This window comes from Curtobacterium sp. NPDC089991 (assembly GCF_044748425.1).
Classification (GTDB): Bacteria; Actinomycetota; Actinomycetes; order Actinomycetales; family Microbacteriaceae; genus Curtobacterium.
Map to the genome: position 1 here is coordinate 1 of NZ_JBIVGB010000001.1, position 456,702 is coordinate 456,702.

At 70.9% G+C, this 456,702-nt stretch carries 414 protein-coding genes, 4 tRNA genes, 1 rRNA gene, 1 other RNA gene, 3 pseudogenes and 1 riboswitch (1 of these 424 only partly in view); of the genes and pseudogenes, 270 read left to right on the forward strand and 153 right to left on the reverse strand.

Annotated elements, in window-relative coordinates:
* Positions 1 to 144 precede the first annotated feature (144 nt).
* The 4 genes from rrf to ACIPV1_RS00020 all read left to right on the forward strand — a co-directional run bounded on the left by rrf (position 145) and on the right by ACIPV1_RS00020 (position 5,756).
* Positions 145 to 261 (forward strand): 5S ribosomal RNA (gene rrf, locus ACIPV1_RS00005).
* A 97-nt stretch (positions 262 to 358) separates the two neighbouring features.
* On the forward strand, positions 359 to 1,489 hold the full coding sequence (locus ACIPV1_RS00010) for an ROK family transcriptional regulator (RefSeq protein ID WP_194673255.1): 1,131 nt from the start codon (positions 359 to 361) through the stop codon (positions 1,487 to 1,489).
* Positions 1,490 to 1,581: 92 nt separating this feature from the next.
* Positions 1,582 to 3,597 carry a beta-galactosidase gene (locus tag ACIPV1_RS00015; RefSeq protein ID WP_402725488.1) on the forward strand — a complete coding sequence of 672 codons (2,016 nt, stop codon included), beginning with the start codon at positions 1,582 to 1,584 and terminating at the stop codon, positions 3,595 to 3,597.
* Positions 3,594 to 5,756 (forward strand): alpha-galactosidase, encoded by a 2,163-nt coding sequence (locus ACIPV1_RS00020; RefSeq protein WP_402725489.1) that lies wholly within the window; start codon positions 3,594 to 3,596, stop codon positions 5,754 to 5,756. Before ACIPV1_RS00015 ends, ACIPV1_RS00020 begins: the two co-directional genes overlap by 4 nt.
* A 276-nt stretch (positions 5,757 to 6,032) precedes the next feature.
* Here ACIPV1_RS00020 and ACIPV1_RS00025 read toward each other — a convergent pair whose 3' ends face one another.
* Complete coding sequence (locus ACIPV1_RS00025) at positions 6,033 to 8,681, reverse strand: glycoside hydrolase family 2 protein (RefSeq protein WP_402725490.1); 2,649 nt, start codon at positions 8,679 to 8,681, stop codon at positions 6,033 to 6,035.
* A gap of 117 nt (positions 8,682 to 8,798) precedes the next feature.
* Here ACIPV1_RS00025 and ACIPV1_RS00030 point away from each other — a divergent pair, with 117 nt between their 5' ends.
* From ACIPV1_RS00030 to ACIPV1_RS00055, 6 genes are read left to right on the forward strand one after another with little or no spacing between them, the layout of a single operon-like run.
* Positions 8,799 to 10,484 carry an ABC transporter substrate-binding protein gene (locus ACIPV1_RS00030; RefSeq protein ID WP_402725491.1) on the forward strand — a complete coding sequence of 562 codons (1,686 nt, stop codon included), beginning with the start codon at positions 8,799 to 8,801 and terminating at the stop codon, positions 10,482 to 10,484.
* A 34-nt stretch (positions 10,485 to 10,518) separates the two neighbouring features.
* Entirely contained in the window at positions 10,519 to 11,508 is a 990-nt protein-coding gene (locus tag ACIPV1_RS00035) for an ABC transporter permease (protein WP_111086984.1), read from the forward strand.
* Positions 11,509 to 11,520: 12 nt separating this feature from the next.
* A complete protein-coding gene (locus ACIPV1_RS00040; protein WP_402725492.1) occupies positions 11,521 to 12,555 on the forward strand; it encodes an ABC transporter permease in 1,035 nt (344 codons plus the stop codon).
* Positions 12,552 to 13,424 carry an ABC transporter ATP-binding protein gene (locus ACIPV1_RS00045; RefSeq protein ID WP_123313058.1) on the forward strand — a complete coding sequence of 291 codons (873 nt, stop codon included), beginning with the start codon at positions 12,552 to 12,554 and terminating at the stop codon, positions 13,422 to 13,424. The genes ACIPV1_RS00040 and ACIPV1_RS00045 overlap by 4 nt, the downstream gene beginning before the upstream one ends.
* A complete protein-coding gene (locus ACIPV1_RS00050) occupies positions 13,421 to 14,314 on the forward strand; it encodes an ABC transporter ATP-binding protein (RefSeq protein ID WP_402725493.1) in 894 nt (297 codons plus the stop codon). Before ACIPV1_RS00045 ends, ACIPV1_RS00050 begins: the two co-directional genes overlap by 4 nt.
* Entirely contained in the window at positions 14,311 to 16,431 is a 2,121-nt protein-coding gene (locus ACIPV1_RS00055) for a glycoside hydrolase family 36 protein (RefSeq protein WP_402725494.1), read from the forward strand. The genes ACIPV1_RS00050 and ACIPV1_RS00055 overlap by 4 nt, the downstream gene beginning before the upstream one ends.
* A gap of 204 nt (positions 16,432 to 16,635) precedes the next feature.
* Here ACIPV1_RS00055 and ACIPV1_RS00060 read toward each other — a convergent pair whose 3' ends face one another.
* The 5 genes from ACIPV1_RS00060 to ACIPV1_RS00080 all read right to left on the reverse strand — a co-directional run bounded on the left by ACIPV1_RS00060 (position 16,636) and on the right by ACIPV1_RS00080 (position 21,873).
* Positions 16,636 to 18,288 (reverse strand): DHA2 family efflux MFS transporter permease subunit, encoded by a 1,653-nt coding sequence (locus tag ACIPV1_RS00060; RefSeq protein ID WP_402725495.1) that lies wholly within the window; start codon positions 18,286 to 18,288, stop codon positions 16,636 to 16,638.
* A 78-nt stretch (positions 18,289 to 18,366) separates the two neighbouring features.
* The gene (locus ACIPV1_RS00065) at positions 18,367 to 18,999 is read right to left on the reverse strand and encodes a response regulator transcription factor (protein WP_123939305.1); all 633 of its coding nucleotides are present in this window, start codon (positions 18,997 to 18,999) and stop codon (positions 18,367 to 18,369) included.
* Positions 18,996 to 20,198: a sensor histidine kinase gene (locus ACIPV1_RS00070; protein ID WP_402725496.1), complete on the reverse strand. Its 1,203-nt coding sequence runs from the start codon at positions 20,196 to 20,198 to the stop codon at positions 18,996 to 18,998. Before ACIPV1_RS00070 ends, ACIPV1_RS00065 begins: the two co-directional genes overlap by 4 nt.
* Positions 20,199 to 20,227: 29 nt before the next feature.
* On the reverse strand, positions 20,228 to 21,037 hold the full coding sequence (locus tag ACIPV1_RS00075; protein WP_123340280.1) for an ABC transporter permease: 810 nt from the start codon (positions 21,035 to 21,037) through the stop codon (positions 20,228 to 20,230).
* Positions 21,034 to 21,873, reverse strand: a complete 840-nt coding sequence (locus ACIPV1_RS00080; RefSeq protein ID WP_402725497.1) for an ABC transporter ATP-binding protein — start codon at positions 21,871 to 21,873, stop codon at positions 21,034 to 21,036. Before ACIPV1_RS00080 ends, ACIPV1_RS00075 begins: the two co-directional genes overlap by 4 nt.
* A 199-nt stretch (positions 21,874 to 22,072) precedes the next feature.
* Between ACIPV1_RS00080 and ACIPV1_RS00085 the strand changes: the two genes are divergently transcribed.
* Genes ACIPV1_RS00085 through ACIPV1_RS00100 form a run of 4 tightly spaced genes read left to right on the forward strand, consistent with a single transcriptional unit; the run spans position 22,073 to position 25,155 of the window.
* Positions 22,073 to 22,375 (forward strand): lactococcin 972 family bacteriocin, encoded by a 303-nt coding sequence (locus tag ACIPV1_RS00085; protein ID WP_402725498.1) that lies wholly within the window; start codon positions 22,073 to 22,075, stop codon positions 22,373 to 22,375.
* 32 nt (positions 22,376 to 22,407) lie between these two features.
* A complete protein-coding gene (locus tag ACIPV1_RS00090; RefSeq protein WP_402725499.1) occupies positions 22,408 to 24,285 on the forward strand; it encodes a hypothetical protein in 1,878 nt (625 codons plus the stop codon).
* A complete protein-coding gene (locus tag ACIPV1_RS00095) occupies positions 24,282 to 24,953 on the forward strand; it encodes an ABC transporter ATP-binding protein (protein ID WP_402725500.1) in 672 nt (223 codons plus the stop codon). The genes ACIPV1_RS00090 and ACIPV1_RS00095 overlap by 4 nt, the downstream gene beginning before the upstream one ends.
* Positions 24,940 to 25,155, forward strand: a complete 216-nt coding sequence (locus tag ACIPV1_RS00100; protein WP_402725501.1) for a hypothetical protein — start codon at positions 24,940 to 24,942, stop codon at positions 25,153 to 25,155. The genes ACIPV1_RS00095 and ACIPV1_RS00100 overlap by 14 nt, the downstream gene beginning before the upstream one ends.
* 50 nt (positions 25,156 to 25,205) lie before the next feature.
* On the opposite strand, the gene ACIPV1_RS00105 is transcribed toward ACIPV1_RS00100, so the two are convergent.
* Positions 25,206 to 25,778 (reverse strand): hypothetical protein, encoded by a 573-nt coding sequence (locus ACIPV1_RS00105; RefSeq protein ID WP_402725502.1) that lies wholly within the window; start codon positions 25,776 to 25,778, stop codon positions 25,206 to 25,208.
* Between the two features lie 139 nt (positions 25,779 to 25,917).
* Here ACIPV1_RS00105 and ACIPV1_RS00110 point away from each other — a divergent pair, with 139 nt between their 5' ends.
* Entirely contained in the window at positions 25,918 to 26,850 is a 933-nt protein-coding gene (locus ACIPV1_RS00110; RefSeq protein WP_402725503.1) for an NADP-dependent oxidoreductase, read from the forward strand.
* Positions 26,851 to 26,933: 83 nt separating this feature from the next.
* Here the strand turns inward: ACIPV1_RS00110 and ACIPV1_RS00115 are convergent, their stop codons facing one another.
* Entirely contained in the window at positions 26,934 to 27,368 is a 435-nt protein-coding gene (locus ACIPV1_RS00115) for a hypothetical protein (RefSeq protein WP_402725504.1), read from the reverse strand.
* Positions 27,369 to 27,465: 97 nt separating this feature from the next.
* Positions 27,466 to 29,334: a UvrD-helicase domain-containing protein gene (locus ACIPV1_RS00120; RefSeq protein ID WP_402725505.1), complete on the reverse strand. Its 1,869-nt coding sequence runs from the start codon at positions 29,332 to 29,334 to the stop codon at positions 27,466 to 27,468.
* 306 nt (positions 29,335 to 29,640) lie between these two features.
* On the opposite strand from ACIPV1_RS00120, the gene ACIPV1_RS00125 reads away from it, so the two are divergent.
* From ACIPV1_RS00125 to ACIPV1_RS00145, 5 genes are all read left to right on the forward strand, one after another.
* A tRNA-Ala gene (locus ACIPV1_RS00125) sits at positions 29,641 to 29,751 on the forward strand.
* A 498-nt stretch (positions 29,752 to 30,249) separates the two neighbouring features.
* Complete coding sequence (locus ACIPV1_RS00130) at positions 30,250 to 31,443, forward strand: ABC-three component system protein (protein ID WP_402725506.1); 1,194 nt, start codon at positions 30,250 to 30,252, stop codon at positions 31,441 to 31,443.
* Positions 31,440 to 31,964 carry a three component ABC system middle component gene (locus ACIPV1_RS00135; RefSeq protein WP_402725507.1) on the forward strand — a complete coding sequence of 175 codons (525 nt, stop codon included), beginning with the start codon at positions 31,440 to 31,442 and terminating at the stop codon, positions 31,962 to 31,964. The genes ACIPV1_RS00130 and ACIPV1_RS00135 overlap by 4 nt, the downstream gene beginning before the upstream one ends.
* A gap of 4 nt (positions 31,965 to 31,968) precedes the next feature.
* Entirely contained in the window at positions 31,969 to 33,969 is a 2,001-nt protein-coding gene (locus ACIPV1_RS00140) for a DUF3732 domain-containing protein (RefSeq protein ID WP_402725508.1), read from the forward strand.
* A 373-nt stretch (positions 33,970 to 34,342) separates the two neighbouring features.
* Complete coding sequence (locus ACIPV1_RS00145; protein ID WP_402725509.1) at positions 34,343 to 34,846, forward strand: hypothetical protein; 504 nt, start codon at positions 34,343 to 34,345, stop codon at positions 34,844 to 34,846.
* Between the two features lie 83 nt (positions 34,847 to 34,929).
* Here ACIPV1_RS00145 and ACIPV1_RS00150 read toward each other — a convergent pair whose 3' ends face one another.
* From ACIPV1_RS00150 to ACIPV1_RS00210, 13 genes are all read right to left on the reverse strand, one after another.
* A complete protein-coding gene (locus ACIPV1_RS00150; RefSeq protein ID WP_402725510.1) occupies positions 34,930 to 38,055 on the reverse strand; it encodes a type I restriction endonuclease subunit R in 3,126 nt (1,041 codons plus the stop codon).
* The gene (locus tag ACIPV1_RS00155; RefSeq protein ID WP_402725511.1) at positions 38,052 to 39,233 is read right to left on the reverse strand and encodes a restriction endonuclease subunit S; all 1,182 of its coding nucleotides are present in this window, start codon (positions 39,231 to 39,233) and stop codon (positions 38,052 to 38,054) included. Before ACIPV1_RS00155 ends, ACIPV1_RS00150 begins: the two co-directional genes overlap by 4 nt.
* Positions 39,230 to 40,795: a type I restriction-modification system subunit M gene (locus ACIPV1_RS00160; protein WP_402725869.1), complete on the reverse strand. Its 1,566-nt coding sequence runs from the start codon at positions 40,793 to 40,795 to the stop codon at positions 39,230 to 39,232. The genes ACIPV1_RS00155 and ACIPV1_RS00160 overlap by 4 nt, the downstream gene beginning before the upstream one ends.
* 183 nt (positions 40,796 to 40,978) lie before the next feature.
* Positions 40,979 to 41,752 (reverse strand): hypothetical protein, encoded by a 774-nt coding sequence (locus ACIPV1_RS00165; protein WP_402725512.1) that lies wholly within the window; start codon positions 41,750 to 41,752, stop codon positions 40,979 to 40,981.
* Positions 41,753 to 41,883: 131 nt separating this feature from the next.
* Positions 41,884 to 42,930, reverse strand: a complete 1,047-nt coding sequence (locus ACIPV1_RS00170; protein ID WP_402725513.1) for a hypothetical protein — start codon at positions 42,928 to 42,930, stop codon at positions 41,884 to 41,886.
* A gap of 168 nt (positions 42,931 to 43,098) precedes the next feature.
* Positions 43,099 to 44,031: a PTS transporter subunit EIIC gene (locus ACIPV1_RS00175; protein ID WP_402725514.1), complete on the reverse strand. Its 933-nt coding sequence runs from the start codon at positions 44,029 to 44,031 to the stop codon at positions 43,099 to 43,101.
* Positions 44,032 to 44,316: 285 nt separating this feature from the next.
* A complete protein-coding gene (locus ACIPV1_RS00180) occupies positions 44,317 to 44,553 on the reverse strand; it encodes a hypothetical protein (RefSeq protein WP_402725515.1) in 237 nt (78 codons plus the stop codon).
* A gap of 49 nt (positions 44,554 to 44,602) precedes the next feature.
* Complete coding sequence (locus tag ACIPV1_RS00185; RefSeq protein WP_402725516.1) at positions 44,603 to 45,628, reverse strand: MupG family TIM beta-alpha barrel fold protein; 1,026 nt, start codon at positions 45,626 to 45,628, stop codon at positions 44,603 to 44,605.
* A complete protein-coding gene (locus ACIPV1_RS00190) occupies positions 45,628 to 47,145 on the reverse strand; it encodes a PTS transporter subunit EIIC (RefSeq protein WP_402725517.1) in 1,518 nt (505 codons plus the stop codon). Before ACIPV1_RS00190 ends, ACIPV1_RS00185 begins: the two co-directional genes overlap by 1 nt.
* A gap of 55 nt (positions 47,146 to 47,200) precedes the next feature.
* On the reverse strand, positions 47,201 to 48,124 hold the full coding sequence (murQ, locus tag ACIPV1_RS00195; RefSeq protein ID WP_402725518.1) for an N-acetylmuramic acid 6-phosphate etherase: 924 nt from the start codon (positions 48,122 to 48,124) through the stop codon (positions 47,201 to 47,203).
* Between the two features lie 8 nt (positions 48,125 to 48,132).
* Positions 48,133 to 49,029, reverse strand: a complete 897-nt coding sequence (locus ACIPV1_RS00200; protein WP_402725519.1) for a MurR/RpiR family transcriptional regulator — start codon at positions 49,027 to 49,029, stop codon at positions 48,133 to 48,135.
* A gap of 189 nt (positions 49,030 to 49,218) precedes the next feature.
* The gene (locus ACIPV1_RS00205) at positions 49,219 to 49,806 is read right to left on the reverse strand and encodes a hypothetical protein (RefSeq protein WP_402725520.1); all 588 of its coding nucleotides are present in this window, start codon (positions 49,804 to 49,806) and stop codon (positions 49,219 to 49,221) included.
* Between the two features lie 9 nt (positions 49,807 to 49,815).
* Positions 49,816 to 50,466, reverse strand: coding sequence for an NrtR DNA-binding winged helix domain-containing protein (locus ACIPV1_RS00210; protein WP_402725521.1), 651 nt, complete (start codon positions 50,464 to 50,466; stop codon positions 49,816 to 49,818).
* A gap of 91 nt (positions 50,467 to 50,557) precedes the next feature.
* Here ACIPV1_RS00210 and ACIPV1_RS00215 point away from each other — a divergent pair, with 91 nt between their 5' ends.
* Complete coding sequence (locus ACIPV1_RS00215; RefSeq protein ID WP_402725522.1) at positions 50,558 to 51,499, forward strand: ADP-ribosylglycohydrolase family protein; 942 nt, start codon at positions 50,558 to 50,560, stop codon at positions 51,497 to 51,499.
* A gap of 147 nt (positions 51,500 to 51,646) precedes the next feature.
* Here the strand turns inward: ACIPV1_RS00215 and ACIPV1_RS00220 are convergent, their stop codons facing one another.
* The 4 genes from ACIPV1_RS00220 to ACIPV1_RS00235 all read right to left on the reverse strand — a co-directional run bounded on the left by ACIPV1_RS00220 (position 51,647) and on the right by ACIPV1_RS00235 (position 54,295).
* Complete coding sequence (locus ACIPV1_RS00220; protein WP_402725523.1) at positions 51,647 to 52,126, reverse strand: DUF4395 domain-containing protein; 480 nt, start codon at positions 52,124 to 52,126, stop codon at positions 51,647 to 51,649.
* Positions 52,123 to 52,602, reverse strand: a complete 480-nt coding sequence (locus ACIPV1_RS00225; RefSeq protein ID WP_194673272.1) for a co-chaperone YbbN — start codon at positions 52,600 to 52,602, stop codon at positions 52,123 to 52,125. Before ACIPV1_RS00225 ends, ACIPV1_RS00220 begins: the two co-directional genes overlap by 4 nt.
* Positions 52,603 to 52,693: 91 nt before the next feature.
* Positions 52,694 to 53,446 carry a hypothetical protein gene (locus tag ACIPV1_RS00230; protein ID WP_402725524.1) on the reverse strand — a complete coding sequence of 251 codons (753 nt, stop codon included), beginning with the start codon at positions 53,444 to 53,446 and terminating at the stop codon, positions 52,694 to 52,696.
* 249 nt (positions 53,447 to 53,695) lie between these two features.
* Positions 53,696 to 54,295 (reverse strand): TMEM175 family protein, encoded by a 600-nt coding sequence (locus tag ACIPV1_RS00235; protein WP_123939279.1) that lies wholly within the window; start codon positions 54,293 to 54,295, stop codon positions 53,696 to 53,698.
* 32 nt (positions 54,296 to 54,327) lie between these two features.
* Here ACIPV1_RS00235 and ACIPV1_RS00240 point away from each other — a divergent pair, with 32 nt between their 5' ends.
* On the forward strand, positions 54,328 to 54,582 hold the full coding sequence (locus ACIPV1_RS00240; protein ID WP_402725525.1) for a DUF1653 domain-containing protein: 255 nt from the start codon (positions 54,328 to 54,330) through the stop codon (positions 54,580 to 54,582).
* 107 nt (positions 54,583 to 54,689) lie between these two features.
* On the opposite strand, the gene ACIPV1_RS00245 is transcribed toward ACIPV1_RS00240, so the two are convergent.
* Positions 54,690 to 54,932 (reverse strand): hypothetical protein, encoded by a 243-nt coding sequence (locus ACIPV1_RS00245; protein WP_402725526.1) that lies wholly within the window; start codon positions 54,930 to 54,932, stop codon positions 54,690 to 54,692.
* Between the two features lie 78 nt (positions 54,933 to 55,010).
* Between ACIPV1_RS00245 and ACIPV1_RS00250 the strand changes: the two genes are divergently transcribed.
* From ACIPV1_RS00250 to ACIPV1_RS00260, 3 genes are all read left to right on the forward strand, one after another.
* Positions 55,011 to 55,922, forward strand: a complete 912-nt coding sequence (locus ACIPV1_RS00250) for a hypothetical protein (RefSeq protein ID WP_194673274.1) — start codon at positions 55,011 to 55,013, stop codon at positions 55,920 to 55,922.
* A gap of 50 nt (positions 55,923 to 55,972) precedes the next feature.
* The gene (locus ACIPV1_RS00255; protein ID WP_132100626.1) at positions 55,973 to 56,473 is read left to right on the forward strand and encodes a hypothetical protein; all 501 of its coding nucleotides are present in this window, start codon (positions 55,973 to 55,975) and stop codon (positions 56,471 to 56,473) included.
* Positions 56,474 to 56,561: 88 nt separating this feature from the next.
* The gene (locus tag ACIPV1_RS00260) at positions 56,562 to 60,056 is read left to right on the forward strand and encodes a TM0106 family RecB-like putative nuclease (protein ID WP_402725527.1); all 3,495 of its coding nucleotides are present in this window, start codon (positions 56,562 to 56,564) and stop codon (positions 60,054 to 60,056) included.
* Between the two features lie 10 nt (positions 60,057 to 60,066).
* Here ACIPV1_RS00260 and ACIPV1_RS00265 read toward each other — a convergent pair whose 3' ends face one another.
* From ACIPV1_RS00265 to ACIPV1_RS00285, 5 genes are all read right to left on the reverse strand, one after another.
* Positions 60,067 to 60,753: a hypothetical protein gene (locus ACIPV1_RS00265; protein ID WP_402725528.1), complete on the reverse strand. Its 687-nt coding sequence runs from the start codon at positions 60,751 to 60,753 to the stop codon at positions 60,067 to 60,069.
* A 384-nt stretch (positions 60,754 to 61,137) separates the two neighbouring features.
* On the reverse strand, positions 61,138 to 61,554 hold the full coding sequence (locus ACIPV1_RS00270; protein ID WP_402725529.1) for an SseB family protein: 417 nt from the start codon (positions 61,552 to 61,554) through the stop codon (positions 61,138 to 61,140).
* A gap of 104 nt (positions 61,555 to 61,658) precedes the next feature.
* Positions 61,659 to 62,462, reverse strand: a complete 804-nt coding sequence (locus ACIPV1_RS00275) for an SDR family oxidoreductase (protein WP_132100622.1) — start codon at positions 62,460 to 62,462, stop codon at positions 61,659 to 61,661.
* Between the two features lie 77 nt (positions 62,463 to 62,539).
* Positions 62,540 to 63,205 (reverse strand): GPP34 family phosphoprotein, encoded by a 666-nt coding sequence (locus tag ACIPV1_RS00280; RefSeq protein ID WP_402725530.1) that lies wholly within the window; start codon positions 63,203 to 63,205, stop codon positions 62,540 to 62,542.
* 76 nt (positions 63,206 to 63,281) lie between these two features.
* Positions 63,282 to 64,196, reverse strand: coding sequence for an HNH endonuclease family protein (locus ACIPV1_RS00285; RefSeq protein WP_402725531.1), 915 nt, complete (start codon positions 64,194 to 64,196; stop codon positions 63,282 to 63,284).
* Between the two features lie 56 nt (positions 64,197 to 64,252).
* Here ACIPV1_RS00285 and ACIPV1_RS00290 point away from each other — a divergent pair, with 56 nt between their 5' ends.
* Positions 64,253 to 65,032: an aldo/keto reductase gene (locus ACIPV1_RS00290; RefSeq protein ID WP_402725532.1), complete on the forward strand. Its 780-nt coding sequence runs from the start codon at positions 64,253 to 64,255 to the stop codon at positions 65,030 to 65,032.
* Between the two features lie 60 nt (positions 65,033 to 65,092).
* Here ACIPV1_RS00290 and ACIPV1_RS00295 read toward each other — a convergent pair whose 3' ends face one another.
* Positions 65,093 to 68,575: an SNF2-related protein gene (locus ACIPV1_RS00295; protein ID WP_402725533.1), complete on the reverse strand. Its 3,483-nt coding sequence runs from the start codon at positions 68,573 to 68,575 to the stop codon at positions 65,093 to 65,095.
* A 127-nt stretch (positions 68,576 to 68,702) separates the two neighbouring features.
* Here ACIPV1_RS00295 and ACIPV1_RS00300 point away from each other — a divergent pair, with 127 nt between their 5' ends.
* Entirely contained in the window at positions 68,703 to 68,900 is a 198-nt protein-coding gene (locus ACIPV1_RS00300) for a hypothetical protein (protein WP_123292404.1), read from the forward strand.
* Between the two features lie 12 nt (positions 68,901 to 68,912).
* Here the strand turns inward: ACIPV1_RS00300 and ACIPV1_RS00305 are convergent, their stop codons facing one another.
* Positions 68,913 to 70,340 carry an amino acid permease gene (locus ACIPV1_RS00305; protein ID WP_402725534.1) on the reverse strand — a complete coding sequence of 476 codons (1,428 nt, stop codon included), beginning with the start codon at positions 70,338 to 70,340 and terminating at the stop codon, positions 68,913 to 68,915.
* A gap of 81 nt (positions 70,341 to 70,421) precedes the next feature.
* Here ACIPV1_RS00305 and ACIPV1_RS00310 point away from each other — a divergent pair, with 81 nt between their 5' ends.
* Complete coding sequence (locus ACIPV1_RS00310) at positions 70,422 to 70,913, forward strand: DUF427 domain-containing protein (protein ID WP_123292406.1); 492 nt, start codon at positions 70,422 to 70,424, stop codon at positions 70,911 to 70,913.
* Between the two features lie 6 nt (positions 70,914 to 70,919).
* Here ACIPV1_RS00310 and ACIPV1_RS00315 read toward each other — a convergent pair whose 3' ends face one another.
* Entirely contained in the window at positions 70,920 to 71,255 is a 336-nt protein-coding gene (locus tag ACIPV1_RS00315) for a hypothetical protein (RefSeq protein WP_132100618.1), read from the reverse strand.
* Positions 71,256 to 71,331: 76 nt separating this feature from the next.
* Here ACIPV1_RS00315 and ACIPV1_RS00320 point away from each other — a divergent pair, with 76 nt between their 5' ends.
* The 3 genes and pseudogenes from ACIPV1_RS00320 to ACIPV1_RS00330 all read left to right on the forward strand — a co-directional run bounded on the left by ACIPV1_RS00320 (position 71,332) and on the right by ACIPV1_RS00330 (position 72,946).
* A complete protein-coding gene (locus ACIPV1_RS00320) occupies positions 71,332 to 71,712 on the forward strand; it encodes a hypothetical protein (protein WP_123292408.1) in 381 nt (126 codons plus the stop codon).
* Positions 71,679 to 72,221, forward strand: a pseudogene (locus ACIPV1_RS00325) (DUF6264 family protein); the annotation flags it as partial. The gene ACIPV1_RS00320 and the pseudogene ACIPV1_RS00325, both read left to right, overlap by 34 nt.
* 293 nt (positions 72,222 to 72,514) lie before the next feature.
* The gene (locus tag ACIPV1_RS00330; RefSeq protein ID WP_402725535.1) at positions 72,515 to 72,946 is read left to right on the forward strand and encodes a hypothetical protein; all 432 of its coding nucleotides are present in this window, start codon (positions 72,515 to 72,517) and stop codon (positions 72,944 to 72,946) included.
* A gap of 4 nt (positions 72,947 to 72,950) precedes the next feature.
* Here ACIPV1_RS00330 and ACIPV1_RS00335 read toward each other — a convergent pair whose 3' ends face one another.
* The gene (locus ACIPV1_RS00335) at positions 72,951 to 73,571 is read right to left on the reverse strand and encodes a hypothetical protein (RefSeq protein ID WP_123340324.1); all 621 of its coding nucleotides are present in this window, start codon (positions 73,569 to 73,571) and stop codon (positions 72,951 to 72,953) included.
* Between the two features lie 267 nt (positions 73,572 to 73,838).
* Positions 73,839 to 75,293, reverse strand: a complete 1,455-nt coding sequence (locus tag ACIPV1_RS00340; protein WP_402725536.1) for an APC family permease — start codon at positions 75,291 to 75,293, stop codon at positions 73,839 to 73,841.
* A gap of 99 nt (positions 75,294 to 75,392) precedes the next feature.
* Between ACIPV1_RS00340 and ACIPV1_RS00345 the strand changes: the two genes are divergently transcribed.
* Complete coding sequence (locus ACIPV1_RS00345; RefSeq protein ID WP_402725537.1) at positions 75,393 to 75,821, forward strand: DUF6892 domain-containing protein; 429 nt, start codon at positions 75,393 to 75,395, stop codon at positions 75,819 to 75,821.
* Positions 75,822 to 75,843: 22 nt separating this feature from the next.
* On the opposite strand, the gene ACIPV1_RS00350 is transcribed toward ACIPV1_RS00345, so the two are convergent.
* From ACIPV1_RS00350 to ACIPV1_RS00360, 3 genes are read right to left on the reverse strand one after another with little or no spacing between them, the layout of a single operon-like run.
* On the reverse strand, positions 75,844 to 76,470 hold the full coding sequence (locus ACIPV1_RS00350) for a uracil-DNA glycosylase (RefSeq protein WP_402725538.1): 627 nt from the start codon (positions 76,468 to 76,470) through the stop codon (positions 75,844 to 75,846).
* Positions 76,467 to 77,669, reverse strand: a complete 1,203-nt coding sequence (locus ACIPV1_RS00355; protein ID WP_402725539.1) for a glycosyltransferase — start codon at positions 77,667 to 77,669, stop codon at positions 76,467 to 76,469. The genes ACIPV1_RS00350 and ACIPV1_RS00355 overlap by 4 nt, the downstream gene beginning before the upstream one ends.
* 9 nt (positions 77,670 to 77,678) lie before the next feature.
* Positions 77,679 to 78,575 (reverse strand): DUF429 domain-containing protein, encoded by an 897-nt coding sequence (locus ACIPV1_RS00360; RefSeq protein ID WP_402725540.1) that lies wholly within the window; start codon positions 78,573 to 78,575, stop codon positions 77,679 to 77,681.
* A 32-nt stretch (positions 78,576 to 78,607) separates the two neighbouring features.
* Here ACIPV1_RS00360 and ligD point away from each other — a divergent pair, with 32 nt between their 5' ends.
* Positions 78,608 to 79,627, forward strand: a complete 1,020-nt coding sequence (gene ligD, locus ACIPV1_RS00365; protein WP_402725541.1) for a non-homologous end-joining DNA ligase — start codon at positions 78,608 to 78,610, stop codon at positions 79,625 to 79,627.
* A 19-nt stretch (positions 79,628 to 79,646) separates the two neighbouring features.
* On the opposite strand, the gene ACIPV1_RS00370 is transcribed toward ligD, so the two are convergent.
* The 3 genes from ACIPV1_RS00370 to ACIPV1_RS00380 form a co-directional block, all read right to left on the reverse strand.
* Positions 79,647 to 79,790 carry a hypothetical protein gene (locus tag ACIPV1_RS00370; protein WP_159573682.1) on the reverse strand — a complete coding sequence of 48 codons (144 nt, stop codon included), beginning with the start codon at positions 79,788 to 79,790 and terminating at the stop codon, positions 79,647 to 79,649.
* Positions 79,787 to 79,948: a hypothetical protein gene (locus ACIPV1_RS00375; RefSeq protein WP_159573681.1), complete on the reverse strand. Its 162-nt coding sequence runs from the start codon at positions 79,946 to 79,948 to the stop codon at positions 79,787 to 79,789. Before ACIPV1_RS00375 ends, ACIPV1_RS00370 begins: the two co-directional genes overlap by 4 nt.
* Before the next feature lie 138 nt (positions 79,949 to 80,086).
* A complete protein-coding gene (locus ACIPV1_RS00380) occupies positions 80,087 to 81,130 on the reverse strand; it encodes an ATP-dependent DNA ligase (RefSeq protein ID WP_131846292.1) in 1,044 nt (347 codons plus the stop codon).
* Positions 81,131 to 81,299: 169 nt separating this feature from the next.
* Between ACIPV1_RS00380 and ACIPV1_RS00385 the strand changes: the two genes are divergently transcribed.
* Complete coding sequence (locus ACIPV1_RS00385; protein WP_402725542.1) at positions 81,300 to 82,343, forward strand: MBL fold metallo-hydrolase; 1,044 nt, start codon at positions 81,300 to 81,302, stop codon at positions 82,341 to 82,343.
* A 17-nt stretch (positions 82,344 to 82,360) separates the two neighbouring features.
* Here ACIPV1_RS00385 and ACIPV1_RS00390 read toward each other — a convergent pair whose 3' ends face one another.
* The 3 genes from ACIPV1_RS00390 to ACIPV1_RS00400 form a co-directional block, all read right to left on the reverse strand.
* Positions 82,361 to 82,993: an FMN-dependent NADH-azoreductase gene (locus ACIPV1_RS00390; RefSeq protein WP_111086856.1), complete on the reverse strand. Its 633-nt coding sequence runs from the start codon at positions 82,991 to 82,993 to the stop codon at positions 82,361 to 82,363.
* A 176-nt stretch (positions 82,994 to 83,169) separates the two neighbouring features.
* On the reverse strand, positions 83,170 to 84,816 hold the full coding sequence (locus ACIPV1_RS00395) for a putative Ig domain-containing protein (RefSeq protein WP_402725543.1): 1,647 nt from the start codon (positions 84,814 to 84,816) through the stop codon (positions 83,170 to 83,172).
* A gap of 238 nt (positions 84,817 to 85,054) precedes the next feature.
* Positions 85,055 to 85,957 (reverse strand): LysR substrate-binding domain-containing protein, encoded by a 903-nt coding sequence (locus ACIPV1_RS00400; protein ID WP_111086860.1) that lies wholly within the window; start codon positions 85,955 to 85,957, stop codon positions 85,055 to 85,057.
* A 105-nt stretch (positions 85,958 to 86,062) separates the two neighbouring features.
* On the opposite strand from ACIPV1_RS00400, the gene ACIPV1_RS00405 reads away from it, so the two are divergent.
* From ACIPV1_RS00405 to ACIPV1_RS00415, 3 genes are all read left to right on the forward strand, one after another.
* Entirely contained in the window at positions 86,063 to 89,521 is a 3,459-nt protein-coding gene (locus tag ACIPV1_RS00405) for a proline dehydrogenase family protein (protein WP_402725544.1), read from the forward strand.
* Between the two features lie 158 nt (positions 89,522 to 89,679).
* Complete coding sequence (locus tag ACIPV1_RS00410) at positions 89,680 to 90,120, forward strand: VOC family protein (protein ID WP_123292422.1); 441 nt, start codon at positions 89,680 to 89,682, stop codon at positions 90,118 to 90,120.
* A gap of 67 nt (positions 90,121 to 90,187) precedes the next feature.
* The gene (locus tag ACIPV1_RS00415; protein WP_402725545.1) at positions 90,188 to 90,337 is read left to right on the forward strand and encodes a hypothetical protein; all 150 of its coding nucleotides are present in this window, start codon (positions 90,188 to 90,190) and stop codon (positions 90,335 to 90,337) included.
* A gap of 27 nt (positions 90,338 to 90,364) precedes the next feature.
* Here the strand turns inward: ACIPV1_RS00415 and ACIPV1_RS00420 are convergent, their stop codons facing one another.
* Together ACIPV1_RS00420 and ACIPV1_RS00425 are read right to left on the reverse strand one after the other, a co-directional pair.
* Positions 90,365 to 90,808, reverse strand: coding sequence for a thioesterase family protein (locus ACIPV1_RS00420; protein ID WP_123292423.1), 444 nt, complete (start codon positions 90,806 to 90,808; stop codon positions 90,365 to 90,367).
* Positions 90,805 to 91,413, reverse strand: a complete 609-nt coding sequence (locus ACIPV1_RS00425; RefSeq protein WP_123292424.1) for a QsdR family transcriptional regulator — start codon at positions 91,411 to 91,413, stop codon at positions 90,805 to 90,807. The genes ACIPV1_RS00420 and ACIPV1_RS00425 overlap by 4 nt, the downstream gene beginning before the upstream one ends.
* A gap of 47 nt (positions 91,414 to 91,460) precedes the next feature.
* Here ACIPV1_RS00425 and ACIPV1_RS00430 point away from each other — a divergent pair, with 47 nt between their 5' ends.
* Complete coding sequence (locus ACIPV1_RS00430; RefSeq protein ID WP_402725546.1) at positions 91,461 to 92,654, forward strand: acyl-CoA dehydrogenase family protein; 1,194 nt, start codon at positions 91,461 to 91,463, stop codon at positions 92,652 to 92,654.
* A gap of 102 nt (positions 92,655 to 92,756) precedes the next feature.
* Here ACIPV1_RS00430 and ACIPV1_RS00435 read toward each other — a convergent pair whose 3' ends face one another.
* Both ACIPV1_RS00435 and ACIPV1_RS00440 read right to left on the reverse strand, forming a co-directional pair.
* Complete coding sequence (locus ACIPV1_RS00435; protein WP_402725547.1) at positions 92,757 to 94,841, reverse strand: S9 family peptidase; 2,085 nt, start codon at positions 94,839 to 94,841, stop codon at positions 92,757 to 92,759.
* Positions 94,838 to 95,734 (reverse strand): patatin-like phospholipase family protein, encoded by an 897-nt coding sequence (locus ACIPV1_RS00440; RefSeq protein WP_402725548.1) that lies wholly within the window; start codon positions 95,732 to 95,734, stop codon positions 94,838 to 94,840. The genes ACIPV1_RS00435 and ACIPV1_RS00440 overlap by 4 nt, the downstream gene beginning before the upstream one ends.
* 113 nt (positions 95,735 to 95,847) lie before the next feature.
* On the opposite strand from ACIPV1_RS00440, the gene ACIPV1_RS00445 reads away from it, so the two are divergent.
* Complete coding sequence (locus tag ACIPV1_RS00445; protein ID WP_123939195.1) at positions 95,848 to 96,657, forward strand: GAF domain-containing protein; 810 nt, start codon at positions 95,848 to 95,850, stop codon at positions 96,655 to 96,657.
* A 41-nt stretch (positions 96,658 to 96,698) separates the two neighbouring features.
* Positions 96,699 to 96,884, forward strand: coding sequence for a hypothetical protein (locus ACIPV1_RS00450; protein WP_123312988.1), 186 nt, complete (start codon positions 96,699 to 96,701; stop codon positions 96,882 to 96,884).
* Positions 96,885 to 96,954: 70 nt separating this feature from the next.
* On the opposite strand, the gene ACIPV1_RS00455 is transcribed toward ACIPV1_RS00450, so the two are convergent.
* Both ACIPV1_RS00455 and ACIPV1_RS00460 read right to left on the reverse strand, forming a co-directional pair.
* The gene (locus tag ACIPV1_RS00455; RefSeq protein ID WP_402725549.1) at positions 96,955 to 97,986 is read right to left on the reverse strand and encodes an NADPH:quinone reductase; all 1,032 of its coding nucleotides are present in this window, start codon (positions 97,984 to 97,986) and stop codon (positions 96,955 to 96,957) included.
* Between the two features lie 137 nt (positions 97,987 to 98,123).
* Positions 98,124 to 98,486 carry a helix-turn-helix domain-containing protein gene (locus ACIPV1_RS00460; RefSeq protein ID WP_111086871.1) on the reverse strand — a complete coding sequence of 121 codons (363 nt, stop codon included), beginning with the start codon at positions 98,484 to 98,486 and terminating at the stop codon, positions 98,124 to 98,126.
* A gap of 112 nt (positions 98,487 to 98,598) precedes the next feature.
* On the opposite strand from ACIPV1_RS00460, the gene ACIPV1_RS00465 reads away from it, so the two are divergent.
* Positions 98,599 to 99,246 (forward strand): NAD(P)-dependent oxidoreductase, encoded by a 648-nt coding sequence (locus tag ACIPV1_RS00465; RefSeq protein ID WP_159574233.1) that lies wholly within the window; start codon positions 98,599 to 98,601, stop codon positions 99,244 to 99,246.
* Between the two features lie 169 nt (positions 99,247 to 99,415).
* Here ACIPV1_RS00465 and ACIPV1_RS00470 read toward each other — a convergent pair whose 3' ends face one another.
* Positions 99,416 to 100,738 carry an MFS transporter gene (locus ACIPV1_RS00470; protein ID WP_123292432.1) on the reverse strand — a complete coding sequence of 441 codons (1,323 nt, stop codon included), beginning with the start codon at positions 100,736 to 100,738 and terminating at the stop codon, positions 99,416 to 99,418.
* Between the two features lie 170 nt (positions 100,739 to 100,908).
* On the opposite strand from ACIPV1_RS00470, the gene ACIPV1_RS00475 reads away from it, so the two are divergent.
* Positions 100,909 to 101,766: a LysR substrate-binding domain-containing protein gene (locus tag ACIPV1_RS00475; protein ID WP_123292823.1), complete on the forward strand. Its 858-nt coding sequence runs from the start codon at positions 100,909 to 100,911 to the stop codon at positions 101,764 to 101,766.
* 38 nt (positions 101,767 to 101,804) lie between these two features.
* Here the strand turns inward: ACIPV1_RS00475 and ACIPV1_RS00480 are convergent, their stop codons facing one another.
* A complete protein-coding gene (locus tag ACIPV1_RS00480; RefSeq protein ID WP_402725550.1) occupies positions 101,805 to 102,887 on the reverse strand; it encodes a hypothetical protein in 1,083 nt (360 codons plus the stop codon).
* A gap of 155 nt (positions 102,888 to 103,042) precedes the next feature.
* Between ACIPV1_RS00480 and ACIPV1_RS00485 the strand changes: the two genes are divergently transcribed.
* Complete coding sequence (locus ACIPV1_RS00485) at positions 103,043 to 104,011, forward strand: aldo/keto reductase (RefSeq protein ID WP_402725551.1); 969 nt, start codon at positions 103,043 to 103,045, stop codon at positions 104,009 to 104,011.
* Positions 104,012 to 104,099: 88 nt separating this feature from the next.
* Here ACIPV1_RS00485 and ACIPV1_RS00490 read toward each other — a convergent pair whose 3' ends face one another.
* On the reverse strand, positions 104,100 to 104,735 hold the full coding sequence (locus ACIPV1_RS00490) for an NADPH-dependent F420 reductase (RefSeq protein ID WP_402725552.1): 636 nt from the start codon (positions 104,733 to 104,735) through the stop codon (positions 104,100 to 104,102).
* A gap of 76 nt (positions 104,736 to 104,811) precedes the next feature.
* On the opposite strand from ACIPV1_RS00490, the gene ACIPV1_RS00495 reads away from it, so the two are divergent.
* The 4 genes from ACIPV1_RS00495 to ACIPV1_RS00510 all read left to right on the forward strand — a co-directional run bounded on the left by ACIPV1_RS00495 (position 104,812) and on the right by ACIPV1_RS00510 (position 106,651).
* Positions 104,812 to 105,108, forward strand: a complete 297-nt coding sequence (locus ACIPV1_RS00495; protein ID WP_402725553.1) for a GNAT family N-acetyltransferase — start codon at positions 104,812 to 104,814, stop codon at positions 105,106 to 105,108.
* A gap of 22 nt (positions 105,109 to 105,130) precedes the next feature.
* Positions 105,131 to 105,592 carry a VOC family protein gene (locus ACIPV1_RS00500; protein WP_123292436.1) on the forward strand — a complete coding sequence of 154 codons (462 nt, stop codon included), beginning with the start codon at positions 105,131 to 105,133 and terminating at the stop codon, positions 105,590 to 105,592.
* A gap of 82 nt (positions 105,593 to 105,674) precedes the next feature.
* On the forward strand, positions 105,675 to 106,145 hold the full coding sequence (locus tag ACIPV1_RS00505; RefSeq protein ID WP_123939187.1) for a MarR family winged helix-turn-helix transcriptional regulator: 471 nt from the start codon (positions 105,675 to 105,677) through the stop codon (positions 106,143 to 106,145).
* A complete protein-coding gene (locus tag ACIPV1_RS00510; protein ID WP_402725554.1) occupies positions 106,142 to 106,651 on the forward strand; it encodes a metallophosphoesterase family protein in 510 nt (169 codons plus the stop codon). The genes ACIPV1_RS00505 and ACIPV1_RS00510 overlap by 4 nt, the downstream gene beginning before the upstream one ends.
* A gap of 66 nt (positions 106,652 to 106,717) precedes the next feature.
* Here the strand turns inward: ACIPV1_RS00510 and thiD are convergent, their stop codons facing one another.
* The 3 genes from thiD to thiM form a co-directional block, all read right to left on the reverse strand.
* Positions 106,718 to 108,205 (reverse strand): bifunctional hydroxymethylpyrimidine kinase/phosphomethylpyrimidine kinase, encoded by a 1,488-nt coding sequence (gene thiD / locus ACIPV1_RS00515; RefSeq protein WP_402725555.1) that lies wholly within the window; start codon positions 108,203 to 108,205, stop codon positions 106,718 to 106,720.
* Positions 108,202 to 108,951: a thiamine phosphate synthase gene (gene thiE / locus ACIPV1_RS00520; protein WP_402725556.1), complete on the reverse strand. Its 750-nt coding sequence runs from the start codon at positions 108,949 to 108,951 to the stop codon at positions 108,202 to 108,204. The genes thiD and thiE overlap by 4 nt, the downstream gene beginning before the upstream one ends.
* The gene (gene thiM / locus ACIPV1_RS00525) at positions 108,948 to 109,820 is read right to left on the reverse strand and encodes a hydroxyethylthiazole kinase (RefSeq protein WP_402725557.1); all 873 of its coding nucleotides are present in this window, start codon (positions 109,818 to 109,820) and stop codon (positions 108,948 to 108,950) included. The genes thiE and thiM overlap by 4 nt, the downstream gene beginning before the upstream one ends.
* Positions 109,809 to 109,904: riboswitch (TPP riboswitch) on the reverse strand. It overlaps the preceding gene by 12 nt.
* A 111-nt stretch (positions 109,905 to 110,015) precedes the next feature.
* On the opposite strand from thiM, the gene ACIPV1_RS00530 reads away from it, so the two are divergent.
* Complete coding sequence (locus tag ACIPV1_RS00530) at positions 110,016 to 110,942, forward strand: NUDIX domain-containing protein (RefSeq protein ID WP_402725558.1); 927 nt, start codon at positions 110,016 to 110,018, stop codon at positions 110,940 to 110,942.
* A gap of 173 nt (positions 110,943 to 111,115) precedes the next feature.
* Here the strand turns inward: ACIPV1_RS00530 and ACIPV1_RS00535 are convergent, their stop codons facing one another.
* Positions 111,116 to 112,360, reverse strand: coding sequence for an MFS transporter (locus tag ACIPV1_RS00535; protein WP_402725559.1), 1,245 nt, complete (start codon positions 112,358 to 112,360; stop codon positions 111,116 to 111,118).
* Positions 112,357 to 112,998, reverse strand: coding sequence for a GntR family transcriptional regulator (locus ACIPV1_RS00540; RefSeq protein WP_123672589.1), 642 nt, complete (start codon positions 112,996 to 112,998; stop codon positions 112,357 to 112,359). Before ACIPV1_RS00540 ends, ACIPV1_RS00535 begins: the two co-directional genes overlap by 4 nt.
* A 139-nt stretch (positions 112,999 to 113,137) precedes the next feature.
* Here ACIPV1_RS00540 and ACIPV1_RS00545 point away from each other — a divergent pair, with 139 nt between their 5' ends.
* The 3 genes from ACIPV1_RS00545 to ACIPV1_RS00555 all read left to right on the forward strand — a co-directional run bounded on the left by ACIPV1_RS00545 (position 113,138) and on the right by ACIPV1_RS00555 (position 116,034).
* A complete protein-coding gene (locus tag ACIPV1_RS00545; protein WP_123292443.1) occupies positions 113,138 to 113,884 on the forward strand; it encodes a phosphotransferase enzyme family protein in 747 nt (248 codons plus the stop codon).
* Entirely contained in the window at positions 113,881 to 114,972 is a 1,092-nt protein-coding gene (locus ACIPV1_RS00550; RefSeq protein WP_402725560.1) for a winged helix DNA-binding domain-containing protein, read from the forward strand. The genes ACIPV1_RS00545 and ACIPV1_RS00550 overlap by 4 nt, the downstream gene beginning before the upstream one ends.
* A 96-nt stretch (positions 114,973 to 115,068) precedes the next feature.
* Complete coding sequence (locus ACIPV1_RS00555; protein WP_402725561.1) at positions 115,069 to 116,034, forward strand: DnaJ domain-containing protein; 966 nt, start codon at positions 115,069 to 115,071, stop codon at positions 116,032 to 116,034.
* 9 nt (positions 116,035 to 116,043) lie between these two features.
* On the opposite strand, the gene ACIPV1_RS00560 is transcribed toward ACIPV1_RS00555, so the two are convergent.
* The gene (locus ACIPV1_RS00560; protein WP_123292446.1) at positions 116,044 to 116,406 is read right to left on the reverse strand and encodes an RNA-binding S4 domain-containing protein; all 363 of its coding nucleotides are present in this window, start codon (positions 116,404 to 116,406) and stop codon (positions 116,044 to 116,046) included.
* 33 nt (positions 116,407 to 116,439) lie between these two features.
* On the opposite strand from ACIPV1_RS00560, the gene ACIPV1_RS00565 reads away from it, so the two are divergent.
* Both ACIPV1_RS00565 and ACIPV1_RS00570 read left to right on the forward strand, forming a co-directional pair.
* Positions 116,440 to 116,697, forward strand: coding sequence for a hypothetical protein (locus ACIPV1_RS00565; protein ID WP_402725562.1), 258 nt, complete (start codon positions 116,440 to 116,442; stop codon positions 116,695 to 116,697).
* Positions 116,698 to 116,858: 161 nt separating this feature from the next.
* Positions 116,859 to 118,016 (forward strand): hypothetical protein, encoded by a 1,158-nt coding sequence (locus ACIPV1_RS00570; protein WP_402725563.1) that lies wholly within the window; start codon positions 116,859 to 116,861, stop codon positions 118,014 to 118,016.
* 42 nt (positions 118,017 to 118,058) lie between these two features.
* Here the strand turns inward: ACIPV1_RS00570 and ACIPV1_RS00575 are convergent, their stop codons facing one another.
* Positions 118,059 to 119,597, reverse strand: coding sequence for a S1C family serine protease (locus ACIPV1_RS00575; RefSeq protein WP_402725564.1), 1,539 nt, complete (start codon positions 119,595 to 119,597; stop codon positions 118,059 to 118,061).
* 178 nt (positions 119,598 to 119,775) lie between these two features.
* Here ACIPV1_RS00575 and ACIPV1_RS00580 point away from each other — a divergent pair, with 178 nt between their 5' ends.
* From ACIPV1_RS00580 to ACIPV1_RS00600, 5 genes are all read left to right on the forward strand, one after another.
* Positions 119,776 to 120,810, forward strand: a complete 1,035-nt coding sequence (locus ACIPV1_RS00580) for an iron ABC transporter permease (RefSeq protein ID WP_123939178.1) — start codon at positions 119,776 to 119,778, stop codon at positions 120,808 to 120,810.
* On the forward strand, positions 120,807 to 121,826 hold the full coding sequence (locus ACIPV1_RS00585) for a FecCD family ABC transporter permease (RefSeq protein ID WP_402725565.1): 1,020 nt from the start codon (positions 120,807 to 120,809) through the stop codon (positions 121,824 to 121,826). The genes ACIPV1_RS00580 and ACIPV1_RS00585 overlap by 4 nt, the downstream gene beginning before the upstream one ends.
* A gap of 113 nt (positions 121,827 to 121,939) precedes the next feature.
* Positions 121,940 to 122,419 (forward strand): FHA domain-containing protein, encoded by a 480-nt coding sequence (locus tag ACIPV1_RS00590; RefSeq protein WP_123292449.1) that lies wholly within the window; start codon positions 121,940 to 121,942, stop codon positions 122,417 to 122,419.
* A complete protein-coding gene (locus ACIPV1_RS00595) occupies positions 122,419 to 123,123 on the forward strand; it encodes a MerR family transcriptional regulator (protein WP_123939177.1) in 705 nt (234 codons plus the stop codon). Before ACIPV1_RS00590 ends, ACIPV1_RS00595 begins: the two co-directional genes overlap by 1 nt.
* 184 nt (positions 123,124 to 123,307) lie before the next feature.
* A complete protein-coding gene (locus tag ACIPV1_RS00600) occupies positions 123,308 to 123,868 on the forward strand; it encodes a MerR family transcriptional regulator (protein WP_111085817.1) in 561 nt (186 codons plus the stop codon).
* A 329-nt stretch (positions 123,869 to 124,197) separates the two neighbouring features.
* Here the strand turns inward: ACIPV1_RS00600 and ACIPV1_RS00605 are convergent, their stop codons facing one another.
* Entirely contained in the window at positions 124,198 to 125,019 is an 822-nt protein-coding gene (locus ACIPV1_RS00605) for a ParA family protein (protein WP_123939176.1), read from the reverse strand.
* A 60-nt stretch (positions 125,020 to 125,079) separates the two neighbouring features.
* Between ACIPV1_RS00605 and ACIPV1_RS00610 the strand changes: the two genes are divergently transcribed.
* The 3 genes from ACIPV1_RS00610 (at position 125,080) to ACIPV1_RS00620 (ending at position 129,251) form a co-directional block, all read left to right on the forward strand.
* The gene (locus ACIPV1_RS00610; protein ID WP_402725566.1) at positions 125,080 to 128,490 is read left to right on the forward strand and encodes a pyruvate carboxylase; all 3,411 of its coding nucleotides are present in this window, start codon (positions 125,080 to 125,082) and stop codon (positions 128,488 to 128,490) included.
* A gap of 1 nt (position 128,491) precedes the next feature.
* The gene (locus tag ACIPV1_RS00615; protein WP_123292453.1) at positions 128,492 to 128,995 is read left to right on the forward strand and encodes a peptide deformylase; all 504 of its coding nucleotides are present in this window, start codon (positions 128,492 to 128,494) and stop codon (positions 128,993 to 128,995) included.
* Between the two features lie 124 nt (positions 128,996 to 129,119).
* On the forward strand, positions 129,120 to 129,251 hold the full coding sequence (locus ACIPV1_RS00620; protein ID WP_260095359.1) for a hypothetical protein: 132 nt from the start codon (positions 129,120 to 129,122) through the stop codon (positions 129,249 to 129,251).
* A gap of 100 nt (positions 129,252 to 129,351) precedes the next feature.
* Here the strand turns inward: ACIPV1_RS00620 and ACIPV1_RS00625 are convergent, their stop codons facing one another.
* The gene (locus ACIPV1_RS00625; protein WP_243650006.1) at positions 129,352 to 131,247 is read right to left on the reverse strand and encodes a long-chain fatty acid--CoA ligase; all 1,896 of its coding nucleotides are present in this window, start codon (positions 131,245 to 131,247) and stop codon (positions 129,352 to 129,354) included.
* 122 nt (positions 131,248 to 131,369) lie between these two features.
* Between ACIPV1_RS00625 and ACIPV1_RS00630 the strand changes: the two genes are divergently transcribed.
* From ACIPV1_RS00630 to ACIPV1_RS00640, 3 genes are all read left to right on the forward strand, one after another.
* On the forward strand, positions 131,370 to 132,323 hold the full coding sequence (locus tag ACIPV1_RS00630; RefSeq protein ID WP_111085799.1) for an ROK family glucokinase: 954 nt from the start codon (positions 131,370 to 131,372) through the stop codon (positions 132,321 to 132,323).
* A 61-nt stretch (positions 132,324 to 132,384) separates the two neighbouring features.
* Complete coding sequence (locus tag ACIPV1_RS00635; protein ID WP_123292455.1) at positions 132,385 to 133,110, forward strand: 1-acyl-sn-glycerol-3-phosphate acyltransferase; 726 nt, start codon at positions 132,385 to 132,387, stop codon at positions 133,108 to 133,110.
* A 93-nt stretch (positions 133,111 to 133,203) separates the two neighbouring features.
* Positions 133,204 to 134,589 (forward strand): class II 3-deoxy-7-phosphoheptulonate synthase, encoded by a 1,386-nt coding sequence (locus ACIPV1_RS00640; protein WP_123340362.1) that lies wholly within the window; start codon positions 133,204 to 133,206, stop codon positions 134,587 to 134,589.
* Positions 134,590 to 134,898: 309 nt separating this feature from the next.
* Here the strand turns inward: ACIPV1_RS00640 and pknB are convergent, their stop codons facing one another.
* Both pknB and ACIPV1_RS00650 read right to left on the reverse strand, forming a co-directional pair.
* A complete protein-coding gene (pknB, locus tag ACIPV1_RS00645; RefSeq protein WP_402725567.1) occupies positions 134,899 to 136,965 on the reverse strand; it encodes a Stk1 family PASTA domain-containing Ser/Thr kinase in 2,067 nt (688 codons plus the stop codon).
* Between the two features lie 82 nt (positions 136,966 to 137,047).
* Entirely contained in the window at positions 137,048 to 138,361 is a 1,314-nt protein-coding gene (locus ACIPV1_RS00650) for a LysM peptidoglycan-binding domain-containing protein (protein ID WP_402725568.1), read from the reverse strand.
* A 171-nt stretch (positions 138,362 to 138,532) separates the two neighbouring features.
* On the opposite strand from ACIPV1_RS00650, the gene ACIPV1_RS00655 reads away from it, so the two are divergent.
* Entirely contained in the window at positions 138,533 to 138,889 is a 357-nt protein-coding gene (locus ACIPV1_RS00655; RefSeq protein WP_111085815.1) for an Rv2175c family DNA-binding protein, read from the forward strand.
* A 70-nt stretch (positions 138,890 to 138,959) separates the two neighbouring features.
* Here ACIPV1_RS00655 and ACIPV1_RS00660 read toward each other — a convergent pair whose 3' ends face one another.
* A complete protein-coding gene (locus ACIPV1_RS00660; protein WP_111085795.1) occupies positions 138,960 to 140,078 on the reverse strand; it encodes a polyprenyl synthetase family protein in 1,119 nt (372 codons plus the stop codon).
* Between the two features lie 110 nt (positions 140,079 to 140,188).
* On the opposite strand from ACIPV1_RS00660, the gene ACIPV1_RS00665 reads away from it, so the two are divergent.
* The 23 genes from ACIPV1_RS00665 to ACIPV1_RS00775 all read left to right on the forward strand — a co-directional run bounded on the left by ACIPV1_RS00665 (position 140,189) and on the right by ACIPV1_RS00775 (position 166,792).
* On the forward strand, positions 140,189 to 140,590 hold the full coding sequence (locus tag ACIPV1_RS00665) for a DUF3040 domain-containing protein (protein WP_131846264.1): 402 nt from the start codon (positions 140,189 to 140,191) through the stop codon (positions 140,588 to 140,590).
* 505 nt (positions 140,591 to 141,095) lie between these two features.
* Positions 141,096 to 141,527 (forward strand): division/cell wall cluster transcriptional repressor MraZ, encoded by a 432-nt coding sequence (mraZ, locus tag ACIPV1_RS00670; protein WP_071254530.1) that lies wholly within the window; start codon positions 141,096 to 141,098, stop codon positions 141,525 to 141,527.
* A gap of 106 nt (positions 141,528 to 141,633) precedes the next feature.
* Positions 141,634 to 142,599 (forward strand): 16S rRNA (cytosine(1402)-N(4))-methyltransferase RsmH, encoded by a 966-nt coding sequence (gene rsmH, locus ACIPV1_RS00675; RefSeq protein WP_123292832.1) that lies wholly within the window; start codon positions 141,634 to 141,636, stop codon positions 142,597 to 142,599.
* 1 nt (position 142,600) lies between these two features.
* Positions 142,601 to 143,308 carry a hypothetical protein gene (locus tag ACIPV1_RS00680; RefSeq protein ID WP_402725569.1) on the forward strand — a complete coding sequence of 236 codons (708 nt, stop codon included), beginning with the start codon at positions 142,601 to 142,603 and terminating at the stop codon, positions 143,306 to 143,308.
* 49 nt (positions 143,309 to 143,357) lie between these two features.
* The gene (locus ACIPV1_RS00685) at positions 143,358 to 145,127 is read left to right on the forward strand and encodes a penicillin-binding protein 2 (RefSeq protein ID WP_159573280.1); all 1,770 of its coding nucleotides are present in this window, start codon (positions 143,358 to 143,360) and stop codon (positions 145,125 to 145,127) included.
* A 14-nt stretch (positions 145,128 to 145,141) separates the two neighbouring features.
* Entirely contained in the window at positions 145,142 to 146,812 is a 1,671-nt protein-coding gene (locus tag ACIPV1_RS00690; RefSeq protein WP_131920608.1) for a Mur ligase family protein, read from the forward strand.
* Entirely contained in the window at positions 146,809 to 148,314 is a 1,506-nt protein-coding gene (gene murF, locus ACIPV1_RS00695) for a UDP-N-acetylmuramoyl-tripeptide--D-alanyl-D-alanine ligase (protein ID WP_248703497.1), read from the forward strand. The genes ACIPV1_RS00690 and murF overlap by 4 nt, the downstream gene beginning before the upstream one ends.
* Positions 148,311 to 149,414, forward strand: coding sequence for a phospho-N-acetylmuramoyl-pentapeptide-transferase (mraY, locus tag ACIPV1_RS00700; RefSeq protein ID WP_123938314.1), 1,104 nt, complete (start codon positions 148,311 to 148,313; stop codon positions 149,412 to 149,414). The genes murF and mraY overlap by 4 nt, the downstream gene beginning before the upstream one ends.
* Positions 149,415 to 149,418: 4 nt before the next feature.
* On the forward strand, positions 149,419 to 150,948 hold the full coding sequence (gene murD, locus ACIPV1_RS00705; protein ID WP_402725570.1) for a UDP-N-acetylmuramoyl-L-alanine--D-glutamate ligase: 1,530 nt from the start codon (positions 149,419 to 149,421) through the stop codon (positions 150,946 to 150,948).
* Positions 150,917 to 152,176 carry a putative lipid II flippase FtsW gene (gene ftsW / locus ACIPV1_RS00710; protein ID WP_402725571.1) on the forward strand — a complete coding sequence of 420 codons (1,260 nt, stop codon included), beginning with the start codon at positions 150,917 to 150,919 and terminating at the stop codon, positions 152,174 to 152,176. Before murD ends, ftsW begins: the two co-directional genes overlap by 32 nt.
* A complete protein-coding gene (gene murG / locus ACIPV1_RS00715) occupies positions 152,173 to 153,312 on the forward strand; it encodes an undecaprenyldiphospho-muramoylpentapeptide beta-N-acetylglucosaminyltransferase (RefSeq protein WP_402725572.1) in 1,140 nt (379 codons plus the stop codon). The genes ftsW and murG overlap by 4 nt, the downstream gene beginning before the upstream one ends.
* Positions 153,309 to 154,712 carry a UDP-N-acetylmuramate--L-alanine ligase gene (murC, locus tag ACIPV1_RS00720; protein WP_402725573.1) on the forward strand — a complete coding sequence of 468 codons (1,404 nt, stop codon included), beginning with the start codon at positions 153,309 to 153,311 and terminating at the stop codon, positions 154,710 to 154,712. Before murG ends, murC begins: the two co-directional genes overlap by 4 nt.
* A complete protein-coding gene (locus tag ACIPV1_RS00725; protein ID WP_402725574.1) occupies positions 154,709 to 156,082 on the forward strand; it encodes an FtsQ-type POTRA domain-containing protein in 1,374 nt (457 codons plus the stop codon). The genes murC and ACIPV1_RS00725 overlap by 4 nt, the downstream gene beginning before the upstream one ends.
* A gap of 145 nt (positions 156,083 to 156,227) precedes the next feature.
* A complete protein-coding gene (gene ftsZ, locus ACIPV1_RS00730) occupies positions 156,228 to 157,388 on the forward strand; it encodes a cell division protein FtsZ (protein ID WP_111085783.1) in 1,161 nt (386 codons plus the stop codon).
* Between the two features lie 7 nt (positions 157,389 to 157,395).
* Positions 157,396 to 158,121 carry a YggS family pyridoxal phosphate-dependent enzyme gene (locus tag ACIPV1_RS00735; protein ID WP_402725575.1) on the forward strand — a complete coding sequence of 242 codons (726 nt, stop codon included), beginning with the start codon at positions 157,396 to 157,398 and terminating at the stop codon, positions 158,119 to 158,121.
* A 43-nt stretch (positions 158,122 to 158,164) separates the two neighbouring features.
* Entirely contained in the window at positions 158,165 to 158,743 is a 579-nt protein-coding gene (locus ACIPV1_RS00740; protein WP_123292468.1) for a cell division protein SepF, read from the forward strand.
* A gap of 71 nt (positions 158,744 to 158,814) precedes the next feature.
* Positions 158,815 to 159,111 (forward strand): YggT family protein, encoded by a 297-nt coding sequence (locus ACIPV1_RS00745; protein ID WP_111085780.1) that lies wholly within the window; start codon positions 158,815 to 158,817, stop codon positions 159,109 to 159,111.
* A 198-nt stretch (positions 159,112 to 159,309) separates the two neighbouring features.
* Entirely contained in the window at positions 159,310 to 159,996 is a 687-nt protein-coding gene (locus ACIPV1_RS00750) for a DivIVA domain-containing protein (RefSeq protein WP_402725576.1), read from the forward strand.
* A gap of 2 nt (positions 159,997 to 159,998) precedes the next feature.
* Entirely contained in the window at positions 159,999 to 160,667 is a 669-nt protein-coding gene (gene lspA, locus ACIPV1_RS00755) for a signal peptidase II (protein WP_402725577.1), read from the forward strand.
* Positions 160,664 to 161,593 (forward strand): RluA family pseudouridine synthase, encoded by a 930-nt coding sequence (locus ACIPV1_RS00760; RefSeq protein WP_123938308.1) that lies wholly within the window; start codon positions 160,664 to 160,666, stop codon positions 161,591 to 161,593. The genes lspA and ACIPV1_RS00760 overlap by 4 nt, the downstream gene beginning before the upstream one ends.
* A gap of 504 nt (positions 161,594 to 162,097) precedes the next feature.
* On the forward strand, positions 162,098 to 165,580 hold the full coding sequence (dnaE, locus tag ACIPV1_RS00765; protein ID WP_216834008.1) for a DNA polymerase III subunit alpha: 3,483 nt from the start codon (positions 162,098 to 162,100) through the stop codon (positions 165,578 to 165,580).
* Between the two features lie 13 nt (positions 165,581 to 165,593).
* Positions 165,594 to 165,944, forward strand: a complete 351-nt coding sequence (locus ACIPV1_RS00770) for a DUF2200 domain-containing protein (protein WP_402725870.1) — start codon at positions 165,594 to 165,596, stop codon at positions 165,942 to 165,944.
* A complete protein-coding gene (locus tag ACIPV1_RS00775) occupies positions 165,941 to 166,792 on the forward strand; it encodes a hypothetical protein (protein ID WP_402725578.1) in 852 nt (283 codons plus the stop codon). Before ACIPV1_RS00770 ends, ACIPV1_RS00775 begins: the two co-directional genes overlap by 4 nt.
* A 53-nt stretch (positions 166,793 to 166,845) precedes the next feature.
* On the opposite strand, the gene ACIPV1_RS00780 is transcribed toward ACIPV1_RS00775, so the two are convergent.
* Both ACIPV1_RS00780 and ACIPV1_RS00785 read right to left on the reverse strand, forming a co-directional pair.
* On the reverse strand, positions 166,846 to 168,300 hold the full coding sequence (locus ACIPV1_RS00780; protein ID WP_402725579.1) for a glycosyltransferase family 2 protein: 1,455 nt from the start codon (positions 168,298 to 168,300) through the stop codon (positions 166,846 to 166,848).
* On the reverse strand, positions 168,297 to 169,667 hold the full coding sequence (locus ACIPV1_RS00785; protein ID WP_402725580.1) for a glycosyltransferase family 4 protein: 1,371 nt from the start codon (positions 169,665 to 169,667) through the stop codon (positions 168,297 to 168,299). The genes ACIPV1_RS00780 and ACIPV1_RS00785 overlap by 4 nt, the downstream gene beginning before the upstream one ends.
* Before the next feature lie 168 nt (positions 169,668 to 169,835).
* Between ACIPV1_RS00785 and ACIPV1_RS00790 the strand changes: the two genes are divergently transcribed.
* Both ACIPV1_RS00790 and ACIPV1_RS00795 read left to right on the forward strand, forming a co-directional pair.
* Positions 169,836 to 170,657 (forward strand): ABC transporter permease, encoded by an 822-nt coding sequence (locus ACIPV1_RS00790; RefSeq protein ID WP_132100582.1) that lies wholly within the window; start codon positions 169,836 to 169,838, stop codon positions 170,655 to 170,657.
* A gap of 44 nt (positions 170,658 to 170,701) precedes the next feature.
* Positions 170,702 to 171,382: an ABC transporter ATP-binding protein gene (locus tag ACIPV1_RS00795; protein ID WP_111039170.1), complete on the forward strand. Its 681-nt coding sequence runs from the start codon at positions 170,702 to 170,704 to the stop codon at positions 171,380 to 171,382.
* 32 nt (positions 171,383 to 171,414) lie between these two features.
* Here the strand turns inward: ACIPV1_RS00795 and ACIPV1_RS00800 are convergent, their stop codons facing one another.
* Positions 171,415 to 172,533: an acyltransferase family protein gene (locus tag ACIPV1_RS00800; protein WP_402725581.1), complete on the reverse strand. Its 1,119-nt coding sequence runs from the start codon at positions 172,531 to 172,533 to the stop codon at positions 171,415 to 171,417.
* Between the two features lie 31 nt (positions 172,534 to 172,564).
* Positions 172,565 to 175,258, reverse strand: coding sequence for a CDP-glycerol glycerophosphotransferase family protein (locus tag ACIPV1_RS00805; protein ID WP_402725582.1), 2,694 nt, complete (start codon positions 175,256 to 175,258; stop codon positions 172,565 to 172,567).
* Between the two features lie 122 nt (positions 175,259 to 175,380).
* Here ACIPV1_RS00805 and ACIPV1_RS00810 point away from each other — a divergent pair, with 122 nt between their 5' ends.
* On the forward strand, positions 175,381 to 177,054 hold the full coding sequence (locus ACIPV1_RS00810) for a glycosyltransferase family 2 protein (RefSeq protein ID WP_402725583.1): 1,674 nt from the start codon (positions 175,381 to 175,383) through the stop codon (positions 177,052 to 177,054).
* Positions 177,055 to 177,151: 97 nt separating this feature from the next.
* On the opposite strand, the gene ACIPV1_RS00815 is transcribed toward ACIPV1_RS00810, so the two are convergent.
* From ACIPV1_RS00815 to ACIPV1_RS00835, 5 genes are all read right to left on the reverse strand, one after another.
* On the reverse strand, positions 177,152 to 178,204 hold the full coding sequence (locus ACIPV1_RS00815) for a glycosyltransferase (protein WP_402725584.1): 1,053 nt from the start codon (positions 178,202 to 178,204) through the stop codon (positions 177,152 to 177,154).
* Between the two features lie 41 nt (positions 178,205 to 178,245).
* Positions 178,246 to 178,401 (reverse strand): hypothetical protein, encoded by a 156-nt coding sequence (locus ACIPV1_RS00820; protein WP_165900991.1) that lies wholly within the window; start codon positions 178,399 to 178,401, stop codon positions 178,246 to 178,248.
* Positions 178,402 to 178,502: 101 nt separating this feature from the next.
* On the reverse strand, positions 178,503 to 181,133 hold the full coding sequence (locus ACIPV1_RS00825) for a glycosyltransferase (RefSeq protein WP_402725585.1): 2,631 nt from the start codon (positions 181,131 to 181,133) through the stop codon (positions 178,503 to 178,505).
* Positions 181,133 to 182,665 (reverse strand): glycosyltransferase family 2 protein, encoded by a 1,533-nt coding sequence (locus ACIPV1_RS00830; protein WP_402725586.1) that lies wholly within the window; start codon positions 182,663 to 182,665, stop codon positions 181,133 to 181,135. Before ACIPV1_RS00830 ends, ACIPV1_RS00825 begins: the two co-directional genes overlap by 1 nt.
* Positions 182,662 to 184,074 carry a hypothetical protein gene (locus ACIPV1_RS00835; protein ID WP_402725587.1) on the reverse strand — a complete coding sequence of 471 codons (1,413 nt, stop codon included), beginning with the start codon at positions 184,072 to 184,074 and terminating at the stop codon, positions 182,662 to 182,664. The genes ACIPV1_RS00830 and ACIPV1_RS00835 overlap by 4 nt, the downstream gene beginning before the upstream one ends.
* 52 nt (positions 184,075 to 184,126) lie before the next feature.
* Here ACIPV1_RS00835 and hisD point away from each other — a divergent pair, with 52 nt between their 5' ends.
* From hisD to ACIPV1_RS00850, 3 genes are read left to right on the forward strand one after another with little or no spacing between them, the layout of a single operon-like run.
* Positions 184,127 to 185,434: a histidinol dehydrogenase gene (gene hisD, locus ACIPV1_RS00840; RefSeq protein WP_123340378.1), complete on the forward strand. Its 1,308-nt coding sequence runs from the start codon at positions 184,127 to 184,129 to the stop codon at positions 185,432 to 185,434.
* Between the two features lie 13 nt (positions 185,435 to 185,447).
* Positions 185,448 to 185,948 carry a transcriptional regulator NrdR gene (gene nrdR, locus ACIPV1_RS00845; protein ID WP_132100573.1) on the forward strand — a complete coding sequence of 167 codons (501 nt, stop codon included), beginning with the start codon at positions 185,448 to 185,450 and terminating at the stop codon, positions 185,946 to 185,948.
* Positions 185,945 to 187,021, forward strand: coding sequence for a quinone-dependent dihydroorotate dehydrogenase (locus tag ACIPV1_RS00850; RefSeq protein ID WP_402725588.1), 1,077 nt, complete (start codon positions 185,945 to 185,947; stop codon positions 187,019 to 187,021). Before nrdR ends, ACIPV1_RS00850 begins: the two co-directional genes overlap by 4 nt.
* A 412-nt stretch (positions 187,022 to 187,433) precedes the next feature.
* Here ACIPV1_RS00850 and ACIPV1_RS00855 read toward each other — a convergent pair whose 3' ends face one another.
* Positions 187,434 to 188,009 (reverse strand): DUF3043 domain-containing protein, encoded by a 576-nt coding sequence (locus ACIPV1_RS00855; RefSeq protein ID WP_235035956.1) that lies wholly within the window; start codon positions 188,007 to 188,009, stop codon positions 187,434 to 187,436.
* Between the two features lie 53 nt (positions 188,010 to 188,062).
* Between ACIPV1_RS00855 and ACIPV1_RS00860 the strand changes: the two genes are divergently transcribed.
* The 6 genes from ACIPV1_RS00860 to ACIPV1_RS00885 all read left to right on the forward strand — a co-directional run bounded on the left by ACIPV1_RS00860 (position 188,063) and on the right by ACIPV1_RS00885 (position 194,867).
* The gene (locus ACIPV1_RS00860; RefSeq protein ID WP_131920555.1) at positions 188,063 to 189,490 is read left to right on the forward strand and encodes a dipeptidase; all 1,428 of its coding nucleotides are present in this window, start codon (positions 188,063 to 188,065) and stop codon (positions 189,488 to 189,490) included.
* Positions 189,491 to 189,548: 58 nt separating this feature from the next.
* The gene (locus ACIPV1_RS00865) at positions 189,549 to 189,920 is read left to right on the forward strand and encodes an iron-sulfur cluster assembly accessory protein (protein WP_111085771.1); all 372 of its coding nucleotides are present in this window, start codon (positions 189,549 to 189,551) and stop codon (positions 189,918 to 189,920) included.
* 268 nt (positions 189,921 to 190,188) lie between these two features.
* Positions 190,189 to 191,091: a cytochrome c oxidase subunit II gene (gene coxB, locus ACIPV1_RS00870; RefSeq protein ID WP_111085770.1), complete on the forward strand. Its 903-nt coding sequence runs from the start codon at positions 190,189 to 190,191 to the stop codon at positions 191,089 to 191,091.
* 11 nt (positions 191,092 to 191,102) lie between these two features.
* On the forward strand, positions 191,103 to 192,839 hold the full coding sequence (gene ctaD / locus ACIPV1_RS00875) for a cytochrome c oxidase subunit I (RefSeq protein ID WP_173168381.1): 1,737 nt from the start codon (positions 191,103 to 191,105) through the stop codon (positions 192,837 to 192,839).
* Positions 192,840 to 192,843: 4 nt separating this feature from the next.
* The gene (locus tag ACIPV1_RS00880) at positions 192,844 to 193,260 is read left to right on the forward strand and encodes a cytochrome c oxidase subunit 4 (protein WP_111085768.1); all 417 of its coding nucleotides are present in this window, start codon (positions 192,844 to 192,846) and stop codon (positions 193,258 to 193,260) included.
* Between the two features lie 233 nt (positions 193,261 to 193,493).
* On the forward strand, positions 193,494 to 194,867 hold the full coding sequence (locus ACIPV1_RS00885; protein WP_123292491.1) for a glucose-6-phosphate dehydrogenase: 1,374 nt from the start codon (positions 193,494 to 193,496) through the stop codon (positions 194,865 to 194,867).
* A 102-nt stretch (positions 194,868 to 194,969) separates the two neighbouring features.
* Here ACIPV1_RS00885 and ACIPV1_RS00890 read toward each other — a convergent pair whose 3' ends face one another.
* Positions 194,970 to 196,901 carry a glycoside hydrolase family 15 protein gene (locus tag ACIPV1_RS00890; protein ID WP_402725589.1) on the reverse strand — a complete coding sequence of 644 codons (1,932 nt, stop codon included), beginning with the start codon at positions 196,899 to 196,901 and terminating at the stop codon, positions 194,970 to 194,972.
* Between the two features lie 97 nt (positions 196,902 to 196,998).
* Positions 196,999 to 198,063: an App1 family protein gene (locus ACIPV1_RS00895; protein ID WP_111085765.1), complete on the reverse strand. Its 1,065-nt coding sequence runs from the start codon at positions 198,061 to 198,063 to the stop codon at positions 196,999 to 197,001.
* 256 nt (positions 198,064 to 198,319) lie between these two features.
* On the opposite strand from ACIPV1_RS00895, the gene ACIPV1_RS00900 reads away from it, so the two are divergent.
* The 13 genes and pseudogenes from ACIPV1_RS00900 (at position 198,320) to holA (ending at position 215,413) form a co-directional block, all read left to right on the forward strand.
* Positions 198,320 to 198,850 (forward strand): TetR/AcrR family transcriptional regulator, encoded by a 531-nt coding sequence (locus tag ACIPV1_RS00900; protein ID WP_402725590.1) that lies wholly within the window; start codon positions 198,320 to 198,322, stop codon positions 198,848 to 198,850.
* Positions 198,851 to 199,065: 215 nt separating this feature from the next.
* On the forward strand, positions 199,066 to 199,989 hold the full coding sequence (locus ACIPV1_RS00905) for an ABC transporter ATP-binding protein (RefSeq protein WP_134193538.1): 924 nt from the start codon (positions 199,066 to 199,068) through the stop codon (positions 199,987 to 199,989).
* Positions 199,986 to 200,702 carry an ABC transporter permease gene (locus tag ACIPV1_RS00910; RefSeq protein WP_123292494.1) on the forward strand — a complete coding sequence of 239 codons (717 nt, stop codon included), beginning with the start codon at positions 199,986 to 199,988 and terminating at the stop codon, positions 200,700 to 200,702. The genes ACIPV1_RS00905 and ACIPV1_RS00910 overlap by 4 nt, the downstream gene beginning before the upstream one ends.
* The gene (locus ACIPV1_RS00915; RefSeq protein WP_111085762.1) at positions 200,699 to 201,427 is read left to right on the forward strand and encodes an ABC transporter permease; all 729 of its coding nucleotides are present in this window, start codon (positions 200,699 to 200,701) and stop codon (positions 201,425 to 201,427) included. Before ACIPV1_RS00910 ends, ACIPV1_RS00915 begins: the two co-directional genes overlap by 4 nt.
* Positions 201,424 to 202,344, forward strand: a complete 921-nt coding sequence (locus ACIPV1_RS00920) for an ABC transporter substrate-binding protein (RefSeq protein WP_123340387.1) — start codon at positions 201,424 to 201,426, stop codon at positions 202,342 to 202,344. The genes ACIPV1_RS00915 and ACIPV1_RS00920 overlap by 4 nt, the downstream gene beginning before the upstream one ends.
* Before the next feature lie 274 nt (positions 202,345 to 202,618).
* Positions 202,619 to 204,031 (forward strand): cytochrome ubiquinol oxidase subunit I, encoded by a 1,413-nt coding sequence (locus tag ACIPV1_RS00925; RefSeq protein WP_123340388.1) that lies wholly within the window; start codon positions 202,619 to 202,621, stop codon positions 204,029 to 204,031.
* 1 nt (position 204,032) lies between these two features.
* Positions 204,033 to 205,037: a cytochrome d ubiquinol oxidase subunit II gene (gene cydB / locus ACIPV1_RS00930; protein ID WP_123340389.1), complete on the forward strand. Its 1,005-nt coding sequence runs from the start codon at positions 204,033 to 204,035 to the stop codon at positions 205,035 to 205,037.
* 10 nt (positions 205,038 to 205,047) lie between these two features.
* The gene (cydD, locus tag ACIPV1_RS00935; protein ID WP_402725591.1) at positions 205,048 to 206,706 is read left to right on the forward strand and encodes a thiol reductant ABC exporter subunit CydD; all 1,659 of its coding nucleotides are present in this window, start codon (positions 205,048 to 205,050) and stop codon (positions 206,704 to 206,706) included.
* Entirely contained in the window at positions 206,703 to 208,391 is a 1,689-nt protein-coding gene (gene cydC / locus ACIPV1_RS00940; protein ID WP_402725592.1) for a thiol reductant ABC exporter subunit CydC, read from the forward strand. Before cydD ends, cydC begins: the two co-directional genes overlap by 4 nt.
* A complete protein-coding gene (leuS, locus tag ACIPV1_RS00945; protein ID WP_402725593.1) occupies positions 208,388 to 210,982 on the forward strand; it encodes a leucine--tRNA ligase in 2,595 nt (864 codons plus the stop codon). The genes cydC and leuS overlap by 4 nt, the downstream gene beginning before the upstream one ends.
* A gap of 161 nt (positions 210,983 to 211,143) precedes the next feature.
* Positions 211,144 to 211,914 (forward strand): helix-hairpin-helix domain-containing protein, encoded by a 771-nt coding sequence (locus tag ACIPV1_RS00950; RefSeq protein ID WP_402725594.1) that lies wholly within the window; start codon positions 211,144 to 211,146, stop codon positions 211,912 to 211,914.
* Between the two features lie 621 nt (positions 211,915 to 212,535).
* Positions 212,536 to 213,771: pseudogene (locus tag ACIPV1_RS00955) on the forward strand (ComEC/Rec2 family competence protein); the annotation flags it as partial.
* 622 nt (positions 213,772 to 214,393) lie between these two features.
* Complete coding sequence (holA, locus tag ACIPV1_RS00960) at positions 214,394 to 215,413, forward strand: DNA polymerase III subunit delta (RefSeq protein ID WP_123292542.1); 1,020 nt, start codon at positions 214,394 to 214,396, stop codon at positions 215,411 to 215,413.
* A 232-nt stretch (positions 215,414 to 215,645) separates the two neighbouring features.
* On the opposite strand, the gene rpsT is transcribed toward holA, so the two are convergent.
* A complete protein-coding gene (gene rpsT / locus ACIPV1_RS00965) occupies positions 215,646 to 215,906 on the reverse strand; it encodes a 30S ribosomal protein S20 (protein WP_111085752.1) in 261 nt (86 codons plus the stop codon).
* Positions 215,907 to 216,106: 200 nt separating this feature from the next.
* On the opposite strand from rpsT, the gene ACIPV1_RS00970 reads away from it, so the two are divergent.
* Positions 216,107 to 217,273: a pyridoxal phosphate-dependent aminotransferase gene (locus ACIPV1_RS00970; RefSeq protein ID WP_402725595.1), complete on the forward strand. Its 1,167-nt coding sequence runs from the start codon at positions 216,107 to 216,109 to the stop codon at positions 217,271 to 217,273.
* A 144-nt stretch (positions 217,274 to 217,417) separates the two neighbouring features.
* Entirely contained in the window at positions 217,418 to 219,265 is a 1,848-nt protein-coding gene (gene lepA / locus ACIPV1_RS00975) for a translation elongation factor 4 (RefSeq protein WP_123292544.1), read from the forward strand.
* A gap of 7 nt (positions 219,266 to 219,272) precedes the next feature.
* Here the strand turns inward: lepA and ACIPV1_RS00980 are convergent, their stop codons facing one another.
* Entirely contained in the window at positions 219,273 to 219,764 is a 492-nt protein-coding gene (locus tag ACIPV1_RS00980; protein WP_123292545.1) for a hypothetical protein, read from the reverse strand.
* 140 nt (positions 219,765 to 219,904) lie between these two features.
* Between ACIPV1_RS00980 and ACIPV1_RS00985 the strand changes: the two genes are divergently transcribed.
* Positions 219,905 to 220,552 (forward strand): DUF1990 family protein, encoded by a 648-nt coding sequence (locus ACIPV1_RS00985; protein WP_111085748.1) that lies wholly within the window; start codon positions 219,905 to 219,907, stop codon positions 220,550 to 220,552.
* Between the two features lie 63 nt (positions 220,553 to 220,615).
* Here the strand turns inward: ACIPV1_RS00985 and ACIPV1_RS00990 are convergent, their stop codons facing one another.
* The gene (locus tag ACIPV1_RS00990) at positions 220,616 to 221,308 is read right to left on the reverse strand and encodes an HAD family hydrolase (protein WP_165901400.1); all 693 of its coding nucleotides are present in this window, start codon (positions 221,306 to 221,308) and stop codon (positions 220,616 to 220,618) included.
* 28 nt (positions 221,309 to 221,336) lie between these two features.
* On the opposite strand from ACIPV1_RS00990, the gene hemW reads away from it, so the two are divergent.
* On the forward strand, positions 221,337 to 222,578 hold the full coding sequence (gene hemW / locus ACIPV1_RS00995) for a radical SAM family heme chaperone HemW (RefSeq protein WP_123292547.1): 1,242 nt from the start codon (positions 221,337 to 221,339) through the stop codon (positions 222,576 to 222,578).
* 62 nt (positions 222,579 to 222,640) lie between these two features.
* Here hemW and ACIPV1_RS01000 read toward each other — a convergent pair whose 3' ends face one another.
* Positions 222,641 to 223,048 carry a DUF4870 domain-containing protein gene (locus ACIPV1_RS01000; RefSeq protein WP_243692472.1) on the reverse strand — a complete coding sequence of 136 codons (408 nt, stop codon included), beginning with the start codon at positions 223,046 to 223,048 and terminating at the stop codon, positions 222,641 to 222,643.
* 88 nt (positions 223,049 to 223,136) lie between these two features.
* Between ACIPV1_RS01000 and hrcA the strand changes: the two genes are divergently transcribed.
* The 15 genes from hrcA to ACIPV1_RS01075 all read left to right on the forward strand — a co-directional run bounded on the left by hrcA (position 223,137) and on the right by ACIPV1_RS01075 (position 238,767).
* Positions 223,137 to 224,159, forward strand: coding sequence for a heat-inducible transcriptional repressor HrcA (gene hrcA, locus ACIPV1_RS01005; RefSeq protein ID WP_123340397.1), 1,023 nt, complete (start codon positions 223,137 to 223,139; stop codon positions 224,157 to 224,159).
* Between the two features lie 49 nt (positions 224,160 to 224,208).
* Entirely contained in the window at positions 224,209 to 225,321 is a 1,113-nt protein-coding gene (gene dnaJ, locus ACIPV1_RS01010) for a molecular chaperone DnaJ (RefSeq protein WP_111085744.1), read from the forward strand.
* The gene (locus ACIPV1_RS01015; protein ID WP_402725596.1) at positions 225,321 to 226,058 is read left to right on the forward strand and encodes a 16S rRNA (uracil(1498)-N(3))-methyltransferase; all 738 of its coding nucleotides are present in this window, start codon (positions 225,321 to 225,323) and stop codon (positions 226,056 to 226,058) included. Before dnaJ ends, ACIPV1_RS01015 begins: the two co-directional genes overlap by 1 nt.
* Positions 226,059 to 226,098: 40 nt before the next feature.
* Positions 226,099 to 226,452, forward strand: a complete 354-nt coding sequence (locus ACIPV1_RS01020; RefSeq protein ID WP_123292550.1) for a histidine triad nucleotide-binding protein — start codon at positions 226,099 to 226,101, stop codon at positions 226,450 to 226,452.
* A gap of 70 nt (positions 226,453 to 226,522) precedes the next feature.
* Positions 226,523 to 227,584 (forward strand): PhoH family protein, encoded by a 1,062-nt coding sequence (locus ACIPV1_RS01025; protein WP_228505182.1) that lies wholly within the window; start codon positions 226,523 to 226,525, stop codon positions 227,582 to 227,584.
* The gene (gene ybeY, locus ACIPV1_RS01030) at positions 227,581 to 228,042 is read left to right on the forward strand and encodes an rRNA maturation RNase YbeY (protein WP_111085740.1); all 462 of its coding nucleotides are present in this window, start codon (positions 227,581 to 227,583) and stop codon (positions 228,040 to 228,042) included. Before ACIPV1_RS01025 ends, ybeY begins: the two co-directional genes overlap by 4 nt.
* Before the next feature lie 3 nt (positions 228,043 to 228,045).
* Positions 228,046 to 229,365: a hemolysin family protein gene (locus tag ACIPV1_RS01035; protein WP_173168390.1), complete on the forward strand. Its 1,320-nt coding sequence runs from the start codon at positions 228,046 to 228,048 to the stop codon at positions 229,363 to 229,365.
* On the forward strand, positions 229,362 to 230,300 hold the full coding sequence (era, locus tag ACIPV1_RS01040) for a GTPase Era (RefSeq protein ID WP_123292554.1): 939 nt from the start codon (positions 229,362 to 229,364) through the stop codon (positions 230,298 to 230,300). The genes ACIPV1_RS01035 and era overlap by 4 nt, the downstream gene beginning before the upstream one ends.
* 67 nt (positions 230,301 to 230,367) lie before the next feature.
* The gene (locus ACIPV1_RS01045) at positions 230,368 to 231,678 is read left to right on the forward strand and encodes a sensor histidine kinase (RefSeq protein WP_243692471.1); all 1,311 of its coding nucleotides are present in this window, start codon (positions 230,368 to 230,370) and stop codon (positions 231,676 to 231,678) included.
* Positions 231,675 to 232,364 (forward strand): response regulator transcription factor, encoded by a 690-nt coding sequence (locus ACIPV1_RS01050; protein WP_111085737.1) that lies wholly within the window; start codon positions 231,675 to 231,677, stop codon positions 232,362 to 232,364. Before ACIPV1_RS01045 ends, ACIPV1_RS01050 begins: the two co-directional genes overlap by 4 nt.
* A gap of 111 nt (positions 232,365 to 232,475) precedes the next feature.
* Positions 232,476 to 233,228: an ABC transporter ATP-binding protein gene (locus ACIPV1_RS01055; RefSeq protein ID WP_111085736.1), complete on the forward strand. Its 753-nt coding sequence runs from the start codon at positions 232,476 to 232,478 to the stop codon at positions 233,226 to 233,228.
* Complete coding sequence (locus ACIPV1_RS01060; protein ID WP_402725597.1) at positions 233,225 to 234,625, forward strand: FtsX-like permease family protein; 1,401 nt, start codon at positions 233,225 to 233,227, stop codon at positions 234,623 to 234,625. The genes ACIPV1_RS01055 and ACIPV1_RS01060 overlap by 4 nt, the downstream gene beginning before the upstream one ends.
* A 431-nt stretch (positions 234,626 to 235,056) precedes the next feature.
* Positions 235,057 to 236,832, forward strand: a complete 1,776-nt coding sequence (gene leuA, locus ACIPV1_RS01065; RefSeq protein ID WP_402725598.1) for a 2-isopropylmalate synthase — start codon at positions 235,057 to 235,059, stop codon at positions 236,830 to 236,832.
* Between the two features lie 274 nt (positions 236,833 to 237,106).
* Positions 237,107 to 237,973 carry a DNA repair protein RecO gene (recO, locus tag ACIPV1_RS01070; RefSeq protein WP_123938271.1) on the forward strand — a complete coding sequence of 289 codons (867 nt, stop codon included), beginning with the start codon at positions 237,107 to 237,109 and terminating at the stop codon, positions 237,971 to 237,973.
* Positions 237,970 to 238,767: an isoprenyl transferase gene (locus ACIPV1_RS01075; protein WP_402725599.1), complete on the forward strand. Its 798-nt coding sequence runs from the start codon at positions 237,970 to 237,972 to the stop codon at positions 238,765 to 238,767. Before recO ends, ACIPV1_RS01075 begins: the two co-directional genes overlap by 4 nt.
* Positions 238,768 to 238,775: 8 nt before the next feature.
* Here ACIPV1_RS01075 and ACIPV1_RS01080 read toward each other — a convergent pair whose 3' ends face one another.
* A complete protein-coding gene (locus ACIPV1_RS01080; RefSeq protein ID WP_402725600.1) occupies positions 238,776 to 239,747 on the reverse strand; it encodes a LysR family transcriptional regulator in 972 nt (323 codons plus the stop codon).
* A 70-nt stretch (positions 239,748 to 239,817) separates the two neighbouring features.
* On the opposite strand from ACIPV1_RS01080, the gene ACIPV1_RS01085 reads away from it, so the two are divergent.
* The 4 genes from ACIPV1_RS01085 (at position 239,818) to ACIPV1_RS01100 (ending at position 243,435) form a co-directional block, all read left to right on the forward strand.
* Entirely contained in the window at positions 239,818 to 240,873 is a 1,056-nt protein-coding gene (locus ACIPV1_RS01085) for an aminotransferase class V-fold PLP-dependent enzyme (protein WP_402725601.1), read from the forward strand.
* Positions 240,874 to 240,980: 107 nt separating this feature from the next.
* On the forward strand, positions 240,981 to 242,366 hold the full coding sequence (locus ACIPV1_RS01090; protein ID WP_123938268.1) for a glycine--tRNA ligase: 1,386 nt from the start codon (positions 240,981 to 240,983) through the stop codon (positions 242,364 to 242,366).
* Positions 242,367 to 242,494: 128 nt separating this feature from the next.
* Positions 242,495 to 243,229: a DsbA family protein gene (locus ACIPV1_RS01095; RefSeq protein WP_133938223.1), complete on the forward strand. Its 735-nt coding sequence runs from the start codon at positions 242,495 to 242,497 to the stop codon at positions 243,227 to 243,229.
* Positions 243,230 to 243,258: 29 nt separating this feature from the next.
* Positions 243,259 to 243,435, forward strand: a complete 177-nt coding sequence (locus tag ACIPV1_RS01100) for a hypothetical protein (protein WP_402725602.1) — start codon at positions 243,259 to 243,261, stop codon at positions 243,433 to 243,435.
* A gap of 140 nt (positions 243,436 to 243,575) precedes the next feature.
* Here the strand turns inward: ACIPV1_RS01100 and ACIPV1_RS01105 are convergent, their stop codons facing one another.
* A complete protein-coding gene (locus ACIPV1_RS01105; RefSeq protein ID WP_123292565.1) occupies positions 243,576 to 244,061 on the reverse strand; it encodes an aminoacyl-tRNA deacylase in 486 nt (161 codons plus the stop codon).
* A gap of 47 nt (positions 244,062 to 244,108) precedes the next feature.
* Here ACIPV1_RS01105 and dusB point away from each other — a divergent pair, with 47 nt between their 5' ends.
* The 11 genes and pseudogenes from dusB (at position 244,109) to ACIPV1_RS01160 (ending at position 256,952) form a co-directional block, all read left to right on the forward strand.
* Positions 244,109 to 245,263, forward strand: coding sequence for a tRNA dihydrouridine synthase DusB (gene dusB, locus ACIPV1_RS01110; protein WP_123292566.1), 1,155 nt, complete (start codon positions 244,109 to 244,111; stop codon positions 245,261 to 245,263).
* Positions 245,260 to 246,591: a deoxyguanosinetriphosphate triphosphohydrolase gene (locus tag ACIPV1_RS01115; protein ID WP_402725603.1), complete on the forward strand. Its 1,332-nt coding sequence runs from the start codon at positions 245,260 to 245,262 to the stop codon at positions 246,589 to 246,591. The genes dusB and ACIPV1_RS01115 overlap by 4 nt, the downstream gene beginning before the upstream one ends.
* Before the next feature lie 86 nt (positions 246,592 to 246,677).
* Positions 246,678 to 248,591 carry a DNA primase gene (gene dnaG / locus ACIPV1_RS01120; protein WP_123340415.1) on the forward strand — a complete coding sequence of 638 codons (1,914 nt, stop codon included), beginning with the start codon at positions 246,678 to 246,680 and terminating at the stop codon, positions 248,589 to 248,591.
* A gap of 553 nt (positions 248,592 to 249,144) precedes the next feature.
* Positions 249,145 to 250,776 (forward strand): ABC transporter substrate-binding protein, encoded by a 1,632-nt coding sequence (locus ACIPV1_RS01125; RefSeq protein ID WP_123292569.1) that lies wholly within the window; start codon positions 249,145 to 249,147, stop codon positions 250,774 to 250,776.
* A 117-nt stretch (positions 250,777 to 250,893) separates the two neighbouring features.
* Positions 250,894 to 251,169 (forward strand): annotated as a pseudogene (locus ACIPV1_RS01130) (ABC transporter permease); the annotation flags it as partial.
* A gap of 114 nt (positions 251,170 to 251,283) precedes the next feature.
* The gene (locus tag ACIPV1_RS01135) at positions 251,284 to 251,970 is read left to right on the forward strand and encodes an ABC transporter permease (RefSeq protein WP_402725871.1); all 687 of its coding nucleotides are present in this window, start codon (positions 251,284 to 251,286) and stop codon (positions 251,968 to 251,970) included.
* A 2-nt stretch (positions 251,971 to 251,972) separates the two neighbouring features.
* A complete protein-coding gene (locus tag ACIPV1_RS01140; RefSeq protein WP_123292570.1) occupies positions 251,973 to 252,977 on the forward strand; it encodes an ABC transporter permease in 1,005 nt (334 codons plus the stop codon).
* Complete coding sequence (locus ACIPV1_RS01145) at positions 252,974 to 254,650, forward strand: ABC transporter ATP-binding protein (RefSeq protein WP_402725604.1); 1,677 nt, start codon at positions 252,974 to 252,976, stop codon at positions 254,648 to 254,650. The genes ACIPV1_RS01140 and ACIPV1_RS01145 overlap by 4 nt, the downstream gene beginning before the upstream one ends.
* 175 nt (positions 254,651 to 254,825) lie before the next feature.
* Positions 254,826 to 255,755, forward strand: a complete 930-nt coding sequence (locus tag ACIPV1_RS01150) for an ATP-binding cassette domain-containing protein (RefSeq protein WP_123292572.1) — start codon at positions 254,826 to 254,828, stop codon at positions 255,753 to 255,755.
* Positions 255,752 to 256,753, forward strand: coding sequence for a D-isomer specific 2-hydroxyacid dehydrogenase family protein (locus tag ACIPV1_RS01155; protein WP_402725605.1), 1,002 nt, complete (start codon positions 255,752 to 255,754; stop codon positions 256,751 to 256,753). Before ACIPV1_RS01150 ends, ACIPV1_RS01155 begins: the two co-directional genes overlap by 4 nt.
* A gap of 126 nt (positions 256,754 to 256,879) precedes the next feature.
* Positions 256,880 to 256,952: transfer RNA gene (locus ACIPV1_RS01160), tRNA-Asn, on the forward strand.
* Between the two features lie 128 nt (positions 256,953 to 257,080).
* Here the strand turns inward: ACIPV1_RS01160 and ACIPV1_RS01165 are convergent.
* Complete coding sequence (locus tag ACIPV1_RS01165; protein WP_402725606.1) at positions 257,081 to 258,499, reverse strand: ArnT family glycosyltransferase; 1,419 nt, start codon at positions 258,497 to 258,499, stop codon at positions 257,081 to 257,083.
* Between the two features lie 141 nt (positions 258,500 to 258,640).
* Here ACIPV1_RS01165 and ACIPV1_RS01170 point away from each other — a divergent pair, with 141 nt between their 5' ends.
* Positions 258,641 to 259,129 carry a hypothetical protein gene (locus tag ACIPV1_RS01170; protein WP_159572984.1) on the forward strand — a complete coding sequence of 163 codons (489 nt, stop codon included), beginning with the start codon at positions 258,641 to 258,643 and terminating at the stop codon, positions 259,127 to 259,129.
* Between the two features lie 59 nt (positions 259,130 to 259,188).
* On the opposite strand, the gene def is transcribed toward ACIPV1_RS01170, so the two are convergent.
* On the reverse strand, positions 259,189 to 259,764 hold the full coding sequence (def, locus tag ACIPV1_RS01175) for a peptide deformylase (protein ID WP_402725607.1): 576 nt from the start codon (positions 259,762 to 259,764) through the stop codon (positions 259,189 to 259,191).
* 39 nt (positions 259,765 to 259,803) lie between these two features.
* Here def and ACIPV1_RS01180 point away from each other — a divergent pair, with 39 nt between their 5' ends.
* The 6 genes from ACIPV1_RS01180 to ACIPV1_RS01205 all read left to right on the forward strand — a co-directional run bounded on the left by ACIPV1_RS01180 (position 259,804) and on the right by ACIPV1_RS01205 (position 264,815).
* Positions 259,804 to 260,715, forward strand: a complete 912-nt coding sequence (locus ACIPV1_RS01180) for a DMT family transporter (protein ID WP_181437562.1) — start codon at positions 259,804 to 259,806, stop codon at positions 260,713 to 260,715.
* Positions 260,716 to 260,888: 173 nt separating this feature from the next.
* On the forward strand, positions 260,889 to 262,100 hold the full coding sequence (locus tag ACIPV1_RS01185) for a glycosyltransferase (RefSeq protein ID WP_131878906.1): 1,212 nt from the start codon (positions 260,889 to 260,891) through the stop codon (positions 262,098 to 262,100).
* A gap of 10 nt (positions 262,101 to 262,110) precedes the next feature.
* A tRNA-Ile gene (locus ACIPV1_RS01190) sits at positions 262,111 to 262,185 on the forward strand.
* 7 nt (positions 262,186 to 262,192) lie between these two features.
* Positions 262,193 to 263,317 (forward strand): AI-2E family transporter, encoded by a 1,125-nt coding sequence (locus ACIPV1_RS01195; RefSeq protein WP_207896192.1) that lies wholly within the window; start codon positions 262,193 to 262,195, stop codon positions 263,315 to 263,317.
* Entirely contained in the window at positions 263,314 to 264,144 is an 831-nt protein-coding gene (locus ACIPV1_RS01200) for a DUF1684 domain-containing protein (RefSeq protein ID WP_402725608.1), read from the forward strand. Before ACIPV1_RS01195 ends, ACIPV1_RS01200 begins: the two co-directional genes overlap by 4 nt.
* Positions 264,145 to 264,314: 170 nt before the next feature.
* Entirely contained in the window at positions 264,315 to 264,815 is a 501-nt protein-coding gene (locus ACIPV1_RS01205) for a DUF3145 domain-containing protein (RefSeq protein WP_235035923.1), read from the forward strand.
* A 206-nt stretch (positions 264,816 to 265,021) separates the two neighbouring features.
* Here the strand turns inward: ACIPV1_RS01205 and ACIPV1_RS01210 are convergent, their stop codons facing one another.
* From ACIPV1_RS01210 to aceE, 6 genes are all read right to left on the reverse strand, one after another.
* Complete coding sequence (locus ACIPV1_RS01210) at positions 265,022 to 266,266, reverse strand: beta-ketoacyl synthase (protein ID WP_123292578.1); 1,245 nt, start codon at positions 266,264 to 266,266, stop codon at positions 265,022 to 265,024.
* Positions 266,267 to 266,349: 83 nt separating this feature from the next.
* A complete protein-coding gene (locus ACIPV1_RS01215) occupies positions 266,350 to 266,598 on the reverse strand; it encodes an acyl carrier protein (protein WP_017886710.1) in 249 nt (82 codons plus the stop codon).
* 120 nt (positions 266,599 to 266,718) lie between these two features.
* Entirely contained in the window at positions 266,719 to 267,723 is a 1,005-nt protein-coding gene (locus ACIPV1_RS01220; protein WP_402725609.1) for a beta-ketoacyl-ACP synthase III, read from the reverse strand.
* A complete protein-coding gene (locus ACIPV1_RS01225; RefSeq protein WP_123938255.1) occupies positions 267,720 to 268,661 on the reverse strand; it encodes an ACP S-malonyltransferase in 942 nt (313 codons plus the stop codon). The genes ACIPV1_RS01220 and ACIPV1_RS01225 overlap by 4 nt, the downstream gene beginning before the upstream one ends.
* Positions 268,662 to 268,739: 78 nt before the next feature.
* Entirely contained in the window at positions 268,740 to 269,954 is a 1,215-nt protein-coding gene (locus ACIPV1_RS01230; protein WP_111085717.1) for a CdaR family transcriptional regulator, read from the reverse strand.
* Positions 269,955 to 269,991: 37 nt separating this feature from the next.
* Entirely contained in the window at positions 269,992 to 272,736 is a 2,745-nt protein-coding gene (aceE, locus tag ACIPV1_RS01235; protein WP_123292581.1) for a pyruvate dehydrogenase (acetyl-transferring), homodimeric type, read from the reverse strand.
* Positions 272,737 to 272,977: 241 nt separating this feature from the next.
* Between aceE and ACIPV1_RS01240 the strand changes: the two genes are divergently transcribed.
* Together ACIPV1_RS01240 and ACIPV1_RS01245 are read left to right on the forward strand one after the other, a co-directional pair.
* Positions 272,978 to 273,466 (forward strand): peroxiredoxin, encoded by a 489-nt coding sequence (locus ACIPV1_RS01240; protein ID WP_111085695.1) that lies wholly within the window; start codon positions 272,978 to 272,980, stop codon positions 273,464 to 273,466.
* A gap of 53 nt (positions 273,467 to 273,519) precedes the next feature.
* Complete coding sequence (locus tag ACIPV1_RS01245) at positions 273,520 to 274,446, forward strand: alpha/beta fold hydrolase (protein ID WP_402725610.1); 927 nt, start codon at positions 273,520 to 273,522, stop codon at positions 274,444 to 274,446.
* A gap of 174 nt (positions 274,447 to 274,620) precedes the next feature.
* On the opposite strand, the gene ACIPV1_RS01250 is transcribed toward ACIPV1_RS01245, so the two are convergent.
* From ACIPV1_RS01250 to ACIPV1_RS01270, 5 genes are all read right to left on the reverse strand, one after another.
* The gene (locus tag ACIPV1_RS01250; RefSeq protein ID WP_131920444.1) at positions 274,621 to 276,207 is read right to left on the reverse strand and encodes an alpha/beta fold hydrolase; all 1,587 of its coding nucleotides are present in this window, start codon (positions 276,205 to 276,207) and stop codon (positions 274,621 to 274,623) included.
* Positions 276,204 to 277,172, reverse strand: coding sequence for an amino acid--[acyl-carrier-protein] ligase (locus tag ACIPV1_RS01255; RefSeq protein ID WP_402725611.1), 969 nt, complete (start codon positions 277,170 to 277,172; stop codon positions 276,204 to 276,206). The genes ACIPV1_RS01250 and ACIPV1_RS01255 overlap by 4 nt, the downstream gene beginning before the upstream one ends.
* Entirely contained in the window at positions 277,169 to 278,344 is a 1,176-nt protein-coding gene (locus ACIPV1_RS01260; RefSeq protein ID WP_207895428.1) for an acyl-CoA dehydrogenase family protein, read from the reverse strand. The genes ACIPV1_RS01255 and ACIPV1_RS01260 overlap by 4 nt, the downstream gene beginning before the upstream one ends.
* Positions 278,341 to 278,649 carry an acyl carrier protein gene (locus tag ACIPV1_RS01265; RefSeq protein WP_402725612.1) on the reverse strand — a complete coding sequence of 103 codons (309 nt, stop codon included), beginning with the start codon at positions 278,647 to 278,649 and terminating at the stop codon, positions 278,341 to 278,343. Before ACIPV1_RS01265 ends, ACIPV1_RS01260 begins: the two co-directional genes overlap by 4 nt.
* A gap of 124 nt (positions 278,650 to 278,773) precedes the next feature.
* Positions 278,774 to 279,151 carry a holo-ACP synthase gene (locus ACIPV1_RS01270; RefSeq protein WP_402725613.1) on the reverse strand — a complete coding sequence of 126 codons (378 nt, stop codon included), beginning with the start codon at positions 279,149 to 279,151 and terminating at the stop codon, positions 278,774 to 278,776.
* A gap of 103 nt (positions 279,152 to 279,254) precedes the next feature.
* Here ACIPV1_RS01270 and ACIPV1_RS01275 point away from each other — a divergent pair, with 103 nt between their 5' ends.
* The gene (locus tag ACIPV1_RS01275) at positions 279,255 to 280,292 is read left to right on the forward strand and encodes a hypothetical protein (RefSeq protein WP_402725614.1); all 1,038 of its coding nucleotides are present in this window, start codon (positions 279,255 to 279,257) and stop codon (positions 280,290 to 280,292) included.
* Positions 280,289 to 281,872 (forward strand): phenylacetate--CoA ligase family protein, encoded by a 1,584-nt coding sequence (locus ACIPV1_RS01280; protein WP_402725615.1) that lies wholly within the window; start codon positions 280,289 to 280,291, stop codon positions 281,870 to 281,872. Before ACIPV1_RS01275 ends, ACIPV1_RS01280 begins: the two co-directional genes overlap by 4 nt.
* A gap of 21 nt (positions 281,873 to 281,893) precedes the next feature.
* Here the strand turns inward: ACIPV1_RS01280 and ACIPV1_RS01285 are convergent, their stop codons facing one another.
* Genes ACIPV1_RS01285 through ACIPV1_RS01295 form a run of 3 tightly spaced genes read right to left on the reverse strand, consistent with a single transcriptional unit; the run spans position 281,894 to position 284,010 of the window.
* Positions 281,894 to 282,445, reverse strand: a complete 552-nt coding sequence (locus ACIPV1_RS01285; RefSeq protein WP_402725616.1) for a hypothetical protein — start codon at positions 282,443 to 282,445, stop codon at positions 281,894 to 281,896.
* Positions 282,442 to 283,422 carry an aldo/keto reductase gene (locus ACIPV1_RS01290; RefSeq protein WP_131920437.1) on the reverse strand — a complete coding sequence of 327 codons (981 nt, stop codon included), beginning with the start codon at positions 283,420 to 283,422 and terminating at the stop codon, positions 282,442 to 282,444. Before ACIPV1_RS01290 ends, ACIPV1_RS01285 begins: the two co-directional genes overlap by 4 nt.
* 60 nt (positions 283,423 to 283,482) lie before the next feature.
* A complete protein-coding gene (locus ACIPV1_RS01295) occupies positions 283,483 to 284,010 on the reverse strand; it encodes a hypothetical protein (RefSeq protein ID WP_111085686.1) in 528 nt (175 codons plus the stop codon).
* 333 nt (positions 284,011 to 284,343) lie between these two features.
* On the opposite strand from ACIPV1_RS01295, the gene ACIPV1_RS01300 reads away from it, so the two are divergent.
* Positions 284,344 to 284,916 (forward strand): hypothetical protein, encoded by a 573-nt coding sequence (locus ACIPV1_RS01300; RefSeq protein ID WP_402725617.1) that lies wholly within the window; start codon positions 284,344 to 284,346, stop codon positions 284,914 to 284,916.
* 192 nt (positions 284,917 to 285,108) lie between these two features.
* On the opposite strand, the gene ACIPV1_RS01305 is transcribed toward ACIPV1_RS01300, so the two are convergent.
* Both ACIPV1_RS01305 and ACIPV1_RS01310 read right to left on the reverse strand, forming a co-directional pair.
* A complete protein-coding gene (locus ACIPV1_RS01305; protein WP_402725618.1) occupies positions 285,109 to 285,969 on the reverse strand; it encodes a hypothetical protein in 861 nt (286 codons plus the stop codon).
* Positions 285,969 to 286,613 carry a SatD family protein gene (locus ACIPV1_RS01310; protein ID WP_402725619.1) on the reverse strand — a complete coding sequence of 215 codons (645 nt, stop codon included), beginning with the start codon at positions 286,611 to 286,613 and terminating at the stop codon, positions 285,969 to 285,971. Before ACIPV1_RS01310 ends, ACIPV1_RS01305 begins: the two co-directional genes overlap by 1 nt.
* A 111-nt stretch (positions 286,614 to 286,724) precedes the next feature.
* Between ACIPV1_RS01310 and ACIPV1_RS01315 the strand changes: the two genes are divergently transcribed.
* Together ACIPV1_RS01315 and ACIPV1_RS01320 are read left to right on the forward strand one after the other, a co-directional pair.
* A tRNA-Val gene (locus ACIPV1_RS01315) sits at positions 286,725 to 286,797 on the forward strand.
* A gap of 26 nt (positions 286,798 to 286,823) precedes the next feature.
* Complete coding sequence (locus tag ACIPV1_RS01320; RefSeq protein WP_123938243.1) at positions 286,824 to 287,021, forward strand: hypothetical protein; 198 nt, start codon at positions 286,824 to 286,826, stop codon at positions 287,019 to 287,021.
* 150 nt (positions 287,022 to 287,171) lie between these two features.
* On the opposite strand, the gene ACIPV1_RS01325 is transcribed toward ACIPV1_RS01320, so the two are convergent.
* Together ACIPV1_RS01325 and ACIPV1_RS01330 are read right to left on the reverse strand one after the other, a co-directional pair.
* Complete coding sequence (locus ACIPV1_RS01325) at positions 287,172 to 288,338, reverse strand: N(5)-(carboxyethyl)ornithine synthase (RefSeq protein WP_132100538.1); 1,167 nt, start codon at positions 288,336 to 288,338, stop codon at positions 287,172 to 287,174.
* Positions 288,339 to 288,434: 96 nt separating this feature from the next.
* Positions 288,435 to 289,121 carry an HAD family hydrolase gene (locus tag ACIPV1_RS01330; RefSeq protein WP_402725620.1) on the reverse strand — a complete coding sequence of 229 codons (687 nt, stop codon included), beginning with the start codon at positions 289,119 to 289,121 and terminating at the stop codon, positions 288,435 to 288,437.
* A gap of 130 nt (positions 289,122 to 289,251) precedes the next feature.
* On the opposite strand from ACIPV1_RS01330, the gene ACIPV1_RS01335 reads away from it, so the two are divergent.
* Complete coding sequence (locus tag ACIPV1_RS01335; RefSeq protein ID WP_402725621.1) at positions 289,252 to 290,241, forward strand: hypothetical protein; 990 nt, start codon at positions 289,252 to 289,254, stop codon at positions 290,239 to 290,241.
* 3 nt (positions 290,242 to 290,244) lie between these two features.
* The gene (locus ACIPV1_RS01340; protein WP_123938239.1) at positions 290,245 to 290,577 is read left to right on the forward strand and encodes an ASCH domain-containing protein; all 333 of its coding nucleotides are present in this window, start codon (positions 290,245 to 290,247) and stop codon (positions 290,575 to 290,577) included.
* Positions 290,578 to 290,695: 118 nt separating this feature from the next.
* Here the strand turns inward: ACIPV1_RS01340 and ACIPV1_RS01345 are convergent, their stop codons facing one another.
* Positions 290,696 to 291,703, reverse strand: coding sequence for a helix-turn-helix transcriptional regulator (locus tag ACIPV1_RS01345; RefSeq protein ID WP_402725622.1), 1,008 nt, complete (start codon positions 291,701 to 291,703; stop codon positions 290,696 to 290,698).
* Between the two features lie 235 nt (positions 291,704 to 291,938).
* Between ACIPV1_RS01345 and ACIPV1_RS01350 the strand changes: the two genes are divergently transcribed.
* The 7 genes from ACIPV1_RS01350 to ACIPV1_RS01380 are packed head-to-tail and all read left to right on the forward strand — an operon-like array spanning position 291,939 to position 300,785.
* Positions 291,939 to 292,979 (forward strand): LLM class flavin-dependent oxidoreductase, encoded by a 1,041-nt coding sequence (locus ACIPV1_RS01350; RefSeq protein ID WP_159573002.1) that lies wholly within the window; start codon positions 291,939 to 291,941, stop codon positions 292,977 to 292,979.
* Complete coding sequence (locus ACIPV1_RS01355) at positions 292,976 to 294,352, forward strand: LLM class flavin-dependent oxidoreductase (RefSeq protein WP_402725623.1); 1,377 nt, start codon at positions 292,976 to 292,978, stop codon at positions 294,350 to 294,352. The genes ACIPV1_RS01350 and ACIPV1_RS01355 overlap by 4 nt, the downstream gene beginning before the upstream one ends.
* Complete coding sequence (locus tag ACIPV1_RS01360) at positions 294,349 to 295,671, forward strand: NtaA/DmoA family FMN-dependent monooxygenase (protein WP_123938236.1); 1,323 nt, start codon at positions 294,349 to 294,351, stop codon at positions 295,669 to 295,671. Before ACIPV1_RS01355 ends, ACIPV1_RS01360 begins: the two co-directional genes overlap by 4 nt.
* A gap of 56 nt (positions 295,672 to 295,727) precedes the next feature.
* On the forward strand, positions 295,728 to 297,290 hold the full coding sequence (locus ACIPV1_RS01365; RefSeq protein ID WP_123938235.1) for an ABC transporter substrate-binding protein: 1,563 nt from the start codon (positions 295,728 to 295,730) through the stop codon (positions 297,288 to 297,290).
* On the forward strand, positions 297,287 to 298,270 hold the full coding sequence (locus ACIPV1_RS01370; RefSeq protein WP_131878869.1) for an ABC transporter permease: 984 nt from the start codon (positions 297,287 to 297,289) through the stop codon (positions 298,268 to 298,270). Before ACIPV1_RS01365 ends, ACIPV1_RS01370 begins: the two co-directional genes overlap by 4 nt.
* Positions 298,267 to 299,163, forward strand: a complete 897-nt coding sequence (locus ACIPV1_RS01375; protein WP_402725624.1) for an ABC transporter permease — start codon at positions 298,267 to 298,269, stop codon at positions 299,161 to 299,163. The genes ACIPV1_RS01370 and ACIPV1_RS01375 overlap by 4 nt, the downstream gene beginning before the upstream one ends.
* Complete coding sequence (locus ACIPV1_RS01380; protein ID WP_402725625.1) at positions 299,160 to 300,785, forward strand: ATP-binding cassette domain-containing protein; 1,626 nt, start codon at positions 299,160 to 299,162, stop codon at positions 300,783 to 300,785. Before ACIPV1_RS01375 ends, ACIPV1_RS01380 begins: the two co-directional genes overlap by 4 nt.
* A 172-nt stretch (positions 300,786 to 300,957) precedes the next feature.
* Here the strand turns inward: ACIPV1_RS01380 and ACIPV1_RS01385 are convergent, their stop codons facing one another.
* Complete coding sequence (locus ACIPV1_RS01385; RefSeq protein WP_123938231.1) at positions 300,958 to 301,794, reverse strand: alpha/beta fold hydrolase; 837 nt, start codon at positions 301,792 to 301,794, stop codon at positions 300,958 to 300,960.
* 213 nt (positions 301,795 to 302,007) lie between these two features.
* On the opposite strand from ACIPV1_RS01385, the gene ACIPV1_RS01390 reads away from it, so the two are divergent.
* Positions 302,008 to 302,322 (forward strand): hypothetical protein, encoded by a 315-nt coding sequence (locus ACIPV1_RS01390; RefSeq protein ID WP_402725626.1) that lies wholly within the window; start codon positions 302,008 to 302,010, stop codon positions 302,320 to 302,322.
* A 68-nt stretch (positions 302,323 to 302,390) separates the two neighbouring features.
* On the opposite strand, the gene ACIPV1_RS01395 is transcribed toward ACIPV1_RS01390, so the two are convergent.
* Complete coding sequence (locus ACIPV1_RS01395) at positions 302,391 to 302,723, reverse strand: hypothetical protein (protein ID WP_123938229.1); 333 nt, start codon at positions 302,721 to 302,723, stop codon at positions 302,391 to 302,393.
* A 104-nt stretch (positions 302,724 to 302,827) separates the two neighbouring features.
* Between ACIPV1_RS01395 and ACIPV1_RS01400 the strand changes: the two genes are divergently transcribed.
* The 3 genes from ACIPV1_RS01400 to ACIPV1_RS01410 all read left to right on the forward strand — a co-directional run bounded on the left by ACIPV1_RS01400 (position 302,828) and on the right by ACIPV1_RS01410 (position 305,097).
* Complete coding sequence (locus tag ACIPV1_RS01400) at positions 302,828 to 303,763, forward strand: AraC family transcriptional regulator (protein ID WP_243650021.1); 936 nt, start codon at positions 302,828 to 302,830, stop codon at positions 303,761 to 303,763.
* A gap of 124 nt (positions 303,764 to 303,887) precedes the next feature.
* Positions 303,888 to 304,469 (forward strand): DapH/DapD/GlmU-related protein, encoded by a 582-nt coding sequence (locus ACIPV1_RS01405; RefSeq protein WP_123938227.1) that lies wholly within the window; start codon positions 303,888 to 303,890, stop codon positions 304,467 to 304,469.
* A gap of 211 nt (positions 304,470 to 304,680) precedes the next feature.
* Positions 304,681 to 305,097 carry a VOC family protein gene (locus ACIPV1_RS01410; protein WP_123672882.1) on the forward strand — a complete coding sequence of 139 codons (417 nt, stop codon included), beginning with the start codon at positions 304,681 to 304,683 and terminating at the stop codon, positions 305,095 to 305,097.
* Here the strand turns inward: ACIPV1_RS01410 and ACIPV1_RS01415 are convergent.
* Positions 305,078 to 306,043, reverse strand: a complete 966-nt coding sequence (locus ACIPV1_RS01415) for a methyltransferase family protein (protein WP_402725627.1) — start codon at positions 306,041 to 306,043, stop codon at positions 305,078 to 305,080. The genes ACIPV1_RS01410 and ACIPV1_RS01415 overlap by 20 nt on opposite strands.
* 160 nt (positions 306,044 to 306,203) lie before the next feature.
* Positions 306,204 to 307,103 (reverse strand): SDR family oxidoreductase, encoded by a 900-nt coding sequence (locus ACIPV1_RS01420; protein WP_123938225.1) that lies wholly within the window; start codon positions 307,101 to 307,103, stop codon positions 306,204 to 306,206.
* A gap of 108 nt (positions 307,104 to 307,211) precedes the next feature.
* Here ACIPV1_RS01420 and ACIPV1_RS01425 point away from each other — a divergent pair, with 108 nt between their 5' ends.
* Both ACIPV1_RS01425 and ACIPV1_RS01430 read left to right on the forward strand, forming a co-directional pair.
* On the forward strand, positions 307,212 to 307,550 hold the full coding sequence (locus ACIPV1_RS01425; RefSeq protein WP_402725628.1) for a DUF3140 domain-containing protein: 339 nt from the start codon (positions 307,212 to 307,214) through the stop codon (positions 307,548 to 307,550).
* A 53-nt stretch (positions 307,551 to 307,603) separates the two neighbouring features.
* The gene (locus ACIPV1_RS01430; protein WP_402725629.1) at positions 307,604 to 307,855 is read left to right on the forward strand and encodes a Rho termination factor N-terminal domain-containing protein; all 252 of its coding nucleotides are present in this window, start codon (positions 307,604 to 307,606) and stop codon (positions 307,853 to 307,855) included.
* Here the strand turns inward: ACIPV1_RS01430 and ACIPV1_RS01435 are convergent.
* Positions 307,849 to 308,847, reverse strand: coding sequence for an alpha/beta fold hydrolase (locus ACIPV1_RS01435; protein ID WP_402725630.1), 999 nt, complete (start codon positions 308,845 to 308,847; stop codon positions 307,849 to 307,851). The two genes, ACIPV1_RS01430 and ACIPV1_RS01435, sit on opposite strands and share 7 nt — an antisense overlap.
* A gap of 144 nt (positions 308,848 to 308,991) precedes the next feature.
* Between ACIPV1_RS01435 and ACIPV1_RS01440 the strand changes: the two genes are divergently transcribed.
* Positions 308,992 to 309,195 carry a hypothetical protein gene (locus ACIPV1_RS01440; protein WP_123938221.1) on the forward strand — a complete coding sequence of 68 codons (204 nt, stop codon included), beginning with the start codon at positions 308,992 to 308,994 and terminating at the stop codon, positions 309,193 to 309,195.
* A gap of 45 nt (positions 309,196 to 309,240) precedes the next feature.
* On the opposite strand, the gene ACIPV1_RS01445 is transcribed toward ACIPV1_RS01440, so the two are convergent.
* Positions 309,241 to 309,504: a hypothetical protein gene (locus tag ACIPV1_RS01445; protein ID WP_123672725.1), complete on the reverse strand. Its 264-nt coding sequence runs from the start codon at positions 309,502 to 309,504 to the stop codon at positions 309,241 to 309,243.
* A 76-nt stretch (positions 309,505 to 309,580) separates the two neighbouring features.
* On the opposite strand from ACIPV1_RS01445, the gene ACIPV1_RS01450 reads away from it, so the two are divergent.
* The gene (locus ACIPV1_RS01450) at positions 309,581 to 310,543 is read left to right on the forward strand and encodes an SDR family NAD(P)-dependent oxidoreductase (protein ID WP_402725631.1); all 963 of its coding nucleotides are present in this window, start codon (positions 309,581 to 309,583) and stop codon (positions 310,541 to 310,543) included.
* Positions 310,544 to 310,664: 121 nt separating this feature from the next.
* Here ACIPV1_RS01450 and ACIPV1_RS01455 read toward each other — a convergent pair whose 3' ends face one another.
* Positions 310,665 to 311,891, reverse strand: a complete 1,227-nt coding sequence (locus ACIPV1_RS01455; protein ID WP_123938219.1) for a cobalamin-independent methionine synthase II family protein — start codon at positions 311,889 to 311,891, stop codon at positions 310,665 to 310,667.
* Between the two features lie 79 nt (positions 311,892 to 311,970).
* On the opposite strand from ACIPV1_RS01455, the gene ACIPV1_RS01460 reads away from it, so the two are divergent.
* Positions 311,971 to 312,978, forward strand: a complete 1,008-nt coding sequence (locus ACIPV1_RS01460) for a transporter (protein ID WP_123938218.1) — start codon at positions 311,971 to 311,973, stop codon at positions 312,976 to 312,978.
* A gap of 102 nt (positions 312,979 to 313,080) precedes the next feature.
* On the opposite strand, the gene ACIPV1_RS01465 is transcribed toward ACIPV1_RS01460, so the two are convergent.
* Genes ACIPV1_RS01465 through ACIPV1_RS01485 form a run of 5 tightly spaced genes read right to left on the reverse strand, consistent with a single transcriptional unit; the run spans position 313,081 to position 318,531 of the window.
* A complete protein-coding gene (locus tag ACIPV1_RS01465) occupies positions 313,081 to 314,103 on the reverse strand; it encodes a Gfo/Idh/MocA family protein (protein ID WP_123938217.1) in 1,023 nt (340 codons plus the stop codon).
* 44 nt (positions 314,104 to 314,147) lie between these two features.
* Positions 314,148 to 315,152 (reverse strand): Gfo/Idh/MocA family protein, encoded by a 1,005-nt coding sequence (locus ACIPV1_RS01470; RefSeq protein ID WP_123938216.1) that lies wholly within the window; start codon positions 315,150 to 315,152, stop codon positions 314,148 to 314,150.
* Positions 315,153 to 315,196: 44 nt separating this feature from the next.
* Entirely contained in the window at positions 315,197 to 316,588 is a 1,392-nt protein-coding gene (locus ACIPV1_RS01475; protein ID WP_185020955.1) for an ABC transporter substrate-binding protein, read from the reverse strand.
* The gene (locus tag ACIPV1_RS01480; protein WP_111085649.1) at positions 316,585 to 317,529 is read right to left on the reverse strand and encodes a carbohydrate ABC transporter permease; all 945 of its coding nucleotides are present in this window, start codon (positions 317,527 to 317,529) and stop codon (positions 316,585 to 316,587) included. Before ACIPV1_RS01480 ends, ACIPV1_RS01475 begins: the two co-directional genes overlap by 4 nt.
* A 3-nt stretch (positions 317,530 to 317,532) precedes the next feature.
* Positions 317,533 to 318,531, reverse strand: a complete 999-nt coding sequence (locus tag ACIPV1_RS01485) for a carbohydrate ABC transporter permease (RefSeq protein WP_111085648.1) — start codon at positions 318,529 to 318,531, stop codon at positions 317,533 to 317,535.
* 134 nt (positions 318,532 to 318,665) lie between these two features.
* On the opposite strand from ACIPV1_RS01485, the gene ACIPV1_RS01490 reads away from it, so the two are divergent.
* The gene (locus ACIPV1_RS01490; protein WP_185094207.1) at positions 318,666 to 319,946 is read left to right on the forward strand and encodes an ROK family transcriptional regulator; all 1,281 of its coding nucleotides are present in this window, start codon (positions 318,666 to 318,668) and stop codon (positions 319,944 to 319,946) included.
* 93 nt (positions 319,947 to 320,039) lie between these two features.
* A complete protein-coding gene (locus tag ACIPV1_RS01495; RefSeq protein WP_132100515.1) occupies positions 320,040 to 320,849 on the forward strand; it encodes a DUF1684 domain-containing protein in 810 nt (269 codons plus the stop codon).
* A gap of 201 nt (positions 320,850 to 321,050) precedes the next feature.
* Here ACIPV1_RS01495 and ACIPV1_RS01500 read toward each other — a convergent pair whose 3' ends face one another.
* Positions 321,051 to 321,611 (reverse strand): histidine phosphatase family protein, encoded by a 561-nt coding sequence (locus ACIPV1_RS01500; RefSeq protein ID WP_402725632.1) that lies wholly within the window; start codon positions 321,609 to 321,611, stop codon positions 321,051 to 321,053.
* 138 nt (positions 321,612 to 321,749) lie between these two features.
* Between ACIPV1_RS01500 and ACIPV1_RS01505 the strand changes: the two genes are divergently transcribed.
* The 21 genes from ACIPV1_RS01505 to ACIPV1_RS01605 all read left to right on the forward strand — a co-directional run bounded on the left by ACIPV1_RS01505 (position 321,750) and on the right by ACIPV1_RS01605 (position 345,743).
* The gene (locus tag ACIPV1_RS01505) at positions 321,750 to 323,396 is read left to right on the forward strand and encodes a TIGR04028 family ABC transporter substrate-binding protein (protein WP_402725633.1); all 1,647 of its coding nucleotides are present in this window, start codon (positions 321,750 to 321,752) and stop codon (positions 323,394 to 323,396) included.
* A gap of 16 nt (positions 323,397 to 323,412) precedes the next feature.
* The gene (locus ACIPV1_RS01510; protein ID WP_402725634.1) at positions 323,413 to 324,348 is read left to right on the forward strand and encodes an ABC transporter permease; all 936 of its coding nucleotides are present in this window, start codon (positions 323,413 to 323,415) and stop codon (positions 324,346 to 324,348) included.
* The gene (locus ACIPV1_RS01515; protein ID WP_132100511.1) at positions 324,345 to 325,187 is read left to right on the forward strand and encodes an ABC transporter permease; all 843 of its coding nucleotides are present in this window, start codon (positions 324,345 to 324,347) and stop codon (positions 325,185 to 325,187) included. The genes ACIPV1_RS01510 and ACIPV1_RS01515 overlap by 4 nt, the downstream gene beginning before the upstream one ends.
* Positions 325,184 to 326,896, forward strand: coding sequence for a dipeptide ABC transporter ATP-binding protein (locus tag ACIPV1_RS01520; protein WP_402725635.1), 1,713 nt, complete (start codon positions 325,184 to 325,186; stop codon positions 326,894 to 326,896). Before ACIPV1_RS01515 ends, ACIPV1_RS01520 begins: the two co-directional genes overlap by 4 nt.
* Positions 326,893 to 327,981: a putative FMN-dependent luciferase-like monooxygenase gene (locus ACIPV1_RS01525; protein WP_402725636.1), complete on the forward strand. Its 1,089-nt coding sequence runs from the start codon at positions 326,893 to 326,895 to the stop codon at positions 327,979 to 327,981. Before ACIPV1_RS01520 ends, ACIPV1_RS01525 begins: the two co-directional genes overlap by 4 nt.
* Positions 327,978 to 328,601, forward strand: coding sequence for a CMD domain protein (locus tag ACIPV1_RS01530; protein ID WP_402725637.1), 624 nt, complete (start codon positions 327,978 to 327,980; stop codon positions 328,599 to 328,601). The genes ACIPV1_RS01525 and ACIPV1_RS01530 overlap by 4 nt, the downstream gene beginning before the upstream one ends.
* Positions 328,598 to 329,218, forward strand: coding sequence for an alkylhydroperoxidase domain protein (locus ACIPV1_RS01535; RefSeq protein WP_402725638.1), 621 nt, complete (start codon positions 328,598 to 328,600; stop codon positions 329,216 to 329,218). Before ACIPV1_RS01530 ends, ACIPV1_RS01535 begins: the two co-directional genes overlap by 4 nt.
* Entirely contained in the window at positions 329,215 to 329,853 is a 639-nt protein-coding gene (locus tag ACIPV1_RS01540) for a VOC family protein (protein WP_111085637.1), read from the forward strand. The genes ACIPV1_RS01535 and ACIPV1_RS01540 overlap by 4 nt, the downstream gene beginning before the upstream one ends.
* 39 nt (positions 329,854 to 329,892) lie before the next feature.
* The gene (locus ACIPV1_RS01545) at positions 329,893 to 331,377 is read left to right on the forward strand and encodes a reverse transcriptase domain-containing protein (RefSeq protein WP_402725639.1); all 1,485 of its coding nucleotides are present in this window, start codon (positions 329,893 to 329,895) and stop codon (positions 331,375 to 331,377) included.
* Between the two features lie 95 nt (positions 331,378 to 331,472).
* A complete protein-coding gene (locus ACIPV1_RS01550) occupies positions 331,473 to 332,693 on the forward strand; it encodes an acyl-CoA dehydrogenase family protein (RefSeq protein ID WP_402725640.1) in 1,221 nt (406 codons plus the stop codon).
* 171 nt (positions 332,694 to 332,864) lie between these two features.
* Positions 332,865 to 333,710, forward strand: a complete 846-nt coding sequence (locus ACIPV1_RS01555) for an LLM class flavin-dependent oxidoreductase (RefSeq protein WP_165900983.1) — start codon at positions 332,865 to 332,867, stop codon at positions 333,708 to 333,710.
* Positions 333,707 to 334,984: an NtaA/DmoA family FMN-dependent monooxygenase gene (locus ACIPV1_RS01560; RefSeq protein WP_402725641.1), complete on the forward strand. Its 1,278-nt coding sequence runs from the start codon at positions 333,707 to 333,709 to the stop codon at positions 334,982 to 334,984. Before ACIPV1_RS01555 ends, ACIPV1_RS01560 begins: the two co-directional genes overlap by 4 nt.
* A gap of 280 nt (positions 334,985 to 335,264) precedes the next feature.
* Positions 335,265 to 335,696: a carboxymuconolactone decarboxylase family protein gene (locus ACIPV1_RS01565; protein ID WP_402725642.1), complete on the forward strand. Its 432-nt coding sequence runs from the start codon at positions 335,265 to 335,267 to the stop codon at positions 335,694 to 335,696.
* A 10-nt stretch (positions 335,697 to 335,706) separates the two neighbouring features.
* The gene (locus ACIPV1_RS01570) at positions 335,707 to 336,912 is read left to right on the forward strand and encodes an LLM class flavin-dependent oxidoreductase (protein ID WP_402725643.1); all 1,206 of its coding nucleotides are present in this window, start codon (positions 335,707 to 335,709) and stop codon (positions 336,910 to 336,912) included.
* The gene (locus ACIPV1_RS01575; protein WP_402725644.1) at positions 336,909 to 338,345 is read left to right on the forward strand and encodes an NtaA/DmoA family FMN-dependent monooxygenase; all 1,437 of its coding nucleotides are present in this window, start codon (positions 336,909 to 336,911) and stop codon (positions 338,343 to 338,345) included. Before ACIPV1_RS01570 ends, ACIPV1_RS01575 begins: the two co-directional genes overlap by 4 nt.
* Positions 338,342 to 339,364: an LLM class flavin-dependent oxidoreductase gene (locus tag ACIPV1_RS01580; RefSeq protein WP_402725645.1), complete on the forward strand. Its 1,023-nt coding sequence runs from the start codon at positions 338,342 to 338,344 to the stop codon at positions 339,362 to 339,364. The genes ACIPV1_RS01575 and ACIPV1_RS01580 overlap by 4 nt, the downstream gene beginning before the upstream one ends.
* A complete protein-coding gene (locus tag ACIPV1_RS01585; protein WP_194648287.1) occupies positions 339,361 to 340,335 on the forward strand; it encodes an ABC transporter permease in 975 nt (324 codons plus the stop codon). The genes ACIPV1_RS01580 and ACIPV1_RS01585 overlap by 4 nt, the downstream gene beginning before the upstream one ends.
* A complete protein-coding gene (locus tag ACIPV1_RS01590; protein WP_402725646.1) occupies positions 340,332 to 341,225 on the forward strand; it encodes an ABC transporter permease in 894 nt (297 codons plus the stop codon). The genes ACIPV1_RS01585 and ACIPV1_RS01590 overlap by 4 nt, the downstream gene beginning before the upstream one ends.
* A complete protein-coding gene (locus tag ACIPV1_RS01595; protein ID WP_402725647.1) occupies positions 341,222 to 342,856 on the forward strand; it encodes a dipeptide ABC transporter ATP-binding protein in 1,635 nt (544 codons plus the stop codon). The genes ACIPV1_RS01590 and ACIPV1_RS01595 overlap by 4 nt, the downstream gene beginning before the upstream one ends.
* Positions 342,853 to 344,517 carry an ABC transporter substrate-binding protein gene (locus ACIPV1_RS01600; protein WP_123938203.1) on the forward strand — a complete coding sequence of 555 codons (1,665 nt, stop codon included), beginning with the start codon at positions 342,853 to 342,855 and terminating at the stop codon, positions 344,515 to 344,517. Before ACIPV1_RS01595 ends, ACIPV1_RS01600 begins: the two co-directional genes overlap by 4 nt.
* Positions 344,514 to 345,743, forward strand: a complete 1,230-nt coding sequence (locus ACIPV1_RS01605; protein WP_402725648.1) for an LLM class flavin-dependent oxidoreductase — start codon at positions 344,514 to 344,516, stop codon at positions 345,741 to 345,743. Before ACIPV1_RS01600 ends, ACIPV1_RS01605 begins: the two co-directional genes overlap by 4 nt.
* Positions 345,744 to 346,187: 444 nt before the next feature.
* On the opposite strand, the gene ACIPV1_RS01610 is transcribed toward ACIPV1_RS01605, so the two are convergent.
* From ACIPV1_RS01610 to ACIPV1_RS01620, 3 genes are all read right to left on the reverse strand, one after another.
* Positions 346,188 to 347,213: an ABC transporter substrate-binding protein gene (locus tag ACIPV1_RS01610; protein WP_402725649.1), complete on the reverse strand. Its 1,026-nt coding sequence runs from the start codon at positions 347,211 to 347,213 to the stop codon at positions 346,188 to 346,190.
* A 65-nt stretch (positions 347,214 to 347,278) separates the two neighbouring features.
* Positions 347,279 to 348,052, reverse strand: coding sequence for an amino acid ABC transporter ATP-binding protein (locus ACIPV1_RS01615; protein WP_123292652.1), 774 nt, complete (start codon positions 348,050 to 348,052; stop codon positions 347,279 to 347,281).
* A complete protein-coding gene (locus ACIPV1_RS01620; RefSeq protein WP_402725650.1) occupies positions 348,052 to 349,236 on the reverse strand; it encodes an amino acid ABC transporter permease in 1,185 nt (394 codons plus the stop codon). The genes ACIPV1_RS01615 and ACIPV1_RS01620 overlap by 1 nt, the downstream gene beginning before the upstream one ends.
* Before the next feature lie 131 nt (positions 349,237 to 349,367).
* On the opposite strand from ACIPV1_RS01620, the gene ACIPV1_RS01625 reads away from it, so the two are divergent.
* The 4 genes from ACIPV1_RS01625 (at position 349,368) to ACIPV1_RS01640 (ending at position 353,655) form a co-directional block, all read left to right on the forward strand.
* Positions 349,368 to 349,619, forward strand: coding sequence for a DUF4287 domain-containing protein (locus tag ACIPV1_RS01625; protein WP_123292653.1), 252 nt, complete (start codon positions 349,368 to 349,370; stop codon positions 349,617 to 349,619).
* A 49-nt stretch (positions 349,620 to 349,668) separates the two neighbouring features.
* Positions 349,669 to 350,637, forward strand: a complete 969-nt coding sequence (locus ACIPV1_RS01630) for a hypothetical protein (protein ID WP_123292853.1) — start codon at positions 349,669 to 349,671, stop codon at positions 350,635 to 350,637.
* 76 nt (positions 350,638 to 350,713) lie between these two features.
* Positions 350,714 to 352,108, forward strand: a complete 1,395-nt coding sequence (locus ACIPV1_RS01635) for an alpha/beta fold hydrolase (protein ID WP_402725651.1) — start codon at positions 350,714 to 350,716, stop codon at positions 352,106 to 352,108.
* Entirely contained in the window at positions 352,105 to 353,655 is a 1,551-nt protein-coding gene (locus tag ACIPV1_RS01640; RefSeq protein WP_402725652.1) for a GMC family oxidoreductase, read from the forward strand. Before ACIPV1_RS01635 ends, ACIPV1_RS01640 begins: the two co-directional genes overlap by 4 nt.
* A 45-nt stretch (positions 353,656 to 353,700) precedes the next feature.
* Here ACIPV1_RS01640 and ACIPV1_RS01645 read toward each other — a convergent pair whose 3' ends face one another.
* Both ACIPV1_RS01645 and ACIPV1_RS01650 read right to left on the reverse strand, forming a co-directional pair.
* A complete protein-coding gene (locus tag ACIPV1_RS01645) occupies positions 353,701 to 354,267 on the reverse strand; it encodes a GIY-YIG nuclease family protein (RefSeq protein ID WP_402725653.1) in 567 nt (188 codons plus the stop codon).
* A 324-nt stretch (positions 354,268 to 354,591) separates the two neighbouring features.
* Positions 354,592 to 355,437, reverse strand: a complete 846-nt coding sequence (locus tag ACIPV1_RS01650) for a siderophore-interacting protein (protein ID WP_123938195.1) — start codon at positions 355,435 to 355,437, stop codon at positions 354,592 to 354,594.
* 58 nt (positions 355,438 to 355,495) lie between these two features.
* Here ACIPV1_RS01650 and ACIPV1_RS01655 point away from each other — a divergent pair, with 58 nt between their 5' ends.
* From ACIPV1_RS01655 to ACIPV1_RS01705, 11 genes are all read left to right on the forward strand, one after another.
* Entirely contained in the window at positions 355,496 to 356,179 is a 684-nt protein-coding gene (locus ACIPV1_RS01655; protein ID WP_402725654.1) for a heme oxygenase (biliverdin-producing), read from the forward strand.
* Positions 356,176 to 356,469, forward strand: a complete 294-nt coding sequence (locus tag ACIPV1_RS01660; RefSeq protein WP_402725655.1) for a DUF2470 domain-containing protein — start codon at positions 356,176 to 356,178, stop codon at positions 356,467 to 356,469. The genes ACIPV1_RS01655 and ACIPV1_RS01660 overlap by 4 nt, the downstream gene beginning before the upstream one ends.
* Before the next feature lie 277 nt (positions 356,470 to 356,746).
* A complete protein-coding gene (locus tag ACIPV1_RS01665) occupies positions 356,747 to 359,404 on the forward strand; it encodes a phosphoenolpyruvate carboxylase (protein WP_123292659.1) in 2,658 nt (885 codons plus the stop codon).
* A gap of 302 nt (positions 359,405 to 359,706) precedes the next feature.
* Positions 359,707 to 360,915 (forward strand): multidrug effflux MFS transporter, encoded by a 1,209-nt coding sequence (locus ACIPV1_RS01670; RefSeq protein ID WP_402725656.1) that lies wholly within the window; start codon positions 359,707 to 359,709, stop codon positions 360,913 to 360,915.
* 60 nt (positions 360,916 to 360,975) lie between these two features.
* A complete protein-coding gene (locus ACIPV1_RS01675; RefSeq protein ID WP_123292661.1) occupies positions 360,976 to 361,311 on the forward strand; it encodes an STAS domain-containing protein in 336 nt (111 codons plus the stop codon).
* The gene (locus tag ACIPV1_RS01680; protein WP_402725657.1) at positions 361,311 to 361,724 is read left to right on the forward strand and encodes an ATP-binding protein; all 414 of its coding nucleotides are present in this window, start codon (positions 361,311 to 361,313) and stop codon (positions 361,722 to 361,724) included. Before ACIPV1_RS01675 ends, ACIPV1_RS01680 begins: the two co-directional genes overlap by 1 nt.
* A 113-nt stretch (positions 361,725 to 361,837) precedes the next feature.
* Entirely contained in the window at positions 361,838 to 362,797 is a 960-nt protein-coding gene (locus tag ACIPV1_RS01685; protein ID WP_132100488.1) for an AraC family transcriptional regulator, read from the forward strand.
* 29 nt (positions 362,798 to 362,826) lie between these two features.
* Positions 362,827 to 363,429 (forward strand): RBBP9/YdeN family alpha/beta hydrolase, encoded by a 603-nt coding sequence (locus ACIPV1_RS01690; protein WP_402725658.1) that lies wholly within the window; start codon positions 362,827 to 362,829, stop codon positions 363,427 to 363,429.
* A gap of 118 nt (positions 363,430 to 363,547) precedes the next feature.
* Positions 363,548 to 364,696, forward strand: coding sequence for a hypothetical protein (locus ACIPV1_RS01695; RefSeq protein WP_402725659.1), 1,149 nt, complete (start codon positions 363,548 to 363,550; stop codon positions 364,694 to 364,696).
* A gap of 71 nt (positions 364,697 to 364,767) precedes the next feature.
* Positions 364,768 to 365,613, forward strand: a complete 846-nt coding sequence (locus ACIPV1_RS01700; RefSeq protein ID WP_402725660.1) for a Nif3-like dinuclear metal center hexameric protein — start codon at positions 364,768 to 364,770, stop codon at positions 365,611 to 365,613.
* A gap of 2 nt (positions 365,614 to 365,615) precedes the next feature.
* Positions 365,616 to 366,350 carry a zinc ribbon domain-containing protein gene (locus ACIPV1_RS01705; RefSeq protein ID WP_123340505.1) on the forward strand — a complete coding sequence of 245 codons (735 nt, stop codon included), beginning with the start codon at positions 365,616 to 365,618 and terminating at the stop codon, positions 366,348 to 366,350.
* Positions 366,351 to 366,647: 297 nt separating this feature from the next.
* Here ACIPV1_RS01705 and rnpB read toward each other — a convergent pair.
* The 3 genes from rnpB to map form a co-directional block, all read right to left on the reverse strand.
* An RNA gene (gene rnpB, locus ACIPV1_RS01710) (RNase P RNA component class A) lies at positions 366,648 to 367,008 on the reverse strand.
* A 250-nt stretch (positions 367,009 to 367,258) separates the two neighbouring features.
* Positions 367,259 to 368,008 (reverse strand): polyphosphate--glucose phosphotransferase, encoded by a 750-nt coding sequence (ppgK, locus tag ACIPV1_RS01715; protein WP_111087008.1) that lies wholly within the window; start codon positions 368,006 to 368,008, stop codon positions 367,259 to 367,261.
* Positions 368,009 to 368,066: 58 nt separating this feature from the next.
* Entirely contained in the window at positions 368,067 to 368,930 is an 864-nt protein-coding gene (gene map, locus ACIPV1_RS01720; protein ID WP_123292854.1) for a type I methionyl aminopeptidase, read from the reverse strand.
* A gap of 184 nt (positions 368,931 to 369,114) precedes the next feature.
* Here map and ACIPV1_RS01725 point away from each other — a divergent pair, with 184 nt between their 5' ends.
* The 6 genes from ACIPV1_RS01725 (at position 369,115) to ACIPV1_RS01750 (ending at position 378,849) form a co-directional block, all read left to right on the forward strand.
* Complete coding sequence (locus tag ACIPV1_RS01725; RefSeq protein WP_111087009.1) at positions 369,115 to 369,294, forward strand: SPOR domain-containing protein; 180 nt, start codon at positions 369,115 to 369,117, stop codon at positions 369,292 to 369,294.
* A 120-nt stretch (positions 369,295 to 369,414) separates the two neighbouring features.
* Complete coding sequence (gene glnA, locus ACIPV1_RS01730; protein ID WP_111087010.1) at positions 369,415 to 370,752, forward strand: type I glutamate--ammonia ligase; 1,338 nt, start codon at positions 369,415 to 369,417, stop codon at positions 370,750 to 370,752.
* A gap of 13 nt (positions 370,753 to 370,765) precedes the next feature.
* Positions 370,766 to 373,717, forward strand: a complete 2,952-nt coding sequence (locus ACIPV1_RS01735) for a bifunctional [glutamine synthetase] adenylyltransferase/[glutamine synthetase]-adenylyl-L-tyrosine phosphorylase (protein WP_123938185.1) — start codon at positions 370,766 to 370,768, stop codon at positions 373,715 to 373,717.
* Between the two features lie 503 nt (positions 373,718 to 374,220).
* Positions 374,221 to 375,822, forward strand: a complete 1,602-nt coding sequence (locus tag ACIPV1_RS01740; protein WP_123938184.1) for a glycosyltransferase family 2 protein — start codon at positions 374,221 to 374,223, stop codon at positions 375,820 to 375,822.
* Positions 375,815 to 377,425 (forward strand): glycoside hydrolase family 26 protein, encoded by a 1,611-nt coding sequence (locus ACIPV1_RS01745; protein ID WP_123938183.1) that lies wholly within the window; start codon positions 375,815 to 375,817, stop codon positions 377,423 to 377,425. The genes ACIPV1_RS01740 and ACIPV1_RS01745 overlap by 8 nt, the downstream gene beginning before the upstream one ends.
* Positions 377,422 to 378,849 carry a UDP-glucose/GDP-mannose dehydrogenase family protein gene (locus ACIPV1_RS01750; protein ID WP_123292672.1) on the forward strand — a complete coding sequence of 476 codons (1,428 nt, stop codon included), beginning with the start codon at positions 377,422 to 377,424 and terminating at the stop codon, positions 378,847 to 378,849. Before ACIPV1_RS01745 ends, ACIPV1_RS01750 begins: the two co-directional genes overlap by 4 nt.
* A 395-nt stretch (positions 378,850 to 379,244) precedes the next feature.
* Here the strand turns inward: ACIPV1_RS01750 and glnA (ACIPV1_RS01755) are convergent, their stop codons facing one another.
* Complete coding sequence (glnA, locus tag ACIPV1_RS01755) at positions 379,245 to 380,669, reverse strand: type I glutamate--ammonia ligase (protein ID WP_123938182.1); 1,425 nt, start codon at positions 380,667 to 380,669, stop codon at positions 379,245 to 379,247.
* A gap of 142 nt (positions 380,670 to 380,811) precedes the next feature.
* Between glnA (ACIPV1_RS01755) and ACIPV1_RS01760 the strand changes: the two genes are divergently transcribed.
* Positions 380,812 to 381,267 (forward strand): RDD family protein, encoded by a 456-nt coding sequence (locus ACIPV1_RS01760; protein WP_123292673.1) that lies wholly within the window; start codon positions 380,812 to 380,814, stop codon positions 381,265 to 381,267.
* Between the two features lie 184 nt (positions 381,268 to 381,451).
* Here ACIPV1_RS01760 and ACIPV1_RS01765 read toward each other — a convergent pair whose 3' ends face one another.
* Positions 381,452 to 382,165, reverse strand: a complete 714-nt coding sequence (locus tag ACIPV1_RS01765; protein WP_111087017.1) for a DUF4191 domain-containing protein — start codon at positions 382,163 to 382,165, stop codon at positions 381,452 to 381,454.
* A 128-nt stretch (positions 382,166 to 382,293) separates the two neighbouring features.
* On the opposite strand from ACIPV1_RS01765, the gene ACIPV1_RS01770 reads away from it, so the two are divergent.
* A complete protein-coding gene (locus ACIPV1_RS01770; RefSeq protein ID WP_123938181.1) occupies positions 382,294 to 383,121 on the forward strand; it encodes a hypothetical protein in 828 nt (275 codons plus the stop codon).
* A gap of 110 nt (positions 383,122 to 383,231) precedes the next feature.
* On the opposite strand, the gene sucB is transcribed toward ACIPV1_RS01770, so the two are convergent.
* From sucB to ACIPV1_RS01785, 3 genes are all read right to left on the reverse strand, one after another.
* A complete protein-coding gene (gene sucB / locus ACIPV1_RS01775) occupies positions 383,232 to 384,731 on the reverse strand; it encodes a 2-oxoglutarate dehydrogenase, E2 component, dihydrolipoamide succinyltransferase (RefSeq protein WP_123938180.1) in 1,500 nt (499 codons plus the stop codon).
* A gap of 73 nt (positions 384,732 to 384,804) precedes the next feature.
* The gene (gene lpdA / locus ACIPV1_RS01780; protein ID WP_123292677.1) at positions 384,805 to 386,178 is read right to left on the reverse strand and encodes a dihydrolipoyl dehydrogenase; all 1,374 of its coding nucleotides are present in this window, start codon (positions 386,176 to 386,178) and stop codon (positions 384,805 to 384,807) included.
* Positions 386,179 to 386,332: 154 nt separating this feature from the next.
* Positions 386,333 to 387,811, reverse strand: coding sequence for a leucyl aminopeptidase (locus tag ACIPV1_RS01785; protein WP_123938179.1), 1,479 nt, complete (start codon positions 387,809 to 387,811; stop codon positions 386,333 to 386,335).
* Positions 387,812 to 387,886: 75 nt separating this feature from the next.
* On the opposite strand from ACIPV1_RS01785, the gene ACIPV1_RS01790 reads away from it, so the two are divergent.
* The 5 genes from ACIPV1_RS01790 (at position 387,887) to ACIPV1_RS01810 (ending at position 393,770) form a co-directional block, all read left to right on the forward strand.
* Positions 387,887 to 388,816, forward strand: coding sequence for a proteasome assembly chaperone family protein (locus ACIPV1_RS01790; protein ID WP_123938446.1), 930 nt, complete (start codon positions 387,887 to 387,889; stop codon positions 388,814 to 388,816).
* Positions 388,817 to 388,972: 156 nt separating this feature from the next.
* Positions 388,973 to 390,292 (forward strand): nitrate/nitrite transporter, encoded by a 1,320-nt coding sequence (locus ACIPV1_RS01795; protein WP_123938178.1) that lies wholly within the window; start codon positions 388,973 to 388,975, stop codon positions 390,290 to 390,292.
* Positions 390,293 to 390,485: 193 nt separating this feature from the next.
* The gene (locus ACIPV1_RS01800) at positions 390,486 to 391,736 is read left to right on the forward strand and encodes an RNA polymerase sigma factor (RefSeq protein WP_123292681.1); all 1,251 of its coding nucleotides are present in this window, start codon (positions 390,486 to 390,488) and stop codon (positions 391,734 to 391,736) included.
* Positions 391,737 to 391,740: 4 nt separating this feature from the next.
* Entirely contained in the window at positions 391,741 to 393,000 is a 1,260-nt protein-coding gene (locus ACIPV1_RS01805; RefSeq protein ID WP_123938177.1) for a MurT ligase domain-containing protein, read from the forward strand.
* Positions 392,997 to 393,770: a type 1 glutamine amidotransferase gene (locus ACIPV1_RS01810; RefSeq protein ID WP_123938176.1), complete on the forward strand. Its 774-nt coding sequence runs from the start codon at positions 392,997 to 392,999 to the stop codon at positions 393,768 to 393,770. Before ACIPV1_RS01805 ends, ACIPV1_RS01810 begins: the two co-directional genes overlap by 4 nt.
* 137 nt (positions 393,771 to 393,907) lie before the next feature.
* Here the strand turns inward: ACIPV1_RS01810 and ACIPV1_RS01815 are convergent, their stop codons facing one another.
* The gene (locus ACIPV1_RS01815) at positions 393,908 to 394,132 is read right to left on the reverse strand and encodes a hypothetical protein (protein ID WP_071255055.1); all 225 of its coding nucleotides are present in this window, start codon (positions 394,130 to 394,132) and stop codon (positions 393,908 to 393,910) included.
* Between the two features lie 168 nt (positions 394,133 to 394,300).
* Here ACIPV1_RS01815 and ACIPV1_RS01820 point away from each other — a divergent pair, with 168 nt between their 5' ends.
* On the forward strand, positions 394,301 to 396,427 hold the full coding sequence (locus ACIPV1_RS01820) for a type IIA DNA topoisomerase subunit B (protein WP_123340520.1): 2,127 nt from the start codon (positions 394,301 to 394,303) through the stop codon (positions 396,425 to 396,427).
* Between the two features lie 257 nt (positions 396,428 to 396,684).
* On the opposite strand, the gene ACIPV1_RS01825 is transcribed toward ACIPV1_RS01820, so the two are convergent.
* Positions 396,685 to 399,171, reverse strand: coding sequence for a DNA topoisomerase (ATP-hydrolyzing) subunit A (locus ACIPV1_RS01825; protein ID WP_123938175.1), 2,487 nt, complete (start codon positions 399,169 to 399,171; stop codon positions 396,685 to 396,687).
* Positions 399,172 to 399,232: 61 nt separating this feature from the next.
* On the opposite strand from ACIPV1_RS01825, the gene ACIPV1_RS01830 reads away from it, so the two are divergent.
* A complete protein-coding gene (locus ACIPV1_RS01830) occupies positions 399,233 to 400,399 on the forward strand; it encodes an alkaline phosphatase family protein (RefSeq protein ID WP_123938174.1) in 1,167 nt (388 codons plus the stop codon).
* Positions 400,400 to 400,427: 28 nt separating this feature from the next.
* Here ACIPV1_RS01830 and sepH read toward each other — a convergent pair whose 3' ends face one another.
* The gene (sepH, locus tag ACIPV1_RS01835) at positions 400,428 to 401,462 is read right to left on the reverse strand and encodes a septation protein SepH (protein WP_123938173.1); all 1,035 of its coding nucleotides are present in this window, start codon (positions 401,460 to 401,462) and stop codon (positions 400,428 to 400,430) included.
* 267 nt (positions 401,463 to 401,729) lie between these two features.
* Between sepH and ACIPV1_RS01840 the strand changes: the two genes are divergently transcribed.
* Positions 401,730 to 402,029, forward strand: coding sequence for a DUF4193 domain-containing protein (locus ACIPV1_RS01840; RefSeq protein ID WP_031263038.1), 300 nt, complete (start codon positions 401,730 to 401,732; stop codon positions 402,027 to 402,029).
* 99 nt (positions 402,030 to 402,128) lie between these two features.
* Here ACIPV1_RS01840 and ACIPV1_RS01845 read toward each other — a convergent pair whose 3' ends face one another.
* Together ACIPV1_RS01845 and ACIPV1_RS01850 are read right to left on the reverse strand one after the other, a co-directional pair.
* Positions 402,129 to 404,246: an acyltransferase family protein gene (locus ACIPV1_RS01845; RefSeq protein ID WP_123938172.1), complete on the reverse strand. Its 2,118-nt coding sequence runs from the start codon at positions 404,244 to 404,246 to the stop codon at positions 402,129 to 402,131.
* A gap of 29 nt (positions 404,247 to 404,275) precedes the next feature.
* Positions 404,276 to 404,713, reverse strand: coding sequence for a DUF3093 domain-containing protein (locus ACIPV1_RS01850; RefSeq protein ID WP_123938171.1), 438 nt, complete (start codon positions 404,711 to 404,713; stop codon positions 404,276 to 404,278).
* A 66-nt stretch (positions 404,714 to 404,779) separates the two neighbouring features.
* On the opposite strand from ACIPV1_RS01850, the gene dut reads away from it, so the two are divergent.
* The 6 genes from dut (at position 404,780) to ACIPV1_RS01880 (ending at position 412,751) form a co-directional block, all read left to right on the forward strand.
* The gene (dut, locus tag ACIPV1_RS01855) at positions 404,780 to 405,271 is read left to right on the forward strand and encodes a dUTP diphosphatase (RefSeq protein WP_111086382.1); all 492 of its coding nucleotides are present in this window, start codon (positions 404,780 to 404,782) and stop codon (positions 405,269 to 405,271) included.
* Positions 405,268 to 406,005, forward strand: a complete 738-nt coding sequence (locus ACIPV1_RS01860; protein WP_228505736.1) for a DUF3710 domain-containing protein — start codon at positions 405,268 to 405,270, stop codon at positions 406,003 to 406,005. Before dut ends, ACIPV1_RS01860 begins: the two co-directional genes overlap by 4 nt.
* Positions 406,006 to 406,051: 46 nt before the next feature.
* Positions 406,052 to 406,843 carry a DUF3159 domain-containing protein gene (locus tag ACIPV1_RS01865; protein ID WP_402725661.1) on the forward strand — a complete coding sequence of 264 codons (792 nt, stop codon included), beginning with the start codon at positions 406,052 to 406,054 and terminating at the stop codon, positions 406,841 to 406,843.
* Between the two features lie 129 nt (positions 406,844 to 406,972).
* On the forward strand, positions 406,973 to 409,789 hold the full coding sequence (gene acnA / locus ACIPV1_RS01870) for an aconitate hydratase AcnA (RefSeq protein WP_123292691.1): 2,817 nt from the start codon (positions 406,973 to 406,975) through the stop codon (positions 409,787 to 409,789).
* Between the two features lie 217 nt (positions 409,790 to 410,006).
* Entirely contained in the window at positions 410,007 to 411,938 is a 1,932-nt protein-coding gene (gene dxs / locus ACIPV1_RS01875; protein WP_402725662.1) for a 1-deoxy-D-xylulose-5-phosphate synthase, read from the forward strand.
* 78 nt (positions 411,939 to 412,016) lie between these two features.
* Complete coding sequence (locus ACIPV1_RS01880; RefSeq protein ID WP_402725663.1) at positions 412,017 to 412,751, forward strand: hypothetical protein; 735 nt, start codon at positions 412,017 to 412,019, stop codon at positions 412,749 to 412,751.
* A 7-nt stretch (positions 412,752 to 412,758) separates the two neighbouring features.
* On the opposite strand, the gene ACIPV1_RS01885 is transcribed toward ACIPV1_RS01880, so the two are convergent.
* The 5 genes from ACIPV1_RS01885 to ACIPV1_RS01905 all read right to left on the reverse strand — a co-directional run bounded on the left by ACIPV1_RS01885 (position 412,759) and on the right by ACIPV1_RS01905 (position 418,576).
* A complete protein-coding gene (locus ACIPV1_RS01885; RefSeq protein ID WP_159573083.1) occupies positions 412,759 to 413,121 on the reverse strand; it encodes a hypothetical protein in 363 nt (120 codons plus the stop codon).
* Between the two features lie 131 nt (positions 413,122 to 413,252).
* Positions 413,253 to 415,397 carry a 3-hydroxyacyl-CoA dehydrogenase NAD-binding domain-containing protein gene (locus ACIPV1_RS01890; protein ID WP_402725664.1) on the reverse strand — a complete coding sequence of 715 codons (2,145 nt, stop codon included), beginning with the start codon at positions 415,395 to 415,397 and terminating at the stop codon, positions 413,253 to 413,255.
* Positions 415,394 to 416,614 (reverse strand): thiolase family protein, encoded by a 1,221-nt coding sequence (locus ACIPV1_RS01895; RefSeq protein WP_123292696.1) that lies wholly within the window; start codon positions 416,612 to 416,614, stop codon positions 415,394 to 415,396. The genes ACIPV1_RS01890 and ACIPV1_RS01895 overlap by 4 nt, the downstream gene beginning before the upstream one ends.
* A gap of 127 nt (positions 416,615 to 416,741) precedes the next feature.
* Positions 416,742 to 417,998, reverse strand: a complete 1,257-nt coding sequence (locus ACIPV1_RS01900; protein ID WP_402725665.1) for an HRDC domain-containing protein — start codon at positions 417,996 to 417,998, stop codon at positions 416,742 to 416,744.
* Positions 417,995 to 418,576, reverse strand: a complete 582-nt coding sequence (locus tag ACIPV1_RS01905) for a DUF3000 domain-containing protein (protein ID WP_123938166.1) — start codon at positions 418,574 to 418,576, stop codon at positions 417,995 to 417,997. Before ACIPV1_RS01905 ends, ACIPV1_RS01900 begins: the two co-directional genes overlap by 4 nt.
* A gap of 23 nt (positions 418,577 to 418,599) precedes the next feature.
* Between ACIPV1_RS01905 and ACIPV1_RS01910 the strand changes: the two genes are divergently transcribed.
* Positions 418,600 to 419,823 (forward strand): alpha/beta fold hydrolase, encoded by a 1,224-nt coding sequence (locus tag ACIPV1_RS01910; protein ID WP_159573080.1) that lies wholly within the window; start codon positions 418,600 to 418,602, stop codon positions 419,821 to 419,823.
* A 70-nt stretch (positions 419,824 to 419,893) separates the two neighbouring features.
* Here the strand turns inward: ACIPV1_RS01910 and ACIPV1_RS01915 are convergent, their stop codons facing one another.
* Complete coding sequence (locus tag ACIPV1_RS01915; RefSeq protein WP_111086363.1) at positions 419,894 to 420,352, reverse strand: SufE family protein; 459 nt, start codon at positions 420,350 to 420,352, stop codon at positions 419,894 to 419,896.
* Positions 420,349 to 421,254, reverse strand: coding sequence for a sulfurtransferase (locus ACIPV1_RS01920; protein WP_402725666.1), 906 nt, complete (start codon positions 421,252 to 421,254; stop codon positions 420,349 to 420,351). Before ACIPV1_RS01920 ends, ACIPV1_RS01915 begins: the two co-directional genes overlap by 4 nt.
* 136 nt (positions 421,255 to 421,390) lie before the next feature.
* Between ACIPV1_RS01920 and zapE the strand changes: the two genes are divergently transcribed.
* The 3 genes from zapE to ACIPV1_RS01935 all read left to right on the forward strand — a co-directional run bounded on the left by zapE (position 421,391) and on the right by ACIPV1_RS01935 (position 424,692).
* Complete coding sequence (zapE, locus tag ACIPV1_RS01925; RefSeq protein WP_402725667.1) at positions 421,391 to 422,410, forward strand: cell division protein ZapE; 1,020 nt, start codon at positions 421,391 to 421,393, stop codon at positions 422,408 to 422,410.
* 205 nt (positions 422,411 to 422,615) lie between these two features.
* Positions 422,616 to 423,890, forward strand: coding sequence for an ammonium transporter (locus tag ACIPV1_RS01930; RefSeq protein ID WP_111086361.1), 1,275 nt, complete (start codon positions 422,616 to 422,618; stop codon positions 423,888 to 423,890).
* Positions 423,891 to 424,041: 151 nt separating this feature from the next.
* Positions 424,042 to 424,692, forward strand: a complete 651-nt coding sequence (locus tag ACIPV1_RS01935; protein WP_402725668.1) for a tyrosine-protein phosphatase — start codon at positions 424,042 to 424,044, stop codon at positions 424,690 to 424,692.
* Between the two features lie 139 nt (positions 424,693 to 424,831).
* Here the strand turns inward: ACIPV1_RS01935 and ACIPV1_RS01940 are convergent, their stop codons facing one another.
* Positions 424,832 to 425,803: an aldo/keto reductase gene (locus ACIPV1_RS01940; protein ID WP_402725669.1), complete on the reverse strand. Its 972-nt coding sequence runs from the start codon at positions 425,801 to 425,803 to the stop codon at positions 424,832 to 424,834.
* A 166-nt stretch (positions 425,804 to 425,969) separates the two neighbouring features.
* Here ACIPV1_RS01940 and ACIPV1_RS01945 point away from each other — a divergent pair, with 166 nt between their 5' ends.
* Complete coding sequence (locus ACIPV1_RS01945) at positions 425,970 to 426,938, forward strand: beta-ketoacyl-ACP synthase 3 (protein ID WP_402725670.1); 969 nt, start codon at positions 425,970 to 425,972, stop codon at positions 426,936 to 426,938.
* Between the two features lie 78 nt (positions 426,939 to 427,016).
* Here ACIPV1_RS01945 and ACIPV1_RS01950 read toward each other — a convergent pair whose 3' ends face one another.
* Entirely contained in the window at positions 427,017 to 427,934 is a 918-nt protein-coding gene (locus tag ACIPV1_RS01950; protein WP_402725671.1) for a hypothetical protein, read from the reverse strand.
* Between the two features lie 38 nt (positions 427,935 to 427,972).
* On the opposite strand from ACIPV1_RS01950, the gene ACIPV1_RS01955 reads away from it, so the two are divergent.
* Positions 427,973 to 428,473, forward strand: a complete 501-nt coding sequence (locus ACIPV1_RS01955; RefSeq protein ID WP_402725672.1) for a hypothetical protein — start codon at positions 427,973 to 427,975, stop codon at positions 428,471 to 428,473.
* Positions 428,474 to 428,636: 163 nt separating this feature from the next.
* Here the strand turns inward: ACIPV1_RS01955 and ACIPV1_RS01960 are convergent, their stop codons facing one another.
* From ACIPV1_RS01960 to ACIPV1_RS01980, 5 genes are all read right to left on the reverse strand, one after another.
* Positions 428,637 to 429,596 carry a hypothetical protein gene (locus tag ACIPV1_RS01960; RefSeq protein ID WP_402725673.1) on the reverse strand — a complete coding sequence of 320 codons (960 nt, stop codon included), beginning with the start codon at positions 429,594 to 429,596 and terminating at the stop codon, positions 428,637 to 428,639.
* 467 nt (positions 429,597 to 430,063) lie between these two features.
* Positions 430,064 to 430,432 (reverse strand): flagellar assembly protein FliW, encoded by a 369-nt coding sequence (gene fliW, locus ACIPV1_RS01965; protein WP_123292713.1) that lies wholly within the window; start codon positions 430,430 to 430,432, stop codon positions 430,064 to 430,066.
* Positions 430,429 to 431,310, reverse strand: a complete 882-nt coding sequence (flgL, locus tag ACIPV1_RS01970; RefSeq protein ID WP_402725674.1) for a flagellar hook-associated protein FlgL — start codon at positions 431,308 to 431,310, stop codon at positions 430,429 to 430,431. Before flgL ends, fliW begins: the two co-directional genes overlap by 4 nt.
* A gap of 2 nt (positions 431,311 to 431,312) precedes the next feature.
* Positions 431,313 to 432,734, reverse strand: coding sequence for a flagellar hook-associated protein FlgK (gene flgK / locus ACIPV1_RS01975; protein WP_402725675.1), 1,422 nt, complete (start codon positions 432,732 to 432,734; stop codon positions 431,313 to 431,315).
* 4 nt (positions 432,735 to 432,738) lie between these two features.
* Positions 432,739 to 433,224 carry a flagellar protein FlgN gene (locus tag ACIPV1_RS01980; protein ID WP_111086397.1) on the reverse strand — a complete coding sequence of 162 codons (486 nt, stop codon included), beginning with the start codon at positions 433,222 to 433,224 and terminating at the stop codon, positions 432,739 to 432,741.
* Between the two features lie 486 nt (positions 433,225 to 433,710).
* On the opposite strand from ACIPV1_RS01980, the gene ACIPV1_RS01985 reads away from it, so the two are divergent.
* The 19 genes from ACIPV1_RS01985 (at position 433,711) to ACIPV1_RS02075 (ending at position 449,581) form a co-directional block, all read left to right on the forward strand.
* Entirely contained in the window at positions 433,711 to 434,529 is an 819-nt protein-coding gene (locus ACIPV1_RS01985) for a sigma-70 family RNA polymerase sigma factor (protein WP_123938152.1), read from the forward strand.
* A 117-nt stretch (positions 434,530 to 434,646) separates the two neighbouring features.
* On the forward strand, positions 434,647 to 435,486 hold the full coding sequence (locus ACIPV1_RS01990) for a flagellin (protein ID WP_181437623.1): 840 nt from the start codon (positions 434,647 to 434,649) through the stop codon (positions 435,484 to 435,486).
* A gap of 104 nt (positions 435,487 to 435,590) precedes the next feature.
* Positions 435,591 to 436,979, forward strand: a complete 1,389-nt coding sequence (gene fliD / locus ACIPV1_RS01995; RefSeq protein WP_243833985.1) for a flagellar filament capping protein FliD — start codon at positions 435,591 to 435,593, stop codon at positions 436,977 to 436,979.
* A gap of 10 nt (positions 436,980 to 436,989) precedes the next feature.
* Positions 436,990 to 437,463, forward strand: a complete 474-nt coding sequence (fliS, locus tag ACIPV1_RS02000; protein WP_402725676.1) for a flagellar export chaperone FliS — start codon at positions 436,990 to 436,992, stop codon at positions 437,461 to 437,463.
* Positions 437,453 to 437,773: a hypothetical protein gene (locus ACIPV1_RS02005; RefSeq protein ID WP_402725677.1), complete on the forward strand. Its 321-nt coding sequence runs from the start codon at positions 437,453 to 437,455 to the stop codon at positions 437,771 to 437,773. The genes fliS and ACIPV1_RS02005 overlap by 11 nt, the downstream gene beginning before the upstream one ends.
* 219 nt (positions 437,774 to 437,992) lie before the next feature.
* Entirely contained in the window at positions 437,993 to 438,337 is a 345-nt protein-coding gene (locus tag ACIPV1_RS02010) for a flagellar basal body protein (protein ID WP_123938149.1), read from the forward strand.
* Positions 438,334 to 438,729: a flagellar basal body rod protein FlgC gene (locus ACIPV1_RS02015; protein WP_235035933.1), complete on the forward strand. Its 396-nt coding sequence runs from the start codon at positions 438,334 to 438,336 to the stop codon at positions 438,727 to 438,729. Before ACIPV1_RS02010 ends, ACIPV1_RS02015 begins: the two co-directional genes overlap by 4 nt.
* Entirely contained in the window at positions 438,729 to 439,064 is a 336-nt protein-coding gene (fliE, locus tag ACIPV1_RS02020; RefSeq protein WP_123338355.1) for a flagellar hook-basal body complex protein FliE, read from the forward strand. Before ACIPV1_RS02015 ends, fliE begins: the two co-directional genes overlap by 1 nt.
* Positions 439,064 to 440,737: a flagellar basal-body MS-ring/collar protein FliF gene (gene fliF, locus ACIPV1_RS02025; RefSeq protein ID WP_131879951.1), complete on the forward strand. Its 1,674-nt coding sequence runs from the start codon at positions 439,064 to 439,066 to the stop codon at positions 440,735 to 440,737. The genes fliE and fliF overlap by 1 nt, the downstream gene beginning before the upstream one ends.
* A gap of 8 nt (positions 440,738 to 440,745) precedes the next feature.
* Positions 440,746 to 441,804: a flagellar motor switch protein FliG gene (gene fliG, locus ACIPV1_RS02030; protein WP_402725678.1), complete on the forward strand. Its 1,059-nt coding sequence runs from the start codon at positions 440,746 to 440,748 to the stop codon at positions 441,802 to 441,804.
* The gene (locus ACIPV1_RS02035; RefSeq protein ID WP_123292722.1) at positions 441,797 to 442,459 is read left to right on the forward strand and encodes a hypothetical protein; all 663 of its coding nucleotides are present in this window, start codon (positions 441,797 to 441,799) and stop codon (positions 442,457 to 442,459) included. The genes fliG and ACIPV1_RS02035 overlap by 8 nt, the downstream gene beginning before the upstream one ends.
* Positions 442,456 to 443,799, forward strand: a complete 1,344-nt coding sequence (locus tag ACIPV1_RS02040) for a FliI/YscN family ATPase (protein WP_402725679.1) — start codon at positions 442,456 to 442,458, stop codon at positions 443,797 to 443,799. Before ACIPV1_RS02035 ends, ACIPV1_RS02040 begins: the two co-directional genes overlap by 4 nt.
* Positions 443,799 to 444,230, forward strand: coding sequence for a flagellar FliJ family protein (locus tag ACIPV1_RS02045; RefSeq protein WP_123292724.1), 432 nt, complete (start codon positions 443,799 to 443,801; stop codon positions 444,228 to 444,230). The genes ACIPV1_RS02040 and ACIPV1_RS02045 overlap by 1 nt, the downstream gene beginning before the upstream one ends.
* On the forward strand, positions 444,227 to 444,961 hold the full coding sequence (locus ACIPV1_RS02050) for a C40 family peptidase (protein WP_402725680.1): 735 nt from the start codon (positions 444,227 to 444,229) through the stop codon (positions 444,959 to 444,961). Before ACIPV1_RS02045 ends, ACIPV1_RS02050 begins: the two co-directional genes overlap by 4 nt.
* Positions 444,958 to 446,412, forward strand: coding sequence for a flagellar hook-length control protein FliK (locus tag ACIPV1_RS02055; RefSeq protein WP_402725681.1), 1,455 nt, complete (start codon positions 444,958 to 444,960; stop codon positions 446,410 to 446,412). Before ACIPV1_RS02050 ends, ACIPV1_RS02055 begins: the two co-directional genes overlap by 4 nt.
* A gap of 25 nt (positions 446,413 to 446,437) precedes the next feature.
* Positions 446,438 to 446,881, forward strand: coding sequence for a flagellar hook assembly protein FlgD (locus ACIPV1_RS02060; protein WP_123292727.1), 444 nt, complete (start codon positions 446,438 to 446,440; stop codon positions 446,879 to 446,881).
* Positions 446,882 to 446,937: 56 nt separating this feature from the next.
* Positions 446,938 to 448,113, forward strand: a complete 1,176-nt coding sequence (locus ACIPV1_RS02065; protein ID WP_123292728.1) for a flagellar hook protein FlgE — start codon at positions 446,938 to 446,940, stop codon at positions 448,111 to 448,113.
* A 110-nt stretch (positions 448,114 to 448,223) separates the two neighbouring features.
* Positions 448,224 to 448,586, forward strand: a complete 363-nt coding sequence (locus tag ACIPV1_RS02070; RefSeq protein ID WP_260154814.1) for a metalloregulator ArsR/SmtB family transcription factor — start codon at positions 448,224 to 448,226, stop codon at positions 448,584 to 448,586.
* Positions 448,583 to 449,581, forward strand: coding sequence for a cation diffusion facilitator family transporter (locus ACIPV1_RS02075; RefSeq protein WP_123338362.1), 999 nt, complete (start codon positions 448,583 to 448,585; stop codon positions 449,579 to 449,581). The genes ACIPV1_RS02070 and ACIPV1_RS02075 overlap by 4 nt, the downstream gene beginning before the upstream one ends.
* On the opposite strand, the gene ACIPV1_RS02080 is transcribed toward ACIPV1_RS02075, so the two are convergent.
* Entirely contained in the window at positions 449,578 to 450,042 is a 465-nt protein-coding gene (locus ACIPV1_RS02080) for a DUF2231 domain-containing protein (protein ID WP_123938142.1), read from the reverse strand. The two genes, ACIPV1_RS02075 and ACIPV1_RS02080, sit on opposite strands and share 4 nt — an antisense overlap.
* A gap of 124 nt (positions 450,043 to 450,166) precedes the next feature.
* Between ACIPV1_RS02080 and ACIPV1_RS02085 the strand changes: the two genes are divergently transcribed.
* The 6 genes from ACIPV1_RS02085 to ACIPV1_RS02110 all read left to right on the forward strand — a co-directional run bounded on the left by ACIPV1_RS02085 (position 450,167) and on the right by ACIPV1_RS02110 (position 455,736).
* Entirely contained in the window at positions 450,167 to 450,886 is a 720-nt protein-coding gene (locus ACIPV1_RS02085) for a VIT family protein (RefSeq protein ID WP_402725682.1), read from the forward strand.
* Between the two features lies 1 nt (position 450,887).
* Positions 450,888 to 451,571, forward strand: a complete 684-nt coding sequence (locus ACIPV1_RS02090; protein ID WP_123292731.1) for a response regulator transcription factor — start codon at positions 450,888 to 450,890, stop codon at positions 451,569 to 451,571.
* Entirely contained in the window at positions 451,568 to 452,932 is a 1,365-nt protein-coding gene (locus ACIPV1_RS02095) for a HAMP domain-containing sensor histidine kinase (RefSeq protein WP_123292732.1), read from the forward strand. The genes ACIPV1_RS02090 and ACIPV1_RS02095 overlap by 4 nt, the downstream gene beginning before the upstream one ends.
* A gap of 127 nt (positions 452,933 to 453,059) precedes the next feature.
* Positions 453,060 to 454,526 carry a ferric reductase-like transmembrane domain-containing protein gene (locus tag ACIPV1_RS02100; protein ID WP_402725683.1) on the forward strand — a complete coding sequence of 489 codons (1,467 nt, stop codon included), beginning with the start codon at positions 453,060 to 453,062 and terminating at the stop codon, positions 454,524 to 454,526.
* Positions 454,523 to 455,014, forward strand: a complete 492-nt coding sequence (locus tag ACIPV1_RS02105; protein WP_123292733.1) for an FMN-binding protein — start codon at positions 454,523 to 454,525, stop codon at positions 455,012 to 455,014. Before ACIPV1_RS02100 ends, ACIPV1_RS02105 begins: the two co-directional genes overlap by 4 nt.
* Positions 455,011 to 455,736, forward strand: a complete 726-nt coding sequence (locus tag ACIPV1_RS02110; RefSeq protein ID WP_402725684.1) for an FAD:protein FMN transferase — start codon at positions 455,011 to 455,013, stop codon at positions 455,734 to 455,736. Before ACIPV1_RS02105 ends, ACIPV1_RS02110 begins: the two co-directional genes overlap by 4 nt.
* A 28-nt stretch (positions 455,737 to 455,764) precedes the next feature.
* On the opposite strand, the gene ACIPV1_RS02115 is transcribed toward ACIPV1_RS02110, so the two are convergent.
* A protein-coding gene (locus ACIPV1_RS02115) for a hypothetical protein (protein WP_402725685.1) crosses the window boundary here: on the reverse strand, positions 455,765 to 456,702 show its 3' portion. The gene runs 574 nt beyond the window's last position; only the last 938 of its 1,512 coding nucleotides appear in the window; its start codon lies off the right edge, out of view — the gene reads right to left on this strand; its stop codon occupies positions 455,765 to 455,767.

Sequence of the window (456,702 nt, forward strand, 5' to 3'; positions counted from 1 at the left end):
TGATTTCCGTGCACTTGTTGCACGGGCTCGCGTCCACTTTGTGGTTCCCGACAGACGATCGGGAATCAAACTGAATACACCGCTCTGCCCATTCGTGGGCAGCAGCCGGAACATGTTTGAGACCAGAATCATGGTCGAAAGTGTTCCGGTGGTCATAGCGAGAGGGAAACGCCCGGTCACATTCCGAACCCGGAAGCTAAGCCTCTCAGCGCCGATGGTACTGCAAGGGGGACCTTGTGGGAGAGTAGGACGCCGCCGGACTTAACGTTGCAACACCAGGGAACCCCTGACCAGCACTGGTCAGGGGTTTTCTGCGTTTCCGGGCTGAGCCGTAGGATCAGCCGACGACGGAGGAACGATGACCGAAGCCTGGCCGGCACTGCCCGAGGGTTCCCGCTTGGCACTGCGGGAGATCCTCATCCACGGGACGCTCTCGCGGGCGGAGATCGCGCGGTCGCTCGGGCTGTCACGCGCGAGCTTGACCCGGGCGATGCGGATCCTCGTGGCACACCGGCTCGTGGTCGAGGTCGGCACCGACGTGCGTGGGGCCACCGGTCGGCCGTCGGAGCTGCTGCAGTCGAGTTCCGGGCAGTGGGAGTTCCTCGGCGTCAAGCTGACCCGCGAACGCCTGTACGCCGCGGTGACCGACCTGGGCGGACGTGTCCTCGCGCTGCACGAGGAGACCGTCCCTTCGACCGTGCCGGAGGACCTGGCTGACCAGATCAGCACCGTGCACGAGCGCCTCCGTGCCGTGCACCCCGCCATCTGCGCCGTCGGGGTCTCCCTGCCCGGTGACGTCCTCACCCGGGGCGGAGAGGCCGTCGTGGCGTCGTCGCCGTTCCTCGGGTGGACCGACGTCCCGTTCGCACGGATGGTCCGGGAGCGAACGGGGCTCGCAGCCTTCACGGCGAACGACGTCCACGCCCTGACCGTCAAGGAGCACTGGTTCGGTGCCGGCGCCGGCCGCGGGTCGATGGCCCTGGTGACCGTGGGCGAGGGGCTCGGTCTCGGGCTCATCGTGAACGGGCAGGTCTCCACCGGCGAGCACGGACGACTCGGTCGGATCGGGCACCTGCCGGTCCTCGGTGGTGGGCCCGACTGCGGCATCGGGCACGCGGGGTGTGCTTCGAGCTACCTGCCGAGTCCGGTGATCGTGCGGAACGCCGGGCGCGAGGGATCGTCGTACGAGCAGGTCGTCGAGCTCGCGCGGAACGGTGACGAGCAGGCCATGGCGGCGTTCGAGGACGCCGGACGAGCACTCGGTGTCGTCCTGGCCACTGCGGTGCACATCGCCGACCCTGCCGCGATCGTCCTGACCGGGGACGGGCTGCCGGTGTACGACCTGGCACGGACCACGGTGGACGAGTCGCTCCGTGCGGCCCTGGCGCCGTACCGGCAGCCGGTGACCGTCGAGGTGCAGCCGTTCGAGTTCTCGGAGTGGGCGCGAGCGGGGGCGGTCCTCGCGATCCGGCAGCTGCTGGAGACCTGATGCGGCACCACTGACAGTGCGTTAGTTACACACGTTGACAAACACCGTCGGAGACGGGAGGCTGGTGCGGTCCACCCATCGAAGGAGATGCCGTGACCGCTGCCCCCACCGCCCCGTGGCCGACCGACGGCCTGTCGTTCGGCGGCGACTACAGCCCTGAACAGTGGCCGCGCGAGGTCTGGCTCGAGGACGTCCGCCTGATGCGCGAAGCCGGGGTGAACCTGGTCACGATCGGGGTCTTCTCGTGGGCGCTGCTCGAGCGGTCGCCGGGGGAGTACACCTTCGACTGGCTCGACGACGTCATCGCCCTGCTGCACGACAACGGCATCGCCGTGGACCTCGCGACGCCGACCGCCGCCCCGCCGAACTGGCTGCTGACCGCCCACCCCGAGGTCCTTCCGGTGGACGCCACGGAGCGACGGGAGCGCCCGGGCGGACGCCTCGGGTGGTGTGCGGCGTCGACGGTCTTCCGCGAGCACGCCCTGCGGATCGTCGGTGCCCTGGCCGAACGCTACGGTCGCCACCCCGCGGTGCGGCTGTGGCACGTGAGCAACGAGCTCGGTGGCGGGAACGGCCGCTGCTACTGCGAGGAGTCGGCAGCGGACTTCCGGCGCTGGCTCGCCGACCGGTACGGGGACGTCGACACCGCGAACGCCGCGTGGGGAACGGCCTTCTGGGGGCACACCTACACGTCCTTCGACGAGGTCTCACCCCCGCGTGGCGTCGGCGGCGCACCGAACCCCGGCCTCTTCCTGGACTTCGAGCGGTACTCGTCCGACGCACTGCTCCGCCACTTCGACGCCGAGAAGGCCGTCATCGAGCAGCACTCGGACGTCCCCGTCACCACGAACTTCATGGTCGGCGCGGGCTCCCAGGTCGTCGACTACGCCGCGTGGGCGAAGCACGTCGCGATCCCGGCGAACGACCACTACACGCTCGTCGACGACCCGCACCGCGAGCAGGACCTCGCCCTCGCCGCCGACCGGATGCGCGGCATCACCACCGGCCGCACCCCGTGGTTGCTCATGGAGCACTCGACGGGCGGCCCGAGCTGGCAGCAACGCAACCGGGCGAAGGAACCGGGCGAGATCCTGCGGAACTCGCTCGTGCACGTCGCCCGTGGGTCCGACGGCGCACTGTTCTTCCAGTGGCGGGCGTCCACCGCGGGGGCCGAGCAGTTCCACTCCGCGATGGTCCCGCACGCCGGTACCCGCACCCGGATCTGGCGCGAGGTCGTGGCGCTCGGCCGGGCACTCCGCGACCTCGCCCCCGTGCAGGGCAGCCGCGTCGAACCGGCCCGGGTCGCGATCGTCGTCGACGAGCCGTCCGGCTGGGCACTGCAGTCCGGGCTGAAGCCGCACCGAGCGCTGCGGTACTCGCGAGAGCTCCGTGCCTGGTACGCCGCGTTCCACGACCGGCAGGTGCTCACCGACGTCGTGCCCTCGGACGCCGACCTCGACGGCTACGACGTGGTGGTCCTCCCCACGATGCTCATCGTCGACGACGCCACCGCCGCACGGATCGCCGCGGTGGTCGACCGCGGCGCGACCCTCATCGTCACGTACCTGTCCGGCGTCGCCGACGAGACCGCCCGCATCCGCGCCGGCGGCTACCCGGGCGCGTTCCGGCAGGTGCTCGGCGCCTGGAGCGAGGAGTTCACCCCGCTGCAGCGCGGTGAGACCCGCACGCTCGACGACGGCGGGACCGTCACCGACTGGGCCGAGGCCGTGGTGGTCGACGACGCCGATGTCGTGCTCCGGTACACGGACGGTCCGCTCGCGGACCGCGCAGCGGTCACCCGCCGCGCCGTCGGCGGCGGCGCCTGGTACGTGTCCGCGATGCTGCCTGCCCAGAGCACCCAGCGGCTCGTGGACCGGGTCATCGAGGAGCGCGCGCTCCCGCGGACGGTCACCGCGCCTCCCGGCCTGGAGGCGGTGCGCCGCGTCCACGACGACGGTTCCGTGTTCCTGTTCCTCGTCAACCACCGCGCGGACGACGTGACGGTCGTCGCGTCCGGTACGGACCTGTTCGACGGTTCCGGCCACGGGCCGGAGACCGTCGTGCCCGCCGGTCGCGTCCGCGTCCTGCGCGAGGAGCGTGCGTCGTGACCGTCGTGGACCGCGACCCGGCGCCGGCGCGCGCACTCGACGGACGGCAGGTGCAGGTCCTGCGCGGCGGCGGGGTGTCGCTCGTGTTGGCGACCGCCGACGACGGACTGCCCGAGGTGCTGCACTGGGGCCGCGACGTCGGACCCGTCACGGACGGCGACGGCGCCGAACTGCTGCTCGCGCTCGGACGGCCGCTCGGACCGAGCGCCCTCGATGCGGCCTGGCCACTGACCGTGCTGCCGACCGAACGCGACGGGTGGGAGGGACGACCCGCGATCGCCGGGCACGTCGACGGGCTGCCGCTCGTGCCGCGGTGGCGCGACGTCGAGGTGACCGCGGAACCGGGCGTGCTGGTCGTGACCGCGGTGTCCGACGAACTGCTGCTGCGGAGTGCCTTCCGGCTCGACGCCGCGGGGGTGCTGCGCGTCGGGCACACCGTGACCAACGGGGCCGCCGTGCCCGTGCACCTGCAGGCACTCGAGGCGACGCTGCCCGTGGGCGAACGGGTCGGCGAGGTGCTCGACCTGGCCGGACGCTGGACCCGGGAGCGCACCCCGCAGCGGCGGACCCTGACCGCCGGCAGCCACGCGCGGGAGAGCCGCCGCGGTCGCACCGGCCACGACGCCCCGACGCTGCTCGTGCTCGGGACGCCGGGGTTCTCGGACGCTTCCGGTGAGGTGTGGGCCGTGCACCTGGCCTGGAGCGCCGACTCGGTGCACCGCCACGACCTGCTCGCCGAGGCGCGACCGCTGCTCGGTGCCGGGGAACTCCTGCGCGCCGGCGAGGTGGTCCTCGGGCAGGGGGAGTCCTTCGCCGCGCCCGACGCCGTCTTCGTCTGGAGCGACGCCGGGCTCGACGGCCTGTCCGACCGGCTGCACGACTCGCTCCGCAGCCGCCCCGGTCACCCGAAGCGCCCCCGGCCGGTGGTGCTCAACACGTGGGAGGCCGTCTACTACCGGCAGGGCCTCGCGCCCCTGGTCGCACTGGCCGAGACCGCCGCGGACATCGGCGTCGAGCGGTTCGTGCTCGACGACGGCTGGTTCCTCGGGCGCCGCTCGGACTCGACGTCGCTGGGGGACTGGCGCGTCGACCCGACGGTGTGGCCGGACGGCCTCGGGCCGCTGGTCGACCGGGTCCGCGGACTCGGCATGGAGTTCGGGCTGTGGTTCGAACCCGAGATGGTGAGCCCGGTGTCCGAGCTCGCGGCGGCGCACCCCGAGTGGTTGCTGCAGCGCCCCGAGGACGACGTCCGCACCTGGCGGAACCAGTACGTGCTCGACATGGCGAACCCACTCGCACGGGCGTACGTGCTCGAGGCGATGTCCGCCGTCATCGGGGCACACCACGTCGACTTCGTGAAGTGGGACCAGAACCGCGACATCGTGCACGCGGTCCACGCCGGACGTGCCGGCATCGACGCGCACACCCGCGGGGTCTGGACACTGATGGACGCCCTGCGCGCCCGGCACCCGTGGCTGGAGATCGAGGCGTGCGCGAGCGGCGGCGCCCGGGTGGACCTCGGCGTGCTGGAGCGCACCGACCGGGTGTGGCCGTCGGACTCGAACGACGCGTTCGAACGCCTGCCGATCCAGCGCTGGACCGAGGCACTGCTGCCGCTCGAGCTGATCGGCTCGCACGTCGGCCCCGAGGTCTCGCACACCACCGGCCGGCACCTCGATCTGGACTTCCGGATGGCGGTGTCGCTGTTCGGCTCCGCCGGCATCGAGACCGACGTCACCCGACTGGCGCCCGCGGAGCTCGACCGGCTGCGCGCGTGGACGGCGTTGTACAAGCGGGAGCGCGGGCTGCTGCACACCGGCCGGTTGCGGCACCTGGAGCTCGGCGACCCCGGGCTCGTGGCGACCTCGGTCGTGGCCGTCGACCGGTCGCGGGCGCTGGTGCGGGTCGCACGGACCGAGACCGGGCCGCAGTCGCTGCCGGTGCCCTTGCGGATGCGGGGGCTCGACCGGGCGCGGCGCTACCGGCTCGCCCCCGTCACGGGGCTGCGGGTGCCGCACGGACTCGACATGGTGCCGCCGGCGTGGCTCGTGCGCGGGTACCTGGAGCTGTCGGGTGCGGTGCTCGAGGACGTCGGGGCGCGGCTGCCGCTGCTGGCTCCCGCGACCGCGATCGTGTTCGAGGTGCACGCCCTCGACTGACGCGACCCTGCCTGCCGCCGTCGGCCTGCCCGCCGTCGGCCTGCCGGCCGCCGACGGCCGGCTGGCGTCGGCCGTCGGCCGTGGTCGGGCAGGCGCGGCCGGCGAGCGGGCGGAACATCCCGGTTCGTGGCGTGCACACGCGGGTGTTTCGCCCGCTCGGCGGGACGGCGCGGCCGCACTGGTGCGCTGACGGTTCTGGTTCGCGATCTCGCAGGATCGTGAACCAGAACCGTCACGCCGTTGGCAGAACCCGTCCCCGCCCGGGCGCGGGGCTCGTCAGGGGAGGAGCGAGCCCGCGTGGCGGAGGACGAGCGGGCCGACGAGCGCCTCGGGGTCGATGCCCGGCGCACCCGTCACCGTGAAGGTCACCGACTCGCCGGCGAGCAGGGACACCAACCCGTCGTCGACCCGAGCGGCCGGGTCCACACGGTCCGGGAACAGCGAGACGTCCCGCGCGTAGGACGTCGCCGTCACCGTGACGACCGCCCCGTCGTCCGTCCCCGTGACCGACGTGGACAGCGGTGCGCGGGCGAGCACCTGGTCGACGACCTCGGCGAAGTCGAACACCGTGCGGGTTCCTGCTCCGGTGACGACGAGCACCTCGGACCCGGCGCCCCCGGGCACGGCGAGCGTGGCCGGCAGCGTGACCCGGTCGGCGTCGGCGGGTGCGGCGGCGAGCGAGAACGACGACGAGTCGAGCACCGTGCCGTCGAACGCGACGCGGGAGACCGTGACCTCGTCGGCGACCGGCGCCCCGGACGCGTTCACGAGGACGACTTCGAGCCCACTGTCACCAGACGGCTGCACCGTGAGCAGCACCGGCTGGTAGGCCTGCCGCACCGCGTACCAGACGGGCTTCCGGATGCCCGCGTGGTCGACGAGCGCCCAGGACACCACGGGCCAGTCGTCGTTGAGCTGCCAGACGATCATCCCGGTGTTGTCGGGCGTGCGGGACCGGAACCACTCCATGCCGAAGCGGATCGCGTGCGCCTGGTTGAGCTGCGCGGCCCAGTGCCAGTCCTCGATCGAGGTGGGCGACGGCAGGTGCCCGCGCATGCCGTCGGCGAGCTTCCGGTTGCCCTGGTCGGCCTTCTGGTGCACGAGCATCTCGTGGCCGTCGGGGTCGAGCGGCTCGTCGTGGACGACCGCGGTCAGGGTCGACCACGCGGGCGGCCCCTGGAACCCGAACTCCGCCACGAACCGCGGGTTCCAGTCGGCGTAGGCGCGGTAGTCGAGCCGGTTCCAGACGTCCCAGATGTGCACGCTGCCGTTCCGCTCGTCGTTCGGCGTCAGGTACTCGTCGAACGAGAACGGGCTGCCCGGCGTGTACGGACGGGTCGGGTCGAGCTCGGCGACGATCGCGGGCAGCAGCGAACGGTAGTAGCCGTTGCCCCAGGTCCGGCCGACGAGCGACGGCCGCCAGCCCCACTCGGCGTACGCGACGAGGTTCTCGTTGTTGCCGTTCCACACCACGAGCGACGGGTGCGGGCTGAGGCGGGTGACGGCCCCGCGGACCTCGGGGTCGACCTCGTCGGCGAGCCAGGGCTCCTCGGCGTAGGCGGCGCAGGCGAACAGGAAGTCCTGCCAGACGAGCACGCCGAGCTCGTCGCAGCGGTCGTACAGGTCGTCGGACTCGTAGATCCCGCCGCCCCAGATGCGGAGCAGGTTGACGTTCGCCTCGATCGCGTCGTCGATCCGGTCGGCGTAGCGCTCGGGCGTCATCTCGGTCAGGTACGCGTGGTCGGGGATCCAGTTCGCGCCCCGCACGATCACGGGTCGGTCGTTCACCCGGAGCAGGAACGGGGCTCCGCCGGCGTCGGCGGCGGTGTCGAGCGTCACGGTGCGGAACCCGACGCGGCCGGTCCAGACGTCGTCGCCGACCTCGACCCGGATGTCGTACAGCGGCTGGTCGCCCTCGCCGCGCGGCCACCAGACGGCGACGTCGGGAACCTCGAGCCGCACGACGGCGGAGCCGTCGACGACGGCGCGCACGCTGGTGACGGACGTCGCGCCCGGCACGGACGGGCGGCCGGGAGGCACGGTGCCGGACCCGACGGGCATCGCCGCCGCCTCGGTGCCGCTCGCGCCGGGGGCGGACGTGCTCTGCTCGGCCAGGGCGGCGCCGTGGCCGTCGGCCCCGCCGGGGGTGACGTGCGGGGTCAGGGTGACCCGCGCCTCCAGGCCGGCCCGACCGGACACCCCTGCGACCGGAGCCGACCCGATGTGCTGGGAGAAGGCCCCGGTGGAACCTGCGGACTCGACGTCGACGTGCGCGGTGAGCACGCCCGTGGTGCCGTCGACGTCGACGAGCGGGCGGACGGCCGCGATGCGGGCGCCGCTCCACGACTCGATGCCGATCGACTTCCAGATGCCGCTCGTGGCGACGTCGATGCCCCAGTCCCAGCCGAAGTTCGACGCGTTCTTGCGCAGTGCGTTGTACGGGTGGTGGTTGACGTGAGGGAGTTCGCCGCCGTGCAGGGCGGATAGTCGCTCGGCCGCGGGGACCGGGGCGTCGAAGGTGATCACGAGCTCGTTCGTGCCGGGGCGCAGCAAGTGCCCGACGGGGAACCGGTACGCGCGGTGCTGGTTCGCGGTGGTGGCGACGACGATGCCGTTCAGCTCGATCGTCGCGAGGGTGTCGAGTCCGTCGGCGACGAGGTCGTGGCGGGCGTGCGTGGTCGGGGCCGTGCCGGTCTCGCCCGACCACGCGAAGGTGCGGCGGTACCGCCACACCGTGTCGCCGATCCACTGGGTCGCGGCCTCGTTGTCGCCGTCGAACGGGTCGGGGATCCGGCCCGCCCGCAGCAGGTCGGTGTGCACGCAGCCGGGGACGATCGCGGCGACCGGCTCCCGGTGCGCGTCGGCCTGCGCCGGGCCGTGCACCGCCTCGACCGTCCACGTGCCGTCCAGGGTGGTCCGCTCCATTGCGTCTCCTCAATCGTGACGGGGCCGTGACCCGACCCCTTGACCGCCTTAGTTTACGCGTGTAACAATCACGCTCACAACGTGGATCCTGCGACGACGCAGACCGAGAGGACAACGATGTTCAACCCAACCCGTTCACGGCTCGCCATCGGCGCCGCCGTCCTCCTCGCCGCCGGCCTCGCGCTGAGCGGCTGCAGCGCGAGCGGCAACGCCAGCACGAAGGACGACGCCGCCTCGACCCTGGTCGCCTACACCGGACAGTCCGGCGACTACCAGATCAACTTCAACCCGTGGTCACCGTCGAACATCGGCGGCGTCGGCACGATCTACGAGTCGCTGTTCTTCATCACCAACGTCAACACGAACGACCCGAAGCCGCTGCTCGGCAAGTCGTACGAGTGGAACACCGACGGCACGCAGCTCACCATCACACTGCGCGACGGGGCGACCTGGAGCGACGGCGAGCCCTTCACCTCGAAGGACGTCGTGTTCACGCTCGACATGCTCAGGAAGCAGAAGGCCCTCAACTCGATCGGCTACGACGGCACCGCGAAGGCCGACGGCGACTCCAAGGTCGTCGTCACCTTCGACAAGCCGTCGTTCGTGCTCGGCCCGAACCTGCTCGGCAAGACCTGGATCGTGCCCGAGCACCTGTGGAAGGACATCGACCCGACCACCGACGTCGTGCGCGAGCCCGTCGGCACCGGTCCGTACACGCTCGGCACCTTCAAGGCGCAGGCCTTCACCCTCGAGGCGAACAAGAAGTACTGGGACGGCGCCCCCGCCGTGAAGACCATCCGCTACCTGTCGCTCTCCGGCAACACCGCCGGCGCCGACGCGCTCAAGCAGGGCTCGATCGACTGGCAGACCGGCCCGGTGCCGAACATGGACGACATCGCCGGCAACTACAACGGCTACGACGGCATCACCGTCGGCCAGAACCAGATGGCGCTGCTCACCTGCGCGAACACCGACCTCGGCTGCACCGGCCCGCAGACCGACCCGGCCGTCCGGCACGCCATCGCCGACGCGATCAACCGCAAGCAGCTCAACTCGCTGGCGTTCGAGAACACCGCGAGCGAGATCTCGCCGACCTTCGCGCTCACCACGACGCAGAAGGACACCATCTCGAAGGACATCGAGCCGGCCGTGATGCCGGAGACCGCCGACAAGGCCGCCGCCGCGTCGTCGCTCGAGGGCGCCGGGTGGAAGAAGGGCTCAGACGGCATCTACGCCAAGGACGGCAAGAAGCTGTCCCTGACCGTCGAGGTCGTCACCGGCTGGACCGACTACATCACCGCGATCGACACGATGACGCAGCAGCTCAAGGCCGCGGGCATCGAGCTCAAGGCGCAGCAGTCGTCGTGGAACGAGTGGACCGACAAGAAGACCAAGGGCAACTTCGAGCTCGCGATCGACTCGCTCGGCCAGGGCCCGACGGCGAACCCCTACTACCTGTACAACAACTACTTCACGACGGCGAACACCGCGAAGGTCGGTGCTGCAGCCCCGATGAACATCTCGCGGTACAGCAACCCCGACGTGGACAAGGCCATCGCGAAGCTCGCCACGATCAACCCCGAGGACACCGCCGCGACGCAGCCGGAGCTCGACACGATCCAGCAGCACATCGTCGAGGACCTGCCGTACATCCCGGTGATGACCGGCGGTACGACGAGTGAGTTCCACGCGGCGAAGTTCACCGGCTGGCCCACGAAGGACGACCTCTACGCCTTCCCGGCCGTCTGGGCGAGCCCGGACAACGCCGAGATCTTCAAGGCGCTGAAGCCGGCGAAGGGCTGACCACGATGGGATCGCGACCGAGGAGCACTCGACGATGACCTACTTCCTGCGCAAGATCGGCTTCTACATCGTCGCACTGTGGGCGGCACTGACGCTGAACTTCATCATCCCGCGGCTGCTGCCCGGGAACCCGGTGGACATCCTGCTCGCCAAGCTCCAGCAGCGCGGCGGGCAGGTGACCCCGGCGACACGGCAGGCGTACGAGCTGCTCCTCGGTGGCGATTCCTCGGAGCCGCTGATCTCCCAGTACGGCCACTACCTGGTCAACGTGTTCCGCGGTGACCTCGGGGTGTCCGTCAGCTACTTCCCGGCCCCCGTCACCGAGGTCATCGCGAGCTCGCTGCCGTGGACCATCGCCCTCGTCGGCATCGCCACCATCCTGGCCGCCATCATCGGCGTCGGCCTCGGCGCCTTCGTCGGCTGGCGTCCGGGCACCTGGCTCGACTCGTTCGTGCCGGCCACCACCCTGCTCGCCGCGGTGCCGTACTTCTGGCTCGCGCTGATCCTGGTGTACTTCTTCGCCACCGGCATCCACCTGTTCCCGGCGCAGGGCGGCTACGACGTCATCCTGACGCCGGGGTTCAACTGGGACTTCATCGCCTCGGCGATCCAGTACGGGGTGCTGCCGGCCGTGACGATCGTGCTCGCATCGCTGGGCGGCTGGCTGCTCGGCATGCGCAACATGATGGTGTCGACGCTGTCCGAGGACTACATCACCACCGCCCAGGCCAAGGGGCTGTCCGACGGCAAGATCCTGCGGAACTACGCCGCCCGGAACGCCGTCCTGCCCTCGGTCGCCGGCTTCGCGATCTCCCTCGGGTTCATCGTGTCCGGCTCCGTCGTCACCGAGCAGGTGTTCTCGTACCCGGGCATCGGGTCGAAGCTGCTGTCCGCCGTGACCAACAACGACTACGCGCTCATGCAGGGGATCTTCCTGTTCATCACCCTGGCGGTCCTCGGCGCGAACCTCGTCGTCGACCTGCTGTACGGGCTCATCGACCCGCGGACGCGGGCGCGGAGCTAGGGAGGACACGCCATGACCAACATCCAGCAGGACACCGAACCCACCATCGGCGCACTCGCCGAAGAGGCCGACGCCGGGTCGACGCGGAGCATCGCCACGGCTCGCGCGACACGACCGAAGGGCGGCATCCGCCGTTTCCTGCCGACCCTGACCCCGTGGCTGATCACGGGCATCGCCCTCGTGGCCGGCGTCACGTTGTTCGGCGTCCTCGGGCCGCTGCTCGTCGGCGACCCGACCACCATCCGCGACTCCGGGCTGCAGGGACCGAGCGGCGAGAACCTGCTCGGGACGACCCAGACCGGGCAGGACGTCCTCGCCCAGCTCGCCTACGCCACGCGCGGCAGCCTGCAGATCGGCCTGATCGTCGGCGTCCTCGCCACGGTGCTGTCCGCGTTCTTCGGGATCCTCGGCGCGTACCTGGGCGGGATCATGGACGAGGCGTTCTCGCTGTTCTCGAACGTGTTCCTCGTCATCCCCGGCCTGCCGCTCGTCATCGTCATCTCCGGCCTGGTCCCGCGCGAGGCCCGCGGGCTCTGGACCATCGCCGTCGTCCTCGCGATCACGTCGTGGGCCGGGTCCGCCCGGGTCCTGCGTGCGCAGACGATGTCGATCCGGAACCGCGACTACGTCTCCGCCGCCCGTGTCGCCGGCGAACGACCCTGGCGCGTCATCGCCGTCGAGATCCTGCCGAACCTGCTGCCCGTCCTGGCGTCGCAGTTCGTGTTCGCGGTGATCGCCGCGATCCTCGGGGAAGCGGGGCTGTCGTTCCTCGGCCTCGGGGCGTCGAACTCGTCGACGCTCGGCACCATGCTCTTCTACGCCCAGAACGGCTTCGCGCTGGCGAACGGCGCCTGGTGGTGGTTCGTGCCGCCCGGCCTGCTCATCGCCCTGCTCGGCATGGGCCTGTCCCTGGTGAACTTCTCGATCGACGAGGTCATCAACCCACGACTGGCGAACGTGCGTGCCCAGCGGCGGCGCGAACGTCGCGCCAAGCGGGCCGCCCGCGCCTCGCGTTCCGCACGCACCACGAAGGAGTTCGTCCGATGAGTGCCGAAGCCGTGCTGACGATCGACCACCTCGACGTCGTCTACGAGACCGAACACCCCGTGCACGCCGTCAAGGACGTGTCGCTCACCCTGGCTCCCGGCGAGATCCTCGGGCTCGCGGGGGAGTCCGGCTGCGGCAAGACGACCCTGGCCTACGCCATCACCCGGCTGCACCGACCGCCGGCGAAGGTCGCCTCGGGCAGCATCACGTTCCACGACCGCGACGGCACCGACATCGACCTGCTCGGGCTGCCGCACGAACAGCTGCGGGCCGTGCGCTGGTCGAAGCTGTCGATGGTGTTCCAGGGCGCGATGAACGCCCTCAACCCGGTCACCACCATCCGGGCGCAGCTCGACGACGCCCTGAAGGAACACCGGCGCGACCTGTCCCGCAAGGAACGGCGCGCGATCGCCGAGGACGCCCTGAGCCGCGTCGGCGTCGACCCGTCCCGCATCACCGCGTACCCGCACGAGCTGTCCGGCGGCATGCGCCAGCGCGTGATGATCGCGATGGCCATGCTGCTCGAACCGCAGATCATGATCATGGACGAGCCCACCACCGCCCTCGACGTCGTGGTGCAGCGCGAGATCCTCCGTGAGATCGTCCGACTGCGCGACGAGCTCGGGTTCGCCGTCGTGTTCATCACGCACGACCTGCCGCTGCTGCTCGAGATCAGCGACCGCATCGCGATCATGCTGCGCGGCGAGGTCGTCGAGTGCGACCGGGCCTCGGTCATCCAGCACGACCCGAAGCACCCGTACACGCAGAAGCTGCTGCAGTCGTTCCCGAGCCTGTCGGGGGAGCGCGGCGCGTTCATCCGCTCCGGCGTCGACGACCACGCGGCAGCAGTCCACGAGGAGATCCGATGACCAGCGTGACCGTCAGCCACCTCGGCAAGGACTTCCACACCCGCAAGGGCCTGAAGCGCACCACCCTGCACGCCGTCGACGACGTGTCGTTCGAGCTGCTGCCCGGGAAGACCGTGGCGTTGGTGGGGGAGTCCGGCTCGGGCAAGTCCACCATCGCCCGGATGCTCGCCAAGCTCGAGAGCACCACCCGCGGCTCGATCGACGTCCGGCTCGAGGACGGCACACCCGTCGTCGGCAGCATGTACCGCCGGCACGTGCAGATGGTGTTCCAGGACCCCTTCGCGTCGCTCAACCCGTTCCACTCGATCGAGCACCACATCGCCCGGCCGCTCCAGCTGCACCACCGAGCCCGGGGCGCCGACGAGACCGCCGAGAAGGTGCGGGAACTGCTCGGCCGCGTCAACCTCGACGAGGACTTCGCGAGCCGCCGCCCGCACGAGCTCTCCGGCGGGCAGCGGCAGCGCGTCGCCATCGCCCGCGCACTCGCCCCCGGGGCCCAGGTGCTCATCGCCGACGAACCGGTGTCGATGCTCGACGTGTCGATCCGGCTCAGCGTGCTCAACCTGATGGGCCGCCTGCAGCGTGAGGACCACCTCGCGGTGCTCTACATCACGCACGACCTGGCGACCGCACGCCACTTCTCCGACGAGATCCTGGTGCTCTACCGCGGCCGGGTCGTCGAACGCGGGCCGTCCGACGCCGTGATCCTCAATCCCCAGCACGACTACACCCGGCTGCTCGCCGAGGCTGCCCCCGACCCGGAGCGCATCGACCGCAAGGTGACCTCGGGCAGCGCTCTCGACCGCTCGAAGATCGACAACACCACCTGCTACGACCACGGCGTCGGCGCGTGGGTGTCGAGTGAGCCGGCACCGGTCGGCGCACGGTGAGCGGAGTCTTCGCCGACTGGGTCACCCCGGGTTTCTCGGCACGGTTCCGGATCGGCGCCGACCAGCCGGCCGCCCTCGTGTCGTTCGTGGCGAGCGGTGGAGCGCTCGCCGACGGGGCGCTCCTCGATGGGCCGGCGGACCCGCAGCCCCTGGTGGAGCTGACCACGATCGGACACGGGCGGTTCCCGGGCGGGTACCGGCACGTGGACTCCACGATCGGGGCGCGACTGCGACCCGTGTCGTGGCGTGCGTCCGACGACGCGACCGATCCGTGGTTCCGGATCGTGCAGGCGGACGCGGCCACGGGCCTCCAGGTCGAGTCGGTGTTCCGAGCGCGCGCCGACGCACCGGCGTTCCAGACGTGGACCGAGGTGTCCGCCGACGACGGTGAGCACGTCGTGGACTTCGTGTCGTCGTTCGCGACCGGGGCGTTCCTGACCGACTCCGGGGTCGGCGTCGACGACCTAGTCCTCGTGCACGCGGACAACGACTGGGCTGCCGAGAGCCGGTGGCGGACCGATCCGCTGCGGTCGATCGGACTCGCGGCGATCGACCGCGAGGCGCAGCACCACCCGCCCCGCAGCCGCGCCGTCGTGCAGAACCGTGGGTCGTGGTCGACCGGCGAGGCGCTGCCGATCGGCGTGCTGACGCCTGCTGCGTCCGCTGGTGCTGCGCCCTACGCGCTGGTCTGGCAGGTCGAGCACAACGGGCCGTGGCTGTACGAGCTCGGCGAGACCCGACGGCACGCGTACGTGCTGCTGAGCGGGCCGACCGACCAGGAGCACCAGTGGACGGCGGTCGTGGCTCCGGGGCAGCCGTTCGTGTCCGTGCCGGTCTCGGTGGGGATCGCCGGCTCGGTCGGTGGGGCGTTCGAGGTGCTCACGGCGCAGCGTCGGGCGTTCCGGCACGTGCGCGAGGCCGATCGCGCCCTGCCGCTCGTGTTCAACGACTACATGAACACGCTCATGGGCGACCCGACCACCGAGAAGCTGCTGCCGTTGATCGACGCCGCTGCCGACGCCGGAGCGGACCTGTTCTGCATCGACGCCGGCTGGTACGCCGAGGGGCACTGGTGGGACACCGTCGGGGCGTGGGAGGAGGCCGCGTCGCGGTTCCCGACCGGGCTCGGGTTCGTCATCGACCACATCCGGTCGCGGGGGATGCAGGCCGGGCTGTGGCTCGAGCCCGAGGTCATCGGCATCCACTCGCCGCTGGCCGCGACCCTGCCGGACGATGCCTTCGTCCACCACCACGGGGTACGGGTCGCCGAGCACGGACGGCACTTGCTCGACCTCCGGTCGCCGGCCGCGCGGGCGCACCTCGACGCGGTAGTCGATCGACTGGTCGGGTCGCTCGGCGTCACGTTCTTCAAGATGGACTACAACACGATGACGGGGCCGTTTCCCGGCATGCTCGAGCACCAGCGCGCGCTCCTCGACTGGCTCGACGACGTGCAGGCCCGGTACCCGTCGCTGCTCATCGAGAACTGCGCCTCGGGAGCGATGCGCGCCGACTCCGCGATGCTGTCCCGGTTGCACATGCAGTCGACCTCGGACCAGCAGGACCCGGTGCTGTCGGCGTCGATCGCGGCTGCTGCCCCCGCCGCGATGCTGCCCGAGCAGGCCGGGAACTGGGCCTACCCGGCGCCGTCGATGTCGCCCGACCTGTTCGACCTGTCGCTCGTGAACGGGGTGCTCGGGCGGATGTACCTGTCGGGCTACCTCAACGAGATGTCGTCGGCGCAGCGTGCGGTGGTCGGGGACGCCATCGCCGCACACCGGACAGTGCTCGAGGTCATCGAGTCGTCGGTGCCGGAGTGGCCGCTCGGGCTGCCGGCATGGGAGGACCCGTGGCTCGCGCTCGGCTTGCGCGCGCCCGGCGGGGACCTCTACCTGTCGGTGTGGTCGCTGCCCGGTGCGTCGGGATCGGTGTCGTTGCCGCTGCCGGGCTTCGCCGGGCAGGCGGTGGTCGTCGAGCCGCTGTTCCCGACGGCGCTCGGGTCGTGGTCCGTGGCGTGGGACGCTGCCTCGGGCTCCCTCGAGGTCGCCAACGGCGGGGCGACCCCCACAGCGCGGGTGCTCCGCGTCCGACCGGAGGGGGCGGACGCGGAGCACTGAGCGGGGCGCGCGTCGCGATGGCAGGGCGCGCGTCGGAGCGGACGGGAGGCACGGTGCAGGCAGGCGCCGTGCATCCCGTCCCGTCGGTGGTCGCGTCCACGGCGCGGGGGACGCGGGTTCGCGTCCGGCCGGTGACGGTTCTGGTTCAGGATCCTCGGGGATCGTGAACCAGAACCGTCAGCAGCGGTGCAGGAAGGCCCCCGGTCAGGCGCGGGTCTCGTGGTCGGCGTCGGCGTCGGTTTCGGCGTCGGCGTCGGCTGCTGAGTCGTCGTCGGGGCGGCGCGGGGCGCGGAGCCGCAGGGTCGCACCGAGGCCGATGACCAGGAAGCCGGCGGCCGAGAACGCGGCGGCGCGGGTGCCGTCGGAGAACGCCTCGGCGGCGTCGGCGCGGGTCTGCCCCTCGAGGCCGGCGATCGCTCCGCCCGAGGACTGCACCACGGTGTCGGCGATCTGCTCGGCCTGGGCGGTCGAGACGCCGGCGTCCTGCAGGCGGTGCTCCAGGATGCTGCCCGTCGAGGTGAACAGCACCGTCCCGAGGACCGCGATGCCGAGCGCTGAACCGATCTGGCGCGCGGTGCTCTGGGCACCCGAGGCCTCGCCGCTGCGCTCCACGGGGACGTCCTGCAGCACGACGCCGGTGAGCTGCGCCGTCGCGAGTCCGACGCCGAAGCCGTAGACGAACAGGCACGGGACGATCGCCCACCACGGGGTCGCCGAGGTCACGACGAACCCGATCGCGGCGACCCCGACGATCTCGGCGCCGATGCCCATCCGCACGATCGGCAGCGCCCCGATCCGCTGTCCGACCGTGGCCGCGAACCCGCTCGCGACGAACGACCCGATCGCCAGGGCCAGCAGCACGAAGCCGGTCTGCAGCGCCGAGTAGCCGAGGACGTTCTGCAGCCAGAGGGGCAGCGACAGGATGATGCCGAACTCGCCGAGCGACACGATGAGCGCCGCGATCGAGCCGTTCCGGAACGAGCCGATGCCGAACAGGTCGAGGGCGATGAGCGTCGACCGGCCCGCACGCTGCCGGCGCCGGGAGCGGACGACGAAGGCCACCCCGGCAGCGATCGCGATCACGAACGCGACGGGGATCGGCGAGACCGGGCCGTCCCACGACCACGAGCCGATCGTGAACGGTGTCGACGACGGAGTCCACCAGCCGTAGGTGCGACCCTCGATCAGCCCGAAGACCAGCGCAGCGCTCGCGATCACGGACAGCAGGGCGCCGACGAGGTCGATGTGGCCGGTGTGCTCGGCGTCGCGCGACTCCCGCACGGCGACCGCGAGGCCGACCAGGATGACCGCCACGATCGGGACGTTGATGCCGAAGGCCCACCGCCACGAGAAGTCCGTCGTCAGCCAGCCGCCGAGCAGCGGACCGACCGCCACCATCCCGCCGATCGTGGAGCCCCACACCGCGAAGGCGATGCCGCGCTCCCGGCCGGTGAACGTCGCGTTGAGGATCGACAGCGTGGTGGGCAGGACCATCGCGCCACCGACACCCTGCAGCACGCGGGACGCCACGAGCAGTTCGACCGTCGGGGACAGCGCCGCCAGGACCGACGCCACCGCGAACAGGATCACGCCGATGGTCAGCAGGCGCCGGCGACCGAAGCGGTCGGCCACGGCACCGAAGACGAGCAGCAGCGCGGCGAAGACCAGCGTGTAGCTCTCCTGCACCCACTGCACGAGCGTCGAGCCGATGTCGAGGTCGGCGACGATGCTCGGGATCGCGACGTTCACGATCGTGGAGTCGACGATGATGAGCGCGACCGCCAGGCTGATCACGACCAGACCGATCCACCGACGGCGATCGAGGGTGGTGGTGGGAGCTGCGGCTGCGGCGCTCATGTGCGTGTCCTCATCAGATGATCAGCATGCTGACTACCTGACGGTACACCCGCTCCCGATGACCGGCGCACCGGGGGATCACGGGAGCAGGCGGAGCTCCATCGCGCGGGTCACGGCACGGGTGCGGTCGTTCACGCCGAGCTTCTCGAACACGTGGCCGAGGTGCGTCTTCACCGTCGTCTCGCTGAGGAACAGGGCACGCCCGATCGCCGGGTTCGAGTTGCCCTGGGCGACGAGCTGCAGGACCTCGAGTTCGCGCGGGGTCAACGACGGGCCAGCAGCCACGGCCGACGAACCCGTTGCTCGTCGGACCAGCGCAGCGGCAGCCGAAGGGGCCAGTGCCGTCTCGCCCCGCGCCGTCGCCCGCACCCCGGCGAGGATCTCGGACTCCGGGGCCGCCTTGAGCAGGTAGCCGGTGGCCCCGGCCTCGATCGCCGCGAGGATCTGGTCGTCGGACTCGTACGTCGTCAGGATCAGGACGCGGACGCCCGGCTCGGCCGCGAGGATCTCCGCCGTCGCCGCATCGCCGTCGAGCTCCGGCATCCGGAGGTCCATCAGCACGACGTCGGGGCGCTCGGCCAGCACGACGGACACCGCCGTCCGGCCGTCGCTGGCCTGGCCCACCACGTCGATGTCGTCGGCGTCCTGCAGCAGCGCGACGATGCCCGAGCGGACGATCGGGTGGTCGTCGGCGACCACGACGCGGATCACCGGGTCACCTCCGCCACGGGGTGGCGAACGGCGGACGGGAGGCCCGGTGCGGCTCCGGTGGGCAGGATCGCCTCGACGACGGTGCCCCGGCCCAGGGCGCTCGTGATCGTGCAGGTGCCGCCAGCGAGGGCGAGGCGCTCCCGCAGCCCGCGCAGCCCGTGCCCGCCCGTGGGCTGCTCGGGGTCGAACCCGGCGCCGTCGTCGGTGATCCGCAGCACGGTCTGCCCGTCCTCGGAGACCAGACGGACCTGCGCCGAGCCAGAGCCGGCGTGCGCGCGGACGTTCGAGAGGGCCTCTTGCGCGACCCGGAGCAGGACCACCTGCGCATCGCGGTCCAGCACGCAGTCGGAGGCGTCGACCGTGACCAGCGTCCCCGTTTCGCGGGTGTGCCGTTCGGCGAGGCGGTGGAGGGCACCGGCAAGGCTGTCGCGGGTCATGCCTGCGGCTCCGGCTGCGACGAGGGTGCGGGATTCCTCGAGGGCGGCGCGGGCGGACTCCTCGAGGACGGTGAGTCGTTCTTCCAGCGCATCGGAGCGGTCGTTCGCCAGGTCGCCGCGAGCCCGTTCGGTGAGCATGACGATGCCGGCGAGGTTCTGCGCCACGGTGTCGTGGATCTCGCGGGCCAGGCGCTCCCGTTCGCTCGCGATGCCCGCGGTGCGGTTCGCGTCGGCGAGGGACTGCTGGGTGGCGCGGAGTTCCTCGACGAGCTGGCGGCGCTCCTCGGACAGGCCGGCGACGCTCGAGATCCACACGCCCATCGCGCAGGCACCGATGACGCTGATGCCCTCGATGAGCAGGGTGCTGACCAGGGCGTCCGGGCCGCTCGACAGTTGCAAACCGATGCCGCTCGCGAGCCCGACGGCGATGGACAGCAGGACCGCGGTGCGGACGTGCTGCGTCTGCACCCACACCAGCGGGAACACGATGCACTGCACGAACGCGGTGCTCGGGACGACGGCCGGCAGCACCAGGGCGGCGACGATGACGAGCGGCAGGAACGCGGCGGCGGCTCGGGGGCTGTCGTAGCCGCGGTGCCCGTACGCGATGTACGCCACGACGAGGACCACGACCGCGAGGTACGCGGGCCAGCGGGTCGACCACGGGGACCAGCCGAGCGCGGTGATCACGGCGGTGAGGAGCATCGTGCCCGCGAAGAAGACGTGCAACCACCGGTTGCGCACCCACGTCTCACCGCTCATGACGACAGCATCCCACCTGCCCGGCGCCATCAGGAGTCCTTGCGGTTCCAGCGGAAGGTGAGGGCGCAGGCCACCGTGCCCCCGACCAGCCACGCGACCAACACGAGCGTTCCGAGGGCGAGGTGCCACGCGCCTCCCGGCTCGGCGGACGCGAACGCGTCGGGCAGGAAGACGGACCGCATGCCGGACGCCATCCAGCGCAGCGGGAAGACGGACGCGACGTTCTGCAGCCAGTCGGGCAGCTGGGTGAAGGGCAGGTAGACGCCCGAGATGAACTGCAGAACCAGGACGATCGGGACGATCGTGGCGGTGGCGCGGCGGCCCTCGCGGGGGAGTGCCGAGATCGCGATGCCGAGGACGCAGCTGGTGGCGATGCCGAGGACCATCACGCCTGCGAAGACGCCCCAGTTGCTCGCGTCGGTCGGCAGGTCGACACCGAACACCAGGCTTGCGATCCCGAGCAGCAGCGCCGTCTGCACGATGGTCGTGACGAGGACCATGCCGATCTTGCCGACGAAGTAGCTCAGGACCGGCAGCGGTGTGCCGCCGAGGCGCTTCAGCGTGCCGTCGCTGCGTTCGGTCGCGATGTCGACACCGAGTGACTGGGTGCCGGAGAGCAGGATGCCCGTCGCGACCAGGCCGGGCAGGTAGTAGGTGGCGTAGTCGACGCTGATCGGTCGCCCGTTGCTGGCGACGGCGCGGATCGGGTCGGCGTCCGCGAACGCCACCGAGAACAGCGCCAACATGATGATGGGGAAGAGGAACGTGAAGAAGACGGCGTCGGGGGCGCGGAAGTAGGAGCGGATCTCGTACGAGATACGGCTGGTTGCGGTGTTCACTTCTGGCCCACCATTCCGAGGTAGACGTCCTCGAGGGACGGGCGGATGACTTCGAGGTCGTGCATGGGCGCGGTGCTGTTGCGGATGAGCGCGGTCGGGTCGGTCGTGCGCTCGTCGTGGAGGTCGCCGGCGTCGTCGCGCCAGCGGACCCGTGGTGTGCGGGCTTCGGCGCCGCCGATCTCGTCGATCGGCGCGATGTCGAGCAGCGTCCCGTCGGCGATCACCGCTGCCCGGTCGGCGAGCTGGGCGGCTTCGTCGAGGTAGTGCGTGGTGAGCAGGATCGTCGTGCCCTCGGACTGCACCTGGCGCAGGAGGTCCCAGAACTGCCGGCGGGCCTCGGGATCGAAGCCCGTGGTCGGTTCGTCGAGGAACAGCACCTCGGGGCGGCCGATGATGCCGAGGGCGACGTCGACGCGGCGGCGCTGGCCTCCGGAGAGTCGGGCGATGCGGGTGTTGCGCTGGTCGGTCAACCCGACGGCCGCGAGGAGTTCCTCGGTGCTGCGGTGCTTCGGGTAGAGCGTCGCGAAGTGGTTCAGCTGCTCGGCGACGGTGACGTTCGGGGACTCGGCGCTGGTCTGCAGGACGATGCCGATTCGTGCGTTGTGGCTGCGGCTCGTCCGTGCGGGGTCGTGACCGAGGACGCGCACCTCGCCGGCGGTGCGGGAGCGGTAGCCCTCGAGGATCTCGACCGTCGTGGACTTGCCGGCGCCGTTCGGGCCGAGGAGGGCGAAGGTCTCGCCGGGCTGGATGGTGAAGCTCACGTCGTCGACGGCGACCTTGCCGGTGGCGTACTGCTTGCTGAGGTGCTGGACCTCGATGGCGGGGGACTCGGGCATGGGTCCAGCCTGGCCGGTGGGTCGCCGCGGGGGATCGGTGGGGGCGGTGGTGCTGCATCCTCCGATCGGGGGATGGCGTGGGAAGGGCGCAAGCATGTCGTATTCGAGATATCCGGAACTTCAGATTCTGGCGTTGCTCTGCTTGGCTCGGTGCGGGGCCCACGCGGCCCTCCCGTTCCCCCAGCAGAAAGGCCCTTCCATGAAGCGCTTCGGAAAGCTCTCGGCCGTCATCGCGGCTGCAACGCTGTGCGGTGTCCTCGGCGCCGGTGTCGCACAGGCTGCTCCGGATGATGCAACCGCCAGTGGCGGCGGCACGTGGTCGTACGGCGTGATCGGCCACCAGGTCGTCTCCGCCTACGACAACCGTCGGTACACCCACAGCACCTCGGTCAAGTCCTCCGGCGTGACCAAGTCGTCGGGACGGATCGCGAAGGGCAAGATCGCCGGCGTGAGCCGCCCGAAAGCACTGTGGGGCAACCAGGCCTTCTGGGCGATCTACTGATCCGGAACTTCGCGGCCGCCACCGTCCTCGCGGTGGCGGCCGTACCGCTCCTGCTCGTCGGCCTGATCGTGTTCGTGGTCGGGAGTGGTGAGGCGAGCGGGTACCTCACCGGCCGGACGACGATCGACATGGTCGACCTGCCGCTCGGTCCGACCAAGCAGGAGCACATCCAGCAGCTCACGGAACTGGCCGAGGACCACGACGTGTCGCTCGCCCTCGTCGTGCCGGATCGTTCCGGCGCGCCGGACACCGTCACCGCGTACTCGTTCGCCGGCTCCGTCCCAGCGCCGGTGTTCTGGGGGAACGTCGTCGACCGGCCGGCGAGCGACATCGGTGACGCCGTCATCGTCTGGTCGTACGCGGTCGACGGATCGGCCGTGCAAGTCGGTGCCTTCCTCGACGCGTTGCGCACTGCGGAATTCGAGTTCGTCGACGCGACCCCGACGGTCCGCGTACTGGCACCAGCGGTGATCGGGCAGCCCGGCGTCCTGGCGATCGTGGCGTGCATCGCGCTCGGAGTCGTCATCGCCGTGGTCGCGGAGTCGGACCGGCGGGACAGCCGACAGCGGCTCCGCGGACTCGCCGGATGGTCACCGAAACGCATCGCCGCTCGTGAAGCCCTCGAGACAGCGGGGCTGCTCGTCGTCTGTTCCCTGGTGGTGTGCGGGGCGCTCGCCGTCTACTTGCTCGTCCGCGGGGCATCGCCGATGATCTGGTCGTTCAGCGTCGGGCTCGCCGGAGTGATGCTCCCCGCCGCCTTCGTCGGTGTCGTCGGACTCCACGTCGTCTGCTCCGTCGTCGGCCGCCGCAGGTGGACGAGCCTCGCGGCCCCGGTCTGGCGCCCGGCCGTCGTGGCACTGTGCGGTGTCGCACTCGTCAGCATCCTGACCGCGAGCACGAGTGGCCTCGTCGAGCAGGGGCGGACGGCCTCCGAGCTCGAGCGATCGCTGCGTTCCGAGGCCGCCGACGGCGACGACGTGGTCCTGGGCGTCGGGATGGCCTCAGTCGCCGACGAGGACGCGTTCGGGCGCGTTGCGCTGGCTGCCCTCGCCACCGGCACCGCCGAGCTGGCGCAGACGACGTTCATGCAGGACGCGCTGCTGGTCGCCGGAGACCGGGCGGAGCAGCTGGTCGGGGACGACCGTGACGGTGTCACCGTGCTGGTCCCCGAGTCGGTGGCGACCGACGTCGACGCGATCGCCGACGGCGTGCGGGAGAGCTTCGACGACGGCTGGGAGGTGGACGACGACCAAGCGCCCCGAGTCGTCCCGATCCACACCGAGGTCGTCGGATCGACCGCACCGATCGTCGCCGCCGCTGACCGCTGGATCGATTGGGTGCTGCCACGCACCACCACCGGCGCGGACGTGCCCGTCATCGTGGTGACCGACGTGCGGGACCTGCCGCCGAACCGACTCGGCACCGCGACCCGGAACGGCGAGGTCCGGTTCGCCGACCGGACCGCGCTCGTCCGGCAACTCACGGACGCTGACCTGCTCGACGTCGTCACGCAGATCAACCGAGTCGGTGCCGTGCTCGAACGAGCGCTCGCAGCCGTCCGGACATCCCGCGCCGTCATCCTCGCCGCTTCGGCCGGGACGATGCTCGCGATCCTGTTCGCTGCCGCCACCCTGATCGCCGATCACCGGACGCGGCATCGACGAGCAGCACGGCTGCGATTCCTGGTCGGCCGGCATCCCGCGGTGCAGCACGCGCGGTTCGTGCTTGTCGCGAGCGGCATCGCCGCCGGGACCACCGCCGTGACCGTACTCGTCGGCGACGACGGCACCGGTGCCGGCAGCGGCGCCTTGCTCGCTGCCAGCACGGCCGGGGCAGTCGGCGTGCTCACCGCAGTCGCGCTGTCCGTCCTGCTCGCCGCCACACACCACCGAGAGAGGCCACGCCGATGACCGAGCACCAGCGACTCAGCATCGAGGGGATCGGCTACGACATCGCCGGGCGGACGCTCTGGAACGACATCACGTTCCAGCTCGGCGCCGGACAGGCCCTTGCCCTGCGCGGACCGTCCGGACAGGGGAAGAGCACGATGCTCCGCTGCCTCGCCGGGTTGGAACGACCGCCGCGGGGTCGGATCGTCGTCGACGGCACTGACCTGCACACGGCGAGCGAGGGGGAGCGGCGTGGACTGCGCCGAGACACCATCGGCCTCGTCGTGCAGGACCACGCCGTCGTGCCGGAGTGGACCGTTGCCCAGAACCTGCGAGTGCTGCGGCCCCGTGGCGTCACCCGGGCGGCACTCAGCGATCGGATCGACGAGGCGCTGCTGATCGTCGGGCTCGGTGGTCGGCGGGATGCTCGTGCTGGGACGATGAGCGGCGGCGAACAGCAGCGAGTGGCCGTCGCACGAGTGCTGGCGCAGCGGCCACGACTCGTCCTCGCCGACGAGCCCACCGCGTCGCTCGACACCGAGAGCGCGGCGCGCGTCCGCAGCGGTCTCGACGCGCTGCGTGCATCGGGCAGCGCTGTCGTCGTGGCGACCCACGACCCGGCGCTCATCGCGTGGGCCGGTGCAGAACGGTCACTCATCCGGCTGGGGAGCGACCATGGACGTCCGTGAGACCACGCTGCAAGCTGCGGTGGGCGCGCACCTGGCGGGGACCCACATCCGCAGGACACCCCGGGTCCTGCAGGGGAGTGGCACCGTGGCGCCGGGGTTGCGCTGGCCGGACGCCTCGGACGGCCGCGATCCCCTGGCCGTCCTCGAGGCCGAGGGCCCCGCGTTCTCGGCGGGCGGTGGTGTTCTCGTGCCGGAGCGCTGACGGTTCTGGTTCGCGATCGTCGGGGATCGTGAACCGGAACCGTCAACGTCTCAGTACTCGGGGCGGATCCAGTCCGTCGGCTGCACGAAGCGAGCGCGGGGCAGGACCTCGTCCGGCTCGGCGGTCCGCACGCTCGTGATGATCGTGTCCTCGCCGTACTCCGACAAGCGGCGGGCGATGCCGTCGCGCTCGTCGATCACCATCGTCGTGCGGGTCGCCGGATCCCCGCGGTGCTCGAACGTCACCAGGATCGAGTGCTCGCCGATGTGCTCGACCAGGATCGGGTGGAAGCTCTCGGGGCCGCGACCCCACCGGAGCATCAGGTCGGGCACGGCCATCCGGACGACGGGAGCGGAGACCATGCTCCGGGCGAACGAGATCTCGTCCGGACCGTCGTCGGGGTCGTGCAGCACGCCGTCGCGGTAGGAGACCGGCTTGGCCCGTTGGCGGACGAGGGTCCAGGTCTGCGCGGCCTCGTCGATGTCGACGCGGAACTGCCAGTACTTCTGCCGGGACTCCTGGTGGATGCCTTCGAGGACGTACCGGGCGGGCCGGCGGAGCGCGGCGAGCTCCTCGGCGATCGCGGGGCCGTCGGGCCGGGTGAGGAGTTCGTCGAAACGCACGCTGTCAGCATGGCGCACCACGCGCAGTGGACGTCACCCCGTGACGGACTGGAGGCCCGTGGCGGGCTGGCGCTGTGCCTCCCGTCCGATGGTGGGTCGCGTCAGGTTGCGTCAAGCAACGTCCGCGTAGACCGGGAGGATGCAGGTCGTCGGAGTCGAACAGTTCGGAGGGCCGGAGGCCCTCGCCGTCCACGAGGTGCCGGAGCCGCACGCCGGTGCGGGATCCGTGCGGATCCAGGTGCAGGCGTTCGCCGTGAACCCGACCGACACGGGAGTGCGTGCCGGGCAGCGGGACAGCTCGCAGGCCTCGCCGCCGTACGTGCCGGGGATGGACGCCGCCGGCGTCATCGACGAGGTCGGGCCCGACGTCACCGGGTGGGCGGTCGGCGACGAGGTCATGGCGATCGCGTTGCCGCTCAGCACGCACGGTGGGGCGTACGTGCAGGAGCTCGTGGCGCCGGTGGGGTCGTTCACGCGGATTCCTCGCGGGACGTCGCTCGAGGCCGCGTCCACCGTGCCGATGAACGGGTTGACCGCGCTGCAGATCCTGTCGCTCGCGGGGCTGTCGCGGGGGGACACGCTCGCTGTGACCGGGGCTGCCGGGTTGCTCGGGAACTACGTGGTGCAGCTGGCTGTCGCCGCTGGGCTGACCGTCATCGCTGATGCTGCCCCGGCGGACGAAGCGCTGGTTCGGTCGCTCGGTCCGGCGCACATCGTGCCGCGCGGTGATGGGTTCGCTGCCGCGGTGCGCGAGCTCGTGCCAGACGGGGTCGATGCGCTCGCCGATGCTGCGGTGCAGCGTGGGGTCGTCGTCGATGCTGTTCGCGACGGCGGAGTGTTCCTGGACGTGCGGGGATGGTCGGGGGACGGCTCGCGGGGCATCCGGTTCGTGCAGGTGGCGGTGTTCTCGGAGTACCGGTCGTTCGACAAGCTCGAGCAGCTGCGGCATGCGGTCGAAGGAGGAACGGTGGTGCCGCGGGTGGCGGAGGTGTTGCCAGCCTCGCGGGCTGGGGAGGCGCATGAGCGGCTCGAGGCTGGGGGGACGCGGGGGCGGTTCGTGCTCACTTGGTGAGTTGACGACGGTGTGAGGGACGGGAGGCGCGGTGCCGGTTGGTGCCGTGCCTCTTGTCGATCACGCCACGCGTTCGCCCTCCTTCATGCGACGTCCGCGAGGTCTCCCTCGCCGCATCGCGACTGGACCTCCACCGACACCCGTCGAGGGCTTGCGTTCACCGAGATCGACTCGACCGCCTTTCCGGTGGTGGCAGCTGACCAGAGCGGCCGACCATCGTCGATCGTGTCCCGCCGGATGGTCGCGTCGTAGTCGGACTGCTTCCACGTCTTCGCAACCGTGCGAATGAGCGACTCGGGGTCCCCGGTGCCCGTGCGCTCCTGGTCCCACGAGAACGTGACGCCTGCACTGCCCTCCGGGGTCGAGCACTCCGACGATGCGGGCTCGTCGGAGAGCGGCGTCCAGTCACCGCCAGCGGCATCGATGGTCTGCTGGACCAGAGCGACCATGGCGTCTCGAGCCTGAGTGCCGTCCAGTTCGCTGTCGTCCACGTAGTTCGCGCACCCGGTGAGCAGCACCAGAGCGCCGACCGCACTCAGGACAGCTGTCGGTCTGCGTTGCCTCATCAGTCGCCGACGATATCGGAGTGTGCTCGACCGAGGAACCATCGTCGTTTCAGCGACCGCGCGCTGCTCCGCTCCGGACACCCACCCACAAGCCGTCTCGTGCCCGTGTCATGCCCACGTAGAGCTCCCGGCGACCACGCTCCCGCCGCTCCCGTTCGGTCTCCGACGGGTCCGCCGGGGCAGCATCGAGCAGCCTTGGGTCGACGTGCGCGAGCAGCACCTGCTTGAACTCGAGGCCCTTCGCACGCTTCACAGTCCCCACCCGAACGGCGTCCGAGGTCCGCCCCGCGTACTGCTGCAGGGAGACGGTCGGGACGCCGGCTCGTGCAAGCGCTTCCATGACGTCGTCCGCCTGCCGGTTCGTCGCCGTGAGGATGCCGACGTCACCGTGACCGGTCCCGACGAGTCGAAGGACCTCGGTCAGCCGGTCGAGCATTGCCCGGTCGTGGTCCGCGCGACTGATGAAGCGCGTCATCGTCGGAGCAGCACCGGAGCGCGAGACGTCGGACACCGCGTCACCGACCCCGTCGACACCCTCGATGTCCACGAACTGATCGTCCGCCACCATCTCCTTCGCGAACTCGAGGATCTCGGCGGTGTTCCGGTGGTTGACGTCGAGCACCACGCCTCGGCCCGACAGGTTGATGCCGACCTCGCCGAGCGTGTATCCGCCGGGGTAGATCGTCTGCTGGCCGTCGCCGATGAGCGTCAGACCGTCGGTACGGTCACCCACGAGCTGGTGCACCAGCGCGACCATCGCGCAGGACAGGTCCTGCGCCTCGTCCACGATGACCGCGTCGTACCGCTCGAGCGGCACCGCGCGGGCCGCGTCGCGAGCGAGCAGGACGATGTCCTCCCAGTCGTGCGCCCGTCGCTCGCGCAGCCCGCGTGCGTACGCCTCGTACAAGTCCCAGACGGCCTGCCGCGTCTCAAGCGGGAGCGCGTGCTTGCGCCCGACGCGGGCCAGGTCCGCGTACTCGTCGAACCGCGTCAGGCCGCGGCCCTTGATGACGTGGCTGATCTCGTCTTCCCAGTATGAGCGCGAGAATCGCGACGACCGCAATGGACTGGAGGCGCGGATCGCGTTCCACGCGTCGTCGAACGCGAGCTGGGCCTCCCGTCCAGGAGCGCGGAACGCGATGCCGCGTTCCTTCAGGAGTCGAGACGCGAACGCGTGGACGCCCATGAAGTCGACGCGACCGACCATGTCGGGCGCGAGGCGTTCGAGGAGCGATTCGAGGACCTTCGGCAGCGTGCTGATGTACGTCGTGAACAGCACGCGGCCGCCGGTCGCGCGTGCGAGGTACGCGGCGCGGTGCAGGCCGACGACGGTCTTGCCGGTGCCCGCAGCGCCGCGGATGCGTGCCGGGCCGTTGAAGCTGCGGCGGACGAGCTTGGCCTGTGCCGGATCGAGGAACGCCATCCAATCCTCGATCGGCGCTTCGAGCACGCCGTCGAGGAGCTGGTCCGAGAGTTCGTCCTCGGTGGTGTCGATCGTCGTGACGAGGACGTCGGGTTCGCGGGGGAGGACCGGTGCCGGGACGACGACCTGTGGCAGTGCTACTCCGCCGTCGCCGATCACGGGGAAGTGGTGCAGCATCGCGGCGAGGACCTCGTCGACGCGGGATGCCGACAGTCGGGCACCGCGCTTGGTGATGTGCCCGACGAGGTCGTCAACCGATGCGACGCGGGCGTGCATCCGCTTCTGGCCGGCGAGGGCGGCGACCGCGTGAACCTCGCCGGGCGCCAGGCCCGTGTCCGCCAGTGCTGCCTCGGTGCTGTACGCGAGGTCGGCGAGGCGAGCGATGTCGTCGGTGACGTCCTCTTGGCCGCGGGTGATCCGGTCGCCGTCGATGGCGACCTCACGCCAGGCCTTCGTGTCGACGATGAAGACGCCGGCTCGGCCGACGACGACCATGCCGACCTGTGCCGTTCGGCTGCCGAGCCAGCGGCGGCGAGCAGGTGGTACTCGATGCCGGCGAGCGAGGCGAAGATGCGGGCGGTCTCGCTCTCGGTGCGGTGCGCGATCTCGAAGCGGGCAGCGCGCTGCTCAGCGTCCTCTGCTTGGCGTCGGATTTCTCGTGCGTGGCTGCGTTGGCGGTGCGCCTCGACCCCTGCGGATTCTCCGGCCATCGACATGGTGTTGCCTCTTGGGGAGTCCCTGGTCCTCGGCGCCGCTCGTCGTCCCCGGGACGAGTGATGCTGAACAATCATCGTGGGTGGGGGTACCAGTTGTGGAGTGGTGAGGCGTCTCGGCGACACGCCCGGGTGGCGTCGGCGGGCGGCAGAGACACCTGACGCAAGCTAGTGGGTTCAAATCCCACCGGTACCGCCACAGAAAACCCCCGTTCATACGGGGGTTTTCTTCTTTTGCGGAGCGTCCTTGGTGCATCTCTGGTGCACTCTCCTGAGCGCACGACTCCGCGCCGTGCCTGCCTCCTCCTTGCCAGCAGGGTGAGCCAAAGTGCGTCGGACCCGGTGTCCAGGCCCACTCGCCTGTTCCTCGAGTGTGCGCAGCGAAGCGCAAGCCTTCACGTCAGTCTCCACTAACGGGCCTCGTCACGGCGTTGCGCCGCTGAGGCTCTAGATCAGCGCACAGATGTGTGGCAGAGGCCCGAGAGGGACCCTAGAACCACGGGCGCACAGCTAGCCGCGACTGTGGCGCTGGGGTATACCCCACAACAGCGTCGACCCTGGAGTGCGCAGGAGCCCCCACCCCTACGACTGCGAGCTACTTGTGGAGAGTGCGTTGTGGCGGAGGCTGGGCGGTCTGCCGTGTGGTGCAGACTGACGGACGCCACTGACAAGTCGTCAGCATCAGATCGGGGGACGTGTGCCTGCTAATTCGCATGACGCCGCCGCAAGCGCGCTCGGATATCTGCATCAGATCGACTGGGCCCTGCTCGAGATGATTCGTACAGGCCCGACGCGCCCTGACCACGGGATCATGCTCGAACAGCACGATGACGTCTCCTGGGTGAACGGAGCGTCACCCACGGAGCTGCTCCAGGTGAAGCATCATGCTGACAGGAAGGGCGGACTTAGCGACATGTCAGTGGACTTGTGGACGACGTTCCAGGTTTGGATGGATGACAAGAAGTTTGTCGATCCATCTGGCCCCGCGCTTGGGATTGTTACAACTTCCACTGCCTCTCCCGGCACCGCTGCGTCCTTGCTCCGCCCAGTAGGTCGCGACCAGGAGCAGGCACTCGAACTGCTGGACACGGCGGCGCTGACGTCAAACAACGGCGAGACGGCCGCCACCCGGTCTGCCTGGCTCGATCTCGACGAGAACGTCCGTCGCGATTTTCTAGCCCGGGTTACCGTGCTCGATGCTTCACCCACCATTGGGGATGTCACCGGACAAATTCGTGAGGCGCTCTACTGGGTCGTCAATGACCCGCAGCGACAGGACCTGTTCCTACAGGATCTTTTCGGATGGTGGCACATGGTCGCAATCGACATGTTGCAGAAGACCCGCGGACCGATCAACGCGGTGCAAGTGTCGGTTCACCTCGACCAGTTGAAGGAGCGGTATGGTCCCAACTCGCTGCCACCAACCATCGACCGGGTCCTCGACGACGCTGCGGGAGAGCTCGAAGCGCAGTATTCGCATCGCATCTTCGTGAAGCAGCTCGGCTTCATCGACGTGCGGACCCGTGCAATACAGATGGCGATTCTCGACTTCCACAACGCCGTCGCGCAGACCACCGACTGGGCGGACCGGAGCCTGCTCGACATGCGAGAGTTTGACCGCTTCAAGGATGCGCTGGCGGAAGAGTGGGCGTGGGCATTTGAAGAGATGATGAGCCAGGTTGCAGACGATGCTGATGAAGAAGAACGCAAGCGTCTGGGCCGAGCGCTGTTTTTCAGACTGCGTGACAGCACTCAGCATCACATCCATGACTCGTACCGCGAGCGGTTCTACAACACCGGCGTTCAACTCGAACTCGCTGACGAGGCCCGACACGGTTGGCACCCCGACTTCGAGTCCCTGCTAGAAGGCGTCATGGTGACCGGGGTATGAGCACGCCCGCCGCTGATGCAACAGCCGTCATGGAGCTGCAGAGCTGGGAAGCCCGGTCGATGGTGACGGCCGCGATGCTCAACCCAGCCCTCATTGCTCTCATTGTCACGGTGGCGGCCAACCGCTACGAACACGACTCCGGCGAACCCATGCCGTGGGAGCTGAGCTTCCTCGTAGTGCCCATGGCGTTGCACGCAGACTCGCGCAACGCCGTACCGACACGGGTCACCTCCCGGCTGCCCAAGTGGGTGAATGACAATCCGCTCATCGCCGCTGGCCTCGGACCCCGCGCAGAGGGCGTCGCACCTTACGTTCGCGAAGGTATCCGATGGGGACTGCGAGCCGGCGCTCTCACCCTGGACTCAGAAGGTCGGTTCATTGGAACCGTCCATGGGAGGTTCAACAAGGGCGACACCCCTGATCTCCGTGAGGTCATCAACACGGCCCGATTCCTCGGTCGGTGGTTCGCCTCCGTCGGCAGCATGGCAACCGTGTTTGCTCTGCTCGGCGTGACACCATGACAACGTGCAGTTACTGAAGGTCGCGCTCTTCCACCGAGACGGAAGAGTCCACAACGTCGAGTTCAAGCCAGGCAGGCTCAACATCGTGCTTGGACGTTCCCGCACCGGTAAGACCGCGCTGCTCGATATTGTTGAATATTGCCTCGGGCGTCGAACCCCTGCGATCCCGGCAGGCATCATCGACACCGCCGTCGATTGGTTTGGAACCCTCTGGCAGCTCGATGACGCCGAGGGGAGCCGCGTGTTCCTCGGACGGCCAAGAATCCAACCCGGACACAACAGCACCGCCGCGGCAATGTTCTTGTTCGGTGGGTCCGGTCTTGATGTGCCCGCGCCAAGTGATCTCATGATCAACACGGACGTCGATTCGATGCGGGTACAAGTCGGCGAACGAATCGGGTTGAACGACGCTCGCATTGATGTGGGGGAGAACTCTACCCGCACACCGTTCAGCGTCACCCTTGGTACGGCGGCGCTCTTTCTCTTCCAGCGCCAGGATGAGATTGCCAGCTCCACCACGCTCTTTCACCGCCAAAACTCAGCCGGGATGGCTCAAGCAATTCGCGAAACGTTGCCGTTTTTTCTCGGCGCTGTGGATGGCGACCAAGCGGCGCGGCGTGCCCAGCTGCGAGAAGCCGAGCGGACACTTCGACAGCAGGAGCGCGACCTGCGCCGCGCTGAGGCGGACGCCGAACAGACAGAGACGACGCTCCGGACTCTCCTACAGCAGGCGCACACGGTCGGATTGACCGAGGTGGCAGAGATCGAAAGCCCGCAGCTGGCCGTCGCGCTGCTCGAGGACGTGCGGCGGGGCATAACTGGCGAGGAGGCCCCGGAGAATGCTGATGTTGAGACGCAGAACCGCATCCGCGACCTTGAACGCACTCGGAACTCCCTCCGGCAGGAACTGGGCCGAGCGCTCGACGACCGCAGGCTACTGCTGGATTCTGCGGCCGGTGAGACGACGTACGGGTCAGCCATTGCCCAGCACGCAGGTCGGTTGCGCAGCATCGGCATAGTCGGTGACCAGCACGATGAAGTAGGAATCTGCCCGGTTTGCAACAGTCGCCTGCAAGGGTCCGACCCCACTGCGCAACAGCTTCACACGCGGCTCCAGACGTTGCGCGCGGAAATTGAGCACCTCGCTGCCGCACAACCTGCCCGGCAGCTTGCTCTCGAAACTCTTGGAACAGAGATCGGTGGAATCCGAGACGAACTCGTCAGCATCGAGGCTGCGCTAACTGCCCTTCGAACCGCGAGTGCCGGTGATCCCGGCGCCGGTACGGCAGAAAACCGCGAATTCATCCGTGGCCGTATCGACGCCACCTTGTCCCGAGTGACAGTTGATGACGGAGCGAGCGTCGCGCGCCTCCGCCAGGAGGTGGAGGGTACGGTAGCCCGAATTGAAGTCCTCCGTCGTCAACTCGACGTTGAAGCGGACGCACGCATGATCGGGATCCTCGACCAGGTCAACCGGGACCTGACACAGCTCGCGCAACAACTCAAGGTCGAGCACTCTGAACGGGTCTGGCTCGATGCAAACAACGTGACCGTGGTCGCCGACACCCCTAGCGGCGCCCGACCACTCGCCCGCATTGGTAGCGGTGAGAACTGGGTGGGGTATCACGTCGCGACGCACCTCGCCTTGCACCGCTGGTTCGTCGAGCAGAACCGCCCCGTCCCGGGCCTGCTCATGCTTGACCAGCCATCTCAGACACAGCAGACAGCCGCGGGTGACGATGACGCGGAAGCGGTATCGAGGATGCAGCGGCTTCTGCATGAGTTCTGCGAACAGCTTGCCCCTCGATTCCAAATAATTCTCACAGAGCACGCCGTGTCAGACGAAGAATGGCTTGCCGACGATGTTGTGCACCGCTGGTTCGACCACGGACTGATACCGAGCGACTGGGCTGACGAAGAAGCCTGGGGGTCAGTGCTTGAGGTGAGTACCGACACGGGTGCATCCTCAGGCGGCAGTGTCGAAGAGCCCCCAATGGACGCGTAGCTTTCACCCATCATTGTGTGCTGCTCGACCTACCGGCGAGCCTGAGTTGGCCGATTCGCACCTGACATAAGAGCTCGATATCAGCGGTGGAAGGTAGGGGGTTCGAGGGTGCGAGACGAACTGTGGTGCCTTCCTGGTGCGTGAGCATGGGGACGCTGACGAGTGCAGGGACGGAGATGGGCAGCGAGATGACGTCTTGATGGATCGACGGGTAGAGGGGGATGCTTTGCCGGGCGCTCCTGCGATCGCGTTCCTGCCTTCGTCACCGGATGCTCAACTCCTCGCAGAATTGACCAGTCATGGATCGGACCTGTCAGAGGCAGCTAGCGCCGTTGAACTCGCGTTGGACGCGGGGGAGGAGTCGGCCCTGTGGATGCCGTTGACGATGCACGCGGTCACCGCGTACGTGCGGCCGTTCATCCACTCCAACGTTCGCCGCCGCCTCGATGAAATGGCTGGTTTCCCCGGGGTCCCAACGCGGTGGGCGAGCGTGCACGCGGCAGTGCGGTCGTACCGCAACACCACCGTCGCGCACTCACAGTCGAACCTCGCATCACCGTTGCCGGTCGCCCTCCTGAACGACGACGGGACCGTTCGGCGGGTGATGGGGATGATGGCGTCTCATCCGATGCCGCGGGTACTCGCCGTGCGGCTGCGCGACCTCGCCGATGAAGTCGCCGCGCTTGTCGAAGCCATGACGCAGCCCGTTGTCGAGCGACTCGAGTCCACGCTCGCCTGCACGGATGCAGCCACAATCGCGGGTTGGCCGACACCGCAGGTCCGTCATCACCTTGACGAGGAGTTCACGGCGTCGCACCGCCGCACGCAGCAGCCGCAGGCGACTCTCTACTGGCACGTGGAACACACCGACACCTGACGGACATGCCTTCAGTAGGGGAGAGGCGGGGCGTTCAGTGCACTGAACGCCCCGCCTAGCCTTCGAACCGGCTGCAGCGCTCCTCACTCGTCGGTGGTCAGTCCGAGGAATCGGTCGAAGAAGTGGGTGAGCTTGTCGATGACGCGTTGCTTGGTGGCGCCGTGGCCGTTGCTCGCGGCGAAGCGGGACACCGGCGGTAGGACGGTCGTGATTGCGGTCCCCGCGGTGCGGAGGGCTCCTTCGCGGAGCGCCTGATCGATGAACGCGTGTGCGGCGTCGGGGCGGAGTCGTTCCTCGTCGATGATCTGGGTGAGTTCTGCGTCGCGTCTCGTGGCGACGTAGCGTTGCCATTCGTCGTCGATGGCGCCGTTGACGGAGACGGAGTCAACGAAGTCCTCGATGAGGTCCTTTTTGTTCCGCAGCGTCGGGCTGGCGTCGATGGCGCGGGTGATTTCGGCGCGCAGTTCACGGTCGTCGCCGTCGCCGTGTTCCTGCTTGAACTTTGCAACGAGCATCAGGATGTAGTCGACGTTGATTTCGACCTGTTTGATTAGCTCGATCTCGAACACGACGTCGTCGTTGATGATCTCCTTGTCAGCAGCGGCGGTCTGCCGGTATTGAGCGTGCAGGTTGAGGTAGACGCTGCGGTAGTCCTGCCGTTGCCGGTCGCTGAGGATCTGGTGCCCAGCGAAGTCGTCGAACGAGGCCAGGATGTTCTCCAGCCGGAGGATCTGCCCGAACAGCTGGATGAATGCCTTCTCCGCACTCTCCCCAATGATCGGCTGCCCGAGCGGGAACCCGGTCAGGAGCTCCTGAGTCTGCTCGGCGTACTGGCCGTAGTAGACGGAGTAGGGCTTGAGGAGCACGACGCCGCGGGCGTCCTTGTTGCCGAACAGCTCCAACGCTTCGTTGGTGGCGCCCTCGAGGTCCCGGAACGCGACGACGTTGCCGTACGTTTTCACCGAGTTCAGGATCCGGTTCGTGCGGGAGTACGCCTGGATCAGGCCGTGGGCGCGGAGGTTCTTGTCGACGAAGAGAGTGTTGAGGGTGGTGGCGTCGAAGCCGGTGAGGAACATGTTGACCACGATCACGAGGTCCAGGTCCCGGTTCTTCAACCGTTGGGAGAGGTCCTTGTAGTAGTTCTGGAACTTGTCCGCGCTGGTGTCGTAGCTGGTGCCGAACAGGCGGTTGTAGTCTCGGATCGCGTCCTCGAGGAAGCCCCGCGCGTCCCCGGAGAGCGCGTCCGTGTCGAATGCCTCATCGTCGAGAAGCCCGTCGTCGGTGCTGTCACTGACGGCGTCGTTGGCGCCGTAGGAGTAGATCAGCCCGATCTTCAACCGCTTCGCCGGCAGCAGGTTCTGCTGTTGGCGTTGGAACTCGGCGTAGTAGCTGCGGGCAGCGTCGATCGACGCGGTCGCGAACAAGGCGTTGAATCCCCGCACGCGCTTGCGCTGGCGCACTGCTTCGGCTTGCCGGCGGGTGCGGGTCGCGTCAGCGACGTTCGTGACGACGGAGTGCTCGTACCCGGCTTCGCGGCGGGTCTTCTGATCGAAGTGCTCCAACGTGTACCCGACGACGTCCGACACGCGTTCCGGGGCGAGGAGGACCCGTTCCGTGTCGATGGAGGACACCTGCTTGTCGACGACACTTCCGACGCGGAGGGTATTGACGTAGTCGATGCGGAACGGCAGCACGTTCCGGTCAGTGATCGCGTCGACGATCGTGTACGTGTGCAACTTCTCCCCGAACGCCTGCTCCGTTGTCTTCAGCAGCGGGTTCCCGCCGCTGCCGGAGTTCGCGGCGAAGATCGGGGTGCCGGTGAACCCGAACAGGTTGAATTGCTTGAACGCTTTCGTGATCTGGGCGTGCATGTCGCCGAACTGAGACCGGTGGCACTCGTCAAAGATCAGCACCGTGTGCGAGTCATACACCGGATGGGTCTTGTTCCCGTTGATGAAGTTCGAAAGCTTCTGAATCGTGGTGATGATGATCCGCGCCGCTGGGTCCTCGAGCTGGGTCTTCAGGACAGCGGTGGAGGTGTTGGAGTTCGCGGCACCCTTCTTGAACCGGTCGTACTCCCGCATCGTCTGGTAGTCGAGGTCCTTCCGGTCGACCACGAACACCACGCGATCCACTCCCGGCAACTGGGAGGCGAGCTGCGCGGTTTTGAACGACGTCAACGTCTTCCCCGACCCGGTCGTGTGCCACACGTATCCGCCGGCAGCGGCGGTGCCGAGCTGCTTGTACGTGGTCGCGATATGGATCCGCTGCAGGATCCGTTCGGTGGCGACGATCTGGTAGGGCCGCATCACTAGCAGCAGCCGGTCCGCGGTAAGGACGCAGTACCGGGTGAGAATGTTCAGCAGGGTGTGCTTGGCGAAGAACGTTCGCGCGAACGAGGTCAGGTCCTGGATGGGCTTGTTGTGCGCGTCGGCCCACCAGGACGTGAACTCGAAACTGTTCGACGTCTTCCGGCCCCGGCCCGGTTTCTGCCCGTCCTTCAGGTGCTGGCTGCGGGTTGTGTTCGAGTAGTACTTCGTCAGCGTCCCGTTGCTGATCACGAACAGCTGCACGTACTCGAACAGGCCGCTGCCGGCCCAGAAGCTGTCTCGCTGGTACCGGTCGATCTGGTTGAACGCCTCGCGAATGTCGACACCGCGCCGCTTGAGCTCGATGTGCACCATCGGCAACCCGTTCACCAGCACGGTCACGTCGTACCGGTTCGCGTAGCGGCCGCCAGCGTCCCCCTCGGCGGACGGATCGGCTTGGTCGACTTCGTATTGATTGATGACCTGCAGGCGATTGTTGTGAATGTGCTGCTTGTCCAGCAGCGTCACGTTCTTCGTCGAACCGTCATCGCGCCGCAGCACCTGCACATGGTCTTCCTGCACGCGGATCGTCTTCTCGACGATGCCGTCGTTCCTTCCCGCGACACACGTCTCGAAGAACCGCGACCACTCCGCATCCGAGAACACGACGCCGTTCAGCGTCTCCAACTGGGCACGGAGGTTCGCGAGGAGGTCCGCTTCGGACGTGATCGAGAGGTACTCGTACGCCTGCGACCGGAGTAGGCGAATCAGTTCGGCCTCGAGCGCGGCCTCCGATTGATAGGCAGCCTCCTGCTTCGCATCCACCACGTACTCAGCGACGACCGTGCTCTCGGCCGAGAGGGCAATGGGGTCATATCTTTGCGCCGGAGCGTCGCTCACGCCGTAGCCTCCTCGAACGTCAGGAGCTGGTCACGGTAGTACTCGTACTGCTTGCGGCGAGCCGCAAGTTCAGCAGGAAGACGGGCATTGAGATCGTTTGTAAGTGCATCGAACGCGTCAAGAATTGACCCGATGCGCAGCTGCTCCTCGAGCGGCGGGACCTGGATCATCAACTGGTTGAGAGTTCCGACAGCAAGACCGGGTTGCGCTGACTTCGAAGCGTACTGGTTGAGATTCATGCTGGTGAGCAGGTGGAAGCACCAGTTGATATCCACGCCATCCCGTGGCGTGACGACGACGGAATGTTCGGTTGCATAAAATGCGCCACTCGCCCGCTTCACGTTTCCACAAAGCGCTCCCTGTCGGCCAATCAGGGCTCGTTCACCCAATTGGTTAGCTCGCGCCACATAGCCGCGGAGGCCTCCGCCTCCAAAGCAGGGAACGGAATGTTCCTCGTCCGGCTCGGGCGATATCTCGGATGCAGAGACGAATTTTCCGGACTGAAGATTGAAGAGCTCGTCCAGGCGGGCAGGGCGCCAATCGATTCGGCCGAGCAGCAGCTTGCTCCGATAATGGTCGTACTGGCGTCGTCGTGCTTCCAGCTCCGCTTCCAGCTCCGCTTCCAGCTCCGCTTCCAGCTCCGTAAATTGGTCGAGGATCCGCACGATCTGCTGCTGCACCTCAAGTGGCGGCACCGGGACCCGTAGTCGCTCAGCCTCAGACTTGCGTATTGATGGCACCGCCCCTGAATCATTCGCGAGTCGGGACAAGTCGAATGTTTGCATCCAGTAGAATAGGAACCTTGAAGCAATATCTGGCCCTGGAATCAGCCCCATGACGTTGTTATCAAAGGCTGAGGGTGCTGAAAGTATGCGCTTTTTGTTTGTGGCAACTGCGGCGCCGATTTTCGGGAAGATGACGGTGCCTGCCGGAGCGGGTTTAATCCCGAGACGTCGCGCTGTATCGGCGGAGATGTAGTTGTTGGCGGCATTCATCGCGAGCTTGTTGGTGGGTGAATTCATATCACTGACTTTGTAGAACGGAAAGTCTCCGTCTGTCGTGCCCTGGTCGACGTTAGGGAAGCCCCATCCGCTTTGCACTGTCGCAATGGCGCCCAGAGGCCTCATATGCACCCCATTCGGTGCATGCGCGGCGATCAGCTCTTCAAGGCGGTTCATTCCGTACCTTCGAGGTCCGCGACAATCGCGTCGATTGAGGTGCGAAGTTCGGCCTGGCGAGCGACGATGCGGGCGATGTCCGCGTTGAGTGCGGTGATTTCCACAGTCTCGCGGGTGTCCTCGGCTTCAACGTAGGAGGATACGGCGATGTTGTACTCGTTCCCGCCGATAGTTTCGTTCGGCACGAGCGCCGCGAAGTGGTCAACGTTCTGTCGATCCTGAAGGGCGGTGAGGATGTTCTGTTGATGGTCGGCGGTGAGCTTGTTCTTGTTGCCGGCGCGGGTGAACTCGGCTGACGCGTTGACGAACAGGACCTGGTTGTCGGTCTTCGACTTCTTGAGGACGATGATGCAGGTGGCGATGGTGGTGCCGAAGAACAGGTCTGGTGGGAGCTGGATGACGGCGTCGACGTAGTTGTTGTCGATCAGGTACTGACGGATCTTGCGTTCCGCTCCGCCTCGGTAGAGGACGCCGGGGAACTCGACGATCGCGGCGGTGCCGTTCACGGCGAGCCAGGACAGGATGTGCATCGTGAACGCGAGGTCCGCTTTGGACTTCGGCGCGAGGACACCGGCCGGCGCGAAGCGTTCGTCGTTGATCAGCAGCGGGTTCGCGTCCCCCTCCCACTTGATCGAGTAGGGCGGGTTCGACACGATCGCTTCGAAGGGTTCTTCGTCCCAGAAGTACGGGTCGATGAGGGTGTCGCCGTGGGCGATGTCGAACCGTTCGTAGTCGAGTTCGTGGAGGAACATGTTGATCCGGGCGAGGTTGTACGTGGTCAGGTTGATTTCCTGCCCGTAGAACCCGCCGACGTTGTTCTTCCCGAGGACCTTCGCGAACTTCAGCAGCAGCGACCCCGAGCCCGCCGCCGGATCGTAGACCTTGTTCACGCGGGTCTTGCCCATCACGGTGATACGTGCGAGGACCTCGGAGACTTCCTGCGGGGTGTAGTACTCGCCTCCGGACTTCCCGGCTTGCGATGCGTACATCTGCATCAGGTACTCGTACGCGTCACCGAACAGGTCGATCGAGTTGTCCTGGAAGTTCCCCAACGGCAAATCCCCGATCGCGTCGAGAAGCTTGACGAGCTTCTCGTTCCGCTTCGCGACCGTGTTGCCGAGGCGGGTGCTGTTGACGTCGAGGTCATCGAACAGGCCTTTGAGGTCGTGCTCGCTGTCGGTGCCGAGCGCGGACCCTTCAATGTGCTTGAACACTCGCTCGAGCGTTTCGTTGAGGTTGACGTCGCGGCTGGCGCGGCGGCGGACGTTGACGAAGAGCTCCGAGGGGAGAATGAAGAACCCCTTCTCGGACACCGTGTCGTGGCGGATCTCTTCCGCTTGCTCGTCGGGGAGGGCGGCGTAGGCAAAGGTAGTGTCGCCGGCGTCGTGCTCGCCCTTGTCGATGAACGCGGCGAGGTTTTCGGAGATGAACCGGTAGAAGAGCATCCCGAGGACGTAGGACTTGAAGTCCCAACCGTCCACGGAGCCACGGAGATCGTTCGCGATCCGCCAGATCGTCTTGTGCAGCTCTGCGCGCTGCGCTTCCTTCGTGGTCGGTGCCATGTACTTCGATCTCCTCGGCCCACGCTGGGCGGTGCTTGTTTGGTCCGCTTCAAGCGGAGCATGATGACGACGCAGCGCCAGGCGCACGTCAGTGTGCTTATTCTCCCAGTCGGGCGCAGCTGTCCAACGGCCCGAGCTCTGCGCGCTCACCCCACGCGGAAGCGGGGACAGCCGACTGCTTCCTCAGCTGGCTGGGTCGGGCGCCGTCGGCGTCCCCGCTGTCGTCACCTCGAGGCTCGCGAGGTGCTTCTTCAGCCGCTTCGCCATCGGCAGGAACGTCGCCAACGTTAGGCCTCCCGACAGCACGCCGCCGACAACGGGAACCACCTTCGCCACTCCCTTGGCGAACATGCCCTTGGTCATTTGCACGCCCAGCTGCTGCGCCACTTTCTTCACGATCGGGAACACCACCCCATGGGTCAGCGCCTGTTTGGGGAGCTGCTTCACCATCTGCGCTGCCAGCTTCTCAGCGACCATGCTGATGCCCTTGTTTGCCGCCTGAACCCCGAACATCACGCCGACGAACAGGGTCAGCACGTTCTGGGTCCCGTCGTCCGGCTCGTCGCCGTCTTTGGCGAACAGGTCTGGCCAGCTGTAGAGGTAGGCGAGTTTCTGGGCGATGCGCAGCATGTGTGCCAGGTACTGGGCCGAGTCCACCGGGATGGTCGCGAACAGCGCGAACCCGCCGGGGATCCCCGCAGCGGCGGAGAGTGCCGTGACCTTGGTGGTCTCGTTCGTAATCGACGCGTCGGCGATCTTACTCAGCACGGCCGTCGGGATTCCCGCCGCGGCAGGTGTCTCAGCGATCGCGAGACGAATCTGCTCGTCCGTGCAGTACCGGGCAAGCGAGCGACGCAGGAACGCGGCTCGATCAACCCGCACGCCCGGCAGCTTCGTCGCGACGACGAGCGTCTTCCCGAAGGCCGAGCTCGACGAGGTGTCCTCAGAAGGTGCCATAATCCACCGAATATAGCTGACTGCTCGGACATCGCGAGGCTTTCTGCGAGCGGCGCTCGTTCAAACGTGTTCAAGCAAGCAAGCAAGCAAGCAAGCGAGTTGGCGGCCGCGCCGAGCGACAAGGTTGAGCGCTACTCGGTCGTCTGCCGGAAGCGCTCGACGACGTCGCCGAGCTGCTGCCGCCTGCGGTAGATCGGCAGCAGCTTCAAGGGCTCAGAGTGGGGTGTGTATATCGTCCCGTCGTCAGCGAGTACCGCGACCAGTCGCTGATCTCGCCGGAGCGTCCAGAAGTGAATGAGCGGGTACTCGCGATCCTCCGGCCAGTCGCGCACTGCTTCCGTGAGGCCCATGCACTCCGCGAGCCACTCCGGCGACATGACCGGTCCACTGTAGCTTTCACCGTACCAATGTGAGCGGACGTTAAGCCGCTGTCGATCGTTGATCGCGCTCGTCACCAGCGTGGATACGAGCCGGTACGTCAGGGAGCGTTCCGTTGTTACGTCGGCGGATGTGGTGCTCCACGCCATGCGATTCTCGACGCTCTTTAGGACGTCATGAGGATCGTCAGCTGAAAGTGTGTCCTTCCAGCCCATCTGCGGCGCGTAATCTGGGTCGCCTCCGGCGTGGAGGTAGATGATAGATGTTTCGAAGTTCATGAAGATGAACTTGCCGGTCCTGGCTTCTTGGATTTCCAAGCCGTGGTGAAACCCGTCGTGGGGCCAGACCTCGACAATTCGGAACGTTGCATGCCTTCGGCAAAGTTCACTGGCAATCCACCAAATCTGAGCCTGGGTGAAGCGCGACGCTGGCTGAAAGGGGCCCGTCGCATCCGTCGGGGCGCTATCCAGCAGGGGCTCCGGTTCTTCGGCACCTGCCTCACCGCTCAAGCTGCCTCCAACGGTTGTGCCCGCCGGCAGCGGTGACGGTGTCACCTCGTGAGGATCCGCAACTTCATCCTTGAAGTTATATGTCCATCGTCCATCCGGTTCCGCGTTCGGCCGCCGTATGTATCGGGCATAGAGGCCACTCTCCGTGGGCCCAGCCTGCGGGATGCTTATTGATTCCGCTGGGAACCCCGACTCAAGGATCGGCATGTCATCGTAGACTTTACCGTCGAGCGGACCGCCGTTCATCCGAATCACCGTGAACCCGCTATCGCCTATTGAGAAAGCACCCATTCGCGTCATTATGCCAGGTCCTGCAGTCCGGCGTGCTCAAGGTCGACTGATTGTCGTTAGTGCTGATGCCGACAGGGTGAGCGGTACTGGGTTCTCCACCCCAGGCCGCTACTGCCGTTCAGGCTGCATGAGATCTTTCGTTGTGCAGATGCCGTCCATGACGCTCTGTCAGCGGTGGGTTATCAGCCGAGGATACCCTTGAAACTGACATAACTTCGCCGTATCGGCGCGAGCGAGACGAGCCGCGGCTGCTGCTGCGAAGGCCGGCCCAGCCGGGGACCATTTGCCAAGTGAGCGCTCGCGCGCAACCGCATCAGCGCGGCGCCCGAGTCCCGTAGCCGGACGAAACTCCGGCTCCGGCACCAGCAGCCACCGGAGCATCGGTCGCATCACAGGGCTCGGCCGACGCGACGATTTCGAGCGGCGCCCCGGGCGCAGACGACTGCGCTTCGAGGTCGGCCCGCACCGAGTCGGACACCCCGAACAGCAGCGTTGCCACGGACCCGACGACGTACGCCACGATGAGCCCGGACCCGTACCCGAGCAGTGCCCACCCGTACCCTGACGAGCCGTTGAGCAGGGGGATGAGGGACAGGTCCGACGCGCCGATGGCGATCGCCCCGACGGAGTGCCCGAGCTGGTCGAACAGTCCGACGCCGCCGCCGCCGAACGCGCCGCCGATGCACGCGGTGATGAACGGGCGGCCGAGGGGAGCGTTACACCGTAGATGAGGGGCTCGCCGACACCGAGGAGTCCGGCGGGCAGCGCACCGCGGATCGTGCGGGAGAGCGCTTCGTTGCGGCGGAAGCGCATCCAGAGCGCGAGCGCAGCACCGATCTGGCCGGCGCCTCCCATCGCGAGGACGGGCAGCAGCACGGTCCATCCGGTCTGGTCGATGAGGGTGGGGTGGATCGGTGTGGGGGCCTGGTGCATGCCGGTCATGACGAGCGGCAGGAAGAAGCCTCCGAGGACGAAGCCGGCGAATGCACCGCCGTTGGCGAGGAGCCAGATCGCGGCGGAGTTCGTCGTTGCGGTCTCCTGCGGACGGGCTACCTGGGGGCACTGGGACGGTGCTCTCCTGGGCAATACCGACGCATGCATGCCTCACGGGGCACTGGATCAGCGTGTCGAGTCCGGCTGGCCCTCGACAAGAGTCATGTCTCTCGCTGGTCTGGTGGGCGCTGTTCGGGCGATCGCCGCCCATCTGTCGAGTTCGAGCTCGACCAGGTGCGCAGCGTCCTCGGTATCGTCGTGTTCCCAGACGCGGAGTACCCGCCAGCCCTCAGAGACCAGGATCGCTTCGTTCTGCGCATCGCGCTGACGGTTGGCCAGCAACTTCCGGCGCCAGAGGTCGGCATTGGCCTTCGGCAGGTGGGCGTGGTCCTCTCAGTAGTGCCAGAAACAGCCGTCGACGAAGACAGCGACCTTGGTTCGGGGGAACACGAGGTCCGGGCGAACTCGACAGCGTCTACTCACCTCCCGGTCGACGAAGAAACGACGTCCGCGCCGATGGAGCTCGCGGCGCAAGGCGAGCTCAGGTGCGGTGTCCCGACGTCCGAAGCGCGCCATGTGTCGTCGCCGCGCGTCATCGGCCTGCCAGTGCTCCATGTCGAAGATCTTCATCGAACGACGGCGCCTCATCAGGCAGAAGCGAGGATCGGTGGACGAAGCGTCAGCCGAGCGCAATTGTGAAGGACCACTCTCGCAGCGCAGGGTTGCGCGCGGCGAACGACCCGAGCACGGCCACGCGATCGTCAGCAGGCAGGTCCCGCAACGTGATCGCCACCTCGCCGCAGTACCTCCCCGCCGACGCCAACTGCACGGTGACCGACCCCGCGGGCCTCGGCTGCCCACCCATCTCGGGCAACGGCAACCCGGCGAACCGCTCCCGCGAGTGTTCGAGCCGGATCATGGCCTCAGCAGCATCAGGCCGGTTCCCGTCGGGAACCCCCAACGCTTCGATGACCAAAGGGTGCACGCCCGGCGCCGCAGTACCGTCGAGCACGACGACATCATCACGGACGAACGATCCCAATCTCGACCACGAGTGATCGGTCAGCGCCGGATCTCCGACGTACACGTCGTCTACGCCGGCATCGACGAGCGCGACTGCCTGGAACAACGGCGGCATGGTGCGGTGGTCCTCGACGGTGGGCAGCCCCTCGCCGAGCGGCCCACGCCGCACGGAGTCCCCAGCGATGAACGCCCCGACGCGCCAGCCGAACTGCCGAGCAAGGGTGACCGACGCCGCGACCGAGGACAACGCCAGCCCGGTCCACTCCCGCGGGTAGAAGTTGTGGATCAGTTCGACGTCAAGTTCCGCGAACGGCGCCAGGTCGGCGGCCCGCAGCGTGCTCGCGTTGAGGGCGATCGGCAGGACGGCGGCGATCGAGAGGATCTCAGGGACCGAGAACCCGAAGTCGATCCGGACCCGCGCCACTCCGATCGACCGCAGGAACTCCCATGGCGAATCCCCGAGCAACCGTGCGGTATTGGGGGAGACGTCCGCGACGACCGACAACCCCGAGGACGCAGCAGCCGACACGATCGCGGTCGCAGCGGCGCGGGCGCCCGAAGGCGAGTCCTCCGGAATGTGGAACGAGGTGAACGCGAGTGTCGCACCCGCGGCCGCGGTGGCCTCGAAGTTCGGACCAGCCAGCGGACCATGCGCCAGGTACGCGCTCGCGCCGAACCGCATCAGCGCGCAGCGCCCACGGAGTCAGCCGGCGTGACCTGCACGTCGAGCGGCGCGTCCGGCGCGACGGGGTCGCCGGACGGCACTGACGACTGCGCCTCGAGGTCGGCCCGCACCGACGCGGACACCCCGAACAACAACGTCGCCACGAACCCCACGACGTACGCCACCATGAGCCCCGACCCGTACCCGAGCAACGCCCAGCCGTAGCCAGACGACCCGTTCAACAGCGGGATGAGCGACAGGTCTGAGGCGCCGATGGCGATCGCCCCGACGGAGTGCCCGAGCTGGTCGAACAGCCCGACGACGCCGCCACCGAACGCACCGCCAATGCACGCGGTGATGAACGGCCGCCCGAGGGGCAGCGTCACGCCGTAGATCAGGGGCTCGCCGACACCGAGGAACCCGGCCGGCAGCGCACCGCGGATGGTCCGCACCAACGAGGCGTTCGAACGGAACCGCACCCACAACGCGATGCACGCACCGATCTGCCCGGCGCCACCCATCGCCAGCACGGGCAGCAGCACGGTCCACCCGGTCTGGTCGATCAGGGTGGTGTGGATCGGGATGAGCCCCTGGTGCATGCCGGTCATGACGAGGGGCAGGAAGAGCCCTCCGAGCACGAAGCCGGCGAAGGCCCCACCGTTGGCGAGGAGCCAGGTCGCAGCAGTACCGATCGCGACCGAGACGACACCGGCAACAGACATGAGCACACCGAGCGTGATCGAACCGGCGACGAGGACGGTCACGGTCGGCACGACGATGAGCGCGATGACGTCCGGAGTCACGCGCCGCATGAAGCGTTCGACGTACGCGGCGAGGATGCCACCGGCCAGTGCACCGAGCACACCGCCCTGCCCGGGAGCCAGGGTCTCGCCGAACACGGTCACGTTCGCGACGCCGGCCGCGACGATGATGCCGCCGACCGCGCCACCGAGGATGGGCGTGCCGCCGAACTCCTTCGCGGCGTTCATCCCGACGAAAACGGCGAGCAGCGACAGGAAGCCGGACGAGAGCACGCCGAGGAACGGCGTCACCCCGGGTACCCACCCCAGGTTCGTCAGGATGCCGTTGATCCCGGCGATCAGCCCGCAGGCGATCAGCGCGGGGATGAGCGGGATGAAGATCGCGGAGATCTTCCGGATCGCGCGCATGGTGCGGCCGTCGGAGCGGGACCGCGCGGAGGCCTTGATCGACGCGCCGCGAGCGGCGAGCTCCTCAGGCGACGAACCAGACGCACCAGACCCACCAGCCGCAGCTGACGGGGCGGCCGCGCGCAGGGCCTCCAGGTCGTCGGCCACGCGGTCGACGAGACCCGGGCCGAGCACGATCTGCAGGTTCGAGCCGGCCGCGATGGCGGCCATGACGCCGTCAGTGGCCTGCAGCGCAGGCAGATCGACCGACGCGGGAGACGAAACCTCGACGCGCAGTCGGGTCATGCAGTTCTCGACGTCGGCGATGTTCGCGGAACCGCCGACGGCGTCGAGGATCTGCTGGGCGAGTTGCTGTGCATCGGGCATTGCTGTGCTCCTCGGGGGAAGGAATCGAGCGGAAGGAAAGCGGGGAAGGGGGCGTCTACAGCACGGCGCGCAGGGAACCGTCGGCGGCGACGAGGCGCTCACGGGCCGAAGCAGCCGAGGCACCGGTGAGGATCACGGCGATGGCGGTCTTCACCTCGCCGTCCGAGGCCTCCAGCGCCGCCTGGACCTCGGCGGAAGGCGCGCCGGTGACGTCCTGCACGAGCGAGAACGCCCGCGCGACGAGCTTCGCGTTCGTCGCCTGCACGTCGACCATGCGGTTGCCGTACGTCTTGTGGCTGCGCACCATCGCGAGCGTGGTGAGCATGTTGAGCACGAGCTTCTGCGCGGTGCCCGCCTTCAGGCGGGTCGAGCCGGCGATGAACTCGGGGCCGACGACGACGTCGATGGCGATGTCCGCCTCCCGCCCCGCGGCCGAGTCGGGGTTGCACGCGACGGAGACCGACAGGGCGGAGCGGCGACGGGCCTCCAGGATGGCTGCGATCACGTAGGGCGTCCTGCCGGACGCGCTGATCCCGACGACCACGTCGTCGGCCGTCAGGCCGAGCTCGTCGAGGTCGCGGACGGCCGCTGCTTCGTCGTCCTCCGCGCCCTCGACGGCGGTGGTCAGGGCGATGTCGCCGCCGGCGATGAGCCCCACTACCTGGCTCGGGTCGGTGCCGAAGGTGGGCGGGCACTCGCTGGCGTCGAGGACGCCGAGCCGGCCCGGCGTGCCAGCGCCGACGTAGACGAGTCTGCCGCCGCGCGCGAACGCTGTGGCGATCGAGTCTGCCGCCAGGGCGATGGCCGGGAGGCACGGCTCCAGTGCCGCAGGCACGCTGCGGTCGCCGGCGTTCATGCGCTGGGCGGCTTCCAGCGTGGAGATCGTGTCGATGTCGTCCAGTGAGTGGTCGGTCGCCTCGGTGGTGAGGGCGGCGAGCTCGTCGCGGAGGGCGTCGTGGGTTTCGTGCGTCTGGTTCATGGTGATGCTCAGTTCCGGTGGTGGGTGCGGACGGCGTCGCGGCTGCGGGCGAGGAGCGGCTGGGACCGTTCGTCGGTGCGCTGCGCGACGACGATGAAGAGGGCGTCGACGATGGCGAGTTGGCTCATGCGGCTGCCCATGGCGGCGGGGCGGAGGGCGCTCTCGGCACCGGCGACGCCGAGCAGGACGTGGTGGGCCGCGGTGGCGAGCGGAGCGTTGGCGTGGCCGGTGATGGCGACGATCGTCGACTGCTGGGCTGCGGCGGCGTGGGCGACCTCGAGGGTCTCGGTGGTCGAGCCCGAGTGGCTGACGAGCACCAGGACGTCGTGCTCACCGATGACGCTCGCGAGGGTCAGGGCGTTGTGCGGGTCGTCGGCGATCGAGCTCACGATGCCGATGCGCTCGAGCTTGAGGTGCAGGTCCCGCGCGACGATGCCGCTCGCGCCGACGCCGTACAGGACGACGCGGCGGGCGCTGCTCACTGCTGCGGCCGCTGCTTCGAGCGCGTGCGGGTCGAGCGCGGCTCGGGTGTCGGCCATCACGGCGCGGACGTCCTCGGTGACCTTCGCGATGACGGTGGCGACGTCGTCGTCGACGGCGACCCCGGCGTGGATCTCGGTGTGCTCGCGCTCGTGGATGCCCCGTTCGACGGCCCGGGTCATGCTGCGCTGCAGGCCGGCGAAGTTCGCGAAGCCGAGGTGCTGGGCGAAGCGGGAGACGGTGGCGGGGGAGACGCCCGCGCGGCCGGCGAGTTCGGCGGCGTTCGTGGTGGCTGCGGCTGCCGGGTCCTCGAGGACGGCGTCGGCGATGGCGCGCATGCTCGACGGCATCGTGGCCGACTGGGTGCGGACGAGGGCGAAGGCGTCGGCGCGCTCGACCCGGTCGGGCCGCTCGGTGATCGTCATCCCGCTATGAAAGCGTCTTTCGTGCGCGAGCGCCAGGGGTGAAAGTAAATTGCGTGTTACGCGTGGTCGGGTGGTTGCGCGGCGGGGCTCGCGCGTTCAGTGAGCAGAAAACGTCGAGTCGCCGGAGCGGACTCGACGTCTTCTGCTCCCTCGATGAGCGGTGGACGCGAACCCGGGCGGTCGTGCTCGTCAGGCCTGCGCGGCCGGGGATGCCACGACAGTCGCCACCCGCAGGTACCGCCGCGACCGACGAACCGCTCGCAGCAGGATCGGCGTCATGATCAGTGCGGTGATGAGCAGTGCTGCGCAGAGGAACCGGGGGAACGCCGAGCCGGAGACGTCCTCGTCCGCGAGCATCGGGAACTGGGCGCCAGCGATGCCGAGGTAGAGCAGGAGGAACTGCGCGAGGGCGAGCGGCTGGTAGGTGGAGAGCAGTCGAGCATGCTCGCGTGCCCGGAGGGCGAGGTCGGACTCGGGTGGCTGGATCGGGCTGCCGGTCTTGATCGCTTGCGTCACCATGCGTTTGCCGGCAGGGGAGAGCCCCGCCGTTGTGGCCTGCATCGCGGTCGACATCCCGATGGTCGTGGCGAGGATCGAGAAGGTACCGGTCAGACCTCCGACGGATGCGCCGAAGCCGACGACGGTGAGGACTGCGACGGCGCCCGACTCGGTCGTGGCCAGCAGCCCGCCGATGACCGCGCCGACGACGGTTCCGATCAGTGCGAGCAGGGTCGTCCGTCGCCAGGCGCGGCGTGCTGTCAGTTCGAGTTCCCCCATGCCTCCACCCTACGAGCGGATCGCCGTGTACCGCGTCGCCGGCTTCCCCGGCCCGTCCGCCCGCTTCGTGTCCGTCGCGACCAGCTTCGGCAGCATCGCTCGCCGGAACGAGTCCGGCAGCAGGCGCTCGCCGAGGACCGCCTCGTGCAGCTGCCGCAACTCCGACATCGTGAACGGCTCATCGAGCAGCCCGTGTGGATCCGGGGCATCGCTGTAGACGGACCGGAGCCGAGTGACCGCGAACTCGAGGATGTCGTCGTGCCCGTGCACCATCCCGAGCGCCTCGGCCACCGGCGACAGTCGCACCTGGGGCTCGTCCAGGTCCAGAGCACGAGCCGGCACCACGTCGAGGTGCGCCACCGACAGCACCCACCCACGGTCGTCCCGCGCCGGATCGTCGAACACGTGCAACTGCTTCGGCGCGAGCCCCGTCACGCCCGCCTTCGTGGAGAGTGACCGCAAGACGGCCGAAGCCAGCCGCTCACCCTCGTGCACGAACGTCCCCGGCAGTCGCCAGTCGCCCTCGGTGGCATCGCGGACCTGCACGACGGACAGTGGTCCGCCCGCGGGGACGGTCAGCACCGCGGTGTCCACGGCGACGGAGGGTCTCGGGTAGTCCGTCAGGCGTCGGCCGCTCGCGTCGCGGTACTCGTCGGTCATGCGGGTGAGTTTACGCACACTTGCGCAAACGTGACGAGTGGGGCAGGATCGGTTTTACGCAATATCGCGCAAACCCGATCCGGAGGTCCACATGACCACCACGCAGATCCACGACCGAGCAGTCGGTGCCGTCCTCGGCTCCGCCGCCGGCGACGCCCTCGGCGCCGGGTACGAGTTCCGACCGGCAGTGCCCGAGCCGACCCCGATCACGATGACCGGCGGCGGCTCCTTCGGCTGGGCGCCGGGGGAGTGGACCGACGACACGAGCATGGCCGTTCCGATCCTCCGCACGGTCGCCCGCGGCGGCGACCCTGCGTCGGAGCCAGCCCTTGACGGCCTGGTGGCCGCCTGGGCAGCGTGGTCGGTCAACGCGCCCGACGTCGGCATCCAGACGCGCAACGTCCTGGCCGGTCTGGAGGCGCGGGTCGCCTCCGTCGCGAGGGCTGCGGCCCGCCAGGAGCACGAGTACAAGGGCCGCTCCGCCGGCAACGGGTCGCTCATGCGCACCGCACCGTTGGTGCTCGCCTACCTGCACGGCGACGTCGGCGAAGAGGAACGGCTCGCCTCGGCGGCTCGCGCGATCAGCGACCTGACGCACTACGAGTCCGACGCGGGGGACGCGTGCGTGCTATGGTGCGTGGCGATCCGGCACGCGGTGCTGACCGGCGAGCTCGACCTCCTGCGTGGCATCGACCTGCTCGACCTCGACCGTCGCCGACTGTGGGTGGACCGGATCGTCACGGCCGAGCACTCGCAGCCCGTTGACTTCACGGAGTCGAACGGGTGGGTGGTGTCCGCGCTGCAGGCCGCCTACGCCGCGGTGCGCCAGAGTTCCTCGCTCGAGGACGCCCTGGTCCGCGCAGTCCGCACCGGCAACGACACCGACACCGTCGCCGCGATCGCCGGCGGGCTCGCGGGTGCGCTGTACGGCGCATCGACGCTGCCGGCCCAGTGGCGCGAACTGCTGCACGGCTGGCCGAACCTGCGCGCCGACGATCTCGTCGCGCTCAGTGAGCAGGCGCTCGCCGTCTGACCGGCCCGGCGTCGGAGGCTGCCGTGGGGGGAGCCTCCGCCGTCGGGCCGGTCGTGCTCGTGGGGCCGGCCCACCGCTCTGGAATCGACCACGTCGGCAGCGCGTGTGGCGGGGCGGAGGCGGGTCGGGCCTCCCGGTCGTCCGCCGTCAGGCGATGCCGCGTCGCGGACGGAAGACGCCCGCGCGGACCAGCCACACGTAGAGCAGGCAGCCGATGCAGACGTCGAACACGGCGTTGAGGAAGGCTGCGATCAGGGCGACCGCGGCGCCGATCGGTGCCGCGTAGGGCACGCCGAACAGGGCGAGGAGCAGCGCCACAGCGGTGACGAACAGGCCGACCTGCTGGGCGAAGGTCGGAGGTTCAGGAGCCTCGAGCTCGGCGGGCGGGGCGAGCCTCGGCCGGACGAAGCGACGGAAGAGCGCGCCGTACGGGTGGCGGCGGATGCCGGCGATGCCGCCGACTGCGAAGAGCGCCACGATGACGGCGAGCAGGACGATGCCGACGACCCACGTCGCGGGGATCAGCGTCAGGACGATCGTCAGGGCGAGCAGGACCGTGGTGATCGCGGCGCCGAAGCGTGGGGAGCGCGGGTCGATGCCGCGGTCGGTGTCGGTCGTGGTGGTCATCGGGACTCCTGGGTGCCGGTGGTTCCTGAGGTGCCTGTGCTGCCGGTGGTCAGGACGGCGTCGAGGGCTGCGACGAGCTCCGGTGGGCGGGGTGGGCCCCCGAAGCGGGTGTGGACCGAGCGGTCGGCGTCGAGCAGCAGGACCGTCGGCGTCTGCATCACGTCGAAACGCCGGGCGAGCTCGGGATGTTCGGCCAGGTCAACCTCGATGCGGCGAACGCCCTCGTGCTGGTCAGCGACGACGGCGAGCTGACGCCGGGTGGCCGGGCACCGCGCACAGGTCGGCGTGGAGAACTGGACGAACGTGGCGGCGGTGCCGTAGTCGGTGTCGAGTGCGAGGCCGTCTGCGTCCGGCCTCGTCGACGCGGCGGTGCCCGCCGATCGGGCTCGACCGGTCCGGTGGCGGAGCAGGAGACCGAGGCCCGTCGCGAGCGCAAGGACCCCCACGAGCACAGCCACTGCGGTTCCGACGGTCACACGGAGACCGTACGCCCGGCCGACGAACTGCTGTCGAACGTGAACGGATGTGACGCCGAGGTGTGCGCGTCGCGCCGGGCTCGGTGCGGGCTCAGTCCTCGGGGAGCGTGCGGACCCACTGCTCGAACGCGGCGGCGTCGTCTTCGCTGAAGACGGCGGAAGGCCGCGACTCGTTCTTCGCCGAGTGCAGGAACAGCGTGCCGTCGGCCATCCCCGGCGTCGCGTCGTCGAGGATGGACGACTTCGCCGCGACGCCCTTCCTGGTGAGGAAGGTCAGCTGTTCGCCGTTCGCCGATTCCGCTATCGCCGCTTCACCGTCGAAGAACGAGGCGAGCTCCATCACCAGCAACGCGGTGGCCCCGTCCTGCGTGGTGAGGGCGACGGCCGGCTTCGTCCGACTCTTGCCGAAGGGGTGCTCGACGGCCGTGGCCGTGACTCCCGAGCCGGTCCACGGTCGCACGTCGGTCAGGGGGAGCCTGGCGGCGACCCGCGCTGCGGGTCGTTTCGGCGGGAGGGCGGCCTGGAACAGCAACGTCCCGATCACGACCGCGAGGAACCAGGCGTACGGCGAGAACGTCTTCGTCGCGATGAGGACGAGGAAGCCACCGAGGAACCCCGCCCCGACCAGGTTCGGCCACCACCTCGATTCCTGACGCAGGCCGAGCGGCCACACCACGGCGCCGTACACGAGTCCGACGACCGTGGGGACCCAGAAGGCCGAGGGGTGGATGACGCCGGCGTGGAAGTGCAGCCAGACGTCCGCGCCCGCCATGACGACCGCCATGATGACGAAGAAGACGCGCTGTGCGCGACGGTCCCGCTCGCGAGTGCTCAGTGCGGTCATGTCGTTCCCCCGTGGTGCTCGTTCCCCGTGCTGCTCAGTCAAGCAGATCGCGCGGTCATGGTCCCACCGCTCGGGCCGTGGTCTGTGGTCTTGGTTCGGGCCTCGCCCGGACCGACCTCTGCTTTGCTTGAACAGACGTACTGTTCGAGGCAACATGCCACCGATCGGCGGGGCTGGTCGGAACGCGGCACACGCTCGAACGGGGTGCCGCAGTGCGGCCGCACACAGCCGAACCGGAACGCACCGTGCTCACACCCGTCGGAGCAGCCGGGCGACGGTGCCCTGCAACAGCAACAGCAGCGCCCAGAGCAGGCCGATGCTCGGGAACACCACCGACAGGATCAGGGCGAGCGACAGCAGGCCCGCGGCGATGAGCCCTCGCGCCGAGTCGCCCAGCGGTGTGGCGAGCAACTCTGGGTTCCGTCGGAGCACGAGTTCGATGCCGGTGAGGGCCAAGCTCGTCACGACCATGCTGCCGAGGTAGAGGGCGTGCGCCACGCGGTCGTCGTTCTCGCCGCTGTTGAGCAGGTTCGCGGCGAAGGGCAGGAACACGATGCTGATGAGCCAGACGAAGTTCAGCTGCATGACCCGGGCGTTGTAGGAGCGGACGTGCTCGAAGACCTGGTGGTGGAGGATCCAGAACCGCGAGATCAACCAGAACGTGATGAGGAACTCGAGCAGGGCGGGCCAGTGCTCCCGGAGGAGGTCGCCGGCGCTCTCGCCCGAGGACATCTCGCTCGCGATGTCGACCAGCGGCAGGATCAGGAGCGTGATCGCGATGGCGACCGTGGCGTCCGAGAAGTTGACGAGTCGGTCGAGGCCGCGGTCCGTTCGAGCGTGCTCGGTCATGGCCCGAGTGTAGGAGCGCTTAGTGTCGGGGCGTGAGCGACGACGTGACTCCTGGCCGGTACCGCCACTTCAAGGGCAACGACTACGAGGTGCTGCTGGTCGCCCGTGACGTCGAGACCGAGGAACCGGTCGTCGTCTACCAGGCGTTGTACGGGGAGCGGGGACACTGGGTCCGCTCGCTCGCTGACTTCACGGCGCACGTCACCCGCGACGGGTACGACGGCCCGCGGTTCGTGCCGGCACGGAGAGCAGACTCGTCAGATTTGTCATATCAGTCAGTACATTGATATACCTTGCAGTGGCAACCAGAGCGGTTGTCTGACTGAGAGGGGGGTGTGCAGTGCAGCACACCATGAAGCAAATGCTGGTTGTCGCCGCGGTCGCCGCGGTGGTCTCACCGTTGCTGGCAGCTGGCCCGGCGGTCGCGGCCGAACCTGACCCATCGTCGGCCGTTCCCGACAACGTGGTCGTCGACCCGACTTTCGACCCCGCGAACGCGACCCGGGTCGACGAGGATGGGAAACTCGATCAGCCGGAAGAATCCCTGCCATGACCGCGCGTTCGCGGCGATCCCGAAGATGCTCACGTCCGTGTCGGGGTGCAGCATCATCGGGTCGAGCACGAAGACGAAGGTCACGTACAGCTGGTACCGCGACCGAGGCCGGGTCGGGGTCTGCGTGTGGAGCAAGGGCTTCAACGCTCGTGCGCAGACGACGTGGACCGCGTCGGGATGCGGGACCGGTCGCCGTGGCGTGGTCATCAACTGGGGCAACGTTGCGGCATCGAAGCAGATCCGGGGAATGACTGCTTCGGGCGTCGCGGGCGTGCAGTGGGGCTGATCGCGACACGTCGGCGCAGGCGCTCGCTCATCTGGGTGGGCGCTTGCGCCGTCGCGGTCGCCGCGACCGGGTGCGGTGCTCCCGACTCGACGACGACCCGAACGCCCCGGACCACCACGACCGTTCGCCCGGCGACGGAAAGCGCCCGGATCATCGAGACCGTTTCGCAGCAGCGTCTTGCCGATGTGCTCATTGCGGGGCTCCCCTGTGAGGACCGGGACGACTACCAGGACGACTTGACGTTCTGGGACTCGATGCGTGGCTACGACTGCGTGGACGCGGCCGACACGGTCTCCGTTCGTGTGTACGGCAGCAGCCGGTCCGTCGACCAGATCCTCCCGTCATGGGCTGACGCTCTCGTGGACGGACGCGGAGCCCGGCGCGGCGTGAACTGGTTCGTCGTCGGACCACGCGATCTGATCTCCCAGGTCGATCCGCCTCGCGAGGATCCCGAGGTGCGGTCGTCGTCGACATCCGCCCCTGCCCCGACGGCGCAGCAGGAGTTCCTGACCAACTGCTCCCAGTACACGTTCGACGAGGCCGTCCGTGCGATCCGCGGTGAGCGGGTGACGGAGACGGACGGTGCGTACTACGACCGGGCGTTCTCTGGCGTCGGCGAAGCCGTGCGAGCGTCGTTGGACCAGCGTGATCTCGCGCTCCTCCGTGCGGAGGACGACGAGGCGCGATGGCCATCGATGCTGTCCGAGCGCGGCCCCGCGTGGAAACAGGTGTGTCGAACAGCCATGTCACGGCACGACGACCTGTTCCGGTCCGGAGCGGAGGACTGATGCGCGTTGTGTCGATCGGACGAAGCGCCGGGGCGCTCGGGGCTCTCGGAGTGACGATCCAGGCAGCCGATGACTTCACCCGCACCTTCTTCGAGAGTCCGATGGCCAGCTCGTCCGCCGTGTTGGCGGGTGCGAGCATCGTGCTGCTGCTGATCGGGGGCGTGCTCAGCTGGCGTGGAGACCGGCTCGTGTGCTGGACGCTCGGTGCCCTGGCTGTTCAGGTGGTTGGTCGCATGGCTGTCGATGTGGAACCAATGGCCGTGTACTGGTCGGTGTCGGTTGCGCACATGCTCGGGCCGGTCCTCGCGCTCGCCATCGGCGTGGTGATCGCCCGTCGGGCCGGTTCCACGGCACTGCGGCGTCTCGGGTGCATCATCGGGATCGCCGCGGGCTGCTGGATGCTCGCGAGTTGGACGCAGGTGCCGTTGCTGCTCGTTCCGCTGACGCGCGCCGTCACGGACGGCTGTCTGCTCGCCGTGGTCGCTTGGCCTGCCGTCCTTGAGGCCGGTCGGCTGGCGCGCCGCCTTTGGGACTCCGCGGAGGTGCGCTGACGCCGGCCGCTGCCGTCTGACCGCGCGCGGCGCCGGTGTCGGCGGGCGGCCCTAGGCTCGCAGGGCACCAGAGAGCAAGGGGGAGCGCATGCAGATCGGCGTCGACGGGCACGTGCTGCTCAGCCCGAGTGACCTCAGCACGTGGTCGGCCTGCGAATGGGCGTTCCTGCGCCGACTCGACGTCAAGCTCGGTCGCGGGAAACCCCTGCCGGAGTCGCACGACGACATGCTCGAGCGCACCGCCCGCTTGGGGGACCAGCACGAGCTCGACTACCTCGACATCCTCAAGGACACGCGGAACGTCGTCGAGTTCGACCGCCCAGCCCCGCCGGACTACGCACGCGCCGCAGCCGAAGCGCGACAGGCCTTCGCCGACGGCGCCGACGTCCTGTACCAGCCGACGTTCCACGCGGCGCCCACGGCGGGCAGCCCGGGCTTCATCGGCTTCGCGGACTTCATCATCCGCAACGACCAGGGCGAGTACGAGGTCTACGACACCAAGCTCGCCCGGCACGCCAAGATCTCCGCCCTGCTGCAGCTCGCCGCCTACGCCGAGCAGATGCAGGCACACGGCATCCCCACCGGGGCGCAGGTGCACCTGGTGCTCGGCGACCGGACGACGACCACGCACGACCTCGCCGACATCGCGCCGGTGTACCGCACGCAGCGCGCCGAACTGCAGCGCGTGATCGCCGAGCGGATCACTGCCGACGCCGAACTGCAGTGGGGCGACCCGCGGTACTCCAGCTGCGGGCGCTGCGCCATCTGCTCGACCCAGGTGGCCGAGCACCGCGACCTCGTCCTCGTCGCGGGCATGCGCCTCGACCAGCGGGCGAAGCTCATCAAGCACGAGGTGCGGACGATCGACGACCTGGCGGTCCGCACCCGGGCAGTGCCGGGCTTGTCCCGCGCGACGCAGGATCGGCTGGTGCGCCAGGCGAGCCTCCAGATCGAGACGGAGACCGCCCGACGGAACGGCGCCGACGGGCCGGACCAGCCTGTGAAGCCGCGCTTCGAAGTCCTCGATGCCCGCGCGCTCGACGCGATCCCGGCACCCGACGCCGGCGACGTGTTCTTCGACTTCGAAGGCGACCCGCTGCACACCGAGGACGGCGTGCACTGGGGACTCGACTACCTGTTCGGCTTGGTCGACGACCGCGCGGAGTTCACCTCGTTCTGGGCGCACACGATCCGCGACGAGCGAGTTGCGCTGGAGCAGTTCCTCGCGTTCATCGAGGCTCGTCGGCAGCAGTACCCGGGCATGCACATCTACCACTACGCCGCCTACGAGCGGACGCACCTGCTGTCGCTCGCCGCCCGGCACGGGGTCGGTGAAGAGGCCGTCGACGACCTGCTGCGCGCTGGCGTCCTGGTCGACCTGTACCCGATCGTGCGGAAGGCGCTGGTCGTCGGCAGCCACAGCTACTCGATCAAGAAGCTCGAGCCGCTCTACATGGGCGACGACCTGCGGCTCAGCGATGTGACGAACGCGGCCGACAGCATCACCGCCTACGTCGACGCGATCGAGGAACTCCGCAACGGGGACCCCGCCGCCGGCCAGCACATGCTCGACGAGGTCGCCGACTACAACGCCTACGACTGCCGCTCGACCCTGCGCCTGCGCGATTGGCTCCGGTCGCTGCGCACCGACGACCCGGACGCAGCGGATCCGGCACTCGAACTCGAGGTCCCGCCGATCCCGGTCGAGCGCGAGCCGAACCCGGTGTACGTCGCGCTCGCGTCACACCTGGAGGACGTCGACGCCCTCGACCGCACGCCCGACGAGACCGCGTTGGCGCTCGCCGCAGCTGCGATCGACTACCACCGGCGCGAGGCGAAGACCTTCTGGCAGGACCACTTCGACCGCCTGCGCAACCCGGTCGACGACTGGGCCGACACCCGCGACGTCCTCGTCGTGGAGCGCGCGTCCGTCGAGCGAGACTGGGACACGCTGCCGCGTGCCCGCTCGCAGTCGCGAGAGCTCCGGTTGTCGGGAACGCTCGCGCCCGGTTCGCGGCTCCGGCCGGGAGGCACGCCCCACCTCGTCTACGACGACCCGCTTCCGCCGTCGGTCGTGTCTCCGGGCCCCGGGTCGAAGGGCGCGTCCTCCCGCGCCGTGATCGTGGACGTGTGGGACAACGGCGACGCCGTCGAGGTGCTCGTGAAGGAGGGCCTGCCCGTCGGGGCGGAACCGCACCACGACTTCCCGGTCGCGCTCGCGCCGTCGGCACCGCCCCGCGCGAAGCCGCAGCCCGAGGCGATCGCCGAGTGGGGGCAGCAGGTCCTCGACGAGCTGCCCTCGATGGTGGCGGACCCGGCCTTCGACCTGCTGCGTCGGGTGCCGCCGCGCGGTGCGATCGTGCCCGTGCAGGGCGACGACACGGTGTCCGCCGTGGTGGCGACGCTGCTCGGCCTCGACCACTCGTACTTGGCGATCCAGGGGCCTCCCGGCACGGGCAAGACCTACGTCGGGTCGAACGTCGTCGCACGGCTCGTCCGCGAGTACGGCTGGCGGGTCGGGGTCGTCGGGCAGTCCCACGCGACGTCGGAGAACTTCCTGTCCTCGGTCGTGAACGCCGGCGTGCCCGCGGACCGGGTCGTGAAGGTGCCGAAGTCCGGTGCGACCGAGGACGAACTCGACGCCGCCGCGTGGACGCCCGTGAAGAACGGTGCTGCCGTCGCCGCGTTCCTGTCCTCGTGCGAGGCCTCCGGCACCGGCGGCGTCGTCGGCGGGACCGCGTGGACGTTCGCGAACGCGTCGACGATCGAGCGCCGCTCCCTCGACCTGCTCGTCGTCGACGAAGCCGGGCAGTTCTCGCTCGCGCCGACCATCGCGTCCTCGATCGCCGCGACCCGACTCCTGCTGTTGGGGGACCCGCAGCAGCTCCCGCAGGTCTCGCAGGGCTCGCACCCGGAGCCCGTCGACGAGTCGGCGCTGGGCTGGCTGGCCGACGGCGAGCACGTCCTGCCGCCGGAGTTCGGCTACTTCCTGGCCCGCACCCGGCGCATGGAGCCGGCGCTCACCGAGTCCGTGTCGGCGTTGTCCTACGACGGGCAGCTCGCGTCGATGGTGTCCGGTCGGCACCTTGACGGCATCGACGCGGGCGTGCACCCCGTGCCGGTCGTGCACGCGGGCAACACGACCTCGTCACCGGAGGAAGCCGCCCGCGTGGTGGCCCTCGTCGGCGATGTCGTCGGGCGGACCTGGACCGACGGCTCGGACGCTCGCGCCCTGACCGACGAGGACGTCATCGTCGTCGCCCCGTACAACGCGCAGGGTGCCCTGATCCGTCAGGAGCTCGACCGTGCAGGCTTCACCGGCACCCAGGTCGGCACGGTCGACCTGTTCCAGGGCCGCGAGGCCGTCGTGTCGATCGTGTCCCTTGCAGCGTCGAGTGCAGCCGACATCCCGCGCGGGCTGGACTTCCTGCTCATGCCGAACCGGCTGAACGTGGCGATCTCGCGGGCGAAGTGGGCGGCGTACCTCGTGCACTCGCCGGCGCTCACCACGGGGCTGCCGCCGTCGATCGCCGGGCTGTCGCTGCTGTCCCGCTTCATCGAGCTCGTCGAGCCCCGGCACTGACCGGCGTGCGTCAGCCCGATTCGACCGTGCCGACCGTGGAGCTGTAGGTCGCGACGGCACCGAACTCGGCGCCGATGATCGTGACGGACCACGCGGAGCCGTCCGGTGCGACCGAGTAGAGCACGCGGGCGCCGTCCGGGACGGCAGCGAGCCCGGTGCCGTCCGGCAGCAGGATCCGCTCCGGCGCGCTCATCCCGACCGACAGCGACGGTGGGAACGGACCGGTCCCGAACGACTGCTTCATGACGAAGGCGAGCGTTCCGGCGCTCTGCACGACGGCCGACCGCTCGGTGTCGGCAGTCGTCGCCGCCGGTGGCAGGGCGGGTGCTGGGGCCACTGCTGGCGCTGCGGTCTCCGCCGGTGCGGCGGGTGCCGACCGTTGCGGAACCACCGTCGCGTCGATGGAGGTGCTCCGGCTGTCGAGGGGGAGCGAGAGCGCCGGCAGGTGGACGCCGGAACCGGCCAAGGCCGACCCGATGACCGCGTACGCCATGAGCGCCGTCCCGACGCTGCCGAGGATCGCCCCTCCGCGACCGAACGCTCGCGAAGCAGCCGATCCCCATCGTGCGGTCTTGACGGCCTGCACGCCGAACACGATCGCCGAGATGCCGATGGTCGACACGATGAATCCTGTCTGGATCCCCGACTGTTGCGGCTCGACGAGTGCGACGACCACGCTGCCGGCACCGAGCAGCATGGAGAGCGTCGCGAAGGCCCAGGGCCTCGTCCGCCTGCGTGGCGTCGCGTTCAGCAGCGGCGATGGTGCGTGGAGTGTCGGCAGCCTGCGCGCACCACTTCGCGAGGGCCCTGACGAGTACTCCGGAGGGGACCAATCTCGTGGTCCAGGCCCGCCCAACGGCATCGTCGTTCCCCCGTCCGTTCAGTACGACGAACCCATCCTGGTGGTCGACGCGGAGGTGAGCGATCCCCAGAACTGGGTTGACGGGCTGGCCACGGCTGAACCCTGCGGGCCGGTACGATCACGGGTTCCCGGCGCTTGATTGGTATGCCTATTCTAGCGTTCGTCGAATGACGACGGCATGCCGCCGGCACCTGCCCCCGCACTCGCTCGGAAGGGGCCTCAGTCGTCGGCCGTCGGGACGCCACCCTGCATCTGCACCCGCATCTGGGCGAGGACGTCGGCGTGCAGGAAGTTCGCCGCCTCGGCACTCGTCGGGTCGACCACGATGCCGAACTCCTGGGGCAGCGCGGCCACGAGCTCGGACATCGGAACCGGACGCCCCTCGGCGTCGGGCAGGCCAGCGGCGAGTTCGGCGGGGTCGGTGAAGACGGGCACGAACGGCTTGTCACGGATCATGACGTGGGCGACGCTGCCCGCCTCCGGAGTCCCCGACGGCTTCCACGGGACCCACGCCGCGCTGCGCAGGAAGCCCGCCGGCGAGGCTGCCATCCGGCGGCGGAGTTCGGCGGCCGCGGTGGGCGGGGTCTTGTCGACGCCTCGGCCGAAGGCGGATCCGTTCGTCTCGTCGTTGCTCACGCCGACCATGCTGTCACGCTGGACGGACACGCCGGGGCCGAGCCGCGCCTCCAGGCCGTCACCCGGCGCACGAGGAGGTGCGCCGGGCGTCGGACCGGTGCGGCTCAGTACGCGGCCGACTGCCCGCCGTCGATCGGGACGACCGTCGCGTTGACGTAGGACGCGTCATCGGACAGCAGGAACGCGACGACGGCGGCGATCTCGGGGGCTTCGCCGTAGCGCTTCGTCGGGTTGACCTGGATGAACTCCTCGGCGGCCTTGCGGGGGTTCTCCGCATCGAGCTGCTTCATCGAGTTCTCGACCATCGGCGTCCAGATGGCTCCGGGGGCGATGGCGTTGATGCGGATGCCGTAGCGGCCGTACTCGACGGCGGAGTTGCGGGTCAGGCCGACGACGCCGTGCTTGGCGGCGGCGTACCCGGACTGGTTGCCGATGCCGCGGATGCCGCCGACGCTCGCGGTGTTCACGACCATGCCGGAGCCCTGCTCACGCATGACCTTGAGGACCTTCTCGAGGCCGAGGAACACGCCACGCAGGTTGATCGACACGACCTTGTCGAACTCGGCGGCGGTGAACGACTCGGTGGGGTTCTGCTTGCCCTCGATGCCGGCGTTGTTGAAGAAGCCGTCGATGCGGCCGAAGCGCTCGATGGTGGCTGCGACGTAGGCGTCGACCTGGGCCTCGTCGGAGACGTCGGCGACGGTGGTCAGGACCTGGGCGTCGGGGGTGGCCTCGAGCACGGCGGCCTTCGAGGACTCGAGTCCCTGCTCGGAGACGTCGACGAGGGAGAGCGCAGCGCCCTCGGCTGCCAGGCGGACGGCGGTTGCACGTCCGAGGCCGGAGCCGCCGCCGGTGATGAGGACGACGCGGTCGGCGAAGCGGGACGTGCTGGTGGTGGTTTCGGGCATGGGGAGGCCTCCTGAGGTCTTCGACGATGAATTCTCTTTAGGCTACACCTGTCGTTTTGCAGGGTGTGCTGGCGACGTCAGCTCGTGATGACCGTGGTCGTCGTCGCGGTGGTCGCCGCCATGATGACGATCATCGCCGCGGCCTGGATCTCCTCGAGCACGGCCTTCACCGCGGGGCTCGCCCAGGTGCCCGAGGTGATCTCCTGCACCAGTCCCTTGTCGACCGCGCCGAACTGCTTGCGGAGCGTGTTCGTCGCGTCGAGCAGCCCGATGACCGCAGCGGAGAACGGTGTCGGGGTCGCCCGCCGAGCCAGGACGTCCGCGATGCCCGATCGCAGCAGCGCCTCCGGCGCTCCGTCGCGCTCCGGGTGCTTCGTGGTGGGGAAGAGCCCGAGCACCTTGCCCTGCTCGACGCTGATGATCCCTCGCTCGACGAGTCCGGCGAAGACGTCGTCGCGGAGCCGCTGCTTCCCGAGCCGGCTCACCCACCACTTCGCCTTGCGCGGCGATCCGGACGCCGCGATCGAGCCGATGACACCGTCGAGCACCGGGTCGCCCGTGGCGGCGCCGTCGACGACGGTGACCAGGCCGTTCTGCAGCGAGACGGCACCGCGGAGCGCCAGGTCGGCGAGGACCGCTCCCGCGAGACCGGTGTCCAGCGTCTGCCCGTCGAGGGACTTGCGGCCGTCGGGTTCGACCTGGAGGAGCGCGAACGCCTGCGGGACCGTGAGTTGCTCAGCCATGTCCGCAGCCTGCCACGCGGGGCGGAGGTGCGCCGGGCCTCCAGGTCGACACTCAGCGGCGGCAGACCGCCCGACGTCAGCAGGCGCCGAGCACCCGCTCCATCGCATCGCGCTCGGCCGGCGCGACCCACAGGCGGTACTCGGCCTTCACGGACACCTGGTGCTCGATGTAGGTGCAGCGGAAGGCCTTGTTCGCGGGCAGCCAGGTCGCGGCGTCACCCGAGCGCTTCTGCGAGTTCGACCGGCCGTCGACGGCGAACAGGTTCGACGGGTCGTTCGCCAGGGCCTCCCGCTCCGACTGGCTCAGCTGCTGGGCACCGGTGCGCCAGGCGTTCTCGAGCGCGACGACGTGGTCGATCTGCACGAGGGTCGAGGTCGTGTTGCCGCGCACGAAGTCGATCGTCGCGCCGGTGTACGGCGAGACGAGCGTGCCGGTCACCACCTTGCACGGACCCTGGCGCACGATGCCGCTGAGGTCGCGCGCGAGCACGTCGTTCCGGGTGTCGCAGCCGTTGTGGTCGACGTCGATCCACGCGCTGCCGAACTCGCCGGTGCGGTCGTAGCCGGTGCCGGCGGCCTTGCCCTTGACGGGCAGCGTGGCGAGGAGCGCGCGGGCGTCCGCAGCGTCGGTGTCGGTCGACGTGCTGACGGTCGGGTCCGTCGGATCCGTCGAATCTGTCGGACTGGAGGCCCGGCTCGGCTCCGGTGCGTCGCTCTCGGTGCCGACCGTGGCCGTGGCGACCGACGTGGGCCCGGCGGCCGCGTCGGCGTCCGGTCCGAGGACGCCGGTGGCGTCGAGCGCGTATCCACCGACCGCGAGGGCCAGGACGACGAGGACGGAGGTGAGGCTGATGCGGGTGCGGCGGCGTCGGCGGGACGTCATGGGTGCGTGGAACTCCTGGTGGGGCGGCGGTGCAGCGGTGCGGTGGTGCTGTGGTGCGGTGGAGCCGGCCGGGGTGGCCTCGACGATCATGGCGGAGACCTCGGACATGGCCGTGGACCGCCACGCTCTGAACGGCCGAACGGCCACGGCGTAGACAGGTCCGCATGACCGATTACGCGAATCCGTCCGTGTCCGTCACCGGTGGGTCGATGCCGCTCCTGGGCTTCGGCACCTGGCAGATCCCCGATGGCGAGGCCCCCGCCGCCGTCGGCGAAGCACTGGCGGCCGGGTACCGCCACATCGACACCGCCACCGGCTACAGCAACCAGCGCGGCGTCGGCAAGGCCCTCGCCGAGTCCGGCCTCGCCCGCGACGACGTGTTCGTGACGACGAAGTTGCCGCCGGACAACGCCGACCGGGTGCGCGAGACGATCGAGGAGAGCCTCGACCAGCTCGGCCTCGACCACCTGGACCTCTGGCTCGTGCACTGGCCGCCGAACGGCGAGGCCCGCCCGGACGTGTGGGAACAGGTCCTCCAGGCACAGGCCGACGGACTGACCCGCGCCGTGGGTGTGAGCAACTACTCGCTCGACCAGATCGACGAACTCGTCACCGCGACCGGCACCACCCCCGCCGTGAACCAGATCAAGTGGAGCCCGGTCGAGTACGACAAGACGATCGCTGAAGGGTTGGCCGAGCGCGGGGTCGTGCTCGAGGGCTACAGCCCCTTCAAGGCGAGCAACCTGCAGGACCCGACGCTGCTCGACATCGCGGGCGAGCACGACGCCGACAGCGCCCAGGTCATCGTCGCGTGGCACGTCGCGCACGGCTTCGTCGTCATCCCGAAGTCGTCGAACCCGGAGCGCATCCGGTCGAACGCTGCCGGTGCCCGCATCGAGCTGTCGGCGGACGAGGTCACGGCGATCGACGCGCTCGCCCGCTGACCCGCCCGCCCGCCCGCCCGCCGACAGGCGCGCTCGCGCTCGCCTGACCGCACCCGCGCGTCAGGCGAGCAACGAGCGGATGTCGTCGGCGGTCAGGTCGTCGGCGAACAGGGCGTCGTCGTCGATCATCGTGGCGAACAGCTCGGCCTTGCGCGCGGCGAGGGCCAGGACCTTCTCCTCGATGGTGTCCTCGGCGATGAAGCGCTGCACGCTCACCGACCGGGTCTGCCCGATGCGGTGGGTGCGGTCGACGGCCTGCGACTCGGCGGCGGGGTTCCACCACGGGTCGAGCACGAACACGGTGTCCGCCTCGGTCAGGGTGAGCCCGAAGCCGCCGGCCTTCAGCGAGATGAGGAACGCGGGCGCGGTGCCCTGCCGGAAGCGCTCGATCACCTGTGGGCGTTTGCGCGTCGAGCCGTCGAGGTACTCGTAGCCGACGCCCCGATCGTCGAGGGCATCGGACACCATCCGCAGGAACGACGTGAACTGGCTGAACACCAGGGCGCGTCGGCCCTCTGCCGCGAGCTGCTCGAGTTCGTCGAGCAGCAGGTCGAGCTTGGCGGACGGGATCGGCGTCGACGGCGACAGGGGCGAGTCCGACCCGCTCGAGACCAACGCCGGCGACAGCGCGAGCATCCGCAGCAGCGTCAGCGACCGGAACACGATCATCCGGTTCTTCGACAGGTCGTCGATCAGGTCGAGGACCTTCAGTCGCTCGCGGTTGAGCGTGCGCTCGTACAGCTCGCGGTGCGCGGGGTCGAGCGTGACCCGGACGACCTGTTCCTGCTTCGGCGGCAGGTCGGCGGCGACGGCCTGCTTCGTCCGGCGGAGCATGAGCGGCCGGATCCGCCGCCGGAGCTTCGCGGTGAGCTGTTGGCGCGCTTCGCCCCGGAGCTCGGGGGAAGCGAGCGGCTTCACGTAGTCGTCGCCGAACCGGGTCCAGGTGGACAGCAGCCCGGGCGCGACGATGTGGAACAGCGCCCACAGGTCGGTGAGCCCGTTCTCGAGCGGGGTGCCGGTGATGGCGAACTTCACGGGCGCCTGCAGCTCGGATGCCACTCGGTGGGTCTGCGACTGCGGGTTCTTCACGAACTGCGCTTCGTCGAGCACGAGCGCCGACCACGGCAGGTCGGTCCACGCCTGCGAGTCGAGCCGGAGCAGCGCGTACGAGGTGACGACGACGTCGGCCTGCGAGGCCGTGCGGGCGACGAGACCGGGGTCCTTCAGCGATGTCGAGGTGACGGCGGCCACCCGCAGCGACGGCGTGAACTTCGCCGCCTCGGCCACCCAGTTGCCGACGACCGAGGTCGGCGCGACGACGAGGAACGGCGCCCCGTCGGGCTCGGCGGCTCGACGGGCGGCGACCATCGCGAGCACCTGCAGGGTCTTGCCGAGGCCCATGTCATCGGCGAGCACCCCGCCGATGCCGTGCGCCGCCAGGAACGACAGCCAGGCGAACCCGGCGTGCTGGTACGGCCGCAGTTCGGCGTGCACGGTGTCCGGCACCGGGACGTCACCCGGGGGAGTCGCCCCCATCAGCCCCGCGGTGATCGCCTGCCAGCGCTCGTCGTGCGAGGTCTCGTCGGCGAGCAGGTCGAACTCGGTCCACAGCCCGGCCTGCAGCGGCGTCACCTGGATCGGCTGGTCGGGCTGCCACTCGTCGAGGTCGCGGGCCTCGTCGATGAGTTCCTTGAGCCGGTCGAACGCGGGATCGGCGAGCGACAGGTACGAGTTGTCCACGAGCTTGAGTCGCCGCTGCCGACCGGCCAGCGCGGTGAGCAGCGGGGTGAACGGGATCTGCTTGCCGTTCACGCTCACGATGATGCCGAGGTCGAACCAGTCGTGCTTGTCCGACGGCATCGTCGTGACGCGGATGTGCGGCCGCCCGCTCAACCGCTCGTAGTCGAGGCGCTCACCCTGCACCACCGTGCGGACGCCGAGCGCCGGCAACTCGGGCAGGAACTCGTTCGCGAACACCGCGACGTCGGCCCCGTCGATGGTGCCGTCCTGGAACCAGTCCAGTCCGCCACCGGGTCCGGCAGGGCGGACGGGAGGCTCGCCCGCAGTCGCGTCGTCGGTTCGCGCTGTCGACGTGGCGGGTTCCAGGGCCGCGGGCACGTCGGCGTCGGCAGTCGCCGCCTCGGTGCCGGCCGGAACGTCGGTGCTGGCCGGGTCGTCGATGCTGGCTCGGTCGTCGGTGCTGGCTGGATCGTCCGCGGCGCGGAGCCCGGTCAGGTCGGGGAGCGGGCCGTGCAGCGAGACCGGGTCCTTGCGCCCGTCGACGTGCCAGCGCCAGTGCAGGTGCACCCGGTCGTCGGTGCGGGGTGCCCTGGCGGGCTCGAACGTCGCCGTCAGCACGAGTTCGGGCGGGGTACGCTCCGGCAGCTCCACCGACCCGTCGGAACTGACGAGCCCGAGGGCGCCGCGCAGCCGGGGCGACCAGTCGGCCAGGAACTCGTCGACCTCTGCCGTCGGCACCGTGATGCGGGTGCACTCGAGGAGCATGCGCCGTTGGTCCTCGGGCACGGGCGCCGGGGTCGGTGCGAGCCCGACGGTGAACTCCGGGCTCTCGCGGAACACGTACACGCCGTGGTCGCCGACCATCCGTGCCGCACCGGGGACGACCGGGCGGCCGTCGAGCACCGCGCTCGCGCCGATCACCACGGCGTCGTCGTGCCGGGCGACACCGGGCCGAGAGACGTCGAGCAGCACCTGGGCCTGCTCGCCGAGGACCACCCCGCCCTCGCGCTTGCCGGTCACGAAGGCGATGTCGAGCCCCGACGCCTGCCGGAGCAACGGCCAGAGCAGCGGGCTGCGGAAGTCGTCGAGGTGCAGCCAGTCGCTCTCGCCGGGCAACCCCGCGAGCTGACCCGCACGGTGCAGGGCTGCGAGCTGCATGAACCACCCGTGCTGCTCGGCGCCGAGGCCCAGGCGGTTCTGCGAGTAGGGGAGCGTGCCCCAGGTGAGCTGCCCGCGCACCCAGTTGCCGGCATCGCTGCGGGTCACCGGTCGGACCCCGAGCCGGACCGTGCGGGACGGCGCCGGTAGGGCTCGGCCGGCGGCCCGGGCGCGGGCCGCGAGGGCGGCGGGGACCGCGTCACGCAACTCGAACTGCAGACCCATCCGGGTGCCCTGCGGGGCGACCGCCTGCTCGTCGTCACCGGCGAGGCGGGCGAGGTCGTGCCTCCAGTCCGAGGGCGGCGGAGCCGGCGCTTCCGGACGCGGGCCGGCGTTGGCGGCCAGGGCACGCGCGTTGATGGTGAGCAGTGCGGCGGCGACGTGCTTGCAGTCCCCGCCGAGGGGACAGCTGCACGAGCTGCGGACCGGGCGGATGAAGTCGCCGCGCGCCACGGTCATGTCGATGCGGCACTCGTACGGGTCGTCGGCGGTGCCCGAGACGGTCGCCGTGACGGTGCCGTCGTCGGCGTTCCAGACGGCATCGTCGACCAGACCGGCGCGCACGACGTCGCGTGCGCGACCGAAGGTCTGCGGCCCGACGAAACGGATGACGTCGACGGCGTCGATCATCGGGGCTGCTGGCACGGGTCAATCGTGCCAGGTGCCACCGACGCGCGGAGCCGCCGACCCGAACGGCACACATCGAGCAGGGCTACCGTCTGCGTGGACGGGCGACGACTGCTCGCCGCTCTCCACTCGATTGGACACGCTCATGCCGGACCGCTTGCGGTGGGTGCACGACTCCGCAGACCACTGGAACGTGTGGCTCGGCTCCGAGGTCGTCTGCGACGTCACCCGGACGGACCAGTTCACGGTGGACTCGCCGGACCACTCGATCAACGGGGCGCACTCCTCGCTCGAGAGCGCTGCGGCGCAGGTGCAGGGCTGGGTGCGCTGGAGCGGACGCTAGGGCGCCTGCTCGCTACGGCTTCGTCGCGTCGGACGGCTCGCCGGCCGCCAACTTGCTGTGCTTCCGCGAGTAGCCGAAGTACACGCCCAGGCCGATCGCGAACCAGACCGCGAACCGCACCCACGTCTCCCACTGCAGGAACGTCACGAGCCACAGCGACGCGATGACGCCGATGATCGGGATGACGGGCATGAACGGCAGCCGGAACTGACGGTCGAGGTCGGGCTGGCGGTAGCGGAGCACGATCACCGCGGAGCAGACCACCACGAACGCGAGCAGGATCCCGATGTTCGTGAGTTCGGCGACGACGCCGATCGGCAGGACGCCCGCCAGGATCGCCGATGCGATGCCGAGGATCCACGTGACGCGGGTCGGGACGTGGCGCTTCGGGTCGGTCTTCGAGAACCACTTCGGCATCAGGCCGTCGCGGCTCATCGAGAACCAGACGCGGCTGGCGCCGAGCATGAACGTGACGAGCACCGTGACGATGCCGACGATGGCACCGATCGCGATGACGTTCGCGACACCACCGAGGCCGACCGACGCGAACGCCGACGAGAAGCCCGAGGCCGGGTCGATGTCCGTGTACTTCTGCATCCCGGTCAGCACCAGGGTCGCCAGCACGTACAGGACCATCGAGATGCCGAGGGACAGCAGGATCGCCTTCGGCATGTGCTTGCGGGCGTCGACGGACTCCTCGGCCGCGGTGGACATGGCGTCGTAGCCGAACACCGCGAAGAACACCGTCGCGGCGCCGGTCATCACGCCACCGAAGCCGAACGGGAAGTACGGGGAGTAGTTCGCGCTGTTGATGTGGAACACGCCGAGCACGACGATGAGCACGACGAGCGCGACCTTGATGCCGACGGCGACGAACTCGAACCGGGCAGCACTGCGGATGCCGCGGGTGAGCACGAACGCGGTGACGAGGCACAGGACGATCGCGAAGACGTCGATCACGTGGCCGTCGCCGGTGCCGGGCGCACCGAGCATCCACGCGGGCAGGTCGATGCCGAACTGGCCCACCAGGAACCCGACGTAGCCGGAGATGCCGATCGCGACCACCGCCACGATCGCGGTGTACTCGAGCAGCAGGTCCCACCCGATGAACCACCCGACGATCTCGCCGAGGACCGCGTAGCCGTACGTGTACGCGCTGCCGGCCTTCGGGATGAGGCCGGCGAACTCGGCGTACGACAACGCTGCGGCGGCACTCGCGACGCCGGCGACCAGGAAGCTGATGAGGACCGCTGGACCGGCGACGCCGTTCGCCACGGTGCCGGCGAGGGTGAAGATCCCCGCGCCGATGATGCCGCCGATGCCGATCGCGGTGAGCTGCCAGAGGCCGAGGTGCCGTTTCAGGCCACCCTCGGCTCCGGTGTCGTCATCGATCGTCTCGATGGGCTTCCGTCGGAAGAGCGTGCGTGTCGTCGTCGTCACCCGCCCATCGTGCACCTTGCGGCGGCGCAGTGCACCCCGCCCGCCAGCCGGACCGCAGCCGTTCGGCGTAGACACGATCCCATGCGCCATCCCACACGGATCGAACCCGGCCCCGGACAGGAATCGGTCTGGGACTACCCCCGCCCGCCCGCCGTCGAGCCCGTCACCGCCCGCGTCGTCGTCCGGTTCGGCGGCACCGTCGTGGCCGACACCACCGACGCCGTGCGGGTCCTCGAGACCTCGCACCCGCCGGTGTACTACCTGCCGATGGCGGACCTCGACCTCCGCCCCGCTCAGGGGTCGAGCATGTGCGAGTTCAAGGGCCGGGCGCGGTACTTCGACGTGGTCGGCGGGGACGGCACCGTCGCGAGCCGCGCCGCGTGGAACTACCCGACGCCCGAGCCGGGGTACGAGTCGCTCCGGGACCGCGTCGCGATCTACCCGTCGGCGATGGACTCGTGCGAGGTCGGCGGCGAGGTCGTGCAGTCGCAGGACGGCGACTTCTACGGCGGCTGGATCACTTCGGATGTCGTCGGCCCGTTCAAGGGCGCGCCCGGCACGCTCGGCTGGTGACCCGCGTCAGCGGTTCGCGTAGGGCGACCAGAACGGCGGCGGGAACGCCCCGGCGGTCGCGATGACGAGCAGCTGCCAGACGATCATGGCCAGCCCGGCCGCGCCGATCACGATGCCGATCCACGCCCACACCTGCACCGCCCGGCGACGGCGACCGGCGATGACGATCGCCCGCCAGCCGCTCAGCACGCAGACGACGCCGAATGCCGCACCCAGCAGGACGTGCCGGACCGTGCCCTGCGCCGGCACGATGATGCCGAGGTAGAACGCGACCGGGCCGAGCAGCACGGCGAAGGTCGCTGGGGCTGCTGGCGGTTCGTGGTCCCGAGAGGGTGCTCCCATACGTCTGAATGTACCGAGCCGGTCGGGTTCCGTACACGTGCGAGCACCGTCGCCCGGGAGCAGGCACGATGGAGACATGCGTTCCTTCCTCCGCGTCCTGCTCGGCCTGGCGCTCGTGTTCGCCGGCACGAGTCACCTCACCTTCGCGCGCAAGGAGTTCACGGCCCAGGTCCCGGAGTTCGTGCCGCTCTCCGAGGACGCGACCGTGCTGGCCTCCGGTGTCGCCGAGATCACCCTCGGTTCGGCGCTCGTGCTCGCGCCGAAGCCGGCCCGGCGCTTCGTCGGTTCCGTCGCTGCACTGTTCTTCACGGTGATCTTCCCGGGCAACCTGTCGCAGTGGGTCAACCGCCGCGATGCGTTCGGCCTGGACACCGACGAGAAGCGCGTCGCGCGCCTCTTCGGGCAGCCGCTGCTCATCGCCGCGGCCCTCTGGTCCACGCGCGGCCGGCGGTCCTGATGGACGCGCCCGCCCGGTCGTCCGGTCCGGCCGACGCCGGTTCGGCTCCCGGGTCCGGGCTGGAGTCTGTTCCGGGTCCGGGTCCGGAGTCGGTTCCGGGGGCGCGTCTCGATCCGCTCGGGTCGGCTCCGGCACGGTTCGGACGGGAGGCCCGCCACCCCCTGGCAGGGCGCCGCCGCGTCGCGGACATGGTCGCCTCCATCGCCCTGCTCGTGGTGCTCACGCTCGAAGCGTTGGCAGCGGGGTGGGGCATCAAGCTCATGTCGTTGGCGTTCGTGTCGTGCGCTGCCCCGGGGAACACCTGCAACGTGGGGCTCGGTGACTCGGTCGTGACGGTCGGGCCGATCCTGATCGCGCTGGTGCTGGTCGCCTCGATCGTGGTGTGCATCCTGCGGCTGGTGCGGCGTCGGCTGGCGTGGCCGGTCGTGCTCGTCGGGATGGCCGCCGTCGTCGCGGTGTTCTTCGCGGCGCTCTTGCTCATCGAGAGCTCGGTGACGCACGGCATCTGAGGGGCGTTGCCGTCCCGAGGTTCCGAAATCTCGGCATGTCGGCGCCCTGTTCGTCGAGGTCTGGAACCTCGGCGATCAGCGTGCGGCATGTCGTGGAACCTGGCCGAGCCGGTCGGGTTCGGACTGGAGGCCCGTCCAGCGTCGTTCTCGCGCTGGTCGAACCCGTGCACCGCGACGACCGCGGGGGCGTCGGGATCGCCGAAGTTCCTCCACAGGTGGCTGCGGCGGCGAGGTTGTCCACAGATGCGCACGGTGGCCGTCGGTGGGCGGGCCGGGTTCGCGACGCTGGAGTCATGCCTGACACCGACACCCTCGACCGCCTGATCCGAACCCCTGTCCGTACCGACGACGACGTCGTCCAACTCGTCGCCGCCCTGGTCGACCGCCCGGTGCGCCGGCAGTGCTGGGTGGTGTTCCTCGACGAGCTCGGGATGTCGATCCCGTTCCTGCTGCCCATCGCGGACCTGCCCTACCAACCGGACGAGCACGTCAGCGACTTCGCGTCGTTGATCTCCGAGATCGTCGGGCAGCTCGGCGCGGTCGACGTCGTCCTCGCGTGGGAGCGGCCCGGTGTCGACCGCGTGCACCCGGTCGACTGGGAGTGGGTCGACGCGTGCGCCTGCGCCCTCGACGAGCACGCGATCCGGCTGCGCGCGCAGGTGATCGTCCACGACGGCGGGGCCGCGATGATCGAACTCGACGAGCACGACCAGGACGTCGCGTGACCGGTCAGCCCTGCGGGGCGGTGTCCGGCACGGTCTCGCCCGTCAGCCCCTCGACGACGGCCTTCGCCGCCGGCCAGGACTTCGCGTAGTGCTCGGGGTCCGAGTTGATCTGCACCGCGTGCGCCATCTGCGTCGGCGTCATCGTCTTCCAACCGGGGACCTTGACGAGCTTCGCGTAGAACATCGACGCCGCCGTGTACGGGTCCATCCGCTGCTCGTACGTGCCCCAGGCGCCGTTGTCGCGCTGCTGGAACAGTCCGCGGCTGTCCGGCCCCGCGGCGTCGCCGTGGTCCAGGTTCACCAGACTCGACTCGCCGATCGCCGTCATGACCCCGACGGCCTGGGTGTGCGGTCCGATGCCGACTGCCTTCGCAGCCTGGATCACGGACGCGGCGTTCACCAGGCGGTCCTGGCAGAAGCCCGCGATGGGGCCGGCGGGGACGACCATGCCGCCGACGGTCTTCGAGGCGACCTTCGGGCACGTGGGGGTGGCGTCGGCGGCGCTGGACTTCGCGATGCCGGCGATCGAGTTGACCGCGATCACGACGAGCACCACGACCCCGATACCGACGACCACGATGCCGGCGCCGAACACCGACGCGAGCGTGATGCCGACACGGCGCATGACGGGACCTCTCGACGGACGGGGCGGGGCAGGCGGAGCACGACGAGCGTACGGGCGCCGCCTGGGAACCGCACCCGCCCGATCGGGGGCCGCTGTGACGCACTGACGGTCCTGGTGCGCCGAACACGGAGTTCGTGCACCAGGACCGTCAGCCGCGACGTCAGCGTCGGCGTCGGCGCGACCTGCTCCGACCCCATCCGCCGGCGGACAGGGAGATCAGCGCGATGGCGGCGATGACGATCGTCCAGATGACGGCGGCCGCATCCATCAGACGTCGCGGTGGTCGTGCGGCGGGTGCTGCACCTTCGTCGGTTCGGTGACCAGGCCGGTCGGGGCCTTCTCGGGCTGCTTGCGACCGTGCGTGAACCAGGTCACCGCCCACAGCACCACGCCGAGGGCCAGCAGTGCACCGGCGATCTGGTACTGCTGCGGGTCGCGGCCGGACGAGAACGGCAGCACGAGCCACAGACACGTGATGATGCCGATGACGGGGATGATCACGCCGGCTCGGAAGTGCTTGTGGTCGACCTTGTCGCGGCGGAGCACGAGCACCGTCAGGTTCACGACGGCGAACACGGTGAGCAGCAGGAGCGAGGTCGTGCCACCGAGGACCACCACGATCGGGGAGTCCGGGTCGAGCGAGACCCAACCGATGAGCAGCAGGGAGATCGCGGTGGTGAAGACGATCGCGTTCGACGGGGTGCGACGGGCGGGGGAGATGCGGGCCAGGAAGCCCGGCAGCACGCCCTGCTTGCTCATGCCGTACAGCAGTCGCGACGCCATCATCATGTTGATCAGGGCGGTGTTGGCCACGGCGAACATCGAGATGAACGGCAGCAGGTCGGCGATCGGGAAGTCCGGGGCGGCGGTCTGCACGACGGTCACGAGCGGGGTCTCGTTGCCGGCGAGCTCACCGATCGGCACGACGGCGACGGCGCAGATCGACACGAGCGTGTAGATCACGGCCGTGATGCCGAGGCCGGTGAGCATCACCTTCGGGAAGATGCGCGAGGGGTCCTTGGTCTCCTCGGCCATGTTCACCGAGTCCTCGAAGCCGACCATCGCGAAGAACGCCAGCGACGTCGCCGTGGAGATCGACATGAGCAGGGTCTTGTCCTCCGGGGTCTCGAACATCACCACCCGTGAGAAGTCCGCGTTGCCACCGGCGATCGCCCAGAAGCCGATCAGGATCACCATGACGAGACCGGACAGCTCGACCAGGGTGAGGACCACGTTCGTCTTCACGCTCTCACTGACACCGCGGAAGTTGATCGCCATCACCGCGAGCATGAAGCCCATGGCGATGAGCATCACGACGGCGTTCGGCAACTCGAGGCCGAACCCGACACCGAGGTTGGCGGCGAACGCCCGCGACGCCGTCGACGCCGAGGTGATGCCGGAACACATCACGATGAAGGTCACGATGAAGGTGATGAAGTGGACGCCGAAGGCCTTGTGCACGTAGAGCGCAGCGCCCGCGGTCTGCGGGTACTTCGTCACGAGTTCGAGGTACGAGAACGCCGTCAGCAGGGCGACCGCGAAGGCGATGAGGAAGGGGAGCCACGCTGCTCCTCCGACCTCTGCCGCGACCTGACCGGTGAGCGCGTAGACACCCGTTCCCAGGATGTCGCCGACGATGAACAGCAGCAGGAGCTTGGGACCGATGACCCTGCGGAGCTCGGGCTGCTCCTGCTGTGGTCGGTCCGTGTTGGTGGTGGTCATGCACACAACCTCTTCCGGGGGACACCACGCTGTCCGGTTTCACAGGAAGCTCCCCGGTGATCGCAACATGCCCGTGCCCTGGCGGATACGCTCCGGGCCATGGACCACGAGTCGAACACCACCGAAGAGCCCGTCGAGTTCGCCGACTTCAACGCGAAGCTGCTGGTGCTCGACGTCCTCTGCTACGACCTCGACGTGCTCGACCCCTACGACCCGGAGACGGCCGACGAGACGGACGAGGACCTCGACGTCGACGGCCAGGACGACCGGGCCCGTGAGTACTACGACGACCTGGAACTCCTGCCGTCGCACCTGTCGCTCGTCACGGAGATCACCGTCGACACCGAGCTCGAGGTACTCCAGGACGTGCACCCCGGGTGGGAGGGCTCCGACGACCGCTTCGACCCGCAGAACTGGGACGACGTCCTCGACCTGCCGGCACTCCGCACCGTGTACGCGGCAGCGCCGCTGCCCGCCCACGTCGCCGAGGCCCTGGGCGCGAAGGGCGTCGAGGTCCGCTCAGCCTGACCGGAGGGACCGGCTCAGGGAACTACAGCGAGCGGTCCAACGCTCGCAACTGCTCGGTGAACTGCTTCGCGCCGCCCTGCGCAGGATGCCGGACGGCGATCGCCTCGATGCCGGCCAACGCGAGCGCACCCTGCGCCTTCCGACCGACGGCGACGACCCGGACCCGGTCGACGCCACCGAGTGCCTCGAGCAGCGCGAGTGCGACGGGTGCTCCCGACCGCACCTCGGCCGGACGGGGCGTGCGGTTCGTCAGCCGGTCCGGGGCGACGAACGGGTGGTGCGGGAAGATCGCCCACGCCACGGGGAGCGGCCCGGCCCAGTCCGACAGTGCCGCCTGCACCACGCGCGATGAGGCCTCCCACAGGGCTGTCGGCTCCGGCGGCACCAGGTAGTCGGCGCCGAACCGGTCCGTCCCGAGCTCGCGCATGCTCGTGAACGGGATGCCGGTGTTCGTCATGCCCCGCCACCCGGGTGCCTCGGCCACGAGCAGGGTGTCCGCCGCCGGCCCGAACTGCTCCAGGTACCGCTGCAGGTTCGATCGCCGCAGCCGCCCCTCGGCCGAACCGAGGTCGTACAGCGCCTCGGCGTCCGCGTCCGCGGGCACGGCGTCGAGCGCCGCCCAGAACCCCGAGGCGTCGAAACGGCTCACGAGCGGCCGAGCACCCGGCGGTACACGTCCTCGAGCCCCGAAGCCGATCGTTCCCAGCTCAAACGTTCCGCGTGTTCCCGCCCGGCCGAGGACAGCGCGGCCGCGTACCCGGAGTCCGTCAGGATCCGCTCGATCTCGGCGGCCCACACCGACGGCTCACGGGACTCGAGCACGACACCCGTCTCGCCGTCGACCACGGCCTCACGCAGGCCCCCGGCAGCCGCGGCCACGACCGGCACCCCGGACGCCGAGCCCTCCAGTGCCACGAGGCCGTACGTCTCGGAGTGCGACGGCACCAGCACGGCTGCCGCGCCACGGAACAGGAACGCCAGGTCGGCACGCGACTGCGGCCCGATGAAGGTGACGCGGTCGGCGATGCCACGCGCGGCGGCGAGCCGACGCAGTTCGTCCACGTAGTCACCCGCCTCGCTCGAAGCGTCTCCGGCGATGACCAAGGTGGGACGGGCCTCCTGGCTGATGCCCGCGATCGCCTCGATGGCCAGGTCGAGCCCCTTCAACGGCTGCACGCGAGCCGCTGCGACGACGTAGGGGGTGGCGGCCCGGCGCGCACCGGCGGCCGCCGGACGGAAGACCGACCCGTCGACCCCGGGCGGCACGATCCAGATGCGCGCGTCGGCACCGCCGAGCCGCGTCCGGACTGTCGATGCCTCGGCCTCGGACACCACGACGACCGCGTCGGACTCACGCGCCAGCTGCTGCTCGCCCGAGATGCGCCCGGCGGACTCCGGCCGCTCACCCTCGGACAGCGGCGTCTCGGGGTCGGCGGCGATCGAGTGGAACGACTGCACGTGCGGGATGCCACGCTCACGGGCGACCGGCAGGGCAGCGGCACCGGAGAACCAGTGGTGCGAGTGCAGGACGTCGAACGGCCCGAGCTGCTCGAGCTCGTGGCGGAACGGCTCGATGAACGCGTCGTGCTCACCCTTCGGCACCGGCTCCGCCGGACCCGCCGACAGGAACCGCAGGCACACCCCCGGCACGAGCGAGACCGAGTCCGGCTGCGTCGGCGCCGAACGCCGCGTGATGATGTCGACGTGGTGGCCACGATCGGCCAGCGCCTCGGCCTGGTGCCGGACGACGACGTTCATGCCGCCGACCTCGCCCGAGCCGGGTTCGTCTCCGGGGGAGGTGTGCAGCGACACCAGCCCGATGTGCAGGGGTTCGCTCGTCGTGCTCACCGGTCAACCCTAGCCGCGCGTGCCCCGCTGCGACGGGCGCGCGGGCGCCACGACGACGGGCCGGCGGCCCGCCTCGTCCACCGGGTCGGACGGGAGGCTGGGCCCACGCCGCCGGTTCCCGGGCGACGCGCCAGCGGCGTCCGGGCCGTGCTGGTGGGGGACATCGCCTCCCAGGATCTGCACGCGTTCGTCACCGTGCCGCTCCCAGAACGCCGCCGTCCAGACGCACAGGGCACCGTCGAGCAGGTCCTCGCGGTGCTTGTGGGTCGGGCCGTGGAGCACTGACGGGTCGGCGAGGCCCGCAGTCAGCGGATGCGAGTCGAGCTGCAACGGCGGGTCGAGCGGGGTCTCGCGCAAGCGCCGGATGAGCTCGTCGAAGGCCTCGGCGCGGCGTGCCCGGGCCTCGGCTGCCGGCACCCTGAGGTCCAGGCGCTTGTACCGGGGCCGCTCGACGTCGTACCCGAGCTCCTCGACGCCGACCAGGGTCGTGTACGGGTAGCACTCGAACATCGCCGGGCCCGTCCTGGCGTGCATCGACGCCGTGTCGGACACGTACTCGACGCCGAGTGCGGTGAGCTGGTCGAGCAGGCGGGCGCCGGCGCTTGCCGCAGAGGCCTGGTTCGTCGGGTTCGCCGCCACCTTCCACCGGCCGTAGCGCTGTCCGACCTGCCGTTCGGATTCGCGGATGCCGGTCGGGTTCGTCACGACGAGCGAGGCGTCGACGGCGATGAGCGACCGCGGTCCGAGGCGCTCCGCGATCCAAGTCGTGACGTCGTCGACCCCGCGGGCCCATCCGGCGTCGGTGATCGTGCCGTCGGACTCCATCGCGACCAGCCCGGTCTCGTTGGGCGCGCGGCCCGCGGTGCCGAGTCCCCACGCCAGGTCCACTCCGAGGTACGCGCTCACCCGTCCATCGTGCACCGAGTACCTTCCGCTGCATGGCGAGCGAAGCGACGACGGTGCGGGTGCCCGGGCCCGACGGTGACCGCGAGGTCCGGATCAGCAGTCCCTCGCGTATCCTCTGGCCGGAGGCCGGGATCACCAAGGCCGACCTTGCCGAGTACCTGGTGACAGTGGGCGACGCCTTCGTCCGCGCGAACGGCGACCGACCCATCTCGCTGCAGCGGTTCCCGGGCGGCGTCGACGGCGAGCAGTTCTTCTCGAAGAACCCGCCGAAGGGTGCCCCCGACTACGTGCGGTCGGTCACGGTGACGTACCCGAGCGGCCGGAAGCACCCGCAGCTCGTCATCGACGAGCTGGCCGTCGCGGTGTGGGCCGCGCAGATGAACACCGTGGTCTTCCACCCGTGGGCCTCGCGCGCCGAGGACAGCGACCACCCGGACCAGCTCCGCATCGACCTCGACCCGCAGCCCGGCACGGACTTCTCGGACACGGTGCCCGTGGCGCAGGAGCTCCGGAAGGTCCTGGACGAAGCGGGTCTGACGGCGTGGATCAAGACGAGCGGCAACCGCGGTCTGCACGTCTTCGCGCCGATCGCCCCCGAGCGCGAGTTCCTCGACGTCCGGCACGCCGTGATCGCCGCCGCCCGAGAACTCGAACGGCGGATGCCCGACCGGGTCACGACGGCGTGGTGGAAGGAGGAACGAGGCCAACGGGTCTTCGTCGACTTCAACCAGGCGAATCGTGACCGCACGATGGCCGGTGCCTACAGCCCGCGGGCGCTGGCGCACGCCTCGGTGTCGACGCCGATCACGTGGGACGAGCTGCCGACGGCGGAACCGACGGCGTTCACGATCCGGACCGTTCCCGAGCGCCTGGCGACGATCGGTGACCCGTGGCAGGCGATGCACGACGAGTCGGCGAGCATCGCGCCGTTGCTGGCGTGGTGGGAGCGCGACCTGGAGAACGGCGAGGGTGAACTGCCGTTCCCGCCGGACTTCCCGAAGATGCCGGGCGAGCCGCCGCGCGTGCAACCGTCCCGAGCGAAGAAGTCCTGACCCGAGCCAGCGGGGACCGTCAGACGGCGGGCAGCGTGTCCGTCGAGCGGTCGGGGTCGTCGACGCGGGACGTCTGCATCGGCAGTCCGACGCTCGCGGTGTGCAGGCGGGTCAGGCGCGACCAGGTGCCGCGGTGCGCGTCGCTGATGCCGTCGACGATCACGAGCCCAGGCCGATCGTGACGAGTGCGAGCGCGGTGGCGGTCACGCCGGCGATGGCGCTGATGACCGCACTGAGCTGCAGGGTGCGCTGGCGGCGTGCCTCGCGCACCTCGGTGAAGGGGTTCCGCTGCGAGTGGCGGACAAGCGTGCTGGTGCTCATGTCGATCCGCTTTCGGTCCTGGGGCTCCCGGGATGGGTGCCTCGTGCTGCTGGTCTCCATCGTGGCAGCGTTTCGCTAGTTCGGCTAACTACTTTCCTGCGATCACCGGCAAGACGACGAAAAACGGACAACCACGTGTCAGGACAGGACATCCCGCAGGTCGTACGCCGACGGCACCTCGAGCTGGTCGAACCCGCACGACGCCGCGTCGCGGTCCGGACGCCACCGTTCGAACTGCACCGTGTGCCGGAACCGGTCGCCCTCCATCTGGTCGTAGCGGACCTCGAGCACGACCTCCGGCGCCAGCCGGACGAACGACGTGTCGCGACCGGACGAGAAACGCGACCGTTCCCCGTCACCGGTGACGGGCCTCCCGTCCGCATCGCGGAGCACGACGGGCTCGAGCTCGTCGACCAGGGCGAGCCGGCGCTTGTCGGAGAAGGCGGAGACGCCGCCGACCTGGCGGAGCTCACCGTCGTCGCCGTACAGCCCGACGAGCAGCGACCCGACGCCCGAGCCGCTCTTGTGCACGCGGTACCCGATCGCGACGACGTCGGCCGTCCGGTGGTGCTTGATCTTGAGCATGGTCCGCTTGCCCGGCTCGTACGGCTTGGCCCGGCGCTTGGCGACCACGCCGTCGAGTCCGGCGCCCTCGAAGGTGGTGAGCCACTCGCGGGCCTGGTCGACGTCGAGCGTGGTGCGCGTGACGAACAGCGGGTCGGACATGCCGCTCGCGAGCTGTTCCAGCCGGTCACGTCGTTCGTCGAACGGCAGGTCGACCAGCTCGTCGCCATCCGCTGCGAGCAGGTCGAACGCGACGAACTGCGCGGGCGTCTCGGCGCTGAGCTTCGCGATCCGCGAGGCCGCCGGGTGGATGCGCTGGGACAGTGCCTCCCAGTCGAGGCGCTCGGCTCCGGGCTCGCCGGAGCGCAGGATCACCTCGCCGTCGAGCACCACCGGGTGGTCACGGCCGCCGAACTGCGCGCGGAAGGCCTCGACGAGTTCGGGGAAGTAGCGCGTGAGCGGCTTCGCCCCGCGGCTGCCGATCTCGACGTCGTCGCCGTCGATCGTCACGATGCCGCGGAAGCCGTCCCACTTCGGTTCGTACCGCAGGCCACCGGTCACGCTGTCGGGTTCCGGGACGTCGGCGACGGCCTTGGCCAGCATCGGTGCGATCTCCATGCGTCGTGTCTACTCGGGCGCGGGTGGGCAGCGCTGCGCGGCGCTGCGGGCTTCGTGAGCAGGAATGGTCGGGTCCGGCGCGACGACCCGACATCTTCTGCTCACGAAGTGCGGCCGGGAGGCCCGGATCACCCGGGGCAGGTCGGATCGCGTCAGTAGTGTGGTGCGGGTGACGACCGTGCCCCCGTCGGCAGCGCCGGCTCCGGAACCGATCAGCCCCGTGCAGGCCGCCGCGCTCCGCGACGGCGTCCTGCCGCCCGTTGAACAGGTCCGGCCGGGGATCTGGACCTTCGCGGTGCCGTTCCGGTTCGGGGCGCCCGATGCGACCCTGGTCTACGTGGTGGAGGGGTCGGACGGATCCCTCGCGCTGATCGATCCCGGGTGGTCGGCCGACGGCGGGCTCGACGAGGTCCGCGCCGCCCTGTCAGCGATCGGCCGGTCGCTCGACGACGTGTCCCTCATCGCCGTGACGCACCTGCACGCCGACCACCTCGGTGCCGCCGCCGCGATCCGCCGAGCGACCGGTGCGCGGGTCGCGATGCACGGGCTCGAGGTCGACGCGCTGGAGCGGGAGCGCACCGACGCGGTGCGGAACGACGCCGACATCGCCACGTGGGGCCTGCCTCCCGAGCTGCACGACGGCGTCGTCGCGGCCTGGGGGAGCGGGCGACGGATCGGACTCGGGCGGAGCGAGGCGCCCAACGCCGACCTGCTGCTGGCCGACGGCGACGAGCTGCCGATCCCTGGGCGCACCATCCGGACCCTCTGGACGCCCGGGCACACCGCCGGTCACGTGTGCTTCGTCGACGAGGCCGACGGACTGCTGTTCACCGGGGACCACGTGCTGCCGCGGATCAACTCCGGGATCGGCCTCGGTGGTCGGACCGCCACGAACCCGCTCGGTGACTACCTGGCGTCGCTCGGCCGACTCGACGTGTACGCCGGGCTCGAGGTCTGCCCGGGCCACGAGTACCGGTTCGCCGACGTCGTCGCCCGCGCGCAGACGTTGGCTCGACACCGCGAGGAGCGGTCACGGCACGTCGCCGAAGCACTCGACCTGCTCGACCGGCCCACGCTGTTCGAAGTCGCCGCGCGCGTGCCGTTCAGCGGCGGGATCGAGTCGATGACCGGGTTCCTGCTCGCGAGCGCGCTGACGCAGACGGCGTTCCACGCCGAGCTGCTCGGTCGGTCGGACGAGGTCCGTCCCACCTAACCGCTCGCGTCGTGACGTCAGCCGAGCGTGGTGGCCAGGCGCTCGATGGTCGTCTTCGCGTCGGCGAGCTCGGCGGACGCGTGCTCGGCGAGCGGGGCGAGGTCGGGCAGCCGGTCGGCCAGGGTCGCACTGACCGTGATCGGGTAGAGCTTCATGCCGAGCGCTGTGCCGAGGATGAGGTGCAGAACCGGCGAGCCGTGGTCCCAGTCCTCGGTCGGGGTGCCGGCGTCGTAGGTCGCACCGCGGCTGACCACGGTGACAACCGGACGGCCGGCCAGGGGCTGCACGTCGCCTGCCAGGACCCCGGGGATGTGGATGCGGTCGATCCAGGCCTTGAGCGTCGACGGCACCGTGTAGTTGTACAGCGGCGACCCGACGACCACGACGTCGGCGGCGAGGAGTTCGTCGATGACCTCTTGGCGCAGTGCCTCGGCCTCGGGAGCGACGGACTCGTCCGCGGTGCGGTCCGCTGCCGCCCAGTGCAGCGCCGAGGTCTCGAGGTGCGGGAGCTGGTCGACGTGCAGGTCGCGGCGGACCACCGTGTACTCCGGTCCGCGTGCACGCCAGGCATCGGCGAACGCGGCGGTCAGCGCGCGCGAACGGGAGTGGGAGAGGTCGGCCGAGGAGTCGATGTGCAGCAGCGTGGGCATGGTGCCCACGCTACCGACGGTGGGACGGAAACGGCCCCGCCGCCCCGGGGAGGGGACAGGCGGGGCCGAGCCGGGCCTCCCGTCCGTCACGCGGGCACGCGACGGACGGGAGACGACGGGGACCGTCAGCGCTGGTCGTACGTCAGCGCTGGTCGTCCGTCAGCGCTGGTCGTACTTCAGCGCTGTGCGCGGCGACGGCGCAGGGTGCGGGCGCCGATCAGGCCGGCACCGGCGACGAGCAGGCCGAGGGCCCAGGGCAGGGCGCCGGTGGCGTCCGAACCCGTGTAGGCGAGCTGGCCGCCACGGTTCGTCGGGGTGACCGGTGCGGCCGCGGGGACCGGGGTGACCGGAGTGGCCACGCCGGGGACGGCCGGGACGGCGGTCGGCTGGACGTCCACCGCGAACGAGGTGGTGAAGTCGCCGGCCGAGACGGACAGGTTGTGGATCGACGCGTGCGGGAACGTGACGTTCACGAGCCCGAAGAAGCCCAGGTCAGGGTCCGGCGCGATGACGTCGCTGGCGACGTCGGACGTGACGGTCGGGACGATCGAGTCCTCGTTGTCGTCGGTGACCTCGTTGCCGAACACGTCGACCAGGCCGCCGGACACGACGAGCGTCCCGCCCTGCTTGATGGTCGGCCGGCCGCCCTCGACCTCGTTGCCGGTGTAGCCGCCCTCACCGTCGCCCGTGATGGTGAACGTGTAGACCTTGCCCTCCGGGTCGATGATCCAGCTGGTCCGGGTGCTCGTGTCGTCCTCGTCCTCGCCGAGGTCGAACGCACCGGCACGGTCGGTCGTGAAGACGATGATGCCGAGCGGCGCTGCGGCCTCGACGGTCAGGTCGACGTACTGCGTGACGGTCTCGGTGCCGCTCGTCGCGGTGACCGCGAAGGTCCAGTCGGACGCTTCCGTCGAGACGCCGCTGAGCTCACCGGTGGAGGCGTCGAACGTGATGCCGTCCGGGAGCTGGTCGTCGGGCGTGCCGGCCTCGTCGTCGTCCGAGTACAGCTCCTCGTCGAACTCCGAGAACCAGGCGAGCGCGTACTTCGGCTCCGGGAAGCCCTGCGCGCGGAAGGTGTGCGAGAACGCGTCACCGGCGGTGGTGCTCAGCTCGAGCGGGTGGTCCTCGTCGGCGCCGGCCTTCGTCGGCTTGCCGTCCTCGCCGAGGAAGGCGGGGGTCTGGCTGACGGTCGCGGTCGCGTCGGACGTCACCGAGGTCGTCTCGGTCGCGCCGGGCAGCGTGCCGGTCACCGTGACGGTGATCGTCTTGCGCACGTCGGTGGGGTCGATGCGGTAGGTCGCGGTCTTCGACAGGACGTTGCGGTCCTGGTCAGCCCACACGTACTTGTACGAGGAGTCCTCGTCGAAGCCGGTGACGACGGCGCTCAGGAGGGTGCCGACCTTGGCCGCACCGTCGATGGTGACGGTCGCGTCGGCGGCCTTCGCGGTGACGTCCGGGGTCGGCGTCGCGGTCGGAGCCGGGGTCTCGGCGGCGGGAGCGGTCGTCGCGGGGGCGGTCGGCTCGTCGGCCGGGGCGGTCGCGTCGTCGCTCGGGGTGGGGGCCGGGGTCTCCTCGGCGGGTGCCGGGGCCGGGGTCTCCGTGGTCTCGTCGGCGGGGACCGACGGCTCGTCGGTCGGTGCGGGCGTCTCCGTCGCGACGGGTGCCGGGGTCTCCTCGGAGACGAAGGGCTGCGTCGAGTCGGTCGGCTCGACGGCGCTGGCGGCGGTCGCCGACATGATGCCGAGACCGGTGGTCAGACCGACGAGTGCGACGGTGGTGCCGACGGCGCAAGCGCGACGAACGGCGGAGGTGCTGCGATGCACGGGTTCCCCCCATGTTCAGGTCCGGCTGGGTGGCCGGATCGTAAGAATCTGCCGAGAGTTTCGGCCTGCTCGGATCGTAGTGCGGCTGCGCGGCCGTTCAGGCGTCGGTGACCGGAATGTGACCATGGTTGGGGGTCCGTGCGGAAACCCGCGTCGGACGGGAGGCCCGTGGCGGATCCGCCACGGGCCTCCCATCCGTGATCCGGTGCGGTCCACCGCGTCCGGCGCGGCAGGCAGATCAGTCGCCGACGGCCGCCGCCGCGCGTTCGAGAGCGGCGCGCAGCGCACGGACCGCGGGCGAGGACGCCCCGGCGGCGCGCACGACGGTGAAGATCGTCCGGCGGGGCTGCTCGGGCAGTTCGAGCAGCCGGCAGGTCGTCGTGCGTCCGGTCCACATCAGGTCCGGCATCAGGCTGACGGCGTTGCCGGACTCGACCAGTCGGATCTGGGTCTGCAGGTCGGCGGTCTCGTAGCGGACGTCCGGCTCGAAGCCCCAGCGTCGGCACACCTGCTCCGCGAAGTGCCGCGACGCTGTCCCGCGCGGCTCCATCACCCACGGCAGGGCCTCGGCGTCCTCGAGGCTCGAGACCGGCAGCAGCGCCGTGTCGAGCGGCGGCAGCGCCAGGCGGACCGCATCGGTGGTCAGGTCCGAGCGGTCGAGCCCGGACAGGTGCGGGGCGGCGTGCGCCGGGTACTGCTCGGCGATGACCATGTCGAAGTCCCGCGCCCACGTCTCGTTCAGGGCGGTCTCCGGCTCGCGCTGGACCATCTCGACCCGGACGTCGGGGTGCTCGGTGGCCATCTCGTGCAGGGCGTTGGGCATCAGCGCGAGGGCGGCGGACTGGAACACGGCGACGCGCACTCGCCCCTGGACCGACGGCAGGGTGTCCTCGACCTGCGCCTGGGCCTGCTCGAGCACGTCCTGCACGTGGCCGGCGGCGGCGACGAGCACCTCGGCCTGCGGGGTGAGCTGCAACCGTCGGCCGGCCTTGCGGAGGAGCTGCACGCCGGCCTCGCGTTCCAGGGCGCTGAGCTGCTGCGAGACCGCCGACGGCGTGAAGTTCATGGCCTCGGCGACGGCGGCGATGGTCCCGCGGATCGACAGCTCGCGGAGCAGGACCAGGCGGCGGACGTCGAGCATGGTCTGACGGTAGCGGGGTCGCCGTGGATTCGGTAGTGCAACTGAACGGTACCCATCAGGAACGGTCGCTTCCGCTACCGTATCCCGGGCCGCCACACTGATCCCATGACGACCCTGCAGGAGCACCCCGCCACCGACCACGACGCGCTGGCGGACCAGTCCGTCGCACTCGTCCGACAGTGGCTGGCCGAGGCCGAGTCGTTCCCGGTGGACGGCTCCGCCAAGCAGCTCGCCGGGGTGCTCGCCGACCCCGCCGGTCTCGACTTCGCGGTCGGCTTCGTGGACGGCGTCGTCCGCCCGGAAGACCTCGCCGTCGCCGCGCGCAAGCTCCGGCAGATCGCGCCCGGTGCACCCGGGTTCCTGCCCGCCGCGATGCGCGGACTCGTGCGCCTCGGTGGCGGCATGGCACCGGTGCTTCCGGGCGTCGTCGTGCCCATCGCTCGCCGGGTGCTGCGGGGCATGGTCGGCCACCTCATCGTCGACGCGACCGACTCGAAGCTCGGCCCGGCGATCGCGAAGATCAAGCGGGACGGCGTCCGCCTCAACGTGAACCTGCTCGGCGAGGCCGTGCTGGGCGAGCGCGAGGCCGCGCGCCGGCTCGAGGGCACGCACAAGCTCCTGGCACGCGACGACGTCGACTACGTGTCGATCAAGGTCTCGTCGACCGTGCACCCGCACTCGCCGTGGGCGTTCGACCACGCCGTCGACGACATCGTCGAGCAGCTCCGCCCGCTGTTCGAGCGCGCCGCGGCCTCGACCCCGGCGAAGTTCATCAACCTCGACATGGAGGAGTACAAGGACCTCGACCTGACGATCGCGGTCTTCACGAAGCTCCTCGACGAGCCCGCGTTCCTCGGGCTCGAAGCCGGCATCGTGCTGCAGGCGTACCTGCCTGACGCGCTCGCCGCGATGGAGCAGCTGCAGGAGTGGTCCGCCGCCCGCCGCGCCCGAGGTGGTGCCGGCATCAAGGTCCGCCTGGTCAAGGGCGCGAACCTGCCCATGGAGCAGGTCGAGGCCTCGGTGCACGGCTGGCCGCTCGCCACCTGGCACACCAAGCAGGACTCCGACACCAACTACAAGCGCGTGCTCGACTGGGCGCTCACCCCGTCGCGCGTCGAGAACGTCCGCGTCGGTGTCGCCGGGCACAACCTGTTCGACGTCGCGCACGCCTGGCTGCTCGCCGGCGAACGGGGCGTTCGGGACGGCATCGAGTTCGAGATGCTGCTCGGCATGGCGCAGGGCCAGGCGTCGGCAGTGAAGAACACAGTCGGTTCCCTCCTGCTCTACACGCCGGTCGTCCACCCTGGAGAGTTCGACGTCGCGATCGCGTACCTGATCCGCCGCCTCGAAGAAGGCGCCTCGCAGGACAACTTCATGTCCGCGGTCTTCTCGCTGGTGTCGTCGCCGCCGCTGTTCGCCCGCGAAGAAGAACGCTTCCGCGCCTCGCTCGTGCCGCTCGCCACACCCGAGGGCCTCGCCGCTCCCGCGTCCCACCGCGTCGCCGACCGCTACGCGGCCGTTGGGCGCCCCGGACCCGGCCGGTTCGAGAACACGCCGGACAGCGACCCGTCGGTCGCGTCGGTGCGCCAGTGGGGTTCGGCCATCACGGACCGGATCGCGTCGTCGACGCTCGGCGTCCGCGCCGTCCAGGAGGCCCGGGTCGACTCCGCCGCGTCGCTCGACTCGGCGCTCGCTCGCGTCCAGGCCGCCGGTGCGGTCTGGGGGACCTGGTCCGGTGCCGCTCGTGGCGCGGTGCTGCACGCCGTCGGCGACGCACTCGAGGCGAACCGCGCAGCACTCATCGAGGTCATGGCCGCGGAGACCGGCAAGACCATCGACCAGGCCGACCCCGAGGTGTCCGAAGCGATCGACTTCGCACACTTCTACGGTTCGCTCGCGTCGCAGCTCGACGACCTCGACGGTGCGACCTTCACCCCGGCCACGCTGACCCTCGTCGCGCCGCCGTGGAACTTCCCGGTCGCGATCCCCGCCGGCTCGACCCTGGCCGCACTCGCTGCCGGGTCCGCCGTCGTCCTCAAGCCGGCGCCGCCCGCCGAGCGCTCCGGAGCCGTCCTCGCCTCGATCATCGAGACCGCGCTCGACGCCCACGGGGCCCCGGCCGACGTGCTCGCGTTCCTGCAGGTGTCCGAGAACGAGCTCGGCCAGCAGCTCATCGCCTCGCCGATGGTCGACCAGGTGATCCTCACCGGTGCCTACGAGACCGCCGAGCTGTTCCGCTCGTTCCGCCCGGACCTGCCGCTGCTCGCCGAGACCTCGGGCAAGAACGCCGTGATCGTCACCCCGTCGTCGGACCTCGACCTCGCGGTGAAGGACGTCGTCGCCTCGGCCTTCGGGCACGCCGGTCAGAAGTGCTCGGCCGCGTCGCTCGTGGTGATGGTCGGTTCGGTCGCGAAGTCGAAGCGCTTCCGCAACCAGCTGCTCGACGCCGTGTCCTCACTCACCGTCGGCTCGCCGACCGACCCCACCACCCAGATGGGACCGATCATCGAGCCGGCGTCGGGCAAGCTGCTCGCCGGCCTGACGACGCTCGGCGCGGGGGAGACCTGGGCCGTCGAGCCGAAGCAGCTCGACGAGACCGGCAAGCTCTGGAGCCCCGGTGTCCGCCAGGGCGTCCGCCGCGGCTCGGAGTTCCACCGCACCGAGTACTTCGGCCCGATCCTCGGCATGATGACCGCCGACACCCTCGACGAAGCGATCGACATCGTCAACGAGGTCGACTACGGCCTGACCTCGGGCCTGCACTCGCTCGACCCGGCCGAGATCGGCACCTGGCTCGGGCGGATCCAGGCGGGCAACCTCTACGTCAACCGCGGCATCACCGGTGCGATCGTCCGCCGCCAGCCGTTCGGTGGGTGGAAGAAGTCGGCCGTCGGCGCGGGCACGAAGGCCGGCGGGCTGAACTACCTGCTCGGGCTCGGGTCGTGGGCGCCTGCTGCGTCGACTGCTGCGTCCGTTCCTTCTGCTCCGGTCAGCGCCTTCGTCCGTGCGGCCGGGGTCACCTCGCCGGTGCTCGACCGGTCGCTGGCGTCGGACGAGCAGGCCTGGTCGACGCTGTTCGGCACCGCGACCGACGTCTCGGCTCTCAGCGCCGAGCGGAACATCGCGCGGTACCTGCCGTTCCCGTCGGTGCAGGTGCGCCTGGCTTCTGGTGACGAGGATGCTGTTCCTGACCTCGTCCGCGTCGTCGCGGCTGCGCTCCGGGCCGGCACGGCGATCGACGTCTCGACGGCCGCCGCGCTGCCGACACCCGTCGCATCGGCGCTCCGCTCGCTGCCCAATGTGCGCTCCGTGTCGCAGGCGGTCTCCGACGAGTCCTTCGCGTCGTCGATCGCGGCGGGCCCGTCGACCCGTGTCCGGCTCATCGGCGGCGACACGTCGACGCTGTACTCGGCGATCGGCGGGCGTCCCGACGTCGCGGTGTACGGCGGCCCCGTGACCGAAGCCGGGCGGCTCGAGATCCTGCCGTTCGTCCGCGAGCAGGCGGTCTCGATCACGGCGCACCGCTTCGGCACGCCGAACCACCTGACCGACGAGCTCATCTGACCGGACCGCGGCGCTGGCGTTCGGGTCCAGCGCCGCTGTCCGGTCGCCGCACGGTGTCGGGTGCTTCGGAGGGGCAGAGCGTTGCCTCGGGTGCGCGTCGCAACCACGGCGCGCACCCGACAGCACTGGCGTCGGGTCGAACCCGGAGGAGCCCCACCATGACCGAACCGTTCGCACGTCCGACCGCCCTCGCCCACGTCCGGGTCACCGTGACCGACATCCACCGCAGCAAGGCGTTCTACCAGCAGCTGCTCGGCACCGACCCGGCGATCGACTTCAGCGACCAGGTCGACGAGCCCGGCGTTCGCGAGGATCGTGAGCGCTTCTACGGCGGCTCCGTGTTCCGGCTCGGCGACCAGGTCTTCGGTCTCCGCCCGGTCGCTCCGGCGGGGCAGACGTTCGACCCGGACACCGTCGGGCTCGACCACGTGAGCTTCGTCGTGGGGTCGGTCGACGAGCTGCACCAGGCGGCTGCACGTCTCGACGCCGCGGGGGTCGAGCACGGCGAGGTGACCGACCTCGGCGACGCCGGCATGGTGATCCTGTCCGTGCAGGACCCCGACGACATCAACCTCGAGCTCGCTGCCCTCAAGTCCTGAGCAGTCCTGAGCAGTCCTGAGCAGTCCTCGGGCCGCGGGCTAGCATGGGGTGACGAGAGGGGGCGTCATGCGCTTCGTGCAAGCCATCGGCCGGGGGATCGGCTTCGGGTTGTCGACCGTGGCGAAGGTGCTCGGGACCCTGAACGGCGGGAAGCCCGCAGGCGACGACCTCGCCGCGCGGCTGAACCAGCCCCGTCGCGACGCCTACCGCCCCTGACCTGCTCGCTGCCCCGCGCGCGCAGCGTCAATCGGCGACGGCGGGCTCCTGCGCGACCATCGTGCCGGTCACGAGCGCGCGCAGCGACTCCGGCAGGGGGATCGGTCGGCGGGCGCCCTCGCGGTCGATGATGACGTGCGCGAACTCACCGGTGGCGAGCAGTGCGCCGTCGGACTGCCGGAACAGGCCGAACTCCCACGACAGGCTCGTGTTCCCGAGGTGCTTGGACCGCATCCCGACCTCGATGACGTCCGGCCACACGGCGGACTCGACGAAGCGGCAGCTCGACGACACCAGCACCGCGATCCACTCCGACGTGAAGGGGTCGAGACCCGCTTCCTCGCGGAACCAGTACGTCGACGCGTTGTCCATTGCCGAGTAGTAGATCGTGTTGTTGACGTGCCCGAACATGTCGTTGTCGTTCCACCGTGTGGGGTAGAGGCGGCGGAACGGGTACTCGTCGATGGTCATCGGTCTCCGATCGGAGGTGCGGGTGTGGCGTGATCGGCGGCGGGGCGCAGCACGTACTCGAACGCGGCGCGTGCCCGGACGGGGTCGGGGGCCTCACCGGAGATGAACTCAGCGTAGGTGAACGACTCTGAGATCCGGACGAGCAGCCGGGCGAGCTCCTCGGCGGACAGCGGGGCCGGATCGAACTCGCCGGACGACTGCTCCTCGACCACGAGCGCGGTGACCCGTTCGACGAACCGGCTCTGCACGTCGCTCTCCGAGGTGGTCAGCAGGCGCATCGCTCGCGCGGGCTCGCGGGTCAGGAAGGCGCGGAAGTAGGTGGCCTCGATGAGGTCGGCGGTGAACCGGTCGAGTACGTCGACGATGCGCGCCGCTCCGGACGACCCGATCGTGTCGGCAGCACGGGACGCCCGGTCGAGCGTCGGGACTGCGAGGGACCACAGGATCTCGGACAGCAACCGGTCACGGTTGCCCACCCACCGGAACAGTGACGTACGGTCCACGCCGAGTGCGGCAGCCAACGCGCCCATGTCGATCCGCGAGCCGTCGATGAACGTGTGGCGGGCCTCCCGGAAGGCGCGCAGCGCAGAATCCGATGTGTACACGCGGTCCTCCCTTGCAACGTTTTCGAGAATGATGCATCGTTGGTTCCATGTCAACGCTGACGCCCACGACGGGCCTCCTCGAATCGGACTTCTACGGCTTCCAACAGCAGCTGACCGAGCCGGAGCGCGCGTCGATCGGGCGACTCCGCGAGTACCTCGAGCGCGAGGTCGCGCCCATCGCCGACGGGTACTGGGCACGTGCCGAGTTCCCGATGCAGGTGATCGCCCCGCTCGCCGAGCTCGGGATGTACGGGCCGGGGATCCCGCTCGTGCGCCAGTTCGAGAACTCGGCCGTGTACCGCGGGTGGGCGGCGCTCGAGCTCGGACGCGTCGACGCCAGCGTCGCGACGTTCATCGGCGTGCAGTCGGGTCTGGCGATGAACTCGATCGCCGTCGCCGGCAGCGAGGAACAGCAGCGCGAGTGGCTGCCGCGCATGGCGGCCGGCGAGCTCATCGGTGCGTTCGGCCTGACCGAACCGCTGTCCGGCAGCGACTCCGCCCGTGGCCTGCGCACCACCGCCCGCCGCGACGGCGACACGTGGGTGCTCGACGGTGAGAAGCGTTGGATCGGCAACGCCACCTTCGCCGACGTCGTCGTCATCTGGGCGAAGGACGTCGCGGACGAGCAGGTGAAGGGCTTCCTGGTCACCACGGACACCCCCGGCTTCACCGCCACGAAGATCGAGGACAAGATCGCGCTGCGCGGGGTGCAGAACGCCGACATCGTCATGCAGGGCGTGCGCGTGCCGGAATCGCGTCGGCTCCAGCGCGCCGACTCGTTCCGGTCGACGGCCGAGGTGCTCCGTCTGACCCGCACCGAGGTGGCCTGGCAGGCCGTCGGCATCGCGGTCGGCGCCTACGACGCGGCGCTCGCGTACGCCCGCGAGCGGATCCAGTTCGGCAAGCCGATCGCATCGCACCAGCTCGTGCAGGACCTGCTCGTGAAGTCGTTGTCGAACATCACGGCCTCGATCGCGCTCTGCACGCAGGCCTCGGCCATGCAGGACGCCGGCGTCGGGGGCGACGAGCACTCCGCGATGGCCAAGGCGTTCGCGACCGCGAAGATGCGCGAGACCGTCGGCTGGTGCCGCGAGGTGCAGGGCGGCAACGGCATCGTGCTCGACAAGGGTGTCGCCCGGTTCTTCGCGGACGCCGAGGCGATCTACTCGTACGAGGGCACCCGCGAGGTGAACACGCTCATCGTCGGACGGGCGATCACCGGGCAGGCCGCGTTCGTCTAGCGCGGGACGACTCGGGTCGGTCGGGTGGATCCGACCCGGAACGACGTTCTCGATGTCGTGCGACGTCGATCGTGTCGTTCCGGGTCGACCGCCACGCCCGCGCTACCCGAGCAGCTCCGGCCGCTCCCACTCCTGGCCGAGCACGTGCTGCCCCAGGAACGCGAACACCGTCTCGTACCAGACCACGGCGTGCTGCGGCGAGAGCACCCAGTGGTTCTCGTCCGGGAAGTACAGGAACCGGTGCGGCATCGTGCCGTCGTCGGCCGCGTGGTGCTCGGCGAGCTCGGACCACAGTCGCAGCCCCTCGCCGATCGGCACCCGGTAGTCCTTGTCGCCGTGGACCACGAGCATCGGTGACGTGATGTCCGCCACGAACCGGTGCGGGTCGTTGGCCTCGATGCCGGCGGCGTCGAAGATCGACGACCAGTACTGCGACGAGTCCGTGGTGCCGTTGAACTGGTCGAGCGCCCACAGGCTCGCGTGCGTGACGATCGCGCGGAAGCGGTTGGTGTGCCCGGCGACCCAGTTCGCCATGTAGCCGCCGAACGAGCCGCCCATCGCCGCCGTCCGGGTCTCGTCGATGTCCGCTCGGGCCTCGACCGCGTCCGTGATCGCCAGCAGGTCGGTGTACGGCGCCTGCCCCCACGCGTTCCATCCACGGTTCACGAAGTCGAGCCCGTAGCCGGTCGACAGTGCGGGGTCCGGCAGCAGCACGGCGTACCCGCGCGCCGCCAGGAGCATCGGGTTCCACCGCCACGACCACTGGTTCCACGAGTTGAGCGGTCCGCCGTGGATCCAGAGCAGCAGCGGGTGCGGCCCGTCACCGTCCGGCACGACCAGCCAGCCGCGCACGCGCGCGCCGTCGGCCGCGGTCGTCTCGACCTCTTCCAGGTGCGCGGGGACCTCGGGCAAGGGCGCGGGCGTCGCGAGCGGGGTCACCTCGCCGTCCGTCGCGATCCGCACGGGGTGCAGTGGTGCCGCCCAGGAGGCCCGGAGCGCCACGACCGCACCCGTCGCCTCCGCCACGCGCAGGCTCGAGTACGCCCAGTCGTCGTGGGTCAGCTGTTCGACGGCTGCGCCGTCGAGCGGGATGCGGAACACGGGTGCCCGGCCGTCCTGGTCGGCCACGGCGAGCAGCGCCCGGTCGCCGTGCTCGAACACGAGCTCGCTCGGCCAGCGGTCCCAGTCGGTCGCGATGCGGCGCGGGTCCGACCCGTCGATGCCGGCGGTCCAGACCTCTTGCTGGTTCGCACCGGCGGGGGTGGAGCGCACCGTCCGGACCCAGGCGATCGTGCGACCGTCGTGGCTCAGCGCGGGCATCTCGTGGTCGACGTCGGCGTCGTCGAACAGCACCGTGCGGTGGCCGCTGGTGCAGTCGATCGTGACGAGCGTCGAACGGTCCCCACGGGCCTCCCGGACACCCACGGCTGCCAACAGGACGGAACCGTCGGGCGTGAGTGCCCCGGCGACGTGGTCCAGCGACCGGCCGGGAGCCGGCGTGCGGTCGGTGAGGCGGGGGAGCGCGGTTGCGTCCTCGGCGTGGTCTTCGGTCTGGCCTTCGGCCAGGTCGAGCGTGAGGATGTGGGTCTGGGCCGGCCCGAGGTCGTGGTCCCAGTACCGCACCGGGTACGTCTCGTGCAGGATCGCGCGGACCTTCTTGTCCGTGCGGGCCTTCCGGAGCTGGGCGTCGGCGTCGACCACGGTGGCCGGGTCGGTACCGGCGCCGGGCAGCAGGTCGGCGGTGAGCGCTGCGGTGTCGGCGGCCGCAGCGGTCGCCAGGACGCCGCCGACCCCGCCGGTGAGCCGCGTCAGGGGGCGCGCTTCACCACCGGCCGCCGGGAGGACCCAGAGCTGGGCGGCGTCGGCGTCGGTGGCATCGGCGTCGGGGCGGGCGGAGACGAAGAGCAGGTCGCCGGTGCGGGTGAAGGCGATGCCGCCCTCACCCTTGGCGGAACGGGTGAGGCGGACCGCGGTACCGGCTGCGGCGCTGCCCGCTGCGTCGGCATCGGCGTTCGTTTCGGTGTCGTTGCCGGCGGGCACCTGCCAGATCGAGCGCCGGTACCCGGTGCGGTCCGGGTCGAGCGCACTGACCGTCAGGGCGACGCGCTCACCGTCCGGGCTGATAGCGATCCCGTCGACCCGGGGGAGCGCGATGTACTGGTCGAGGTCGGAGAACGGCGTCGTCATGCGACCACGCTCACCAGGTCATCGGCCCAGAAGGCGGCGATCTGCTCGGCGACCGCCGTGCCCTGGGCGCGGCCGGCTTCGGCCGAGGGTGCCTGGGTGGCCAGCGAGAGCGAGTTCGTGCCGAAGGCTTCCTGCGCGGTGCTGTCCGCCACCACGACCTCGACCGAGCTGCCGCCGGCGCGGAGCGACTCGACCGCGACGTCGAGCCACGGGCCGACCGGCGACGGACCCTCGGGACCGCAGGCGATCACGAGCACGCGTTCGTGACCGGCAGCGGCGTCGGCGTTTGTGCCGGAGCGGACCCCGCCGTCGACGTACGGTCGGCCCTCGATGCCGACGGGTGACCACACGAAGGGCACGGAGCAGCTCGCGGCGACCGCGAGGGGGAGCGGGACGCCGTCGGCCGCGGTCAGCAGTCGGAACGTGCCGTCGGTGGCGTCGACCGCGGTGATCGCGAGCGGCTTCGCCGGCCAGTCGGTGGACGGCAGGGTCTCGGTGAAGGTCGCCACGCGCTCGTCGTCGGACTGTCCGCCGGTGACCTGCTGGGCGGCGAGGCCGAGGCGGGCGCGGGCGTCCTGCTCACCGGTCGCGCCCTCGAGTGCGGCACCGATCCGCTGCTGGACGGCGTCGGTGTCGATGGCCGGCGGCTCGACGTAGGTCGTCGGCGCGGGCGTGTGCTGCTGGTCGTACGCCTGCTGCACGGCGCCGTTCCGGACGAAGGCGCCGACGACGCTGCCGGCGCTCGTGCCGACGACCAGGTCTGCGGCATCGAAGTCGACGCCGGCGTCCTGCAGGGCGGTGAGGACGCCGACCTCCCAGGCGATGCCGGCGACGCCTCCGCCCCCCAGGACGAGGGCTCTGGATCCGGGAACGGGCGTGCTGGCATCGGTCATGGGTCTTGCTTACCAGCTGCGTGCGACGGGCTGGTGGAGGCCGACAGATCCTGTGGAGAACCGACCTGTGGACAACTCCGTCTGCGTCGTTGGCGTGACCTAGCGTCGTGGTCATGGGGCAACAGCGTTCAGGACGGGTCGGCACGGTCGGGTGGCCGATCGTGGTGGCGGCCGCGCCCACTGCGGCGTTCCAGCTGCCGAACCTGTTCGTCACCCCGGCTGTGCGACTGTCGCTCGTCGTGTTCGGGCTCGTCGTGTTGGCCGGTGCCGTGGCGGTGCAGGTGGTCCGGACCCGACGCAGCGACGCTGCGCGGGCGGTGGCCGAGGAGAACGCCACCGGGGCCGAACTCGAACAGTCGACGGCGGTCCGGTACGCGTTCGGCCAGATCGCCACCCGGCTCGTCCGGTTCACCGAACTGCCCCGTTCCGAGCGCCACGGCGAACTCTCCGTCGTCGCCGACCGGGTCGCCGTGGCCCTGGCGTTCTACCTGCTGCCGAAGGTGCCCGACGTCCGGGCCAACGTGTACCAGCTGTCCACCGATCTGCGTGCGCTCGAGCCGATCGGTCACGGGGGTGCCGGCGACACCGCCGGGGTCTTCCGCGCGGGCACGCCCTACGGCGACCGCAACCTCGAGTGGGTGCTGGTCGGGGGATCACCCCGGATCGTCGGCGACCGCTCGGCCGACGTCGACGTGGACCAGGACGTGCCGGGCTTCGAACCGCGCTACTCGTCGTACGTCTCGGTGGTGATCCGGTCCGACCAGTACTCGTTCGGCATGCTCACCGTCGACTCCCCGGTCCCCGACGCCTTCACCGAACTCGACGCCAAGAACATCGCGATGATGGCGTCGTTCATGGCCGTGGCGTTCTCGTTGACCTACTCGTTCCCCGAGCGCGACCGCAATCCAAGGAAAGGCCCGTGATGCTCACACGCTCTGTCGGACGCTCGACGTACGATGCCCTCATGACGACCGTGAACCCTGCTCCGCCGTCGTTCGGGCGTGCCCGGATCTCATCGCCGAACTGGAACGACACCACCACCGACGCCGACTACGAAGACCTCGACGTCATCGCCGCCAACATCGAGCGCGAGCGCGAAGCAGCCCGGATCCGGGTCGCCGCAGCCATCGCCGCGCGCCTGGGTCGCTGACCCTTCCCGCATCGTCCACCACGAACGGCTCCCACGGGTGTGGGAGCCGTTCGTCGTCTGGGCGTCGGGGCTACTGCGCCTGGGGCACGTCGATCAGCACCTTGCCGACGGTGTCCTGCTCGACGGCGTCGTGCGCGTCCGCGGTGCGGGCGAGGTCGAAGCGGGTGAGCGGCAGTCCCGCGTCCGCGCCGACCGGCAGCACGCCGTCGTGCAGCGCCTCGGTGACGTCCTCGGCCGCAGCGGACAGGGCCTCGTCGCCGATCGTGTAGAGCAGCAGGAACTGGTAGCGCGCGTTCACGCTCATGTTCGGGCGGATCGGCAGCGTGGCCTCGTCGCCGCCGTTGTTCGCGTAGATCGACACGACGCCGTGGTTCGCGAGGACGTCGGCGACCAGCTCGGCGTTCTGGGGGATCGACACCTCGACGACGATGTCGACGCCGTCCCGCGCGATCTCGCGGATGCGAGCCGCGGCGTCGTCCTGCCGGTAGTTCACGACGTGGTGGGCACCCGCCGCGGTGGCGAGTGCGGCCTTGTCGTCCGAGCTGATCGTCGTGATCACCGTCGCGCCGGCCCAACGGGCGAGCTGGATGGCCGCGTGCCCCACCGCTCCGGCACCACCGGCGACGAGCACCGTGACGCCGTCGAGCGCACCGGGGCCCAGTCGTGCGGGACCGTCCTCGTGCGTCGTGAGGGCGCGGTGCGCGGTCATCGCCGGGACACCGAGCGAAGCACCGACGTCGAAGCTCGTCTCGTCGGGCAGGCGGACCGCTCGGCTCTCCGGCACGACGGTGTACTCCTGTGCGGTGCCGGTCGGGCGCGAGGCGGCGGCCATGAAGAGCCACACGCGGTCACCGACGGCGAGGTCCTCGACACCCGGGCCGACCGCGTCGACGACACCGGCGCCGTCCTGGTTCGGGGTGATCTCGGGGAAGGGCAGTCCGTCGCCGTAGGTACCGCCCGCCCGGGCCTTCCAGTCCGTCGGGTTCACCCCGGAGACGACGACGCGGACGCGGACCTCGCCGGCGCCGGGTTCGGGGACGTCCCGCTCGACGAGTTCGAGGACGCTGCTGTCACCGGGCTTCGTGTAGACGATCGATCGCATGTCCCCAGGCAACCACTCGCCGCCGTCGGGGATTCCGAGTGTGCGCGTGGCGGCACTTCGTGAGCACGAATGGTCGGGTTCGTTCGGCGGACCCGACCATTTCTGCTCACGAAGCGCCCCCGCCCGCCCGCGCCACGTCAGCGCGCGTCGTACTCCACGCGCGACACCGCGACGTCGTCCATGTGGGACGTCGCCCACGCCTCGAGCGGCTCGAGCACCCGGCGGAGCGACCGCCCGCGATCGGTGAGTTCGTACTCCACGTGCGGCGGGATCTCGGGGAACACCGTGCGGGTGACGAGTCCGTCCCGCTCGAGTGCCCGGAGGGTCTGCGTGAGCATCTTCTGCGACACGCCCTGCACCCGGTTCGCGATCGCCGAGTACCGTTGCGGCCCGTCGGCGAGGGTGCCGATCGTCAGGACACTCCACCGGTCGCCGATGCGGTCGAGCAGCTGCCGGCTGGGGCAGTCCGCCGCGTAGGGGCTGTACTCGAGTGCTGACATCTGGCCTGGCCTCCGCGACGAACGAGCTCCGTTACGCACCGTGAGGTGCCTACTTACTCAAAGAGAGTAACTCTTGTACGGTGAGCAGCACCAGCCCCACGAAAGGAACAGCATGACCAGCATCGTCGTCTTCGGAGGCACCGGCTACGCCGGCTCCGCCATCACCCGCGAAGCCCTCTCCCGTGGCATCGCCGTCACCGCCGTCGCGCGCGACACGAGCAAGCTCGACGCCGCCGAGGGCCTGACCCTGGCGCAGGGCGATGCCTTCGACGCCGACTTCGTGGCCGAGGTCACGAAGGACGCCGACGTCATCGTCGTCGCCCTGCACGCGGTCCAGGCCGACGGCAGTGAGCTCAAGGACGAGTTCCAGCACTTCGTCGACGCTGCGGCCAGCGCCGGTGCGCGTCTCGGCATCGTGGGCGGCGCCGGTTCGCTGCTCGTCGCCGACGGTGGACCGCGCCTGTTCGACTCGGCCGAGTTCCCGGACGCGTTCAAGGGCGAGGCGAAGAGCCACGCGCAGATCCTCGACGCGCTTCGTGCCTCGGACACCGACGTCGACTGGTTCTACGTCAGCCCGGCCGCCGGCTACGGCAGCTACAACCCGGGCGAGCGTCGTGGCACGTACCGCACGACCGACGAGGTCCTGCTGACCGACTCCGAGGGCAACTCGGACATCTCCGGCGACGACTTCGGCCTGGCCTTCGTCGACGAGATCGCGAACCCGGCGCACCACCAGGCGCGTTTCGGCGTGGCTTACTGAGGCAACCGCTCACCGGACGGGAGGCGCGTGGCGGGGCCGCCCCGTGCCTCCCGTCCGTCCCGGACTGCGTCCGCGCCCTGTTGCGGGCATTGCACCCCTGTGTGTCGGGGCGCGACGCCCGCAACGGGGCGCAACGCCTTGGCGCGCCGGTGCGCCCACCGCGCCCCGCTCAGTGGGCGACGATCGCCGGCAGGGGCACGTGGTGGCGCATGCGCACGGCCAGGTGCAGGCCGCCTCGGCGGGCGAGGACGAGCGCGATCACGGCGGCGGCCGCCGCGGGCACCCCACCGGCGACCATCATCCCGACGTGCGCCCCGAAGTGGTCGACGACCTGGCCCATGAGCGGCCCACCGATCGCCTGACCGCCGAGCAGCACGAGCACGTAGAGCGACATCACCCGGCCGCGGATCGCCACGTTCGACGACAGCTGCACGAGTGAGTTCGACGCGGTCTGGAACAGCAACTGCGACATCCCGACGGCGACGAGCGCCACGGTGAACGGCGCGATCACGGGGATCGACCCCGAGACGACGAGCAGCACCCCGGTCCAGAACACCCCACCGACGATGGTCCGGAGCCGCACGACCGCCCGCCGCGTGGAGAGCAGGGCGCCGACGAGCGCACCGATCGCCACGGCCGAGTTGAACACGCCGTACCCGGCGGCGCCGACGTCGTACACCTGTGACGCGAAGGCCGACAGCAGCACGGGCATCGTCAGCGCGAACACCGAGAAGAACGCGACGAGGATCACCGGCACGATGATCGTCGGCTTGTTCACGGCGTAGCGGAGCCCCTCGATCAGCTGCCCCTTGCCGCGGGGCGCCGGGGGCGTCCGGTGCAGTTCCGAGACCTTCAGGAACCCGAGCGTCACGACGACGGCGACGCAGGCGATCGCGTTCACGCCGAACGACCAGCCGGCCCCGACGGCGACGAGCAGCGCCCCGGAGAGCGCCGGGCCGATCATGCCGCCGAGCTGGAACACCGACGAGTTCACGCTGATCGCGTTGCGGAGGTGCTGGTGTCCGACGATCTCGGTGACGAACACCTGGCGGGCCGGGTTGTCGATGACGGTGACCATCCCGACCAGGAACGCGATCACCCAGATGTGCCAGGCCTCGACCACACCGGCGAGCGTCAGCACGGCGAGCAGCGCGGACAGCACCGCGAAGGCACCCTGCGTGATCATCATCAGCGCGCGCTTCGAGAACCGGTCGACGAGCACGCCGCCGAGCAGCCCGAACAGCAGCATCGGCGCGAACTGGCAGGCGACGGTGATGCCGACCTGCGCGACCGAGCCGGTCAGCTGCAGGACGAGCCAGTCCTGGGCGATGCGCTGCATCCACCCGGCGGTCATCGCGACGAGGTTGGTGGCCGTGAACAGCCGGAAGTTCGGCACGGACAGGGCGATGAGGGTGTGCCGCCAGGGCGGGCGGGTGGCCTGGATCGGGAGTGGTTCGGTGGGCGGGGGGAGGGTCGTCGATGACGCACTCACGGTGAGGGGTTCTCCGGACGTCGTTGCGGATCTGGTACCCCAACGAAACTACGTGGCCGCGGGCCATTCGACACCCCTATGGTGGCTATCAATCCATTGCGATGTCGAATGACCGAGCGAACGACCGCGCGAACGACCGCGCGACACTCGCACGAACGAACGAGGTGCCCGTGCTCGATCCGGTCCTGCTGCAGACCTTCCTGGCCGTCGCCGAGACGCAGAGCTTCACGCAGGCCGGAGCCCGCCTCGGCATCAGCCAGCCCACCGTCTCCCAGCACGTCCGGCGGCTCGAGACCGCGGTGTCCCGCACGCTCGTCGCCCGCGACACCCGTGGCGTCACCCTCACCGACAACGGCGACGCGATGGCCGGCTTCGCCCGGACGATCCTCGCGGCCCACGCCACCGCGGATGCGTACTTCTCGGGGTCGGCGACCCGTGGGCGCCTCCGGTTCGGTGCGGCCGACGACCTCGCGATCACGCAGTTGCCGCGCATCCTCCGGGACTTCCGGCGGCTGCACCCGCAGGTGAACCTCGAGCTGACGGTGAACCAGTCGTCACCGCTCCTGCGCCGGGTGCACGCCGGGCAGCTCGACCTGGTGTTCATCAAGCAGACCGCGGGGGAGTCCGCCGAGGGCACCCGGGTCGCGACCGACCAGATGGTGTGGATGGCGCAGGACGGCATCGCGGTCGAACGCGACGAGCCCGTGCCGCTCATCGCGTACCAGGCGCCGAGCATCAGCCGGCAGATGGCGATCGACGCCCTCGAGGCCGCGGGCCGCACCTGGCGGATCACCTGCAACACCCGCGACGTGAACGGCGTGCTGGCGGCGGTGCGCGCGGGGATCGGCGTGGCGGTGTTCCCGCACTCGCTCATCCCGGCGGACCTGGTGAAGGTGTCGCAGCGGCTCGGGCTGCCGGACCTGCCGGCGGTCGACTACGTCCTCATCGCGAACCCGACGGTGCAGCGCGAGCCGATCGACGCCCTGACGAACGCGATCCTGTCCCGCGGGGTCGTCCGCGCGGTCTGACCGCGCCAGCCGAGGGGCCGAACCGGAGACCGAGCCCGCTACGGCGCGAGGGTCGGGGTCGTCCCGGTCCCGGTCAGGTCGGGCAGCGTCACCCCGGCGAGCGGCAGCAGCGCCGACGCGACGGCCCACAGCAGCACGAGCGTGCCGACGCCACCGAGCACGGCGCCGAGCAGCGCGACCGGCCGCTGCCACGTCGCCGCACGGTCGCGCAGCGTCACGAGCGACACCACCAGCGCGAGGAGTCCGAGCACGACACCGACACCGTGCACGGTCGCCGGCGCGGTGAACCACCAGGCCGCGAGTCCGAGCGTCGCGATGCCCGCCACGGCGCCCAGGACCGCCCCGGGCGTCGCACCGAGTACACGGCGCGGCTCCGGCTGGGCGGCTGCGGCGACGGGCTGGTCGAGCAGTTCGGTCGGGAGGCCCGGCTCGGCCCCGACGGACGCGGTCGCCTCCGCCACGGGTGCGGTCGACGGCACGGTGGCGTTCGTGGCCGCGGGTGCAGCCGCGGACACCGGCGCCTGCAGGACCGCGCCGAAGGAGCGCATGTGGGTGGACGCCGGGGTCGGTGCCGGGGTCACGGCGGTGGCGGCGGCCTGCTGGTGGGCGAAGCGGCGGGGCGTGCGGAAGCCGATCGGACCGACGGGTTCGGGCTCGGTGCCCTCGACGACGACGTGCTCCAGCCCGGGCACGGAGAACCGGGGCTGTCCGGCGGAGGGCACGGGCGACGGTGCGGGGGCCGGTGCGGTGCGGGGAGCGGCGTCGATCGGTGAGACCGGGGCCGGTGCGGAGGCCACGGCGGCGGTGTCGAACGGCACGGTGTGCACGGTCGGTGATGTCGGGGCCGGTGGCAGGAGGTCCTGCTGCGGCGGGTAGTCGGGGACCGTGACGTCGTCCTCGACCAGGGTGGCGATGGACGCAGGCTCTGGCGTCGGCGCTGCCGTCGGGTCGAGCGTGGCCGTCGGCTGCGGGGCGGAGCCGAGCACGGCGGTGGGAGCCGGCGCACCGTGGGCGGCGCGCGACGTGGCGGGGGTGGGACGGGCCTCCTGGCCGGTGCTCGCTGCGGAGTCGGACGCGACCCGCCCGGCGGACGCGGCCGGTTCGACGACCGGTGCGGTCACCCAGGACGGGACGGGACGGCGCGGCCGTTCCGAATCCTGCATGCGATGCGACGCCACTGCGGTGCTCCCTTCGTCGACTGATCCATCGTCAGTTCTAGTGGCAACGGTCGCGGATGTCGCAGCCCCAGTTCCGGGGTCGCCGGTACGTTCGGGGCATGACCGGAATCGAACACCGTCCACTGGGTCCCTCGGGGCTCGTCGTCTCCACCGTCGGCCTCGGCTGCAACAACTTCGGGCGGCCGGGGACCGCTTCCGAGTCGCAGGAGGGCACCGACGCCGTCGTGCGCGCGGCACTCGACGCCGGGGTCACGCTCTTCGACACGGCCGACATCTACGGCGGCCGGCCCGGCATGTCCGAGGAGATGCTCGGCCGGTCGATCGCTGGGCGGCGTGACGAGATCGTGCTCGCGACGAAGTTCGGCATGGACATGCAGGGCGCGAACGGGCCGGACTGGGGTGTGCGGGGATCGCGGCGGTACGTCCGGTTGGCCGTCGAGTCGTCGCTCCGTCGCCTCGGGACGGACTGGATCGACCTGTACCAGATGCACCGTCCCGACGACGTGACCCCGATCGAGGAGACGCTGTCGGTCCTCGACGACCTGGTCCGCGAGGGCAAGATCCGCTACGTCGGGCACTCGAACTTCGCGGGGTGGCAGATCGCCGAGGCCGAGTTGACCGCGTCGATCGCCGGCACCACGGCGTTCGTGTCCGCGCAGAACGAGTACAGCCCGCTCGCCCGTGCCGCCGAGGCCGAGGTGCTGCCGGCCGTCCGCGCCTACGCCCTCGGGTTCCTGCCGTTCTTCCCGCTCTACAACGGGCTGCTGACCGGCAAGTACACGAAGGCCGGGGGTCCGGCCGACGGGCGTCTGTCGACGTCGAAGCCGCAGCTGCTCGAGGACGCCCCGTGGGACGTGCTCGACGACTACCAGCGGTTCTGCGACCACCGCGGTGTCACGATGCTGCAGGCGACGTTCGCGTGGTTGCTCGCGCAGCCGGGGCTGTCCAGCGTCATCGCGGGGGCGACGAAGCCGGAGCAGATCAAGCAGAACGTCGAGGCCGGCACCACGTGGGAGCCGACCGAGGACGACCTGGCCGACATGACGGTCATCTTCGACCGAGCGTAGGCGGGCGGCCGGCGCCGGGTTTCGCGCTGGACGACAGTTCGCGGACTCCGCAGTCCGTGATGTGTCGCTCAGCGCGAAACCGCGCGCGTCAGCGGGTGGCTGCCTGCAGTGCTTCGCGCAGCTGGTCGGCGGTCAGGCGCGGGCCGTAGCCGGGGGTGTCCCGCTGGATGCGCCAGCCCTCGGCGAGGGGTCCGGCGTCGACGACGTCGAAGCCGAACTCGTCGATGAGGTCCGCGGTGACCTGCTTCGCCTCGGCGTCGTCGCCTGCGATCACGAGGGCGCGACGGTCCGGTGTGCCGGCCGGGGTGGCGTGGCCGGTCAGGTCTGCGGCGCCGATGTGGTTGAACGCCTTGACGACCCGGGCGCCGGGCAGGTGGTCCTGCAGCAGCTCGGCCGTCGTCGTCGACTCGTCGTCGAGCGCGGCGATGTGGCCGTCGCGCTCCCAGTAGTAGTTGTTCGTGTCGATGACGACCTTGCCGACGAGCGGCCCCGCCGGGATCGTCTCGATGGCAGCGAGCGGCACCGTCACGACGACGACCTCGCCGGCGGCGGCAGCTTCGTCACGGGTGACCGCGCGGGCCTGGTCGCCGAGTTCGGCCACGAGGTCGGCCAGGGTCTCGGGGCCGCGGGAGTTCGCGATCACGACCTGGTGGCCGTGCTGCACCGCGAGCCGTGCGAGTTGGGATCCGATGTTGCCTGCGCCGATGATGCCGATCGTTGTCATGGTGTCCATCCAACGCTCGGCGGCCACGAGCATTCCCGGTGGGGCACGTGCGCCCCGGGCGGAGCATGATGGCGGCATGGACCACGAGTTCCGCGACGAGACCGACCAGGACCGCTACGCGATGTACGTCGGCGGCGAGCTCGTGAGCGTGCTCGACTACCGCGAGAACGGCGACGCGATCGCGTTCCCGCACACGTACACGGTGCCGAAGCACCGCGGGCACGGCTACGCGGCCGAGCTCGTCGAGTACGCGGTCGCCGACGTCGAGACGAACTCGACGATGCGGGTCGTGCCGATGTGCTGGTTCGTCGGCAAGTGGTTCGACGAGCACCCCGAGAAGTCAGACCTGCTCATCCGCAGTGCCGCGGACTGAGCCGACGCGAGAAGAGCGCCCCATGCCCACCATCACCCCCTTCCTCTGGTACGACGACCAAGCCGAGCAGGCCGCCCGGTACTACGTCGACCTGTTCCCCGGTAGTTCGATCGACAGCGTGGCGAAGACCCCGGACGGCGCGACCCTGGTCGTCGAGTTCACGTTGCTCGGGCAGCCGTACCGGGCGATGAACGGCGGCCCCGGACACCCGCACACCGACGCCGTCTCGTTCCAGGTCGACGTCGACACGCAGGACGAACTCGACCGCATCTGGGACGCCCTGCTCGCCGACGGCGGGAAGCCGAGCATGTGCGGCTGGTTGTTCGACCGCTGGGGTGTCGCGTGGCAGGTGACCCCGTCGATGATGGGGGAGCTCATGACCGGGTCGGGCGACCCCGAGGCGAACGCCCGTGTCTTCCAGGCGATGATGACGATGCAGAAGCTCGACATCCCCGCGCTCCGTGCCGCAGCTGCAGGTCACTGAGCCCGAATCTCGCGTACCGACCGGTATGGTGTCGGCACAGAAGACCGCCGGCCGGCGCCGGCACCGAAAGGCTGGAGCCACGATGGACCACCCGAGCTCCGGGATCCGGAACAGCGAGATCGGCCGGGCGTACACCGAGCTCGCCCGGATCACCCGACGTGCGAGCATCCGTGCCCGCGGGTCCGACCAGGCACTGAGCGTGGTCGACCAGTCCCTCGTCGACTTCGTGGTGCAGCACCCCGGCTGCATGGCCATCGACATCGCCCGGTACCTGCGCCTGAACCGCTCGACGATCTCGCGGCAGCTGTCCGGGCTCCTCGCCACGAAGCTGATCGAGACGACCGACGGCGGTACCGGCAACGCGAAGCCCCTCGTGGCGACGGACGCCGGTCGCACCGCGCTCGAACGCTCCGTGCAGCTGCACCGGGATGCGCTGGAGGAACGGCTCGCCGGCTGGTCCGACGACGACATCGCCCTGCTCGCCGGACTGCTCGAACGGCTCGGCGCCTCGGACGAGGCCGGACTGCCGATGCCCGGACGATCCTCGACGTGACCACGTCGTTCGTCCTGCTCTCCGACACGCACCTGCCGAAGCGGGCGAAGGACCTGCCCGCGGCGCTCTGGGTCGATGTCGCCGCCGCCGACCTGGTGGTGCACGCGGGGGACTGGGTCGACCTCGCCACCCTCGACGCCGTGCAGGCCCGATCCCACCGGTTCGAGGGCGTGCGCGGCAACAACGACGGCCCCGAGTTCGACGACCGGCTGCCGCTCGTCGCGCACTTCGCGGTCGAGGACCTGCGGTTCGCGCTCATCCACGAGACCGGTGCCGCGACGGGCCGGGAGCGCCGGGCGGCCGCCGAGTACCCGGACGTCGACGTGCTCGTCTTCGGGCACTCGCACATCCCCTGGGACACCGTCGCACCGACCGGGCTGCGGCTGCTCAACCCCGGCTCGCCGACCGATCGCCGTCGGCAGCCGGACTTCACGTGGATGCGCGGCACCGTGACCGGCGCCGACCTGGCCGTCGAGCTGGTGCGCCTGCCGCCGCCGGCCCGCTGAGGACACCCGCGCCGACGTTTCGCGCCAGACGACACCTCGCGGGTCGACGAACCCGTGAGGTGTCGGTCAGCACGTGAACTCGCCAGCGGCCCCCGCCAGCGGCATCGCGAAGAACGCCAGCTCCCACTCGGTCGAGCGGCGGAACGCGCGCGCCATCCGCCCCCGCTCGGACGGGGTCGCGGCCGCCGCCATCTCCTCGACCAGACGGGTCGCCTCGGCACTCGACGCCGCGAAGCCCGGGTCGCCGTACGCCGTGATCCAGTCCGCGAACGCGTGCCCGTCCGGCGCCGCGCCGAGCTGCGCCCCCACCCACGCGTAGACCCGGAAGCAGGGGAGCACTGCCGCGGCGAGCACGGCCGCCGACCCGGAGTCCGCCGCCTCCTGCAGGTGTGCGAGGTACCCGGCGCACGTCGGGTGGACTGGATCGTCGGCGTGGGTGCCGGCGAGGCGTCGGTGGTGCAGGTCGCGAGCCTCGGCGGCGCACCCCTCGGACGCCGCCGTCCAGAAGGCGGCAGCCGCAGCGCCAGCGCCAGCGCCAGCAGCGCTCGCCGCCAACGCCGCCAGGTGCTGCTCGTAGGCCCGCAGGTAGTGCACGTCCTGCGCGAGGTACCCGGCGAAGACGTCCGCGTCGAGCGTCCCGTCGCGCAGCCCGACCAGGAACCCGCACTCGATCGTCGCCTGCAGCACGGAGCCGACGTCGGACCACCACACGTTGGTGAAGGGGACCACGGGCAGCAACGCGCGGATCACGGCGCCGTGGTCGATCGGCCCGTTGCCGGACCCGACCTCCAGGGCATCGGCTCCCCGCAAGGCCGCCGTCAGCCAGGGCTTCGCCACCCCGACCGCGAGTTCCCAGTCTCCGTGCCGGGCGGCGAGCGTCGCGATCGCGCTCGACAGGGAGCACCCGGTGCCGTGCGTGTTGGTCGTCGCGACGCGGGGACCGGTGAACCGTCGAGCGGACCCCGACGGCGACACGAGCACGTCGTCGGAGGCCGGCCCCTCGTCGTGCCCGCCCTTCGCCAGCACGAGCACGTCCCACTTCGACGCCACGAGCCGCGCAGCGTCCAGCGCCGACAACGACGCAGGCGCCGCACAAGCCGCAGCCCCGGCCAGCTCCGCCAACACCTGCAACTCGGCCCGGTTCGGCGTCAGCAGGTCGGCCAGCCCGAACAGCGCCCCCATCGCCGCGGCGGCGTCCTCGTCGAGCAACCGGTCACCACTCGTCGCCACCATCACCGGGTCCACGACGACCACGGGCGGCCGGTGCTCCCGCAACCAGTCCGTCACGACGCGGACGACCGGTGCTGTGCCGAGCATCCCGATCTTCACGGCGTCGATCGTGACGTCGTCCGACACCGCGTCGAGCTGCTCCCGCAGGAACGCGACGTCCGGCACGTGCACCGACCGCACCCCGTGCGTGTTCTGCGCGACGAGGGCGGTGACCACGCCCATGCCGTAGCCGTCGTGCGCCGCGATCGCCTTGAGGTCGGCCTGCAACCCGGCGCCGCCCGTCGGGTCGGTCCCGGCGATGGCCAGGACGCGCGGGACGCTCACGACTCCGCCCCGTGGTGCGACGAAGCCCCCGACAGGAGGAACGGATCGCCCGCCGCGAGCCGCCCCGGCTCCGCCCCGTGGCCGGGTCCAGAGCTCCACGCGGCCACGTACGCGGCCGCTGCGGACCCGGGATCGGCCGCGGCGCAGATGCCCGACACGATCGCGACCCCGGCGGCGCCCGCTGCCCGGAGCGGCGCGACGTCGTCGAGGGTCACCCCGCCGATCGCCACGCACGGCACGTCCGTCGCTGCCGCGAGCCGGGCGAACCCGTCGTGCCCGAGCGCCGGCGGGTGGTCGGCCTTCGTGGTGGTGGGGTGCACGACCCCGACGCCGAGCAGGTCCACGGTGCCGCGGGGCAGCTGGGCGACGACCGCCAGGTGCTCCGGGGTGTTCGCGGTCAACCCGACGTGTGCGTCCGGCCCGAGCAGGGCGCGAGCAGCGGTCACGGGGACGTCCGACTGGCCGAGGTGCACCCCGGCGACCCGGTGTCCCGCGTGCCGAGCGGCGAGGGCGACGTCGAGCCGGTCGTCGACCACCACGGCGGCGCGGTCGCCCACGGCGTCGGCCACGGCAGCGGTCAGTGCCAGCAGGTCGCGCGCCGAGGCGTCCTTGTCGCGCACCTGCACGATCCGGACCCCGGCGTGCACCGCGGCGCGGACCACCCCGAGCACACCGACACCGTGCCGGTCGGCCAGCGTGCCGTCGGAGACCAGGTACACGCCGAAGTCCCCCGGCAGCCCGCTCATGCCGGCACCACCAGGGACGCAGGCTCGACCTCGACCGTGATCCGGGCCTCGCGGACGACGTCCTCGGGGGTGAGTGACGCCAACCGGTCCAGGAACAGCGGCTGGAAGGTGCCGGGGCCGCCGGCCTCGCGGGCGGCGAGCTCCGCGGCGATCGTGTGCACCGCGGTCGCCGCGACGGCGGCCGCACCGGCGTCGTCGGGCGCGACCGACGTGAACGCGGCGACGACCGCGCCGAGGGCACACCCGCCCCCGGTGATCCGCGTCAACAGCTCGGTGCCGTTCGCGACCCGGACCACACCGGTGCCCGGCGCGACCAACAGGTCGACGGGACCCGACACGGCCACCGCGGCCACGAGCCTCCCGGCCGCCTGACCGGACACGGCGTCGACCGCAGCCGCACGGGCGTCCTCGGTGCCCACCGTGCTGTCGACACCGCGGCCACCGGCCGACGTGCCGAGCAGGGCGAGGACCTCGGAAGCGTTGCCGCGCAGCACCGTCGGGTGCAGCGCCAGCAGGTCGCGGGCCAGGGCGGTGCGCACCGGCAACGAGCCGACCGCGACGGGGTCGAGCACCCAGGGGGTGCCGGCGTCGCGGGCGGCGTGCACGGCCTCGAGCGCCGCGACCCGGGGTTCGGCGTGCGGGGTGCCGGTGTTCACCAGCAGGGCGTCGGCGACCCGGGCGAACGGTCCCGCCTCGGTCGCCACGTCGACCATCGCGGGCGAGGCCCCGAGGGCGAGCAGCACGTTCGCGGTGACGTTCTGCACCACGGTGTTCGTGATGCACTGCACCAACGGGCTCCGGGCTCTGACGGCCTCGAGCAGTTCGGCGGTTCGGTGGGCCCAGGCAGGGGAGGGCGCAGCGGATTCCATGGACGATCCCTTCGCGAGTACGAGCTCGAGCAGGTTCGACGGGTGTGATCTCAGCCGCTGGTTGCGGCACCCCGTGTCTCGATCGACACCGTACACGAGCAGCCGTGCCGGGCCACGGCTCGTCGTCTCCGGCTCGTCGTCTCCGGCCCCGTCGTCTCCGGTCACATGCCCTGCACCGTGTGACAGGGTTGGTGTGTGCCTGACTCCACGCCTCCCGGACCGCCACCGGGCCCCCGCGACCCCGGCGACGCCTGGGCGGTCGGCCCCGACGGCACCAAGGCCTGGGGACTCTTCGGCGCCGCAGGGCTGCTCGTCGACGACGGTGCCGGACGCGTGCTCCTGCAGCACCGCGTCGAGTGGAGCCACCACGGCGGCACGTGGGGCATCCCCGGCGGCGCACGGCACCATGGCGAGGAGGCCGTCACCGGTGCGCTCCGCGAGTCCGCCGAGGAAGCCGGTGTGCCGCACGACGGCGTCGACCTGCGCCACACGGCACTCCTCGACCTCGGGTTCTGGACCTACACGACCGTGGTGGGGCGTGCCGCTCGGCCGTTCGAACCGGTGATCGCGGACCGCGAGAGCCTCGCCCTGTCCTGGATCCCCGTCGACGAGGTCGACGACCTGCCGCTCCACCCCGGGTTCGGGAGGTCGTGGCCGGCGCTCCGCGCGTCCCTCACCACCACCCCGCACGTCGTCGTCGACGCGGCGAACGTCGTCGGCAGCGTGCCCGACGGCTGGTGGAAGGACCGGGCGGGAGCCGCTGCACGCCTGCTGTCGTCCGTGACGGCGCTCGCCGAGTCCGGGGTGACCGCCGACGTGCTGGCGCTGCCGTTCGCTCGCTGGTGGCCGCGGTGGACCGTGGTGCTCGAGGGCGAGGCCCGCGAGGCCCGGGGTGCCTCCGGGTCGTCGGACGGCGCACTGCCCCGTGCACTGCCCCGTGCACTCGACGTCGTCGCGGCGCCGGGCTCGGGGGACGACGCCATCGTGGACGCCGCTCGTGCGGCGGTCGAGGCCGGCGACGGTCCCGTCGTGGTCGTCACGGCTGATCGCGAGCTCCGTGCCCGCGTCGAGGCGCTCGGTGCCGTGGTGCACGGGCCGTCCTGGCTGCGCGACCAGTTCTAGCGGCGGTACGCCGTCGGCGCACGGTGCGAGGTCGTTCGTTCGGTGCTGGCTTGATCGCTCCGTGCGCCGCATCAACCTCGCACCGAGCGGCCGGTGTCGCACGGACTGACGGACCGTGCACGGTGCGGCGCACGCCCGCGCCCCCGCGCCCCCGCGCCCGCGTCACCGCGCGCCTACGCCGTCGGCAGGTACCGCCGCGACGACACGAGCACCGCGCACCACGACACGACGCCGAGTCCGACGATCACCCAGAGGACGACCGGCAGCGCCACGACGTTCGCGATCGCCGCGATCACGGCCGGCGCCAGGAACCCCGCGTACGCCGCCGCGTAGAACACCCCGGTCAGTCCGGCCAGGTCGCGGGACCCCGCGATCCGCTGCACCTCGAGCAGCGACGACACCAGGGCGAGCCCGATCCCGACGCCGATGACGACGTTCGCGACGAGTCCGACCACGACGGACTGCAGCTCGATCGCGACGACGACCACGGCGATGCCGGCGGTCATGCACGCGAGTGCCGTCGTGAGCCCGCGGGCCGAGGTCAGCGAGTGCACGCGCCGCGCGAGGGGTTGGACCGCACTGGACACCCCGAGGGCGACGACGGTCGCGGCGGTGGCGAACAGCAGGCCCCACGCGCCGGTGGCTCCGGTGAGCCGGGTCGGCAGGTAGCCGTACCCGATCGCCGCCGAGCCGAAGATCCACGGGGCGGTGACGAGCACCACGCGGGTGAACCGTCGGTGCCCGGCGCTCGGCACCCGCAGCTGGCGCCACCACGGACCGGGGACACCGCCGGAGCGGTTGGTCTCGGGGGTGCGCCAGACGACGACGGCGAAGGGCAGGGCGACGACGATGTGGACCAGGAAGGGCAGCACCTCGGGGATCGGGCCCCACTGTGCGATGAGTCCGGCCACCAGCGCGCCGGAGGCCGAACCGAGCGTGAACGCCAGCGAGGCCCGGCGGGCACCGGACCCGGCGTCGGCGGCGGGGTCGAAGCGTCCCTGCGACAGCTCCTTCACCCAGCTGTTGCCGACGGCCATCGCGATGCCGACGGTGATGCCGGAGAACAGTCGTCCGGCTGCCAGGAACCCGGGGCCGAGCGGTCCGAGTGCGAGCAGTCCGCTGCCGACGACGGCGGACACGATGGCGGCGAGCATGAGGGGCTTGCGGCCGTGCCGGTCGGACAGGGACCCGGCGACGAGCAGCGCCGGCGCGAGCCCGAGCACGTAGACGCCCAGGAAGACGTTGACGACGACCGACGAGTAGTGCTCGCGGCCCTCGTACATGAGCAGCAGGGGTGAGAACTGGTTGCCGCCCCACGAGCAGACGAACACCGCGCCCCACACCGCGACCCAGGGCATCACGCGCGCCGAGGGGACGGACAGCGAGCCGGTGGTGGGGATGCTCCCCGTCGCGCTCACAGGGCACCCCGGTGCGAGGCGACGTGGTCGTGCAGGACCTCGGCGTAGCGGGCCGCGTCGCCTGCTGCCAGGGCTGCCGCGAGGGCTCGGTGGTCGTCGAGCGAGGCCTGCAGCTGCGACGGCTGCACCCGCATCAGCTGGTGTCGGAGCCGGTTCTGCCGGTCACGGAGCGTCTGTGCGAAGCGCACCGCGATCGCGTTCCGCGACGCGCCGATCACCGCACCGTGGAACGCCGCGTCGACCTCGATGAACCGGTCGACGTCGCCCGTCGCGACCGCCTGCTCCTGCTCCGCCAGCATGGCCTGGAGGCCCGGGGTGACGTCCGCCACGCGGCCGTCGGTCACGACGCGGGTCGCCGCCGTGGCCTCGATCGCCTCGCGCATCTCCAGTACGTCCGCCGCCTCGTTCGGGGACATCGGGCGCACCACCGCACCCTTGCGGGACTCCAGGGTGAGCAGGTCCTCGGCGGCCAGGCGCAGGAAGGCCTCGTGCACGGGGGTGCGGGACACCCCGATCTCCTGGCACAGGGCGTTCTCGCTGATCGCGGTGCCACCGGGGAGGTCGCCGCGGATGATCGCCCGTTTGACGTGGTCGTACGCGCGGTCGGATGCGGCCTGGGTCGTCGTGTGCTGCTCCACGGTGCACGATCGTACGCCCTTGCATGCAACGCTGCATGCCGTCACGTGACGTGTTGTTCACACCACCGGGTCACACGCGGCGGCGCACGTCGATACGCTGGCCGGACGTCAACGGAGACGCACACACAGGAGGTTCCCCATGGAGCGGATCACCAGGGCCGACGACCGAGTCCACCGCCCGGCCGGACCGTGGACACCGACCGTCCACCGGCTGCTCGCACACCTGCACGAACAAGGGTTCGTCGCGGCACCGGAACCGATCGAGCACGGCGACACCCTCGAGACGGTGTCGTTCGTCCCCGGGGTCGCCGGGGAGTACCCGTGGACCGAGGACGTCGCGAGCGAAGCCGCCCTCGTCACGAGCGCACGACTGCTCCGGCACTTCCACGACGCCGCGACCACGTTCCCGCGTGACGGGGCACGCGACTGCTGGTCACAGGCCGAACGCACCCCCGTCGAGACGATCGTGCACGGCGACTTCGCCCCGTACAACTGCGTCTACGACGGCATCCAGGCCGTGGGGCTCATCGACTTCGACACCGCACACCCCGGTCCCCGGGTCTGGGACGTCGCGAGTGCCGTGTACCGGTTCGCCCCGTTCACCACCGGCGCCGTCGAGGGCATGACCGCCCCGGACCTCGACGACCGGCTCGCCCGTGCCGCGGAGTTCTGCCGCGCCTACGACCTCGACGACCGCTCCCGCAGCGTCCTCGCCGAGACGATGGCCGCGTCCCTCGTCGCGATGGTCACCACCATGGAGACCGAGGCCGCCGCCGGCAACCCGAAGTTCGTCAGCGACCTGGCGCACGGGCACGCCGACCTGTACCGGGCCGACGTCGCCTACATCGAGCAGCACGCCGACGCCATCGCCGCCGCCGTCGCGTGACCCCGACCCCTGCGCAGCTCCGCACGCTGCGGCTCGCCGCGCAGGGGATCGCCGTCGCCGGCCTCGGCCCCACCGGTGCGGTCGAACGGATGACCGCCGTGCAGGGGCAGGACCTCGGCCAGGTGCTCTGGGCCATCGGGGTCCGCGCACCCGGAGCCACCCGTGACGACGTCCGCGCCGCCTTCGACCGCGGCGAGCTCGTCCGCTCGTGGCCGATGCGGGGCACCCTGCACGCCATGCGCCCCGACGACCTCCGGCTCCTGCTCTCCCTGACCGCCGAACGGACCCTGCGCAGCGTCGCCCGACGCGCCACCGAACTCGGCATCGACCAACCCCTGCTCGACCGAGCACGGGACACCACCGTCGCCGCACTGTCCGGCCGCCGCGCCCTCGTCCGCGACGAACTCTTCGACGAGTACCGCGCCGCCGGCATCGACCCCACCGCCGGCCGCGGCTACCACCTGCTGCTGCAGCTCTCGCAAGAGGGACTCGTCGCCTGGGGCCCCACCGCCCGCGTCGGCCAGGGACTCGTGCTCCTCGACGAGTGGGCACCGGCGCTCACCGAGGTCCCCGACCCCGAGGAGGCACTCCGCCGGGTCCTGCTCGGGTACCTGCGCGGCCGGGGCCCCGCCACCGAGGCCGACGCCGCCAGCTGGACGAAGCTCCCGCTGGGTGACCTCCGCCGCGCCCGAGCCGCCGCCGGCGACACCGTCGAGGACCTCGGCGACGGGCTCCTCGCGCTCGCCGACCGTCCCACCACCAGTGGCACACCCACCGGCCACCTGCTGCCCGGGTTCGACGAGTACCTGCTCGGGTACGCCGACCGCTCCGCCCAGCTCGACCCCGCACACGCCGACCGGGTCGTCCCGGGCTCCAACGGCATGTTCCTGCCGATGGCCGTCGTCCGCGGGCGGGTCGTCGGCACCTGGAAGCGGACCGAGCGCGCCAGCGGGGTGGCCGTCACCGTCACACCCTTCGCGGCACTCGACACGGCATCGGTGCGCGCGCTCGAGGCGGCCGCCGCCCGGTACGCGCGGTTCCTCGACGCGCCCGTCGCGTTCGGGGTGGTGGAGGCGACCAGCCGCTGACCGCAGCCGGTGGGGTCGAGTCCATCCGTTCCTCCAGGCCGTCCCCAGCAACCACGCGGCGGACTCGTACCCTGCCTCGGGTAATGTCGCAGGGCCATGACCGACAGCCCGGCCGACGCCACCCCGTACGAAGTCCTCGGCGTCCCCGCGACCGCCGACGACGACGCGCTCCGCCGCGCCTACCGGCGCGCCGCCCGCGAATCCCACCCCGACCTCGGCGGCGACGCCCAGCACTTCCGCCGCGTCCAGCTCGCCTGGGAGCGCATCGGCACGCCCGCAGCGCGCCGCGCCTACGACGCCGGCTCGCGCGGCTCGTTCAGCAGCGGCGGCGCCGGTCCGTTCAGCACGTCCGGTGCGTCCGGTTCGTCGACCGGGAGGCCCGACACCGGTCGCGACGCCTACGCACCCCCGTCAGCCCGTCGCGACACCCGCCCCCGCGCCCGGTCCCACGGACACCCCGGCGGACGCTCCCGCGAGGTCTTCCTGCAGGCAGAACGCGAATGGGTCGGACTCGGCGACCCCATCGAGGACCCCTACGACCCCACCCTCATCCGTTCCGCGCCCCGGCACATCCGACGGCTCCTCGGCGAAGCGCTCGCCGAAGAGGCCACCGCCTCGATCGTCTCGGACATGGGCATCGGCGTCACCGTCTGGCACGACCTCGACGCCGGGGCCGAGGGCAAGCTCGACCACGCCGTCCTGACCCCGAGCGGGCTCTGGGCCGTCGAGTCGATCGACTGGGGAGCCCCGGTCCGGGTCGAGCACGGCGACATCGTCGGGGAGACCCTGGCGCCCGGCGAGCGTCCGGTGAAGGAACTCGTCCGCGCCGCCCGTGCCGTGCAGAAGCAGACCCGGGTGCGGTTCACCGGCCGGCTGCTCGTCGTGCCGGACTCCGCGGTCGAGGTCGACGTGCAGCTCGTCGGCTCCCCGAAGAAGCCGACTGCCCTGGTCGTCCGCCGCAGTGCGCTCGGGCAGGTGCTGAACGGCGTGTGGTCCCCGCCCGGATCGGTCGACGTGTTCGAGATCCGCGACCGACTGCAGCAGACCGTCCGCTTCGTCTAGCGACGGGCGTCAGTAGCCGCGGAGCTTCTCGAGGTCGCGGCGCTCCCGCTTGCTCGGGCGTCCGGCACCGCGGTCGCGCATCGGCACGAACCCCGCCTCTTCCTTGGACAGCCGCGGCGGGGTCTTGTCCTCGAAGTGCTTCGCGGCCTCGGGGGCGCTCGTCCGCTTCAGGATGATGCCCGTGACGACGACGATCCGGTCGAAGCCGTTCTGCCGCACCCGGACCTCGTCGCCGGGGCCGATCGGCTGCGCGGGCTTCGCGCGCTCCCCGTTCACCCGGACGTGCCCGGCCTTGCACGCGGCGGTCGCAGCGGAGCGGGTCTTGGTGATCCGCACCGCCCAGATCCAGCTGTCCACGCGAGCCTTGGCCATCCCCTCACTCTAGGCGGCCCCTACGCTGGGCGGGTGAGCACCGAGGAACAGGCTGCGATCGCGCGGGTCCGTGCGCTCGGCGTGCTCCACGCTGCCGCGATCGGGGTCCGGCTCGTGGTCCGGGCGCACCACGGTGACGGCGCACAGGACGCCCTCGGGGACCTCGTCGCCCGCACCCCCGACACCGTGACGATCGCCACCCGCCGCGGCCCGGTCGAGGTCCGGCTCGACGACGTCGTCGCCGCAAAGCCCGTCCCGCCGCCCCCACCCCCGCGCGCGCCCCGCCGCTGACGCGCGCGAGTGGCGGCTCGGTGCGAGGTTGTCCGCCCGGTGCGAGGTTGTTGCGCGGCACGGAGTGGTCAACCTCGCACCGGGCGGAGCGCACGCGCCCGCCCGCGCGCGCACGGCGAGCCGCACCCCTCCGCACCCCGCACCCGACGTAGCCTCGTGCCATGGCAGTCCCCGTCCCGCTCGGCACCGAGGACCGCACCGCCCGCCTCACCCTCCGCCGCCCCGACCAGTGGCGCCGCGAGGACTCTGCCCAGGCGGACCTGCGCGTCACCGGCGACGACATCGTCCTCACCGTCCGATCCCGACCCAGCGACCGCGCGATCGGCGACGAGAACACGGGCCTCCTCGCGAGACTGCCCGGTTCCGTCGAAGGGCTGCTGCTCGTCGGCTGCGACACCTGGACCGCTGCCGGGGCTCCCGCGCGCCTGGTCGAGTACGTGCGTCCCGACGAACACGGCGACGTCGCGGGTGCGCACCTGCTCTTCGTCACCGGGCGGCACCGCGTCGACCTGACGATCGAACGCCCCCTGGCACGCCTGCTCGAGACCGACGAGCTCGTGTTCGCGGTCCTCGAGAGTGTCCGCGCCACCGAGCCGTCCCCGGTCCGCCCCGAGCGCGACCTCGAGCCGCTGCCCACCCCGGCACCCGGCCCGGAGCTCGACGGCCCCCGCCTGAGCGCCGACGCCGTCGGCACGCTCAAGAGCCTCGCCGGACGCCGGTGGAACCCGACGCTCCTCCGCACCGCGGCGGGCCGCGAACTCATCGAAGCAGGCCTCGTCGGCCGACTCGGCACGCTGCCGGAGTCGACCCAGACCCTGCTCGAGCCGTGGCAGGGCGATGCCCAGCCGGTCACGCTGGAACAGCACCTGCAGGGCGGTGGCGAGTCGCGCCTCCAGGCCTGGTCGCAGACCGTCGTGGACGGGACCGCCGAGGCGGGCGCGGTGGTCGCGTCCGTCACGCCGGACCGCGCGGTCGCGCTGACGGCCGGGAGGCTCGGCATCGGCCCGACGTGGACCTTCCCGTTCCGCACGGGGTCGCTCCCAGGGCACCTGCTCGGCCGCCGGCTGGCCGGCGGCTCCGACGCACCGGACCTGCCGGAGGCCCTCGTCGAGGCGGACCCGCGGCTCGCGCGCTTCTGGGCGGCGCCGTGGACGGTGTCGTACCTGCGTCGACCGGGCAAGCCGAAGCCCGTGACGATCGTGCGTGCCGAGGGGATCGGCTTCGCCCGCGTGGGCAAGACGGAAGCCGGGGAGACCGTCTTCCAGACGGACTCCCCGGCCAACGTGTACCGGTCGGTGGTGCGGGCGCTGCTCGGCTGAGGCGGCGCGCGCTCGCGCTTCTGCTTCTGCTTCTGCTTCTGCTTACGCGGCCGGGCCGGCGGTCAGGGTGACGGTGACGGTCTTGGCGGCGCCGGAGCTGTCGGTGTAGCCGACCACGACCTTGTCGCCGACGGAGTGCGACTGCACGGCCGCGGTGAGCTCGTCCGAGGTGGTGACCGTCTTGCCGCCGAGGCTCGTGATCGTGTCGCCCTCGGCCAGGCCGGCGCTCGCGGCACCGGAACCCTTGACCGTGCCGGCGACGGCGACGCCGCCCGTGGTGCTCGCGGTGCTGCTGACCTGGACCCCGAGGAACGCGGGCAGGCCGATGGTGATCGTGCTCGAGGATTCCCCGGCCAGGATCTTCTCGGCGATCGCCTTCGCGGTGGTGATCGGGATGGCGTAGCCGGTGACGTCCGCGGTGCCCGAGGACGCTGCGGTCGCCATGCCGACGACCTCGCCCTCGCTGTCGACGACGGGGCCGCCGGAGTCGCCGGAGACGATGTTCGCCGCGATCTCGATCAGACCGGACAGCGACTCGGTCCCGGTGCCGGACTCGCTCTGCACCTGGATGTCCTGGTCGGTGGCCGTGACGGTGCCCTCGGCGGCGACGAGGTTGCCCGTGCCCTCGGCGTTGCCGACGTCGGTGACGGTGTCACCGGTGCTCGGCTCGCCGTCGTCGTCGAGCGTGACGGTGGACAGGCCGGAGGCGTCCTCGAGCTTCAGGACGGCGACGTCGTTCGTGGCGTCGGTACCGACCACGTCCGCCTTGTACTCCTTGCCGGTGGTCTCGTCGGTGACGGTGATGCTCGTGGCGCCCTGGATGACGTGGTTGTTCGTCAGGACCGTGCCGTTCGAGCTGAGGATCATGCCGGTGCCGGCCGCCTGCGAGGACTCGTCGTAGTTCAGGACGGTGTTGATCGTCACGACGCCCTTCTTCTGGGCGGCGGTCGCTGCGGTGGCGGCGGACTCGGTGCTCGTGCCGGTGCTGCCGTCGGTGCCGTTGCCCGTGGTGCCGCTGCCGTCGGTGCCGCTGCCGGTTCCGCTGCCGTCTCCGGGGACGGTGAAGCCGTTCGTGCCGTCGCTGCTGCCCGTGCCGCTGCCGGTGTCGGGCAGCGTCGTGGTGCCCTGCGACTGGCTCGACGTCGTGGTCGTGCTCTGCGAGGACAGGCCGAGGGCCGTGCCGCCGGCGGCGCCGACGATCGCGAGGGCCGCGATGCCGGAGCCGATCATCAGCCCGAGGCGACGCGGGCGCTTCGTGCTCGCTCCCGGGTGGTTCGCCGTCGCCGCGGTGTGCGCCCAGGCGTGGTGGGTGCCGGTGAGCGCCGGGCTGCCGATCAGGTACGGGCCGCGGCCGTCGGGGGAGTAGGCGTAGGGGCCGGAGCCGTCCGGGCCGTACAGGTACGGCCCGGAGCCGTCGAAGGCGTAGGCCGGACGGAGGGTGGCGGGGTCGGCGTGGGGTGCCTCCCAGCTCATCCCGTACGCCTGCTGCTGCCGCTGCTGCTGCGTGCCGTCGGTCCGGGCGGTGCCCTGCTCGTCGTGCTCGCGGTCGGCGTCGGCGGCGGGGTTCGGGGTCTCGTTCATCGGTGCTCTCCGGTCGTCCCTCGACGACCCGGGCGGGTGTCGATGGAGACCAGTACAGGCGGCGATCCAATGACGAGCCTATGAACGGACCCAGCGACTGCTCCGGGCTTGCTCGGGGGACGCCGAGTGGCCTGCCGGTTCGGTCGCCCGGGTGTCCATTAGGGTTGCCTTACTTCCCATGCGCTCCTCCACGTCCGCGCCACCGGCGCCCGCCTCCGTCTCCCGTCTGGTCGGGGCGACCGTGCTGGCCGTCGTCGTCCTCGCCGTAGCGTGCGCGCTGTCGATCGCCTACGGATCCCGGCCGATCCCGCTCCACACCGTGCTCGACACCGTCCTGCACCCGGGGCGGAACGACGAGATCGGGCTGATCGTGCTCGGCAACCGTGTCCCGCGCACCGTCGTCGGGCTCCTCGCGGGTGCCGCCCTCGGTGTCGCCGGCGCGGTGATGCAGGGCGTGACCCGCAACCCGCTCGCCGACCCGAGCGTCCTCGGCATCAACTCCGGGGCGGCCCTCGCCGTGGTCGCCGGCATCGCGCTCTTCGGGGTGAGCGGCACGGCCGCCTACCTGCCGTTCGCCTTCCTCGGTGCTGCCCTGGCCGCACTGCTCGTCTACGGGATCGCCGCCGTCGCCCGGCGCGGACTGTCGCCGGTCGGCCTCGCGCTGTCCGGTGCCGTGGTCGCCGCCGCGCTGTCGTCGATCACGACGGCGGTGCTCGTCACGAACGCGAGCCTGCTCGACCAGCTGCGGTTCTGGCAGGTGGGTGCCCTCGCCGGCAAGGACCTCGGCACCGCCGGCATCATCACGGCGCCGGTGCTGATCGGTCTCGCGATCGCGTTCGGCCTGGGCCGCTCGCTCAACACGCTCGCCCTCGGCGACGAGCTCGCGGCGTCGCTCGGGCAACGCGTCGTGCTCGTCCGGGCCGTCGGCGGACTCGTGACCGTGCTGCTCGCCGGCTCGGCCGTGGCCGCAGCGGGGCCGATCGCCTTCGTCGGGCTCGCCGTCCCGCACGCCGTCCGTCGGCTGAGCGGCCCCGACCACCGGTGGACCATCCTGCTGTCCGCGATCGTCGCGCCGGCGCTGCTGCTGGTGGCCGACGTCATCGGTCGCGTCGTGGCGTACCCGGGGGAGCTGCAGGTCGGCATCGTCACGGCCCTCATCGGTGCGCCGGTGTTCATCGCGCTCGTGCGGTCGAGGGCGGTGCGGGGCCTGTGAGTCGTGTCCGTCGGTCGGCCGGTGTCCGGCACGAGCTCGTCGGTGCCCGGCGTGAGCTCGTGGTCCTGGCGGCCGTCGTCGTCGTGCTCGTCGCGCTGGTGCTCATCGGTCTCGGGGTCGGCTCGATCCCGCTCGCCCCGGCGCAGGTGGTCGGCGCGCTGTTCGGCCAGGGCGACCGCATCTCGGACTTCGTCATCGGACAGCTGCGCGGCCCCCGGGTGTTCGGTGCGGTCCTGGTCGGCGCCAGCCTGGGGGTCGCGGGCGCCATCGTGCAGAGCGTCGTCCGCAACCCGATCGCGAGCCCGGACGTCATCGGCATCACCTCGGGTGCCAGTGCTGCGGGGCTCACCGCGATCGTGCTGTTCGGGGCGTCCGGCGTCACCCTGTTCTCGGTCGTGCTCGTCGGCGCGGTCGTGGTGTCGATCGTGATCGCCGGACTGGCCTGGCGGCGGGGGATCACCGGCAACCGCGTCGTGCTCGTCGGGATCGGCGTCTCGGCGATCTGCCTGAGCATCACGGGGTGGATGCTCACCAGCGGCACCGTCACCCAGGCCGGCACCGCGCTGCTGTGGTTGTCCGGCAGTCTGAACGCCGTCGACCGGAACCTGGTCGGCGTGCTCGGTGTCGCGTTCGTCGTGCTCTTCCTGCTGGCCCTGCTGCAGTCGTCGCGCCTGACCGTCCTGACGCTCGGCGACGAGGTCTCGGCGGCCCTCGGGCTCCGGCCGGACCGCGCGAAGGTGCTGCTGCTCCTCACCGCGGTGTGCCTGACCGCCGCTGCGGTCGCCACGGCGGGGCCGGTGTCGTTCGTCGCACTGATGGCGGCGCCGATCGCCCGTCGGCTCGTCGGCGGCGGCCGCGTCGCCCTCGGGCCGGCAGCCGCGGTGGGAGCGGCGATCACCCTCGGCAGCGACCTCATCGCCCAGTTCGCGATCCCCGGCAACGCCCTGCCCGTCGGCGTCGTGACGGGTGTCGTCGGCGCCCCGTACCTGCTCTGGTTGCTCGCGCGCGGTCGCTGAACCCGGGCCGCGCGTTCGCGCACCGCGGACGATCGTCCACAGGCCCAGTTCGGGGCTGCCGCTGGAGCCCTCCTTTCCGATACGCTGGTGGGCCAAGAGGAGGAGGTCCACCGATGCCAGATCCAGTGGTCCCGCAGCCGGACGGTCAGAAGACCCCGGAGCAGCGGCTGGTCGACACCACGTTGACCTTCAGCATGGACATGGGCGCGGCGCTCACCGCCGAGTCCGGTGTCTCAGCGGAAGAGCGCGAGGCGGTCAACGCCCTGCCGTCCGGATCGGCGCTGCTCGTCGTGCGCCGCGGTCCGAACGTGGGTGCGCGGTTCCTCCTCGACTCCGACGTCACGACGGCGGGTCGACACCCCGACGCCGACATCTTCCTCGACGACGTCACGGTGTCGCGCAAGCACGCGCAGTTCCTGCGGCACGGCACGGCGTTCACCGTCAAGGACAACGGTTCGCTCAACGGCACGTACTTCGACGGTGACCGCATCGACGAAGCACCGCTCACCGACGGGGCAGAGGTCCAGGTCGGCAAGTTCCGCCTGACGTTCTACGCGTCCCGGGTCGACCTGGCGCGCCTGGCGAACGCGTAGTGGCCGCACGGTCCGCTGCGGCCCGGGCGGGGTCAGCGGCACCGGACCTGCTCACGATCGGGCAGGTCCTCGCTCGCCTCAAGCCCGAGTTCGCGGACCTGTCGAGTTCCAAGCTGCGCTTCCTCGAAGAGCGCGAGCTCGTCACGCCGATCCGCACGGCCAGTGGGTACCGCAAGTTCTCGGCGGCCGACGTCGACCGCCTCCGGGTGATCCTCGGCCTGCAGCGCGACCACTACCTGCCGCTCAAGGTCATCAAGGACTACCTCGCCGACCTCGACGCCGGTCGCGAGCCCGTCCTGCCGGGCGGTGGGGACGCCCCGCGTCCCTCGATCCTCGGGCGCGAGCGTCGGTACACCCGCGACGAGACGGCCCGAGCGGCCGGCGCGTCCCCGATGCTCCTGGCCGACGCGGTCTCCGCATCACTGCTCCCGGCCACCGAGACCTACGGCGAGGACAGCGTGTCCGTCCTCAAGGCACTCGTCGAGCTGCAGCGGACCGGCATCGAGCCGCGGCACCTGCGCACGCTCCGCAGCACCGCCGAGCGCGAGGTCGGACTCATCGAATCCGCACTCATGCCCGTGTCCCGCCGGGGCGATGCGACGTCGCGGGCGAAGGCCACGGAACTGGCACGCGAGATCGCCGTCCAGCTCGAGGTCATCCGCTCGAGCCTCATCCGCGCGGCGATCGGTCGTCTCGACCCATGATCCGTTCCGGTGCTCCGCGGGGGCTTGTGCGTCAGTGGGTGGGGCGTATCCTCGACACGCCGGACGCGCCGAGTCGGATGTCCCGCGCGGGAGCGGTCGGAGTCGCTACCGTTGACCTCGGAACAACTCTCAACCCGTCGTTGAACCTTCGGGTGGGAGCTCGATCGTCGTGGAAGGCAAGCGCATGAGTGGGAACGACACCCCAGGCACCGAGTCGGACACGACGCGGTACGACCTCGGGCTGCTCTTCACCGACGGCCTCCCCGAGCACGACGAGCAGAACGGCTACCGCGGCACCGTCGCCGCACGTGCAGCCGGCATCTCGTACCGACAGCTCGACTACTGGGCACGCACCGAACTCGTGCAGCCCACCATCCGCGGCGCTGCCGGCTCCGGGTCGCAGCGCCTGTACGGGTTCCGCGACATCCTCGTGCTCAAGCTCGTGAAGCGCCTGCTCGACACCGGCATCTCGCTGCAGCAGATCCGCACCGCCGTGAACCAGCTCCGCGAGTCGGGCGTGTCCGACCTCGCCCAGACCACGCTGATGTCCGACGGCGCCTCGGTCTATCTGTGCACCTCGGACGACGAGGTCATCGACCTGGTGTCCCGCGGTCAGGGTGTCTTCGGCATCGCGGTCGGCAAGGTCCTGCGCGAGGTCGAGACCTCCTTGGTCGAGCTCGACGCTTCTGCAGCGGCCGACCCGTCCGACGAGCTCGCCGCGCGTCGCGCTTCCCGCGCTTCCTGACCAGGTTCTCGTCCCGCGGATCGCCCCGAGTGGTCACGCACCGTCGTGTGCGCGTCGCCGAGTGGTCACGAACCGTCGTCCGCGCGGCCGCCGGCCCACAGTTGGTGACCGCTCGGCGGACGTGAGCGGGATGTTGTGACCGTTGGGCGAGCCGGGGCCGGGCGTGTCTGCCGGGGCAGAGACGGGCCTCCTGGCAGTCGGCGCGTGGTCACTAACCGCCGTGTGAGCGTCGTCGAGTGGTCACGAACCGTCGTCCGCGCGGCGGTCGGCCGACAGTTGGTGACCGCTCGGCGGACGTGAGCAGCGCGTCGCGCCCGCGCGGCAGCGCCCTACGCGCCTACGGCACCCGAACCGTCGGCGTACGGCCCGATCTTGCCGGTCCGCATGATGCGCTCGAGCAGCTGGTCGAAGTTGCGCGCCATCTCCTGCGCGGACTCGCCGGGCCACACGTGCAGCGGCTTCGCGGCACCCTGCGCCTGCTGCAGCGAGGTGCGCTCGGGCAGCTGCGGCGACAGGACGAGCGGCCCGAACATGTCGCGGAGTTCCTTGATGCGGAACTGGTGCTCGAGCGACTGGACGCGGGCACGGTTCACGATGATGCCGAGCGGCTGCAGGCGCGGGGAGAGTCCGCGGCGGATCTCCTCGATGGCTCGCAGCGCTCGGTCGGCTGCGGCGACGGAGAACAGGCCGGGCTCGGTGACGACGGTGACGCGGTCGGACGCTGCCCACGCGGTGCGGGTCAGCGCGTTCAGCGACGGTGCGCAGTCGATGAGCACGAGCTCGTAGTCCTGCTCGACGTTGGCCAGGGCCTCTTCGAGCTTCCAGATGTCGCGGATGGAGGGGTGCGGCCCGTCGAAGTTGATCGCGGAGGGCGACCCGACCATGACGTCGATCTTGCCCTGCGAGCCCTTCGTCCACCCGGAGGGGGCGATCGCCTGACGGACGATCTTCTCCTTCGGGTTCTCGAGGACGTCGGCCACGTTGAGGTGTCCGGCGAGGTTGATGTCGAGGCCGGTGGAGACGTCGGACTGCGGGTCGAGATCCACCACCAGCGTGCGCAGTCCCTTGGCGAAGGCGGCCGAAGTCAGGCCGAGCGTCACCGTCGTCTTGCCGACACCGCCCTTGAGGGAGCTCACGCTGAGTACATGCACGATCAGCAACGTTACCGCCACTAGGGTTGTCTCACCTCAACCCGGGCTGAAAGGGACGTCGTGTTCAGCAAGATCCTCGTGGCGAACCGTGGTGAGATCGCCATCCGCGCATTCCGTGCCGCGTACGAACTGGGGGCGCGCACCGTCGCCGTCTACCCCTACGAAGACCGGAACTCCCTGCATCGCCTGAAGGCCGACGAGGCCTACCTGATCGGTGAGCGTGGCCATCCGGTCCGGGCGTACCTGGACGTCTCCGAGATCATCCGCGTGGCGCGCGAGTCGGGCGCCGACGCGATCTACCCCGGGTACGGCTTCCTGTCCGAGAACCCGGAGCTCGCCGCCGCGGCCGCGGCAGCCGGCATCACCTTCATCGGTCCGGGCGAACACGTGCTCGAGATGGCCGGCAACAAGGTGACCGCGAAGGAGCACGCGATCGCGGCCGGCGTCCCGGTCCTCGCGAGCACCCCGGCGAGTCGCGACATCGAGGAGCTCATCGCCGGCTCCGACGCAATCGGGTTCCCGGTGTTCGCCAAGGCCGTCGCCGGTGGTGGCGGTCGTGGCATGCGCCGGGTCGAGACCAAGCCCGAACTCCGTGCAGCGCTCGAAGCAGCGATGCGCGAGGCCGACAGTGCGTTCGGCGACCCGACCATGTTCCTCGAGCAGGCGGTGATCCGGCCGCGGCACATCGAGGTGCAGATCCTCGCCGACGCAACGGGCACCGAAGCGGGGACGATCCACCTGTTCGAGCGGGACTGCTCCGTGCAGCGCCGCAACCAGAAGGTCGTCGAGATCGCCCCGGCGCCGAACCTCGACCCCGCCGTCGCCCGGGCTCTGCACCGCGACGCGGTCGCCTTCGCCCGCTCGATCGGCTACGTGAACGCCGGCACCGTCGAGTTCCTGCTCGACACCGAGGGCGAGCGCGAGGGTCAGCACGTCTTCATCGAGATGAACCCGCGCATCCAGGTCGAGCACACCGTCACCGAAGAGGTCACCGACGTCGACCTGGTGCAGTCGCAGATGCGCATCGCCTCGGGCGAGTCGCTCGCCGACCTCGGCCTGTCGCAGGACACCGTCTCCGTGCACGGGGCCGCGTTGCAGACCCGCATCACGACCGAAGACCCCACGCAGGGCTTCCGGCCGGACACCGGCCGCATCACCACGTACCGCAGCCCCGGTGGCGCCGGCGTGCGCCTGGACGGCGGCACGGTCGCCACCGGTGCGCAGATCAGCCCGCACTTCGACTCGATGCTCGCCAAGATGACGTGCCGCGGACGCGACTTCCCGACTGCCGTCGCCCGTGCGAAGCGTGCCCTCGCCGAGTTCCGCATCCGCGGCGTGAGCACGAACATCCCGTTCCTGCAGGCCGTGCTCGAGGACCCCGACTTCGCCCGCGGCGACGTCTCGACGAAGTTCATCGAGGAGCGTCCGCAGCTGTTCAGCGGCCACGTGTCGAAGGACCGCGGCACCAAGGTCCTGAACTGGCTGGCCGACGTCACGGTGAACAAGCCGAACGGTGACCGGTCGCCGCTGGTCACCGACCCGAGCGCCAAGCTCCCCGCCCTCGACCTCAGCGCCCCGGTGCCCGAGGGCCAGCGCGACCTGCTGCAGGCGCAGGGTCCGGCCGAGTGGGCGAAGGCACTCCGCGCCCAGACCCGGCTCGCCGTGACGGAGACGACGATGCGGGACGCGCACCAGTCGCTGCTCGCCACCCGTGTCCGCACGAAGGACCTCGTCGCCGTCGCACCGTACGTCGCGCGGCTCACGCCGCAGCTGCTGAGCGTCGAGGCCTGGGGCGGAGCGACGTACGACGTCGCCCTCCGGTTCCTCGGCGAGGACCCGTGGGAGCGCCTGGCCTCGCTGCGCGAGGCGATGCCGAACATCCCGATCCAGATGCTGCTGCGCGGCCGCAACACGGTCGGCTACACCCCGTACCCGACCGAGGTGACGGACGCGTTCGTCGCCGAGGCCGCCGCCACGGGCGTCGACGTCTTCCGCGTGTTCGACGCGCTCAACGACGTCAGCCAGTTGCGACCGGCCCTGGAGGCAGTGCTCGCGACCGGCACGGCCGTCGCCGAAGCGGCGCTCTGCTACACCGCCGACCTCCTCGATCCTGCCGAGGACCTGTACACGTTGGACTACTACCTCCGCCTGGCGGAGCAGATGGTCGAGGCCGGCGCGCACGTCATCGGCATCAAGGACATGGCCGGCCTGCTCCGCGCCGGCGCCGCCGAGAAGCTCGTCGGCGCGCTGCGCGAGCGCTTCGACCAGCCCGTGCACGTGCACACGCACGACACCGCCGGTGGGCAGCTCGCGACGCTCCTCGCCGCCGCGCGTGCCGGTGCGGACGCGGTGGACGTCGCCTCGGCGCCGATGGCCGGCACGACGAGCCAGCCGAGCATGTCCGCGCTGGTCGCCGCCCTGGCCCACACGGAGCGCGACACCGGACTGTCCCTCGACGCGGTCGGTGACCTCGAGCCCTACTGGGAGGCGGTCCGTCGGGCCTACGCCCCGTTCGAGTCCGGGCTGCCCGGCCCGACGGGTCGGGTCTACAAGCACGAGATCCCCGGTGGTCAGCTGTCGAACCTCCGCCAGCAGGCGATCGCCCTCGGCCTGGGCGACCGGTTCGAGCAGGTCGAGGACTGGTACGCCGCGGCGAACCGGATCCTCGGACGCCCGACGAAGGTCACGCCGTCGTCGAAGGTGGTCGGTGACCTCGCGCTGCAGCTCGCCGCGGTGAACGCCGACCCGGTCGACTTCGAGCAGAACCCGGACAAGTACGACATCCCGGACTCCGTCGTCGGGTTCATGGCCGGCGAGCTCGGTGACCTGCCGGGTGGCTGGCCGGAGCCGTTCCGGACGAAGGTCCTGGCGGGCCGCGACGTCCGCCTCGAGATCACCCCGGTGCCGGACGCCGAGCGCGCGCACCTCGACGCCCAGGGGCCCGAGCGCCAGCAGGCGTTGAACCGGCTGCTGTTCCCGCAGCCCACGGCCCAGTTCGAGCGGGTGCGCGAGCAGTACGGCGACCTGTCCGTGGTGCCGACCGTCGACTACCTGTACGGGCTGCGCCCCGGGCAGGAGCACGTCGTGCCGCTCGGCAAGGGCGTCAACCTGTTCGTCGGTCTCGAGGCGATCGGCGAGGTCGACGACAAGGGCATCCGCACGGTCATGGCCACGATGAACGGGCAGCTCCGCCCGGTCTCGGTCCGCGACCGGTCGATCGAGGTCGAGACGAAGGTCGCCGAGCAGGCCGACAAGTCCGACCCGAAGCACGTCGCCGCGCCGTTCTCCGGTGTGGTGACGCTCAAGGTCGCCGTCGGTGACGTCGTCGAGGCCGGAGCGGCCGTGGCGAGCATCGAGGCGATGAAGATGGAAGCGGCCATCACGGCGCCCGTGGCGGGCACCGTCGGCCGTCTCGCGATCCCGGCGACCCAGCAGGTGGACGCCGGCGACCTCCTGGTGGTGCTGCAGTAAATTGACCGTCCGTCCCATCCGCCTGTTCGGCGACCCCGTCCTCCGTTCGCCTGCGGACCCGATCGCTCCGGCGGCACTCGGGTCGAGCGGGGTCCGCGACCTCGTGCAGGACCTGATCGACACCGTCAAGGAGCCCGGCCGCGCCGGTGTGGCCGCGCCGCAGATCGGTGTCGGACTCCGCGCGTTCTCGTACAACGTCGACGGCGAGGTCGGCTACGTCCTGAACCCCGAGGTCGTCGAGGTCTCGGGGGAGCCCGAGCTCATGGAGGAAGGGTGCCTGTCCGTTCCCGGGCTCGGCTACCCGACCCGGCGGCACCCGTACGCCAAGGTCCGTGGCGTCGACGTCGACGGCGCCGAGGTGGTGCTCGAGGGCACCGGGCTGATGGCCGAGGCGCTGCAGCACGAGGTCGACCACCTGGACGGCACCGTCTACGTGATGACGCTCGAACCAGAGGTCCGACGGCAGGCGCTGCGGGACATCCGGGCGCAGGAGTGGTTCCACTGATCCGCTGGTCATGAGTGCCTGCTCATGACACCCCCACGGGGGATTGTCGCTTTGTCCTGACGAAGAGGTACCGTATCCGCGTCGGCCTCCCACCGACGACCATCCCATCCCCCAGGACTCCCGCATGACCAGTCAGACTGACGAGCTCAGCTCGCACCGCACCCGCACCAACCGTCGTCCGGCCGACACCACGGTCGCCACCGGTTCGACCGCCGTCCTCGACGCCCCCGCGACGGAGCAGTCGCCGGAGGCCTGAGCCCCGCGCGCACCTGGCGGAATCGGGCATACCTGGTCGGAAGAAACGACCTGGTACGCCCGAAACGCCTTGGTACGCCGAGACGGCGGGACGCTACGCGCTACGCGCGGCGCGCTCGACGCTCCTCGATGACGGGCGTCGCGGTCGTCTGCACCTTCGACCCAGAGTAGATGTGGTCGATGTCGGCCGCGAAGTCGCGCAGGATGACCGACCGCTTGATCGTCAGCTTCGGCGTCAGGTGTCCGGACCCCTCCGTCAGCTCGGTGTCCAGGATCGTGAACGACCGGACCGACTCGGCTCGTGAGACCCGGCCGTTCGCGGTGTCGATCGCCTCTTGCACGGCGGTGAGCACGCGTTCGTCGTACGCAGCCTCGTGCGCGGAGAGCGCCGGGGTGATCCCGCGGCTCTCGCACCACCCCGGGAGCATCTCGCGGTCGAGCGTGACGAGGGCGGCGATGAAGGGCTTGCCCTCGCCGACGACCACGACCTGCCCGATGAGCGGGTGTTCGCGGACGCCGTCCTCGAGCGGTGCCGGTGCGACGTTCTTGCCGCTCGCGGTGACGATGAGTTCCTTGGCGCGTCCGGTCACCGTCAGGATGCCGTCGTCGTCGAGCCGTCCGAGGTCGCCCGTGCGGAACCAGCCGTCGTCGGTGAACGCCCGCTCGGTGGCCTCGTCGTTCCGCCAGTAGCGGTCGAACACGTCGACGCCGCGGATCAGGATCTCCTGGTCGTCGGCGATCCGGATCTCGACCCCGGGGAGTGCCGGTCCGACCGTCCCGATGCGCAGGTCCGCCGCGCGGTTCACGGTGGCGGGCGCGGTCGTCTCGGTGAGTCCGTAGCCCTCGAGGATGAGCACGCCGATCGAGCGGAAGAAGTGCGAGAGCCGCGGTGAGAGCGGCGCCGAGCCACTGACCGCGTACTCGGTGCGGCCACCGAGGGCGTTCCGGAGCTTCGCGTAGACGAGCTTGTCGAACAGCTTGAACTTCAGGCCGAGCACGAGTGGGACCCGACCGGCGGCCAAGGCCTCGGAGTGGGCGACCGCGGTGTCCGCAGCGGCCCGGAAGATCTTCCCCTTGCCGCCGAGGTCGGCCTTCTGCTCGGAGGCGTTGTAGATCTTCTCGAACACCCGGGGGACCGCCAGCAAGAAGGACGGCTTGAACGACGACACGGCCTGCATGAGGTCCTTCGTGTCCGGCTCGTGGCCGACCAGTACCCCGGCGGACACGGACATCGCCGCGATGAAGCGGGCGAACACGTGGGCCATCGGGATGAAGAGCAGGGTCGAGGCGCCGTCCGCGACGACCTCGGGCATCGCGACACTGGCGTTCTCGACCGTCGCGGTGAAGTTGTCGTGCCGCAGGACGCACCCCTTCGGGCGTCCGGTCGACCCGGAGGTGTAGATGATCGTCGCGTCGTCGTGGCCGTGCACCGACGCCGTCCGCGCGTCGAGTTCGTCGTCGGTGACGTCCTCGCCGAGCCGGGTCAGGTCGTCGAGCCCGCCGCCGTCGATCGTCCAGTGCTGCCCGAGGTGCGGTAGGTCCGGGGCGATCGAGGCGACCCGACGCGCGTGCTCCTCCTGCTCGACGACGATCGCGACGGCCTCGGAGTCGGAGAGGATCCACCGGACCTGGTCGGGGGAGCTCGTCTCGTAGACGGGGACGGAGACCAGTCCTGCCGTCCACACCGCGAAGTCGACGAGGGTCCACTCCAGGCGGGTGCGGGACAGGATCGCGACGTGGGCGCCGGGCTCGAGGCCGGCGGCGACGAAGCCCTTCGCGATGCCGCGGACCCGTGCGAGCACCTCGCCGGCGGTGATCGTCGTCCACGTGTCGCCGTGGCGCTGGGCCAGGATCGGACGCGACGGCGTCAGCCGGGCGCGGTCGCCGAGCAGCCGCGCTGCGGAGCCGTGGTCAGGAGCGACGGGGCCGCTCGTCGGACGCGAGGCGTGCCTCCCGGTCGGGACCTGACTGGCGCGTTCGGGTCGCTGATCGTTCACGGTGACTCCCTTGTCTGCCGGTTCGATTCGAGGGCGCCTCATCCTGCGAGGCGACACAGTCAGCATAGGACGCGTCACCGGGCGTTCCGTGAGTTCGCGGTGAACCGGTAGGCTCTTGGACCGTGCACGCCATCGGAATCGACATCGGGGGCACCAAGATCGCGGGAGCGGTCGTGACGGAACTCGGCGAGATCATCGCCGAGGACCGCGTGGCCACCAACGCTGCGGACCCGAACGCCATGCTCGACGACGTCGTCTCGATGGTCGAGCGACTCAGCTCAGGACACGAGGTCGGCGCGGTCGGCGTCGCGGCCCCGGGCTTCATCGACGCCTCGCAGTCGATCGTCTACTACACGCCGAACATCCGGTGGCGGAACGAGCCCCTGCGCCAGAAGCTGCAGCAGCGCCTCGGCGACCTGCACATCACGGTGGACAACGACGCCAACGCCGCCGGGTGGGCCGAGTTCCGCTTCGGCGCCGGCCGGCTCGTCTCCGACATGACGATGCTCACCATCGGCACCGGTGTGGGCGGCGCCATCGTGACCGAGGACCGCCTGTTCCGCGGTGGGTTCGGCACCGGCGGCGAGATCGGCCACCTGCGCATCGTGCCGAACGGTCTGCCCTGCGGCTGTGGCGCGCGTGGCTGCATCGAGCAGTACGGTTCCGGCCGTGCCCTGCAGCGGATGGCGAACGACGTCGCCGACGCCGGCGGCATCGGCTCCGCGCTGGCCGACGCGCGCGAAGCCAACGGCGGCGAGCTCGACGGACACATCGTGGGCGACCTGATCCTGGCCGACGACCCGGGTGCCCTCGCGGCGCTCCGTCGCCTCGGCCGTCACCTCGGTGAGGCCTGCGCCTCGCTGTCCGCGGTGCTCGACCCGCAGCTGTTCGTGTTCGGCGGCGGGGTCGCCAGCGCGGGGGATCGGCTGCTCGACCCGATCAAGCAGGCGTACCTCAACAACCTGCCGGCGCGTGGCTACCACCCCGAGCCGGACTTCGTGATCGCCGAGCTGGTGAACGACGCCGGAGTCGTCGGCGCCGCCGACCTGGCCCGCATCCACGCCCGCACGGCGTAACCGCGTACCGGCCCGCACGGCGTAGGGTCGCTCAGGCCCACCCCACCACCTGGAGTCGTCGATGACCTACTGGCTGCTGAAGAACTTCCTGCTCGGCCCGCTCATCCTCACCCTGTTCCGCCCGTGGGTGGTCGGCCGTGAGAACGTCCCCGCCAAGGGCCCGGTCATCTTCGCGTCCAACCACATCTCGTTCATCGACTCGGTGATCCTGCCGGCCGTGCTCGACCGGCGGCTGTCCTTCCTGGCGAAGAGCGACTACTTCACCGGGCGGGGACTCAAGGGCTGGGCGACGAAGACGTTCTTCAACGCCATCGGCCAGCTGCCGATCGACCGCTCCGGCGGCAAGGCGTCCGAGGCGTCGCTCCGCACCGGCCTGCAGGTCCTGGCCCGCGGTGAGCAGCTCGGCATCTACCCGGAGGGCACCCGCAGCCCCGACGGCAAGCTCTACCGCGGTCGCACCGGCATCGCGCGGATGATCCTCGAGGGCCGGGTGCTCGTCGTCCCCGTCGCCATGGTCGGCACGCGTGAGGTGCAGCAGATCGGGCAGCGCTTCCCGAAGATCAAGCGTGTCGGCGTGGTGTTCGGCAAGCCGCTCGACTTCTCGCGCTTCCAGGGATTCGAGACCGACCGGTTCATCCTGCGCAGCGTCACCGACGAGGTCATGCACGAGCTCGCGGGGCTGAGCCGTCAGGAGTACGTCGACGTCTACGCGACGAGCGTCAAGGAACGCGCGAGCTCCGCACGCGAGGCAGTCATGCGGGAACGGAAGTCGTCGCCCGCACGTTAGGCTCTGATGGTCCCGGCACTCCGCCAGGACGCCCGTTCTGCCGCCTTCCGGCGGCCAGGCGGGCCGCCCGCACAGAACACCGAGGTAACGCCCTTGTTCGAGTCGACCGACTTCGTCGCCCTGCAGGATCCGGACGTCATCGAGGGCCTCGACTATTGGCGCACGCTCCCCATCAAGCAGCAGCCCACGTGGCCCGACGCCGCAGCGGCCGAGGCCGCCTCGGCCGAGATCGCCACGCTGCCGCCCCTCGTCTTCGCGGGCGAGGTCGACAAGCTCCGCGAGCGGCTCGCCGCCGCCGCACAGGGCAAGGCGTTCCTGCTGCAGGGCGGTGACTGCGCCGAGACCTTCGCCGGCGCGACCGCCGACTCCATCCGTGACCGCGTCAAGACGATCCTGCAGATGGCCGTCGTCCTGACCTACGGTGCGTCGATGCCCGTCATCAAGATGGGTCGCATGGCCGGGCAGTTCGCCAAGCCGCGCTCGAGCGACTTCGAGACCCGCGGCGACGTCACGCTGCCCGCCTACCGCGGCGACATCGTGAACGGCTACGACTTCACGCCGGAGAGCCGGACGGCCGACCCGCGCCGCCTGGTGCAGGGGTACCACACGGCCGCGTCGACGCTGAACCTCGTCCGCGCCTTCACGCAGGGTGGCTTCGCCGACCTGCGTCAGGTGCACTCGTGGAACAAGGGCTTCGCGTCGAACCCGGCGAACGCCCGCTACGAGCACCTCGCCAAGGAGATCGACCGCGCGATCCGCTTCATGGACGCCTGCGGTGCCGACTTCGAGGCACTGAAGCACGTCGAGTTTTACGCGTCGCACGAGGGTCTGCTCATGGACTACGAGCGCCCGATGACCCGCATCGACTCGCGTTCCGGTCTGGCGTACGACACCTCCGGCCACTTCATCTGGATCGGGGAGCGCACGCGTGACCTCGACGGTGCCCACGTGGACTTCCTGTCGCGGGTGCGGAACCCGATCGGCGTGAAGCTCGGCCCGACCACGAGCGTCGACGACATGAAGGCCCTGGTCGACAAGCTCGACCCGAACCGCGAGCCCGGCCGCCTGACGTTCATCACGCGCATGGGTGCCGGCAAGATCCGCGACGAGCTGCCCAAGCTGCTCGAGGCGATCAAGGGCATGGACGCCAACCCGCTGTGGGTCACCGACCCGATGCACGGCAACGGCCTGACCACGCCCACGGGCTACAAGACCCGTCGGTTCGACGACGTCGTGGACGAGGTCCTCGGCTTCTTCGAGGCGCACCGCCAGGTCGGTACCTACCCGGGTGGCATGCACGTCGAGCTCACCGGTGACGACGTCACGGAGTGCCTCGGCGGGTCGGAGCACATCGACGAGGCCACCCTCGCCACCCGCTACGAGTCGCTGTGCGACCCGCGGCTGAACCACATGCAGTCGCTCGAGCTCGCGTTCCTCGTGGCCGAGGAGCTCGGCGCGCACCCGCACGTGCGCGCGTAGCGCGCGGCGGGTCGCGTCAGTCCCGCCAGAGCGACAGAACCCCGCGAACTGTTCGCGGGGTTCTGTCGCTTCCGCGTGCCGGACGGGAGGCCCGTGGCGGCCCTGCCCCGCGCCTCCCGTCCGCCGTGCCGGTTGCGTCCACTTCGCGCCCCGCGACGCGTTTCCCGCGCCGGTCCGCGAAAGCGACAGTGTGCCGCCGATGTTCGGCGGCACACTGTCGCTTTCGCGGTGCCTTCGGCGAGGCCGTGCGGACAGGTGTCGCTTCGGCGGACCGGACCGGACCGGACCGGACCGGACGAGCGCGACCGCCTACTGGTCGTAGGAGAGCGTGACCGTGTCGCCGCGGTACACCGTGGCTCCGGCGCCCGGGTCGGTACCGGTCACCGGTAGCGACGACTTCCAGTCGTAGAACCCGCACAGGATGTTCGTGCAGTCGGGCACGGAGACCTTGAGCCCGAGACCCTCGAGGGTCGCGGTGGCCTCGTTGATGGTCGAGCCGACGACGCCGTCCTCGGGCAGGGTGATCGGCGTCGGGCCCTTCGACACGACGACGTCGATCGCGGTGCCGCGCACGGCGGGGGAGTCCTGCACCTCGGCGGAGACGATCTGTCCGGAGGGGACGTCCTCGCTGAACTCCTCGGTGCGGGCGCCGAGGACGAGGCCGACCGCGTCGAGCTCCGCGGAGGCCTGGTCGACGGTCTTCCCGACGACGTCCGGCACGGCGCCGAGGGACACCGTGAGCGTGACCGGGCCGGTCTCGCCGTAGGCCTTGACCGACGTCAGGTCGAGCGCCTTGCCGCCGGACGCCCGGCCGGTCGCCGCGATGACGGTGTCCTTCGCGGCGTCGGCCGAGAACTCGTACCGGTTGTCCTGCAGCTCGAAGTCGTCGTCGAGCGCGGCGGTGACGGTGGAGATCGGCTGCCCGACGATCGTCGGAAGCGCGATCATCTTCGGCCCGTTCGACACGACGAGCTGCACCGAGGTGCCCTTCTGCACCTCGCGCTTCGCGGCCGGCTTGGTGATGGACACCTGTCCCTTCGCGACGACGGCGTCGAACCGGGTTCCGGTCTTCGACGCCGCGTGCAGGCCCTGGGCTTCGAGCAGCTGCCGGGCCTGCGAGACCGACTTGCCCGTCACTTCGGGGATGCGCACGTTGCCACCCGGCCCCGGCCCGAAGTACCAGCCGAAGCCCGCGCCGATGAGCAGGAGCACGACGAAGACCGACAGCGCGATCCAGCCGCGCTTGCGACGCTTCGCGGAGAGGTCGGCCAGGCGCTGTCCTGCGGGCGAGAGCACCCCGGGCTGCGCACCCGTGCGGCGCGGGCCCGGACCGGTGTTGCGGTTCCGGGTCGTGGGACGCCCGCGGTCGGGGCTGTCGATGATCGCCGTGGCATCGGTGGCAGCCGGAGCGTCGGCGGCAGCAGCGCGGGCACCAGCGGCAGCAGCGCCGACACCGGCAGCGGTCCCGCCGCCGGACGGCAGGATCGCGGTCGCGTTCTCGGGCCGCAGCACGGCGGTCCGGTACTGGCCCGTGGCGCGCTGCTGGTTGCCCGCCATGTGGTCGAGCATCTCGCGGGCGTCGCGCGGGCGGTCCTCGGGGTCGCGGGCGGTCGACCAGGCGACGAGTTCGTCGAGCTCGGGCGGGACGCCGGACACCGCGGCGCTCGGGACGGGCACCGTGTCGTTCGCGTGCTGGTAGGCGATCTGCATCGGCTGCTCGCCCTTGTAGGGCTGCTCGCCGGTGAGCATCTCGTAGAGCATGATGCCGAGCGCGTAGATGTCGCTGCGCGAGTCGGCGGCGCCACGGGTCACGAGCTCGGGGGAGAGGTACGCGATCGTGCCGAGCAGGGCGGCCCCGGTCGCGGTGTTGGCCGTCGTCGCCCGGGCCAGGCCGAAGTCGCCGAGCTTGATGCGGCCGTCGTCGGCGAGCAGGACGTTCTCGGGCTTCAGGTCGCGGTGCACGATGCCGGCGCGGTGGGCCGAGGCGAGTCCGGCCAGCACGGCGCGCAGGATGTCGGTCGCCTGCTCGGGCGTCAGGGCGTGGTGCTCCTGCAGCAGGTCCCGCAGCGTGATGCCCGGGATGTACTCCATGACGATGTACGCGGTGTCGTCCTCGGCGCCCTGGTCGTAGACGCCGACCAGGTTCGGGTGGGACAGCCGCGCGGCGGACCTCGCCTCTTGGATGAAGCGCTCACGGAAGGCCTGGTCGTCGGCCAGGTGCCCGTGCATGATCTTGATCGCGACGCGTCGCTCGAGGCGGACGTCGGTCGCGAGGTACACGGTCGCCATGCCCCCGCGCGCGATGCGGGAGCGGACGCGGTACCGCTGATCGATCATGCGACCGATCATCGGATCCGTGGCGGCGTTGGTGGTCATCGGCGGCATTCTACGAATCGAGACTGCACGACACCGCACCGGCGCACCGGTCGTGACCCAATCTCGATCTTCCGGATGAGACTCAGAGGGTGGCCAGCCAGCCCTGGGCGGCGCTCGCCCAGTTGGCGTAGGCCTTGGGGTAGGCGGAGAGCTGCACGGCCTGGGCGGCGTCGGTGATGCTCATCGACGACCACCCGGGCACGTCGAGCAGCCCGCGGGTCTTGCCGACGTTTGGGTTGCTGCGACCGCCGAAGAACAGCTTCGTCGCGTACGCGGGGTCCTGCAGCTTCGCCGCACTGCCCCAGCCCTGGCTCGGCCGCTGCTGGAACAGGCCGACCGAGTCGCGGTCGCCGTGGGGCAGGTTGCGCAGGCTCGACTCCTGCATCGCGGCGGCCAGGGCCACCACGATGCCGCGGTCGGACACCCCGAGGGAGCGGCCGACGGCGACGATGGTGGCCGCGTTCTGGCGCTGCTCGGCACTCAGTCCGACGGCGGCGCTCACCGCGGCACGCGACGGCGCGGCGGCGGTCGTCGCAGCAGTGCTCGACGACGGGATGACGAGGGTCTTGCCCGCGTAGATCGTGCTCGTGTAGGTCAGACCGTTCGCCGACAGCAGCGAGGCGACGGAGACGTGGTGGGACGCAGCGATCGAGCCGATCGTGTCGCCCGAGGAGATCTTCACACTCGACTTCGACGAACCCGACGAACCCGACGAGCCCGACGACGCTGCGGCCGTGGACACCGAGCCGCCACCGGACGAGCCGTGCGGCACCCGGAGCGTCTGACCGGGGTAGATCACGCTGCGCTGCGAGAGCTTGTTGGCGCTGAGGAGCGCCGTGGTCGACACGCCGACCCGCGATGCGATGCCGGACACGGTGTCGCCCGACTTCACGTGGTAGCTCGAGGTGCTCGACCCCGACCCGGACCCGGACGTCGATCCGGCGCTCGTGGTCGTGCGCGCCGTGGTCACCGCGGGCGTCGACGCCAGGTGCAGCGTCTGCCCGGGGTGGATGATCGTGTTCCAGCCGAGGCCGTTCCGTACCAGGACCTCCTGCGCCGACAGGCCGAACCGGGCAGCGATGCCCGAGACCGTGTCGCCCTGACGGACGGTGTAGGTCGTGGGGGCGGTTGCCTTCGTCGTCGCGGAGACCGTCGTGACGACGGTCTGCGACGGACGTGCGACCGCGGTGCCGAAGACCGGACGGTTGCCGACGTTGCGGTCCTGGTCGACGTGACGCTTGTGGTTCGAGTCCGCGTCGTCGTGTCGCGGTTCGGCGTGCGCGATGGGGCCGGTCAGGCCGGCGGTCACCGCGATCGTGCCCGCGAGGACGATGGGCATGGTCGCGAACCGGGCGGATCGTGCGCGCCGGGCGGCTTCGTCTGCAGCGTTGTCCACGGTTTCTCCTGATCTCGACTGTCCCGTGCGCGTGCATGCGCGCACTCACAGGTGGCACAACGCTGGCATGGTGTGATTCCCAAGTCAACCAGAGAGCCGGATGTGGTGCGTGTGACGAATGTGACGAACGGTGCGTACTCACTCGGTGCCCCGCTCTGGCACCATGGGCGTGTGAGTGCTGCACCCGTCGACGACCTCTCCCTCTCCGAGCGCTGGCTGACCGTCCCCGAACTGGTGGACCTGTTCAGCACCAGCCCCGGCCGGATCCACCGCCTGTTCGAGGAGAAGACCCTGCTGGCGGCCCGCGTCGGTGGTGTCCTGCGCGTGCCGAGCGAGTTCCTCGAGGACCGCGAGCCCATGCCCGAGCTGCGTGGCACCCTGACCGTGCTCAGCGACAACGGCTTCACCGACGACGAGGCCGTCCGCTGGATGCTCACCGTCGACGACTCGATGGGCGTCTCGCCCATCGCGGCGCTGCGCGCCGGTCGCAAGGCCGAGGTGCGTCGCGTGGCCCAGTCGCTGCTCTAGACGCGTTCCGAGCAGACGGGAGGCCCGGTGCCAGCTGGCACCGGGCCTCCCGTCTGTCCTGGTGTCGCGTCTAGGACGACCGGCGGCTGACCGTGTCGGCCAGCGACGCGAGCTGCTCGCGTGCCGACGGCGTCAACGGCGACGCGTCGAGCGCCGCCTTCGCACGCTGCACGTGCCGGTCGATGGAACGCTCGACCGCGGCGACCGCACCGGACTCGGTGAGGGTGGCGCGGAGCATCTGCACCTGCTCCTCGTCGAGGTCGGGGTCGCCGAGGAGCTCGTCGAGCAGCTGCCGCGGGCCACTGGCCAGCGCCTTGCGGGCCGAGGCGATGAGCACGGTCCGCTTGCCCTCGCGCAGGTCGTCGCCGGCGGGCTTGCCGGTGACCTCGGGGTCACCGAACACGCCGAGCATGTCGTCGCGCAGCTGGTAGGCGACGCCGAGGGGGAGCCCGAAGGCGCGGAGGCCCTCGAGCTGCGAGTCGCTCGCGCCGGCCACCAGCGCGCCGATGACGAGCGGTGCTTCGATCGAGTACTTCGCGGACTTGAAGACGATGACGCGCTGGGCGCGGAGCAGGTGCTCGGACTCGTCGATGACGGGCCAGGCGGTCTCCTCGTGCACGTCGAGGTACTGGCCCGCGGTGACGTCGAGGCGCATCGCGTGGAACTCCTGGCGCACGATGCGGGCTCGTACCGGGTCGAGGAGCGCGAGGCCCTCGTCGAACACCGAGTCGCTGAGGGACAGCAGCAGGTCGCCGAGCAGCAGTGCCGAGTTCGTGCCGTACTGCCCGCGGTCGCCGACGAAGCCGGACTCCTGGTGGAGGGACTCGAACCGGCGGTGTGCTGCGGGACGCCCACGGCGGGTGTCCGAGCGGTCCATGATGTCGTCGTGCACCAGGGCCGCTGCGTGGAAGACCTCGAGCGCTGCGGCGACCGTGACGATCGCCTCGGCCGTGGTCTGGCGGGAGCCCTCCGCCAGCGGGTCGAACGAGCCCGATCGGCCCGCCACCGACTGCCACCCCCAGTAGCAGAACAGCGCCCGGAAGCGCTTGCCGCCGGACAGCAGATCTCGGGCGTACAGGTCGAACGGGGCGAGATCGGGGCTGATCGCGAGGAGCCGTTCACGCTGCTCGTCGAGTGCCCGGTCGATACGCGCCGATACGAGGTCCACTAATCGCGTACTCTCAGCCACAGTCCCTACCCTAGTGGAGCGGTTGGGACATAGAATCGGTCCACTCAACCGAGTGTTTTCCAGCCCGGTTGTTCAACCCCGCGTCGATCCCAGGAACAGAGGGAACCAAGATGCCGCTCTCGGAACAGGAGCAGCGCCTTCTCGAAGAGATGGAGCGCAGCCTCTACCAGAACGATTCCGATTTCGTGGCGCGTGTCACACGTCGACAGGGTCGTCCGACGTACACAGCCATCACGCTCGGAGTGCTCGGTGCACTCGCCGGCGTCGCGATCGTGATCGTCGGTCTCGTGATCAAGGCCCCGCTGCTGGGCATCCTCGGCTTCGTCGTAATGCTCGCCGGTGTGCTCTTCGCGTTGCGCCCGGGCATGCGTGCCCCGAAGGCGAAGCCCGCTCGGCCGGGTGCTCCGGCGTCCGGTGGTTCGGCTCGTCCGGCCAGTGGTGGCGGTGGCGGCGGGTCTTTCATGGATCGCATGAACGACCGCTGGGACAAGCGGAACGACCAGGGGCAGTAGCAGCCCTCCACACTCCTCCCTCGTGACGGGGCCGGCCTTCGGGCCGGCCCCGTTTCGCGTTCCGGGGGCGGGCAGGATCGGGCGGGGCAGGTTCGTGCGCGCGCGAGTGGTCACGACATGCCGCGCGGTGGTTGCCCGGGGGTCACGAACTGTCGGCTGTGGTCCGCGCGAGCGACGGTTCGTGACCACTCGGCGTCGCGGCGGCAGCGCGTCGTGACCGTGCGCTGACGGGCGGCCGGCCGTGGTGGAGCCGACCGTGAGCCTCGGCGCGCCACGGGACGCTCCACTGGCTGCGAAAGTCCTCCACTTTCCTCCACGCCCACCACTCCCGCCCAGATCCCCGGCATGACGGGCATCCGCCACCGCTGTCCGGGCTTCAGCGCTGCCGGAACGGCCCCAAAAGGGGTGCCAAGGGGCGAAAAGGGAGCGGAATCCTGGCCGAGGGGAGGGCAGTGGAGTAAAGTGGGGCTTGCAACGGTCCGGTGGAGCGGAGGGGAGGCCCGACGTGCTGCTCGGTACTCATGCCCCGAAGCTCGACGAGAAGGGTCGCGTGATCCTCCCCGCCAAGTTCCGGGACGAACTGTCCGGGGGACTCGTGATGACCCGCGGCCAGGAACGCTGCGTCGTGGTCTTCAGCGCCCGGACGTTCGAGGAACTCCACGAGCGCATCCGGACCGCACCGATGACGTCGAAGCGCACCAGGGACTACATGCGCCTGTTCCTCTCGGGGGCCAGCGCTGAACAGCCCGACAAGCAGAACCGCGTGACGATCCCCCAGAACCTCCGTGAGTACGCGGGGCTCGAGCGGGACCTGACGGTCATCGGCAGCGGTGACCGTGCCGAGATCTGGTCGACCACCGCGTGGGAGGCCTACTACGCCGAAGCCGAAGAGGCGTTCGCCGACAACGACGAGGAGGTGATCCCGGGGATCTTCTGATCCGTGGATCGGGACTCCCAGCCGTGAAGCCCTGACATCACTTCCCCGATGTCAGGTCGCATGGATGGGGATCCGGACCCGCGGCCCGGAAGACGAGGGGCTGCACATGGCCGACAACGACAACGGGACACCACGCTTCCCGCACACGCCGGTGATGCTCGAGCGCATCGTCGACCTGTTCACGCCGACGCTCGACGGACCGGGCAAGGTCGTCGTCGACGCCACGCTCGGCATGGGCGGACACTCCGAGGGGCTGCTCGAGCGGTTCCCGGACCTGACGCTGATCGGTCTCGACCGTGACACCGACGCCCTCGGCATCGCGGGGGAGCGCCTGGCCCGGTTCGGCGACCGCGTCCGCCTGGTGCACACCGTGTACGACGGCATCGTCGACGCGATCGAGGGCGAGGGCTTCCGCCAGGTCGACGGCGTGCTGTTCGACCTCGGCGTCAGCTCGCTGCAGCTCGACCGGGCCGAGCGCGGCTTCGCGTACAGCCAGGACGCCCCGCTCGACATGCGCATGGACCGGACCGAGGGGCAGACCGCCGCCGACGTCCTGGCCACCTACGACGAGGGCGAACTGCGCCGCATCTTCCAGCGCTACGGCGAGGAGAAGCTCGCCGGCCGCTACGCCCGGGCCATCGTCGACCGCCGCGCGAGCGTGCCGTTCGAGATGTCGGGCGACCTGGTGCAGGTGCTCCACGACGCGACCCCGGTCGCGATCCAGCGCCAGGGCCACCCCGCGAAGCGCGTGTTCCAAGCGCTGCGCATCGAGGTGAACGCCGAACTCAGCGTCCTGGAACGCGCGATCCCGGCGGCGCTCGACGCCATCGCGGTCGGCGGTCGCATCGTCGTGGAGTCGTACCAGTCGCTCGAGGACCGCATCGTCAAGCGGGCACTGGTGGCGCGCACGAAGTCGAGCGCCCCCGCCGGGCTGCCGGTCGAGCTCCCCGAGCACGCCCCCACCTTCTCCCTGATCGTCAAGGGCGCCGAGCTGGCCGACGAGGCCGAGCGCGCCGCCAACCCCCGAGCAACACCCGTGCGCCTGCGCGCGGCCGAGCGGATCCGGAAGTGACATGAGCACGAACCTCGCACTCGTCGACCCCGCCGTCGTCCCGTCCCGCGCCCCGCGCCCGGACCGCCAGAACCGACCGGAGCTCGTCGAGGTCACACCGACCGCGGCCCAGCGCCGTGCACGGCCCCGCATCGGCTACGCCGTCACCGCGGTCGTCGCCCTCGGCGTCCTGCTGCTCGCCCAGCTCGGCATCAGCATGGTGCTCAGCCAGGGGGCCTACACGCTGAGCGCGCTCGGCACCGAGCAGACGAACCTGTCCCGCACGCAGCAGTCGCTGTCCGAGGAACTCCGGGTGCTCGACTCGCCGCAGAACCTGGCCCGCAACGCGCAGTCCCTCGGGATGATCGCGAACTCCACGCCGGTCTACCTCGACCCCAAGACGGGCCGGGTCTACGGCACGCCGACCCCGGCGGTCGCCGACCAGGCCACCGCAGCGACCTCGAACCAGGTGCCGAACTCCCTGCTCAACGACGTCCCCCTCGCTGCGAAGCAGGGCGACACGTCGACGAGCAAGGAGACGGGCTCGACCACGGGCAGCGCCGGTACCGACGCGAAGGCCGACGACACCGCCGGCAACAGCAGCGCCGACAGCACCACCGGCACCGCCGCGTCTGAGAAGACGAGCGGCGCCAGCGCGTCGGACGGGGGTTCCTCGAAGTCCTCCGTAGAGTCCGACGCGAACCAGCTCCAGGCGCCCTCCACCCGGTGACCTGCGGGTCTGAACCACCCTCAGCACCATCCGGGAAGGACCGCACCGCGTGACGAAGACGATCCGCAACCGCCGACTGCGCTACAGCATCGTGATGATCGCCGTGATCGCCCTGGTGGGTGTCTTCGTGGTCCGCCTCGTCGACATCCAGGTCGTGCAGGCCTCGGCCCTCAACGAGCAGTCAACGCAGAAGCGCAGCATCCCGGTGACGATCTACGGCACCCGCGGGTCGATCGTCGACCGCAACGGCACGGAACTCGCCGACAGCGTCACCCGGTACAACATCACCACCGCCCCGCGCCTGGTCAAGGCCTTCAAGGGCAAGCTCGGCGGGACCAGGGTCAAGGACATCAGCGTGTCGACGGCGCTCACCGCCCTGGCGAAGGCCTCGGGTGGCGACGTCGCGACCATGCGGAAGAACATCGCCGCGAACCCGAAGTCGGACTTCGCGTACCTGGTCAAGGGCCTCGACGTGAAGCACTACGAGGCCGTCACCGACCTCGGCATCCCGTGGATCTACAAGGAGCAGCAGGCGTCGCGGGTCTACCCGACGGGTGCGACCACGGGCAACGTCACCGGGTTCATGGGCACCGACGGCGCACAGGCCGGCCTGGAGTACGCCTACAACAAGTGCCTCGCCGGCACGAACGGCTCGGAGACGTACGAGCGCGGCGAGGACGGCGTCCAGCTGCCCGGCAGCACCGTGACGAAGAAGCAGGCCAAGGACGGCGGCACGCTCGTGACGACGATCGACAGCGACCTGCAGTACATGGCGCAGCAGACCATCGCGTCCGCCGCGAAGACCCTGCAGGCGGCGTCGGCGACGGCCACGGTCACGAGCGTGAAGACGGGCGAGCTGCTCGCGGTCGCCGACTACCCGACGGTCGACCCGAACGACGTCGACGCCACGACCGACAAGGGGGCGTTCGGCTCCCGTGCGCTCACCGACTCCTACGAGCCCGGTTCGACGATCAAGGCCGCCATCGCCGCCGCCCTGATCGACCAGGGCAAGTCGAGTCCCACCGACCAGGCGGTCGTGCCGTACTCGCGCACCTTCCCCTGGGGCGGCACGATCCACGACTCCGAGTTCCACGAGACCGAGAACCTGACGCTGACGGGCATCCTGCAGAACTCGTCGAACGTCGGCATCACCGAGCTCGGCGCGCGGCTGACGGCGCAGCAGCGGTACGACTACATGCAGAAGTTCGGACTGTTCGAGCCGGAGTCGGCGATCGACTACCCGGGCCAGCCGTCGATGGACTACGGCTCGAGCCCGAACTGGGACCAGCAGACGAACATCAACTCGATGTTCGGCCAGGGCATCTCGACGACCGCGGTCCAGGTCGCCAGCGTGTTCCAGACCATCGCGAACGACGGTGTCCGGATCCCGCTGCACTTCGTCAAGGGCTGCACCACCTCGGACGGCAAGACCATCGACGCGCCCGACGTGCAGAAGCAGCGCGTCGTGTCCGCCGACGCTGCGACCCAGGTCACCGACATGCTCCAGAGCGTGGTCACGGGCGGCACGCTCGTGGGCATGAAGCCGATCTCGGGCTACAACATCGCCGCGAAGACCGGTACCGCCGAGGTGGCCGAGGGCTCGAAGGGCTACGGCGGTCAGCGCATCACCTCGGTGGCCGGAATGGCACCCGCCGAAGACCCCCAGTATGTTGTCACGGTGACGTTCACGAAGCCGCAGACCAACAAGTGGTCGAGCGGAGCGGCTCCGGCGTTCCGCACACTCATGTCCCAGGTGCTCGAGAAGTACCGAGTAGCCCCCTCCGCGTCCGAGGCGAAGCTCTACCCGTCCACGTGGTGAGGAAGAAGGAACACTTGTCCGCACGGATCCCCCCGGTCCTCCGGCCCGAACACCCGACCCCGAGGGCGGTCGCCGAACTCGCGAACGCGTTCGGCCTCCGCGTCGTCGGTTCCCTCGACGCCGTCGAGACGACCGGTGTCACGCTGAGCGCCGCCGAGGTGCAGCCGGGTGACGTCTTCGTCGGCGTGCACGGTGCGAACCGGCACGGCGCGGAGTTCTCCGCCGAGGCCGCCGAGCGCGGTGCCGTCGCCGTCCTGACCGACGACGCGGGCGTGGAGAGCGCACGAGCGGCCGGCCTGCCGGTCCTCGTCGTGGACGACCCCCGTGCCGCTCTGGGCGACGTGTCCGCCTGGGTGTACCGCACCCACCCGGACGAGGCCACCGACCTGCCGCAGCTGTTCGCCGTCACCGGCACGAACGGCAAGACGAGCACGTCGTACATCCTCGAAGGGATCCTCAAGCAGCTCGGCCTGGTCACCGGCCTGAGCTCGACCGCCGAGCGCCACATCGGCACGCTCAGCGTGACGAGCCGTCTCACCACGCCCGAGGCCAGCGAGATGCACGCGCTCCTCGCCCGGATGCGCGAGAGCGAGGTGCGCGCGGTCGCCGTCGAGGTGAGCGCGCAGGCCCTCAGCCGCCACCGGGTCGACGGCATCGTCTTCGACGTCGCGGCCTTCACGAACCTGTCGCACGACCACCTCGACGACTACGCCGACATGGAGGAGTACTACCAGGCGAAGCTCCCGCTGTTCCAGCCCGAGCACGCCCGTCGCGGCGTCGTCTCGCTGGACACCGACTGGGGCCACCGCGTGGTGCAGGACTCCCGCATCCCGGTCACGACGATCACGGTGCACCCGGACGTCGAGGCCGAGTGGCACGTCGACATCGTCGAGGCGCACGCCGCGTACACCGAGTTCCGCCTGACCGGTCCCGAGGGCCGCGAGCTCACCACCCGTGTGCCCCTGATCGGCTGGCACATGGCCGCGAACGCCGCACTGGCGATCGTCATGCTGGTCGAGGGCGGCTTCGAGCTCGGTGCCATCGCGCACGCGCTCGACAGCAACCACCGCCGCTACCCGGACGAAGACGACCGCGACGAGCACGAGGCCCGAAGCGACCGTGACCGCGACGGCGCCGTGCGCCGCGTCTCCGCCATCGAGTGCTACCTTCCCGGCCGGACCGAGCGCGTCTCGGGCGAGCACGGCCCGAGCGTCTACGTCGACTTCGGCCACAGCGCCGACGCGTTCGAGAACACCCTCGCGGCCGTCCGCCAGTTCACGTCCGGCAAGGTCCTAATGCTGTTCGGCGCCGACGGCGACCGCGACACCACGAAGCGCGGCGACATGGCCCGCGTCGCGGCGGCCGGCAGCGACATCCTCGTCGTCACCGACCACCACCCCCGCTTCGAGGACGCCGCGTCGATCCGGAAGACCCTGGTCGACGCCGCGCGCGAGGCGTTCCCGGACCACGAGCTGCACGAGGTGAGCCCGCCCGAGGCCGCCATCCGCTTGGCCGTCGGTCTGCTCGGTGAGGGCGACTCCATCCTCTGGGCCGGCCCGGGCCACCAGGACTACCGCGACATCGCCGGGGTCCGCACCCCCTACTCGGCACGCGACGAGGCCCGTCAGGCCCTGCGCGAAGCCGGTTGGGAGCCGAACTCCGGTCCGGCCGAGGACCTCCGATGATCGCGCTCACCCTCGCCGAGATCGCCACCGCGGTCGGCGGCGAGCTGATCGGTGGTGCCCAGGCGACCGACGTCGCCGAGCCCGGCGACCTGGTGGTGGAGGGCTCGGTCGAGACCGACTCGCGCCTGGTCCGCCCCGGCAGTGTCTTCTTCGCCCTGCCCGGCGAGGTCACGGACGGGCGCCGCTTCGTGCCCGCCGCGACCGAGGCAGGTGCCGCGCTGGTCATCACGCCCGAGCGCGTCGAGACCACCGCGCCGCAGATCGTCGTCGCGGACGGCTACGCAGCCCTCGCCGCGCTCGCGCACGAGGTCGTCACCCGGGTCCGGATGGCATCCGCCGACCGCGTCGACGCCGAGGGGCGTCCGGCACCGCTCAAGGTCGTCGGCATCACCGGCTCGAACGGCAAGACGAGCACGAAGAACATGCTCCGGACGATCCTCGAGCAGCACGGCGAGACCGTCGCGCCCCAGGGGTCCTTCAACAACCACGTCGGGGCACCGATCTCGATGCTCCGGGTCACGTACGACACCCGGTTCCTGGTCGTCGAGATGGGGGCCAGCGGCGTCGGCCACATCGCGGCGCTCGTCCGCATCGCCGAGCCGGACGTCGGTGTCGTGCTCAAGGTGGGCCTGGCGCACGCCGGCGAGTTCGGCGGCATCGAGGCGACGCAGCGCGCGAAGTCCGAGATGGTCACCGACCTGCCCGCCTCCGCGACCGCACTGCTCAACGTCGACGACGACCGGGTCGCGTCGATGCGCGACCTGACGGCCGCCCAGGTGGTCGGCTTCGGCACGTCGGCGGATGCCGACTACCGCATCACCGGCATCGAGACGGACCGCAGCGGCACCCGCTTCACCCTCACCGCGCCTCCCGTCCCCGCAGGCGACCCGTCTGCAGACGGAGGCCGAACGGGAGGCCCGGATCACGTGGATGTGCGCCTCGCGATCCTGGGTGAGCACCACGCGATGAACGCGGCTGCCGCCCTGACGGTCGCCCACCGCTGGGGCGTCCCGCTCGCCGACGGCGCCGCGGCGCTCGCGTCGATGACGCGCGCCGAGCGCTGGCGCATGGAGCTGCTGCAGGGCGGCCCCGAGGGCGTCACCGTGATCAACGACGCCTACAACGCGTCGCCGGACTCTACCGCAGCGGCGCTGCGGACCCTGGCGCAGATCGTGCGCCCGGGGGAGCGGACCGTCGCCGTGCTCGGCGAGATGGCCGAGCTCGGCGAGTTCTCGACCGAGGAGCACGACCGCATCGGTCGGCTCGTCGTCCGTCTCGGCATCGGTCAGCTCGTGGTCGTCGGCCGCGGCGCGATGCCCATCCACCAGGCCGCCACCCTCGAGGGATCGTGGGACGGCGAATCGGTGTTCATCGAGGACGTCGACGACGCCGTCCGGTCACTCCAGGACATGCTCCGCCCCGGCGACGTGGTCCTGGTCAAGTCCTCGAAGTCGGCCGAACTGCGATTCCTCGGCGACCGCCTCGGAGGTGTCACCGAATGATCGCGCTCCTCATCGCCGGCGCTACGTCGCTGGTGTTCACGTTGCTGCTCACCCCGTTCTTCATCAAGCTGTTCCACCGTCTCGGGTGGGGGCAGTTCATCCGTGACGACGGTCCGCAGTCGCACCACACCAAGCGCGGCACCGCGACGATGGGCGGCATCGTCCTCATCATCGGCGCCGTGATCGGCTACTTCGTCGGCCACCTGGTCGGACGTGACTCGATCACCCTGTCCGGCCTGCTCGTGCTGTTCCTCATGGTGGGGCTGGGCTTCGTCGGGTTCATCGACGACTTCCTCAAGGTCCGGCGCCAGCGGAGCCTCGGGCTCGGCGGGTGGGCCAAGGTCCTCGGCCAGGTCATCGTCGGCGTCATCTTCGCCACGGTCGCCCTGGTGGTGCCGACGTCGAACGGCAAGCCCCCGGCGTCGACCATGATCTCCGCGATCCGTGACATCCCGTGGCTCGACTTCATGGCGCTCGGCACGGTCATCGGCACCGTGCTGTTCCTGGCCTGGATCGTGCTGCTCACGGTGTCGACGTCGAACGGCGTCAACGTGGCGGACGGGCTCGACGGTCTCGCGACCGGCTCGAGCATCCTGGCGATCGGTTCGTACGTCATCATCGGCTTCTGGCAGTCCAACCAGATCTGCGGCGGCGCCCGTCTCGACGCGAGCACGGAGCACGCCTGCTACACCGTGAGCAACCCGCTCGACCTGGCGGTCGTCGCGGCCGCGGTCTGCGGTGGGCTCATCGGGTTCCTCTGGTACAACACCTCGCCGGCGCAGATCTTCCTCGGTGACACCGGTTCGCTCGGCCTCGGTGGCGCGCTGGCGGGTCTCGCGATCCTCAGCCGCACCGAGCTCCTGCTCATCCTGATCGGTGGCCTGTTCTTCATCGTCACCGGCTCGGTCATCCTGCAGCGGGCGTACTTCAAGATCACCCACGGCAAGCGGATCTTCCGGATGAGTCCGCTGCACCACCACTTCGAGCTGAAGGGGTGGGCCGAGGTGACGGTCGTCGTCCGGTTCTGGATCATCGCGGGGCTCTTCGTCGCCGCGGGGGTCGGCCTCTTCTACCTCGAATGGATCGCACGCGTTGGTTGACCCGGTGTCCACGTCCTCCCGCCTCCAGTCCCTCGACAGCTGGTACTCCGAGGGGTGGAAGGGCCTGAACGTCGCCGTCCTCGGGCTCGGCGCGACCGGGTTCTCGGTCGCCGACACCCTGGTGGAGCTCGGCAGTGCGGTGACGGTCTACTCGTCCGACGCGCCGTCGGACAACGTCGACCTGCTCGACGTCATCGGCGCGCGCTTCGTGCAGACGCCGCTCGACACCGTGCCGGCCACGCTGCAGGAGCAGGCACCGGACGTCGTCATCGTGTCGCCCGGCCTGCCGCCGCACAACGCGACCGTGCAGTGGTCCGTCCAGAACAGCACCGTCTGGGGTGACATCGAGCTCGCCTGGCGCGTGCGCGACAAGGTCGTGCGCGGACCGGTCGCGGCGCCGTGGATCACTATCACGGGCACGAACGGCAAGACCACAACGACGCAGCTCACGACCGCGATGTACGAGGCCGGCGGCCTGCGTGCCGTGGCCTGCGGCAACATCGGCGTGCCGGTGCTCGACGTCGTCCGCGACCCGGACGGCTACGACGTGCTCGTGGTCGAGCTCTCCAGCCACCAGCTGCACTACATGGCGACCTCGGGCGACGGCGCGGTCGTGCCGCTCGCGAGCGCCTGCCTGAACATCGCCGACGACCACCTCGAGTGGCACGGCTCCGCCGCGGCGTACCGCGCCGCGAAGGCCAAGGTCTACGAGCGCACCGTGATGGCGTGCGTCTACAACACCGCCGACGACGTCACGCGCGACATGGTGCAGGACGCCGACGTCGTCGAGGGCTGCCGTGCCGTCGGCTTCACGCCGGGGGTGCCCGCGCCCGGTGACGTCGGCATCGTCGAGGACGTCCTGTGTGACCGCGCCTTCAACGACGACCGTCGGAACAGCGCGCTCGAACTGTCGACCCTCGCCGACCTCGAGGTCGCCGGGCTCGCCAGCCCGCACATGACGATGAACGTCCTGGCCGCCGCGGCCCTCGCCCGTGCCGGCACCGTCCAGCCGAGTGCGATCCAGTCCGCCGTCCGGGCCTTCCGCGCCGACCACCACCGCACGGAGCTCGTGGCGGAGTCGGCCGGCGTCGCGTGGGTGGACGACTCGAAGGCCACGAACCCGCACGCCGCCACCGCCTCGCTCGCCTCGTTCGACACCGTGGTGTGGATCGTCGGCGGCCTGTTCAAGGGCGTCGACGTCGACGGGCTCGTCGCACGCTTCGGCCCCGAGGTCCGTGCCGTCGTCGTGATCGGCACCGACCGGACCCCCGTCCTGGAGGCATTCGCGCGACACGCGTCCGGGGTGCCGGTGCTCCAGGTGGAGACGACGGACACTGATCAGGTCATGCCCGAGGCGGTCCGGCATGCCGCATCGGTCGCGAGGCCGGGCGACACGGTCCTCCTCGCCCCGGCGGCTGCGTCGTTCGACCAGTTCGGCTCCTACGCCGACCGGGGGCGTCGTTTCGCGGCGGCGGTCCACGAGCACCTGGGAGGCAACGCCGATGGCGACGACGGATCTTCCGAACAGTCGTAGCACGCCGGCGACGGGCACCCCGCGTCGCACGAACGGTGCACTCGTCGCCGTCAAGAACGTCTTCGTCGCCGAGTCCAGCACCTTCTACACGATCCTCGGCGTCACGCTCTTCCTGGTCGTCTTCGGTGTCGTGATGGTCCTGTCGTCGTCGAGCGTCGAGCAGTACGCCGCGACGCACGACTTCTTCGGCGCAGCGTCCCGCCAGGGGCTGTACGCGGTCCTCGGCATCCCGCTCATGCTCGTCGCGAGCCGAATCCCGACACGGCTGTGGCGGAAGTGGGCGATGCGGTTGCTCGGTGCCGCCCTCGTCCTGCAGCTGCTCGTGTACACACCGCTCGGCATCGACGTCCAGGGCAACCGGAACTGGATCGGCATCGGCTCGTTCACCGCGCAGCCGTCCGAGGTCGTCAAGCTCGGCCTGGTGCTCGGCATCGGCGCGATCATGTACGTCAAGCGCGACAAGCTCGACGACTGGAAAGAGGTGTTCATCCCGATCGGGATCGCCTCGCTCCTGTCGCTCGGCCTCGTGATCCTCGGTGGCGACCAGGGCACCGCGATGATCATGCTCATCCTGGTCCTCGGTGCGCTCTACGTCGGCGGGGCCCGCGCGCGGCACCTGCTCGTCGGCCTGGCGGCGATGGCGGTCATGCTGCCGTTCGTCACGATGGCGTCGTCGTCCCGCCAGGTGCGCATCAGCGCGTGGCTGTCCGGCTGCACCGACTCGAACCAGTACGCCGACCTGTGCTGGCAGCCCGTGCACGGCATGTGGGCGCTGGCGTCCGGTGGCGTGTTCGGCGTCGGACTCGGCAACTCCAAGGCGAAGTGGTCGTGGCTGCCCGAGGCGGACAACGACTACATCTTCGCGATCATCGGCGAGGAGCTCGGCCTGATCGGCGCCGTCGTCGTGCTCGCCCTGTTCGTCGTGCTCGCCGTCGGCATGATCAAGATCATCCGGCAGTCCCGCGACCCGTTCGTGAAGACCGTCACGGGCGGCATCCTGGCGTGGATCATCGGCCAGGCGCTCGTGAACATCGCCGTGGTGCTCGGCCTGCTGCCGGTCCTCGGCGTCCCACTGCCGCTGATCTCGGCCGGCGGGTCCGCGCTCATCATGACCCTGGTGGCGATCGGCGTCGTGCTGTCGTTCGCCCGAGACCTGCCCGGGAAGAACGACCCGCGCACCACGAACCCGCCCCTCGACAGCGCCACCACGAACGGACGACTCCGGTGAGCAAGTACCTCTTCGCCGGCGGGGGCACCGCCGGACACGTCAACCCCCTGCTCGCGGTCGCCGACCGGCTGACCGAGCGCGAGCCGGATGCCGAGGTGCTCGTCCTGGGCACCGCCGAGGGCCTCGAGTCCCGCCTGGTGCCGATGCGCGGCTACGAGCTCCTGACGATCCCGCGCCTGCCGTTCCCCCGGAAGCTGAACGGCGCGGCCCTGCGCTTCCCCCAGCGCTTCGCCGCGGCCGTCAAGCGCACCGAGCAGATCATCCGCGAGCGCGAGGTCGAGGTCGTCCTCGGCGTCGGCGGCTACGCGGCGGCGCCGGCGTACATCGCCGCCCGACGCACCGGCACCCCGATCGTCGTGCACGAGCAGAACGCGAAGCCGGGGTTGGCGAACCGCCTCGCCGCGTTCCTCACCGAGCACGTCGGCCTGACCTTCTCGAACACCCGACTGCGGCACGGCCGGGTCGTCGGCATGCCGCTCCGGCGCGAGATCGAGTCGCTCGACCGCCGTGCCAGTCGTGCCGAGGCCCTCGCCGAGTTCGGGCTCGACCCGACACGCCCGGTGCTCCTCGTCACGGGTGGTTCCTCGGGCGCCCGCAGCATCAACCGCACGATCAACAAGTCCGCGGCGACCATCGTGGGCGCCGGCTGGCAGGTCCTGCACGTCGTCGGTGCCGCGTCGGACATCGGTCCGAGCGACCTCGACGGCTACCACGTGCTCGCCTACTGCGACCGGATGGACCTGGCGTACGCGGCGAGCGACTTCGTCGTGTCCCGCTCCGGCGCCGGCATGGTCTGCGAGCTCACCGCGGTCGGGCTGCCGAGCGTGCTCGTGCCGTACCCTGTCGGCAACGGCGAGCAGCGGCACAACGCCAAGGACGTCGTCGATGCCGGGGGAGCAGTGCTCGTGGCGGACGGGGAATTCGACCCCGACTGGGTGACGTTCCAGCTCCTGACGATCCTGCAGGACCGGGCCCGCATCGCGGACATGACGGTCCGGGCGGGCAGCGTCGGACACCGCGACGGCGCGGACCGGATGACCGACCTCGTCCTGGACGCAGCACGAGGCACCGAACGAGGTGCCGCACGAGGAACCGCACGAGGCAACGGCGCCGCCAGCACCACGGAGGAACCATGACCATCAAGCCGGACCTGACGCAGCCGATCCCGGACGACCTCGGCACCGTGCACTTCGTCGGCATCGGCGGCGCCGGCATGAGCGGCATCGCCCGGATGTTCCTCGCCGCCGGTCACCGCGTGACGGGCAGCGACTCCCGCGAGACGGAGACGACGGGCATCATGCGCGACCTCGGCGCCGCGGTGCACATCGGCCACGACGCCGCGAACGTCGGTGACGCGGACACGATCGTCGTCACGAGCGCGCTGTGGCCGGACAACCCCGAACTGCTCGAGGCGCAGCGCCGCGGCCTGCCGGTGCTGCACCGGTCCCAGGCCCTCGCCGCCCTCATCGCCGAGCACCGCCTCGTCGCGGTCGCCGGCGCGCACGGCAAGACCACCTCGACCGGCATGATCGTCACCGCGATGGTCGAGCTCGGCCTCGACCCGAGCTTCGTCAACGGCGGCGTCATCCAGTCGCTCGGCACGAGCTCGGCACCGGGCTCGAGCGACCTGTTCGTGGTCGAGGCCGACGAGTCCGACGGTTCGTTCCTGCTCTACGACGTCGCCGTGGCCCTGATCACGAACGTCGACGCCGACCACCTCGACCACTACGGCAGCGAGGAGGCCTTCACCGAGGCGTTCGTCGAGTTCGCTGCGAAGGCGAGCGAGCGCGTCGTCATCTCGAGCGACGACGCCGGCGCGAAGACCGTCACGGCGGGCATCCGCGCGCGTGCCGACGCCCCCGAGGTCGTCACCTTCGGCGAGGCCGTCGACGCCGACGTGCGCATCGAGCGGATCATCGAGTCCGCGGGCGTCGAGGTCGCGTTCCGCGCCGGTGGCGAGGCACACCACCTGACCCTGCGCGTGCCGGGCCGGCACAACGCGATCAACGCCGTCGGCGCCTTCGCGGTCCTGACCGGCCTGGGCGTGAGCGCCGCCGACGCGATCCGCGGGCTCGAGGCCTTCGGCGGCACCCAGCGCCGCTTCGAACTGCACGGTGTCGAGCGGGGTGTGTCGGTCTACGACGACTACGCGCACCACCCGACCGAGGTCGCCGCGGCGCTCAAGGCCGCCCGCAACGTCGTCGGCGACGGCCGCATCATCGCCATCCACCAGCCCCACCTGTACTCCCGCACCCGTCTGATGGCCGGTGACTTCGCGCGGGTCTACGAGGAGCTCGCCGACCACACGGTCGTCCTCGACGTCTACGGCGCGCGCGAGGACCCGGAGCCCGGGGTCACCGGCGCCCTGGTGCAGGAGCGCTTCGCCGACCAGTCCCGCGTGGAGTTCCTGCCGGACTGGGACGAGGCCGCATTTCGTGCCGCCGCGGTCGCACGCGACGGCGACATCATCATGACGCTCAGCTGCGGTGACGTGTACCGGATCATCCCGCAGGTGCTGGGAGCGTTGGGCCGGTGAGACGACCCGAGGGGTTCGACGAGGGGGACGCCCGCAGGGACGCCCCGGTCGAGGGCGCCGACGCGCCCCGGCAGCGTCGTGGCCCCTCGATGCCGCGGCTCCCGTTCCGCGGGCGCACACCCGACGACCGGGAGGCCCGTCCCACGCCCGACGAGTCGGCTGCGGTCGACGAGGCCCCGGCCGTCACTCCCGCACCCGGTTCCTCCGGATCGCGCCCCCCAGCGGTCGGTGCGCCCCCGAGCACCGGGGCGCGACGGCCGTCCGCGGGCGCGGATCCGACCACCGATGCCGCCGACTCGACGCGCGACCGCGTCGGCGCCCTCGCGGGCGCGGCCGGCCGCCGCGTCGGCGCCGGCTTCGGTGCCGTCGCCGACCGCCTGCGGGAGTACACACCGGACGAGGAGCACCGCGACCCGCGCCCCGATGCGGGCAACGCGCCCCGAGGAGACGGGGCGCAACGACCGTCCGGGGGCGCGGCGGGCAGTGCACGCGACCACGACGCGACCGTGACCGACGTGCTCGACGCGGGGAGTGCCTCCCGGCCGGTCCAGCACGACGACGCACCCATCGGTGCCGGCGTCCGCGCTGCCGAGACCGCGCGTGAGGCGCGCATCGCGAAGCGTCGCCGTCGCCTGCTCGAGCGGGCCGAGGTGCGGCGGTTCACCCGGCGCAGCCGCCACCGTCGTGCCGCGTGGATCACCGCGGCCGGCATCGTGCTCGTGCTCGGCGTCTCGATCCTGGTGGCGGTGTTCTCGCCGCTGATGGCCCTGCAGACGATCGAGGTCAAGGGCACCAACCGCGTCGACGAGACCGCGCTGCGGCAGGCCCTGTCCGACCAGATCGGCACCCCGCTCGCGCGGCTCGACTTCGACGAGATCAAGCAGGACATCGCCGGCTTCCCGCTCATCGAGAGCTACGTGACCGAAGAGGCCCCGCCGCACACCCTCGTCGTGACGGTGACCGAGCGCACGCCCGTCGTGGCCGTGAAGTCCGGCAGCTCGTTCGACCTCGTCGACCCGGCCGGCATCGTCGTGCAGTCGTCCCCGCAGCGTCCGGCCACCATGCCGCTCGCCGACATCGCCCGTGCGCGCCTCGGGTCCTCGAGCTTCCGCACGATGACCGAGGTCGTGCTGGCGCTGCCGTCGACCGTCCGGTCGCAGGTCACGCGGGTCGCCGGGTCCACCGCGGACGACGTGACCCTGACGCTCAAGGACGGCTCGACCGTCGTGTGGGGGAGCCCCGACGACTCCGAGGCGAAGGCCGCGCTGCTCGCCGCCCTGGTGAAGGACCACGCGGCGCGGAACCCGGGTGTCGTGGTCGAGTACGACGTGTCCGCGCCGGACAACGGCGTGATCCGCGCGAAGGACTGAATTGCCGACCTGATCGGCGACACGCGGCGTGGCGGGGCGACAGTGCGCGGAACCCACCCGTAGCGTCGAAGCCAGCACCACATCTACCAGCATTGCCCCTGAACTTCAAGTAGAGGTTGAGGGTTCAACCGGAGGCCTGACTGACGTGACCACGAACCACAACTACCTCGCCGTCATCAAGGTCGTCGGTGTCGGCGGCGGCGGCGTCAACGCCGTCAACCGGATGATCGAACTCGGCCTCCGTGGCGTCGAGTTCATCGCGATCAACACCGACGCGCAGGCGCTGCTGCTCAGCGACGCCGACGTCAAGCTCGACGTCGGCCGCGAGATCACCCGCGGCCTCGGCGCCGGCGCGGACCCCGAGGTCGGCCGTCGTGCCGCCGAGGACCACGCCGAGGAGATCGAAGAGGCCCTCGCCGGTGCCGACATGGTCTTCGTCACCGCCGGTGAAGGCGGTGGGACCGGCACGGGTGGTGCGCCCGTCGTCGCCCGCATCGCCAAGTCGATCGGCGCCCTCACCATCGGTGTCGTCACGAAGCCGTTCAGCTTCGAGGGCAAGCGTCGCCAGTCCCAGGCCGAGAACGGTGTCGCCGGGCTCAAGGACGAGGTCGACACGCTCATCGTCGTGCCGAACGACCGCCTGCTCGAGATCAGCGACCGCGGCATCTCGATGGTCGAGGCCTTCGCCACGGCCGACCAGGTGCTCCTCGCCGGCGTGCAGGGCATCACCGACCTCATCACCACCCCGGGTCTCATCAACCTCGACTTCGCCGACGTCAAGTCCGTCATGCAGGGTGCGGGCTCCGCGCTCATGGGCATCGGCTCGTCGCGCGGTGCCGACCGTGCCATCAAGGCCGCCGAGCTCGCCGTCGCGTCCCCGCTGCTCGAGGCCTCGATCGACGGAGCGCACGGTGTGCTGCTCTCGATCCAGGGTGGCTCGAACCTCGGCATCTTCGAGATCAACGACGCCGCGCGTCTGGTGCAGGAAGCCGTGCACCCCGAGGCGAACATCATCTTCGGTGCGGTCATCGACGACACCCTCGGCGACGAGGTCCGCGTGACCGTCATCGCCGCGGGCTTCGACGGCGGCGAGCCGGCGCAGCAGCAGAAGGAGCGTCGCTCGAGCTACGTCGACCCCGAGTCGAGCGCGACGGCCCCCGTCGCCGCCTCGACCGGTGCGATCGAGGACTCCAGCACGTCGAGCCCCTCCTGGGCCTCGCAGGAACACCAGCCGCCGGTGCAGCGCGCCGCCGACCCGGCGTTCGACGACGACGACGAGCTCGACGTCCCCGACTTCCTGAAGTAACCCCTCCTTGGTAGCAGACACGCGCCTCCCGTCCGCCTCGTCATCAGACGACGGACTGGAGGCGCGTTTCGCGTCCGTCAGAGGTGGCATCGCCGACGCGGCGCGCGCCGCAGGGCGCTCGGCCGACGACCTCACGCTGATCGTCGTCACGAAGTACCACCCGGCGTCCCTCGTCCGTGCGCTGGCGTCACTCGGCGTCACCGACGTGGGGGAGAACCGCCACCAAGAGGCACAGGCAAAGGCCGCGGAACTCGCCGACCTCGACCTGACCTGGCACTTCATCGGGCAGCTGCAGTCGAAGAAGGCCCGGCAGGTCCGTCGCTACGCGCACGTCGTGCAGTCCCTCGACCGCACGTCGGTCGTGGATGCCTTCGCACCGACCGAGGCCGAGCCGGATCCACCGGTCATCGACGGGTTCGTGCAGGTCAACCTGACCGACGACCCCGGCCGCGGCGGCGTGCAACCGGACGACGTCGAGGCGATGGCCGCACGCGTGCTCGAGACCGGCACCATCCGGTTGCGCGGGGTCATGGCCGTCGCGCCGCTGGACGAGGAGCCCCGTGCGGCGTTCGCCCGACTGCGGGCGATCTCGGACCGGGTCGTGGCGCTCGAGCCCGGCGCCACCGACATCTCGGCCGGCATGAGCGGCGACTACGCCGACGCCGTGCTCGAGGGCGCGACACACCTGCGGATCGGCACCGCAATCACGGGAAATCGGCCGGCGGCACCCTAGCCTCGTTGCAGGGCATCCACGTGCACCAACCTCCGGAGGAACCATGGCCAACCCGCTGAAGAAGACGATGGTCTACCTCGGCCTCGCCGACGAGGAACTCGACTACGAGGACGAGCAGCCGCAGCAGGCCGCGCCCGCGCGCCAGCAGGCTCCCGCCACTCCGGCCGCAGCACCGCAGGATGCCCCCGCCCCGGCGGACGCTCCCGCGGCCGCCGCAGCTCCGGCAGCGGCCCCGGCCGCCGCTCCCGCGAAGACGCACACCCACCAGCGCGGCGCCCAGGTCACTCCGCTCCGCCGCTCGCACACGACCGCACAGAAGGCGACCCCGGTCCAGGAAATGAACGAGATCCTCACCGTCCACCCGCGCGAGTACAAGGACGCCCAGTCCATCGCCGAGAGCTTCCGCGACGGGATCCCCGTCATCATCAACCTCTCGCAGATGACCGAGAACGACGCCCGACGCATGATCGACTTCGCCTCCGGCCTGTCACTCGGCCTGTACGGCAAGATCGAGCGCGTCACCAACAAGGTCTTCCTGCTGTCGCCCGCACACGTCGCAGTGAGCGGTGAGCCGGCTGAGGTAGAGTCCGACATCGAGGCGAACTTCTTCGCCCAGTCCTGAGCCGTCCCCCGGCCACCCGCCCGTGAGCGTCGTCGCATGACGGCACTCGCCCGAGACGAGCGAGCCCCATCGTGTCCGTGATCCTAGGGATCATCTCCCTCGCCCTCCTGCTGTACTTCTTCGTCATGTGGGGGCGGTTCGCGCTCGACCTCGTGCAGAACTTCAACCGGTCCTGGCGGCCGCGCGGGGGACTGCTCGTGGTCTCCGAGTTCGTCTACACGATCACCGATCCGCCGATCCGCGCGGTCCGGCGGGTCCTGCCGCCGCTCCGCATGGGGCCGGTGGCACTCGACTTCGGCTGGACGATCGTCATGCTCGTCGTGATCATCGCCCGGGTCGTCGTCAACGGCATCGCCGTCGCGGTCTGACCCGATCCAGGGTCGATCCAGGTCCGCGACACGCGCCGCGCCGATGCAGTGGTCGTCGTTCCTCCCCGTCGTCGGTGTACGGTGGTCGGGATCGATGCTCGCCTCCGGCGCGGCATCCGCACCACACGTGGTGACTGGTAAGTTCGGTCACGACGCAAGTGGTTCCACACGTTCAGCAGTTCTATTGAGGTGACGGCAATGGCTTTGACGCCGGAAGACGTAGTCAACAAGCGGTTCCAGCCGACGAAGTTCCGCGAGGGCTACGACCAGGACGAGGTCGACGACTTCCTCGACGAGGTCGTGGTGGAGCTGCGTCGCCTGACCGCGGAGAACGACGAGCTCCGTCAGCGCCTGCAGGCGGCCGAGTCGGCCCCGCAGTCGGCGCAGGCCGAGCAGCCCGCTCCCGCGGCAGAACCCGAGCCGGAGCCCGTGCCGGCCCCGGTCGAGGTGGCTCCCGAGCCCGCTCCGGTCGCAGCGGCCGCCCCGGCGACCACGGTCCCGGCGGACGAGGACACCGAGGGCACCACGAACCTCCTGACGCTCGCGCGTCGTCTCCACGAGGAGCACGTCCGCGAAGGCGTCGAGAAGCGCGACGCGCTCATCGCCGAGGGCACCGCCCAGGCAGCGCGTCTCGTGTCCGAGGCCGAGGCCAAGCAGCGCCAGATCATCGCCGACACCGAGAACACGAACCGTCAGCGTGTCCAGGTGCTCGAGCAGGAGCAGCGCCAGCTCGAGGGCAAGATCGACGAGCTCCGGACGTTCGAGCGCGACTACCGCGCCCAGCTCAAGAGCTACATCCAGGGGCAGCTCTCCGAGCTCGACTCCTCGAACGAGCAGTCCGGTCTCACCCCGGCGCCGGCATCGGCGCAGGGCTTCGGCAACTGACGTTGTCACGACCAGCATCACGAGCGAAGGTCAGTGTCCGCGCTATCGCGGCACTGGCCTTCGCCGCTGTCGTGGTGGTGGCGTTCGACCAGGTCGCGAAGGCGCTGGTCGTCGCGAACCTGCCGTACGGCACCCCCGTCCCGATCCTGGGCGGGGCGCTCCAGTTCCTGTACGTCCGGAACCCCGGGGCGGCGTTCTCCTTCGCGGTGAACATGACGTGGGTGTTCTCGATCATCTCGGCGGCGGTCGTCGTCGCGATCATCATCTACTCGCGTCGGATCCGGTCGATGTGGTGGGCCGTCGTGCTCGGCATGCTGCTCGGCGGAGCGCTCGGCAACCTGATCGACCGACTCTTCCGTGAGCCCGGCTTCGGCCGCGGCCACGTGGTCGACTTCATCTCGACGCCGTGGATGATGCCGGCGATCTACAACGTCGCCGACTCGTTCATCTGCATCAGCATGGTGGTCTTCGTGCTGCTGGTGATCCTCGGCGTGAACCTCGACGGGTCCCGCACGGTCTCCGCCAAGCGCGCTGCGCAGGCGGACACGACGGAGCCGCTCGACGGTGGGGCCGCGTTCTCGTCAGCTGACTCCGCTGTCGACGAGCCGACCCGCGCCTCCAGGCCGAACGACGGCGACCGACGCGACGCGCTGGGGCACGACGCCACGTGAGCGAGTCGCGTTCTCTTCCCGTCCCCGACGGGCTCGCCGGCGAGCGTGTCGACGCCGCCATCGCGAAGCTCCTCGGGTTCAGCCGGTCGTTCGCGGCCGACGTGGTCGCCGCCGGTGGGGTCCGGGTCGACGGCGTCCCCGTCGACAAGTCCGACCGCCTGCACGCCGACTCGTGGCTCGAGGTCGAGTGGTCCCCGAAGGAGCCGCCGCGCATCGTGCCGGCGGCCGTGCCCGGGATGACGATCGTGCACGACGACGAGGACATCGTGGTCGTCGACAAGCCCATCGGCGTCGCCGCGCACCCCTCGCCCGGTTGGGACGGTCCGACCGTGCCCGGGGGCCTCGCCGCAGCTGGGTTCACCATCGCGACCTCGGGCGCCGCCGAGCGTGCGGGCATCGTGCACCGCCTCGACGTCGGCACGTCGGGACTCATGGTCGTCGCGAAGACCGAGCTCGCGTACACCCACCTCAAGCGCGCCTTCAAGGAGCGCACGGTCGAGAAGGTCTACCACGCGCTCGCGCAGGGGCACCCCGACCCGACCTCCGGCACCGTGGACGCCCCCATCGGTCGGCACCCGTCGAGCGACTGGAAGTTCGCGGTCACGGCCGACGGCAAGCCGAGCGTCACCCACTACGAGACCCTCGAGGCGTTCCGGTCGGCGACCCTGCTCGAGGTGCACCTCGAGACCGGGCGCACCCACCAGATCCGCGTGCACATGGCCGCGACCCGCCACCCGCTGGTCGGCGACACGATGTACGGCGCCGACCCGGTCCTGGCGCAGGAGCTCGGGCTGACCCGCCAGTGGCTCGACGCCGTGCGACTCGGGTTCGACCACCCGCGCACCGGCGAGTGGGTGTCGTTCCAGGCGGAGTACCCCGACGACCTGCGCCTCGCGCTCGACCGCATCCGAGCCGCTTCGTCCTGACGGGCGCGCTGGTCGCGCCGTGCGTCGTCGCGCCGGTCGCGCCGGTCGCGCCGTGCCCGTCGTGCCGCCGAGGTTCCGAAATCTCGGCATCTGGGCGTGCTGTGCGTCGGTCTGTGGAACCTCGGCGGACCGCACGCGGCGTGTTGTGGAACCTCGGCGGGGGAGCGACGGGCGAACGATGGCCGTGCCGCATCCGTCACGTCCAGAGCCCGGCCGGGAGGCCCGTGGCGCCGCCGCCCCGTGCCTCCCGTCCGCCACGCGCGGGCTCCACCGCCGTGGTGACACGATCTGCAGGCTTCGGGCCCGCCGACCGACGGTTCCTGCACCCTCGCCGGGCTGCGCGCGGCGTGTCGTGCGACCTCGGCGTCGGACCGCTCGGACACGCGCGGGTTTGTCCGCGGTCGCGGTTAGGCTGTTCGCGTCCCGCAAGCAGCTCGTTCGACCGGAGGTTCCGTGGCGGATTCCGACTCCTTCGTCCACCTGCACGTGCACAGCGAGTACTCGATGCTCGACGGCGCGGCCAGGCTTGGCGACCTCGTGCAGGAGACCGCTGCGCAGGGCATGCCGGCCGTGGCGGTGACCGACCACGGCAACATGTTCGGCGCCTTCGAGTTCTGGAAGGCCGCCAAGGCCGGCGGCGTCAAGCCGATCATCGGGACCGAGGCGTACATCACGCCCCGGACGCACCGCACGGACAAGACCCGTGTGCGGTGGGGCGACGGCGGTGGGGACGACGTCTCCGGTGCCGGTTCGTACACGCACATGACGATGTTCGCCGAGAACACGACGGGCATGCACAACCTGTTCCGGCTGTCGTCGAAGGCGTCGCTCGAGGGCTATTACTTCAAGCCGCGCATGGACATCGAGCTGCTCGAGGAGTACCACGAGGGCATCATCGCCACGACGGGGTGCCCGTCGGGCGAGGTCCAGACGCGCCTGCGCCTCGGCCAGTACGACGAAGCCGTCAAGGCTGCCGCCGACTACCGCGACATCTTCGGCAAGGAGAACTACTTCGCCGAGGTCATGGACCACGGGCTCGAGATCGAGCGTCGGATCATGAGCGACCTGATCCGGCTGGCGAAGGACCTCGACATCCCGCTGGTCGGCACGAACGACCTGCACTACACGCACTCGCACGACGCCAAGTCGCACGCGGCCCTGCTGTGCGTGCAGTCGGGTTCGACGCTGAACGACCCGAACCGGTTCAAGTTCGACGCCGACGAGTTCTACCTGAAGTCCCCGCAGCAGATGCGGCACGTCTTCCGCGACAACCCCGAGGCCTGCGACAACACGCTGCTCATCGCCGAGCGGTGCAACGTCGAGTTCGACACCTCGGCGAACTACATGCCGAAGTTCCCGGTGCCGGCGGGCGAGACCGAGCACTCCTGGTTCGAGAAAGAGGTCGCGAAGGGGCTGGACTACCGGTACCCCGACGGCATCCCGGCCGAGGTGCAGGAGCGTGCCGACTACGAGGTCGGCATCATCAACCAGATGGGGTTCCCGGGGTACTTCCTCGTGGTCTCCGACTTCATCCTGTGGTCGAAGAACAACGGCATCCGCGTCGGCCCCGGCCGTGGTTCCGGTGCCGGCTCGATGGTCGCGTACGCGATGCGCATCACCGACCTCGACCCGATCCGGCACGGCCTGATCTTCGAGCGGTTCCTGAACCCGGACCGTGTCTCGATGCCCGACTTCGACGTCGACTTCGACGACCGGCGCCGCGGTGAGGCGATCAAGTACGTCACCGAGAAGTACGGGTCGGAGCGCGTCGCACAGATCGTCACGTACGGCACGATCAAGGCGAAGCAGGCGCTGAAGGACTCCTCGCGCGTCCTCGGGTTCCCGTTCGGCATGGGCGAGAAGCTCACCAAGGCGATGCCGCCGCCCGTGATGGGCAAGGACATCCCGCTCACCGGGATCTTCGACAAGGACCACCCGCGCTACAAGGAAGCCGTCGACGTCCGCACCGTGGTCGAGAACGACCCCGAGGCGAAGACCGTCTTCGACACCGCGCTCGGGCTCGAGGGGCTGAAGCGCCAGTGGGGCGTGCACGCGGCCGGCGTCATCATGTCGAGCGACCCGCTCATCGACATCATCCCGATCATGAAGCGGGAGCAGGACGGCCAGGTCGTCACGCAGTTCGACTACCCGGCAGCGGAGTCGCTCGGGCTGATCAAGATGGACTTCCTGGGGCTCCGCAACCTCACGATCATCAGTGACGCCCTCGACAACATCAAGAACAACCGTGGCATCGAGCTCGACCTCGAGACCATGGGGCTCGAGGACCCCGAGGCGTACGCGCTCCTGCAGCGCGGTGACACGCTCGGTGTCTTCCAGCTCGACGGTGGGCCGATGCGTGGCCTGCTGCGTCTGATGAAGCCCGACAACTTCGAGGACATCTCCGCGCTCATCGCCCTGTACCGTCCGGGCCCCATGGGTGCGAACTCGCACACGAACTACGCGCTCCGCAAGAACGGCGAGCAGGCGATCACGCCGATCCACCCGGAGCTCGAAGAGCCCCTGGCGGAGATCCTCGGCGGGACCTACGGCCTGATCATCTACCAGGAGCAGGTCATGGCCATCGCGCAGAAGGTCGCGGGGTTCTCCCTCGGCCAGGCGGACATCCTCCGCCGCGCGATGGGCAAGAAGAAGAAGTCCGAGCTCGACAAGCAGTACGCAGGCTTCGAGAAGGGCATGCTGGACAACGGCTACTCGGCCGCGGCGATCAAGATGCTGTGGGACATCCTGCTGCCGTTCTCCGACTACGCGTTCAACAAGGCGCACTCCGCCGCGTACGGCGTGGTCTCGTTCTGGACCGCCTACCTGAAGGCGCACTACCCGGCCGAGTACATGGCGGCGCTGCTCACCTCGGTGGGTGACGCCCGCGACAAGCTCGCGCTGTACCTGAACGAGTGCCGCCGCATGGGCATCAAGGTCATGCCGCCGGACGTCAACGAGTCGATCGGCTTCTTCGCCGCTGTCGGTGAGGACATCCGGTTCGGCATGGGCGCGATCCGCAACGTCGGGTTCAACGTCGTCGACGACATCGTGAAGGCCCGCACCGACAAGGGCGCGTTCGAGTCGTTCCACGACTTCCTGCGCAAGATCCCGATCTCGTCGGCGAACAAGCGGACCGTCGAGTCGCTCATCAAGGCGGGTGCCTTCGACGAGTTCGGCGACTCCCGCCGCGCCCTGGTCGAGATCCACGAGGGCGCGGTCGAAGGCGCCGTCAAGGTCAAGCGTGACGAGGCCCACGGCAACGTCGGCTTCGACTTCGACTCGCTGTTCGCCGAGGTCGCCGAGGAATCGCCGGCCACCGGTCCGGTGTCACAGGTGCCCGACCGTCCGGAGTGGTCCAAGCGCGACAAGCTCGCGTTCGAGCGCGACATGCTCGGCCTCTACGTCTCCGACCACCCGCTCGCCGGGCTCGAGATCGAGCTCGCGAAGCACCAGTCGATCACCATCGCCGACCTCATCGCGGCCGACGACTCGGTCGAGGGCGAGACCGTCACGGTCGCGGGTCTGCTGACGAGCGTGCAACACCGGGTGGCGAAGACGAGCGGCAACCCGTACGGCATCGTCGACATCGAGGACTTCGGCGGCCAGATCGGCGTGATGTTCCTCGGCAAGACCTACCAGGAGTTCGGTCCGTCGCTCGTGGCCGACTCGATCGTGGTCCTGCGCGGTCGTGTGAACGTCCGCGACGACGGCAAGGCCCTGCACGCAGTGAGCATGTTCCAGCCGGCGATCGGCGACGCGATGGGCTCCGGCCCGCTCACGTTGTCGTTGCCGGAACGGCAGGCCACCACGTCCACGGTGACGGAGCTCGCCGCCGTGCTCGGACGGCACCAGGGCGAGACCGAGGTCCGGCTGAAGCTGCTGAAGGACGACGTCGCGCGCACGTTCGAGTTGCCGTTCCCGGTGAACCTGACACCCGACCTGTTCGGCGAGCTGAAGAGCCTGCTCGGGCCGCGCTGCCTGGTGTAGCGGGGGCGTGAGCGTGGCCGGACACCGGATCTTCGGGACGCCCTTCGCGGCGGTCTACCCGCACTACCTGGCGAAGGTGGAGCGGAAGGGCCACACGAAGGGCGAGCTCGACGCCGTCATCACGTGGCTGACCGGGTTCGACGACGCAGCGCTCGCACGGCACCTGGCGGACGAGACCACGTTCGAGGACTTCTTCGCCGCCGCGCAGCTGCACCCGAACGCGCCCCTCATCACGGGCGTGATCTGCGGCGTCCGGATCGAGGAGATCGACGACCCGCTCATGCGGCAGATCCGGTACCTCGACAAGCTCGTCGACGAGGTCGCGAAGGGCCGTCCGATGGCGAAGGTGTTGCGGACCGCGTGACCGGAGCGCGCGGGAGCGTTCCCGGCGCCGAGGCGCTGCGTGCCTTCGGGGTCGCCGGGTCCACGCCCGTGCCGCTCGCGGGAGGGCGCGGGCTGACCTGGCGTGCCGGGGGCATCGTCCTCCGGCCCCACGACGGCGTTGCGGTGACCGACTGGCGTGCCGGCGTCCTGGCGGAACTCGACCACGCAGCGGAGTCCGAGCACCCGGCCGAGTTCCGCACACCCCGCCCCGTGCCCACCCGCGACGGCAGCTGGCGGTCAGGGGACTGGGAGGCGTGGGAGTTCGTGCCCGGCGTGGCCGACGAGTCCCGCGTCGAGGACGTGATCCGAGCGGGTCGTGCCTTCCACCGCGCGATCGCCGACCTGGAGCGGCCCGCGTTCCTCGGCACGGATCCCGGCACCAGCACGGGCGTCACCGCATCCAGCGCCGCTACCGACCCGTGGGCCCGTGCCGACCAGATGGCGTGGGGCGAGGAACCGCTGCCCTCGGACCCGACCCTCGACCGGCTCGCCACGGCGTTCCGGCCGGTCCGAGCACCGTCGCAGCTGGTCCACGGGGACCTGCTCGGCAACGTGCTGTTCGCCGACGGGCAGCCACCGACGATCATCGACTGGCCGCCGTACTGGCGTCCGGCGGGGTTCGGCACCGCGATCGCGGCCGTCGACGCGGTGTGCTGGCACGGGGTCCCGGTCGGTCGGCTCGACGCGCTCGGCGACGACGAGCCGGAGTGGCGTCAGCTGCTGGTCCGGGCGCTCGTGTTCCGCATCGCGACGCTCCACCAGCTGGGCGCGTGGGACGCGACGTGCGTCGCACGCCACCGTCCGGTGGTCGACGTGGTCGCCGTCTGACGGGAGGCCCGTGGCGGGGCCGCCACGGGCCTCCCGTCAGCAGGTGCGTCGTGTCAGGCGCCGCGCCCGGTGATCGCGCGGATCCGCGCGACGACGCGGGGGTTGCGGGCCCCGAAGCTCAGCGCGGTGAGCCGGCGGAGCGACACGGTCGCCCGGTGGACGAGCAGGCCCGTCGCCTCGGCGATGTCGGAGACGGCGTGCCACCGGGCACGGAGCGATGCCGGGTCGATCTCGGTGGCGGCCGCCATCCGGATCAGCTCGACGAGCCCCTCGCCGCCACGCCAGGAGGTGCTCTGGTTCTCGAAGCGACGCAGGATGCGGTCGATCGCCGAGGCACGGTGGTTCGCGACGGCGTGCGACCAGCGAACGTCCTGCGACACCGGGTCGACGAGGATCCAGCGGGGGGCGTTCGCGTTGAGCGCCGAGAGCTGCGCGAACGTCGTCAGGGTGCCGAGGGCGATCGCGACGTCGAAGATCTGCCGCGGGCGACCGCCCACGGCGATGGCTGCCCCGGGGAACGCCTGCCGCGCGGTCCGGATCTGCGACTTCGCGACGATGACCGTCACGACCACGTCGTCCGGAGCGGCTTCGAGGGTGTTGAGGACTCGAGCGACGACTTCGTTCGTCAGGTCCGCCGGCACGTGCAGTGCGACGCGGACCACGTCGTCGTCGGGCAGGAACGCGTCGGCGAACACGTCGACGGCATCGCGGTAGCGGGCGAGGAACAGGGCGACGGCACCGGCGTAGAACGGGTACCGCTCGAGCAGGATGCGCTCGTGCTCCAACCGGAGCGAGGGGCCGCGGTCACCGCTGAAGCTCGTCGAGCCGGTGTGCAGGACGAGCGCGCGGTTCGCCAGGACCGACGTGTAGCCGTGCTCGTTGATGCGCAGGCAGAAGTCGTTCTCCTCGCCGTAGCCGGGGGAGAACACCTCGTCGAACAGGCCGAAGCGGTCGACCATCTCGCGCCGGATCAGGAAGCAGAACCCCATCGCCACCGGCGACACGGTCGAGCGGGGGAGCAGGTACTTCGTGCGGCCGTGCAGCTCGCGCGTCCGGCGCGGCGGCAGCGTCGCACGCGGGTTGCGCCGGGCGTACGGGAACGACGCGATGGTCGCGTTGTCGCTTCGCGCACACACGACGCCGATCGCGTCGTCGGACGCCAGCACCGCGGTCATCTCGTCGAGGAACCCGGGCATCGGCACCGTGTCGCTGTTGAGCAGCAGGACGTCGTTGCCGGTCCGGTCGAGGTCGAGCACGGCGCGGTTGCAGTTGCCGACGAACCCGAGGTTGCGCGGGTTGCGGGTGTACTCGAAACCGGGGTGCTCGCCGACGAGTTCGAGGACGCGGGCCTCGATCGTGTCGACGTGGGGCCCGACGTCGTTGGCCAGCAGGACCCGGTCGACCGAGAAGTCGACGGTCTCCAGCAGCGCCTGGATGCAGCGCTCGAGGCCGGGGAGGTCGTCGTAGATCGGGACGACGATCGTCACCGGACGTCGGTCGCGGCTCATCGTCGCACCAGCTTCCGTGCGACCACACCCGGTCGGGCGAGCAGTCGGCCGACCGTTCCGGAGCGGGCGCGCACCCGGTTCGCGAGCAGGCCGAGCGCGGCGCGCGCACTCGTGGCACCGAGCGACGCGTACGCGCCCGGGAGCTCGAACCAGTAGCGCGCGGCCTGGGGGAGTCGGTAGCCCTCGGTGCCGACCAGCGCGACGAGGCGTGCGATGGCCGCCGCGTTGTCGTGGCCTGCGCCCGTGACCGAGGCGAGCCTGTCCGGAGCAGCCGCACCGTGCCTCCTGGCCGTGTCCGGGTCGGCCGCGTACGACGCGAGCGCGTCCGCGAGGGCCGAGACGTCGTCGGCGTCCACGAGCACGCCGGTGACACCGTCGTCGACCAGCTCCGCGCTCCCGCCCTGGCGGGTCGCGACGACCGCCTTGCCCAGGGTCATGTACTCGGCCGTCGTGCGGCCGAAGGCCTCGATGGTCGACGGCGTGATGCAGACGTCCGCCGCCTGGATGAACGGAGCGGGCGTGTGCTGCTCGCCCGCGAACACGACACGGTCGGCGACGCCGAGCGCGCGGGCGCGCTCGGTCAGACGCTGGTCCTCGCCGGGGTGCTTCCAGCTGCCGACGAAGCACACGCTCGCGGCGACGCCACGTTCGTGCAGCGCGCCGAGGGCGTCCACGACCCGGTGCTGCCCCTTCGACTCCTCGACACGCCCGAGGACCGTGATCCGGAGTCCGGGCTCGGCCTGCGGGAACGGTGCGAGCGCCGGCTTCTCGTCCCTCGTGGCCAGGAGCCGCTCGGTGTCGACCGTGGGGTACGCGACGGACAGCTTGTCGGCGGAGATGTACTGCGCCAGGTGCTCGCGCATCGCCTCGGAGTTGGTGACGACGGCGCCGGACAGCAGGCCGATGTCGCCGAGGACGCCCGCGCGCCCGGTCTGGAACTGCAGCCCGTGGTCGAGGTCGCCGTACTCACGGACGAACCACGCCTGCGGGATCCCGAGGACCGCGGCGGCGAACGACGCCCACGGTGCGACGAGGGTGTTCGTGACCACGAGGTCCGGGCGCTGCCGCTCGTACAGACGGATGATGGCGTTCACCGCGGCGTAGTCGACGGTGGCGAACGCGGCACGTTCCGCCGCCGGAGCCGGCTGCGGGCTCGGCAGCGCCCACCCGCGGAACCGCAGGGCGTCGTAGGACCAGCCGCGGTCGTCGAGCGCCTCGATGAACTTGCCCTTCGGAGCCTTCGTGACGAAGGTCGGGGTCATCGTCGGGTCGATCGCCAGCCAGTCCTCGACGAACCGGAGGAGGGACCGCTCCGCGCCGCCGAGGTTGACGGGCGCCGTCGAGTGGTTGGCGAAGCTGACGATCACCCATCAACTCTACTGATGATTTTCCAAGCGTTTGCTCTCTGGCCACTCGCCGCGCGCCCGCGCCACCGCGTCGAACGTGCGTTGTGCAACCAGTGTGCGAGAATGCCTCGTCCCTGAATCCCTGTGAGGAGCGCTCCGTTGCGCCCCGGAGGAGCCTGCACCCGAAGCATGACGTACCTGAACGAGCTCATGTCGTCGCGCGAGTTGCTGATGAACCTCACTGCGCGCGAGGTCAAGGGCAAGTACCGCCGCACGGTCTTCGGGCAGCTGTGGTCCCTGATCAACCCACTCGCGACGATGCTGATCTACACGATCGTGTACTCGTTCATCTTCCGGGCGCGTCTCGAGGTCGGTGACCCCAGCGGACTGAACATCTACCCGCTGTGGCTCATGTGCGGCCTGCTGCCGTGGATCTTCGCGCGCAACGTCATCAACTCGGGGATGACCTCGATCGTGGCCAACGGCTCGCTGATCAAGAAGGTCTACTTCCCGCGGATGACGCTGCCGCTGGCGGCCGTCGGGTCGTTCGGCTTCACGTGGCTCGTCGAGATGGGTGTGCTGTTGATCGCCCTCGCCATCGCGGGTTCGAACTTCTGGATCTACCTGCCGCTGATCGCGCTGACGATGGTGTTCCTCGCCATGTTCGCCGCCGGCCTCGGGCTGATCCTGTCGATCATCAACGTGCACTTCCGCGACATGCAGCACCTCGTCGGCATCGGCCTGCAGATGTGGATGTACCTGTCGCCGATCATCTACCCGCTGTCGCTCGTCGAGGACGCCGCGAACAAGGCCGGACACCCGTGGATCATCCACGTCTACAAGCTCAACCCGATCGAGCGGTTCTCCGAGGTCTTCCGGAACCTCATGTACGACAACCGTCTCCCGAACTGGACCGACCTGGTCGCGTGCGCCATCGCTGGATGCGCCTCGCTCGCACTCGGCTACTTCGTGTTCTCCCGCAACGAGAAGAAGCTGGCTGAACTGCTGTGAGCGATGCTGCCGTCACCGTCGACCACGTGTCGAAACGATTCCGCATGTACAGCGAGCGAAACGACTCGCTGAAGAGCATGGTCATGCGCGGCAAGAAGTCCGTGCACGAGGACTTCTGGGCACTGAAGGACGTGTCGTTCGAGGTCCCGCAGGGCAAGACCTTCGGCCTGATCGGCAAGAACGGGTCCGGCAAGTCCACGCTGCTGAAGTGCCTGGCGAAGATCCTCTGGCCGGAAGAGGGCTCGATCACTGCCCGCGGCAAGCAGGCGTCGCTGCTCGAGGTCGGTTCCGGCTTCCACCCCGAGCTCTCCGGTCGCGAGAACGTGTTCCTGAACGGCTCGATCCTCGGGATGAGCCGCAAGGAGGTCACGCGGAAGTTCGACGACATCGTGTCGTTCTCCGGCGTCGGCCACTTCATCGACCAGCCGGTGAAGAACTACTCGTCGGGCATGTACGTCCGACTCGGGTTCTCCGTCGCGGTCGCGGTCACCCCGGACGTGCTCGTCGTGGACGAGGTGCTCGCCGTCGGTGACGCGACTTTCCAGAAGCGCTGCCGGACGAAGTTCAAGGAGATGAAGGACGAGGGCCGCACCGTCATCCTCGTCTCCCACTCGATGAGCACGGTCAAGGACATGTGCGACGAGGTGGCTTGGCTCAACGAGGGCGAGCTGAAGATGATCGGCAAGACGAACGACGTCGTCAAGGCGTACAACGAGACCGTCTGAGCGATCGGTGGTCAGCCCGGCAGCGCTTCACCTCAGCTCCGGTCAGCCGCCCGGCGTCGTGTTGGACGTTCCTCTGCGCGCGTCATTGCGTCAAGAGCAGACTGCACAGCCCTTCTGAGCCGCTTCGCAGATGTCCGTTCAACACCGATGTGGACCGCAATTGCAAGTGTGATGCTGCTGAGTATCGCAACACTCAACGTGATCGCCCATGGCATGTCCGGAGCGAGTGCTCCGATGATGGCCCAACCGAACTCTTCGTGGACGAGATAAAGAGGGTAGGTCAACAGTCCTGCGATCGTGAGCCATTTCCAGCCCACCCGCCGTAGCGGAGTAAGGGTGGTCGTCATGACAGCCAAGAAGCAGACCGCGGTTATCGCCATCATGACGACATCGTTCATGCCGGCTCCGGTCAACCGTGCCACGGCAGCAGCAGCGTCTGTGCCGGCTGTCGGGACTGCCCAGATGACGTTCGCACCGAGGAGAAGCCAAGTGATCGTGGACCGCCGGTCAAGCGAGAGTAGATAAATAAGCATCCCGCCGGCGAAGAGTGGTGCGTAGGTGGGTTGCAGGATGGTCGCAAGCAAATGCGCATCGCTGGATTCAGCGAGTGCTGCCGCAATCGGCCAGACTGCGCAGAACACCAGGATACGGTTGCGAGTGATTCCGACCAGCAAGAACAGTCCGACTAGGAAATAGAAGTGAAGCTCGATCCAGAGGGTCCAGTAGACGCCATCCACATGCTCCACACCGAACGCTGATTGCCCCATCGTCAGGTTCACGAATATCTGCTTGATTGAAACATCCTGCGGCGCGGTGGCGAGTAGAAGTCCTCCGGTGAACAAGACCGCGAACCAGTACGCCGGGTACAAGCGTGCTGTACGCGACGCCACGAATGCAGTGAGCGGACGGCCCCACGCGCTCATGAGGATCACGAATCCGCTGATCACGAAGAATAGGTCAACTCCGAAGTAGCCGAATTTGGCGATGCTGAAGAGCGGAGCGGAGATGTCTCGGAACGACATGCCCCACCGGTCGGTGTGCGCGGCGTAGTGGAAGAGCATGACGGCGATCGCGGCGAAAAACCGGAGGCCATCGAGCGCAGCGAATCGGCCGCCCAACGCTGGAATGGGTCTTGGAGTTACTTTGACCAACGCGGCGACCTCGCGATCGAGAGCATGTGGTTCAAACGTGGACCCCTACTTGTCGCACAGCGTCGAGTTCGACGATTCGAGGTGCTCCGTCCAGCGCCTTCATCGCGCCGATGACACGTTCACAGTTACGTCCATCGCGTACCGGGAACGCTTCGCTCGTGCGCCGCTCGTATTCGGGAGCAACGCGGAAACCGTTCGACGCTATGTCGGCGATCGCGTCGACCGCCTTGTCAACGTCTGTGGTGACTGGTCCAAACCCGTCTCGTTCGTACTCGAAGTACCCTCGGCGTCCGATATGCATGCCGTTGAAGAACTCGTGAGCGTCGAACTGGAGGTATACGACCGGAACGTCCACGACTGCCGCTTCGAAGGCGATTGACGAGTAGTCGGTGAGGACTGTGCTCGCGGTGGCGAGGACGTGTTGTACGTCGGCGTCGCGGTAGCTGAGGACCTCGACGTGCGGGGGGAGCTTGAAATCTGCGAGGTACGGCCGCATGTTCGGGTGCGGCATGAACACGATCCGGCGCCTCTCAGTCTGCGCAATCGTGCGGAGACGTTCGTCGTGGAGCAAGCGGAGATAGGTCTGGGCGTACTCACTCTCCATGAATCGGTCGTTCCGCAGGCGCTCGTTCGAACCCTTGAGTGCGGCACCAACGATCCCCTGCCTCCATGTCGGCATGATCACGATCGCGTCCCGGTCGGACTCGATCGTGGCTTGGCGCTTCCTCAGGAGTGCGTCGTGGCGGGGAAATCCGGTCAGCACCGCTTCTCGGTCGCTGAACACCCACGGGCTCGATTCGACGATCGATCGTTGCTCAGCCCTCGTACCGGTCACGAGCAACGCGATCGGTTTGATGTTCAGCCAGCGGGAGAGGTCGTACTGGGTGATGCCGTGCTGAAGGAACGAATACTTGAAGCGGGGCCTCCCGTAGCGGCGGCCATCGAGGGGCGACACCACGTAAGCGTCTGCGTGCGAAGAGGCCAGGTGCGCGGCGTGCAGGATGAGCAGACGCCACTCGGCGCTCCCGTACGCCACCAGACGGAAGCCCTCTGCTTTGAGCCGGTCCCAGTCCTCGGACTTACGTTCGAGGACGAACCAAGCGTTAATCTCGGGGTGGTGCGCTCGCGCGTAACGGTAGAGGTGTTCCGCGTTGTCATTTGCGTCGGTGTTGCGATCCATGAACACCCATGCGTCTTCGAACCGCCTGCGAGTTGATGGCGCATGGAACTTGATCGCAGTGAGATCGCTCGTTAACTTCTGCTTGTCGAGATTGCGCCTCCACGACAGGAGCGTCTTCCCTGCTCTTGAACGCATGTAGCGGGTCAGGCTCTGCGATGGGTCGAGTTCCGCTTTGTGTCTACGGCGCTGGCCGATGATTGTTGGATTCAATTGCTTGTAGGTCAGCGACTCTGCATGACCCCATTGATCACCGCGGACGACGGAAACCTGCAAGCCATCAAGGTGGACCAACGAGCGCAGCCCGCGACGGATCCAGAGGTGGCGTCGCTTGAGCAGGGTTCGTCCATAGAACTGGTACTCCTGTACCGTGCCGTATAGAGGGGCCACCACCTCGTCGTCGACAACGATGTGCTCGGTCGGCTCAGGCCCGGAGAACCAGTACGTCAGGTGAACTTCCTGCCGCGACTCGTCCACGTCATTCAAACGGACGTAGTCAGGTCGAAGCGGCTCGGGCCGGTAGCCCTTGAGGAAGGTCTCCTTCACCGCAAACTCGACGCCCATCGCGTCGAAGGTGCGGATTGCGTCATCACTGATGAGGTCGAGGATTTCGCGCATCAGCTCATGGAACTCATCGAACACGTGCTTCGGTGCCGCCGCCGTGAGCGACCTAATTGCCAATTCGTTCTTGAAGTACCAGAAGAGGTCGTACAGCACCGTGTTCTCGAGCCAACGCGGGACAGATTGCTGCCGGCTCGCTTCTTGCAAAAGCGCGAGGAATCCGTGCCGCAAGAGCGTCGTGTACTTGTCTTCCATCAGGAAGCTGGTCTGCGTCGCAGACGAGCCGTTGCCTCGGGTGCGGTAGTAGTACTTAGCCGAAGACACCACACCGAGTCGATGTGTGTTCGAGCCCAGAAGATACCTTGCGATGAAGTGGCCGTCCTCGAAGTTCGGACGAATCCGAGTGTCGAACCGGAGGCCGAGATCGTCGATGGCCGACGTGCGCAAGAAGGTGTTGCCCGCGCTGACGTGGACAGTGGGTTCGACGTGCAGGTTGATGACACGCGAACCCTTCTGGAACTTGTGCCGGAGCGGGTGGCTGTCCGTTCGCTCCCCGGTTCGTTCGTCGAACGGCATCAGGTGCGTGCAGACAACCGAGACTGACTCGTCTTGGTAGATATCGAGAAACTTTGTGACCTGGCTGAAGTAGTCACTCGCGAGCACATCGTCAGGGTCGCAGAACGTCACCCAGTCGGCGTCGACGATCTCCAGGCCTGCGTTGCGAGCAGCGGCCACGCCTCCGTTCGGTTGCGAGAGGACGGTGGCCAGTACTCGCTGCTCGTCAATCCAGGTCCGGATGATCTGCTCGCTGTCGTCGGTCGAGCCGTCGTTCACGAAGATCAACTGGACGTGATGGAGCCCCCCGGTCTGATCAGCGAGCGACGCCAGAAAGTCGGGGAGGTAGGGCGCCACGTTGTAGGTCGCGATCACCGCTGCGATCTGCGGTCGGAGGGAGTCAGAGCGGCTAGCGGGGTGGTTCTGTGCCATCGTCTGAGTTGCTCCGTATCGGGTTGTGGGCAGGGCGGCGTCCCTAAAACGCCTCAGGAGAATACCAGTGATCCTCACCTCGGTCGCAGCACACGATCGCTGCTACCGTCTGGATCGCGATGATGAGTCCCGAGACCCCAGCCTTGCCCCCGACGATCTCCGTTGTGGTGCCGGCGCGCAACAGCGGGCTGTGGATCGGTGAGCTGCTCGAGAGCGTTCTCGCGCAGGACGTACAACAGCTCGAGGTTCTCGTCATTGACAACGGGTCCACCGATCGAACTCTCGACCTGGTGACCGAGTACGCCGCGCGTGACAGTCGAGTACGACTCATCCGTTCGGGTGCTGAGTCCGCTGCTGCAGCACGGAACGAAGGTGCCGGTGAAGCCGTGGGCGAGTACCTCGTCTTCGCGGACTCGGACGACATCGTCCCGGACGGCGCCTATCGCACAATGCTCGAGTCGCTGGTGGCCAGCGGAGCAGACATGGTGATCGGAGACCACCTCAAGTTTTCTCCAACGGCGACATGGAGCCCGACCGGTCGCTGGGGTGCTTTCACGGCTCCCTGTTCAGCCGTCGTCCCGGACGATCGACCCGAATTGCTGACGGGCCGCGCGTGTTGGAATCGGATGTTCCGGCGTTCTTTCTGGGACCGGACGGGGCTGCGGTTCCCGGAGATCCCAAGCGTCGAAGACATAGAGCCGATGACCCGCGCCTTCGTTGAGGCGGAGCACGTCGACGTCGTGTCAGCTCTGGTCTACCTCTACAGAGACCGCAGCGATGCATCCTCGATCTCTCAGCGCCCGGATGCTGCGTCGACCGTTCGGTACCTCCAACAGGAACTTGCTTGCGCGCACCTCGTGTCTCGCCGCCCGGCCCTTCGGGAACAGCACGCGACGATAGTGGCGGACGCCGACGGATGGGCGCATCTGGCGAGGTTTGTCGCCACCAATCCGTCGTCGGCGGACATCAAGCTGGTGAGAAGCGCTCTTGACGCACTGTTCGACGTAGTACCCCTGGCCGCGGTAGGGCAGGCTGCTCCGTCTCGCCGTGCACTCTGGGGTCTCATGCTCGCGGACCGATGGTCCGTCGCTGCCAGTTTCGCGGCCGGGGCCGGCTCTGACGACGCGTCGACTCGCCTTGTCTCGTGGCATTCTGCGATGGCCGTACTGGGGGCCGAGCCGACCAAGTACTTGGAGCTGGAAGCACTGATCCTGGAGGGCCTCCTTCCCGTCCTAGTGAACGTGGCAGAAGACGTCCCTCTGGCCCAGCTCACTGATGCAGTGCAGGATTTCGCGAAGCTCCCGGCCACCAAGCCGGTTCCCGGGCTCGCTTCTGCGATGGCGGACGCTCTCGCCCGAAGCGCTGTCGGTGAGGTCCTGACCGTGTCGCGACTTCGTCATGTCGTGCCCCTGGTCGTCGACGTCGCTCGTCCGACCGAGCGCGGATTGCAAATAGGCGGTCGAGCGAAGCTGGAGGTGGCAATGACATTCGTCCTTCGGTCCGGACCTGATGTTGTGTTCGTGCCTATTGACGTCACGACGGGTTCATGGAGCGTGACCCTGGATGCGGCGCAGCTCAGAAATGGTCGCTGGACGGTAACGGCTCAGGCAGCGGGGGTGTCAGAAGAGTTCCCGGTGGTGACTGCGCGGATGCCCTTGCCCCCCATTGACGATCAGTTCATTTTGCAACCGCTGGCTGACCGGAGAGATGGATGGCGGTTCCTCGTGGACAGGCGAGTTCGGAAGCCTCGGGGGTTCGGCGCGTTGCTCAGACGAGCTTTGCGGAGGCCGCGCTAGCGAAGGACGAGAAGCCGAAAGGCCGTCTTAGTCATGACATTGAGCCCGCGAGCTCTCCTGAGTCTGTGGTCCGGAGCGGCGAAGCGGCTCTGCTTCCTCAGCGTTGAACGGCGTCCAGCAACTCCGCGTACCGCCGCGATAATGCGAACGGCGCCAGCCGCCGGCTGAACTCCGCGGCCTCGGCAACACCCGGGGCAGGCACCGCCAGCGCCACGCGCAAGGACTCCGCGGCATCGCCGGCGTCGAACCACCTGACCCACGCCTCGTCGCCGAACTCGGCACGCAGGTGCGGCTCGTCCGGCAGGACCGACGGCACGCCGAACGACGCGGCGAGGTGCAGGACCCCCGAGTTGAGCACCCGCCGGTAGGGGAAGACGGCGGTGTCCGCTGCGCGGAACCACCGCTGGACGTCGATGTCCTCGACTTGATCGTGCTCGCGCACTGCACGCACGTCGTCGCCGAGCAGCCGGTCGATCTCGTCACGGTCGTCGGACGTGGTCCGGCCGGCCAGCAGGAGCACGGGGCGCTCGGACGGCTCCGTCCGACGCACGGCTTCGACCAGGACGTCGACGCCCTTGTACGGGCGCATCTGGCCGAAGGCGAGGACGGCGTGGTCGCGGTCCGTGAGTCCGAGCGACGCACGCGCTTCCTCGCGCGACACCGAGTCCGGGTAGACGCCCTGGTAGCTCGGGTGCGGGAGGTGCACGACCTTTTCCGGGTCGAGCTCGTAGTACGAGGACACGGCCGTGGGTGTGTCCCTGTTCATCACGTGGACGACGTCTGCGGCGCCGGCCAGGTAGCGGTTCAGGTCGAGTTCGAGCTCGAGGTGCCGTGCATCGTGGGGGAGGACGTTGTGGATGGTCCAGACGAGACGTGCTCCGCGCGTGCGCGCCGCGTCGACGGCGGCGCGGAAGCGATCGAGCCGCGCCTGCGCTTCGTCGAGGTCGTCGTCGTGTCGCTGCACGATCGGGGACGTCCAGTGCATGTGGAAGACGTCGCCGGTACCGAGCCGGCCGAGGTGCTGCTCGAGCTGCTCCAGACGCAGGCTCTCGAGGACGTTCCAGCCGCGTGCCCGCGGGGCCAGCAGCATGAGGTTGAGGTACGGGTTGTCGCGGTAGGCAGGGAACACCGCAAGGAGGCGATCGGGCACCGACCGATCCTACGGGGACTCGGCCGGAGAGCGGGGTGGCGTCAGTCGAGCGTGGCGACGATGTACTCGGCCTCGTGCAGGACCGAGCAGAACGCCTGGCCCTCGTGGTCGAGCGCATCGCGCTTCAGGATGACTGCACCGCACACCGAGCACTTGGTCGTGAAGGTCGACCGCACGACGTCTGAGATGAGCGACATGCGACCATGCTGCGCGCCGAAGGTGAACAACGGGGAGCGATCGCCTCGGAAGCGGGTGAACGACCCCGAAGAATCCGCCTGGGACGCGACGAAGCCTCGGGTCAGAGCGTCCGGACGACCTGATCGGCACCGGCACCGGCCGGCACCACCTCGGCGAAGTCCCCGTCCGCCACGACCTGCCCCGCCGCGAGCCACACGACGTTCCGCGCGCCCGGCTGCGGCACGAACGACGAGACGTCCAATCCCGCGCCGCCGCTGACCAGCACCGTGACGTCGTCGAGTCCGCTCGACCCCCGGTACCAGGACGTCGGCAGGTCGATCTGCACGGCGTGACCGACCGCCTCGAGCGAGGTCACCAGCGCGGTGACGTCTGCCGCCCGAGTCCCGTCGTGCTTCACCGCGACCCGAAGACCGGCAACGCCGGAACCGCCGGGAGCACCAGCAGCGCCGGCGAAGTCCCGGACGACGATCGGCCGCGACGACCGCACCATCACGGCGTGCCCCTTCGGCAGCCCCGGCTCGACACCGAGCCACCGCAGGCCGGCCGCCTCGTAGTGTGCTCCGGCGTCCGCCGCCGGGTACCGCCCGCGCCAGCGCTCGTCGAACACCCGCCGGTTGTCGACCCGGGCGTCGTCGCGACCGGGGGTGCGGCTCTCGTGGTGCACGACGACCGAGGACGGCACGACGGCGAAGGCCGAGCCGTCCGGCGACGCATCGAGGGCCCGCAGGCACAGGTCGACGTCCTCGAGCCCGTTCGCGAACACCGGGTCGAACCCGTGCCAGCGGATCAGGTCGACGGCCCGGAACGCAGCGGCAGCAGCAGTGATCGCCGAGAAGCGGCGACCACCGGCAGCACCCAGCCGTGCGGTACCGGCACCCGCCAACGCCCGCGAAGCATCGTGTCGCGGGTGGTCGCCGAGGAAGTGCCAGGGCAGCACCTTGTCCCCGCCGAACACCGTGCCCGCTGCCTGCACGACCCCGTCCGGGTACACGAGCAGCGGTTGCGCGCCGAGCACGGACGGGTCGTCCAGCGCGGACACCAGCGGCTGCAGCCACCCGGTCGTGACCTCGGTGTCGTTGTTGAGCATGACGACGGTGCCGCCAGAGGAGCGGGCCAGGCCGAGGTCGCTCCCGAGCCCGAAGTTCCGGTTGCGGTCCTCGCGCTGCAGCAGGACCCGCGGCTCGTCGCCGAACCAGGTGCCGAGCACGGCGGAGACCGAGCGCGGTGAGCCGTTGTCGACCAGGATGACCTCGACCCGGTCGCCCTCGTGGTCGGCGGCGTGCAGCACGGCGTCCACGGCGCGCCGGGTCATCGTCCAGTCGCGGAACACCGGCACGACGACGGAGACGAGTCCGGCGTCGCGCGCCGGTGCGGCCTCGGCAAGGGCGTCCCAGTCGATGCGGTGGCGGGCGAGCGCGACCTCCTGCCACGAAGCGGGCTGTGCGGAGGAGACCCGCCGCGGGTCGCGGACGTTGTCGTAGTCGACACCGATCACGGGCACGTACGCGGGCACGCCGGAGCGCTTCCCGATGCGCAGCAGCCACTCCCAGTCGATCCAGCGGCGCAGGGTCTCGTCGAACGGGCCGACGGCAGCGGCGACGTCACGACGGACGACGAGCGCGTTCAGGTCGATGAAGTTGCCGGCGAGCAGGTCGTCGAGCGTGCCGTCCTCGCCGCGGTACGTCTCGGCGGGCGCGGTGGAGTCGTCGGCGTTGTTCGCGCCGATCATCCGGACGCCGGTGTGCACGCCGGGGCCGTCCGTCTCGAGCAGCCCGGCGAGTGCGGCGGACAGGTGCTCGGGTCGCCAGGTGTTGTCGGCGTCGAGGAACGCGACGAAGTCGCCGCGCACCGCCGCGAGTCCGGTGTTGCGCGCAGCTCCCGCCCCGCCGTTCTCCCGCTCGACCAGGCGGACGCGCGGTTCGTCGGCGGCGATCCGGCGCACGACCTCGGCGGTCTCGTCACCGGATCCGTCGTCGACGACGAGGAGCTCCCAGTTCGCGTGCTGCTGCGCGCGCACCGAGGCGATCGCCGCACCGACGACGTCGGCGCGCCGGTACACGGGCATCACGATCGACACGAGCGGTTGCTCCGCGTCGCGTCGCGCGACACCGCGCGGGTACCGGCCGAGCGCCTCGGCGACGTCGGGCCCGTCCCACGTGGCCCGGTAGCGGCGCCGGGTCCGGCGCTGCGCGTCGGCGAAGGCGCGGGCAGCGGAGACGGCTGCGTCGCGTGCGGCGCCCCAGGTCGGTGCGTGGCCACGGCGGCCGGGAGGCACGGGGAGCGTGGTCGCGTCGGTCGCGTTCCGCAGGAAGTCGCGGAGCGCATCGAGCGTGGACGCCGGGCGGTCGGCTTCCGGCACCGAGGCGGCGTACACGCCGGCGTCGAAGAGGGGTCCGGTCTGGAAGAGCTCCGGGCCCTCCTGGTGCAGGGCGTCGTACCAGGACATCGCCAGGACGGGCTGGTGCTCGCGCATCCACTCGTGCTCGATCAGCGGGTGCAGCGAGAGTCCTCGCTGCCCGTCGTTGTGCACGTAGAACGCGATGGCGTCGGCGTCGCTGTCGAACGTCCGTCCGGTCTGGGCCTCGAAGTACGCGCGGTCGAGCACACCGAACTCGGCGATCCGCCGGGCCCAGCGGTCGAGCCGGTCCGTGACGGTCAACGGCTTCTCGGGGCCACGGAACGGGCGTGCCAGGCGTCGCGCGACGCGGCCGAGGCCCTTCGCCTCGGCCATCAGCGGCGACCCGGCAGCCGTGCGGCGACCTTGGCGATCGCCTGGCCGGTGCGGAACGAGCGGCTCGCGCGCAGGTCGTCGAGCTCGCGGCGGAGCCGGGTGACCTCGTCGGAGGCGTTCCCCGCCGCGACCTCGGCAGCGGTGAGGTCGAGCGGGAGGAGCGCTGCCCAGCGGCCCTCGAGGGCCTCGGAGCGCGAGGCGAGCGGCGCGGTCAGGCGACGGTCGAGCTGCTCGCGCGCCGCGACGAGTCCGCCGCGGGTCGTGGCGACGACGTGCGGGTCCAGCAGCACGGCGACCCGGTCGGCTCCGGCTCGGTGCGCCGGGGACGACCACGGCAGGGCGGTCGGCGTGGACCGCACGACCACGAGCTCCAGCGACCGTCGGTTGGCGGCGACGACCTCGGCGGGTGTGGGGTCCACGAGGACCGTGACGGTGACGAGGTCGTCCGGGTTCGGGGCGTCGGAGGTGACCGTCCACCCTACGGGGACCGACGTGCCGGGGGCGAGCCGGGCCTCCAGGTCGAAGCCGTCCGCGAAGGCCGCGTCGATCTCGCGGACCTGGCCACCGGCGTCCTCGACGTGCCGCAGGTCGACGGCGAGGCGGGGTGGGGGACCAGCGGGCACCAGGGCGTCGGCGAAGCGCTCCGTCGCCGTCGAGCCGTGCCGCTGGTAGGCGGCGACGGCGTCCGGCAGGAACGGGTACCGGCGCTCGAGTTCGCGCTGGTGCGCAGCGCGGAGGGCGTTGCGGTTGCCCGAGAAGCTCTTGCCACCGGCGTGCAGGACCAGCGCGCGGTTGGCGATCCGCGACGTCCAGCCGTGCTCGGCGAGGCGCAGGCAGTAGTCGTTCTCCTCGCCGTACCCGGGGGCGAAGGCGTCGTCGAACAACCCGTGCTCGGTGACCAGCTCGCGGCGGGTGAGGAAGCAGAAGCCCATCGCGACGGGCAGGACCTGCGAGGCCGGCAGCAGTGGGGCGACCGCGCCCCAGACGGCCCGCGTGCGCTCCTCGGTGCGTGCGGCACCCCGGTTGGTCAGGCGGTACGGGATGCTCGCGATCGTGGCGTTGTCGCTCCGTGCCGTGACGACGCCGGTGTGGTCCTCGTCGAGCACGTCGAGCATGGCGTCCAGGAACCCCGCGGTGGGTACGGCGTCGCTGTTGAGCAGCAGGACGGCCTCTCCCGTGGTGCCGGTGCCGGTGCCGGTGCCGGTGCCGGTGCCGGTGCCGGTGCCGGTGCCGGTGCCGGTGCCGGTGCCGGTGCCTGTGTCGCCGGTGCCGCGGTCGAGTTCGAGGACGGCGCGGTTGCAGGTGCCCACGAACCCGAGGTTGCGGTCGTTGCGCTCGTACCGGAACCCCGGCCGACCGTCGATCCGCTCGAGCAGGGCGCGTTCGATCGCGTCGGCGTCGGGGCCGCAATCGTTGACGAGCAGCACCCGGTGCACGGACGTGTCGAGGTGCTCGACGAGTCCGTCCACGCAGCGCAGCAGGGACTCGAGGTCTCCGTAGACGGGGACGACGACGAGGGTGGTGCGGGTCATCGGGTGGACTCCTCGTGGTCGTGCTGGTCGTCGTGCTCGTCGTGGCTGTCGCGACTGTCGTGGCTGTCGTGCTCGAGCGCGTTCGCGAGTGCGTCGACGGCCGCGTCGAGCGGACCGCCGAGCGCGTGCTCGGCGAGCGGGGCGAAGCCGGTGGGGCCCTCGGCCGCGGCGCGACGGACGGCGTCCGCCACGGCCAGGCCGAGCGACCGGGCGTCGGCGGGCACGGCCGTCAGGTTGGGGTGCAGGTGCGCACGAGTGCCGCGGAACTCGTTGGTCACCACGCGGGCGCCGGAGATCGCACCGTCGAACGGCGGGTGGCTCGGGTGCGGACTGTGCTGCAGCGAGAGCACGACGTTGGTCGAGGCGATGAAGCGGAAGTAGTCGTCCCAGGGCATCGTGCCGTGGCTCACGAGCTTGACGTCGCCCCTGCCGCCGTCGAGCTCGACGTCGCCGTGCTGCTCGCCGGCCGAGTGGAACTCCACCCGGATCCGGTCGGCCGCGAGCTCCTGCACCGCGACGCGCAGGGCGGCGACACCGAGCCGGAACAGGTTGCGGTGCTTGCTCGGGCGGCCGTAGAACAGCACCCGGACGACGTCCTCGTGCCGTCGGGCCGTGGCGACGCGTTCGAGCAGCTCCACGTCCAGGTGCGGTGCGAAGGTCCGCTCCGCCGGCACGTCCAGGTCCTCGACGTCGGCCAGGTACTTCCGCAGGGGCTCCGAGTTGACGAGCACCCGGAAGCCGGCACGGTAGGTCGAGGCGGCGACGGCGTACTCGGTCGACCACGGGCTGAAGCCGGGCTCGTAGTCCTGCACCAGGTACACCACCCGGTCGCGCGGGACGACCCCGGCGGTCACGGCGACGTCGATCGGGTGCGCGGTCTTCCAGTGCGTGGCGATCCAGACGTCGTCGCGGCCGAACTCGGTGTCCAGGACGTCCTCGCGTCGGACCACGCGGACCCCCGGGCGGCCGTCGACCCGCGACTCCGGGAACCGGTCCGCCACGAGCGCCTCGGCCGCGGCCGCACTGTTGCCGGGCGTGGTCCAGCGGACCATGACCACCCGGACCGACCGGCCCAGTCGCGCACCGAGCGCGATCGCGACGGCCAGCGCCGTCTGCACCCCGGCGAACGCCGCGCCCTCGCGGAGCTCGTCGACGACGAGCACCACCTCGGGCTCCCGGTCGACCGTCCGGATGCCCGCCAGGGCGAGGCTCGTCTCGACCAGCCCCTCGAACGGTCGGGCAGCCAGCGGTGCGCGGTCACGCTCGCGCCGGGCCACGCCGACGTCCACGCGGGACACCGTGCGCCCGAGTCGTTCGCGGACGTCGTTGCGGTAGTGGCCGTCCCGCGCGTACCGCTCGTTCACCCGGACGAGGTCGCTGACGAGGCGCCGTGCCTTCTCGAAGTTCATCGACCCTCACGTTACTGGGCGTGGGGGAGCACCTCGGTAGGCTTGTCCCCTGATGATGCAGCGAATCGACCTCCGTGGCGGCCTGCCCGCCCGTGCCGAACTCCTCCGACTCATGCCGCGCGCCGTGGGTGACGTCTCGCACGCGGTCGACGCCGCCCGCGAGCTCGTCGAGGACGTCCGACACCGCGGAGCGGACGCACTGCACGACCAGGCCGAACGCTTCGACGGGGGCGCCCCGGCCAACGTCCGGGTGCCGGTCGCCGAGATCGCGGCGGCCGTCGCCGGGCTGACCCCCGAACTGCGGGAAGCGCTCGACGAAGCCATCCGCCGCGTCCGAGCCGCCAGCGCCGCACAGGTGCCGGCCGGCTCCGTCACCACGCTCGCCGACGGCGCCGAGGTGCACCAGCGCTGGCAGCCGATGCGCCGCGTCGGCCTCTACGTGCCCGGCGGCAAGGCCGTCTACCCGTCGAGCGTCGTCATGAACGTCGTGCCCGCACAGGTCGCCGGGGTCCGGTCGATCGCACTCGTGTCCCCGCCGCAGCGCGACCACGGCGGTGCGGTCCACCCGACGATCCTGGCCGCGGCCGGACTGCTCGGCATCGACGAGGTCTACGCGATGGGCGGTGCCGGCGCGATCGGCGCGCTGGCGTACGGCGTCCCCGCGATCGACCTGGAGCCCGTCGACCTGGTCACCGGACCTGGCAACAACTACGTCGCCGCCGCGAAGCGCCTGGTGCGCGGTGTCGTCGGCATCGACGCCGAGGCCGGCGCGACCGAGATCCTCGTGATCGCCGACGAGACCGCCGACCCCGGGTTCGTCGCCGCCGACCTCATCAGCCAGGCCGAGCACGACGAGCAGGCCGGCAGTGTGCTGGTGACGACGTCGGCGACGTTCGCCGACGCCGTGGAAGCAGCCATCCCGGAGCGCACGGCGGTGCTCGGGACGGCTGCGCGCCTCCAGACCGCCCTGGACGGACCGCAGTCCGCGATCGTGCTGGTGGACTCCCTCGCCGACGCCGCGACCGTGAGCAACGCGTACGGGCCGGAGCACCTCGAGATCCAGACGGCCGACGACGACGCGGTGCTCGCCGACATCGACGCCGCCGGAGCGGTGTTCGTCGGGCCGAGCACGCCCGTCAGCCTGGGGGACTACCTGGCCGGGTCGAACCACGTGCTGCCCACCGGCGGCCAGGCGCGCTTCGGTTCCGGACTGTCCGCGTCCACGTTCCTGCGGCCGCAGCAGGTCATCCGGTACTCGGCGTCGGCGCTCGACGAGGTCGCCGCGCACATCGTCGCGCTGTCGACCGAGGAGCAGCTCCCCGCGCACGGCGCCGCCGTGACGGAGCGCACGAACCGATAGCCTGGGCGACGACATGTTCTGCCCTTTCTGCCGCCACCCGGACTCCCGCGTCGTCGACTCACGGACGAGCGACGACGGAACCTCCATCCGCCGCCGTCGACAGTGCCCGAACTGCGGACGACGCTTCTCGACCACCGAGACCGCGTCGCTCAACGTCGTCAAGCGCAACGGCGTCACCGAACCCTTCAGCCGCGACAAGATCGTCTCCGGCGTGCGCAAGGCCTGCCAGGGGCGCCCGGTCACCGACGGCGACCTGGCCGTGCTCGCGCAGCGGGTCGAGGAGACCGTGCGGTCGTCCGGCTCGAGCCAGATCGACGCGAACGACATCGGCCTCGCGATCCTCGCGCCGCTCCGTGAGCTGGACGAGGTCGCGTACCTGCGGTTCGCCAGCGTCTACCAGGCGTTCGACTCGCTCGAGGACTTCGAGGACGCCATCAGCCAGCTCCGCCGTGACCACCACGCTGCGGGCGCGCCTTCGGGTGCCGCCGGCTCGCCGGCGGGTGCCGGCGCGTGAGCGGGGTCGCGGAAGGCCTGGTCCGGTCCGGGTACGCCGTCGTCTTCCGGTCGGTCTTCGCCAAGATGGACCCCGAGCGGGCCCATCACCTGGCGTTCGCCGTCATCAAGGCGCTGCCCCGCGTGCCGTTCGTGGGCGGTCTGGTCGAGCGGTACTCCCGCCCGGCAGCTGCTGACGGCATCACGACGATGGGCATCCACTTCCCGTCGCGCTTCGGCCTCGCCGCCGGGTTCGACAAGGACGCCCGCGGCATCGGCGGCCTCGGCCTGCTCGGCTTCGGTCACGTCGAGGTCGGCACGATCACGGCGAAGCCCCAGCCCGGCAACGAGCGTCCGCGCCTGTTCCGTCTCATCGAGGACCGCGCCCTCATCAACCGGATGGGCTTCAACAACCACGGCGCCGGTGCCGCTGCCCGACGGCTCGAGCGCGCCCGACGCAACCCGGGTCGCCCGGTCATCGGGGTGAACATCGGCAAGAGCCGGGTCGTCGCCGTCGAGGACGCCATCGACGACTACCTCGAGTCGACACGACGCCTCGCGCCGTTCGCCGACTACCTGGCGGTCAACGTCAGCTCCCCGAACACGCCCGGCCTGCGCGGCCTGCAGGAACTCGACCAGCTCCGACCGCTGCTGTCCGCCGTCCGCGACGCCGCCGGTGACACGCCCGTGCTGGTGAAGATCGCGCCGGACCTGACCGACGAGCAGGTCGACGCCATCGCCGGCCTCGCGGTGTCGCTCGGGCTGTCGGGCATCATCGCCAACAACACGACGATCTCCCGTGAGGGACTCACCGCGGACCCGGGCGACGTCGAAGCCATGGGTGCCGGGGGACTCTCCGGCGCTCCAGTCGCCGCGCGTTCGCTCGAGGTGCTGCGTCGGGTCCGTGCCGCGGTGCCCGCCGAGTTCTGCGTCATCGCCGTCGGCGGGGTGACGACCGAGCAGGACGTGCAGGACCGCATCGACGCCGGGGCCACCCTGGTGCAGGGCTACACGGCGTTCCTCTACGAGGGGCCGAGCTGGGCCACGCGCATCAACCGCTTGCGTCGCAAGCGGCTGCGCCGCGCCGCGCGCTGAGCGCGGGCGCGGGGCGGCCCGTCCCGGACGTCCTGCCCGCGCGTCCCGCCCGCGCGTCGCGCCCGGCGCCCTCCAGGTTCCGAAGTCTCGGCATCTCGCGGCTCTCAGCGGCCGTCTGTGGAACCTCGGCGGCGTGCACGCGGCGAGTCGTGGAACCTCGGCGACCGTCCCTGTGACGGGAGGCCCGGTGCGGTCCCGCCCCGTGCCTCCCGTCCGTCGGCGCGTGGCCACGCCCGGGCGCGGCCGCTGAGTGTCCGAGATCTCGGAACCTCGGCGCGCGGGCGGGTCGTCTGTGGAACCTCGGCGACGTGCATGCGGCGAGTCGTGGAACCTCGGCGACCGCCCCTCGTACGCCAGACGACGAAGCGCCGCCCGGCGAGGCCGGACGGCGCTTCGGACAGCGACGCTGGGGTCAGAGGGCGGGGTACTGCCCGCGCTTGACCTGGGGCTTCGGCAGGCGCAGGAACCGCAGCTGCCACGCCCGCGTCAGGATGTAGAGGAACGTGCCGCGCTGCATCTCGCCGAACTTGGTGGTGAGCTTGCGACGCATCGACAGCCAGAGGACCACGCAGTCGATCACGAACAGGGCCACGAACGCCCACACGAGCAGGAGCGAGTACGAGGCGATCGCGGTCTGCGAAGCGGCGAACCCGACGATCAGGAACAGCACGAGCACCGGCATCATGATCTCGCCGACGTTCCAGCGCGCGTCGATCCAGTTGCGGACGAAGCGACGCTGCTCACCGCGGTCCTTCGCCGGCAGGTAGCGCTCCTCGCCGTTGGCCATGCCGACGCGGGCACGCTCGCGGTCGGAGTTGAGACGCGCGCGGGCGGCCTTCTTGTCGACCGGCGTGTTGCCGACGAGGGGGCGGCGGTTCGCTGCCTCGCGCTCACGGCGGGACGGCGTCGGGCGGCCCTTGCCCTGCTCGAGGAGTTCTTCCTCGGTGGGGTTCACGGTCGTGTTGGTCTTGGGGGCTGCCTTCGCCACGGTGCGTTCCTAACGGCGTTGTGCGTGCGGGATCGTCCTCTAGATTACCGGGCATGACCGACACCGCACAGCCCAGCTCCGCGACCGACCCCGCTCTCCTCGACGCCCTGCGCGAACAGGTGCAGGGTGCACTGCCCACGACGATCGCCGATCTGTCCGCGCTGGTGCGGATCCCGTCGGTGTCGTGGTCGGCGTTCGACGAGTCGCACGTGCTCGCGAGCGCGCGTGCCGTGGCGGACCTGGCGCTGAGCACCGGGGTCTTCGCCGAGGACCAGGTGGAGATCATCCGTTCGGCGATCAGCGACGACGAGCCGCTCGAGCTCGGCCAGCCCGCCGTGCTCGCCGTCCGCCCGGCCCGGAACGGCAAGCCGACCGTGATGCTCTACGCCCACCACGACGTGCAGCCGCAGGGCGACGACGCCCTGTGGGAGACGCCGCCGTTCGAGCCGACCCTCCGCGGTGACCGGCTGTACGGTCGCGGCGCCTCGGACGACAAGGCCGGCGTGATGACCCACATCGCCTCGCTCCGGGCGATCCACGCGCAGTTCGGCGACGACCTCGACCTCGGTGTCGTCCTGTTCGTCGAGGGAGAAGAGGAGTTCGGCTCCCGGTCGTTCCGCACCTTCCTCGCCGACCAGAAGGAGCGCCTGGCCGCCGACGTGATCGTGGTCGCCGACAGCGACAACTGGTCGGTGGACGTGCCGTCGATCACGGTCTCGCTCCGCGGGAACGTCACCTTCAAGCTCACCCTGACGACCCTCGAACACGCCAGTCACAGCGGGATGTTCGGGGGAGCGGCGCCGGACGCCATGATCCCGATGGTCAAGCTGCTCGCGTCGCTGCACGACGACGCCGGTTCGGTCGCCGTCGACGGGCTCACCTCGTACGAGGCCGACGTCCCGGCGCGGACCGACGACGAGCTCGCCGTGGACGCGGCCCTGGTCGAGGGCGTCCGACCGATCGGCACCGGCGAGGTCCTGTCCCGCATGTGGTTCCAGCCGTCGATCACCGTGACCGGCATGGATGTGCCGAGCGTCGCGAACGCCTCCAACACGCTGCTGCCGACCGTCTCCGCCCGCGTGTCGGTGCGGGTCGCGCCCGGCCAGCCCGCCACGGAGGCGTACGCGGCCGTCGAGCGGCACCTTCGGGCACACGTGCCCTTCGGTGCCCGCATGGAGATCTCCGAGCCGGACAGCGGCGACGGCTTCCTCGTCGACACGGCCGGCTGGGCCGTCCAGGAGGCCCGCACGGCCATGCGCGAGGGCTGGGGTGCCGAGGCGGTCGAACAGGGCATCGGCGGCTCGATCCCGTTCGTCTCGGACCTCGCCGCGGAGTTCCCGGAGGCCCAGATCCTGGTCACCGGGGTGGAGGACCCGGACACCCGCGCCCACAGCCCGAACGAGTCGCAGCACCTCGGCGTCCTGCACCGGGCCATCGCGTCCGAGGCGATCCTGCTCGCCAGGCTCGCGACGCGCAGCTGACGGTGCTTACAATCGACGCCAGGCGCGGTGAACCGCACCGCCCGGAGGGAGACGCGCGATGAGCGACACCATCACCACCGACGCACCGGTGACCGAGGCGGCCTCGCACGGCGTCCTCCTGAGCGACGCCGCGGCCGGCAAGGTGGCGAGTCTCCTCGAGCAGGAGGGCCGCGACGACCTGCGCCTGCGCCTCGCCGTCCAGCCCGGGGGCTGCTCGGGTCTGATCTACCAGCTGTACTTCGACGAGCGCCTGCTCGACGGTGACGTCACCGCCGAGTTCGACGGGGTCGAGGTCGTCGTCGACAAGATGAGCGTCCCGTACCTCGACGGCGCGACGATCGACTTCGAGGACACCATCCAGAAGCAGGGCTTCACGATCGACAACCCGAACGCGCAGGGCAGCTGCGCGTGCGGTGACAGCTTCCACTGATCACCAGCCGATCCGACACGCGAGCGGGGAGCGACCGACACGGTCGCTCCCCGCTCGCGTTCGTCGGGGGATGCGGTCGCAGTGTGACCGGGGAAAACGGCCGGTCAGGAGTGCGGATCGCGGCGATGAGCGTGTCGGGTGTGCGCGAGCGGTACCGAGCTGCGAGTAAGCTAGGAGTGTTCCAATCAAGCTGGGAGCCAGCCAAGTGTCGCCTTCGTGCGACTCGGCGGGTTCGGCTCCGGGCTCACGTCTTTTGCGAGAGGTAACAGTGCGTTCGAATCGCCGTATACGTTGGGCGGCCGTCCCGGTGGCCGTCGGTCTGGTCATCGCACTGGCTGGCTGCACGCAGCAGCAGATGAACGGATGGCTCCCCGGCACGGAGGAGACGAAGGACGTCACCAACCACACGAGCCGCATCGTCGGCCTGTGGACCACCAGCTGGGTGGTGCTCCTCGCCGTCGGTCTCATCGTCTGGGGCCTGATCATCTGGGCCGCCATCGTGTACCGCCGCCGGAAGGGCCAGACCGGCCTGCCCGTGCAGATGCGCTACAACATGCCGCTCGAGATCTTCTACACGATCGTGCCGCTCATCCTCGTGCTGGGCTTCTTCGCCTTCACCGCGAAGGACCAGGCAGCGATCGAGAAGCCGTTCGACGACCCCGACGCCACCGTGCACGTGTACGGCAAGCGCTGGGCGTGGGACTTCAACTACATCAACAAGGACAACCCCGAGGACAGCGTCTACTACCAGGGCATCCAGGCCCAGGAAGAAGAGAACGCCAAGGGCGCCATCGACGAGTCGCAGCTGCCGACCCTCTACCTGCCGCAGGGCAAGAAGGTCGCGATCGAGCTCTCCTCGCGCGACGTCGACCACTCCTTCTGGATCATCGACTTCCTGTACAAGAAGGACATGCTCCCCGGCAAGACGAACTGGGAGTACTTCATCCCGGAGAAGCTCGGGACGTACCAGGGCAAGTGCGCGGAGCTCTGCGGTGAGTACCACTCGCTGATGCTCTTCCAGGTGAAGGTCGTCACGCCGGCGCAGTACCAGGACTACCTCGACACCCTGAAGGACCAGGGCAAGGTCGGGCTCCTCGGTGACGAGTACAACACCAACACGAACGAACCGAACAACAAGGCGCCGGTCGAGGCGTCCAGCGAGAACAAGTAGGGGCTCGTCAGATGACAACGTCTTTCGTCGGCCAACCGACCCAGACTGCTTCGCCGGACTTCCAGGCGTCGAAGGTGGGCCGGAAGGGCAACATCATCGTCCGGTGGATCACCTCCACCGACCACAAGACCATCGGGTACATGTACCTGATCGCGTCGTTCGTCTTCTTCCTGCTCGCGGGTGTGATGGCCCTGGTCATCCGTGCCCAGCTGTTCGAGCCCGGCCTGCACGTGGTCGCGACGAAGGAGCAGTACAACCAGCTCTTCACGATGCACGGCACGATCATGCTGCTGATGTTCGCGACGCCGCTCTTCTCGGGCTTCGCGAACGCGATCATGCCGCTCCAGATCGGTGCTCCCGACGTCGCCTTCCCGCGACTCAACGGCTTTGCGTTCTGGCTCTACCTGTTCGGCTCGCTCATCGCGGTCGGCGGCTTCCTCACCCCGCAGGGTGCGGCCTCGTTCGGCTGGTTCGCCTACGCGCCACTGAGTGACACGACGTTCACACCAGGGCTCGGCGGCACACTCTGGGTCTTCGGACTCGGCATGACCGGCTTCTCGACGATCCTCGGCGCGGTGAACTTCATCACCACCATCATCACGATGCGTGCCCCGGGTCTGACGATGTTCCGCATGTCGATCTTCACGTGGAACACCCTCGTGACGGCGCTGCTCGTGCTGATGGCCTTCCCGGTGCTCGCCACCGCGCTGTTCGGCCTCGGGCTCGACCGGGTGTTCGACGCCCAGATCTTCAACCCGGCCAACGGCGGTGCGCTGCTCTGGCAGCACCTGTTCTGGTTCTTCGGGCACCCCGAGGTGTACATCATCGCGCTGCCGTTCTTCGGCATCGTGTCCGAGGTCTTCCCGGTCTTCAGCCGCAAGCCGATCTTCGGGTACAAGACCCTCGTCTACGCGACCATCGCGATCGCGGCCCTGTCGGTCACGGTCTGGGCGCACCACATGTACGTCACCGGTGGCGTCCTGCTGCCCTGGTTCTCGCTCATGACGATGCTCATCGCGGTCCCGACCGGTGTGAAGATCTTCAACTGGGTCGGCACCATGTGGCGCGGCTCGGTGACGTTCGAGACCCCGCTGCTGTGGGCCGTCGGCTTCCTCATCACGTTCACGTTCGGTGGCCTCACCGGTGTGATCCTGGCGTCTCCGCCGCTCGACTTCCACGTGTCCGACTCGTACTTCGTCGTGGCGCACTTCCACTACGTGGTCTTCGGCACCGTCGTCTTCGCGATGTTCTCCGGCTTCTACTTCTGGTGGCCGAAGTGGACGGGCAAGATGCTCAACGAGCGTCTCGGCAAGATCCACTTCTGGCTCCTGTTCATCGGGTTCCACACCACGTTCCTCATCCAGCACTGGTTGGGCGTCATCGGCATGCCGCGTCGTTACGCGACCTACCTGCCGAACGACGGCTTCACCTGGATGAACCAGCTGTCGACGATCGGCTCGATGATCCTCGCGATCTCGTTCCTGCCGTTCATCTTCAACGTCTACGTGACGGCCCGGAACGCACCGAAGGTCGCCGTGAACGACCCGTGGGGCTACGGCCGCTCGCTCGAGTGGGCCACCAGCTGCCCGCCGCCCCGCCACAACTTCACGTCGATCCCGCGGATCCGTTCCGAGTCCCCGGCCTTCGACCTGAACCACCCCGAGGCAGGTGTGCCGATCGGTGTCGGCCCCGCGAAGGACGCCCCGGATGCCCCGACCTACGACGCCGCGAAGGGCGAGGTGAAGTAAGCCGATGCGCGCGAACACCAACCTGTTCTGGATCCTCTTCGGGTTCTTCATCCTCGCGGACGCCGCGTACACGATCTGGGCGCTGCTCTACTACGGTCACCCGGAGTGGGTCGGCACCGTGGCGATCGGTCTGACCGGCATCATGTCCGCGTTCATCGCCTTCTACCTCGGCAAGGTCATGGCGTCCCAGGGCGGCGTGCTTCCCGAGGACCGCCCCGACGCCAACATCGAGGACGGCGACGCCGAGCTCGGGCACTTCAGCCCGTGGTCGTGGTGGCCCATCCTGCTGGCCGCGGCGGTCGCCGTCTGCTTCCTCGGTGTCGCAGCCGGCCTGTGGATCGTCCCGATCGGACTCGCCCTGGTGGCGGTCACCCTGGTCGGCTGGGTCTACGAGTACTACCGCGGCAACTTCGGGCACTGACCTGACGCTGCAACGCACCTGACACTTCGGGCGGCACCACATCCGGTGCCGCCCGAAGTGCGTCCAGGCGCTGCACGACCACAGCACACGACCCGGCGCTGCCAACGCAGCGCACGACCCGGCGCTGCACACCACAGCGCCCCACGATCTCCGGTCCCCGATCCGGAACAAACGGGCCCGCCCGCGGCTTGACTGGAGCGGACCTCCCACCACAGCGAAAGGAGTCACCTCAGGTGACCGACAAGCGCACCCTCATCATCTTCGGCGCGACGGGCGACCTCGCCTCCCGCCTGCTGCTGCCGGGCCTCGGCACGTTCCTGCAGAGCGGTCGAGCGGTTCCCGTCCAGCTCATCGGCACGGGCCGCAGCGCCCGCAGCGAGGAGCAGTGGAAGGACATCGTCACGAAGTCCTTCGCGTCGCAGGACGTCAAGGGACCCGAGGTCGACGCGACGCTCGCGTCGACCCAGTTCATCCAGGGCGACCCCACCGACCCGGAGCACCTCACGGCACTGCTCGACGCGGCCGAGGCCGAACCGATCCTCTACTTCGCCCTGCCCCCGCAGATCGCCTCCGACATCTGCGAGGCACTGCAGCAGGTCGAGCTCCCCGCCGGCACCACCCTCGCCTTCGAGAAGCCGTTCGGCACCGACGTCGCGAGCGCCCAGGCCCTCAACGAGACCGTGCTGAAGCTGGTCCCGGAAGAGCGCGTGCACCGCACCGACCACTTCCTCGGACGCACCACGGTCCTGAACATCATCGGTCTGCGCTTCGCGAACCGCCTGTTCGAGCCGATCTGGAACGCGGACAACATCGAGAAGGTCGACGTCTTCTACGACGAGACCCTCGGTCTCGAGAACCGCGCCCAGTACTACGACGAGGCCGGCGCGATGGTCGACATGATCCAGTCGCACCTGCTGCAGATCCTCGGCATCGTGACGATGGACGCCCCGGCGGACATCGACGCGGTCGAGTTCCGCTCGTCCCTGGCCCGGGTGCTCCGTTCGACGCGGCTCAAGGGCGACGACGCGAAGATCGCGTCGCGCCGCGCCGTCTACACGGCCGGCACGATCGACGGCAAGGAGCTGCCGTCGTACCAGGACGAGGACGGCGTCGACAAGTCGCGGAGCACCGAGACGCTCGCCGAGATCTCGGTCGAGGTCGACACGGCCCGCTGGAAGGGCGTCCCGTTCACGCTGCGGTCCGGCAAGGCACTCGGCAACAGCCGGAAAGAGGTCCTGATCACCTTCAAGCCGGTCACGCGCCTGCCCTCCGGCCTGAGCGGTCGCCCGAAGGCGGACACGCTCCGCATCGTCCTGAACCCGGACGAGATCGAGCTGACCGTGTCGGCCAACGGCGGCGGCAACCCGTTCGAGATGGGCCAGGTCACCCTGTCGTCGTCGTTCAGCGACGGCGAGCTGACCCCGTACGGCGAGGTCCTGAACGGCATCTTCCACGACGACCCGTTGCTCTCGATCCGCGGCGACGTGGCCGAGCGCTGCTGGGAGATCGTCGAGCCGGTCGTCAAGGCCTGGAAGGCCGACGAGGTTCCGCTCGAGGAGTACCGCGCCGGTTCGCGCGGCCCGGCGGACTGGGAGTCGTCGTCCTGACGGACGTGACCGCCGCGCCCTGAACGGGCGGAACTGCGGACGGGAGGCACGGTGCCAGCTGGCACCGTGCCTCCCGTCCGTTTCGTGGTCAGCACCACCGCATCAGGCGGGGGTGCCCGCCCGCTCGCCCTCGCCGGTCCACGAGCGGGTGCCGCCGTCGTGCACGGGCAGCCGCGTGCGGTGCCCGGTCGACGCGCCCCGCGCCCGCGCGATCGCGTCCGACGCGGACACGAGCGTCAGGTGCGACAGCACCTGCGGAGTGTTGCCGACGTGGTGTCCGGTGGCGACGTCGATCTCCTCGGAGAGCATGCCGACGTCGTTCGCGTACCCGACGAGCACGTCCATGAGGCGCTCGGCGTCGTCGATCCGGCCGGATGCGGCGTACTGCTCGACCAACCAGAACGAGCACGCCAGGAACGGGTGCTCCGCGCCGGCGAGCCCGTCGAACCCCGTCGACGTCCGGTACCGCAGCACGAGGCCGTCGGAGCCGGTCGACAGGTCCTGCTCGATGGCGGCGACGGTGCCGGTCATGCGGGCGTCGTGGGCGGAGACGTACCCGATCTGCGGCAGGACGAGCAGGCTCGCGTCGACCTCGTCGGTGTCGTAGTGCTGCCGGTAGCTGCCCCGTGCAGCGTTCCAGCCGTGCTCCTCGATCTCGGCCCGGACCTGGTCGCGCAGGGTGCGCCAGCGGTTGACGGGCCCTTCGAGACCAAACTCCTCGACCGCGGCGACCCCACGGTCGAACGCGGCCCAGATCATCGCGCGCGAGTGCGTGAAGTGCCGTCGCGGGCCGCGCATCTCCCAGATGCCGTTGTCGGGCTCCTGCCAGTGCTCCTCGACGTAGCCGAGCAGGGCGCGCTGCAGGGCCCACGAGTCGGCGTTCTCCTCGACCCCGAGCTCGCGGGCGTCGTGCAGGGCGGCCAGGACCTCGCCGAACACGTCGCCCTGGTACTGCGTGTACGCGCCGTTGCCGACCCGGACGGGCGTCGAGCCGGCGTACCCGGGCAGGTGCGGGAGCTCCCGTTCCGGCAGTTCGCGCTCCCCGGCGATGCCGTACATGATCTGCACGTCGGCGGGGTCGCCCGCGATGGCGCGGAGCAACCAGCCGCGCCAGTGCGCCGCCTCGTCGCGGTAGCCGTGCGCGATGAGCGAGGCGAGGGCGAGGGAGGCGTCGCGGAGCCACACGTAGCGGTAGTCCCAGTTGCGTTCACCGCCCGGGTCCTCCGGCAGGCTCGTGCTCACGGCGGCCACCACCCCGCCGGTCTCGCCGTGGGTCATCGCGCGGAGCAGCAGGAGGGAGCGGCGTGCGGCATCGGCGTAGCGACCTTCGGTGCGCGCCGTCGCCATCCAGTCCGTCCACCACGTCACGGTGCGGTGGAGCTCGGCGTCGACGTCGACGGGCTCCGGGGGCTCGCGGTGCGAGGGGTACCAGGTGAGGACGGTGTCGAGCACGTCGCCGTCGTGGATGATCGCGGTGGCCGTGTGCCGGTGGTCCGAGGCCCGGAAGCGCGGGCCGCGCACGATGACCGACCCGGGGCCGGCGGTGGCGAGCAGCGCCGGGTCCTCGTCGCCGCCGATCTGGCGCACCCACGGCAGCGCGAGGGCGTAGTCGAACCGGATCCGCAGGGTCTGCTGCACCTCGACCGAGCCGCTCAGGCCGCGGACACGCCGGACGATGGACGGGCGGTGCGCGCCGACGGGCATGAACTCGGTCACCTCGACGGCACCGTCCGCCGTGGTCCACACCGTCGACAGGACGAGCGTGTCACCGCGGTACTTCCGGTGCGCCGTCGCCGCGGGGTCGGTCGGTCGGAGCGTCCAGTGCCCGTGGTCCTCGGTGCCGAGCAGCGACGCGAACGTGGCGGCGCTGTCGAACCGCGGCAGGCACGCCCAGTCGATCGTGCCGTCGCGACCGACGAGTGCGGCGGTCGAGGTGTCGCCGATGACGGCGTGGTCCTCGATCAGGTTCGGGGGAGTCGCGGGGGGCGCGGGTGCTCGCTCGGTGTCGGCGGTCCGGTCCGTGTCGGTGCTCATGCCCCGATCGAACACCCGGAGGCCGAGCGTCGTGGCCGTGCGGACGGGCCGCCGGCCCTCTGGCGGCCGTGTGCCGTCGGTGTGCCTGAAGCCTCGCTCAGGCCGGGTCGGAGGCGTCCGCCTCGGCGAGCCCGACCCGCGCGAGTTCGGACCAGAGCCCGGCACCGTCCGGTGCGTAGACCCACGGCGCCGAGGTGTCGCGGGAGCGTTCCTGCGCCCGGGAGCGTCCGCCGGCCAGGACCGCCTCGCTCGTGGACAGCTGCCGGATGGCGACGCCCGCGACGTTCTCCGGGTGCTCGCGGGCGAACTCGCCGTACAGCGACTCGTCGTGCTGGCCGTCGTCGCCGACGAGCAGCCACTGCACGTCCGGGAAGTCCTTCGCCAGGCGCCGCAGGTTCTGCTGCTTGTGCAGCTGCCCGCTCCGGAAGAAGCGGTCGTGCGTGGGGCCCCAGTCGGTGAGCAGGAGCGTGCCGGACGGGTACATGTTGCGGGTCAGGAAGCGCTGCAGGGTCGGCGCGACGTTCCAGGCACCGGTGGACAGGTACACGGTCGGGGAGCCGGGGTGCTGCGCCTGCACGCGTTCGTACAGCACGGACATGCCCGGCACGGGGCGGCGGGCGTGTTCGGTGAGGACGAAGGAGTTCCACGCCGCCAGCATCGGACGGGGGAGCGAGGTCACCATGACGGTGTCGTCGATGTCGGACAGCAGCCCGAAGCGGGTGTCGGGGTGCACGACGAACACGTCGGCCTCGACGTCGCGCCCGCCGCCGGCCGACAACCGGACGGTGCGCCAGCCCGGCTCGAGGTCGATCGGCACGATGGTGTCGACGACCCCGCCACGGTCGGTCTCGACGACGTGCGAGACCCCACCGGCGGTGACGGTGACCTCGGCGTGGTCGACCGCGACGCTCGTGAAGCTCTTCCACCCGCGGACACCGGCGTACGAGACGTCGGAGGCGAGGCCACGGCGGGTCAGCAGCACGCGGCAGAGGATGCGGACCCATCCGGGAGCGCCGTAGCCGGTGTAGGGGACGACGGTCGGGACCAGGCCACGGCTTCGGGCGCGGTGCTCGCGGAACTCCTGGACGGCGTCCTCGATGCGGGCCGCGCGGTGCAGGAGCGGCTCGGCCAACGACGGCTCGTGGGGCGTCGGGTCGGGCATCGCCCCATCATCCCATGCAGGACCCGGAAGTCCACGTCCCGCGGCACCTGTGGTGAGTCGCAGCCATGTTCCAGCCGGTCTCTGCGAAAATCGTCCTCGTCACACCAACGAACCGCGCTGGAGCGCAAGAGGAGAACACGTGCTCGTCACCGAGGTAACGAACGCTCTGCCGGGGGGATCATCACTGCTCAGGAACGAGCCGGTCCAAGCCCGCAGTTCGGCGCGCCTCGCGGGTCTGCTCGACGCTGCTGCCGCGGTGATCGACGAGATCGGGTTCGAGCGACTCACGACCGCGATGGTCGCCGAGCGGGCCGGAGCGTCCATCGGCACCGTCTACCGCTACTTCCCGGACCGCATCGCCGTGGTCGACGCGCTCGCCATCCGCTGCACGCAGCGGCTGGCCGCGCGCTTCGTCGCGGCGCTCGACGCGAGCGGCGCGGAGACCTGGCAGCAGGCCTGCGACGCGCTGATCGACGAGACCGCCGAGCTGTACCGCACCGAGCCCGGCTTCCGCGCGATCCGCTTCGGCGACACCGCGGACACCGGCACCGGTGACGCCGAGGACCGCATGGGAGCGCTCGGCGCCGCCGTCGGGCAGATCATGCGCGACCGGTTCGGGCTGCCCGACAACGAGCGCATCGCACGTGCCTGGGTCGTGCTGGCCGAGTCCGGCCACGCCGTGCTGGCGCGGGCGCACCGCGACCGCGAGCACCCCGACTCGGCGCTCATCGCCGAGTACCGCACGATGAGCCGTGGCCACATGGAGTCCGTGGTCGCCGCCGGCTGACCGCCGCGGGGTCCCGCACCCATCCGACGACGCCCGTGCTTCCGAACAGGAGGCGCGGGCGTCGTCGTCCGCGCTGGTTCCGTCGTGCGCTCGGTCCGGTCCACGGCGGTGCGCACCTGTCCGGGACGCGCCGCGTGCCGGAACGGGTGAACCGCTGTCGGACCCGACGGGTACTCTCATCCGGAGTCGGGCTACCTCCGAACAGAAGGGCACCCATGATCGAGTTCCGCTCGGTACGAAAGACCTACCCGGACGGCACCACCGCGGTCGACGACTTCGACCTCGTGATCCCGTCCCGGACCACCACCGTCTTCGTCGGCTCCAGCGGCTGCGGCAAGACGACGCTGCTCCGGATGATCAACCGCATGGTCGACCCCACCTCGGGTTCCGTGCAGATCGACGGATCCGACGTCTCCGGCGTCGACCCCGTGAAGCTCCGGCGGAGCATCGGGTACGTCATGCAGAACTCCGGTCTGCTGCCGCACCGCAAGGTCGTCGACAACATCGCGACCGTTCCCCTGCTCACCGGGGTGTCGAAGGCCGACGCCCGCACGCGTGCGCTCGAGCTCATGGACACCGTGGGACTCGATCGGGCGTTCGCCGACCGGTACCCGTCCCAGCTGTCCGGCGGGCAGCAGCAGCGTGTCGGTGTGGCCCGTGGCCTGGCCGTGGACCCGAACATCCTGCTCATGGACGAGCCCTTCGGCGCCGTCGACCCGCTGGTCCGAAACGACCTGCAGGACGAACTCATCCGCCTGCAGCGTGAACTCGGCAAGACCGTCGTGTTCGTGACGCACGACATCGACGAGGCGTTCAAGCTCGGCGACCAGGTCGTCATCCTGAAGAAGGGCGGCGAGATCGCCCAACAGGGCACGCCGTCCGAGATCCTGGCCGAGCCGGCGGACGACTTCGTCGCGAACTTCATCGGCGTGGGCCGCGGGCGTCGCTCGCTGCGCGTCGAGCACACCCCCACGGGCCCCATCGTCGTGGACGGCGACGGGCGTGCAGCCGGTGTCCTCACCGGACCGGTCAACGTCGTCGACGCCGCCGCAGCGGTGCAGGCCGACCCCGCATCGAACCAGGCCGGAGCGTCGCACGACGCCCCGGGTGCTCCGGCGCAGGGTGAGGGCACGCGGTGAAGTGGGTCCTCGCGAACCTCGACACGATCCGTGACGCCACGGTCGCGCACCTGGCCATCGCCATCCCGCCGATCATCATCGCGTTCCTGCTGTCCATCCCCATCGGCTGGCTCGTCGTCCGCCTCCAGCGCCCCGGTGGATCGCGGTTCGCCTCGGGTGTCGGCAGCGGCATCGTGACGTTCGCCGGGCTGCTCTACGCGATCCCGTCCCTGGCGCTGTTCGTGGCGCTGCCGGGCATCATCGGCACCGGGCTGCAGAGCCCGGTCAACGTCGTGATCGGGTTGACCCTGTACGGCCTCGCGCTCATGGTCCGGTCGACCGTCGACGGGCTCACCTCGGTGGACTCGGGGACGAAGTCGGCCTCGACCGCGATGGGGTACTCGTCGGCGCAGCGGTTCTTCCGCGTCGAACTGCCGCTGGCCGGGCCGGTGCTGCTCGCCGGGCTGCGGGTGGTCTCGGTGTCCACGATCTCGCTGACCACCGTCGGCGCCGTCCTCGGCATCCAGAGCCTCGGCTCGCTGTTCACGGACGGCCTCGGCCGCGGGATCTACGAGGAGATCATCTCCGGCATCGTCATGGTCCTCGTCCTGGCGTTCGTGCTCGACGGGATCCTGGTGCTGCTCGGCCGGATCGTCATGCCGTGGACCCGGACGACCTCGGTGTCGCGCCGCCGGACCCGCCGTGTCCTGCAAGCAGCGGAGGTCGCCTCGTGATCATCGGACAGGCCTTCGCCTGGGTCTTCGACCCCACCAACTACTCCGGGTACAACGCGATCCCCGGCCGCCTCTGGGAGCACATCTGGATCACGCTGCTCGCCGTGGTGATCGCCTCGGTGATCGCCGTGCCGATCGGGTACGCCATCGGCCACACGCGCCGCGCACGGGGCTTCTCGATCGCCGTGTCCGGCGGGATCCGCGCACTGCCGACGCTCGGCGTGCTCTCCCTGTTCGGACTCCTGCTCGGCATCGGCCTGCAGGCTCCGCTCCTGGCGCTCGTCGTGCTCGCCATCCCCTCGGTGCTGGCCGGTGCGTACTCGGGCATCGAGTCGGTCGAACCCGTGACCGTCGACGCCGCCAAGGCCCAGGGCATGACGGGCTGGCAGATCCTGTGGAAGGTCGAGGTCCCGCTCGGCCTGCCCCTGCTGATCGGCGGCTTCCGCGCAGCCGTGCTGCAGGTCGTGGCCACGGCGACGCTCGCCGCGTACGTCGGCGCCGGCGGCCTCGGCGGCTACTTCTTCCTCGGTCTGAAGACCCAGGACTACGCCGAGATGCTCGGCGCCTCCATCCTCGTGATCGCACTCGCGATCGCGTTCGAGATCGTGTTCGCCGTGCTGCAGCGGGCGTCGGTGCCCAAGGGCACCGCCGACCCGTCGGCCCGGCAGCGCCAGGGATCGCGCGAGCGAGCCCGCAATCCCATCCCGGAAGGAAATCCATCGTGATCACAGCAAAGATCCGTGCGGGCGTCGCAGCAGCGCTCGCACTGGGCGTCGCCGCCGCCCTGACCGGCTGCGCGTCGAGCGACCCGCTCGACAGCGGCTCCAGCGCGTCGTCCGACTCGAAGACGATCGTCGTCGGCTCGCAGCAGTACTACTCGAACGAGATCATCGCCGAGCTGTACGCACAGGTCCTCGAGAAGAACGGCTTCGAGGTCAAGCGCAACTTCAACATCGGGCAGCGCGAGGTCTACATCCCGCAGCTCGAGAAGGGCGCGATCGACGTCATGCCCGAGTACAGCGGCAATCTGCTGCAGTACTTCGACAAGGACTCCACGGCGAAGACCGCCGACCAGATCGACGACGGCCTCGAGACGGCGCTGCCGAAGGGCCTCCGGGTCCTCGACGAGGCCGAGGCGACCGACCAGGACAGCTACACCGTCACGAAGAAGTTCTCCGAGGACAACGACGTGACGAGCCTGGCCGACCTGAAGGACGTCACGTCGAAGCTCACCGTCGGCGCGAACTCCGAGTTCCAGACCCGTCCGTACGGTCCGAAGGGCCTGAAGTCGGTCTACGGCGTCGACGTCGACTTCAAGGCGGTCGAGGACTCCGGCGGAGCCCTGACGGTCAAGGCGCTGAAGGACGGCACCGTCCAGCTCGCCGACATCTACAGCGCCGACCCGAGCATCAAGGCGAACGACTTCGTCACGCTAGAGGACCCGGAGAACCTGATCCTGCCGCAGAACGTCATCCCCGTCGTCTCCGACAAGGTGAACGACAAGGCCGCGGACGCGATCGACTCGGTCAACGAGAAGCTGACGCCCGAGGCCCTGATCGAGCTCAACACCAAGAGCACGGCGGACAAGGAGAAGGCGTCCACCATCGCCAAGGAGTTCCTGACCGACGAGGGCCTGCTGTAACAACAGTGCTCGTGCGTTAGACGACAGGCGTCGGGCAACTGCCCGGCGCCTGTCGTCGTTCGGCGGAGCGGGAACCGGCACATCCGTGCCGCACGGTTGTGCCGTGCAACACCCTTGCACGTTCGTGCACGGAACATTTCTACAAGTTGTCGAAGTCGGTGGTGACGCGGTACCGTTGAAGAGTCCCAACGGCTGTGACATCTGATGTATCCGTTCCACAGGAAGACACTGACGTGCACCGACTGCGCGCGGCGACCCGACTGGGAAGTGCCGCATGACCGACCTCCTCGACCCGCTCATCCTGTCGCGGTGGCAGTTCGGTCTGACGACCATCTACCACTTCCTCTTCGTCCCGCTGACGATCGGCATGGCCGCCGTGGTGGCCGTGTTCCAGACCGCCTGGTACCGGACCGGTCGCGCGCACTACCTGCAGCTGACCCGGTTCTTCGGACGCATCTTCCTGATCAACTTCGCGATGGGCGTCGTCACGGGCATCGTGCAGGAGTTCCAGTTCGGCATGAACTGGTCGAACTACTCGCGCTTCGTCGGCGACGTCTTCGGCGCCCCGCTCGCGCTCGAGGGGATCCTGGCCTTCTTCTTCGAAGCCGCGTTCATCGGCGTGTGGATCTTCGGCTGGGACCGCTTGCCGAAGGGACTGCACCTGGCGAGCATCTGGTGCGTCAGTGCCGGCACGATCATGTCGGCGTACTTCATCATCGCCGCGAACGCGTTCATGCAGCACCCGGTCGGCTTCTCGATGAACGAGGCCAAGGGGCGCGCGGAGCTCACCGACATCTGGGCGGTCCTCGGCAACAAGGTCGCCCTCGCCGCCTTCCCGCACACGTTGTTCGCCTGCTTCATGGTCGCCGCAGCAGTGATCATCTCGGTCGCCGCCTACCACCTTGCGCGGAACCAGAACCTCGAGACGATGATGCCGGCGCTCAAGTTCGGCATGTGGACCATGGTGGCTGCGGGTGCCCTGACGGTGCTCACCGGCGACCAGCTCGGTCTGACCATGGTCGACACCCAGCCGATGAAGATGGCGGCAGCCGAAGCGCTGTACAACACGGCGACCGGCAAGGACGCCTCGTTCTCGATCTTCACCCTCGGCACCCCCGACGGCGTGCACGAACTGTTCTCGATCCGGGTGCCCTACCTGCTGTCGTTCCTGTCCACGCACACCTTCAACGGCACGGTCGAGGGCATCAACGACCTGCAGGCGCAGTACACACAGGTGTACGGGCCCGGCGACTACAAGCCGATCATCTGGGTCACCTACTGGTCGTTCCGCTGGATGATCGCGCTCGGCATCGGTGCGGTCATGGTGTCGCTCGCCGGTCTCTGGCTGACCCGCAAGGGCCGGTTCCCGACGAAGCGCTGGATCTGGCGCGTCGCCACCTGGACCGTCCCGCTCCCGATGGCCGCGATGATCGTCGGCTGGATCTTCACCGAGATGGGTCGCCAGCCGTGGCTCGTGTTCGGGTTGCTCAAGACCAGCGACGGCGTCTCGCCGAACGTGACCGGGCTCGAGGTCCTCATCTCGCTCGTCGTGTTCACGGTGATCTACGGCTCGCTGGCGGTGGTCGAGTTCAAGCTCATCAAGAAGGTCGCGCAAGAGGGCCCTGCCGCTCCGGCAGAGGTCGATGAGGAGACCGGCGAGGTCAAGCACGAAGTGACGGTGTACTGAGATGGATCTGCCTGTCCTCTGGTTCGCGATCGTCGGCGTGTTCTTCGTCGGCTACTTCGTCCTCGACGGCTTCGACTTCGGGGTCGGCATGTCCCTGCCCTTCCTGGGCAAGGACGACACCGACCGTCGGGTGCTCATCAACACGATCGGCCCGGTCTGGGACCTCAACGAGACCTGGGTCATCGTCGCCGGTGCCTGCCTGTTCGCGGCGTTCCCCGAGTGGTACGCCACGATGTTCTCCGGGTTCTACCTGGCGCTGCTGCTCATCCTCGCGGCGCTGATCCTGCGGGGTGTCTCGTTCGAGTACCGCCACCAGAACAAGCACCTCGAGTGGAAGCGTCGCTTCGACCTGATGATCATCGTCGGGTCCGCCCTGCCGTCCTTCCTGTGGGGCGTCGCGTTCGGCAACGTCGTCCGCGGGATCCCGATGGACTCCGGGCACAACTACACGGGCACGCTCTTCGACCTGCTCAACCCGTTCGCGCTCCTGACCGGCGTGGCGACGCTGCTGGTGTTCTTCACGCACGGCGTCGTGTTCGTCGCGCTGAAGACCGAGGGCGAGATCCGCGAGCGGGCAAAGCGCCTGGCGACCCGGGCCGGCATCCTGACGATCGTCGTCGGTGCCGCGTTCCTGGTCTGGATGGCGTTCGTCCGGGCAACTCCTGCCTCGCTCGTGCTCTCGGTGGTCGCGGCACTCGCGCTCGTCCTGGCCGTGCTGTGCAACGCCTGGGGCAAGGAGGGCCGGGCGTTCACGCTCATGGCCGTCACCATCGCCGCGATCGTGCTCGCCATGTTCACGGCGATCTTCCCGGACGTCATGCCCGCCACCAACGACCCGGCGAACAGCCTGAACGTGTACAACGCCTCGAGCGGTTCGTACACGCTGACGGTGATGAGCTGGGTGGCGCTGATCTTCGTGCCCCTCGTGTTCGCGTACCAGGCCTGGACGTACTGGGTGTTCCGCAAGCGTGTCTCGCGGGCCCAGGTCACCCAGGCCGCGCACTAGGCAGGCGACGGTGAAGCCGCTCGACCCGCGACTCCTGCGCCTGTCGCGGACGGCGCGCGGCTTCATCGTCGCGGCCGCCGGCACCGGCGTCCTCCGCACGGTCGCGACCATCGCGATCGCGTGGGGGATCGCCGCCGCCGTGACCCTCGGCATCGACGCGGTCCAGGACGGCCGTGTCCCGGGCGCCTTCGGGCAGGCGCTCGCGCTGCTGGGCGGCGCGTTCGTGCTCCGTGCCGTGGCGGCCTGGGCGACCGACGACCTGGCGGCCCGCGCCGCGGCGAAGGTGAAGAGCGAGATGCGCACCACGGTGCTCGCCCGCGCCGCCGAGCGGGGTCCGTCCTGGCTGGCGGGCCGGTCGAGCGCGGGGTTCGCCACCACCCTCGGGCCTGGCCTCGACGCGCTCGACGCCTACTTCGGTCGCTACCTGCCGCAGCTCGCACTCACCGCGATCGCCACACCGCTGCTGCTGGTCGCGATCGGCCTCGGTGACCTGACGAGCGGGCTGATCATCCTGTTCGCCCTGCCGGTCATCCCGGTGTTCATGATCCTGATCGGCCTCGCGACCCAGTCGTTGCAGCGGAAGCAGTCCGACGCCCTCGCCAAGCTCGGCGGCGCCTTCCTCGAGGCCGTCGAGGGCCTGGCCACCCTCAAGGTGTTCGGTCGCGCCCGGCGCCAGGTCGGCCGCATCGGCGCCGTCACGGACGAGTACCGTCGCGGCACGCTCGGGGTGCTCCGGCTGTCGTTCGTCAGCGGGTTCGCGCTCGAGCTCGCCGCGAGCCTGTCCGTCGCCCTCGTCGCGGTGTCGATCGGCATCCGGCTGGTCGACGGCTCGCTCGGGCTCGGCGCCGCGATGTTCGTCCTGGTCCTCGCCCCCGAGGCGTTCGCCCCCATCCGTCAGGTCGGCGCGGACTTCCACGCCGCCCAGGACGGCGTCGAGGCATCAGCAGCGGTCCTCGACGTCCTCGACGACGACACGGAGCCCGCGCCGCACCACGACACGGACCCCGCGGCGACCACTCCGGCTGCCACGGCGCTGGCCGTGCACGGTCTGACCGTCCGCCGGCCCGACGTGGTGATCGGCCCGCTCGACCTGCACGCCGGCCCCGGCACCGTCGTCGTGCTCGCCGGTCCGAGCGGCTCGGGCAAGTCGAGCGTCATCGCCGCACTCCGCGGCGTCCTGCCGCACGACGGCACCGTCGTCGTCCCGGGCGACGCCGGCACGACCACTGCCGAGCGCACCACCTGGGCCGACCAGCGACCCCGCCTCGTGCGCGGGACCGTCGCCGAGAACGTCGCGCTCAGCGCGACCCCCGACGCCGTGGACGTCCAGACCGCGTTGCGCGACGCGGGGCTGGGGGTCGACCCGGGCCTCCCGATCGGCGCCGGCGGCAGCGGACTGTCCGGCGGCCAGGCGCAGCGCGTCGCCGTCGCGCGGGCGCTGTACCGCGCCCGCCGCGTCGGCACGCCGTTGGTCCTGCTCGACGAACCGACGTCGGCGCTCGACGCCGAGGCCGAGGCCCACGTCGTCGCCGCGATCCGCGGCCTGGCGGCGGACGGCGCGGTCGTCGTGGTGGCCAGCCATCGACCGGCGGTCGTCGCCGCGGCCGACGTCCGGGTCGACATCGGCACCGGTGGGTCGGTCACCGTCCGGACGGGGGTGCGCGCATGAGCCGCCAGGGCCGTGGAGCGTCCGTCCTGCGCCTCGCGATGCCGCACGGGTCGGGTTGGGCGAAGGCGGTTGCCGCTGGTGCGCTCAGTGCGGTCTGCGCCGTGGCCCTCCTCGCCGCGAGCGGCTACCTCATCACCCGTGCCGCGGAGCACCCGCCGATCCTCTACCTGACCCTCGTGATGGTCGGCGTGCGGGCGTTCGCACTCGGGCGTGCGGCGCTGCGCTACGTCGACCGGCTCGCCGGGCACGACGCGTCCTTCCGGCAGCTCGCGGTGGTGCGCACCGAGATGTACCGGCGGCTCGCCTCGGTCGCACCGGCAGGGCTCGGCAGCACGGGCCGTGGCGACCTGATGACCCGCCTGGTCACCGACACCGACCGGCTGCAGGACCTGCCCATCCGCGTCGTCGGGCCGCTGGTGTCCGCCGGGGTCGTCGCCGTGCTGTCCGTCGTCGCGGTGGCGATCGTGTCGGTGCCGGCCGCCCTCGTGCTCCTGCTCGGCCTGGCGGTCGCGGCGCTGCTCGGGTCGGTCGTGACGCGGTCGATCGCCGAGCGCTCCGACCGTGAGACCGCGGCGGACCGTGGTCGGGTCGCCGACCTCGTGCTCGACACCGTGCGGACGCTCGACGTGTTCGCGGCCTACGGCACCCTCGACGAGCGGCTGGCGCACATCGCCCGTCTCGACGCCGGCGTCACCCGTGCGGTGCGCCGCCGTGGCACGGTCGAGGCGCTCGTCGGTGCCCTGGTCGGGCTGGTCGGCGGCGGCGCGGTCATCGGGATCCTGGCCGTCGGTGCACCCGCCGTGGTGTCCGGGGCGCTCGACGGACCGCTCTGGGCGCTGACCGTGTTCGTGCCGCTCGCCCTGTTCGAGGTCGTCGGCGGGGTCCCGCTCGCCGTCCTCACGCTGCGCCGGGTGCGCGCTGCAGCCGAGCGGGTCGAGCAGGTCGTCCCGGCACGGGTGCCCGCGGGCATCGTGCCCGAACCCGAGCAGGACGCCGACTCGGCCGAACTGACGGTGTCCGGTCCGGTCACCGTGGCGGTGCGCGACCTGACCGTGCAGTGGCCCGGAGCCACGACGCCGGCGGTCGACGGGGTCTCGCTCGACCTGCACCCCGGCGAGGTCGTCGTGCTCGAAGGGCCGAGCGGCGCGGGGAAGTCCACCCTCGTCGACGCGCTCGTCCGGTTCGTCGACCACCAGGGCTCGTACACGCTCGACGGGGTCTCGGCGAAGGACATGCACCCCGACGCCGTCCGTGCCCGCATCGGGCTCATCGAGCAGGACCCGTTCGTGTTCGACCAGTCCGTGCGACAGAACCTGCTGTTCGCCCGCGAGACCGCGACCGACGACGAGCTGCTCGCCGTGCTCGACCGGGTCGGCCTCGGCGAGTGGGTCGGACGTCGCGGCGGGCTCGATGCGTCGGTGGGGGAGCGCGGTGGCCTCGTCTCCGGCGGACAAGCGCACCGGCTCGCCCTGGCGCGCGCGCTCCTGCACGCGTTCCCGGTGCTCGTGCTCGACGAACCCACGGCCGACATCGACCCGGACCTCGGCGACGCCGTCCTGCACGACCTCGTGACGACGGCCCGCGCAGCGGGACGGACGGTCGTGATCGTGTCGCACGTGCCGGTCCGGGCGGACCTGGTCGACCGCACCCTGCGGATGGCCGCCGGCCGCCTGCTCGTCGGATGACCCGACAGGCGGACGCTGGACGGGCCTCCCGGCTTGTATCGTTGACGTCCGTGACCACCGAGCAGCACGCCGAGGACCCGAACGCCTACGACTTCCGTCGTATCCAGGAGAAGTGGCAGCCCCGCTGGGAAGAGCTCGGGCTCTTCACCACCGACCTGGACGACACGCGTCCGCGCAAGTACATCCTCGAGATGTTCCCGTACCCGTCCGGCGACCTCCACATGGGGCACGCCGAGAACTGGGCCCTCGGCGACTTCGTGGCGCGCTACTGGCGCCAGCAGGGCTTCAACGTCCTGCACCCCATCGGCTGGGACTCCTTCGGCCTGCCCGCCGAGAACGCCGCGATCAAGCGCGGGGTGGACCCGAAGGACTGGACCTACGCGAACATCGCGCAGCAGAAGGCGTCCTTCAAGCGCTACGCGCCGTCGTTCGACTGGAGCACCGAGATCCACACCTCGGACCCCGAGTACTACAAGTGGAACCAGTGGCTGTTCCTGAAGATGTACGAGAAGGGCCTGGCGTACCGCAAGGACAGCTGGGTCAACTGGGACCCGGTGGACCAGACCGTGCTCGCGAACGAGCAGGTCCTGCCCGACGGCACCTCGGACCGCTCCGGCGCCGTCGTCGTCAAGAAGAAGCTCACGCAGTGGTACTTCAAGATCACGGAGTACGCCGACCGCCTGCTCGACGACCTCAACCAGCTCGAGGGACGGTGGCCCGCCAAGGTCATCGCGCAGCAGCGCAACTGGATCGGCCGGTCGGTCGGCGCCGACGTCGACTTCGTCATCGAGGGCCGTGACGAGCCCGTCACGGTGTTCACGACGCGTCCCGACACGATCCACGGCGTGACGTTCCTGGTCGTCGCACCGGACTCGGACCTGGCAGCGTCGCTGGTCGCTTCTGCGTCCTCCTCCGTCCGTGCGGACTTCGATGCCTACCTCGTCGCCACCCAGAAGACATCCGAGATCGACCGGCAGAACGCCGACCGCCCGAAGACCGGTGTGCCGCTCGGCCGCTTCGCGATCCACCCGCTGACGGGGGAGCGCCTGCCGATCTGGGCCGCCGACTACGTGCTCGCCGACTACGGCCACGGGGCGGTCATGGCCGTGCCGGCGCACGACCAGCGCGACCTCGACTTCGCCCGGGCGTTCGACCTGCCGGTGAAGGTCGTCGTCGACACCAACGCCGCGGTCACCGGAGCGATCCCGGTGATCACCGAGGACACCGAGCTGCCCGACCTCAACCCCGCCACCACGGGCGAGGCGCTGACGGGTCAGGGCCGGATGATGAACTCCGGCCCCCTCGACGGCATGTCGAAGCAGCACGCGATCACCGCCGCGATCTCCCTGCTCGAGGAGCGCGGGACCGGTCGCGCCGCCAAGACCTACCGCCTGCGCGACTGGCTCATCTCGCGCCAGCGCTTCTGGGGCACGCCGATCCCGATCATCCACGGCGCCGACGGCAGCGAGCACCCCGTGCCGCTCGACCAGCTGCCGGTGCGGCTGCCCGACACCGAGGGGCTCGACCTCAAGCCCAAGGGCACCTCGCCGCTCGGCGGAGCGACCGACTGGGTCAACGTCCCGAACCCCGTCGACGGCACGCCCGCGCTCCGTGACACCGACACGATGGACACCTTCGTCGACTCGTCGTGGTACTTCCTGCGCTTCCTGGCGGCGAACGACGACACCCAGGCGTTCGACCCCGCCGTCGCTCGCAAGTGGGCGCCGGTCGACCAGTACATCGGCGGCATCGAGCACGCGATCCTGCACCTGCTGTACGCGCGCTTCGTCACCAAGGTGCTCTTCGACCTCGGTTACCTCGACTTCACCGAGCCGTTCTCGGCACTGCTCAACCAGGGCATGGTGCTGTCCGGCGGCTCGAAGATGTCGAAGTCCAAGGGCGGCGTCTCGCTCGGCGACGAGCTCGACGCGAACGGCGTCGACGCGATCCGCTTGGTGATGGGCTTCGCCGGCCCGCCCGAGGACGACATCAACTGGGAGGACGTCTCGCCGTCCGCCTCGGCACGCTTCCTGGCCCGCGCCTACCGCCTGGCGACCGACGTCACGTCGACCCCCAACGTCGTCTGGGCCGAGGGCGACCGCGCCCTGCGCCAGGTGACGCACCGGTTCCTGGCCGATGCGCCGGGCCTGATGGAGTCGTTCAAGTTCAACGTCGTGATCGCGCGGCTCATGGACCTGGTCAACGTGACCCGCAAGGCGATCGACAGCGGCCCCGGTGCCGCCGACCCCGCCGTGCGCGAAGCCGTCGAGACCGTCACGCTCGGCCTCGCCGTGTTCGCGCCGTACACCGGCGAGGAGATGTGGGAGCAGCTCGGGTACGAGGCCACCGTCGCGCTGCACGGTTGGCGGAAGGCTGACCCGACGCTGCTGGTGCAGGAGACCCTCACCGCCGTCGTGCAGGTCAACGGCAAGGTGCGCGACTCGTTCGAGGTGTCGAAGTCGATCGATCCGTCCGAGCTCGAAGAACTCGCGCGGAACTCGGCGAACGTGCAGCGGTACATCGGTGACCGCGAGATCGTGAAGGTCATCGTGCGGGCGCCGAAGCTCGTGAACATCGCCATCAAGGGGTAGTCCTCGGTCGGCGCGGCCGTCCACGGGGTGGGCGTCTGGCCGTCCACAGGGTGGGCGTCCGACGCACCTGTCCACAGACCAGCACTCCGGAGCCCGGCCGATCGGCCGGGCTCCGTAGCGTTCGGGGCATGTCGTCGCCCTCGTCACCGGACCCTCGGCCAGTGGACGGCGCGCCCGCATCGGGACGCGTGCTCTGGTCGCGCCTGGTGCTGTCGCCGCGGGCCGCGGTGGTGCTGGCCGGGGTCGTCGTGGCTGTGGCGCTCGTGGTGGTCCTGGTCGGGTCGCTGACGGGACGTGGTGGTGCAGGGGCGGGCGGGGTCGTCGTCAGTGGTGCGCCCACCGCCGGCGCGCCGACTGTCGGCGCTCCGGCTGCCGGCGTGCCGACCGCTGGGTCGTCGACCGCTGGTCCTGCATCCGGTGGTGAAACACCTGCCACTGGTGCGGCGCGTGTGGTGGTGCACGTGCTCGGGGCGGTCGAGCGCGACGGCGTGGTGCGCCTGCCGCCGTCGAGCCGGGTCACCGACGCGATCGAGCGGGCCGGCGGCGCGACGGCGGACGCGGACCTGGACCGACTCAACCTGGCACGGGTCCTGACCGACGGCGAGCGGCTGTACGTGCCGCGCGTGGGCGAGGACGAGGTGCCAGCGGCGCTCGATCCGGTCGACGGCGATGCGGCCGCGGCGGGCAGTAGCGGGGACGGCAGTACGGGTGCCGCGGGCGCCTCGGGAACCGGCGCCGACGCCGTCGTCGACCTGAACAGCGCCGACCAGGCTGCGCTCGAGACCCTGCCCGGCATCGGCCCGGGGTTGGCCGGCCGGATCCTCGCCTGGCGCGACGAACACGGCCGGTTCACCGCGGTCGAGGACCTGCTCGACGTCAGCGGCATCGGCGACGTCCGGTTCGCGGAGCTGCGTGACCGCGTGCGGGTCTGAGCCGTGCCCCTGCAGCTGCGACCCAGTGCGACGGACCTGCGGGTTGCGGTGCCGGTGGCGATCGCCTGGATCGTGACGACCGTGCTCGTCGGTGGACCGACGGCAGCGCCGGTGGTCGGGATCGTGGCCGCCGTGCTGGCCGCGCTGGCCGTGCTCGCCGGAGGGAGCGCGATCGTCGCTGGTCGTCGTTGCTCGGGCCGTCGCTGCCGCACCGTGACCGCCGGTGCCGGCCCGGTGCTCGTCGCGGCGGCGCTGACCGCGTTGCTCGCGGTGTCGGTCACCGTGGGTGAGACCCGACGAACGCCGGAGGTACTCCGGGCACTCGCCTCCGCGTCGGGCACCGTCTCGTTCGACGCGGTCCTGTCGCGCGACCTGGGCCCGAGTGACCGCTCCGTGCTCGCGACGCTCGAGCGTGCCGACACGGAGCGTGCGCTCCGGGTACCGGTCCGGCTCGTGCCGCCGGGCGACGGTGCGCTCGTCCCGCCGGGCGACGGTGCGCTCGTCCCGCCGGGTGACGATCACGACCGCGTGCTGGCCGCGGGAACGCGGGTGACCGGCACCGGGACGATCGAGGCCGACGTCCCCGGTTCCGCGACCGCGTTCGTGCTGTTCCTCCGGGGTGTGCCCGCCACCGAGCCACCCGGGGGACTGCTCGGAGCCACCGACACCGCGCGCCGGGCCTTCGTCCGCGCGACGGCGGACCTGCCCGAGCCCGGGGCTGCGCTCCTGCGTGGCCTGGCGATCGGCGACCGGTCCGGCCTCGACGCCGCGACCGAGGCAGCGATGGAGACCTCGGCGCTGACCCACCTGACCGCGGTGTCCGGGGCGAACTGCGCGGTGATCGTCGGCCTCGTCGTGGTGGTCGGGCGACTCTGCGGGGTGCCTCGGGGGCTCCGGGCGGCGTCTGCCGTCGCCGTGCTGCTCGCGTTCGTGGTGCTCGTACGGCCAGACCCGTCGATCGTCCGGGCCACGGTGATGGCGGTCGTCGTGCTGGTCGTGCACCTGTCCGGCCGCCCCGTGCGCGGCGTGCCGCTCATCGCCCTGGCCGCGATCGGCATGCTGGTGGTCGACCCCTGGTTCGCGCGGTCGTTCGGGTTCGCGCTGTCGGTGCTCGCCACGAGCGGCATCGTGGTGCTCGGGCCACCGCTCACCAGGCTCCTCGCCCGACGGCTGTGGACCCCGGCGGCCGCTGCCCTCGCCGTTCCGGTGGCAGCACAGGTCGCCTGCTGGCCCGTGACGATTCCGCTGTCCGCGGCGCTGCCGACCTACGCGGTGCCGGCGAACCTGCTGGCCGAGCCCCTGGCACCGATCGTCACCGTCGTCGGCCTCGGTGCGTGTCTGCTCGCGCCGGTGTGGCCGTGGGGTGGGTCGGTGCTGGCCGCCGTCGCCTGGGCCCCCGCGTCGGCGGTCGGGGGCATCGCCCACGGTGCAGCGCTGCTGCCGTACGCGTCGGCGCCGTGGCCGGGCGGGACCGTCGGGGTGGTCGGCGCCGTGGTCGTCAGCACGTGCCTCGCGGTCGCCGTGCTGAGCACTCCGACGGTGCGGAGCCGCCTGCTGCTCGTCGCGGGAGTCGTCGTGGTGGTCGGTGTCGCCGCCGTCGCGGTCCCCGTGCTGGTCGTGCGCGGTACCGTCCCGCGCGACTGGGCGGTCGCGGCGTGCGACGTCGGACAGGGCGACGCCGTGCTGGTCCGTGGCGGCGACAGCACGGCCCTGATCGACACCGGGGACGACCCGGACCGCCTCAGGGCCTGCCTCGACCTGCTGCGGGTCCGCCGGATCGACCTGCTCGTCCTCACGCACTTCGACCGCGACCACGTCGGGGCGGTCGACGAGGTCGCGGGCATCGTCGACACGGCGCTCGTCGGACCCGTCGGCCGTGCGTCGGACAGCCGCGTCGTGCAGGACCTGCAGCGCGGCGGCGTCGACGTCCGGCAGGCCGACGACCGGGTGTCCGGCGTGCTCGGGCCGCTCGGTTGGCGCGTGGTGTGGCCGCGGGCGGGCAGCCCGGACGCCGGCAACGACGCGAGCATCGTGCTCGTGACCGAACCACTGCCGGGCGACGACTGCCCCACGTGCCTGTCCGGGGTGTTCCTCGGCGACCTGGGGGAGACCGCGCAGCGTCGGGTCCGCTCCGGCAGTGCGCTGCCAACAGGCCCCGTCGACGTCGTGAAGGTCTCGCACCACGGTTCGGCCGACCAGGACCCGCTGCTGTACCGGCAGCTCGCGGCCCGCGTCGGACTCGTCGGCGTCGGCGCGGACAACACCTACGGCCACCCGACACGGTCGGCGCTGTCGATGCTCGCATCGTCCGGGACCGCCGCGTACCGGACCGACGAACTCGGCACCGTCGTGGTGGGTCGGGCGGCCACCGACGACCTGCGGGTGTGGACGGAGCACACGCCGTCGGTGGCCGCCCGTAGGATCGTCGGAGCACTCGTCGCACCGGCACCGTCCGGGTCGGCACCACCGGAAGGACCGCATGCCCGCCAAGAAGCCCGCGCGCGCCGCAGCGAAGATCGACCAGGTCCCCTGGTCGGGGATCCGCCCGGCCCCGGTCGTGCTCGTCACCGGGCCCGAGGCGTTCCTGGCCGACCGGGCGAGCAGTGTGCTCAAGGACCTGCTCGTGGGCGAGGACCCGGCGCTCGAGGTGCACGACCTCGAGGCCGACCAGTACGCTCCCGGGCTGCTCGCGACCCTCGCCAGCCCGTCGTTGTTCGGCGAGCCGCGGCTCGTGCGGGTCACCAATGTCGAGAAGTGCACCGACGCCTTCATCACCGAGACCATCTCGTACCTGCAGGCCCCGGCCGACGACGTCACCCTGGTGCTCCGTCACGGCGGCGGGGTGCGTGGCAAGAAGCTGCTCGACACGATCCGCAGCGGGGTCGGCGGTGGGGTCGAGGTCCTGTGCGACGAGCTCAAGCGCGAGACCGACCGCATCGACTTCGTGAACGCCGAGTTCCGCGCCGCTCGACGCAAGATCGCGCCGTCGGCGGTCCGCACCCTCGTGGTCGCCTTCGCGGACGACCTGGCTGAGCTCGCCGCCGCGTGTCGGCAGCTCCTGGCGGACGAAGCGCAGGAGATCACCGACAAGGTCGTCGACAAGTACTACGGCGGTCGCGTCGAGACGAACGCGTTCAAGGTGGCCGACATCGCCCTGGCCGGACGGTCCGCTCCGGCGATCGTCGAGTTGCGGCACGCGCTGGCGACGGGCGAAGCACCGGTGCCGATCGTCGCGGCGTTCGCGAGCAAGATCCGCACGATGGCGAAGGTCAGCGCGTTCCGCGGGCCGAGCGGTCAGGCGGCGTCGGCGCTCGGCATGGCCCCGTGGCAGGTGCAGCGCGCGCAGCGTGACGTCGCCTCGTGGAGTGAGACGGGTCTCGCGAACGCGATCACGAGCATCGCTGAGGCGGACACCGCGGTGAAGGGCGGCTCGCGCGACGCGCACTACGCACTCGAGGTCATGGTCCGCACCATCGCCCGACGCGGCGAGGCGCGCTGAGGCGACCCGCGCCTCCCGGTCGTCGCGCGCTCGTCGCGCGCCCACACCCGCGAACTTGGTGAGCAGAAATGGTCGAGTGCCGACCGGCCACCCGACCATTTCTGCTCACGAAGCGTGCGGCTCGCCGCCGCCCACCACCCAGACGCCCACCGCCCACGCCCCACGCCCCACCCCGCACATGACGAAGGCCCCACACCGTTCGGTGCGGGGCCTTCGTGCGGCGCTCAGGAGATCAGAGCGACGCAACCTTCTTCGCGATGGCCGACTTGCGGTTCGCTGCCTGGTTGCGGTGGATGACACCCTTGCTCACGGCCTTGTCGAGCTTCTTCGACGCGGTGGCCAGGGCAGCAACGGCCTTGTCCTTGTCGCCAGCGGCAACGGCGTCGTTGGTGTGACGGATGAACGTCTTCAGCTCCGACTTGTAGGCCTTGTTGCGCTCGGTGGCCTTGAGGTTGGTCTTGATGCGCTTGATCTGCGACTTGATGTTCGCCATGTGTAGCTCCTGCTTCGTCTCGTACGGGTGGGCGCGACCGCGGGGTAGAGGGGCCCTCGGTCGCATCGCGTTCCACCCGTGGGCGGGGAACGCGCAAGCCAGCCACCAACATTACCAGGCGAACGGCCCGCCACCAAAGCACGAAACACCGCCGGATCGGCGTGATCTCGCGGCAACACGCACCGGATACGGTGTCGGGCATGCCATCCCTCGCTCCTCGGATCGACACCGTGCCCGCCTCCGGCATCCGGAGGGTCTTCGAGCAGGCAGCGCTGCTGCAGTCCGCCGGCACCCCGGTCACGATGCTCGTGATCGGCGAACCGGACGTGCCCGTGGCGCCGCACATCGGTGACGCGGCCCGTCGCGCGTGGACCGAGGACCGCACCGACTACACGCCGAACGGCGGCATCGCACCCCTGCGCGAGGCGATCCGCGACAAGCTCCGCCGCGAGAACCGCATCGAGGCCGACCTCGAACAGATCTGGATGACGATCGGTGCGACGCAGGCCCTGTTCCAGGCGATGACGCTGACGCTGAGCCTCGGCGACGAGGTCCTGGTGCCGGACCCCGGCTACACGACCTTCACGATGAACGCGCACATCCTCGGGGCCACGCCGGTGCCGTACCGGCTCGAACCGCAGCACAGGTTCGAACCCGACCTCGAGGCACTCGAGGCGAGCGTCACCGAGCGCACCCGCGTGCTCGTGGTGAACTCGCCGTCGAACCCGCTCGGCTCGGTGTTCGGCGAGGACACCCTGCGCGCGCTGCTCTCCTTCGCGAAGCGGCACGACCTGTGGGTGATCAGCGACGAGGTCTACGAGTACTTCACCTACGGCACCCGCCACGTCAGCCTGGCTGCGCTCGACGAGGACGACCGGGTGTTCTCCGCGTTCTCGCTGAGCAAGACCTACGCGATGACGGGCGTCCGGGTGGGGTACCTCGTCACGCCGAAGGGCCTCGGGCCGACGATGCGCACCACGCAGGAGGCGATGATCAGCTGCGTCGCCGAGCCCGACCAGTACGCGGCGCTGGCGGCGATCGTGGGGGACCACTCCGCGGTCCGCGACGCCCGCGAGCACTACCGGTCGAACCTCGAGGTCGCGAAGGAGGTCCTCGACGCCGCCGGGATCCGGTACCTCGACCCGCGCGGCGCCTTCTACCTCTGGGTCGACGTGTCGCACGCCTCGGACGGCGACGTCGCGGCGTGGGCGCTCGGCCTCCTGCAGCGCGAGGCCGTCGCGGTCGCGCCCGGCAGCGCGTTCGGCCGCACCGGCGAGGGCTGGATCCGCGTCTGCCTGGCCGCCACCCCTGACGACCTGCGGCGCGGGCTGGGCGCGTTGCCGGCGCCGGCGCACGCCTCCGTCTGACGGCGGCGACCGTCCGGACCGGGGCGGGTGACGCACGGGAGGCCCGCCCCGCGTTCCGCATCGCACGTCGCGCAGCCGCGCCGTGCCTCCAGGGCGGGTGAAGCATGGGAGACTGGGCCGACCGTCCGACCCACCTGAGGAACCGTGAGCCCACAAGCATCCGCTCCGCTCGAGCCCGCCGCGACCCCGGCCGGCGCGATCCGCAACTTCTGCATCATCGCGCACATCGACCACGGCAAGTCCACGCTGGCCGACCGCATGCTGCAGATGACCGGCGTCGTCGAGGAGCGCGCGATGCGCGCGCAGTACCTCGACCGCATGGACATCGAGCGCGAGCGCGGCATCACGATCAAGTCGCAGGCCGTCCGCATGCCGTGGGAGCTCGACGGTGAGACCTTCGCGCTCAACATGATCGACACCCCCGGGCACGTCGACTTCTCGTACGAGGTCTCGCGGTCCCTGGCAGCGTGCGAGGGCGCGATCCTGCTCGTCGACGCCGCCCAGGGCATCGAGGCGCAGACGCTGGCGAACCTGTACCTGGCGCTCGAGAACGACCTCGAGATCATCCCGGTCCTCAACAAGATCGACCTGCCGGCAGCCGAACCCGAGAAGTACGCGGCCGAGCTCGCGCAGCTCATCGGCGGCAAGCCGGAGGACGTCCTGCGCGTCTCCGGCAAGACCGGCGTCGGTGTCCCCGAGCTCCTCGACCTGGTGGTCCGGCGTGTGCCGGCACCGGTCGGCGACGTCGAGGCCGCGCCCCGCGCGATGATCTTCGACTCGGTCTACGACAGCTACCGCGGCGTCGTCACGTACATCCGGATGATCGACGGCTCGATCAAGCCGCGCGAGAAGGTCCAGATGATGTCGACCAAGTCGACGCATGAGATCCTCGAGATCGGGGTGTCGAGCCCCGAGCCGATCCCGACGAAGGGGCTGTCCGTCGGCGAGGTCGGCTACCTGATCACCGGCGTGAAGGACGTCCGCCAGTCCAAGGTCGGCGACACCGTCACGAGCGCGCAGAAGCCCGCGACCGAGGCCCTGCCCGGCTACACGGACCCGAAGCCGATGGTGTTCTCGGGCCTGTACCCGATCGACGGGTCGGACTACCCGGACCTCCGCGACGCGCTCGACAAGCTCAAGCTCTCCGACGCAGCGCTGGTCTACGAGCCCGAGACCTCCGTGGCGCTCGGCTTCGGCTTCCGCTGCGGGTTCCTCGGCCTGCTGCACCTCGAGATCATCACCGAGCGGCTCTCGCGCGAGTTCGGCCTCGACCTCATCACGACCGCGCCCAGCGTGATCTACGAGGTCACGAACGAGGACAACTCCGTGACCGAGGTCACGAACCCGTCCGAGTTCCCCGGCGGCCGCATCGTCGAGGTCCGCGAGCCCATGGTCCGCGCGGCGATCCTCGCCCCGAAGGACTACGTCGGCGCGATCATGGAGCTGTGCCAGTCGCGCCGCGGCTCGCTGCTCGGAATGGAGTACCTCGGCGAGGACCGCGTCGAGATCCGCTACGAGATGCCCCTCGGCGAGATCGTGTTCGACTTCTTCGACCAGCTGAAGAGCAAGACGCAGGGCTACGCCTCGCTCGACTACGAGCCCATCGGCGACCAGGCGGCCGACCTCGTCAAGGTCGACATCCTGCTGCAGGGCGACCAGGTCGACGCGTTCAGCGCGATCGTGCACCGCGACAAGGCCTACGCCTACGGCACGCTGATGACCGAGCGGCTGCGCAAGCTCATCCCGCGCCAGCAGTTCGAGGTCCCGATCCAGGCGGCCATCGGCGCACGGATCATCGCCCGCGAGAGCATCCGCGCGATGCGCAAGGACGTCCTGGCGAAGTGCTACGGCGGTGACATCACCCGAAAGCGCAAGCTCCTCGAGAAGCAGAAGGAGGGCAAGAAGCGCATGAAGACCATCGGTCGGGTCGAGGTCCCGCAGGAAGCCTTCATCGCAGCGCTCTCCGGCGACGTGGAAGAGAAGAAGAAGTAGCGACGGGTCAACGGGTCCGAGCGGCCCGCGCCCGCAGCACGGCCAGGCAGAGGGCCGGGAGGCTCGCGGCGGCCAGTCCCGCCAGTGCGGTCCGCAGGATGACCAGCCCGGCGGCCGCACCGAAGTCCGTCTGCTGGGTCGCGGCGATCCCGGATACGACGGCGCCGAGGGCCAGGGCGATCGTCACGGCGCCGAGCCACTGCGGCATCCGCGTGGCCCGGTGCCGCCGCACGGCGGACACGAGGCTGGCGCCGAACAGCAGGACCCCGGCTCCGGCGCAGCACGCACCGACCGCGGCGATCGCGTTCGCGGTGTCGAAGGTGTCCCACTGCGCGGCCGGCACGGTGACGTACCGCGTCGACGAGCCGATGCTCGCCGTCGTCGCGTCGACGAGGACACGCGCGAGTGCGGCGGCGCCGAAGGCGACGAGCGTGAGCGCGGCGAGCGTCGCGGTCCGACGGTCGACGGACCGCCAGGGCGCGGGGGTGGAGCGGGGCACGCTGCAACGATAGGGGCGGGGCGGGCGGGTGTCGGGCCTCCAGTTCGGGGTGCACGCGAACCGGACGACGCGACCCGGACGACGCGACCTGAGCGGTGATCGGTTCGATCCGACGGGGCAGGCGCAAGTAGGCTGGCGGCATGAGCATCCGCGGGAGCTACCGGACCGCCCTGACCTACGGCGCGGTGGGGGCGACCCAGGCGTCGGACCTCATGACGTACCCGCCCGAGGGATTCACCCCCACCGAGTCGCGTGCCCGGATCGGGCACGGCGACCAGCGGTTCGAGACCGCGGTGACGCAGGCCCTGACGTGGCAGATCCAGGAGCGCAGCGGCATCCGCGTGCGCGTCGAGGAACAGCCCGACGACGACGAGGTCCGGTACAACCCGGTGACGTTCGACGACGACGGCGTCCCGATCGCCCCGGCCTCGATCGGCACGCCCCGGGTCGAGAAGTTCGCGCCGGACGGCACCCCGCTGGTGACCGCCGGCACGTCGGCGACGCTCACGATGCACGCCTTCGGGCGGACCGTGCAGGCGCCCGTGCGGGTCGTGTCGATCATCGACGAGCACGACCGCAAGGGCTTCGCGTACGGCACGCTCGAGGGGCACCCGCTCTCCGGCGAGGAGTCGTTCGTCGTCGAGCGCACGTCGGACGGTTCCGTGTGGCTGCAGATCCGGCAGTTCTCGCAGCCGTCGAGCCGGAAGTGGCAGTTCGTCGCGCCGCTGCTGCGTCGGCAGCAGAAGGTGATGGCGGAGCAGTACCTGGCGGCGCTGCGGGGCGACTAGCGGCGAGCGCATGCTTGCGCGTGCGTGCGTGCGTGCGTGTGCTTTGTGCGCTTGCACGCTGGGTCAGCGCAGTGGCGGCAACGCCGCGATGGCGTCCTCGATCAGCGCGGCGTCGACCCGGCAGTCCCGCGCGACCGTGACCGCGTTGGTGACCCGCAGCGCCTCGACGTCGAACACCCCGGTGGCGACCGCCAGGAAGGGGATGCCGGCGGCGTCCGCGGCCTCGCCGTCACGCGGGGTGTCGCCGACGATCACGGCACGGGTGCCGGCGAGCTCCGCCGCCGCGCGGGTGGTGACGTCCGCACGCTCCACCTCGGTGTCGCCGAAGTAGGAGTGGTTCCAGTCGAACAGGCCCTCGTCGAACCCGGCACCGGCCAGCTTGACGCGTGCGCGGTACTCGGAGTTCCCGGTGAGCAGGCCGTTCCGCCACCCGAGCTCCGCGAAGCGGGTGAGCAGCGCGGTGGCGCCGGGGACGGGGGACCGGTGGTCGCCTGAGGCGTGCCGCTCGGCGGTGAGGTCGCGCAGGTGGCGGCTGACCGTCGGGATGATCGTGTCCTCGAACGCGTGCGCACGGACGTGCTCGGCGATGAGCCCGGCATCGGTCCGACCGTGCTGGTGCCCGACGCGCAGGGTGAGGTCGCGGCCGACCGCACGCTCGAGCGCGAGGTGGTAGAGGTTGCCCGGGGACGACGCGTTCATCACGAGGGTGCCGTCTATGTCCCACAGGACCGTGGTGGGGACGGGGTGGTGCTCCATGCGTCCATCATGACGGACAATGGACTCCATGCCGAGTGCTCTCCCGATCGCCGATCCGGCACCCGCTGACGGACTGATCGTGCCGCGAGCCGCGGCGGGCTCCGCCGCCGGTTCCGACCCTGCGGCCGTGCCGTTCGGGGTCTACGTCCACGTGCCGTTCTGCCGGGTGCGCTGCGGCTACTGCGACTTCAACACGTACACGGCGTCCGAGCTCCGCGGCGTGCGCCGCGACGACTACGCCGGCCACGCCGTGCGGGAGATCGAGTGGGCCGCGACCGTGCTCGACCGCTCCGGCGTCCCGCGCCGGCCCGTGTCGACCGTGTTCTTCGGTGGCGGGACCCCGACGATGCTGCCGGCGTCCGACCTGGCGATGATCCTGCGGGCCATCGACGACACGTGGGGGATCCTGCCCGGTGCCGAGGTCACGACCGAGGCGAACCCGGACTCGGTCGACGCGTCCTCGTTGCAGACGCTGCGCGAGGGTGGGTTCAACCGGATCAGCTACGGCATGCAGTCCGCGGTCCCGCACGTCCTCGCGACCCTCGACCGCACACACGACCCGTTGCGCGTGCCGGTCGTCGTCGACCTTGCGAAGCAGCAGGGCCTCGACGTCTCCCTCGACCTCATCTACTCGACACCGGGGGAGTCCCTCGACGACTGGCGCACCTCGCTCGACGCCGCGCTGGCCTGCGAGCCCGACCACGTGTCGGCGTACTCGCTCATCGTCGAGGACGGCACCGCGATGGGCCGCATGGTGGCGCGCGGGGAGCTCCCGGCCCCCGACGACGACCTGGCCGCCGACATGTACGAGCTCGCCGACCAGGTGCTCGGCGACGCCGGGTACTCCTGGTACGAGGTGTCGAACTGGGCGCGCGGCGACGCGCACGCGAGTCGCCACAACCTGTCGTACTGGAAGGGCCACGACTGGTGGGGTGTCGGCCCCGGCGCCCACTCCGCGGTCGCCGGCACGCGCTGGTGGAACGTGAAGCACCCGGCCGCGTACGCGAACCGGGTGCTGTCCGGCGAGTCGCCGGCCGCCGGGCGCGAGGTCATCGACGACGAGACCCGCTACGTCGAGCGCCTGCTCCTCGCCGCGCGGGTCCGCGGGGAGCTCGCGACGAGCGAGATCCGCCAGGAGGCCCGTGGCCGGGTCGCGGGACTCATCGCACGGGGTCTCGTGGACGGGTCGGCCGCGGTGCGGGGACGCATCGACCTGACCCTGCAGGGTCGCTTGCTCGCCGACGCGGTGGTACGGGAGCTGCTGGACTGACGCTGTGCTTGCTACTGCACTGTGCTTGCTACTGCACTGTGCTTGCTACTGCACTGTGCTTGCTACTGCTTGATGAACTCGATCGACAGGGGGTAGCGGTAGAACTGGCCCCGGTTCGCCGCGACGGCCGCCAGGATGCCGAAGACGACGGTCAGGACGGCGACGATCGGGAACAGCACCAGTCCGATGACCACGACGCTCAGCACGCCGCACGCGACGTACGCGATCGCCACGGTGATGTGGAAGTTCAGTGCGACCCGGGTGTGCTCGCGGATGAAGCCGCCGCGGTCGCGCAGCACCAGGTACGCCACGAGCGGGGCGACGAAGTTGAAGAAGATCCCGCCGATGTGAGTCAGCGTGGCCCAGAGGCGCTGGTCCTCCGGGCTCATCGGCTGCGGCGGGGTGTACCCGCCCGGGTACTGGGGCCCGTTGGGGTTCTGCGGGCCACCGGGCTGCTGTCCGTAGGTCATGCCGGAAGCGTATCGGGGGTGCAGTCGTGCGGGCGTAGGATCAGCAGTCGACACGTCCGAGTGCCAGGTCGACCAGGAAGGAGCGCTCGTGGTCAGTGAACGCAGCCTCGAGGTCCTGAAGGCCATCGTGCGCGACTACGTGGCGTCCCGCGAACCGGTCGGCTCCAAGACGATCGTCGAGCGGCACGCCTTCGGCGTCAGTGCCGCCACGATCCGCAACGACATGGCCCTGCTCGAGGACGAGCAGCTCATCGTCGCGCCGCACACCTCGTCCGGCCGGGTGCCGACCGACAAGGGCTACCGGCTGTTCGTCGACCACCTCGCCGCAGCCCGGCCGCTGACGAGCGCCCAGCGGCACGCCATCGAGACCTTCCTCGGGGCACCGAACGACCTCGACGAAGTCCTCGGCCGCACCGTGCGCCTGCTCAGCCAGCTCACGAACCAGGTCGCCCTGGTGCAGTACCCCTCGATGGTGCGCGCCCGGGTGCAGCACGTCGAGCTGGTGCGCCTCGGCGACGCCCGGCTCATGGTCGTGCTCATCACCGACACCGCCCGGGTCGAACAACGCGTCGTCGAGACCGACGTCGCGCTCGACGAGCCGCTGCTGACCGAACTCCGCACCGTGCTGAACGGCGCGGCCGTGGGGCTCCTGCTGCAGGACGTGCCCACCGCGCTCCGTGCGGTCCCGCAACAGCTCCGGCCCGACGCCCAGGCGCTCGGCGGGGTCGTCGTGGCGACCCTCATCGAGCAGGTCGCGGCGAACCGTCAGGACCGCCTGGTGATGGCCGGTGCCGCCAACCTGGCGAAGAGCGAGCAGGACTTCTCCGGCGGCCTCTTCCCGGTGCTCGAAGCGATCGAGGAACAAGTCACCCTGCTCCGGTTGTTCGGGGAGATGCAGGTGGACGACATCGCGGTGGCGGCGAGCATCGGCGTCGAGAACGCCGAGTACGGGCTCGACGCCACGAGCATCGTCGCCGGCGGGTACCTCGCCGGTGGCGGCGAGGTGGCACGCCTGGGTGTCCTGGGACCGACCCGGATGGACTACGGCACGAACATGGCTGCCGTCCGGGCCGTCGCACGGTACCTGTCCAAGCTGCTGGGCGAACACTGATCGACTGCAACACCGACCGACCGACCGAACACAACCGACTGAGGGATACGTGGCAGACCACTACGACGTCCTCGGCGTCCAGCGAGACGCCTCCGATGCCGACATCAAGAAGGCCTACCGCCGCCTGGCGCGTGAGCTCCACCCGGACGTGAACCCTGCCCCAGAGGCAGCCGAGCGGTTCAAGGACGTCACGCACGCGTACGACGTCCTGAGCGACCCGGAGCAGCGGCGCCGGTACGACGCCGGGCCCCAGGCCGACAGCCCCTTCGGTGGCGGCGCCGGCGGGTTCAGCGACATCTTCGACGCCTTCTTCGGCGGTGGTGGTGGTGGCGGCCGGGGCAGTGGTCCCCGCAGCCGTGCCGAGCGCGGGCAGGACGCCCTGCTCCGCATCGACGTCGACCTCGACGAGGTCGTCTTCGGCACCCACAAGGACGTCGAGGTCGACACCGCCGTCCTGTGCGAGACCTGTCACGGGTCGTGCTGCGCACCCGGCACCAGCCCGCGCACCTGCGACATCTGCGGCGGGTCCGGCAACATCCAGCGCCAGGTGCGTTCGCTGCTGGGCAACGTCGTGACGAGCGCCCCGTGCGGCACCTGCCGCGGCTACGGCACCGTCATCCCGAGCCCCTGCCCGACCTGCCAGGGTCAGGGCCGCGTCCGCGCCCGTCGCACCGTGCCGGTCGACGTCCCCGCCGGCGTCGACTCGGGCCTGCGCCTGCAGATGCCCGGACAGGGCGAGGTCGGCCCCGCCGGTGGCCCCTCCGGCGACCTGTACCTGGAGATCCGGGTCCGGCACGACGACGTCTTCAGCCGCGACGGTGACGACCTGCTCGCCACCCTCGAGGTCGCGATGACCGATGCCGTGCTCGGCACCACCACGACGATCGACGGACTCGACGGGCCCGTCGAGCTCGAGATCCGTCCGGGGGTGCAGAGCGCGGACGTCCTGGTGATCAAGGACCGCGGCATCACGAAGCTGCGCGGGAGCGGCCGCGGCGACCTCCGGGTCGGCGTGCAGGTCGTCACCCCGACGAAGCTGTCGCACAAGGAACGCCAGCTCGTCGAGCAGCTCGCGAAGTCGCACAAGGCGTCGGCGCCGCAGCTCGCACGGTTCCAGCAGGGCATGTTCGGCAAGCTCCGCGACCGCTTCTTCAACTTCTGATGGCATCGCTCTACGTCGTGGAGTCGCTCGACGGGGTCGCCGTCGGTGGCACCGTGACGCTCGACGGGGCAGAGGGGCGGCACGCCGTGACCGTCTCGCGTGTGCGGGTCGGTGAGACGCTGCGGCTCTCGGACGGACGGGGGACCGTCGTGTCCGGTGCGGTGGACTCGGTCGACCGCGACTCGCTGGTGCTGTCCGTGGCATCGCTGTCCGTCGACCCTCTGCCGGTCCCGTCGCTGACGCTCGTGCAGGCCCTCGCCAAGGGCGGCCGCGACGAGATGGCGGTGCAGGCGTCGACGGAGATCGGTGTGGACCGGATCGTGCCGTGGTCCGCCGCGCGCAGCGTCTCCCGGTGGGAGGGCCCGAAGGTCGAGAAGGGCCGATCGCGCTGGACGGCCATCGCGCACGAGGCCGCGAAGCAGGCGATCCGGTCGCGGGTGCCCGAGGTCGGGCCGCTCGTCACGACGGCGCAGCTCGTCCCCGCGCTCGGTGCCGGTGCTGCGGTGCTCGTGCTCGACCCCACCGCGACCGTGCGGCTCGCGACGTGGGCACCGACGGCGGACCTCGACGAGATCGCCCTCGTGGTGGGGCCGGAGGGCGGCATCGACGGCTCCGAGCTCGAGCGGCTCGAAGCCGCGGGAGCGATCAGGGTCCGGCTCGGCGACAGCGTGCTGCGGACGTCGACCGCCGGTCCCGCGGCACTCGCGATCCTGCAGGCCGGACTCGGGCGCTGGTGAGGGAAGGCCCGAGGTCGGTCCTGCGTTCTACGATGGAGTCATGAGCACCAGCACGCCCAGCGTCTTCAGCAAGATCATCGCGCGCGAGATCCCGGCGACCGTCGTCGCCGAGGACGACCGCGTGATCGCGATCGAGGACATCGCCCCGAAGGCACCCGTCCACGTGCTGGTCATCCCCAAGACCGAGCAGTACGCGAACGTCGCCGAACTCGCGGCCGGTGACCCCGACCTCCTCGCCCACCTGGTCGCCACCGCGCAGCGCATCGCCGACGAGCGCGCCGGCGGCCAGTTCCGTCTCGTCTTCAACACCGGCGAAGCCGCCGGTCAGACCGTGTTCCACGTGCACGCGCACGTACTCGCAGGTGAACTGCAGGAAGGCACCCTTGCCGGCTAACGAACCAGCACAGCCCACCACCGACGACGACCAGGTCGTCTCCGTCGCCCTCCAGGTCGACGGCATCGCCATGGTCCAGCTCCTCGGTCCCCAGGACCGCCTGCTGAAGACCGTCGAACGGCAGTACCCGGGCGTCAAGGTCGTCGTCCGCGGCAACGAGGTCACGCTCACCGGGCCCGAGCGCGAGGTCGCGCGGGCGAAGGCGCTCGTCGACGAACTCGTCGGCATGGTCAAGCGCGGGCAGGACATCGGCCCGTCGGACATCCCGATGTCGGCACGGATCCTCGACGACGACCGCAAGCCGTCCGACACCTTCGGCACGCCGATCGTGTCGAGCCGCGGCAAGTCCGTGCGGCCGAAGACCGACGGGCAGCGCGCCTACGTCGACGCCATCGACGAGCACACCATCACGTTCGGCATCGGCCCCGCCGGCACCGGCAAGACGTACCTGGCGATGGCGAAGGCCGTCCAGGCCCTGCAGCGGCGCGAGGTCACCCGGATCATCCTGACCCGTCCCGCGGTCGAGGCCGGCGAGCGGCTCGGGTTCCTGCCAGGCACGCTCACCGACAAGATCGACCCGTACCTGCGGCCGCTGTACGACGCCCTGAACGAGATGATGGACCCCGAGCTGGTCCCGAAGCTGCTGGCTGCGGGCACGGTCGAGGTCGCGCCGCTCGCGTACATGCGCGGCCGGACGCTCAACGACTCGTTCGTCGTCCTCGACGAGGCGCAGAACACGACGCCCGAGCAGATGAAGATGTTCCTGACCCGTCTCGGGTTCGGCTCGAAGATGGTCGTGACGGGTGACATCACCCAGGTCGACCTGCCGGGCAACGTGTCCGGTCTCCGGCTCGTGACGCGGATCCTCGAGACGGTCGAGGACATCCACTTCGCCCGCCTCGGCAGCGAAGACGTCGTGCGGCACACGCTCGTCGGTCGCATCGTCGACGCCTACACCGTCTACGACGAGGAACGGCTTGCCGAGCAGGCCGGTCACCGTCCCGGTGGCCGTGGCAGCGCGCCGGTCGGCAACCCCGACGGCGCCAACCGTGCCGAGCGCCGTGGTCGGCCGCCGCAGGACCGCCAGCGACCCCCGTACCCCCAGAACGACGCCCGAGGAGGCAACCGGTGAGCATCGAGCTCAACAACGAGTCCGGGGTCGAGGTGGACGAGGCAGCCATCCAGCGCCTCGCCGCGTTCGCCCTCGACGCGATGCACGTGCACGCGGACGCCGAACTCGCGATCGTCCTGGTCGACGAGGGCGCGATGGAGCAGCTGCACGTGCGGTGGATGGACGAGCCCGGCCCCACCGACGTCCTGAGCTTCCCGATGGACGAGCTCCGACCGGGCACCGAAGAGGACCCCACGCCCGCCGGCCTGCTCGGCGACATCGTGCTCTGCCCGCAGGTCGCCGAGGAACAAGCGAAGACCGCCGGACACTCCAGCACCGACGAGATGCTGCTGCTCACCTGCCACGGCATCCTGCACCTGCTCGGGTTCGACCACGCCGAGCCGGACGAGAAGGCCGAGATGTTCGGGCTGCAGGGCGAGATCCTGACGGCCTTCGCGGCCCAGCGCCGGGGTCGGTAGCCGATGCTCGTCGTCGTCGGTCTGCTCGCGGTCGCGCTCGGGCTCGTCGTGCTCGGCGGGCTCCTCGCCGCGAGCGACGCCGCGCTCTCCGTGGTGTCCCGTGCCGACCTCGACGAGATCGCCCGCGGCAACAAGCGTCGTCGTGCGCTCGAGGCGATCGCGGACGACGTCGGCGCGCACGTCAACGCCCTGAACTTCTTCCGCGTGCTCGCCGAGACCGCCGCAGCCGTGCTCGTCACGATCGCCCTGGTGCGGGCGTTCGACAGCTGGTGGGTGGCGCTCATCGTCTCCGCCGCGATCATGACGGCCGTGTCGTTCGTGCTCGTCGGGTCGAGTCCGCGCAGCGTCGGACGGGCGCACGCCGAACGGCTGCTGGCGTCCACCGGCGGCCTGGTCCGCGCCGTCCGGATCGTGCTCGGTCCGCTCGCCGGTCTGCTCGTCCGGATCGGTGACCGCGTGACCCCGGGCCGCGGCCGCAGCGCCTCGACGGTGTCGAGCGAAGAACAACTGCTGTCCCTCGTCGACGAGGCCACCGAGAGCAACGTGCTCGAGGACGAGGACCGCGAACTCATCCACTCGGTCTTCGAGTTCAGCGACACCCTCGTGCGCGAGGTGATGGTGCCGCGCACCGACATGCTCACGGTCGACGGCTCGGACACGCTCGCCGCGGGCATGGAGCAGTTCCTCGCCGCCGGGGTGTCCCGCATGCCCGTCACCGGCAAGGACAGCGACGACGTCCTCGGCGTCCTGTACCTGCGTGACGTGTCGCGGGCGCTGTACGAGCGACCGGGGTCCGGCAGTGAGCGGGTCACCCGGCTGCTGCGTCCGGCCGAGTTCGTGCCGGAGTCGAAGGCCGCCGACGACACCCTGCGGCACATGCAGGTCGCGAAGAACCACCTGGTCCTGGTCGTCGACGAGTACGGCGGCGTCGCCGGTCTCGTCACGATGGAGGACCTCATCGAAGAGCTCGTCGGGGACATCTCCGACGAGTACGACCGCGCCGTGGTCGACCGGGTCGAGGTCGAGCCCGGCCTCTGGCGCATCTCGGCCCGACTGCCCGTCGACGAGCTCGGCGACCTGTTCGGCATCGAGCTCGACGACGACGACGTCGACACCGCCGGCGGTCTGCTCACCAAGGAGCTCGGCCACCTGGCGGTCTCCGGCGACACGGTCACGGTGTCCGGCGTCGTCCTGACGGCCGACCGGGTCGAGGGCAAGCGCCGCCACCTCATCACCGTGCTCGCCGAACGCACTCACGCCCTCGCGGGTGTCGAGGACGCCTTCGACGACGCCACCACCACGACGGGAACCACGCACGCATGACCGACTCCGACTCCACCCCCACCGCCTCGGGCAAGCCCTACCGCGCGGGCTTCGTCTCGTTCGTCGGGCGTCCGAACGTGGGCAAGTCCACGCTGACGAACGCGCTGGTGGGCCAGAAGGTCGCGATCACCTCGTCGAAGCCGCAGACCACCCGTCGCGCGATCCGCGGCATCGTGCACCGGCCCGACGGCCAGGTCATCATCGTCGACACCCCGGGTGTGCACCGTCCCCGCACCCTGCTCGGCGAGCGGCTCAACGACCTGGTGCAGTCCACGCTCGGTGACGTCGACGTCATCGGATTCTGCGTCCCCGCCAACGAGCCGATCGGCCCGGGCGACCGCTTCATCAACGACACCCTCGACCAGTACCCGCGGGCCAAGAAGGTCGCGATCGTCACCAAGATCGACCGCACCTCGAAGGACAAGGTCGGCGAGCAGCTGCTGGCCGTCTCCCGGCTCCGCGACTGGGACTCGATCATCCCGACGTCGGGCACGAAGGGCCTGCAGCTCGAGGACCTCCTCGGCGAGATCACCTCGTTGCTGCCGGAGTCGCCCCAGCTGTACGACTCGTCGGCCGTGACCGAGGAGACCGACGAGGAGCGCATCAGCGAACTCATCCGCGAAGCCGCGCTCGAGGGCGTCCGCGACGAACTGCCGCACTCGCTCGCCGTCGTGATCGAGGACATCGTCGAGCCGGACGAGGACGACGACGCCGACGGGCCCCTGCGCATCTTCGCGAACCTGTTCGTCGAACGCGACAGCCAGAAGGCGATCGTCATCGGCCACAAGGGGGAGCGCCTGAAGGACGTCGGCTCCCGCGCCCGCGTCGAGATCGAGTCGCTGCTCGGCGGTCGGCACGTGTACCTCAACATCCGTGTGAAGGTCGCCAAGGAGTGGCAGCGTGACCCCAAGCAGCTCGGACGCCTCGGCTTCTGAGCGTCCGGCGCCAGGAGTCATCCACACGAGGGACGCGCCCGTGAGCCGAGCGCCGTACCGTGGACGCGTGTTCCGTCCCATGCTGCGCGCGCAGGTCATCACCGACGTGGTCATCGCCGTGGTGCTCGGCTCGCTCGTGCTGATCACCTCGGCGCGGGGCATGGAATCCCCGCTCGCGATCGTCACGGTCGTCGGCATGACCGCTGCCCTCGCGCTCCGACGGCTGTCGCCCGGCCTCGCACTGGCCGTCGCCTGGGTGTTCGCGGTCTTCGAGATGGTCACGGGTCAGATGCCCGACCTGTCGAACGCCTTCATCGCCGCGGTGCTCTACACGACGAGCGCCTACGGCAGTCGGCGGGTGCGGCTGGCCGGACTCGTCTCGGCCATCGTCGGGTCCGTCACCGCGGCGCTCTACATCGGCGTCGACGACTACCGGAACCGGTTGACGATCGAGACCGCGTCGACGCCGTTCCAGGAGTCGGTGCAGGTCACGGTCTCGTACTTCGCCGTCGTCCTGCTCCTGCTGCTGCTGCCGTGGTTGGCCGGCCTCGTGGTCCGTACCCGCCGGTCGGCGAGCATGAGCCGTGAGGCCCAGCTGCTCGCCGAACGCGACGCCGCCCGTGCCGACCGAGCGGTCGCGGTCGAACAGGAACGCGTGCGCATCGCCCGCGACATGCACGACATCGTCGCGCACTCGCTCGCGGTCGTCATCGCCCAGGCGGACGGAGCCCGCTACGCGCTGAAGGCGGACCCCGCCGTCGCCGATCAGGCCCTCGGCACCATCTCGACCACCGCCCGCCGGGCCCTCGGCGACGTCCGCGAGCTCCTCGGTGCGCTCCGACACGAGCAGGGGACCGTCCCGACGCCGGAGATCGACGACATCGACCGGCTCGTCGGCGAGATGCGCCAGGTCGGCCTCGACGTCCGGGTCGAGCGCGAGGGCGATCCGACCGGCCTCCCCACCACGACGCAGCTCGCGGTGTACCGGATCGTGCAGGAGAGCCTGACGAACGCCTACAAGCACGGTGAGCCCGGCACGCCGGTGCACGCATCACTGACCTACCGCCCGGACACCGTCGAGATCGCGGTGGTGAACCGCCGCGCCGACGACGGCACCCGGGGTCCCGGCACCGGGCACGGCCTGGTCGGCATGCGCGAGCGTGCCACCATGACCGGCGGCACGATGACCGCCGGGGTCCGTGGCCCCGACTTCGAGGTCGCCGTCCGCATGCCCGCCGTTCCCGCGAGCGGGCAGATGCCCCGCGGGCGCATCACCCCGACCGCGAGCCGGGCCGCGAGCCCGGCTGCGGGCCCGACCGCCGAGTCGGCCCCCGCCCCGACCATCAGTCCGACCGAGCAGGAGCGCACCGCCCGATGACCACCACCCCGCCGGCCGACGGCCGCATCCGCGTCGCCCTCGTCGACGACCAGGCACTCTTCCGCACCGGCATCCGGATGCTCATCGGCTCCCAACCCGACCTGCACTTCGTGGGCGAGGCGGGCGACGGTGCCGAGGGCGTCGAACTCGTCCGGCGCACCCGACCGGACGTCGTGCTCATGGACGTCCGGATGCCCGTGATGGACGGCATCACGGCGACCGCGCACATCGTCGAACAGGCCGGCACCGACGGCGCGAAGGTGCTCGTCCTGACCACGTTCGACTTCGACGAGGCCGCGGCGAAGGCCATCCGGGCCGGGGCGAGCGGCTTCGTGCTGAAGGACGCCGATCCCGAGTTCCTGCTCGCCGCCGTGCGGACCGTCCACGCCGGCACCGCGGTCTTCGCGGCCTCGGCGACGCGGGAACTCCTGCGGCGCTACGACGACTCCGTCGAGCAGGCCGCCACCGTGCCGGCGACGTTCGACGACCTCACCCCGCGCGAGCGCGAGATCTTCGACCTGGCGGCCCGCGGCTTCAGCAACAGCGAGATCGCGCAGCACGAGTACGTCAGCGAGGCGACCGTGAAGACCCACATCTCGCGGGTCCTGACGAAGCTCGGACTCCGCGACCGCGTGCGCCTCGTCGTGTTCGCGCACGAGCACGGGCTGGTGAGCAAGGCCGACTGACGGACGTCATCCGATCGGATGACCCGTCCACAGGAAGTCGAGCCGAGCGGCTCATCCACAGGAGCCGCCCGACGGACGCGGGGCGGGCCTCCCGGACGCCATCGTTGGTGCATGACCACCAGCCACGCTCCGATCATCCGACTCGACCACGTGTCCAAGCACTACGGCGACGCCGCGCGCCGGGTGACGGCGCTCGACGACGTCAGCGTCGACATCGGCGCGGGGGAGTTCACCGCAGTGATGGGGCCGTCCGGGTCCGGCAAGTCGACGCTCATGCACGTCGCCGCGGGTCTCGACGCGGTGTCCGCGGGCCGCATCGAGATCGACGGGGTCGACATCACGGGGCTCGGCGACAAGGACCTGACCGAGCTCCGTCGCCGCCGGCTCGGGTTCGTGTTCCAGTCGTTCAACCTGGTGCCGACGCTCGACGTCAGCGAGAACATCCGGCTGCCGTTCCTGCTCGGCGGGCACAAGCCGTCGAAGGACGAGAGCGCGTGGATCGACCGCCTGGTCGACCAGCTCGGACTCGGCAACCGGCTCTCGCACCGGCCGCACCAGCTGTCGGGTGGGCAGCAGCAGCGCGTCGCCATCGCCCGGGCACTCGCCTCGCGTCCGGCAGTCGTCGTCGCCGACGAGCCGACCGGTGCCCTCGACTCGCGCACCGGCCGTGACGTGCTCGCGATCCTGCGCGGGGCCGTGCAGGAGTGGGGCCAGAGCGTCGTCATGGTGACGCACGACCCCGTCGCTGCCGCCAACGCCGACCGGATCCTGTTCCTCGCTGACGGCCGGGTCGTCGCCGACCGCCCGGCGATGGACGCCGGCGCGATCTCCACCACGATGCTGGGGATGGAGGCGGCAGCGTGAACGGCGTCCGCTCCTTCGCCCCGACCGTGCTGGTCGCGGCGCTCGGCACCACGTTCGGGTCAGCACTCGTCATCGCCCCTGGCATCGTGACCGAAGCGCTCGGCGCCGCCGGGCTCGCCGACCTCGGCCCGGTCAGGGCGATCCTGTCCGTCGTGGGGTGGCTGTTCCTCGGCATCGCGCTGTACGTCGGCGCGATCGTCACCGCCAACACCTGCGCGACCCTCATCGCCGGGCAGACCCGCATCATCGCCTTGCAGCGGCTCGTCGGTGCCACCGGCGCCACGCTCCGGGCCCGGATCACCCGGACCGGACTGGTCGTCGGGGTGCTCGGCGGACTGATCGGCGCCGTCGTGGGTACCGGGCTGTCCGCGGTGTTCGTGGTGGTGCTGCGCGGCAACGGGTTCCTGCCCGACACCGACTACACGCTCCTGCCGTGGGAACTCGTGCTGCCGGTCGTGGCCGTGGTCCTGGCGACCTGGGGGGCCTTCGCCGCGGGCTCCCGCCGGGTGCTGACCGTCACCCCGCTCGAGGCGCTGTCCTCGAGCGTCGAACCGAGCCACGACGACGTCCGCTCGGGCACCGCCCGCAAGGTCTGGGCCATCGTGCTCATGGCCGGCGGCGCGGCGCTCATGCTCATCGGGCTCGCGGTCAGCGCGAGCTCGCCGATCGCGGTGCTGCCGGCTGCCCTCGGTGGGTTCGTGTCGTTCGCCGGCGTCGCCGTCGGAGCGCCCATCGTGATGCCGCCGGTGCTGCAGCTCATCGGTCGGATCGGCTCGCACGATCCCGTCGTCCTGCTTGCCGGCCGCAACGCCATGCGTGCGCCGGGTCGGTCCTCGCGGGCGACGATCGGGCTCGTCATCGGCGTCACCCTGCTCGTCACCTTCGCCGTCGCACTGGGGATCATGCAGCACGTGCTCGAGGCCCAGCTCGAGCAGATGGGACAGGGCCAGATGACGACCGAGATGGTGCAGGCGCAGCGCGACTTCTTCGTCCAGCTGAACGCCGTCGTCAGCGTCATCGTCGGGTTCTCGGCCGTGATCGCCGCCGTCGGGGTCGTCAACGCGCTGGCACTCGGGGTCCTGCAGCGCCGACGCGAGCTCGGGCTGCTGCGGGTGCTCGGACTCACCGGGGCGCAGGTCCGCCGGATGATCGTGACCGAGGCCGTGCAGATGGTCGTCGCGGCCGTCGTCTCGGGGCTCGTGCTCGGCACCTTCTACGGCTGGGTCGGCGGGCAGACGCTGCTCGGGTCGCTCGGGCACCCGGTCACGCCCGTGCTGCCGCCGCTCACCATCGGGATCGTCGTCGTCGGGGCGCTCGTGCTGGCGGTCGTCGCGACGATCGCGCCGGTGCGGCGCGCGATGCGCGTGCCCCCGACCGAGGCGCTCGCGGTCGACTGACGCGGCGCTCTGGTCGCACCACGCGGCGGACGGGAGGCACGGTGCCAGCTTGCACCGTGCCTCCCGTCCGCCGCGTGGTCGCGTGGACGTGTGCCGCACCGCAGTGCCACGCCGCTCACGTCCGTTGAATGGTCACGAACTGTCGCCTTGACGCGGCTCAGGTGACAGAACGTGACCGCTCGGCGGCCGACCCGCGGCATGTCGTGACCGCTCGCCCCCCGTCCGGTGTCCGGCTCGGACCGTGCCTGGCCGCCCCCGCGTCACGCGCTTGTCACACAGCAGCCCGCCGGTGCTACCGTGGACTCGATGTACTCGGCACTCCTCCTCCTTCGCTGCCGCGACGAGGCCTGACACACCGGCCCACCTCGTCGCGGAGTCCGTCGTGGCCGCACTCACCAGAGCACACGAACACGCGACGAAAGCGACGAACGATGCAGAACACGCAGCAGCCCTCCGGGATGCCGATCCACAAGTACGTCCCCTTCCACGAACAGATCTCGGTGGAACTGCCCGACCGCACCTGGCCGACGAAGCGCATCGAGCGGGCGCCGCGCTGGTGTGCGGTCGACCTGCGTGACGGCAACCAGGCCCTCATCGACCCGATGGACGCCGAGCGCAAGCGCGCCATGTTCGACCTGCTCGTCGGCATGGGCTACAAGGAGATCGAGGTCGGGTTCCCGAGCGCCTCGCAGACCGACTTCGACTTCGTCCGCAGCCTGATCGACGAGGGCGCGATCCCCGAGGACGTCACCATCCAGGTGCTGACCCAGGCGCGTGAGCACCTCATCCAGCGCACGTACGAGGCGATCGACGGCGCGAAGCAGGCCATCGTCCACCTGTACAACTCGACGTCGATCGTGCAGCGCGAGGTCGTCTTCCGCACCGACGTGCAGGGTGTCGTCGACATCGCGGTGGCCGGCGCGAAGCTGTGCAAGGCGGCCGAGGCGACGCTGCAGCACGACACGACGGTCTACTACGAGTACTCGCCGGAGTCCTACACGGGCACCGAGCTCGAGGTCGCGCTGCAGATCTGCAACGCCGTGCTCGAGGTCTTCGAGCCCACCCCCGACCGCAAGGTCATCATCAACCTGCCGGCCACCGTCGAGATGGCGACGCCGAACGTCTACGCCGACTCGATCGAGTGGATGTCGCGCAACCTCGCGCACCGCCAGGACGTCATCCTCTCGCTGCACCCGCACAACGACCGTGGCACCGCCGTCGCCGCCGCCGAGCTGGGCTACATGGCCGGCGCGGACCGCATCGAGGGCTGCCTGTTCGGCAACGGTGAGCGCACCGGCAACGTCGACCTCGTCGCGCTGGGCATGAACCTGTTCACGCAGGGCATCGACCCGGAGATCTCGTTCGCGGACATCGACCAGGTGAAGCGCACCGTCGAGTACTGCAACCAGCTGCCGGTGCCGGAGCGTCAGCCGTGGGCGGGCGACCTCGTCTACACGGCGTTCAGCGGTTCGCACCAGGACGCCATCAACAAGGGCTTCGAGGCGATGAAGGCCAAGGCCGCGGCCGCGGGCAAGGACATCGACGAGATCGAGTGGGCGGTGCCGTACCTGCCCGTCGACCCGAAGGACATCGGCCGGTCGTACGAGGCCGTCATCCGCGTCAACTCGCAGTCCGGCAAGGGCGGCGTCGCGTACCTGCTCAAGACCGACCACGCCCTCGACCTGCCCCGCAAGCTGCAGATCGAGTTCTCCGGCGTCGTGCAGCGGCACACCGACACCGAGGGCGGCGAGTTCTCGTCGCAGCGCATCTGGGACGTGTTCCAGGACGAGTACCTGCCCGCCTCGACCGACGACGACAAGTGGGGCCGGTACGAGCTCACCAAGACGGCGACCTCGAGCGACTTCGACGGCACGACCTCGCTGTCGGTCGCACTCCGCGTCGACGAGGGCTCCGTCACCGCCGACGCCGTGGGCACAGGTCCGATCGACGCGTTCCTCAAGGTCCTCGCCGAGCAGGGCGTCCAGGTCACGCTGTACGACTACTCGGAGCACACGATGAGCGCCTCCGGTGACGCCAAGGCGGCGTCGTACGTCGAGCTCGACGTCGACGGCGTGCGCCTGTGGGGCGTCGGCATCGACGCCGACATCTCGACGGCCTCGCTCAAGGCGATCGTGTCCGCGGTGAACCGCGCGGTGCGCGCCGGTGCTGCTGCCGGCGCCGACTCGCCGGAGCTCGTCTCCGCCTGAGACGCGGCCAGACCGGGAGGCGCGGTGCGGGTCCGTCCTTCACCTGGGCCCACGCCGGCCGGTTCCGGGCCGACGCGCCAGCGGCGGACCGGCCGTGCCCGGTGGGGAGCCTCCCGTCTGTGCCCGGTCCTTCCCCCGTCACGCGCGATGGCAAGTCGAATCGGGCGTACCTGGTCGTTTCTTTCGACCAGGTACGCCCGATTCCGCCAAGTACGCCCCCGCGCGCGCGCTGCGCGCCGCACGCGGTGTCGGCGGGGCGGGGGATACTGGGGGCATGCCGCTGTACCGGGACGAGTGCGTCGTGTTGCGCACCCACAAGCTCGGGGAAGCCGACCGCATCGTCACCATGCTCAGCCGGCAGCACGGCAAGATCCGCGCGGTGGCCAAGGGCGTGCGGCGGACGGCGTCGAAGTTCGGCAGTCGGCTCGAGCCGTTCATGGTCGTCGACGCCCAGTTCTACGAGGGCCGGTCGCTCGACATCGTCACGCAGGCCGAGTCGCTCGGGGCCTACGGGGCGCAGATCGTCGCCGACTACGGCGCGTACACGGCGGCCAGCGCGATGGTCGAGACCGCCGACCGCCTGAGCGAGGCCGACGCCGGGCTGCAGCAGTACCTGTTGCTCGTCGGCGCGCTGCGGTCGCTGTCGCGCGGGGAGCACCACTCCAGCGCCACGCTCGACTCCTACCTGCTCCGCGCGATGAGCATCGCGGGGTGGGCGCCGTCGTTCAGCGACTGCGCGGTCACGGGGGAGCCCGGGCCGCACTCCGCGTTCGTGGTGCAGCTCGGCGGGGTCGTCGCCGACCGGGCTGCGCCTCCCGGCACGCCGCGGCTCGACCCGGCGACCCTCGGCGTGCTCGGCTCGCTGCTCGCCGGCGACTGGGCGAGCGTCGACGCCACCGACGAACGGACGCGGTCGCGGGCCTCCGGCGTGGTCGCGGCCTACGCCCAGTGGCACCTGGAACGATCGCTCCGGTCCCTGCCGCACGTCGACCGCTCGGAGCACCCGCTGCCCGTGCCGCTGACCCATGATGGACCCGAGGCGACAGCACGCGCGGTGGCCTCGACCCCCGCACCCGCCGTCCCCGAGCCCGATCCCGCCGTGGAAGGAACCCGCACCGTGGAAGGAACCCCCACCGCATGAGCCCCCGCCGCCCCGACGACGCCGAGCCGTTCCGCCCGATCGACTGGACCGGTGAGACGCCTCCGGCGATCCCGGCCCGGTTCGTGCCGGACCACGTCGCGATCGTGATGGACGGCAACGGTCGGTGGGCCAACGGCCGCGGGCTCACCCGGATCGAGGGACACAAGGCGGGCGAGGCCTCGCTGCTCGACGTCGTCGCCGGCGGGATCCAGATCGGCGTCAAACACATTTCGGCGTACGCGTTCTCCACCGAGAACTGGAAGCGTTCGCCGGAAGAGGTCCGGTTCCTGATGGGCTTCAACCGTGACGTGATCCGTCGTCGGCGCGACCAACTGAACGAGTGGGGCGTCAAGGTGCGGTGGGCCGGACGGCGTCCGCGGCTGTGGCGGAGCGTCATCGACGAACTCGACCGTGCCGAGCAGATGACCGCGGGCAACGACGTGCTGACCCTGACGATGTGCGTCAACTACGGCGGCCGGAACGAGATCGTCGACGCCGTGCGGGGGATGGCCGAAGACGTCGCCGCCGGACGCCTCAAGCCGAGCCAGGTCACCGAGAAGGCCCTGGCGAAGCGGCTCTACGTGCCCGAGATGCCCGACGTCGACCTGTTCCTGCGCAGTTCGGGGGAGCAGCGCACGAGCAACTTCCTGCTGTGGCAGTCGGCGTACGCCGAGATGGTGTTCCTGGACCGCCTGTGGCCGGACTTCCGGCGCACGGACCTGTGGGGCGCGATCGAGGAGTACGCCCGCCGCGACCGTCGCTACGGCGGTGCGGTCGACGCCCCGACGGCCTGACGCACCCGTCAGCCGGGCAGCGGCCCGTCGAGCAGGTGTGCCGCTGACCGCACCGCGTCCAGGGCCGCACGGACGCTCGGGACGCGCTCGGCCCCTCGGGCGATGACGACCTCGACCCGGCGGGCCAGGTCGTCGTCCACGGGGTCGACCCGGACCTCGGCGGGGATGACCGTCGTCGCGAGCGCCAGCCGGGGGAGCAGGGCCACGCCGAGTCCGGCGGCGACGAGCCCCACCACCGCTGCCGCGTTGTCGGTCTCGAGCACGATGTCCGGGGTGAACCCGGCGGTCGCACACGAGGCGAGCAGGTGGCCGCGGCACCGGGGGCAGCCGCCGATCCAGCGGGCGTCGCGGTGCGACGCGAGGTCGACAGCACCGGAATCCGCGGCACCAGAGTCCGCAGCATCGGACCCCACGGACACGGAGGGCGTCACCAGGGCGAGCGGATCCCGCCCGAGTGCCCGCGTGACGAGCCCGGGGTCCGGGGCGGACCCGACCTCGTCGCCGACGTAGGTGAAGGTCAGGGCGACGTCGACCTCCCCGCTCCGCAGCAGGTCGAGCGCCTCGGGCGGTTCGACCTCGACGTACGAGGTCGTCACGCCCGGAGCCGTCGACGCCAGCCGGGCGAGCACGGCGGGCACGAGGGCCGAGGACGCGCTCGGGAACCCGGCGAGGCGCACGCGGCCGCGGGTCAGGCCCCCGACGGCGTCGAGGTCCTCGCGCGCGGCGGTCAGTGCGGCCTGCACGTGCAGGGCGTGGTCGGCGAGCACCCGACCGGCGTCCGTCAGGGTGGCACCGCGCCCGCCGCGACCGTCCTGCCCGGACCGCAGCACCAGGGTGTGCCCGAGCCGCCGTTCGGCCCGGGCGAGCAACTGGCTGACCGCGGGTTGGCTCGACCCGAGTGCTGCGGCGGCGCGGGTGATCGACCCACCGTCGGCCACGGCGCGGAGGACCCGGAGCAGCTGGGGATCGATGTCGTCCATCACGCGATGTTATCGGCTGCACAACAGAACAAGCCTGGTGTGATGGGGCACGAGCCGGGACGCTGTCCGCATGGACTCCTTCCCCGCCGGTCGTGGCTACCTCGCGGCGTGCACCGCCGGTCTGCCGACCCGTGCCACGATCGCCGCCCAGCGGGCCGACCTCGACGCGTGGTCCCGCGCCGAGACCTCGCCGGCCCACTACGGGGCGTTGGTCGAGGAGGGCCGCGCGCTGTTCGCCGCCCTCGTCGGGGTGCCGGTGTCCCACGTGGCGACCGGCTCGCAGACCTCGGTGATGGCTGCGGTCGTCGCCGATGCGTTGCCGGACGGTGCCGAGGTGGTCGTCCCCGACGGTGACTTCAGCTCGGTCGTGTTCCCGTTCCTCGCCCAGGCACACCGCGGCGTGCGGGTCCGGAGCGTCCCGCTCGACCGGCTCGCCGCGTCCGTCGGGCCCGACACCGCCCTCGTCGCGTGGTCCGCGGTGCAGTCCGCCACCGGCGCGGTCACGGATCCGTACCCGGTCGTCGCCGCGGCCCGGCGGGTCGGTGCCCTCACCCTCTGCGACCTCACGCAGGCAGCCGGCGTCCTGCCCGTCGACGCGGCACTGTTCGACGTGACGCTCACGCACGCCTACAAGTGGCTCTGCGCGCCGCGCGGCGTCGCCTTCATGACACTCTCCGACACCGCCCTCGGTCGGCTCCGCCCGGTCCAGGCCGGCTGGTACGCCGGCGCGGACGTGTGGTCGTCCTGCTACGGCCCCGACATGCGCCTGGCCGACGACGCCCGTCGCTTCGACGTCTCGCCGGCCTGGCAGGCGTGGCCCGGTGCCGTGGCCGCGCTCGAACACGCGGTCGCGCTCGACCAGCAGGCGGTCTGGAGGCACGCCACCGGTCTCGCAGACCGGCTGTGCGACGCCCTCGGGTCGCCTCGGCAGGGCGACGGGCAGGCGATCGTGACGTTCGCGGACGCCGACGGGTCGGCCCTCCGGGCCCTCACCGCCGCCGGGCTCACCGCGTCGGGGCGTGCCGGGCGACTCCGGATCGCGTTCCACCTGTGGAACGACGAGTCCGACGTGACCGACGTGGCGGCCGCACTGCGCGGGGTGGGGGCGACCACGTCGGCGAGGTGAGCGTGGCGGGCGGACGCGGGGCGGGCCTCCCGGCCGACGATCGCCGGTAGTCTTGCCCGGACCGTTTCCGCACCGAGCACCCAGCTCGGCGACCTCTGGAGCACTCTTTGGCACAGCCCACCCGTCTCGACAGCGTCATCGCCCTGGCCAAGCGCCGCGGCTTCGTCTTCCAGTCGGGTGAGATCTACGGAGGCTCCCGCTCCGCGTGGGACTACGGGCCCCTCGGTGTGGAGCTCAAGGAGAACATCAAGCGTCAGTGGTGGCAGCGGTTCGTCCGCGGCCGTGGCGACATGGTCGGCCTCGACTCCGCCGTCATCCTGCCCCGCAAGGTGTGGGAGGCCTCCGGTCACGTCGCGACCTTCACCGACCCGCTCGTGGAGTGCCTGCACTGCCACCACCGGTTCCGCGAGGACCACCTGATCGAGGCGTTCGTCGCCAAGAAGGGCCGCGACCCCGAGGGCCGCATGGCCGAGATCGCCTGCCCGAACTGCGGCACCCGCGGCGAGTGGACCGAGCCCCGCGAGTTCTCCGGGATGCTCAAGACGTACCTCGGCCCGGTCGAGTCCGAAGAGGGCCTGAACTTCCTGCGCCCCGAGACCGCCCAGGGCATCTTCGTCGACTTCGCGCAGGTCGTCACGACCAGCCGGATGAAGCCCCCGTTCGGCATCGGCCAGGTCGGCAAGGCGTTCCGCAACGAGATCACGCCCGGCAACTTCATCTTCCGCACCCGCGAGTTCGAGCAGATGGAGATCGAGTACTTCGTCCCGCCGGCCGAGGCTGGGGAGCACTACGAGCAGTGGATCGCCGACTCGATCGCGTTCTACACCGAGCTCGGCATCGACCCGGAGAACCTCCGCCGCTTCGACGTGCCGGACGGCGAGCGGGCGCACTACTCCGACGCCACCGCCGACATCGAGTACCGCTTCGGGTTCACCGGATCGGAGTGGGGCGAGCTCATGGGCGTCGCGAACCGCACCGACTTCGACCTCAACAACCACATCGAGTCCTCCGGCCAGGACCTGCGCTTCTTCGACCAGGCGGCCAACGAGAAGTACGTGCCGTACGTCATCGAGCCGTCCTTCGGCCTGACCCGTGCGCTCATGGCGTTCCTGCTCGACTCGTACCACGAGGACGAGGCACCGAACGCGAAGGGCGGCGTCGACAAGCGCACCGTGCTGCGACTCGACCCGCGCCTGGCGCCCGTCAAGGCCGCGGTGCTGCCGCTGTCGCGCAACGAGCAGCTGTCGCCGGTCGCCCGCGGCCTGGCCGACGACCTGCGCAAGAACTGGAACGTGGACTTCGACGACGCCGGTGCGATCGGCCGTCGCTACCGTCGTCACGACGAGATCGGTACGCCGTTCTGCATCACGGTCGACTTCGACACGCTCGAGGACAAGGCCGTCACGGTGCGCGAGCGCGACACCATGGCGCAGGAGCGGGTCGCCCTCGACCAGCTGCAGGGCTACCTGGCGCAGCGGTTGCTCGGCGCGTAGGGGTTTCGGCTCCGCAGAACACCGATGTTCGTGCGTTGCACACCCGCAGTCGGGTGTTCGACCTGCGAACACCGGTGTTCTGCTGCCAGCCGCGGGAATGCGCGCGCAGCGTCCGCGTTGGGATCAGCATGAACGACTCCGTGAAGGTCGATGTCTGGTCGGACATCGCCTGCCCCTGGTGCTACATCGGCAAGCGCAAGTTCGAGGCCGGCGTCGCCGCGTTCGGCGCCTCGGCGGACGGCCGCCCGGTCGAGGTCGAGTACCACTCCTTCGAGCTCAGCCCGGACACCCCCGTCGACTTCGAGGGCACCGAGGCCGAGTTCCTGTCGAGCCACAAGGGCATGCCCGTCGAGCAGGCGCAGCAGATGCTCGACCAGGTCACCGGCATCGCGGCCTCGGTCGGGCTGGACTACGACTTCGAGGCCATGCACCACACGAACACCGTGAAGGCGCACCAGGTCATCCACCTCGCCAAGCAGCACGGCAAGCAGCTCGACATGGTCGAGCGCCTGTTCACCGCCTACTTCGAGCGCGGCGAGCACGTCGGCGACGACGCGACGCTGGCCGACCTGGCCGCCGAGATCGGGCTCGACCGCGACGAGGTCCTCGCGACGCTCCGCGACGACTCCCAGCTCGCAGCCGTCCGTGCCGACCAGGCCCAGGCGCAGGCCTTCGGCATCAACGGCGTCCCCTTCTTCGTGATCGACGGCAAGTACGGCGTCTCCGGCGCGCAGGACCCGGCGGCGTTCGAGCAGGTGCTGACGCAGGTCGTCGCGCTGCGCGGGACGACTCCGGACGAGGTCGCCTCGGCGACCGAACGCGCTGCGGACGACGCGAGCGCCGACGTGGCGGCGACCCGATGACGGGCGCGACGGTCACCGTCGGGGGTGGGGTGGGCCTCCCATCCGCCCCGTCGGTCCCGGATGCGATCTCCGGTCTGGAGGCGCGCCCCGGCCTGCTCACGCTGGTCACGCCCGGCGGTGCGCCGGTCTGCGACGGTGATTCGTGCCTGATCGACGCCGGATCGTTCGCCGGTGCCGAGGGCGACTGGACCGAGGTGCCGGACTGACGGTTCCGTCGGTCGCGCGTCGCGCGCTGCTCGTCCCGCGCCGCGCGCTGCTGGTCTCGCGCCCCCGTGCGGTCGTTGCGCCCCGACTCAGCGGGGCGCGACGGCTGCGCGGGGGCGCGATCCGTCGGTCGCCGGACCGATCAGGCGCGCTGCGGTTCCTCGTCGGTGATGTCGGCGACCGTCGCGCCGTACGCGGCGACGAGGTCGTCGGCGTCGACGAAGGCACTCGCGCCGTGCCGGCCCGCGCCGAGGGCGACCCGTCGACCGACGATGCGTTCGTCGGCGTAGACGGGCAGGTCGCCGGTCGCTCCGATGGGCGTGATCGTGCCGCGCTCGTAGCCCGACGCCTGGAGCGCGGTCGCCGCGTCGGGCATCGAGAGCTTGTTCACCCCGACGACGGTGCGGAGCTTCTTCCACGCGATGCTCCGGCCGCCCGGCACGAGCGCGAGCAGGAAGCCGCCGTCGTGGCGCTTCACGACGAGCGTCTTGACGATGTCGCCGGGGTCGATGCCGAGCAGCTCGGCGGCCTGCTGCAGGGAGTCCGCGGCGGGGCGTTCGACGACCTCGACCGTCAGGCCGCGGGCTGCTGCGTCGGTGTCGAACCGGGTGCTGGCGTCGATCGTCATGTGGAGAACGCTACCGGCGAGCACCGACGTGGGAAGATGGGACAGGTATGACGATCACACAAGCCCCAGCACGGCCTCTGCGCATCGGCCCGATCGAGGTCGACGTGCCGGTCGTGCTCGCGCCCATGGCGGGCATCACGAACATGGCGTACCGCCGGCTCTGCCGCGAGTACGGCGCCGGTCTCTACGTCTGCGAGATGATCACCTCGCGCGCACTGGTCGAACGCACTCCCGTGTCGATGCAGCTCATCCAGCACCACGAGTCCGAGACCCCGCGGTCGATCCAGCTGTACGGCGTCGAGCCGAACACCGTGGCCGAGGCCGCGTCGATCCTGGTGGGCGAGGACCGCGCCGACCACATCGACCTGAACTTCGGCTGCCCGGTGCCCAAGGTCACCCGCAAGGGCGGCGGCGCGGCCCTGCCCTGGAAGCTCGAGCTGTTCCGCGAACTCGTCACGAAGACCGTCCGCGCCGCAGGGAACGTGCCGGTCACCGTGAAGATGCGCAAGGGCATCGACGAGGACCACCTGACCTACCTCGACGCCGCCCGCATCGCGCGGGACGCCGGCGTCGCCGCGGTGTCGCTGCACGCCCGCACGGCGAACGAGCACTACTCCGGTCACGCCGACTGGTCGGCGATCGCGACGCTGAAGGAGACCGTCACCGACATCCCGATCCTCGGCAACGGGGACATCTGGTCGGCGGCCGACGCCCTGCGCATGGTCGACGAGACCGGCGTCGACGGCGTCGTCGTCGGACGCGGGTGCCTCGGGCGCCCGTGGCTGTTCGGCGACCTGGCGGCGGCGTTCCGCGGCGAAGGGCTGCGGTACATGCCGACCCTGGGCGAGGTCGCCGACGGGTTCCGTCGGCACGCCGAACTGCTCGTCGAGTTCTTCGGGTCCGAAGACCACGGTTGCCGCGACGCCCGCAAGCACGTGGCCTGGTACTTCAAGGGGTACCCGATCGGCAGCGACGTGCGGTCCGGGCTCGCGTTGTCGTCGAGCCTGCAGGAGATCGACGACCTGCTCGGGCAGCTCGACCGCGACGCACCGTACCCGGGCGAGGGCGCCGAGGGCCCCCGTGGTCGCTCCGGCAACCCGAAGCGCACCGCACTGCCCGACCGCTGGCTCGAGTCCCGCGACGTCGACAGCGAGTTCCGCAAGGTCCTCGCCGCCGCCGAGCTGCACCACAGCGGCGGATGAGCGCCACCGCCTCGTACGGCCCGGCCGACGCCGAGCGCTGGCTCCCGGAAGAGCACGGCAACCGCCGATCGGACTTCGCCCGTGACCGCGCACGGCTGCTGCACTCCAGCGCGCTCCGTCGCCTCGCCGCGAAGACCCAGGTGCTCAGCCCGACAACCGGGCTCGACTTCGCCCGCAACCGCCTGACCCACTCGCTCGAGGTGGCGCAGGTCGGTCGAGAGCTCGCGGACTCGCTGGGCCTCGACCCCGACGTGGTGGACACCGCGTGCCTGGCGCACGACATCGGCCACCCGCCCTTCGGCCACAACGGTGAGACGGCCGTCAACGCCTGGGCCGCCGGCATCGGCGGGTTCGAGGGCAACGCGCAGACGCTGCGGCTGCTCACCCGGCTCGAGCCGAAGGTGTACGGGCTGCGGCCGGGGGCGGGCGCCGCTGCCGTGGGTGGCGCGGGGGCCGGCGCTGGCGTCGACCGTCCGTTCGGACTGAACCTGACCCGTGCGTCGTTGGACGCCAGCTGCAAGTACCCGTGGCCCGCGGCGCAGGGCGTCTCCGAGTCGTCATCGGGCCGGACCAAGTTCGGCTTCTACGACGACGACCACGACGCCTTCGAGTGGCTCCGTGCCGGGGCGCCCCGTCGGCAGCGGTGCATCGAGGCGCAGGTCATGGACCTGTCCGACGACATCGCGTACTCGGTGCACGACTTCGAGGACGCCGTCGTCGCCGGGTTCATCGACGTCGCGGCGCTCGGCGACCGCGTCGGCGAGAACGACATCGTCACCGCGATGCACGCGTGGGTGGGCGACGACCTGAGTCGTGAGGAACTGCTCGAGGCGTTCGACCGCCTCCGGGCCCTGCCGCTCTGGATGACCTCGTACGACGGGTCTCGGCGTGACGCAGCGCACCTGAAGAACCTGACCTCGCAGCTGATCGGACGCTTCGCGCGGACGGCGACGGCCGCGACCCGCGAGTCCTACGCCTCCGGGTCCCTGGTCCGGTTCGCGGCGTCCGTCGTGACGCCGCCGGAGATCATCGGCGAGATCGCGGTCCTCAAGGGCATCGTGGCGGCGTTCGTGATGACGCAGGGCGACCGGCAGCCCGTGTACGAAGACCAGCGCCGGATCCTGACCGAGCTGCTCGACGCCCTGGCAGCATCGGGTGCGTCGGACCTCGAGCCCGGCTTCGCCGCCGACTGGCGTGCGGCGTCCGACGACGACGGCCGACTCCGCGCCGTGGTCGACCAGGTCGCGAGCCTGACGGACCAAGGGGCGATCGCCTGGCACCGTCGGTTGGTCGTCGGCGAGCGGGAAGCGGTCCACATCCCGGTGTGAGCGGGGTGCTCCGTCGGCCTCGGTGGTTCGTCCACATCTCGGGGCCGCGGTCGGCCGAGGTCGGTCCCACGAACTAGGATCAGAGGGTGGCTGGCAGGATCGCGCGGAACGACATCGACGAGGTCCGCTCGCGTGTCAACATCGCCGACGTCGTCGGCGACTACGTCACGCTGAAGAACGCGGGCGTCGGGTCGATGAAGGGGCTCTGCCCCTTCCACGACGAACGTTCCCCGTCGTTCCACGTCCGACCCCAGGTCGGCCGGTACCACTGCTTCGGGTGTGGCGAGGACGGCGACGTCTTCAGCTTCATCATGGCGCAGGACCACACCACCTTCGCCGAGGCCGTCGAGCGTATGGCCGCGAAGATCGGCTTCACCCTGCACTACGAAGAGGGCGACGGGCCGCGCACCGACTACAACACCCGGGCCCGGCTGATCGCGGCCAACGAAGCCGCGCTCGAGTTCTACACGGCGCAGCTCACCACCGCCGCGGCCGACCCCGCACGGCGGTTCCTGGGGGAGCGCGGGTTCGATCCCTCGGCGGCGCAGCACTTCGGTGTCGGCTTCGCCCCGAAGTCCTTCGACATGCTCAAGGACCACCTGCGCGGTCGGGGCTTCACGCTCGAGGAACTCACCTCGGCCGGGCTCGTCAGCCAGGGCGACCGGTCGCCGTACGATCGGTTCCGTGGTCGCCTGATGTGGCCGATCCGCGACGTCACCGGGGCGACGATCGGGTTCGGTGCCCGTCGCCTGCTCGACGACGACAAGGGCCCGAAGTACCTCAACACGCCCGAGACCCCGATCTACCACAAGAGCCAGGTGCTCTACGGGCTCGACCTGGCCCGCCGCGACATCTCGAAGCAGAAGCAGGTCGTGATCGTCGAGGGCTACACCGACGTCATGGCCTGCCACGTCGCCGGCATCACCACCGCGGTCGCCACGTGCGGCACCTCGTTCGGCGTCGACCACATCAAGGTGCTCCGCCCGATGCTCGGCGACCTGGCCGGCGCCGACCCGAACGCCAACGGCGAGGTCGTCTTCACCTTCGACCCGGACGAGGCCGGGCAGCGTGCCGCCTCCCGCGCCTTCGCCGAGGAACAGCGGTTCGCGGCGCAGACCTTCGTCGCCGTGGCACCCGGTGGCCTCGACCCGTGCGACCTCCGGCTCGCCCGCGGCGACGACGCCATCCGCCGCCTGATCACGAACAAGCGCCCGATGTTCGAGTTCATGATCCGCCGCACGTTGGAGGGCCACGACCTCGAGACGGTCGAGGGCCGCGTCAGTGCCCTCCGCGCCGCCGCGCCCGTTCTCGCCGGCATCCGCGACCGCTCGCTCACGCAGGGGTACGTCCGCGAGCTCGCCGGCTGGCTCGGCATGGACATGCCCGAGGTCCGTCGATCGGTCGAGACCGCGCGTCGGCGTGCGGGGTCGACGGACGATCGGTCAGGAGGCCCGGGGCGCGACGGTCGCGCCGGTCACGCCACCGACGGGGCCGGTGTGGTCGAGGAGCCCGTCGCCGGGATCCGCTCGCTGCCGAACGACCCGATCAGCCGCATGGAGCGCGACGCCGTCATGGCGATGGTGCAGCAGCCGACCTCGGTCGGAGCGCCGCTGCTCGGGCTCGCCGCATCGGCCACGTTCTCGGCGCCGATGCTCGCCGTCGTGCGGGACGCCGTGGTCGCCAACGTCGACGTCATCGGGGCGGGGGACTGGCTCGACCGGTTGCTCGCCGACGTGCCGACCCCCTTGCGCACCCTGACGCACGAGCTGGCCCTCGCGCCGATCCCCGCCCGCAACGCCGAGGACCTCGCCGCGTACTGCCGGAGCATCGTCGTCGCCCTGGTCGAGCGGGACCTGCTCGCCCGCAAGGCATCGTTGCTCGGACAACTGCAGCGTGCGGACCCGCACGAGCAGGCCGAGCGGCGCGCTGAGATCCAGCGGCAGCTCGTGGACATCGACGCGCAGCGCATGCGGCTCCGCGCCGACGCCGAGGCGTCCTAGCCCCTCGCTCTCGCCGCCCGAGTGTCGGGGCGCCTGCCGCGCGGCCGTGTCGGGCGTCGAGTGGTCGCAAGGCGTCGGCTGGCCGGGGTCCGGCCGACGGGACGTGACCGCTCGGGGTGGGACGGGCGGTGTGTCGTGACCGGTCGGCGGGGGCGAGGGACGGGGCCGACGTGGGGCGAGCCTCCAGGCCGACGGTGTGGCCGCACGACGTGCCGCGTGTCGGGCGTCGAGTGGTCGCAAGGCGTCGGCTGGCCGGGGTCCGGCCGACACGACGTGACCGCTCGGGGTGGGACGGGCGGTGTGTCGTGACCGGTCGGCGAGCCCCGGACCACCCAGGTTGCAGCGCGCAACTTTCGTGTGCGGCGCGCCGGGTCGATGCGCACGAATGATGCATCACGCGACGGGTGCTTGCATTACAGCGGTGTAAACAAATCGCTCCCGGTTCGATCTGTTCCGTGACAGGGTGATACCAATGAGCGTTCCTGGCCGGGCACACAGACGTACCACCCGCCGGTCCGGACACTTGCACCCAACTTCAAGAGAGGCATCGAACATGGCATCCGTGTTCAAGAAGCACACAGCCACGTGGGGCAGGCGCGGCATCGCGCTCGGCGCCGGAGCAGCAGCGACGGCGCTGGTGCTGACCGGCTGCGCGAGCAGCAGCGTGAGCGACACCGAGCTGAACGGCCTGAGCATCGGGACGACGGACAAGATCACGTCCCTCGACCCGGCCGGCTCCTACGACAACGGCTCCTTCGCCGTGCAGAACCAGGTCTTCCCGTTCCTGATGAACACGCCCGTGGGCAGCCCGGACGTCGAGCCGGACATCGCCACGAAGGCGGAGTTCACGAGCCCGACCACGTACGAGGTCACCCTCAAGGACGGCCTCGAGTTCGCGAACGGCAACAAGCTCACCTCGAGCGACGTGAAGTTCTCGTTCGACCGTGAACTCAAGATCAACAACGAGAACGGCCCGCAGTCGCTGCTCGCCAACCTCAAGAGCATCGACACCCCGGACGACACGACCGTGGTGTTCAACCTCGACCACGCCGACCAGACCTGGCCGCAGGTGCTCTCGAGCCCCGCCGGCCCGATCGTCGACGAGGACGTCTTCAGCGCGACGAAGCTCACCAGCGCCGACGACATCGTCAAGGGCAAGGCGTTCGCCGGGCAGTACCAGATCAGCTCCTACAAGGAGAACCAGCTGATCCAGTACAAGACGAACCCGAAGTACGACGGCCTGCTCGGCAAGGCGAAGACCTCCGAGGTGACGGCCAACTACTACACCAAGGAGACCGACCTCAAGCTCGCCGTGCAGCAGGGCGACGTCGACGTTGCGTACCGCTCCCTGACGCCGACCGACATCTCGGACCTGCGCAAGGACGACAAGCTCAAGGTCACCGACGGCCCCGGCGGCGAGATCCGCTACGTGGTCTTCAACTTCAAGACGCAGCCGTTCGGCACCGGTCAGGACGACGCCGACGAGGCGAAGGCCCTCGCCGTGCGCCAGGCCGCCGCTGACGTGGTCGACCGCGCCGCCCTGGCGAAGGAGGTCTACAACGACACCTTCACGCCGCTGTACTCGATGGTGCCGGACGGCCTCACCGGTGCGGTCCAGCCGTTCAAGGACATGTACGGCGACGGCGACGGTGGCCCCGACGTCGACAAGGCGAAGAAGACCCTCGCCGACGCCGGTGTCTCCGGCAAGGTGCAGCTCGACATCCAGTACGCGCCCGACCACTACGGTTCGGCCTCGGACGACGAGTACGCGCTGCTGAAGACGCAGCTCGAGGACTCGGGTCTGTTCACCGTCAACATCCAGTCGACGGTCTACACGACCTACGCCCAGGAGCGCACCAAGGACGCGTACCCGGAGTACCAGCTCGGTTGGTTCCCGGACTTCTCCGACGCCGACAACTACCTGTCGCCGTTCTTCACCAAGGAGAACTTCGTCCAGAACCACTACGACGACTCGGTCATCCAGGACCTCATCGCGAAGGAGCAGGCGGAGTCCGACCCGGACAAGCGTGCCGACCTGATCGAGCAGGCCCAGGAGCGCGAGGCATCGCAGATCTCGACGCTGCCCCTGCTGCAGGGCAAGTCCGTCGCCGTCGCCGGCAAGGACGTCAAGGGCCTGACCCTCGACGCCTCCTTCAAGTTCCGGTACGCCACCCTCAGCAAGTAGCACCACGCCCCTCGCGCAGGCCGCGGGCGTTCCCACGAGGAACGCCCGCGTGCCTGCGCACCGGCATGAAAGGCACCCCTCCCCGTGACCCTGAGCACCCCAGAGGCGACCCAGGACGTGAACGGCACCGATCCGACCAAGCCACAGGCACAACGTCGTGCCAAGAGCAGTGGCGGCGGACTCGGCCGGTACGTCCTCGTCAGGTTCCTCCTCATCATCCCGACCGTCTTCATCCTGGTGACGCTCGTGTTCTTCCTGATGCGCGTCATCGGGAACCCGATCACCGCGTCGGTCGGCGGCCGACTCACCCCGACGCAGCTGCAGGAACGCCTGCACGCCGCCGGGTACGACCGTCCCGTGCTCGTGCAGTACTTCGAGTACCTCGGCGGCATCCTGCGCGGTGACTTCGGCAACGCGTCGACCGACAACCGGCCGATCACCGAGATCATCCTGCAGTACGGCGGCGCGACCGCCGAGCTCGTCTTCTACGCCCTCGTCGTCGCGCTCGTGCTCGGCATCCCGCTCGGCATGCTGGCCGCGTACACGCGCGACAAGTGGCCCGACGTGCTGCTCCGTGCCCTCGCGATCCTGACGTACGCGACCCCGGTGTTCTTCGGCGGCCTGCTGCTCAAGCTCGTCTTCTCGGTGTGGCTCGGTTGGCTGCCGCTCGGCGACCGCGCGTCGACCAGGGTGGAGCTCATCCTCGACGGCATCCCCGGCGCGAGCGGCATCTACATCATCGATGCACTGCGGACCGGCAACGCGGCGGTCATCGGCGACGTGCTGCAGCACGCCGTCCTGCCGGCGCTGACCCTCGGACTGCTGACCGCCGGCATCTTCCTGCGCCTGGTGCGCGCGAACATGATCGGGTCGCTCGGCTCCGAGTACGTCGACGCGGCCCGCTCCCGCGGTGTCCGCGAGTCGCGGTTGGTGCGGACGCACGCGTTCCGCCCCGCTCTCGTGCCGATCATCACGGTCATGGGCCTGCAGATCGCGATGCTGCTGGGCGGTTCGGTCCTGACCGAGACCACCTTCGGCTGGCGCGGCCTGGGCTTCGAGCTCAACCAGTACCTGTCGGCCCGTGACTTCGTCGCGGTCCAGGGCATCGTCGCGATGCTGGCGGTGATCGTCGCGGTGACCAACTTCATCGTCGACGTCGTCGCCGCCCTGATCGACCCGAGAGTGAGGTTCTGACGATGGCCGACACCACCCTCGTCGACCGCCACGAGCCGCTCTGGAAGCGGCTGCCCGTGGTGGTCCAGCTCCGCAAGAGCACCGGCTGGCAGCGCGCCATGCTCATCGTCGGCGTGGTCATCTGCGCCCTGTACCTGCTCGTCGCGGTCTTCGCGCCGCTGCTGGCCCCGTACGGCTTCGGCCAGCTGCAGGGCGCGGACGGCGAGAGCTTCCCGCGCACGGGCGCACCGAGCGCCGAGCACATCTGGGGCACCACCGTCGGCGGGTTCGACGTCTTCAGCCGGGTGGTCTACGGCGCCCGGACCGCGGTCCTCGTCGTGATCGTCGCGGTCGTCGTGTCGATCATCGTCGGCGTGCTGCTCGGGCTGGTCTCCGGCTACCTGGGCGGCTGGCTCGACCGGGTCCTCGTCGTGGTCGCCGACGCGATCTACGCGTTCCCCTCGCTGCTGCTCGCGATCGTCGTGTCGATCGTGATCTCCGGTGGCAACTCGAGCTACTCGGGCGGCATCATCGCGGCGGCGATCTCGATCACCGTCGTCTACGTGCCGCAGTACTTCCGGGTGGTCCGTGCCGAGGCCGTGCGTCTGAAGAACGACGCGTTCGTCGAGTCGGCGCGCGTGATGGGCACGAACCCGTGGCGCATCATGACCCGCCACGTGCTGCGCAACTCGACCAGGTCCCTGCCGCTCATCCTGACGCTCAACGCCAGCGACGCGATCCTGACCCTGGCCGGCCTCGGCTTCCTCGGGTTCGGCATCGGTCCGACGTCCGGCGCCGAGTGGGGCTACGACCTCAGCCGTGCGCTGTCCGACGTCGCGAGCGGCGTCTGGTGGACCGGTGTCTACCCGGGTGTCGCGATCGTGGTGCTGGTGCTCGGTGTGACGTTCATCGGCGAGAGCCTCAACGACATCTCCGACCCCCGTCTGCGTGCGCGCCGACGGCTGAAGCAGCTGGTGTCCACGCGCGACGCGCGCAACACGGCCACCGCGGAAGGATCGGGCGCATGACGACCGACACCGAGAACGCACCCGTGGTCGTCGTCGACGACCTCACGGTCACCTTCGCCACCGACGGCGGCGCCGTCGACGCGGTCAAGGGCGTCAGCCTCGACGTCCGCCCCGGCGAGGTCCTCGCCCTGGTCGGCGAGTCCGGCTCCGGCAAGTCCGTCACGGCTCGCGCCATGCTCCGGCTCATGCCCGAGACGGCGACGCTCGGCGGCGCGGTGCTGCTCGACGGCACCGACGTCGTCACCGTCGGCGCGCAGAAGCTCCGCAGCCTGCGGGGGACCGCCGGTGCGATGGTCTTCCAGGAGCCGTCGACCGCCCTCAACCCGGTCTTCACGGTCGGGTGGCAGATCGCCGAGGGGCTCCGCGCCCACGGCGGCATGTCCAAGAAGGAGGCGCGGGCGAAGGCCATCGACTACCTCGGCCGCGTCGGCATCCCCGACCCCGAGACCCGCGTCGACCACTACCCGCACCAGTTCTCCGGTGGCCAGAAGCAGCGTGTCGTCATCGCGAGTGCCCTGGCCCTCGAGCCGTCGGTGATCATCGCCGACGAGCCGACCACGGCGCTCGACGTCACGGTGCAGGCCGAGATCCTCGACCTGCTCCGCCGCTGCCGCGACGAGTTCGGCACGGCGATCGTGATCATCACGCACAACATGGGTGTGGTGGCCGACCTGGCCGACCGCGTCGCCGTGATGTACCAGGGCGAGATCGTCGAAGAGGCCTCGGCGACGGGCCTGTTCGCGCGTCCGCAGGCCGACTACACGAAGCGGCTGCTCGCCGCCGTGCCCCGGCTCGAGGCGTCGACGGGCACCGCCCGCCGTGCCGCGATCACCGAGGACGTCACCCCGCTGGTCGAGGCGAAGGGGCTCGAGATCGAGTACCCCGGCCGCCTCGGTTCGCCCGCGTTCCGTGCCGTGAAGGGCGTCGACCTGGCGATCCGTCCCGGCGAGGTCCTCGGCTTGGTGGGGGAGTCCGGCTCCGGCAAGACCACGATCGGTCGCGCCATGGCCGGGCTGACGAAGGTCACCGGCGGCTCGCTGAAGGTCCTCGGCGCCGAGATGCTCGGCTACCGGGAGCGCGACTTCAAGCACCTGCGCAAGGACATCGGGTTCGTGTTCCAGGACCCGGCGACGTCGTTCAACCCGCTGCTCACGATCGCCGAGTGCGTCGCCGAGCCGCTGGTCGTCCACAAGGAGGTGTCGAGCCCGCGTGCGGCCCGTAAGCGGGTCGACGAACTCCTCGAGGCGGTCCAGCTGCCGAAGGCGTACGGGGACCGCTACCCGCACGAGCTCTCCGGTGGGCAGCGCCAGCGCGCCTCGCTCGCCCGGTCGCTCGCGCTCCGGCCGAAGCTGCTCATCGCCGACGAGCCGACGAGTGCGCTCGACGTGTCGGTGCAGGCCCGCGTGCTCGAGCTCTTCCTCGAGCTCCAGCAGGACCTGGGCTTCGCGTCGCTGTTCATCAGCCACGACCTGGCGGTCGTGGGCGCGCTGTCCGACCGGATCGCGGTGCTGTACCGCGGCGACCTGGTCGAGGTGGGCACGACGGCGCAGGTCCTCGGCGCCCCGCAGCATCCGTACACGCAGCGCCTGCTGGCGTCGCTCCCGGTGCCGGACCCTGCGGAGCAGGCCGAGCGACGGCGTACGCTGGAGCAACTGGAGAACGTCGGGTCCTGACCCGATGCGACCCGCGTCTGGTCTCGACCCGGCGCGACCCGTCCAGGAGGCCCGTCCAGCGTCGTCGACGCACGCCGGGCCTCCTGGACGGTCGCCTCCACAGCTGTACGCACGACGGTCCTGCCAGCGCGGTCCGTCGCGAACCGCCGCCAGGGGGCGGCGTGGAAGGGGACCCATGATCGCGGTCAACGGACCGGCGGTCGTCGCGGACGACGTGTCGATCGAGTACCGGGGCGGACGGGGGTCCGAGTCGATCCGAGCGGTCGACGGGGTCAGCCTGACGGTGCGGCAGGGCGAGATCCTCGCACTGCTCGGTGAGTCGGGGTCGGGCAAGTCGACCTTCGCCGCCGCGATCGCGGGGCAGCTCGGGTCGCACGGCGAGGGTGACGGTGCGCTGCGCCGGCACATCGTCGGAGGCGAACTGACCGTCCTCGGCCAGAAGACCCGCGGGCTGCGCGGTTCGTCCCGCAAGCTCGAGCGGCTGAGCGGCCGGATCGGCTACCTGCCGCAGGACGGCGCCGATCGGCTCAGTCCGGACCTCACCGTCGGCGAGGCCATCGCCGAACCGATCTACCAGCGCGACCGCCGCTTCGACCGCAAGGAAGCGGGCCTGATCGTCGCGCGCCTGGTCGACGCCGTGCACCTGCCGCTCGGCGTGATGCGGCTGAACACCTGGGAGCTCTCCAGCGGGCAGCGGCAGCGTGTCGCCCTGGCGCGGGCCCTCGTGCTCGAACCCCAGCTCCTGGTCGCCGACGAACCCGCCCGCGGCGTCGACGTGCTCGTGCGCCAGTCGGTGCTCGAGGCCCTGGCGACCCTGCAGCGCAACCGGCAGTTCTCCGCCGTCGTGGTGTCCAGCGACCTGCGCGAAGCCGGCGCCCTGGCCGACCGCGTCGCCGTGATGGCCGATGCCCGGTTGGTCGGCCTCGGCACCTTCGACGAGGTCCTCGACAACCCCGTCGACCCCTACGTCAAGACCCTGGCCGCGACCGCGGCCCGCGGCGTGAAGCGTCGCCCGGCACCCACCGCCCCGCGCCGCTCGACGGCGCCACGCCGACCGGTCGCCGCCGGCACCGGCCCCCGCACGGACCGACAGGAGAACCCGTGAGCACCGCCACCCGAGGCCACCGCGCCGTCGTCCCCACCTCCGGCGCCCCGCTGCCGATCGACGCACCGCAGCCCGGCCCCGTCGCCGTGCTGCCGGAGCCGACCGACCTGCACGTCACCGCGGTGACCGGGGCCGGCGGTACCGTCGCGCCGCTCGACGCGGACACCCGCGGGCTCGTCTGGCTCGACCCCCGCGACCCGTCCGGCCTGGCGGACGCGCTCGACGCGGCACCGGGGATCGGCTGGGTGCAGCTGCCGTTCGCCGGGGTCGACGCCTTCGCGCACCTCATCCAGGAGCACGGGGACCGCGTGCTCTTCACCTCGGCGAAGGGCGCGTACGCGGAGCCCGTCGCCGAGCACGCCCTGGCGCTGACGCTCGGGACGCTGCGGGTCCTGCAGAAGCGTGCCCGTGCACACTCGTGGGCCACCGAGCCCGAGGGTGTGTCGCTCTACGGCCGGAACGTCGTCGTCATCGGCGCCGGCGGGATCGCGCTCGAGTACATCCGCCTGCTCGCCCCGTTCGACGTCGACGTCACCGTGGTGCGTCGCTCGGCCGACCCGGTGGACGGCGCATCGCGCACGGTCACCACCGACCAGCTCGACGAGGTCCTGCCCGACGCCGACGTCGTGATGATCGCAGCAGCCATGACCTCGGGCACCGCGAAGCTCTTCGGCGGTCATCAGTTCGCGATCATGAAGCCGTCCGCCCGGCTCGTCAACATCGCCCGCGGGGGACTCGTCGACACCGACGCCCTGGTCGAGGCCCTGCGCAGCGGTGCGATCGCCGCCGCAGGGCTCGACGTCACCGACCCCGAGCCGTTGCCGGACGGCCACCCGCTGTGGTCCGAGCCCGGCGCGGTCATCACGCCGCACCAGGCGGACACCCCGGAGATGGTCGCGCCGCTGCTCGCCGAGCGGGTCCGACTCAACACCACGGCGTTCCTCGACGGCAGCGGCGAGGGCTTCGTCGGCGTCGTCGACCCGGTCGCCGGGTACTGAGGAGCAGCGCTGCACCGGGGGCCACAGCGCGGCGCGCCCGGGCGGCGTGTCCGATGCGGTGAGGGGCCCTGCGGTGCTGCTATGCTGTTACCCGTTGTTCGCACGACATTCGCCAGCGGACAGTGATCCTCGATAGCTCAATTGGCAGAGCAGCCGGCTGTTAACCGGCAGGTTGTTGGTTCGAGTCCAACTCGGGGAGCGTCTGGCCCGGATCCTCACGGATCCGGGCCTTTTGCGTTCCCGGGGCGATGCCCACGGCCGCGCGCCGCACGGCCGCGCGCCGCACGGCCGCCCGCCGCACGGCCGCGCGCCGCACGGCCGCGCCGGTCAGGAGGCGGGGGTGCTCGGCTCGATGTGCAGCGTGCCGTCGCGGTTGTTGTCGTCGATCGTGCCGGTCTTCGGCACGTAGACGTCGAGGTAGTCGAGCCGGAAATGGTCGAGCTGATCGGCGTACTCGGACAGGAACTCCGTGACCTGGTGGGGCATGGCCCGACGGTCGTCGTGGCCGACCACGATCGCGTCGAACGGTCCGTACTGCGGCTTCTGCGTGCCCCGGTCGGGCAGGTAGATGCGCCAGGTGTTCGCACTGAAGCGGGCGAACAGCACGCCCTCGGAGTCCTTGCCGCGCACGTGCAGGGCGTCGGAGAGCAGGGCGATGCCGCTCGGGCGGGACTGTGCCACCGCGACCCCGAGCCGCACCGCCGGCACGAGCAGGCAGGCGACGAGGACGGCCGCCGCGATGCGTCCGACGGGTGGCCGCACCGATGCCAGCCGGCCGTACCCGATGGCGGCCAGGGCGATGATCAGCGGCATCCAGGCGTCGTAGTAGTACGGGAGCGAGACGTTCGCGACGATGACGTAGAACACGAGGAAGACACCGAGCGCGATGCCGAGGAACGCGACGAGCCGGTCCGGCCGGATCGCCAGAGCGCAGGCGACGCCGATGACCAGCACCGTGAGCAGCAACCAGCCGGTGCCCGACGCCAGGAACGCGAAGTTGGCCCACCACGGTGCCTGGGGGTAGATCGTGCCGAGGATCGTCGTCGGGTGTCCGTGCGCGTTCTGCTGTGCCTGGAACTTCAGCATGTGCCCGATGGCGGTGAAGAGCCCCGCCGGCAGGTACAGGAGCACGAAGACCACCACGAACGCGACGCCGCCGTACAGTGCGCCCACGCCCAGGTCACGCCAGCGGCGGAACAGCAGCGGCAGGGCGCCGATCGCGAGCACGAGCACGGCGGTCGAGACCTTGGACGTGACGGACATCGCGAGCAGCGCCCCTGCTGCGGCGATCCACCACCGGTTGCCGGTCCGCATCCAGGTCCAGGCGGCGGCGAGCGAGGCGACCGCGAAGAAGACCATGAGGGGCTCGAGCATCGCGAAGCGGTCGATCCGCGCACCGATCACCGAACCGGCCTCGGCCCAGGAGGCGCCGGAACCGCGCGGCGTCAGCCACCACGCACCGGCGGCGAGGAGTCCCGTCCAGAAGCCGACCTCGCGGCGCAACCAGACGAACAGGACCACGCCGGTGCCGAGCATCGCGGTCGCGGCGACCAGGCGGGGCCCGAGCGGCCCCTGTCCGACGACGAGCTGCGCGATGCCGTACAGGTACTTCGCCGTCGGCGGGTGCTCGAGGTTGAGCGAGAAGTTGCCGTGCACGTACGCCCAGCTCGCCCGGAGGTAGACGAACTCGTCGTTGACGATGGTCGGGCGGCCGAGGTGCCAGAAGGCGACGAACAGGGCAGCCACGGCGACGACCACGAGGGCGGCGACGTGGACGGGGCGGGAGTGCAGGCGGGGGATGAGGACCTCCAGGGCGGGGCGTGCCCGACCATCATCGCAGGAGCGACCGTGCGGGTCCTGCCGGGCAGTTGCTGTTAGCGTTCACAGGTGCACCGATCCCGTCCGCCCCGCGCCGTGTTCCTCGGCGTGATGCTCGCGGCGGTCATCGCGCCCGTGCTCGTCGGGTGCAGCGGTGCCGGACCCGACACCGATGCGTCAGAGGAGCCCACGAGCTCGGAGACCGGGCTCGGGTCGGGCGCCTCGCCGGTCGTGTTCGCCTTCGTGTGCGACGACGGCGACCCCGAGACCTACACGACCTACTCTGCGGTGTGGGAGGACGAGCGGACCTCGTGCACCGCGAAGCGGCTCACGGGCTCGGTGCCGTCGACGCAGCAGCAGGCCGCGGTCGACGCGACCCGTGGTGACGCCACCCTCGTCGAGCTCGCGAGCACCTGCGCCGTGACCGGCACGGACCCGTGGACGTCGGCCGTCGCCGACGACGGCGCAGCGCACGTCGCCGCCGGCCTCCTGCAGTACTGCCCGGGGCACCCGGAGACCGACCACCTGCGCGACGCGCTGACGACGTACCGGAGCTGAGCCGGGCCTCCCGGTCGTCAGCTGTCCACGGCAGGCGACGCGCGGGCCGGACCGGCCCGTCAGCCCTCGGGGTGGTCGCGACCCGGCAGCCACGACTGGCCGGGGCCGCCCCAGCTGTTCTTGCGGATGGCCTTGGCGACCTGCTTGCCGTAGGGGTGCACCAGGCGGTCGGCGTAGAGCCAGCCGTCCAGGTGGTCGTACTCGTGCTGGAAGATGCGTGCGAGCCAGCCGTCGGCCCGGATCTCGAACGGTTCGCCGTGCTCGTCGAACGCCCGGAGCAGCGCGCTGCCGGAGCGTCGGAGCGGGAAGCGCTCACCCGGCACGGACAGGCAGCCCTCGGACTCGTCGTCCTCGTCGAGCTCGTCGACCGACTCGGGGACCGGCGGGCTGATCCAGAGGACCGGGTTCACGGCCGCGGCGCGGTGCAGTACTTCGTCGTCGTCGGTGTACGAGTACACGAACAGGCGCTTGCCGACGCCGACCTGGGGTCCGGCCAGCCCGACGCCGGGGGCGAGGTCCATGGTCTCGAACATGTCGGCGACGAGGGAACGGAGGTCGTCATCGAACTCGGTGACCTCGGCTGCACGCTCGTGCAGGACGGGTTCGCCGGTGATGCGGATCGGGAGAACGGCCATTCACCCAGGTTATCCGGCGGTGGACGGTAGCCTCGACGCGTGACGACGGACCTCCAGCTGCCCGACGCAGTGAACCTGACGCCGTTCCAGGCCCTCATGATCCCCGTCGCGCTCATCGGTGCGGTGTTCCTGTCGCTGGGAGCGCAGTTCCAGAGTCGTGGTGTGCAGCGGGTCGAGGCGCGGCTGGGGCGGCAGTCGAAGGGGCTGAGCGTCCGGCACGTCGTCGGGCTGGTCTCGAGCGGCTACTGGGTGCTCGGCACGCTCATGCTCGGCATCGCCGTCGTGCTGCAGCTCATCAGCATCACGTACGCGCCGCTGATCGTCGTGCAGCCGCTCGGGGCGGTCGCGCTCGTGATCACCACGTGGTTCTCCTCCCGGTCGTCGGGCGTGCCGCTGGGCCGTCGGGCGAAGCGTGCGGTGTGGACCTGCATCATCGGTGTCGCGATCTTCGTCGGCATCGCGGCGTTCGTCGGGCACGAGAGCGCGATCACCCGGCAGCAGCTGGTGACCGTCCTGATCATCCTGGCCGTGGTGCTCGTGCTGGTGCTGGTGTCGTTCCGACTCGTGGCCAAGCACAAGAGCGCGCTCTACTACATCGTCGGCGCGGGCATCCTCTACGGGTTCGTCGCGACGCTCGCCAAGGTCGTGCTGAACCGGTTCGTGAACGGCACGTTCGACTGGTTGACGGTCCTGGCGATCATCGGGGTGGTCGTCGCGGCGTCGCTCGGCGGGTACTTCGTGCAGAACGCGTACTCGGCCGGTTCGGCGGACCTCGTCATCGCGGGGCTGACCGTGATCGACCCGATCGTCGCCGTCGGGATCGGCGTGGTCGTGCTCGACGAGGCGTCCGGGGCGCCGTGGGGTGCGGTCGCCGGGTTCGTGGTCGCGGCCGGCATCGCCATCACCGGGGTGTTCCTGCTCGCCAAGCACCACCCGCAGACCCGCGCCTGACCGCGGGGGCCGCGGGGGCCGCGGGGCGGCGCAGCGCCGTCGCCCCGTCACCCCGTCACCCCGTCACCCCGCGGGAGCACGGGGTCCTCCGCGCGGCTGACGCGGCCGCGGAACCAGGTGCGGTACCGTCGGCAGTCCGACCAGCAATCGCCCACGAGAGGACGACGCCAGCCGTGTCAGGAGACGTCACCACCGCCACCGCCGAACCGACGGGTGCGACGGGCGGACACCGACCCTTGCGCATCCTGATCGCCGCGGACACCTTCCCGCCGGACGTCAACGGCGCCGCCACCTTCGCCGAGCAGCTCGCCGTCGGCCTGGCCGAGCGCGGGCACGAGGTCCACGTCGTCGCCCCGGCCTCGAGCCGCAACTACGGCACCTTCGACGAGGAGCACCAGGGCGTGACCCTCGTCGTGCACCGCCTGAAGTCGTACAAGTGGCCGCTGCACGCCTGGCTCCGTTTCGTGTGGCCGTGGAGCGTCAAGAAGTGGACCGGCCCGATCCTCGACGCCGTGAAGCCCGACGTCCTGCACATCCAGTCGCACGTCGTCATCGGTCGCGGGATCGTCCCCGAGGCGAACGCGCGCGGCATCCGGGTCATCGCGACGAACCACTTCATGCCCGAGAACCTGCTCGAGTACACGCCGTTCGGCAAGTGGACGCTGCCCATCGCGCTGAAGATCGCGTGGAGCGACGCCGCGAAGACCTACCGGCTCGCCGACACCATCACGACGCCGACGAACCTGGCCGCCGACTACCTGCGGAAGGCCATCGCCGGTCAGCGGGTGCTCGCGATCTCGTGCGGGATCGACGCGTCGCGGTACGTGGCGCGCGAGGGCCGTCCGGTCAACAACGACATCGTGTTCGTCGGCCGCGTGGCGCCGGAGAAGAACCTCGACGTGCTGGTCCGGGCCGTGGCGCTGCTGCCCGGTTCGCTCGCGGCGACCCTGACGATCGTCGGCGACGGCGAGATGATCCCGAAGCTGACCGCCCTGGCGAAGGAACTCGGGCTCGAGGACCGCGTCCGGTTCCTCGGGTTCGTCTCGGACGAGGCCAAGCGCACCGCCCTGACGAACGGCACGGTGTTCGCGATGCCCTCCACCGCCGAGCTGCAGAGCATCTCGTCGCTCGAGGCCATGGCGTCCGGGCTGCCGGTCGTCGCCGCGGACTCGATGGCGCTGCCCCACCTGATCGACGGCAACGGGTACCTGTTCACCCCCGGCGACGAACACGACCTCGCCGCCAAGCTCGAGGCGGTGCTCACGGCGTCGGAAGCGGAGTACACGGCCATGCGGGAGCGCAGTCTGGCCATGATCGAGGCACACGACATCAACCGCACGCTCACGACGTTCGAGGCGCTGTATCGTGGGGAACCGGTGGCCTGACGGTCGTCGAGGGGCGGTAGCCAAGCTGGTCAAGGCAGTCGGCTCATAACCGAACGATTCGCGGGTTCAAGTCCCGCCCGCCCTACGTGCAGATGAAACGCAAGCGCGAGGACGACCACGACGCAGCTGGTCCGACGCCGAACGTCACGTTCCAGGTGAACCGTGGTGGCACCGGCGTGCGCGTCAACGCCTTCCGCATCGGGTTCATGGGTGCCATCGGGGTGCTCGTCGCGCTGCTCGCCGGCACCATCATCGGCGAGCTCAGCACCGTCCTCGTCTACATCGGGGTCGCACTCTTCCTCGCGCTCGGCATCGACCCGCTCGTCTCGTTCCTCGAGCGGCTCATCCCGCGGTGGGCGGCGATCACCGTCGTCGTCGTGGGCGTCCTGGCGGCGTTCGCCGGGGTCGTCTTCGCGGTCGTCCCGATCCTGGTCGAGCAGGCGACCAACCTGATCCAGAACTTCCCCGAGGTCGTCGACGACATCTCGAAGCAGCAGTGGGTGCAGGACCTGTCGAAGCAGTTCGCCGGGTCGTTCGACATCGACCACGCGCTCGAGTCGGTGCAGTCGTTCGTCGAGAACCCGGGCAACCTGCTCAGCGTCGGCGGCGGCATCCTGGCGGTCGGTAGCGGCATCCTGTCGGGGCTCACCGGCGTGCTGATCGTCCTCATCCTGATGCTCTACTTCCTCGCGTCGATGCGGGGCATGAAGCGTGCGGCGTACCGGTTCGTGCCGGCGTCGCGCCGCGAGAACTTCATCGACGTCAGCGAGCAGATCACCCAGGCGGTCGGTCGGTACGTCGTCGGCCAGGTGTCTCAGGCGCTCATCAACGGCATCCTGAGCCTGGTGTTCCTGCTCATCATCGGTGCGCCGCTGCCCGTGCTGCTGGCCTCGTTCGCGTTCCTCGGCTCGCTCATCCCGCTCGTCGGCACCCTCGGCGCCGCGGTCGTCATCTCGTTGCTCTGCCTGTTCGCGTCGCCCGCGACCGCCCTCGCAGCGGCGATCTACTACCTCGTCTACATGCAGGTCGAGGCGTACCTCATCTCGCCGCGCATCATGTCGCGTGCCGTGCAGGTGCCCGGGGCCCTCGTGGTCATCGCCGCGGTGGCCGGTGGCACGATCGGCGGCGTGCTCGGCGCCCTGGTCGCCCTGCCCGTCGCCGCGTCGATCATCATCATCGTGCAGAAGGTCATCTACCCGCGGCAGGAGCTGGCGTGACGGACGCCGCCTCCGACTTCGCCGACCATGTCGCGGAACGCGATCGCTGGGCACGCGGGCCTCGTGGCCCCTTGGCCCTCGTGAACGCCCAGCACGTCGACCACCCGCAGCCGGTGTGGCCGGTCCCCGGCACCTGGGCACCCACGGTCGGTGGCCTCACGGTGACGGCCGCCGCGACCGACGGTGTCGTCGTGGACGGCGTCCCGGTGGACGGCACGGTGCTCGTCGCCGGTGACACCGCCGTGGTCCCGTCCGCCGTCGCGTTCCCCGACGGCTTCGCGGGCACGGTGTCCGGCTCGACGCTGCGCGTCTGGGACCCCGCGGCGGAGCCGATCCACCGCTTCGCGCGCATCGCCCGGTTCGACCGGTCCGACGACTGGGTGGCTTCCGGCACGTACGTCCCGCTGGACGCGGGTGCGGGCGACGACCGGGAGGCCCGTGGCAGCGTCCTCGACGCCGCCGGCGACGCCCTGCCGGTCGCCGGGCACATCGAGACGGCCGTCGGCAGCACGACCATGCGGTTCGTCGCGGTCCGGTCCGCGGCGTTCCGGGGTGCTCCGCGGCTGCAGCTCATCGTGCAGGACGCCACGAGCGCCCTCGCCGAGGACGACCCCGGCAGCACCTACTCGATGGGCCGCTTCCTGTACCTCGACGACCCCGGCACCGCGGGCCCGGTCGAGCTCGACTGGAACCTGCTCGTGCTGCCGCCCTGCGCGTTCTCGTACCAGTTCGCCTGCCCGATCCCGCCGGCCGAGAACCGCGTACCCGTGCCGATCACGGCGGGGGAGCGGCACCCCGTCGACGCTGCGGGCACCGTCCTGCACTGAACCGGACCACGCTCGGCGGGGTCCTTGCCGTTCCCAGCCGGAACGCTGCATAATGGGCGTGTCCTGTCGGGACATCACAATCGCATACCGAATGGTTCCGTGGCTCGCAGCCGCTCGGATCCTCCGCACCAGGTCGATGGGGAAGTCGCACCTGACGTATCGGAGGAACCGTGAACGGAACGACGACAGGAGTGCTCTACGTGCACTCCTCACCCCGCGCGCTCTGCCCGCACGTCGAATGGGCAGCAGGTCGCGCGATGAACCGCGCCGTGAACTTCTCGTGGCTCGACCAGCCGGCACAGGACGGTGCCCGGCGGACCGAGTTCACCTGGACCGGTGCGGTCGGTGCCGGTGCCGCGATCGCCTCCGCGCTGCGCGGCTGGGAGCACCTGCGCTACGAGGTGACCGAGGAGCCGACGACCGAGTCCGACGGCGGCCGTTGGATGCACACGCCTGACCTCGGGGTCTTCTACGCGCAGACCGACGTGACCGGGAACATGGTCATTCCCGAGGACCGCGTCCGCTACGCGATGGAGGTCGCGGGCAGCAACGCGCTCGAACTCCACCGTGAGCTCCGGCTCGCGCTCGGACAGGCCTGGGACGACGAGCTCGAGCCCTTCCGGCACGCGGCCGAGGGCAACCCCGTCGTCTGGCTGCACCGCGTCGGCTGACCCGGGCTCGCAGCACGCCGGCGTCTCGGCCGTTTCGCGAAAGCGACACTGTGCCGCAAACATTCGGCCGCAGACTGTCGCTTTGGCGGTGCGGTCGTGAACGTGTGGCCGCGAACTGTCGCCTTCGCGGCACTGAAGCCGGCAACACACATGACGGAAGCCCGCCCCGACGACGCGGGACGGGCCTCCTGGCAGGGTGTGACGGATCAGACGCTGCGGAACGCGACCACGGCGTTGTGGCCGCCGAAACCGAACGAGTTGCTCACCGCGAGGAGGTCGCCGTCGGGCAGCGCGCGCGGCTCGCGCGCGACGTCCATGACGATCTCCGGGTCCTGGTCGTTCAGGTTGATCGTCGGCGGCGCGACACGGTTGTGCAGCGCGAGGACCGTGAACGCGGCCTCGATCGCACCGGCGCCACCGAGCAGGTGCCCCGTGGACGCCTTGGTCGCCGACACGACGATGTCGTCGAGGTGGTCCCCGAAGACGCGACGCATGGCGTGGTACTCGGCGACGTCGCCGACCGGGGTCGAGGTGGCGTGCGCGTTGACGTGCACGACGTCCTCGCGGCTGGCTCCGGCGTGGTCGAGGGCCTGCAGGACCGCACGGGCGGCCGCGCTGCCCTCGGGGTCCGGTGCCGTGATGTGGAACGCGTCCGAGGTGATGCCGGCGCCGGCGACCTCGGCGTAGATGGTCGCACCGCGGGCCTCGGCGTGCTCCTTCGACTCGAGGATGAGCGCCGCGGCGCCGTCACCGAGGACGAAGCCGTCACGGGTGACGTCGTACGGACGCGACGCGGTCTCGGGGGAGTCGTTGCGGCGCGACAGGGCCTGCATCGCCGCGAACGCCGCCAGGGGCAGCGGGTGCAGTGCGGCCTCGGCGCCACCGGTGATGACGATGTCGGCGTCCCCGTCGGCGACGTGGCGGTACGCCTCGGCCAGGGACTCGGTCGACGAGGCGCACGCCGACAGGTAGGTGCGGGCGCCACCACGGGCGCCGAACTCCATCTCGATGGCAGCGGCCGGACCGTTCGCCATGAGCATCGGGACCGTCATCGGCAGGACCCGACGCGGGCCCTTCTCGCGCAGGGTGTCCCAGGCGTCGAGCAGGGTGTTCACGCCGCCGATGCCGGTCGCCCAGTCGACGATGAGGCGCTCGGGGACGACGGACTCGGCGTCGATGCCGGCGTCGGCCCACGCCTCACGCGCCGCGACGAGCGACAGCTGCGACGAGGGGTCCAGGCGCTTCGACTCGGGGCGGGTGAGCTGGTCGGTGAGGAACCGACGTGCCTGGCCGGCGAACTCCACGGGGAGTTCGAGCTCGGCGTAGCGCGGGTCCTCGATGCGGGTGATGCCGGACTTGCCGGCGAGCAGCGCGTCCCACGTTTCCGGGGCAGTCGCGGCGAGGGGTGAGATCGCACCGATCCCGGTGACGACGACGGTCTTCTTGGTCATGGAACGACGGTTCTTTCGTTGGGGAACAAGATGAGCGCCGCGGCCGACGGTGACCGCTGGCCGCGGCGCTCAGGAAGCTCGTGTCAGGCCTGGGCCTTGACGATGTAGTCGACCGCGTTGCCCACGGTCTTGAGGTTCTTGACCTCTTCGTCCGGGATCTTCACGTCGAACTTCTCCTCGGCGTTGACCACGATGGTCATCATCGAGATGGAGTCGATGTCGAGGTCGTCCGTGAAGGACTTGTCGGCGGCGACGGTGTCGGTGGCGATACCGGTCTCGTCGTTGATCAGCTCGGCCAGGCCGGCGAGGACTTCTTCGTTGGACAGGGCCATGAGTTTCTCCTTGAGGGGGGTGTCGTTTGACCGTGGACCAGCCTAGGGCACGCAGCGTGCTCGCGCCCGGAGACTCGTCGGGGTGGTCGCTGGCCGCGCGGGATGCGCGGCCGGGTGGGATCAGGGCAGGACGACGACCTGGGCGCCGAACACGAGCCCGGCACCGAAGCCGATCTGCAGGGCGAGCCCGCCGGACAGCTCGGGGTGTTCCTCGAGCAGGCGGTGGGTGGCGAGCGGGATGCTCGCGGCGGAGGTGTTGCCGGTGGTGGTGATGTCACGGGCGATCGTGACCGACTCGGGCAGGCCGAGCTGCTTCGCGAACTCGTCGATGATGCGGATGTTCGCCTGGTGCGGCACGAACGCCGAGAGGTCCTCCGGTCGGACACCGGCGGTCTCGAGCGCTTCGCGGGCGACCTTCACCATCTCCCACACGGCCCAGCGGAAGACCGTCTGGCCCGCCTGGCGCATGGTCGGGCGGGGCGCGCCGGCCTCCCACTCGTTGTAGGTCGCCGTCATGCCGATGGCGTCCCACTTCGAGCCGTCCGAGCCCCAGATGGTCGGGGCGATTCCGGGGAAGTCGCTCGGGCCGACGACGGCCGCGCCCGCACCGTCGCCGAGCAGGAACGAGATCGAGCGGTCGGTCGGGTCGACGACGTCGCTGAGCTTCTCGGCACCGACGACCAGGACGTGGTCGGCGAGGCCGGACTTGATGAACGAGTCGGCCTGGGCGATGCCGTAGGCGTACCCGGCGCACGCGGCGCTGATGTCGTACGCGGCGGCGGGCGTCGCGCCGATTCGCTCGGCGAGCAGCGACGCGATCGACGGGGTCGCGACGGTGTGCGTCACGGTGCTGACCAGCACGACACCGATCTGGTCGGGGGACAGGCCGGCCTTCTCGATCGCCTCGCGCGCGGCGGCCTCGGCGAGGTCGACGGCCTCGACGTCCTTGCCGGCACGCTTGCGCGTGATGATCCCGGTGCGCTGGCGGATCCACTCGTCGGACGAGTCGATCGGGCCGACCAGGTCGTCGTTCGGCACGACGTTCTCGCCGCGGGCGGCGCCGAAGGCCAGGATCCGGGTGAACTCGTGGCCGCGGCGCTGGGAGAGTGCGGGACGTTCGGTCATGCGGTGGCGTCTGCTTCCTGGTCTGCGCGCTGCAGCAGGTCGATCGCTGCGGGCAGGTCCTCGGGGGTCTTGATGGCGACGGACGGCGTACCGCGCAGGCCGCGCTTAGCGAGCCCGACCAGGGCGCCGGCCGGCGCGAGCTCGATGATGCCGGTGACGCCGGCGGCCCCGAACGACTCCATCACGGCGTCCCAGTGCACGGGGCTCGCGATCTGCTGGACCATCAGGTCGACGAACCGGCGACCGTCGTCGACCCGTGAACCGTCGGCGTTGGTCCAGATCGGCAGGGTCGGGTCGTGCACCGTGGCGGCCGCGGCGACCGGGGCCACGCGCTCGACCGCGGGGGCCATGAAGTGGGTGTGGAACGCACCGGCGACCGCGAGCGGGACCACGCGGGCCTTGGCGGGCGGGTCCGCCACGAGCGCGGCGATGCCGGCGGCCGTGCCGGCGACGACGGTCTGGCCGCCGCCGTTGTGGTTCGCGGGGACGAGCCCGTGGGACTGCAGTGCTGCGGCGACCGCGTCGGCGTCGCCACCGAGCACGGCGGCCATCGAGGTCGCTTCGAGGGCAGCGGCGTCCGCCATGGCCCGGCCTCGCTCGGCGACGAGCGACACGGCGTCGGTCGGCTCGAGGACCCCGGCGACCGCGGCGGCGGTGAACTCGCCGACCGAGTGCCCGGCGACCCCGCCGACGAGCGCACGGCGGCCGTCGGCCAGCAGCGCGTCGGCGGTCACGAGACCGGCGGCGACGATGAGGGGCTGCGCGAGTGCGGTGTCCTTGATGGTGTCCGCGTCCGACGTGGTGCCGTGTGCGGCGAGGTCCACCCCGATCGACTCGGACCACTGCCCGACACGTTCACGAACGGCGGCGTCCTCGAGCCAGGGGGCGAGGAAGCCGGGGGTCTGGGAGCCCTGTCCGGGCGCGACGACGACGATCACCGGACAATCCTGTCGCTCATGCACCGCGGGGCCCGTGTGGGCTTCCCACACGAAACCCCGCGTGACATTGTCGGTTCCCTACCGGCGAGGGGTGATGCGGCGACGACCCGTGGCCGATTCGGACATCGCGCCGAGGATCAGGGCCGACTGCACGATCAGGGCGTCCCGAGCGTGCGTGGCGTCCCACCCGATGATGTCCGCGACGCGGCGCAGGCGGTAGCGGACGGTGTTCGGGTGCACGAAGAGCTCGCGCGCCGTGGCCTCGAGCGACCGACCGGTGTCCAGGTAGCACCACAGGGTCTGCAGGAGCTCGGTGGACTGGTCCTTGAGCGGCACGTAGATCCGCTGCACCAGGGCGGACCGGGCGAGCGGGTCGCCGGCCAGGGCACGTTCGGGCAGCAGGTCGTCGGCCAGCGCCGGACGGGGGACCCCGCGCCATGCCCGCGCGACGGCGAACCCGGCGAGGGCTGCCTTCGCGCTGGTCGAGGCGTCGACGACCCCGGGGACCTCGTTGCCGAGCACCAGGTGGCCCTCGCCGAACAGCGGTTCGAGGGCCTGCGCGATGGCGGTGAACGAGACCGGGTCCTCTCCTTCGGGGACGTCGTCCCGCGGGGTCGAGCGCCCGATCACCACGACGAGCCGCGAGCCCTGCACGCCGACGAGCACGTCGGCGTCCATGTGGCGGGCGGTGCGGCGGACCTGGTCGACCTCGAGCTGCTTCGGTGCCGTGCCGACGAGCACCGCGACCTCGCCGTGCCCGTGCCACCCGAGGGCGGCGATGCGGGACGGCAGCTCGTCGTCGTACTCGCCCGACAGGATCGAGTCGACCACGAGCGCTTCGAGTCGGGCGTCCCACAGCCCGCGGGCCTCGGCCGCCCGGGCGTAGACGTCCGCCGCCGCGAAGGCGATGTCCCGCGAGTACTTCAGGATCGCTTCCTGCAGCATCTCGTCGTCGGCAGCGCGTTCCTCGACCACGGTCACGACCACGCGGATGAGCTGCAGGGTCTGCTGCAGGCTCACCGAGCGCAGCAGCTCACGCGGGGCCGAACCGAAGACGTCGGCCGCGGCGATCCACGGCGTCGACGCGGTGCCCTCGAGCCAGCTGATGAACGAGGTGATGCCCGCCTGGGCGACGAGGCCCACGGCGGAGCGGCGCCCCGGCGGCATCTCGCTGTACCAGGGGAGGGTGTCCTCGAGCCGCTTGATCGTGGCGGTGGAGAGTTCTCCGGACACCTGACGGAGCCAGGAGAGCGCCCGCTCGCGCGCGCTCTCCTGGCTCTGGGCCTTCGACAGGCCCTCGGTGTCCGGCTGGACGGGCGTCACCTGCTGATCAGCTCTCGCCGCCCGCGCTGCCCGTGGTGCCGGCGGTCACGTCGTGCAGGCGGTACTTGTCGATCGCCTGCTGGACGAGTGCGCCGTCGACCTTGCCCTGGCGGGCGAGCTGCTGCAGCGTCCGCACGACGACCGAGGGGCCGTCGATGTGGAAGAAGCGGCGAGCGGCCGGACGGGTGTCCGAGAAGCCGAAGCCGTCGGCGCCGAGCGTGGCGTAGTCGGTCGGCACGAACGGGCGGATCTGCTCCTGCACCTGGTGCATGAAGTCGCTGACGGCGACGACCGGCCCCTCGGTGGCGAGCAGGCGCTCGGTGACGTACGGCGTGCGCGGCGACTCGTTCGGGTTGAGGAACGCGTGCTGCTCCGCGTCGAGACCGTCGCGGTACAGCTCACCCCAGCTCGTGACGCTCCAGACGTCGGCGGAGACGCCCCAGTCCTCGGCGAGGAGCTGCTGCGCCTCGAGGATCCACGGCACGGCCACACCGGAAGCGAGCAGCTGGGCCTTCGGGCCGTCGTGCTCGCTCGGCTTGAGCAGGTACATGCCCTTGACGATGCCGTCGACGTCGATGCCCTCGGGCTCGGCCGGCTGGACGATCGGCTCGTTGTAGACCGTGAGGTAGTACATGACGTTCGGGTCGCTGTGCTTGGGCGAGCCGTCCTCGTTCGTGCCGTACATCCGGTCGAGGCCGGCCTGCACGATGTGCCCGATCTCGTACCCGTACGCGGGGTCGTACGACACCACGGCGGGGTTCGTCGTCGCGAGGAGCAGCGAGTGGCCGTCGGCGTGCTGCAGCCCCTCGCCCGTCAGCGTCGTGCGACCGGCGGTGGCGCCGATCATGAAGCCACGGGTCATCTGGTCGCCGGCGGCCCAGATGGCGTCACCCGTGCGCTGGAACCCGAACATCGAGTAGAAGACGTAGACCGGGATGAGCGGCTCGCCCTGCGTCGAGTACGAGGTGCCGACCGCGGTGAACGCCGCCATGGCCCCGGCCTCGTTGATGCCGACGTGGATGATCTGGCCCTGCGGGCTCTCCTTGTACGCCAGGAGCAGCTCGCGGTCGACCGAAGTGTAGTGCTGGCCGTTCGGGTTGTAGATCTTCGCCGTCGGGAAGTACGCGTCCATGCCGAACGTGCGCGCTTCGTCCGGGATGATCGGCACCACGCGGTTGCCGAAGTCCGGGGAGCGGAGCAGGTCCTTCAGCAGCCGGGCGAACGCCATGGTGGTGGCGATCTCCTGCTTGCCGGAGCCCTTCTTGACGACCTGGTACTTCGCGTCCTCGGGGAGGGTGATCGAGGTGTACTTGGTCCGACGCTCCGGCACGTAGCCGCCGAGCGCCTGACGACGCTCGTGCATGTACTGGATCGCCTCGTCGTCGTTGCCCGGGTGGTAGTACGGCGGCGTGTAGGGGTTCTCCTCCAGCTGCGCGTCGGAGATCGGGATGCGCATCTCGTCGCGGAACTGCTTGAGGTTGTCGAGCGTGAGCTTCTTCATCTGGTGGGTCGCGTTGCGGCCCTCGAAGCTCGGGCCGAGGCCGTAGCCCTTGACCGTCTTCGCCAGGATGACCGTCGGCTGGCCCTTGTGCTCGGTCGCGGCCTTGAACGCGGCGTAGACCTTGCGATAGTCGTGGCCACCGCGCTTGAGGTTCCAGACCTGGTCGTCGCTGTAGCCCTCGATGAGCTCGAGCGCCTTCGGGTCGCGCCCGAAGAAGTTCTCGCGGACGTACGCGCCGTTCTCGGCCTTGTACGTCTGGTAGTCGCCGTCCGGCGTCTGGTTCATCAGGTTGAGCAGCGCGCCCTCGGTGTCGCGGGCGAGCAGGTCGTCCCACTCACGCCCCCAGACGACCTTGATGACGTTCCAGCCCGCACCGCGGAAGAACGCCTCGAGCTCCTGGATGATCTTGCCGTTGCCGCGCACCGGACCGTCGAGCCGCTGCAGGTTGCAGTTGATCACGAAGTTCAGGTTGTCGAGGCCGTCGTTCGCGGCGACCTGGAGCTGTCCGCGCGACTCGACCTCGTCCATCTCGCCGTCGCCGAGGAACGCCCAGACCTGCTGGTCGGAAGCGTCCTTGATGCCGCGGTTGGTGAGGTACTTGGCCTGCTGCGCCTGGTAGATCGCGTTGATCGGGCCGATGCCCATCGACACGGTCGGGAACTGCCAGAAGTGCGGCATCAGCCGCGGGTGCGGGTACGACGACAGTCCGCCACCGGCGTGGGACTTCTCCTGCCGGAACCCGTCGAGCTGGTCCTCGCCGAGACGTCCTTCCATGTAGGCGCGGGCGTACATGCCGGGAGAGGCGTGGCCCTGGAAGAACACCTGGTCGCCGCCGGACGCGTGGTCCTGCGCGCGGAAGAAGTGGTTGTAGCCGACCTCGTACAGCGCGGCGCTCGACGCGTACGTCGAGATGTGGCCGCCGACGCTGATGCCCGGACGCTGCGCGCGGTGCACCGTGATGGCCGCGTTCCAGCGGATCCACCGGCGGTACCGGCGCTCCAGTTCCTCGTCGCCGGGGAACTCGGGTTCGTTCTCCGGCGCGATGGTGTTCACGTAGTCCGTCGTCGGGACCATCGGCACACCGAGGTGCAGTTCCTTGGACCGCTTGAGCAGGCTCAGCATGATCTCGCGACCGCGCTGGTGTCCGTGGGTCTGGACCAATCCGTCGAGGGACTCACGCCATTCGGCGGTCTCCTGCGGGTCCTGGTCGTTCGCCCCGGTGCTGTACGGGTCCTGGTCGTTCACCGTCACCCTTGACCTCGTTCGTTCTCGTGGTGGTGGACATGGTGGCTCCGGTGGTCGGGTCACGACCGGATGGGGCCCCGTCCACTCTAGGCCCCAGCACCGACGGTGATGCTGATGGTGCGGTGCACGTGGCGGGTGCTTGCATTCGGGTGCGGTCGGCGTAGCATGGCCGATCGTGCACACGCGACCCGCGTGCGCACGGACCCGACGGGTACACCCCACACCCGAGGAAGAAGCACACGTCCCGATGGCTCTCGAGATCGGCTCTCTCGCGCCGGACTTCGAGCTCCCGAACCAGTTCGGTGAGCACGTCCGACTCAGCGACTTCCGCGGCAACCGCCCGGTCGCACTCGTCTTCTTCCCGCTCGCGTTCTCGTCGAACTGCACGAACGAGCTCTGCGCCCTGCAGGACAACGTCGCGATGTTCCAGGACCAGCGCGTCGAGCTGATCGGCATCTCGGTCGACTCCAAGGCGACGCTCCGCTCCTTCGCCGAGCTCAACGGCTACGACTTCGAGCTCCTCGCCGACTTCTGGCCGCACGGCGCGGTCTCGAAGGAGTACGGCGTCTTCCTCGAGCACAAGGGCTTCGCCACCCGCGCGACCTTCGTCATCGACGTGCAGGGCCGCATCAAGGCCTCGATCATCACCGAGCCCGGCCTGCAGCGCGACGTCGCCGAGTACAAGGCCGCGCTCGACCGCCTCGCCGCCTGCACCGCACCCGTCCCGGTCGGCTAGCGTTCCGAATCCCTCCTGCGACGCATCCGCGTCGACAGCGGACAGGAGGCCCGGTGCACGCCATCGACACGGATGCACGTGACCGTGTGGTCACCACCGAGGCCTACGCCCCCTACCCGGTGTCGCCCACGCCCGCCACGTGGCACCTCCGGCGCACCGAGGTCCTGACGCCCGCCGGACCCGTCGTGGTGCACCACCGCCCGGGTCCCGACCCGCTCCTGCTGCTGCACGGCGTCGCGGGCTCCTGGTCGACGTGGACCCCGCTGCTGACCGCGGCGCGCGGCGTCGGTGACCGTGGCCTCGTGCTCGTCGACCTGCCGGGATGGGGATCGTCGCCGGCGCCGAGCGGTGCGTTCGACCTCGACGACGTGACCGTGTCGCTGGTCACGGTGCTGGATGCACTCGGGATCACGACGGTGGACGTCGTCGGGCACTCGATGGGGGCTTTCGTCGGGATGCACCTGGCGGTCGTCGCGCCCCGGCTCGTGCGCTCGGTGGCCCTGGTGTCCGGCACGACCGTCGCGACCGCGGACGCCGCACGGCACCCGCTCCGAGGGCTCCGGACGCTGCCGTCGTTCACCCTGCTGCGTGCGGGCCTGTCGATCACCGGCGAGGCCGCGCGGCAGATGCTCCGGGCGCTGTCCCGCGTCGGGCTGCTGCCGCTGCTCGCCGCGCCGGTGTTCACGCACGTGCGACGCCTCGACCGCAGTGTCCTCGACGCCTTCGTTCGGGAACTCCGGCCGACCCGGTTCACCGACGCGGCGCGGACCGCTGCGGGCTACGACCTCGGCCGCTGGCGGGGGATCACCTGCCCGGTCACCGCGATCGCCGGGCGCGACGACGTGTTCGCGCGCGTCTCGGACCTCGAGGCCCTTCGGGAGCTCGTGCCGCAGGTCCGCACGGTGCTGCTCGACGACTGCGGGCACTTCGCGCACGTCGAGCACCCGGACGCCGTGGCGCGCGAGCTTGCACTCGCCTGACGCTCGCGCGGGCTGTCGTTGCGCGCGCATGTTCCGACGAAGCACGCGTCGATCGACCGGTGGATCGTCGGAACATGCACACGCACCTGATGCGTGCGCACACTGCGACAGACCACGAGTCGATCCGCTCGTGGAACGTCGCTCGATGCACACGCACCGGAGCGGGTCGACGGGTCAGGCGGGGACGGGGAACGTCGCCGCGACGCGGGAGCGCACCTCGGCGCGCACGGCGCGACGCATCACGGGGGAGAACAGCGAGTGGTCGCCGTCCTCGACCCGCACGATCGACACCGAACCGCGCCGACCGACACCGCCGTAGCGGCGCAGGGCCTTCTGTCCGCCGAGCCGGTCGAACAGCGCGGCGTCGTCCGGGGCGGCGATCACGACGACGTCGGTGCCGTGCTCCACGAGCGGCCGGACGTGCTCGACGACGCCGCCGACGCGGTCCCGCCGCGCGATCCACTCGCGCAGGGCCTTCGGCACGACGGCGTTGTACCGCCGACGGACCCACAGTCGACGTGCCGAGGGCGCGTCGACCGCGCGGACGGCGTCCTCGTAGCTGCCGGGGGCCGCCGGCTGCCGGCGGTAGTCGTTCGGGCTGATCTCGACGACCAGGCGCGGAGCCTCGTCCGCCGACCGACCGGCGAGCCACGCGCCGGCGCACATGCCGACGAGCACCAGGCGGTCCGAAGGGGTGCCGAGGTCGGCGACGACGGCGGACTGGTCCTCCACCCACTCCTGGGCGAAGAGGAAGCTGCGTTCGTCCTCGCGCACGCTGGTGCTCTCGCCGGTGGCACGGCGGTCGACCCGGACGACGCGGGCGCCGTCACGCGCGAGGGCACGGGCGAGGTCGACCTGGTAGTCGGTGGCACCGACCCGGTGTTCGGCGGCGCCGTTGTGCAGGACGACGAGCGGGGCGTCGTGGTGCTGGGCGGATGACACGGTCTCGACGGCGAACAACGCGTCGGGGCCGAGGTGGACGATGCGCTCCGACACGCGGCCGTCGACGTCCAGGACCTCGTCGAGCACGGGCGGCACCACCGGCGCCGCAGCGGTCGGCGCCCAGGCGTCGAGCCAGGCGACGGCTCGGTCGACCGCGGCTCCGGGGATCCGGGCGTGGATGCTCGTGCCGTCGAGCAACTCGGCGCTGCCGGGCACCTCGACGGTCTCGACGGGTCCGAGGGCCTTCGGCGCGCGGGTCTCGGGCCGCACCAACGCCACGGTCGGACCGGTGCGCGGCGCGAAGGCGAGGGCGGAGAGCGCCGTCGCCTCGTCGGGTTCGACCTCGATGCCGATCAGGCTCTCGACGCCGTCCACGATCCGCTCGCTGCCGATCGTGATCGTCGCGAGGGCACGTTGCCGACGGAGCCAGCCCCGACCGGACGCCGGGGCGTCCCAGACGAGCAGGGCGTCGGTGTCCTCCGCGGCGGCCGCGGCGACGAGGGCTGCGGAGGCGAGCCCGACGAACGCCACGCGCTGCACTCCCGACGTGCGGAGCACGGCGGCCGCGTGGCGTGCGGACCGGACCTGCGCGTCGGGGTCGGTGTCGGGTGCGCCGTCACCACGTCCGGACGGGTCGTAGCGCACCGAGGCGATACCACGGGCCTCCAGGCGGTCTGCGAGCAGGCGGAGCGTGCGGTACGCGATCACGCCTTCCTGACCCAGTGGCGGGCAGATGACGACGCCGGCCCGCGCCGCGGGCGGCAGCTGCACGGCGGCGCGGACGGCCGGCGAACCGGACCATCCGTGCAGCGTCGTCACAGCTCGAGTGCCGCGCGGACCGACGCCGGCCAGGCGTCGACGTCCGTGCCGTGTGCGGCGAACAGGGCGATGGTGATGCGCTCCAGGCCGAAGGCGATGCAGGCGCTGTGGGCGACCTCGCCGTCGGCGGTGCGGAGGCCGAACGAGGTGCCGAAGTGGTCCTCGTGCAGGTTCGCCGAGCTGATCGCCGTGGTCGGGTGGTCGTCGCCGTAGACCGGCGTGACGAACTCGAACTTGAGCGCCTGCTCGACCTGGTTGCGGGCGAGCATCTGCCCGACGCGGCCGAAGAACGGGTCGTTGGCGGGGACGACGTCGATCTCGAGCCCGAACGACTCGAGCAGCTCGCGCATCACCGGGATCCGGCCGTCGCGGTGCTGCTGGGCCGACGCCGGCGTGCCGATGTGCACGAACTCGTGCATGTGGAAGGCCTGCAGGCGCATCGGGTCGAGCGACGGCTCGCGGCGGAAGGAGTCGCCGACGATGTCGAAGAAGCGGCCCTCCTGCGGGATCGTGTCGCCGACCAGGCCGTACACCGGGTGGCAGACCGCGGGGGTGAGCATGAGGTCGGCGGGCTCGAGGAAGCCCTCCCAGCGCTCACCGCGCTCGCGGGCGGCGAGCAGTGCCTGGTGCGTGCGGTCGTCGCCGGTGAAGCCGGAGATCGACGCGGCGAGGTCCGGGAACGACGCGATGTAGTCGGTGCGCTCGAACGCGGCGAGCGGCTCGACCGGCGGGAACCGCAGCACCTCGGCGTCGAGGTCATGCTGGCTGCGCTCGGCTGCGGCGTCGACGGCCGTGTACACGCGCTCGAACACGCCGGTGCGGCCGTACAGCCCGGGGGAGCCGAGGTCGATGAGCACGCGGTCGGCGAGCAGGCGGGCACGGAGTGCGGCGCGGGCGGCGTCGAGGTCCGGAGCGGTGGGGCTGGTCGTGCTGGTCGTGGTGGTGGTGGGGTCCGTGATGGTCACAGGATCACTCCCGTCATGAGGGCCAGGTCGGCGTCGTTCTTGAGGAGACGGTCGTTGCTCACCATGACGGCGGCACCGTGGGCGTCTCGGAGGTGTCGGGCGATGCTCATCGGACCTGAGGCGGCGTAGCCCGCGATCCCGACGATCCGCATCGCCTTCGTGACGATGTCGGTGACGCGCTCGGACGCCCCGATCTTCAGGGCGTTCGCGGCGAGGGCGTAGGCGCTCGAGGCGAGCACCTCGGGGTCGTCGGCAGCGGCGTCGAACCGCTCGGCGGCGTGCCGGACGGAGTCGGCGAGGGCCTGCAGGTCGACCAGGAGTTCGGCGAGCCGGAGTGCTCCGGGCGGGGTCGTCCCGATCGCGGCGCGGGCCTGCTTGCGGACGGCGGTCCGGGCGCGCTCGCTCGCCGAGGCGGCGATGCCGAGCCACACCGAGGCCCAGAGCACGTGCGAGACCGGCAGGACCGTCTGCGCCGAGATGGCGGCGTAGTCGTCGCGGAACACCCGGTCGACGGTGGTCTCGGTGTCGAGGATCCAGCCGTTGCTGCAGGTCCCGCGCAGCCCCATGGTGTCCCAGGTGGAGGTCTGCGACAGCACCATCGAGTCGGTCCGGCAGATGAGCAGCCGCTGGTCGGAGGCCGGGGCGTCCGGGTCGCGGCGGGCGGTGACGAACACCGCGTCGGCCTCGGTGGCGTACGAGATCACCGGCGCGTCCTTGCGCAGGCGGATCCGGCCGTCGTCGGTGGCCTCGATCGAGCACGTGGAACGACGGGCGTCGCCACCGACCCCGCGCTCCGTCGTGGCCGAGGCGACGAGTGCGCCGTCGCGGACCGCGGCGATGGTCTCGAGCACGCCGGCACCGTCGCCGCCGTGCCGCCAGAGCGCCATGACCTGGCCCTGGTGCATCGCGAAGACCATCCCGGTGGCGGCACAGGCACGCCCGAGCTCGGTGGCGATCGCGGAGAGCTCGGACACCGAGGCGCCCTCGCCACCGTGCTCGGCGGGGACGGCAGCGGCGAGCAGACCGTACTCGCGCATCGCAGCGATGGCCTCGCGCGGCGGACGGGCGTCGCGGTCGACCTCGTCCGCGAACTGCGCAGCGACCGCGGCGACGGCGGCGGCACGCTCGGCGAACCGGTCGACGACCGCGGTCGCCGCCATGGTCAGGGTCACGAGGCGAGCTCCGCAGCGGCCACGATCGACTCGACGGTGGCGAAGGTGGACCGGTTCAGGACCGAGTCGGGGAACTCGACGTCGAGCTCGGACTCGACGGCGAGCATGACGTTCACCGTGGCGTGCGACGACAGCCCGAGCGCGTACAGGTCGGCGATCGAGGCGACGTCCTGCGCGTCCACGGTCAGGCGCCCGTGGTCGGCGAGGGCGCGGCGGACGGCCTGCTCGATCGCCGGGTCGGCGAGCGTCGCGGTCGTGGTCGCCGTCGATGCGGTCGTGCTGGAGAGCTGTGGTTCCTGGTCCATGACGGCAACGATAAGGAAGACCGGGCCTCGGGAAACCGCCGTGCGGGTGCGCGAAACCGCACGGCGTCCGACGCCCCTGTGCGGTGGTACAGGGTGGCGCGGGCGGTGGTGCCGGTGCGCCCCGTCAGCGGTCGGACAGCGCGACCGCCGTCGCCACGGCCAGCCCCCGCTCGTGCGCGAGTGACACCGCGATCGGGCCGCACCCGACCGACTCGGCCAGCGCGGCGGCGGCCCCGGTTAGCTCGACCGTCGGCGCCCCGCGGTCGTCGAGGACGATCGCCACGTCGCGCAGCGGGATCGCCTGTTCCGGCGCGGGGCGGAGGAGCTTCACCACCGCTTCCTTGCCCGCGAACCGTGCCGCCAGACGCTCCGGGTCGTCGCCCGCGTCGGTACGCTCCCGCACGGTGAAGAGCCGGTCCAGGTACCGCTCACCGTGGGCGGAGATGCCCGCGACGACGTCCTCGACCGCGGCGAGGTCGGTGCCGGTCCGGATCGTGCCCATGGCAGCAGGCTACGCAGGTCGCGGCGACCCCGCATGCCGGCAGCGGCATGGGCGTCGGAGGGGGTTCGTATGATCGGTGCCAGAGACCACCGAGGGGGAACCGATGGCATCACCGTGGACCGGCATCATCGAGGACGCGCGACACTACCCGTCGCCGCACAACTCGCAACCGATCGTCGTGCGCGTCGAGGACGACCGCACCGCGACCGTGTTCTACGACCTGCGACGGGGGCTGCCGGCGGAGTCCTTCGGCATCCCGTTCGGGCACGTCTGCGCGGGGGTGTTCCTGGCGGGGCTCGAGGTCGTCGCCCGGGCGCACGGTTTCTCCGTGCAGGAACGGCTCGACCACGCCGAGATGGACTTCGGCCGGCTGGACGGCGCGGCCGATGACGGTCTGCACCGCTTGGGCAGCGTGACCTTGCGTCCGCGGGCGGTCACGGCGGACGACCGGGAGGCCCTGGGTCGCTTCCTCGCGCGGCGCACCTCACGCAGGCCCTACGACGCCACCCTGGTGGACGATTCCGCGATCGAGGCCGCGTCCGCCATCGCGTCGGCAGCCGGGCAGCGCTTCCGCACCACGTCCGACCGGGCGACCGTCGACGAGATCGTGCGGGTGAACCAGGAGACGCTGTTCGACGACCTGCAGCACGACGCCGTGCACGACGAGATCCTGCACTGGCTGCGGTTCTCGAAGCGGCAGGCCGCGACGACCGGCGACGGTCTGTCAGCCGAGACGATGCTCATGCCCGGACCGGTGCTCCGGTTCGCGATGGAGCACCGCGGGCTGTGGGAAGCCCCCGGCGTCGGCGGGGTCTTCAAGCGCGTGTACCTGTCGACCATGCGCGGGGTCCGGCAGCTCGGCTGGCTCGAAGGGCCGTTCCGCACGCCGGCCGAGTACGTCGAGGCCGGCCGGGTGTTCATGCGGATTTGGCTCGAGTTCACCGCGCGGGGGATCGCCCTGCACCCGTTCGGCACCGTGATCACGAACCCGCGGTCGCACGCGGCCTTCGTCGAACAGGCCGGCGTCGACGAGTCCGACGGCCGGATGGCGTGGATGCTGTTCCGCTTCGGGCACAGCGCGCCACCGCCGTTGGCACACCGTAGACCGGCGGCCGCGATGACGGTCGGGGGTGCACGGTGAAGCGCGCGGCGGTGTTCTCGGTCGTCTGGGTCGTCGAGACCTTCGTGGCGCTGTTCATGCCGCGGGTCGGCACCCACAAGCTCCTGCTCACGCCGGGCATCGAACCGCTCCGCTGGACCCTCGGACGCTGGCGTGCCTGGCGGACCGTGGAGCGGGCTGCGAAGCGGGTGCCTGCGTACGGGGCCTTCCTGGCGGAGGCGGGGCGGGCCTCCCGTCCGTTCCGTCTCGACACGCGTGGCGGGATCGCCGCAGCGATCTCGGGGCTGCCCGAGATGGACAAGGAGTCGTACGTCAAGCGGTGGAGCATCCCCGAGCGCTGCGTCGACGGACGGCTGCCACGGCGCGGGGTCGTCGTCGACGAGTCGAGCGGGTCGAGCGGCACGCCGACCAGCTGGGTGCGCGGTCCCGACGAACGCCAGGCCACACGGCAACTGCTGCAGCTCGGGTTCTCGCGCACCGCGAAGGACCTGCCGAAGCAGCCGTTCGTGCTCAACGCGTTCTCGCTCGGGGCGTGGGCAACCGGCATGAACGTGACGGCGTCGCTCACCGAGTCGTCGATGATCAAGTCGATCGGGCCCGACCGCGACAAGATCGTGCAGACGATGCGCGAGTTCGGCACCGACTTCACGTACATCATCTGCAGCTACCCGCCGTTCCTGAAGGCGCTGTTCGAGGACGACCGGATCGACTGGAGCGAGTACACGATCGTCGCGGCGTTCGGTGGCGAGGGCATCAGCGAGAACATGCGCGCCCACATCGAGCAGTACGCACAGGCCGTCCTCGGCTCGTACGGGGCGAGCGACCTGGAGATCAACCTCGGCATCGAGACGCCGTTCAGCGTGCAGCTGCGCCGGGCGATCGCGGCGTCGCCCGAGCTGTCCGCCGCGCTGACGAAGCAGGCCGAGTACGGCGTGCTGCCTATGGTGTTCCAGTTCAACCCGTTCGGGTACCTGATCGAGACGAACGAACTCGGTGAACTCGTCGTCACGATCACCCGGTCCGAGAACATCAGCCCGCGGATCCGGTACAACATCCATGACCGCGGGCACGTCGTGCGGATGCGTCCACTGCGGCAGACGCTCCGCGCACACGGCTTCGACGAACTCGCCGACGCAGCCGAGCTCGACCTGCCGCTGCTGTTCCACTATGGCCGGTCCGACCTGTCCGTCGACTACAACGGCGCGGTCGTCGCACCCGACGTCGTGCGCGACGTGGTCTACGGCGACCCGGAGCTGCTCGAGGCCGTCGAGAACCACCGGCTCATCAGCTACGAGGACGACCGGGGCGACCGCCAGCTGCACATCGCGTTCCAGCTCGCTGCGGGCGCCGGGTCCTTCGACTCGGACGCGGCGCGCCCCGCGGTCATCGCCGAACTGCGGCGGCTGAACAAGGACTTCTCGAACGCGATCCGGACGGCGCCGCCCGGCACGCTGCCGACGGTGGCGTTCTACCCGTACCGGACGGGGCCGTTCCGCGAGGACGGCAAGAAGCTCAAGAACGAGTACGTGTGGCAGTTGCCGGCCGGCTCGGTGGAGCAGTGGGAGCTCGACCTGGCGTGGGTCGCGCCGAAGGAGGCGTGAGCGGGGGCGGTGCGGTGCTCGCTAGCCGTACTGCGGCGGCCAGTCGAACGGGGCTGGCAGGCGCGGGACCTCGCCGATCGTCGTGACGATCAGGACGACCTCGCGCCGGTTCGTCAGCTCGATGGAGCGTGGGTTGCCGATCGTCCGGCGCCCGTCCACCCACACCGTGAGCTCACCGCGCAGGCCACCGACGTGTTCCGGGCCGAGCGAGACGCCCCACTCGTCGAAGAACTGACCGAGCGTGAACGTCTGCTCGGTGGGGGACTCGACGTGCACGATGCCCGAGGTGTCGTGCGTGTGGATCTCGGCGGCGAACTTCCCCCGGTCCGAGTGCCCGATGTTCGCCGGGACCGTCACCGGGGTGTCGCCGTCGAGGATCGTCAGGTGGGTGTGGACGTGCTCGGCGAGCCGCTCGCCCCACACGTTCCGCAGCCCCGCCGCGTCGGCACGGGCGGACAGGTCGGTCGGCCGCGGCCAGGGCGGAGCGTCGCGCGACATCCCCGCCCCCGGCGCTGCGCAGCCCGACAGCAGCAGGAGTGCGGCCACCGCGACCGCGACGACGCGGGTCCTCACCAGCGGTCGTGGACCGTGGCGCGGAACCACGTGTCGTAGAGGTCGCGCACCGTGGCGTCCAGGCCGTCGATCTCCGGCAGGTCGCCGGCCGCCGCGTTCGACCGGGCCTGCTCCGGGTTGCGGGCTCCGGGGATCGCCGCGGTCACGCCGTCCTGCGCGATGACCCAGGCGAGCGCCGCCTGCGGCACCGAGACGGCGTCCGGCAGCGACGCTGCGAAGGTCTGTGCCGCGCGCACGCCGTCGTCGTAGTCCACACCGCTGAACGTCTCGCCCTGGTCGAAGGCCTCGCCGTGGCGGTTGTAGTTGCGGTGGTCGCCCTCGGCGAACGACGTCTCCGTCGTGTACTTGCCGGACAGCAACCCCGAGGCCAACGGGACGCGCGCGAGGATGCCGACCCCTGCCTCCAGGGCCGCCGGCAGCACGCGGTCGAGCGGCTTGAGCCGGAACGCGTTGAGGATGATCTGGACGCTCGCGACGCCGGGCCGGGCGATCGCGGCGAGTGCCTGGTCGGCCGTCTCGACGCTGACGCCGTAGGCGGCGACCGAGCCGTCTGCGACCAGCGCGTCGAGGGCGTCGTACACGGCGTCGTCGCCGATGACCTCGGACGGCGGGCAGTGCAGCTGCACCAGGTCGAGCGTGTCCTGCCGCAGGTTCGTGCGGGAGCGATCGACCCACTCGCGGAAGTTCGCTGCGACGTAGTTCGCCGGGACCTGCTCGGCGCGGCGCCCCATCTTCGTCGTGACCGTCAACGGCACGTCGGGGTTCGATGCGCGCCATGAACCGATGAGCTGCTCGCTGCGACCGTCGCCGTACACGTCGGCGGTGTCGAAGAGCGTGACACCGGACTCGACCGAGGCGTCCATCACGGCGTTCGCGTCCGCTTCGCTCACCGGACCCCAGTCACCGCCGAACTGCCACGTACCGAGACCGATGGGGGAGACTTCGCGGCCGGTGCGACCGAGGGTGCGACTCTGCATGCCGCCGAGCGTAGTCAGCGGGTTCCGGCGGTCGCTCAGCCGATGGTCCCGCGCGGTCGCTCAGCCGATCGTGGAGACGCCGCGGCGGAGCAGCGCACGGGCCGCTCGAGCGCGGGGGATGACCCACACCGCCGCCCACAGGACCATGCCGGCCCAGAGCAGGATCAACATCGTCGTGATGAGGGCGTCGTGCTGGTCACGCATCGACCACGTCATCGCGATCCACAGCGTGCCGAGGACGACCTTGCCCCAGCCGGCTCCTTCGCGGTCGGCCTGCGCCTGCACGAGCGGGATCCACAGCTCGGCGGGTACTCCGACCGGGATCTGGCCCTCGGCGACCCAGTCGCGGACCAGGACCGAGTTCTCGTACCCGCCCTCGGCCCGCCAGGACCGGAGCTGCAGGTACACGGCGATCGCGGCACCTGCCGCCGCGGACGGGATGCCGACGGAGACCAGGACGGTGGTGGTCGCCTCGGTCCACGACGACAGCACGAGCATGACGAGGACGACCGCGAACGCGGCACCCGTCACCCCGGAGCCGAGGAGCCGCAGCCGCCCGGATTCGTCGAGGACACCGGCACCGTTCACGAGGGAGAGGGTACCCGCCACCCCCGGGGTTCTCGGGTGCGCCCGAGGTTCCGAGGTGTGCCGCCGAGGTTCCGAAATCTCGGCATCTCGGGCCGCTGTTCGCCCGGGATCGGCACCTCGGTGATCATCGCGCGGCATGTCGTGGAACCTCACCGCGTCCTCCGGGTTCGGACTGGAGGCCCGTCCCACGTCGTTCTCCACAGATGCGTCCGACCGCGGTCGGGCCCGGCGCCTCGTGCGCGATGCTCTCGTCATGGGGAGCCGAGCACGACACGACCACTCGCCGAGGCCGTTCCTGGTGCGGCAGGCCATCGCGGCCGGAGCGAGCTCTGCGTGGCTGACCCGCCGCGACCTCAGGGCTCCGGTATCCCGGTCAGCCCTCCTGCACGCGCATGGTTCGAGTCGGCGTCGCTGCTCACCCCGATCGAGCTCGTCGTCCTCGGCGACCACCTCGTCGGCCCGAGCGGACTCGCAACCATCGACGGACTGGCGGCCGCGATCGTTGCCGGGAGTCGCTCGGCACGACGAGCACGAGCCGCACTCGACAGGGTGCGGACCGGAGTCGAGTCGCCCATGGAGACCCGTCTCCGGCTCGGAGTGGTCGATGCGGGGTTCCCGGAACCCGAGGTGAACGTCGACGTCGTGGACGACCACGGTTCCTTCCTCGGCCGAGCAGACCTCGCCTGGCCGACGCTCCGGATCGCCCTCGAGTACGACGGCGATCACCACCGTGACCGCCGGACCTTCCAGCACGATCAGCGCCGGTCGAACGGCTTCGCGGTGAACGGCTGGATCGTCATCCACGCAACATCCGCCGACACCGGGCGTCCGGCAGTTTTGTTCGAGCGACTTAGACAGGCCTTCGTCCAACGCCAGGTCGAGGGTCGGGGCCGCCGCGCGGCCTGACGCGGCTCCGAAGCGGCGCGGTGCGGGTGGACTCGCTGCGCCGAGGTTCCACAACTCGCCGAGCGTTCGTCGCCGAGGTTCCACACTGACATGCTCAGGGCCGCGAGATGCCGAGATTTCGGAACCTCGGGGACGGGGGACGGGGGACGGGGGACGGGGACGGGCGGACGCGGCCGACGGACTCCGCGCGGATCAGCTGTGCGCCAGGAGCCAGCACATGCCGGCGGCGGCGAAGGCCATCGCCCAGCTCACCAGGCTGCCGATCAGGAAGTACTCCGCCTGGTAGCCGGTCGTCTCGCGCCGGATCTCGGGGAACCGGACGATGCCCTTGGCCGCGATCAGTGCGGCGACCACCGGGAAGGCCCCTGCCATCGCGAACCCGGCCAGCAGCAGTCGTTCGATCGGGCCGATCAGTCGTCCACCCTTGAGGCTCACCGTGCTGTCCCCGGACTGTTCGGCGTCGGCGTCGGCGCGTCGGCGTCGCCCGAACCGGCGGCGGAGGTCATCGGCCTCGGCGCCCGTGGTGGCTCCGCGCTGCAGTCCCGGCGGGAGTGCCTGGGCGACGACCACGTTCGCGGAGTCGACGAGGAACAGCGCCGAGCCGACACCGCCCACGACGGCGGCGAGCGGAACGGCGTCGACGAACGCCAGGCCCGAGCCGTCGTGCCAGTCGACCACGAAGCCCGTGCCGTCGGGCAGTGGCCCCCAGAGCAGCAGCACGGCGACGGCGAGGGCGAGCAGGACCGCTGGCCAGGACCCGGACCGCCGCAGCAGCCCCCGGGTCGTCGGCGCGTCATGGTCGTCGTCGTCGGCGGTCCCGGTACCGGCTCGGACCGGCGCGGTCGTGGCGATCCACGCCGCCGCGAGCACCACCGTGACGAGGACACCCCACACGGGGACACCGAGACCGAGCCACGCCACGGCGGACACCCCGGCCCACAGCACGACGACCGCGATGGTGGTCAGCGTGCGCTGCCGGTGTGCATCGGCACCGGTGCGGGCCCGGACGACGTCGCCCAGACCGATGAGTGCGAGGAGGATCCCGGCGAGCATCAGCGTTCCTGTCCCACGAGGACCCGGAGGCCCTCGACGATCGCGGCCACACCCGACTTCTGCACCGACTGGGACACCGCTGACGGGGTGATCCCCTCGGTCACGGCGATCTGCGCTTGGGTCCGGCCCTGGACGAGGCCGAGCGCGATGCGTCTTGCCCGGGGTGTCAGGCGGGCCAGGACGTGGTCGCGGCTGAGGAAGTAGGCGTTCACGAGTCGCTCCTCGGAGCCGTGGCGATCGTCGGACGCGTGGAACCACGACCGGAGGAAGGACGTCCGGCCGTCTTCGCGGCGGTGCGTCTCGTTGATGGCGTCGCGGGCGGACCACCACGCCGGGCCGTCCTGGAGCGGACCGCTCGTACCGGACCCCACCGTCCGCACCGTCCCGCGACCCATCCCGAGCCGGACCTGCACCGTCGGTGGCAGGGCGAGCATGGCGGCGGTGCTGGCGACGAGCGCGTCGGTGAGCGTGGCGTAGATCACCTGGAATTCGTCGCCGACGGTCGCGTGCACCGGGTCCACCGGGGTGACGTCGGTCGTCTCGCGGAACGCCTGCTCGACCTCGCGCTGTGCGGCGGGGCGGTCGTCGAGCGTTCGTGAGTCGACGAGGTCGAGGATCACGGCGTAGACGGGGTCGTCGGACATGGGTTAAGTGTACGGCTTACTATCGGCGAAATGAAGCCGAGCGCTGAACTGGCCAACGGACGGGATGTCCAGCGCAACGATACGGGGAATCGACCTCTAGGATCGTGTCGCGGGCTCTTAGCTCAGTTGGTAGAGCACTTCGTTTACACCGAAGTGGTCGGCGGTTCGAGCCCGCCAGAGCCCACCGCAGACGCGATCACGGGGGGTCCGATGAACAGCCGACGACACGAGCCGGTCCGACAGCACTCCGTCGACTTCTTGCCGGGAACGAGTGGGAACCCGGTCGCCCCGTTCCAGCGCGACCACCAGCCCGGACAGGGTCCGATCCGTCACGACTGGGTGTACCTCGTCCCGATCGGCGCGGTCTTGGTCGGCGGGGTCATCGCGTTCTTCGTGTGGGGGAACTGACCTCGTGAACGGTCGACCCGTGTCGGCGCTCGGCGACTGACCCACACCGCGATCGTGATGCGACGCGGTACGACGAGGCCGTTGTCGCACGACGTCGACCTCGTCGTTCCGCATCGGGTCAGCGCCCGACCAGCGCCCCCAGCGCCCGCGTCAGCCGGCCACCGCGTGCGGGTACTCGTCCGAGCGCCCCTGGAACGCGAGGATCGCCGGGTTCCGCACGTGGCCGTCCTCGATCTCGACGGCGCGTCGGATCGTCTCCGAGTCGGCCCACGCAGCCGCACCGGCCATCACCGGCCGGAGGAACGGCATCAGCGCGTCGCTGATCTCCCACGTCGTCGAGTTCCAGAGCAGCGACGGGCTGTGGTCGACGGCGTAGTAGTTCGTGCTCTCGCCGACGGTCGTCATCGGTTCGGCGAAGGTCGTCGCCTGCGCCCATTCGAACCCCATCCCCACGTCGATCGAGACGTCGACGATGAGGCTGCCCGGACGGAACACGCCCAGGTCCTCGGTGCGCAGGTACGTGAGCGGCGCGTTCGGGTCCTGGAGCGTGCAGTTCACGACGATGTCGTTCTCGGCCAGGTACGGCGCCAGCGGCACCGGACCGTCCTCGGTCTTGACCGTGTTGCCGCTGGGGTCGTGGTCGTCCTGGCTGATCTGCAGCATGTCGACGGAGGGGATCGGCGACCCCACGGCGGCGATGTCGCGGTTGGTCAGGACGCGGACGTCGTGGATCCCGTGGGCGTTCAGCGCGGTGACGGCACCGCGGGCGGTGGCCCCGAAGCCGATCACGACCGCGGTGAGGCGGCGGCCGTAGTCCCCGGTGGAACCACAGAGCTGCAGGGCGTGGATGACCGAGCAGTAGCCCGCGAGCTCGTTGTTCTTGTGGAACACGTGCAGGCTGAACCCGCCGTCCGACCGCCAGTGGTTCATCGACTCCCACGCGATGAGGGTCAGGCGCTTGTCGATCGCGACCTGGGTGAGGGCGGGGTCCTGCACGCAGTGCGGCCAGCCCCACAGGACCTGCCCGTCCCGCAGGTCCTCGAGGTCGGACACCTGGGGCTTGGGCAGCAGGACGACGTCCGACGCGGCGATGAGCTCGGCTCGGTCCGCCATGGCGCCGACGAGGGGTTCGAGCTGGTCGTCCGTGACGCCGAAGCGGCGACCGTACCCGCGTTCCAGGATGATGTTCGCGCGCAGGTCGGGGTCGATGCGCTCGAAGTGGGCGGGGTGGATCGGGAGGCGGCGTTCGTCGGGTTTCCGCGACTCGGCCAGCACCCCGAGGTGCAGCAGCGGCGATGCTGCCGGTGTTTGGGTCATGGTGCACTCTACGGCCGCTTGCCGCCGCCGAGCGGCCGAGCCGTCGAGCCGTCGAGCCGTCGAGCGGCCGAGCCGTCGAGCGGCCGAGCGGCCACGTCACCCGCGGCGGTCGGCGAGCGCCGTGAGCACCAGGGTCTCCATGTCGGGGCCGTCCGTGGCCTCGTGGTCGATCAACAGCCCGTGCATCCCGGCGGCCCAGGCCGCCTCCACGTCGTGCGCGACACTGTCCCCGACGAACAAGCAGCCGCTCGGCTCGACGCCGAGTTCGGCGGACAGGGTCTCGAACGCGCGACGGTCCGGCTTCTGCACCCCGATCCGCTCCGAGGTGCACACGACGTCGACCGCGTCGAGCAAGCCGGTGCGGCGCAGCTTGTCGACCTGCTGCGTCTCGGTGCCGTTCGTCAGCACGCCGATGCGGTACCCCTGCACACGGAGCGTCCGCAGCAGCGGCAGGCTCCCCGGGTACGCACGCCACGATGCCTCGTACTGGTGCCGGTACGCGTCGAAGAGCTCGTCCAGCCCGCCGTCGTCGGCGGGGATCGGCACGCCGAGCGCGGGCAGCACGGCCCGCAGCCGTTCGCGCCGCTGCTCGGGGAAGCTGATCTGCCCGGCTCGCCACCGCTCGAACTGCTCGGTTTCGGCGGCGAACCAGCGGCCGATGGCGAACGCCGAGGCGTGCACGCCGAGTGACTCGAGGAACCGGGCGGCACCGGCGGTCGCTGCGCCACGGTGGTCGAACAGCGTCCCGTCGAGGTCGAACCCGACCGCTCGCAGCTGCGCCATGTCCTCAGCGTAGGGACGGCCGCCTCGACGACCCGACGTGATGCGGTTCTCCGCACGAAGTGGGCCGGCCCGTCGGAGCTCGGCCAGGATGCACTGGGAGGCGTCGTCCTGCCGGAAGAGGAGTCATCCCATGCGGGTCCTGAGCTACGTCCTGCTCATCGTGCTGATCACGGCGCTCACCCTCGGGGGCACCCTGCTGGCGGTGTTCGAACTCAGCGACGTCCCGGACGTCCTGATCATCGCGGTGAGCGTCAGCATCCCGATGTTCGTCGTCGGACCTGCGGTGGTCGGGTCGTTGGCGGGCTACTGGGACCACCGGTCGTCCACGGACAGTTCCCGGTACCTGCGGTGGTGGCTGCTGGGCGTGGTCGCCGTGGACGTGGCGGGTGCGGTGGTCGTCGTGCTCGCGTCGGTCTCGGCCGGCGCGCCGGTCTGGGTGCCGGTCGTGCTGATCGGGGGAGCGGCGGTGCTGCTGGTGATCGCGCGGCCACTCGGTGCGCTGTTCCGGCGCATGGAGCCGTCGCCGTCGGCGTACCCGGTCGGCTACCGGTTCGGACCGGCCGAACTCCGCCACACGATCGTGGTGATCGCGGTGACCTTCGGCGTGTCCATCGTCGTCGTGACGATCGGCGTGGTGGTCCTGGCCGCCTTCACCGGGGACGACCCCGCTGGACTCACCCAGGCGGCCTTCCTCGCCGGCCAGCTGGTCTTCACTGCGACCGCGTTCGCGGCCCTGCTCCAGTCGCTGCCGTTGAACGGGCTCTTGCGGGCGTCCGCCGGCCACGACCTCGGTCGACTCCGTCGCTTCGCGAAGATCGTGGCCCGCGGCGCGGACCTGCCGCTCGACCCGGCTGAGCAGGTCGGCGCCGTCCGGTACGCCACGGTGGTCCCACTCGCGCTGCGGTTCCAGCTCGCGTACATCGGGCTGCTCTACACAGCGCTCGCGTTCCAGATGGTGTCCACGTGGATCCGCGGCGACCTCGGGATCCTGCCGCCGGTGTTCCTCGTGCTCATGGTGGCGGTGCTCGTCTGGATCGTCCCGCTGACGCTCCGCCGGATCCGCCGTGCGACGGCCTACGCCGCGCGGCACGCGGACCTGGTCGACATCGACCAGACTTGATCCGTGTCCCAGACGATCCACTTCCACCAGAAGCACCACGACGCCGTCCAGCGCGGCGAGAAGGTCACGACGGTGCGCTGGCACGAGGACGTCCGCACCGGCCCCGCGGTGTTCGTCTTCGACGAGCACCCCTCGGCGACGCCGTTGGCCGGCCAGGTCACCGAGGTGACCGACCACCGCCTGGCGGAGCTCACCCCTCGGGCGGCGCACCAGCCGGCCGACACCGACATGGTCGACTTCGCCCGGCAGCTGCGCGCCAACTACTACCCGGACATGCCGGACGACGCGGTGGTCCAGGTCGCGGTCATCGCGCTCGACGCGACGCCGTCTGCGTGACGTCCGCCAGGGCGGTGGACGGGACGACCTGACGGACGGGAGGCGCGGTCCGGGCCCGCCCCGCGCCTCCCGTCCGCCCGTCGGCCCTGCCCAGGGCGCGTGGCGCGCGCTCGACCGGTCACCGGTGCAGCGTGGCCTTCGGGTACTCGCCGTAGCGGCTCGTGTACTCCGCCGAGAACCGGCCGAGGTGGGCGAACCCCCAGCTGCGGGCGACCTCGCTCACCGAGGTGGTCGCGGTGTCGAGTCGCAGCAGGTCGCCCCGGACGCGCTGGAGCCGGACGGACCGGACGTAGGCCGACGGCGGCATCCCGAACAGCCGCTGGAACGACTCCTGCACGGCACGGACGCTCAAGCCGGACACCGCGGCGAGGTCCGACACGGCGATGGGCTCCGCCGCGTGCTCGTGCACGTGGTCGACCGCTCGCCGGATCCGGGCGTTCCGCGGTGCCCACAGGGCGCTCGACGGTTCGGCGGCCTTCGGTGGGTACAGGGCGAGGAAGGCGACGGCGACGGCCCGGGTGGCGTCCGACCAGGCGGTGGAGGCCACACCCTGCGCCGCGAGGACCCGACGAGCGGACTCGAGGACCTGCCGCCAGCGCACGACGGCGTCCGCCGCGGGGACGGCACGCTCGTCGAGGTGCAGGCCGCCGGAGGGCAGGCCGTGGCGCTCCTCGGCGACGGACCGCACGAACGCGCGGGTGAGGTGCACCATGACGGCGTCGTGGTTGCTGGCCTCGACGACGGCGCGTCGTTCGGTGGGCATCAGCGCCGGCACGCCGTTGTCGACCGGCCCGCCGCCGCGCAGGAGGTCGAGCGTGACGACGCCGCCGAGCACCAGGACGACGATGTACGCGTCGTCGGGGGCCACGGTGCCGCGGACGTAGCCGCGCATCTGCGACCGGCGGAGCGTCACGTTGCCGTCACCGACGGCCAGGTACCGGAACGAGTACGCCCCGGTGGTCGGACGGGTCTGCCAGGAGGTGCCCGTGACGAGGCCCGGCAACTGCTCGAGGGCCTGTTCGGGCGAGGACGCCGAGGCCTCCAGGCGGACCGGTGCGGCAGCGGTGGCGGTGCTCGGCTCGGTGGTGGTCGCGGATGACGTCTCGTCGACGGATTGTTGCGGCACGGTGACACTCCCTGATCGTCTCGAGGAACACAGGAGTTCCGGCGACCGGGGTCCGGGGCAGCTGCCGCCAAGCTACGTCGGTCCTGCTCCGGGCACAAGGGCGGCGATGATGCTCCTGTTCCGCGCGGTTCGCGCTCTCCTACGTTCCGTGACGAATCACTGCGCCCCGTTACGTCGACGCTCGTGCGCGTCGCTCGCTCGTGTTTGCATCGCTCCACTGACGAGGGAGTGTTGCATGACGCACGTCGAACGCACCGCCCGCGCGGCCACGGTGCCGTTGCGGATCGCGGTGTTCTCGCACGGCACCGAGGCGCCGCCGGCGACCCGGGCCTACCGCGAGGAGCTCGAGCTCTTCACCGCGGCGGAACGCCTCGGGTACGACGGGGCCTGGGTCCGCCAGTTCCACTTCCGACACGACGACGCACCGGCGCGCGGCGGACTGCCGTCACCGTTCGTGTTCTTCGCGGCCCTCGCCGAGCGGACGTCCACCCTGCGGCTCGGGCTCGGAGCGGTCACGCTGCCGCACGAGGACCCGGTCCGGGTCGCCGAGGACGCCGCCGTCCTCGACGCGATCAGCGACGGACGCGTGGAACTCGGCGTCGCGAACGGTGGCGGCCCGGAGACCCTCGACGTCTTCGCGCCCGGTCTGGTCGGGGCCGACCACGACACCCGTCGTGCCGCGTTCGACGAGCAGCTCGCACGGCTGCTCGACGCGCTGCGTGGTGCGTCACTCGGCACGGGGACCGCACGCCTGAACCCGGACGGCAGCGGGCTGCTCGACCGGATCTGGGACGCCACGCTCAGCGCCGAGAGCGCCGCCATCGCCGCCCGTCGGGGGCACGGAGTGCTGATCGGCACCACGCAGACCGTGCCGGCCGAGGTCACCGCGGACGCCTACCACGCCGCACTGCCGGACGGCGCTGTTCCCCGCGTCGCGCTCTCGACGGCGATCTACCCGGCCCCGGACCGCGAGACCGCGCTGCGCGAGGCGCGTGCGGGCATCGAGGCGAAGTACGCGTGGGGCGAGTCGTTCCTGCCGCCGGCGACGACCCTGGCCGAGAAGGCCGCGTCGCTCAACCTGCACTACGGCACGGCCGACGACATCGCGGAGTCGATCGCGTCGAAGCCGTACTCCCGGTACGCGACGCAGCTCAACGTGCAGGTCGACGACGGCTACTCCGACGTCGGTGCACGGACGGACGCCCTCGCGCTGTTCGCCGAGCAGGTGGCCCCGCAGCTCGGCGCCGTCCTGGCCCACGAGGCGGTGACGGCATGACCCGCGACGGCGGCCTGGTGCTCGGCGGGATGGTGTTCTACCCCGGCGGCGAGCACGTCACGAGCTGGCGCCTGCCGGGCAGCGAACCGAACGCCTACCTGGACGTCGAGTACTACGTCCGGTTCGCGCAGACGCTCGAGCGCGGTGGGTTCGCGACGCTGTTCATCGCCGACGAGCTGTACGTCTGGGACCGCTTCGCGTCGGGCATCGACCACGCCGTGAACATCCGCACCGAGCCCTTCACCCTGCTCGGTGCCCTGTCGCAGCGGACCGAGCACATCGGGCTCGCCGCGACGGTCTCGACCACCTACAACGAGCCGTACCACGTGGCCCGGAAGCTGGCGTCGATCGACCACCTGAGCGAGGGCCGGGCCGCCTGGAACCTCGTCACGAGCGCCTCGGACGAAGAGGCCTGGAACTTCGGTCGCGACGCGAACCTCGACCACGCCGTCCGCTACCGCCGGGGTGCCGAGTTCGTCGACGTCGTGCAGGGCCTCTGGGACAGCTGGGACGACGACGCGTTCCTGTACGACCAGGAGTCCGGGTACTTCGCGAAGCGCGACGGACTGCACGTGCTCGACCACGAGGGCGAGTTCTTCCGCGTGCGCGGCCCGCTCAACATCGCCCGGCCGCCGCAGGCCCACCCGGTGCTGTTCCAGGCCGGGGCGTCCGAGGCCGGCCGTGCGCTGGCCGGGGCGAAGGCCGAGGGCGTCTTCACCCTCTGGCAGGACGACCTCGCCGACGCGCAGGCCCTGTACGCCGACTACAAGCGCCGCGCCGTCGAGCACGGACGTGACGCGTCGTCGATGCTGATCCTGCCGGCGGTGTCGCCGGTGATCGGCGACACCGAGGCCGACGCGCTGCGGCAGCTCGACGAGATCGAGGAGCTGACACCGGACCGCGTCTCGCTCGACCTGCTGTCCCACTACCTGCAGACCGACCTGTCCGACCGGCCGCTCGACGCACCGTTCGAGCACGTCTTCGACGAGACGGCGATCAACCAGTCGAAGTCCGTCTACGAGTCGATCCGCCGCATCGCCGCCGAGGCCACCACGCTGCGCGAGGTCTACCGGACGATCCTGCGCCGTCGGTTCCTGCCGGGCACGCCCGAGCAGATCGCCGACTGGCTGACCGAGCGCTACGAGCAGGACGCCGCCGACGGCTACATGCTCGCGTTCTCGTCGATCCCGGTGAGCGTCGACCGGTTCGTCGACCAGGTCGTGCCGGAGCTCGAACGTCGCGGCGTGTACGACCGCACGTACCGCGGCGACACCCTGCGGGAGCACCTCGGGTTGGCGCGACCGGCGAGCCGGTACGACGGTTCGGCAGCCGCGCCCGCGCCCGCGGCTGTCGACCAGGAGGCGTCCGCATGAGCGACCGCATCCTGCTGGGCGCCTTCGCCTTCCACCCGGGCGGCGCGCACGTCACCGGGTGGCGGCACCCGTCCTCTCGCCCCGCCGAGCACCTGAGCATGCGGCACCACCGGCACATCGCGCAGACCGCCGAGCGCGGCGTGTTCGACACGCTCTTCCTCGCCGACGGCCTGTACTTCTGGGACCGGTACCCGTCGGGCGTCGACCACTACGGGGCGCTGCGGCCCGAACCGTTCACGCTGCTCGCCGCGCTGTCCCAGGTGACGTCGCGGATCGGCCTCGCCGCGACCGTGTCGACGACGTACAACGAGCCGTACCACGTGGCCAGGACCCTCGCCTCGCTCGACCACCTCAGCGGTGGGCGGGCCGCGTGGAACCTCGTCACGAGCCGCTACGACGAAGAGGCCCGCAACTTCGGTGGTGACGCCCACATCGACCACTCCCGACGGTACGAGCGCGGTCGCGAGTTCGTCGACGTCGTGAACGGGCTGCTGGACAGCTGGGACGACGACGCGATCGTGGCCGACCCGGCGTCCGGGGTCTTCGCGCGCCGCGACGGCCTGCACCGTCTCGACCACGAGGGCGAGTTCTTCCGGGTGCGCGGGCCGCTCAACATCGCCCGGCCGCCGCAGGGCCACCCGCTGCTGTTCCAGGCCGGCGGGTCCGAGTCCGGGCTGGAACTCGCCGCGGACACGGCCGACGCGGTGTTCACCCGTGGTGGCTCCACCGCGGACGTCCGACGCTTCGTCGACGACCTGCGCGCCCGCGCCGTCCGGCACGGCCGCTCCGCCGACGCGGTAAAGATCATGCCGTCGGTGATGCCGGTCGTGGGGGAGACCGCCGCCGACGCCCGAGCCGAGGCGGACGCGATCCTCGCCCTGACGCCGGACGCCCTCATCCTCGAGGACGTGTCGCACCAGATCGGGCAGGACCTGTCCGGCCGCGACGTCGACGTGCCGTTCGACTACGCCGAGGAGTTCGACACCTCGAACGAGACCCGCTCGCCGAAGCCCGCGGTCGACCGGCTGCTCGCCGACGGCCCCGCGACGCCCCGCGACGTCTACGAGTGGTCGTACCGCCGCAGCCTGCTGACGGGCACCGGACCGGAGATCGCCGACCGGTTCGAGGAGCTCGCCGACGACGGTGGCGCCGACGGCTTCATCGTGCAGTTCCCGTACCTGCCCGGCGGGATCGACCGGTTCGTCGACCACGTCGTGCCGGAACTGCAGCGCCGCGGCCGGACCGCCACGGCGTACGACGACCTCACCCTGCGCGAGCGCTTCGGACACCCCCGGGTGCCGGACCGCGCGCACCGCTGACCGCACCACCCCTCCCAGCACCGCACCCCTGCAACCCGAACCCCTAGGAGTCATCCGTGACCGTCGACCTCACGTCGCGGCGGCGTCGCCTCAAGCGCCTCGCCCTCGCGGCCACCGCGTCTGCCCTCGCCCTCACGCTCGCCGCGTGCTCGTCCGGCGGCGATGCCTCGCCCGGATCGTCCTCGGACACCGGCACCTACACGCTCGGACTCCAGGAGCCCGACAGCACGATCAACCCGCTCACCACCTCGGACTACAACGCGATGTTCATCGTGGGGTTGGCGTCCGAGGGCCTGCTCAGCCAGGACGCGAAGGGCAAGCTCGAGGGCCGTCTGGCCGACTCGTGGAAGGCGTCGTCAGACGGACGCACCTGGACGGTGCAGCTCCGCGACGACCTGCAGTTCTCGGACGGTGCCGCGCTCACGAGCAAGGACGTCGTCGCGACGTTCGACTCGATCATCGGCAAGGACAGCCAGTCGCCCGGCAAGTCGAGCTTCGACGGCATCCTGCAGTCGGTCGCCGCCGACGGTGCCTCGACCATCGACTTCACGCTCGCCAAGCCGTACGCCGACTTCCCCTACCTGCTCACGGGCTCGAACACGACCATCCAGCCGGCCGGCTTCGACGCCGGCGCGAACTGGGCCAAGCAGCCCGTCGGCGCCGGACAGTTCGTGCTGACGAAGTACTCGGCCGGCCAGGGCGCCACGTTCACGAAGAACCCGGACTACTGGGACGCGAAGGACGTGGAGCTGCAGCAGGTCGACGTGAAGTTCTACGCCGACGACCAGGCCCAGCTGCTCGCGTTCCAGAGCGGGGAGATCGACCAGATCGCCGCCAGCCCCACCGCGACGTCGACGCTGCAGGCCTCGGACCACACCGAGACCGAGCCGTACTTCAACAAGTTCGACGGCATCTTCCTCGACGTCACCAAGGCGCCCTTCGACGACCCGAAGGTCCGTGAGGCCTTCGCCCTCGCGCTCGACCGTGAGGAGATCGTCAAGACGGTCTACGGCGGCGCAGCCGAGGTCGGCAACGACACCACGTTCTTCCCGAGTTCGGCGATCCAGCCGAAGGGACTCGAGCAGCGCGAGCAGGACAAGGCGAAGGTCGCGGACCTGCTCGGCGGCAGGACGGTCTCGTTCGAGATCACGACGCTCGACGCCGAGAAGGCCCTCGCCCAGGTGGTGCAGCAGCAGCTCGAGGCGGTCGGCGGGTTCGACGTCACCCTCAAGGTGCTGACGAGCGCGCAGTACTACGCCGACGGCGACGACACCCCGTGGCTGAACGCCCCGGTGACGATCACCAACTGGGCGCAGCGCCTGCCCGCGCAGTACGTCGACCTGATCTACCGCGACGGCGCCGTCTGGAACGCCTCGAAGTACTCGAGCCCAGAGCTCGAGCAGCTGACCGACCGGTACGAGTCGACGACCGACGAGTCGGAGCGGCAGGACCTGGCGAACCAGATCGCCGAGATCGAGTGGACCGACCTGCCCGTGATCGTCCCCGCGTTCGCGTCGAGCAGCATCCTGCTGCAGAAGCGCGTCACGGGCACCTTCCGGTCGGGGCAGGACTTCCCGGGCGGGTTCGACTTCCGGGGCATCGGGGTCACCGCGTCATGAGCACCGCGCGCCGCCGTCGTCTGCTGACCCTGGTCGGGCAACGGGTCGTCCAGATCCCGCTCGTCCTGGTCGTGGTCTCCGTCCTGACGTTCTGGCTCGTCCAGGTCGTGCCGGGGGACCCGGGCCGGAACGCCCTCGGGCAGTACGCGACGGCGGCGCAGGTGCGCGCGTGGAACGTCGACCACGGCCTCGACGGGTCCCTCGTCAGCCGGTACCTGCACTGGATCGGCGGGTTCGTCACAGGGGACTGGGGCACGAGCTTCGTCTACTCCGAGCCGGTCCGCGACCTGGTGCTCGGTCGTCTCGGCAACTCCCTGCTGCTCGGCGCGTACGCGTTCGTCATCATGGTGCCGGTCGCGATCACGCTCGGTGCCGTGCAGGCGTACCGGCAGGGTCGCCGCTCCGACCGGGCCGTCACGGTCGGGCTGCTGACGATCTCGGCGGTGCCGGAGTTCGTCGTCGGGATCGTGCTGCTGCTCGTCTTCGCGGTCTGGCTGCGGGTGGTGCCCGTGCAGGCGTCCGGTGCGCTCGACGCCGGGTTCGGCGAGCGGCTCCGGGTGCTCACGCTGCCCGCCGTGGTGCTCGCCCTGGCGTACCTCGCCGTCCTGACCCGGATGGTGCGTGCGGGGACGATCGAGACGATCCGGTCGCAGTTCCACCGCACCGCCGTGCTCAAGGGCCTGACCACCGGCCAGGTCGTCCGCCGGCACGTCGTCCGCAACGCGCTCATCCCGACGTTCTCGGTGCTCGGCATCTACCTCGGCACCCTGCTCGGCGGCAGCGTCATCGTCGAGACCCTGTTCTCCTACCCGGGCCTCGGCGCGCTGCTCGTGTCGGCCGCCGAGCGCAAGGACGCCCTGCTGCTCGAGAGCGGGGTGATGCTCGCCGGGGCGCTCTCGCTCGGCGCGCTCCTGCTCACCGACCTGCTGTTCGTGGTGGTCGATCCCCGGATCCGCTTCGAACGGGTGGCCACCGCATGACCGCCGTCGTCCCCGGCGCCGTCCAGACCGACGGGCTCGCCGGTCGTCCGTCGGCGTCGACCACCACGGGCACCGCACGGGTCACCCGCCGCGGGTGGCGCGGACTCCTCCGGCGTCCCACGTTCCTGGTCTCCGTGGCGATCCTGCTCTGGTGGGTCGTCCTGGCCGTGGGCTGGCACCTGCTCGGCCTGCAGCCCTTCGCCCGCACCGGCGAGCTCCTGCAGGCGCCGAGCGCTGCGCACTGGTTCGGCACCGACTCGCTCGGCCGCGACGTCTTCGCCCGCGTCGCCGCCGGGGCCCGGCCGGCGCTCGTCATCGGCCCGTTCGGCGCGGCGCTGGCGACCGTCGTCGGCGGCACCCTGGGCCTGCTCGCCGGCTACCACCGCGGCTGGGTCGACACCGCCCTGATGCGGTTCTTCGACGTGCTGCTCGCGTTGCCCAGCCTGATCTTCCTGGTCGTGCTCGTCGGTGCGTTCGGGGTGTCGACGCCCGCGCTCGTCCTCATCGTCGGCGTGCTCTTCGCGCCGGGCATCGCGCGGATCGTCCGGGCCGCGGTGCTCGTCGAGATGGGCAAGTCCTACGTCCAGGCCGCACGGCTGCAGGGCGAGAGCGCCGTCCGGGCGATGGTCACCGAGTTGCTGCCGAACGTGATCGGGGTCTTCGTGATCCAGGCGGTCCTGAGCCTCGGTGCCGCGATCTTCATCACCGCGTCGCTGTCGTTCCTCGGGCTCGGTTCGCAACCACCGGCCGCCGACTGGGGGCTCGACATCAACGCGAACCGCGCCTACCTGCAGGCCGCGTGGTGGACGGTCGTGTTCCCGGGTGTCGCCGTGGCGTCGATCGTCGTGTCCGCGAACCTGATCGCCGACAACCTCAAGGAGGTCTCCGAGTGACCGAGCAGACCGGCACGAGCCAGCAGCCCCGGACCACCGGCACGACCGACGCACTGGTCCGCGTCGAGGGGCTCACCGTGTCGTACCGCGGCACCCGGGTGGTCGACGACGTCGCGTTCGTGATCGAGCCCGGTGGCTCGTACGGGCTCGTGGGCGAGTCCGGCTCCGGCAAGAGCACCGTCGCCGGCACGCTGACGGCGTCGCTCGGCCCGGACGCCGCCGTCGGGTCGTCGGCGCTGGTCGTCGACGGCGTCGACGTCGCGTCCCTGCGCGGTGAGCGCCTCCGGCGGTTCCGGAGCGACGTCGTGGCGGTCGTCCACCAGGAACCCGGCCTCGCCCTCAACCCGACGATGACGGTCGGACGCCAGGTCGCCGAGGTCCTGCGCGCCACGGGCTCCGGCCGCGCGACTGCGGACACCGCGACGATCGAGGCGTTCACCCGGGTCGGGCTGCCGTCGCCGACGACGATCGGGGTCCGGTACCCGCACGAGCTGTCCGGCGGTCAGCAGCAGCGCGTCGCGATCGCGATGGCCCTGGTGGCCCGTCCGCGCCTGCTCGTGCTCGACGAACCCACCACCGGCCTGGACAGCACGGTCGAGGCGGGCATCATGGCGCTCATCGACGAGCTCCGGACCGAGATCGGCTTCGCGACCCTGCTCATCAGCCACAACCTGCCGCTGGTCGCGGCGCACTGCGGACGGGTCGGGGTGCTCCGCCACGGGGTGCTCGTCGAGGAGGGCACCGCGACCCAGGTGCTGCTCCACCCCACGGAGCCGTACACGAAGCAGCTCGTCGACGCCCTGCCCGACATCACGACGGGCAAGGCAGGAACGGCGGGCAAGGCGGGAACGACGGGCACCACCGCCGGGACCGCGCAGCACGACGTGCTCGCGACGATCAGGGGCCTCCGCAAGGAGTACGACGGCGCCGTCGCCCTCGACGGCATCGACCTCGAGCTGCGCCGCGGTGAGGTGCTGGGCGTCGTGGGGGAGTCCGGTTCCGGCAAGACGACCTTCGGCCGAGCCCTCGCCGGACTGGTCCGACACGACGGCACGATCACGCTGGACGCCGGCGACCGGACGCCGACCGGCACCCCACCCGTGCAGGTCGTGTTCCAGAACGCGGACGCCTCGCTCAACCCGCGACGGACGGTCCGACAGGTACTCGGACGGGCGATCCGGCTGCTGCACGGCGACGGTACCGCCGAGCAGCTCGCGGCGCGGGTCGGGCTGCCCGCCGACGTCCTCGACCGCCGGCCGGCCCAGCTGTCCGGCGGGCAGAAGCAGCGCGTGGCCATCGCCCGGGCGTTCGCCGGACCGGTGCCGCTCGTGGTGTGCGACGAACCCACGTCGGCCCTCGACGTCTCGGTGCAGGCGCGGATCCTCGACCTGGTGCTCGACCTGCAGCGCACCACCGGCACGACCTGCGTGTTCATCTCGCACGACCTCGCCGTCGTGCGCCGGGTCGCCGACCGCATCGCGGTCTTCGACGGCGGTCGTGTCGTCGACGTGGGCCCCGCGGAGCGGCTGTTCGACGCGGACGCGCACCCGCGCACCCGCGAGCTCGTCGCGGCCGCGCTCGACCTGCGCCGGCGCGCCGGTCTGGTGGCTCCCGCGGCCTGAGTGGGGCCCTGGACCTGCGCACAGGAGGACGGGCGCGGGCCGATCAGCGTGACGCGCCAGCGGCACGCGGGCCGCGCCGACCGAGCCTGCGAGGGAGGGGTGGCGGGTCTGCCACGGGCCTCCCGTCCGCCTGTCGGTCGCGTTCCGTGCCGCGGACGCTGAGCGTTCCGCGCTACTTCGCGAGGAACGCCAGCACCACGCGGTTCCACTCGTCCGGGTGGCTGACGTTGACGCCGTGCGGGCCGCCGGCCACGACGTGCAGCTCGGAGCCGGCGATCGCGGCGTGCGTGCGGGCACCCGAGCCGTCGAACGGCACGGTCGCGTCTCCGTCACCGTGGATGACGAGCGTCGGCACGGTGACCTTCGGCAGGTCGTCACGGAAGTCGGTGTTCGCGAAGGACGCCATCGCCTCGAGCGCGGCGGTCTTCGACGCCTGCTTCGCGAGCGTGAGTGCCTGCTGCCGGTCCTCCTCGGAGACGACCAGGGTGCCGTCCACCGAGAAGAAGTCGGTCGTGAACTGGTCGTAGAACGCGTCCTCGTCCTTCGTCAGGCCCGCGGTCATCTCGGCCGCCTGCTCCTTCGGCAGCGGGCCGTCCGGGTTGTCCGAAGTCTGCAGCAGGTACGGCGGCACGGCCGAGGCGAAGACGACGCTGTGCAGCCGCTCGGTGCCGTACTTCGAGAAGTAGCGGGCGACCTCGCCGCCGCCCATCGAGAAGCCGACGAGGGTGACGTCCTGCAGGTCGAGCTCGGTGAGGATCGTGTGCAGGTCCTCGGTGAGGTGGTCGTAGTCGTAGCCGGTCTTCGGCTTGTCGCTGCGACCGAAGCCGCGACGGTCGTAGGTGACGACGCGGTGTCCGGCGTCGACGAACGCCGGGACCTGCTTGCTCCAGGACTCGCCGGACAGCGGCCAGCCGTGGATCAGGACGACGGTGCGGCCGGAGCCGCCGGTGTCGTCGACGTGCAGGTTCGTGTCCTTGAAGAGCCCGTGGTGGGCGGTGATCTCGGTCAAGAGTCGCTTCCTTCCCGCGCCGCACGGGTGGCGGCACGCACCTCGTTGCTACCAGCGGGATCCCGAGCGACAGCGCGGAGTGGACAGACCCCTCGGCGTCGGCGTCGGCGTCGGCCTCGGTGTCTGTGACGCGCGCGGCGACCACGGCCTACTGTCCAGCAGGATCAGGGAACCGTCACCGCGGCGGATGCCCCTCGTCACGAGGGAGCACCGATGAAGTACGTCAACTACGCGGGGACCGTCCGGGTCCTGACCGGTGACACGGTCGCCGACGCGGTGATCCGGTACGCGGCCGCCCTGCACCAGAGCCGGTTGAGCGACGTCGTGTCGGTCCCGACGACCGACGAGTTCGGCGCGGCCACCACGGTGGAGCTGCTCCTCGCACCAGCGGTGGCGGTCGCCCTGGAGCCGGCGCCGGACGACGACATGGAACCCGAGAGTGGGGCGTTCCTGGCCGAGCTGAGCCGACGGACCGAGGCGGTCCTGGCGGTCGACGCCAGCAGGTTCCCGACCGACCTCGGGCGGTGAGCGCGGTGCGCGCGGTGAGCGCGGTGGGCGCTGTGCGCGCGGTGCGTGTCGCTCCGACTGCGCTGCGGTCAGGCGACCGGTCCGTCGCCCGTCAGGTCCGAGCGGGTGTCGGCGTGGATCGTCTCAGGGTGGTCGAACGTCTGCGCTGCAGCACGCAGGCGTTCCACGAACTCACCGTTCTCGACCTCGAGCTCGTCCTCGTCCGCGTCGGCGACGACGATCTCGCTCGACGGGCCGATGAGGATCTTCGTGGTCGTCATCGTGCCGTCCTCCGCCACCGTCGGGACCGCGATCGCGTCGGCGCGACTGCCGCCGGCGAGCGCCGCGGCGTACTCGATCACGGCGTCGGCGACGTCGTCACTCGTCAGGAACGTGGAGCGGTCGTACTGGATGTACTTCATGTCGCATCAGTCAAACGCGCGGATGCTGGTCGTCGTCCAGGAAACCCGGCGCGTCGTGCGTTGCGCGGATGCCGACATGTCGCGAGGATCATCACGTGCCCGAGATGATGCACCGCACGCAGCGGGAGATCAGGACAGACGAGCCGTCGGTCGCGGCCGAGGCACTGTCGGTGACCCACGTGACCCACGGACTCACCGTCGAGGCGACCGGAGAGGGCTTCGTCTTCGAGGAGCGCGTGCGAGGCACCGCCCTGCTCTCCCTCGAGTCGACGCGGTGCACGGGTGCCCTGAGCGGCGCGGTCGAGCCCGGGCGGGCGATGATGATCGTCTGGGTGAAGGCCGGTTCGGCGCAGGTCGACGACAACCCGGTGCAGATCGGCCGCCCCGTGCTCTACCGACAGGACCCGCAGCGGTTCCGGTGGGTGGACTTCCAGCACGACGTGCTGCGCATCGACCGGTCGATCGTCGAGCAGGTCGCCGCCGAGCGCGGTGACTGGGCGCCGGGTCCGCTGGAGTTCCGTCCCCGACACGTGCCAGAGGGGGCGCCGCTCGCCGCCTGGTGGCTCATGGTCCGGTCGGTCGCGCAGGAGGTCCTGCAGGGTCCGACGGACGTGCCGCTCGAGCGGGAGCGGGAGCTCGCCCGGTTCGCGGCCGGCGGCTTGCTGACCGCGATCCCGCACTGGCCGGTGGGGCAGCACGAGCCGGTGATGGCGTCGACCGCGCGCTTCGCCCGTGCCGAGACGTTCCTGCTCGACCACGCGACCGAGCAGATCACCGTCAACGACGTCGCCGAGGCCGCGGGGCTGAGTGTCCGCGGGGTGCAGGCGGCGTTCCAGCGGCACCACGGCATCACGCCGACGATGTACCTGCGTCGGATCCGGCTCCTGCTCGCCCGGGAGCAGCTCGAGGCCGGTGACGACCGCAGCGTCGCCGAGATCGCCCGGGCGACGGGGTTCGCGCACCTGGGCCGGTTCGCGGGGAGCTACCGGCAGGAGTTCGGGGAGCTGCCGCGGCAGACGGCGCTGGCGGCGCGGGAGTAGCGGTCCGGGGCGTTACCGCAAGGATCACGCAACGGCCCGGGACTCCGTTGTCGGTCTCCTGGGGAGCGCTTACGTTTCCGGTGTGTGGTGTCGCCGCACGAGTCCCCCGAGCCCAGGAGGCCGCATGGCCACGCCAGCCGTCCCCGTCCCCTCGATGTTGGTCCGCCTGCTGCGCGAGGACGCCGCGCACGCTCGGGAGCACCTCGTCCTCACCGTTCTGCTCGGTTCGCCGTTCCTGCCGCGCGTGCTGCGACAGCTGATCCTGAAGGCGGCTGGGGCGCGCGCGGAGTCGGCGCCGGGCCCCGGCTTCTCGCTCACGGGTGACCCGCGCAACCTCTCCGTGGCTCGCGGCGTCTACTGCAACCGAGGAGTGACCATCGAGGCCATCGCCCCCGTCAGCATCGGTGCGAACGCCGCGATCGGCATGCAGGTCCTCATCATGACGAGCCACCACCCGATCGACGCCGACGGCCGGTGGAGCGAGACGCCGACCGGCCGTCCGGTGGTCATCGAGGACCGCGTGTGGATCGGCGGCCGTGCGACGATCCTGCCCGGCGCGCACATCGAGCACGACGTGGTCGTCGCGGCCGGCGCGGTCGTCACCGGGCGCCTGCTGGCGCACGGCGTCTACGCCGGCGTGCCGGCGAAGCGCATCCGTGACCTCGCCGGGGCGGACCCGACCACGGTCCGCGACGCGACCGCCTGACGGCCTGGAGGCGCGGAGCGGCGCCGCCACCCCCCCCCTCGCAAGCTCGGTCGGCGCGGCCCGCGTGCCGCTGGCGCGTCACCGCTGAGCGGGTCGCGCCCGTCCGCATCGCACGTCCGTCCAAGGCACCGCGCCCTTCCGCGGGCACGTCGCGTCTGCGACGATGGGCGCGCAGCGGGCGACGACGCCCGCCCGTCGTGAGGAGTCCACCATGTCCGTGCGTCTCAACCCGTACCTCGGCTTCCGCTCGGGGGCCCGCGAAGCCCTCGACTTCTACCACTCGGTGTTCCACGGCGAGCTCACGATCGGCACCTTCGGCGAAGCCGGCATGAGCCAGGACCCCGCCGATGCCGACAAGGTCATGCACGGGCAGCTCGAGGGCGAGAACGGCCTGCTGCTGATGGCCTCGGACGCGCCGACGGGCATGGAGACGCCGTCGGAGAGCACGATCTCGTTGTCGCTCAGCGGCGACGACCACGAGGCCCTGACCCGCTACTGGAACGGGCTCGCCGAGGGCGCGTCGATCATCGAACCGCTCACGACGGCCCCGTGGGGCGACACCTTCGGGATGCTCACCGACCGGTTCCGCGTCACGTGGCTCGTGAACATCACCGGCGCGGCGAGCTGAGGGGGACCGGGACCCCGCCGACGCTCGCCGCGATCGGCCACCGTGGCACCCAGCACCGGACACGGGCGGCGTAGCGGCGGAAGTCCTCGCCGAAGCGGGCCTCGAGGTCGGCCTCCTCGAGCGGCCGGACGACGCAGTTCCACACGATCGACCCGGCGAGCGCGTAGACGACGACCATCCACGACCCGAGCAGCAGCCCGACGGCGACGCCCTGCGTGATGCCGGCGAGCGCCATCGGGTTGCGCACCGAGCGGTACGGGCCGGCGACGACCAACCGGTTCGCACTGGCGGACGGCAGCGGGGTGCCAGCGCCCTTGGTCGACATCGCCGCGGCCGACGCGAGGCCGAGCGCGCTGGCGAGCGCGAGGACGACGAGCCCGACCACCAGCAGCGCGGTCACGACCGGTCCGGGCAGTGCGGGGTGCAGCCGCCAGCGGTGCTCGGCGACGGCGATGGCCACGGGGAACACCCCGAGGAACAGCCCCCAGAAGACGACGATCTGCACGGTCGTCGCGACCACGTGCCGTGCCGTCGCGGCACCCGGGTCGGCCGTGCGGAACCGCAGTGGACCGGACGTCAACCACTCGGTCGGTACCCGACCGAGCAGGACGAGGGCGAGGGCCAGCACGGAACCGACGGTCGCCGCGGTCATGACGACGACGCCCCAGCCGGCCTCGCCGGTGCCGGTCGCCCAGACGGCGAGCCCGGCGAGGACGAGCGCGGTCCACACGGTGGCGACGGTCGCCGCGATCCGTCCGACCGTGCCCGCGGAGACCGCCGCGAGCGCCGAGGCCACGACGAAGAGCGGGACGTCGAGGGCGGCGACGACCACCGGGTCCAGCGAGCCGAGCGTGAGTGTCCGGACGGCGGGGACGGTCGCGACGGTGATCCACCACACTGCGCCCCCGAGGGCCTGCAGTGCGAAGTAGAGCCGGCCCCAGGACACGTCTGCACGCTAGCAGTGCGCGTCGACCGCGGCGGCGGGCGCCGGGGGCGCTTCGTGAGCAGAAATGGTCGGCTGCTGCAAGCGAACCCGACCATTTCTGCTCACGAAGTACCGCGGATCAGTCCTCGCGGTTGATCTGCCCGTCGGCGCGCGGCGCAGGTCAGGGCGTGACCATGCCGCCGTTCACGTTGAGCGTCTCGCCGACGACGTAGCTCGACTCGTCCGACGCCAGGAAGACGTAGGCCGGTGCGAGTTCGGCTGGCTGTCCGGCGCGGCCCATCGGCGACTCGCTGCTGCCGAACTCGGGCAGCGTCGACGGGTCGACGCCGCCGCTCGGCTGCAGGACCGTCCACGTCGGCCCGGGAGCGACGACGTTGACGCGGATGCCGCGCTCGACGAGCAGCTGCGACAGCCCCTTCGACAGGTTGTTGATCGCGCCCTTCGACGCCGCGTAGTCGAGGCGATCGGGTGCCGGCTTGTACGCCTCCATGGACGCCGTCGTGGTGATCGTCGCACCGGGCTCCAGGTGCGGGAGCGCCGCCTTGACGAGGCGGAACAGCCCGAAGACGTTCACGTCGAAGGTCGCCTCGAACTGGTCGTCGGTGATGTCGAGCACGTCCGGCTGCCAGCGCTGCTTGCCGGCGACGCTCACCAGGGCGTCGAGACCGCCGAGTCCGGCGACGGCCTGGTCGACGAGCTCCTGCGCGTACGCCTTGTCACGCAGGTCGCCGGGGATGGCCACGGCGGTGCGTCCGGCGGCACGGATCTGCTCGAGGACGTGGTCGGCGTCGGACTGCTCCTCCGGCAGGTAGGCGATCGCGACGTCGGCGCCCTCGCGGGCGAACGCGATCGCGACGGCGCCGCCGATGCCGGAGTCACCGCCGGTGATCAGGGCCTTGCGGCCGGCGAGCCGGCCGGTGCCCCGGTAGCTCGTCTCGCCCAGGTCGGGGACCGGGTCCATGGCGGACTGGAGGCCCGGCTCGTCCTGCGTCTGCGGCTCCGGCTTGACGTCGGGGTAGCGGGTGCGCGGGTCGCCGTGTTCGTACTGGTCGGTGGGCATGCGAGTTCCTTCCTGCTCGTGCCTCCACGGAACCCGTCCCGGCTGGACGGCGGCGGAGCGCCATCCGCCCTGCGCACCCGTCCAGGACCGCGGGGTTGCCTCGGGGCCATGAGTGACGACGACGACCAGCAGACCGAGCGCGACTTCGCCGACGCGGTGAACATGACCCCGTCGGAGCTCCGCGAGTGGCTCGACACCGACGAGTCGAAGCACGTCGGGCAGAAGCCCCCGGGCGGCGGTGAGTCGACCGGGCACGAGAGCGGGCGGCACGTCATCCGGATCCTCGAGAAGCACGAGGCGGACCGGACCGACGACGACCACGCCCACATGCGGAAGGTCGTCGGCTACGTCGCCCGGCACTCGGAGCAGCGGCCGGACGGTGACGTGCACGACACCCCGTGGCGGTACTCGTTGATGAACTGGGGCCACGACCCCGAGAAGCGCTGAGCCGCGCGCCGGCTCGGAACGACGCCGGGCCGCCGCGCGTACCGTGACGCACCATGCCGAACCAACTCAAGCCGGACATGTACGAGGAGCTCCGCAAGGAGGGCAACTCGAAGGAGAAGGCCGCGCGGATCAGCAACGCCGCAGCGGCCCGCGGCGAGGAGGCCGTCGGGAAGAAGGGCGGCGAATCCGGCTCCTACGACGACTGGACCGTCGCGGACCTCCGGAAGCGGGCGAAGGAGATCGGCCTGACCGGGTACTCGTCGAAGCGCAAGGCCGAGCTCGTCGAGGCGCTCCGGGATCACTGACCGAGGTCGGCGACCGCGTCGATCCCCTCGGCGATCTCCGCCGCGTGCGTGTGGTGCAGGTAGTGCCCGCCGTCGAGCAGGACGACCTGGCCGTCGGTGACCGACGCCGCCTGCTCACGGTGCAGGCGCTCCCACCCCGGCACCTCCGGGTCGTCGCCCACGACGAACAGGCGGACCGGCAGATCGGCGGGGAACGCGAGGCTGCGGGCGTGCCGGAAGTTCGCGCCGAGGTGCTCGTACTCGTCCAGGTACGTCGCGCGCATGCTGGTGCGGTGTGACAGCAGGGTCATCTGCTCCTTCTGCGCATCGGTGTAGGGCAACCCGGCGTACGCGTCGCCGGACACGGCAGTGAGCACACGGGCGAGCCCGGTGGCCTTCACGAAGCGGAACAGGCCCGACCCGACGGCCGCGTCGATGCCGGGCTGCGTCGGCACACTGCTGTCGATGCCGACGAACGCCTGCACCTCGTCCGGGTACGCGTTCGTGTACTCGAGCGCGTAGATCCCGGCGACCGAGTGCCCCGCGAGCACGTACCGGTCGATGCCGAGGGTCGACAGCGCCTGGTGCACCTCGTCGACGATGTTCGCGCTGGTCCGGGGCCGGTCGGTGCCGTCGCTCAGGCCGTACCCGAGCGGCTCGACGACCACCACCCGGTGCGTGTCCTGCAGCCGGTCGACGAGCGGGGCGAAGTCGATCACGGGGGATGCCGTGCCGAAGCCTGGCAGCAGCACGACGGTCGTCGCCCCGGACCCGGTGACGGCGACGTTGACCCGGCCGCCGGTGACGGGGACGAGTTCGCCGTACGGGCGGATGTCGTCCCGTTCCGCCGCCGTCGCGATCGCGTCGTAGGTGGCCGTGCCGCCGAGCGTGAGGGCGCCGAGGCCGACGAGCCCGACGAGCGAGAAGCCGATGATCCGGAGCGGGCGACGGCGTCGGCGTGCAGGGCGGGCCGGGGTGCTGGTGGGGGTGGCCGTGGGGTGGTGCGTGTCCATGCCTGCACGCTAGGTCCGGCCTGCGGGGCCGCACATCGGAGCACGGTACCGACGTGCCTCGCCCGCGTCGTACCGCGGGCTGACGTCGGGCGACCGCACGGCGGGCTCGGCATGGGGGAGAATGGCCGGGTGAACGAGACGGGCATGCCGCGCTTCCGACGGATCTGGTCGACCGTGCAGGTCGGCGTGCTGGCGATCGCCGTTGCCTTCTGCATCGTGATGCTCGTCATCGGGCAGGGGAAGCTCGACCGCGTCTACGCCGTCGCCGCGATCTTCTTCGGCCTGGCGCTCGTCGGGCACAGCACGTACCTCGGGCTCCTCGCCCGGAACGCCCGCACCGGCCGCTGAACCGAGGGGGTCGACGCTTCGTCTCCGGTCTCGGATCGGCTCCGGCTACACGCCGAAGCGCAGCGCGAGCGGCACGAGCAAGCCGGCCACCCAGACGAGCACCATCACGAGCGCACCGATCGCGATGAACCGACGGCGACGACGCAGCTTCGGACTCCGCTCCTCGCCCCACATCTGTGCGCGGACGAGCACCCGGTTCGCCTGCTCGACGACCTTGCGGACCTCGGGGTCGTCCAGCTCGAGGGCACCGGACCGGGCGTGTTCGGCGATGACCGTGGCTTCGTCGACGGTCAGGTCGTCCTTGCGCATGCTCCATCCTCGCACCGGGGCGAGGGGTACGGCCCGTCTGTGCGGGAACGGACCAGCAGGCGCGTACCAAGGACGCATGGGACATCGGTACCGCGGGAAGATCGTCGTCGTCACCGGAGCATCGAGCGGCATCGGGAGGGCCGCGGCGCACGAGTTCGCCCGACAGGGTGCCACGCTCGTGCTCGCCGCACGCGGCCACGACTCCCTCGAGGCCGCCGCCGCCGAGTGCCGTGCACTCGGGGCCGACGCGGTCGCGATCCCGACGGACGTCGCCGACGAGCACCAGGTCAAGGACCTCATCGGCACGGTGACGAGTCGGCACGGGCGGATCGACGTCTTCGTCGGCAACGCGGCCCTGTTCGTCTACGGCCTGTTCGAGCAGACCCCCACCGAGGCGTTCAAGCGGGTCGTCGACACGAACCTCTACGGCCACCTCAACGCGATCACCCACCTGCTCCCGCACTGGAAGCAGCGCGGCACGGGCACGTACGTGCTCGTCGGCTCGATCCAGTCACTGCTGTCAGCGCCCTACCAGTCGGCGTACGTCACGAGCAAGCACGCGGCGCTCGGCCTGGTCGACGTCCTCGGTGACGAGTTCGCGCACACCGGCATCCGCTTCACCACGCTGCTGCCGTCGACGATCGACACGCCGATCTACCAGAACGGCGCCAACTACACCGGCAAGAACTCGCACCCGCTGCCGCCGACGGTGTCGGTCGAGCGCGCGGGTCGTGCCGTCGTGACCGCCGCCACACACCCGAAGCGGTACCGCTACGTCGGCCGCGTCCAGGCGTCGCTCGTCCCGCTGCAGTACGTGTTCCCGGGGCTGTTCCACAAGATCACGAAGCCCATGGTCGAGACCTTCGCGCTGCGCGGGAAGGGCGACCCGACCGACGGCAACCTCTACGCCCCGGCGGACGCCGGCAACGCCACGAACGGCGGCTGGGTCGCGAAGCGTCGGCGTGTCACGCGTCCGCTCGTGTGGCTCGGTGGCGCTGCCGCGGTCGGCGCGATCGTCCTCGGCCGCGCACGGCGGTAGCCCCTGAGGCCTGCCGAAACCGGGCGTACCGCTCCGAAACGGGCGTACCTGCCGTGATCTTCGTGGCAGGTACGCCCGTTCTTGCTTGCTACCGCAGCCGTTCTGGGAAGGAACGTGCGGCTCAGAAGAGCTTCGCGCTCGCGCGTCGTGCACCCTCGCCGAGCGACTCGAGCTTCGCGGCGGCGATCTGCGGGTGGATGCGGCCGCCCAGGCCGCAGTCGGTGCCGGCGATGACGCGCTCGCGCCCGACGACCGAGGCGAACCGCTCGATGCGCTGCGCGACCAGGTCGGGGTGCTCGACGACGTTCGTGGCGTGGCTGACGACGCCGGGGACGATCACCTTCCCGTCGGGCAGCGTGACGTCCTGCCACACGGTCCACTCGTGTTCGTGGCGGGCGTTCGCGGCCTCGAACGAGTACGCGCCGGCGTCGATGTCGAGCATGAGGTCGACGATGTGACGGAGCTCGATGTCGGTGGTGTGCGGGCCGTGCCACGAGCCCCAGCACAGGTGGAAGCGGACGCGGCTGGTGTCGAGCCCCTCGAGCGCGTGGTTGAGCGCCTCGACGCGGATGCGGGTGAAGGCGCGGTAGTCCTCGAGGCTCGGTTCCGGGTTGATCTGGTCCCAGTTCTCGGCGATCGAGGGGTCGTCGATCTGCAGCACGAGGCCCGCGTCGAGGATGATCCGGTACTCCTCGCGCAGGGCGTCGGCCCAGGCCCAGATGTGCTCTTCGTCGGTGGCGTAGTACTCGTTCGCGACCCGGGCCGCGGAGCCGGGGGAGAGTGCCGTGATGAAGCCGTTCTCGGCACCGGCGGCCTCGACCGCGTGCTTGAGGTTGACGGCGTCGGTGCGTGCGGCCTCGTGCCCGGTGTAGGCGATCGGGCCGGTCGTGGTGGGGAAGGCGGTGGCGTTCTTGCCGGTACCGATGCCCGACGCCGGGTCGGTGTAGGCCTCGCGGAAGATCGTCCAGTCGCGACGGTCCGGGAAGCTGGTCAGCTGCACGTTGCCCGGGCTCGAGCGGACCGGCTCCTGCGTGAAGATGTCGGCGTCCGTGAGCGAGAGTCCGCTGACGCGCTGGAACGAGTAGCCCCACCACGCGCCGTAGTCGACGCTGTTCGACATCGCCTTGCCGAACTCGCCGTCACCCGGCTGCGTGATGCCGAGGGCGGTCTGGCGGGCGACGACGTCGTCGACGGCCGCGCTCGTCATCGCGCGGACCTCGTCGGTGGTCTCGAGCGTGAAGCCGTCGGCGCCCACGGGGCGGGCGGCGTTCGCGGCGATGAGCTCCGGCGTGCGCGGGAGCGACCCGGCGGTTGTGGCCTGGACGTGGTCGCTGTTCTCGAAGGGCATCGGCCCAATGTGCCACGGGCCGCCTGCGAGCCGGGCTCCGTTACGCGGCACGACGCGAGCCGGGGACAATGGGACCCCTATGCCCAGCGCACGCCCGACCTCCCGCATCCCGCTCAACACCCTCGCCGCACCGTTCGGCCTGGCCGGGTTCGCGGAGACGTGGTCGTACGCGGCACCCGTTCTCGGGGTGCCAGCCGTCGTCCCGCAGGTGTTCTGGGTGGTCGCGGCGGTGGCGTGGTCGTGGCTGCTCGGCGCGCACGTCCTGCGGGGCGTCCGGGTCGACGAACGCCTGGTCGACCAGCTCCGCCACCCGGCGCAGGGCCCGATCGCCGCCCTGGTCCCCGCGACGGCGATGCTCCTCGGCGTCGACCTCGCGCGGTTCTGGGAGATCGGGGGGCAGGTCCTCGTGCTGCTCGCGGTGGCGGTCGCTGCCGGGTTCGCGGCGTGGTTGCTGAGCACGTGGTTCGAGGGGCGCCTGACCCTGGAGGCCGTGCACGGCGGCTACCTGCTGCCGACGGTCGCCGCGGCTCTCGTCGCCGCCGTCGCCACGCACGAGGTCGGTGTGGGCTGGCTGTCCTGGGCGTGCTTCGGCGTCGGCGTGTTCTTCTGGGGCGTGATGACCGGGCTGCTCCTCATCCGGCTGTCGTTCCGTCCCGCACTACCCGACCCGCTCGTCCCCACGATGGCGATCCTCGTGGCTCCGCCCGCGGTGGCGACGGTGTCCCTGTTCGCGCTCACCGACGACGCCCGGACCCTGCCCGTGCAGGCGATCGCCGGACTCGGGGTCCTCATGCTCCTCGTGCAGCTCGCCCTGCTGCCCCGGTACGTCCGGCTCGGGTTCTCGCTCGGGTTCTGGTCGTTCGTGTTCCCGGCCGCGGCGGTCGCGACGGCGGCGATCGAGTGGTTCCGGGTGCTCGACCTTCCGGTGGCGTGGGTGCCCACGACCGTGCTGCTCGTGCTGCTCACCTTGCTCGTCGTCGTGGTCGGGGTGCGGTCGCTGAGCCTGGCCGCGCGGCACCTGCTCGGGCAGGCCGAGTCGGTGCTGCACGCCGCCGACGACGAGGACGCGGCACCCGCGACGCACTGACGGTGGCGCGGTGCGTCAGCACCCGTTCTGCGACGAACCACGCGTCGAACGACTCGTGGTTCGTCGCAGAACGGGTGCGCAGTGCGACGCGATCCGCGCGGGTCAGGCGCTGACGGTCTCGTCCGCCGTCAGCACCGGGGCGATCGTCCCCGTCCGGGCGCCCTCGTACGCCGCCAGGATCATGCCGAGCACCGCGATGCCCTCGCGCTCGGTGTGGATCGGCCGCGTACCATCGCGCAGGCATGCCCCGAATGCGCCGATCTCGGCCGCGAAGGTGTCGACCTCGTTGAAGGTGACCGACTCGCTCGTGCCGTCCCGCAGGTCCCACCGCAGCGTGGTGCCGTCGCTCGTCAGGGCGCCGTGTTCGCCGACGACGCTGAACCGCTCGGTGCCGGCGGCCGGGTCGTACGCCCAGCTCGTCACGAGCTGGCCCACGGCGCCGTTGTCGAACCGGAACAGGGCCTGTGCCGAGTCCTCGCCCTCCATGAACGCCAGCCGATGCGTGGACAGCATCGCGGTGGCCTGCACCGGGACGCCCCCGGCCAGGTGCATGAGCAGGTAGCTCGGGTGGTAGCCGGTGTCGATGAGCTCACCGCCGCCGCTCGTCGACGCGTGGGCACGCCACCCCATGTTCGACGGGTCGAACTCGTTGCGGAACGAGTCGGTGGTGCGGACCTCGTAGACGGTGCCGAGCGCCCCGCCGTCGATGAGTTCCTTGGCCCTGGCGACCGCGGGCATGAACAGCTGGTTGTGCGCGCACATCAGGGTGATGCCGGACTCGGACACCGCGCGCTGCACGTCGGCGGCCTCGTCGGGGCTCAGGCACAGCGGCTTCTCGCACAGCACGTGCTTGCCCGCCTTCGCCGCGGCGACGATCGCGTCGCGGTGCAGGTGGTGCGGCAGGCAGATGTCGACGGCGTCGATGTCCGCCTGCTCGAGCATGGCGAGGTAGTCGGTGAAGAACGGGACGCCGAGCTCCGCCCCGCGTTCCTCGGCCGTGGCCGCGAACGCGTCGGCGACCGCGGCGATGCGGATCGTGTCGGGGTGCTCGGCGTACCCGGCGATGTGCGCGGACGCGATGCCGCCCCCGCCGATGAGGCCGACGCGGATGATGTCGCTGGACATGGTGACTCCTGTGGTTGGTTCGAGGTGCTGGACTGCTGGGACGGTCAGGCGGGTGCGCCGACGAGGGCGTCGCTGGTCGCGGGCTGACCCGCGGCCTCGTTCGCGGCGACCACCAGGCGGGTGAGCTCGACGGCGCGGGCGAGGTTGTCGTCGGCACGCGTGTCGGCGGCGATGTGGTCCACCCACTGACCGAAGGCGTCCTGGGCGTCGGCGGGGACGTCGAGGGTGACCGGCTCGTCGCCGTAGGCCGGTCCGCCGGCGGTGAGTCGGGCCTCCTGGTCGGAGTACGCGAGCCAGCCCCGGGTGCCGGCCACGTCGATCGTGAACGGTGTGCCCGCGACGAAGCCGGCCTCAATGACGCCGATCGCCTGCGAGGCGTAGCCGACGGTGACCACGGCGTGGTCCTCGACCGCGCGGCCGGTGTAGGAGCGGTAGACGGCCTCGACGGTGTCGGGGCGGGCGCCGAGGAACAGCTGCGTCAGGTAGACGGGGTGGCAGCCGAGGTCGGTGAGGGCGCCGCCGATCGCCGTCGCCGGGTCGAAGAAGCGCTCCGGCAGCCACGGTGCGACGGCACCGTCGTGCGAGAGTCGGACGCGGGAGTACGTGACGTCGCCGAGGCGGCCCGCGTCGAGCTCGCGCCGGATCGCGGCCGTGTAGCCGTGGTAGAGCCGCGGGAGCGAGACCACGAGCGTGACCCCGGCGGCGTCGCAGGCGGCGATGACCGCGTCGCACTCCTCGACGGTGGGGGCGAGGAGCTTCTCGGTGAAGACGTGCTTGCCGGCCGCTGCCGCGCGCTCGATCACGTCGCGGTGGACGTCGGTCGAGGTCGTGATGGTGACGGCGTCGACGTCGGTGCGGGCGAGCAGCGCATCGAGGTCGTCGGTGTACTCGACGCCGAACCGTTCGGCGCCGGCTCGGCCGCGCTCGGTGTCGTCGTCCCAGACGGCCACGAGCTCGGTGCCGGGGTGGTCGACGGTCTGCTGTGCGTAGTCGCCGGCGTGGACGTGCCAGAAGCCGAGGACGGCGACGCGCAAGGGGGTGGAGGGCATGTGTCGGTGGTTCCTTTCGTGGGGGACGACCAGAGCGTTCCCGCTCAGATCCGGACCTTGTCGTAGTCCTTCGGCAACTTGAACGGCGAGTAGGTCTGCATCATCGGGTCGACGCGGTTCTGCGCCCGCTCGACGGCTTCCTGCGGACTCGCGGTACCGAGCAGCACGCTCGAGCGCGCGTCGGCGAGGGAGTCCCACCACGCGCCGCCGACGGGCAGCGGCGGGCGGCAGGTGGACGCGCCGATCGACTCGGTGAAGAAGCGGATCGACTTCGCGGAGCCCTTCGGGTCCTTGAGCGCCGCGATGTTCGACGGCACGCTCGTGGCCGGCACCATGTAGGTCTCCTGGCCCTGCTTGCTCGTGAAGTACTTCATGAGCTCCCACACGGCCTTGTTCTTCTTCGACCCCTTCGGCACGCACAGCGCGAAGCCACCGGACCACGTGTACTTGTCGCCGCCGTCCTGCTGGGTCGGCAGGTACGCGGTGCCCCAGTCGAGGTCCTTCGGGCCGTAGTTGTCGAAGGTCTGGATGGTGGAGGGGACGCTGACCATGAACGCCATCCGGTCCGCCATGAACGCGGTCTGTCCCGGCGGGTGCCCGGTCGGCTCGTAGGTCGCGATGAAGGTGTCGGCGTCCTTGTAGCCGTACCGCTTCGCCCAGTCCTCGTAGAACTCGAAGATGCTGCGGACGCTCTTCGAGTCCATCGTCATCTTCGAGTCCTGCTGGTCGAAGTACGACGCACCGAGGCCGAGCCCCCACGTGAACGGCCAGCCTTCGCCGTACCAGGGGAGCAGTCCCATGTGGGTGTAGTTGCCACCGGACTTCTTCGTGATGCGTTCGCTGACGTCCCACATCCGGTCCATGCTCACCGGGCCGTTGTGCTCCCAGTCGAACTCGTCCGGGTCGATGCCGGCGCCGGTGAGCATCTTCCGGTTCACGAACATGCCGCGGGCGTCGGTGTCGTGGGGGAGGCCGTAGGTCTTGCCCTGGTAGCTGACCTCGCCGATCGTGAACCCGAGCCACTGCGCCAGGAACTCGTCCTTCGGCTGGTCCTCGAACTCCTCGATCATGTCGTCGATCGGTTCGATGAGCCCGATCGCCGCGTACTGCGCCGCGCTGAACCGGTCGAGGAGCCACAGGTCGGGGGCGGTGCCGCCGCGCACGGCGGTGATGATGCTCGTGGCGTCGCCGGTGCCCTGCGACGGGACGACGTTCACCTTGACGTCGACCTCGGGGTGGATCTTGTTGAAGTCCTTGATCACCTTCGTCTGGAACGGCACGAACGTGCCGGTGACACCCCAGATCGTGACCTGGTTCGGGTTGCTCCGGCCGCTCGAGCCGGAGGCGCACGATGCTGCGAGGAGCGCGAGCGCCCCCGCACCGCCGGTCGCGGCCGCACCGCGCAGGAACGTTCGTCGGTCGAATGCGCTGCTCACTTGAAGCTCCCGATCTGGACGCCCTTGATGAACGTCCGCTGGAACACGAAGAACAGGACCACGAGCGGCAGGATGATGAGCACCGATGCCGCCATCAGCTGGTTGAACTGGAAGTCCTGCGAGTTGTTGAGGCGGAAGATCTGCAGGCCGATGGACAGCGTCTGCACGTTCTCGTCCTGCAGGTAGATGAGCGGCCCGAGGAAGTCGTTCCAGGCACCCACCGCCGCGAAGATCCCGACCGTGACGAGCGCCGCCTTGGCCTGCGGGAAGACGATCCGCCAGAGGATGCCCCACTCGGAGGCGCCGTCCATCCGCGCTGCGTTGAGCAGGTCCTTCGGGATCTGCAGCAGGAACTGACGGAGCAGGAACACGTAGAACGCGGACCCGAACAGACTCGGCACGATCAGGGGCAGGAAGGTGTTGATCCAGCCGAGTCGGGCGTACAGGTCGAACATCGGGATGAGCGTGACGGGGAACGGGATGAACAGCGTGGCGAGCACGACGTAGAACACCTTGTCGCGGCCGCGCCACTCGAGGCACGAGAACCCGTACGCGATCACGAGGTTCGACACCATCGAGAAGAGCGTCACGCAGACCGTGATGATGAGCGTGTTCCGGAAGAACGTGAAGAACGGCATCGCGTCGATCGCCTTGCCGAAGTTCGACCAGTCGAGCCACTGCGGGAACCAGGTGGGCGGGAAGGCGCCGAGTTCGGAGTTGCCCTTCAGCGCCGAGATGACCATCCAGTAGATGGGGATGAGGAACAGCAGGCTCATCGCGATGAGGAGCACGCGGGCGAGGACGGACGACCACGGTGAGCGGATCGAGCCGTCGGCGTTCCGGGAGCGGTCGTCGGCACCCTTGCGACCGCGGGGCCGGACGGACTCGATCGACGAGGTGACGGTGTCGCGGTCCGGGTGTCGTTCAGTGCGCAGTGTCATCGGTCACTCCCCGGTCACGTCGTAGTTGACGAAGCGCTTGGACAGCCAGTACACGAGCCCTGACAGGATCATGCCGGCCAGGAACAGCAGCACGGCCATGGCGCTGGCGAACCCGAGCTGCGCGTAGCTGAATGCGTTCTTGTAGAGGTAGAGCATGTAGAACAAGGTCCCGTTGTCCGGGCTGCCGAGTCCTCCGGTGCCGGACGAGATCACGTACGCCTCGGTGAAGACCTGCAGGCCGTTGCTGATGCCGGTGATCAGGTTGAACAGGATCACGGGGGAGAGCAGCGGCAGCGTCAGCGCGAAGAACTGCCGGAGCGGTCCAGCCCCGTCCACGCGGGCGGCTTCGTACAGGGTCTTCGGGATCCCGCGCAGCCCGGCGAGGAAGATCAGTGCCGCGTTGCCGGCACCCATCTGGGCGAGTGCGACGATGACGAGCTTCGCCGTGGTCGGGTCGCCGAGCAGGTTCGTCGCCGGGATGCCGACGAGCTTCATGACCTGGTTGACGAGGCCGGTCTGCGGGTTGACGAGCACCACGAAGATGAACGCCAGCGCGAAGGTCGGGATGAGCGACGGGATGTAGAGGGCCGTCCGGTACCAGCCGATCTCGCGGACGTCCTGGTTCATCGCGATGGCGATCACGATGGCGATGACGATCCCGACGGGCACCGCGATGACGGCGTAGAACAGGGTGTTGCCGACCGCGGTGTGCACGAGCGGGTCGATGAACGCGGCGACGTAGTTGGCGAACCCGACCCAGGTGATGTCGGCCATGCCCGAGTACCGGGTCAGGCTGATCGCGAACGAGTAGATCAGGGGGTAGGCGATGAACACCAGCACGCCGAGGATCCACGGCGAGATGAACGCGATGCCGACGCGCAGCCGGCGCTTCTCGGCCGGGGTCCACGGATGCTTCTCGCGTGGTCGTCGACGGACCGCGACGTCACCGCCCGTGCGCGTCCGTGGTGGTGCAGTGGTTCCGGATCGTGCGGTCGTCGTCACGAGCGTCCCTTCCGACCCCGTGCCACGCCGGTGTGGCACGGGCGAATCCGTCGTCGGACGGGCGAACCGATCGCACCGTCGCGGTTTCAATCCAATTGATTGACAAATTCGTATGACCAGAGATGCTAGGGACCATGTCCGAGCCGCGTCAACCCCTTCCTGACACCGTGGTGCAGGGCAGAACGGGCGGCACGAACCTCGTGCGCGTCGGGGTCCAGAACCGTGCGCTGGTGCTCGATCTCGTCCGTCGCCGGGGACCGTTCGCCCGCGCCGAGCTGATGCGTGCGACCGGGCTCAGCGCGCAGACGGTGTCGAACATCGCGGCCGGACTCGTGGCAGCGGGACTCGTGCGCGAAGCACCGGGCGGCGGGCGACGACTCGAGGTCGTCGCGGGGTCGCGGTCGGCGATCGGGGTCCACCTCGACCCGGCGCACCTCGTCGTCGTGCGCACCGACCTGACCGGAGCCGTGCTGGCCGTCGAGCACGTCGACCTGGACGCGACGGACGACCCGGCGCGGACGCTCGACACGATGGCGGCGGCGGTGCACCGGGTCCGCGGCGACGGCAGTCGGGCCCGCTCGCGCACGGGCGTGCGCGCCCCTGCCGGCATCGGCCTCGCCGTCCCCGGCTCGATCGACCCCGACGGCGTCCGCATGGGCACCCCCGCGCAGTTGCCCGCCTGGTGGTCGCTGCCGGTCACCGACGAGCTCGCCGCCCGGGCGGGGCTGCCCGTGCGGCTCGAGAAGGACGGCGTCGCGAGCGCCCTCGGCGAGGTCTGGTCCGCTGCCGGTGCCGACGACCTGGTCTCCGTGTTCCTCGGCCACGGCATCAGCGCCGCGACGGTCGCCGCGGGCGAGGTGGTCCGCGGCGCGACCGGCAACGCCGGCGAGTTCGGTGGCATGCCCGTCGAAGCCCACGGGCGCTGGACCGAGGTCTGGGAAGCCTGCCAGCCCCTGCAGCAAGTCCGGCGCGGGATCGATGCCGGGCTGCTCCCCCCGGGCATCCCGCTCGACCGCGCGAGCGACGTCCGGCACGCGTTCGAGCGGCTCTGCGCGACGCCGTCCGCAGCGCCGCTGGTCGCCGAGGCCGGTGCCGCGCTCGGATCCGCGCTCGCCCACGTCGTCGAGCTGCTCGACGTGCCACGCGTCGTGATCGGTGGCAGCGCGGCCCTCGCCGGCGGCGACGTCTTCATCGCGGCCGTCCGGGAGCGGCTCGCGGTCCGGCTGCCGAACGGGCCGTTCCCGACGGTCGCGGCGACCGCCTTCGGCGAGGCCTCGGTGGCCCGTGGCGCCGCCTGCGCGGTGCTGCAGGCCGACCTCGCCGTGCCTGCCCCCGTCGGCCGCGGCGCCGGCGTCGCTACGGGGCGTCGACCGGGAGGCCCGGTGCACGTCCGCAGCATCGCCCACCCCTGGTGAGCGGGAGGGTCCAGGGCGTCGGGTCGGCCGTGCGCGTGACGTCGCGCGACGGGGACGTCGCGTTCGCGGCCCGGGCGTCGTAGCGTCGGGGGCATGAGCACGACGACGCCGACCGCACCCGAATCCGCCACCGAGTGGGCGGCCTGGCACGACGCCCACGAACGAGCCCGGGCGAGCGAGCACGGCTTCCTCGCCATCACGAGCATCCGGTGGCTGACGAGCACGCCCGAGCGGTTCGACGACGCCCCGGGCACCTGGTCGACGGGCGAGGACGGCCCCGTCGTCGAGCTCGCGGACGGCGAGACCATCACGGTCGACGGGCAGCCGGTCACCGGCACCCACCGCTTCGGACCACTGCCCGAGCGCTCGAGCACGAACGTCGTGTGGCAGGACGGCGACGAGACCGTCGTGATCGAGGTCGCCCGTCGTGGCGGCAGTGACGTCATCCGGCCCCGGCACCCGGGCAACCCGACCCGGACCGAGTACCCCGGCACCCCGACGTACGAGCCGTCGGACCGGTTCGTCGTCGACGCGCACTTCGAACCGTTCGACGAACCGCGCGAGGTCACCGTCGGCTCGGTCGTCGACGGGCTGCAGCACGTGTACTCGGCCCCGGGCGTCCTCACCTTCGACCTCGACGGGCCGCGGTCGCTCCTCGCGTTCAACGGGCACGGCGACGGTCTGCACGTCCTGTTCACCGACCGCACCAGCGGCGTCACGACCTACGCCGCGAACCGGAGCCTGGACATCGCCGCACCGGATGCCGCCGGCGCGACCCGGATCGACTTCAACCGCGCCACGAACCTGCCGTGCGCGTACACCGCGCACGCCACGTGCCCGCTGCCACCGGCCGAGAACCGGCTCGACGTCGCGGTCGAGGCGGGGGAGCGGCTGCCCGCCTGAGCGCGCCGCTGCGGTGCGACGCCGTACGACGTCCTCGATGTCGTTCGCTGCGCGTGCATCGTCCGACACTCCACGAGGTGATCGACTCGTGGAACGTCGGAACATGCACGCGCACTCGATGCGTGCGCAAGAGACGACGATCCACCCGTTGATCAACGAGTGGAACGTCGGAACATGCACGCGCACCGGCCCGCGTGCGCGTCAGGCGAGGGGCACGCGCTGCCAGGTGCTCGTCGCCCGCCACGCCCGCGCATCGAACGCGAACACGCTGCCCATGCCGGGTTGGTCGAGCGCGCGTGACACCGGCGCTCCCGTCAGGTCGGCGAGGAGCAGCGCCCCGACCGCACCGTGCGACACGATGGTCGCGTCGCCCGCCGCAGTGAGCCGCCGGACCGTTCCGACGATGCGGGCCTGGGCGTCGACGGCCCGCTCCCATCCGCGGACCGATCGGGTCGGTTCCGCGAAGAACCGGTCGACGACACCCTCGAACTCGGCCGGCGGCAGGTAGCCCGTCGCGCTGCGGTCGATCTCGCCGAGCAGGGGATCCTGCGCGGGCACGAGCCCGACCGCGGCCCCGAGCAGCTCGGCGGTCTCGACGGCCTTGCGCTCCGTGCTCGACACGAGTGTCCGGACGCCCGGATCCCAGGCCAGCGGACCCGACCGCGCTGCGCGTGCGCGTCCCGCGGCGGAGAGCCCCCACGACTCGATCGGCTCGGCGGGTTCCACGACGACCTCGGCGTGGCTCAGGAAGTACGAGACCATCCGGCGATCCTGGCACGGACCCACAGCGGCGCCGAGCAGCCGTGTTACGGACCGTGAAGCTCCGTCGCTTCCTGGGAGCGTTCCTGTGATGAGGTGAAGCATTCCCCCGACCGCTCCACAGCCCGGAAGCGAACCCCGATGACCCGAACCCGTCGCGCACTCCTCGCGGCCCTGTCCGTCGCAGCCGTCTCCGCTCTCGTCGCCGGTTGCTCGAACGGCAGCACCGCGTCGAGCAGCAGCACGCCGCAGGACGGTGGCACGCTCACGTACCTCGAGCCGCAGACCTGGAACACGCTGTACCCGCCGTCGGCCGGCTTCTACCCGAACGGCGGCATCGTGAACAACATCACGGACCGCCTGCTGTACCAGGACCCGAAGACGCTCGAGCTCGAACCGTGGATCGCCACGGCGCTGCCGAAGGTGAACGCCGACGCCACCGAGTACACCTTCACCCTCCGTGACGGCGTCACCTACTCGGATGGCACCCCGCTCGACGCCGAGAACGTCGTGAAGAACTTCGACCTGTACGGCAAGGGCGACACCGACCGCGCGCTCACCGTCTCCGAGGCCATCAACAACTACGACCACGGCGAGGCCGTCGACGACCACACGGTGAAGTTCTTCTTCTCGGCGCCCGCTCCGGGCTTCGCGCAGGCGACCTCGACGATCAACTCCGGGCTCGTCTCGAACGAGACGCTCGACCGCACGGGTGAGGAGTTCGGCCCGGGCAACGCCGAGGACGTCATCGGCTCCGGACCCTTCGTCGTGGCGAAGGAGAAGGTCGGCACCGAGATCGACCTCGCCGTCCGCAAGGACTACGACTGGGCGCCGGAGTCGGCGGACCACGACGGTCGCGCCCACCTGGACGGGATCGACATCGTGCTCGCCGGCGAGGACAGCGTGCGCGTCGGGACGGTCACCAGCGGCCAGGCGGACGTCGCCCGGCAGATCCCGGCCCCGGACGAGAAGCAGTTCGACGCGAGCGGCCTGTCGATCGTCGCCGCCCCGACGAACGGCGTGAACAACGGTCTGAGCTTCCGCTTCCGGACGCCGGAGCTCTCCGACGTCGCGGTGCGCAAGGCGATCATCGCCGGCATCGACCGCGAGGACATCCTGTCGAAGCTCTTCACCGACAACTACACGCTCGCGACCGGTGCGCTCGCGAAGACCGCCGCCGGCTACGTGGACACGTCGGAGTACTACGAGTACGACCCTGCGAAGGCGAAGGACCTGCTCGACGACGCGGGGTGGAAGGAGAACGGTGACGGTGTCCGCGAGAAGGACGGTGTCACGCTCAGCCTGACCTTCAACGAGGCGCTCCCGCAGCCCCGCTCGAAGGAGGTCGTGACGCTCATCCAGGAGCAGCTCAAGGAGATCGGCGTGCAGGTCGAACTGTTCTCCGGCGACCAGGCCGCGCAGACCGAGGCAGCCCTCGACCCGGACACGATCCAGGTGTACCACTCGATGGTCGGCCGAGCGGACTTCGACGTCCTGAAGTCCCAGTACTTCTCGAAGAACCGCAACACCCTGCTCAACCTCGACACCGCGGACGAGAGCATCGGCGACGAGCAGCTCGACGACGACCTGAACGCGATCGCGTCCGAACCGACGACCGCGGAGCGCGCGGCCGCGTCGAAGAAGGCCCAGGAGCGGCTCGCCGAACAGGCGTACATCCTGCCGATCTTCGAGGAGCCGCAGGTGTTCGGTCTCCGTGACACCGTGCGGGGCTTCGCCACCGAGTCCGTCGGCCGTCCGTCGTTCTACGACGTCTCCAAGTCGAACTGACGAGGACGCCGACCCGATGGCCTTCCTCTCCAGGCGTGCCGGGCAGGCGCTCGTCGTGCTCGTCGTGGCGTTCGTCGCCGCGTACGTGCTCCTCGCGCTCCTGCCCGGAGACGCCGTGCTCGCCCGGTACGGCAGCCCCGAACTCGGGCTGTCGCCGGACCAGCTCGCCGACATCCGGGCGTCCTACGGCGCGGACGACGCGTTCCCGGTGCGGCTCTGGCGGTCGGCCCTCGGGTTCCTCACTGGTGACTGGGGCTACTCCGTGCAGAGCGGCGCGGCGGTGTCCACCCTGATCGCGACCGCACTGCCGGCCACCCTCGTGCTCGCAGCCCTCGGCTTCGCGCTGGCGCTGCTGCTGGCCGGCACCATCGCCTTCACGGCGACGTACGGCCGCGGCCGGTGGCTGCGCCGGGTGTTCCGCTCGCTGCCGCCGTTCTTCGTGTCGCTGCCCGTGTTCTGGATCGGCATCATCCTGATCCAGGTGTTCTCGTTCCGGCTCGGCCTGGTGCCGGTGCTGAACGCGAACCCGGTGCAGTCGCTCATCCTGCCGGTGATCACGATCGCCATCCCGATCGCCGCCCCGCTGGCCCAGGTGCTCATGCGGAGCATCGACGAGGTGTCGGAGCAGCCCTTCGTGGCCGTCGTCCGGGCGCGCGGCGCGAGCACCTCGTGGCTGCTCTGGAAGGACGTCAGCCGGAACGCGCTCCTGCCGACGCTGACGATGGGCGGCCTGCTGTTCGGCGAGCTCGTCGGCGGCGCGGTCGTCACCGAGGCCGTCTTCGCCCGCGAGGGCATCGGCCAGCTGACCGCACAGGCCGTCGCGAACCGGGACACCCCCGTCCTGCTCGCGGTCGTCGTGCTGTCCACCGTCGTCTTCGTCGTGATCAACCTGGTCGTCGACCTGCTCTACCCCGTGCTCGACGCACGCCTGCGCACGGGAGGCGCCCGATGACCGCGGCCACCATCGCCACCGGGACGCTCGGGCGCTCCCGCGTCGCCGTCCGACTCGTCCCCGGACTCGTGCTGCCCGGACTCGTCATCGCCGTCGCTCTCGTCGCGGCGGTGTTCCCGCAGCTCTTCGCACACGGCGACCCGACGACCTCGGTCGGCACCTCGCTGCAGGCGCCGAGCGGTGCGCACTGGTTCGGCACCGACTCCACCGGACGCGACCTGTACACGCGGGTCGTGTACGGCGCATCGCAGTCGGTGGTCGGTGCGCTGGTCGCCGTGCTCGTCGGACTGGTCGTCGGCACCGCCATCGGCGTCGCGGCGGGTTCGGCCGGCGGGGTCCTCGACGACGTGCTCATGCGCGTGGTCGACGTCCTGCTCGCGATCCCCGCCCTGCTGCTGTCGCTCAGCGTCGTCATCCTGCTCGGGTTCGGCACCACGAACGCGGCGATCGCGGTCGGTGTTACCTCGATCGCGGTGTTCGCTCGACTGTCGCGGTCCGAGGTCGTCCGTGTCCGGGTGAGCGAGTACGTCGAGGCGGCGTACGGCTCCGGTGGGCGCGGTGTCGTCGTGCTGCTCCGCCACGTGCTGCCGAACTCGCTGACCCCGGTGATCGCCCTCGCCGCCCTGCAGTTCGGGTCGGCGATCCTGCAGATCTCCACGCTCGGGTTCCTCGGCTACGGCGCACCGCCGCCCACGCCGGAGTGGGGGCTCCTCATCGCCGAGGGCCGCAACTACGTCGCCACCGCCTGGTGGCTCACCGTCCTGCCGGGGGTGGTCGTGGTCCTGGTGGTCCTCGCCACCAACCGGCTCAGCCAGGCCATCCGAGGAGGCGTCCGATGACCGCCCTGCTCACCGTCCAGGACCTGCGCGTCGCCTACCGCACGGCCCGCGGCGACGTCACCGCCGTCGACGGGGTGGACCTCGAGGTCGCCCCCGGCGAGGTCACCGCCCTGGTCGGCGAGTCCGGCAGCGGCAAGTCGTCGGTCGCCCAGTCGGTGATCGGGTTGCTCGCGAGCAACGGCCGGGTCGCCGGCGGGTCGATCCGCCTCGGCGACCGCGAACTCACCGGCCTGTCCGAGCGCGAGTTCCGGAGCGTCCGCGGTCGCGCGATCGGGCTCGTGCCGCAGGACCCGGGCAACTCGCTCAACCCCGTTGCGACGATCGGCGCGAACATCGCCGAAGTCCTGCGGATCCACGGGTGGAAGGACCGGGTGAAGACCCGGGCGCGTGTGCTCGAGCTGCTCGAGCGCGTCGACATCGACGACCCGGCGACCCGGATCCGCCAGTACCCGCACGAGCTCTCCGGCGGCATGCGGCAGCGGGTCCTCATCGCGGCGGCGATCGCCCTCGAGCCCGCACTCGTGATCGCCGACGAGCCGACCAGCGCGCTCGACGTGACCGTCCAGCAGCGGGTCCTCGACCTGCTCGACCGCCTGCGCAGCGAGACCGGGACGGGCGTGCTGTTCATCACGCACGACCTGGCCGTCGCCGCCGAGCGGGCGGACCGCGTGGTCGTGATGCGGAACGGCACCGTGCAGGAGTCCGGCCCCGCCGACCGGGTGTTCTCGGCACCGCAGTCCGACTACACCCGCACGCTGCTGACGGACGCTCCGTCGCTGACGCAGGTGGTGGTCCGGGACCGGCCACGCGCGGACGCGACGGACACGGGCGGGCGATCCGGGCCTCCCGTCCGCAGTGACCTGCTGGTCGTCCGCGACCTGCGACAGGAGTTCCCCCGGCGCGGCGCCACGCCGCTCGTCGCCGTGGACGATGTGTCGTTCCGCGTCGCCGTCGGCACGACGCACGCCATCGTGGGGGAGTCCGGCTCCGGCAAGACCACGACCGGCCGGGTGGTCGCCGGGTTCGCCCGGCCGACCGCCGGCACGGTCACGGTGGGCGACACCGAGGTGACCGCGCTGCGGTCGCGGCGTGCGCTCCGCGACCTGCGGCGCACGACGCAGCTGGTGTACCAGAACCCCTACGGCTCGCTCGATCCCCGGCAGAGCGTGCGGCGGATCGTGCGCGAGCCGCTCGACAACTTCCGGATCGGGGACGCGGCCGAGCGGAGCGACCGCGTCGCGGAGCAGTTGCGGCACGTCGGTCTCGCGCCGGAGATCGCGGACCGGCTGCCCCGGGAGCTCTCCGGCGGACAGCGGCAGCGCGTCGCGATCGCCCGCGCCCTGGTGCTCGAACCGCGGCTCGTGGTGCTCGACGAAGCCGTCTCGGCGCTCGACGTCACGGTGCAGGCGCAGATCCTCCGACTCCTCGCGCGGCTGCAGGAGGAGCTCGGCCTGACCTACGTGTTCATCTCGCACGACCTGGCCGTGGTGCGGCAGATCGCGGACACCGTGTCGGTGCTGCGCCGCGGGGTGCAGGTCGAGCACGGCACCGCCGAGCAGGTGTTCGACCAGCCGGAGCACGAGTACACACGCCAGCTGCTGGCGGCGATCCCCGGGCGCGCAGGCAGGGCGTCGGCCCAACCGGCCCAGCCGGCCACCCCGGCCCAGTCGGCCCCGCAAGAACCGCAGGAACAGGAGGCACACGCATGACGGACCACGAGCAGCCCGCTCCCGCACGCACCGGGTTCTTCACGAGGATCCTCGAGGACGCCCCCGCCGCCGACCGCTACCGCTTCGCGCTCGAGCAGATCGAGACCGCCGAGCGCTTCGGCCACGCCAGCGCCTGGGTGGCCCAGCACCACTTCCACGAGCACGAGGGCGGACTGCCCTCGCCGTTCGTCCTGCTCGCCGCGGCCGCCAGCCGCACGAGCACCATCGCGCTGGCGACCGGCGTGGTGACGCTGCCGATCGACGACCCGCTCCGCGCCGCCGAGGACGCCAGCGTGCTCGACGCGATCAGCGGCGGTCGCGTGCAGCTCGGTGTCGCCGCGGGCGGCACACCGTCCTCGTTCCCGCCGTTCGGGCGCGATGCGGCGGACCGCCGGACGGTCTTCGCGGACCACCTCGACGTCTTCACGGACGCCCTCGCCGGACGGGGGATCCGCGGCACCGACGCGACCCTGTACCCGCCGGCCGACGGACTCGTCGACCGGCTGTGGGAGGGCACCTTCTCGGTCGGCGGCGGTACCCGCGCGGGCGCGGCGGGCCACGGCCTGATGCTCTCGCGCAGCCAGCCCCGCCCGGACCGTACCCCCGACCTGCTCCTGCACGACCTGCAGCTGCCGATCGTCGACGCGTACCGCGCGGCCCTGCCCCAGGGTGCGCCGTACCGGGTGCTGGCGTCACGGTCCGCGGTGGTCGTCGACGAGCCCGACCGCACGCGCGTGCTGGAGGAGGCCGAGCCGCACCTCCGTCGGTTCGCGGCCACGATCGTCGGGCCCGACCGCGCGGCCGAGCTCGACCTCGACGGCCTCGTCCGGGTCACGGACACGCACGTCGGCACCGTCGACGAGGTCGTCGCCTCGCTCGCGCGGGACGAGACCCTGACCGTCGCCACCGACGTCACGTTCCAGGTGCACTCCGTCGAACCGCGGCACGAGACCACCCTGCGGTCGATCGAACTGCTCGCGACCGAGGTCGCCCCGCGCCTCGGCCTGGCCACCGGCCCGGACGCCGCCGCGGCGCTCCGCGACGCCCACCGCACCCGCACCCGCACCCCCGAGAGGACAGCATGACCCAGCCCACGGCCGACGTCATCGACCTGCTGGCGGGCATCGCGCCCGGCAGCCACCTGCACACGATCCGCGCGCGACGCCCCGAGGCCCGCGTGAACGCGCAGCGCAGCTTCGCCGCCCTGCTCGAACCCGCCACGCCGGGCGCGTTCCCGCTCGTCGACCGGTACGTGGTCGCCGCGTTCGTCGCGGGACTGCACGGGTTCGCCCGCGCCACCGCGTTCTACGCCGACCTGCTCGCCGACGAGGCCGACGCAGCCGTCCTGGAGGCCCTGCACCGGTCCGTCGCGCAGGCTGCGGCCGCGGGGCCGGCCGGCTCCTACCGCGAACCCGGCCTGGCAGCGGAGAGCACCGTCGCCGCCGTGTGGACGCCGGAGGCGTCGGAGGCCGACGTGTTCGGTGCGCGCCTGACGGCGGCGCTCGTGCACGCGCAGCTGCTCGTCCTGCGGCCGCGTGAGGCGTCGCCGGACGCCGTGCGCGCGCTCGTCGACGCCGGGTGGGACGCGGACGGGATCGTCACGCTGTCGCAGCTCGTCGCGTTCCTGTCGTTCCAGCTCCGCTCCGCATGGGCGTTGTCCGTGCTGCAGAGCGCTCCCGTCCCCGTCGAAGGAGTCCTCCGATGAGCATCGTCCACGAGTACCCGGACCTGCACCGCCCGGACGCGTTCACCCAGCAGGGCCTCGGCTGGGTGCCGTGGGTGTCGCCCCTCGAGCGTGATGCGCTGACCGAGGAGCACGTGGCGGCCCTGGTCGAACCCGCGCGTGCCGCCAACCCGTACTTCCGGCTGCTGGCACGCGACCCGGCGGCGCTCGAAGCACGCACGCGCACCGACCTCGACATCTTCCACAACGTCGACGCCGGCGCCGGGCGCGCCGAGCGGGAACTCGCCGCCGCCGTCACCTCGCGCCGCAACGGCTGCGTGTTCTGCGCCTCGGTGCACGCGGCCGCCGCGACCCGCGAGTCCGGTCGCGAGGACGACGTCCAGCGGCTGCTCGACGACGGCGTGGACGCCGACCTCGGCGACGAGCGGTGGAACGCCGTCGCCGCAGCGTCCTCGGCCCTGGCGGACACCCCGCTCGACTTCGGCGCGTCCGACGTCGAGGGGCTCCGCGCTGCCGGGTTCGACGACGCCGGGATCGTCGACGTCGTGAACGGCGCCGCGTTCTTCAACTGGGCGAACCGGCTCATGCTGTCCCTCGGTGAACCCGAGGTCCCGGCGCGCCGACGGGCCGCCTCGTGAGCGCCGCCGGCCTGCTCGACCACGTCGTCATCGCCGGCCCGGTGTTGGCCGACGTCGTCGCCTGGTTCGCGGACCGCACCGGGGTGACCGCCGCCCCCGGTGGCGTGCACCCGACGGGCACCGCGAACGCCCTCGTGGCCCTGACCGTGGACGGGCAGCGGGCGCCGCACTACGTCGAGCTCATCGGCCCGGACCCGTCCCGCGACGTCGTCCCCACGACCTTCGGGATCGACGGGCTGACCGAGCCGACGGTCGTCACGTACGCCGTGCACCCCGACGACGTCGCCGCGACGGTGGCCGCAGCGCACGCCGCCGGGCACGACGCGGGCGAGGTCGCCGACCTGTCGCGCCGCACGCCGGACGGCACGCTGCTCGAGTGGCGGCTGGCGCGGAGCGACCGCTTCGACGTGCCGTTCCTGATCGACTGGGGGAGCACGCAGCAGCCCGGCCTCGGCGAGCTGCCCACCGTCGAGTTCGTCGCACTCGACGTCGTCCGTGCCGACCCGGCGCCCACCGCTGCGGCGACCGCGGCCCTCGGCCTGCCCGAGGGGTCCCTCGCGCCGATCGTCGCGGGGGAGTCCGACGCGCTCCGCCTGACCGTCCGCACCGCCGACGGCACACTCGTCACCCTCTGACCGGTGCCGGGTGTCACCGCGTCGCCGTAGGGTGAGCGCGTGGAGTTCCCGGGGGAGGCGGCCGACGCGCGTGACGCGTCGACCTCTCCGGGGTCACCCCGGGGCACGCAGGACCAGCAGGACGACACGCCCCGAGCAGGCGAGCGCGCTCCGCGCGCGACGCTGCACGGAGGCACCGACAGGTCCTCCGGGAACCCCACGCCCCTCTCCGTCGTCACCGCGGCGCTGGCCGATGCGTTCCTGACGGCCGAGCGGTGGGAGCCGGACGAGCTGGCGGCCGCCGGCTACGTGGTCGTCGGCGTCGAGCGCGCGTACGTCGGGCTCGCGGTCGCCGCTGCGCTCGAGGCGTACCCCCGGCCACCGGTGGACGCTCCGCGCCAGCTCGCCGCCGTGCTGGCCGTCGCGCCCCGGCTCGTGGCGCTGCACCGGTCGCGCGAAGACCGCCGGCCGGTCCGTGTGCTCGTGCGCCGGGCCACCGCGGTGCGTGCCCGTCCGGAGACCGCGAGCCCGTTGCTCGTCGACACCCTGCCCGAGCTCGCCCGGGCCCTCGACCTCACCGTCGGCCGGTTGCTCTGGCTCGCCGACACCCGCGCGTGGAACCGTCGCTCCGGGCCCTCGAGCCCGCTCCACCACTACCGACACGAGTGGATCACCCGACCCGGTCGAGCACCGCGCCTGCTCGAGAAGCCGATGGACATGCTCCGCCGCACGCAACGGACGATCCTCGACGAACTCCTGACGATGTTGCCCGTGCACGACGCCGCGCACGGGTTCGTGGCCGGCCGGAGCGTCGTCACGGGAGCGGCCGTGCACACCGGCCAGCAGGTCGTGGTCACCGCCGACCTCACGACGTTCTTCGCGAGCGTCAGCGCCCCGACGGTCTACGGCGTCTTCCGGGCCGCCGGGTTCGCCGAACCGCTCGCGCACGTGCTGACCGGCCTCTGCACCCACCGGGTGCCGGTGCACGTGCTCAGCGCGATGCCCGTCGGCGGCTCGCCGGAGGAACGCCACGCGCTCCGCCAGGCGCTGGCGACGGCGCACCTGCCCCAGGGCGCACCGACGTCGCCGGCGATGGCGAACACCTCGCTCCGGCACCTCGACGCCCGGCTGGCCGGGTGGGCCGGCGCCGTCGACGCGGTGTACACCCGCTACGCCGACGACCTGACGTTCAGCGGGGGCGACCAGCTCGCCGCGCGACCGGACGCGTTCCTGCGGGGCGTCGACCGGATCGTGACCGACCAGGGACACCGCCTCAACCCGTCGAAGACCCGGGTGCGACGCCGCGGGGTCCGGCAGTCGGTCACGGGCGTCGTCGTCAACGAGCGGACCTCGCCCGGGCGCCGCGAGGTCGACCGGCTGCACGCCGTCCTGCACAACGCCGTGGTGCACGGGCCGGCCTCCCAGAACCGCGCGGGACACCCCGAGTTCCGGGCGCACCTGCTCGGGCGCATCGGGTGGGTCGAGCAGGTCAACCCGGGCCGGGCCCGACGGCTCCGCGAGGAGTTCGCGCGCATCGTGTGGTGAGGCCGTCCGCGCACCGTGTGACGTCCGGTTGCGCTCGGTTGCCTCGCGTTGCGTCGCCCTGCCGATCGCCGCGCGCACCTGGGTAGCGTGCCGCCATGTGTCCGAGTGAGCTCCCGGCCGACGACCGCTACGACGCGCTGATCGCGCCGCTCCGGCCGGTCATCGAGCGGATCGGTCTCGACGCCCGCCAGCGGGAACGCGAGGAGCGTCTCGCCACGGAACAGCTCGGCTGGCTCGTCGACGCCGGCTTCGCACGGTGGCGGACGCCGGTCGCGTGGGGAGGCGTCGGTGCCCGTCTGTCCGACGTCTTCCGGGCGATCGCCGAGATCGCCGAGGTCGACCCGAACCTGGCGCACGTGTGGCGGAACCACTTCTCGTTCGTCGAGGACCGCGTGCACGCCGAGGGCACCGCGTTCGACCGTGCGATCGTCACGCGGCTCGGCGACGGCGAGTTCGTCGGCGGCGGGTGGAGCGAGTCGGCGAACACGACCGGGGTCGACCTCACCACGCGGATCGTCCGTGACCCGGACGGGTCCTGGCGGTTGACCGGTCGGAAGTTCTACTCGACGGGCAGCGTGTACGCCCGGTGGATCACGGTGCTGGCGGTCGACGACACCGGCGCGAAGTCCGTCGCGCTCGTCGACGCCTCCGACCCCGGTGTGCTGATCGGCGACGACTGGGACGGCTTCGGCCAGCGGATCACCGGCAGCGGGAGCGTGACCTACACCGACGTGCCGGTGCCCGACGAGCGGGTGCTGCCGTACGCGACCCGGTACCCGTACCAGGAGCAGTACTACCAGACGGTGATGCACGCGATCCTGGTCGGCATCGGCCGCGCTGCCCTGCGCGAGGGCGTCGAGGCGCTGCGGTCCCGGGCGCGCGGACACCACAACGGCACCGCGGCGGATCCGACCCACGATCCGGAGCTGCTGGGCGTGATCGGCACCGTCGACGCCCGGGTGCACGCCGCCGACGCCGCGTTCGCCGCGAGCCTCGGCCCGGTGGACGCGGCTGTCGACCGGCACACCGCCCTGCGTGCAGCCGGTGCGGACCCGTCGACGGACCCGGCGCTGCGTGCGGCGCTCGAGCGCAGCTGGGTCGCGGTGGCGCGCGCGCAGACCATCGTCACCGACGCGGTGCTCGACGCGACGACGCTGGTGTTCGACGCGCTCGGGTCCTCGGGGACGTTCCGCTCGCTCGGCCTCGACCGGCACTGGCGGAACGCCCGCACCCTGGCGTCGCACAACCCGCGCGTGCACAAGCGCCGCATCGTCGCCGACCTGCTCGTCAACGGCGCGAGTCCGCTGGACCGCTGACGGCAGGCCGCTGAGCGCTCCGCCGTAACGGACCGTCACGGGGCGCAACCCGCCGACACCTGCGTGCAGCGTGCCGAGGTGAGCACCTACGGTCGGTGCACCGGCTCGCCACGGACGCTGGGGAGGTGACCGTGGCGGGCCGTTCTGCGCACCTCGAACGGGAGGACCACCGTGACCACCGCGCCCAGCGCCCCCGCACCACTCGTCGTCGCCGTCCCGGACACGGACCTCGCCGCGGCGGCCGCCACACCCGGCGGCATCGCCCGACTCGCGGTCCGCATCGTCGGTTCCGGAGCCGCCGTCGTGGCGATCGGCACCGACCGCCTCGACGCGGCGACGAGCACCGGCCACCGGCTGGACCCGACGACCGCGGCGCTCACCCTCGGCCGTGCCCTGCCGGAGCACGGGTTCCTCGTCGCCGTGGCACCGACCCGCGAGCACCCGTACAACGTCGCCCGTCGGGTGCTCTCGCTCGACCACGTCCTGGACGGCCGGGTGGGCATCGTCGTCGGCGCCCGGGACCACGGCGCACCGAGCACCGGAGCCCCGAGCACCGGAGCCCCGAGCACCGGCGCACCGCACGACCCTGCCGAGTTCGCCCGGGTGCTCCGCGGGCTGTGGCGCACCTGGCCGCTCGACAGCATCGTCGGGGACCGCACGTCGGGGGTCTTCGCGCACACCGACCGGATCCGACCGCTCGACCACGACGGCGGGCCGGACGGCTACCGCGTCCGGGGACCGCTCACGACGCCGTCGAGCCGGCAGGGCGAACCCGTCCTCGCGGTCTGGCACGACGTCGACGTGCCCGGGGCGGACCTCGTGCTCGGGGGCGCGGCGCACCCGCTCGCACCGCTGCCGGGGGCGACGGACGGGGCGGAGTCGCACCGGGCCTCCCGGTCGACCGTGACGCGACCTCCACGACCGACGCGACCGACACGACCGACACGACCGACACGTCCGACGCTCCGCGCCCTGCTCGGGCTGGCCGTGCCGGACGCCGCGGCGGTGACCGCGTGACGGGCGCTGGCGGCGGCGCCGGCCTGATCCTCGGCGTGAACCTGCAGGGGTTCGGGCAGCGTCCGGCGGCCTGGCGCACCCAGGACGTCGACCCGACCGACCTGCTCACGGCGGCGTTCTGGGGCGACCTCGGGCGCACCGCCGAACGCGGCCTGCTCGACATGGTCTTCTTCGCCGACCACCCGGCGTTCGGCGACCCGAACGTCCGCGCCTACGGGCTGCTCGAGCCGTTCGTGGCGCTCGGGGCGATCGCCGACGCGACGAGCCACCTCGGGTTGGTCGGCACCGCATCGACGACGTACAACGACCCGTTCGACGTCGCCGAGCGGCTGCTGTCGCTGGACACGGTGTCCGGCGGGCGCGTCGCCTGGAACGCCGTCACCACCTACGACCGCTCGGTCTCCGCCAACTTCGGTGTCGCGACGAACCCCGACCGGCCCGAGCGGTACGCCCGCGCGGGGGAGTTCGTGGACCTCGTGACGGCGCTCTGGCGGTCCGCCGCGACGGGGGAGCCGGTCGTGCACCACGGCGAGTTCCTCGACCTCGAGGGCGTGCTCCGGGTCTCGCCGTCGGTGCAGGGGCACCCGGTCGTGTTCCAGGCCGGGGGATCGCCGCACGGTCGTGACCTGGCGGCGCGGGTCGCCGAGGGCGTCTTCGCCGTCGAGCTGACGCCGGAACCCGCCCGCGAGCACCGGCGCGCGGTCAAGGTCGCCGCCGAGACGTACGGCCGGAGCTCGGCCGACGTCGCGGTCGTGCCCGGACTGTCGCTCGTGCTCGGCAGCACCGAGGCCGAGGCGCAACGCCGGTTCGACGAGCTCGAGGCCCTCGCGCCGGACGGTTACTCGCTCCGGGCGCTCGGGACGCACCTCGACGCCGACCTGTCGGGGCTCGACCCGGACGCGCCGATCCCGTCGGCGGTCCTCGACCGCGAGGTCGACCCGGTCACGTACGGGCCCTCGCTCGGGTACCACGAGACGGTCGTGCGGTGGGTGCGCGCCAACAACACCTCGTTGCGGGACGTGCTGCGGGGCTTCGGTGGGTACGGCGCCCGCATCGTGGTCGGCACGCCCGAACAGGCTGCCGACACCATCGAGGACTGGTACCGCACCGGTGCCGCCGACGGCTTCAACCTGATGATCGACGAGTTCCCGCGGGGCCTCGAGACCGTCGTGGACGAGCTCGTGCCGATCCTGCAGCGCCGCGGGGTGTTCCACCGGTCGTACGAGGACGTGACGTTGCGCGGGCGGTTCGCGGCGCGCGCCCGGGGGCTCTGACCTCGCACCGTGCGAGGTCCGCGGTGCGGCCGCGCTGCCGCACGGTGCGAGGTTGGTCACCCCGTGCGGGCTTGCAGCCCCGCACCAGGTGATCAACCTCGCACCGCCGGCCGACCCCGCCGCCGCCGGCCGACCGCCGCCGCCGCCGCGCGGCCGCGCCCGCGCCGCGCGTGACGCCGTGTGACGGCCGGCCGGCGGCACCGCGTCACACGACGACACCGCCGGTCACGGTCCGCAACACCCGTCGCCTCGGTGCCCCGACCGCCCTAGCGTCGCCGACATGACCGACTACCTCGACCGCGAACAGGACAAGACCTTCACGAAGGTCTACAAGCAGCAGACCCCGGACATCCTCAAGGCCTTCGTCCAGTTCGACGAGTCGGTGTTCCAGGCCGAGGGCCGCGCGATCCCGCTCAAGTACCGCGAGCTCATCGCCCTCGCCGTCGGCATCACCACGCAGTGCGTCTACTGCATCGACGGGCACAGCCAGCGCGCGGTGACGGCCGGCGCGACCGAGGCCGAGCTCGCCGAGGCCGCCTGGGTCGCCACCGCGATCCGCGCCGGCGGCGGGTTCGCGCACGGCCGACTCGGCTTCAAGTTCGGCGCCGGCGCGGCCCTCGCCCACGCGAACCCGGCCGACGCGGCCCCCGCCCACGCGGCCCCCGCCGACGCGGCCCCGGCCGCCGCCGCCCACGCCGCGCACACCCACTAGGAGGACTGCCATGCCCGACCGCATCACCCTCGTCACCGCGCTGCAGGGCGCCGGCTGGCACCCCGCCGCCTGGCGCGTCGCCGGCCCGGCCGCGCAGCGCCTGTCGAGCCTCCGGCACTGGCGCGACGTCGTCGTCGAGCAGGACCGGCTCGGCATCGACGCCGTCACCATCGAGGACTCGTTCACCGCGGGCCCGACGGCTGCCGGCCACGACCTCGACACCACGACCGTCGTCGGACGGCTCGACGCCCTCCTCGTCGCGAACGCGGTCGCCCCCGCGACCCGCGCCGTCGGTCTGGTGCCGACCGTCTCGGTGACGCACACCGAGCCGTTCCACGTCGCCACGGGCCTCCAGACCCTCGACCACGTCTCGCTCGGGCGAGCCGGGTGGCGGATCCAGGTGAGCCCGACGACCCGCGAGGCGGCCCTGTTCGGCCGCCGCCTCGGCGGCGACACCGCCGCCGACCTGTTCGACGAGGCCCGCGAGGCCGCCGAGGTCGTGTCGCGCCTCTGGGACAGCTGGGACGACGACGCGATCATCCGCGACGTCACGACCGGCCGGTTCATCGACCGCGACCGGATCCACAACGCCGAGTACGCGGGCCGTCACCTGTCCGTGCACGGCGCGTCGATCGTGCCGCGGTCGCCGCAGGGCCGGCCGCCGGTCTTCGCCCTGGCCCACCGCGTCGACGCTGCGGCGTTCGCCGTGGACGCTGCGGACGTCGTGCTGGTCACGCCCGGCTACGACGGACGGGAGGCGCGGGACCTGTTGGACGAGGTCCGTCACCTCGAGCAGGTGGCCGGGTCGGACGTCCGTCGTCCGGTCCTCGCCGACCTCGCGGTGCTGATCGGGTCCTCGACCGCTGCCGCGGCCGACGAGCTCGCCGCGCTCGACGCCGCTGCCGGTGCCCCGTACGCCGTCGGCTCCGGCTCGGACACGTCCGTGCTCGCGACGACAGTGCCCGAACTCGTGTCGCTGATCGGGGACCTGCGGGGCCTCGGTTTCGCCGGCGTCCGGCTCCGCCCCCTGCGCATCCCGATCGACAGCACCGCCATCGCCAGGCAGCTCGTCCCCGCCCTCGTCACCGCCGGGCTCCGCGCCGACGTGGCGTCCCGTCCCACCGCCGACCTGCGCACGCGGCTCGGCATCGCCCCGGCGGTCAGCCGGTACGCGTCCGCACCCGCCGGTTCCGTCTCTGTGGAGGTCTCAGCATGAGCACCAAGCGTCAGGTCCACCTCGCCGCCCACTTCCCCGGCGTGAACAACACCACGATCTGGAGCGACGACCGCGCCGAGAGCCAGATCGCGTTCTCGTCGTTCGAGCACTTCGCCCGCAACGCCGAGCGCGGGTTCTTCGACTTCCTGTTCCTCGCCGAGGGCCTGCGGCTCCGCGAGCAGAAGGGGCGCATCCACGACCTCGACGTCGTCGGGCGCCCGAACACCCTCGCGGTCCTGGCCGCCCTGGCCGGGGTCACCGACCACATCGGTCTGGTCGGCACCCTGCAGACGACGTTCAACGAGCCCGTGGAGCTCGCGAAGCAGCTCGCCACGCTCGACCACCTGACCGACGGCCGTGCCGGGTGGAACGTCGTGACGAGCTCGGACGCGTTCCACGGCGCGAACTTCCGCCGCGGCGGGTTCCTCGACCACGCCGACCGGTACACGCGCGCCGCCGAGTTCATCGCGCTGTCCCGCGAACTCTGGGACTCGTGGCAGGCCGACGCCGTCGTCGCCGGCACCGCCGCGGGCGGCGCGCTGGCGGACGGCGTGTTCGCCGACCGGTCGCGCATCCGCGACGTCGACCACCACGGCGCGCAGTTCGACGTCACCGGTACGTTCCCGGTGCCCCGCAGTCCGCAGCGGCACCCGGTGATCGTGCAGGCCGGTGACTCCGACGAGGGGCGCGACCTCGCCGCCACGAACGCCGAGGTGATCTTCTCGCTGCACACCGAGTTCGACGACGCGCAGGCGTTCTACCGCGACGTGACCGAGCGGCTCGAGCGGGTCGGCCGGTCGAAGGACGAGCTGCAGATCCTGCCCGGCGCGACGTTCGTGATCGGGTCGTCGGCGGACGACGCCGAAGAACGGTCGAACGCCATCCGTCGTGCCCAGGTCAGTCCGGCCACGGCGATCGCGTTCCTCGAGCAGGTCTGGAACCGCGACCTGTCGTCCTACGACGTCGACGGCCCGCTGCCGACGATCGAACCCGACTACGAGGGCACCGCGATCACCCGCGGGCGCGCACGGCACACCCGCGACGTCCCCGCGCTCGTGCAGTCCTGGCGGGACCTGGCCGAGGCCGAGCACCTGTCCATCCGCGACCTCGTCATCCGCGCCTCGACCCGCGGCGGGTTCGTCGGGACGGCGTCGCACATCGCCGCCGAGATCGACCGGTACGTGCAGGAGCGCGCCACCGACGGGTTCGTCGTCGTGCCGCACACCAACCCGTACGGCCTCGACGAGTTCGTCGACACGGTCGTCCCGCTGCTGCAGGAGCGCGGTGTCTACCGGCAGTCCTACGACGAGGGGGCGACCCTCCGGCAGACGCTCGACCTGCCCGGCACGATCCGCGACCGTTCGGCCGCCGCACGCACGGCCGCTGCGGCGGGTCCGGCGCGTGCGGCAGCGTCCGCCGGGGTGCTCGCGTGACGATCTCGAGCCTCGCGATCCTGGTCCCTGGCAACTTCGAGGACGACGCCCCAGCCGACGGTCTCGAGGCCACCCTCGACCTGTTCGCCACGGCCGAGCGGCTCGGCGTCGACGGCGCCTGGGTCCGGCACCGGCACCTCGAGCACGGCATCGGCTCGGCCGCAGTCTTCCTGGCTGCGGCGTCGCAGCGCACCACGTCCATCGAGCTCGGCGTCGCCGTCGTGCCGATCGGGTGGGAGAGTCCCTTCCGCCTGGCCGAGGACTTCTCGCTCGCCGACGTCCTGGCGCACGGTCGGCTGCAGGTCGGGCTGTCCACCGGGTCGCCGCACGCCGAGATCCTCGGTGACCTGGTGTTCGACGGCGACTGGCGCGCGTTCGACCGCGGGTACGGGCGGGTCTCCCGGTTCGTGGAGAACCTGCGCGGCGCGTTCCTCGGCGCGGACGACACCGTCATCCAGAGCCCCGGGAACGTCCAGCGCCCCCGGTTGCAGCCCTATGCCCCGGGTCTGGTCGACCGGGTCTGGTACGGCGGCGGGTCGCTCCGGTCGGCCTCCTTCGCCGGCAGTTCCGGGCTCAACCTGCTGCTCGGCAACCTCACCTCGGGTGAGGGCACCGACGACTACGGCACCGCCCAGCGGAACCAGCTCGCGGCGTACCGCGCCGCGCTGCCGACCGGGCGAACGCCCCGCGTGGCCTGGGGCCGGTGCGTCGTACCGACCGACTCGGCCGACCGGGTCTCGCGCGAGCGGTACCGCACCTGGTACGAGTCCCGTCTCGCACGGCAGACCGCGCCCCAGGGACCGCGGCGGACCCTGTTCTCGGCCGACCTGGTGGGGCCCGCCGAGCAGATCGTCGAGCAGCTCGTGCACGACGCCACGCTCGCCGAGGTCGACGAGTTCCGGGTCGAGCTGCCCTACGAGTTCGCCGGTGACGAGTACGAGCAGATCGTCTCGGACGTCGTGGCGAAGGTCGCACCGGCGCTCGGGTGGACGCGCGCCCGGACGGCGGTGGCTGCATGACCCGCTACGTGCTCTCCCGTATCGGCCAGGCCGTGCTCGTGCTCTGGGCGGCGTGGACGATCTCGTTCTTCGTCCTCTACGTGCTGCCGAGCGACCCGGCCCGCATCATGGTCGGCCCGGACGCCACCGACGTCACGGCGGCGCAGCTCGACGCGCTCCGGCACCAGTACGGCCTCGACCAGCCGGTGCTCGTGCAGTACGTCCAGCACCTCGGCGCCCTGCTCACCGGCGACCTCGGCCGCTCGATCGGCGTCGGTCGACCGGTCGCCGACGTCATCGGCGAAGCGATCGCGCCGACCGCCCAGATCGCGGTCGCCGGCCTCGTGCTCGCGATCGTGTTCGGCGGCGGGATCGCGGTCCTCGCGACGTGGACCCGGAACCGGGCCCTCGGCCAGTTCCTGCTCCAGCTGCCCCCGATCGGCGTCGCCGTCCCCGGGTTCTGGTTCGCGCTGCTGCTGGTGCAGTGGTTCTCGTTCGGGCTGCACGTGTTCCCGGCGTTCGGTGGCGAGGGCCCAGCGTCGGTCGTCCTGCCGGCGATCACCCTGGCGCTGCCGACCGGTGCCACGATCGCCCAGCTGCTGTCGAAGTCCCTCGTCCAGACGCTCCGCGAGCCGTACGTGGACACCGCGTACGCCAAGGGTGCCGGGCGCTGGCGAGTACAGCTCCGGCACGCGCTCAAGAACGCTGCGCTGCCCGCACTCACCGTGACGGGACTCATCGTCGGACAGCTGTTCTCCGGCACCGTCGTCACCGAGACGGTGTTCTCCCGCCCGGGCCTCGGCCGGGTCACCGCCACCGCCGTGCAGCAGCAGGACATCCCGGTCGTGCAGGGCATCGTGCTGCTCGCCGCCGCGGTCTTCGTCGTCGTGAACCTGGTCGTCGACCTCGTGTACCCGCTGCTCGACCCGCGCGTCGTCGTCGCTCGCACCACCCCGTCCAGCGCCACCGAACCGAAGGCGGTCCCCGCATGACCGAGACCACGCAGCTCGCCATCGGCCGCCCCGCGTCGCTCGTCAGCGACCGCGTCCCCGGCGGCACGACGACAGCGCTCCGCGCGCTCGTCGCCCGTCCGACGCTCACCATCGCCATCGTCTGGCTCGCCCTCGTCGTCCTCGCCGCGCTCCTGCCCGGAGCACTCACCCACCACGACCCGCTCGCCGCCGACCCGGCCGCCAAGCTCACCGCTCCCGACGCCGCGCACTGGTTCGGCACCGACCAGCTCGGCCGCGACCTGTACGCCCGCGTCGTGCACGGCACCGCGCTCACGCTGCAGGCCGCGGTCCTCGCGATCGTCATCGGCCTGGTCGGCGGCTCGCTCGTCGGGCTCGTCGCCGGCTTCATCGGCGGGGTCGTCGACGCCGTGCTGATGCGCGTCGCCGACGTCCTACTGGCGATCCCGTGCCTGCTGCTCTCGTTGACGATCGTCACCGTGCTCGGCTTCGGCACCGTGAACGTCGCGGTGGCGGTCGGCGTCGCGAGCATCGCCACGATCGCCCGCATCATGCGCTCCGAGGTCGTCCGGGTCCGCACCGCGCCGTACGTCGAGGCGGCGAGCGCGAACGGCAACCGCTGGTGGCGCGTCCTGCTCGTGCACGTGCTGCCCAACGCGGCCGGTCCCGTCCTGGTGCTCGCCGCCCTCGAGTTCGGCACCGCGATCCTCGCCGTCTCCAGCCTGAGCTTCCTCGGCTACGGCGCGCAGCCTCCGCAGCCCGAGTGGGGTTCCCTCGTCGCCACCGGGCGCGACTACATCGCGTCCTCGTGGTGGCTCACGACCATCCCCGGCCTGGTGATCGCCGTCACGGTGCTCGCCGGCAACCGCGTCGCCCGCGCGCTCGACACCGAACGGAGGGCCGTCCGATGAGCCTGCTCAGCATCCAGGACCTGACCGTCACCTACGGCCGCGGGAGCAGCGCGCGCACCGCGGTCCACGGCGTCTCGCTCGAGGTCGGCCGCGGCGAGCGCGTCGCCATCGTCGGCGAGTCCGGTTCGGGCAAGTCGACGACGGCGCACGCGGTCCTCCGGCTCCTGCCCGCAGCGGCGGCCCTGACGGGAGGCACGGTGCGGCTCTCCGGGGCGGCCGACGGAACCGGGGACCTCGACCTGGTCACCGCGACCGACCGCCAGGTGCGGTCCGTGCGCGGCGTCCGGATCGGCTTCGTGCCACAGGACCCGACGGTGTCGCTCAACCCCGTGACGCGGATCGGCACCCAGGTCGCCGAGGTGCTCCGGATCCACGGACTCGCCACCGACGCCGAGGCCCGGGAACGCGCCGTCGAGGAGCTCCGCCGTGCCGGCATCGACCGTCCCGAGCTCCGCGCGCGGCAGTACCCGCACGAGCTCTCCGGCGGGATGCGGCAGCGGGTGCTCATCGCGATCGCCCTGATCGGCGACCCCGAGCTGCTCGTGGCGGACGAACCGACGAGCGCGCTCGACGTCACGGTCCAGCGGACGATCCTCGACCACCTGGACCGGCTCGTCGCCGAACGGGGCACGAGCGTGCTGTTCATCACGCACGACCTCGGGGTCGCCGCTGACCGGGCCGACCGCATCGTCGTGATGTCCGAGGGGCGGATCGTCGAGCAGGGCACCCCGGCTGAGGTGCTCGGCGCACCCCGTGAGGCGTACACGCGCGCGCTGATCGCAGCGGCGCCCAGTCTCGACGACGTGACCGCGTCCGTGGGGGTCCGCACGGGCCTCCCGGCAGACGGCGACCCACTCGTCGTCGCGACCGGACTGCGGAAGTCCTTCGACCGCGTGACCGCCGTCGACGGGGTGGACGTGACCGTCCCGCGGGGCCGCACCCTGGCGCTGGTGGGGGAGTCCGGGTCGGGCAAGTCGACCACCGCGCGCCTCGTGCTCGGACTCGAACGCTCGGACGCCGGCAGCGTGCGGTTCGACGGTGCCGACGTGGGCGGAGCCCGCGGTGCGGCGCTGCGGGCGTATCGGCGGCAGGCGCAGATCGTGCAGCAGAACCCGTACGCGGCGCTGCACCCGCGGCTGTCGGTGGGGGCGGTGATCGCGGACCCGCTCGCGGCCTTCGGCATCGGCACCCGGCGGTCCCGTACGGCTCGGGCGGCGGAGCTGCTCGACCTCGTCGCGCTGCCGTCGTCCGTGCTCGGTCGTCGACCGGCGGAGCTGTCCGGCGGACAGCGGCAGCGTGTGGCGATCGCCCGCGCGCTCGCACTCGACCCGTCGTTCATCGTCCTCGACGAACCCGTCTCCGCACTCGACGTGTCCGTCCAGGCGCAGATCCTCGACCTGCTCGCGGAGCTGCAGTCGACGCTCGGCGTCTCCTACCTGTTCATCTCGCACGACCTCGCCGTCGTCCGTCGCATCGCGCACGAGGTGTCCGTCCTGCGGGGCGGCCGCGTCGTGGAGCACGGCGATGTGGCGCAGGTGCTGCACGACCCGCAGCACGAGTACACGCGCGCACTGCTCGACGCGATCCCGGGACGATCCCGGCGCGTCCCCACCACCGAAGGAGTCTCATGACCACCCACCGCACCCCGTTCCGTCTGGTGGCCGCGATCGCGGCCGGCACCGCGGCGGCCCTGGTCATGGCGGGCTGCTCATCGGGCGGTACCGCGTCGACGTCCTCGTCGTCGAAGCCCGTCGACGGCGGCTCGCTCACCTACGCCATCGCGAACGACCCGATCACGCTCAACCCGACGGGTACCGGCGCGGGCAACGACACGCTCGCGATCACCCGGCAGCTCGTCGACTCGCTGCTCTGGCAGGACCCGTCCGACGGCTCGCTCAAGCCGTGGCTCGCGACGAAGTACTCGGCGAACGCCGACGCCACCGCGTTCACGTTCGACCTGCGCTCCGGTGTCACGTTCTCGGACGGCACCGCGTTCGACGCGACGGCCGTCAAGGACACCTTCGACGACATCGCCTCGGCCGGCGCATCGAGCACGGCCGCCGCGTACTTCTCCGGCTACGAGGGGACGAAGGTCGTCGACGACGACACGGTCGAGGTCGACTTTTCGACGCCGAACGCCGCGTTCCCGAACGCCACGTCGTCGGTCGCCCTCGGCATCGTCGCCCCGAAGACCACCGAGACCCCGTTCGAGGACCGCGCCGACGGGAAGGCCGTGATCGGGACCGGACCGTTCACGCTGCAGTCGTACACGAAGAACACGTCCACGATCCTGACGAAGCGAAAGGACTACGACTGGGGTCCCGCTGCCCGCGGCGGCTCCGGAGCAGCGCACCTGTCGAAGGTCACGTTCCAGGTCGTGCCCGAGGCGAGCGTCCGCACCGGCAGCCTGCAGTCCGGGCAGCTCGACGCGATCAGCAGCGTGCAGCCGAGCGACGTCGACACCCTGCAGGCGCAGTACGACCTCGTCACCCGCGCCAACCCGGGCCAGGTGTTCGGTCTGACGTTCAACCAGAAGCGGCCGATCGTGTCGGACCTCGCAGTCCGGAAGGCGATCGCACAGGCCGTCGACCCGAAGGCGGTCCGCGACACCTCGCTGAACGAATTGTTCAAGGTCGCGGACTCGGTCCTCGGGTCGACGACGCCCGGGTACGCGGACACGTCGTCGGGTTCGTCCACGTCGTCGGGCTCGGCCGCGTCGTCGGGTTCGGCCGCGTACGACCCCGCCGCAGCGAAGAAGGCGCTCGACGACGCTGGCTGGGAGAAGGGCTCCGACGGCATCCGCTCGAAGGACGGCACGAAGCTGCAGCTCAAGCTCGTCTGGATCACGAACTTCGGACCGAACCAGACGTCCCTCGAGCTGATCCAGCAGGAGCTCGGGAAGGTCGGCGTCGGCGTCACGCTCGAGAGCGGGACCGTGCCGCAGTACCTCGCCAACCTGACGAGCGGCGACTGGGACCTGTCGTGGGACAACAGCTCGCGCGCCGACGGTGACGTCCTGCGGTCGAAGTTCTCCAGCTCGGGTGCACAGTCGATCGGCGCGTCGGACAAGACGCTCGACGCGCTCTTCACGAAGGAACTGTCGCAGTCGTCGGCGTCCGACCGGTCGGCCACCTTCGGGGAGATCCAGCAGCGAATCGCGTCGCAGGTCGACTTCGTCCCGGTGCACGAACTCACCAGCATCATCGCGCCGGCGACGGACGTGCACGGCATCGTCTTCGGGGCCGACACCCGGCTCGACCAGCTGACCGGCGCGTGGAAGGACGCCTCGTGAGCGCCGCTGGCTCCGTCCCGCTCTCGGTGCTCGACCTGGTGCCGGTCACCGCCGGGTCGTCCGCAGCCACGGCGCTGCACCGCACCGTCGACCTGGCCGTCGCCGCGGAACGTGCCGGGTACGCCCGCTACTGGCTCGCCGAGCACCACCTCAACCCCGGTGTCGCGGGCAGCGCGCCGACCATCGTGATCGGAGCGGTCGCCGCGGCCACGTCGACGATCCGGGTCGGCAGCGCGGCGACGCTCGTCGGCAACGTCCGCGGGCTGCAGATCGCCGAGACCTTCGGCACCCTCGCGGCGCTGTACGGGCCGCGGATCGACCTCGGGCTCGGCCGCTCCGGGGCGCCGGCACCCGGTACCCCCAAGCCGCCGTCGCTCGCGCCCCGTTCGGACGAGGTCGTCGACGGACTGCTCGTGCCCGCACCGTTCGACTTCCACATCGCACCGGGCAGCCGGTTCGCCCTGCAGGGGGAGCTGCTCGGACGCGTCCCCGGTGACGTCGACCGGTTCGAGGGCGAGCTGTCCCTCATCCGGGCGCTGTTCGCCGGCACCTGGTCGCGGGACGGCGCCGTGGTCGAGGCGCCGCCGGCAGCAGGAGCGTCCGTCGAACTGTGGATCCACGGGTCGACCGGCGGTGAGAGCGCCCGGGTCGCCGGAGCACTCGGACTGCCGTACGGCGCGAACTACCACACGTCGCCCGGCACGGTCCTGGCGTCGGTGCAGGCCTACCGCGACGCGTTCCACCCGGGGGTGCTCGAGGCACCGCACGTCATCGTGTCGGCGGACGTCGTCGTCGGGCGCACGGAGGCCGAGGCCGCGGAGCTGTCGCTCGGGTACGCGGAGTGGGTGCACTCGATCCGCTCCGGCGTCGGGGCGATCGAGTACCCGACGCCGTCCGCGGCACGTGCTGCGCCGCTCGCTGCGGCAGAGGCGGCGTCGGTCGCCGATCGGCTCGCCACCCGGTTCGTCGGCGACGCTGCGGCCGTCGCGGACCGCCTCGAGGTCCTGCAGCGGGCGACCGGCGCGGACGAGCTCCTGGTGACGACGATCACGCACGACCACGACGCCCGGGTGCGTTCGTACGAGCTGCTCGCGGCGGAGTGGGCGGCGCGGGGTGCTGGTGCTGGTGCTGGTGCTGCGGGTGCGGGTGCTCGTGCTGGTGCCGGTGCCGGTGCCGGTGCTGGTGCTGCGCGTGCCGGGGCTGGCGTGGGTGCCGGGGTGCGCTGACCGAACTGGTCCGTGTCGACCCGGAACGACGAGCTCGATGTCGCACGACATCGGGCTCGTCGTTCGTGCGCGCGTGCAACCGGTGGCGCATGCAACGAGCGACACCGTGGTCGTCGTGCGACGTCGACGATGTCGTTCGGGGTCGGTGCGCGTGGGGTCCATGCGCGTGCATCTTCCGACGATCCACCCGTCGATCGTCAGGTGGATCGTCGTCCTATGCGCATGCATCGAGTGCGCGTGCATGTTCCGACGATGCACGCGTCGATCGCCTCGTGGAATGTCGGACGATGCACGCGCAACGAGCGACATCGTGGTCGTCGTGCGACGTCGACGATGTCGTTCCGCATCGGCGCCGACCACCCGCGCGCGCACAGAACGACTCCCTCGACGTCGTGCGACATCGAGGGAGTCGTTCCGAGTCGTTCGGACCCGCCCGAACCCGGCTCAGCTCGCGTCGAGCGGCAGCCCCTCGGGGTTGACCTCGGAGTGCTCCACGGCCTCGTTCGACAGGTTGTACGACTTGAGCCACTTCGCGTACGTGCCGTCGTCGATCAGCTCGTCGATGGCGTCCGCGATGGGCTCGGCGAGCCCGCTGTCCTTCTTCGTCGTCGCCGCGATGAGTCCCTGCAGGTCCCCGCCGGCGCCGGAGAACGTGCCGGCCGTCTTCGTGGGGTTCGCGCCGTCCGCGCTCAACGTGTTCTGGTAGGCGACCGTCGGGTTCGGCCCGAAGTAGGCGTCGATCTTGCCGGAGTCGAGCGCCAGCTTCACGGCGTTGCCGTCCGGGTAGTACTTGATCGTGATCGTCTTGCCCTGCTTCGCGAGGTCGGCCTTCCAGCCGAGCAGGATGAGCTCCTGGTTGGTGCCGGAACTGACGGCGACGGTCTTGCCGGCGAGCACGGACGGGTCGTCGTCGAACGTCAACGAGGAGTCCTCCGGCACCTGCAGCGCGAGGTTGTCCTGGCGGTACGAGGCAAAGTCGTACTTCTCCTTGCGCTGCTCGGTCACCGTGATGTTCGAGAACCCGGCGTCGTACTTGCCGCCGTCGATCCCGACGAACAGGTTGTCCCACGTGGCGTTCTGCACCTGGGCTTCGAGGCCGAGCTTCGCGGCGACGAGACGACCGAGGTCGGGCTCGGAGCCGGTCAGTGTCTTCTGGTCGTCGCCGGTGAACGCGAGCGGCGGGAACCCGGCCGGCAGCGCACCGATGCCGACGACGAGCTTGCCGGACTTCTTGATCGACGCCGGGAGTTCGTCGTGCAGCTTCTCGTCCGCGTCGACCGTGACCTTCGTCTCGGTGGCGGCACCGTTCGACGCGGCGCCGATCGTGACCGTGCCGTCCGACGCGCCGGAGCCCGAGCCGGAGCCGGCCGTCGCCGACGTGGCGCACCCGGCGAGGGCGACGACGACTCCGGTGGCGAGGACGAGGGCGCCGGCGCGGTTCCGCCAGCGTGCGGGGGTGGTGGGGGACATGGTTCTCCTGGGATCGGGTGGAAGGGGAAGGTGGAAGGGGAAGAAGGAACGTCGAGGGGACGGCGTCAGCGGACGCGGGACAGGAAGTCCCGCGTGCGAGCGTGCTGCGGATCGTCGAGCACCTGGGCGGGGGAGCCCTGCTCGACGATGCGGCCGTGGTCGAGGAACACGACGTGGTCGGCGACCTCGCGGGCGAAGGCGATCTCGTGCGTGACGATGACGAGCGTGGTGCCCGTGTCCGCCAATCCCCGGATGACGCCGAGCACCTCGCCGACGAGCTCCGGGTCGAGTGCCGAGGTCGGCTCGTCGAGCAGCACGACCGACGGTTCGAGTGCCAGTGCCCGCGCGATGGCCACGCGCTGCTGCTGCCCGCCGGAGAGTTGCCGCGGCCGGGTGTCGCCACGGTCACCGAGTCCGACGCGCTCGAGCAGGGCCGCCGCACGGTCGCGCGCCACGGCACGGGGGACCCCGGCGGCGATGGGCCCCTCGGCCACGTTCTCGAGCGCGGTCAGGTGCGGGAACAGGTTGAAGTGCTGGAACACGAAGCCGATCCGCGACCGCTGCCGCAGGATCAGGCGCTCGGGGAGTTCCTTGTAGCGGGGGACCCCGTCGCGCCCGGTCCGGAGCCGGACGCCGATCGTCTCGCCGCCGACCGTGACGACGCCGCGGTCGAGCGGTTCGAGGTGGTTGATCGCGCGCAGCAGCGTGGACTTCCCGGACCCGGAGGGGCCGAGCACCACGGTGACGCTCCCGGACGGCAACGACAGGTCGACGCCGTCGACGACGACCGTGTCACCGAACGCCTTGACGGCTCCGTGGATGCTGATCGCTGCGCTCATCAGATGGTCCTGTCGTCGATGGTGGAAGCGGGGCCGGACGCGACCACGCGCGCGCCGGAGGCAGCCTGCCGGGCGCGATCCGGGCCTCCAGGCCGTCCCGACCCACGTCCGGAACCGCGACGCACGGCGGCCCGCACCCGCTGGAACGGCGTGGGCGGCAACGCCCGGACCGAGCCGCGGGCGGTCCACCGCTCGACGTAGTACTGCACGACCGACACCGCGCTGGTGAGCGCGAGGTACCAGAGCGTCGCGACCACGAGCAGCGGGATGATGTCGGTCGGGTAGGTGCTCGACAGGTTCTGCACCACCCCGAACAGGTCGAGCAGCGACACGTAGAACAGCAGCGACGACGCCTTGAGCAGCCCGACGACCTGGTTCACGAACGCCGGCACGATCGACCGCAGTGCCTGCGGCAGGATCACCCGCACGAACTGGCGACGCCGGGGGAGCCCGAGGGCCTGCGCGGCCTCGTGCTGGCCGTGGTCGACGGCGAGCACGCCGGCGCGGACGATCTCGGAGGCGTAGGCGATCTCACTCAGGCTCAGGCCGATCACCCCGATGGCCAGGTCGCCGAGGACGTTGGCCGTGGTGACCTCGACCTGCGGCCCGAACGGGATCCCGATGCCGATCGTCGGGTACAGCGACCCGAGGTTGTACAGGAAGACGAGCACGAGGATGAGCGGCACGGAGCGGAACAGCCAGACGTAGCCCCACGCCAACCCGGACAGCACCGGGTTGCGCGAGAGCCGGGCGATCGCGACGACGATGCCGCCGGTGAAGCTGATGACCGCGCTCAGCGCCGTCGCGAGGAGCGTGAGCTGCAGGCCGGTCAGGATCGCCGGGCTGAACAGCCACTTCCCGACGGCCGGCCAGCCCCACGACTCGTTCGTGAACAGCGTCTCGACGAAGTTCAGGAGCACCACCAGCACGACGGCTGCGGCGATCCAGCGCAGCGGGTGCCGCTGCGGGAGGACGGGTCGGTCGAGCGCGGCGCGTCCGGCGGCGTCGACGGAGGTGTCGGTCGCGTCGGCCGGGTCGGTCGCGACGGTCGCGACGGTCGGCCGGGAGGCCCGTGGTGCGCCCGGCGTTCCGGCCGCGTGGTCGACGCCGGTCGCGTCGACCCCGTCGGTGCCGGCGACGGCGCTGGTCGCGCCGCGGGGCAGTCCCGTTCTGGTGTCGGTCATGTCGCGACCGTAGAAGGGTCGCGGTGCCTGGACAACGCACCGTGAAACACACCGCTACGGGGCGGAACGCTGCGTCACAGTCGCCGCGCGCATGACGTTCCGTGACGCCGGGTGCGCAGTACTGTTCTGCCATGACAGCGCACCGCGTGACCGCTCCAGCGCCCCCGGCGGACGGCAGCACGGCGAAGGGGCCGGCGTCGTACTTCCCGAGCATCGAGAAGACGTACGGCCGCCCGGTCCAGGAGTGGCTCGACCTGGTCGCCGAGCAGCTCGACGAGCACCCGCACATGCAGGTCGTCGCCTGGCTGAAGACCGAGCACGGGCTCGGCCACGGCCACGCGAACGCGCTCGTCGCGTACGCGAAGCAGGCCCTCGCGGGCTGAGTGCACCCCGGTTTCCCGCAGTGTCGGTGGCGGTGCCTAGCGTGTGGACGTGGCCGAACCCGTCGACGCGTGGTGGCGCCGCCGACAGTGGTCGCGCGGCGAGGCGGTGCCGTACGCCGTCGGGCAGTTCCGCGCCGACTGGGCGCCGTACCCGGTGCTCATCCGGCAGTACCACCCGGACTGGAACCACGGCGTCGTCCTGACCCAGGTCCCGCCGGCGGCCGAGGTCCTGCTGACGTGGGAGTGCGACGTCGGCCACGTCTTCGTCGCCACGCCGTCCGAACAGCGCTCCCGGCCGGGTCGTGAACGCCGACGCTCGGTGTGGTGCCCGGAGTGCGCGGTGCAGGCGCAGCCCCAGCGCTGGCCGGTCCTGCCGTCCGACTGGCCGTCGCAGGTACCGGTCCCACAGCGGGTCGTCCGGGCCACCGGTCGCCAGACCCTGCCGGCCGCGCCCTCCCGCGGCACCCCGGCCGGTGCCGTCGCCTCGAGCCGCACCCGCGCACGTCGACCGGCGCCGGGCACGCCGCGACGTCCGAGTCAGCCGGTGCCCCGCACGATCTGCCCGAAGACCCCGCGGCTGCCCTCGGGCGAGTCCTTCACGAGCGTCTGCGCCCCGGCGACGGCGTCCGCGGTCGAGGCGGAGCTCCGCGCGGCGCTGTCCGACCGGTTCGCGTTCACCTACGACCACTCCGCGATCCGCCTCGACCGGCCGTTCTTCGACCACGTCGAGGTCTGGCCGGACATCATCCTGCCCGAGCTGCGCGTCGCGATCGAGTACGACTCGACCGGTCGCCACGGCCTCGAGCACGTCGGCCCGCGGCAGGACACCGACCGCAGGAAGGACCGCGCCGTCCGCGCCGTCGGCTGGGAGGTCGTGCGCATCCGCACCGGACGCCTGCCGGCGCTCGGGCCGTACGACCTGCAGGTGTCCGGCATCTCCGGCCGGACCGTCGACCGGCTCGCCGACACCCTGCGGGAGATCCGCGGCGACCTCTTCGTGGACGCGTACGCGCGGTGACAGATCGGGGTACAGGATTCGCCGACGGGGTACACCCCGCCTGGGTCCACCGCGGAGCGACCGGTAGGCAAGAGGAGTGACCCCTGCGTTCTGCCTCCACGCGTTGGGGGCGAGCTCCGAGGAGTTCGCCCTGCTCCGCCGTGCCCTGATCCGCGACGACCTCGAACTCATCGGGATCGACCTGCCCGGCTTCGGCCGCAGCCCGGCGTCGTCCGGCACCACCGTCGAGGAGATGGCCGTCCTCGTCGAGCGCGCGATCGGCGCCAGTGGCGCGAGCGAGTGGGTACTGGTCGGTCACTCCATGGGGGGCAAGGTCGCCACGGTCGTCGCCGACCGCACGATGTCCGGCGCGAACGGCCTGTTCGGGTTGCGCGCCGTGGTGCTGCTCGCGGCCTCGCCGCTGGCGCCCGAACCGATGGACGACGACCGCCGCGCCGCGATGCTCTCCTGGGCGGCGGACGGCCCGATCAGCGCGGCACACGCCGCCGAGTTCGTCGACGCGAACACCGCGTCCACCCTGGCGCCCGAGCGGCACACGACGGCCGTGCAGGACGTCGAGCGCGCCGATCCCGAAGCGTGGACGGCGTGGCTCACACGCGGCAGCCGCGAGGACTGGTCCGACGCGGCCCCGAACCCCGTGCCGGCTCTCGTGCTCGCCGGTGCCGAGGACGGCGATCTGGACGCCGAGGCACAGCGGCGCCTGACGCTGCCGCACTGGCCCGACTCGGAGCTCCACGTCGTCGAGGGTGCTGCCCACCTGCTGCCGTGGGAGCAGCCCGAGGCGGTGGCGGACCGCATCCGCGACTTCTGGACCCGCCGGTTCACCGGGGCGCCCGTCGTGCCCGTCGAGCAGGCACGGGTGATCGCCTCGCCGCGGGTCAGCGCGCGCATGCGCTCCCTGTTGGCGGCCCGGGCGCTGCCCGACGACCCGACCGCCGAACCGCGAGCGCTCACTGCTCGGCAACTCGACACCCTCCGTGCGATCGCGCGCATCGTCGTGCCGCAGCCCGGCGACGGTCAGGTGGACCTCGCCCTGCGCGTCGACGACCAGCTCGCCGCGGGGCTCGGTGACGGATGGCGGGTCGACGGCATGCCCACCGACCTCGAGGCGTACCGGGCAGCGCTCGACGTGCTCGCCGGGCCCGCGCAGGACGGCGCGCTCGACAGAGCCCTGCAGGACGTGGCCGCCGGTCGGTACGGCGCCGACGGTGTGCTCGACGCCGTGATGGATGCAGCACAGCTGCGCGCTTGGTACGAGGACGCCAGCGTCGACCTCGTGAAGCACTGGCTCGCGCACCCCGCGACGATGGCGGCCATCGATTTCGACGGCTTCGCGAACGGGGGCGACGGCGTCCGCAAGCAGGGCTTCCAGTTGCTCGCCGCCGACCAGCGCGAGGCCTGGGAGCCACCGGCACCCGACCGTCGCGACGACACGCACGACGACACCACGACGACGGAAGCAGCACGATGAGACTCGGCGGACAGCGCACCTACGGCACGGACGACGTCGTCGACGTGGTCGTCGTCGGCACCGGAGCAGGCGGAGCGCCCCTGCTGGCCTCCCTGGCCCGACGTGGCCTGCGGGTCGTCGCCCTCGAGGCCGGTCGCAACACCGAGCCGGGCGAGCACGTGCCCGACGAGGTCGCCGCCCCCGGGGACATCAACTGGATGGACGAGCGGCTGAGCGGCGGCGGCGCACCGACGGCGTTCGGCCCGAACAACAGTGGCACCGGAGTCGGTGGTTCGACGCTGCACTGGGGCGCGTTCACCCCGCGTCCGAGCACGCACGACCTGTCGCTGCGCTCAGCGTCCGGTGTCGGCGAGGACTGGCCGATCAGCCACGCCGAGCTCACCGGGTGGATCGAGCAGGTCGAACACGACGTCGGGGTCGCTGGCCCCGAGCACTACCCGTGGGACCCGTCGCGCCGCTACCGGATGCGTCCGCCGGCGCGCAACGCCTCGTCGGACATGATGATGCGCGGGGCGGCGGCCGCCGGCATCACCGCGACCGACGCCCCCGTCGGGCTGACCACCGAGGACCGCCACCAGGAGCACCACGGCCTGCGGCACGCCTGCGTCTCCTGCGGCTCGTGCCACCAGGGCTGCCGCAACGGCGCGAAGGTCTCGATGGACACCACCTACCTGCCCGCCGCGGTGGCGTTCGGCGCCGAGATCCGGCCGGACTCCTTCGTGCACGGCATCGAGCTCGATGCTTCCGGCGAGGTCAGCGCCGTGCTGTACACCCACGACGGCCGCGAACACCGGCAGCGCTGCCGGGCCCTCGTGCTCGCCGCCGGCGGCATCGAGACCCCGCGCCTGCTGCTGCACACCGGGCTCGCGAACAGCAACGACCAGGTCGGCCGGAACTTCACCGCGCACGGCGCCACCCAGGTCTGGGCACGGTTCGACGAGTCGATGCGCTCCTACCGCGGGTACCCGTCGTCGATCATCACCGAGGACTTCGTCCGCCCCGCCGACGCGGACTTCGCCGGCGGGTACCTGATCCAGAGCCTCGGCGTGCAGCCGCAGACCTTCGCCAACACACTCATCCGGGGTGGCGGCCTGCGCGGCGCCGAGCTCGTGCGGGCGCTGCAGGACTACCCGCACTCCGCGGGCGTCGGCATCAACGCCGAGTGCCTGCCGTACGACGACAACCGGCTGGTCCTCGCGGACGAGGTCGACGAGCACGGCGTGCCACGAGCCCGGGTCTCGTTCACCCCGGGCGCGAACGAGGACGCGATCCGCCGCCACGCCGTCCGCACCATGACGACCATCGTCGAGGCCGCCGGCGGCAAGGACGTCCGGGTCCTCGAGCGCACCGCACACACCATCGGCACGGCACGCATGGGCGCGGACCGCGAGACCTCGGTCGTCGACCCGGACGGCCGCTCGTGGGACGTCCCGAACCTGTGGATCGCCGACAACTCGGTGTTCCCGAGCGCCGTCATCGCGAACCCGGCGCTGACGATCATGGCGCTGTCCCTGCGCACCGCCGACCGGATGCTCCGCGCGGCCTGACGGCCTGGGCGGGCCGCCAGCGCGGACACGCTCCGGCCCGCTCGGTCAGCCGCGCAGGGCGAGTGCCTCGCTCGTCCACCGGGCGTGCAGGTCCCACGGGTCGTCCGCCCCGGCGGCGACGGCGTCGACGTGCGCGAGCAGCTCCGGTGTCGCCCGGAACCACTCGGTGCCGGGATACCGGGTGGCCGCGAACTGCGCGTGCCGCCGACGTTCGAGTGACCGGTCGCCCCGCTCGAACGCCAGGAGGTCCTGGTGCGGGATCGCGGCCAGCCGCTGCCTCGGGTTCATCGTCGTGCCGATCTTCACCCGGTCGCCGAAGTCGTCGCGCATCCGCACGTAGTACACGACGTCGACCCGCGGGGGAGCGAGGTCGCCGTCGGGCACGTCGCCCCACCGCCACTCGCACCGTGCGCAGACGAACGCCGCCGGGAACCGCACCCCGACACGGGATCCGCACACCGGGCACGGGCCCGGCAGGGCGTCCTCGACCCCGACGTGCTCGGCCGCGAACTCCGTCACCAGCGTGACGTGCGTCGCACAAAGGGGCACGCCCGCGAGCGCGTCCGCAGCGGGGCCCGCGCAACCCGGCACGCAGCACGACGAGGTGACCATGCCCGGAACGCTAGCCGGACCCACCGACGTGCCCCGGGCCTCCCGGCCGCCCTGCGCACCCGCGCACCCACGCCGGACCGGCGCGTACCTGCCGGGTACGGGCGTACCTGGTCGGTTGGAACGACCAGGTACGCCCGTTCCCGCTTCCCACCGCACCCGCTCTGGGAAGAACCGGGCGTACCTGCCGGGACCGGGGCGCGCCCGAGCCGGACCGGTGCGTACCTGCCGGGGACGGGCGTACCTGGTCGGTTGGGACGACCAGGTACGCCCGTTTCCGCTTCCCACCGCAACCGCTCTGGGAAGAACCGTGCAGGCCGAGACCCGTCAGTCGGTGAAGATCACGCCGACCGGCTCGCGCTTCTCCTCCTGGAACTGGTCCTCGCCGCGGCCGAGCGCCCAGTAGGCCGACAGCGACATCTCGCGCTTCTCCAGCCCCCAGTCGTCCTGCAGCAGCCGACGGATCGCCTTCATCGCGGTCCGCTCGCCGTGTGCGAACACCTGGACCGGCCGGGAGGCACGGGGCAGCGCCCGGGCCGCGTCCAGCAGGAGCGTGCCCGGCTGGGCGCCGGTGGCGTCGCGGTGCAGCCACCGCAGGTCGACCCCGGCCGGGTGCGCGATCTCCTGCTCGTCGGCAGGGCCGGCGACCTCGACCAGGGCGACGCCCGTGGCCGTGTCGGACATCGACTCCAGCGCGGCGCCGATGGCCGGCAGGGCGCTGTCGTCGCCGAGCAGGACGTGGGTGACGTCCGGGTCGTCGACGGGCGCGTAGCCACCGCCGGGACCGGACAGCGCGAGCTTGTCGCCCGGCTGCGCCGCTGCGGCCCAGGGCCCGGCGAGCCCGTCGTCGCCGTGCACGACGAAGTCGACGGCGATCGTCTTCGCCGAGTGGTCGACGGCCCGCACCGTGTAGGTCCGGCGGGCCGGTCGGTCCTGCTTCGGCAGCGTCTCGCGCAGTTCCTCGAGGTCGTACGGGGGCTCGAGGCCGAGCGACGGCTTGGCGAGCAGGAGCTTGACGTACTTGTCGGTGGCGGCCAGCTTGTCCGGGTCGGCCGTGCCCACGAAGTCGTCGAAGGCCGGGCCACCGAGGTGGACGCGCACCATGTGGGGCGACAGTCGCTCGGTGCGGTCGACGACGAAGACGTGCTGGGGGCGTTTGGGCTTGGAGCTCATCGGTACGAGCGTCCTCTCTCCTGCTTGACGTTTGTCGAACTAAGGTTAGCCTTACCTCATGGACACGACCGTCATCCCGTTCTCCGAGCTGCTGCGCAAGCGCACGCGTCGCTCGCACGGTTCCTCGGCCGGGAACGGCTTCATGCACGACCTGCTCGGCGGGAAGTGCGACGTCGCCGACTACGCGGCGTTGCTCGGACAGTACTCGTTCGTCTACGACGCCCTCGAACGTGCGGCCGAGCGGATGGCGGACCACCCGGTGGCGGCGCCGTTCGTCACCTCGCAGCTGACCCGGATGCCGGCGATCCGCGCCGACCTCGAGTACCTGATCGGCCCGGACTGGTCCGAGCTGGTCTGCCCGCTCCCCGCCACGACGGCGTACGTGCGGCGGCTCAACGAGGTCGCGGCCGAGTGGCCGGGCGGCTTCGTCGCGCACCACTACACGCGGTACCTCGGCGATCTGTCCGGCGGGCAGATGATCGGTCGGATGCTCTCCGACCAGTTCGGCTTCGACACGAACGGCGTCCTGTTCTACATCTTCGACCAGGTCGCGGACCCGAGTGCCTTCAAGGACACCTACCGCGCGCAGCTCGACGCGGCGCCGTGGACGGCCGAGGAGCAGGAGCTGGTCATCGCCGAGGTCGAACTGGCGTACTCGCTCAACAACGGCCTGCTCGAGGGGCTCGACGCCCGGCTTCGCCCGGTGACCGACGGGGTCGGCGACGTGGCGGTGACCGCGTGACCGAGCCGTTCGACGACGAGGCCCGCCGCGCGGTCCTCCGGCACATGAACGCCGACCACGCGGCCGACAACCTGGCGATCGTCCGCGCGAACGGGGCCGCGACCGCCGTGGCCGCGACCATGACCGAGATCGACGCGATCGCCGGTGTCTGGCTCGCCCGGCTCGACGACGGCGACGAGGAACAGGTCATCGTGCCCTGGACGTCGCCGCTGACCGACCGCCGCTCGGCGCGGGTGCAGATCGTCGAGGTCCACTCCGCCGCGCAGGCCCAGCTCGCCGAACCGAGCTGAACCGAGCCGATCCGCGCTGATCCGAGCTGATCTGAGCCGATCCGCGCCGACCACAGACCCGCCGGGATCGCGGACCGCGTCGCAACTGCAGGGGTGCTCCCGCGACGCGTCGCGATCCCGGCGTCCCCCCCTCCCTGCATGCCTGCGCTGAGCGCGCGTCCGCGTTCCGGGCGCCCTGCCCGCTGGTCCGTCCGGACGGTCGACGTCACGGGTGGCCGCGGGCCGATACGCTGCTCGGAGCCGGGACGGTGTTCCCGGACGACCCCGAAAGGACCCCATGACGGCGATCGACGGATCGGCGCGCCATGAGCGCGCTCGGGACGACGTCAGCGGCGCGGTCGACAGTGACCTGCGCGCCGACGTGCGCTACCTCGGCAACCTGCTCGGCCGGGTGCTGCGCGAGAACGGCGGCGACGAGCTGCTGCGTGACGTGGAGTCGCTGCGTGCGGCCGTGATCGACGCCTACGAGGGCGACCACGCCGAGGGTGCTGCCCGCGCGCAGACCCTCGTGTCCGCGATGTCGGCCGAGCGCGCCGAAGCGGTGGCGCAGGCCTTCACGACGTACTTCCACCTCACGAACCTGGCCGAGGAGCACCACCGCGTGCGGGTGCTCCGGCAGCGCGGCGACGACGGCGGCCTGGCCGGCGACTCGTTCCCGGCGACCTACGCGGAACTCGTGGCCGAGGTCGGCGAGGCCGAGGCGGCCGAGCGACTCCGGACGCTGCGGTTCCACCCGGTGCTGACCGCACACCCGACCGAGGCCCGCCGTCGTGCGGTCACCACGGGCGTGCGGCGCATCACGGACCTCATCGACGAGCGCGACCGCTCGAAGAACGCCACCGCGCGTGCCGAGAACGAGCGACGGCTGCTCGAGGAGATCACGACGCTCCTGCGCACCTCGCCGCTCCGCACGACCCGTCCGACCCCGCTCGACGAGGTCCGCACCGCGATGAGCGTCTTCGACCAGACGCTGTTCGAGATCGTCCCGCAGGTCTACCGCCTGCTCGACGACCGGCTGCAGGGCGACGACGCCGGTCGCGCACCGGTGACGGCGCCCGCGTTCGTGCGGTTCGGCACCTGGATCGGCGGCGACCGCGACGGCAACCCGCACGTTACCGCCGACATCACGCGCCAGGCTGCGGAGATCGCGGCCGAGCACATCCTGATCGGGCTCACCCGTGCCACCACCCGCATCGGCAGCGCCCTGACCCTCGACGCGAGCGACACCCCGGCCGACGCCGGGCTCACCGCGCTCGTGGCGGCGCAGGAGTCACTCGACCCGGGCATCGCCGAGCGCATCGGCGTCCGCGCCCCGAACGAGACGCACCGTCGCGCGCTCCTGTTCACCGCCGCGCGCATCGACGCCACCCGCCAGGGCACGACGCCGCTCGCGTACGACGGCCCGGACGCCCTGCTCGCCGACCTCCGCACGATCCAGGCGTCGCTCGTCGCCGCCGGCGCGATCCGGCCGGCGAACGGCGAGCTGCAGAACCTCATCTGGCAGGTCGAGACCTTCGGGTTCCACCTGGCCGAGCTCGAGGTCCGGCAGCACTCGCAGGTGCACCGCACGGCCCTGGCGGAGATCCGGGCCGGCGGCGCGCTGAGCGAGACCACCGAAGAGGTCCTCGCGGTCTTCCGGACCATCGCCGACCTGCAGGACCGCTACGGGGTCCGTGCCGCCAGCCGGTACATCGTGTCCTTCACGCAGTCGGCGGCGGACCTGGCGAACGTGCACGAGCTCGCCGTCGCCGCACTCGGCTCACCCGAGGCCGCCCCGGTGCTCGACGTCATCCCGCTCTTCGAGACCTTCGCCGACCTGCACGCCAGCGTCGACATCCTCGACGAGGCCGTCCGCACCGAGACGTTCCAGCGTCGTCTGGCCGCCACCGGCCGTCGGCTCGAGGTCATGCTCGGCTACTCGGACTCGTCGAAGGACGTCGGTCCGGTCTCCGCGAACCTGGCGCTCTACGACGCCCAGGCCCGCATCGCCGACTGGGCGCGGGACAACGAGGTCGAGCTCACCCTGTTCCACGGTCGCGGCGGTTCGCTCGGCCGCGGCGGCGGGCCGGCCAACGAGGCCGTCCTCGCGCAGCCGCCGGGATCGATCGACGGTCGCCTGAAGCTCACCGAACAGGGCGAGGTCATCTTCGCGCAGTACGGCGACCAGGACATCGCGGCCCGTCACCTCGAGCAGATGGCCTCGGCCACCCTGTTCGCGTCGTCGCCGTCCAACGAGGCGCGCACGGCCGCTGCGGCCACCCGGTTCGCCGACCTCGCGCAGCAGCTGGACGACGTCTCGCGCGTCGCGTTCTACGACCTGGTCAAGGCGGACGGGTTCGCTCCGTGGTTCGCACGGGTCACCCCGATGGAGGAGATCGGTCTGCTCCCGCTCGGCTCCCGCCCGGCCCGCCGCGGGCTGTCGGTCGAGTCGCTCGAGGACCTCCGGGCGATCCCGTGGGTGTTCTCGTGGACCCAGGCGCGGATCAACCTGGCCGGTTGGTACGGGCTCGGCTCCGCGCTCGAGGCGGTCGGCGACGTCGACGTCCTGCGTGCCGCCTACGCCGAGTGGCCGTTGTTCGGCGCGATGATCAAGAACGTCGAGATGTCGCTCGCGAAGACCGACGAGCACATCGCCCGCCGGTACCTCGAGCTCGCGGACCGCGACGACCTCGCCGCCAAGGTGCTCGACGAGATGACGCGGACCCGTGACTGGGTGCTCCGGATCTCGGGTGGCAGCGACGTGCTCGAGGACCGTCCGGTCCTGGCCCGGGCCGTGCGCCTGCGCAGCCCCTACGTCGACGCCCTGTCGCACCTGCAGCTCCGCGCGCTCCGGTCCATCCGGACGACGGGCAGCACCGACCCGACGGACGCCGACCACCGTCTGCTCCTGCTCACCGTGAACGGGATCGCCGCCGGCCTGCAGAACACCGGCTGACGCCGGCAGCCCCGCACCGTCGAGTGGTCACGAACCGTCGGCTCCGTCGTCGCCGCGCGACGGTTCGCGACCACTCGGCGGACGTGAGCGGCGTGCCGTGACCGCGCGCGGTGGCGGACGGGAGGCCCGTGGCGGCGCTGTCCCGGGCCTCCCGTCCGGCGCCGCGCACGTCCAGGGCTGCACCGCCGAGCAGTCACGTCACGTCGGCTGCCCGGTCGCCGCGCGACGGTTCGCGACCACTCGGCAGACGTGAGCCGCGCAGAGCCCGTCGAATCGATTCGGGTGCGCGTAGCGTGTCGGACGTGACGACGGAGCGCACGCGGAAACCGACCACGACCACCCTGCCGCCGATCGTGCCGCTGGCCCTGATCGTCGGGGTGTCACCGTTCGCCACCGACATGTACATCCCGGCGCTGCCGCAGATCGCCCACGACCTCGGCACGACCCCCGGTGCCGTGCAGTTGTCGCTCACGGCGTTCCTCGTCGCCTTCGCGGTCGGGCAGCTGCTCGTCGGACCCGTCAGCGACGGGGTCGGCCGGCGGCCGATGCTCGTCGTCGGCACCGCGGTGTTCGCGCTCGCCTCGGTCGGGTGCGCCCTCGCGCCGGACGTCGTCACGCTCGTCCTCGCCCGCATCGCCCAGGGGCTCGGCGGGGCGGCCGGAGCGGTCGCCGGCCGGGCGATGGTGTCGGACGTGGCGAGCGGGACGCGGATGGCGAAGGTCTTCGGCACGCTCGCCGCGATCAACGCGATCGGCCCCGTCGTGGCACCGCTGGCCGGAGGGGCCGTGCTGACGTTCGGCACGTGGCGGATCATGTTCGTCGTGCTCGCGGTGCTCGGCGCGCTGTTCTTCGCGATGGTAGTGCTGCGGTTCCGCGAGACCCTGCCGCCGGAGCGACGCGGGGGCGTGGGCTTCGCCGCGAACGGTCGACGCATCCGCGAACTGCTGGCGATCCCGCGGTTCCGGGCGTACGTGCTGAGCGGGGTGCTGTCCACCGTGGGGTTCTTCGCGTACATCGCGACCAGCTCGTTCGTGTTCCAGACCCAGTTCGGCTTCTCCGAGGGCCTGTACACGCTGGTCTTCGCCACGAACGCCTCGATGATGATCGTCACCACGCTGGTGTTCGGCCGGGTCGTCGGACGGTTCTCCGAGGACTCCCTGCTCACCGTCGGACTGCTCGTCGGCACCGCGGGCGCGGCGGCGGTCCTCGTCTCGGCGCTGCTCGACCTCGGTCCGGTGCCGGTCTGGTGCGCCCTCGCGGTCGTCACGGGTGCGTGGGGCTTCGTGCTGCCCGCGGCGATGACCCGGACGCAGCACGTCGGGGCGGCGCACCCGGGGACGGCCGCGGCCCTGCAGGGCGGCCTGACGTTCGGGATCGGCGGCCTCGGGACACCGCTCGCTGGCGCGCTCGGCGGGACCGCGCTGGCGATGGGCGGGGTCATGGCGGCACTCATGGCCGCAGCCGTCGTGGTGCAGGTCACCGCGACGCGTCGGGACCGCAGCGGGACCTGACGCGGCGGAGCCGGTAGGTTGCTGGTTGCAAGGCGCACCGATCAGAGGAGACCACCCGGCATGGACATCGTCGTACACGAAGCGCAGCCCGACACCGCGGTACTCGAGTGCAGCGGGCGCCTCAACATGGTGTCCGCCCCCGAGTTCCGCGAGGCGGTCGCGAAGGTCGTCGACAACGGACGTGCCCGCGTCGTGGTCGAGCTCTCCGGTGTCGAGTTCATGGACTCGTCCGGGCTCGGCGCGCTGGTCGGCAGCCTGAAGACCGCGCGGCAGGCGGGCGGCGACCTCCGCATCGCAGCGCCGTCCGAGCAGGTGCAGATGGTCCTGCAGCTCTCCAACATCGACAAGATCCTCCGCACGTACCCCGACGGGGACGCTGCGGTCACCGACTGGTGATGACCGCCTCGGCCGCCGAGCACACGCTCGCGTTGTCGTGCCCGCCGGACGACGTGTCCGCCGTGCACGAGTTCCTGGCGGGCGTGTGGCAGCGCGAACCGTCGGTCTCCGTCGAGGACCGGATTGCCCTCGAGCTCGCGATCGTCGAACTCACCTCGAACGTGATCGAGCACGGGACACGCCCGGAGGGCGTCTCCTGCCGTCTGCGCCTCGAGATCGGAGCGGACCGGTTCGCCGCACTGCTCTCCGACGACGGCGTCGCCGCCACCGTGGACACCGAGTCGGCCGAGTTGCCCGACGGACTCGCCGAGAGCGGTCGCGGACTCGCCCTCGTCCGGATGGTCGTGGACGACCTGCGGTACGAGCGGATCGCCGACGAGAACCGGTGGACGGTCCTGCGCGCCCGTCACTGACCGCCACCACGCGACCGGTCGCTTCGTCCGTCTCGCGCACTCCGTGGGCCACAATCCGCAAGGTGCCGCGGGGGATTCCCGGGGTTCCTGGCCGCCGTGTCACGATTCGCGCGATGACAGCCGAACCGGATCCCAGGATCAGCTTCGAGACGTCGGGGGCCGATCTCGACGCTGCCGTGCACATGTACGAGGACGCCTACGCCAGTGTGGGCTTCACCGCGACCCGCACGGAGCGTCCGTTCGCGTACCGTTTCCGCGTCGTCGGCGACGACGTGATGTCGTTCCGCTCGACCCGGTTCGACGCCCGCATGCAGGGTGAGCTGGACGTCCGCGACGAGTACGTCGTCATGTGGATCACGGACGGCGGCGGGCGCGTCGACATCGGCCGGCAAGAGGTCGCGTTCACGCCCGCCACCCCGATGATGTTCCCGACCGGCCGTCCCTTCGCCTTCGACCTGCAGGACGTCCGACAGAGCCTGGTGCAGTTCGACCGCACCGCCCTGGAGCGCGTCGCGGCCGAGGTCCACGGTGCGCAGCCGGGTCCGCTCGTCTTCGACCACACGGCGACGCCGCGCACGGCCGAGCTGCGGGGCTGGAACGCGCAGGTCCAGCGTGCCGCGGCGGTCGTGCTCGGTCGGGCGTCGGTCAGTTCGCTCGCCCTGGCCGAGGTCGCGCGGGACACTGCCCGGTCCCTGCTCCGGACGTTCCCGCACAAGCTGCTGGCCCCGGACGTCCCCCTGCCGCAGGGCGCCACGGGCCGTGTCCGCGAGGCCGTCGAGTACATGCACGCCTTCGCACACACGCCGATCTCGACCACCGACGTCGCCGAGCACGTCGGGTTGAGTGTCCGCGGTCTGCAGCAGGCGTTCCAGCGGCAGGTCGGCACAGCCCCGAACGCGATGCTGCGCGGGATCCGTCTCGACCGGGTGCGCGAGGAACTCCGCCGTGCGTCGACGGGCGACCTGACCGTGGCGAGCGTGGCGATGCGGTGGGGCTTCGCACACCTCGGCCGGTTCTCGGCGGCGTACGCAGCGCGCTTCTCCGAGTACCCGCGCGACACCCTGCAGCGCTAGGTCCGTCCGGGGTTCGCTACGCTGCCCGGGTGAGCAGACCTCGACCGTGGGTGATCGTGCCCGGGATCTGGAACTCCGACGCGGAGCACTGGCAGTCCGTCTGGCAGCGGGAGCGCGGTGACGACGCCGTCCGCATCGCACCGGCGTCCTGGGGTGAGCCGGACCCGGGGGACTGGCGAGAGGCCATCTCCCGCGCGGTCGCGTCGTGCGCCGAACCGCCGGTGCTCGTCGCGCACAGCCTGGGCGTGCTCGCCGTCGCCGACTGGCTCATCGCCGCCGCCGCAGGCACCGCAGACGCCGCAGCCGTCGCGGGCGCCGCCGGTCCCACCGTCGCCGGCGCCTTCCTCGTCGCGCCCCCGGACCCCGCGGCGCCGGGCTTCCCCGCGGCCGCCTCCGGGTTCCCCGCGCCCCGCCCGATCCCGGTCGGCACCGCAGCGGCCCGCGTTCCGACCCGCCTGGTGGTGAGCGACGACGACCCGTACTGCACCGCCGACCGTGCTCTGGCGTTCGCGGAGACGATGGGGGCCGCGGTGCTCCGGGTCGGCCCGCTCGGCCACGTCAACGTCGCCAGCGGTGTCGGCGCCTGGCCCGCCGGTCGGGAGCTCCTCGGCGCGTTCGAGCGGACGCTCTGACCCGACCCCCGGGGCGACGGGCGACACGCCGTTCACGTTCGGGGCGATATGGCAGGGATTGCTGCGACACACCGCGGATGTCCCGAGTTTCGGCGCGCGCGATATTTATCCTTCGGACATGGAGACCCAGTCCGGTGCACGCACCCCCCTCGTCGACCCGTTCGGTCGCGAGGTCGAGGAGTGGCTCCGCGACGCCCCGGCGACGCGCACGCCGTACGTGGCGGACCTCGTGGTCCCGCCCGTCACCGGCCCGGTGCAGCGCCCCGGCGCCGTGGCCGACGCCACCGCCGTCCGGACGCCGGACCCCAGCAGCGCGGCTGCAGCAGTCGCCGCGCCCGAAGCCAGCACCGCGCCTGAATCCAGCACCGCGCATGAAGCCAGCACCGCGCATGAAGCCAGCACCGCGCATGAAGCCAGCACTGCGCCCGAAGCCACCACCGCGCCCGCAGCCCCAGCGTTCCGCCGCGACCGCGCCCGGCACGCCGCCGTCTGCGCACCGTCGTTCCCCGAACCGCCGGAGCGTCTCGCCCTGCGCATCGAGGACCTCGCGATCGAGGTCTCGTCGTCCACCGGTCGCAGCACCATCGAGCGGATCGTCTTGCTCGAGGACGAGGTCCGTCGCCGCGACGAGGACCTCGCCCGCCTCGCCGCCTGGGAGGCCACCGTCGACGGCGCGGACGACCCCGAGGTCACCGCAGCCAGGGCCTTCGCCCAAACCGTCTTCGCGGACCTGCTCGAGGACGCCGCCGCCGAGTCGGACCGTCGCGACCGTGCAGCCGCCCGCCGTGCCGCGACCGCTCCGGTCGCCGTCGTGACCGGCGTCGCCCCCGCTCCCACGGTGGCCGTGGTCCGCCCCGCACCGGTGGCAGCAGCCGCACCGGGAGCCGACGTCGTCACGGCGACCCCGGCCGTGGCGCTGGTCGCCCCGGAACGCGACGAGCCCGTGCGACCGGTGCTGGGCCTCCCGGCCGTGTCACCGGTGTCCGCGAACACGCGACCCACTCCGCTCGTCCAGCCCGCCACCGGGCCGACGGTCATCGACCGTGCCGCGTTCGCGGCCGCTCTCACCGCTCACCAGGGCACGACCGCGAGCACGCCCGTCGTGTTGCCGAACGTGATCGCCGTGCCCGTCGTCGCGACGGCCGCAACGGCGAGAGTCGACACCGACACCGGCACCGACACCGAAACCGGCACCGACGAGCCGGCCCGGCCCGGCTGGTGGTCGCGACTCGTCGCCGGCCTGCTCCGTGCGCTCGGTCGCCGCTGACCGGGAGGCCCGGATCACCCTGCGCGGACCGGCTGCCGGTGCCGACGCGGTCGGCTCGGTAGACTGACCGGATGCCGACGCTCCGCGAACTCCAGGCCGTGATCGAAGACCTGTGGCCCGCCGCAGGAGCCGAGTCGTGGGACGCCGTCGGACTGGTCGCCGGCGCCCCGGACGCCACCGTCGAGCACGTCCACCTGGCCGTCGACGCCGTCCCCGCGACCGCACGTGAAGCGGTCGAGCTCGGTGCCGGGCTCCTGCTCACGCACCACCCGTTGCTCCTGCGCGGCGTGACGACGATCGCCGAGTCGACGTACAAGGGCAGCGTCCTCGCGACCCTCGTGCGCGGTGGCAGCGCCCTGATCGCGGCCCACACCAACGCCGACGTCGTCACCAGGGGGACCTCGGCCGTGCTCGCCGACCGGATCGGCCTGACCGACCAGCGACCGCTCGACGCCGGAGCCGACCCCGCGACGGGCATCGGCCGCGTCGGGGTCCTCGCCGAGGGCACGACCCTCGGCGCCCTGGCACGGAAGCTCGTCGACCTGCTGCCACCGACCGCGACCGGGGTCCGGGTGTCCGGCGACTTCGACCAGCCCGTCCGCACCGTGGCACTGTGCGCCGGCGCGGGGGACTCGTTGCTCGGCCACCCGGCCGTCCTCGCTGCCGACGTGTACATCACGAGCGACCTCCGCCACCACCCGGCGTCCGAGTTCCGCGAACAGGCACTGCTCGGCGGCGGTCCCGCCCTCATCGACACCTCGCACTGGGCCACCGAGTGGCTCTGGCTCGACGTCGCGGCCGCGCAACTGCGCCAGGCCGCGGGCGTCCGGGTCACCGTGAGCGACCTCCGCACCGACCCGTGGGACTTCGCGGTCCTGCCGGCGGCCGAACCCACCACCCCCACTGAAGGAGTCTGACCATGAAGGCAGCACCCGAGGACCAGGTCATCCTCCTCGACGTCCAACGACTCGACAACGACGTCACCCGCATCGCGCACCGCATCACGTCGCTGCAGAAGGGCGACCAGCTCACCGGACTCGGCACCAAGGCCGCCGGACTGCGCAGCGAACTCGTCGCTGCGACCGGCCTGGTCGAGGACGCCGAACGCGAACTCGCCCGCCTCGAGTCCGACACCGCCACCGCGCAGGCCCGCGTCGAACGCGACACCACGATGCTGCAGAACGTGTCGAACTCGAAGGACGCGACCGGACTGCAGAACGAGCTCGAGTCGCTGCAGCGCCGCATCGGTGGCCTCGAGACCGCCGAGCTCGAGGTCATGGAGAACCTCGACGGCCTCCGCGCCCGGGTCGGCGACATCGAGGCGCAGCTCGCCGACGTCGAAGCCGCCCGCTCCGGCCTGGTCGCCGAGCGTGACGCCGAGATCGCGCGGCTGTCGTCCGACCGTGCATCCGCCGAGCAGGCCCGGGCCGACGTCGCCGCGAAGGTGCCGGCCGAGCTGCTCGCGCTCTACGACCGGCAGCGTGCTCGCTACGGCTTCGGTGCGTCGCTGCTGCAGGGTGGGGTGTCGACGGCCTCGGGCGTGGCGCTGAACAACTCCGACCTGCAGGACATCCGCCGGGCCGCGCCGGACGACGTGGTGCTGTGCCCGGACAGCGACGCGATCCTGGTGCGGACGGCCGAGTCCGGGCTGTAGGCGCTCGTACGCTGCCGACGGCAGGCGCGGTGCCAGCTGGCACCGCGCCTCCCGTCTGTCGCCTGGTGCGAGCTTGCACGCTCGGTGCGAGCTTGTTGCGGCGCACGGAGTGGTTAACCTCGCACGGGGTCGCGAACGTCGCACCGTGCGGGTCTGTCGGCGCAGGCGCGGGCTCGGGGTGTGGCGGTGCACGGTGCGGGGTGTCTCGCCTGGTGCGAGCTTGCACGCTCGGTGCGGCGTTGTTGCGGCGCACGGAGTGGTCAACCTCGCACGGGATCGCGAGCGCCGCACGTGGGGCGAATGGGCCGGCCGTACGCCGGGTTCTGTCCCGCCGCTTGCACGGCGGTGACGGCCATCTCTCTCGGACCGACGTTGCCGTCGGCCTCCAGCGGTCTACCCGAGGACTCGGCGAGCAGCCTCAGCGTCCTCTGTCTGACCTTGCTCCGGGCGAGGTTTACCGAGCGGATCCGGTCACCCGGACCCCTGGTGGTCTCTTACACCACCGTTTCACCCTTACCGACGTTGCCGCCGGCGGTCTGCTTTCTGTGGCACTGTCTCGCGGATTGCTCCGGGTGGGTGTTACCCACCGCCCTGCTCTGTGGAGCCCGGACGTTCCTCGGCACTCCCGGAGGAGTGACGCGACCGTCTCACCGACCCATTCGCAGGTCCGAGTCTACCGGCCCCGCGCCCGTGCCCGTGCCCGCCCGTGCCCGCGCCCCGAGGTTCCGAGATCTCGGCATGTCGGCGCGCACGAGGGGGCTCCGTGGAACCTCGGCGCACCGCAGACGGCGAGTCGTGGAACCTCGGCGCCAGCGGCCGGGCGCGTCGAGCCGTGCCGAACAACTCCCACGCCGCACGGTGCAAACCAGTGCAGGCTCGACCGTCCGACGGTCCGACCGATCGCCGGGTCAGGCGCTCCGGGCAGCCAGGGTCGCGGCGCCGATGATGCCGGCGTTGTTGCGCAGTGTCGCCGGGATGATCTCAGCCTGCAGGTCGAGCAGCGGCAGGAACTCCTCGTACTGCTTCGACACACCGCCGCCGACGACGAAGAGCTCGGGGGAGAGCAGGGCCTCGAGCGTCGAGTAGTAGGTCTGCAGGCGCTTCGCCCAGTGCTTCCACGACAGGTCGTCGCGCTCCTTGGCAGCGAAGGACGCGCGCGACTCGGCGTCGTGCCCGTCGATCTCCAGGTGTCCGAGCTCCGAGTTCACGATGAGCACACCGTCGTTGATGAGCGCGCTGCCGATCCCGGTGCCCAGCGTCGTCACGATCACCAGGCCGTCCTTGCCCTTCGCCGCGCCGAACTGCTGCTCGGCGAACCCGGCGGCGTCGGCGTCGTTGACGAAGTGGATCGCGCGGCCGAGCTCCTTCTCGAACAGCGCTTCGGCCTCGAAGCCGATCCACTTCTTCGAGACGTTCGCGGCCGACATGGTCTTGCCGTCCCGCACGATCGCGGGGAAGCACACGCCGACGGGGACGTCGGCCGCGGGTGCGAGTTCGTCGAGGATCGAGGCGACGACGGCGGTGATGTCGTGGGGCTTCCCGCCTTCCGGGGTGGCCTTCTTGATGCGGTCCGTGGTCAGTTCACCGGACGCGACGTCGACGATCGCGCCCTTGATGCCCGTACCACCGATGTCGACGCCGACTGCGAGGGAGGTCATGAGGTTGTCGTGCCTTTCGGTTGCCTGCCGGAGTGCCCGGTCAGGAAGGGGTGTCCGGTCAGGAGACGGTGAGGAGCTCCGCGCCGCGTTCGGTGACGACGAGGGTGTGCTCGAACTGCGCGGTCCACGACTTGTCGCGCGTCGAGACCGTCCAGTCGTCGGACCAGATGTCGGCCTCGATCCCGCCGAGGGTCAACATGGGTTCGATGGTGAACACCATGCCCTGCTCGATGACGTCGTCGTACTGCGGCGCGTCGTAGTGCGGGATGATCAGGCCGGAGTGGAAGGCACGACCGACTCCGTGGCCGGTGTAGTCGCGGACGACTCCGTAGCCGAAGCGCTTCGCGTACGCCTCGATGGCGCGGCCGATGACGTTCACCTGCCGGCCGGGGGCGACGGCCTTGATGCCGCGTCGGAGCGCCTCTTCGGTCCGCGTCACCAGGTCCGACACCTCCTGCGACGCCTGTCCGACGATGAACGTGCGGTTCGTGTCGCCGTGCATCCCGTCCTTGTAGGCGGTGATGTCGATGTTGACGAGGTCGCCCTCCTGCAGGACGGTGTCGTCGGGGATGCCGTGGCAGATGACCTCGTTGAGGCTCGAGCACAGCGACTTCGGGTACCCGCGGTACCCCAGCGTCGACGGGTAGGCGCCGTGCGCGACGACGAAGTCGTGGCCGATGCGGTCGAGTTCGTCGGTGGTCACGCCGGGACGGATGGCTGCGCCGACGGCGTCGATGGCCTGGGACGCGATGCGGCCGGCGGTGCGGATGCGCTCGACCTCGTCGGGGGAGTACGTGTCACCGAGGCCGTGCTCGTGCGGTTCGACCTTGCCGACGTACTCCGGGCGTTCGATGTCCTTCGGGACGGTCCGGAGCGGGGAGACGCGGCCGGCGGTCAGGTGTCCGTGTTCGTCCCGGGGCATGCCGACCACTCTAGCCGCGGCGCGACGCGCCGAGCGCAACCGCCCTACGGTGCGGCCCGACGGGGTGAGCGTGACCGCCCTCCGGTGCGGCCCGACGGGGTGGGCGTGACCGCCTGGAGGCCCGGTGCCGGTCCGGCGGGCCGGCACCGGGCCTCCAGGCAGTCACCTGGGTACGGTGGGCGACATGAGCGACGAACGCATCGAGTCCCAGTGGTGGTTCAACGACAAGACCGGTCAGGTCGAGCAGGGTCCGCAGTCCCCGCAGCGCGACCGCATCGGCCCGTTCGACACGCGCGAGGAAGCGCAGCACGCGCTCGACCGGATCGCGGCGAACAACGAGAAGTGGGACGCCGACGACCAGTGACGCACCGGCGACGGCACGGTGACGGACCACTGACGCGTCGCACGGCCCCGCGCACGCCGCGGGACCACTAGCCTGGGACGAGGCCCGCCCGCGGCCACCCGATACACGGAAAGGTCGTGCATGGACAAGCAGACGGACTTCGTGCTCCGCACCATCGAGGAGCGCGGCATCAAGTTCATCCGACTCTGGTTCACGGACGTCATCGGGACGCTGAAGTCGGTGGCGATCGCCCCGGCCGAGGTCGAGGGTGCCTTCGCCGAGGGCATCGGGTTCGACGGCTCCGCGATCGAGGGCCTGTCCCGCTCGTACGAGGCCGACGTGCTCGCGCACCCGGACCCCTCGACGTTCCAGATCCTGCCGTGGCGCGGCGAGGTCGACCCGACCGCGCGGATGTTCTGCGACATCACGACGCCGGACGGCCAGCCCGCCGTCGCCGACCCGCGCAACGTGCTGAAGCGCACGCTGGCCCGGGCGAGCGAGCGTGGCTTCACGTTCTACACGCACCCCGAGATCGAGTTCTACCTGCTCAAGAGCCGCGAGTGGAAGGACGGCGGGCCGCAGCCCGTCGACCAGGCCGGCTACTTCGACAACGTCCCCGGCGGCAGCGCGCACGACTTCCGTCGCCGTTCCGTCCGGATGCTCGAGGACCTCGGCATCTCGGTGGAGTTCAGCCACCACGAGGCCGGCCCGGGCCAGAACGAGATCGACCTCCGCTACGCCGACGCACTGACCATGGCGGACAACATCATGACCTTCCGCACGGTCGTGAAAGAGGTCGCGATCGAGCAGGGCGTCTACGCGACGTTCATGCCGAAGCCGATCTCCGGCCAGCCGGGTTCGGGCATGCACACGCACGTCTCGCTCTTCGAGGGGGACCAGAACGCGTTCTACGAGGCCGGCGGCGAGTACCAGCTGTCCCGCACCGCCAAGCACTTCATCGCCGGTGTGCTCAAGCACGCACCGGAGATCACCGCGGTCACGAACCAGTTCGTGAACTCGTACAAGCGCCTCTGGGGTGGCGACGAGGCCCCGTCCTTCGTGACGTGGGGCCACAACAACCGTTCGGCGCTCGTGCGCGTGCCGCTGTACAAGCCCAACAAGGGGCAGTCCTCGCGCATCGAGTACCGCGGCATCGACTCGGCGGCGAACCCGTACCTGGCGTACTCGCTGCTGCTCGCTGCGGGGCTCAAGGGCATCGAGGAAGAGTACGAGCTGCCGGCCGAGGCCGAGCACGACGTCTGGAGCCTCACCGACGCCGAGCGTCGTGCCCTCGGGTACAGCCAGCTGCCGTCGAGCCTCGACCACGCCCTCAGCCTGATGGAGGACTCCGAGCTCGTCGCCGAGACGCTGGGCGAGCACGTGTTCAACTTCGTGCTCCTCAACAAGCGCCAGGAGTGGAAGCGCTACCGCGACCAGGTCACGCCGTTCGAGCTCGACACCAACCTCGGCGCCCTCTGAGCGAGCGCACCACATGACCGGTCGGACGACGTCGTCGCGTTCCGAGTTGGCCCGCCTGGGCTTCGCCGAGCTGTCGGAGAGCCTGGAGCGGATCGCCGACCTGGAGGCGCGGTTCGGCTCCGTCGTGCCGCTGCCGGTGAGCGGCACCCCGGCGCTCTGGGGCATCACCGCGGATCCCGACGGCGCGCTGCGGCTGCTGGAACGGCTGCTCGAGCGTGCTCCGGACGAGCTCCGCCCCGTCCTGACGGACGAGGCGGCGACGGAGCGGCTGATCCGCCTGCTCGGCGCCTCGGTCGGTCTCGGCGAGTTCCTGCACCGTCGTCCTGCCGAACTCGCACTGCTGCTCGAGCCCGTCGTCGCGCCGTGGTCGCAGGAGCGGTACACGGCGTCCCTGCTCGAGGCGATCGACGGCGCCACCGGCGAGGACGCACGGATGTGCCTGCGGGTGCGGTACCGCCGGCACCTCGCGCAGATCGCCCTGTACGACGTGCTGCACTCGTCGCCGACCGAGGCGTTCCCGGCCGTCGCTGCCGGACTGGCCGACCTGGCCGGGGCAGCGCTCGACGCCGCGGTCGACGTCGCCCGGCGCGAGGTGCCGTTCCCGGCCGCCGACGTCGCTGCGACCCCGCTCGCGGTGATCGCGATGGGCAAGGCCGGCGCACGCGAGCTCAACTACGTCAGCGACGTCGACGTCATCTTCGTCACCGAGGCCACCGACGACATCGACACCGACCGTGCCGTCCGCATCTCGACGCGGATCGCGATCGCCGCGACCCACGCGATCACCGACCTGGCCGCCGAACCCGGTCTGTGGGAGGTGGACGCGAACCTGCGACCGGAGGGCAAGGACGGCGCCCTCGTCCGCACGCTCGACTCGCACGTCGCGTACTACGAGCGCTGGGCGAAGTCGTGGGAGTTCCAGGCGCTCCTCAAGGCGCGGCCGATCGCCGGCTCGGCCGACCTCGGCGCGCGCTACGCCGAGGCCGTCGCACCGTTCGTCTGGAGCTCGTCGGCGCGCCCCGGGTTCGTCGAGTCGGTGCAGCGGATGCGCGAGCGCGTCACCGACCACATCCCCGACGGCGAGGTCGACCGGCAGCTGAAGCTCGGTCCGGGCGGTCTGCGCGACGTCGAGTTCACCGTGCAGCTCCTGCAGCTCGTGCACGGTCGTGACGACGAGTCCGTGCGCGTCCGTTCCACCCTCGAGGCGATGGACGCCCTGACCGCGGCCGGGTACGTCGGACGCGCCGAGGCCGCCCACTTCGGTCCGGACTACGCGCTGCTCCGGGTCCTCGAGCACCGTATCCAGCTCCGCCGACTGCAGCGGACGCACCTGATGCCGACCGACGAGGAAGAACTCCGCGTCCTCGCCCGGTCGAGCGGTCTGGCCACCTCGGCCTCGGCCCTCGAGACCCGGTGGCGTGCGGTCAAGCTCGAGGTCCGCGGCCTGCACGAGCGGCTGTTCTACCGTCCGCTCCTGTCCGCCGTCGCCACGACCGAGGGTGAGATCGTGCTGACCGACGACCAGGTCGTCGATCGGCTCGGCGCGATCGGGTTCGTCGACCCGCCCGGTGCGCTGCGGCACATCCGGGCGCTCACACAGGGCACGAGCCGACGTGCGGCGATCCAGCGCAACCTGCTGCCGGTGCTCCTGCGGTGGATGGCCGAGGGGCCGGCGCCGGACCGGGCCCTGCTGGCGTTCCGAAGGCTCAGCGACACCCTGGGGGAGTCCAGCTGGTTCCTCCGGATGCTCCGCGACTCGTCCGGGGCTGCGCACTCGCTGACCACCGTGCTGTCGGAGTCGGCGTTCCTGTCCGGTCTGCTCGAGCGGTTCCCGGAGGCCGTCGCCTGGCTCGACGAGCCCGAGTCGCTCCTGCGTGCCCGCCCGATGGACTCGTTGCTCGCCGAGATGACCGCGACGACCGCGCGGCACGGCAACGACGTCGACGGTGCGGCCAGCCTGCTGCGCTCGGCGCGCCGCCGCGAGACCCTGCGCCTCGGCATGGCTGCGGTGCTCGGCCACCTCGACGTGGACGCCCTGGGTGCTGCACTCAGCGACGTGACCGAGGCGACGCTCGCCGGGGCCCTCGCGCTCGCCCGGCGGGACGCCCCCGCGGACTTCGAGTTCGGGATCATCGCGATGGGCCGCTACGGCGGGCGTGAGCTCGGCTTCGGCTCCGACGCCGACGTGCTCTACGTGTACCGCGCGCCGGACCTGGCGACCGAGGTGGCCTCCCGGACGGCACAGACCATCGTGCGCGAGCTGAACCGGCTCACCGAGGACACCGTCCACCCGCTCGACCTCGACATCGACCTGCGCCCCGAGGGGAAGAACGGCCCGGTGGCGCGCACGCTCGAGTCCTACGGCGCCTACTACGCCCGGTGGTCGCTGACGTGGGAGGCGCAGGCGCTGCTCCGTGCCCGTGGCGCGGTCGGCGACGCCCAGCTGCTCCGGGACTTCGAGCACCTGGCCGACCGCACGCGCTACCCGGAACGGATCGACGAGAACGAGGTGCGCGAGGTCCGCCGCATCAAGGCCCGCGTCGAGTCCGAGCGGCTGCCACGCGGGGCCGATCCGGCTCGCCACCTGAAGCTCGGGCGCGGATCGCTCAGCGACGTCGAGTGGTTCGTCCAGCTCCTGCAGCTGCAGCACGCCCTCGAGTTCCCCGCGCTCCGCACGACCTCGACGCTCGAGGCGCTCGACGGTGCCGTGGCCGCCGGGTTCGTCAGTGCCGACGACGGCGAGCGGCTCGGGGCGGCCTGGCGTTTCGCCTCGCGGACGCGCAGTGCGCTGGTGCTCTGGTCGGGGAAGACCACCGACGTCCTGCCCGTCGACCGCGTCCAGCTCGAGGGCGTCGCGCGGCTGATGGAGTACCCGCCCGGCTCGGCGAGCGAGCTGGAAGAGGACTACCTCGGCGTCACCCGACGTGCACGGCAGGTCTTCGAGCGCGAGTTCTACGGCGCCTGACGCCGCACCGACACGCCCGGGCGTGCTCCCCGGACGCGAAGGTGACGAGTCGTCGCAGGTTAATTCCCCGTGTCGCGCACCGTCCCCCGTTCGTTTCGGACTGTACCCCGATTCGGACAGACGGGCTCGTCGTTACTTCGTCGTGACCACCACGCGCCGGGCCGCCGGCGGACGTGCCAGAGGTCCGCGCCGACTCGCCCGGTGACCATGTCGTGAACAGGGGTTTACCGAGGTGGTGATCCGCGCCTCCCGGTAGCGATCGCCGCCCACCAGGGTGAGTGACAGGGTGAACGCGGTCCGCAGGAGTGCTGTCAGCACGAGGGGGGACCACCGGTCCCGGTGGAGATGGGGACAAGTGTGTACCCCGTAACGCGTTCGAAACGCCCCCGGACGGGGGTCGCGTTGCGCTGGGGTTCAGGTTTCTGCGTCAATTGGGACACCCGAACCGACCCTGATTCCCCAACGTCGCGGAATCTCCACCTCGAACGTTGAAGCAGGGATCAGTGTTCACCTTCATTCTGCAGATCAGGCAGATGGTCGAAGGCCACCCCGAGTTCTACCTGTTCGCCGTGTACTCCGCGGTGATCTGGTTGCTCTGGTTGGTCAAGGTCGTCATCTCCGCCCGTTACCGCCCGTTCACCGGCACCTTCGTCGGTACCACCAGCGTCGTCGTCCCCGTCGTGGACGAACCGCTCGACCTGTTCCGCGACGTCATCGGTCGCATGGTCGAGCAGCGACCCGGCGAGATCATCGTCGTCATCAACGGCGCCCGCAACGAGGCGCTCGAAGCCGTCTGCGACGAGTTCGCCCCGCTCGTCCGCTGGACCCACACGCCCATCCCGGGCAAGCGCAACGCCGTCAAGGTCGGCACCGAGATGTCCAACGGCGACATCACGGTGCTCGTCGACTCGGACACCGTCTGGACCCCCGGCGCGCTCGAGGAACTCCTCAAGCCGTTCGCCGACGAGTCCGTCGGCGGTGTCACGACCCGGCAGCGCATCCTCGAACCCGAGCGCAGCTGGATCACCCGCTGGGCCGACTGGCTCGAGAACTCGCGGGCGCTCTACTCGATGCCCGCGCAGAGCGTCCTCGGGCAGATCGGCTGCCTGCCCGGGCGCACGATCGCCTTCCGGCGGAACATCCTGATGCGCGTCATGGACAAGTTCATGCACGAGAAGTTCATGGGTGTGTTCCTCGAGGTCTCCGACGACCGCACGCTCACGAACCTCACGCTCAAGGAGGGGTACCGGACCGTCTACCAGTACACATCGCTGGTCTACACGGACGCTCCGCTGCAGGTGAAGAAGCTGTTCAAGCAGCAGCTCCGCTGGGCCCGTGGCTCGCAGTACAACACGTTGCGCATGCTGCCGTGGATGCTCGGTCACGCCCCGGTGCTCGCGGCGTTCTTCATCACCGACATCATCCTGCCGTTCATGCTCTTCGGTGTGATCGCCGGCTGGATCTACCGGGCCTTCACCGGGCAGGGCGAGAACCTCTACCAGGGCATCCTGTCGCAGTACGGCTTCTCGACGGGCTTCGTCTACGTCGCCGCCCTGATGGTCGTCTCGTCGGTGCTCAGCATGGCCATCCGGCAGATGCGCCACCTGGCCGAGAAGCCGAGTGACTTCTTCCGCCTGCCGATGTTCATCATCGTGTCGACGTTCTTCCTCATGCCGATCCGGCTCATCGGCTTCTTCCGCCTGGCGCACGCGTCCGGCTGGGGGACCCGCGCCGGTGCCTACGCCGGCGGTCCGATGCAGGAGGACCCGTCCGATGCCGCGCAGCCGTCGTCCTTCGGCACCGAGACCCCGGTCAGCCCGATCGACGCCGCGGACCGTGCCCGGGCCGTCGACGGACGCGTGCCGCTCGGGAGCGACCAGGTGGCCGTGGACCGCGCGTTCGACGAGCTCTTCGGGGCCGACGCCAGCACCAACTCCACCACGACCGTGCTCGCGACCCGGCGCGAGGCCGCTGCCGCAGCAGCAGTGCAGCCCACAGCCCCACGGACCGCCCCCGTGAAGGCCCGCCGGTACAACCCGTACGCCGCGATCCCGTACTGCATCGGCATCGCGATCTTCGTCCTGGAGGCCTTCCTCATTGTCTGACATCATCCGCTCCTCCAGTACCTGGTGGGCGCAGTCGAGCAAGCACGCCCGCTGGACGGCCGTCGGCACGACCGCCATCGTGCTCGCCCTCGCGCTCATCACCTGGTCGGTCTGGGTCTCCCCGGCCGGCCCCGTCTCCACCGCCGTGCACCAGGCCCTCGGGGTCACCGCCCCGAAGGCCAAGAAGGTGTCGGCCGCCGAACTGCAGACGCAGCTCGACGCTGCCCAGGACCGAATCTGGGCGCTCGAGGGCAAGCTCGACTCCCGCACCGCCCAGGCCGGGTCGCGTGGCGACCAGATCACGGAGCTCAAGGCGCAGGTCGCGTCGCTCCAGTCCCAGCTCGGTTCCGCGAAGGGCTCGGGAGGCTCGTCCTCCGTCAACGCGTCGGGTTCCGGTGCGAACGGGGCCGGCACCTCGGGCTCCGGCTCGGGTTCCGGGACCGGCGGGTCCGCTGTCTCGGACAACGGGTCCGGGTCGGGTTCCGGCTCCGGTTCCGGCGGAAGCTCGGCCGGTGGGTCGGGTTCGAGTGGCGGCTCCGGCGGCTCGGGTGGTGGCTCCGGTGGGGTCACGAACCCGAACCCCGGCCCGTCGACCGACCCGGGCACCACGCCCGTGGCGGTCCCGACCAAGGCGGACATCCTCGGGCAGCAGTCCCGCTGGTACGGCCTGTACACGGCGCAGTCCCCGTTCAACTGGTCCGAGTACGACCAGGTCTCGCAAGAGGTGGGGAAGGCGACGAACATGGTCGGCTTCTTCCAGGGCTTCGACCAGGACTTCAACCAGAACGCGGTCCAGCGCTCGTGGGCGAACGGTCGTCTGCCGATGATGACGTGGGAGTCGGTGCCCGCGAAGACGGGCAACGACGAGCCGTACGTCGAGGGCTACACCAACGAGGACGTCATCTCCGGCAAGTTCGACGCCTACCTGACGCAGTACGCCAAGTCCCTGGCGGCGAACGGCCAGCCGCTCGTCATCCGGTTCGACCACGAGATGAACGGCCAGTGGTACAACTGGTCCGAATCCGCGAAGCAGCAGAACGCCGCCGGCTCGTACACCGCGATGTGGCAGCACGTCTGGAACGTCTTCCAGGCCAACGGCGCGAACCAGTACGCCATCTGGGACTGGTCGCCGTCGCGCATCGACAAGCTCGGCAACGCGAAGTACCAGACGCTCGAGTACATGCAGAACTACTACCCGGGCGCCGAGTACGTCGACTGGGTCGGCATGAGCGGCTACTACCGTGACGCCACCGAGCAGCCGACCTTCGAGAACACCTTCGGTGCGACGCTCGCCCAGATCCGGCAGGTCGCGCCGGGCAAGGGCATCGTGCTCAACGAGATCGGGGCCACCGAGACCGGGGGCAGCGTCTCGAACCCCCAGAAGACCCAGTGGATCAACTCGCTCTTCGACGCCCTGGCCGACCCCGCCAACTCGGACATCATCGGCTTCGCGTACTTCAGCGAGACCGCGACCACGATCGTCGACGGCACACGCACCACGAACGACTGGCGACTCAACTCGCGAGCCGACTCCCTGGCGGCCTTCGCCGAGGGCATCAAGCGCAACGACATCGACTACGACCTGCAGGAGGTCACGCCATGACCGCGTCCAAGAAGTCGCCCGACCAGGCCGACACCCGTCCCGCACCCGTCATCAGCGTCATCGGCACTGGCTACCTCGGTGCCACCCACGCGGCCGCCATGGCCGAGATGGGCTTCGAGACCATCGGCGTGGACGTCGACCCGGCGAAGCTCGCCGCGTTGTCCGCCGGCGAGGTCCCGTTCTTCGAACCCGGCCTGCCCGAGCTCATCACGAAGCACGTCGCGAGCGGCAAGCTCCGCTTCACCGCCGACATCGCCTCGGCCGTCGCCGCCGCGGACGTCCACTTCGTCTGCGTCGGCACCCCGCAGAAGGCGGGCTCGCACGCCGCCAACCTGGCGTACGTCGAGAGCGCCACCCGCGGCGTCGCCGAGAACCTCACCCACCCGGGACTCATCGTCGGCAAGTCGACGGTCCCGGTCGGCACCGCTGCGCGACTGCGCGGCATCGTCCGCGAGTTCACCCCCTCGGGGATCGACGCCGAGCTCATCTGGAACCCGGAGTTCCTCCGCGAGGGCAAGGCCGTCGAGGACACCCTGCACCCGGACCGCCTGGTCTGGGGCGGCGCGTCCGAGGCTGCCGACGCCGTCATCCGCGAGGTCTACGCCGCGCCGATCAGCGAGGGCACCCCGGTCATCACCACCGACCTCGCCACCGCGGAGCTCGTCAAGGTCAGCGCCAACGCGTTCCTCGCCACGAAGATCTCGTTCATCAACGCGATCTCCGAGATGTGCGCGATCACCGGCGCCGACGTGTCGACGCTCGCCGACGCCCTCGGGCACGACGCCCGCATCGGCCGGAAGTTCCTGAACGCCGGCCTCGGGTTCGGCGGCGGGTGCCTGCCGAAGGACATCCGGGCGCTCATGTACCGCGCGAACGAGATCGGGGCGGGCCAGGTCGTCGGCCTCATGCAGCAGGTCGACGAGATCAACATGGGCCAGCGTCAGCGGGTCATCGACATGGCGATCGACTCGGCCGGGGGATCGGTGCTGAACCGTCGCGTGGCCGTGATCGGCGCTGCGTTCAAGCCCCTGACCGACGACGTGCGGGACTCCCCGGCGCTCAACGTGGCCGCTGCACTCCACCTGCGCGGCGCCCAGGTCACCCTCTGGGACCCCGAGGCGATGGAGCCGGCGAAGCGCTCGTTCCCGACGCTGAGCTACGCCGCGTCGATGGCGGACGCGATCGAGGGCGCCGACGTCGTCCTGGTGCTCACCGAGTGGGACGAGATCATCACCGCCGACCCGGTCGCCCTCGGTGACCTCGTCGGTCGCCGCGTCGTGATCGATGCGCGCAACTGCCTCCCGGTCCACGACTGGGTCAAAGCGGGGTGGACTGTCCGTTCCCTGGGGCGGCCCACGCCGGTCACGGGTGCACCCGTGAGCGTCGCAGCGGGGACGAACGACTCGTTGGCCACGGCTCGCTAGTCACCGTTCGCGAAGCGGGGTCCGTGCCGGGCGGCACGGGCCCCGTTCCCGTGTGCGCGGTGCCGGGTCGGATCGGATCGAGCACAGGTGGTCGAAACGGGCGTACCTGGTCGGAACTTTCGACCAGGTACGCCCGATTCGGCTTCCCAGTCCGGGTGCGATGGGAAGGAACGTGCGTCGCGACCAGCCGGGAGGCCCAGTGCCGGCCCGCCGGACCGGCACCGGGCCTCCAGGCAGTCGCGTCCGTACCCCCCGCTCACGGAGGCCGCGTCGTCACGCGCTGAGCGACACCTCACGGCTGGCGCAGCCCGTGAGGTGTCGCCCACCCCGAAACGTGACCGGCACGGCGAAGGCCCCGCACCTGACGGTGCGGGGCCTTCGTGTGTCAGCGAGGATCAGACGCCGAAGTACAGCTCGTACTCGAACGGGTGCGGGCGCTGGGCCAGCGGGAGGATCTCGTTCTCGCGCTTGTAGTCGATCCAGGTCTGGATGAGGTCCTCGGTGAAGACGTTGCCCTTCGTGAGGAACTCGTGGTCCGCCTCGAGGAAGTCGAGCGCCTCGTCGAGGGAGCCGGGGACCTGCGGGATGCCCTTTGCTTCCTCGGGCGGGAGCTCGTAGAGGTCCTTGTCGACGGGCTCGTGCGGCTCGATGCGGTTCTGGATGCCGTCGAGGCCCGCCATCAGCTGCGCGGCGAAGGCGAGGTACGGGTTGCCCGAGGCGTCCGGCGCGCGGAACTCGATGCGCTTGGCCTTCGGGTTGGTGCCCGTGATCGGGATGCGGATCGCAGCCGAACGGTTACCGGCCGAGTAGACCAGGTTGACCGGAGCCTCGAAGCCCTTGACCAGGCGGTGGTACGAGTTGATCGACGGGTTGGTGAAGGCGAGCAGCGCCGGAGCGTGCTTCAGCAGACCGCCGATGTACCAACGGGCCAGGTCGGACAGGCCGCCGTAGCCGTTCTCGTCGTAGAAGAGCGGCTTGCCGTCCGACCAGAGCGACTGGTGGGTGTGCATGCCCGAGCCGTTGTCGCCGAAGAGCGGCTTCGGCATGAACGTGGCGACCTTGCCCCACTGGTCCGCCGTGTTCTTGACGATGTACTTGAACTTCAGGATGTCGTCCGCGGCGTGGACCATCGTGTCGAACTTGTAGTTGATCTCCTGCTGGCCGCCGGTGCCCACCTCGTGGTGCGAGCGCTCGAGCTCGAAGCCCGCGTCGATCAGCTTGAGGGTGATGTCGTCGCGCAGGTCGGCGGTCTTGTCGACCGGCGACACGGGGAAGTAGCCGCCCTTGTAGGGGGTCTTGTTGGCGAGGTTGCCGCCCTCTTCCTCACGACCGGTGTTCCAGGCGCCCTCTTCGGAGTCGACCGCGTAGAACGACTCGTTCTGGGTGACGGAGTAGCGGACGTCGTCGAAGATGTAGAACTCGGCCTCGGGGGCGAAGAACGCGGTGTCCGCGATGCCCGTCGACGCGAGGTACTTCTCGGCCTTCTTCGCCACCTGGCGCGGGTCGCGGCCGTAGATCTCGCCGTTCCGCGGGTTGTAGATGTCGAAGATCATGATGAGCGTGCGCTCGGCGCGGAACTGGTCCACGTAGGCGGTGGTCACATCGGGGATCAGCTGCATGTCGGACTCGTGGATCGACGCGAACCCGCGGATCGAGGAGCCGTCGAAGAGCTGGCCGACCGAGAAGAAGTCCTCGTCGACGGTCGAGGCGGGGATGTTGAAGTGCTGCTGCACACCCGGCAGGTCCGTGAATCGGATGTCGAGGAACTTGACGTCGGTGTCCTTGATGAAGGCCAGGACCTCGGAGGAATCGCTGAACATGGGGGCCGATCTCCAATGGGTTGGGTGATGTCGGAGGTACCGATCAAGGCACCTCCGACGAGGCTATTGACACGGGGTTTCCCGGACGTGACTGAATTGTTTCGGGCGTGTTACGGGCGGCAGGTCGCCTACGCTTGGGGGCATGGCCCGCAGCTCCTCCAGTCCGTCCGCGCCCTCCGAGCACCCCGACGGCTGGCCGGGCAAGGACCTCGGTCTGCCGGAGGAAGGACCCCGCAGCGTCGGGCGGATCGGACGGCGGATCGTCGCCCTGCTCATCGACGGTGCCCTTGCCGACCTCATCGCCTACGTGACCGGGGTCTGGTCGCCGGTGAACGGTTCCGGCGACATCGCGCACTCGTGGGTGCAGCTGGCGATCTTCGCCGCGCTCCAGGTGCTCTTCATCTGCCTGTTGTCCGGCTCGTTCGGGCACATCTGCGTCGGGCTGCGCGTCGTGCCGATGCGCGGGGGGTACGTGGGGGTGTGGCGTCCGGTCGTCCGGACCGTCCTGCTCTGCCTTGTGGTGCCGGCGCTCATCATCGACCGGGACAGCCGCGGCGCGCACGACCGCATCGCCGGCACGGTGCTCGTCCGCCGCTGACCGGCGCCCCGCGCCACCGGTCGCACGCACGGTGCGAGGTTGATCACTCCGTGCGTCGTTCCGTCCTCGCACCGAGTGAACAACCTCGCACCACCCGCCGCCACCAGCGACCGCAACGCACGCACGCAGAACGCCCCCGACCTGGCACGGTCGGGGGCGTTCTGCGTGGTGGTTCGGGGACGGGTCAGCGCGGACGTCCGGCACGGGCACGCATCGGGTCCATGCCCTTCGGGATCGCAGCGGCGGGGCTCTGCGTCAGCGAGTCGAGGCGGTTCGCGACGGCCAGGACCTCGTTGCGGTTGAGCGACTTCTTGAACTTGTTCATGGCACGGGGGAGCTTGTGCAGCGTGAGGGTGTCGTCGCCGTCACCGACGCTGACCACGTGGACCGCGACGTTCGGGACGATGCGCTGCACCTTGCGACGCTCTTCGTCGACCTGACGCTTCAGGTTGCCGCGCTGGCCCTCGGTGATGAGGACGACGCCGGGACGCCCCACCGCGCGGTAGACCGCGGACTGCGAGCGACCGTGCACGGCGACGGGCATCTCGCTGGAGCGCCACTGCCGACGCAGCGAGTTGGAGAGCACCGCACCGACGGCGCCGGGCTGGCCCTCGATCTGCGAGTACGCCGCCCGCTCGGCCAGCCGGCCGAGGACGATGAGGAAGAGCAGCACGCCCATCAGGACACCGGCGACGATCCACAGGATCATCGCGAGCCAGTTCTGGCCCGGGAGCACCAGCGCCAGCACGATGCCGAGGACGACGGGGCCGACGAATGCGAGGGCGAACCACCAGACGGACGACGGGTCGGCCCGTCGGGTCATCTGGAAGACCTGGAACATCTGCTTGAGACGCCCCGGCTCCTTCGCCTTCGTGTCTGTGGAAGTGCTGCGTGCCATGCTGACAGGATACGGCCTCCGCGGTCCGGGGGAGACCGCAGTCGGTCCGGCTGTGCGCGAACACGCGTTGTCCACAGACCGGGCAGGACGGACAGGAGGCCCGGCTCGCCTCCGCCACGCTCGTCACCATGGACCCGAGCACCGACCAGAGCGTCGACGACGCCCGCAGCGACCGTTGGGTCGCGCCGGCCGACGACGCTGCCGTGGCGGCCTGGATCGCAGATCGGTGCGCCACCGGACACCGGCACCTGGTGCCCGTTGAGGCGGTGGGCCGGACCGGGGCCGGCGGGCTCGTGACCCTGCTCGACCGCCCACGCGGCACGCCGCTCCCGGTGGCGCTGGACCGTCTCGGCACCCCGACGACCGGGGTCGCGGTGACCCTCTGCGTGCCGCTGCTCGAGCTCCTCGTCGCGGCCGTGGACGGCGCGGTGCGGCTCGGCGTCGCCGGGATCGACGACGTCCTGGTGGACGACGCGGGCGCCGTGGTGCTGTGCGATCGCCCGGCTGGAGCCGTCCGCGACGGCACGGAGCTGCCCGGTGACGATGCTGCACGGGTCCTCGTGCTCGCCGCCCGGGTCGTCTGGGACCGTGTCGACCCGCGCGATCCGAGTCGCGACGAGGTGGACGCTGCGCTCCTCGCGGCGCTCGACGGCGACCGCAGCACCGTGTGCGCGGCGCTCGACGCGGTCCGGGGTGCGGCGCCGCCGCGGCCGTTCCGGTGGGCCCCACCGCCGGCCGACCTGGTGTTCGTCGAGGCGGACCCGCCGCTCGACACGACGGGCCCGGCAGCTCGACTGCGCGAGGTCGTCGAGCTCGGCATCCCGCTCGGTGCCGGTCGGCGGTTGCCGCTCCGCCGCGCCGTGGTCGGTGTCGTCGTCGCGATCGGTACGGTCGTCGCCGCGGTGTCCGTGCTCGGTGCCGGAACGGACACCGGGACCGGTGCGGGTGGTGGCTGACGCGCCCGGACACCCCGGACGCCCCCGGACGCCGACGAACCGGAGCGGGAACGGCAACGGCCCCGGCTCCCCACGAGGGGGAACCGGGGCCGTCGGCCGTGGTGCTGGGGTCAGTACCCGAGGTTGGGGGTGAAGTTGCCCTCTTCCAGGCGGTTCTTGACCGCGACCAGGTAGCGCGAGGCGTCCGCACCGTCGATGATCCGGTGGTCGTACGACAGCGCGAGGTAGACGAACGAACGGATCGCGATCGCTTCCTGGCCGTCGACCTTCACGACCGCGGGACGCTTCGTGACGATGCCGGTCCCGAGGATCGCCGACTGCGGCAGGAACACCACGGGGGTGTCGAACAGCGCGCCACGCGAACCGGTGTTCGTCAGCGTGAACGTCCCGCCGGCGAGCTCGTCGGGCTTGAGCTGGTTGTTCCGGGTGCGCTCCGCCAGGTCCGCGATGGACTTCGAGAACTGCGCCAGGTCGAGCGAGGCTGCGTCCTTGATGACCGGGGTCAGCAGGCCGCGCTCGGTGTCCACCGCGATGGAGACGTTCTCGGACTCCGGGTAGACGATCTCGTCGCCCTCCACGGTCGAGTTGATCTTCGGGTGGGCCTTGAGCGCCTCGGACGCCGCCAGGGCGAAGAACGGCATGAACGAGAGCTTCGAACCGGTCTTCTCGAGGAACTCCGCCTTGTGGGCGTCGCGGAACTGCGCCACCTTCGTGACGTCCACCTCGACGACGCTCGTGAGCTGTGCGGTCGAGGTCATCGACTGCACGGCGCGCTCGGCCACGACCTTGCGCAGGCGGGTCATCTTCTCGCGGGTGCCGCGCAGCGGCGAGACCTCGGCGACGAACGGACCGGACGCGGCGGCGGGTGCAGCTGCACCACCGGCGGCCGGGGCCTTCGCGACGGCCGCGAGCACGTCCTCCTTGCGGATGCGCCCGCCGACACCGGAACCGGTGACGGTGGACAGGTCGACGCCCTGCTCGTTCGCGAGCTTGCGGACGAGCGGCGTGACGTAGCCGGAGGCTGCGCCGTCCTGCGTCGGGTTCGGCACCGCGGCGGCGGTGGTCGCGCTCGGCGCGGCCGGTGCGGGTGCAGCAGCTGCCGGCGCTGGGACGGCGGCCGGGGGTGCGGCGGCGGGCGGCGGGACCGGAGCGGCCTGCGGGACCGGAGCGGCTGCGGGCGGTGCGGACGGGGCCTGCGGGGCCGCGGGCTGCGTCTGTCCGGCGGGGGCCGGCTCGGGCTCGGTGGGCTCCGGGGCGGGGGTCTCGGACTCCTGCTCGGTGCTCGGCTCGGCCTCGGGGGCCTCTGCCTCGGCAGCGGCTTCGTTCGAGGACTCGTCGGACGAACCGGAGTCGGAGGAACCGGAGTCGGACGAGCCGTCGCCGATCTTCACCAGCGCGGTGCCGACCTCGACGGTCTCGTCCTCCTGCACGAGGATCTCCTCGATGACGCCGGCGACGGGCGACGGGATCTCGGTGTCGACCTTGTCGGTCGAGACCTCGAGCAGCGGCTCGTCGACCTCGACCCGGTCACCGACGTTCTTCAGCCATCGGGTCACCGTGCCCTCGGTGACGCTCTCGCCGAGCGCCGGGAGGCTGACGGATTCGCTCATCGGGTGGACTCCTCTTCGCGGGGGGTTGCAGTTGTTGTGGATGTCATTGTCACAGGGCGCGGACTCGTGCGGGTCACAGCGCGTGCAGCGGCTTGCCCGCGAGGTGCATGAACGCCTCGCCCAGGGCCTCGTTCTGCGTCGGGTGCGCGTGCACGAGCGGAGCGATGTCCTCCGGGTACGCCTCCCAGTTCACGGCGAGCTGGGCTTCACCGATGAGCTCGCCGACGCGGGCGCCGATCATGCTCACGCCGACGACGGGACCGTCGACGACGCGGACGACCTTGACCGAACCGGACGTGCCGATGATGTGGCTCTTGCCGTTGCCGGCCAGGTTGTACTCGTACGAGTCCACCTTGTCGGCGCCGTACTCGGCCTCGGCCTTGGCCTGCGAGAGGCCGACGGAGGCGACCTCGGGGTCGGAGTACGTGATCTTCGGGATGTTCTTGTCCTCGATGATCACCGGGTTCAGGCCGGCGATCTCCTCGGCGACGAAGATGCCCTGCTGGAAGCCGCGGTGTGCGAGCTGCAGCCCGGGGACGATGTCGCCGACCGCGTAGACGTTCGGCAGGTTGGTGGCGAGGCGCTCGTTCGTGGTGACGAAGCCGCGGTCCATGGCGACGCCGACCTCGTCGAAGCCGACGTTCTGCGTGACCGGGCCACGTCCGACGGCGACCAGCAGGACGTCGCCGTCGAAGGTCTTGCCGTCCTCGAGCGTCACGACGACGCCGTTCTCGTGCTGCTCGACGCCCTGGAACCGGACACCGAGCGAGAACTCGATGCCGCGCTTGCGGAAGGCACGCTCGAGCTGCTTCGACATCGACTCGTCCTCAGCGGGGACGAGGTGGGGGAGCGCCTCGACGATCGTGACCTCGGCGCCGAAGGACTTCCAGACGCTGGCGAACTCGACGCCGATGACGCCGCCGCCCAGGATGACGACCTTGTTCGGCACGTAGTCCATGCGCAGTGCGGTCTCGGAGGTGATGACGCGGCCGCCGATCTCGAGCCCGGGCAGGGACTTCGAGTAGGAGCCGGTCGCGAGCACGACGTTCTTGCCGACGATGTTCTGGTCGCCGACCTGCACGGTGTTCTGCGAGGTGAGTCGACCCCAGCCTTCGACGACGGTGATGCCGCGGGCCTTGATGAGGCCCTGCAGGCCCTTGTACTTCGAGGTGATGACGCCCTGCTGGTACTCGATGACCTTCGGGACCTCGACACCGGCGAACTCCGCGATCACGCCGTACTTCTCGGCGTCGCGCGTCGCGTCGGCGACCTCGGCCGCGTGCAGCAGTGCCTTGGTGGGGATGCAGCCACGGTGCAGGCACGTCCCTCCGAGCTTGTCGCCCTCGATGAGCGCGACGCTCATGCCGAGTTCGGCGGCCCGGAGCGCAGCGGCGTAGCCACCGCTCCCGCCACCGAGGACCACGACGTCGTAAGTCTGTTCCGTCACCTGGTGCAACTCCCTCGTGCGTGTCGGGCCGATCGGGCCCTACGTGGACACCGCGGGGGCGGCGTCCGACGGTCGGACCGCGTGGTTCCGGTCCCGTCCCGTGCAGTACCGGTGGGAGGCGCGTCGATGCCCCGTCCCACCGGTACCAAACCTACTACTCGGACTGGAGGTCTTCTGCGAGCGCGATGAGCGTGCGGACCATCACACCCGTCGCGCCCTTGCCGAGCCACCCGTAGCCGCCGCCCTTGTGCTCGGACGGACCGGCGATGTCGAGGTGCGCCCACGGGATGCCCTCGCCGACGAAGCGCTCCAGGAACTTGCCGGCGAGCAGCATGCCGCCGGCCGGGTTGCCGACCGTGGCGTTGACCATGTCGGCGACGTCGCTGGCGAGCCGGGCGTCGAGTTCCTCGGGCAGGGGCATCGGCCAGATCGGCTCCGACACGCCCTCGGCCACGGCACGGAGCTTCGCGACGAGGTCGTCGCTGCCCATCAGGCCGGTGGTGCGGTCGCCGAGCGCGACGACCTGCGCGCCGGTCAGGGTGGCCACGTCGACGATGGCGTCGGGCGTCTCGAGCGAGGCGGCGGCCATGCCGTCGCCGAGCACCAGGCGGCCCTCGGCGTCGGTGTTCGTGACCTCGACGGTCTTGCCGTTCTTGAGGGTGAGGACGTCACCCGGGCGGGTCGCCGTGCCCGACGGCATGTTCTCGGCGAGTGCGAGCCAGGCGGTGACGCGCACGTCGAGGCCCAGGCGTGCGGCGGCGACGGTCGCGGCGAGCACCGTGGCGGCGCCGGTCATGTCGGTCTTCATGCCGAGCATCGACGCCGCCGGCTTGAGCGAGAGCCCGCCCGAGTCGAACGTGATGCCCTTGCCGACGAGGGCGAGGTGCTTCGTGGCGGACTCCGGTGCGTAGCGGACGACGACCAGGCGCGGGGGACGCGCCGAACCACGGCCGACCCCGAGGATGCCGCCGAAGCCCTGCTCCTCGAGTGCCTGCTCGTCGAGGACCTCGACGGTGAGCGGGAGGTCCGAGGCGAGCCCGGTCGCCACGTCGGCGACGTCCTGTGGTCCCAGGTCGCCGGCGGCGGTGTTCACGAGGTCGCGGACCAGCGACGCGGCGTCGGCCACGATCGCCGGACGGACCGCGGCGTCCGTCGCGGCGGACGGCGCGAGGACCGTCACGCGCTGGTCGCCACGCGTCGGCCCGGTCGTGCCGGCACCCTTGTGCCGCGTGAAGGCGTAGGCACCGAGCGCCGCGCCTTCGAGCGCTGCCTCGACGAGTGCGTCGGTGTCGGTCGGCAGCGCGAGGGCGATCGACGCGGCGTGCGGCAGCTGGCGGACGGCGCTGCCGGCGGCCGAGCGGTACGCGGCCGCGTCGGTCCCGGTGCCGAGCCCGATGAGCGCGATGCTCGCGGCGTCGACGCCGACGGCCGGGATGCGTACGAGCTGGTCCTTGGCGCCCGTCGCGCCGATCGCTGCGAGGTCGAGGTCGTCGAGCGCGGAGAACGGTGTCGTGGCCGGCCGGGCGATCGTCGCGGGGGCACCGTCGGCACCGGGCCGGACGCCGACCACGAGGACGTCGGCGGAGATCGAGGAGGGGGCGGAGGAGTCGGTGGAGAGCGTCGGTCGGACCATGCTCCAACCCTATCCACGCACTGTTCGCTGTCGGCGTGGCCGTCCCGCGCGGGGGCGTCGGTGGCCCCGCCTAGCATGGGGACGGTGAACCACCCCGAGGAGCTCTACACGTTCGACGAGGCCGCCCCGACCGTCCCGGCCGGGCTGCACCTGGTCGCCGGGCTCACCGGCTTCGCGGACGCCGGTTCGGCCGTTGCCCAGGTGACGGCGTCGGTGCTCGACGACCTCGACACGCAGCTCGTCGCCGAGTTCGACCCCGACGTGCTGCTCGACTGGCGTGCTCGCCGGCCCGTCATCACCTTCGAGCACGACCACATCGCCGCCGTGGAGCCGCCCCGGCTGGCGCTGCACCTCGTGCGCGACGAGATCGGCCAGCCGTTCCTGTTCCTGTCCGGCTACGAGCCGGACTTCCAGTGGAACCGGTTCGTGGACGCCGTCACTGGCCTCGCCGCCCAGCTCCAGGTCGCGGACACCACCTGGGTGCAGTCGATCCCGATGCCGGTCCCGCACACCCGCCCGATCAGCCTGACCGTCTCCGGCACCCGCGCCGACCTCGTCGAGCAGATGAGCGTCTGGAAGCCCGAGACCCAGGCGCCGGCGAACGTCCTGCACCTCGTCGAGCACCGGCTCGCATCCACCGGCGCGCAGGTCACCGGGCTCGTCCTGCTCGTCCCGCACTACCTGTCGGACACCGAGTTCCCGGACGCGGCCGTCGCCGCCCTGTCCGGCATCGCTGCGGCCACCGGCCTCATCTTCCCGACGGACGCCCTGCGCGAAGCAGGTCGGGAGTTCCTCACCCGGGTCGAGGAGCAGGTCGCCGGCAACGCCGAGCTGCAGCGACTCGTCGGTGTGCTCGAGGAACGGCACGACACGTACATGGAGGGCAACCCGGTCGCGTCGCCGCTCACGGACGTCGACGGCGAGGTGCCGACCGCGGACGCGATCGCGGCCGAGCTCGAGCGCTTCCTGGCCGACCGGCGCACCCAGGGTGACGGCGGCGAGTAGCCGGGTCGGGCCCTGAACGGTCCGGAACGGCGGCCTGGAGGCCCGGGGCGGGCCCGCACCGTTCCTCCCGTCGGTCGTCCGGTCGCGACCAGGACGTCACCAGTTTCGGCGACACACGTCGCGTATCCGGCTCCGCCGGATCGGTAGCCTGTCGGGGTGAACTCCCGTCGCGCCTACCTGATCTGGGGCATCGCGGTGCTCGCCTACGTCCTGGCGGTCGTGCAGCGGTCCTCGCTCGGGGTGTCCGGGGTGGACGCGCAGGACCGGTTCGCCGTCTCGGCGGCGGTGTTGTCCACGCTCGCGGTCGTGCAGATCGCCGTGTACGCCGGACTCCAGATCCCGGTGGGCGTCGCGCTCGACCGGGTGGGGCCGCGCAAGCTCGTCCTGCTCGGCGCCGCGCTGCTCGTGGTCGGCCAGGCCGTCGTGGCCTTCTCGCCGACGATCGGCCCGGCGATCGCGGGCCGGGTGCTCGTGGGTGCCGGCGACGCGATGACCTTCATCTCGGTGATCCGCCTGGTGCCGATGTGGTTCAGTGGCCGGATCCTGCCGCAGATCTCGCAGTGGACGGGCAACCTCGGGCAGATCGGCCAGATCCTGTCGGCGTTCCCGTTCGCGGTGCTCCTGCACGCCGCGGGGTGGACGCCCGCGTTCGGGGTCGCCGCCGCCGCGAGTGCCGTCGGGCTCGTCCTGGCGTTCGTCTTCGTCCGCAACGGCCCCGTGGTCGTGCGGACCGGAACGATCCCGCTGCCGCACTCGTGGGGCGCCGCGTTCCGGACGTTCGGGCACGCGTTGCGTCGACCGGGCACGCAGCTCGGGTTCTGGTCCCACTACGTGACGCAGTCGTCCGGCACGGTGTTCTCGCTGCTGTGGGGCGTCCCGATGCTCCGCGGGCTCGGGTACAGCCCCGCCGAGGCCGCCGGCTTCCTGACGATCATCGTCGCCGTGGGCTTCGTGGCCGGGCCGGTGCTCGGGCTGCTGTGCGCGCGGTTCCCGATGCGCCGATCGAACCTCGTGCTCGGCGTGGTCGTGCTGCTCGCCGTGGTGTGGACCGCGATCCTGCTCTGGCCCGGCCACCCGCCGACCTGGCTGCTCGTGCTCCTCGTCGTGGCGATGGGCATCGGCGGCCCCGGTTCGCTGATCGGGTTCGACTTCGCCCGGACGTTCAACCCGGTCGGTTCCCTCGGGTCCGCGAACGGCGTCGTCAACGTCGGGGGCTTCCTGGCGGCCTTCGTGATGATGTACCTGATCGGGCTGCTGCTCGACGTGATGTCCCGCGTCACCGGTGAGACCGTGTTCGCCTGGGACAACTTCCGCGTGGCCCTCACGGTGCAGTACCTGGTGGTCGGGTTCGGTGTCGCGATGCTCCTGCACGCCCGGCACCGCACGCGCCGGGTCCTCCACGCGGAGGAGGGAATACGCGTCGGACCGCTCTGGGTTGCACTCGTTGCGCGCCTGCGGAAGCGGCACGTGCAATAATGATCACGGACCCACTCAGGACCCCCATCCTGTCGGAGCACTTCGGAGCGCCGATCAACCCGGGGGACTTGACATGGGTCTTAGTGCTGCCCGGAACGGTAGGACTCGACGACGCGGGGGACTGCGGCTCGGGCCCTGGGCGGCGAGGGAGGCCACGACCCCACGAACGTGGCACGACGAGAGAGGTGATCGCATGGCTGCCCGGAGCACGACGATCGATCCCACGAAGGACACTCAGCCCGAAGGTGCTGTGGCAGAGGACGCCACGGACGCCGAGGGAACCGCCGCGCCGAAGAAGCGCGCCACCAAGGCCCCCGCCAAGAAGGCCCCGGCCAAGAAGGCCGCCCCGAAGGCGAAGAAGGTCGACCCCGTCGACGAGGCGAACGAAGCCACCGACGAGCCGACCGAGGACGTCGAGGACACCGACGACAAGGCGATCAAGCCCGACGCCGCCGCTGCGGTCGCCGCTGGCGCGCTCGTCATCTCGCAGACCGACGACGACGAAGCCCCGGTCTACTCCACGACCATCACGGGTGCGACCGCCGACCCGGTGAAGGACTACCTCAAGCAGATCGGCAAGGTCGCCCTGCTCAACGCCGAGCAGGAGGTCGAGCTCGCGATGCGCATCGAGGCCGGCCTGTTCGCCGAGGACAAGCTGCAGCACTCGACCGGGCTGACCAAGCCGGCCGAGCGTGAGCTGCGCTGGGTCGCCCGCGACGGCCAGCGCGCCAAGTCGCACCTGCTCGGCGCGAACCTCCGCCTCGTGGTGTCGCTCGCCAAGCGCTACACCGGCCGTGGCATGCAGTTCCTGGACCTCATCCAGGAGGGCAACCTGGGCCTGATCCGTGCGGTCGAGAAGTTCGACTACACCAAGGGCTTCAAGTTCTCGACCTACGCGACGTGGTGGATCCGCCAGGCGATCACCCGCGCCATGGCCGACCAGGCCCGCACCATCCGCATCCCGGTGCACATGGTCGAGGTCATCAACAAGCTCGCTCGTGTCCAGCGCCAGATGCTGCAGGACCTCGGTCGCGAACCCACTCCGGAAGAGCTCGCCCGCGAGCTCGACATGACCCCGGAGAAGGTCGTCGAGGTGCAGAAGTACGGCCGCGAGCCGATCTCCCTGCACACGCCCCTGGGCGAGGACGGCGACTCCGAGTTCGGTGACCTCATCGAGGACACCGAGGCGGTCGTACCGGCCGACGCGGTGGGCTTCACCATGCTGCAGAAGCAGCTCGAGAGCCTGCTCGACTCCCTGTCCGAGCGCGAAGCGGGCGTCATCCGCATGCGCTTCGGCCTCGGTGACGGCCAGCCGAAGACCCTCGACCAGATCGGTGACACGTTCGGCGTGACGCGTGAGCGCATCCGTCAGATCGAGTCCAAGACGATGGCGAAGCTCCGCCACCCGTCGCGGTCGCAGTCGCTGCGCGACTACCTCGAGTAGGCCGATGCGGTTCTTCATCCCGATCCTGATCGGGCGGATCCTCCGTGCCCTCGCCAGAGCGCGGGGCGGGGGATCCGCGTACCCCGGCTTCATCGTGCTCAAGCTCGTGCCGGACTTCCTGCAGCACGTGACGAAGCAGTTCCCGAACGGCGTCGTCTTCGTGCTCGGCTCGAACGGCAAGTCGACGACCACGCACATGATCTCGGACATCGTCCGGGCGCACGGGCTCCGCGTGTTCACGAACCCGTCCGGGGCGAACCTGCCGCAGGGCATCGCGTCGGCGTTGCTGTCCGAGGTGTCGCTGACCGGTCGCCTGAAGGCGGACATCGGCATCCTCGAGGTCGACGAGGCCTTCGCGGTCGAGCTCGCCGGCATCCTGTCGCCGTCCACGGTGACGATGCTCAACGTGCAGGTCGACCAGCTGTACCGGTTCTTCGAGACCGAGCGCGTCGCCGACATGATGCTCGACACCGCGGCACTGTCCACGGCGAACGTCATCACGAACCGTGACGACCAGTTCCTCGACGCCTACGTGGCGCGCACCGGCCAGCGGGTGCTGCGCTTCGGTGCGAGCGCCGAGGTCGTCGCCGCCGCACCGAACGGCCTGCAGAACGCCGACGACTTCGACCGGCAGGACGCCCAGCCGAACGTCGCCGAGTCAGAGGTCGTCGTGAACACCGGTGACGGCGCGACGATCCGCTTCGACGGTGCCGACATCGCGGTTCGCCTGCCGGCACGCGGCCTGCACTACGCGGTCGACGCTGCTGCTGCCACCGCCACGGCCAGCGCGGCACTCGGCACGCAGTTCCGCGCCGACGCCGTCACGAAGGCCTTCGGCACGATGAAGCCGGCGTACGGCCGCGGGGAACGACTCCCGATCGCCGGCGAGTCCGCCGAGTTCACGATGTTCAAGAACGCCGCGAGCCTCCAGCTCAACCTCGACGCGCTGCCGGACCGCCCCGAGCAGGTCCTCATGGCGATCGACGAGGGCACGCCGGACATCTCGTGGATCTACGACATCGACTTCTCGAAGCTCGACCACGTCGACGTCGTCTCCGGTGACAAGGCCTGGCAGATCGCGATCGCCCTCGAGCACGCCGGTGTCCGCATCGGCCGGGTCGACCCCGACGTCGAGACCGCGATCAAGCACATGGAGCAGCTCGGGTCGACGACCAGCGGGACGAAGAACTTCATCGTCAACTACGAGATCATGATGATCGCCCGCAAGGCCCTCGGCCACCCGGACATGGAGAAGACCGCATGACGGCCGATCGGCTGACCATCCTGCACGTCTACCCCCGGCAGATGGGCGTCTCGGGGGACCGCGGCAACGTCGCGGCCCTCGTCCGCCGTGCCGCCGCGGCCGGCCTCGACACCGAGGTGCTCGAGTACGCGCCCGGCGACGTCCTGCCCGCCGCGGCCGACGTCGTGGTCATCGGCAACGGTCCGCTCAGCGCGATGCGCTCGCTCGGTGCCGACGTCGCCCGCATCGCCGCTCCGCTCCGTTCGTTCGCGAGCGACGGTGTGCCGATCATCGCCGTCGGCGGCGGGTTCGACCTGGCGACGAACGAGGTCGTGCCCACCGAGGGTGCTCCGCTCGCCGGGTTCGGCGTGTTCGACGCCCGAGCCGTCCGTGGTGCCGAACGTCGGGTCAACTACTTCGTCCTCGAGACCCGGTACCCGCTGCTCCCCGGCGCGTCGAAGCGGCTCGCCGGCTTCGAGGACCACGCCACCACGATCGAGCTCGCGGCCGGGGTCACCCCCTTCGCCGACGTCGTGTCCGGCGGCGGCAACCAGGCGGGCGCCCCGGTCGAGGGTGCGATCGTCGGCACGTCGTTCGGCACGCACACGCAGGGTCCGATCCTGCCGCTCAACCCGCAGCTGACCGACGGTGTCCTCGCCGCAGCCGCCGCACGAGTGGGCCTCGAGTACACGCCGGACCCGGAGCAGACGGCGACCATCGACCGCTACGCACGCGAGGCGCGCGCGACGGTCGATCGCTACGTCGACAAGGCGTTCAAGCGCATCGCGTGACGCTCACGAAGGCCGGGTCCCGACGGGACCCGGCCTTCGTCGTCTCCGCGCGTTCTGAGACGGGCAACAGACAGACGGGAGGCCCGGTGCCAGCTGGCCCCGGGCCTCCCGTCTTGCTGTGCTCGCGCCTTCGCGCGCTACTTCGACTCGTAGAGTCGGCTGCTCTCGTCGTGCCACTCGATGGCGGTCGCCGCGAGCTTGTCCTTGAACTCTGCGCCGTGGTGCGCGCAGAAGAAGAGCTCGCCGCTCGACATGGTGGCTCGGATGTAGGCCTGCGCTCCGCAGCTGTCGCAACGGTCGGCGGCGGTCAGCTGGTGGTTGCTGACTTCGTCGATGGAGGGGTCCTGCACGGTCTGGGTCATTGCTGTGCTCCTCACGGATCGCAGGTGGTGCCGGGTGGTTGCACCATTTCAACACGTGATGCCTGAGAACGATGCATTGTGCAGCGCTGTTTCGCTGAGCGCGGATCGGTTGTCCCCAGTGCGAGTGTCCGCGCCGAGGGTGTCGGTGCCGCTCGGTAGCATCGGACGGTGAGCTCCGACTACTCCGCACGCCATCTCTCCGTCCTCGAAGGGCTCGAGGCGGTCCGGAAGCGTCCGGGGATGTACATCGGCTCGACCGACTCCCGTGGGCTCATGCACTGCCTGTGGGAGATCATCGACAACTCCGTCGACGAAGCCCTGGCGGGGCACGGCGACGAGATCGGTGTCGTGCTGCACGCCGACGGTTCGGTCGAGGTCCGCGACACCGCCCGGGGCATCCCGGTGGACGTCGAACCGAAGACGGGCCTGACCGGGGTCGAGGTCGTGTTCACCAAGCTGCACGCCGGCGGCAAGTTCGGCTCCGGCTCCTACGCTGCCTCCGGTGGTCTGCACGGCGTCGGTGCCTCAGTGGTCAACGCGCTGTCCGAGCGCCTCGACGTCGAGGTCGACCGCGGCGGCAAGACCTACGCCATGTCGTTCCACCGCGGCGAGCCCGGCACGTTCGACGACGCCGAGGGCATCGGTCCGGACGCCCCGTTCAGCCCGTTCACCTCGGGCAGCGAGCTGCGGGTGGTCGGCAAGGTGAAGAAGGGCGTCACGGGTTCCCGGATCCGGTACTGGGCGGACCGGCAGATCTTCACCGCCGATGCGCGGTTCAGCACCGACGACCTGGTCACCCGGGCGCGGCAGACGGCGTTCCTGGTGCCCGGACTCGGCATCACGATCACCGACGAGCGCGTGTCCTCGATCGAGGCCGCTGCTGCGCGTGCCGAGGCGACGGGGACCGCCGTCGAGGCCGGCCCGGTCGTCGAGCGCTTCCGCTACGAGGGCGGCATCGGCGAGTTCGTCGAGCACCTCGCGGCCGACACCGCCGTCACCGACGTCTGGCGCGTGCAGGGCACCGGGACCTTCACCGAGACCGTCCCGATGCTCGACGACAAGGGCCACATGGTGTCCACGTCGGTCGAGCGCTCCTGCGAGGTGGACCTCGCGCTGCGGTGGGGCGACGGCTACGAGACGGTGTTCCGCAGTTTCGTCAACATCATCGCCACGCCGAAGGGCGGCACGCACCAGGCCGGCTTCGAATCCGGTCTGGTCAAGGCCGTCCGTGCACAGGTCGAGGCGAACGCCCGCAAGCTCAAGGTCGGGCAGGACAAGCTCGACAAGGACGACGTGCTCGCCGGCATGACCGCCGTGCTGACCGTCCGACTGCCCGAGCCGCAGTTCGAGGGGCAGACGAAGGAGATCCTCGGCACGCCGGCGGTCCGCAAGATCGTCGACCAGGTCGTGTCGAAGCGCATCACCGAGATCCTGACGTCGACGCAACGCACCGAGAAGGCCCAGGCCGCGACCCTGCTCGAGAAGGTCGTCGCGGAGATGAAGACCCGCATCTCGGCCCGCGCCCACAAGGAGACGCAGCGCCGGAAGAACGCGCTCGAGAACTCCTCGTTGCCGACGAAGCTCGCTGACTGCCGGTCGCAGGAGACCGAGGGCACCGAGCTCTTCATCGTCGAGGGTGACTCGGCCCTGGGGACCGCGAAGCTCGCCCGCAACAGTGAGTACCAGGCGCTGCTGCCGATCCGCGGCAAGATCCTGAACGTGCAGAAGGCGTCCGTGTCGGACATGCTGTCGAACGTCGAGTGCGCGTCGATCATCCAGGTCATCGGTGCCGGCTCCGGCCGGACGTTCGAGATCGACCAGGCGCGCTACGGCAAGGTCATCATCATGTCGGACGCCGACGTCGACGGTGCCCACATCCGCACGCTGCTGCTGACCCTGTTCTTCCGGTACATGCGACCGATGATCGAGCAGGGCCGGGTGTTCGCCGCCGTGCCGCCGCTGCACCGGGTGGTCGTGGTGAACCGCGGCAAGCCCAACGACACGCTGTACACGTACTCCGAGCAGGAACTGCAGACCGTGCTGAAGAAGCTCGAGAAGACCGGCAAGAAGTACCAGGAGCCGATCCAGCGGTACAAGGGCCTGGGCGAGATGGATGCCGACCAGCTCGCCGAGACCACCATGGACCGCGCGCACCGGACCCTGCGGCGGGTGAACATCACGCACGCCGAGAGCGCGGCGAAGGTGTTCGAGCTGCTCATGGGCAACGACGTGGCCCCGCGCAAGGAGTTCATCCTGGCCGGCGAGGGTCTGGACCGCGACCGCATCGACGCGTAGCCGCGCGGCGGCGCCGGGCGCGGTGCGTTCTCACGCACTGAGCGTCAGTTCACGCGGCTGGCGGCGCGCCAACTGTCGCTCAGCGCGAAAGTCCGCGCGCGTGCTCGACGGCGGCGCGTGGCGAGGCCGCCCCGCGCCTCCAGGCCGGCGGGGCGTGCGATCTGACGCGGTCAGCGACAGTTCACGCGGCCATCGGCCCGTGAACTGTCGCTGGGCGCGAAAGCGCGCGCCGCGCGCCGCGCCCCGGAGTCCGCGCGCTACGCGTCGCCAGCGGTGCCGTCGAGCGCCGCAGCACTGCCACCGATCGAGCCGATGACGGCCTCGAGCGGCGCCCCCGACCCGTCACGCTTCGACAGCCAGTCGGGCAGGGTCCGCGCGGCGCCGTCCGTACCGACCGCGTGCGGGGGAGCGATGCCCGCCCAGCCCACGGTGAGCCCGTCCTCGCCCTTCAGGAACGCGTGCGCCCGGACACCCTGGGTCGCCCGGCCCTTGGCGGGGAACTCGGACAGGGCGGAGACCTTGGCGCGACCGGAGTCGGTGCCCGGAAGCGCCGTGGAGGTCGTGGACACCGTGGCGACCACGGCGTCGTCGGACCGGGCGACGGACCCGAACCAGATCACCGAGGACCCGGACGCCAGCGCCATGCCCGCGACACCGCCGGCCGGCAGCCCCTGGGCACGGACGCCGGACGCGGGGAAGCGCAGGAGCTGGGCGTTCGAGCTGATGAACACCAGGTCGTCGGACTCGGGCGCCTGGGCAGCGCCGATCACCGCGTCGCCGGGCTTCAGGCCGATGGCGACGAACTCGGGCTTGTCGGGCCAGGCTCCGGGGACGACGCGCTTCACGACGCCCTGGGCGGTACCGATGGCGAGGGAGTCCGACGACGCGCCGGACAGGTCGACGAGTGCAACGACCGTCTCGCCCTTGGTGAGCACCAGGAAGTCGGTGACCCGCACGCCGGCGTCGAGGCGGACCGCGGCGGGCGGCACCGCCGGGACGTCGACGGGGGAGAGCCGCAGGACCCGCCCGGTCGAGGTCAGCGCGCCGACCTGGCCCCGGACGGTGCTCACCACGGCGGACCGGACGGCGTCGTGCTTGGAGCGCTTCGGCACGCGGACGATGCTGAGCTCTGACGTCGGGATGTCGACGCGGATGAGCCTTCCGGTGGTCGAGAGCAGCACGCGGCACGGCGAGTCGGCGACCTGGAGCGACTCCGGGTCGATCGCGGCCTTGCGACCGCCCTTGACCGGGGCGTCGGCCTCGGTGAGCAGCGTGCGGCGCGGGGTGGCGAACTTGTCGGAGACCTCGGTGAGCTCGAGCGCGACCTGGGCACGGAGCCGTTCGTCGGACGCCAGGAGTTCCTCGAGCGCAGCGATGTCGGCGAGCAGCTGGTCGCGCTCGGCCTCGAGCTCCATGCGCGAGAACTTCGTCAGGCGTCGGAGCCGCAGTTCGAGGATGTACTCGGCCTGCACCTCGGACAGGTCGAACACGTCACGGAGCCGGCTCCGTGCGGCCTCGGAGTCGTCCGAGGTGCGGATGACCTGGATGACCTCGTCGATGTCGAGGATCGCGATGAGCAGGCCTTCGACCAGGTGCAGCCGCTCGCGACGACGCGCGAGCCGGTACTCCGACCGCCGGGTGACGACCGACAGTCGGTGCTGCACGTAGACGTCGAGCAGCTCGCGCAGCCCGAGCGTGCGCGGGGACCCGCCGACGAGCGCGACGTTGTTGATGCCGAATCCGTCCTCGAGCGGAGTGTGCTTGTACAGCTGCTCGAGCACCGCGGTGGGGTTGAAGCCGCTCTTGATGCCGATCACGAGCCGGAGCCCGTGGTTGCGGTCGGTCAGGTCGTTGACGTCCGAGATGCCGACGAGCTTCTTGGACTGGACGCCGTCCTTGATCTTCTCGATGACGCGCTCGGGGCCCACCAGGTACGGCAGCTCGGTGACGACGAGCCCGACCTTGCGCGGCGTGAGGTTCTCGACGCTCACCTTCGAGCGGGTGCGGAACGTGCCGCGCCCGGTGGCGTAGGCGTCGCGGACCCCGGAGAGCCCGACGATGGTGCCGCCCGAGGGCAGGTCCGGCCCCGGGACGAACTCCATCAGCTCTTCGAGGGTGGCCTGCGGGTTCATCAGCAGGTGCTTCGCGGCCTCGACCACCTCGCCCAGGTTGTGCGGCGCCATGTTCGTGGCCATGCCGACCGCGATGCCCGACGCGCCGTTGACGAGCAGGTTCGGGAACGCCGCGGGCAGGACGCCGGGCTGCATGATCTGGTTGTCGTAGTTCGGGACGAAGTCGACGACGTCCTCGCCGAGGCCCTCGGTCATCGCCATCGACGGTTCGGCCAGGCGGGCCTCGGTGTACCGGGCGGCAGCGGGACCGTCGTCGAGCGAGCCGAAGTTGCCGTGGCCGTCGATCAGCGGCACGCGCATCGTGAACGGCTGCGCCATCCGCACCAGCGCGTCGTAGATCGCGCCGTCGCCGTGCGGGTGCAGCTTGCCCATCACCTCGCCGGTGACGCGGGCGCTCTTGACGTGCCCGCGGTCGGGCCGCAGGCCCATCTCGGCCATCTGGTACAGGATGCGCCGCTGGACGGGCTTCAGGCCGTCGCGCGCATCGGGCAGCGCCCGCGAGTAGATGACGGAGTACGCGTACTCGAGGAAGGAGCCCTGCATCTCCTCGGAGACGTCGACGTCCTCGATGCGCTCACCGTCGGGCAGGCCGACTGCGTCCGTGCGTGCCATGGCACCTTTCTGGAAGACCGGAGTCGCCTAGGAGACTCTGTCGTCTGGGAGACTCTGTGGAATGGGAACTAGCGTACCGACGGCCCCCGACGCCGCCGCGAACCTCGCCGACGTCTTCCCGAGTTGCCTCGTGGCGCTCGGGGCTGCGGACGGCGCGTGGTCGCGTGACCACGGCCTGGAGGCCCGGATCGCCCTCCGTCCCGCCCGTTCCGCGATCGTCGTCCTGGTCGACGGCCTCGGGAGCGTCGCGCTGTCGGCTCGCGCCGGGCACGCCCGCTGGCTCACGGCCGCCAAGGGCTCCGGCACCGCGAAGAAGCTGCGCAGCGGGTTCCCGACCACGACGGCCGCGGCGCTGAGCACCCTGACCACCGGACGGTCGCCCGGCACGCACGGCGTCGTCGGCTACAGCGGCTGGAACCCGGACACCGGCGCCGTGATGAACCTCCTGGGCGGGTGGGACACCGAGGTCCCCGCGGACTGGTTCCTCACCGAGACGCTCTTCACCCGCGCCGCGGAGCTCGGCGTCGACCCCGTCGTCATCGGCCCCGATCGGTACCGGGCGTCGGGCATGACCGCGAACGTCCTCGGCGGCGCGCGGTATGTGTCGGCGGACACGATCCCGGAGCGCATCGACGCTGCCCTGGCCGAGACCGCCACCGGTCGGTCGCTCGTGTACCTGTACGTGCCGGAGCTCGACTCGATCGGGCACAAGTCCGGGTGGCAGTCCGACCGGTGGACGGCGACGCTCGAGCTGCTCGACGGCGAGCTCGCCCGCCTCGATGCCCGCGGTGCGCCGGACGTCGGCGTCCTCGTCACCGCGGACCACGGTGTGCTCGACGTGCCCGACCACGCGAACATCGCCATCGACCCGCTCCTGTTGACGGACGTCGTCGGGGTGGCGGGCGATCCGCGGTGCCGCCAGCTCACGGTGGCGCCGGGCACCGACGTGCGCGGGCTGGTCGGGGCGTTCCGGGCGCGCTACGGCAAGAAGGCGTACGTCGCGAGCCGCGACGAGGCGATCGCCGCCGGGTGGTTCGGTGCGGTCTCGCCGCAGGTGGTCCCGCGCATCGGCGACGTGATCGTCGTGGCACGCGGGTCGTGGGCGTTCAACGACGACCGCGCGCTGCGGGACGGCGAGGTTCCGAAGCGCATGATCGGTCAGCACGGCGCGATGACCGACGAGGAGACGTTCGTCCCGCTGCGGCTCGCCGGCGCGTTCGCGCAGTAGCAGCCGGCCGCGGGTCAGTCCGAGTTGATCAGGCCGGGTCCTCCGGGCGGGTGCCGAAGACGATCTCGTCCCAGCTCGGCATCGACCGGCGGTTGCGCTTCTTGCGCTCCGCACGGCCCTCGGCTTCGGGCGCCGATGCCGGACGGGCGTCGGCCGACGGCGGGACGGTGTCGCCCTCGGGCTCGTCCTCGAACCCCTGCAGCGGGATGTCGACGACGCTGATCGAGGTGCCGCGGGCCGGCTCGTCGCGCTGCTCGCCGAACGAGGCGGCCTCGCGCTCCCCACGGCGGCGGCGGAGCGCCTCGAGCAGGTCGGCGGTCTCGTTGCCGGGTGCGCGCTCCTCGACGGCCGCCTGGCCGATGCGGGGCAGCGGTGCACGGAGCGGTGCGCGGTCGGAGACGTCGGGGTTCGTGACGGCCTCGTCCTCTTCCTCGACGCGGAAGGCGCCGGAGTCGAAGCGGGTGCCGTCGTCGTCCTGCTGCTCGTACTCCACGGCGCGCAGGCGGGGCGCGATGCCCTCGTCGTCGGTGTGCGAGAGCCGGTGCGCGTCGCCGTTGTCCGGCACGAGCGTCGAGGTCTTCGGGTCGAAGCGCCACTGGGCGTCGTGCTCGACCTCGGCCGCGGTGTAGCGGACCCGGACCTGCCAGCCGCTCTCCGGGTGCTTCCACGAGCCCCAGCTGATCGCGGTGGCCTCGCCGGCCTCGAGCTTCGCGGTGATCGCCGCGCCGAAGGTGTCGGGGGCCTCGTCGTCGACCGGGGTCACCGGGACGCGGTGCGAGGCGTCGAGGACGAACGCGCGCTCGGCGAGCACCGGGCCCTCGAAGCGTCGGACGTACTCGACGTCGACGTCGAGCGCGGCCGCGACCTCGGCGGCGTCGGCACCACCACGGATGCGGGCCTGGACGTCCTTGGGGGAGACCCGCTTCTGCGGACCGGCGTCCGGGTTGGCCTGACGCACCTGCCCCGGCAGCGAGGACGTGACGGGCAACCGGAACTCGGTACCGCCGTCGGTCGCCAGGAGGAGTGCGCCTGCCTCGACTCCGATGACTCTCACGTCTTGCATGGTCCAGCCTTCCCAGCGTCGCGTACGGTCGTGCGTCGTACCCCGTGAGTATGCAGTGGTCGCGGACGGTTTCCACGGAGGCGCACGGGCGTGCCGCGGAGTCTGCGCATCAGTGGCGACGGGTGTCGGGAATGTCCCGATCCGGTCACGGGTTGCAGCGCCGTGACGACCCGCCGCAGATCTCGGTTTGCACTCTGGCGGGACGTAGTGCAAACTGTCGCCGCCGATCACCCGGCGACGACCTCTCGATACGAGAAATGGATGGGCATGGCCACCGATTACGACGCCCCCCGGAAGACCGATGACAACTCCGATTCGGAGTCGATCGAGGCCCTCAAGGAGCGCGTTCCCGACAAGATGTCGGGGGTCGTCGACGATGATTCGGACAACCCCGGCAGCTTCGAACTCGCCGGGCAGGACCTGAGCGACGTCGACCTCGACGTCGTGGTGCTGCCCCCGCAGGTCGATGAGTTCACCTGCGTCGAGTGCTTCCTCGTGAAGCACCGCTCCCAGCTCGACCACGAGTCGAAGCTCGGGCCGGTCTGCGCGGAATGCGCAGCGCTCTAGACGCACTGATGACCGAAGGCCCCGCATCCTCCAGGATGCGGGGCCTTCGTCGTACGGTGCGGTGCGGACGCGCGCCGGGCCTCCCGTCAGCTGTGCGTGTCAGCGTCGCAGCAACGCGTCCCAGTCGACTGCGCGACGCAGCACCGGGACCAGGCGGTCCGCGAACGCTCTCGTGGTGTGCACCTGGTCGACCCGGACGAGCGTGTCGTCGATCACCGCGGGGCACGACGAGCCGTCGCTGCTGCACGACCACGCGGCCATGTCGACGTACGCCGCGCCCGGTCCGCTCGAGCGGACCGCGGCGGCCTCCGCGGTGCGTTTCGCTCGGGCGTCCGGGGTGACCGAAGCGGCGCACGGTCCGAACCCGTGGATCCGGTCGGGGCACGTGGATGTGTCCGGACCGTACTGGGGTGCGCTGAGCACGAGCACGCGGCGGTGGTCGCGGCGGAACGCGCGGATCGTCTCGGCCATCGACCGTTCCCAGAGCGCGGCTGCACGGCCCGCTGGGAGGTCGCCGAGGTGCTCCCGGTACTCGCCCGTGACGGCGCTGATGACCACGAGTCGGGGGTCAGCCGCTGTGACCGCCCGGTGGAGGGCCCGTTTGGCCGTCAGACAGGCATCGGACCACCGGTGCCGCACCGCGCGTGTCGGGATGACGGCGCTGCAGCTCGCCACGCCTGTCACGCCGATGGCGGTACCCGTCGGTAGCGCTCCGACGACGGTCGGCGACCACGCGACGGTGGTGGAGTCGCCGACCACGAGCACATCGGCCCCGGTCGTCGCGCCGCACGTCCGGAGGGGCTCGCCGACGCCGACGAGGCAGCCGCCGTCACGCATGGCGGGCGGCAGGGAGGCGCGGGTGGCACCGGCGGCGAGTGCTGTGGCGTCCGGGTGCCCGTCGACGGCCACGGCGGTGCGGAGTGCGCGAGCGTCCGCGAACGGGAGTCGCTCGGGGGCGTTCGTGGGTGGTCGCTCGAGCAGCCGCGCCGCGGAGGCCGGATCCCCGACGGTCATCGTGGCGACCGACAGTGTGACCACGATCGCCGGGACCACCAGTGGGAGCCGTCGGAGCCGTCGGAGGCGCTGTCGGTGTCGTGGCCGGTGCCCGACGGGACGTCGGGTCCGGAGCGGCTCCTCGACGTACCGCGTCGAGAGGGTGGCGAGTACGAGTGTGACCGTCACCGCAGCCGCCGTGCCCATCGCCCCGGGGGCGACGACGGCGGCGAACACCAAGAGCGGCCAGTGCCAGAGGTACGCCGAGTAGGAGACCCGACCGAGCGCGACCACGGGCCGGACCACCCACCGCACCGCGGGGAGCCGGAGCTGCAGGTCGCCGGCCACGAGCACCAATGCGGTCCCGACGACGACCGGGACCGTCGGGAACGGCGACACGGGGGCGAGGAGCACCCCGATGATGACGCCACCCGCGCCGACCGATCCGAGCCCGACGGTGACGGCTGTCGGCAGTGCCCGCGGCGTCGGGTGCGCGGTCACGGTCGACCGCGTCGCCACGGTCGGCAGCGTCGCCACGGTCGCTCCGAGGAGGAGCTCCCATGCCCGGGCCAAGGTCTGGAAGTAGGCAGAGTCCGTGACGGGACCGGCACCGACGGCGACGACGGTCCCGACGGCCGTGAGTGCGGCGACCACAACAGGGACCAAACGAGCGCGCCGACGTCCGCAGACCGCCAGGACGGCGAGCAGGAGCACCGGCCACACGGCGTAGAACTGCTCCTCGACGGCCAGCGACCAGAAGTGCCGGAGCGGCGAGGCCGCGGTCTCGGCGAAGTAGTCGGCATCCTGGCGGACGAGATGCCAGTTCATCGTGCCGACGAGCGCCGCGAGGGCGTCGCCGAGCACGGACACGAACCTGGGCCGGAACCAGAGCGCCGCCGCGACCGACACGGTGACGACGACGACCACGAGCGCGGCGGGGAGGAGACGCCGGATCCGACGCACCGCGAACCCGACGAGGTCGATGCGGCCGGTGCGGACGTGCTCAGCGAGCAGGCTCCGCGTGATCACGAACCCGGAGAGGACGAAGAACACGTCGACTCCGAGCCACCCGCCGGCAGGGGTGCCGAGCGCGTGTTCGGCGATCACCAGGGCGACCGCGACGCCGCGCAGGGCCTCGACATCGATCCGCTTCGTACTGGGTGGTTTCGTACGGGGTGGTTTCGTACGGGGTGGTTTCGTACGGGGTGGTGGAGAACGATCCATCACCTCAGACTGGCATGTGAGATACCAGGTCAGCGCGTATGTTGCATGGCCTCGACCACCTTGGTGGGCTGCCGGACGCTGACCAGCCAGTAGGGCGTCGGATCGGCGTCGTCGCGGACCTCGACCTTGACGACCCCGCGCACGTAGCCGCGGAAGAGCGTCCACGCTCGTGCGTCGAGCTTCGGGCCGCGCTGCGTGGTCGCCTCGGCGCCCTCGAACGCCTCGACGCTGCCGACGAGTGCGCGGGGGAGGTGCGCCTTGCCGGCGCGGAACTCGCTGTCCGTGACCTCGATGGTGGGTGCGAGTGCCCACAGGAGCACGAGGACGCCGAGCTCCATGCCGATCGCCACGAGCACACCGGCGAGCACGCTGATGGGCAGGAACACGAGCAGGGTGGCGGGGATGACGAGCGCCGTCGCCAGGTACAGGGCGGGCGGGGCCCAGAGTCGTTCGCGGTACAGGGTCACGGGTCCATTCGACCACGACTCGGGGCAGGTCACGGTCGGGTCACGTCTCTGCACTACCCTCGACACGTGACCGAACCAGTCGACGTCCTCTGGACCGGGGAGAACCGCCCCGGACACGCCCACCCCGGCGACGCCGGTGCCGACCTCGTCTCGACCGAGGCCTTCGTGCTGCAGCCGGGCGAGCGCCACCTGGCCGCGACCGGGCTGCGGATCGCGCTCCCCGAGGGGTACGCCGCCTTCGTGGTCCCGCGCAGCGGGCTCGCCGCCAAGCACGGCATCACCATCGTCAACAGCCCGGGCACGGTCGACTCCGGGTACCGCGGTGAGATCAAGGTCTCGCTGCTCAACACCGACCGGTCCGAGCCGTACGAGGTGCACGTGGGTGACCGGATCGCACAGCTGATCGTCATGCCCGTGCCGCGGGTGACGTACACGCACGTCGAGGAACTCCCCGACAGCGTCCGGGGCCAGGGTGGCTTCGGCTCGTCCGGCTACGGTGACCGGAGCGGTGCCGTGACCGGCGCCGCCGATGATGTTCAGGAAGGAACGCGCGCATGAAGTTCGGTCGACGCAAGCGTGACGAGGGCGAGGTGGCCGAGGTCGAGGTGGCCGAGGCCGTCGCCGACGAGGTCGAGATCGCGGACACGACCCCCGAGGTCGACATCGCGACGGACGCCGACGCGGACCTCGACGAGGTCGACGGGGTCGCCCCGACGGACAAGTCCGCACCCGAGGACCGCGCCGAGAACGGCCCGCACGACGAGACCGAGGCGAACCTGGTCCGTCCGTACGTCGACCTGGGCGGCGTGAAGGTCCTGCCGCGCGAAGGCCTGCACCTGCGCCTCGAGGTCGAGGAGGGCTCGCAGCGCGTCGTCGCGGTCGGGCTCGACTACGACGACTCGACGCTGCAGGTCCAGCCGTTCGCCGCACCCCGCTCGACGGGGCTGTGGCACGAGATCCGCGCACAGATCGCCGAGCAGATCGAGCGCCAGGGCGGTGTCGTGACCGAGGTCGACGGCCCGTTCGGCCCCGAGCTCCGCGCGTCCGTGCCGGTCGCGGTCGACGGCGACGGCGGAACCGCCGGCGTCCGTCCGGCCCGCTTCGTCGGCGTCGACGGCCCGCGCTGGTTCCTCCGCGGGGTGATCGCCGGCAAGGCCGCCGAGCAGCCCGACGACGCGAGCGAGATCGAGGAGCTGTTCCGCAGCGTCGTCGTCGTGCGCGGCACGACGCCGATGCCGCCGCGCGACCTCATCCCGCTGCACATGCCGAAGTCGACGCAGACCGCGATCTGACCAGCGGCCGCCTGACGACCTGACGACCGACCTGCCTGGAGGCACGGTGCCGGAACACGACGACACCCACCGACCCGAGACGGCCGGGTCCGAAGCCGTGCCCGCGTCCGCTGGGATCCCTGACGCTGCGTCGGCGGCGCCGTCGTTCTCCTCGCAGTTCCGCGACGCGGTGCAGAACGCGGGCATCGCCCGCGTCGCCCCCGGCGAGGCGCCCTCCGGGCGTGCGCTGCTCGGAGCGGTCGGCGGGATCCGCGGGCTCGCCGAGTCGGTGCTGCCCGGGTTCGCGTTCCTCGTCGTCTACGCGATCACGAAGGAGCTCGTGCCGAGCGTCGTGATCCCGGTCGTCGTCGGCCTGGTGTTCGTCGTGCTCCGCCTGGTGCAGCGACAGTCGCTGACGATGTCCTTCGCGGGCATCCTCGGCGTCGCGGTGTCGGCCGGCCTCGCCCTCATCACCGGACGCGCCGAGAGCAACTTCATCCCGGGGATCATCATCAACTCGGTGTGGTTGGTCGGGCTCCTCGTGTCGCTGGCCGTCCGCTGGCCGCTCATCGGTCTGGTCGTCGGGTTCCTGCTGCCGGCGAACGAGGACGGCTCGCACGTCGACTGGCGCGCCGACCCGGTCAAGCGCCGCGTGCTGACGGTCGCCACCTGGATCTGGGTCGGGCTCTTCGCCCTCCGCCTGGCCGTCGAGGTGCCGCTCTACCTCACCGCGCAGGTCGAGCTGCTCGCCGGCCTCAAGCTCATCCTCGGCGTCCCGCTCTACGCCGCCGTGCTCTGGGTCACCTGGCTGCTGGTCCGCACCGTGTTCGTGCGGAGGGACGACGCCGCCACGGTGTAGAGTTGTCTCGACATCAAGAGACTTTCCCGTCCGGCGCTCCGGCGTCAGCGGGATTAGGTTTGCCTTGCTGGTGGGACGGACCACGGCCCGCGATGATGAGGGCAAACCGATCAGTAGGGAGGCGGCACGGTGGCTGCAGTCAATAGCTTCGGCTCGAAGGACACACTGTCGGTTGGGGGTGTCGACTACGCGATCCACCGGATCGACACGGTGCCCGGGCACGAGAAGCTCCCGTACAGCCTGAAGGTGCTGCTCGAGAACCTCCTCCGCACCGAGGACGGCAAGAACGTCACCGAGGCGCAGATCCGCGCGCTCGGCTCCTGGCGCCCCGACGCCGACCCGGACACCGAGATCCAGTTCTCGCCGGCGCGCGTCGTCATGCAGGACTTCACGGGCGTGCCGTGCATCGTGGACCTCGCCACCATGCGCGAGGCGATGGCGGACATCGGCGGCGACCCGAACAAGATCAACCCGCTGTCCCCGGCCGAGATGGTCATCGACCACTCGGTCATTGCCGACCTCTTCGGGAGCACGGACGCACTCCAGCGCAACACCGACCTCGAGTACGAGCGGAACGGGGAGCGCTACCAGTTCCTCCGCTGGGGCCAGACCGCGTTCGAGGACTTCAAGGTCGTCCCGCCGGGCACCGGCATCGTGCACCAGGTCAACATCGAGTACCTGGCGAAGGTCACCTACACGCGTGACTTCGACGGCGAGACCTACGCCTACCCGGACACCCTCGTGGGCACCGACTCGCACACCACGATGGTGAACGGGCTCGGCGTGCTCGGCTGGGGCGTCGGCGGCATCGAGGCCGAGGCAGCGATGCTCGGCCAGCCGGTGTCGATGCTCATCCCGAAGGTCGTCGGCTTCAAGCTCTCCGGTGAGATCCCGGCCGGCGTGACCGCGACCGACGTGGTGCTCACCATCACGCAGGAACTCCGCAAGCACGGTGTCGTCGGCAAGTTCGTCGAGTTCTACGGCGAGGGCGTCAGTGCCGTCCCGCTCGCGAACCGCGCCACCATCGGCAACATGTCGCCCGAGTTCGGCTCGACCGCTGCGATCTTCCCGGTCGACGACGTCACGCTCGACTACCTGCGCCTGACCGGTCGCGACGAGGCGCAGATCGCCCTGGTCGAGGCGTACTCCAAGGCGCAGGGCCTGTGGCACGACGCCTCGGTCGAGCCGGCGTACTCCGAGTACATGGAACTCGACCTCTCCACGGTCGTGCCGTCGATCTCGGGGCCGAAGCGTCCGCAGGACCGCATCGAACTGTCCAAGGCGAAGGACCAGTTCGAGGTCGACCTGAACAACTACACGACCCCGAGCGAGCAGACCGACCTCGACGACGCGGTGGAGGAGACCTTCCCGGCCTCCGACCCGATCGCCGCGGGCTCGACCAACGAGGACACCAACCTGCACGAGCACGTCTACGTGTCGAGCGCCCCGTCGACCGCCTCGGCCCCGACGAAGGTCGCGATGGACGGGGCCGACCCGTTCACGATCGACCACGGTGCCGTCGCGATCGCCGCGATCACCTCGTGCACGAACACGTCGAACCCGTCCGTCATGATGGCGGCCGGCATCCTCGCGCGGAACGCCGCCGCCAAGGGCCTGACCTCGAAGCCGTGGGTCAAGACGACGCTCGCCCCCGGGTCCAAGGTCGTCACCGACTACTACGAGAAGGCCGGTCTCACGACCTACCTCGAGCAGCTCGGCTTCTACACGGTCGGCTACGGCTGCACCACCTGCATCGGCAACTCGGGCCCGCTGCCCGAGGAGATCTCGCAGGCCGTGCAGGACAACGACCTGGCCGTCACCGCCGTCCTGTCGGGCAACCGCAACTTCGAGGGGCGCATCAACCCGGACGTCAAGATGAACTACCTGGCGTCCCCGCCCCTGGTCATCGCGTACGCCCTCGCCGGGTCGATGCACTTCGACTTCGACAAGGACGCCCTCGGCAAGGACCAGGACGGCAACGACGTCTACCTGCAGGACATCTGGCCCGACGCGGCCGAGGTCCAGCAGGTCATCGACGAGTCGATCGACACCGAGATGTTCACCCACGAGTACGGCTCCGTATTCGAGGGCGACGACCGCTGGAAGAACCTGCCGACCCCCACGGGCGACACCTTCGAGTGGGACCAGGAGTCGACCTACGTGCGGAAGCCCCCGTACTTCGAGGGCATGACCATGCAGCCCGACGCGGTGTCGGACATCTCCGGCGCCCGCGTGCTGGCGAAGCTCGGTGACTCGGTCACGACCGACCACATCTCGCCCGCCGGCTCGATCAAGGCGGACAGCCCGGCCGGCAAGTACCTGGCCGAGCACGACGTGGACCGCAAGGACTTCAACTCCTACGGCTCGCGTCGCGGCAACCACGAGGTGATGATCCGCGGCACGTTCGCGAACATCCGTCTGCGCAACCAGCTGCTCGACGGCGTGGAGGGCGGCTACACCCGTGACTTCACGACCGCCGACGGCGAGCAGTCGTTCATCTACGACGCCTCGCAGCACTACCAGGAGCAGGGCATCCCGCTCGTCATCTTCGGTGGCAAGGAGTACGGCTCGGGTTCGTCGCGCGACTGGGCGGCCAAGGGCACGAACCTGCTCGGCGTCCGCGCCGTCATCACCGAGAGCTTCGAGCGGATCCACCGCTCGAACCTCATCGGCATGGGCGTCGTCCCGCTGCAGTTCCCGGCGGGCGAGACGGTCGAGTCCCTCGGGCTCGACGGCACCGAGGTCGTCTCGATCTCGGGCCTGACCGAGCTCAACGAGGGCCGGACCCCGAAGACCGTGCACGTCACCGCGACGCCGAGCGAGCACTCGCCCGCCGGCAAGCAGCCGGTCGAGTTCGACGCGGTCGTCCGGATCGACACCCCGGGTGAGGCCGACTACTACCGCAACGGCGGCATCCTGCAGTACGTGCTCCGCTCGCTCGTCTGAGTCCGTTGAACGACAGGAGCGACGTGCGCACGGGTCGCTGACGCGACCACAGGACGGACGGGAGGCCCGTGGCGACACCGCCACGGGCCTCCCGCGCGCTCCGCATGATGCGACGCGCCAGCGGCGCGCGGCGCCAGCGCCGACCGAGCCTGCGAGGTCGGTTGAATGGGAGCCCACGAGAATAGAGTGGGCCGACAGCCCCACGAAAGGAGCGCCCGTGAGCCTGCTCAGCAGCATCACGTCGCCGCGCGACCTGAAGCGTCTCTCCGACGTGCAGATGACCGAACTCGCCGCCGAGATCCGCCGGTTCTTGGTGGCCGAGGTCGCGAAGACCGGTGGGCACCTCGGGCCCAACCTCGGTGTGGTCGAGCTGACGCTCGCGATGCACCGGGTGTTCGACTCGCCGAACGACCCCTTCGTGTTCGACACGGGGCACCAGTCGTACGTGCACAAGCTCGTCACCGGGCGGCAGGACTTCTCGAAGCTCCGCGAGCGGGGCGGCATCGCCGGCTACCCGCAGCGCAGCGAGTCCGAGCACGACATCGTGGAGTCCTCGCACGCGTCGTCGTCCCTGTCCTGGGCCGACGGGATCTCCCGCGCGTTCGGGCAGACCGGACAGACCGACCGCACCGTCGTCGCGGTGGTCGGTGACGGCGCCCTCACCGGTGGGATGACGTGGGAGGCGCTCAACAACATCTCGGACGACAACGACCGCCGCCTGGTCATCGTCGTCAACGACAACGGCCGCTCGTACGCTCCGACGATCGGCGGCATGGCGCGGTTCCTCAGCTCCATGCGCACGCGGCGTGAGTACCGGGCGCTGTACGAGACCTCCCGGGCCGTGGCCGATCGCTTCGGTGCTCCCGGCCGGGCCGTGTACCGCGGGATGCGCGGGGGGCTGCACGGGTTCCTGTCGCGCTTCACGAACAACGAGGCGCTGTACTCGAACCTCGACATCAAGTACATCGGGCCGGTCAACGGACACGACCAGCGTGCGATGGAGGCAGCGCTCCGGCAGGCGAAGGCCTACGGCGCCCCGACGATCGTGCACGCGATCACCGAGAAGGGCCACGGGTTCGAGCCGGCCCTGCGCGACCAGGCCGACCAGTTCCACGCCGTCGGGCACATCGACCCGGAGACGGGGGAGTCGCTCGACGCCGCGTCGGGTCCGTCGTGGACCTCGGTGTTCGCGTCGACCCTGGCTTCTGTGGGCGATTCGGACCCCCGTGTCGTCGCGATCACGGCAGCGATGCTCCGACCGACCGGACTGCACCTGTTCCAGGAGCAGCACCCCGACCGCGTGTACGACGTCGGCATCGCCGAGCAGCACGCCGTGACGACCGCCGCCGGCCTCGCGTACGGCGGCCTGCACCCGGTCGTGGCGCTCTACGCGACGTTCCTGAACCGCGCCTTCGACCAGGTGCTGATGGACGTCGCGCTGCACAAGGCCGGCGTGACGTTCGTGCTCGACCGCGCCGGCATCACCGGACCGGACGGGCCGTCGCACCACGGCATGTGGGACCTTGCTTTGCTGCAGGTCGTGCCCGGCATCCGGATCGCCGCACCCCGTGACGCAGCGACCCTGCGCGAGGAGTTCCGCGAGGCGATCGCCGTCGACGACGCCCCCACCGTGCTGCGGTGGTCGAAGGGCCAGGTCGGGCCGGACATCCCCGCCGTCCGTCGTCTCGCCGACGGGGTGGACGTGCTGCACGCCGCCGCGGACGGCGTCGAGGACGTGCTCTTCGTGGCCGTCGGCTCCATGGTGCCGACGGCGCTCGAGGCCGCGGCGCTGCTCGAGGCGCAGGGCATCGGCGTCACCGTGGTCGACCCGCGCTGGGTGGTCCCGATCCCGGGCTCGCTCATCGAGCTGTCGCGGACGCACCGGCTCGTCATCACGATCGAGGACGGCGTGCGCGTCGGTGGCGTCGGGACCCGGCTCCGGCAGGACCTGCGGGCAGCCGGGGTTGACACGGGCGTGAACGAGCTGGGGCTGCCGGACGAGTTCATCGACCACGCGACCCGGTCGCAGATCCTCGCCGACGTCGGGCTGACGGCGCAGGCGATCGCCCGCGACGTGATCGACCAGGTCGTCGGAACGAAGCTGCCGCAGGCGAAGCCCGCGCGGTCGCGGGAGTCCGCCGACCGCTAGGTGTAGTTCCCCGGGTGGCGGAGGGTCACGCATGCCGACAGGGGCATGTCCTTCGGGGACGTCTGGCAGGATCGCCGCATGCGACGGGGGTTCAGGACGACGGCGGTGGCGATCGGTCTCGCGGTGGTGGCGCTGTCCTCAGGGTGCGCAGCGATGAACGACGGCACGGTCACGCCGGAGCTCGGCGCAGATGCCCGGGTCGGCGCCAGACAGACGATGCACCGTGTGGTCGACTGGGAGGGCACCGCCGCAGTCCACCGGGTTGATGCCACCTGGACCGACTCGTGCGGCCACGCGAGCAACTCCGGGTTCTTCCAGCCCGCTTCGGGCACGACGTGTCGGATCGACGCCGGAGCGGTGTACACGATCGACGGTGCAACCACACCGGTCGACGCGGTGCGCATCGCCGGACCGGCGATGCGCACGGGCGGCCTGACCGACGAGGACCTCGTGGCACAGGCAATCCAGCCGGACGGATCGACACCGTACTTGGTCGACATCGGTGGGCGGCAGTCGATCGCACTCGGCAACGACCTCGGGCAGGACCGGTTCGCGGTCGTGCGGGTCCGCGGTTGGGACGGGTCACTCGGATTGTGGCAGTCGAAGGGATCGTCCGTCGTGCAGTCCGCACCGGGTCTCGGCGTCGACCGACGCGATGACGCCGTCCGGGCGAGCGGGGCGGACTACGTGCTCGTCGTGACGCACAGCGCCGCGTACTTCACGTCGTACGACAACGAGCCGCCCGAGCCGCCGGCACCACGGCCGTCGGTCCCGCCGTGCTTCAGCGGCAGCAACGACTGCGTGGGCGGCTGACGGCGGCTCACGATGGGGGCGCTGCCGTGTCCTGTGCAGCTGCCGACCGCAGTGCAGCGAGGATCGCGCGCGCCATCGGCGTCACCCAGAGGACCTGGCCGGAGTCGAGGCCGTCGCGGCCCTCGCGGAGGATCCGGACGCGGGACGAGGACGGCGACTCGCGCAGGAAGGTCAGGACGATGTTCTCGGCCCGCAGCGCGAACGAGGTCCGGCGGGCGATGACGGCGCCGTCGTCGCGGATCTCCATGGCCGCGGCACCCGGAACGGCGTCGACTGCTCGCCGGAGCAGGGCCGGTACAGCGTCGAGCGGGACCGGCAGGACCACGGACGGCCCTGCGGCGGTCTTCGGTGCCCACCACTCCTGCGTCACTCCTGCACCGTACGCCAGGGCGGGCGTTCCTGAGGCCGGCGCTCCATCCCGGCACACAACCGAAGTCACCCCGAACCACGGCGATCTGCGGTTCGGGGTGACTTCGGTTGTGCGAGACGGACTCGCTCCGGCTAGCGGGAAGCCGGGCCGACGATCAGCGGGTCGTGGAAGCTCCCACCGAAGACGCGCTCGGACGCCCCACTGCGGTCGAGGTAGGGGCTGATCCCACCGGCCTGGAACGGGTAGCCCGCACCGAGGATCAGGCCGAGGTCGATCTCCTCGACGTGCTGGACGACCTCGTCCTCGAGCATGCGGTGCAGCTCGTCGGCCAGGGCGTCCTCGAAGCGCTGCTGCATCGCGGCGGCGTCGACGGGCTTCGCGTCCTTCTTCGACGGCGCGACGAGCTTGACGGCAGCGGGGTCGTACCCGGTCGCGTTGCCCTTCTTGTCGCGGGTCAGGATCTTCCCGTACTCGGCGATCTTCTTCAGCCCGTCACCGGGGTAGAAGCGCTCCGGCCAGGCGGCGTGGTGCGAGTCGAGCACGTGCGCTCCGACCGGCAGACCGACGAGTTCGAGCAGCTCGAACGGCGACATCGGCAGTCCGAGCGGCGCGGCACCGGCCGCCACGACGTCGAACGAGGTGCCCTGCTCGACGCCGCGCATCGCCTCACCGAGGACCCGTGCGAGCACCCGGTTGACGACGAAGCCCGGCTGGTCGGCTGTGATGATCGCCGTCTTCTTGAGGGTCTTCGCGACGGCGAGTGCCGTCACGAGTGTCTCGTCGGAGGTGGCGGCGGTGCGGACGACCTCGAGCAACGGCATCACGGCGACCGGGTTGAAGAAGTGGAACCCGACCAGGCGCGACGGGTCGGACAGCACCGAGCCCATCTCGGAGACGGACAACGACGAGGTGTTGGTGGCGAGGATGGCGTCCGGCGCGATGACCTGCTCGATCTTCCGGAAGACCTCTTGCTTGACGCTCATCTCCTCGAAGACGGCCTCGATCACCCAGTCGGCGTCGGCGAAGGCGTCGTACGACACCGACCCGCTGACGAGTGCGGTGATGCGGTTCGCGTCGTCGGGGGAGATCCGCCCCTTCTCGAGCAGCTTGCCGACCTCACCGCGGATCCGCTCGACACCGGCGTCGACGCGGGACTGGTCGACGTCGGTGATCACGACGGGGACGCCGAGTCGTCGGGCGAAGAGCAGCGCGAACTGCGAGGCCATGAGACCAGCGCCGAGGACGCCGACCTTCGTGATCTTCTTCGGCTCGACGCCCTCCGGAGCACCGACGGGCTTCTTCGCACGCTTCTGCACCAGGTCGAACGCGTACATCGACGCGGCGAACTGGTCACCGGAGAGCAGGTCGGCGAGGGCGTCGTCCTCGTCGGCGAACCGTTCGTCCAGGGAACCGCCGCGAGCGGCGGCCACGAGGTCGAGCGCGCGGAACGGCGACTTCGGCACCGTCCCGATCTTCGACGCGACCTGCCCACGGGCGACCTTGACGACCGTGCCCCATGCAGCCTTCTCGAGCATGCCCGGTTCGTTGGGCCGCTTGACCGACACGCGACCGGCAAGGACGCCGTCGGCCCACGCGACGGCTGACGGCAGGAACGTCACCGACGGGATCAGCGCGTCGCCGATGCCGATCTCGACCGCGGCCGCTCCGTCCATCAGGCGGTTGTTCTTGAGGGGGTTCTCGACGATGACCCGCAGCGCGCGCTCCGGACCGATCAGGCGGGGGAGCAGTGTCGCGCCGCCCCAGCCCGGGATGATGCCGAGGAAGACCTCGGGCAGGCCGATGCCCTGCGCCGCGGACGAGAACACCCGGTAGGTGCAGTGCAGTCCGATCTCGAGCCCGCCGCCGAGGGCGATGCCGTTGATGAACGCGAACGACGGCACGCCGAGGTCGGACAGCTTGCGGAGGGTGGCGTGGCCGAGGGCCGCGAGGTCGTGCGCCACGTCCCGCGACGGCACGGACGCTGCCTGCGACAGGTCGGCACCGGCAGCGAAGCAGTACTCCTTGCCGGTGATCGCGACGCCCTGGATCGTGCCGGCCGTCGCCTCGGTCTTCAGGGTGTCGAGCACGCCGGAGAGTTCACGGAGCGTGCGCGGCCCGAGGGTGCTCGGACGCTTGTAGTCCTTGCCGTTGTCGAGCGTGATGAGCGCCAGGGTGCCACCGGAGGGCATCGTGACGTGCTTGACGAACGAGTGCGTGACGACCTCGTCCTCGCTGAGTTCGGACAGACGGTCGGTATCGACGGTGGTCATGCTCATGCCCCCTTCCGAGCCGAACGTGCTGCGGACTTGCTGAAGCCGGGGTTCTCCCAGATGACGGTGCCGCCCTGGCCGAGTCCGATGCACATCGTGGTGATGCCGTACTGGACGTCCGGGCGCTCGGCGAACTGCGCGGCGAGCTGGTTCATCAGGCGGACACCGCTCGATGCCAGCGGGTGGCCGACGGCGATCGCGCCGCCCCACGCGTTGACGTTCGTGGAGTCCTGTGCGATGCCGTAGTTGTCGAGGAACGCGAGCACCTGCACCGCGAACGCCTCGTTGATCTCGAACAGGCCGATGTCGTCGATCGACAGGCCGGCTTTCGACAGCGCCTTGTCGGTGGCGGGGACCGGGCCGACGCCCATGACCTCGGGCTCGACGCCGGCGAAGGCGAACGAGACCATCCGCATCTTCGTGGGCAAGCCGTGCTCCTTGGCGCCCTCGGCCGAGGCGAGCAAGCTCATGGTCGCGCCGTCGTTGAGGCCGGCGGCGTTGCCGGCGGTGACCCGTCCGTGCGGGCGGAACGGCGTCTTCAGCGCGGCCAGCGCCTCGAGCGTCGTGCCCGGACGCGGCGGCTCGTCGGTGCTGATGACGTCCCACCCGTCGCCCTTGTTCACCTCGACCGGGATGACGTCGGGCTGCAGCTTGCCGGCGGCCCACGCCGCGGCGTAGCGCTGCTGGGACTGGACGGCGTAGGCGTCCGTGCGGTCCTTCGTGATCGCCGGGAAGCGGTCGTGCAGGCGCTCGGCGGTGGACCCCATCACCAGCGCGTCGCTCGACACCATGCGTTCCGCGATGAACCGCGGGTTCGGGTCCGAGTTGAAGCCCATCGGGTGGCGTCCCATGTGCTCGACGCCACCGGCGATCGCGATGTCCGCGGCACCGAAGGCGATGGCACCCGCGAGCGTCGTGACGCTCGTCATGGCCCCGGCGCACATGCGGTCGATCGCGTACCCGGGGACCGACTTCGGCAGGCCGGCCAACATGCCGACGGTGCGGCCGAGGGTCAGCCCCTGGTCACCCTGCTGCGTGGTCGCCGCGACGGCGACGTCGTCCACCGCTGCGGTGTCGAGCGAGGCGTTCCGGTCGAGCAGTCCGCGCATCGCGTGCACCGCGAGGTCGTCGGACCGGGTCTTCCAGAACACCCCCTTCTCGCCGGCTCGTCCGAACGGTGTCCGTACTCCGTCCACGAACACGACGTCTGATGCCTTTGGCAATCCGGGCCTCCCAGATCCTCATCGATCGGGCCGGAACGCTGGTCGCTCCGGCCGGCCGGGCCTCGCCCGGCGACGCTCCCGACGCTATGCCCCCAGGCTGGGCGGCCGCATGCCGGTTGGGCGGTTCCTACGACTCGACGTCATCCGTCGGCGCGGGCTGCTGTGCAGCAGCGACAAAGGCCGACGCGATGATCGAGGAGAGTTCCTCCACCTGCCAGGGGCGGGCCTCGTGTGCGGCGAGGGCGGCCCCGACCAGCTCGGTCGACGACGGCGACGGCGGTGCCCACGAGACCACACGCAGGGTCTCCGGCGTGAGCAGGTTCTCGAGCGGGATGTCGAGCTCCTCGGACCGCTTCGTCACCGCGGCCCGTGCGGCCTTGTACCGGCGGTCGGCCGCGGGGTTGCGGTCGGCCCAGGCGCGGGGCGGCGGGAGCGTCGCTTCACCGGAGCCGCGGAGCTTCGGCAGGTCCTCGGTCGTCAGGCCCTCGTCGACCGCGGCCCACCAGCGATCGAGCTCGGAACGGCTGGCGCGACCCGTGAACGCCTTCAGGCCGCCGAGTTCGGCGCGCGACGACGGTGCGGCGGCTGCCGCTGCGACGATCGCGGCGTCGGGGATCGTGCGCCCCGGAGCGATGTCGGCCGCGCGGGCGTACTCGTCACGGGCGACCCAGAGCGACCGGGCGATCGCCAGGGCGCGGGCGCCACGGAGGGCGTGCATGCCGGACAGCCGGCGCCACGGCTCGGCTCGGACGGGCTTCGGGGCGCGGTGCAGCACCGCGTCGAACTCCTCTTCCGCGATCCGGGACTTGCCGGCCTCGTCGAGCTTCGCGGCGAGGGCGTCACGCAGGTCGGGCAGGAGTTCGACGTCGAGCGACGCGTACACGAGCCACGACTGCGGCAACGGCCGGGTCGACCAGTCCGCTGCCGAGTGCGCCTTGGCGAGTGTGATCCCGAGCAGCTGCTCGACGACGGCGCCGAGACCGACGCGGGGGAACCCGGCGATGCGGGCTCCGAGTTCGGTGTCGAAGATGCGGGTCGGGACGAGACCCACCTCCTGCAGGCAGGGCAGGTCCTGCGAGGCGGCGTGGAACAGCCACTCCTCGTCGACGATGGCCGCCTGCAGTTCGGAGAAGTCGCCGATCGGGATCGGGTCGAACAGGAACGCGCCGGCACCGCGACGGAACACCTGGATCAGGTAGGCGCGCTGCGAGTAGCGGTAGCCACTGGCGCGCTCGGCGTCGACGGCGACGGGCCCGTGACCGGCGGCGATCGCCGCGACGGCGTCGAGGTAGTCGTCGCGTGAGTCGATGACCTTGACGGCCTCGTGCGAGTCCTCGAACGCGGGGTCCGGTGCACCGGGGGTCGAACTGGCGGGGTCGGTCACTTGGCGAGCCTCCTCGGGGCCAGCAGGGTCACGCCGTCCGAGGCAGGAGGCAGACCGGCGAGCATGGCGACGATGTCCTGCCATGCCTGGACGTGTGCGGTGAGGTCGTCGCCGCGGGGCGTCCACGACGCGCGGAGTTCCAGCTGCGCGCCGTCGCCCTGTGCGGCGAGGTCGCCGTACCCGCGCGAGATGATCTTGGTGGCCGTGCCCGAAGCGTGGTCGTACTCGGCACCGTGCGTCTCGAGCGCGTCGACGAGCCAGCTCCACGTGACGTCGGCGACGAACTCGTCGACACCGATCTCGGGTTCGAGTGGTGCTTGCGCGAACGAGACCACCCGGAACGCGCCGCCCCAGCCCTCGGGTTCTTCGGGGTCGTACAGGGCGATGAACCGTCCGGTGCCGAGGTCGGACTCGACGCCGTGCGCGGTGCCGGACACGTCCGCCGCCAGGGCGATCGAGAACGGTGCGATCCGCGTGGGCGAGGGGATCTCGGTGACGGTGGTCTCGGAGCGGCTGCTGCCGGAGGACACGAACGCGCGGAGCCGCGCGAAGGCGTCGGGCTCTCGGGTTTCGGACACACATGCAGACTAGGCTCCGGGCCATGTCCCGATCCGCGCGACCCGCCGAGGACGCCGTCCAGGAGACCGCACGATCGGCCGGCTTCATCGCCCTCGGTGCCGGTCTGGCCGCCGCCGCGGTGGGGACGGCCGTCATCGGTGGCTTCGTCGCCGCCGTCGCCCGCGCCGTCGTCACCCCGGACCGCAAACGCACCGAACGCGTCCCGATCCACGCCGTGGACCCGGTCCGGATGACGGTCACCATCGAGCGCACCGCCGACACTGAGCTGCAGGGTCGGTACTCGCTCTGGTTCGGTGCCGGCACCGGCCACATGCGGGTCGGCGAGGTCCTCGGCACCACCGACACCACCGTCACGCGCCGCATCATCGCGATCGACGCCGGCGACCCGACCGCTGCGCGCCGCGGGCGCTGGGGCGGCTGGTTCTACCTGACCCCCGGCGAGCTCGACGTGCCCGTCGAGGACATCGACATCCCGACTCCGAACGGCCCCGCACCGGCCTGGGTCGTCCGTGCCGATGACCCGGATGCCCCGTGGGCCGTGCTGGTGCACGGGCGCGGCGTCACCCGCGCCGAGACCATCCGCGCGGTCCCCGTCTTCCGCGCCGCCGGCTACTCGGTCGTGCTCGCCTCGTGGCGGAACGACGGCGTCGCACCGCCGAGCGTGGACGGCCGCTACGGCCTCGGCAGCACCGAGTGGGAGGACATCGACTCCGTCCTCCGGTGGCTCAGTGCCCAGAACGCGCAGAGCGTCGTGCTGATGGGCTGGTCGATGGGCGGTGCGGTCGTCCTGCAGACCCTGCTGCGATCCCGGTTCGCCGGGCTCGTCGACGGGGTGGTGCTGGAGTCACCCGTGGTCGACTGGCACGCGGTGCTCAAGTCGCAGAGCCAGCTCATGGGGCTGCCGCGGCCGGTCCGCAAGGTCGCCCAGCGTCTGCTCCGCACGCCGGTGCTGCACCGGCTCGCCGGCCTGCAGCAGCCGGTGGACCTGCGGGAGCTCGACATGGTCACCCGGTCCGCCGAGCTGACGGTGCCGATCCTCCTGCTGCACAGCGACGACGACGGGTTCGTGCCGTCCTCGGCCTCGCACGACCTGGCACGCGCCCGACCCGACCTGGTGCGGCTCGAGGTGCAGACCACGGCCCGGCACACCAAGCTCTGGAACCACGACGCCGACTGGTTCGACGCCCGCATCCTCGCGTGGCTCACCGAGGTGGTCCAGCGTCGCGGGGCGGCCAGCGCGCGGTAGACGCAGGGACAGACGGACGGGAGGCCCGTGGCGGATCCGCCACGGGCCTCCCGTCTGCCCAGGGTCGCGTCTACGACACCGCAGCCTGCACCTGACGCTGCACGCGTCCGAGCATGCCCACCATGCCGCGGATCCGCAGCGGACTGACCGCCTCGGACAGCCCGATGGTCAGCGGGTAGTCCGCCGGCACGGCGAGCACCTGCGCTGCCGTCAGGCCGCTCAGGCCCTGCGCCAGGATGGAGGCGAAGCCGCGCGTGGTCGGCGCCTCGCGCGGCGCGGTCGCGTGCATGCGGACGACGTCGGGTGCGTCGCCGTCCTCGCCCACGGTCACCGTGATGAACACGGGGGACTGGCACTCCTCGACCCGTTCGAGTTCGTCCTCGTGCCCCTGCAGCCGTTCGGGCAGCGCGGGCAGCTCGTTCGAGAACTCGAGGAGGAGCTGCAGGCGGTCCTTCTGGCCCAGGGCGAGGAAGTCGTCGCGGATCTCGGCGAGGGTGGCGGGGAGGGTGGCCTCGGTGCTGTCGTTCATCGGTTCGGAACTGTACCCGGCTCCGCGCCCTGCACGATCGGGACGCGGACGGCGCTGCCCCACTCGGTCCACGAGCCGTCGTAGTTGCGGACGCTGTCGTAGCCGAGCAGGTGCTGGAGGACGAACCAGGTGTGGCTCGACCGCTCGCCGATGCGGCAGTACGCGATGACCTCGTCCGCATCGCCGATGCCGGCGCCCTCGCGGTAGATGGCGTCGAGTTCGGCGCGCGGCTTGAAGGTGCCGTCCGGTGCGGCGGCGGTCGCCCACGGGATGTTCACCGCGGTGGGGACGTGGCCGCCGCGCAGCGCACCCTCTTCCGGGTAGTCGGGCGCGGTGGTGCGGGAACCGTCGTACTCGCCCGGGCTGCGCACGTCGATGAGGGGCTTGCCGAGGTGGGCGAGCACGTCGTCCTTGTAGGCACGGATCTCGGTGTCGATCCGGTCGACGACCGGGTACTCGGCCGGCGTGACGACGGTCTCGTCGGTGGTGAGGGCGCGGTCCTCAGCGATCCACTTCGCACGGCCGCCGTCGAGCAGGCGGACGTCCTCGTGCCCGAACAGCGAGAAGACCCAGAGGGCGTACGCGGCCCACCAGTTGTTCTTGTCGCCGTAGACCACGACGGTGGTCTCGCGGCCGATACCCTTGCTGCCGAGCAGTTCGGCGAACGCCTCGCCGTCGATGTAGTCGCGCTGCACCGGGTCGTTGAGGTCGGTGTGCCAGTCGATCTTGACCGCGCCGGGGACGTGGCCCGTCTCGTAGAGCAGGACGTCCTCGTCGGACTCGACGACGACCAGGTCGGGGGTGTGGGCGTCCAGTTGTTCCTGCAGCCACTCGGTGGAGACGAGACGCTCCGGGTGGGCGTAGGCGGTGAACTTCTCGGACGGGTCGACCGGTGCGGTCATGGTGGGCTACCTCCAGGTGGTCATCCGGCACCGGACTAGGATCGGTCGTCGGTGCCTGTGGGCAACGGTACGCGGACGTACCGTGCCCCAGCCGCAACGTGACACCGCACGACTTGCTTCCCGGAAGGGTTCCTGATTGTCCACGAACACCGCGCCAGCGCACCTCGTCGACCGTGACCCCCAGGTGACCCCGCAGCAGATGGCCGCGGCACTCGTGCCACCGCCCCAGTTCGCGGCCGCCTCGTTCGACTCGTACCGCCCGGACCCGGACTACGCCTCGCAGGCCGACGTGCGTGACGCCGTCGCCGCGTTCGTCGCGGCCGGTCCGACCGACGCGCCCCGTCGCGGGCTGTTCGGCCGCCGCAAGCAGTCGGTCGAGCCCGCTGCGAAGTCGGGCGTCTACCTGGACGGCGGGTTCGGTGTCGGCAAGACCCACCTGCTCGCCGCGGCGTACCATGCGGCCTCCGGGCGGAAGACGTTCGGCACGTTCATCGAGTACACGGCCCTGGTCGGCGCGCTCGGGTTCCAGGGCACGGTCGACCTGCTGCGCGGGACCGCGCTGGTGTGCATCGACGAGTTCGAGCTCGACGACCCGGGCGACACCATGGTCATGACCCGCCTGATCAAGGAGTTGAGCGAGACCGGCACCCGGTTCGCCGCCACCTCGAACACGCCTCCGGGCGCGCTCGGCGAGGGCCGGTTCGCGGCCCAGGACTTCCTGCGCGAGATCCAGGCGATGTCCGACCGGTTCGACACCATGCGGATCGACGGGCTCGACTACCGCCGCCGTGCGGTCGACGAGTCGGCGGGTGTGGTGTCCGACGTGGCCGCGGCACTGCCGGACGGCACCGTCACGCTCGACGACTTCTCGGCCGTGGTCGCGCACCTCGGCTCGGTGCACCCGTCGAAGTACGTCGCGCTCGTCGAGGACCTCGACGCCGTCGGGCTCACCGACGTCCGGGCGTTCACGGACCAGACCGACGCGCTCCGGTGGGTGGCGCTCGTGGACCGGCTGTACGACGCACAGGTCCGGATCGTGGCCTCGGGCACGCCGCTCGACCAGGTGTACCCCGACGCCATGCTCGACGGCGGCTACCGCAAGAAGTACCTGCGCGCAGCGAGCCGTGTCGTGGCCCTGAGTCGCGCCCAGGACTGACGCCCACCGCCCGGGGTATCCGCTGACCGGTCGGTGCACCCCCTGTCCAGGGGGCATCGGGCCATGCGAAACACGACGTTTACAAACCGCGCCGTCGCGTTACATCCGCGAAACACATCGTGCCCCCTCGTGAAACGTCACCTCGCCAGACTCGGTGTCACCCGAGGCGGTCCAAGAGCCGCTCGTGCAATCGAGAGGTGAACAGATGCTTGATCAGGGCAACACGACGTTCGTGTTGGTCATGGCGGCGCTGGTGTTGTTCATGACACCCGGCCTGGCCTTCTTCTACGGCGGTTTGGTGAAGGCCAAGTCCGTCATCAGCATGATGATGATGTCGTTCGGTGCGATCGCACTCGTGAGCGTCCTGTGGGTGCTCTACGGCTACGCGATCGCCTTCGCCAACCACGGTGACGGCACGGCGGTCTCCGGTGTCGTCGGGTTCTTCAGCATCGACTGGAACCAGATCGGTCTCGGCCAGGCCTTCGAGGAGGCGCAGTCCTCGAACATCCAGGCGGCGTACCCGTCGATGGCGTTCGTCGGCTTCCAGGCCACCTTCGCGATCATCACGGTCGCGCTCATCTCCGGCGCCATCGCCGACCGCGCCAAGTTCGGCGCCTGGATGGTCTTCGCCGGCATCTGGGTCACCGTCGTCTACTTCCCGGTCGCCTCGTGGGTCTTCAACCTGACCTCGGGTTGGGCCGCCACGTGGGGCGTCATCGACTTCGCCGGTGGCACCGCGGTGCACATCAACGCCGGTGCAGCAGGTCTCGCCCTGGCGCTCGTCCTCGGCAAGCGCGTCGGCTTCGCCAAGGGTGCGCACAAGCCGCACAACCCGCCCTTCGTCCTGCTCGGCGCCGCCATCCTGTGGTTCGGCTGGTTCGGCTTCAACGCCGGCTCCGAGGGCGCCGCTGACGGCATCGCCGCGATCGCCTGGGTCAACACCCTCGCCGCACCGGCCGCTGCCATCCTCGGCTGGCTGCTCGTCGAGAAGCTCAAGGACGGCAAGGCCACGTCGGTCGGCGCCGCCTCGGGTGCCGTCACCGGTCTCGTCGCGATCACCCCGGCATGTGCCAACCTGACGCCGGGCTGGGGCATCCTGCTCGGCTTCGTCGCCGGCATCATCTGCTGCTTCGCCATCGACTGGAAGTACCGTCTCGGCTTCGATGACTCGCTCGACGTCGTCGGCGTCCACCTGGTCGGCGGCATCGTCGGCACGCTGTACCTCGGCTTCTTCGCCAACGACACCGGCCTGATCTACTCCGGCTCGTTCGAGCAGCTCGGCAAGCAGGCCACCGCGGCCCTGGCCGTCGGCATCTACTCCTTCGTCCTGGCGTTCGTCATCGGCTTCCTCATCGAGAAGACGATCGGCTTCCGCGTCAAGACCGAGGACGAGGTCGCCGGCATCGACACCGCGGTCCACGGTGAAGAGGGCTACGTCCTCTACGAGCAGACCGACGACTCGCCGGTCTCGGTCCGCTAGCCAGCAGACACCAGCTCCACCAGCACCACCCGAACGACGACGGGCCCCGCGCACACAGCAAGCGCGGGGCCCGTCGTCGTGCGGTCTGTCGTCGGTCATCTGGCGTCTGGCGTCTGGCGTCTGGCGTCTGGCGTCTGGCAGGGTTGCGGGCATGACGACGACGTCCGCACTGACCAACCTGCGCGAGGTCGGGGGACCGGCCCTGCAGGACGCCCGCCCCCGCATCGTGTACCGCGCCAACACCGAACGCGTCGGTGCCGACGCCTACCCGCGCGGACTCGCGGCCGTGGTCGACCTGCGCCGTGACGACGAGGTCGCCCGCGTCCCGCACCCGCTCGGCACCATCGACGGCTACCGGCTCGTCCCGCTGTTCGACCCGTCGACCGTCGAGTCCGGCGACCAGGCCGTGCAGCTCGAGGAGCAGTACATCGACTGGCTCGAGCGCCACCGCACCGGGATCGCCGCCGCGTTCCGCGCGATCGCCCGGTCCGACGGCGACGTGCTCGTCTGCTGCTCCGCCGGCAAGGACCGCACCGGCGTCGTCAGCGGACTGCTCGCCCGGCTCTGGGGTGCGTCGATCGAGGCCGTCGGCGACGACTACGCCGCCAGCGCTGTCGGGCTGGCCGATCGGTTCGCCGCAGAGCGTGCGGTCAGCACGGACCCCGAGGCGACCGCCGTCGCGCAACGGTGCGTGCCGGAGACCATGACCACGGTGATCCGGCACGTCGAGGCGCGGTGGGGCAGCGTCACCGCGTACCTGCGCTGGGCCGGGCTGACGGACGCGGAGATCGCAGCGCTCTGACGGGCGTGCGTTCTCCTGGCGGCTCGCCACGTGCGGTGGTCGCAACGGCGGACGGGAGGCACGGTGCGCGTCCGACGCGCACCGTGCCTCCCGTCCGTGGCCCTGATCACGGGCCGTGGTTCCGGCCCGTTCCGTCAGCTCACCAGGCGTAGTCCTCCGGCGAGGTCTTGTGCCCCGGGAAGATCTCGTCGAGCCGGTCCAGCGCACGCTGGTCGAGGCGGATGTCGACGGCGCGGACCGCGGACTCCCACTGCTCCATCGTGCGGGGGCCGGTGATCGGCGCGGTCACACCGGGCTGGTGGAGGAGCCACGCGAGCGCGAGCTCGCCGGGCGTGTGGCCGAGCTCCTTGGCGAACGACTCGTAGGCCGTGAGCTGGTCGCGGTGCCCCTCGACGTAATCCGCGCTCCGACCCGACAGACGGCGGGAGCCGTTCTCGGTCTTCTCGATGACACCACCGAGCAGACCGCCCTGCAGCGGCGACCACGGGATGACACCGAGGCCGTACTCGCGGGCGGCGGGCAGGACCTCGCGCTCGATGTCGCGCACCACGAGGTTGTAGATCGACTGCTCGCTCACCAGGCCGAAGGTGTGGCGGCGCTTCGCGGCCTCCTGCGCCTGGGCGATGTGCCAGCCGGCGAAGTTCGACGACCCGACGTACAGGACCTTGCCCTGCTGCACGGCGACGTCGATCGCCTGCCAGATCTCGTCCCACGGGGTCGCACGGTCGACGTGGTGGAACTGGTACAGGTCGATGTGGTCCGTCTGCAGACGCTGCAGGCTGGCGTCGAGCGACTGGCGGATGTTGAACGCGCTGAGCTTGCCGCCGTTCGGCCAGTCGATCATGTCGCCGTAGACCTTGGTCGCCAGGACCGTCTTCTCGCGACGGCCGCCGCCCTTCGCGAACCAGCGGCCGATGATCTCCTCGGTGGCGCCCTTGCCCACCGAGCCGCCGTAGCCGTTGGCGGTGTCGAAGAAGTTGACGCCGAGCTCGTGGGCCCGGTCCATGATGGCGTGCGAGTCGTCTTCAGTGGTCTCCGGGCCGAAGTTCATCGTGCCGAGCACTGCTCGTGAAACCGACAGCCCTGTCCGTCCGAGGTGTGTGTAGTCCATGACTCCGGTCTACGCGCTCCGAGGGGCACCCTGCCAGGCCCTGGGAGTACCGGTTCTGCATGCTGCGGTGCATTGTTCTGCTTGCTGGGTGCATTGTTCTGCATGGTGCGTGGCTGCATGCCGTCCGGGGCATGTCCGCGCTCCGGGGAGGAGTACCGTGACGACGGTGAACACCCCAGCACTCCGTGGCAGCCGGATCCTCGGGTTCGGTCACCACCAGCCCGAACGCATCCTGACCAACGACGAACTCTCGACCATGGTCGACACCAACGACGAGTGGATCCGCACCCGGACCGGGATCCAGACCCGCCACATCGCCGGTCCGGACGACAGCGTCACGTCGATGGCGATCGAAGCGGGCCGCAACGCCCTCGCCGACGCCGGCGTCTCGCCCTCGGCCGTCGGACTCGTCATCGTCGCCTCCACCACGCACCAGGACCGTGCGCCGTACACCGCCGGTCGGGTCGCCGCCGCGCTCGGGATGACGAACGGTCCGGCGCCCATCGACATCAACACCGCGTGCAGTGGGTTCGAGTACGCGCTCGCCCTCGCCGACCAGTCGATCCGCGTCGGGTCCACCGACGTCGCGCTCGTCATCGGGTCCGAGACCCTCTCCGCCATCGCCGACTGGACCGATCGGTCGACGTGCGTGCTCGTCGGTGACGGGGCCGGGGCCGCCCTGCTCGGCGCCGCCGACGTCCCCGAGATCGGGCCCGTCTCGTGGGGCAGCGTGCCGCACCTGCTCGACGCGGTGCGGGTCGAAGGAACGCCGGGCCGGTTCAACCAGGAGGGCCGATCGATCTACCGCTGGGCCATCACCGAGGCCGAGGGGCACGCCCGCAAGGTCGTCGAGGCCGCCGGGCTCACCATGGACGACATCGAGGTGTTCGCGTTCCACCAGGCGAATCTGCGGATCATCGAGCCGCTCGTCACCGCACTCGGCGGGGAGTCGAAGTTCGTCATCCGCGACGTCGTCGAGTCCGGGAACACCTCGGCCGCCAGCGTCCCGCTCGGGTTGTCGAAGGCGTGGGCGCGTGGCGACCTGCCCGAGGGCGTCCCCGCGCTGTTGTTCGGCTTCGGCGGCGGGTTCGCGCACGCCGGACAGGTCGTCAGGACGCCGGTGCGGTCGTTCTGATCGGGCCTCGGTCGTTCTGATCGGGCGTCGGTCGTTCTGATCGGGCCTCGGCCGTTCTGATCGGGCCTGCCGCCCGGCTCAGCGCTCGGGCGTCTCCGACCAGAGGTCCTCGTCCTTCGCGGAGCCGCGGCGCCAGCCGAGTTGCTTCTGCTGCTTGGGCTGCTTGGGCTCCTTCAGCTGCTTCTCCTTGGGCTGCTTGTCCTTGGGCTGCTTCTCGGGCTTCGCGGGCTTGGGCTCGAGGATGATCGGGAAGTGTGCCGACGGTGGCCCGAACCCGGTCCGCGAGGACTGGATGACCTTCCGCCCGAGCGCGTGGTTGCCGAGCCCGCCGACGGCTGCGCCGATCCCGAACGGCAGTGCACGGCCGAGCACCGACGTCCCCTGACGCACTGCGAACCGCTTGATGAACTGGTCGCGGACCTGCCCGCCGAGGCCGTTGACGACCTGCTTCGGCAGGGACGAGGTCACCATCTCGCCCCAGAACGCCGTGCGCGCCTGACCGCCGGCGATCTGCCCGCCGAGCTGCTTGATGAGCTGTGTGCCCGGAGCACCGAGGATCATCGCCATCACCAGGGTCCGTGCCCGTTCGGGGTCATCCAGGGCGATGCCGTGCACCTCGGTCACCGACTGGGCGAACAGCGCGGTGGTCTCGAGGAACCCGACCGTCTCCGCGCCGCTCAGCCCGAGGGCGGCCACCATCCCGACGCCCGGGATGACCGCGCTCGCACCGACCGCTGCGCCACCGGTGGTGACCGCGGTGAGGTACTGCCGCTCGAGGATCTGGATGACCTCGGCGGGGGTGGCGTCCGGCTTGCGTCGGCGGATCGCGTTGACGTGCGCCACGACCACCGGGCGCTGGACGCTGATGGCACGGTCGAGCCACTTGACCCACCCGCCGGGTTGTTGCGGCTGCGGGGTTCGGGAGTCGTCGGGCATGGGGGAGACCTGGGCGTTCGGCAGCGGCACGATCGCCTGGTCCTTCGGGGAGCGGGCCATGCGCTCACCGTACGCCGGGCATGTGGGAGGCTCGCTGGATGGACATCGACGGTGCGCCCGGTCCGGCTGACGACGCTCGTCGGGCCTCCGGGTTCCTGACGGTCGCCGAGGTGCGCGGCTTGCTGCCCGAGGTCGTGGTGCTCGACCCCGGCTCCGTGCTCGTCGGCGCGGACGTCACCCTTGCAGCCGGGGTGGTGCTGTACCCCGGAGTCGTGCTCGAGACGCGTGCCGGGGGTTCGATCGCCGTCGCATCCGGCGCGCGGCTCGGTCCGGGCCAGGTCACCGTCGTCGCCACCGCGGCCCGGGTGACCATCGGTTCCGCTGCCGAACTGGGCCCGGGGCCCGTCACGATCACGGCCACCGGGGCGGACGTGCTCGTGGGGGACGGCGCTCGGTTGTCGGGCGGCTGCCTCGTCGAGGGCCCCACCGAGCTCGGTGCCGGTGCGCAGGTGCTCGGGACGGTCGCCGTCCGTGACGCCGAGCTCGCAGCCGGGGCGACCACCGCGAGCCCGACCCCGATCGGCGGGCCGGTGTGGTGAAGGGTGTCGGGCGGGTCCACGGCGTGCGGGTCGGCACCGGCGAAGTGATCGTCGGCGGTGGCGTGCCGAGTGCACCGCTCGTGGTCGAACGGCAGCGTGCACACCACCCGAAGGCGCCGAGCCGCTGATCCCGGCCGGGCCCTCGGAGCCGCCCGCCTGCGCGTCACCGGCACGGGACACCCGCCCGGCGGAGTGCTGCACGCACGCGGTCGGGCTGCATGAGGTCAGCCCACGACAACCGGATGACGAACCGGACCTCGGGGAACGACCGGACGAAGTCCTCGCGACGCTTCTCCTGCCAGTGCGCCTCGGCGGTGCTCCGCCCCTCGAGCATCGTCGGGTCCTCGTACTTCGCGCGGCCGTCGACCTCGACCACGACGCCCTGATCCGGGAACCAGAAGTCCACGACGGCCGTCCCACCTCCGGTCCGTCGGAACTCGTACTGCTGCACCGGCTCCGGTGCCCCGATCTGCCGGAAGCGTACCCGGCACACCGACTCCGCCGGCGACCCCGACAGCGCCGACCCCATCCCGATCGCCACCCCCGCCTTCTCGGACCCCTTGCGCTCGTGGGACGAGAGTTCGTCGCGGAGCATCTCCGGCAGGACCCGTCGCTCGCGCAGCGCCTGATCGATCATCGGAACGGCCTGGTCCAACGGTGCGGTGGCCGAGAGATCGACGAGCGTCCGGACCAACGACGTCACCGGTGCCCCGTCGATCTCGATCGGCACGGTCGGCGGCGTCCCTGCCCATCGTCCGCCGGAGTCGTCGATCGCATGCCCCGGTCTGACCCGGGCAAGCGCCGTGGTGTCCGGCCTGGTCAACCGAGGGTCGACGACCTCGACTCGGTCGGGAGCCGCTGCGGTGAAGGGCAGCCGGTGCACGGTTGCCGCGGAGGAGTGCGAGAACGCCCGGGGCAGTCCGACCGACGGGACCGTCGCCCGGACGAGCAGGAGCAGACGGTCTTCGCTCCGCAGCCCCTGTACGAGCGACGGATCGACCAGCACGCCGGGCCGAATCGAGGCAAGCGAGCCGCGATGCACGCGACGCTGGAGCGCACGCCGTTCAGCGCTCGGATGGTCGCCGGTGCGGATGAGGGGGATGGCCAGGACTCGGTCGTTCATGTCTCAACGATCGGCGGTGCGAGCCGACCATGTCGGTACGGAGCGACGATCTGTGGGAAACGAGCCGGGCCTCCAGTCTGTGGAGGGATGAGGCGGACGCACGGCGCGACAACATCGATGGCGCACGACGTCGATGTTGTCGTCGGGCGGGGCGTGCAACTGTTGCACCCGCGCGGGTGCGACGAACTCGATGTCGTACGACATCGAGGACGTCGTTCGGGGTAGACGGGTGACAGGGGCCTGCGGGGATCGGTGCCCCGGGCCGAGGGCGTACGCGTGTTCGATGCCGGACCGACGCCCGTGCAAGGTGCGACAACATCGATGTCGCACGACGTCGATGTTGTCGTCGGGCGGCGCGTGCAACTGTTGCGCACGCGCGGGTGCGACGAACTTGATGTCGTACGACATCGAGGACGTCGTTCCGAGTCGACCAGGCAGCTCCTGCAGCCGCCAGCCCCCCGCAGCACCTACGCCCGCGCGAGCTCCGCCCGCAGCGGCAGGTCCTGGTCCTCCAGGATGAGCTGCGCGCCCACGGCGGTCCGGGCGTTCACGACGATCGGCGCGAGCAGGTTGACGGTCGTCCCGGACGCGCCGGGGTTCGCCACCACGAGCAGCATGGCGTCGGCGGGGTCGGTCAGCTCGAGCCCCGCGGCCTGCTCGTCGGTGAGCTCGGGCGCGTAGGCCGGCAGGTGCACCGCGGCGTCGAGCACGAACAAGCGCGAGGAACCCCCGACGAGGGTGAACAGGCCCTCGGCGCCGTCCACCGGGGTCAGCGTGAAGACCGGTGCGGGGGACAGGCCGAACGGCGGGACGGCGAAGGTCAGGGAGATGCTCATCGGAGGTAGTCCATCAGGGTCGGCTGCAGGACCTTCGCGGTGACGGCGAGGGCTGCCTGGTAGTTGGTCTGCTGCACCTGCAGGTCGAGGACGGCCTTGGCGAGGTCGACGTCCTCGATGCCGGCGCGGCGGTTCTCGAGCGAGACGGCTGCCGTCTTCAGCGAGTCCTGCGCAGCGAGGGCGGTCGCGTGCCGGACGCCGACGTCGGCCTGGGCGCCGCGGACGGCCCCGAGCGCGCCGTCGACGTCGTTGATCCGCGCGTTCACGTTCACCCCGTTCTGCAGGTCGCTGACGATGGAGTCGAGCACCCCGAACACCGACGACGCGCCGGTGCCGAAGACGTCGGCCCCGGCGGTGTCGACGCGCACGGTGGTGCCGTCACCGATCCGGCGGGAGACGTCCGTGCCGGAAGTCGCCCACCCGGTCGCCGGGTCGTACGCGGCGGCGGCGGTCGAGGCACCGGCGAAGACCGAGCGGGTGCCGTAGGTCGTGTTGGCCCGTGCCTCGAGGTCGGACTTCAGCGACTGGAACTGCGTGACGAAGGCGTCGCGGTCGGTGTCGCTCATGGTGCCGGAGTTCGCCGCCTGCACGGTCAGGTCCCGAACGCTGTTCAGCACCGAGTAGACGCTGGACAGGGCGCTGTCGGTGGTCGCGAGCCAGGCCACGGCGTCGTTCGCGTTGCGCGTGTACTGCGCGGCGGCGGCCTGCTCCTTGCGCACCTGCATCGACGACGCGGTGCCGACCGGGTCGTCCGACGGCTTCTGGATCGCCTGCAGCGTGGTGGCCTGCTCGGTCAGCTGCGCCACGCGCGCCGCACCGGTCTGCAGCCGTGCCGAGGCCGCGGCCATCGACATCTGGGTGGTCACCCGGGTGATCACGATCAGCCCCTCCCGACGAGTCCGACGCGGTTGATGATGGTGTCGAGCATCTCGTCGACGGCGGTCAGGACGCGTGCCGCGCCCTGGTACGCGTGCTGGTAGCTCAGCAGGTTCACGTTCTCCTCGTCGAGGTCGACACCGGCGCTCGACTGCTGCTGGGTGCGCGCGTTGGTCAGGGCGAGTCCGGTGAGCGTCGACTCCGTCGCGGCCGACCGGGAGGCGGTGCCCACCCCCGCCACGAACGTCGCCCAGGTCGTGTCGGCGGCTCCAGGGCCCGTGCCGAGTCGCGAGAGCGCGTCGGCGAACGAGTCGTCGAGCTGCCCCGCCGCGTTCCGCGTCGCCAGGCCGGTGCCGTCCGTCGGGACGACGGACAGGCCCTGCGCTGCGGGGACGCCCGCCGCGAGGGCGAAGAACGCGGTGCCGGTGGTGCCGGCCGGGGTGGTGCCGGTGGCGTGCACGGCGTTGACCGTGGTGGCGAGCTGGGTCGCGACGGCGTCGTAGGACGCGGCAGCCTGGGCGAGCGCGCCGCCCGTGCCGTTCCCGTTCGCCGGGGCGAGGACGGCGAGGGCGCCACCGATCGACCCGCCGCTCAGGGACACCGCGCCGGCGCTGCCGGAGGTCCAGGTCAGGGTGACCGCGGCGCCGTCGGCGAGGCGTTCGCCACCGCCGAGGGCGACGGCGCGGGCGTCGGTGCCCTGCACGAGCGGGTTGCCGCCGAGCAGCACGTCGACCGTGCCGTCCGCGTTGGTGCGGGTCGTCCCCCCGGCGAGCGTGGCGATCTGCTCGGTGAGCTGGTCGCGCTGGTCAAGGAGTTCGTTGGCGTTGCCGCCGGAGGCCAGTGCGGTGCGGATCCGCCCGTTGAGGTCGGCCACCTGCTTCGCGGCGTCGTTCAGCTGGGTCACCTGGCCGGCCGCGGTGCCCCGGACCGAGGACCACTGCGCGTCGACGGCCTTCGACCCGGCGGCCAGGGCCGAGGCGACGGTGCCCGCTGCGCCGATGACGGCGCTGGCGGCACCCGGGTCGTCGGGGTGGCTGGCGAGTTCGCTCCACGACGACCAGAAGGCATCGAGCTTGGCGCTCAGGCCGTCCTTGCCGGGCTCGTGCAGGCCGGTCTCGAGGGCGGACAGTGCCGTCGCACGGGCGTCGGCGTAGGCGGAGGACCCCGCGGCGACCCGGACGCCGACGTCGAGCGTCAGCGATGCCAGGCGGGCGATGCCGTCGACGGAGACGCCCTGACCGGCGAGGGCGGCGGTGCCGCGCATGAACCCGGTCTGCGTCGCCGGGATCGAGTTCTGCGTGACGCGCTGCCGCGTGTACCCGGCGGTGCCGGCGTTCGCGATGTTCTGGCCGGTGACGTCGATGCCGGCGCGGGCCGCGGCGAGGCCGGAGTACGCGGTGGCGAGGGAGCCGAAGGTGCTGACCACGGGGTTACAGGGTCCCCTCGAACAGGCGGGCGCCGTCGGAGCCGGAACCGGAGGTGCCCGAGGCGTCGTAGGTCGCGGCGGTCGTCACCGTGCCGGCGAGGGTCTCCTCGGTGGCCTGGGCTGCGGTGCGCAGGAAGCGGTCGTTCTCGTCGCGCAGGGCGCCGATCTGGGTGGTCAGCTCGACCATCGCGGTCAGGTGCGCGGCGAGGATCTCGCCCCACGGGCCGTTCGGCGCTGCGGCGACGACGTCGCGCAGTGGTGCATCGGCGGGGACGCCCCACTCCTCGGCGACCTCGGCACTCGACGCGGCGCGCTCGAGTCCGGTGCTGCGGAGTCGTTCGAGGACCTGCTCGACCTCGCGGCTGGCGTGCGACACCCAACGGGAACGGCCCGCAGTGAGCAGGAGCTGCTCCTCTTCGAGCTTGAAGGTGAGCAGCTCGAGCAGTTCGCGTTCGCGCCAGAGCACGGCGGACAGGTCGTTCACGCTCATCAGCTCCTCCCGTGTGGGTCGTCGTCGGGTGTTCGGGTCTTCGGGTCCACCATCCGGCGGACACCGAGACCTATCGACCGCGGGTGGTGGCGCGTAAGTGGAGCTGGCTGGTCTTCGGCGCCGTGCTCGCAGGCTCGCCCGGAGGCATCCGGCATCGCTGGCGCGATGCGCACCAGCGGATGCCTCCCGTCCGGGGGACGGGAACGGTCGTTCTACGCGCTGGGTCCCCCCAAATGCCGACCGGGAAACACCGCAAATGCCCCCGCACTGGGGACGGATGAACCCCTGTTCAGGACATTGCCAGCCGATACATTCGGAACGCACCACGAGGGCGACCTCGAACCGCGCGAACGAGGCGCGGGGTGCACCGCTCGGAGGGAACCGGGCGGGTCTTCGGCGTACGCACCGGCCATCCGAAGCCGGCGTCCGTCGTGCCCAGGGACGGGTGAGTCGAGACAGTCACGTCAGGTCGATCAGGGGATCAGCATGGACCGCACCGCACGCAACGCGATGATCGTGGAGCACCTCCCGCTCGTGGGCTACATCGTCGCCGACGTCCGCTCCCGTGCCACGCACCTGGACCGCGACGACCTCGCCGCCGTCGGCTCCCTCGCGCTCGTCGCCGCTGCCGACGCGTTCGACCCCACCCTCGGCGTCCCCTTCGGCGCCTACGCCCGGACCCGGATCGCCGGAGCCCTCGCCGACGACATGCGCTCGGCCGACTGGGCGTCTCGTGGCACCCGGAAGCGGATCCGCGAGACCCTCGCCACGCAGGAGGCCCTGTCCGCCCGACTCGGCCGGAGCGTCGGCGTGCAGGAGATCGCGGACGCGATGGGTGTCGACCGGCAGACCGCCTCGGATGCCATGAGCGACGCGGCCCGCATTGTCGCGCCCCTCGACGAGACCGTGCACGACCTCGTCGCAGCCGACCTGCCGTTGCCCGGCGACGACCTGCTCGAGACCGAGAAGCGCCGCTACCTGCGCGCAGCCGTCGAGGCACTGCCCGAGCGGATGCGCTTCGTCGTCGAGGCCGTCTACTTCGGGGACCGCTCGGTGACCGACGTCGCCGCGGAACTCGGCATCACGCACTCCGCCGTCTCGCAGCAGCGCTCCGAGGCGATGCGCCTGCTCCGCGACGGACTGGCCGCCCACTACGGCGACGGCGGGGCCGCCGCCGAACCCGCCTCGCGCACCACCGCGGCCCGCCGGAGCGCCTACCTCGCACGCGTCGCGTCGAACGCCGCTGCCGGCGTCGCACGTGCCGTCCACGACGCGACCGCGCCGGTCGCCGTGGCGGCGAGCTGAACCGTCGACGGGTATTTCCGTCGATTCCCTAACGACTCCCGGCACCCGGTCGAGAGTCATCCACGTCAGCCCACGGACGGGCTGTAGTACGACCCAGCATTCACGGAGGAAACCACCATGGGTATGTCCATCAACACCAACCTCTCGGCACTCAACACGTACCGGAACCTCAACTCGACGCAGAACGACCTGTCGAAGTCCCTCGAGAAGCTCTCGTCGGGTCTCCGCATCAACCGTGCTGCCGACGACGCGGCCGGTCTGTCGATCTCCGAGGGGCTGAAGTCCCAGGTCGGTGGCCTCACGGTCGCCGCCCGCAACGCGCAGGACGGCATCTCCGTCGTGCAGACCGCTGAAGGTGGCCTCACCGAGACCCACTCGATCCTCCAGCGCATGCGCGACCTGGCCGTCCAGGCCGGTAACGACTCGAACAACGAGGACTCGCGCAAGGCGATCACCACCGAGGTCGGCGAGCTCACCAAGGAGCTCACCCGCATCTCGCAGTCGACCAACTTCAACGGCATCAACCTGCTCGACGGCTCCGCCGGCACCGCAGGCGTCCTGAAGTTCCAGGTCGGCGCCAACGGCGACGCGGCGAGCCAGATCGACGTCGACCTGTCGAAGTCCAACGTGGAGTCCGTGTCGACCGCTGTCGGCGCCCTCACCTTCGACAGCGCGACGAACGCTCAGGCCGCCATCACCGCGATCGACGAGCAGATCAAGTACGTGTCCTCGGCACGTTCGAGTATCGGTGCTGTCCAGAACCGCTTCGACCACGCCATCAACGTGACGAACGTGGCCAAGGAGAACCTCACCGCTGCCGGTTCGCGCATCACCGACGTCGACATGGCCGAGGAGATGGTCAAGTACACGCGCGACAACATCCTCAGCCAGGCCGGCACGTCGATGCTCGCGCAGGCGAACCAGAGCACGCAGGGCGTGCTCTCGCTCCTGCGCTAGCACCCACGACGCCGCCTTCCGGGATCGTTCAGGCTTCCCGGGAGGCGGCGTCGCCCTCCTGACCATCCCCACGACGCCAGGGAGTGTCGACGATGTCATCGTCCGTGTCCTCGAGCACCAGCCTCGCGATCGACGGGCTCGTCAGCGGGCTCAAGACGACCGACCTCATCAACTCGTTGATGAGCGTCGAGGGCGTGCCGCAGACCCTGCTCAAGAACAAGCTCACGAGCACCAACTCGTTCATCTCGTCACTGCAGACGATCAACGGGTTGGTGCAGGCCCTCGCGACCAAGGCGAAGGACGCCGCCAAGGCGACCTCTCTCGACCTGTTCACGGCCACGAGCTCGTCGTCGGGCGTCACCGCCGTCACCGGCACGAACGCGAGCGCCGGGTCGCTGACGTTCAGCGTCGGTTCGACCGCGTCCGCCCAGGTCGGGGTCACCGCCGCGATGTCCACGTGGTCGGCCGCTGCCGAACCGATCACCCTGGTGGGTGCCGACGGCACGAAGACCACCGTCACGCCGTCGTCGGGCTCCCTCGACGACACGGTGTCGGCGATCAACAAGTCCGGGGCCGGCGTCACCGCCACGAAGGTCGCCGCGGGTGCGGCCGCCGACGGCACCAAGCTCTACCGGCTGCAGCTCACGTCCGCCAAGACCGGGGCCGCGGGTGGCTTCGAGGTGTACCGGGGGACCGCCGACCAGGTGACCGCGGGCACCGCGACGAACGTGCTGACCGAGGTCGGCGCCGCGGTCGTCGCCCAGGCGAAGGACGCCAGCGTCACGCTGTGGGCCGGCACCGCCGCCGAGCAGACGATCACGAGCGCGACGAACACGTTCACCGACCTGGTCCCCGGGCTCAGTGTCACCGTGTCGAGGGCCTCGACGGACCCGGTCACGGTCGGCGTCGCGCAGGACACCACGAAGGCCCAGTCCGTGGCGTCCGGACTCGTCGACGCGATGAACGCGGTCTCGGCCTACTACAAGACGAACACCGCGGTGACGAGCAGCACGAGTGCCACCAGCGGGTCGACGACCACGACCGCCGGGGTCCTGATGGGCGACGGCACCACGCGCGACGCCGTGCAGCGCCTGGGCAGCACCATGTCGGCGCCCGTCGGCGGGAAGTCGCCGTCGTCGATCGGCATCTCGATCACCAAGGACGGCAGCTTCACCTTCGACGCCGAGGTATTCCAGAAGGCCCTCGCCACCGACCCCGAGGGCACGCAGGCGATGCTGTCCGGCGTCGCCGCGAACGTCGGTGCCGCCGCCACCGCCGCGTCCGACAAGTACGACGGGTCCATCACCACGACGATCACCGGCCAGCAGGCGGTCGCCAAGGACCTCAACACCCAGATCGACAGCTGGACCGACCGACTCACGATGCGCCGCGCATCGCTCCAGACGCTGTACTCGTCGCTCGAGACCAGCCTCAGCAAGCTCCAGTCCCAGTCCAGCTGGCTCGCCAGCCAGCTCGCGGCGACGACGAGCTGACGGGATCACCATGACCTTCGACTTCCAGGCCGCTGCCTTCCGCCAGGCCGCGCAGCCCCGCACCGTGACCGACCAGCGTCGCGCCCAGTACACGAACGAGGCCGTCCTGTCGGCCACCCCGGCGCAGCTCGTCACGATGCTCTACGACCGGTTGCTGCTCGACCTGCACCGCGCCGAGGCCGCACAGACCAGCGCCGACTGGGACGCCGCCCGCGAGCAGCTGTTGCACGCGCAGGCGATCGTCGGCGAGCTGTCGTCCACGCTGCGGATCGACGTCTGGGACGGGGGCGAGGGCCTGCTCGCCGTCTACAACTACGCGTCGACGTCCCTCATCACCGCGAACGTGCACCGTGATGTCCAGGCGACGCGCGACTGCATCCGGATCCTCGAACCCCTGCGGCAGTCGTGGCACGACGCTGCCGCGTCGCGGCCGGCGACGCCGACCCGCCAGCAGTCGACGGGCGGAGCCCTCGGTGTCGCCTGAGCCGGTGGTGTCGCCCGAGCAGGTCGACCACCGCCTCGCCTGGGAGGCCCTCCTCGACTCCCTGGAGCACGACGCCGCCCGACAGGCGGCCGACCCCACGGCCGTGGTGGGGTGGTCGGAGCCGGCCGGGCTGGGTCCGGTGCCGCGCGCGTTGGTGGGGCGTGCCTCCCGGCTGCTCGCTGCGCAGCGCGACCGCATCGCGGAACTGGAGTCGGACCGACGGGCGACGCTCGAGCACCTCGGTGCGCTGCGCGCCGTCGACGCGACCCGCGAGCCCCGTGGCGCGGTCTACCTCGACGCGTCCGCCTGACCCTCGCTCCCGCCACACCTGTTCCGCGACGAAGCACGCGTCGTTCGACGAGTGGTCTGTCGCAGAAGTGGTGCCACCCCCGTTCGGGGCGAGGGCTAACGCGGCCGGGGACGGGCACCGATAGCGCCACACGAGCACGGATCGCTCACCAGTTCGGCCACGGATCGGCCACCACCGCACGGCGACGTCCCACGGGCGACGCCTGACGAGGGGACCACCGTGTTCGATTCCGTGACGAGCGTCGCGCTGCAGAGCGCACTCGACGGTCTGTCGATGCGCCAGAAGGTGATCGCGAACAACATCGCGAACATCAACACGCCGGACTACCACGCCGAGAAGGTCCAGTTCGAGGACGCCCTGGCGAAGTCGATCACCGACGGCAGCGGGAACACCGCGCCGACGGTCGCCCGCAGCCTCGAGCCGACGAACACGAACGGCAACAACGTCAACCTCGACGAGGAGACGCTCTCCAACGTCGACACCGTGCTCCGGTACCAGTTCGCCACGCAGGCGATGAACTCCGAGCTCACGAGCGTCCGTGCGGCGATGCGGACGAACTCGTGACGACCTTCGACGCGATCGGCATCGCGAGCACCGGCATGACCGTGCACCGGAAGTGGCTCGACGCCGTCGCCGACAACATGGCGAACGCGAACACCGTGAAGTCGATGGACGACACCGCGTTCCAGGCCCGCTACGTCGAGGTCCAGGAGGGCAACGGCGTGTCCGGCGCCTACGTCAAGGGCGCCGCGTTCGGCAGCGCCGCCGGCCGCGTGACCTACGACCCGGACAACCCGCTCGCGAACGACGAGGGTTACGTCCGCATGCCGGACATCGACCTCGGCACGCAGATGGCGGACCTCATCATGGCCCAGCGCGGCTACCAGGCGAACGCCGCCGTGGTCGACCGTGCCAAGACCGCCTACGAGGCGGCACTGCAGATCGGGAAGAACTGATGCCCATCGACGCCGTCAACGGTGTGACCACCAACGCGATGACGAACGCACTGACCAGTGTGTCCGGCACCTCCAGCGACGTCACCGGCACCGCCGGTGCGACCAGCACCGACGGCAGCGGGTTCGCCGCCAGCCTCGGGAACGCCGTCGACGGCCTGCAGGCGCTGCAGAGCGACTCGAAGACCCTCGCGCTCAAGGCCGTCACCGGCAACCTCGACGACATCCACGACGCGACCATCGCCGCCACCCGCGCGCAGGTCACGCTCGAGCTCGTCTCCGCCGTCCGCAACAAGGGCGTCGACGCGTTCAACGAGATCATGAGGATGCAGGCCTGATGCCCGTCGCCGTCAAGAACGTCTTCGCGCGCCTGTCCGCGTACGTGAAGGGCTTCTCCGCCGCCCAGCGCACCATCGCGATCCTGGTGATCGCCGCGCTCGTGCTCGGTGGGATCGCCCTGGCGTCGTGGCTCGGCAAGGCGTCCTACGCGCCGCTCTTCACCGGGCTGGCCGCCGCCGACGCGAGCTCCATCACCGACCAGCTGCAGACCGACGGTGTGCCGTACCAGCTCACCGACGGTGGCGCGACGATCCTGGTGCCGCAGGCGCAGGTGTACTCGGAGCGTCTCAAGGCCGCCTCGAACGGGCTGCCGTCGTCGAACGAGGGCGGCTACTCCCTGCTCGACCAGATGGGCGTGACGAGCTCGGAGTTCCAGCAGGACGTCACCTACAAGCGGGCGATGGAGGGCGAGCTCGCCAAGACCATCGGTGCGATGGACGGCGTGCAGACCGCGACCGTGCAGCTCGCGATCCCGGAGAAGTCCGTGTTCGTGTCCGAGGAGAAGGACCCGACGGCGTCGGTCTTCATCGCCACCGACAACGGCACGCAGCTGAGCACCGACCAGGTGCAGGCGATCGTGCACCTGACCAGCGCCTCGGTCGAGGGCATGCAGACCACCGACGTCTCGGTCGTCGACGCCAAGGGGCAGACGCTGTCCGCCGTCGGGACCGGTGCGACCGGCAGCGGTGCCGACCAGGCCGCCGACTACGACGCCGCGACGAGCAAGAAGATCCAGGACCTGCTCGACACCACCCTCGGCGCCGGCAACGCGACCGTCGTGGTCTCCGGCACGATGAACCAGGAGTCCGGCACCCGCACGTCGGAGAGCTACACGTCACCGACCTCCGGTCCGGTCGCGCTCAACGAGTCGAGCACCACCGAGCAGTACGGCTCCGGCGCCGCGGGGGCGTCGAGCGGTGCGACCGGGGTCCTCGGCCCGGACAACATCGCGGTGCCGAACGGCACCGCCACGAGCGGCACCGGTGACGACGGCTACACCAACGAGTCGGCGACCAAGAACAACGCCGTCGACCACACCACCGAGACCACGCAGATCCCCTCGGGGTCCCTCGACCGGCAGACCATCTCGGTCGCGCTGAACTCGAAGGCCGACGCCGTGCAGAACGCGAACCTGCAGAGCATCAACGACCTGGTGTCGGCCGCCGCCGGTGTCGACCAGGACCGCGGCGACCAGGTCAAGGTCGCGATGATGGACTTCGACACCAGCGGCGCCGACCAGGCCGCGAAGGCCCTCGAGGCGCAGCAGAAGGCCGACCAGCAGGAAGCCCTGTGGTCGTCGATCCGCACCGCCGGCATCGTCATCGGCATCCTGCTCGCGCTCATCGCCGTGATGTTCGTCATCGCCCGTCGCAGCCGGAAGCAGGAACGCGAGGCCGTCGACCTCGGCGAACTCGACGCCTTCGCCGGCGAGACGTTCCAGCTGCCCCTCGCGATGGACGGCGCCGCCGACCGGGCGACCCTCGGCGCCGGCGACGCCCCCACCGCCGTGCTGTCGACGATGCCCGCCGGTGACCCGCCGACCGAGGTGCTGACGACCGACGAGATCACGGCCGAGCGCCGCCGTCAGGACATCTCCGCGCTGGCCGAGCGCGATCCGAAGCGCACGGCCGAGCTCCTGCGCGGGCTCCTCGACGACCGGGCACCGGTGTGAGCGCCCTGATGCCGAGCGGCAGCAACGGCAACGGCCCGGGCACCGGCAAGGGCTCGAACGACCGAGCGCTGACCGGCGCCCAGAAGGTCGCGCTCATCCTCATGCAGATGGACACCGACCGCGCGGCCGAGGTGATGAAGCAGTTCACCGAGATGGAGGCCGAGGAGATCTCGGCCGAGATCGTCCGGATGCGCCGCGTCGAGGACACCGTCGTCGACCAGACCATGTCGGAGTTCCACCGGATCACGATGAGCGGCCGACTGCAGAAGCGCGGCGGCAAGGAGACCGCGCTCGGGCTGCTCGAGGCGTCCTTCGGCGCCGAGCGCGCCGCCGGCGTGATGGACCGGCTCGCCTCGAACCTCGCCGGCCAGTCCTTCGACTTCCTCGACGACGCCGAGCCCGGGCAGGTCATCACCCTGCTCGAGGGCGAGCTGGCGCAGACCATCGCCCTCGTCCTCGCACACCTCAAGCCCGGTCAGGCGAGCGCCGTCCTCGCCGGTGTCGACGAGCGCGTCCGCACCGACGTCGCGCAGGCGTTCGCCACGATGGGCAGCGCGACCCCCGAGGCCGTCGGGATCGTCGCCGGTGTCCTGCGGCAGCGCGCCGGCGCCGTCGTGTCGCCGCGCGAGAGCGTCGAGGTCGTCGGCGGCATCGCGCCCCTGGTCGACATCATCAACCGCTCCGACGTCGCCACCGAGAAGGCCGTGCTCGACGGACTCGAGGCCCGCGACCCGGAACTCGCCGAGGACATCCGCTCGCGCATGCTCACCTTCGAGGACATCGTGAAGCTCGAGTCCCGCGACATCCAGCAGGTGCTGCGTGGCATCGACTCGAAGCTCCTCGCGACCGCCATGAAGGGTGCCGCCGGACCCGTCGTCGAGACGATCCGCGCGAACGTGTCCGAGCGCAACCGCTCGCTGCTCGACGACGAACTGCAGGCCATGGGCCCGGTCCGCGTCTCGCAGGTCGAGGAAGCGCGCGCCGAGGTCGTCCGTTCCGTGCGCGAGCTCGAGGCGCAGGGCGTCATCACCGTGCACCGTGCCGAGGAGGACGAGCTCGTTGACTGACACCACGACCGCCGGCACCGTGCAGCGCATCGCCTTCCCCGCGATCGGCACCGCCGCCGCGACCGACCGTGCGTCGGGTGCCGACGTCCGCGGCCACGCCGCCGGCTACACTGCGGGACTCCGCGCCGCACAGGCCGAGACGGACGCCCTGCGCGCCCGCCTGCAGGCCGAGCACGCCGCGCTGACCGCGTCGCTGCGCGCGGACACCGTCCGCCGCATCGCCGTCCTCGACGCCGCGACGAACGCGATGCTGTCCACGGTCGCGCCCGTCCTCAGCGACGCCGAGGCGTCCGTCGCCAGCGCGGCCACGGACCTGGCCGAGGCGATCGTCGGGTACGAGATCCGTGCCTCCCGTCCGGCGGTCGGTACCGATGACGACCGGGAGGCCCGGATCACGTCCGGTGCCGAGACCACCGTCCGGCGGGCGCTCGCGTCCATCGACCGCAGCGTCCCGGTGGCCGTCCGGCTCAGCCCGGCGGACGCCGCCCGCGTGGCCGACGTCGACCTGCCGGTGCCCGTGGTCGCCGACCCCGCGCTGCGGGACGGCGACGCCGTCGTCGACCTGCCGGACGGCATCCTCGACGCCCGGATCGCCACCGCACTCGACCGTGCCCGCACCGCGCTCGGTGTCGAGCTGCAGGGGGTGTCCGCGTGACCGCCACGCTGCTCCGCCCCCGCGGGCTCGACGACGCCCTGCGGCAGGCCGCACCCCAGCGGCTCGGCGTCGTCACGAGCGCCGTCGGCCTCGGGCTGACGATCGCCGGGCTCGACGCCCACGTCGGCGAGGTCGTCACGGTCGGACCGGAGGGCGGCGTGCAGACGGCCGTCGAGGTCGTCGCGACCGACGCCACCGGCGTGCGCTGCATGCCCCTCGGACGCCTCACCGGTGTGACCGCCGGCACCCCCGCACGCCCCACCGGCCGGTCGGTGCTCGTGCCGACGGGTGCCGGGCTGTTCGGCCGTGTGCTCGACGGGCTCGGCCGACCGATCGACGACCGCGGACCGCTCGTCGGTGCCGGTGGCGAGCCCGTCGACTGGGTGCCGCTCGACCACGCGACCCCGAACGCGATGGCACGCACCCGCATCGACACCCCGATGCAGCTCGGTGTGCGGGTGCTCGACACCCTCACCACGGTCGGCCGTGGCCAGCGCATGGGGCTCTTCGCGGGCTCCGGTGTCGGCAAGTCGTCGCTGCTGTCGATGATCGCCCGGGGGAGCGACGCCGCCGTCAACGTGATCGCACTGGTCGGGGAGCGTGGCCGCGAGGTGCGCGAGTTCCTCGAGGACGACCTCGGCGCCGAGGGCCTCGCCCGCTCGATCGTCGTCGTGTCGACCTCGGACGAGCCCGCCCTCATGCGTCTGCGCGCCGCGTTCGTGGCCACCCGCATCGCCGAGTCGTTCCGCGACGCCGGCCAGGACGTCGTGCTCATGATGGACTCGCTCACCCGCGTCGCGATGGCGCAGCGTGAGATCGGGCTCTCGGTGGGGGAGCCGCCGGCCACCCGGGGCTACCCGCCGTCGACGTTCTCCGTGCTCGCCGGGCTGCTCGAGCGTGCCGGGACGGACCGCGTCGGCAGCATCACCGGCATGTACACCGTGCTGGTCGACGGCGACGACCACAACGAACCGATCGCCGACGCCGCCCGCAGCATCCTGGACGGTCACGTCGTGCTCGAGCGGAAGCTCGCGATCACCGGGCACTTCCCGTCGGTGGACGCCCTCGGCTCGGTGTCCCGTGTGGCCTCGAAGGTGACCGGCCCGGCGCAGCGCGGCGCCGCGACGACCCTCCGCAAGGTGATGGCCGCGCGCGCCGCCGCCCAGGACCTGCTCGACGTCGGCGCGTACCAGCGCGGCTCGAACCCGCTCGTCGACGCCGCCGTCGACCACCAGGGCGCGATCGACGCGTTCCTGCGCCAGGGGATGGACGAGCGGGCGACCGCCGACGCGTCCTGGCAGCGACTCGGTGGTCTCGTGCAGCAGCTGGGGGTGTCGTGATGGCCCGCCGGTTCCCGCTCGCGGGGCTCCTGCGCCTGCGGCACACCGAACAGGACCGCGCCGCTGCCTCGCTCGCGACCGCGAACGAGCGCGTGCGCGACGCCGCCGACGCCCGGATCGCCGCGCGCCGCAGCCTCGCCGACGCCGAGGGCGCGCAGCCCATCGAGGACGCCGCGACCCTGAGCGCCGTCGCCGCTGCGCGTGCTGCGACCCGCGGGATGCTCGAGGAGCTCGACGCCGTGGTCCGGACCCGCCGCGCGGACGCCGACCGGGCACAGGAGGAGTACACCGCCGCACGCCGTGCCGCGGTCGGCCTGGAGAAGCTCGAGGGCAAGCACGCCGCCGAGCAGGCCGCCGAGGAACTCCGCACCGAACAGAACGCCCTCGACGAGATCGCGGCACGACGCCGCACGGAAGGTGGTGCCCGATGAGCGTCGAAGCGGTGCTCTCCCGGATCTCCGAGATCCGGTCCCAGATCGACACCCTGCGTGGTGGCTCGGCAGCCGCGACGGCTGCGTCGTCGTCCACGGCGTCGTCGGCAGCTTCGTCGAGCGCCTTCGCCGACGCCCTGGCCACGGCGACCGGGACCACCGGCACCGGGACCGCGACCGCTGCTGCCGCCGCTGCGGCGACCACCAGCAGCGCGCCCGCCACGTCCGTCGACGCCGGCGCGGGCACGCTCGCGACCGGCAGCGGCGCCACCGGGTCCGACGTCGTCGCGGACGCGAAGAAGTACCTCGGCGTGCCCTACGTGTTCGGCGGCACCACGACCGCCGGCATGGACTGCTCAGGCTTGGTGCAGACGGTGTTCAAGGACCTCGGCGTGACCATGCCGCGGGTCGTGCCGGACCAGGCGAAGATGGGCGTCGAGGTCGGCTCCCTGAAGGACGCACAGCCCGGCGACCTGATCATCCCGAAGGGCGAGGGCCACGTCGTCATCTACGTCGGCGACGGCAAGGTGCTGCACGCGCCGCGCCCGGGCAAGGACGTCCGGATCGTCGACAACTGGTACTCGGACGCCGACATCGCCACCATCCGCCGCATCGTGCCGGCGCAGGCGTCCGCCACCCCGGCGACGAGCGCGACCACCGCCGCGAGCAGCGCCACCGATCTGCAGACCGCCGCGCTGCTGTCAATGATGCAGTCCGGGAGCGCCGCATGAGCCTGACCATCGCCACCCAGCCCGCGCCCGCTCCGGCGAGCAGCGCTGCGCCCGCCCGCGCCACGTCCGACCCCGGCGGTGCCGGTTCGTTCGACGCCGCCCTGTCCGCGGCCGCCGCGACCGATCGTCGTGCCGGTGAGCGTGCACCGGCGCGCCGGGACGACTCCCGCGCAGCCGACGACACCGGGCCGACCACGCCGCCGAGCGCTGCCAAGACCGCCACCGGGACGGACGTGGCGGCTGCCGCTGACGGCGCGGCCGGTGCCGCCGCGGAGGCCCAGGCGCTCACGCCCACGCCCATGCTCACCGGGACGGTGCCTGCCTCGGTCCTTCCGGTCGCGTCGACGACCCCTGCCGAGACGGTCACACCGGTGACGTCGACCGCGCCCGAGCCGACGGCGCAGGTCGTCACTGCGACGACGGCGGCCCCGGCCCCGGATGCGACCACGCCGACGACGCCTGCTGCCGTCCCCTCAGCCGCCACCGGGGCTGCCACTGCCACGGGGGCCGCGGTCCCGCCGTCGGCAAGCACCACGGCGTCCGCCGCATCCGCCACGGCACAGGCACCGGGTACGACGGCCGCAGTCCCCGCGGACGGCCCCGCACCGTCACCGGCGTCCGCCCCGAGGCCAGGCACCCCGTCCGGCGGGACGACCGGCACCGGCACCGGCACCGTCGGAGTCACGAGCACGAGCACGAGCAGCGCGCCCACTGCAACTGCCGCTGCAGCCGGAGCAGCAGCGACGCTCCAGCCGACCGGCCCGGCCACCCAGCCCACCCAGCCCACCGAGGCCACCGCCCCCGCGACCCCGGCCGTCGTCACGGTGGCAGCGGCGACCGCCGCGCGGGGTGGGCAGACCGGCCACGGGGCGGACCAGCAGGGATCGACGGCGGGTGATCCGGGCCTCCCGGCAGTCACCACCACGCGCGGCGGCGAGACGCCCTTCGTCCTGCCCACCACGCCGACCGCCGCGCCCGCCCCCGTCGCAGCCGCCGCGCCGGTCACGTCCCAGACCGCCACGCCCGCGCCCCTCGGGCAGCAGCTCGCGCGACCGGTGTTCTCGCTCGCGCAGGCCGGCCCCGGGGAACACGTCGTCACCGTGCAGGTCGTGCCGGACAGCCTCGGACCGGTCACGGTCCGCGCACACGTCACCGCGCACGGCATGCACGTCGAGCTGTTCGCGGCGTCCGAAGCGGGACGAGACGCGGTCCGCCAGGTTCTGCCGGACCTGCGGCGCGACGCCGCCGGCACCGGGCTGAGCACCACGCTCGACCTGTCGTCGCAGAACCACCCGGGCACGTCGGCGGGTCGCGACCAGCGACCGGCCGACGGCCGCCTGCGTGCCGACACCGGCCTGGAGGCACGGCGCACCTCCGCCGCGCAGCCAGCCTCCGCAGCCGCCACGTCCACCTCCACCATCCGCCCCGCGGGACTCGACGTCCTCGCCTGACCGGCTCACGAACAGGAACGCAACCATGCCCATCGACGGCATCACCGGCAGCGTGGACCAGGCTGCCCAGGCCGCGGCCCTCGCCGCGAACTCGACCGCGAAGAAGTCCCAGACGATGGACTCCGAGGTGTTCATGAAGCTGCTCGTCACGCAGCTGCAGAACCAGGACCCGTCGTCGCCGATGGACACCAACCAGATGATCAGCCAGCAGACGCAGCTCGCGATGATGGAGCAGATCACCAACCAGACCACGACGGGGAACGAGAACTTCTCGCTCCAGATGCGCATCGCCGCCGCGAACCTCGTCGGCAAGCAGGTCAGCTACACCGACGCTGCGACCGGTACCGCCGTCACCGGGACCGCTTCGGCCGTGTCTTACGCGAACAGCGTGCCCACGGTCACCGTGAACGGGAAGGAGGTCGCTCTCGACGTGATCTCCGGCATCACCACCACCGCCCCGGCTTCCTGACGCCGCTCCTTCCCCTCCTTCTTCCTGCTCTTCCTGCCTCTCCGAAAGGACGCACCATGCTCCGCTCGCTCTACTCCGGGATCTCCGGCCTCCGCTCGCACCAGCAGATGCTCGACGTCACCGGCAACAACATCGCCAACGTCAACACCGTCGGCTTCAAGGCCTCGTCGACGGTCTTCCAGGACACCCTGTCGCAGATGACCCAGGGTGCCGGCGGACCGCAGACCGGTGTCGGCGGCACCAACCCGGCGCAGATCGGCCTCGGCGTCCAGGTCGCCGGCGTCTCCACCAACTTCGCGCAGGGCTCGGCCCAGGCCACCGGCAAGGCCACCGACCTGATGATCTCCGGCGACGGCTTCTTCGTCACCCGCCTCGGCAACGACACGGTCTACACCCGCGCCGGTGCGTTCGACTTCGACGCGGACGGCCGCCTGGTCACCGCCGACGGCAAGATCGTGCAGGGCTACCCGGCCACCAACGGCGTGGTCAACGACAACGGTGGCCTCGCCGACATCACGCTGCCGCTCGACGCCGCGGCACCGGCCGTCCGCACCACCTCGGCCTCGGTCGCCGGCAACCTGCCGTCCGAGACCGCCGTCGGCGACACCATCACCCGCGAGGCCACCGTCTACGACGCCTCGGGCGCCAAGCACACGATGTCCCTCGCCTACACGCGCACCGGCACCGGCTGGGACGTCACCGCGCGCAACGGGCAAGGGACCACCACGAACGGGTCGCTCACGTTCGGCACCGACGGCAAGCTGACCTCCGGCGGCGCCCTCACGGTCGGCGGCATCGCCGTCGACATGGGGGAGCTCACCGGCTTCGCCTCGCTCAACACCGCGTCGATCGGTTCGCAGAACGGGCGCGAGGCCGGCGCCCTGCAGGGCTACGCGATCTCGAAGGACGGCACCGTCACGGGCACGTTCTCGAACGGTGCGTCGCTCGCCCTCGGCCGCATCGCCCTCGCGACGTTCGCCAACCCGGCGGGTCTCGAGAAGACCGGCGCCTCGGGCTACCGTGCCACCGGCAACTCGGGCACCGCGACCGTCGGTGGTCCCGGCTCGGCCGGCGTCGGGTCGCTCGCGGCGGGCACCCTCGAGATGTCGAACGTCGACCTGTCGCAGGAGTTCACGAACCTGATCGTGGCGCAGCGCGGGTTCCAGGCGAACGCGCGCATCATCACGACCTCGGACGAGGTGCTGCAGGAGCTGACGAACCTGAAGCGGTAGGCGGACGGCGCTTCGTGAGCAGGAATGGTCGGGTCCAAGCCGGGCAACCCGACCATTCCTGCTCACGAGTTCGGCTGTCCGTTCGGGATCTGATGACTTAGTATCTGCGTGTGCACGTAGACAAGCAGCCATGCGGGCTCGATCCCGAGTCGGAGTACGTCGAACTGGCGGTCGAGGTCTTCGCGATGCTCGCCGACGCGACCCGGGTGAAGATCATCCTGGCGCTCCGGAACGCCGAGGAGATGTCCGTGAACCACCTGGCCGATGTGGTCGACAAGAGCCCCGCGGCGGTGTCGCAGCACCTCGCGAAGCTCCGGCTCGCGCGGATGGTGTCCACTCGCCGTGAGGGCACGACGGTCTTCTACCGACTCACCGACGAGCACGCGTCGGAGCTGGTGATCGACGCGGTGAAGCAGGCCGAACACGTCGTGGGTGCCGCGCCGCACCACCGCGGGGAGCAGGCCGGCGCGTGACCGACCACGAGCACGACGGGCACCAGCACGACCACGACCACGCGCACCCGCACGGCGGCGTGCGGGGCCTCCTCTACGACCTCGTCGTCCCACACACGCATGACTCCGCCGACTCGATCGACGACGCCATGGAGGCGAGCTCGGCCGGTGTCCGCGCGCTCAAGATCAGTCTCTTCGTGCTCCTCGGCACCACCGTCCTGCAGGCCGTGCTCGTCGCGTTCACCGGCTCGATCGCCCTGCTGGCGGACACCACCCACAACTTCGCGGACGCGCTGACCGCCGTGCCGCTGTGGGTCGCGTTCGTGCTCGGCCGACGCGTGGCTACCCGGCGGCTCACCTACGGGTACGGCCGCGCCGAGGACCTCGCCGGCATGTTCATCGTCTTCGTCGTCGCGCTCTCGGCAGTGGTGGCCGGGTGGCAGGCGATCGATCGCTTCGTGCACCCACGCCCGGTCGAGGCGCCCTGGTTGCTCGTCGCCGCGGGCCTGATCGGCTTCGCCGGCAACGAGGTCGTCGCGATGTACCGGATTCGGGTCGGCCAGCGGATCGGTTCGGCGGCACTCGTGGCCGACGGCGTGCACGCCCGGCTCGACGGCTTCACCTCACTGTCGGTGGTCCTCGGTGCGGTCGGCGTGATGGTCGGCTTCCCGCTCGCCGACCCGGTCATCGGCCTGCTCATCTCGATCTCGATCCTGGTGCTGCTCTGGGGCACGGTGAAGTCGATCGGCGCGCGGCTGATGGACGCCGTCGACCCGGCGCTCGTCGAACGTGCCGAGCACGTCCTCGAGCACACGGACGGCGTCCACAGGGTCCGCGACCTCCGTCTCCGGTGGATCGGGCACCGGCTGACCGGATCGGCAACGGTCGAGGTGATGACGACGGATCTGCAGGACGCCACGGACGTCACCGACCAGGCCGCGGAACACGTCCGGCGGGCGATGGGAAACCTCGACGCCTTCACGGTGACCCCAACGCGCTCCGCAGTGCGTTCCTAGCCCTTCCAGACGGACTCGGCGCCCGCGTGTCCGATGACGACGACCTCGATCATCGAGACGACGCCGACTGCGAGCAGCAGCACCGGGCCGACGATCGCGACTGCCCGCAGCGCGCCACCGCTCGTCACCCGAGCTGTCCCGAACCGGTGCCATCCCCACCACAGCAGCAGGAGCACGAACACCGCGATCGACCAGGGGAGCAGCCCGTCGGCGAGCTCGGTGTGCCGCTCGAGCAGCGCGGTCTCCTGCTCGCGGTGTTCGAGCCATTCACCGGACGAGGTCGCCAGGGGGACCGAGACGAGGGCGACCAGCCCGATGATCGGTGCGCCGACTGCGAGCCACCGTCGCGCTGCGGGCCACACCGCGACCACGATCGCGGTCAGCGCCGCGACGGGGACCGCGACGGAGGTCAGGTGGACGAAGAGGGGGTGGAGCGGGATCCCGCCGAACTGCCAGTCCATGACGGCCTTTCACGTCGTGCGCCGGACGGTGCCGGCGGTGTTCGACCAGACAACAGGATCCCGCGGTCCGCATCGTTCGAAACCTCACACGAACGGGGCGACCCGGACATGGTTCGCTGTGACCATGAGCACCTCCGAGCCGCACGCGGGCGAAGCCCACACGGGCGACCTCGCTGCGCGCCTGAACTGGCTGCGAGCCGGAGTCCTCGGCGCGAACGACGGGATCGTGTCGACGGCGTCGATCGTCGTGGGCGTCGCCGGCGCGTCGTCGTCCGTCCCGGCGATCGCGACCGCGGGGATCGCAGCGCTCGTGGGCGGTGCCGTGTCGATGGCGCTGGGCGAGTACGTGTCGGTGAGCAGTCAGAAGGACAGCCAGCAGTCCCTCATCGAGAAGGAACGCCGCGAACTGGCCGACGACCCGGTCGCCGAGCTCGAGGAGCTCACCCAGCTGTGGCAGGGCCGTGGTCTCCGACGGTCCACGGCCGAAAGTGTGGCGTCCGAACTGACCGAGCGGGACGCCCTCGCCGCGCACCTGACCACCGAACTCGGGATCGACGAGGACGAGGTCGTCAGCCCGTGGCACGCCGCGTTCGCGTCGGCGGCCGCGTTCTCGATCGGTGCCGTCCTGCCGCTGCTGGCGATCCTCCTGTCGCCCGAGGCCGTCCGGGTACCCGTGACGTTCGTCGTTGTCCTCGTCGCACTCGCGTTGACCGGGGCCACGGGCGCCCGGATCGGAGGTGGCTCGGTGCGGCGGGCGACCGCACGCGTGGTCGTCGGCGGAGCCCTCGCCCTGGCGGCGACCTTCGTCATCGGATCCCTGCTCGGGACGAGCGGGGTGGTCTGAGATGGCGAACATCCTGGTTGTTGAGGACGACCCCGAGATGGGTGCCCTCGTCGAGCGCGGACTGACCGGCGAGGGGCACACCGTCACGGTCGTGACGGACGGCGTCGCCGCACTCGTCCAGGCGCGGTCGCAGGCGTTCGACGCCGCAGCGATCGACGTCATGCTGCCCGAGATGACCGGCTTCGAGGTCTGTCGACGACTCCGTGAGATGGGGTCGGACTTCCCGGTGATCCTGGTCACCGCACGCGACGCCGTCGACGACCGCGTGTTCGGGCTCGACTCCGGGGCCGACGACTACCTGACCAAGCCGTTCGCGATCGCCGAACTCAACGCGCGGATCCGGGCGCACCTGCGACGTCGTGCCGCCGGTGGCACGACCACCGTGGAAGCCGGCGCGGTGCGGCTCGACACCGTGGCCGTGCGTGCGTCGGTGCGCGGGCGCGACATGCCGTTGAGCGTCAAGGAGTTCTCGCTCCTGCGGTTCCTCATGCAGGGGGCGCCCGACCCGCGCACCAGGACCGAGGTGCTCGAAGAGGTCTGGGGGAGCGCCGAGCACTTCGACCCGACCATCGTCGACCAGTACGTCAGCTACGTTCGCAAGAAGCTCCAGGCCTCGGGCGCCGACGTCGCGATCCGGACGGTGCGCGGTGTGGGGTACGCGCTCGAGGTCGTGCCGTCTCCGTGAGGTTCCTCCGTCGCCTGTCGATCCGCGCTCGGATCACCCTCGGGAGCCTGCTCGTCGGTGCGGTCGTGCTCTCCGGGGTCGCTCTCGTGCTGCACGTGCAGATCGAACGCGCGACGCTCGCGACCGACCGCTCCCTCGCGTCCGGTGACGCGGCGCCGTTCGTGTCCGACCTCCGGCACAACCCGGACGAGCCGCCTGACCGTCCAGCAGAAGACGTCCTCGTCGGGATCCGGTCAGCGACCGGAGACTGGGTCGTGGACTCGCTGCCGCGCGACGTCCGCGCCGTGCTGCCCTCGCCGGTCCCGGACGACGACGTCACGCTGCGACTGCACACCGGCCACCGTGTCGTGACCGTCGTCGGCATCCCGGTCACGAACGACGCCGGATCGTTCGTCGTGTGGGCCGCGCACGACGGCCGGGCCGGGCAGGAGACGGTGGCGCGGGTCGACCGGTCCCTGGTAGTCGGAACGTTCCTGGCACTGCTCGCCTTCGCGGCGACGGCCTGGCTGCTGTCGACCATCGCCCTCCGCCCAGTGGGGCGGATGCGCCGGACCGCCGAGCGCCTCAGCGCCGGGAACGGTGGCGGCCACCTGCCAGTCGGCGCCTCCGACGATGAACTCGCGGCCCTCGCCCGGACGCTCAACACGTTCATCGACCGCCAGCGTGAGAACACCGAGCGCGAGCGACGGATGGTCTCCGACGCCAGCCACGAGCTCCGCACGCCGCTCGCTGCCCTCACCGCCCGACTCGAACTGGCACACCGCTCGTCGGGCGACGCCGTCGCGCTCGAGCGCGAGCTGCGCGCCGCCGAGGGCGATGCGGCACGGCTGGTCGCGCTCGCGAACGCCCTCCTGGAACTCAGCAGGCTGGACGAGGCGGAGGGTGTTCCGTCGACGTCGGCCGCTGCGCTCGTCACGGAACTCATGGGATCGATCGACCGCGCCCGCGCCTTGACACACGTCGGGGCGCGCGACATCGACTTCGCCGTCGAACTGACGGCGCCGGACGAGCACTACGGACTCGAGCCCGCGGCGTTCGCGCGGGTCGTCGACAACCTCGTCGCCAACGCGATCGCCGCGGGGGAGGACGGCGGGGTGGTCCGGGTCACGCTCGACCAGTCCGCCGACGGTCGACTCGACCTGTGCGTCGTCGACGACGGCCCCGGCGTCCCGGACGACTTCCTTCCGCAGGCCTTCGACCGCTTCACCCGGGCCGACAGCGCCCGACGTGCCGTCCTCGGCGGGAGCGGCCTGGGGCTCGCCCTCGTCCGCGGCATCGTCGAACGCGCAGGCGGGACGGCGGACCTCTGCAACGCGGCGTCCGGCGGTGCCGTCGCGACGGTCAGCGTCCCCGCGCGCTGACCGGGACCTCGGTCCACGCCGATCACTCGAGGTCTCGAACGAACGGGGCGCTCCGTTCGGGGTCCGTCCACAGGACCGCTCCTGATGCTGTGAGTCACCCGATCGCATGCTGGAGAGGACCGAGACGATGATCGAGACCGCTCGCGCCACACCGAGGACACCCCCGAGCACGACCGAACGCGCGCGCCTGCGGGACGCCGTACCCCCGGCGGAGTCCCTCGACATCGCCGCGCGCCGCCGCCGTCGAGCCGGTCGCCGCCGGAGCGCCATGACGGATCTGCTCGGGATCCTCGCATGGGTCTCCGCCTCGATCGCCGTGACGCTCTGGCTCGCCTCGCCCGGCTCGCACAGGGTCGTGGGGATCGGCGGCTGGCTCACCGACGCCGGGATCGTGGCAGGGCTCGTCGCCACGGACCTCGTCCTCGTGATGCTGGTGCTCGCCGCCCGGGTACCGCTCATCGACCGGACGTTCGGCCACGACAACGCCGTCGCGGTCCACCGTTCGCTCGGCAAGCCGGTGCTGTACCTGCTGCTCGCGCACGGTGCGTTGCTCACACTCGGCTACGGCGCGTCCGCGGGGACCGGTCCGATCGCCGAGACGATCGCGCTCTTCTCGACACCCGACATGCCACTCGCCTTCCTCGGCCTCGTGCTGTTCCTCGTCGTGGTGGTCTCGTCCTTGGTCGCCGTGCGCCGTCGGCTGCCGTACGAGGCATGGCACCTCATCCACCTGCTCAGCTACGCCGCGGTGCTCGTCGCGTTGCCCCACATGCTCAGCGTCGGCAGCGTCCTCGCGCAGGGCACCTGGCAGCGTGTCTACTGGATCGCCCTGTACGTCGTGGCGCTCGGACTCATCGCGCTGTACCGCTTCGCGGTGCCGATCGTGGTGACGTTCCGGCACCGGATCCGTGTGGCCGGCATCGAGACCGTCGCGCCGGGGGTCGTGTCGATCCACCTCGCCGGACGGGACCTCGACCGCCTCGGAGCCCGCGGCGGGCAGTACGGGGTCTGGCGGTTCTGGACCGCGAAGACGTGGTGGCACGCGAACCCGGTGTCGTTCTCGGCGGTCCCCGCCCGCGGTCGTGCACGGATCACCGTCCGCGACCTCGGTGCAGGCTCCGCCCGTCTCGGACGCATCACGCCTGGGGCGTTCGTGTCCCTCGAGGGTCCGTACGGCCTGTTCACCAGCCGGGCCCGGACGGCCCCGTACCTCGCGCTCGTCGCCTCCGGCATCGGGATCACCCCCGTGCGCTCGCTGCTGGAGGACACCGACCTCCGTCCGGGCGAGGCCACCGTGCTGCTGCGCGGGACCGACGCCGACCAGCAGTACCTGTGGCACGAGATCGCGGACCTCGCCGAGGCGACGGGCAACCGGCTGTACACGATGGTCGGCCACCGATCCCGCTCCCGCGAGAGCTGGATGACCGAGGAGGACGTCCGGCGCGGGGTCTCCCTCCGGTCCGTGTTCCCGAACCTGCTGCAGTCGGACCTGTACGTGTGCGGGCCGCGGGCGTGGTCCGACCTCGTGGTCCGCGAAGCGCGGTCGGCAGGGGTGCCGGAACACCAGATCCACCAGGAACGGTTCGAGTCATGAGAGCACGCATCATCGCCGGCGGTGTCGTCTCGTCGATCGCGGTCCTGGCCATCGGGTGGCAGCTCGGCGGCCAGCCCGCGGTCACCGCACCGGCACAGCAGGGCACGACGTCGGGTGTCGGCACGACCGGCACCGGGTCGACGAGCGACAGCGCCGGCAGCGGGACCAACGGCGGCAGCAGCGGCACCGGCACCACTGCTGGGTCGTCCGCCTCCGGCACCTTCGCCGGCGACACGACGCAGACCCGGTACGGCCCGGTGCAGGTGCAGATCACCGTCGCGAACGGGACGATCACCGACGTCACCCCGCTGCAGCTCACGAACAGCGACGGCCGATCGGTGCAGATCAGTCAGCAGGCGGCACCGGTCCTGCGCCAGGAGGGACTGCAGGCGCAGTCCGCACAGATCCAGTCCGTCAGCGGTGCGACCTTCACGAGTCAGGGCTACACGACGTCGCTCCAGTCCGCGATCGACAAGGCCGGGCTGTGAGCGTCCAGACCCTCGAGACCATGGGTACCGTCGTCAGCCTCCGGGGAGCCACCCCGGAGGCCGCCGCCGAGGTGCGCGCCGTCTTCGCCTCCTACGACCACCGGTACAGCCTGTACGACCCGGCGTCGGTGCTGAGCCGCGTCGCCGACGGATCGCTCCGGCTGTCCGACACCCCGGCGTCGGTGCGCGACGTGTACGCGCTCGCGCTCGACTGGCGGGAACGGACCGGTGGTGCGTTCACGCCGCACCGCCCGGACGGCGTCGTCGACCTGTCCGGTGTGGTGAAGGCCCTGGCGATCCGTGACGCCGGAGCAGTCCTCGACGGCATCGCCGACGACTGGATGATCAGCGCCGGAGGGGACGTGCTCGTCCGGGGACACTACCGCGAAGACGAATCGTGGAGCGTCGGGGTGGTCGAACCGGCACGCCGCGACACGGTCGTCGGCGTCGTCCACCTCGATGCGCCGCGCCGCGCCGTCGCGACCTCGGGGACCGCCGAGCGCGGCGAGCACATCTGGCGACGAGCGACCCCCACCTTCGTGCAGGCGACCGTCATCGCTGACGACATCGTCACCGCGGACGTGCTGGCAACGGCGGTCGTCGCGGGCGATGCTGACGACCTCCGCGGGCTCACCGGCAACGGGAGCGTCGACGTGCTCGCGTTCGACACGGACGGCATCGCGTGGGCGACACCGGGGGCCGAGGCGGTCGTGTGTCCATGAGCGACCTCGTGGACGCCCTTCGTCGGTGTCATCGCACGTACTGCACGACCCAGGTGCGGGTGCGTTGCCAAGTGCGACTCCGACGGAAGCCGTCGCGGGTGAGTGCCTGCGTCACGATGGTGCGGACATCGGGCTCGACCGCGGTGAGCAACCACACCACCTTCGCGGCACCGACCTCCTCACGGATGTCCCGCAGTGGTCGTTGCGTTCCCCACAGGCCAGCGGACTCGCTCGCCGGAGCAACCAGGAGCGGGTCGCGAAGTCCGGAGAACGCCGCTGGATAGGTATCCGCGATGGTCCTGGAGGTGGCGAGGGGATGGCGTTCGAGGGGCCCGAAGACAACCGCGTCGCGTTCCCCGACGGGCTCCTCGGACCGGTGCGCGACGATGACGGCGGCTGCCTCGTTCCAGGCGGCGTCGTCCTTCGCTGCGACCGTGCGCTGCTGCGCCCACGTCGGTGCGGTGAGCGCCGCGGCGACGACGAGGACGGTGGCCACGGCGCGTCGTGACCACCGAGTCGGTACGGCGGTCACGGCGGCACCCAGGCACAGCGCCACCGCCGGGGCGGTGAACGCGGCGTACCGCGGGGAGTACAGCGGGTTCGTCACCAACGACGCGGCGATCAGGCCGATCGTGGGAACGAGCGCCCACGGCAGCGCCACCACGAGGAGCCGCCGGCGAGTGTCGTTCCGGTGCATCAGGACGACCCCGACGACAGCAAGGGTGCACCCGAAGACCGCGAAGCCCGGGTTCTTGGTGAACCACTGCGTCAGCAGCACCTCTTGGATCGTGTGCGCACTGATGGGATCGATCCAGGCGATCTGACGATCCTGGCCAGCGGTTGCCGAGGCGAGCGGCAGCAGCGCACACGCCGACAGGGCAGTTGCGGCACCCCAGCGCAGGAGCACCTTCCGCCTGTCTCGATCACGGCCAGAACGCCGCAACAGCGGCAGCGCCGCGGTCACGC

Excerpts from the sequence above, each read along its gene's own strand:
- ACIPV1_RS01570 (WP_402725643.1), top strand. The coding sequence starts at position 335,707 with ATGCCCGACCGCATCACCCTCGTCACCGCGCTGCAGGGCGCCGGCTGG.
- ACIPV1_RS00135 (WP_402725507.1), top strand. The coding sequence starts at position 31,440 with ATGAGCACGCCCGCCGCTGATGCAACAGCCGTCATGGAGCTGCAGAGC.
- ACIPV1_RS00555 (WP_402725561.1), top strand. The coding sequence starts at position 115,069 with ATGACCGACAGCCCGGCCGACGCCACCCCGTACGAAGTCCTCGGCGTC.
- ACIPV1_RS00970 (WP_402725595.1), top strand. The coding sequence starts at position 216,107 with ATGCCATCCCTCGCTCCTCGGATCGACACCGTGCCCGCCTCCGGCATC.
- ACIPV1_RS01575 (WP_402725644.1), top strand. The coding sequence starts at position 336,909 with ATGAGCACCAAGCGTCAGGTCCACCTCGCCGCCCACTTCCCCGGCGTG.
- ACIPV1_RS00415 (WP_402725545.1), top strand. The coding sequence starts at position 90,188 with ATGCGCTTCGTGCAAGCCATCGGCCGGGGGATCGGCTTCGGGTTGTCG.
- map (WP_123292854.1), bottom strand. The coding sequence starts at position 368,930 with ATGCCCCGGGACGAACACGGACACCTGACCGCCGGCCGCGTCTCCCCG.
- murC (WP_402725573.1), top strand. The coding sequence starts at position 153,309 with ATGACCATCAAGCCGGACCTGACGCAGCCGATCCCGGACGACCTCGGC.
- ACIPV1_RS00345 (WP_402725537.1), top strand. The coding sequence starts at position 75,393 with ATGGACCACGAGTCGAACACCACCGAAGAGCCCGTCGAGTTCGCCGAC.
- ACIPV1_RS00375 (WP_159573681.1), bottom strand. The coding sequence starts at position 79,948 with ATGAGCACCAGCACGCTTGTCCGCCACTCGCAGCGGAACCCCTTCACC.
- ACIPV1_RS00120 (WP_402725505.1), bottom strand. The coding sequence starts at position 29,334 with ATGGTCGTCGTCGGCCGAGCCGGCGTCTTCATCGTCGACACGAAGGCC.
- ACIPV1_RS00805 (WP_402725582.1), bottom strand. The coding sequence starts at position 175,258 with ATGGCACAGAACCACCCCGCTAGCCGCTCTGACTCCCTCCGACCGCAG.
- ACIPV1_RS00340 (WP_402725536.1), bottom strand. The coding sequence starts at position 75,293 with ATGACCACCACCAACACGGACCGACCACAGCAGGAGCAGCCCGAGCTC.
- ACIPV1_RS00040 (WP_402725492.1), top strand. The coding sequence starts at position 11,521 with ATGACCAACATCCAGCAGGACACCGAACCCACCATCGGCGCACTCGCC.
- ACIPV1_RS02065 (WP_123292728.1), top strand. The coding sequence starts at position 446,938 with ATGCTCCGCTCGCTCTACTCCGGGATCTCCGGCCTCCGCTCGCACCAG.
- ACIPV1_RS00145 (WP_402725509.1), top strand. The coding sequence starts at position 34,343 with ATGCCGTTGACGATGCACGCGGTCACCGCGTACGTGCGGCCGTTCATC.
- ACIPV1_RS01665 (WP_123292659.1), top strand. The coding sequence starts at position 356,747 with ATGACGGCGATCGACGGATCGGCGCGCCATGAGCGCGCTCGGGACGAC.
- ACIPV1_RS00155 (WP_402725511.1), bottom strand. The coding sequence starts at position 39,233 with ATGAACCGCCTTGAAGAGCTGATCGCCGCGCATGCACCGAATGGGGTG.
- ACIPV1_RS01095 (WP_133938223.1), top strand. The coding sequence starts at position 242,495 with ATGAACGACTCCGTGAAGGTCGATGTCTGGTCGGACATCGCCTGCCCC.
- ACIPV1_RS01675 (WP_123292661.1), top strand. The coding sequence starts at position 360,976 with ATGGACATCGTCGTACACGAAGCGCAGCCCGACACCGCGGTACTCGAG.
- ACIPV1_RS00895 (WP_111085765.1), bottom strand. The coding sequence starts at position 198,063 with ATGCCCGACCCGACGCCCCACGAGCCGTCGTTGGCCGAGCCGCTCCTG.
- ACIPV1_RS00050 (WP_402725493.1), top strand. The coding sequence starts at position 13,421 with ATGACCAGCGTGACCGTCAGCCACCTCGGCAAGGACTTCCACACCCGC.
- ACIPV1_RS00180 (WP_402725515.1), bottom strand. The coding sequence starts at position 44,553 with ATGAAGATCTTCGACATGGAGCACTGGCAGGCCGATGACGCGCGGCGA.
- ACIPV1_RS00860 (WP_131920555.1), top strand. The coding sequence starts at position 188,063 with ATGACCGACACCGCACAGCCCAGCTCCGCGACCGACCCCGCTCTCCTC.
- ACIPV1_RS01830 (WP_123938174.1), top strand. The coding sequence starts at position 399,233 with ATGGGAACTAGCGTACCGACGGCCCCCGACGCCGCCGCGAACCTCGCC.
- leuS (WP_402725593.1), top strand. The coding sequence starts at position 208,388 with ATGACCCGACAGGCGGACGCTGGACGGGCCTCCCGGCTTGTATCGTTG.
- ACIPV1_RS01750 (WP_123292672.1), top strand. The coding sequence starts at position 377,422 with ATGACCGCGTCCAAGAAGTCGCCCGACCAGGCCGACACCCGTCCCGCA.
- ACIPV1_RS01530 (WP_402725637.1), top strand. The coding sequence starts at position 327,978 with ATGACCCAGCCCACGGCCGACGTCATCGACCTGCTGGCGGGCATCGCG.
- ACIPV1_RS01860 (WP_228505736.1), top strand. The coding sequence starts at position 405,268 with ATGAAGTTCGGTCGACGCAAGCGTGACGAGGGCGAGGTGGCCGAGGTC.
- ACIPV1_RS00450 (WP_123312988.1), top strand. The coding sequence starts at position 96,699 with ATGACGACCGTGAACCCTGCTCCGCCGTCGTTCGGGCGTGCCCGGATC.
- ACIPV1_RS00300 (WP_123292404.1), top strand. The coding sequence starts at position 68,703 with ATGCCGGACCGCTTGCGGTGGGTGCACGACTCCGCAGACCACTGGAAC.
- ACIPV1_RS00280 (WP_402725530.1), bottom strand. The coding sequence starts at position 63,205 with ATGGCTGAGCAACTCACGGTCCCGCAGGCGTTCGCGCTCCTCCAGGTC.
- era (WP_123292554.1), top strand. The coding sequence starts at position 229,362 with ATGACCGACTCCGACTCCACCCCCACCGCCTCGGGCAAGCCCTACCGC.
- ACIPV1_RS01370 (WP_131878869.1), top strand. The coding sequence starts at position 297,287 with ATGAGCACCGCGCGCCGCCGTCGTCTGCTGACCCTGGTCGGGCAACGG.
- ACIPV1_RS00810 (WP_402725583.1), top strand. The coding sequence starts at position 175,381 with ATGAGTCCCGAGACCCCAGCCTTGCCCCCGACGATCTCCGTTGTGGTG.
- ACIPV1_RS01210 (WP_123292578.1), bottom strand. The coding sequence starts at position 266,266 with ATGACCAAGAAGACCGTCGTCGTCACCGGGATCGGTGCGATCTCACCC.
- ACIPV1_RS02105 (WP_123292733.1), top strand. The coding sequence starts at position 454,523 with ATGAGAGCACGCATCATCGCCGGCGGTGTCGTCTCGTCGATCGCGGTC.
- ACIPV1_RS01620 (WP_402725650.1), bottom strand. The coding sequence starts at position 349,236 with ATGACCGACACCAGAACGGGACTGCCCCGCGGCGCGACCAGCGCCGTC.
- ACIPV1_RS01490 (WP_185094207.1), top strand. The coding sequence starts at position 318,666 with ATGTCCGAGCCGCGTCAACCCCTTCCTGACACCGTGGTGCAGGGCAGA.
- ACIPV1_RS01800 (WP_123292681.1), top strand. The coding sequence starts at position 390,486 with ATGGCTGCCCGGAGCACGACGATCGATCCCACGAAGGACACTCAGCCC.
- ACIPV1_RS01985 (WP_123938152.1), top strand. The coding sequence starts at position 433,711 with ATGGACCGCACCGCACGCAACGCGATGATCGTGGAGCACCTCCCGCTC.
- ACIPV1_RS01020 (WP_123292550.1), top strand. The coding sequence starts at position 226,099 with ATGAGCACCAGCACGCCCAGCGTCTTCAGCAAGATCATCGCGCGCGAG.
- ACIPV1_RS01145 (WP_402725604.1), top strand. The coding sequence starts at position 252,974 with ATGACGACCGACACCGAGAACGCACCCGTGGTCGTCGTCGACGACCTC.
- hemW (WP_123292547.1), top strand. The coding sequence starts at position 221,337 with ATGCCGAGTGCTCTCCCGATCGCCGATCCGGCACCCGCTGACGGACTG.
- nrdR (WP_132100573.1), top strand. The coding sequence starts at position 185,448 with ATGTTCTGCCCTTTCTGCCGCCACCCGGACTCCCGCGTCGTCGACTCA.
- ACIPV1_RS01685 (WP_132100488.1), top strand. The coding sequence starts at position 361,838 with ATGACAGCCGAACCGGATCCCAGGATCAGCTTCGAGACGTCGGGGGCC.
- ACIPV1_RS00985 (WP_111085748.1), top strand. The coding sequence starts at position 219,905 with ATGAGCATCCGCGGGAGCTACCGGACCGCCCTGACCTACGGCGCGGTG.
- ACIPV1_RS01465 (WP_123938217.1), bottom strand. The coding sequence starts at position 314,103 with ATGTCCAGCGACATCATCCGCGTCGGCCTCATCGGCGGGGGCGGCATC.
- ACIPV1_RS01240 (WP_111085695.1), top strand. The coding sequence starts at position 272,978 with ATGGCTCTCGAGATCGGCTCTCTCGCGCCGGACTTCGAGCTCCCGAAC.
- ACIPV1_RS00420 (WP_123292423.1), bottom strand. The coding sequence starts at position 90,808 with ATGACCATCGACGAGTACCCGTTCCGCCGCCTCTACCCCACACGGTGG.
- ACIPV1_RS01955 (WP_402725672.1), top strand. The coding sequence starts at position 427,973 with ATGGACATCGACGGTGCGCCCGGTCCGGCTGACGACGCTCGTCGGGCC.
- ACIPV1_RS00460 (WP_111086871.1), bottom strand. The coding sequence starts at position 98,486 with ATGTCAGCACTCGAGTACAGCCCCTACGCGGCGGACTGCCCCAGCCGG.
- ACIPV1_RS00380 (WP_131846292.1), bottom strand. The coding sequence starts at position 81,130 with ATGGAGATCGCACCGATGCTGGCCAAGGCCGTCGCCGACGTCCCGGAA.
- ACIPV1_RS01600 (WP_123938203.1), top strand. The coding sequence starts at position 342,853 with ATGACCACCCACCGCACCCCGTTCCGTCTGGTGGCCGCGATCGCGGCC.
- mraY (WP_123938314.1), top strand. The coding sequence starts at position 148,311 with ATGATCGCGCTCCTCATCGCCGGCGCTACGTCGCTGGTGTTCACGTTG.
- ACIPV1_RS01025 (WP_228505182.1), top strand. The coding sequence starts at position 226,523 with ATGGTCCAGCTCCTCGGTCCCCAGGACCGCCTGCTGAAGACCGTCGAA.
- sucB (WP_123938180.1), bottom strand. The coding sequence starts at position 384,731 with ATGAGCGAATCCGTCAGCCTCCCGGCGCTCGGCGAGAGCGTCACCGAG.
- ACIPV1_RS01105 (WP_123292565.1), bottom strand. The coding sequence starts at position 244,061 with ATGACGATCGACGCCAGCACCCGGTTCGACACCGACGCAGCAGCCCGC.
- ACIPV1_RS00620 (WP_260095359.1), top strand. The coding sequence starts at position 129,120 with ATGACCAGTCAGACTGACGAGCTCAGCTCGCACCGCACCCGCACCAAC.
- ACIPV1_RS01290 (WP_131920437.1), bottom strand. The coding sequence starts at position 283,422 with ATGCAGAGTCGCACCCTCGGTCGCACCGGCCGCGAAGTCTCCCCCATC.
- ACIPV1_RS01825 (WP_123938175.1), bottom strand. The coding sequence starts at position 399,171 with ATGGCACGCACGGACGCAGTCGGCCTGCCCGACGGTGAGCGCATCGAG.
- ACIPV1_RS00635 (WP_123292455.1), top strand. The coding sequence starts at position 132,385 with ATGACCTACTGGCTGCTGAAGAACTTCCTGCTCGGCCCGCTCATCCTC.
- ACIPV1_RS00045 (WP_123313058.1), top strand. The coding sequence starts at position 12,552 with ATGAGTGCCGAAGCCGTGCTGACGATCGACCACCTCGACGTCGTCTAC.
- ACIPV1_RS01595 (WP_402725647.1), top strand. The coding sequence starts at position 341,222 with ATGAGCCTGCTCAGCATCCAGGACCTGACCGTCACCTACGGCCGCGGG.
- ACIPV1_RS00835 (WP_402725587.1), bottom strand. The coding sequence starts at position 184,074 with ATGAACTTCGAGAAGGCACGGCGCCTCGTCAGCGACCTCGTCCGGGTG.
- ACIPV1_RS01480 (WP_111085649.1), bottom strand. The coding sequence starts at position 317,529 with ATGACACTGCGCACTGAACGACACCCGGACCGCGACACCGTCACCTCG.
- ACIPV1_RS01735 (WP_123938185.1), top strand. The coding sequence starts at position 370,766 with ATGACCGGTCGGACGACGTCGTCGCGTTCCGAGTTGGCCCGCCTGGGC.
- pknB (WP_402725567.1), bottom strand. The coding sequence starts at position 136,965 with ATGACCACCAACGCCGCCACGGATCCGATGATCGGTCGCATGATCGAT.
- ACIPV1_RS01645 (WP_402725653.1), bottom strand. The coding sequence starts at position 354,267 with ATGGTCACCTCGTCGTGCTGCGTGCCGGGTTGCGCGGGCCCCGCTGCG.
- ACIPV1_RS01125 (WP_123292569.1), top strand. The coding sequence starts at position 249,145 with ATGGCATCCGTGTTCAAGAAGCACACAGCCACGTGGGGCAGGCGCGGC.
- ACIPV1_RS01310 (WP_402725619.1), bottom strand. The coding sequence starts at position 286,613 with ATGTCCGACGACCCCGTCTACGCCGTGATCCTCGACCTCGTCGACTCA.
- ACIPV1_RS00790 (WP_132100582.1), top strand. The coding sequence starts at position 169,836 with ATGACGTACCTGAACGAGCTCATGTCGTCGCGCGAGTTGCTGATGAAC.
- ACIPV1_RS00080 (WP_402725497.1), bottom strand. The coding sequence starts at position 21,873 with ATGCCCGAGTCCCCCGCCATCGAGGTCCAGCACCTCAGCAAGCAGTAC.
- ACIPV1_RS01935 (WP_402725668.1), top strand. The coding sequence starts at position 424,042 with ATGACGACGACGTCCGCACTGACCAACCTGCGCGAGGTCGGGGGACCG.
- ligD (WP_402725541.1), top strand. The coding sequence starts at position 78,608 with ATGGCGAGCGAAGCGACGACGGTGCGGGTGCCCGGGCCCGACGGTGAC.
- ACIPV1_RS01435 (WP_402725630.1), bottom strand. The coding sequence starts at position 308,847 with ATGGACACGCACCACCCCACGGCCACCCCCACCAGCACCCCGGCCCGC.
- leuA (WP_402725598.1), top strand. The coding sequence starts at position 235,057 with ATGCAGAACACGCAGCAGCCCTCCGGGATGCCGATCCACAAGTACGTC.
- ACIPV1_RS01845 (WP_123938172.1), bottom strand. The coding sequence starts at position 404,246 with ATGGATCGTTCTCCACCACCCCGTACGAAACCACCCCGTACGAAACCA.
- ACIPV1_RS01425 (WP_402725628.1), top strand. The coding sequence starts at position 307,212 with ATGAGTGACGACGACGACCAGCAGACCGAGCGCGACTTCGCCGACGCG.
- ACIPV1_RS00820 (WP_165900991.1), bottom strand. The coding sequence starts at position 178,401 with ATGTCGCTCATCTCAGACGTCGTGCGGTCGACCTTCACGACCAAGTGC.
- ACIPV1_RS01535 (WP_402725638.1), top strand. The coding sequence starts at position 328,598 with ATGAGCATCGTCCACGAGTACCCGGACCTGCACCGCCCGGACGCGTTC.
- ACIPV1_RS00170 (WP_402725513.1), bottom strand. The coding sequence starts at position 42,930 with ATGGGTGCTTTCTCAATAGGCGATAGCGGGTTCACGGTGATTCGGATG.
- ACIPV1_RS00165 (WP_402725512.1), bottom strand. The coding sequence starts at position 41,752 with ATGGCACCTTCTGAGGACACCTCGTCGAGCTCGGCCTTCGGGAAGACG.
- ACIPV1_RS01390 (WP_402725626.1), top strand. The coding sequence starts at position 302,008 with ATGAAGTACGTCAACTACGCGGGGACCGTCCGGGTCCTGACCGGTGAC.
- ACIPV1_RS00865 (WP_111085771.1), top strand. The coding sequence starts at position 189,549 with ATGAGCGACACCATCACCACCGACGCACCGGTGACCGAGGCGGCCTCG.
- ACIPV1_RS01700 (WP_402725660.1), top strand. The coding sequence starts at position 364,768 with ATGCCGACGCTCCGCGAACTCCAGGCCGTGATCGAAGACCTGTGGCCC.
- ACIPV1_RS01725 (WP_111087009.1), top strand. The coding sequence starts at position 369,115 with ATGAGCGACGAACGCATCGAGTCCCAGTGGTGGTTCAACGACAAGACC.
- ACIPV1_RS00010 (WP_194673255.1), top strand. The coding sequence starts at position 359 with ATGACCGAAGCCTGGCCGGCACTGCCCGAGGGTTCCCGCTTGGCACTG.
- ACIPV1_RS01470 (WP_123938216.1), bottom strand. The coding sequence starts at position 315,152 with ATGCCCTCCACCCCCTTGCGCGTCGCCGTCCTCGGCTTCTGGCACGTC.
- ACIPV1_RS00410 (WP_123292422.1), top strand. The coding sequence starts at position 89,680 with ATGACCGAACCGTTCGCACGTCCGACCGCCCTCGCCCACGTCCGGGTC.
- ACIPV1_RS00545 (WP_123292443.1), top strand. The coding sequence starts at position 113,138 with ATGGAGCGGATCACCAGGGCCGACGACCGAGTCCACCGCCCGGCCGGA.
- ACIPV1_RS00740 (WP_123292468.1), top strand. The coding sequence starts at position 158,165 with ATGGCCAACCCGCTGAAGAAGACGATGGTCTACCTCGGCCTCGCCGAC.
- ACIPV1_RS00665 (WP_131846264.1), top strand. The coding sequence starts at position 140,189 with ATGCCGCTCTCGGAACAGGAGCAGCGCCTTCTCGAAGAGATGGAGCGC.
- ACIPV1_RS00455 (WP_402725549.1), bottom strand. The coding sequence starts at position 97,986 with ATGCGATCGATCGTCTACACGAAGCCCGGTGACAGCAGCGTCCTCGAA.
- ACIPV1_RS00070 (WP_402725496.1), bottom strand. The coding sequence starts at position 20,198 with ATGAGCGGTGAGACGTGGGTGCGCAACCGGTGGTTGCACGTCTTCTTC.
- ACIPV1_RS00925 (WP_123340388.1), top strand. The coding sequence starts at position 202,619 with ATGACCGACCTCCTCGACCCGCTCATCCTGTCGCGGTGGCAGTTCGGT.
- hisD (WP_123340378.1), top strand. The coding sequence starts at position 184,127 with ATGATGCAGCGAATCGACCTCCGTGGCGGCCTGCCCGCCCGTGCCGAA.
- ACIPV1_RS01680 (WP_402725657.1), top strand. The coding sequence starts at position 361,311 with ATGACCGCCTCGGCCGCCGAGCACACGCTCGCGTTGTCGTGCCCGCCG.
- ACIPV1_RS00500 (WP_123292436.1), top strand. The coding sequence starts at position 105,131 with ATGCCCACCATCACCCCCTTCCTCTGGTACGACGACCAAGCCGAGCAG.
- ACIPV1_RS00430 (WP_402725546.1), top strand. The coding sequence starts at position 91,461 with ATGTCAACGCTGACGCCCACGACGGGCCTCCTCGAATCGGACTTCTAC.
- ACIPV1_RS01500 (WP_402725632.1), bottom strand. The coding sequence starts at position 321,611 with ATGGTCTCGTACTTCCTGAGCCACGCCGAGGTCGTCGTGGAACCCGCC.
- ACIPV1_RS01330 (WP_402725620.1), bottom strand. The coding sequence starts at position 289,121 with ATGGCGCAGCTGCGAGCGGTCGGGTTCGACCTCGACGGGACGCTGTTC.
- ACIPV1_RS01400 (WP_243650021.1), top strand. The coding sequence starts at position 302,828 with ATGATGCACCGCACGCAGCGGGAGATCAGGACAGACGAGCCGTCGGTC.
- ACIPV1_RS01395 (WP_123938229.1), bottom strand. The coding sequence starts at position 302,723 with ATGAAGTACATCCAGTACGACCGCTCCACGTTCCTGACGAGTGACGAC.
- ACIPV1_RS01450 (WP_402725631.1), top strand. The coding sequence starts at position 309,581 with ATGGGACATCGGTACCGCGGGAAGATCGTCGTCGTCACCGGAGCATCG.
- glnA (WP_123938182.1), bottom strand. The coding sequence starts at position 380,669 with ATGTTCAGCGATTCCTCCGAGGTCCTGGCCTTCATCAAGGACACCGAC.
- ACIPV1_RS01445 (WP_123672725.1), bottom strand. The coding sequence starts at position 309,504 with ATGCGCAAGGACGACCTGACCGTCGACGAAGCCACGGTCATCGCCGAA.
- ACIPV1_RS02085 (WP_402725682.1), top strand. The coding sequence starts at position 450,167 with ATGAGCACCTCCGAGCCGCACGCGGGCGAAGCCCACACGGGCGACCTC.
- ACIPV1_RS01960 (WP_402725673.1), bottom strand. The coding sequence starts at position 429,596 with ATGAACGACCGAGTCCTGGCCATCCCCCTCATCCGCACCGGCGACCAT.
- ACIPV1_RS00830 (WP_402725586.1), bottom strand. The coding sequence starts at position 182,665 with ATGACCCGCACCACCCTCGTCGTCGTCCCCGTCTACGGAGACCTCGAG.
- ACIPV1_RS00435 (WP_402725547.1), bottom strand. The coding sequence starts at position 94,841 with ATGACGACGCCGTTCTCCGACCTCGACCAGTACATCGCGCTCCCCCGG.
- ACIPV1_RS01035 (WP_173168390.1), top strand. The coding sequence starts at position 228,046 with ATGCTCGTCGTCGTCGGTCTGCTCGCGGTCGCGCTCGGGCTCGTCGTG.
- ACIPV1_RS02080 (WP_123938142.1), bottom strand. The coding sequence starts at position 450,042 with ATGGACTGGCAGTTCGGCGGGATCCCGCTCCACCCCCTCTTCGTCCAC.
- ACIPV1_RS01815 (WP_071255055.1), bottom strand. The coding sequence starts at position 394,132 with ATGACCCAGACCGTGCAGGACCCCTCCATCGACGAAGTCAGCAACCAC.
- ACIPV1_RS01275 (WP_402725614.1), top strand. The coding sequence starts at position 279,255 with ATGGCATCACCGTGGACCGGCATCATCGAGGACGCGCGACACTACCCG.
- ACIPV1_RS01610 (WP_402725649.1), bottom strand. The coding sequence starts at position 347,213 with ATGTCCCCCACCACCCCCGCACGCTGGCGGAACCGCGCCGGCGCCCTC.
- ACIPV1_RS01550 (WP_402725640.1), top strand. The coding sequence starts at position 331,473 with ATGTGTCCGAGTGAGCTCCCGGCCGACGACCGCTACGACGCGCTGATC.
- ACIPV1_RS01565 (WP_402725642.1), top strand. The coding sequence starts at position 335,265 with ATGACCGACTACCTCGACCGCGAACAGGACAAGACCTTCACGAAGGTC.
- ACIPV1_RS01790 (WP_123938446.1), top strand. The coding sequence starts at position 387,887 with ATGGGGACGGTGAACCACCCCGAGGAGCTCTACACGTTCGACGAGGCC.
- ACIPV1_RS00390 (WP_111086856.1), bottom strand. The coding sequence starts at position 82,993 with ATGCCCACGCTGCTGCACATCGACTCCTCGGCCGACCTCTCCCACTCC.
- ACIPV1_RS00035 (WP_111086984.1), top strand. The coding sequence starts at position 10,519 with ATGACCTACTTCCTGCGCAAGATCGGCTTCTACATCGTCGCACTGTGG.
- ACIPV1_RS00990 (WP_165901400.1), bottom strand. The coding sequence starts at position 221,308 with ATGGAGCACCACCCCGTCCCCACCACGGTCCTGTGGGACATAGACGGC.
- ACIPV1_RS01810 (WP_123938176.1), top strand. The coding sequence starts at position 392,997 with ATGACGGCCGATCGGCTGACCATCCTGCACGTCTACCCCCGGCAGATG.
- ACIPV1_RS01770 (WP_123938181.1), top strand. The coding sequence starts at position 382,294 with ATGGACCCGAGCACCGACCAGAGCGTCGACGACGCCCGCAGCGACCGT.
- ACIPV1_RS00590 (WP_123292449.1), top strand. The coding sequence starts at position 121,940 with ATGCCAGATCCAGTGGTCCCGCAGCCGGACGGTCAGAAGACCCCGGAG.
- ACIPV1_RS01650 (WP_123938195.1), bottom strand. The coding sequence starts at position 355,437 with ATGAGCTCCAAGCCCAAACGCCCCCAGCACGTCTTCGTCGTCGACCGC.
- ACIPV1_RS01515 (WP_132100511.1), top strand. The coding sequence starts at position 324,345 with ATGACCGCGGCCACCATCGCCACCGGGACGCTCGGGCGCTCCCGCGTC.
- ACIPV1_RS02045 (WP_123292724.1), top strand. The coding sequence starts at position 443,799 with ATGGCCCGCCGGTTCCCGCTCGCGGGGCTCCTGCGCCTGCGGCACACC.
- ACIPV1_RS01495 (WP_132100515.1), top strand. The coding sequence starts at position 320,040 with ATGAGCACGACGACGCCGACCGCACCCGAATCCGCCACCGAGTGGGCG.
- ACIPV1_RS01215 (WP_017886710.1), bottom strand. The coding sequence starts at position 266,598 with ATGGCCCTGTCCAACGAAGAAGTCCTCGCCGGCCTGGCCGAGCTGATC.
- ACIPV1_RS00210 (WP_402725521.1), bottom strand. The coding sequence starts at position 50,466 with ATGACCGACGAGTACCGCGACGCGAGCGGCCGACGCCTGACGGACTAC.
- ppgK (WP_111087008.1), bottom strand. The coding sequence starts at position 368,008 with ATGACCTCCCTCGCAGTCGGCGTCGACATCGGTGGTACGGGCATCAAG.
- ACIPV1_RS02090 (WP_123292731.1), top strand. The coding sequence starts at position 450,888 with ATGGCGAACATCCTGGTTGTTGAGGACGACCCCGAGATGGGTGCCCTC.
- ACIPV1_RS01805 (WP_123938177.1), top strand. The coding sequence starts at position 391,741 with ATGCGGTTCTTCATCCCGATCCTGATCGGGCGGATCCTCCGTGCCCTC.
- ACIPV1_RS00505 (WP_123939187.1), top strand. The coding sequence starts at position 105,675 with ATGGACCACCCGAGCTCCGGGATCCGGAACAGCGAGATCGGCCGGGCG.
- ACIPV1_RS00795 (WP_111039170.1), top strand. The coding sequence starts at position 170,702 with ATGTACAGCGAGCGAAACGACTCGCTGAAGAGCATGGTCATGCGCGGC.
- ACIPV1_RS01705 (WP_123340505.1), top strand. The coding sequence starts at position 365,616 with ATGAAGGCAGCACCCGAGGACCAGGTCATCCTCCTCGACGTCCAACGA.
- ACIPV1_RS01910 (WP_159573080.1), top strand. The coding sequence starts at position 418,600 with ATGTCCCGATCCGCGCGACCCGCCGAGGACGCCGTCCAGGAGACCGCA.
- ACIPV1_RS00275 (WP_132100622.1), bottom strand. The coding sequence starts at position 62,462 with ATGCCCGAAACCACCACCAGCACGTCCCGCTTCGCCGACCGCGTCGTC.
- fliE (WP_123338355.1), top strand. The coding sequence starts at position 438,729 with ATGCCCATCGACGCCGTCAACGGTGTGACCACCAACGCGATGACGAAC.
- ACIPV1_RS01455 (WP_123938219.1), bottom strand. The coding sequence starts at position 311,891 with ATGCCCTTCGAGAACAGCGACCACGTCCAGGCCACAACCGCCGGGTCG.
- ACIPV1_RS01430 (WP_402725629.1), top strand. The coding sequence starts at position 307,604 with ATGCCGAACCAACTCAAGCCGGACATGTACGAGGAGCTCCGCAAGGAG.
- glnA (WP_111087010.1), top strand. The coding sequence starts at position 369,415 with ATGGACAAGCAGACGGACTTCGTGCTCCGCACCATCGAGGAGCGCGGC.
- ACIPV1_RS01765 (WP_111087017.1), bottom strand. The coding sequence starts at position 382,165 with ATGGCACGCAGCACTTCCACAGACACGAAGGCGAAGGAGCCGGGGCGT.
- ACIPV1_RS01505 (WP_402725633.1), top strand. The coding sequence starts at position 321,750 with ATGACCCGAACCCGTCGCGCACTCCTCGCGGCCCTGTCCGTCGCAGCC.
- ACIPV1_RS00205 (WP_402725520.1), bottom strand. The coding sequence starts at position 49,806 with ATGGGGGAACTCGAACTGACAGCACGCCGCGCCTGGCGACGGACGACC.
- ACIPV1_RS01335 (WP_402725621.1), top strand. The coding sequence starts at position 289,252 with ATGCGGGTCCTGAGCTACGTCCTGCTCATCGTGCTGATCACGGCGCTC.
- dnaE (WP_216834008.1), top strand. The coding sequence starts at position 162,098 with ATGCTCGACGGCGCGGCCAGGCTTGGCGACCTCGTGCAGGAGACCGCT.
- ACIPV1_RS01195 (WP_207896192.1), top strand. The coding sequence starts at position 262,193 with ATGAAACGCAAGCGCGAGGACGACCACGACGCAGCTGGTCCGACGCCG.
- ACIPV1_RS00445 (WP_123939195.1), top strand. The coding sequence starts at position 95,848 with ATGGGGCAACAGCGTTCAGGACGGGTCGGCACGGTCGGGTGGCCGATC.
- ACIPV1_RS01405 (WP_123938227.1), top strand. The coding sequence starts at position 303,888 with ATGGCCACGCCAGCCGTCCCCGTCCCCTCGATGTTGGTCCGCCTGCTG.
- ACIPV1_RS00025 (WP_402725490.1), bottom strand. The coding sequence starts at position 8,681 with ATGGAGCGGACCACCCTGGACGGCACGTGGACGGTCGAGGCGGTGCAC.
- ACIPV1_RS01920 (WP_402725666.1), bottom strand. The coding sequence starts at position 421,254 with ATGACCGCACCGGTCGACCCGTCCGAGAAGTTCACCGCCTACGCCCAC.
- holA (WP_123292542.1), top strand. The coding sequence starts at position 214,394 with ATGCCCGCCAAGAAGCCCGCGCGCGCCGCAGCGAAGATCGACCAGGTC.
- ACIPV1_RS00890 (WP_402725589.1), bottom strand. The coding sequence starts at position 196,901 with ATGAGCACCGACACGGACCGGACCGCCGACACCGAGCGAGCACCCGCG.
- ACIPV1_RS00580 (WP_123939178.1), top strand. The coding sequence starts at position 119,776 with ATGCGCTCCTCCACGTCCGCGCCACCGGCGCCCGCCTCCGTCTCCCGT.
- ACIPV1_RS00780 (WP_402725579.1), bottom strand. The coding sequence starts at position 168,300 with ATGAGCCGCGACCGACGTCCGGTGACGATCGTCGTCCCGATCTACGAC.
- recO (WP_123938271.1), top strand. The coding sequence starts at position 237,107 with ATGCCGCTGTACCGGGACGAGTGCGTCGTGTTGCGCACCCACAAGCTC.
- ACIPV1_RS00095 (WP_402725500.1), top strand. The coding sequence starts at position 24,282 with ATGACCGAGCACCAGCGACTCAGCATCGAGGGGATCGGCTACGACATC.
- ACIPV1_RS00290 (WP_402725532.1), top strand. The coding sequence starts at position 64,253 with ATGACCGATTACGCGAATCCGTCCGTGTCCGTCACCGGTGGGTCGATG.
- ACIPV1_RS01625 (WP_123292653.1), top strand. The coding sequence starts at position 349,368 with ATGACAGCGCACCGCGTGACCGCTCCAGCGCCCCCGGCGGACGGCAGC.
- ACIPV1_RS00440 (WP_402725548.1), bottom strand. The coding sequence starts at position 95,734 with ATGACCGATGCCAGCACGCCCGTTCCCGGATCCAGAGCCCTCGTCCTG.
- ACIPV1_RS01510 (WP_402725634.1), top strand. The coding sequence starts at position 323,413 with ATGGCCTTCCTCTCCAGGCGTGCCGGGCAGGCGCTCGTCGTGCTCGTC.
- ACIPV1_RS02100 (WP_402725683.1), top strand. The coding sequence starts at position 453,060 with ATGATCGAGACCGCTCGCGCCACACCGAGGACACCCCCGAGCACGACC.
- murF (WP_248703497.1), top strand. The coding sequence starts at position 146,809 with ATGATCGCGCTCACCCTCGCCGAGATCGCCACCGCGGTCGGCGGCGAG.
- rpsT (WP_111085752.1), bottom strand. The coding sequence starts at position 215,906 with ATGGCGAACATCAAGTCGCAGATCAAGCGCATCAAGACCAACCTCAAG.
- ACIPV1_RS00160 (WP_402725869.1), bottom strand. The coding sequence starts at position 40,795 with ATGGCACCGACCACGAAGGAAGCGCAGCGCGCAGAGCTGCACAAGACG.
- ACIPV1_RS00265 (WP_402725528.1), bottom strand. The coding sequence starts at position 60,753 with ATGCTGCTCGGTGCCGGCAGCGTGGTCGTCGCACTCGTCGAGCCGCAA.
- murQ (WP_402725518.1), bottom strand. The coding sequence starts at position 48,124 with ATGAACCAGACGCACGAAACCCACGACGCCCTCCGCGACGAGCTCGCC.
- ACIPV1_RS00260 (WP_402725527.1), top strand. The coding sequence starts at position 56,562 with ATGCAGATCGGCGTCGACGGGCACGTGCTGCTCAGCCCGAGTGACCTC.
- ACIPV1_RS01640 (WP_402725652.1), top strand. The coding sequence starts at position 352,105 with ATGAGACTCGGCGGACAGCGCACCTACGGCACGGACGACGTCGTCGAC.
- ACIPV1_RS01655 (WP_402725654.1), top strand. The coding sequence starts at position 355,496 with ATGGACACGACCGTCATCCCGTTCTCCGAGCTGCTGCGCAAGCGCACG.
- fliF (WP_131879951.1), top strand. The coding sequence starts at position 439,064 with ATGCCCGTCGCCGTCAAGAACGTCTTCGCGCGCCTGTCCGCGTACGTG.
- ACIPV1_RS00400 (WP_111086860.1), bottom strand. The coding sequence starts at position 85,957 with ATGCTCGACGTCCGCCGCCTGGTCCTGCTCCGCGAGCTGTCGATCCGC.
- ACIPV1_RS01055 (WP_111085736.1), top strand. The coding sequence starts at position 232,476 with ATGACCACCAGCCACGCTCCGATCATCCGACTCGACCACGTGTCCAAG.
- ACIPV1_RS00320 (WP_123292408.1), top strand. The coding sequence starts at position 71,332 with ATGCGTTCCTTCCTCCGCGTCCTGCTCGGCCTGGCGCTCGTGTTCGCC.
- ACIPV1_RS00335 (WP_123340324.1), bottom strand. The coding sequence starts at position 73,571 with ATGCGCCGTGTCGGCATCACGCTCGCGTCGGTGTTCGGCGCCGGCATC.
- ACIPV1_RS01080 (WP_402725600.1), bottom strand. The coding sequence starts at position 239,747 with ATGGACGACATCGATCCCCAGCTGCTCCGGGTCCTCCGCGCCGTGGCC.
- ACIPV1_RS01615 (WP_123292652.1), bottom strand. The coding sequence starts at position 348,052 with ATGAGCGCAGCGATCAGCATCCACGGAGCCGTCAAGGCGTTCGGTGAC.
- ACIPV1_RS00185 (WP_402725516.1), bottom strand. The coding sequence starts at position 45,628 with ATGCGGTTCGGCGCGAGCGCGTACCTGGCGCATGGTCCGCTGGCTGGT.
- ACIPV1_RS01440 (WP_123938221.1), top strand. The coding sequence starts at position 308,992 with ATGCCGCGCTTCCGACGGATCTGGTCGACCGTGCAGGTCGGCGTGCTG.
- ACIPV1_RS00680 (WP_402725569.1), top strand. The coding sequence starts at position 142,601 with ATGAGCACGAACCTCGCACTCGTCGACCCCGCCGTCGTCCCGTCCCGC.
- ACIPV1_RS01410 (WP_123672882.1), top strand. The coding sequence starts at position 304,681 with ATGTCCGTGCGTCTCAACCCGTACCTCGGCTTCCGCTCGGGGGCCCGC.
- ACIPV1_RS00485 (WP_402725551.1), top strand. The coding sequence starts at position 103,043 with ATGACCGGAATCGAACACCGTCCACTGGGTCCCTCGGGGCTCGTCGTC.
- def (WP_402725607.1), bottom strand. The coding sequence starts at position 259,764 with ATGGCCGTTCTCCCGATCCGCATCACCGGCGAACCCGTCCTGCACGAG.
- ACIPV1_RS01760 (WP_123292673.1), top strand. The coding sequence starts at position 380,812 with ATGGCCCGCAGCTCCTCCAGTCCGTCCGCGCCCTCCGAGCACCCCGAC.
- ACIPV1_RS01085 (WP_402725601.1), top strand. The coding sequence starts at position 239,818 with ATGGACTCCTTCCCCGCCGGTCGTGGCTACCTCGCGGCGTGCACCGCC.
- ACIPV1_RS02060 (WP_123292727.1), top strand. The coding sequence starts at position 446,438 with ATGCCCATCGACGGCATCACCGGCAGCGTGGACCAGGCTGCCCAGGCC.
- ACIPV1_RS01520 (WP_402725635.1), top strand. The coding sequence starts at position 325,184 with ATGACCGCCCTGCTCACCGTCCAGGACCTGCGCGTCGCCTACCGCACG.
- ACIPV1_RS00490 (WP_402725552.1), bottom strand. The coding sequence starts at position 104,735 with ATGACAACGATCGGCATCATCGGCGCAGGCAACATCGGATCCCAACTC.
- ACIPV1_RS01265 (WP_402725612.1), bottom strand. The coding sequence starts at position 278,649 with ATGGACCAGGAACCACAGCTCTCCAGCACGACCGCATCGACGGCGACC.
- ACIPV1_RS01140 (WP_123292570.1), top strand. The coding sequence starts at position 251,973 with ATGGCCGACACCACCCTCGTCGACCGCCACGAGCCGCTCTGGAAGCGG.
- ftsW (WP_402725571.1), top strand. The coding sequence starts at position 150,917 with ATGGCGACGACGGATCTTCCGAACAGTCGTAGCACGCCGGCGACGGGC.
- ACIPV1_RS00190 (WP_402725517.1), bottom strand. The coding sequence starts at position 47,145 with ATGCCCGATGCACAGCAACTCGCCCAGCAGATCCTCGACGCCGTCGGC.
- cydB (WP_123340389.1), top strand. The coding sequence starts at position 204,033 with ATGGATCTGCCTGTCCTCTGGTTCGCGATCGTCGGCGTGTTCTTCGTC.
- ACIPV1_RS00750 (WP_402725576.1), top strand. The coding sequence starts at position 159,310 with ATGGCTTTGACGCCGGAAGACGTAGTCAACAAGCGGTTCCAGCCGACG.
- ACIPV1_RS01990 (WP_181437623.1), top strand. The coding sequence starts at position 434,647 with ATGGGTATGTCCATCAACACCAACCTCTCGGCACTCAACACGTACCGG.
- ACIPV1_RS01075 (WP_402725599.1), top strand. The coding sequence starts at position 237,970 with ATGAGCCCCCGCCGCCCCGACGACGCCGAGCCGTTCCGCCCGATCGAC.
- ACIPV1_RS01320 (WP_123938243.1), top strand. The coding sequence starts at position 286,824 with ATGAACAGCCGACGACACGAGCCGGTCCGACAGCACTCCGTCGACTTC.
- dusB (WP_123292566.1), top strand. The coding sequence starts at position 244,109 with ATGACGATCACACAAGCCCCAGCACGGCCTCTGCGCATCGGCCCGATC.
- ACIPV1_RS02055 (WP_402725681.1), top strand. The coding sequence starts at position 444,958 with ATGAGCCTGACCATCGCCACCCAGCCCGCGCCCGCTCCGGCGAGCAGC.
- ACIPV1_RS01050 (WP_111085737.1), top strand. The coding sequence starts at position 231,675 with ATGACCACCACCCCGCCGGCCGACGGCCGCATCCGCGTCGCCCTCGTC.
- ACIPV1_RS01585 (WP_194648287.1), top strand. The coding sequence starts at position 339,361 with ATGACCCGCTACGTGCTCTCCCGTATCGGCCAGGCCGTGCTCGTGCTC.
- thiE (WP_402725556.1), bottom strand. The coding sequence starts at position 108,951 with ATGAGCGGGCTGCCGGGGGACTTCGGCGTGTACCTGGTCTCCGACGGC.
- ACIPV1_RS00315 (WP_132100618.1), bottom strand. The coding sequence starts at position 71,255 with ATGGGAGCACCCTCTCGGGACCACGAACCGCCAGCAGCCCCAGCGACC.
- ACIPV1_RS01220 (WP_402725609.1), bottom strand. The coding sequence starts at position 267,723 with ATGACCGAACGTCCCGCACTCTCCCAGCGCCGCGGCCACGAGTTCACC.
- ACIPV1_RS00100 (WP_402725501.1), top strand. The coding sequence starts at position 24,940 with ATGGACGTCCGTGAGACCACGCTGCAAGCTGCGGTGGGCGCGCACCTG.
- ACIPV1_RS00175 (WP_402725514.1), bottom strand. The coding sequence starts at position 44,031 with ATGCATGCGTCGGTATTGCCCAGGAGAGCACCGTCCCAGTGCCCCCAG.
- ACIPV1_RS01460 (WP_123938218.1), top strand. The coding sequence starts at position 311,971 with ATGCCCAGCGCACGCCCGACCTCCCGCATCCCGCTCAACACCCTCGCC.
- ACIPV1_RS00405 (WP_402725544.1), top strand. The coding sequence starts at position 86,063 with ATGACGACCCTGCAGGAGCACCCCGCCACCGACCACGACGCGCTGGCG.
- ACIPV1_RS01525 (WP_402725636.1), top strand. The coding sequence starts at position 326,893 with ATGACGGACCACGAGCAGCCCGCTCCCGCACGCACCGGGTTCTTCACG.
- ACIPV1_RS00560 (WP_123292446.1), bottom strand. The coding sequence starts at position 116,406 with ATGGCCAAGGCTCGCGTGGACAGCTGGATCTGGGCGGTGCGGATCACC.
- ACIPV1_RS00825 (WP_402725585.1), bottom strand. The coding sequence starts at position 181,133 with ATGGCCGAGGCGAAGGGCCTCGGCCGCGTCGCGCGACGCCTGGCACGC.
- ACIPV1_RS00905 (WP_134193538.1), top strand. The coding sequence starts at position 199,066 with ATGATCGAGTTCCGCTCGGTACGAAAGACCTACCCGGACGGCACCACC.
- sepH (WP_123938173.1), bottom strand. The coding sequence starts at position 401,462 with ATGCAAGACGTGAGAGTCATCGGAGTCGAGGCAGGCGCACTCCTCCTG.
- ACIPV1_RS00310 (WP_123292406.1), top strand. The coding sequence starts at position 70,422 with ATGCGCCATCCCACACGGATCGAACCCGGCCCCGGACAGGAATCGGTC.
- ACIPV1_RS01880 (WP_402725663.1), top strand. The coding sequence starts at position 412,017 with ATGCGACGGGGGTTCAGGACGACGGCGGTGGCGATCGGTCTCGCGGTG.
- fliW (WP_123292713.1), bottom strand. The coding sequence starts at position 430,432 with ATGAGCATCTCCCTGACCTTCGCCGTCCCGCCGTTCGGCCTGTCCCCC.
- ACIPV1_RS01930 (WP_111086361.1), top strand. The coding sequence starts at position 422,616 with ATGCTTGATCAGGGCAACACGACGTTCGTGTTGGTCATGGCGGCGCTG.
- ACIPV1_RS01785 (WP_123938179.1), bottom strand. The coding sequence starts at position 387,811 with ATGGTCCGACCGACGCTCTCCACCGACTCCTCCGCCCCCTCCTCGATC.
- ACIPV1_RS00235 (WP_123939279.1), bottom strand. The coding sequence starts at position 54,295 with ATGACCGAGCACGCTCGAACGGACCGCGGCCTCGACCGACTCGTCAAC.
- ACIPV1_RS01980 (WP_111086397.1), bottom strand. The coding sequence starts at position 433,224 with ATGAGCGTGAACGACCTGTCCGCCGTGCTCTGGCGCGAACGCGAACTG.
- ACIPV1_RS01840 (WP_031263038.1), top strand. The coding sequence starts at position 401,730 with ATGGCCACCGATTACGACGCCCCCCGGAAGACCGATGACAACTCCGAT.
- ctaD (WP_173168381.1), top strand. The coding sequence starts at position 191,103 with ATGACAACGTCTTTCGTCGGCCAACCGACCCAGACTGCTTCGCCGGAC.
- ACIPV1_RS00030 (WP_402725491.1), top strand. The coding sequence starts at position 8,799 with ATGTTCAACCCAACCCGTTCACGGCTCGCCATCGGCGCCGCCGTCCTC.
- ACIPV1_RS00230 (WP_402725524.1), bottom strand. The coding sequence starts at position 53,446 with ATGACCGCACTGAGCACTCGCGAGCGGGACCGTCGCGCACAGCGCGTC.
- ACIPV1_RS00600 (WP_111085817.1), top strand. The coding sequence starts at position 123,308 with ATGAGTGGGAACGACACCCCAGGCACCGAGTCGGACACGACGCGGTAC.
- ACIPV1_RS01015 (WP_402725596.1), top strand. The coding sequence starts at position 225,321 with ATGGCATCGCTCTACGTCGTGGAGTCGCTCGACGGGGTCGCCGTCGGT.
- ACIPV1_RS01375 (WP_402725624.1), top strand. The coding sequence starts at position 298,267 with ATGACCGCCGTCGTCCCCGGCGCCGTCCAGACCGACGGGCTCGCCGGT.
- ACIPV1_RS00220 (WP_402725523.1), bottom strand. The coding sequence starts at position 52,126 with ATGACCACCACGACCGACACCGACCGCGGCATCGACCCGCGCTCCCCA.
- ACIPV1_RS01590 (WP_402725646.1), top strand. The coding sequence starts at position 340,332 with ATGACCGAGACCACGCAGCTCGCCATCGGCCGCCCCGCGTCGCTCGTC.
- cydC (WP_402725592.1), top strand. The coding sequence starts at position 206,703 with ATGAGCCGCCAGGGCCGTGGAGCGTCCGTCCTGCGCCTCGCGATGCCG.
- ACIPV1_RS01115 (WP_402725603.1), top strand. The coding sequence starts at position 245,260 with ATGAGCGCCACCGCCTCGTACGGCCCGGCCGACGCCGAGCGCTGGCTC.
- ACIPV1_RS00200 (WP_402725519.1), bottom strand. The coding sequence starts at position 49,029 with ATGACGATCACCGAGCGGCCCGACCGGGTCGAGCGCGCCGACGCCTTC.
- ACIPV1_RS00575 (WP_402725564.1), bottom strand. The coding sequence starts at position 119,597 with ATGAACGAGACCCCGAACCCCGCCGCCGACGCCGACCGCGAGCACGAC.
- ACIPV1_RS01305 (WP_402725618.1), bottom strand. The coding sequence starts at position 285,969 with ATGCTCGCCGGGATCCTCCTCGCACTCATCGGTCTGGGCGACGTCGTC.
- ACIPV1_RS01000 (WP_243692472.1), bottom strand. The coding sequence starts at position 223,048 with ATGACCTACGGACAGCAGCCCGGTGGCCCGCAGAACCCCAACGGGCCC.
- ACIPV1_RS00060 (WP_402725495.1), bottom strand. The coding sequence starts at position 18,288 with ATGAGCGCCGCAGCCGCAGCTCCCACCACCACCCTCGATCGCCGTCGG.
- ACIPV1_RS00495 (WP_402725553.1), top strand. The coding sequence starts at position 104,812 with ATGGACCACGAGTTCCGCGACGAGACCGACCAGGACCGCTACGCGATG.
- ACIPV1_RS01940 (WP_402725669.1), bottom strand. The coding sequence starts at position 425,803 with ATGGACTACACACACCTCGGACGGACAGGGCTGTCGGTTTCACGAGCA.
- ACIPV1_RS01355 (WP_402725623.1), top strand. The coding sequence starts at position 292,976 with ATGACCCGCGACGGCGGCCTGGTGCTCGGCGGGATGGTGTTCTACCCC.
- ACIPV1_RS01350 (WP_159573002.1), top strand. The coding sequence starts at position 291,939 with ATGACGCACGTCGAACGCACCGCCCGCGCGGCCACGGTGCCGTTGCGG.
- ACIPV1_RS01150 (WP_123292572.1), top strand. The coding sequence starts at position 254,826 with ATGATCGCGGTCAACGGACCGGCGGTCGTCGCGGACGACGTGTCGATC.
- ACIPV1_RS00085 (WP_402725498.1), top strand. The coding sequence starts at position 22,073 with ATGAAGCGCTTCGGAAAGCTCTCGGCCGTCATCGCGGCTGCAACGCTG.
- ACIPV1_RS01420 (WP_123938225.1), bottom strand. The coding sequence starts at position 307,103 with ATGCCCACCGACCAGTACGAACACGGCGACCCGCGCACCCGCTACCCC.
- rsmH (WP_123292832.1), top strand. The coding sequence starts at position 141,634 with ATGGCCGACAACGACAACGGGACACCACGCTTCCCGCACACGCCGGTG.
- ACIPV1_RS01695 (WP_402725659.1), top strand. The coding sequence starts at position 363,548 with ATGGAGACCCAGTCCGGTGCACGCACCCCCCTCGTCGACCCGTTCGGT.
- ACIPV1_RS00465 (WP_159574233.1), top strand. The coding sequence starts at position 98,599 with ATGACCAGCATCGTCGTCTTCGGAGGCACCGGCTACGCCGGCTCCGCC.
- ACIPV1_RS01360 (WP_123938236.1), top strand. The coding sequence starts at position 294,349 with ATGAGCGACCGCATCCTGCTGGGCGCCTTCGCCTTCCACCCGGGCGGC.
- ACIPV1_RS01270 (WP_402725613.1), bottom strand. The coding sequence starts at position 279,151 with ATGGGCACGATCCGGACCGGCACCGACCTCGCCGCGGTCGAGGACGTC.
- ACIPV1_RS00285 (WP_402725531.1), bottom strand. The coding sequence starts at position 64,196 with ATGTCCGAGGTCTCCGCCATGATCGTCGAGGCCACCCCGGCCGGCTCC.
- ACIPV1_RS00215 (WP_402725522.1), top strand. The coding sequence starts at position 50,558 with ATGACCACCACGCAGATCCACGACCGAGCAGTCGGTGCCGTCCTCGGC.
- ACIPV1_RS00880 (WP_111085768.1), top strand. The coding sequence starts at position 192,844 with ATGCGCGCGAACACCAACCTGTTCTGGATCCTCTTCGGGTTCTTCATC.
- ACIPV1_RS01915 (WP_111086363.1), bottom strand. The coding sequence starts at position 420,352 with ATGAACGACAGCACCGAGGCCACCCTCCCCGCCACCCTCGCCGAGATC.
- ACIPV1_RS00330 (WP_402725535.1), top strand. The coding sequence starts at position 72,515 with ATGCCTGACACCGACACCCTCGACCGCCTGATCCGAACCCCTGTCCGT.
- fliG (WP_402725678.1), top strand. The coding sequence starts at position 440,746 with ATGCCGAGCGGCAGCAACGGCAACGGCCCGGGCACCGGCAAGGGCTCG.
- ACIPV1_RS00570 (WP_402725563.1), top strand. The coding sequence starts at position 116,859 with ATGGCAGTCCCCGTCCCGCTCGGCACCGAGGACCGCACCGCCCGCCTC.
- ACIPV1_RS00110 (WP_402725503.1), top strand. The coding sequence starts at position 25,918 with ATGCAGGTCGTCGGAGTCGAACAGTTCGGAGGGCCGGAGGCCCTCGCC.
- ACIPV1_RS01950 (WP_402725671.1), bottom strand. The coding sequence starts at position 427,934 with ATGGCCCGCTCCCCGAAGGACCAGGCGATCGTGCCGCTGCCGAACGCC.
- thiM (WP_402725557.1), bottom strand. The coding sequence starts at position 109,820 with ATGGAATCCGCTGCGCCCTCCCCTGCCTGGGCCCACCGAACCGCCGAA.
- ACIPV1_RS02050 (WP_402725680.1), top strand. The coding sequence starts at position 444,227 with ATGAGCGTCGAAGCGGTGCTCTCCCGGATCTCCGAGATCCGGTCCCAG.
- ACIPV1_RS01325 (WP_132100538.1), bottom strand. The coding sequence starts at position 288,338 with ATGACCCAAACACCGGCAGCATCGCCGCTGCTGCACCTCGGGGTGCTG.
- fliS (WP_402725676.1), top strand. The coding sequence starts at position 436,990 with ATGACCTTCGACTTCCAGGCCGCTGCCTTCCGCCAGGCCGCGCAGCCC.
- ACIPV1_RS01890 (WP_402725664.1), bottom strand. The coding sequence starts at position 415,397 with ATGAGCATGACCACCGTCGATACCGACCGTCTGTCCGAACTCAGCGAG.